This window comes from Flavobacterium sp. FG19, assembly GCF_057809475.1.
Genome location: NZ_JBMDKA010000003.1, coordinates 57,672 through 382,212, shown reverse-complemented (window position 1 = coordinate 382,212; position 324,541 = coordinate 57,672). Strand labels below are relative to the sequence as shown.

Genomic DNA, 324,541 nt, shown 5'->3' with positions numbered 1-324,541 from the left:
TAGAGCAGCTGATTTGTAATCAGCAGGTCGTGGGTTCGAGTCCCTCTATCGGCTCCAAAAACCATCACAATTTTGTGGTGGTTTTTTTTTGCCTAAAAAAAATAAAAAATTCCAAAAAAAATAAATTCCAAATTCCAAAATTTTTGAGTTTAGGATTCTTATTGATTTAATTTAGATATTTAGACAGAAACAAACACAAGACATTATCCTTTTGGCGAAAGGAGAAATCACACCAGAAATTCGACAACGATAGTTAAATATAGCCTGCGGTTTCAACCGCGGAAACAAAAATCCAATAATTAAAATTCCAAATTCCAAAATTGTTGAGTTTAGGATTCTTCTTGATTTAATTTAGATATTTAGACAGAAACAAACACAAGACATTATCTTTTTGGTGAAAGGAGAAATCACACCAGAAATTCGATAAAGATGATTAGATATAGCCTGCGGTTTCAACCGCGGAAACTTTGGCAAAATCCTGGGGTGATCTAAAATTGAAAAAAAAGAATTTCAGTTAAAGCTTTTGATTTTTTTGTCGGAAAAATTGTATTTTTGTCTGCATTGACGATACAATGAATAACAGAATTAAGCTGTCATAGTATCGTACATTTTAAATCTGTTTTTTACTGTTTAAAGGTATTCACTTAATTATTATCTTTGAATTATGAGCACACTAACAAAACCCAGCCATATCGGCCGAAAAATAAGCCGTATTCGTGAACTTCGTGACATGAAACAGGAAGCATTGGCGCAGGCCTTAGGTTTGAGTCAGCAAACCGTTTCAGCTATTGAAAACAGCGAAACCATCGATGAAGACAAACTCAAAGCCATTGCCGAAGTTTTGGGTGTATCTGTTGAAGGAATTAAAAATTTTTCCGAAGAAGCTGTTTTGAACATTATAGGGAATACCTTAAGTGAAGGCAGTTTTATTAATGGAAATGCATTTAACTGCAATTTCAATCCTCTTGATAAAGTCATTGAGCTTTATGAACGTTTGGTTCAGGCAGAAAAAGATAAAGTAGACTATCTGGAAAAATTATTGAACAAATAAAAACATAAAAAAACGCCCTGAAATTTTCAGGGCGTTTTTAATTTATTCTGCAGCTGCCGGAGCTTTTTGTTCTTCTTTTTTAATATCGGCTACGTATTTCGTCAGCTTTTTACCGTAAAGTGATTGTGCTACTTTTGGTGTCATCGATTTTTGAATCGTATCAAGGAATTTGATGTTGATGTCATAAATCTCTGCTAAAGCAATATAAGGTGCAATTTCGTGATCTTTATTGTTAATAGCGAAATTGGTTGCATATAAGTATTTTCTCTTCGTATTAGACTGCTGTTTAGCGTCGATACTGTCAATGGCTTTTTGGTCTTGTCTTTTTAAAGCTTTAAATCTTGCTTCCACCATGGTAAGGTTTTCGTCGATAAAACGGGAATTTACTTTTTTGTACTCTTCGTATAATTCCTGATTTTTAGATCCGGTAATTTTAGCACTTGCAATAAAACTGTCCAGATTGGTATCGATGTTGATATTTCCCGGTTCTGCAAAAAACAAAATATTATTATCCAGAGAGTTGGTTACACCACGATCCAGAAATAAGTAAAGCATTTCCGGAGATTCTAATTTAATGTCTCTTTCAAAAGAAGAGTTTCCGTCCATTTTGATACTGTCAATAGCCACAAGCGAGGTATCAACGATTCTTTGGATATATAATGTCCCGGTTTTTAGACCTTTGATGTTTCCTGTAATATGTAAGCTGTCTGCAGCTGATTCTTTTTTGCTGCAAGAGGCTAATACCGCAAGAGTAACAAAAGCAATAATTGATTTTTTCATTAGTTTATTAGATTTTGGTGCAAAATAAAGAAAATAGTTTGAATGTAAATAAGGCGCTGTTTAATTTTTCTGAAAATAAAAATCCCGGTTTATTTCTAAACCGGGATTGGTATATTTTTTTAAAAATGAATTGATTACATCACTAAAGTGTAAACAGCTCCATTTTCGTGAGTGTAGGTGTATTTGGTATCACAGTCGTTGTTTCCGTAATCTACCACGCCGTTTAAAAATCCGCCCTGAACTTTTAATTTTCCTTTAGAAATGTATTCGCAGGAATATTTTTTAATCAATGATTCCTGTACGGTAAGGGTCAGCGTTCCGCCTTTTTCAGATGTTACGGTATGGTTTCCTTCCGGCATTTCGTATACGTTATCTTCCAGTACATACGGAGTATCAACACCGGCTGTTTGTTTTACGGTAACAGTGCCTGAGTTGGTATAAACACGTCCAAGCAGGTCTGTCAGTTTTCCGTTGGTTACTGTTCTTGTCCATTGCGGAACAGAGGCAGTGATTGTGGTATTGGTATATTCGATTTTTCCTTCCAGTTTAAGTCCGTTTATAGAATAATCGATTCTTTCAACAGTCATTTTGCTTCCGGTTGTAATTATGGAGCCGCTGAGTGTAATTTTTAGTTTTCCTTTTCGGGTAATTTGATTTAGGGTACAGCCTGTTGTGCCGTAATCTACTGTGAAAATTTTTGGATATTCTGTTTCATTTGGAGTTTCAACCGTGATGTTGGCGCAATTGGCAGGTGCTGTTTCTGCAGGTTTAGAAGCAAGGCTGCCGCTGCTTACGGTTAATCCGGTTTTAACGTCCATTTCGTTAACCGCATCAATAACAATAGAGGTTCCCACTGTTGTAGTGTCTGCCACATCAACAACATCATCGCTCGAACAGGATACATAAATAAAGGCCGAAGCACAAATAGCCGAAAGTAAAATAAGAGTTTTTTTCATATTGGTTTTTTGTTTATAGTTAGAATTAAAGGCAGTCAAATGTAATGAAAAAAAGAATTCATAAATAAAATCCTGAAAATTCTGTTTTCAGGATTTTTAAATTAACTATTTAGTAATCAGGTTTTAAAGTTGGTTGTTTTGTAGTGTTTTTAGGTTTTTTTACAGGCTGATCAGGTTGTTTTTTAATAAGACGGGCAGAATTACTTTCATGCAGCTTTGGCCTATGGTAGAAGTATCCCAGTAACATTTGTGCATCTTGATACTGTTTAGTAAAAAGAAAGAAATCAGACCGGATCTGTCCGAAGTAATTTCATAATTAATATTTTCGGGCAGAAGTGTAATGTCGTTTATGCCAAATTCAGCTTCTCCACGATTGTTGTCTCTTCTGTAGTTGGTCGAAAACACATCGGAAAGGGAATAAATATTAAGCCATTTTAAGCTGTCTTTCATTACATCTGATCTGTTATTGTAATAGTACGGATAATAGGCATTAATAAATTCAAACGGATTTCCGGTTGTGATAAGGAGTTTGGTTAATTTCTGGATGTTGTCAGACGGCGGGATTTTTGCGATAGGGAAAAGCGCATCTATAGCCAGAATACTTCCAAAACTGTAAGTGTGAAAATGTATTTCGGGATTGGGCTCGTTTTCGGCAATGTGTTCTACCAGTTGATCCAGGTTACCTAATAAAATCTGGCTTTGTTCGCCAACAGTAATATAATTGTCGACACATGAAAATTCTGTCGCCAAAGAGGTGAGAATGGTTTTTGATCTTGGGGCAAAAAGAAGTACTAAAGTGGTTACAGAAAGTATTTTTTTAGAGTAGCTGGCTATACTTTTTGCTGTTTCTGAGGTGATTCTGTAATCAGTAATATCAAGTGAGCAAAGAACCTCATTGATGTTGTCTTTTAAGCTGGGGCCTTTGCCGGTACTATTGAGTATTAATTCAATACAGCCGGGAATTAAAAAGAGAATACATAAGGAAATGGTAAATAATATCAGGAAAGCGTAAAGAGTCTGCAGGGGTCTGCTGAAACCATTTCCGTTAAAAAGCCTTACTATAATCTGCGGAAATTTTTTTATAATTAAGACAAACAGCAGCAGGTTTTTAACGATAATATTATGGCGTTCAAACTTATCGGTCAGGATTTTGTGATACTGAAAATCGTATAATTTGTAAATAAGTTCGCCAATAATATCAGGGTTGTCTTTGTCTTTTCGGTCCTTTTTGTAAATGTTTACGAGGGTGCAGTCCTTGTCTATAGGGTAAATTTTCTTTTCTATTTTAAGATGATAAAATGTACCGGTTGTTTTGAAACTTAATTCATTTTTGAGTCTTTCGGCATATTTTTCAACGCTTTCGTTGTCTATAGACTGCCCGAGGCCTGTAATGTAAATTCCTATTTTGTTTGACATTGGATTTTAAATTAAGGTTATAAAAATTCCAAGTTTGAAAAGTTAAATAGAAAGTGCCAGTTCGTTTTTCGGCAGTTGAACTTGTATCAGAAGTACTTAAAAAGACAAATTAAAATATATGGTTTATAAAATATTCTGATTTTAAAGGAAGGTAATGGGGAAAGGCTGGCTCTTTTAGCAATGTTTTTGGATCTTCTTAAAAGAATACCTAAAGTTAGATAGTTTTTAAAGAAAATAAATGAGTATAATTACCTGATTTTCAAATTGCTTTTGAGGTATAAAAGAAAACCCTGCAAATTGTATTTGCAGGGTTTTCAGGAGATTATTTTTAATTATAATCTTATTATTTAATCATTTCAAAACTTCTTTTTACAAAAGCCGTTAAAGCTTCTCCTTTTAAAAGGTTTTGAGACAGTTTGGCTAAATCCAGAGCCTGTTTTACTAAATGTTCCTGATGTGCTTTGTCTTCTGTATTCAAAATGCTTGACGCTAAATCAGAGTTAGTGTTTACAACCAGATTGTACATTTCCGGCATATTGCCCATTCCAAACATTCCGCCTCCGCCGGTCTGGCTCATTTCTTTCATTCTTCGCATAAATTCAGGCTGCGTAATGATAAACGGAGCTGCCTGACTGTCCATTGCTTCCAGTTGTACGCTGTAAGCTTTTGGAATGTAAGCTTCTAATGAAGTTTTTAAAGCGGCTTTTTCGTCATCAGATAATTTTGAAATCGTGTTTTCGTCTTTTTTAATTAAATTATCAATATGGTCAGAATCAACACGTACAAAAGTTAATCCGCCGTTGTCATTTTCAATTTTCTGGATTAAATGCGAAATAATCGGAGAATCTAAAAGCAGTACTTCGTAACCTTTGTCTTTGGCAGCTTCGATGTAAGAGTGCTGTGCTTCTTTGTTTCCGGCATAAAGAACCACTAATTTACCATCCTTATCTGTTTGGTTTTCTTTTAGTTTTTCTTTTAACTCTTCTAACGTAAAGTAAGTGTCATCTACCGTTGGGTACAATACAAAGGCACCGGCTTTTTCGTAGAATTTTTCTTCAGAAAGCATTCCGTACTCTAAAACAATTTTAATGTCGTTCCATTTTGCTTCAAAGTCAGCACGGTTTTCGTTGAACAATGCTTTTAGTTTATCAGCAACTTTACGGGTAATATAGTTTGAGATTTTCTTAACCGCTCCGTCAGCCTGTAATCCTGAACGGGAAACGTTTAACGGAATGTCCGGTGAATCGATAACCCCTTTAAGCATTGTCAGGAATTCAGGTACAATTCCTTCTACATTATCGGTAACGTAAACCTGATTTTGGTACAGCTGAATTTTGTCTTTCTGGATCTGCATGTCGTTTCCTAATTTAGGGAAATACAAAATACCAGTTAAGTTAAACGGATAATCTACATTTAGGTGAATGTGGAATAACGGCTCTTCAAACTGCATTGGGTACAATTCTCTGTAGAAGTTTTTGTAATCTTCATCAGATAATTCAGAAGGCTGTTTTGTCCATGCCGGATTTGGGTTATTGATAATGTTGTCTGTTTCAACAGTTTCGTTGATGTAATCTTCGGGAGCATCTTCCGGTTTAGGAAGTGTTTCTGTTCTGGTTCCGAATTTAATTGGAATAGGCATAAACTTGTTATACTTATTCAACAGTCCGCTGATTTTAGAATCTTCTAAAAATTCAAGAGAATCTTCGGCAATATGCAGGATGATCTCTGTACCACGTGAAGTTTTGTCAGCAGGCTCTAAAGTAAATTCAGGGCTTCCGTCGCAGGTCCAGTGTGCAGCAGGTTCGTCTTTGTATGATTTTGTGATGATTTCTACTTTTTCAGCCACCATAAAAGCAGAGTAAAACCCAAGGCCAAAATGTCCGATAATTCCGGAATCCTTAGCAGAGTCTTTGTATTTGTCAAGAAACTCTTCGGCTCCTGAAAAAGCTACCTGGTTGATGTATTTTTCAACTTCGTCAGCTGTCATACCCAGACCCTGGTCGATAATGTGGATTTTTTTGCCTTCTTTGTCTACTTTAACCTCGATAATTGGGTTTCCGTATTCAGTTTTGGCCTCACCAATGCTGATAAGGTGTTTTAGTTTTAAAGTAGCATCGGTTCCGTTTGAAACCAGCTCACGAAGGAAGATTTCGTGATCGCTGTATAAGAATTTTTTAATTAAGGGAAAGATGTTTTCTACCGAAACATTAATTTTACCTGTTGCCATATTTTTTTATTTTTTATTTTTTGAATTTAACTAGATGATTTTCATTCTTTCAAATAAAATACCAATTGTTTCTAGAGTGACAAAATGTCGGAAATGTTAATTTTGAAAGAAAATAAATTGATTGTAAAACGAAAATTATCTCAACGAGTCGTATATTTGTGGTACAATAATTGTTAAAAAGGCAAGTATTAATCTAATAAAAATTGTACAAAATGAAGAAGAGTATTTTCATATGCATGATTGCCGCTATGTTTTTTGCGTGTAAATCAGCTTCGTCCACAGCTTCAACAGACACAACGCTTTCAACAAAGCTTGACCGGCCAACTCAGGTAGCTCTTAAAGGAAACTGGGTGCTTACCAATGTATCTTATCCGGGATCTGATTATATCAAAGTAAATTCATTTGATCTTGCTGATTCAAAATGTTTCATTGGCAGCAACTGGAGCTTTATTTCAAACAATAATAAAGGAACGATGGCTTTAACGTCGCCAAGCTGTACTTCATTTTCGTCGCCAATTGTGTGGAGTATCAACAATCAGGGAATGTTTATTCTTAAAATTCTTGATGCAGGTGAAAAGGCAAAGAAAGTAAGAGACGGTTATCTGCTTAAAGTTGCCGGTGTAACTGAAAGTTCATTCCAGTTAATTGACAATATCAACGTTGGCGGACAGGTAAAAGATGTGGTATACCAATTTCAAAGAGCTAATTAATATTTAAAAAAGAAAGAAAATGAAAAAGATAACTGTTTTAAGTTTAAGTGTTTTATTTGTATTCACTGGTTTTTTTACAAGCTGTGATTCAGTAAAAAATGCAAATAATACACAAAAAGGAGCTGGAATTGGTGCTGTTGCCGGTGGTGTAATTGGTGCAGTTTTGGGAAATAATTTAGGTAAAGGAGGAAATGCTGCATTAGGTGCTGCCATTGGTGCTGCCGTAGGTGGAGGAACCGGAGCTTTGATTGGGAACAAAATGGACAAACAGGCCCGTGAAATCGATCAGGCTTTACCAGGTGCTTCTGTAGAAAGAGTAGGAGAAGGAATTCACCTGACTTTAAATGAAAATGCCGTTCGTTTTGATACTAATAAATCAACACTTACTCCTCAGGCAAAAGCAAACTTAGACAAATTAGTACCTGTATTTAATGATTACGGAGATACTGATATTCAGATTTTTGGATATACTGATAATACGGGTAAACCAGAGTACAACCTGACACTTTCAGGACAAAGAGCGGCTTCGGTACAGGCTTATTTAGTTTCAAAAGGATTAAAATCAAGCCGTTTCAAAACTTCCGGTTTAGGTATTGTGGATCCAATTGCAACCAATGATACTCCTGAAGGAAGAGCGCAAAACCGTCGTGTAGAATTTTCTATTACAGCAAATGACAAAATGGTTAATGATGCTAAAGCAGAAGCCGGAAAATAATTTCGGATAAAATAAAATATAAAAAAAGCTGTTTCATAATTGAAGCAGCTTTTTTTTGACTTTAGAAATTAAACATCGTAAATTTGACCTTTCTAATTACAACACATGCTTGATATTCAAAATATATCTTTTTCGTATACTGATAAACCAGTTATCAATAATGTTTCTTTTACAATCAATAAAGGCGAGAATATTGCCATTATTGGAGAGAGCGGCTGCGGGAAAAGTACCCTCCTGAAGCTGATATATGGTTTGTTCGATTTAGATGAAGGCAAAATTTTTTATAACGAAAAACCTGTTCACGGACCTAAATACAATTTGATCCCCGGAATGCCGTATATGAAATATCTGGCGCAGGATTTTGATTTGTCTCCTTATGAAACCGTGGCCGAAAATGTAGGAAAGTTTCTTTCGAATGGTTTTGCCAACATGAAAAAACTTCGTGTTCAGGAACTGCTGGAAATGGTAGAGATGGAACAGTTTTCTAATGTAAAAACCAAATTTTTGAGCGGGGGACAGCAACAGAGGGTTGCCTTAGTTCGTGTACTGGCTCTGGAACCGGAGGTGATTTTATTAGACGAACCTTTCAGTCAGATTGATGCTTTTCGTAAAAATGCTTTACGCCGAAATTTGTTCAAATACTTAAAACAAAAAGGAATCACCTGTATCATTGCGACACATGACAGTACAGATGCCTTGTCGTTTGCGGATGAGGCTATCGTAATGCGTCATGGCGAAATTGTTGTAAAAGATAATCCGTCCAAAATTTACGAAGATCCTAAGGTTAAATATGTGGCTTCTTTATTTGGAGAGGTAAACGAGGTACCTACGCATTTACTGCTTCCTTATGAAGATGAAACGCATAAAACACTAGTATATCCGCACCAGTTTAAAATGGTTGCTGAATCTAATCTTCAGGTGAAAATCAGAAGGACTTATTTTAGAGGAAGTCATTATTTAGTGGAAACTGTTTATAAAAGACAGTTGATATTTTTTGAAAGCGAAATTGATTTGCCGCTGGAACAGGAAATATTTCTGGGACTCAGTTACCTTTAAAAACCGGTTTATTCTTTAAAAACTAAACCCGACAGATTTAAAACCTGTCGGGTTTAGTTTTAAAAGTGAGTCTGTAAAATTTAATTTTTTAAGTACTTTTCTAAAAACTGGTCCTGTTCCCATAAAAGATGAAGTATGTTTTCTTTTGCGGCATAACCATGGGATTCTTTAGGCAGGATTACCATTCTTGCCGGAGCGCCCAAACCTTTTAAAGCCTGAAAATAACGTTCTGTCTGCAGTGTAAACGTACCCGGATTATTATCGGCTTCGCCATGAACCAGTAATAGAGGTGTTTTCATTTTGTCAGCATTCATAAAAGGTGACATTGTATTGTAAACTTCCGGAGCTTCCCAGTAATTGCGCTGTTCCGACTGAAAACCAAAAGGAGTCAGGGTCCTGTTATAAGCACCGCTTCTGGCAATTCCGCACGCAAAAAGGTCAGAATGTGTCAATAAATTGGCTGTCATAAAAGCGCCGTAAGAATGCCCGCCTACCGCTACTTTTTTGCGGTTAATATAACCTAAGGCATCAACGGCATCGATGGCGGCAGCGGCATTGTCGACTAATTGTGAGATAAAATTATCATTAGGTTCGGTGGTACCTTCGCCAATAATCGGGAAAGCGGCATCGTCTAAAACCACATATCCTTTGGTTACCCAGTATACAAACGATCCGTAATACGGAAATGTAAATTCATTAGAGTTTTGAGTGGACTGCGAAGCACTGTTTCGGTCTTTGTACTCTGCCGGGTAAGCCCAGATTAATAGAGGAAGTTTTTCTTTTTTGTTCTTGTCATATCCTGCAGGAAGGTATAAAGTCCCTGAAAGTTCCAGTCCGTCTTTACGTTTGTATTTGATTACTTCTTTGCTCACGTTTTTAATACTTTCAAACGGATTTTTAAAAGCAGTAACAGGGGTCAGGCTGTTGGGTTTTTTAATATTTCTGAAATAGTAATTTGGATATTCTGTTTTTGACTGAATCTGAACCAGGACTTTACCTGATCTAAAATCTTCAATTTCTAAAATTTCTTCTTTTTTATCTTTAAATGGAGAAGTATAAAGGCGTTTTGATTTTAAGGTATTTGTGTTAAATTCATCTATAAAAGGAAATTGTCCGTTTTTTGTATAACCGTCCCCAATTCTGTAAAGGTTGTCTTTTTCAATTGCTAAAACATATTTGTTGTACTCGTTTTTTCTGGTTTCAAAAACGCCGGGATCAGAGTAAACATCCTGTGAATTGCGATCCGTAATTAGTTTTGGCTGCTGACCGGGATTTGAAGGGTTTATTAAATAAGTCCTGCTGTTTCGGGTATCGTACCATTCATCAGAAACAACAGCAAGATTATCATTGCCCCAAAGAATGTCATTAAAACGCTGCGGTGTTTTTACTAGCGAAGAGGCTTCTTTATCAAAAGGAGCATCCCAAAGGAAAACTTCATCCCTGAAATCCGTTTTATTGGCAGGATCACCTTCGTCTAAAGCGGTTACATATACTAAAGTGGCTGGTTTATCATTTCTCCAGGTCATTTCTCTTTTCCCTTTTCGGACAGCCATAAAACCTTTTGGCATAATTTCGTTTAACGGCACTTCGTTTACCGTTTTAATCTCTTTTCCTCTAATATCATAAACCACGGTTTTGAATGGAAAACGGTTTAAAGGTACAACATACGAAAACGGTTTGTGAATGGTGGTCAGCATAATATAATTACCATCCGGCGAAATTCTTTCTCCCGCAAACATAGCTGCATCTTTAAATAAAACAGCGTCCCCGTTTAATTTTACTTTGTATAATTCAGAAGTAATACAGTTTTCAAAATTAGCTTCGTCATTTTTGTTTTTCAGCATATCCGGATAAGTTCTGTTTTGAGATTTTTCTCCGGAAGTATTAGAAACAATTGGTCCCGCTGGTAGGTCTTTTTTAGAATCTAAAAGCGGCTGTCTGTTTTTAGGGAGCATTTTTACTAAAACGGTCTCGTTATCCAGCCAGATAAAAGGAGTTCCCAGGTTAGCATTTACATTGGCTTCTGTAAGTTTTGCGGCTCTTGTCGTCTCTATATCTATTACCCAGAGTTCTACACCGGAACCGGCAGTATGTGAAAAGAGGATCTTTTTATCGTCTGGTGACCAAAGAATATTGCTGATTTTTGGATTTTCGGGTTGACCATTTACCTGAACTTCTTCTTTACCGTTTATTTTTCTAAGCTTAAGATTGTTGATGTAAGTTACAGTACTTGATATATTAGTAACCGGATTGATTCTTAATCCGGCTAAGCGAATTTCTTCCTGATTTAAATCATCAAGAGTTTTGTACGTGTTACGATACAGGAAAAGCATGTTTTCCTTTTTGGTATCCATAGATACCGTTGGTGCCCTTTGATAATCGGCTAAATCAAGAATAGATTTGGAAGGTTTTTGATAGCTTAGATTTTCCTGGGCAAATGAGGTCAAACAAACATTTAGGAATAAAAACAGCGTTACCTTTAGTTTCATAAGTTGAATTTTATGGGTTTGAAAAAATGGTATTCAAAATGTTTGTCTAAGATACTTTTGTCTTGTTACATTTTAGATCATATTTTTCATTTTTTTCAGGGATTTAAAGAAAATGTTGTTTTTTCAGAAAGTAAATGTTTTTAAACAGTCTGATAATTAAAGTATATTAAATTGCTAATTACGAAAAAAAGAGTAATTTGTACTCTAATGTTTTAAAGTATACTTAAATTTGCATTCTAAATTTTTAACAAATAACAATACAATATGTATCATTCAAAAATAGCAGGCTTAGGATATTATGTTCCTTCAAATGTTGTGACAAACGATGATTTGTCTAAGATTATGGATACCAATGATGAATGGATTCAGGAGCGAACCGGGATTCAGGAAAGAAGACATATCATTCGAGGAGAAGATACAACAACCTCGATGGGAGTAAAAGCAGCTAAAATTGCGATAGAACGTTCTGGTATAGCCAAAGAAGATATTGACTTTGTCGTTTTTGCTACTTTAAGTCCGGATTATTACTTTCCGGGACCAGGTGTTTTAGTACAGCGTGATTTGGGATTAAAAACAGTTGGAGCACTTGATGTTAGAAATCAATGTTCAGGATTTGTTTATGCCATATCTGTTGCCGATCAATATATTAAAACCGGAATGTATAAAAATATTCTGGTAATTGGTTCTGAGGTGCATTCAACCGGACTGGACATGACAACCCGCGGACGAGGAGTTTCGGTGATTTTTGGAGATGGAGCAGGAGCCGCCGTTTTAAGCCGTGAAGAAGACCTCACTAAAGGAATTTTGTCTACACATTTGCATTCTGAGGGACTGCATGCCGAAGAACTGGCTTTACAGGCACCGGGAATGGGAGCACGCTGGGTGACCGATATTATTGCAGACAACGATCCCAACGACGAAAGTTATTACCCGTATATGAACGGACAATTTGTATTTAAAAATGCAGTAGTTCGTTTTGCAGAGGTAATCAATGAAGGTCTGGAAGCTAACGGACTTCAGGTTTCTGATATTGACATGCTGATTCCGCATCAGGCTAACCTTAGAATTTCACAGTTCATTCAGAATAAATTTAAGCTGACGGATGATCAGGTTCATAATAATATCCAGAAATACGGAAATACAACAGCAGCTTCTATTCCGATTGCATTGACCGAAGCGTGGGAACAAGGAAAAATTAAATCAGGGGATACTGTTGTTCTGGCTGCCTTTGGAAGTGGTTTTACCTGGGCTAGCGCAATTATTAAATGGTAAATTAATTCATCTTGCATTATATTTAAACCTGCCTCATTTTGGAGCAGGTTTTTTTATACTTTAGTATCACTTTTACGGCATAATTTTGGCTGTAAAAGCAGGAACCGAAACAATTTTACGGCTAATAATCCGCTTACCGGATATAACCGTCCGGCAGTTTGTTTTGTACAATTACCAATGACACTATTTTAAAATTATAATGAAAAAAAATCAACTTGAAATCGCCTGCTTTAATTATGAATCAGCTGTAATTGCCCAGGAAAACGGGGCTGATCGTATAGAACTCTGTGAAAATATGAAGCTGGGCGGCACCACACCTAATTCTATTTTGGTGGTAAAAGTCCGCGAAAGCATAAAAATCAAAATGCATGTTATCATAAGACCCCGTGGAGGAGATTTTGTTTATAATGACGAAGAGCTTACAGAAATGAAACAGGATATTAAGCAGTATAAAAAACTGGGAGTTGACGGTTTTGTTTTTGGCGTTTTAAAAGGAAACGGAAAAGTAAATAAAAAGCTTAATAAAGAACTGGTGCATCTGGCACATCCGCTTTCCTGCACTTTTCATCGTGCTTTTGATGTTGTAAAAGATGCAGAGAAATCCCTTGAAGATGTAATTGAATGCGGTTTTAAAACCATACTGACTTCCGGGCAGTGTGTCAATGTGGAAGAAGGGATTCTGGCACTGGAAAGAATTCAGGAACTGGCAGCAGGCCGAATTGAAATTATGCCCGGTGGCGGTTTAAGATCGTCTAATATTAAATTGCTGCAGGAACATCTGGATTTAACTTTTTATCATTCATCGGCCATAACAAACGATTCGGAAATTGCAAATCCGGAAGAAATAAAAGAACTGCGAAATTTTTTATAACATTTGCAATACATAAAAAAGCCTGAAGCTGGCAAACTTCAGGCTTTTTTCTACAAGAAAATTATTTAAATAGATTCTAATAAAAGTGACGATTAGAACATTCCGCCGCCGCCTTGATTAGTATTGTCTTCCCTTTGTTTACGCTCTAATTTTTTGATTTTAGCCCCGCCAAAATTGTAAGTTAAACCTAAGTAAACGGTTTGGCTTTCCCAGGTAAACTGCCCGCTCTGCGGATAAGGATTTAAACTGTCAAAAGCATATTTCATAGTATTAAACACGTCGTTGAAACGTACGCTGATGTTCATTTTGTTGTCTAACAAAGTGTATCGGGATCCAATATCCATTTTGTACATTTCGTGACTGTTGTTTTGAAGTCCGTCAACAGCGCCCCTGTAAAATCCAAATGCTAAAAAGCTTAAGCGTTTGTTTACTTTAAAATTAGAATTCATACGGCCATTGAAGGCTGCAACAGTAACCTTTTTATTCTCCGGATTGCTTTCATTGTTTTTTGGATCAAAAACAAAGATAATACCTTCCTGGTTGATGCTCGAAAAATCAATTGACGGCTGGATATCCCACCACTTTGTAATTTTGTAATTAAGCGAAACCTCAAATCCGTAAGAAGTATTATGATCAAAGTTTGTAAAAGACATAATTTGTTTTTCACCGCTGGCATCAGCATCGTCCGGATATAAAATTCGGCTGATCTGGTCATTAATGCTTCTCACGAAAACACCCGCCGTAAAACTTCCTTTTTCTAATGTTTTAGTATAATTCACTTCTACAGAATTGGTAAACTGTGGTCTCAAATCCGGATTCCCTAAAGAGGTAACCAATGGAGTAGAAAATTCACGAATAGGTTTGGTCTGTTCTAAACTAGGACGGTCAACACGACGGCTGTAACTAAACTGCAAAGTGTTTTTGTCATTTAAGTTATAGGTTAAATAAGCAGAAGGATACAAAGTAAGATAATCGTCATCATACATAGTTGCACCATGATTTAAGTTCGCCTGCATTTTGTAACTTTCAAAACGGGCTCCTAACTGATAACTGAATTTTTTGTATTTCTGTCCAAATGTTACATAAGCCGAGTAAATATCAGTATCGTAGGTGTAGTTAGAAATCTGGCTCACAGGAGCAACTAAAGGATTTCCTGTTATATAATCGTTTCCGGTTCTTGTTATACGGGCTTCTGCACCGGCTTCAAGCGTTGTTTTTTCGTTTAACGGATTCACATAATCTATGTTTGCAGTACTTAATTTACGGGTACCTTTTAAATAGTCTTCATATAAAACACTTCCTGAAGTATTGTCCAGTTTTGTTGTTTTAGTATCAAAAGAAGCATTTTGCGTTTCTTTATTGTCGCTGTAATTAGCTTCAAAATCTAAAGTGTGGCCTTCTTTTTTAAAGAGATGTTTATAAGCCAGATTATAAGTTCCTACCTGATCCGGTCCCCAATATTTTGATTTTTGAAAAATGTTCGAAATATCAGAATTGGTTACGTTGTTGTAATCGATATCAGTATCTACAAAACCTTTCCCGGTATTTTTATTTTGATTGGTATAGATTGATATGGTGTTATGATCATCAATAAAATAGTCCATACCAATTTTATACAGGTAAGAATCGTTGTCATTCATAACATCAATATTCTGAATAATATCCTGGTCATATCTTTTGATAAAACCGTCATTAAAATAGGTTCCGAAGTTCTGACCCGCATTACCAAAGAAATTCACTTTTCCGGTTTTATAGTTCAGATCTAAAGACTGATTGTATTTGGCTGTTTGTCCAAAAGTAATACCTCCGCTGTAACTTCCGTTAAAACCGGTATTAGTGTTTTTGTGTAAAATGATATTGATAATCCCCGACATTCCCTCCGGGTTGTATTTGGCACTTGGATTCGTAATCAGCTCAATTTTTTTAATCGAAGTTGAGGGAATCTGTTTTAATAATTGTGCCGGATCGATATTCGACGGGCGTCCGTCAATTAATACACGTACATTGTCATTTCCGCGAAGCGAAAGTTTTCCATCCTGATCAACGTTTACCGAAGGAATATTGTTCATTATGTCAGATGCAGAAGCTCCGGCTGTTGTTAAATCTTTTCCAACATTCACTACTTTTCGGTCAATTTTTTGTTCGATTGTAGAACGTTCAGCGACAATATTTACCCCTTGTAACTGCGTCGCTTCTTCTTCAAGTGAAACATTAACCACAGCGGTTTTTTTGTTTTCGCTTAAAAGTGCAGATCCGATATATTTTCGAAACCCGATGTATTGAATTTCGATAGTATAACTTTTTAAAGCCAGATTTTTAAAAGCAAAGTCTCCGTTGTCATCTGTATTAATACCAGCCACTATTTTTCCGTTTTCTTTAAGAGAAACGGTAGCATAAGAAATAGGGGCATTGTTGGATTTTTCAATAATTTTTCCAGAAACCGTTCCCGAATTCTGGGCTTGCGCTGTTGCAATTATCCCAAATATTGCGAACAGAAAGAGTTTTAATTTCATAAACTTGTTTTTTTGATTATTTTGATTGATTGATTGATGGTGATTGTTTTTTTACTTTTTTGTTTTTTGTTCCTTCGACTAAATCAAAGTCCCTATTAAGACTCTTTTGCTGCAGATATGTTACATAAAAAACTCAAAAACTTTTTTATTTTTTTCAGAGGTTCTGTTTTAAAGCAGATTAGCGTTTTGTTTTTTTGATAATTTTAACAATCAGAATAAAATGTTTTTTAAGAGATTAGAAGTAAAATATATGATTTTATATGTTTTTCATTTTCTGTAATTGATGAATAAGCAGTATCTTTGCTCACTTTAAAATAAGTTTTACATGTCATTATCACAAATTCTTACACCTTCTATACAAAAAGCAATACAGGCCTTATTTGATGTTTCTGTTGATAAAATCGAATTTCAGACTACCAGAAAGGAGTTTGAAGGCGATATTACAATGGTAATTTTCCCTTTATTGAAAGTGATTAAAAGTAATCCTGCCGAATTGGGAAATAAAATTGGAAACTATCTCGTAGAAAATGTTTCTGAAGTAGCCCGTTTTAATGTGGTTTCAGGTTTTTTGAATATTGTAATTTCAGACAGTTATTATCTGGATTTCTTTAATGATATAAAAGACAATGCTAAGTTTGGCTATGTTGTACCCAATCCTGCAGACAAAGCGGTTATGGTAGAATATTCTTCGCCAAATACTAATAAACCGCTGCATTTAGGACACGTTCGTAATAACCTTTTGGGGTATTCTGTAGCCGAGATTTTAAAAGCTTCCGGTAAAAAAGTATATAAAACTCAAATTATAAACGACCGAGGAATCCATATTTGTAAATCGATGCTGGCCTGGGAGAAGTTTGGAAACGGTGAAACTCCTGAAACTTCCGGTCTGAAAGGAGATAAGCTGGTAGGGAAATATTATGTGGAGTTTGATAAAGCCTATAAAAACGAAATTAACCAGTTAACTGAAGCAGGTAAAACCGAAGAAGAAGCTAAAAAACAAGCGCCAATTATTATTGAAGCGCAGGATATGCTGAAAAAATGGGAAGCCGGCGACGAAAAAGTGATTGCACTCTGGAAAAAAATGAACCAGTGGGTTTATGATGGTTTTGCCGTAACGTACACCAATCTGGGAGTTGATTTTGATAAATATTACTACGAAAGCAATACGTATTTATTAGGTAAAGATGTGGTTCAGGTAGGACTGGATAAAGGTGTTTTTGAAAAAGACCCGGACGGTTCTGTCTGGATTGATTTGACGAACGAAGGTTTAGACCGTAAAATTGTTTTACGTTCCGATGGAACTGCTGTTTATATGACACAGGATATCGGAACTGCCATTCAGCGTGTAAAAGATATGCCGGATGTTGGAGTTATGGTGTACACTGTAGGAAACGAACAGGATTTTCACTTTAAAGTATTATTCTTGATTTTACAGAAATTAGGTTTCGACTGGGCTTCAAGTTTGTATCATTTATCATACGGAATGGTAGATTTACCTTCCGGGAAAATGAAAAGCCGTGAAGGAACTGTGGTAGATGCTGATGATCTGATGCAGGACATGACCGATACGGCTAAACAAATCTCAGAGGATTTAGGAAAACTGGACAGCTATTCTGACAGTGAAAAAGCGAAATTATACCAAACGATAGGACTAGGAGCTTTAAAATATTACATTTTAAAAGTAGATCCAAAAAAACGTATTTTGTTTAACCCTGAGGAATCAGTTGATTTTGCAGGAAATACAGGACCGTTTATTCAGTATACTTATGCGAGAATCCAGTCTATTATCCGTAAAGCCGATTTTGATTTTTCGGCTAAAACCAGTATTCCGGAATTACATGAAAAAGAAAAAGAACTGGTGAAACAAATCGAGCTTTTCCCGGAAGTAATTCAAAATGCGGCACAAAATCACAGCCCGGCTTTAATAGCCAATTATACCTATGATCTGGTAAAAGAATATAACTCTTTCTATCAGTCAGTGCATATTTTAGGTGAAACCGACTTAACGAAAAAAATATTCAGAGTGCAATTATCTCAAAAAGTAGCAGAGGTTATTAAATCAGCATTTGCTTTATTAGGAATTGAAGTACCGGAGAGAATGTAATCATAAAGAGCGTTAAACGCTATAAAGCCTGACAGTTGTAAAATTGTCAGGCTTTTTTGTTGTTTTCCTTGACAGCCACTAAAAGAATATTAAGTATTAGAATAGGACATATTTTAGGGTAACAGTGTTTTTTTTGTAGGAAACTACATTTGGTTTTTTTATGTTTGTCTAAGAATTCCAAAAGCAATATACCACTCCTAAAATATTGCAAAGTTTATTTCTTCTAAAATAGAAGTTTTTGTGCTTCAGGCAAAAAACGTCCTTCTTCCTTCATTAGAAATTACTTTAAATCACGACAGTACAATCTGAAGATATCTTCCTTATATTCATTTTTAACTATTTTGAATTAGTACCCCTTTTAGTCTGAAATGGTAAGGATCAAAAAGCCGTCTAAAATTGTTTAGACGGTTTTTTTCATGTTTAAAGTACTGCTTTTTAGATTCTCTAAGCAGCTCTTTTAAAATTAATGCTGCTTTTAGTTTAGCTGTTATTTTTCTTCTTTCCTCTTCTTATTTTTTTTATAAGTTTTTTACTACTTATTAATCATGTAGTTATGGTTATTGTAGTATAATTATTACACTTTAAAGTGTTAAATAATTAAAAAATCTTGTTAAAATTGTTTTAATTTTCTAAGTTCGACCACTAATAATTCAAAACAAAAAATAATGAAACAAAAATTAAAAGGATTAACGGTGCTTTTTTTTGTGTTTGCATTGCAAGTTGGTTTTGCGCAGCAGAAAAAAATTACAGGAACAGTCTCAGACAATGCAGGAATGCCTTTACCAGGTGTTAGTGTCTTGGTCAAGGGAACAAAATCGGGGGCTCAAACTGATTTTGATGGAAAGTATACTATTAGTGCTGCCTCCAATCAGATTCTGATATTCAGTTATATTGGAATGAAAACTCAGGAAATGGTGGCGAATTCTTCAGTTATTAATGTTAAAATGGCTGATGCTGCACAAGAGCTTGAAAATGTAGTGGTGACAACCGCAATGGGAATTAAGAGGGACAAAAAATCGCTAGGTTACTCTTCTCAAAAACTGGACGAGAAGACTGTAAATTCTTCACCAACAAATAATTTTTTAAATAATTTATCAGGAAAGGTATCTGGTTTGGAAGTAAGGACCAATTCAAATTTTGGAGGATCTACCAATATTGTACTTCGCGGAACAAAAAGTTTGACTGGAAATAACCAGGCGCTTGTGGTAATTGATGGTGTTGCTATTTCTAACGCTAATTTGAATGATAGTTATTCTAAAAATGGAAGAAGAGGTTTTGATTTTGGGAATTCGGCTTCTGATATTGATCCTAATAATATTGAATCAGTTACAGTACTAAAAGGCGCAGCTGCAACAGCGCTATATGGTAGCCAGGCGTCCAATGGAGCCATAATGATAACTACTAAAAAGGGACAGAAAAATAGTGGACTGGGAATTACTTTTAGTTCTACAACTTCAATGGGACAGTTTGATAAGAGTACTTTCACCAGATATCAGAAATCTTATGGGGCAAATGGTTATTCAGAAGCAAATGATAGTTTCTATGAAGACGATGTGAATGGGGATGGAATTCCAGATAAAATAGTAGACATGACTGCCGACTCATCATTTGGAAATGCTTTTGATCCTTCTTTAAAAGTATATCAGTGGAATGCTTTTGCGCAAGGAAATCCTAATTATGGAAAAGCTACTCCATGGGTGGCAGGAGCTAATGATCCAAGAAGCTTTTTTCAAAGATCATTTAGTACCGTTAATAATATTGGATTAAGCGGTGGAGATGAAAAAGGATCTTATAATTTTAGTTATACCAACAATAATGAAACTGGTATTCTGCCAAACAGCAGACTTAACAGAAATATTATAAATGGAAATTTCACAAGAAATTTAAGTGACAAAATTAAAACCAACGCATTTTTTACATTTTCAGATCAATCAACAGTTGGAAGAAACAGTACAGGATATAATGATAATATACTAACAGGTTTTAGACAATGGTGGCAGACCAATGTGGATGTAAAAGAATTAAAACAAGAATATTTCCGAAATAGAGAAAATGTTACGTGGAATATGAATAATCCGCTAGAAGGAGATTTCAGACCAGCTTATTGGAATAATCCCTATTTTGATCGTTATGAAAATTATTCGTCAGACGGAAGAACAAGAATTCTGGCAGGTGGAAGTATTGCTGTTGATGTTACTAAAAATTTAAATGTTTTAGGACGTGTTACTGTAGACGGATCTAACGATAAACAAGAAGTAAGAAAAGCCCAGGGAAGTCATGCGGAGGAATTTGGAATACTGGATTTGGATGAAACTTCAGGGTACAATTTATATACCAGAAATTTTTTGCAGACTACATATGATTTCATTGCAACATACGATTTAAAATTATCAGAAAAAATCTCTGGTAAAGTTTTGGCAGGTTCGACTTTTATAAAGTCCAGAACAGATTCTTTTAATCAGTCAACAATAGGAGGTATTGTGGCACCAGGCCTTTTTACACTGGCTAATTCAATGTCATTTGTAGCGCCTTTAGAATCTGAAATTGATTACAGTAAATTGGGACTATATACACAAGCTTCCATTGATTATAATCGAACTGTTTTTCTTGAGGGATCATACAGACGTGACCAGTCAAGTGCATTGCCTATAAATAATAATAAATACGATTATTATTCTATTGGCACAAGTTTTATTCTTTCAGAATTGCTTAAAAAAGATTGGCTGAACAATTTAAAACTTAGAGCAAACTATGCCGTTGTAGGGAACGATCCTGTTGCAGGGTTATTAGGAGCAAAAATTAACAATGGACTGATTAACGGTAATCTAATGTTCACTAATAGTGGGACATATGTTGATTTTCCCTCTTTAAGATCTGAAAAGCTAAAAAGCTGGGAGTTTGGAATAGAATCTTCAATGTTTAAAAACAGATTAAGTTTTGACGTTTCCGTATATCAGTCAAATGCGGTTGATCAAATTTATAATGTTCCTCAATCTACCTCGACAGGTTTTTCAAATTCGCAGATTAATGCCGGAGAAATGCAGAACAATGGAGTTGAAGTTTCATTGTCAGGAACTCCTGTAAAGACTCAGGATTTTCAATGGGATGTTACGGTTAACTGGTCTAAAAATAAGAATAAAGTACTTTCTCTTAATCAGGGAAGAGAGAATCTTCAGTTAGCAACCTGGCAAAATGGTGTGAGCTTAAATGCTACTGTAGGTAAGCCTTATGGAACTATGAGAGGTACTGATTATGTTTATACTAACGGTAAAAAAACGGTTGATGAAGATGGTAATTATTTAACGGTTGAAGATCAGGTTATCGGAAATATTCAGGCTGACTGGATTGGTGGTATCTCGAATAGACTGAGTTACAAAGATGTCTCTTTGAGCTTTTTAATTGATGTGAAAAAAGGAGGAAGTGTATATTCTTTAGATCAGGCTTATGGGCAGTATACCGGTCTTTATCCTGAAACAGCCGGACTTAATGATTTAGGTAATCCGGTTCGAAACTTTATTGATGACGGAGGCGGGATTATTCTGGATGGTGTCTATGAAGACGGAACCCCAAATAAATCCAGAATAGAGGCCAATTATGTTGGTTCTGGTTTTGGAACAGATGTTGAACCAATGAAAAAGTTTATATATGATGCATCTTATGTAAAGCTTAGAGAAGTAGGTTTGACTTATAACCTGCCAAGGAAATTTATTGAAAGTACTTTCGCAAAATCGCTTTCATTCAGCCTGCTTGGAAATAATCTTTGGATTATACACAAAAATGTTCCGTATGCTGATCCTGAAGCCGGTACTTCGGCAGGAAATGTACAAGGGTTTCAGTCGGGTGTAATGCCTACGATTAAAGTATACTCGTTTAATATTAAAGCAACTTTTTAAAATGAAAAAATATATAGTAATAACCATCGTTTTGTCATTTTTAATGGCAGGCTGTGTAAGTGATGATCCCACAGCAAATGAGGACAAGGACAAATCTTATGGTGTACCTGCAGAAACTTTATTTACAAATGCAGAAAAAGAATTGATGGATCAATTGGCTACTCCAAGTGTAAATTTAAATGTAATTCGATATTTTACACAATATTGGGCTGCAACCCAGTATAATACAGAAGCCAGATTTAATATTACAACGAGAAACATTGGGAATTTTCATTGGAATGCTTTGTATAGATCGGTTTTAGGGAATTTAGAAACAGCCAGAGAGGTAATAGCAACAGAGGTTAAACCGGAACTGATGAGTGTAGAGGACTGGACAAAACAACAGAGAAACAAGGAAGCTTTGATTGAGATTTTACAAGTATATGCTTTTCAGGTCCTGGTCGATAGTTTTGGAGACGTGCCCTATACTGATGCGCTAAGAGTGAAAGAAGTTGTTTTACCAAAATATGACGATGATGCAGTCATTTACCCTAAATTAATTACAAGATTAGATGCTGCAATCGCCAGCTTAAATGTAAGTGGTAATTCTTTTGGAAAAGCAGATTTTATTTATGGAGGAGATGTATCAAAGTGGAAAATCTTTGCTAATACTTTAAAGTTGAAAATAGGTCTCAATTTAGTCGATGCTGATGCAGCGCTTTCAAAAGCGACTGTAGAAAGTGCTTACAAAGCGGGTGTAATCCTCGATAATACTCAAAATGCTGTGTTTGCTTATCCGGGTTCATCTCCTATGTACAATCCTATTTATGCAAACTTGGTCGCAAGTAACCGTGATGATTTTGTAGCTTCTGTTACTATAATTAATGATATGAATACTTTGGAAGATCCCAGAAGAGCGGTTTATTTCACTACAATTGAAGGGATATACAAAGGAGGTCTAAACGGACCAACTAATTTGTATAAAAATTTTTCACACATAAGTGATAAAATAAAAGCAGCTAATTTCCCTGGCATTTTGGCAGAGGCGACTGAAAGTAATTTTTACTTAGCGGAAGCTGCGGCAAGAGGTTATAATGTGGGTAATAGTGCTGAATTTTATTACAATAAAGCGATTAAAGCTTCATTTGAATATTGGGGAATCGACTCTCAGGCTGATGCTTATTTGGCAACCCCGGATGTTAATTATCTTACAGCACCCGGTCTGACTTTTAAGGAAAAAATAGGAAGACAGGCCTGGATTGCATTTTTTAACAGGCCTATGGAATCCTGGAATTCTTACAGAAGGCTTGATTTTCCAGTTTTAACAGCGCCTGCGAATGCTGTTGCTGCGGCTGAAGGCCAAATTCCAAAACGGTATACCTATCCTATAAATGAGCAAACAGTAAATAATACCAATTGGGCGGCAGCATCTGCAGCTATTGGAGGAAATAGATTAAAAACGCACGTTTTCTGGGATAAATATTAGACGAAAATTAGCAAAAATAATTGATCTTTTTTGATCACTTCTTCATAAAATAAATTAAAAACAGCCATCTGATACATTTTAGATGGCTGTTACTAAGACTAAAAAACGACTATGCTTTTAGATCTTTTTACTGCCCTCACAGAAATAGTTTAACTCTAGCTATTGTGTCGTTTTTTCTAATTTCTTCTATCATTTTATACTTTAAAATAGCTTTTTTACTACATATTAACTATTTGTCTGTTTTAAATGTAGTAAAAATAATATATTTAACTTTGTTAAAGTAATTAAAAATCTTGTTAAAACTATTTTAATTATTTAAGTTCGACGCCAATAATTCAAAACCAAAAAAATAATGAAACAAAAAATTAAAAAGTTAATCGTGCTTTTTTTTGTTCTTGCAATGCAATTTACTTTTGCACAACAAAAAAAAATTACCGGAACGGTCTTAGACAATGCAGGAATGCCTCTACCGGGTGTTAGTGTTTTGGTCAAGGGAACAAAATCAGGAACTCAAACTGATTTTGATGGAAAGTATACTATTAGTGCTGCCTCCAATCAGACTTTGGTGTTTAGTTATCTTGGAATGCAAACTCAGGAAGTATCAGCAAGCTCTTCTGTTATTAATGTGAAAATGTTGGATGCCGGGGCACAGGAACTGGACAGTGTCGTAGTTGTTGGATATGGTGTACAGAAGAAAAAAGAAGTTACGGGTTCAATTTCTAAAATTTCTGGGCAAGACATCTCCAATTTGATAACTCCTTCTGTCGAGGGTGTTTTGGCTGGTAGAGCTACGGGGGTTCAGGTTGTTACTAATACAGGACTTCTTGGAGCAGCTCCAAAAGTTAGAGTTAGAGGGGTGGCTTCTATATCTGGTGTTACTGATCCATTGATTGTTGTTGATGGTATTCCAATTTATTCTGGTGATATTGGAGGAGTGTCAGCTACAAATGGTTTGGCTGATATTAATCCAGAAGATATTGAATCATTTGATATCCTGAAAGATGGAGCTGCAACTGCAATTTACGGCTCAAGAGCAGCTAATGGAGTTATCCTGATCACCACCAAAAGTGGTAAAAAAGGTGCTTTGAAAGTAAATTACTCAAGTGTTTTTGGTGTAGCCAGTGCCGCTAAAAAATATGATGTGTTAGGTACACCTGATTTCCTGATGATTTCTAATGAAAAAAGAACAAATGCCGGACTAACTCCATGGGCAGCAGGAGATACATATAATACAGACTGGCAATCTGCGGTTTTACGAAATGCTTCTCAAATGACACATAATCTTAACTTTAGTGGAGGTTCTGAGAAAACTAAATATTACTTATCATTAGGAGTTAGCGATCTGGATGGAATAAATCTATCAAACAGCATGAAAAAATATTCAGTTCGCGCTAATATTGATCAGGATATAAATAAATGGTTAAGCATTGGTACGAATTTGAATGTAAACAGAACGGAGTATAATGGAGTGAATAGCAGTACTGCTGGCCTTTCAGGTAATTTCTTTAATACACTCAGACAGCTGCCTAATACACCAATTTATGACGTCGATAATCCGACAGGCTATAATATTTCACCAAATGGGGCAGCTGTTGGGCAGTGGGACAATTTAGCTCCAGTAGGAGACAACATTACGAATATTATGTATGTACTTGATCATAATAAATATAAATCAACAACAAGCAGAATTATTGCCAGTGCATTTGCAAATGCAAAAATTACTTCTGATTTGAGTTATAAATTACAAGTAAGTGGAGATAATGCTTTAACAGATGGTTTTCAATACTGGAATCCAGTTCATGGAGATGGACGTGGATATAATGGTTATGCTTATCAGGACAATACAAACCTGTTAAGATGGAACTGGCAGAATATTTTGAACTACAGGCATACTTTTGCAGAAGATCATAATATTGGTATTACTGGTGTAACAGAATATCAAAAATCCAGAACTAAGATATTATGGGGTTCAGGACAAGATCTTTTGAGTGACTTCTTTGATGAAAATTTAGTGTCAAATACTTTTAATACTAAAGATACTGGAGGTGGTATTACTGAAAAAGGAATCATGTCATATCTGGGACGTTTTACATACAATTATAAAGAGAAATATTTTGTTCAGGGATCTCTTAGACGTGACGGAATTTCACAGTTTGGAAAAGATGTAAGATATCATAATTTTCCCGGAGTTTCGGCCGGATGGACCGTTTCTAAAGAAAACTTCATGAAAGGAATTAATAAAGTAGTGTCTGATTTGAAACTAAGAGGTTCTTATTCTGAAGTGGGTAACGTTGAGATTTTAGGAGGAGTATCTTACCCTTCAAAAGGACTTACAATTGGGTCTCCTTATGCAGGTTCAACAGGTATTGGTTATTATCAATTTGGTAACGATTTGCTGCAATGGGAAACTAGTGATAAAATCGACTTTGGTGTTGACTTTGGTTTCTTAAATAACCGTTTGACACTGGCATTTGATTATTACAAAAATAATATTGATGGAATCGTTTTGGCAGCTCCAGTTGCTCCGTCTTTAGGGATTCCTAATAATACAATCAACCAGAATGTTGGAAAAATGTACAACGAAGGATATGAATTTGCAGTTAATTTTAAGGCGGTTAGCAATACAAACTTTAAATGGGATGTTTCTTCTAACTTGACGCTTACAAAAAACGTAGTTACAGCTTTGTATAATGGACAGGAAATCATAGGAGGTTCTTCTGGAGATGCAAATATTACTATAAGAGAAGGTCAATCAATAAACTCTTTGTATGGTTTTAAATACTGGGGTGTTAACAAGGCTAATGGTAACCCGGTTTACTATAAAGCAGATGGGAGCTTAGTTCAGGGCAACATTAGTAATAATCCGGGATATTATGAGTTTGATCCTGCTAATCCAGGAGCGGCAATGATTAAAGAATCTTCTTTAGGTAGTGCAGATAAAACAATTTTAGGGAATACTCTGCCAACATATTTTGGATCAATTTCTTCTAATATGAGATATAAAAATGTTGATTTAGGTTTCATGTTCAGATTTAGCGGAGGTAATAAAATTTTTAATTCTACAAGAAGAGAATTAATGAACCAAAATTTAAATAACAATACAACAGAGATTTTAGGAAGATGGCAAAGTGTTGATAATCCAGGAGATGGATGGACACCTAGATTATGGGCAAGTTCAAACACATTTACTAATCTATCGGGAAGTGCCAGTACACGTTTTGTTGAAAACGGTGATTTTGTATCACTTGATAATATCACTTTAGGCTATACACTGCCTAAAATGTTAATGGATAAAATAGGAGTAGACAACTTTAGATTTTTTGTTCAGGGACAAAACATCTGGTTGATCTCTAAGTATAAAGGTCTAAATCCTGAAATGGAAACAAACGGAGTGGATCTTAACGGTACTCCACGTTCCAAAGTGATATCAGTTGGATTAAATGTAAGTTTATAATAAAGACATATGAAAAATACAGTAAAAATAATTCTGCTTTTTGTAGGTGTACTAGTGATGAACTCATGTACAGAAGAAAAAATATTGGATTTAGAACCAATAAATAGTATTTCAGAAAAAGATGCTTTTTCAAGTCCTTCCTTAATAGCCTCATATATGAATGGTGTCTACAATGCTGCAGCTATTGGTACATATAATTCAGGAACTCCAAATGGAGGTAGAGGTTATGTCTGGGGAGCTGCGTTTGTAGAACAAGGAGAAGCAAGGGGGGAAGATGTTGTAAATATGGCAACCTTTTATGAATTGACCTATAAGGCAACCTATGATCCAACAACACCCAATAACGTTTACTATTGGGTAGATGGTTACAGATTAATTAACAGATGTAATTTAATGATTGAAGGAGTTACGGATGCAGTTGCTAAAGGAACTATTACAAGAGATGTTGGAGATGATTATATTGGACAAGCTAAATTTTTAAGAGCAATTACGCATTTGGAGCTGCTTACTTATTTTGCAAGACCATATAATTTCGTTGCTGGTGGTGCTCATCCAGGAATTCCTTACAGAGAGGTTGGTATTAATACCGCAAGTGAAATTACTTCAGAAGTTGCAAAACCGAGAAATACGGTTGCAGAATGTTATACTAAAATTATAGCGGACTTAAATGATGCTGAAAATTTAATTACTACTGGTGCTTCTACAAGAAGTTTAGGTAAAGCTTCTAAATGGGCTGCAATTGCATTCAAGACAAGGCTTTATCTCCAGAAGAGAGACTGGGCGAATGTAATTACTGAGGGAGCTAAGTTAAATGGAGTGTTTTCTTTGACTGCGGATCCTTATGGTCCTTTTGGTGCTACTGCTTCCAATAACACAGAGTCTATTTTTTCTATTATGCATTCCGCTACAGCGAATCCGGGTGTAAATGCTTCATTGGCAAGTATGTTAAAAAACAGAGCTTTGGTTTGTATTAGTCCAATTCTTTGGAGAGACCCACAATGGCTTGCAGATGATAAAAGAAGAGAAGACGGCAGATTTATCTACACTGCTTCTGGTATTAAATATACAAATAAGTATATAGATGTTACTAGTCAGTCAGATCCAGCCCCAGTTATTAGATATGCTGAAGTAGTATTGAATATGGCAGAAGCCCAGGCTCGTTTATCAAATTTGCCAGCTGCATTAACTTTGTTGAATTCAGTAAGAAACAGATCTTTGGCAGTTCCTGCTACTCAGGCTTATACCGCTTCTTCTTTTACTACAAATGCTGCCATGGTGGCAGCAATTTTAAAAGAAAGAAGGATTGAGTTTTTACAGGAAGGACGCAGATGGACAGATATTCACAGATTACAAGGCGACCCAATTACTTCTGTGGCTACAGATGGTATTCCTGCAAAATATGCGAGTGGCGCTCCACCATCAAGGGACGCATTTGTGCTGGGAAATGATTTTATTGTTACTACTGCTGTGGGGGCAATTCCTGGTTCTGATTATAGATTCTTGTGGCCTATACCACAGATTGAGTTAAATACTAATCCAGGCATAGGTCCAAACGCGGGCTGGACAAATTAATAGTTTTGGATCACTAAATTATATAAAACCGTCTCAATAATGTTTGAGACGGTTTTTTTAGTGATGAATAATTTAAATAGTTTCAGGCAGAGAAAAGAATGTCTGTTACACTACCTTTTTTAAATCATTAAATTAAATATTGTTTCCCATTTTAGAATCTTTTTGACGAAGATTTTAAGACTGTTTTTATGCTTGAGTTTAGCGAATACATTCCCTACCATTTTAGGACGATGACCCAGATTGCTTTTTTTGTTTTAGGATTTTAAAAAACCAGCTGGATTATTAATTAGCTTAGCAGCTTATTAGACTATTCAAACAGAATGTTTCTTTGTAATTAAGTTATCAAACGAATGTGATAAAGTGCTAACTGATTTTGATTATAGTACTTGATTGTTCTGTGTAAGTGTGCTAAAATCAATAGGTAATAAATATAAAAAAGAAGCGCCTTTTAGTATAGAACCTCTTCTATTAATGTTAATTTTAAACTTCAAACAAAAAGCCGGTAATTCCAAAAATTACCGGCTTTTTTACAACTAACACAAACATTTTTTATTTTACAAATTTGTCGATGATTTTGTCTGTTTCTGCTTTTGCAGTATCTGGTTTTAAATCAAACAAAAGAGAATAAAGTGCTTTTCTGTCCACTTTGGCTTCTAAGTTTAGGTCTTTGTGTCTGTCAAAAAGAGTCTGCCATTTGTCGCGAACATTTTTCCAAAGCGCATTGTTTTCCTTCCACCATTTTTGTCCGGCAATACATTTGCTGTCTTCTACTTTAGTGTAAACATCAAATCCTTTTTCCTGAGCTAATAAAACATCTTTACCGCTGTCGTCTCTTACCAGTTTGTCATTGTCCTGCTCGTGGTTCCATCCTGTAGCAGTGATTTCATGGATGTTTCTTCTTTTTAAAACATTGTAATCGTTACGTTTAGTCTGCTCTCTTCTTGGAAGTGGTGCATCAGCCACGTTAGCCCAGTAATCCTGCCCGTCAACATGTACCCAGGTTGATGATCCTTCGTATCTCGGGCTGTCGTCTACCTGATACACTTTTTGAGTCCACTGTCCTTTAACGGCTTTTTTATCTAATTTTTTATATTTCCAGGAATTTCCTTTGTCGAAAGCATATAAGTCTGTGTTTTCATACAGCCAGTCTTGTCTCCAGTGTTTGATGATCATATCAGGACTTACAATTAATAAGTGCTGCATTACGATTTTGTTTGGAGTATCTTCTACTAATTCGACCCATTCTAAAGCCGATTCGTGTTTCGTTTCAGATGGTTTGTAAGTAAGAGAGTCTTTAGGATATGAGAATGTTTCTGTAAAGTTAAACTTCACTTCATAGCAGCCGCACATAGATTTGATCGATTTTATGTCCTGCTGCTTTTTGTCCTGACCAAAACCAAGACTGCAAGTTAAAGCCATAATGGCTGAAAAATAAAGGCTTTTTGTAATCATAACTTATTGATTTGTTTTAATTTTTGGCAAATATATAAATTTAATTTAGAACAATTAAAAATAGTTATATATTTGCAGTGATTATTAAGATTGAATAAAAATAATGAAAATAAAATTAACCCTTTTTGCTGTAATCCTTTTATTTCAAATTTCTTATGCGCAGCAAAAAGATAGTATTGCGTCTCAGGAAAAACTTTCTGAAGTAGTGGTTACAGGACAGTTTGAACCGCAGTCAATAAAGAAATCTGTTTATGACGTTACAGTAATTTCCAGAAAAACGATTGAACAGCAAGCCGCTAATAATTTGGCAGATTTGTTAAATCAATATTTAAATATAACAATAACACCAAGTTCAGGTACTGGCAGGTCTACCGTTTCTATGTTTGGTTTAAATGGGGAGTATTTTAAGATTCTCATTGACAATATTCCTGTGGTGAGTGATATTAGTTTGGGAAATAATGTCGATCTGACACAAATTAATCTTGACGATATCGAGCAAATTGAGATTATAGAAGGCTCAATGGGGGTTACAAATGGTGCAAATGCAGTAACAGGTATTCTTAATATCATTACAAAAAAATCGTCACGCTATAAATGGGAGATAGGGGCAACAGTTCAGGAAGAAACAGTTGGGGAGGAATATTCTCCTTTTAACCAGGGACGACATATACAATCTTTAAAAGTTGCACATAGTATTAATAACAACTGGTTTGTATCCGCAGGACTTGACAGAAATGATTTTGACGGCTATCTGGATGGTAAAAAAGGTAAAGAGTATAACGAAACTGACCTGCAGAGAGGGTACACATGGCTGCCGAAACTTCAGTATGTAGGTAATGGTATGATCAGTTATAAAAGAGATGATTTTAGAGCTTTTTATAAATTTGATTATTTAAATGAAAATATTGATTATTATGATCCAACTGTTATAGTGGTAACAAACCCTCCTTTTGGCGATATCCGTTATTCTGAAGACAAACGATATTTGACAGAGCGTATAATTAATCACTTAAATTTTTACGGAAAGTTAGTTTCTCAATATAATTATAATGTTTCATTTTCTCATCAGAAGCAAACCCGCTCAACAGATTCATTTAATTATGATTTGAGTTTACATCAGGAATCTGAGAATAAAAAAGAAAGAAATCAATCTACAGAATTACTTTATTCAACAGGTACATTGGGTAATTTTTTTCCAGGCAAAGCTATTGATTTTCAACTTGGTTATGAATATGTAAGTAATTTAGGTTTTTCGATCGTTAATGGAGAAAATCAATCATTTGTTCCGGTTGAAAAAAGATTTGAGAACTATGATATTTTTCTATCATCAGAAATTAAAGCAACGAAAAAATTTTCTATCAGACCTGGTGCAAGAATTTCATTTCAAAACCAGTTTGATAATCAATATGCTGCTTCTGTAGGACTTTATTACTTATTTGATAAAGGTATCGAAGTTCGTTCGTCTGTTGGGAGAGGATTTCGAACGCCTAACTTTGAAGAGTTATACTCTAAAATTAAATTTTCTGGACATCAGTTTTATGGCAATGACGCTTTAATTCCTGAGACGAGTATGTCTTATGATTTTAGTGTTAAAAAAACAACCACTTTTAAATCCGGAATGTTGCTTTCTACAAATCTTTCTGCTTCTTATCTAAATGTAAAAGATAAGATTGATATGGCTTATGTAGGTAATGAACCAGATACTACAGATCCGATTTATCAATACATAAATATCAGCGGATATAGAATGTGGAATGCGGCGATAACAAATCAGATGAATTTCAAAGATTTGTCTTTTAATTTAGGAGCTTCTTTGGTTGGAATTTCGCAGGAAATTGATAATGGTGAAGTAGTTTCAGATAATAAATTTTTATACGCTCTTCAGCTCAATAGCAGTGTAACATACAACTTATCAAAATATAATACCCTGTTTGCTGTGAATTATAAATTTAATGGAGAACAACAGCAATTCAGACAGGTTACAGAGAATGGAGAAAATGTATATAAATTATCATCAATTGATCCTTATAGTTTTTTGGATGCGTCTGTAAAGAGGTCTTTCTGTAAAAAAGCATTTGATGTAACCCTTGGTGCCAGAAATATTTTAGATGTAACAAATATTCAGCAGAGTATTGCATCCGGAGGTGCTCATACAGCTTCGAATAATATTCTTTTAGGATATGGAAGGTCGTATTTCTTAAAACTAACCTATAATCTTAATTTTTAATCTAAATAATAATGACAATGAAAAAAAGCGTTCTTTTATTAATTTCATTTATTATGATCGGTATTACAGCTTGTAATAGTGATGATAATGATGTAGACAACTCTAATGCGGCTGCATTTGTAAATACAGCTTCTAATGTTTTAGAAGCCGAAACAGAGGTAAAAGTTGTGTTTTCTAAACCTACAACGTCAGCTGGTACAGTAACGTTAAATGTTACTCCTACTGCATTGACTTATGGTACTGATTTTACAACAACACCGGCTGTAGAGAATTCAAAAATAGTATTATCATATGCTGCAAATGTTAGTTCAGTATCTTTTACATTTAAAAAGATTGTTGATGCAATAGAAGGAGAAGTTAAAAATGTAAAATTTACTATTGCTTCTGTTTCAGATGCTAATGTGACTGTAGCAGCGGCAACAAATTATACACAACTTAATTTTAATGAGACAGCAGTTGTAAGCAAATCTTTGGCACCTGAAAATGGAGGAAATACAGTTCCAAACCAGGTATTTATTGATTTAAGTTCAGGGGCGATGACAAAAGTTCTAAGAACTAGCTGGGATTTAGGTTTTTATGGAGGATCAGAGTTTCGTGTGATTTCAAATGGAGCGATTAATAAATTCGCAGTAAAACAACTTAATACTACTAATATAGATGAGGTACAAGTTGAAGATCCAAGTGTAACAACTGGTAACTATGAAGCGATTACAACAAGCTATATAGATGATCCATACGGAAATTTAGCTCCAATTTCAGGAGTTGAAGGAAGTAAAGGAACAGCAATTGCAGAAGTTTCTGCTAACGATGCCGACAATAAAGTTTATCTGGTAAACATGGGGCAGGATATTTCTACGGTTCCTGGAGTTGGAACTGGAGTTGCTCTTACAGGAGCTTCCAGAGGATGGAAAAAAATTAGAATTTTAAGAGATGGTACTAATTATAAATTACAGTATGCAGATTTGAATGCTACAACTCATAGCGAAGTTACCATTACTAAAGATGCTGCTTATAATTTTACATTCTTTAGCTTTAATACTAAATCAGTAGTTAAAGTTGAGCCATTAAAAGATAAATGGGATCTAAACATTACTACTTTCACGGGAGAAACATTTTATACTGATGGCGCATCGGCAGGAGCATATTATTTCCCTGATTATGCCATTACTAATACTAAAGTTGGGACAAAAGCATTTCAAGTGTTAACATCAGATGTGACATATGAAAATTATACTTTAGCTAACGTAGTTGAGTCTAATTTTAATACTGATTTGGCAAAAGATCAAAGGGTAATTGGTGGAAATTGGAGAGCAACTTATCCATTGTCATTTAAGACCGATCGTTTTTATGTAATAAAAGATGTTGCCGGAAACGTTTATAAATTAAAATTTACAGCAATGCTTAGTGCTGCAGGAGAAAGAGGTAATGTGTCCTTTGAGTATGCACTTTTAAAATAATTCATTAATGAAAAAATCTAAAGAGCATAACGATTGTTTCATTTCGCTATATGGTATTTTATGCCAAAAAAATAGTTAATCATTAGCTTTGTTTTTTTTATTTTTTTTTGATTTAAGAGGCTGGATTTTTCCAGCCTCTTTTTTTATTTTCTTTATTGTTAAAATGAATTAAAAATGAATGATTTAATTCTATCTTTGCCCAGCAATTTTTTAAAACGGAATTAACAGGAATATTGATGATCAGTTTCCGGAATTCCATCCCTCAATATTATAATTAATAAGTGAACACAAAACCATATTTCTTTCAGTCTTTTGCCATTGTAGCATTAGCCGTTATTGCTTTCGCGGGATTTAAACAGGTTCTGCCGGATAAAATTTTTTCGGATGCGAAATTAGATTCCAAAAATGTGCTTATCGACAGCCTGCTGCTGGAATCGGTGGCAAAAGATTCTTTGTCTCTTGACGGGGATAGTATTGACGATACATCTGGTCAGGAAAAAATTGTTTACGATGCTTCGGAAGGAATTGAATTTCCATCTGAAACATTCGATAACTACAAAGGATATCAGTATCTGATTTCGTTTTATGAAAAACTATACCAGCTGGAACAAAATCCAAATGGGCATGTCAGAATTGCCTATTACGGAGATTCGATGACCGATGGCGATTTGATTGTTCAGGATGTACGTATGAATTATCAGGAGCATTTTGGAGGAAATGGTGTTGGATTTGTTTCTATCATTTCAGAATCATCTGCTTCCAGAGGTTCTGTAAAAACACTGTTTTCTAAAAACTGGAAAACACAATCCTATCTGAATGTAAAAAGACCAGCAAGTCCGTTTGGAGTAAATGGTCACGTGTTTTTTGCTAATGATAAAAATAATACTACTTGGGTGCAGTACGAAGCCGGGCTCAATAAATATTCAACTTCTTTAGATAATCCAACTTTGTTTTACGGAAGATCTTCTAAAAAAGGAAATGTGAACTTTATTATCGGGAAAGACACTTTAAAGAAAAACCTTTCTCCAAACAATTTGGTAAACAGCCTAAAAGTAACTTCCGGAAGTATAAAAGCGTTCAGGGCTAATTTTATCCATGCCGATTCCATCCCTATTTACGGATTTAATTTTGATAACGGAAGCGGGGTTCACGTGGATAACTTCTCACAGAGAGGAAATTCCGGGCTGCCAATTTCTATGTTTGATGCCGGGGTGATGCAGGCTTTTAACAATAGTCTCAAATACGATTTGGTGATTCTGCATTACGGAACTAACGTACTGAATTACGGAACCAAAAACTATTCATGGTATCAGAAAGGAATGACCAAAACCGTAAATAAAATAAAAGAATCGTTTCCGGGTGTTTCTATTTTAATTGTATCAACAGCCGATAAATCGACTAAATATGATTTGGAAATGAAAACCGATTCAGCTGTTGTACCTTTAATGAATGCACAGAAACGTTATGCCCTGGATACCGAATCAGGATTTGTTAACCTTTATACCCTTATGGGCGGCGACGGATCGATGGTAAAATGGGTAGACGAATCTCCGGCAAAAGCCAATAAAGATTATACACACTTTAACCAGAGAGGAGCCAAAGCCATTGGGAATTTATTATACAGCCAGCTAAATAAAGGTTACGAAGAATATAAACTTTTACGTCAGAAACGTGAAACAGGCGTAAGGCCCAGAGCAGTCAGAAAACCCAAGGCAGATTCCGTTTCTGTCGAAACAGATAGTGTAAATGAATAAACTACTTATGTTCTTTTGCTGTCTTTTTATCTCAGCAAATGATAAACCGCAAAATTCCGTCTCACCTCCAATAACTACTAAAGCTATGGTTACTAAAATCGATTCAACATCGGTTGAAACTTATATAGGAAATCACATTTACAATGCCAAAGCATTAGAAAATGTTTTTAAGAAACTGGCAGAGAATGAGAACAGCGGAAATCAGAAAATAAATATTGTACATATTGGCGATTCGCACATTCAGGGCGATTTAATGACCAATAAGATAAGAAAGATTCTGCAGCAGAAATTTGGTAATGCCGGAAGAGGTTTAGTTTTTCCGTATCAGCTGGCCAAAACCAACGGATCTTATAACGAACGTTTCCGCTGTAACCGAATCTGGGAAAGTTACCGGAATATTTATCCTGTTCGAAATTATCCCGTTGGGTTAAGCGGTATCGGACTTTGGAGGGATACCGGAGGTTTTGTAATGGAAATGAGCATTAAAGATCCGGCTTATAAGTTTAATACCATTCAGATTATAACGCCCAAAAATGAAAATATGTTTGATTTGTCAACGGCATCTCAGGCTAAATTTGTCGAAACGACTGAGCGAAAAATAATCACGCATAAAATCAAAAAAGGAGAAGCGATCTCTGTGATTGCAGACAAGTACAATGTTTCAATTGCCGAAATAAAAAGAGCCAATCAGTTAAAATCAAATAATATTCGTGCCGGCAGGATTTTAAAAATTCCAACTAATCAGATGCAGTCCCGAAATATTAAAACCTCTGAGTTTGTACCTGTAAATCTTGAATCGGATGCTTTCTGCCACTATTACAAATCGGAAAAAGCGCTGGACCGTATTTTTCTGATTCCGAATAAAGAAGCCAAAGATTTTGAACTTAACGGACTGGTTTTAGAGAAAAATGCTCCCGGAATAACGTACAGCGGAATTGGAGTAAACGGAGCTAAATTTTCAGATTACAACAAATATCCTTTGTTTTTTGAACAGTTAAAAGCCTTACATCCCGATCTGTTAATTTTCTCATTAGGAACCAATGAAAGTTTTGATAAACTCGAAGCGTCAGAATATATAAGAAGACTCCGTGATTTTATTAAGAATATAAAAGAACAGAATATCAACGTTCCTATAATTGTAATGACACCACCGCCTTCTTTATTTAGAGGAAGAAAACCCAATCATTTTGTTGGAGAATATGCACAGCGAATTAATGATATTGCCGAAAAAGATGGTTTTGCCGTTTGGGATTTATATGATGAACTGGGCGGTTTAAACGGAATAGGACAATTAAAAGCTCAGGGACTGATAGGGAAAGACTGGGTGCATTATTCTAAAAAAGGGTACGAAAAACAAGGAAGTTTATTTACCGAGGCATTTTTAAAAGCATACGATAATTTTAAATTAAAAAAGTAAGTTGACAACAATAGACAGCATTAATAATTGGTTCATTCAAAATTTTGGTGCAATTACAACAGAACAGGTTAAAAACTGGTTTATTTATAATCCGGACGAAAAACTATTATTCAATACGGGTTTGTTCCTGGGATTATTCCTTGTTTTTTATTTTGTATATGGCTTTTTATACAAAACATTTTATCTGAGATTAACGTATGTTATACTCTTTTCGCTTTTCTTTTATTATAAGTCAAGCGGAATTTACTTTTTATTGTTACTGCTTTCTTCTGTTGTAGATTACGGTTTAAGCCAGATTATTTACAAAGAAAAAAAAGACAGTGTTAAAAAGATATATCTGGTAATCAGTGTCATTCTGAATTTAGGACTGCTTGGTTATTTCAAGTATATGAATTTCATGATTGGGACTTACAATGATATGTTTAATGGAAATCTGAAATTTCATGACATCTTTCTTCCGGTTGGGATTTCGTTCTATACCTTCCAGTCCATGAGTTATATCATTGAGATTTACCGTGAAGAAATTAAACCGACAAAAAACTATATCGAATATCTATTTTTCGTTTCGTTTTTCCCGCAGTTAGTAGCCGGGCCAATTGTACGTGCGAAAGATTTTCTGCCTCAGATTTATCAGAAATTAAACCTGACCAGACAGGATGTAAATAATGCTTTGTTTTTAATCATAGGAGGCTTGATTAAGAAAACGGTCATTTCAAACTACATTTCAGTAAACTTTGTGGATCGTGTTTTTGATACGCCTTTGAGTTATACGTCTTTTGAAAATTTAATGGCTTCTTACGGATATGCAATTCAGATTTACTGCGATTTCTCAGGATACTCCGATATGGCAATTGGTATCGCATTATTATTAGGTTTTAAATTACCGGCCAACTTCAGAACGCCTTATAAATCTAATTCGATTACTGATTTCTGGAGAAGATGGCATATCTCGCTTTCTACCTGGTTAAAAGATTTCTTGTATATCTCTATGGGAGGAAACCGTGAAGGTTCTTTTGCCGGATTTTTATTCCCTAGTTTATTTTTCTTCGGATTGCTGCTGTGGGGGATCACAAGTTATACTACCAGTATAATTCCGTTAATAATTGCTTTTAGTTCAATTGCACTTTTTTGTTTGTCATTTATTCTTTCCAATAAAAGAAAACAAACTTTATTTACAAACCTGAATCTGTTTACCACTATGTTACTGGGCGGATTATGGCATGGAGCTGGAGCGCAGTTTATTGTTTGGGGTGCTTTACACGGATTGGCTTTGGCAGTTCATAAAATCTTTATGGAGTTATTTCCATCCAAAAAAGAAGGTTCAAATTTCTTATGGAGATTTTTCTCTATCCTGATTACATTCCATTTTGTAGTTTTCTGCTGGATCTTTTTCCGTGCCAGAGATTTCGAAACAGCATTGCAGGTAATTAATACTATTGGGCAATTATCATTCGAACCGGAACTTTGGAAAACCATTATTTTGGGATACAAAAATGTGTTCGGATTAATGTTATTCGGTTATGTCTGGCATTTCTTACCGGAAACATTTACAAACGGAATGAAATCTGTTTTTGATAAAACACCAATTTTAGTGAAAGCGATAATCTTAGGATTCGTTTACTGGATTGTTTATGCAACAGCAGTGGCAGGTTCGCAGCCTTTCATATACTTCCAATTTTAAAGATTCATAGCCGCAAAGGCACAAAGGCGCAAAGGTTTTTATTCTTTGCGCTTTTTTTATTTGTCACAAAGACGCAAAGTTGCGAAGTTTTTTTCTCCCGCAGATTACGCAGATTTGGCAGATATTTTATTGATGAGAATAAAAATCCCTTAAATCTGCGTAATCTGCGGGAGAGAAAAATTATTAGTTTAAGAATTGAGAAATTCGTGCAATTCGTGGCTAAAAAAACTTTGTGTCTTCGTGCCTTAGTGGCAAAAAGAATAGCAGTTAGGAAGCTCAGGAAATTAGTATAACTCGTAGCAAAAAAACTTAGCGTCTTAGAGCCTTCGTGGTAAAAAAATGCGTATAAATAAAAATTGCCTGAAATGTCTAATTAGATTATCTTTGCACTTCAAATAAACAAAAAGATATGTTTGATAATTTAAGTGATAAGTTAGATAAAGCGTTCCATATATTAAAAGGACACGGTAAAATTACTGAAGTAAACGTAGCCGATACCTTAAAAGAAGTTCGTCGTGCGTTACTTGATGCCGACGTTAATTTTAAAATTGCTAAAGATTTTACCGCCAGAGTAAAAGATAAAGCAATTGGACAGGACGTATTGACAACTTTACAGCCAGGACAATTATTAGTAAAACTGGTAAAAGATGAGTTGACAGAATTAATGGGAGGAGATGTTGCCGGTGTTAACTTGTCAGGAAATCCAACTGTTATTTTGATGTCGGGACTTCAGGGGTCTGGTAAAACTACTTTCTCAGGAAAATTAGCAAACTTCTTAAAAACTAAGAAAAACAAGAAACCACTTCTTGTAGCGTGTGATATCTACCGTCCGGCGGCGATTAATCAGTTACATGTTGTGGGAGACCAAATAGGTGTTGAAGTATATTCAGAACCAGAAAATAAAAATCCTGTAGAGATTGCTCAAAACGCAATCAAACACGCTAAAGCAAACGGACTTAATGTTGTGATCGTCGATACAGCAGGACGTTTAGCCGTTGATCAGGAAATGATGGACGAAATTGCACGTGTACACAAAGCAATTCAGCCTCAGGAAACATTGTTCGTTGTAGACTCTATGACAGGACAGGATGCTGTGAATACAGCAAAAGCTTTTAACGATATTCTGAACTTTGATGGAGTTATCTTAACGAAATTAGATGGTGATACTCGTGGTGGAGCAGCGCTTTCAATCAAATCGATTGTAAACAAACCAATCAAATTTGTTGGTACTGGAGAGAAAATGGAAGCAATTGATGTTTTCTATCCAGAACGTATGGCAGAGCGTATCTTAGGAATGGGAGACGTTGTGTCTCTTGTTGAAAGAGCTCAGGAGCAATTTGATGAAGAAGAAGCCAGAAAACTTCAAAAGAAAATCGCTAAAAACGAATTCGGTTTTGACGATTTCTTGACACAGATTCAGCAGGTAAAGAAAATGGGTAATATGAAAGACCTGGTTGGAATGATACCGGGAGCTTCAAAAGCCATGAAAGATGTAGAAATTGAAGATGACGCCTTCAAACATATCGAAGCCATCATTTATTCAATGACACCCGCAGAAAGAAGCAAACCAGCCATTATCGACGTAAAAAGAAAAGCCAGAATCGCAAAAGGTTCGGGAACAAAAGTCGAGCAGGTAAATCAGCTCATGAAGCAGTTTGACCAAATGAGCAAGATGATGAAGATGATGCAAGGCCCAGGCGGAAAAAACCTGATGAAAATGATGGGAGGTATGAAAGGAATGCCAGGAGGAATGCCGAGATAAAATAAGAAAAAGTTTCAAGTTTAAGGTTTCAAGTTATGAGACTAAAATTTGAAACTTTTTTAATTACATAAAAATTTAAGTTTCATTTTCAACTTGAAACGTAAAACAAATTAAACCTGAAACAAAACAACAAAATGCAGCTACTAGACGGTAAAAAAACATCTAACGACATTAAAAACGAAATTGCAGCCGAAGTTCAATCTATAAAAGCAGCGGGAGGAAAAGTGCCTCATTTAGCAGCGGTATTGGTCGGGAATAATGGAGCAAGTTTAACTTACGTAGGAAGTAAAGTAAAATCTTGTCAGGAAATCGGATTTGATTCTACTTTGGTTTCTTTACCGGAAACGATTACCGAAGATGAATTATTGGCTAAAATTAAAGAATTGAACGAAGATGATAACCTGGACGGATATATCGTTCAGTTGCCATTGCCAAAACATATCGACGAGCAGAAAATTTTATTAGCAATCGATCCAGACAAAGATGTTGATGGATTCCATCCAACTAACTTTGGTAGAATGGCACTTGAAATGGAAAGTTTTATTCCGGCAACTCCCTTTGGAATTATGGAATTGTTAGAGCGTTATAAAGTAGAAACTTCAGGGAAACATACGGTTGTAATTGGAAGAAGTCATATCGTGGGACGCCCGATGAGTATCTTGATGAGCCGTAAAGGAAATCCTGGTGACTCAACAGTTACTTTGACTCACAGCCGTACTAAAGATTTAGCAGAATTTACTAAAAATGCAGACATTATCATCACTGCTTTAGGAGTTCCGGAATTTTTAAAAGCCGATATGGTAAAAGAAGGCGTAACCGTTATCGACGTTGGAATTACTCGTGTTGATGATGCTTCAAATGCAAAAGGATATGTTATCAAAGGTGATGTTGATTTTGACGGCGTAAGTAAAAAAGCGGCATTCATTACGCCAGTTCCGGGTGGAGTAGGACCAATGACCATTGCGATGTTGCTTAAAAACACACTTTTGGCAAGAAAAATGAGAAGCGCAAGAAATAAATAATTTCTTTTTCAAAATAGTAGGAAAGCCTGTTCAGTTGAACAGGCTTTTTTATTGCAGTAATTTTTTTTAAATACATAGAAACATAAGATTTAATTTCTATGAAAAGAATACGAAAGAGAAACAAATTTCTATAACATAGTTAAAGCTTGGCTATGTTTATTTAGAAAAAGTGAACGTCTTTTTGCGGTAATAATATCTGTGTTTCTATGTGTTTAAAACCTGCGCAAAGATTCATTTTAATATATAATTAATAGTTTAAAGTTTTGGTTCTTAAAAATAAAGGATACTTTTGCAGCACTTTAAAAAATAACACTTCTCCAAATGGACGATTATTATTATTCGTTAGTATTAAATTAAGCAGCTTTTGAAATTTCAAAATGCTGCGTTAAAACCCTGTATTTTGAAATGAAAGCCTTTTACACCAACAACAACGGATTAGTAGAAATTCAAAAATGGACTTCAAATTGCTGGATTCACATCGAATCTCCAACAGAATCAGATAAAAATTACCTGCTGGAAGAACTTCAGGTTCCTGAAGCCTTTTACAATGATATCGAGGATATCGACGAAAGACCTCGTATCGAAATCGAAGACGGTTGGACACTTATCATCATGCGAATTCCCATTAAAAGCGGCGATGTTAAAATTCCTTTTCATACCGTACCACTCGGAATCATTTTTAAAGACGATATCTGCGTTACCATCAGTTTTTATAAAACAGAAATAATCAAAGATTTTGTCGCTTATTCACAGCGCAAAAACATCGAAATAGAAGACAATTTCAATCTGGTTTTACGATTGCTTTTGTCATCAAGTGTTTGGTATTTGAAATACCTGAAGCAAATCAATCAAAAAATAAAACTGGCGGAAGATAATTTAGAGAAATCCATCAAAAACGAAGAATTACAGGCCTTGCTTCAAATCGAAAAATGCTTTGTATTCTTTATCACTTCTTTAAAAGCGAATGATGTTTTGTTCCAAAGAATCAAAAACCTGAAAGCTCATAAAGCCAGTTACGATCCGGAATTACTAGAAGATGTCGAAATCGAGTTAAATCAGGCGCAGGATACAGCCAATATTTATAACAACATCTTAACGGGAATGATGGACGCTTATGCTTCTGTAATCTCCAATAATATGAACAATATTATGAAACAGATGACTTCCATTTCAATTATTTTAATGATTCCAACCCTAATCGCCAGTTTGTACGGAATGAACGTACCAAACGGTCTGGAAGAAAGCCGGTACGGAATCTGGATTCTGCTTCTGGTTTCAATAATCTTATCCACCTTTGGAGTCTTTTTATTCAAAAGAAGAAGATGGTTTTAAATCTCACATTATAAAATTTAAAAAAGCCTGTTCACTATGAACGGGCTTTTTTGGTTTTGTGTTCCGGCAATGAGTTGTTTACGGTTGTTTTAATCATTTGTTTTTTACTAAACTTTTAAAATTCTTAGATGTTTTTAAATCATAAAAATGATCTTTCTAATTAATGAAAACCAACTTTTTGTTTGATTTTAATTTTAATTTCTAATTTTTAACAATTAGTTATTATTTGTTTTGATTTATAATGTAAGTTTGTCCCTAATAAAAACAAACAATTTAAGCCTTTACAAGTATATCCGCTCCCATGATTAAAATCCTGCAGATCATTACATTCTTTTCTCATAATGTAGTTCTTTTAAATAACCTTTTCTCAATACAAAACAAGATAAAAACGATGGTTTTCTTTCTGTTTCTCTTGTATGGTCTTTCTTCCGCAGCTCAAAAAAATGCGGTAATCAGCGGTAAGATTGTTACTGAAAAAGATTCGCCTATAGAAGCCGCAACAATTTATTTGATGCATTCTAAAGATTCCTCGGTAGAAGCCTATACGATTTCGGATAAAGATGGTCTCTTTAAATTAGAAACCAAATCAGGATTTCAAAACAACATTTTAAAAATTTCGGCAGAAGGTTATCTGGAATTTTCAGATACCATAGAAAAACTCACTCACAATATAGATTTAGGAGTTGTCAGACTTATAAAATATGATGTTGAATTGGATGAAGTTATTATAAAAAACGAAGCTCCTATCCGAATAAAAAAAGATACTATAGAATTTAATGCTTCTTCATTTAAATTACGTCCAGATGCCAATGTAGAAGCTTTATTAAAAGAATTACCGGGAGTGAGTATTGATGCAGACAAAAAAATAACAGTCAATGGAAAAAAGGTAAGCCAGATATTAGTTAACGGAAAACCCTTTTTTGATGCAGATGGAAAAATAGCAATTCAAAACCTTCCGGCTGAGCTAATAAAAAAAGTACAGGTTTCAGATACTAAAACAAAAGAACAGGAATTTACTAAACAAGCTTCGACATCAGAAAATGTTTCAATCAATTTAACCATCGATAAAGAAAAAAATAAAGGCTTTTTTGGCAAACTTTTAGGAGGTTACGGGAGCTCAGAAAGATATGAAAGCAGTGCTTTCCTGAGTTATTTTAAAGATAAAAAGCGTATCAGTTTTCTGGCTTCTTCTAATAATATTAATGCATCTGGTTTTTCTATGAACGAGGTTTTTGATACTATGGGAGGCGGAAGAAACGATGGTTTTGGGGCTGCTTCCGGAGGCAGAGGCGGAATAACAAAATCGAATTTAATTGGGTTAAGTTATTCTGATGAATGGTTTAAAGGAGAAAGCACAGATTTGAATTATAATTTTAATAATTCTAATACAGACAACATAAATAGAACGTCAGAACTTACTTTGTTACCAACGGGTTCTTTGTTGTCAAAATCGACTTCAAAAAGCGATCAGGATTCTAATAGACATAATGTAAATTTAAATTTTGAGTATAAAATTTCCCCTTCGATAAAAGTTTTTTTTGCACCTGCCATTGAAACAGGAAAAGCTGTATCAGCAAATACTTCCGATAGAAAAACCTGGGATGAGAATAACCAGTTAATCAACTCCAGTAATTCTTTTAATATAAGTGAAAATAGTAGTACGAATTTCAGAAATAATCTTCGATTTTTTTTAAATGCTAAGAAAGAAGGTCGATACTTTACCGCTTCTTTTGAAAACGAGAATTCGCGAAACGATTTAGACACAAGGGTAAATTCATCGACGGTTTTTACAGAGGGAACAAGCCCTGACGATTTGCGTAATCAAAATGTTACTCAAAAAAATAACAGAGATAAGTATACAGGAACTCTTCAGTATTTTGAGCCGCTAACTAATTTGTCAAGACTGAATTTTTCGGTAATCACAAATTATGAAAAAACCAGCGATGATAAAAAGACATTCGACCGTAATGGTCAGGATATGGATTACGATGTTTTTAATGAATCACTAAGTAATTATAATTCTTTTAATAGTTTTGGAGTGAATCCTAAAATAGGTTTTAGTACAAGTATAAAGAAACTTGATTTATCGGCATCTACAGGAACTTCTGTTATCAGGAATGAAAATCATGCATTTTATTTAAAGGAAACAACAGATCTGAATAAAAACTATTTTATTCCAAACGGAACAATTAGTGCAAATTACAGCATTTCACAATCTCAGAATCTATTAATGATGTACGAGCGTAAATTTACAATTCCAAGAGGTAATCAGGTTTTGGCAGTTGCTAATTTGGATAATCCTTTAGCTGTTGTAACGGGAAATCCGAATTTAAAACCTTCTACTTTTCATTTTTTGCAGACAGGTTTTTCAAGTTATGATTTTCAATCGGATTCGAGTTATTTCATTCATTTTAGTACTACATATTTTGATAGTCAGATTGTGGGAGTCTCAGCCTATAACAGTTCTGGAAAACAGATCTCAACCTTTGATAATGTAGAAGGCACCTACGATATGTTAGTAGCAGGAGAATGGAACAAAAAAATAAAGAAAGAGGTAAATACTTTTGCGCTGCGGTTTTCTATGTATACCAATTATAATTTGAATAAAGGTTTTACAAATAATCAGTTGTATGAGGCAAAAGCATTCAGGCTGAATCCCGGTTTTGGATTTACGTATGAATATGGTGAATTATTAAGCATCCAGCCGTATTATAATTTTACATACAATGACATTCGATATAATAATACTTCTTTAAGTTCAACTTCAAATACAACTCATAATTTTAATATCCAAATGACAAGCTTCTGGCCTAAGAACTGGGTTTTTGGCAACGATTTTGGTTACAACTACAATTCGAATATTTCGGGACCATATAAAAAAGATTTTTATTTGTGGAACACTAGTTTATCTTACCAATTTGCGAAACAATTTACATTTAAAGTAAAAGTTTATGATTTGCTGAATCAAAATCAGAGCGCTTCCAGAATGATTACTTCAACAGCTGTTATTGATTCAGAAACCAATGTTTTAAAGCGTTATGTAATGTTCACTTTATTGTATAAATTTAAAAATTTTGAAACCAACAAAGAATAGTTTTTAATTCTAAGGCTGCTTTTTTGAAAAAAATGTTCTTTTTTAATTGTCGTTTCAAAATAAATAATAACTTTGTAACGCAAAGTACTTTAATTATGAATCAAAAGCACCAAGAAGATTTAGCGCATATTCGTTCCATGATGGAACGTTCTTCCAGATTTATATCATTAAGCGGGCTTTCAGGAGTTTTCGCAGGTCTTTCGGCTTTAATTGGCGGAATCTATGTGTACCAGCTTTTTAAAGCCAATGGAATGGATTATCTAAGTGACGAACATAGATTATATTCAGCTGATTTAGTGTCAGAACTTTTCTGGATCGGAATCATAATTATGGTGTTTGCACTTACTTTCGGGATCTTTTTTACTATTAGAAAAAGCCGAAAATACAATTTACCTATCTGGACTTCAGCAACCAAAAATATGCTGTTTAATCTGGCAGTTCCGCTTCTGGCGGGAGGTATATTTTGTCTCGCTTTACTATATCATGGATATTTTGGTTTAGTGGCACCTTCAACTTTAATATTCTACGGACTTGCTGTTATCAATGCTGAAAAATATACTTTTTCGGATGTAAAATATTTGGGCTTTTCTGAATTGATTTTAGGACTTATTGCGCTGTTCTATATCGGATATGGTTTAATTTTCTGGATTTTGGGATTTGGAATTTTACATATTTTGTATGGTTTAGTGATGTTCAAAAAATACAAATAATTGAATGGGAATTATTGACAAACTAAATAAAGATTTCGAAAGCCGTGTCAGACTGGGCATTATGTCCGTTCTGATGGTTAATGACTGGGTAGATTTTACCGAGATGAAAACCCTTTTGAATATTACCGACGGGAATTTGGCGAGTCATTCTTCCGCTCTGGAAAAATCTGAATACATTGAGATTAAAAAGGAATTTGTGGGCAAAAAGCCTAAAACATCTTATCAGGTAACACCGCTTGGCCGCGCGGCGTTTAAAGAACACCTTTCTTACCTCGAAAAATTAATGAAATCTTAGAAACTAAAATTTTTTACCCAAAAACTTTGAATTACAAAGTACTTTTAAAAATTAAAATTATGAAAAAACATCAAATTATTTTAGCCTGTACAGCAGTTTTTGCACTGCTTTTTTACAATCAGGGACCTGGAATCAATATCTCTATTTTTGGAGTGGTGCTGACGTTGTTAGTTAGTTATTTCTTTCAGGAAAAACTAGTTGACAGATCACATTTGGTCTTGGTTATGACTTCTATTCTGTCTTGTTTTGCCTTTGCGTGGTATGGAGATGCCGCATCGTTTTTCGCTTTGGCATTATCAATTTTGTTTTTACAGTTTAAAACACAGGATGGAGAACTCAAAATCATACAAATTTTTCCCTTGATATTCTTAAACGGAATAACAACTTTGGGACGCGTTTTTATTTTTAACCAGTGGCTTCCCGAACGAAAAATTCACAATGATTTTGCCAGGAAACTGGTCGCATTTGTGGTGATTCCGTTTGTATTTTTAGGCTTGTTCTTTGTTGTATACTCTTTCGGGAGCGATCATTTTTCGGCATTGTTTACGGATTATACTTTAGATATTGATCTTTTCCAGCTGATCCTCATCAGTATTCTTGGATTTTATATTTCTTTCAGTTTCTGGAATTACTGGGTTCCGGATGCCTGTTATGAATTTAATCCCAGACTGAATAATGAATTCAATACCGTCTCAGAAGTGAAAAATCAGAGCACATTTTCATTTCTTGACCTGGACTTTGAGAGAAAAAGCGGTGAAATTACCTTGTTTTTGTTAAACATTATGCTTTTGGTATTTATTGGAACTTACAACTATGAGCAGTTTTTTGAGGCTGTCGATAAAACAAATTTAAGTGTTGATATACACGAAAGGGTAAATGCGGTAATTTTTTCCATTTTAATGGCAGTCGGAGTAATACTGTTTTATTTTAAAGGCGGATTTAACTTTGATGAAAAAGCAAAAACTTTAAAAAATCTGGCTAAAATCTGGCTTGCGTTAAATGTTGTTTTAATTGTAAGTGCCCTGATTAAGAATACAGAATATGTTTCTTTTTACGGCCTGACCTATAAACGATTAGGTGTATATGCTTTTTTAGTGCTGGCTGTTATCGGACTGTTGTATTCTTTCTTGAAAATTGTAAAGCAAAAAACAAATGCTTACCTGATAAATCAGATGGTTTGGTATTTTTATGGCACCCTCATTTTATGCAGTTTTGTGAATTGGGGAAATCTCATTACAACCTATAATATTTCAGTAAACAAAGGCGTGGAACCCGTTTTTTTGAGCGGACTTAACTTTAATGATGATGCCCGTCGGGACTATTTTCTGAAAAACAACTTAAACGGTAAAAAGGCTGAAATAATAAGAGAGGAATTGATTTTAAACTACCAAAATGCGGGATTTCTGTCTAAAGCCTTGTATTATGATTTTCTGGAAACTAAAAATTAACATATAATTACAGTTTTCCTGCCTATAGCTTAATATATTTGCAGGGTAAATAGTACAAATGGTAATCATGCGCTGTTTTTGGATAATCTTATTTTTTTTGAACTGGACATTATCTCAGTCACAAAATACAGGGAATAGTCAATTTGAGAAGGACCTGCTTTTGTATCTGCCTTTAAATGGAAATATACAGGACCAAAGCCCTTTAAAGAATACTTCTTTTTCGGCTGGTATTAAGCCGGAGAAGGACAAGAACGAAAATCTTAACGGAGCATTTTCGTTTGGAAGTCACGGTTATATTGGTATAGAAAATGTTTCAAATTTCAACGGCTTACCTTCTTTCAGTATTACAAGCTGGATCTATTTAGAGAAATATACCGAACATAATACGATCATATCGAAAGTAAATCCCGGAAGAGATTTTAATCTGCAGGTTCAGGAGGACGGGACGCTTAATTTTCATACCTATAAAAATGGCTATCTCCACTTTAATTCCCAGAATAAAATTCCGCTGCAGGAATGGGTATTTGTTGCTTTTGTATATACCGGGAAGTCATTTGTAATGTACATAAACAGTGAACCTGAAAAATTTTCAATCCGTTTTGAAGGAACACTTATTCCTATGGAACAGCTTAAATTTAATTTTTCATGGACAGGTAACAAGTTGACAATTGGTAATTTGGATGCTTATGCTGCCGAAAATTTTAATGGAAAACTCGATGATGTCAGAGTCTATAAAAGAATGCTGTCTTTTAGCGAAATCAAAAGGATGTATGTTGCAAAAAACAGTGAACAGGGTGTCGTTTATCCTTTAGAAATTGTTAATGATATACCACAATATAAACAGGTTATTGAGGATCATAATGATAATAATACTAAAATTGGAGTTCCTATAAATGAGGATTCTAAAACTAAAGTTCCTTTGTTGGGGCCGCCACAAGTTGACCCTCCTTTGCAAGAAAAAAAAACAGACTAAAAAAGAGGAGGACTATTGTCCTCCTCTTTTTTTAAATCTTGGATCATTTTTAGAGATATAAGCAGTCCTTCTTTTATTTGAGTTTCCATTTGGATTCCTGTCAGGAGTCTCAGTTTTTGGAAGACTGGCTTCTTCTGTTTTACTGGAAGGCTCAATCAGTTTATTTAGTTCTTTTATTTCAGTATCAGTCAGATCGCGGTAACGCCCCACCGGAACATCCAGGGAAATATTAATAATCCGGATACGTTTAAGTGCAGTTACTTCATAACCCAGATATTCAGACATTCTTCGAATCTGACGGTTTAATCCCTGAGTCAGGATAATCTTAAAAGTATATTTGCTGATTTGTTCTACTTTACATTTTTTGGTAACAGTATCCAGAATAGGAACACCATTTCCCATACGCTGAATAAAACGTTCTGTTATAGGCTTATTGACCGTAACCGTATATTCTTTTTCGTGATTGTTTCGGGCACGCAGAATCTTATTTACAATATCGCCATCGTTAGTCATAAAAATTAAACCTTCACTAGCTTTGTCAAGCCTTCCGATAGGAAAAATCCTTTTAGGATAATTGATATAATCTACGATATTGTTTTTTACGTCAAGATTAGTAGTACATTCAATTCCAACAGGTTTGTTGAAAGCCAGATAAATCATTTTTTCGTGTTTTTCCACGATTAATTTTCCGTCAACACGTACTTCATCATCTGGCGAAACTTTAGTTCCCATTTCCGGTACAATGCCATTTATTGTAACACGGCCTTCTTCAATTAACTTATCAGCTTCACGGCGGGAACAAAAGCCCGTTTCACTAATAAATTTATTAAGACGTTTAAGATTTTCTTCCATACTGCAAAAGTAGGCAAAAAAATGATTTTACTTTCGATAGCTGTCAGGATAGATTTTATATTTTATATTTTGAAGACAACTTAGAATCTCAGCAGCTTAGGGTTTCAGTATCTTTTTATGATTCATGAAAAACGGAACTGTCTTCAGGGGTTTCCTTTCGGTCAAACATACCATAGTCACGAACAACGGCGGCGATTCTTAAATGATAATCTTTGAAAATTTCATTTCTTCCTTTTGCCTGTGCAAGGCGATGCATTTCAAGATTTCTCCATTGCCGGATGCTTTCTTCATCTTTCCAGAACGATAAAGACAAAATTTTTCCAGGATCGGCTAAACTCTGAAATCGCTCTATAGAAATGAAACCTTCAATATGGCTCAATTCGGATTTTAAATCCGACGCAATATTCAGATATTCCTCTTTTTTTCCTTCGTTCGGAATTACTTCAAAAATTACAGCTGTCATAATTATTTTTTTTAGTATAATGAAATCCAGATGTTTTTAGGCAGTCTGGCGTTAATTACAGGTTCGTACTCAATGTTGTTTTCTAAAAGTTTTATGCTTTTATATTGATTAAATAAAAACCATAAAGCTTCTGTCGCTAAATGAATCGAAAAATGTTTGGCAGGGCACATATGACCGCCGGTTCCAAAAGTCAGATTTTCATCAGTATTGATTCTGTTGATGTCAAAACCGGATTCATTTTCGAATTTTTCAGGATCACGGTTTGCAGCTGCAAGTATAACCAATATCGAATCATTTTTTTTAATAAGGCTTTCGCCGATAAGAATATCTTCTGCAGCAATTCGCCTTGTGTTATGAATTGGAGGATCAAATCGTAAAGTTTCTGCGACTGATTTTTGGATTTCTGTTTTGGCTGAAAAAGTTTGATGATTCAGAATCTGCAATAAGGAATTACTTAATATTCCTCTTCCCGCATCAAAACTCTGAATAAACAATCCTATTAAATTGCTGACATAGATGGTTTTTATTTCCTCTGAAGTAAGTGTTTTTAATTCAGATGTTTTCTCAAAAAGCGCCGGAAAGAAGTGTAAAGATAAAAGCTGTTTTTCTGTGAGGGCAAATATTTCTTCTGCAAATTGATTTATGAAACGGGTTTGTTCCGCTGTTTTCTTCGGAAGCATTATTTTGACAAAAGGTTCTATTTTTTCTAAAATGAAATCACAGTCAGTTTCTGTAAAACCAAAACTCTGCAGTACAATTAATACAGGAAGTTTTTTGCAAACGGTGTTTACCCAGTCGATTTTATTTTCAGCTGCAGTATCTTTTATCAAATGGTAAACCACCTGGTCAATTTGAACTGATTTCATATTGGAGAATAACAGCATTGCGATTTCTTTCGAAATTTCATGCTGAAGCCCATTCGATAACCGGGTTAAACTGGTTAGGATATTCAGAGCGTGTTTGTTGAGTTTTTGTTCGTTATCCGGGTTTATTTCCGGAATCTCAGCTTTGGGATTTTTTAGAATTGAAACACAGTCTTTGTAAGAATAGATTGCCCATATTCTATTGTTTTCATCCCAAAAGACGGAATTGTTTTGTAACATGTTTTTGTAGATCAGATAAGGATCGCTGACATCAGATTGAAGGAATAAAGTCGGGGTCATATAAATGTTTTTAGCAAAGTTGTTTAACTTTACAGAGCAATACTTCAGTCTGCACTTAACTATGAATTTTGAAATGGAAGATCAATTTATAAAAACAGCATCTTTAATTGGCGACCCAACCCGCGCCTCAATTTTATGGACTTTGCTTGACGGAAGAGCTTTTACAGCTACAGAATTGGCTGTTTCTGCCAATACTTCAGCGCAAAATATAAGTATGCATTTGGGAAAACTACTGGATGCCGATTTGCTTTGTGTAGAAAAACAAGGGCGTCATAAATATTATAGATTTTCAAATAAAGAAGTCGCTTATGCACTTGAGGCAATGGCAAACTTGGTTCCGAACCCGGAAGCTGCTGTAAAAAATAAAACAGATCATTATTCTCCAATAAAATTCTGTAGAACCTGTTATGATCATTTAGCCGGAAAAATTGGTGTTGCCTTAACAGATAGTTTGCTGGAACAAAAAATAATTGTTCAAAAAAGTAATGTTTTTGAAATTTCCAAAGAAGGAGAGAAATGGTTTTCTGGTTTTGGAATTGATCTGACAGAAGCTCAGAAACAAAAAAGAATATTTTTAAAACCCTGTCTGGACTGGAGTGAACGAAGAAACCATATTGCCGGTTCGATAGGTGCATTATTATTAAATAAAATGATAACCGAAGACTGGCTCAGAAGAAATAAAGACTCACGGGCCATAACCATTACAGGAAAAGGAGAAAAGGAGTTGTTTAAGTATTTTAAAATTGTAGTTTAGATAAATTAGAACTTTAGATCTGGAGCTGTTATCTCAAAGATTGTCATTCCCGGGAAAAAAGAATGACAATAGCAGGATTATTTATTTAAAAATCGGGGGAAAATTCATGGGTTCAAAACCTCAGAACTTCCGGAAAAAAGGAACTCAATTACTTTGTCATACAATTCATCATCGTGCATGCCGTGACCTAATCCGGTAGTCTCAATAAACTGACTGTTTTTCCACTTGCTGGCAATTTTTTTTCCTTCGGCAAAAGCTACAATTTTATCCGAAGTATCATGGGCTATAAATCCCGGAATAGCAAAATCAGCTGCAAATTTTTGTCCTGAAAAATCTTCTAATTTGAAATTGAAACGATTTATAAATTTATTTTCCAAAAGAGACAGCATTCTGCTGTTTAGGCTCAACATGGAGATATAATTGTCAATAAGAGTTTTCAGATCGGAAGGAGCACCAAGAATTACCATTTTTGCAATACTGGTATTTGGAAATAAATACTGATGATAAACGCAGGCAGCACCGCCAATAGAATGTCCGATAATAATTTCAGGCTGATATTTTTCGACCGCTTTATTAATAAATTCAGCATAAAGCGGCACATTAAATTCTTTTCCGCTGCTTTGTCCGTGAGCAGGTGCATCAAGGGCGATTATCGTACTTCCTGATTTTTGCAGATGCGGGAGGTTTTTTTTCCATCGTGAGGAGTTGCTTTCCCAGCCATGAACCAAAAGGATTTTAGTCTCGTTTCCTTTCCAGATGTAGGTTTGAAAATGATGTTCGTTATGGTGAAACGTTTCTGTTTCTGTGTTTCTTAGGGTTTTTGGGAGTTTTTCTTTTTTTAACCGACCCACTCTTGGCTGGCTAAAAAGTGCATAAGAAAGTTCCATAGCTTTTTGAGGACGAACATAACTTAGAAAGTTAATATAAGAGCCAACTGATTTCAGTGTGATAAAACGAATTCCTTTTTTAATTCCCAAAACAAATAGTTTAATGATAACAATAATATTCGAAAGCCAATTTTAAAAAGATTTGCCACGAATTACACAAATTTAGCACGAATTTTTATTTCATTTAAAAACAAACTAAAAATTAGCGAAAATTAGTGTAATTCGCGGCAGAAAATATTTTGGCAAAAAAAAAGTCCCGATTGAATCGGGACTAGTATTTAGAATTTTGAGAACAATTGTTCCATTTTTTCTTTTTCTTCTTCTGCTAATGCAGTATCAACTAAAATTCTTCCAGAGTGCTCATCAGTGATGATTTTCTTTCTTGAAGCGATTTCTACCTGTGTCTGAGGCGGAATCGTGAAGAAAGATCCGGCAGAAGCTCCTCTTTCGATAGAAACTACCGCTAATCCGTTACGAACACTGCTTCTGATTCTGTTGTAAGCAGCCAGTAAACGGTCTTCGATTTGAGCAGAAAATTCAGCAGATTTCTCAGATAAGAAGATTTCTTCCTTTTGAGTTTCGGCCATAATTGCATCCAGTTCAGACTTTTTATGTTTTAAGTGAGAACTTTTGGCATCTAGTTTTTCTTTTAGGTTAGAAATAACTTCTTTTTTGTGCTCAATAGAAGCTTTCATTTCTTTGATCTGCTTCTCTGCCAGTTGGATTTCTAATTCCTGAAACTCAACTTCTTTGGTTAAAGAGTTAAATTCTCTGTTATTACGAACTGATTCTTGTTGTTTAGTGTATTTTTTGATCACCTCCTTGTGCTCCTCAATAGCAATTTTCTTTGCTTTGATTTGCTCCTCAATCACCTCAAGTTCACCTTTCAGTTTTTCTGAACGAGTGCTTAAACCTGCAACTTCATCTTCTAAATCTTCCACTTCTAAAGGAAGTTCTCCTCTAACGTTTCTGATTTCGTCAATTCTGGAGTCAATAAGCTGTAAATCGTATATTGCTCTTAACTTGTCCTCAACACTTAATTCTTTCGTATTCGTCATATTCTATAAGTACTTAACTGGATTTGTATTTTCTTCCGATAAAATGATCGCAAAATTAAGAATTTTTTTTCGAAGATAATCAACAATATAGTTTTTTGTATAGCGTTCGCTTTCAAAATGACCAATATCGGCCAAAAGCAGCTTGTTTTCGGCTTCATAGAACTGATGGTACTTTAAATCAGCGGTTAAAAAAGCATCGGCTCCTGCCTGAATAGCATTCTTAATAGCGAAACTTCCGGAACCTCCCAAAACAGCAACTTTTTTTACTTTATTTCCGGTAAAGGCCGAGTGACGGATACCTCTTGCAATCATATGGTCCTGCACATACAGAAGAAATTCTTTCTCTTCCATTTCTTTTTCGAGTTCCCCAATCATTCCCAGGCCAATATTCTGAGGTGTATTTTGTAAATCATAGATTTCATAAGCCACTTCTTCGTATATGTGATGGGTTAAGAGCGCTTTTAGGATTCGGGACTGCAAATGCTTTTCAAAAATAACCTCAATTTTTATTTCGGTTCCGGTATGCAGTTTTCCTTTTTCGCCAATAACCGGATTGCTTTTTTCATTTCCTTTAAAGGTGAAAAAGCCTTCAGAATTGAAACTGCAGTTGTCATAATTTCCAATAGTTCCGGCTCCGGCTTCAAACATGGCATTTCGTACTTTTTCTGCATTATCGGGAACGGTGTAAGTAATTAATTTTTGAAGATACTGTTGTTTCGGGATTAGAATTCGGGTATTTATTAAACCTAATGCATTACTGAAAATTTTATTTACCCCCTGCGAATGATTGTCTAAAGCAGTGTGAACAGCATAGATCGCAATGTCATTTTTAATCGCTTTTAAAATAGCACGTTCCACATAATTTTTACCCGTAATTTTCTTGATGCCTGAAAATAATATCGGGTGGAAACAGACTACCAGATTGCATTTTTTAGATTTTGCTTCCTCTATTACATTCTCCAGAGCATCATGACAAACTAAAACTCCGGAACATTTTGTTTCCGGATTCCCTACTAAAAGGCCAACATTGTCAAAATCTTCTGCATAGGCCGGCGGGGCCATTTCTTCCAGTACGGTGATGATGTCTTTGATTTTCATTTTTTTTGAATTTTGTTTCAGGTTTTTTTGTTTCAGGTTTTTAACATACTGTGAAATTGGAAACCTGAAAAACAAATTAACGAAAAAAATTATACTTTCGTAAAGTGAAGCTGCTTTGAAAATAAATCTTCATTTTATGATTTAGCTTAAAATCAAAAATATTTTATTTTTTTTTCTTACATTTTAATACGGTTAAGGACTTGATTGAAATGAGAGAGGAGCGGGCTGAAATTTAATAGTATGGCAAAGAACAGGAAGATAAATGTTCAGGGAATAGATGTTGTTGTTTTTGAAGATAATAAAGAAGACTTTATGTCACTTACTGATATTGCCAGACATCGTGATAAGGAACGTAGTGATTATATCTTACAAAACTGGATGAGAAATCGCAGTACAATTGAATTTATTGGTTTGTGGGAAAAATTCAATAATCCGGATTTTAATTCCATCGAATTCGATGGAATTAAAAATATGGCTGGTTCCAATAGTTTTTCTTTGACTCCCAAAAGATGGATTGAAAGTACAAATGCTGTTGGGATTGTTTCAAAAACCGGACGGTATGGAGGAACCTTTGCTCATAAAGATATTGCTTTTGAGTTTGCAGCCTGGTTAAGTGCCGAGTTTAAATTTTATTTGATAAAAGAATTTCAAAGATTAAAGGAAGAGAAAGCAGCAGTAAAAAATTGGAATGGAACCTGCAGCGAACGATCTCAAAAATTAATTATTCGATACATACGGATGCTATCAAAGAAAAATTAATTCCTGTAAGCATTAATGTAAAACAGAAAAACTTTATTTATGCAGATGAGGCTGATTTATTGAATGTAGCTTTATTTGGTAAAACAGCAAAAGAGTGGCGGGATGAAAATCCGGAAGAGAAAGGAAATATCAGAGATATGGCCTCAATTGAACAATTGGTGGTATTGTCTAATCTTGAAAGCATAAATGCTATGTTAATACAACAGGGAATAATACAGAACAAAAGATTGTTAAAACTGAACGAAATTGCTATCAGCCAAATGAAATCATTAATTAAGTTAAATGTTCTGAATAAAATAAAATAATGAATCTACTTCGAAAACTACTTTTTCCTTTTGCTATTTTATACGGAATTGTGACCAGTATCCGTAATTTTCTTTTTGATAAAGGAATTTTAAAATCAGCCTCTTTTGCTGTTCCGGTTATTGCGGTTGGAAATTTAAGTGTGGGCGGAACCGGAAAAACACCTCAGATTGAATATTTAATCCGTTTATTATCTGGTAAATATAAGGTGGCTGCCCTGAGCCGCGGTTATAAGAGAAAATCAGAAGGTTTTGTTTTGGCCGATGAGAATTCTAATGCTGAGATTCTGGGAGATGAACCTTTTCAGTTTTATCAAAAGTTTCCAGATGTTCAGGTGGCTGTTGATGCTGATCGTACCAATGGAATCACACAATTGCTCTCACAGCCCGAAAAACCTCAGGTCATTTTATTGGATGATGCGTTTCAGCACCGAAAAGTAAAAGCAGGGTTTTACATTCTGCTTACAGCATTTGGCGATTTGTATGCGGATGATTTTATGCTGCCAGCAGGTAATTTAAGAGAAAGCAGAAGCGGTGCAAAACGGGCTAATATAGTAGTGGTTACCAAATGTCCTAAAAATCTTTCCGAGACGGAACAGGCAGAAATTCGTCTGAAATTGAAATTAAACTGTTTCCAGCAGCTCTTTTTTTCTTTTATCGATTACGATACTACAGTATATGCCAAAGAGGAAAAAATAGCAGTTGGGGAACTGAAGTCAGAATCAAAAGTGCTTTTGGCCGGAATCGCGAAACCCAAACCTTTTTTTGATCATTTAAAAAGTGAAAACGACGAATGCCTGACCTTTCCGGACCATCATCATTTCTCGGATGCGGATTTAGAATCTGTTCAGAATACAGCCAAAGAAAGAAAAATAATTACAACCGAAAAGGATTATGTTCGTTTAAAAGATTCTAAACTGGTCTCTCAGTTGTATTACCTGCCTATAAAAAGCACTTTTATAAACCACAGGCAGAATTTTGACACCTCTGTCTTAGAGTATGTTAAGATGCATACAGGAACTTAAACAGAGAGGTTAACCAAAGAATTTTGCAATTGTGCTGTAAAATTCATCGGGAACAAAAGGTTTTGTGATTACATCATTCATTCCAAAGGCTAAAAGCATGTCTCTGTTTTCGTCAAGAGAAATGGCAGTCAGTGCAATAATCGGGGTTGTTTTGTCAAACTCCCTGATCTGCTGTGTAGCAGTGGTTCCGTTTATTCCCGGTAAATGAACATCCATTAAAACCAGATCAAAGTGTTTTACTTTTAAAAGTTCAACGGCATCTTCACCATTATCGACAATTTCGCAGGAAATAGCTTTGTTTTCAAGCATTTTGCGTGTAATCATCTGGTTGATTTTGTTGTCCTCAATAAGTAAAATAGATTTGTTTTCTAATTGTTTATCGTTATACGCTTTTTCTCCTGTAACTGCTTCCAACGGTTCGGTATTAATTTTAAAATTTAATTTGAAAGTAAAAGTTGATCCTTTGCCTACTTCACTTTTTAGTTTGATTTCGCTTCCCAGTAGTTCAATTAATTTTTTAACAATGGTAAGTCCTAATCCGGTTCCTCCGTATTTTCGGTTTACTTCTATGGAACCCTGTGAGAAACTTTCGAAAACGGTCTGCAGCTTGTCCTCAGGAATACCAATTCCGGTATCTACAATTTCAAAATAAACAGTTACGGTTTCATCTTCTTGCTCAAGCAGTTTTGCAATTACATTTACATGTCCGTTTTGTGTAAATTTTAAAGCGTTGTTGATCAGGTTTAATATGATCTGGGATAATTTTGTAGGGTCGCCAATTAAATGGTCAGGTATAGTTTTGTCTATCTCAAGATTAAAATAATTTTTGTTGGCTGCAGCCAGCTCTTTTAGGGAGCTTTGAATATTAATAAGCAGTTCTTTCAGGTTAAAACTAATGTTTTCAACTTCAACTTTTGTAGAATCAATTTTATTAATTTCAAGGATTTCGTTGATAAAAGTGGTCAGGTAATTGCCTGAGAATTTTAAGGACTCAAGGTACTTTAGCTGTGCTTTTTTGGGGCTGTCTTCCAGTAGTAAATGAGTAATTCCGTTAATGGCGTTTAAGGGTGTCCTGAGCTCATGACTTACGGTTGATAAAAATTCGGACCTTGCTTTTGAGGCTTTCTCCGCTTTGTTTTTAGCCTGCATTAATTCTCTGTTTTTCTCTCTTAAAAGCAAATTATTCTGATTTCGGATAATATTGTTTTTATATAAAGCAAGACTTAGAAGAGATAAAATAGAAATAAGGGCAATGGCCAGAATGCTTACCAGTTTAGAATAGCGGTAAGTTTTGAGCTGTATTTTTTCTTCACTTTCCCGTTTAAGAGTATTGTTTAGTTCCTGATTTTTTTTGAATTTTTGAAACTCGTTAAAATCAATTTTGGTGTTTTTCAGCTTTAAAATATAATTCTCTAACTGATAATGTTCGTCTAAATAAGAATAGGCGAGATCAAAATTTCGGTTTTGTTTGTAATACTGGCTTATAGCGAAGGTTATTCTTGATTTTTGAGGCAGGTCGCTCGTCTTGTCATTATATTCTAAAGCTTTGTCGAAATAAAATACAGCCGAATCATTTCGTTTAAGCCGGGACTCAATAAGTCCCAGTTGGTAATACGCGTCGCTTTTGGTTTTGTAAATCTTTTGAATGTCCGGTTTTCTAGTTATATTTTGAAGAATCAGGGCAGCTGAAAGCAGATTTTTACTGGCCTTAAATGCCATTGCTTTTTGGTATTCTAAAATTTCAGAACTGTCTGTAATATGAAGTTGTTTTAAAAGTTTTTGTGCTTTGGCATAATAAAGGTCAGCTGTTTTATAATTTCCTTTAGCAGTATTGGCGGCGCCGGTATAATGCAGAGCCAGAACTTTGGTGCAGGTGGGTTTAGTATCGTCAAATGAAGCGGCACTTTTGTAAAAGTCCTCCAGAGCTTCATCGTATCTGCCCAGGCCGTAGTGAATTTTGCCAAGTTTAAAAATCTGATTGGCTAAATCTTCGGAGCGGTTATTGTTATGGCAGAAATCAATTGACTTTTTAGTGTAAAAGATCGCTTTATTATATTCTTTACTGCTTAATTTTTTATTGGACAGTTTATTGTAATAGGAAACACTATCTGTATTCTGTTTGGTTTGAGAATACAAAAATGGATTAAAAAAACAAACAACAATTATTAGACAGTACTTCATGTATGGCAGTGCTTTTACAATGAATCTTATGTTTTTCTTATCAGTAAGATCAAATCGATTAAGCGTGACGAATAGCCAATTTCATTATCGTACCAGCCTACTACTTTTACCATTTTGTCAATAACAGAGGTAAGCTGTGCATCAAATAAACACGAATGGGTATTGCCAATTATGTCAACAGAAACGATTGGGTCTTCTGTGTAATCTAATATTCCTTTTAAATTTGTTTTGGAGGCTTTTTGAAATGCAATGTTGATTTCTTCAATTGTAACAGCACGTTTAACATTGAATGTAATATCTGTCAACGAACCATCGGGAACCGGAACACGAATGCCGCAGCCTCCGATTTTTTGATGCAATTTAGGGAAAATCTTTGTTAATGCCTTAGCTGCACCCGTTGTGGTAGGAACAATCGACTGACTCGCACCTCTTGCTCTGCGCAGGTCTTTGTGCGGCTGATCGTGAAGGCTTTGGTCGGTTGTGAATGAATGTATTGTGGTGATGTAAGCCTGCTCAATTCCGCATAGTTCATCAATGATTTTGATCATTGGTGCGGCATTGTTTGTCGTACAGCTCGCATTAGAGACAATAACTTCCGTTCCGTCCAGTATATTTTCGTTTACACCAAGAACAACCGTTTTAATAGTATCTACCTCCGATGGGGCAGAAAGAATTACCTTTTTTGCTCCGGCTTCAATATGCCTGTTTAATTCTTCATGTGTTTTATATTTACCGGTAGACTCGATTACAAAGTCAATCGAATGACTTTTCCAGTCTAAATCTGAAATGCTTTTTTCATGAAAAAATATAAAATGTTTTCCGTCCACAATAATTCCCTTTTCATCATAACTTACGGAAAAAGGCAGAACTCCGTGAATACTGTCGTATTTTATTAAATGCGACATAGTGGTATTATCTGCAATATCATTAATTGCAACAACTTCAATTTCAGGATGGTTAAGAAGAAGACGGAATAAATTTCGGCCAATTCTCCCAAAACCATTAATGGCAATTCTTGTTTTCAATTTTTGTTTATTCGTTTAACCGTTTAAATCGTTTAATCGGTTGGGCAATTAAACGATAAACTTTTTATAAAATATGCTTTTGTGCTTTATAAGACGAACGAACCAGCGGACCGCTTTCGACATGACGAAACCCAAGTTCAATTCCGTATTTCTCATATTTAGCAAATAATTCCGGGGTTATAAATTCTTTTACCGGCAGGTGTTTTTTGGTAGGCTGCAGGTATTGGCCAATAGTTACAACATCGACATTTGCATCACGTAAATCTCTCATGGTCTGGAACACTTCTTCTTCAGTTTCTCCAAGTCCCAGCATAATTCCGGATTTGGTTCTGTTGATTCCTTTTTCTTTTAAATAACGTAATACTTCTAAACTGCGGTCATATTTTGCCTGGATACGTACTTCGCGGGTTAAGCGGCGAACAGTTTCCATGTTGTGCGAAACCACTTCGGGATTTGCTTCTACAATTCGGTCAATGTTTCTTTCGATTCCCTGAAAATCGGGAATTAAAGTTTCCAGAGTAGTATTAGGGTTCATTCTGCGGATTGCCTTTACGGTTTCCATCCAGATAATCGAACCGCCGTCTTTTAAATCATCACGGTCTACACTGGTAATTACCGCATGTTTGATATTCATGATTTTTATAGAACGGGCAACTTTTTCAGGTTCATCCCAGTCTACGGTCTCCGGTCTCCCGGTTTTAACACCGCAGAAACCGCAGGAGCGGGTGCAGACATTTCCTAAAATCATAAAAGTAGCTGTTCCTTCTCCCCAGCATTCTCCCATATTTGGGCAGCTTCCGGAAGTGCAGATTGTATTTAAGCTGTATTTGTCAACCAAACCGCGCAGTTCAGTATATTTTTGTCCGATGGGAAGTTTTACCTTTAACCATTTAGGTTTTGCAGGTGGTATATTTTCAATGACTGTTTCCATATATCATAAATCAGAATACAAAGATACAGAATGTAGTTTATTTTGAGGCCTAAATTTGCTTTTCGTTCACTTTTCATATTTCTACCCTAATCTATTACAAATTTGACTTTCAGCGATAACTGAAAATTCGTTCAAAATTAACTTTGCTGTGAATTTAATAGTTTTAAGAATATGAAAAGAAAATTTATTGCCTTAGGAATTTTATTTATGACTTTTAGTTTTGTTGATGTAAATGCACAAAAACTTTCAGATAAAGCTATGGGGGCTTTAGGTAAAGGAATTTCTGGTTTTACATTCAGTGATGCCGATGCGGCCGCTTTGGCAAAACAAGCAATTGACGAAATGGATGCCAATAATCCTGTTGCGGTTCCTGCAGATGGTTATTCGATTCGCTTAAACCGTTTATTTGCAAAGCACGCTTCTACTGATGGAGTTACGTTAAATTATAAGGTTTATTTAGTAAAGGATATTAACGCATTTGCCTGTGCAGACGGAAGTGTTCGTGTATTTGCCGGTTTAATGGATATCATGGATGATAATGAGTTGTTAGCGGTTATAGGCCATGAAATTGGGCACGTGGTAAATCACGATACCAGAGATGCCATAAAAGCGGCTTATAAAAAAGAAGCCCTGCTGGATGCCGCTTCATCACAATCAGGAAAAATAGAGACTATTACAAAATCTCAGCTCGGAGTTTTAGGAAGTGCCATGATCGACAGCAAGCACAGCAGAAAGCAGGAGTCCCAGGCAGACTCATTCTCTTATGATTTCATGAAAAAGAATGGATATGATGTAAATGCAGTAGAATCGGCTTTTAGAATTTTACAAAATTTAAGTCAGGGAGCAGATTCTTCTTTTATTACTAAGATGATGAGTTCACATCCGGACTCTGGAAAAAGAGCAGATGATGCTAAAAAAAGAGCCGTAAAAGAAGGTGCATATAAAGAATATGTACAGCAGAAAATTGTAAATACTGCTCCTGTTGTTAAAGCAGCGACAAAAACTACAAAAACTACAACTAAAAAAACAACGACAAAAAAGAAGTAATTTAAAACCATTTGAAAAACGACAGATCAAAAGAATCTGTCGTTTTTTTTGATTCTTATACGATTCTGATCGGCTAAAATTTATATCTTTAATTGTTGAAAAAACATACTTTTTGAGAAATGAAATAGCATTTTTGTTATTTACATTTGTTGTTAAATTGTAATTGAAAAAAACATGAAAAAGAAGTTTATAGTAGCAGGATTCTTGTTTGCAGTATTTGGTATAACTAAAATGACTGCGCAGATTAATTTCGGAGATAAAGCAATTGGTGCTGTTCAAAAAGGAGTAACTGCTTTTACTTTAACAAACGCCGATGCAGCGACGCTTTCTAAAGAAGCCGTAACAAAGTTAGATTCAGAAAATGAAGTGGCCGGACCAAATGACGGGTACGCACTGCGATTAAACAGAGTATTTGGCAAGCATACTGCGGGTGACGGATTTACTTTAAATTATAAAGTTTATAAATTGAAAGAAGTAAATGCTTTTGCCACAGCCGACGGAAGTGTACGTGTGTATTCCGGACTTATGGATATTATGGATGATAACGAATTACTGGCTGTAATTGGTCATGAAATTGGACACGTTGCCAACAATGATTCCAGAGATGCCATGCGTGCCGCTTATCAAAAAGAAGCTTTGATTGACGGAGTATCTTCGCAGTCGGCTAAAATTTCGGCAGTGACAGACAGCCAGCTTGGGAAAATAGGAAGCGCTTTAATTGACAGTAAACACAGCCGTAAGCAGGAAACAGAGGCAGATTTGTATTCGTATAATTTTTTGAAGAAAAATGGATACGATGTTAATGCAGAAGAATCTGCTTTCAGGATTCTGGCTAAAATGAGTGAAGGTGCTGAGGCTTCTTTTCTGGACAGAATGATGAGTTCGCATCCTGACTCTAAAAAAAGAGCTGATGATGCAAAAGCAAGAGCTGAAAAAGACGGTGTTTATAAAGCGTATGTACAGCAAAAAATAGACAATACCGTTCCGGTAGTGAAAAAGACAACTACAACGAAAAAAACGACGACAAAGAAAACTACAAAAAAGAAATAGTTTTGATTATCATAAAAGGGCAGATTTCGATCTGCCCTTTTTTATTTCGTTTATTATCCCAAAACATGATGTGCCAAAACCTTTTGTACATCGTAAACGTTTACAGATTTGTTAAACTGTTTTACAATACTTGGAGTTAATTCGCTTGAAACCCAGATCTTCAATTCGGCATCAAGGTCAAAAGTACCTGCGGTTTCTACACTAAAGCGTGTGATGCTTTTATAAGCAATAGATTTGTATTCGGTTTTGCTTCCGGTTAATCCCTGTACGTCAACTAAAATCAGTCTTTTGTTAGTGAAAATAAAAGTATCACGGATTAATTTAAAACCCATTTCAATTTGTTCGCTGTCTGTTAAAAGCGGACCGTATTTTTTTAATAAATCTTCCTGACTTACCGTTCCGGCATTGCCCATCAGGGCAGAAAATATTCCCATTTTTGTATCGTTTTAATTTTTTTACGGATGTTTTTTACGTGCTGTAAATGTAATTGATTTTCTTACTTCTTTCGGATTTTGTTAAAATTTAATAAGAAGGGAGCCAGCAGTAAGGCGATTAAAAAAGATGAGATGGCAGAAACGATAAGATGACCGTACTGACTGAATTTTAATCCGGAGAGGAACCGGATACAAAGGATCAAAGATGAAATTACAATTATATAAAGCCAATAGTATCTGTTTACAAGGAATGAATTAGCAGCTTTTTGAGGAAGCTTAAAAAAAACATAAATTATAATTACGACTCCTGTTAAAGTGCTGGCATGCTGCGCTATTTTTAAGACAGGAATTTTATAGTCCATAAAGAAAATGGTTTCCTGTAATAGTGAAATTCTACTGACGAAATAGCCATGATCATGAGTAAAACTATCCCATAAAAGATGTGCAGCAGTTCCGGTTAAAATTGAAGATAAAACGATAATTGGTTTTTTTGCAAAGAAAAGATTCCAGTTAAACTGCGTAAAAACCAGAATTCGGGATTGGAAAATTTCAGGAAGATTTTGAACTAATGGATCTCTGACTATATTGTGAAAAGCGAAACATAGTAATAAAGCCAGAGGTAAATCAAACCAAAAAATACCATACCATGTATGGCTGTAAGTACTTTCTACTCTCATTCTGATAAAATATTCAAAGTCCGGTACCATACTTCCGATAATGAGCCCGGTTAATGAAAACCATTTGTTTGAGATATATTTTAGAGGCAGTATTATGGCAGGATGAGCAAAGGTAAATGGCATTTATTTTAATTTAAAGATCAATTCTTTCGTAAAGATATCTTTAAACCTAACATAAAAAAAAACAGAACCGAAGTTCTGTTTTTCTATTTTTATTCTGCTTGTGTCTGTATCGTTATGGGAAGGTTGTAGGCAGTTCTTACCGGTTTTCCGTTTAATACTCCCGGAGCCCATTTTGTTTTTAATGATTTTAAAACTCTTACTGCTTCTTTTCCTAATCCGTAACCCGGATCATTTTTAACCATAATATCGGTCATTGATCCGTCTTTTTCAATAACGAATGAAACATATACGCGCAATACTCTGTCTTCGTCTAATTCCGGTCTGGTGAAATTTCTACCCACATAAGTATAGAAATTTTTTATTCCGCCCGGAAACTCCGGCATTTTGTCCAGCGCAGTTGGAGGAAGAGGATCACTTATCGTTGGAGTAATGTTTGTTACAGGATCTTCTCCGTCTCCGCCGCCTCCATTTCCCGGAATTGCGTTAAGTACATTTCCTGTTCCTGTATTTGCATTATCAATAGCAGGTGTGTTGTTGGCATTTGTTGCAATTTCAGGTGTTGCCTCAGTTGTTGGAACAATAACCGGATTTGTTAATTGACTTGAAGTAACAGGTGGTTTCGCAGCTGCAGCCTGTTTTGGTGCAGGAGGTGCGATAAGATCTTCTATTTTAGGTCTTACAAGATCCGGGTTAATTGGCGTAATAGGACACGAAATTACACTTCCTTCATCTTCTACCGGTGGTCTTAATTTACTAATCAGCATCGATACACTTCCTACGGCTGTGATTAACAACAATGCTGAAAATAATGCAGTAACTGTTGTTTTAGAATTTTCCTGGCGTAACTGGTAGGCGCCATACTCTTTGTTTTTGTTTTCGAAAACAAGATCGATCCACTTGTTTTCATAGATGCTTGATTTAGACATGATTTTTGGATTTTAAGGTTAAGTAACTTTAAATCATACGCGAATAGGGTTTGGGTTTGTAGCAAACAACGTAGAAGTTGTTGTTTTAGTATGTGAATAAATGATTTTTTTAAGAAAAAATATGATTATATTTTGTTCTTTTTCTAAAGATAATAAATTATCTTTTACGTTCGATAATCTCGGCCAGTAATTTTTTTGCCCGTAGTAATTTTACTTTAACATTGCTTAATGGCTCGCCAATTTTGTCGGCAATTTCCTGATAAGACAACTCCTGAAAGTAACGAAGCTGGATGACTTCCTGATAATGGGGTTTTAATTCTTTAATGCATAAAAGCAGACGCGAGAGATTCTGCTCTTTAATTAAGGCATCTTCTGCAGAAGGAGTAGTGTCGGCAATATTATAAGCCTGCTGGTCTTCTGTGTCGGTAATTTCTATAAAAAGACTGGTTTTCTTTTTGCGCAGCAGGTCAATATGAACATTTTTTGCAATAGCAATCAGCCAGGTATTGAATTGAAATTCCGGATTGTAAGAAGCAATTTTGTCAAATGCTTTTGAGAAGGTTTCTATAGTGATGTCTTCTGCGGTAGTTTCATTTTCGGTGCGTTTCAGCATGAAGCTGTATACTTCATTCCAGAAATAATCTAATAAAAAAGTAAAGGCGATCTGATCGCCTTTTTTTGCTTTTTCTATTTTAGAATTTATTTCCAATATACAGGTTTTGAAAAAAGATTGGTTATAAAGATATTAATTTGAGTTAATATAAGGGCAATCTCTACAACAGGAAACCAGATTTTGATATCATTTTCTTTTAATTTTCCGGCAGAAAAACCAATTACCGTCCAGACCACCGTATAACGTGTCGCTAAAATAGCTGTCACTGCGATCCACTGAAACTGAAAAGCCAGTAAAATAATAACTGATAAAAAGAAAAATAATTGTGAACAGAAGAAAAGTCCTAATTGGAATTTATCAAAAAACTTGTAATATCCGGCTGTCGAAATATGTCTTCTTTTTTGTGTAAACCAGTCACCAAAAGATTCTTTCGGTTTGGAATAGGTAAAACTTTCGGGTGTATAAGAAATGGTAGTATTTGATTTATGGGCTGCCTGATTGATGAATAAATCATCATCACCGGAACGCACCTGAATATGATCAATAAAACCGTTTACATTAAAAAACTCTTCTTTTTTATAGGCAAGGTTTCGTCCGACACCCATATACGGGAGTCCTGCTTTGGCCCATGAAAAATACTGAACTGCCGTTAAAACAGTTTCGAAACGGATGATTTTGTTTAAAAATGATCGTTCTATTTTTTCGTAACCTCCGTAACCTAATACAATAGTTTTATCAGCAGAGAACTGCGAAGTCATGGCTGTAATCCAGTCTTTGGACACCGGATAACAGTCAGCATCGGTAAAAAGCAGATATTCTTTTCTTGCTGCTTTTATTCCTAAAGTCAAAGCATATTTTTTATTTCCCCAGAAAGCTTCGTTATTCTCTACTTTAACCAGACGGATATTAGAATATTTTTGCTCAAATTCTTCAAAAACTTCAAGGGTTTCGTCGCTGGAAGCATCATCGATTAATACTACTTCAAAATCAGGATAATTTTGTTCAGCCAATAACGGGATAAATTTCTTTACATTTTCTTCTTCGTTTTTTGCACATACAATGACAGAAACCGGAATATTTTTAGGTACGATTTCCTGTGGTTTGGCAAAAGCAAATTTTCCAAAAATACCCAAATAGTAGCATAATTGGATAAAAACAACAGCAATAAAAAAGTAAAATAAAGTTATAAGCATATGGTTTTAATGTCTGTTAATACTTGAATTTTTGCGAGAACAAATGTAGGTATGAATTCCTAATTTCCAATGTTTAAAAACAATTTACTTTCGGCATTTTGACATTTCTTCCGCAACAGCAATAGACTGAGGGTTTTCGGTTTTTTTTAATTCCGAGATTATGTTTTTATAATTGTGGTCATCACGGTTCTGGGATAGCTTTTTTACAGCCTGAATTTCATCGATTTCAATTTCCAGCCCCCATATTCCTCTGGCTTCACGCATGGTTTTGGCAGATAAATTTTCAACTCTGACCGGATTTTCAGAATGGGCTTCGTATTTATCCACAAGCTTTTTAAGCTGATCTACCGTAGCGTCGTAATCCATAACTTTGATGCGTCCGTAAACATGTACGGCAGAATAGTTCCAGGTAGGCACGTTTTCATGATCGTACCAGGAGGAAGAAATATAACTATGCGGACCGGAAAAAACGGCCAGAACCTGATCATTTTCTTTAAAACCTTCTGCCTGAGGATTGAGTTTTGAAATGTGAGACTGCAATATCTCTTTTCCATCGGCATTTACATCCAGTTCCATTGGGATATGTGTGGCACATAATTTTCCGTGGGTCTGATTGATCAGGATTCCAAAACTGTTTTCATGAAGAAAAGCTCTTATTGATTCGGGATCTTCGTTTTTATATAGTTCAGGTATGTACATTTTTTTCAGATTTAGATCAGATTTTTTCCAAGACACACCGCTTCTGGTCTGTCAATATATTTTCCGTAATTGGGAATGACTTTGTATCCTTGTTTTTGATAGAATTGTATGGCTTCCTGATTTTTGAGACGTGTTTCGAGAACTAATTTTTTAAAACCAATTGCAACTGCCTGTTCTTCCAGAAAAGCCAGAATCGTTTGTCCGATTTTTTTACCGGGAAATTTAGAATACATTCTTTTTACTTCTCCGGTCTTATCTGCAATAGGTCTTACTGCACCACAGCCTACAATTTCATTATTTAGTTTTGCGACTGCAAACACAAATTCAGGATGGTTATTCTGCCAGTCTGTAAAAGAGTTTTTTCCATCGCTTCCAAAACGAAGATAAAGATTAGCGGATAATTCTTCGAGTACCAAAGCAGCTTTTTCATCGTCCGGATCTGTAATTTGTATGGAAAGCGGTTCTTTCATTGAGGTAATTTCAATTGATTTTTTTTGAGTTAAAATAAATCTGAATAATGCTCATATATAAAATAGCCACACCTATAAATGTAAAAAGAATTCCTTCAATCAGGCATTGTGTGCCAAAATCATCCGAAAGTGCTGCTCTTACAGGACGAAAAAACTGAGACAGAACTTCTTTTCTGAAAAACTTTACTCTCAAAAGAATGTAAACAACTATGGCGACAATGATAGTGTTTAACGACGAAAGTTTACTTTTCCAGTTTACAAAAGCCAGTATAACGATTCCTGTTAAAGCTCCCAGAAATATCCATACGTAGACATTAGGCCAGAAATTAAAAATACCGTCTTTAGTGGGCAGCAGATTGTTCCAGTATTTTGAATTATGGTATTGAAAGTGCTTTTCTGCCCAGATGATCTTTCCGGATACAGTATAAAGCCTAAGCTGCAGAATGCCGTTAACCAGGAAAATCATTCCCAATATCTGGAGTAAAACAACTTTGATGTTTAATTCTTTCATTAAAATGGCAGGGTTAGTTGGTTAGGTTAGTAAAGAAAGCTTTTAAATTACATTTACTTCGGCTTCAATCCGGATGCCAAAAGTTTCCAAAACGGTTTTTTGAACTTCTTTCGACAGGGCTAAAATTTCCTGCCCGCTTGCATTTCCGTAATTTACTAAAACCAGAGCCTGATTTTTGTGAACTCCGGCATCGCCAAAACGTTTCCCTTTAAAACCGGCTTGTTCAATAAGCCACCCTGCAGGAACTTTTACTTCTGTTTCCGAAACTTCATAAAATTTCATCTCAGGGAACTTTTTATGAATTTTTTCAAAATCAGATTTCAATACAATAGGATTTTTAAAAAAACTGCCGCTGTTGCCTAATTCTTTCGGATCAGGAAGTTTACTTTGTCTGATGGTAATAACCGCATTGCTGACCTCTTTTAAGGTGGGATCAGTAATATTGTTTTTGGCTAGTTCTGCCAGAATATCCCCATATGAAGTATTGATTTTATGATTGCGTTTGGTCAGTTTATAAATAACCGAGGTGATAATAAACTGGTCTTTGATCTCATTTTTAAAGATGCTTTCACGGTATCCAAAATTACATTCGGCATTAGTAAAGGTTTTTATTTCCTGAGTTTCGATATTCATGGCATCACAGGAAACAAAAGTGTCTTTAATTTCCGTTCCGTAGGCGCCAATATTTTGTACAGGCGTTGTGCCTACATTTCCGGGAATTAAGGACATATTTTCTAATCCGCCATAATTGTTGTCGATGGTCCAGAGAACAAAATCATGCCATACTTCACCGGCCTGGCTTTCTATCCAGACAAAATCATCGTCTTCTTTAATTATGGATTTGCCTTTTAAATCAATATGAATCACCAATGCGTCGATATCTTTGGTTAAAAGCATATTGCTCCCGCCGCCCAGAATGAATTTTTTTTCGTTTTTGTTTTCTTTTAAAATGGTTTTTAATTCAGCAATAGAATGTACTGCGGCAAATTTTTCGGCATAAGCCTGTATGCCAAAAGTATTGTAGTTTTTTAAAGAAAAATGGGATTGGATTTCCATATGTAAAAAAGCGTTTTAATCTGAGGTCAAAAATAAGGATTATAATTTTTGGTTTAACCGTAAAGGCACAAAGTTTGCCTAAAGTTCATAAAGTTTGGTGTTCCTTATATAACCGGCTGATAATTTTGAGGTTAATAACAGTCTTCTCTAAAAATAAAACCGTTGTAGTTTACTATGCCTTCTTTTAGATCTTCTATTCTGAATAAAAGAGATGCTGCATTTTGTCTGTAATACTGAATTGAATCGCTGTATAGTATAGAGGAATCATCCTTTTGTTCTTGTAAAGTGCCAAAAAATGAGAATGCTGCTTCTTTTAAGGCAGTTTTTGAGGTTATATTCTCTAGTTTGTTAAGTAATTCAGGCAGTTCTTCCGGATTAGTTTCGGTGTCGGAAATTATAAATTTAATCAGTAAAACAGCTAAAAAGTCTACTACTAGATTCATTTCTTCTGCATTTGAAGGAATAGATAATTCTTTCCAAAAAGAGTCTTTTTCGATTGTAGTATAATAGTGTTTATTTATACCGTCAACACCTAAATACAATATCTGCATTTCAAATTTAGCGTTGAGGAATCCAAATTCTTCTAAACCTAAATCACAGAAAAAATCATCAATATTTTCTGTTTCATTATAGTATCTGTGTAACCAGTTTAATATGGTTCCAAACTCATCATGATTAATTTGGTCGAAATCTGTTTTTACTTTAAAAATTACTTGTTCAAATGAAATTTTTGTAAAAACTGAATTTTGGTTTGTTTCATCTATATAATCTTTAAAATGGCTGATTCGTTGGTCTTCAAAATGAAATAATTGTTTCGGCTGTAATGTGGTATCATTTAGTTTTGATAATAAGGCGGCCGATGTTTTGTTCTTGTCGATTTTATAATAATTGCAATATCCTCCCATCTGATCTTGTTTATTTAAACAGAAATGCAATTTCGTTCGTTCAGTAAATCATGGTAACGATCTGAAATAATCTTCATATTACTATTATAATTTGCATTTTTCTCGACAAATTCTCTGTTTTGGATTATCGCCTGATCTCGATATTCTGCATTTTCAAAAGCCCAGTTAAGTTCTTCAGCCAGCATTTCGATATTATCAGTTTCAATTAACTGTCCGTTTTGTCGGTGTGTGATCCAGCTTTGGTTTCCGGGAATATCAGAAACAACAGGATAGCAATTGCAGGCCATAGCTTCAAATAAGGAGGCCGAAACGCCTTCGGTAATAGGCATGCTGATATAAATGTTGGATTGCTGTAATAATTGAGGAAGCGCTGTGTTTGGGATTCTGCCCGTAAAAATAACTTTGTTTTCGATTTGAAGTGCTGCTGCTAAATTCTTTAAGAACTGAAGTCTTGTTCCGTCACCCACAATGGTAAGCGAAAAATCAATTCCTTTCTGATGTAAAATTCCAAATGCTTTCAGGATAGAATCATGACGGTATTCCGGTTGTAAGGAACGGGTAACGATAGCTTCGATTTTACCGGAATGGTTGGTTAATGGTGTGAAAAGAGATAAGTCAATTCCTTTTGGAAGAACTAAAACTTTTTTCATGTCAACGCCAACGGCTTTCATCGAAATGGTCATTACAGGACCCCAGGCATGGATTAAATGCGCTTTTTTAAAGGCATATTTCTGAATGAATTTTTTAAACGGATATAAAAGAGAACCTTCGGGCCACAAATCTGTTCGTCCCTGCTGGGCAACAGCAATGGCTTTAGAACCGGATAAAGCAGCCAGAAAACCGTAACTGGTGGTTCTTTCCGCAATGACCATATCCGGTTTTTCTTTCCGGATGATTTTTCGAATGGAAACCGGAGATAAGAAATATTCTAAAATACGTTTAAAGCGGTTCAGTTTTGAATTGTTGGGGGTTTGGAGCTCCCAGGTAATCACTTCAAAATCGCCAAATTCTTTCAGCCCTTTCATCCAGGTTATCGCATCGGCGCGATAAGATTCTCCAAGAAAAAGTATTTTTCTTTTCATTTAATAAATGAGTTTTTGCCGCCGCGAATTTCACTAATTTCCACTAATTAATCCGTGCTGATTTGTGAAATTCGCGGCGATTTATCTTTTTCTAAAATTCTTCAGTATCTAAAGCACGATTGATAAATTCGTTTAAAGGTTTCAGTGCAATCAGTTTTTTGCTCATTTTAGAAACAAAATCTTTCTGAGTCACTTCTGAAATATCATATTTTTGAGTTGCAGTGAAACTCTTCAATTTTAAAAATTCGGCTGCAGGATGGTCTTTTTCGTAACCGCGGGGCATGCTTTTCAGTGAATTGTTTTCGTTGAAATCCAGGCTTTCAAACTCTTTTTTAAAATCTTTGTTATTTAGAATTTCTTCTAAATCTTCGTAGAAAAAAGCAATTTCTTTACGGACTTTCTTTAAATCTTCTGCTTCGGGCGAGTAAAAACCGCCGGCAATAAAACTGGCTCCTTTTTCTATATGAACATAATAACCTGCACGGTTTAAGCCTTTGGTTCCTCCGGACATCCAGATTCCTAGATGTGCTTTATAGGGTGATTTGTCTTTAGAGAAGCGAATGTCACGATTAATCCGGAAAGTACAATTTTTAACTTCCAGTAAATCAAGTGACGGATCAAGAGGTTTCATCTTCTCCAGAAAGCTGTTTACTAATTGATGGTAATCTTTTTTGAAAACTTCATACCGTTTTTTGTTGTCCTGAAACCACTCTCTGTTATTGTTCTTCTTTAAATCGTCTAAAAATTGCAATGATTCTTTCGTTAGCATATTCAGTATTTTTATTGCAGTTGTTTATTAAGTTCTTTTTCCGGCTAATGTAATGATTTCCTGACTGAGATCGGGGGTAAAGACTGATACAATTTGTATCAATTTTAGAATGATAAAGTGCTATAAGTTAAAAATCTTGTAGCTCTGATGTGTAGATTTTATAATAGCTTCTGTACGTTCCGGATGCGTGTCGGAAATAAAAAGCTGGCCAAAAGTTTCGCTGTTCACCATTTCTACAATTTTAGCTACACGGGTTTCGTCCAGTTTATCAAAAATATCATCAAACAACAAAATAGGGGTTACGCCGCTTTGTTTCTTTAAAAATTCAAATTGTGCCAGTTTTAAAGCTATCAGGAAAGATTTCTGTTGTCCCTGCGATCCGAATTTTTTAATCGGATGAGAATCAATTTCAAAAGACAAATCGTCTTTGTGAATCCCGGAACCTGTATACTGCAGGGCGCGGTCCTTATTAATGTTTTCCTGTAATAAGGTCAAAAGGTCTTTTTCGAATAAATGACTTTCATAAACAAGCTGTACCGATTCCTCTGATCCGGTTATGGCCTGATGGTGGGTATTAAATATAGGTATAAACTGCTCAAGGAAATCTTTTCTTTTTTCAAAAATAGATTTCCCGTATTCGTTCAGCTGTTCGTTATATATAGATAAGGTAACATTATCGAAAGTATGGTTAAGGGCGAAATATTTTAAAAGGGCGTTTCGCTGTACTATCACTTTTTGATACTGAATAAGCTGGTGCAGATAAGAAGAATCCAGCTGAGAAATTACACTGTCCATAAATTTACGGCGTGTTTCGCTTCCTTCTACAATTAAGTCGCGATCGGCAGGAGAAATAATTACGAGCGGAATAAATCCTATATGATCAGAGAATTTATCGTAGGCTTTTCCGTTTCTCTTTAAAACCTTTTTCTGCCCTTTTTTTAAGCTGCAGACAATTTGTTCTGTCCTTTCGTTTTTCTCCAGTTCGGCATCAATTACAAAAAACTCTTCACCATGTTTAATATTCTGAAGGGCAAGCGGGTTAAAATAACTTTTTCCGTAAGCCAGATGGTAAATAGCATCCAGTACATTGGTTTTTCCGATTCCATTTTTGCCAACAAAACAATTGATTTTGACATCGAAATCAAAACTGGCCTCGGAGAAATTTTTATAATTGAATAAAGAAATTTTGTTTAAATGCATTTTTAAGCAGCTCTAAAGAGAAATTACCATTTTGGATCCGGTAAATTAAGGATGCAAAATTATCTAATTTTATCGATATAAAGGGCTTTTGAGGTATTTCAAGTTGATTTATTTTGAGGCTGATGCGAAAGTACTCAGGCTTCCTGGAAATATTTTTTTTAAAATAGTGATAATTTTGATTTTTTTTGCCTCAGTTTCAAGAAAAATTTTATTTTTGCCGTTCACTAAATTAATTTTAAATGGCTACTTACAATAAAAGAGGATATAAAGCACCGAAAGAGAAGGAAGTTAAAGAAGTAACTGAAGAACAACAGGTAGTAATTGATGAGAAAGACAGCACAACAGCTGGTGTTTTTTCTAAATTAGATGAAACTGCTTCAAGAACTGAGGATTGGGTTGCTAAAAATCAAAAAATCATTATTGGTTTAGTTGCTGGTATTGCAGTTGCTACTATTGGTTATTTGGCTTACCAAAAATTTATTGAGGCTCCTAAACAAGACGAAGCAGCAAACGAAATGTTTGTGGCTCAGCAGAACTTTCAAAAGGCTGTTGACGGTGTAGCGAGCGATTCTTTATATAAATTAGCATTAAACGGTTCTGAAGGTAAATTCGGATTTGTAAAAATTGCTGATGAGTATTCTGGAACCGATGCCGGAAATTTAGCAAATTACTACGCTGGTATGGCGTATCTGAATACAGGTAAATTTGATGAGGCCATTAAATATTTAGGCGAATTCAAGTCAGAAGATCTGATCTTAAGCGCTTTGGCAAAAGGAGCTATCGGAGATGCTTATTCACAAAAAAACAATCAGAAAGAAGCTTTATCATACTATGTAAAAGCAGCTGAATCTAATAAAAACGATTTTACTACACCTCGTTTCTTATTAAAAGCCGCTAAAACAGCAATTGCTTTAGGTCAGAAAGAAGAGGCGCTGAAATATTTAAACGATATTAAAGATAACTTTGATGCCGCTCCGGAAGCAGCTTCAGTTGATGCTTTAATTGGATTAGCACAATAATTATACTTTTTGAGTTGAGATTTTAGATTTTAGATTGTAGATTTGTATTTAAGAATCTTCCCGACAGTTCGGGACTAAAATTAAAAATCTAATATAGTACAGATGGCTACCGAAAATAAAAATTTATCAGAATACGATAAAACCACAATCCCAAATGCGAAAGACTTTCGATTTGGGATTGTTGTTTCTGAGTGGAACGATGTTATAACTGAAGGACTTTATAATGGCGCTTTTGAAGCTTTAATTGACTGCGAAGTACCGGCACAGCAAATTATCCGCTGGAATGTTCCGGGAAGTTTCGAGCTTATTTACGGCGCAAAAAAAATGCTGCAGACTCAAAATGTCGATGCCGTAATTGTAATTGGCTGTGTAATTCAGGGCGAAACCAAACATTTTGATTTTGTTTGTGAAGGAGTGACCCAGGGAATTAAAGACCTGAATGTTCAGACTGATATTCCGGTTATCTTTTGTGTTTTAACAGACAATAACATGCAGCAGTCTCTTGACCGAAGCGGCGGTGCTCACGGAAACAAAGGAACCGAAGCAGCAATTGCAGCTATAAAAATGGCTTATATTCGCCAGCAGGCTTCTATTTCACATCCGTTCAGCCAGCCATTATTGTCTTCTGGTGCACTTCAAATCGAGGATAAACCACGAGAAATAGAGAACGAATAAAACACATTTGTTTTAAAGATATTAAAACCTGTACTGTGTAAGAATAGTATAGGTTTTTTTGTTTTTTTTATGATTACAGATATTTAAAAAGCCAATCAAAATTCACTAAATTTGTGCTTCTTGGTTTTTACTTTAAACCCTAAACCTTAAAACTATTTTTGCTTAATGTCGAGTATTATTCAATTACTTCCTGATCACGTTGCTAACCAAATTGCTGCCGGAGAGGTGGTGCAGAGACCCGCTTCAGTTGTAAAAGAATTGCTGGAGAATGCGGTTGATGCTAAAGCGACGGATATTAAATTGATTATAAAAGACGCCGGAAAGTCGCTGGTTCAGGTTATTGATAACGGGGTGGGAATGACGGTGACAGATGCGCGTTTGTGTTTTGCACGTCATGCTACCTCAAAAATCCGCCTGGCCGAAGATTTGTTTTCACTGGGGACCAAAGGTTTTCGCGGAGAAGCTTTGGCTTCTATTGCGGCGATTGCCCATATGGAATTAAAAACCAAACAGGAACAGGATGAACTTGGGACTCATATTGTTATTGAGGGCAGTAAATTTGTTTCGCAGGAAGTAGCAGTTCTGCCTAAAGGAACGTCATTTGCGGTTAAAAACTTATTCTTTAATATTCCAGCCCGTCGTAATTTCTTAAAGTCAGATACGGTCGAATTTCGTCATGTCATGGATGAATTTCAGCGTGTGGCACTGGCGCATCCTAATATACATTTTAGTTTTTATCATAACGGAAGCGAACTGTATAATCTGCCGGCTGCCGGTTATCGTCAGCGAATCGTGGGGATTATGTCAGGTAAAACCAATGAGAAACTGGTTCCGGTTAGTGAAGATACTGATATTATCTCTATTCAGGGGTTTGTCTGTAAACCTGAATTTGCCAAGAAAAACAGGGGAGAACAGTTCTTTTTTGTAAACGATCGTTTTATTAAAAGCGGTTATCTGCACCATGCTGTTATGGCGGCTTATGACGGACTTTTAAAAGATGGTACGCAGCCGAGTTATTTTCTCTATCTGCAGGTGCCGCCCAATACCATCGATATTAATATTCATCCAACAAAAACAGAAATTAAGTTTGATGATGAACAGGCTTTGTATGCTATTTTAAGAGCTTCAATAAAACACAGTTTAGGGCAGTTTAATGTGGCTCCGGTTTTAGATTTTGACCGTGATGCTAATTTAGATACACCTTATCATTATAAAGATGTAGAAGCGGAGATTCCAACCATTCAGGTCGACGGAACATTTAATCCGTTTACTGATGATAAAACCAATCAGCATTATGCCAAAGCAGGATCAGGATCAGGTTCCGGAAGTTACAGTTCGGGAGCGTCTTCTTCGTCTTCATCTTCTTCGTCTTCATCTTCTTCGTTTTCAGGTTCTTCTTATTCCGGTTATTCGAAAAGAATAGAGCCCACAGCAAGCTGGGAAAGTCTATATGTTGGTCTTGATACGGAGAATACCGAGAGTATAGAAAGTTCTCCTTTTACTTTTGAAAATGAAGAAGTGACCTCTTCTTTGTTTAATGACGATGAGGTGGAACAGGCAAGTCAGAAAACCTATCAGATTCATAAAAAATATATCGTTTCGCCTATTAAATCCGGAATGATCATTGTTGATCAGCAGCGGGCACATCAGCGTATATTGTACGAACAGTTTTTACTGAATATGACGGTTAATCAGGCATCCAGCCAGCAGCTGCTGTTTCCTCTGGATTTATTTTATTCGGCTTCAGAAATGAAACTGATAGAAGAATTAAAACCTTCTTTAGAAACTACCGGATTTGTATTTGATGATTCTAAAACAGATCATGTGGTGATTTCAGGGATTCCGGTTAATATTACCGAAAGTGAAGTTTCTATTGTAATTGAGCAATTGTTAAGTGACCTGCAGGATGGAATTCCGGCGAGCAGTTACAGTCAGAACGATACTATTGCCAAATCGATGGCTAAAAGTTTAGCGGTTAAAACGGGGGCGTATTTAACCGAAAAAGAACAGGATAATCTGGTAAACGGTTTGTTTGCCTGTAAAGATCCTAATATTTCACCTTTTCAAAAACCTACTTTCATCACCATGCGGGTGGAAGATATAGATAAAAAGTTTGCCTTATGATGAATATGACTCCGGTTGTAAAACAACTGCTTATAATTAATATTATTTTCTTTATTGGTGCTCAGTTAGTGCCTGTTTCGTATAATTATTTATCATTGTTTTATCTGGAGAGTGATAATTTCAGAAGCTGGCAGATTGTGACGCATATGTTTATGCATGCGCCATGGCCTAATTTTGCACATATTTTATTTAATATGTTTGCCTTGTACAGCTTCGGGTCTGCACTGGAACATTTTTGGGGCGGGAGAAAATTCCTTTTCTTTTATATTTCCTGTGGTCTAGGTGCTGCCTTACTGCATACAGGAGTGAATTATGTTCAGCTGCATTCTCTTTTAGAATCGGTATCTAACCTGAATTTATCAAAGGCTGAACTGCATTTGATTTTAAATGCCGATTATCCTTCATTATTTGATGCCAATGGTAAAATGCTGCCGGGACAAATTTCAACTATTCTCAATAAAGCCCATTGCACACAGGAACAGTTTAATGCGCTGGCACAGGCCGGAGCCATTACACAGTCTTCTGTTATTGGAGCATCGGGAGCTATTTATGGACTGCTTACGGCTTTTGCTTTTATGTTTCCAAATGCTCAGTTGGCTTTGATTTTTATTCCGGTTCCTATTAAAGCGAAATATTTTGTTCCGGGAATTCTGGCTATTGACTTGTTTTTAGGATTTAAAGGAAGTTCTTTGTTTGGAAGCGGAGGAACGGGAATTGCTCATTTTGCTCATGTAGGCGGAGCGATAGCGGGCTTTTTAATGATGCTGTACTGGAAAAAAAATCAGTTTAATAACAACCGATGGAATTAATTTTTAACTTTAATAATTAATTCTAAAAAAAAATAAAAAAGACTATATGAATATTCTTGACGATTTAAAACTTCAGTATAAATTGGGCGGTATTGCCATGAAGGTTATTTATTGGAATATCGGCTGTTTTATTATTTCATTGGTTTTTTTCTATCAGTTTTCAACAGGAGTATTTGTTTATCCTGACTGGCTAGCACTTTCTTCAGATCCGCAGGTTTTTATGTTTAAGCCCTGGACTTTTTTGACGTATGCGTTTTTTCATTTCGGATTTATGCATTTGTTATTTAATATGCTGGTTTTAAATTTTGCGAGTAATTTATTCCTTACCTTTTTTACTCAGAAACAATATTTGGGATTGTATATTTTAGGGGCTGTTTTTGCCGGAATTGTCTTTGCGCTTAGTTTTTATGTTTTAGGAACTTCTGCCTCAATGGTCGGTGCATCGGCAGCTATTATGGCTCTTCTGGTGGCCGCGACTACTTATCAGCCTTTAATGAATGTGAGGCTGTTCTTGTTTGGTAATGTAAAACTCTGGCATATTACAGGGGTTATTTTAATACTGGATTTAATGCAGTTTCGCCTTGATAATATGGGCGGGCATATTTCGCATCTTGCTGGAGCCTTTTTTGGATTTCTTTACATTAAACTGCTTCAAAACGGAACAGACTTAAGTGTAATCATCAGCCGGATAATTGACTTTTTTGCCAATCTTTTCAGAAAATCCCCAACCACCCCATTTAAAACCGTTCATAAGAATTACAAAAAACCTGCAGAAAAAACAACGTCAAAAATTGTTACAAAAGACAAAACACAGCAGCAGATTGATGAGATTTTAGATAAGATCAGCCAGTCAGGATATGACTGCCTGACCAAAGAAGAAAAAGATTTTTTGTTTAAAGCCGGAAAATAATCCTTAGCCGAATACTATGAAAAACCTTTCGTGGTTTAATAAGATAATGTTCTTTTTGAATATAGTGCTGACTGTGCTTACATTCAGTGTTTATATTCTGCCCTTTCTGGCACCTAAGAGTTTTCCCCTTTTATCGGTACTTACGCTCTTTATGCCGGCTTTTTTTGTGGCTAACGGGCTCTTCTTTATTTATTGGGGAATTCAGTTTAAAAAACGCCTTATTTTGTCCGGGCTGGTGCTGCTTACAGGAATTACGTTTATCAGTAAGTTTTATAAATTTTCGGCCAAAGAATATGTAAAGGATGAAAAGGATTTCTCGGTTATGAGTTACAATGTTCGTCTTTTTAATGTTTTTAAATGGCTTGATCGTGATGATATTCCTGAAAATATAAAAGCTTTTATTGATGAGAAGGATCCGGATATTTTGTGTATTCAGGAATATTCAAATTCTGCTCATCTGGATTTAAAAGTGTATCCCCACCGTTATATTTTTATAGACGGTAAAAAGATCAAGACGGGGCAGGCTGTTTTTTCAAAATTTCCTATCATAAACGAAGGAAGTATTGTTTTTCCAAAATCTGACAATAATGTGGTGTATGCAGATATTAAGCGTGGTAAGGATGTTATTCGTGTATACAATATGCATTTGCAGTCTATTAAAATATCTCCTGATGTAAGTGAAATTTCAGATGATATAGATAAGGTCAACCAGAAGAAATCACAGCGTATTTATGCCAGAATCAGTAAAGGATTCACGCAGCAGCAGGAACAGGCGGAAATTTTTAAAGAACACATCAAAAAGTGTAAATATCCTATTATTATCTGCGGGGATATGAATAACAGTCCGTTCTCTTACGTGTATCGAAGTATAAAGGGAAAACTGAAAGATGCTTTTGAAGAAGCAGGAGAAGGCTTTGGGGCCACTTATAAGTTTAAATATTATCCAGCCCGAATTGATTATATTTTTACCGATACTAAAATGAAAGTAAAAGAGTTTGAAAGTTTTCCTGACTTCGAAAATTCAGATCATTATCCAATAATGACGAGGCTGTCAATTGATCAGTTTTAGCAGTTAAAAGTCAGAAGGTTAAAGCTGAAAGTCACAACGCATAAAACGTATAACTCCTAAGGTAGGAATTTATATTATTTTCTGAGTCTTTAAATAATCCATTGCAAATTTCCCTTCATTAAAAAGCAGGTCCAAAACACTTAAATTGTTGATAAAACCATGTTTGTCATCAAACACCTGAGTGTATTTTTCGAATGAATTCTGGTCTTTTTTTCCATTAGCCAAATGTCTGAAATCACTAAAATCCGGTGTTTCATGAAAGTACTCCGTTGTTTTGCCAAATTCAAATTTCATACGAAGACATTTGGTAACGATATCTAAAACTTCGAAATTGAGGTCCATTAAATAATGGTGTTTTTTTTCGAAAACGGGTACAATGTCATCTTCGAAGTATTCGAAGAAAGGAGAGCTTCTATAGGCAGCTTCTAAGGATTTAAAATGCTGTTTCTGCCAGTCAAATTCATTCTCAATCAGAATATCTTTTGTTTTCTGATGTGCTGTTTTAGAATGCTTAACAGGGATATTTAATAACTGAATTCCGTTTGGACTATAGATGTAAGTTCTGTTTCTGTTTGTCTGTTTCTGGAAATTATCTTCCATTTCAAAAGTAATATTTTCAGATTGGGCCATAACTGCAAAATGGCTGATAGACGGAAAATAAGTAGGAAGTAATAAGGAATTCATGATTTTTTTTGTTTAATCGGTAAATCGTTTAATTGTTCTTTTCCAGAAACAATTAAACGATTTACCAGTTTAACGAATAAACGTTTTAAGCTTTATTTTGTTTTCTTTTTCTCCAAAAGAATTCGCCAACAAAGTAAAGAGCCAGTATAATTAGGAAATATTTAAAATACGAATGCGGTTGTCCTTCTCCGTCTACCGTTGTAAATACTCTGCTCCAGCGGATTTTGTTGATTCCTTTTCCGTTGGTGTCCCAGCTCATCCAGATGAATACCGGTTTCCCTACGATATGATTTTCCGGTACATACCCCCAATAACGGCTGTCTTCAGAGTTATGTCGGTTGTCTCCCATCATCCAGTAATAATTCTGTTTAAAAGTATAACTGTTGGTTTCTTTGCCGTTTATTAAAAATTTTGAACCTTTTAATGTTAGCGTATTTCCTTCGTAATTTGTGATGATTTCTTTGTAGAAAGGAATCGATACATTGGTTAATTGAACTGTTTTTCCTGCTTCAGGAATGTAAATAGGACCAAAATTGTCCTGATTCCATTTATTGATGTGAGGGAAAATAGCATTGTCGTTTCCTCTGTCGATTTCTCTTTTAACGGCAGTTATACCTGGTGTGTTTTTTAGTCTTTCGGCGCTGGCTTCTGTTAAGGCTCTGAAATATAAAGTATCTCTTTTTTCAGTTCTGAAACCTGCAGGATCAGTAATGTCCAGTTCTTTAAATAAACTTTCAAAATCAATAGGGGTTTTTCCGTCTAAGGCTACCGAATAAGAATACTGAGGTTTAGCTCTTTCCGGTAAGATTAATTTTTGCCCATTGATGAATACAAAACCATCTACGATAGACAGACTGTCTCCCGGAATACCCACGCATCTTTTTACGTAGTTTGATTTTTTGTCAATTGGTTTGATAACCCCGGGTCTTCCTTTTGGCTCATAAAAATAATGTACCGTGTCGACCGGCCAGTTAAAAACAACAATATCGTTTCTTTTTATTTTTTCAAAAGCCGGAAGCCTGAAGTAAGGCAGCTGCGGCCAGCTTAAGTATGATTTCCTTTTGGTTAAAGGGATAGAATCGTGTACCATTGGCAGTGCAACGGTCGTCATTGGGACTCTCGGTCCGTAGTTTACTTTACTTACAAATAAAAAATCTCCAATTAGTAAAGATTTTTCTAAGGAAGAAGTTGGAATTGTATAAGGCTGAATAACATAAGTATGTACCAGAGTAGCGACAATAATAGCAAAAAGCAATGAGCTTACAGTATCGGCCGTTTTGTTTTCTGGGGTTAATTTTCGGTTGGCATTATACTCTAATTTCTGTGTATAGTTGACGTAATAGATGTAAAAGCCAAGGGTAAAAATTCCTAAAATAGTATCTAAAGTTGATTTTTTACCAAAGGTTCTTAGTGTTTCTACCCATACTACCGGAAACATGATCAGGTTGATAATCGGGATGAAAAGTAACAAAGTCCACCAGGTCGGGCGGCTGATAATTTTCATTAAAATAATTGAATTGTATACAGGAATTGCAGCTTCCCAGCTTTTTCTTCCGGCTGCCTGATACAATTTCCAGGTGCCCAAAAAATGAATAATCTGGACAGCTAAGAAAAATACGAACCAAGAGTAAAGTGTCATAATATTGTATTTTAAGTTTCAAATACGGGATTTAATAATCCGGAATTGTATTCTGTTTATTGTAAATTTAATACATCTTTCATTGTGAAAATGCCTTGTTTTCCGGCAAGCCATTCTGCTGCAATAACGGCGCCAAGTGCAAAACCTTCCCTGTTATGGGCAGTATGTTTTATTTCTATACTGTCTATAGCAGAATCGTAGTTTACCGTATGTGTACCCGGAACCTCTCCAATTCGTTTTGCTTCAATATGAATTTGATTGCTTTTGGCTTCTTCCAGCGTCCATTCAGCGTAGTTGCTGTTCTGGATAACACCTTGTGCCAGCGAAATGGCCGTGCCGCTTGGGGCATCCAGTTTATGAATATGATGGATTTCTTCCATAGAAACTTTATAGGCGTCAAACTGCTTCATGATTTTAGCCAGATATTCATTTAATCCAAAGAATATATTGACACCCAGACTAAAGTTGGAGCTGGAGATAAATCCTCCTTTTTTCTCATGGCAGAGTGCGATCATTTCATCATAATGCTCCAGCCATCCCGTTGTTCCGGAAACGACAGGCACACTGGCATTAAAAGAGGCGGAAATATTGCTTACCGCTGCAGAAGGAACACTGAAATCAATGGCAACATCGGCTGTTGAAAGTCCGTCGTAAGTATTAAATTCGTCTTTTCTTAAAACAATTTCATGACCTCTTTCTAAAGCAATTCGTTCAATTACTTTACCCATTTTTCCGTACCCTAAAAGTGCAATTTTCATTTTATATGTATTTGTGAATTTTAAATAGAAATTAAAATACTATTTAAAACTATAATTAAAAGTTAATCCAACATTTGGTTTAAATGTTACGTCAGCCGGATAGATTTCCGGGCGCAGTGATAGTCTTTCGTTTACGTTAAACTGAAGCAGGGCTGCATCAACATTGGCATCAATGATATTCAAAACGTAAAAACCAACAACAAATAAAGCAGATAAATCTCTGTTTCTCTGGTAAAATTTCTGTCCGGCAATAAGTCGGCTTTCGTCCAGATACTGGTATTTGTCATCATTATAACCTTCAAGTCTTCTTTTGTAGGCATCACGATAATCATGGTATTTTTTGCTGTTGTCTATATAAAAGTACAAACTCGTTCCGATAGCACCGTAAACGAGCGGAATTTTCCAGTATCTCTTGTTGTATGCCTGGCCTAATCCGGGTAAGATAGCCGAATAAAAGGCTGCTTTTGCTGGTTTAAGCGGGTCTATTTCCTGTAATGCAGTAGTGTCTTTTACGACCAAAACCGTGTCTTTTTTTACCTGGGCAAAAAGAGAAACGGTTCCTGTGAGAAAGAACAATATGCTTATGGGGACAATTTTATTCACTATCCGTTTATTAATTTTATTATTCGGTTAAAGTCGGCCTCAGAATTGAAAGGAATAGTGATTTTTCCTTTTCCACTGCCGGCGACTTTAATATCAACTTTCGCACCAAAATAATCGTTGAAAGTATTTTTTTGAGTTTCTCTGACCATAAATGAAGAATCAGCTTTAGGTTTTCCTTCCGCTTTTGGCTGCTGGCCTTCGTGGTAGTTTTTAACCAGTGCTTCGGTTTCACGAACTGATAAATTCTGGCTTACAATTTTTTGGTAAATATCAGTCTGAACATCTAAGTCTTCAATATTGATTATGGCACGACCGTGTCCCATACTGATAAAACCATCGCGAATACCGGTCTGGATAATCGGGTCCAGTTTTAAAAGACGCAGGTAATTAGAAATAGTAGAACGTTTTTTTCCAACACGCTCACTCATCTGTTCTTGTGTTAACTGAATTTCATCAATTAAACGCTGATAAGAAAGGGCAATCTCAATTGGGTCTAAATCATGACGCTGAATGTTTTCAACTAAGGCCATAACCAGTGACTCATTGTCATTGGCAATACGAATATAAGCCGGAACATGAGTAAGTCCAACTAAAGTAGAAGCACGTAAACGACGTTCTCCTGAAATTAACTGGTATTTATTGAAATCTAATTTTCGAACAGTAATAGGTTGAATTACACCAAGTTCTTTGATAGAAGTGGCTAATTCACGTAATGATTCTTCGTTAAAATTGCTTCTTGGCTGAAACGGATTTATTTCGATAGCACTTATTTCAAGCTCAATAATATTTCCAACAACCTTATCAGCATTTTTATCCTCTACTGATGTAATGTCATTTTCGGGATCTTTTAATAAGGCTGATAATCCTCTTCCTAAGGCTTGTTTTTTAATTGCTTTTGTCATAAAAACTATTTGCTGTTTTTCTTTATAATCTCCTGTGCTAAATGAATGTAATTAACGGCACCTTTGCTTGTAGCATCATAATTAATGATACTTTCGCCAAAACTCGGTGCTTCACTTAATTTTACATTTCGCTGAATAACCGTATCAAAAACCATATCGTTAAAGTGTTTCTGCACCTCTTCAACTACCTGGTTTGATAGACGTAATCTTGAATCGTACATGGTTAATAATAAACCTTCGATGTCAAGATCGGGGTTGTGTATTTTTTGAATACTCTTAATCGTGTTCAGTAATTTTCCTAATCCTTCAAGTGCAAAATATTCACACTGAATAGGGATAACTACTGAATCTGAAGCGGTTAAGGCGTTCAGGGTTAACAAACCAAGAGATGGCGCACAGTCAATAATGATAAAGTCATATTCCTGTTTTGCTTCTTCCAATGCTTTTTTAAGCATGTACTCACGGTTTTCTTTGTCAACCAATTCAATTTCGATCGCAACAAGGTCAATGTGAGCCGGAATCACATCTACGTTTGGTGCTGTACATTTTAAAATGGCTTCTTTTGGTGTTACAGTGTGTTCAAGAATTTGATAAGTCCCGGTTTCAACCGTTTCCACGTCAATTCCAAGGCCAGATGTAGCATTGGCCTGAGGATCAGCATCAATTAATAATACTTTTTTTTCTAAAACACCTAATGCGGCTGCAAGATTTACTGATGTAGTAGTCTTTCCAACGCCTCCTTTTTGATTAGCAATAGCAATGATTTTGCCCATTTATTTTCTGAATTTTGAACCGTAAAAATACAATTATTTATGGTTTTTGAAAATCTATTTTGTTAACATTTATGAAACTTTGCTCAATCGTGGTTTCATAGGTGCTGGACAGATTTTAATTTTTCTTTTACAGATAATTATTAACGAAAATTCTTTCGCTTTGTTTTCGTTTTTCCGTCAGCTTTGATAAAATTGAAAACCAGAGCGGTCTTTTTTATTCCTTATTTAGTTTTTAAATCCCGAACCAGACTTATGGTAAAATAAACAATTGTTAATCCGCCCAGAACAATACAGAGCCATAAAAACCAGGACTGCTGCCAGAAAGATTTTGCCGCTGCCGGATTTTGGACAACAGCTTTGTGCGTAATACCGGAAATAACACTTTGAGGCAGGATTTTTGGAAGGTCGGCCCGAAAATCTGAAAGGTCATAATCCGGACTGTTCAGGTTTTTGTTTCCTGTTTTCAGGGTGTAATTTTCATCAGCATTTAAATCAGCGATAATAGAAGTTACTTTCTGTTTGTATTGTATTTTTTGAATAACCAGAGGCTGATTGTCGTGATTTTCAATTTTTATATAAAAGTCTTTTTCAAATAAGCCTGGAACGCTGAAAGTGTTTGTAGTACCTGCCTTAAGTTCAAAAGAGACGAGTTCTTCGTCGTAGATTATTGTTTTGCGTTTTGTAATTCTTTTGGTCTTTTTATACAGCACGGCCCTGCGGTTGTAATAAGCCGGTTTCGAAATTTCGAAAACAATCTGATCGATTGCCTGGGGCTTTGCAAGCTGAACATGAATCTCCGTTTCTTTTTTAGAAGGAATTTGGGTTACAGTATTTTTTTGAACGTTTACCTCAAGAAAGGGGTCTGATGTTTTGCTGGTGGTGAAACGACCCGCTTTCAGGATGTTAAGAGGAAGCGTTTTTTGATCGTCAAAATCAATTTTTAAAAATTTATATGTACTTAAAGGGTAGGAAATGGTCTTCGTTACAGTCGATTCTGAATCGCTGTTTAGGTCGGTTAAGATTTGAGTGTCTGAGACTCCAAACCACTCTTTTTGATCATTGCTTCCGGAAATGGTGTATTTTTTAGAAGAATTTGAATTAGCGATAATTAGTGAAATTTGATTATTTCCGGCAGCAGATGGAATTTCAACGATTAGTGAAGTGCTTTTTTTGGGATTTGCTGTTTTTGAAATAATAGGATATTCCTCAAAAGAATCCGAAGAAACAGGTTTGCTGTCCCGAAAAAAATAGGGTACTTCATTACCCTTTGAATCGAAAATCCGGATGTCGGTCAGTTCTTTTTCTGAATACGACCGGATTTCAGGAGTCAGGATAATTTCGTATAAGCCATTATGCAAAACTTTACTGAGTTTGGCAGTGGTTTGAAACTGCCCGAAAGAAAGCTGTACAGCAAAGAGAAGAAAGAAGAATTTATTTAGTTTCATTGTTGTTGTTTGGTTTGTTTTCGTCAATAACTAAAACTTTGATTTTTTGATATACAAAAGAGATAATCAGCACCAGGATTCCTAAAAGGATAAAGGAGATGATTTTTCCGGTTTCGGAAATATTGCTGATGTCATAAAGAAATAATTTTAAAATCGTGAGGCCAAGTAAAGACAGCGCAATAATTCGAAGTGATTTAAATTGTTTTTTTATTCCGGTAATTAAAAATATAAAAGCCAGAATTCCCCACAAAACAGGGAATCCGGTCTTAATTATTTTAAGCCGGGCCAGATCGATAAAATCCTGAGCGACGTAATAGCGGAGTGCTGAAAGGTCTGATTTGTAATACTGATATTTCTCGCTGATTTGTATATCATGATCTGACACAGGAGAATTCATAAATACCAAGCCGTGCAGCATTACTTCGGAACTGGCGATATAAATAATGAAAAATGCTGCCATCCACATAAAATATGGTTTTTGAAAAAAGGAATAAGCCGTTTTTTTGCTGATTTGAAACAGCTGATATCCAAAACAAATAATAATAGCCAGTGAAACATAATGCAGGTAGAAAGAAATGGGCTGCCCCTTTCCAGTACTGATAATATCGGTATGTTCGTAAAAAGCGTAATTGGAAAACCAAAAAGCAAACAAGACAATGTTTACAATGGTTATTAAAATAGCTGACTGGCGGGCTGTTTCTGTTTCCTTTTTCATCAAAACAAAAGATAGTACCGCGAAAAAGAGCAGGTGATATACTATAGGAAGTGAAACTGCACTATAGAAGTTCTCAATACGATGGCTCGACTGGTATATAATTTCAAGTAATCCGGTCATGTAAGAAAGCACCAAAGCCAGCTGAATGACATAGGATTTGTATTTTTCGGGATTAAAAGTAAGGCCCAGGAGAGCTGAATTTTCAGTTTCATTCTTTAGCAAATAATGCACGGCTGCCAGTGAAAACACTGAAAATACTCCGGTAATGAAAACCGGGTTTAACAGGAGGTTTAGTATTTCGACGCCGGTATAATATTTTTTCCAGTCCATTATAAGACTGATTATCATTAAAGTGTGCACAATAACAGAACCAAATCGATAGCTTGCAATTTTTGATTTTTGGGAAAGCCATAATAACAAAACAGCTTCTGCAGCCCAAAACAGAGTAATATAGTTTCCTTCAAACTGAATAGGAACGGCTAATGTTATAAAAGTCAGTGTAAGTCCTATAAGCAGATAAGCTGCTTTTTGATCGAGGTTGAATTTTTTATACAATATCCAGGCATAGATTAAATTCAGTAAGGCCAGGGCAGCAGTAAACAAACCTTGTAATTCAGGATGATAAAGGGATAAAATGGCCATTCCTGCACCATAAAATAAAAAAGTATTACTGGCTAAAATCGATAACTGTGCCTTAGAGAACTCTCCTTTCGATTTGATATTGTTGATGATATTCATTAAAATAAAAAGGAAGTAAAATATAAAACCAAAGACTAAAGCTCCCAGGTAATGTGGTTTTTCGGTAGTAAGTTCCTGAGTTAACCATCCGCCAAATAATAAAACCGTAAATACATAGGAGAGGATATTAACCAGGTTCCATTTTTTATAATAAGCAATTGCCAGAATACCGACATTCAGGATGATGATGTAAGTAAACAGAACGACATAATTTCCTTGTCCGGTACTGACCATGAACGGAACGGCAAAACCGCCTATTAACGAGAGTACGGCCAGTTCGATACGGTTATAAGATAAAGAGATCAGGGCACTGAAAGCGGTAATCACTACCATGATGCTAAAGGCAGCCGTCTGGTTGAATAAATGATAATCATGAAAAGCAATTCCAATCGTAAAATAAAAAATGGCAATCGCACCGGCTACAATAACAGAGCTGAAAGCGGCATAGTTTTTTCGCAGTTTGTGTGCAATTCCCATTACAAGAGCACCCGACAAAATACCAATTCCAACACGGGCCGGTTCGTTAATCCAATCTTTATCGATAGCATATTTCACAAAGTAGCTGATACCCAGTACCAGAATTAAAACCCCGATTTTGTTAATCAGGTTTTCACCAATGAATTTTTCTAAATCCGGATTCTGCTCCTTAAAGTTTTCCCAGAATGTTTTTTCAGGTTCTACAGGAACAACTGGTTTGACAATGGTTTCCTGACGTGCTGCGGCCGGTTTGGCTTCCATCGCAAAAACGGGCTTCTCTGCTTTTATTTCCGGTGTTTCTTCTTTTGCCGGTATAACAGGAACAGGTTTTTCGGCTATTGGGGTTTCCAATTTGATTTCCTCTTTCGGAATTACAACAGGAGCCGGTTCCCTTTTTTCGACAGGCTGCTCAATTGTTTTTAAAGAATCGATCTTTTTGTTAAGTCTGTTAACGGTATCTTCGAGATCGTTAAAACGTCCTTTGATTGTATTAAGGATGTAAATTAGGAAACAAAATAATCCAACTAAAAGAAAACTTTCCATGCAGAAATAAATATAATGTTACTAATCTGTAAATATAATAACATTTTGATACCGTAAGTTTTTTTTGCTTAAAATAAATAAGGAGTTGTAAAGGTCTGTTAAGAAAGATTGGGCATGCTGAAGAGGACTTATTTAGGAGTTAGAGTGCAAAACAGGGACTTTGTATAGTTTTTGATAAGAAATTCGAATTCAAAAATGGACCTGCAGGTTAAAGATTATTGCTATTTTGGGCTTCTTTAGAATTACTATTATTACAAACTATCAAACCACAAAAATGAACATTTTTATTAGAAAAAAAGCGATTCCAGTATGTACGGCATTGGTGTTTATGCTGACTTTATGCAGTTTTGTTTCGCCTTATTTGCTGCATGAAAAAGAACAGGAGAAAAAAACAGAATACCAAATTGTTTACGATCAGAAGAAAAAGACTATTACATTGTCATGGTCTTCTTTTGGCTCTTCGGGTAATTACATTGTAACAAGAGGAGGAAGCCGTCTCGCAGCAGACTTTGTACAGGTTGGTTCTACTTCTAAACTGACCTTTACAGACAATAAACCGAACAAAAATAAATACGAGAACTACTATAAAATTACCCGTGGTTCTGCAGTTATCATCATTTCACTGGAAAATCAGATTTTTGGCGACCATGTGTATTTCTATGACAGAAAATATGAAAAGGCAGAAACGGCACGAAACGATATTAATTCACAATTTGGAGCTATTGGTCTGAGTGGTGCAAATGGCGAATGGACTACCAAACGCCAGACGTATTATTTTAAACCCAATGTTAAAGGGCAGACTTACGATGCGGGCGGGTCGGGTTCTGCATCGGCTCCGGAGGCCAATTCCATAGAACTGGGATTTTATTCTCATATTGGAGGTTTAGGAAGAGTGCCGTCTGATGTAAAATTGGGTTCGGTGTTTACAAGACCTCATCTTTCGGGCGGTGCCAATGCAACCTGTACTTTTTGGCGTTCTATGGAAAATGTAACCGTAATGCGTGATTTTGCCTGGACGGTTTCTCAGTCCACCAGTGCCCGAAGAATGCTGATTGAAAGTACTTCAAAATACATTTCAGATATTGGAGATACTAATTTTTGGGGAAGCGGCGGATTTATTGCCGATACTCATTATACCACATCAAGACCTAACTGGGGAGGGCAGCAGCAATGGTATACCCGTAATACAATTTTTCCTTCGGGCTCCGGAACTATGGGAGGCTCTTATAATATGGTATGGCAGGGTTGTGTTAATCCGCCACAGGCAGATGAATCCAATTCACCCGTTGCGACTACACCTGTTATCAGGGAAAAACCTTTTCTTTTTATTGATAATGACGGTGAATACAAAGTGTTTGTTCCGGAGTGGCAGAAAGACAGGGTAGGTGTCTCCTGGTCGTCAGCCGATATGGGGAAAGGAAAAATTCAGGATTTGCTTACGGATTGGTATGTTGCCAAAGAAGGTGATACTGATGTAGAAATTAACGCAGCGCTGAAAGCTGGTAAAAATATATTTTTTACCCCGGGACATTATGCCTTAAATGCCCCAATTCAGGTAAACAGAAAAGATGCAATACTTTTGGGAGCTGGTATAGCTTCAGTAACGCTGGAGCCAACGGACAAAAATATCTGGGGTTGTATTTATGCTGATGATAAGGACGGAATTATTATTGCCGGACTTCTTATGGATTCTTTTAATAGTACCACTTATCAGGTGAGAATCGGCAATGAAGGTGCTGACAGCGATCATTCGGCAGATCCGATCCTGCTTTCAGATATTACGTGCAGGGTAGGCGGGGTTCAGTCAAAAAATATTCAGATACAAGTGTCTATGCAGATAAACAGTAATAATGTCGTAGGGGATCATTTCTGGTTGTGGCGTGCCGATCATGGTTCGCAGAAAGGAGGCGCTTTGAGATGGACGAGGGACAGATGTAAAAACGGACTTATCGTTACTGGTGATGATGTGACACTTTATGGGTTGTTTACAGAACATTATCAGGAATATGAAGTCTTATGGCTTGGTGAACGCGGAAGAACATATTTTTTTCAGAACGAACCTCCTTATGATGCACCTGATCAGGCCAGCTGGAGCAGTCAGGGCGGAAGAGTTAGTGGTTATGCTGCTTTTAAAGTTGCCAATACAGTTAAAGAACATCATAGTATCGGATTAGGATCGTATGCTGTGTTTACAGGAACGGATGGTAATGTAAACAAGAAAAATGGTTTTGAAGTGCCAAACAGTCCAAATGTGAAACTTGAAAAAATGTGCATTACCCGTTTTGCAGGTCCGGGGAATATTCAAAATGTTATAAATTCTACAGGAGGAAGCACAGCAACAGGTGTAAAACGTGTGGCATTATATAATAATGGAGAAGGAACACAGCCTTTTGATGAAGAATTTTCTTTGCCTAATAAGGAATCTTATCCTGCTCATATAAGTATGGAAAAATAATAAGAACGATTTTTTCGCCACGAATTCACGAATTGTTTTTTCAAATCTTCACGATTATTTATTCGAATTAATTCGAATAATATTTAGTAAAGTATTTAAAAAGAAAATTCGTGAATTCGTGGCGAATACTATTTATTTCGTTTCTAGTATGTTTAAGAAACAGCTAACAAAGGCGTAAAGCTTTTTATTTGAGTTTAAAGCAAAAAAAAGTCTTTTCAAAATTGAAAAGACTTTTGTCGGGGTGGCAGGACGACCTGCCTATTCCTTAAATCGTTGATTTTACTGGTGTTTCCAAGCACTCCTCAAAAAGGGGTAGCCGAATAGGTCTCATAGATATTTAGGCGCTTTTTAGCCCTTTGTACTCCATCAATTTTATCTCAGTCAGTCAATGTACATTAATATATGTAAATGTATTAAAAAGTTTTCAGAAAATCACTTAAATATCTATAGGATTATCCGCCTGAAAAATTTTCTTCTTATGGTTTAATCCCCAATCTTTCATAGCATAAATAATTGGTGTCAAGGTATCTGCGTAGGGTTCTAGGCAATACGATATTTTGACCGGATAATCGTTCGTTATAATCCGTTTGATCAGCTGGTGCTGTTCTAGTTCCTTAAGTTCTTTAGAAAGAACTTTTGGAGTTAATCCCGGAATGCTTTCTTGAATTTCAGTAAATCGGCTGTTTCCTACACCTACAGAGATAATGATGGATAATTTCCATTTTCCATTAATTACTTCAAGTGTGTCCCGTACAGGCTTAACGGTATTTAGGCACTCACAATAAGGCTTCTTTTTCGACATGATAAATTATTTATTTCGCTTTCCTTTGGGAAAGAGATATACAAAGGAAAGTAATTTTGGTTAATTTTGCAATATTATCAATCAAAATATTCAATTTATGAATGCTGTGGGAAAAATGCTTATTGGACTTCATCTTGGAAATGGATACGGATCTCAATCGGGGGCGTGGCGTATGCCGGGAGTTGACCCAGAAAGCTATACGAGTTTTGATATCCGTGTAAAGCAGGCTCAGGTTGCAGAGCGTGGAAAATTTCAATTTATATTTTTGCCGGACGGTCCCGGTGCAGTTATGACAGATATAGAAACAGAATCCCCCGTTTTCAATCTTGATGTGATGATGACCCTCGCCGCAGTTGCCAGAGAAACTCAATATATTGGATTGGTCGCTACCGGATCAACCACTTTTAATGAACCCTTTAATCTAGCCAGACAATTTAAGGCTTTGGACATTATGAGCCATGGCAGGGCCGGATGGAATGCAATTACATCAAGCGGTGAAGATGTTGCGGCTAATTACGGAAAAAGAATTCCGTCGAGCCAAGATCGTTATGGACGTGCTCATGAGTCGGTCCAACTCATTCAATCACTTTGGGGGAGCTGGGGCAAAGATGCCTGGATACACGACCAAAAGAGTGGTCAGTTTGCAAAGAAAGATCAGATTCTTCCAATCAACTTACAGGGTAAATATGTCGGTTCAAGAGGACCTTTATACATTCCGCCGTCAGAGCAGGGACAGCCAATCATCTTTCACGCAGGCGGCAGCCCCAATGCACATCAATTGGCAGGACGTTTTGCAAGCGTTGTAATAGGTGCAGCATTTACAATTGAAGATGCAAGAGCGCAGCGCAATGCATTTAGAGCGGCGGCAAAAAGTTACGGTCGTGATCCGGATGAAATCAAATACATTGCCGGACTGATGACCACCATTGCCAAGGACAGACGCACGGCGCTCGATCGCCGAATACAGTTAGGAGGCAGTTCGCTTATACAAAAAATTGACTACCTGCAAAAAATGCTGGGTATTTCAATAGACCCTTCCTTAATAAATGAACCGCTTTCGGAAGCGCAGCTGGAAACTGCACGTCCATCTCGTTATGATCCACGTTCTTCCAATGCATTGAAAATTGCTAGGCAAGGCTGGTCCGTTCTTGATATTCTTGCCCACGGCGTAATAGATTATCATCCTGTAATTGCAGGGCCTGGCGTAGAAGCGGCAGATCATATGCAGGCTTGGTATGAAGCAGGTGCTGCAGATGGGTTTTGGATTTCACCTGATGTTAATTCGGATGGAATTGATGCCTTTGTGGATCAGGTTGTTCCGCTGCTGCAGGAGCGCGGGCTTTTCCACAGAGAGTATGAAAGTAAAACTTTACGCGGACACCTCGGAGTTCCGGATCAGTATGGAATTGATCACCGTGTTGTTTGATAGAAATTACAGCTCTATTAAGGATATGTCTTAAATGACCATTTAAACCTTCCATATTGAAATGGAATGGATGATTAAAATTTAAATTAAGTAAAAAGATAAAATAAAAGAAAATGAAAAGATTAGAAGGCAAAGTTGCGATCATTACAGGTGGCGCAAGAGGAATGGGCGAGGCTCATGCAAGATTATTTGTTGAGCACGGAGCAAAAGTTGTAATCACAGATGTGCTTGAAAAAGAGGGTGCTGATTTGGCTGACTCGCTAGGTGATGATGCCATATTTATAAAGCATGATGTAACAAGTGAAGAGCAATGGATCAGTGTTTTGGAAAGTGCTGAAAAGTATTTTGGACACGTAACTATTTTGGTTAACAATGCTGGTATTGCCGGTGCATTTGCAAACGCTGCCGATCTGGAATATAATGATTTTAAGAAAGTAATGGCTATTAATGTGGATGGTACTTTCTTGGGAATGAAAACTGTAATACCCTCAATGCTCAAAGCTGGAATTGGATCTATTGTTAATATTTCCTCTGTTTCCGGCCTGCAGGTTGCACCCGGTTCGCCAAATGCAGCCTACGTTGGAAGCAAATTCGCAGTTACGGGGCTGACAAAAATGGCGGCTCTAGAGTATGCTACCAGAGGAATCAGAGTTAATTCAGTTCATCCTGGAGGTGTTATAACAGGCATTGCGCCAGCTGCTGCGTTTGATAATCCAAAAGCATTAGAACCTATTCCGATGATGCGTTTTGCAGAACCTAAGGAAGTTTCCAATCTGGTGCTTTTTTTAGCTTCCGATGAGGCTTCATACATTACAGCATCAGAATATAAAGTAGATGGAGGTATGACAGCCAAGTAAAATCTTTAATGTTAGAAAATGAAAATAGGAATAATAGGTGCCGGTCTGATCGGCAGAATACTTGCAAGAAAATTCACTGAATCAATGCATACAGTATTTTTAGCTGATGCAAAAGGGATATCAGAAATACAGGAGACAGCAGACGATCTTGGTGCGAAAGCAGTTGATTTGGATGAGGTTGTAATAGGTATTGATGTTTTGATTTTATCAATTCCACTACTGAGAATTCCAGAATTAGCAAAAAGCTTGAAAGGTAAGCTTGAAGAACGTGTTGTCGTTGTAGAAACAACAAATTATTGGCCGCATCGAGATGGTCTGATAGAAGAAATTGAAAATGGAATGGTTAACAGTGTTTGGGTACAGAAGCAGTTAGGCAGAACAGTGGTGAAAGCTTTCAGCAATATTGGAGCTTACAGCCTTTTAGCTGAAGGAAAACCAAAAAACAGTGATGGTCGAATTGCCGTAGCAGTTTCGGGAGATATCCAAAAAGAGATAGATGTAGTTATGGGCTTGGTTGAGGATGCAGGATTTGATCCCCTGGATGCTGGCCCATTAGAGGAGTCCTGGAGACAGCAGGCCTGCGGTCCGGCATATTGTACCGACCTGCAATTTGGCGACCTAAAGAAAGCAAGAGAGTCGGCAGTGAGGGAAACCTTAACAGAAAAGCAGAAACTGTCATTTAGCAAGATGAAAAATTTGGGACAGGAATTTTTTGACATCTTGGTTTCCGGAAACTATCCGGATGACTTTGTTGATCATGCAGTAGATATAAACCGTTCAATAAACGGCTTACCGTCAAGAAATAGTAAACAATAATAATTTTAATAAAATAAAAAAAATATGAAAATAGGAATAATTGGTACCGGTGCTATAGGCGGTACGATCGCAAAAAAGATGGCAGAAGCCGGTCATGAAGTGATGGTGAATAATTCAGATCAGGCTGACAAATTACAGACCCGTGCTGAGGAGTTGGGTGTTAAAGCTGCAACACTAAAGAATGTTGTAAAAGATGTAGATGTCATTATTTTATCATTGCCTACCATAGCAATACCAACTTTGCCTAAAGATTTGCTGGCAGGTGTTCCGGAAAATGTAATTGTGGTAGACACATCAAATTATTATCCATTCCGTGATGCCGATATTGAAGAGATCAAAAACGGAAAAGTAGAAAGTGTCTGGGTGTCCGAACAATTAGGAAGGCCTGTTGTAAAAGCTTTCAATAATTTGCTGGCAGAAACACTGGCAAACGGCGGAAAAAACAGCGGTGCTGAAGACAGAATAGCAATGGCTGTAGCTGGTGATGATCCGCAGGCTAAAAAAGTAATTGCCTCATTAGTTAATGATGCCGGTTACGATGCTGTTGACTCGGGCAGACTTTCTGAATCTTGGAGACATCAGCCTGGAACTCCTGCTTACTGTACGGAACTTAATGAAGAAGAATTAAAACAGGCACTCTCTGATGGTGTAAAAGAAGCAGCACCGTTATTAAGAGATAAGGCCATAGCTGATCTTTCTGCCCTTCCTTCCTATCCAACACATCCAGAGGTAGTAGAATACAATAGAGGATTGTTTCAAAAAAATCCTAAGTCAAAATAATTTATAGTGACTGCACTGCAAAATCCCTCTCAACAAATGTGATGGGATTTTGTGTTTTTATATACTCTCTTTGAAACAGTAAGCCAGAGCTGCAGCAATTTCGTTAAAATGTTTCATTATTGCCTACTTTTGTATCATAACCGTCTGTACTGTCTGTGCGAACTTTGTCCATATCAAAATATTAAAAATTAATATCATGGCAAAAACAATTTTTATAACAGGTGCATCGCGTGGATTCGGAAGAATTTGGGCAGAGGCATTTTTAAAACGCGGCGATAATGTAGTTGCGGCTGTTCGCAATCCTGAAACACTCACCAAGCTTAACAAAGAATTTTCATCATCGCTTTTGGTGCTAAAACTTGATGTTACTGATCGAAACGAAAGTTTTGAAGCGATTGAAAGTGCACAAAAGCACTTTGGCACCATCGACGTGTTAATAAACAATGCCGGTTTTGGACACATAGGAGCAGTAGAGGAATTAAAAGAGCAGGACGTAAGAGCTCAGTTTGAAACCAACGTACTGGGATCATTATGGAATATTCAGGCAGTTCTGCCTATCATGCGCCAGCAAAAATCAGGACATATCATTCAGCTTTCAAGTGCTCTGGGTTTGAATACCGTATCATTAATGGGTCTGTATAGTGCAACTAAATTTGCTGTTGAAGGCCTTACTGAAACACTCGCGGGTGAAGTAAGCCAATTTGGCATTAAAGTTACCATTGTAGAACCAGGTGGTTTTTCTACAGATTTCTTCGGGACCACTTCCCTTGCACTCAGCGAATCAATACCGGCTTACGACGGTGTACGAAAAGAATTTTATCAACATGCCGGCGAGCAGGATTCAGGTAACCCTGCATCCACTGCCAAAGCTCTTGTTAAGCTCGTTTATTCTGAAAATCCCCCACTCAGATTACTGCTGGGCAAAACTGCTTTTCCCTGGGTGCAGCACACTTACTCAGAAAGACTGAAGACATGGGAATCATGGCAGGATGTGTCGGTGGCGGCACATGGTTAATGAAAGTTTAAATTAACAGAATCCAAATTTACCGGATCTGTTTTTACAATTAAGAACAATGATACATTTCAAAAAAATCAGCGATCTGCATGAAGCGCTCGATATCAAACCTCCCCAGCACCCGCTCTTTAGTGCCGCATATGGTGAACGGGACACCTGCAGCGGTAATAATATTCTGGAATTTTCATCTGAATTTTATATTATAGGATTTAAAAAATTGAAATCTGGAAGCATGCAGTATGGCAAAACAAAATATGATCATGACCGCGGTTCCATGTCCTTTACAAAGCCCCAGCAGAAAGTAGTTTTTAAAAATGTGGAATTAGAGGAAAAGGGATTTCTAATTATGATTCATGAAGACTTTTTACCGGGAACAGTCCTTTATAACGAAATCAGGAAATATAGTTATTTTGATTACGAGGTTAATGAGGCTTTACATCTTTCACCTGCAGAGGAGGATATCATTTGGAATCTGTATTTCAATATTGAAAAAGAATACAACAATAATACTGACGAACTCAGCAAAGCCATTATTGTAAGCCATCTGGATTCCATGCTTAAATACTCACAGCGCTTTTATAAAAGGCAGTTTATAAACCGTACAGAGCTCACCGGTTCTACAGCCACAAAGTTTAACGCTTTGCTTGCTGCTAATTTTGAAGAAAGAAAAACACAAAATATTGGATTGCCAACTGTATCTCTCATGGCAGAAAAGCTGAATATATCTTCCCGTTATTTAACTGATTTGCTCAAACAGGAAACAGGAAAGACTGCTCTGGAGCTCATTCATCTTTTTTTGATCGGCGAGGCAAAAAATTTACTGACCGAAGGCGAACTGAATATAACTGAAATTTCTCATCTGCTTGGTTTCGAAAACACGACTTATTTTTCACGCCTTTTTAAAAAAGAAGTAGGGAGCACGCCAAATGAATTCAGGGCAAACATCTTAAATTAGGAATTGTAAACATCATAAAAAAGTAAGAGATAGACTGAACAAAGAATTAAGTAAAAATACATAAAGTTAAAAACAATAAAAATGTCAAACAATCAAAATAAAATAGCATTGGTTACAGGCGCAAGCCGCGGACTTGGAAAAGATTCGGCTTTACAGCTGGCGAAAAAAGGATTTGATATCATCCTTACCTATCAGACCAAAAAAGAATTTGCGGACCAGGTGGTAAAAGAAATTGAAACTATTGGGCAAAAAGCGTTTTCATTGCCTTTGGACATTTCTTCAACTGCCGGTTTTGACCAATTTGTAACTGAAGTAAAAGATGTTTTAGATGCTCAATTTTCTTCTGCTAAATTAGATGCGCTGGTAAACAATGCAGGTATCGGAATTAACCAAAGTTTTGAAACAACAACAGAAGAAATTTTGGATACTATGACAAATATTCATTTCAAAGGCCCATATTTCTTAACTCAAAAACTATTACCATTACTGAATGACGGCAGCAGCATTGTAAACACCTCTTCTGGTTTGGCAAGATTCTCTTTTGCTGGATATTCTGTTTATGGTGCCATGAAAGCGGCAGTCGATTCATTATCAAGATACCAGGCTTTGGAATTGGGTAGCAGAAAAATTAGAGTCAATTCCGTTGCTCCAGGGGCCATTGAAACTGATTTTGGAGGCGGTGTGGTACGTGATATTTCAGATTTGAATAAGCATCTGGCTTCTGAAACTGCTTTAGCAAGGGTCGGTTTGCCCGATGATATTGGAAGTGTCGTAGCCTTTCTTTGTTCTGATGATTCCAAATGGATTAATGCGCAGCGAATTGAGGTTTCTGGCGGATATAGAATCTAATATGCCTTCAAATAGAGAAATTATTCGGCTAGTTTAGAATAGATTTCTTAAAAAACTGACACAATTAAAAAGGATTAAATCTTCTAAAAAAATACCTTTTCTAGAAAAAAAGTATATTAAAAAATGGTGCCACTTGTCTTTAAGTGGCACTTTTTGGCCGTGACTATTCCTTAATGAGTTGATTTTAATGGTGTTTTCAAGCACTCCTCCAGAATGGGGAGCCCAATAGGTCTCATATATATTAAGAGCTCTTTTACCTCTTATTAAATTTGATATTAAAATACAGCAGAATTTCAAATAAACTTTATTTGATTCTGCTTCAAAATTTAATTTTTTTTCTGTCTGCGATAATTTTTCCAACAAACATGAGAAAAATTTTAAAACACTAAAAAACAGGTATTTATACTTATTCTGATTTGTTTTTTTATGCTACTTTTATAAAGTAATTCTTAATAACGTATCATGAAAAAAATTACTCTATTTACAATCTTTATTCTACTGTCAATCATTTGCCAGGCGCAGGAAAAACCTGTCGACACTGAGTTTTACAAAGGTCTGTTAGATCGGGAATTCACTAAAATCCTGACCGGCCAGAATACCAACTTTGGAACCTACGCAACATTCAGTACCAAGGATGAAATTGCGAGTCTGGCTGGAAACATTAAGATCAAGGATGAGTCCAGCTTAAATATTAATTTAAAAGGAGGCGTGACCGAGGGGCTTGTGCCGCTAGTCAATGGCGAGGATGTAAATTCAAATATCACCCTGAATCTTCAATTTAACCTCGGATTGTATAAAAATCTTCAAAATGAAATTCAAAGTGATGCAACAAAAAGAATAAACTATGAGTATTCTATAGACAGCCTTAAAATTGTGATTAAAAAAGCAAAGGACGAGTTAGAATTCGCTAAGCAAAAAACTGAGTTGGAAATTAAGAAGAAACAAGAATTGCTCACTAAGCTTGCAAAAATAGACTTAAAGCTGATTGAAGATCCCCTGCGCAAGGATATTAAAAAGGACAGTATCGAGATACAGACCAAACAATTGAATATTGATATTGACATTTTAAAAAATAAAGCAAAGGGAATTGATAAAAATGAAATCGCCAGACAGAGCAAAAATCTGGATGACCAGCTTGTAAAATTTAATAAGGCAAGGCTCGAAAAATTAGGCCTGCTGTCGTATAACATTAACTGGCTCTCTTTTTACGGCAGGCTGAATAACAAAGCATTCAATTCTTTTAATGAGACCGCTGCCTATGAAAATCAAATCACCAAAATTAATTTCAATCAGCTGGAATTCGGCCTTTCCTATAATATATACAATCTAAAAGATAACTCGCGCAGCACCTATTATTTCGCAGTGGGAGCTTCTTATCTTCTCAACGATAATTTTGATGACCTGACAAAGAAAACATTGAACGATAAGCAGGATATTGCTGCACCGCCAAACTCCCGAAACCTGACCGAGACAAAAACGGTCTATCTTGGAGAATACAAAAGAAACATTTCCCAGCTGAAGGCAAATGCCAATCTTTACTGGTTTCCAACTCTTAACCAGGCCTTTGCATTCCATATTGAGCCCAGCGTTAAAACCAACTTCGAAGAAAAGATAAAATTTGATAACATTGTGGGTTTTCTTTTAGGGTTTAAGAATAGTGAGAAAGACCAGAATGTAATCAACATCGAATTATATTACAATATGAAAGATATTTTCAAAAAATCCGAAGATGAAGATGATCAGTTCAGTGACAGATCTTCTATAGGTTTAAAATTAAATTTCCCAATAACATTTAAAACTTTATAATCATGAAATTTGAAGAATTTAAAGAAAAGGCCGCTGAATTAAAAAGAGAGTACAGAGCTGTATGCTACTCAAAAAATTCACATTGGAAAGGAACATGGAAACAGACCTACTCAGAAGCTTACGATGATGTGCAGAAACATATGAGTTCGTCACCTGGCAATGATCTCCATAATATTAAAATTGTGGAACGTGTTTACTCTGAGACTGCAATGGTGTAAAGTATAGAATTTAACAAAAGGCAGGCGATATGAAGGAAACTTAAATCCGCCCAACCACCTTTCTCCATTGATTAAAATCTTTGTCAGAAGGGTGTAAATCATTGTCACTGCCTATTGATTTAATTTCAACTATATAATATCGATCCTGCTTACTCAGCTGATGTTCCATCATTACTTCTTTATCTTCCGCAGGAACTGTTCAGCGTGTGCTTTGAACAATTGGAACAGCATATAATACATTAAAACTCTTTTTGTACTTCAGCCAAAAAAGGCTGTCTGGCAAAGACAACCTTTAATGACTAATAAAATAAAAAAAAATGTTATCTAAAGTTCTTATTTACCTGTTTGCTCATCAGGGCTCATAAGTACTTCGACAGTTGTAGAACTATCCAAAACTGCTGAATAGTTTTCTTAAGATCACTTACGAATTAACTAAGAAAAACGTTACTTGTACAATAGCAACTAACCTTCAAGTAACGAGTTAGATATTATGGCTAAATATAATTTAGTTTTGTTGCATTACTTTCAGTAATGAGTATTGCGAGTCCAGTAATTCAAATAATTGCGGGTCCACAACATCACCTGTATATATTCACAAATAGTAGATTGATCTAAACTTAAGTTTAAAAACGCGCCTGCTATTGGCGAGTACAGCTATTAGCGAAGGCAAATGTGTGATAGCGATTATTTCCTCTTGCAATATTATCAGGATGCGGAAAGCTATATTAAGTCAAATCCCGGAATACGTTCCTGCCTTTATTATTTATCAAAAATATGATTATCGAAAAAATACAAGCCAAAATTATGGAGCTTTCTTCTTCTGCTGGAAGTATGCCTTATGTACTGAAGCCTTTCAATATTACTTCAGATATTCGGGAAAGTATGCGGCAGCAGAATATAGAAGCATTCACCGAAGGCATTGCATTTTTAATTTGGGAAGACTATGAGCTTGATGATTATCGGGATTACCTGATAAACAGCAGGGAATATTTTGACAGGGATGAAAACGATCGCGAGAAATTTATAAGTTATCAGCTGTCCAAGCAGAATAATGCTGCTAATTTTGCCAAGTGGAAGCTGGGCCAGCTTTATACCGCTCTAGGCTTTGCTCTGTTTGAGTTTAGAGCTGCTTCAAGGAATTACAAGGAAGTGGAGCATGCCAGCATAGAATTTTTTAAACCTCTGATCCGTGTCAATAATGCAGTTTTGATTGAAATTATACTGTTTTAATTCAGGACGCTGCAGCAGTAAAGGCCCGATTAATAATACATTCTTAATTTGATAATCAGAAAGTATAATTTTTGCATCTTTACAATTAACTGCATACTAGTAACTGCGCTGTCTGCATATTTTGGTCGTTCTGGCTGTGCAGCCCGGCAGAATCTTTCAACAGAAAAATAACAATTATTATTGATGATCTCCCGACATAGAATAAAATACCATCTAACTGAAATCCTTTACGTGATTGTCATCTGGATCATGGCCTCCCTGCTGATATCCTATACCAAGGTAAACGATATGTCATCTGAATCAATTGTCAGTGTTTACAAGCTGCAGCCCGATATGACAAAAGGAAAGCTTTACGGCTTTGTTGTTCTTATAGCCATAGGCGCAGGATTGGTTATGGGAATACTTCACAGCTTTCTCTACCCTAGAATGATACGAACAAAAAGTTTCCTGTTAAACTCATCTTTTAGGATTATGGTATTTGCAGGACTGATCACCCTGATTTTGCTGGGGGTTGCATTCATATACAGCCACCCTGACCAAAGCAGTACCGACCCATTGACAAAACTGCCGCAAAATGCCATTGAGCAGGTATTCGTTTTTCCTATTCTTATTGAAATTGCAGCCGGAACCATCCTGACTTTACGGCGTAATCTTGGAACAAACTATTTTTCGAATTTTATCCGCAATGCCTATTTCAACCCCAAAGATGAGCAGCGTGTATTCCTCTTTATAGATCTCAAGGACTCAACACCCATGGTCGAAAGATTAGGTAATGTGTCTTTCAGCAACCTTTTACAAGACTGTTTTCGTGAACTGGCAAAAATTACACTTGATAAAGGAGGTGAACTTTACCAATATGTCGGAGATGAAGCTGTGATTTCTTGGGAGATAGGCCAAAATTTTGATTACCTGAGCTGCGTTTCAGTACATTTTGCACTCAGGGATATCTTACTGCATAAAAAGAATGAACTGTTAAAGAAGTATGGCGAAGTTCCCCAGTTTAGAACTTCCATGCATTGCGGGGTTGTCTCTACGGCACTGGTAGGGGAATACAAAACAGAGATAGCTTATCACGGCGGGGTGCTCAACCTTACATCCAGACTTCAGGCAGTATGCCGAAGTCATGAATCGGATATGGTAATCTCAGAGGCTTTCTATAAAGCGTCAAAGACACAGTTGAGCCGCTTCAAAATTAAGTTAATTGAAAATATTGATCTAAAGGGAATTTCCGGACTCCAGAACGCTTACGCTGTAATTCGCATAAAAGAGTAGTGACAAGTCTTGGTCTTCTGACTCTCAAAGACACTTTTTGCAGTCTGGTGCATTCATTACAGCTTCTGGCTGCATAAAAAAAGCTGGCCGCGAGGCCAGCTTTTAACTTAAATCTTTATACTAGATTTTGCTATTCTTTATTTTAAAGATTTAGTAAAGAATGCTTCAATCTTATCGAAAGGTATTTTATCAACCCTGTCATACAAATCCACATGGCCTGCATCCGGAACAACCAATAATTCCTTTGGTTCAGCAGCACGTGCGTAAGCATCCTCACTAAACTCCCTTGAATGTGAATGGTCACCGGTAATAATTAGCAGTGGTCTAGGTGATATTGTCTCAATATCATTAAATGGATAGAAATTCATAAACTTCACCTCAGTGCTGATCTGTCTGTTCTGTGTTAATTCCAATGTACGGTCTGCTGGTATATGGATACCACGAGGGGTGCGGTAAAAGTCGTAGAATTCCGTTCTGATAGGATCGGCATCCGCAGGCAGCTTAACAGGAAGGTAATTGACCCATTTGGAATCACCACCCTCAAAGTCAGTGTAGCGTTCGTTGGCTGTAGAAGCGATAAAATCTTTGCGCTGCTCCAGTGTCTGGCCTTTTTTAATGCCATTACGTGTTACAGAACCCATATCATACATACTTACAGTTGCGATTGCTTTAATCCTGGTGTCTATTTTGGCTGCACTGATAACAAAGCTTCCGCTTCCGCAAATTCCCAAGGCCCCTATATTATTTCTGTCCACAAATGGACGGGTTCCCAGGAAATCGACCGCTGCCATAAAATCTTCCTCGTACATTGCAGGTGCAACAGCATTGCGCGGCTGTCCTTCACTCTGACCCCAATAAGACAAGTCTATTGCAAGGGTCACAAAGTTGCTTTCTGCAAGTTTTGCTGCATAAACATCAGCTCCCTGTTCCTTAACAGCTCCCATAGGTGCTCCAAAGATTATGGCTCTGTGCTGTTTGCTCTGGTCCAGATTTTTTGGCATAAACAAATGGCCAACTACTTCCAGTTTGTACTGGTTTTTAAATGCTACTTCGTACATCGCGACATTGTCGCTTACCTTAAATGTGGTAAAGTCTTTCGGATTAATCTGTTTCATTTCGATTTTAGTTTTAGAATCTGACTTTTTCTTTTTTGTCTGCGCTGCCATTTGTCCGCACAGCAATACTATAGCAGCTGCTAATAATGTTAACTTTTTCATTTTTTTCATTTAAAATTAATTTCAGGCCATTTGAACAAAGGAGATCTTGATGGTACCCTTTCGGAAATTTTGCAATCAAGATCTACTTCATCTGAAATGGTTTAGCAAAATTATGGCTATATGAAATAACTGCTGTTTCTTAGAGGCTCAACTTACGTTGCTGTAAGGCTCATATGAAAATGCTCATCCAGCGCACCGAGAAGATGTTAAACTTAACATCCTGCTTTTCCCGCATTTTGCTTCAATTCTTTGAATTTGAGGTACTTTTAAATCTATCTAGTTAGCTGCTAACCTTTAGGTAATCAGATCTGTTAAATTACTTTATAAGTACTAATTTTGAATATACCCAGGAGAATCACTCTCCGTCTGAGATAACCATCAGAAGCTATTTAGCGATGGACTTAATAGCAGCTTTGAGGTGATGTTTTTCCTCAGTATTGCAGCTCTGACACTCCCATCAGTTATCATTTAGTGAGCCTTACAGTAATGTTTTATGAGCTTCTGGGCAAGATATAGTTATAGAAAAATGGTATTTTTGTTATTATAATATTTGCGCACATTATGGATAAAGCGGCTGGCCTTCAAATAGTAGATTATTCCGGGATTTTTCTATCCTGCTTCTCAGAGAATGATACAAAAGACATTGAATCAATACCTGTACATTATTTAAATTATGTAGTTTCAGGTGAACAGATTATTGAGGATGGTGCCAATACTATAGTTACCAATGCCGGAGAAGCAGTTTTCGTTAGGCGCAGCCACCGTACCAAAATTCTTAAGAAAAGTAAAGACGGCCAGCCCTATAAAGGCATATCCTTGGTATTCGAGAGAAACGTACTGCGTGACTTCTACCAAAAAATGGACAGAAACAACTTTCCCCAGGATACGGAAATGCCAGATGAGAATGTTTTCAAAATCGGGCAGCGTCCTGAAATAATGAGCTTATTTGAATCCCTCACACCTTATTTTAACTCAAATATTAAACCCACAGAAGCTGTTGTAAACTTAAAACTTCTGGAAGGAATTTATGGACTGCTGGGTTTATCTGATATCTATTACCGCATTCTTTTTGATTTTGCTGATCCATGGAAAGTGGATATACTTGAATTCTTGAATGATAATTATATGGATGAGCTCACAATGGAGCAGATAGCCGTTTATACCGGACGCAGCCTGGCTACATTTAAAAGGGATTTTAAAAAAATCAGCAGTCTCAGCCCGCAGAAGTGGCTGATCAAAAGAAGACTTGAAGCGGCCTATTTACTTTTGAAGGAAGGAAAAAGAAAAGTACAGGATGTGTATGCTGAAGTTGGATTTAAGAATCCCTCGCACTTTTCCACTGTATTTAAGAAACAATACGGCATTCCTCCGACAGAAATTTAAAGATATAATTTTATTGATTGCGCACAGCCTGATGGGATTCCCATCAGGCTGTGTGCATTCCAGATGTTCCTCTTTCAGATTTACGAGCCTGGTGGCAAAGGAATTTGAGCTTCTAAGAAAGATGAGTTTTGAGGGCTCTTTGTAACTTGCTTTAGGAACTTGCTTTTGCAAGTGCTGTGTTAACTTTTTTACCCACAGTCAATTACTATTTTGTATAATTTAAAACAACTATATTTATGAACACACAGACAGTAAAAGCATTTGGTACTCAGGCACCAGATGCAATATTAGAGCATATGGGAATCGGACGCCGTGAGGTTATGCCCCATGATGTAGAGATTGCAATCCAATATTGCGGGGTCTGCCATTCGGACCTGCACATGGCAAAAAATGAGTGGAATTTTACCACATACCCGTGCGTACCTGGACATGAGATTGTTGGGAAAGTAATCAGTGTCGGAAACCATGTAAGCAAATTTAAAGTTGGCGATCTGGTCGGAGTAGGATGTATGGTAGACTCTTGCCGCGAATGTGAGTATTGTAAGGATGACCTTGAGCAATTCTGTGAAAAAGGGAATATCCAGACCTATAACTCACCGGACAAATTTTTAGGAACACCAACTTATGGAGGGTATTCAGAGAAAGTAGTGGTCGATGAGAATTATGTGCTCCGCATACCAGATAATCTTGATGCAGCTTCTGCTGCACCGCTGCTTTGCGCGGGTATTACAACCTATTCGCCGCTTAAGCACTGGAACGTAGGTCCGGGCAAAAAAGTTGGTATTGTGGGTATCGGAGGACTGGGACATGTAGCTATAAAAATTGCCAAGGCTATGGGCGCAGAGGTGATAGCTTTCACAACATCGGAAACCAAATTTGAAGAAGCATTAAGATTAGGAGCAGACAAAGTAGTCTTGTCCAAGGATGAAGCACAGATGGAAGCATACAGGGGCAGACTGCACTTTATACTGGATGCGGTATCTGCTCAGCATGATATCAACGCCTACCTGAGCCTGCTTAGGATAGACGGATCCCTTGCATTAGTGGGTGCCCCTGAACATCCGCTGCCTGTTGCCGCATTCAGCCTAATCATGGGAAGAAGAAGTTTCGCAGGATCAATGATCGGCGGTATAGCCGAGACACAGGAAATGCTTGATTTCTGCGGTGAACATAATATTACCGCGGACATTGAAATGATCGACATACAAGAGATAAACGAAGCATATGAACGCCTGCTGAAAGGCGATGTTAAGTACCGCTTTGTCATAGATATGGCTTCAATTAAACAATAATTTAAAACTCTGAGCATGGCAAGAATTTTTATCACAGGATCATCTGACGGACTCGGGCTGCTTACTGCCAAAGCGCTCCTTAACAAAGGGCACGAGGTGGTTCTTCACGCGCGAAATGAAGACAGGAAAAGAGAAACCCAAAACAAGGTCGACGGTGCCCTGGTCCTTACCGCAGACCTTGGTGATATTGATCAAACCATACGTCTTGCAGCAGAGGTCAACACTTTAGGCCGTTTTGACGCTGTTATCCATAATGCGGGTGTATACACTGCACCGGAGCACCAGATCCTTAATGTGAATGTGCTCGCGCCTTATATACTTACCAGCCTAATAAGCAAGCCTCGTCGACTGGTTTACCTCAGCTCGGGCATGCACATGCAAGGACATCCTGACATTACTGTATCGGGTCAAAGCGGTAAGGCCATCAGTTATTCCGATTCGAAGCTGCACGTGCTTACACTGAGCATGGCCGCAGCAAGGCAGTGGCCGGACCTATATTCTAATGCTGTTGACCCGGGCTGGGTGCCTACTAAAATGGGCGGCTCCGGAGCACCGGACAGTCTTTTACAAGGCTGGCAGACCCAATTTTGGCTGGTGGATGGAGAGGACCGAAATGCAGATGTTACAGGGCAGTATTTTTTTCATCAAAAACAGCAAGGTTTCAGGCCCGAAGCAAAAGAGAACAGTTATCAGGAGAAGTTATTAGGCCATTGCCATAAGCTCACTGGTGTACCCTTTCCGGATTATATAACTAAATGATGCAGGTGCAGGGTCATTCGCCCTCCGCCCGCCTGCAATAAAAAAGAAAAACTATGGAATACGTAAAATTTGGAAATACAGGAATGACGGTTTCGCCCTTATGCCTTGGGACAATGAGCTACGGAGGCCCGACGCCTCAATTCCCCTGGGCGCTGAGCGATGCTGAAAGCCGCCCCTTCATTAAAAAAGCCTTGGAACTGGGGATCAACTTTTTTGATACCGCCAATGTGTATAACGAGGGCGGCAGCGAAATAACGATAGGAAAGGCACTCAAGGACTTTGCCAGCCGCGAAGATTATGTGCTGGCCACTAAGGTTTTTAATCCTGTGCATCCCGGCGATGGACCAAATAGGAAAGGCCTGTCACGCAAACATATCATGAATGCCATTGACGAGAGCCTGAGAAGGCTCGGCACAGATTATGTAGATTTGTATCAGATTCACAGGTGGGACGAAAGTACGCCTATTGAAGAAACAATGGAAGCCCTTCACGATATTGTAAAGCAGGGTAAGGCACGCTACATCGGGGCTTCTTCCATGTACAGCTGGCAATTCGCCAAAGCGCAGTATACCGCGCAGCTAAACGGGTGGACACGTTTTGTATCCATGCAGCCGCACTATAACCTTTTATACCGCGAGGAAGAGCGAGAAATGATACCCTTGTGTATCGACCAGAAAGTTGCTATTATTCCCTGGTCGCCGCTGGCAGCAGGGCTTTTGGCGCGAAAAGATGCAAAAGACCCCAATGAGACCAAACGTGCCAAAACCGATAACTACAGCGGGGACTATTACAATGACCCTTCCGATTTTGAAGTTATAAAGCGCGTCCAGCAAGTCGCGGGCGATAAAGGCGTTTCAGCAGCGCAGCTTTCACTGGCATGGATGATGAACAAGTCTGAAATTACGGCGCCAATAGTTGGTGCAACCAAGCTGCATCACCTTGAAGACGCTGTAAATGCACTGTCGCTGAAATTATCTGAGCAGGAGATCAAAAGCATTGAGGAGCTTTATCAGTACCATAGAATTGTTGGTTTTGACGAGTAGATTTTATCGACTATCATGATGTGTATCTGGAAATCTTTCAGTTAGTGCAGCGCACACATTATAAATTACAGATAAAAGAACCGCATACAGCGGTTCTTTTTTTTTATCAGAAATTCTTGAAATAAGTTTCATCAGGCTGACCCATATATGCTTTAATTTATAAAATGGGATGATATCAATATTCAGCCTGATCACAAAAAAGCCCCGCAGCAAAATTGCCCGGGGCTTTCCATAAAAGTAAAGTAAATAGTAAACAAAGAAGATTTGCTGCACAGAGCTAATCTTTTAATTTACAAACGCAGTATTGTAATCCGCTGCCCTTTAAACCTGTCCCATTCCTCCGTCAGCAAACAGCTCGCTGCCGTTTAGCGCACGGCTGTCATCCGATGCAAGGAATAATGCAGCACCCGCAACTTCCTCAGGATTAGCCATGCGTCCCAGAGGGCTTTGCTGCGCGATACTTGCATTAAGGCCGTCAATCATGCCAATATCAGTAAGTCTCTGTACGACATTAGCCGTTGAGGTTGCTCCTGGAGAAAGCACATTGACACGGATGCCTGTACCTTTTAAATCAAGAGCCCACGATCTTGCCAGATTACGGACAGCGGCTTTTGTAGCACTGTAAAGGCTCATTGCAGGGGTGCCTTTGGAACCGTTGATAGAACCTGCCAATATAATCGAACCCCCTTTTGACATCAAGGGCAGTGATTTCTGTACAAGAAATACCGTACCTTTAACGTTGGTGCCGAACAGCTCGTCAAAGGAGCTCTCTGTTATATGTCCAAGCGGCTCGAAATGGGCGGTGCCCACATTTGAGAATAAAATATCAATCTTTCCATGATGCTCCTTTACTTCTGCAATCAGGCGGTCAAGGTCTGCCATATTGGAAACATCACCCTGTACTGCTGTTACATTGGACCCGATCTCGTCAGCAGCTGCCTGAAGTACAGCCTGCTTTCGTCCGGTAATGTATACATGTGCACCATGTTCTGCAAACAATTTTGCCGCAGCAAAGCCGATGCCGCCATTGCCTCCGGTGATAACCGCAACTTTATTTTCTAATCTTTTCATTATTTTTTTATCTAATTTTTTTAAAATACCCATTCCCCCAGACAGTCATACTTTTTATGACTGGCTCTAATTCCCTTCCATTCGATGTAAGCTCATAATCGACGCTTGTGAGCTTAGGATCCTTTACCTTCCGCAAAACAAGCTGCGACTGTTCCAGTTCCTGCAGGTCCTTGGACAGGACGCGGGCCGAAATTCCCTCAACTCCGCGCTGCAGGTCCATGAACCGTGTTGTACCGTTATGTAGAAGAAAGAGCACAATCTGCATCTTCCAGCGTCCGCAGAGCAATTGCATTATGTCCCTGACCAGCAGCATTTGACGCAGGCCTGTTTCATGCTCGGTCATATTATTATCTGAATCTTCCATCATGGCTTATAGTAATATATAGTGTCGTGGCAGAGAACTTCTGCTGCTCGGGGACAATTTTTCCAAGGCTGTATTACACAGTTAAAAGTTTTATTTTGTAAGGGGTCTGGATTCCACCAGGACAAAGTATGCCGTACGTTCTTTGATCAGCCATCTGCCGGTCTTTCGGATGTAGACATCAGCGTATCGTACGCTGTAGTCAGAAAGAACATCTTTTCCATCGGCTTCCCTGACCATTTTAATCTGACTAAAGGACAAACCTGTCGCATGATCGCCTTGAAAGTCGACAGTATGCTGGCCGTTGAGGGTAAAATAAGTTTTTACCTGCGCGGCGTGGCCTGTGAATTCACGTTCCAATTTATCAGTTCCGGTAATATTAACAACAAGGCTGCCGTTCATATACACTTTATATACCGCATCTGGAGTAAGCAGACCCATCTGTTCTGAAATTTTCTTCTCATCTCCCAAATACGCGTACCCATCAATCAGCTTCCTGATTTCTTCTTTGTCACTGCTGTTTTGAGCAGAAGTGCCTGATGTGCCGGCTTTTCCCTGAGCATTAGCAGGGACTGCCACTGCAAAAAAAAGTACAGCTGCCAGCACTGCTGCATATATGTTGCCTTTCATTTGTATCATCTTAATTGATTGGTCGTGCTTCAATAATGATGAAATGCCCAACGCGGTCTTTGATCAGCCATTTGCCGTTCTGGCGTATAAAGGTATCGTCGTATCTAACGCTGTAATCCGTCAGCACGTTCTTTCCTTCAGCCTCCCTGATCATCTTGATCTGCGAAAAAGAAACACCGCTTGCAGCATCACCATCAATTGTCACACTGAACTGCCCATTTAGGGTAAAGTAGGTCTTTACCTGGCCCATGTGTTCTGCAAAATCTTTTTCAAGCTGCTCCCTGCCGTTGGTAGCGACAACCTGCTGACCGTTCATAAACACATTATATGTAGTATCCGGGGTAAAAAGTGCCATCTGCTCCGCAAGCTTTTTCTCATCCCCTAAAGTTGCATAAGCATCTATTACAGCTCTTAATTCTTCCTTGTCTTTTAAAATTTCCAGTGTCATCATTATTATTTATTAGTATTAAAATTCAGTTTTTATATATCGCAGCTGCGAATTGCCGTGCGGTTATCACACAGTCTTTTTTTTATTTGCTGATTGCAGGCGCCTTATACAGATAGTCATTGGTGTCAAGCTGTGCCAGCAGGAAATTTGCCAGATCAGCACGGCTGAGTTCAAAGAAGCTGAACTTGCCGTCGCCTGCGTATCCTATATGGATATTGCCCTGCGCAGGCTTGGTTTTTAGAACAGGCACACGAGCCATAGTCCACTCCAGACCGCTGTTGCGGATCAGGTCACCAAAGGTTACGATATCTTTCAGGATACCGGGGGCCAGAATTTTCAAGACGACCACTCCGAATGAAACCATAAACTGGAACGTATCATTGGGATCGCTGTAACTTGATGACACCGCAGTAATCAGACGCTTGGTGCCGGTCTTTTTCATGGCGTCGATAATAATCCTGTAACCGTTTGAAATATCCAGCTCTTTTGATTTTTTCTTAGGCCCCAGAAGGCTGATCACCGCGTCGGATCCAATAACCGCCTGGTGTATTGCAGTGGCGTCGGTCAGTTCGCCCCGAATTATCGTAAGATTGCTGTTTTCAATTGCGATGCTTGTGGATGGCCTTACGTAAGCCACAACCCTGTGGCCGTCCTGTAGTGCTTTTTCCACCACCAGTAGCCCCGCCGGGCCTGTGCCTCCAAAAATAGTTAGGTTCATATTTCTTAATTTAATCAGTTATTTATATGCTGCCCGGAGGCATAGTTATTCTTTACAATATCAAAAATGCAGTAGGATTTCAGGCAGATATCGGCCAGACCCAGGCGCTCATCGAGCCGTTTGGGATCCACAGCAATGAGGCTGAGCCTCAAACCGCTCCGCAGAGCAAGCTTCTGCAGTTTTAGTACGGCATCATCTAGGGCGTTCTCGGACCACCGGTCAAGTTCATCTCTGCTCATCAGCATGTGCCGGTATGCGGTAACGTACGCCAGCTGAAGTTCGGAAGGGACATTTTCAAAATCTTCAGATGAGGTAACGTAGTTCAGGGAGTCAAAGTTTTCGTAGTCGGTTCGCTGGACTACAACGAGCTGCATGTAAGAGCAGGTCTGCGGATAAACCATGCCTTGAAGCTCCGACCGCAATACCGGAATAATAGAGTACGGCCTCCAGCCGCGGCAGATGATAAGGGCATAACAGTAATACAGGAAGCGGTCGATTTCCGCCCTCGCTGCCCCGCAGCCTGTCGAATATGAGCCTGATAATTTATGTACTTGCATAACTGTAATTTCATTAGCTGTTATCTAAAATTCCCGCGGAGAATGCGTCGTTGCTTCAGTTCCTTTCTCCACTTTAAACCTGAGCATCGCGAAAATTATGCGCTGAATTAAACTTGAAAAAAAAAGCTTTTGGTTTATACAAATTTACCGTATATTTGCTTACATAATATTAGTAGTTACCAAAAGGTTAGCGACTAACTAAATAGTGAAACAATGGAAGATTTAAATGACGGCAAGCCCGTAAGCAAAGAATTTACCGATGAATGTACCGTGGTGCTCAATGCTGTAAGCGATGCGCTTTACGCTATCGGCGGCAAATGGAAACTCATGATTATCATTGCAATGGCCAGGGGCAATAACAGGTTTTCCGAACTGCAGAAACAAGTCAAAGGTATTTCAGCACGCGTTTTATCCAGCGAATTGAAAGAACTTGAACTCAATGGCTTTATAATAAAGAAGGTGGCCGTAGGCTATCCCGTTACCATTGAATATGAACTTCTGCCTTACAGCCACACCCTTGAAGAACTTGTGGGGGCAATGACCCGATGGGGCATCCAGCACAGGGAAAAGATAAAAAGCGAGAGGTAGGCTTTTCATGCAAAGCCGGTCGCTGCTCAGGATTCCCAGTGCATATGGAAGCCTGATCAATTTAGATTAACGGACAACTGTGTTTGGCTTTACAATCTGATCCATTCTGCCGCCGGTCAAAACCGTCCTATGCTCAGGGGCATTGTTGAAGTCGTAGGGATATCCCATAGGAACACTGCTTGCCTTGTCCAGCGCGCTGACCTGCGCATGGGTAAGCTGAATTTCGGCAGCTTTCAGGTTTTTCTGGATCTGCTCGAAGGTTCGTGCTCCAAGTATCGGGATAACTCCCTTTGCCTTCAGCCATGCAAGGGCTATTAGTTCAGGCTCGCTTTCTATAACCGCCGCAATGCTGAAAAGTTCATCCAGGACCGCTTCGGCAATTGGATTTCCCTGGTAGGGAATGCTGCCCTCAAAAGCTGTAGCCCTGCCGGTTTCTCCCTTGCGGTATTTACCGGTCAAAAGACCGCCTGCAAGCGGCGACCACGCCATTACGCCAAGACCGAATGCCTCAGCCATTGGAAGCAGCTCCCTTTCAGTCTCACGCTGCAGAAGGCTGTATTCAACCTCTATTGCACTTACCGCAGACCAGCCTCTAAGGTCAGCCAGTGTCGCAGCGTTGGCAACACGCCATGCCGGGAAATTAGAGATTCCCCCGTAAACAATCTTGCCCGCACGAACCAGGTCATCCAGGCCGCGCACAATTTCCTCGATCGGGGTAAAAAAGTCATCCTGATGCACGAAGTAAAGATCGATCCTGTCAGTCTTCAGCCTCCTAAGACTTTCCTCTACCGACTGCACCATATTTTTACGGTGATTGCCCAGCGTTCCCAGACTTTGTCCCGGAAAAAGCCCTCTTGTATATTTTGTACTTATAACTATATCATTTCTCTTGGATGCTAACACGCGTCCCAATATCTCTTCAGATTCGCCGCACTGGTAGTTGTCTGCGGTATCGATGAGGTTGCCCCCTGATTCTGTGTAAAGCGATACAATACGATCCACTTCCTTCTCTTCGGCGCCATAGCCCCATGCTGTCCCGAAACTTCCCGCTCCCAGTGCAAATTCGCTTACCGGCAGTCCTGTTCTCTTTCCTAATAGCTTGTAATTCATCTCTCTGATATTAACATTGATAAGGCAAAGGTATTTGATAAATTGTTACATTTTATTACTAGTAATCAAAAGGTTAGCGGATACGTTTCGGTTATCAATTTAGTGCCGGCGACCGATATGCTGATTGAAAACAAATGGCTAATTTTGTATTCTTATCTTAAAAATGCCATGGAAAAAATTGCTGTTATCGGAGGTTTGGGTACGCTCTCCGGAGGGGACTTGTTTTTTAAGCTCCTCAAAAATCAGCGCGTCTTAAAAAACCAGCTGGAATACCACCTCATATTTGAACAGCAGCCATACAGCCAGATAAATCTTCCCCTGTATCATGAGCAGGACATCAAGTCAAGGAAGTTTTATACCTACGCAGTCTGTAAAAATTTTGAAGAGAAAGGCGTGACAAAAGTGCTTTTGCCATGTTTTGCCAGCCACTCGTTCCTGGAAGAACTCCAAAAGGAAATTACTGTGCCCATCGTAAATATTTTTGATGCGCTGACCCGGCACCTTGAGGCCACGATTCAAAAAGGTTCAAGAATAGGGATACTGGCCTCTGATTACGTAAAGCGCAGTCCGCTTCTCTCAAGTAATTTTAGCGGCTATGAGATAGTATTTCCCACAAGGCAGGATCACCTCATGGAAGCAATTTATGGAGACAGCGGTATCAAGAATGGTAATTTTGAAGGACTGCCGCTGGAATATGCGGTTCAGGCCTGTAATGAACTAATGGATATGGGCTGCAGTGTTGTAGTGCCCTGCATCACCGAAATATCGCTGATCGCAGACCAGCTGCGCCAAAGGGGTATTTCCCTGGTGGACGTAAATCAGGTATATGCCGACTACGCCGTTGAAAACGGGATCGGCTCGCCCGAGAAAAAGTTCAAGCTTGGTATCCTTGGCGGCGTTGGCCCATCAGCAACAGTAGATTTTATGAACAAGGTCATACAGAACACTCCTGCATCTAAAGACCAGGACCACATCAAAATGGTCGTTGAGCAAAACCCGCAGATACCCGACAGGACAGCCAATCTTATCCGGCAGGAAACTGACCCCACTGTGGCAATGTTCTCGACATGCAGACGCCTTGAAGCAGAGGGAGCCCATGCAATCGCTATCCCCTGCAATACTGCCCACGCTTTTGTGAAAAGCATTCAGGAGCATCTCAGTATTCCCATTATTAATATGCTGGAAACTACGGCACTGCATATTGCCTCGAAATTTGGCGCTGGGACAAGGGTTGGATTACTGGCTACCAGCGGTACCATAGAAAGTAAAGTATATCACGAGGTATTGACAGCATCCCGTCTGGCAGTACTCACTCCCGACAGGGAACATCAGGATCTGGTTATGGAAAGTATCTACGGAGAACAGGGCATCAAAGCTGGTTTCAAAGACGGCCTGTGTAAAGAGTATATCTTAAAAGCTGTAAAATATCTAATGGACAGCGGAGCGCAGGTTATTGTGCTGGGATGTACAGAACTGCCGCTGCTTTTTCCGGATGAAAATGAAATTATTGTACATGATTATAGAGTCCCATTAGCAGATCCAACAGTCATACTGGCAAGGAAAGTAGTTGCATTGGCACAGGAATTTACTCAGCATACAGGTAATTAAAACTGAAACAGTAATCCGCTGGGAGATTTCAAAGGCAGATCAATATCATGGAAGAAGTAATTTTATCAAGGGCGGTACTATGCCCCGTCCATAAATGAGGTAAGTGCCGGCTGTCAGGAGAGCCGCTCTCATGCAGACCCTCCATAAACAGACAGGCATACTACAAAACGTAGGCGGTTTTCAAAAACTCACGTACGCTCTGCGGCTCGCTGCCCAAAATATCTTTTAGATCAGAAGATGGAAAATCAAATTCACCCTGTGCAATGGCCGCGCAAAATGTAACTATACCCTCTATGTCCTGGGCAGACACTCCAAAATTCTGGAGCTGGATAACAAAGTCCTTTTCAGATGGCGATACGTACTGTATTTCTTTTGAAGACAGCTCACTCAGTATCGCAGCAATCTCTGGAAACGAGACCGACTCTGTTCCGCCGAATTCATAAATTTTTCCCTCATGGCCTGCGCTCGTAAGTACGATAGCCGCCGCCTTTGCCAAATCCGAACGGCTTGCAAAAGATGTTTTTCCGCTGCCGGCAGGAAGGAATATCATACCGGTATTAATTACATCGGGACCCATGAACATCGGCAGTATATCACTATAAAGACCATGCTTCAATAGCGTAAAGGGCAGACCTGAATCTTTAATCATGTCGTCTGTCTTCCAGTGTGCATCCGCCACGTAGGCTATGGCTGATGTACCGTCTTCAAATTTTCGCTGGGCGCTGGTATAAATAATATGTTTCACACCTGCTTCCATTGCAGCATTGACAACATTCTGGTGCTGAGGCAGGCGGCTGGCAATGTCGCTCGACGAAACAAAATAAAGCTTTTCGATGCCCCTGAAAGCGGACACCAGAGAATCATAGTCATTATAATCCCCCTGTCTGACAGTAACGCCTTTAGATTTGTGCGTTTTCGCTTTTTCAGGATCGCGGGCAAGGGCAACAATATCTTCCGCCGGAATTCTATCCAGCAGTTCATTGACAACTGATGCCCCCAGGTGCCCCGTGGCTCCGGTTACAAGAATTTTTCCCATAATTTTTATTTAATTTCAGTATTATTTCCCGGCAGGAAGATAGAAGCGTCGCGCACTGCAGCGGTGATCCAAAGCAGTACTAAAGGTACCAGCGAATTCAGCGCCAGGCCGTAAGATACTTCGACAGCCAGAGCGCCTGCAAAATACGATGCTACTAGTAAAAAACCAATTTTAAGCGTTTTGGGGAACGCAAAAAGGGCAGCAAAAACGATTTCCGCCAGCCCGAGCATAGTCGCATACTGCGCGACGCCGACTGCCTCTAAACCCTTGACAGATTCCGGATTTCCCATTAATTTCATAACGCCGCTCAGCGCTACCATTCCGACCGCAAGTACAGTAAGTACAATACCTGTAATTTTCTTTATTTTCATGTTTGTAATTGTTTAAAAATCAAAAATAATCTAATTTTACTATCGAATTTTTACCTCTAACCTAAAGGTTAGTAACTTATTGATCCATGGAAATAATAGAAAACGAAGGCCGTCCCAAAATTACAACTGAGGCAGCAGGCCACTGTAAGGCGAGCATTAAAGATGTCAGCGATGCTTTGTACGTAATAGGTGGAAAATGGAAGCTGAGCATAATTGTTGCCCTTGCCGATGGTGACAAACGCTTCACCGAACTGCAGCGCCAGATAGAAGGCATCTCTGCCCGTGTCCTTTCAAACGAGCTCAAGGATATGGAGCTTACCGGATTTATATATAAAAAGGTTACAGTGGATCCTATGCTTATAGAATACGGACTTGCACCGTACAGTAGAAGCCTTGAGCAGGTAGTCAGGGCGCTGGGTGAATGGGGAAGCCAGCACCGCGCGAAATTAAAATCCGATAGCCGCCAGTAAAAAGCGGAAATAAATTACTGCAGCATCTTATCTATCCACATTGGTACCAGCTCTCTGCGTTCCTGCAGGAGCTTATCGTAATCTCCCTCTCCAATTCCCCGGCTTCCGCCAAATAACGGTTCTGCAATAAAAGGAAATACGACCAGTCCCACTATGTTCAATACATAATGAATAGGGTTGGTACCGCCGGACTCCCTCATGCTGGCTGCCTGCTCAAGCTGGTGCCAGAATACTGAATTCTTTACCATATCGTACATTGGCTGCCTTGCAATAAGTTCAGAAGCACTGCTTCTCATTTCCGTAAGGATAAAAATTGGAAGTTCAGGATCTTCTGCCATCATGTCCAGATAATGCAGGACCAGCTGCTCGACCTTAAAGGCAAATCCGGTGCTCTCATCATTCAGTATGTCTTCCAGGCCCTTCATAAGAACTGAGAGAGATTCGAGTATAACAACTTCAAAAAGCAGTGCCTTACTCCTAAAGTAATAATGGAGCATCGCCGGACTTACATCTGCTTCCCTTGCAACTTCAACAGTTCGTGCGGCGGCGTAGCCTTTCCTGTAAAAAATGGTGCGGGCCGCCGCTTTAATCCTGCCTTCCGCCGTGTGGTCTGTATCCCGGATTTTTTTCATTTTTTTCAATTCTCTTCCTTATTTTTTTCAGCACCGCCAGATAATGGATCAGGGCGTGCATTCACTTTATAGCCCGCAGCCTGCGTGCAAGATGCAGTAAACGTTTTCAAAATTAAATTAATAATGCCTGCAGATAATGGCGCCTTACCTAAAGGTTAGCAGCTATTTGGAATAGCGGCGGCACAGACTGCCAGCCATACAGTGCCTTTTCCAATAACATCCGCCTATTGCTTCCCTGTCTTTTCTGTATCAAAAAACCAGTATGCTTTTGTCTCATTTCACAAGCAAAGGTAACTCCGTGTTCTTAACGCACCAGCAAGGCCCAGCCTTACAGGTTTGCTAAAAAATCTCCACCCATGCGGGTCGTATTTTTTAGCAAAGCCTTGCTGCTACTAAACACTAACCTTTTTATGCTTATGAAACGAAACATAGCATACTCCGGCTCTTTAGACGAATAAAAAAAAATGTCAGCAATGAGAAATAAAATATTGAAAACGGCAGAGATGAAACAAAACAGCGCCTCCTCTCATTGCCGAATAAATTTTTTAAAAATAAAAAGAAAGTAATCATTTAAAAACCACGAATCATGAACATTACAGGAAGAGTGACAAAAGATGCGGAGGTACGCACTTTGTCAGACAACAGACAGGTAGTAAACTTTTCAGTAGCCATCAACGACAGCTACAGAAACAAGGCAGGTCAACGCATAGAACAGACCACCTATTTTGAGTGCGCCTACTGGCTCAGCGCCAAGGTAGCAAAGATACTCACAAAGGGTACGGTCGTAGAACTGACAGGCAGGGCAAGCGCAAGGGCGTGGAAAGGCTCAGACGGGGAAGCCCACGCAGGGCTGAACTTCAACACCTCGCAGATCAAACTGCACGGGGGCGGTAAAAAAGCCGAAGCGGTAAAGGTTCCTGCAGGAAACAATACTGACGATACAAAGGACGACCTCCCATTTTAGAAACGGAAAGCTCAATAAATTAAACAATTTAAAATTTTAAATCATGGCACATAATATCAGCTTCAACAGTGAAACAGGACGTTATTCATTCTTTAGCGTAAAGGAAAAAGCGTGGCACGGACTAGGGCAGGTTGTAACGGAGTACCCGACAAGCGAGCAGGCTATCAAATTTGCAGGCTTAGACTACCAAGTGGTTAAAAGTCCGCTGTTTACCAAAGGTTCGGGTATTGTTCAAACGGCAGACAGTATCGAGATAGGCAGTAACGAATTGGAAGTCCCTAACTATTTTGCCAACATACGCACCGATAACAATGCAGTACTCGGCGTGGTAGGGAAAGACTATCATATCGTGCAGAACCGTGAAGCCTTCAGTTTCTTTGATGCCATCGTAGGCGGTGGCGATGGAATACTCTATGAAACCGCAGGGGCGCTGGGCAACGGGGAACGCATATTTATTACAGCCAAACTGCCCGATTATATCCGAGTTGGAAATGGCGATGATGTAACCGAAAAATACATTTTCCTTACCACTTCGCATGACGGTAGCGGAAGCATCACAGCCGCTTTTACCCCTATCCGTATCGTATGCCAAAACACTCTTAACGCCTCCCTGCGAAATATGACAAACGTAGTGCGCATCAAACACACATCGGGAGCAAAACAGCGTATTGAGAACGCCCACAAGATTATGGGCTTGGCAAGCACCCTGAGCAGTCAGTTGGAAGGGATATTCAATGAGTGGGCAAAAGTAAAGGTAACGGACAAAGAGGTAAGAAAGCTTATCCAATTGGCACTCTGCCCCAACAAGGAAACGTATGACCTGCTTAAAAAAGGTGCGGAAGATGAAATCTCGACCGTGTTCAAAAATACCGTTGAGGATGCCTTCGCATACGCTATGGCTAGTGACACACAGCAGATGGACACCACAAAAGGCACATTGTTCGGAGCGTATAACGCTGTCACAGGCTACTATCAGAATGTACGCAGTTACAAAGATGGGCAGGCCAAGTTGCAGAGCATCGTTTTGGGCGGTACTGCACAGCTCAAATCACAGAAAGCATTTGAGTTGTGTACAGGCTTCGCCTTAGATGGTGCAGAAATCCTAAACCTTAACTAGATAACCAAAGGCTGCCGCCCTAATCGGTGGTAGCCTGTTATAAACAACCGTTATGGAAGCCAAATCAATAGACCAAGCTGAAAGTATGGCTCAATTGCAGAGCCTTGAAACGAAATACAAAGACCAGGCTGTCTATATCATTTACTGCAATAGAATCGAATGTTTCTATATAGATACCAACAGCCTTTTAAGGAATTGGGAACAGCTTATAGGATGGTATGACAATGGAATTTATACCCCTAAAAACTGAAGTGCTAAAGCAATGAAGATAACAGATTTGAACGGCTGTCCCATTGAGGTGACAAACCTGAAAGAAGCCATCAGGATGGCAGGACAGTACAAGGAATACCGCCACGAGGATAAGAGTTTCTCCGAGTTCGATAAAAGGCAGAAAGCCTATTGGACAGATATGTACGGGAAACTCAGAGCCATAAAAAACAATCAGACGACAATCAAAATTTTAGAATTATGAATGCAAATTTTTTCCATCAGATAGCGCAGTTGCAGATTACAGGCGACTTGCAGATTACCATAGCAAAAGGAGCAGAAAACAGCCTAGTCGTATCGGTTATGCTCCAAAACGAACAGTGCGGGGACAACGCAAAGAACATCATACCGCCACTTAATCTCAGGGGAACAGCCGAGGAACTCGACAACGGTTTTTTCGAGAAGATAACCACACCCATGCAGACCGCTTCAGGCTTGATGGTCGACATGGAAAGCTTTATGAAGCAGTTGGAAGAAACCAAAAAGCACTCGGCAATGGAGAAAGAGAAAGCCGACAGGCAGAAGAAAGAACAGGAAGCCAAAGACAAGAAGTATAAAGAAGCAATGGCAAAGGCGGATGAACTTGATAAAGAAGGAAAGCATCGTGAAGCATGGGTAAAAGTACCCGAAATAACAGAGTTCCCTGAAAAGGCTGACGAGATACGCAGACGCAGAAGAGAACTTTCCGACAAGTTTTCTGCGCCAAGCCTTTTTGGAGCTGTCGAGGAAGAAAAACCCGAAACCGAAGAAGCAGAACAGGCAACTGCCGATTACCCGACAGAAAATGCACAGGAAAACCAAATGTAATAACCTAAAATCCATCATCATGTTATTAGCAACTCAATTGGAAAGAGTGTTCCTGCTCAAAGACAAAGGACACGATATTATATTGACCGATCCCGAACCACGTTGGAGCGTGGAAGCAGTACTAAATTTTTATGCCAGCACGTATCCCATTTTGACAACCGCTAAAATATCCGCACCCGTCATTAAGGATGATGCAGTAGAATACCGATTTGAGAGCGTAATGGGAACTAAAGGTTAAACCAAATTTTAAAGCAATGGACTATGCACAAACATATCATATCGGGGACAATCACACCACCCGAACAAAAAAGACAAAGGCAGTTGCACAAACAGCTCGGCGAGTTCGCCCATTGGATGCAGAAACCCAAAGATGCGGGCGAGGTTCAAAAGGACAGGCGCAGGTCAGTACCTGTGGAAATGTTGCCAATGGTTTTCTAAAAACTTCGTTCCTGCCAAGACTGAAAGCAACAAAAACGGTACAGGCTTGTACAGAAACGGTAAAAACAGAAAGTGATTTTTATCAGTCCCTTTCCAAACTAGCCGAGCATTATAAGATAGAACCAATGCAGACCAGTCAGTTTCAGTACCCATACAATCTGGCGTTGGCGATATGGGATATGGAAGAAAAGTTAAAGCAGGGTGTTCCGAATTGGCAGGAATTACGTTTGGTGCAGGACAGCAGGAAAACCTACTTCATCAGTGAGGAAAAATACAGCACAGGCACAACCCTGTATTATATACCCATCGAACCGCTGTATCAGATGCTCCACGACCCCAAGCGCAAAAGAAACGCCCAACTGCTCGTTTCGGTCTGCTCGTACCTGTACCACATAGCAGACATTCCTTATTTCAGGCAGGAAAACAGTTACCTGTATTGGATGTATGAAATGCACAAGGAATGGGCGGAGCAGGACGATGAAACGGACGACAGCCAAGCATATAAGCTTGAGTTTGAAAAAGCGGAATTCATTGGAGACTGCATCGGGCAGAAGATTTTTAACCCAATGAGTTTACAGCTGTTTCAAAAGCGTTTAGACATTTTTAAAAAAAGTGATGCATTCGACCACGAGTGCTGGCTGACAGCTTACAATGCCTTTGCGCTCTATGCGCAATATCCCAATGCAGGTATTTTTCGAAATGCTCCGATGCCCGAAGAAGACCCCGACAATGATGACTGCGGTAATGAAACCATTGGTATGGAGAAGTACATTTCCTTTATATCGCACACAAAAGGAGGACTGTACGAGAACCTTGCCGAGAGCATCAACAGCGAATTCAACGAGTACGCAGAAATGCAGGAACCGACCATCAGCAGACGTTTTGACAAAAAAGAGCAGACAGAAAACAGTCTTGATTTTGAGAACAGGCTGTTTGCCCTTTTGGACGATATATGCAGTCTGCTTTATAACTATAAAACCACAAGAAAATGAAAAATACAACCGACATCACAGAAAGCTTCCCTGCGCTGTACCATCCTAAATCCGCACTCGTTTTCTATGAAACCAAAGGAATGGACGGCGATGTTTATGTGGAGCATTTAGATATGGACAAGAACGGCACTCCTGTCAATGCCCACCCGCTCACAGAACGTGAAGCAAAAGTATTGGCAAAGGCGTTGGTAATAGAAAAAGATAAGGATAAAGCCTTTTTAAAATCCAGCGGGATACTGCCGACAAACATACTGCATATCAATCCGAGCAGAGAAAAGGGTGTGGTACTATGGTACACCAAAACACAGCAGAGGCAGATGTATTTTGTGGACAGTCTGGGCATAAAGAGCGGAAAGGCGCAGGTGCCTGCAATGCTTTGGATGGCGGGCAGAAGCAGTCTTACCGTTTTTGCTTTAACTGCTGACAGAAGACCGACAGAAAAAACACCCCTGTATTACGCTCCTTTTTTCAATATCTACGAAAAGGGCAATGTCTGCATGGGAACTGTCAATATTGAGATAAAAAATTCGGCTTCGGTGGAGGAATTTACCCGAGCGTGGGAAGACTACTTTTTTAATTCCTATTTCAGCCACTCCTTATGCGAAAACCTGACAGGGAAAAACATTGTAAGCCTATGGAAAGAACTTGTACAGACAGGAAACCCCTTTCCAAAAGAAGCATTGAAAAAGAACAACAAAACCCTTAAAAATCTATTGTGATGAATACCGAGAAAATAAAAATGCATTTTACCGACAACAGCCTCATAAATCCGACCAACCCCATTGCGGTAAACCTGATCGGTGCAGGGGGAACAGGCTCAAAAGTATTGACCGCCCTGATGGAAATCAGCCACAGCCTGATTGAACTTGGGCACGCAGGGCTGTCTGTCCGCCTTTGGGATGATGATGTTATCACGACTGCCAATCTGGGCAGACAGCGTTTTGCCGAGTCCGAGGTTGGATTATATAAATCTGTAGCCCTGATAAACCGAGCCAATCGTTTTATGGGAACTTATTGGAAGGCGGAAACGGTGAAATTTGAGAAAGATACTTTGGGCAGACTGCCCCAAAATGCACAGGCGGCTATCTATATTTCCTGCGTGGACAGTGTACAGGCTAGGTTTGGCGTTGCTGAAATACTTAAAGAACTATGCGCCCACAGAAATCATAGAGATGCACCTAAATATTGGCTGGACTTTGGCAACAGCCAGCATACAGGACAGGTAATATTAGCGACTGTCGGACAGGTTAAACAGCCTGACTCAGAAAAATATGAAACGGTGGCAGACCTGCCGTTTGTAACCGAAGAATTTGGGGAATTATTAAAACAGTCCGAGCAGATGGACGATACGCCGAGCTGTTCCTTATCCGAGGCTTTGGAAAAACAGGAACTGTTTATCAATTCAGCACTGGCACAGATGGGATGTTCGCTGTTGTGGAGCTTGTTCCGCTATGGGATGACCGAGTACAGGGGATTTTTCCTTAATCTGGGAAACTTCCAGTCACAGCCCCTAAAAGTCGGCTGACCCGAAAATCGGGCGGCAAAAAGACACCCCCTCCCCAAGGTCGGGGCAGTCTTTTTGCGGTAAAGCGGTGCAGCCACTTTGATAAAAATGCACCATGCGCCATTTTATCAAACAGGATGCGAAAATTTTGTAAGGGATAGGCAGTATCCCTTTTGTTACTTTAGCGGGCTTCTTTTCTTTCCCTGGACGCGGCCAAAGAAAAGATTCTGTGTTATAAACCAAATATATTTAGAAAAAAAATAGAAAATTATTACCGTCTCTTTTGTAATTCTCCATTTATATTATTTAAAAAATAACAGTAGATGTTCTAATTGTTTATTACTATGATAAATTGAGCATAAATTTATACATTTGCCAAATGAAATATTTATCATTCATATTGGCTTTTATGGTGTTGATTCTATCAACAGCACCATTGTGCTTAAGGGAAGATAGATGTATTAAACCTCGACAACAAACAACTCAAAACCACCAACAAGGAAAAGATGGTTGTGCGAAATGTTGTTCGCCTTTTATGAATTGTAATACCTGTATGGGGTTTGTAATGACCTTTTTTCATTTTTCAATTATACATCCTGTCGTACAAACTGAAAAAAAAATAGCAATAACTTTCATAAAACCTATTTCAGATTTCCCATATTCTGTTTGGCATCCCCCACAACTTACTTAATTTGTAGCTCTTACAGCATATAATTAGTAACGATACTTCGGTATTGTTATCTTTATTTATTCAAATTAAGTATCATCTATACAATGAAAAAAATACTCATTGTGTCATTTTTTATGGCACTAAACCTTTGTGCATATGCACAAAATACCTTAAATGTTGTTGTCAAAAGCATTGAAACAAATGAACCCTTAAATGGTGTAACAGCATCTATAAAGGGAACGTCGCTTGTTGCGACGTCTGACGAAAATGGACAAATTACATTAGCAAATATTCCTGACGGATTACAGGAAATAATTTTTAGTTATATAGGCTTCAATGAACATATTGACACCTTAAAATTTCCATTAAAGGACACAAATGTTATTGAAATTTTACTACAAGAAAGTTCAGAAGAATTGGATCAAGTAATAATATCGTCTACAAGAAGTACCAGGAGCATACAAAATATTCCTACCCGGATTGAATTTATAGGTAGTGAAGAATTGGCAGAAAAGGGTAATATGAAACCAGGAGATATTCGCATGCTTTTAGCAGAAAGCACAGGTATTCACGTCCAGACCACATCGCCAACAAGCGCCAACGCAAGTATCCGTATTCAGGGACTTGACGGTAGGTATACGCAAATCCTAAAAGACGGTTTTCCCATTTATTCTGGCGCATCAAGCGGATTGGGTCTTTTACAGATACCGCCACTTGATCTCAAACAAGTTGAGGTCATCAAAGGTTCGGCGTCCACTCTATATGGTGGCGGAGCGATCGCTGGATTGGTAAACCTGATCTCTAAAACACCTACTGAAGAAAGGGATTTACGTTTTCAAATCAACGGAACATCAGGCAGAGGCTTGGATATTAACGGTTTTTATGGGCAACGGTTCAATAAAATAGGAACTACCATATTCGCTTCGCACAATCGCAACGGAGCTTACGACCCTGCTAATATTGGCTTTTCTGCCATTCCAAAATTTGAACGCTACGTACTGAACCCTAAATTATTTGTTTATTTCAATGATAAAACAAAGATGAATTTTGGAATCAATACAACCATTGAAAACCGTTTGGGAGGCGATATGCTTTACATTAAAGGTAAGGGAGATAATATCCATCAATATTTTGAGAAAAACAAAACACAACGTTATTCCACACAATTTGTTTTAGACCATTTAATTAATGAAAACAGTTCTTATCAAATTAAAAACAGCGTAAGCTATTTCAATAGGAATATAACGATTCCTAACTATGAATTTGAAGGAACACAAACAGCCACTTTTACCGAAGCCAATTATACCAGTAGTACAGAAAAATCGGAATGGGTTGCAGGAATTAATATATGGACAGATAATTTTAAAGAAAAGCAGTTCACAGCTTTTCCGTTAAGAGATTACAACCAAAGGACATTTGGAGCTTTTATCCAAAATTCATGGAAAGCTGCAGATTATCTGAATTTAGAAGCAGGTTTCCGTACGGACTACGTTGTGGATTATGGTGCAGTGTTCTTACCGAGAGTTTCAGCTCTTTTCCAAATTGCCGAGGGTCTGACATCAAGGATTGGAGGCGGATTTGGCTACAAAACACCTACTATATTTACGGAAGATAGCGAAAGAATACAATATCAAAACGTATTGCCTATCGACGATAAAACCAATAAATTGGAAAAAAGCTATGGTGCAAATGCAGATATTAATTATCGTTTTCGTATCGGAGAGGAATGGTCATTCAGCATAAACCAATTGTTCTTTTATACATACTTAGATAATCCATTATTGCTTGAAAATCAATCTGTAAATCTGTATCAGTTCGTAAATTCACCGGGCTACATTCATACCAAAGGAACAGAAACCAATATTAAAATCGGTTATGATGACCTGAAATTATTTTTAGGTTACACTTATACAGATGCCCGACTAAACCAGAACGGAACAAATACTGAAAGTCCACTGACACCTAAACACCGCATTAATTCTGTGCTGATGTATGAGATAGAAGATAAGTGGAAAGTCGGGCTGGAAGCATACTATTTCAGTCCTCAAAAAATGAACAACGGAACAACTGGAAAAGATTATTGGACTTGTGGATTTATGGCTGAAAAGATCTGGGAGCGATTTTCTCTATATGCCAATTTTGAAAACTTCCTTGATACCCGACAAACTCGCTTTGATAGTATTTATACTGGGACAATAAGCAATCCCGTTTTTAAAGATATCTATGCACCATTGGACGGGTTTGTAGTTAACTTAGGGATAAAATTAAAACTCTAAGCGGATGAATAAAACCATATTCAATATAACTAAAATGGATTGCCCGAGTGAGGAGCAATTGATTCGTATGAAACTGCAAAATTTTGATACGGTACAATCATTGGAATTTGATATTCCTAATAGAAAACTGGACGTTTACCACAATGAAAACCCAGCGCCAATTTTATCTGCTTTGGAATCACTTAACCTGAATACAACATTGATTTCTACTGAAGAAAGCCAAGCTGTCTTTGGAGCAGATACAAGCAATAACCAACGGAAACTACTTTGGAAAGTACTGATTATAAACTTCCTCTTTTTCGGATTGGAAATGTTGTTTGGTGTTCTTTCTAATTCAATGGGATTGGTAGCGGATAGTCTGGATATGCTTGCCGATAGCATTGTGTATGCATTGGCATTATTTGCCGTTGGCGGCACGATAGCGAGAAAAACTAAAATCGCCAAATTTGCGGGTTATTTTCAAATTCTATTGGCCGTTATAGGGTTAATTGAAGTTATCAGACGTTTTACAGGAATGGAAAAAATGCCGGACTTTAAAACAATGATTATAGTTTCTATTTTGGCATTGATAGCAAATATACTGTGTCTTTACTTATTGCAAAAGAACAAAAGCACGGAAGCGCACATGCAAGCCTCTATGATTTTCACATCGAACGATATAATTATTAACTCAGGTGTTATCATTGCAGGTCTTTTAGTCAATTTGGTACACTCAAGTTATCCTGATCTTATTATTGGAGCGATTGTATTCCTTATTGTAGCAAAAGGGGCATATCGCATTCTAAAATTGGAAAAATAGCACTGAAGGTTACGAGAATTGTTATTGAAAAAGCATAATACTGCTGACGAATTTACTAATGTGAATTCATCTTGTTTGCATAGCTATTTTGGGGTAGCTAGATAGAATAGCTACCCTATTTTTTTTATTAAATGGTTATTGTTTCTAAAAGAATACTTTGATTGTGATAATTTGGGCTATAAGTCGTATTCGATTTCCATAGGATATACGTTAACTCCAGAAGCTTTCTTTGAATGGCGACAATTGCTTTCATTTTAATACCATGCCTTGAAACTAATCTTAAAAAAATATATCTGAAGCTCTCATCGGTTCTAATTGCTGCCAGTGCAGGGAAATGCATTACTTTCCTAAGATTACGATTACCCCGCTTAGATATTCGGGGTTTGGATTTCACAGAAGTTCCCGATGTTTTTTCTCTTACATCCAATCCGGCATAACTGACCAGTTGCCTTTTATTCTTTATTAATTCGAACCCGTTAGTTTCAGCGATGATAGTTACAGCAGTCAGAGTTCCTATCCCTGGTATAGAAGATATTATTTTCATCTTTTCTGCTAAAGATTCATTTCCTTTGATATGCGTAGCAATTTCCTCCCTTATTTCCTTTTCCTGTGTATCAATGAGGGCAGTTCTTTTCTTGGTTCGTTTTATTGATTTTTCGCTCGATATTGCAGAAGTATGTTCAGCGTGCAATTGATTTTTTAACATTGTACGCTCCTGTACTAGCTGCTCACGTTCCCGACAAAGCTGTCTTAAATCATTAAATATTTTTAAGGGAGGTTGCCATACTTCTAATTTCCTTTCCAATCCAAATCTTGCAATGGCTTGTGAAGCACTTTTGTCAGTAATTGTTTTTATGTCTAGTGTTCTTGCATAATTACTGATCTTGTTTGGTAAAACGATACTGACTTGTTTTTGATTACTACAAAGATAATAAGCTAAAGATTCGTGATAAACTCCGGTAGCTTCCATTACGTACCGTACCTCTGTACTGGTTAATGTTTGCTTATTTACCCATGATACAAGACTTGAAAATCCTTTCCTTGTATTAGGAAATACTTTATAGGCATAAACTTCTATGCTGATCTGTTCATCCATTCGACCAAGCGATACAACCAATTCATTTTGTGCGACATCAATTCCTACTGTCTGCTTTAATAATACCTTCATCTTATATGGTTTAGGTAAGTGATGACCTTTCTTCATCTTTTCTCCTGACTGGATATACTGGCTATTCGACCCATATTTATAGTGTAGGTGAATTCCTTACATTCTGTTCAGATTCTAAAAGGTAAAAGAAGAGGAGGCAGTCTCTTTTCTTGAATATACTATTAAGCTATTTAAAGCAAAATCTGCTCTCACTCTTCCTCACTTATATTATAATATACAAACATAGGAGGTAAAAGAAGAAGAGGAAGTTTCTTTGCTTGAATATACTATTAAGCTGTTTAAAGCAAAATCTGCTCTCACTTTTCCTCACTTAGATTATATTATACAAACATAGGAGAAGCAAAAGAACGCCGCAATTTCGGACAGCTTTTTATAATTGCCACCACTATTTAAGCGGGACTGTTTTCCAGGCACCAAAGCCCTTAAAAAGATGTTCGATGTGCTCAAACTCAATAAAAGCGATCAGCTCATCTTTGCACTTTCCTTTAAATCCCCTGAAACGCTGAAAATCATTCAGCGGGATTGCTGCAAGTTCGCCTATGGTAGTGATGCCCAAATATTCGATTATGGTAAACATTCTTCTGCTGAAAGGGAAATGGGTATCATACAGCAGTTTATTCAGGTCAGTTTCAGCTTTTGTCCTTCTTTTTTTAATCCGTCCTGTTTCGTATTCGAAATCCTCTTTCAACTGCCCTAATTTCTGTTTATAGGAGTCTATATCGGCAAGCATCCCGGTAACACACTTCACTTTTTCAAATGTCCTCTCGTATAATCTGCGGACACTCTCGCCGGTTACCCCGTAATTGTCGCCGACTTCCTTAAGTGTCATTTTTTCTATCAGCAGTTTCTGGAGTATGTCATATTCCTTTTCCGAAAGTACCTTTCTGGACATCTCGATATAAAATCTATTGGTGCGGTCAATCAGTTTATTAGCTGCCATCATTCGTAAGATTGGAGTTTAGTGCCGTCACGCTATACAGTGCCGCACAAATGTATTTGTAAAGAATGCTCCTGGATTAGGGAAGATTGCGGTTTTCTGCTCAATAAGCTTAAAGTGGTTTTGCTTATCGTCCCGCCTGCTGAAGCAGCAATAAACGCCGTTTTGTAAAAAAAAATATGGCGCAGACCACTGCACTTATCGGAACTGAGGCACTGGTATACCCGACCACGAATAAGCGAGCGCCCACGCCAATGGCATGAGCGTTCTTACTTATTTGTCTCGCGGTCGTTAAAAATTACCAGTTTTCAGTTACCGAGCCCTAAGCAAAAACACTATAATGAGTTTTTTATATTTTGTCCAAAGATAGCAACGTTTATCAAGTTATCAAATGTTTCTCTAACGGAATCCTTTAACGAATGCCAATAAAACAGCCCGAAGATGTTCTCCGGGCTGTGCTTATAACCAGAAAGGCTGCTGATTTTACTAATGGGATGCGGTCCTGCTAATCGCTGCTGTTAAATTCAAAACTCAGCTGTTTTTCATTTCCAAAATTATCCGAAATCCATACTTCAAAAGACTGGGAAACCGCAGAACCTGAAGTGTAATAGAGCCTGAACTGCTCTGCTGGGATCGGATACAGATCATTTGGCTGGTAGGGCGGTTCGCTGTAATAACGCAGTGCGCCCTGCCCCTCAAATTGAAAGTAGCGGATGAAATAGTGCGTGCCTGTATAATGACCTGACGGCTGTATTGTAAACCTTATCTCAACGGTATCCCCATTGGCAATGGCTGCAGGTACAGGCATCACCTTTACCTCAAATGGAAAATCATCCTGTATTTCCAGTTCTCCCTTATCGCACCCTGCCAGTGTAACGGCGATTGTGAGCAATACCGGCAGTAATCCCCTGCTGAACTTGTTAAAAAATGCTGTCATACTTTTTCGTTTTAAAAATTAAACCTTAAACCCAAACCTGCCGATGGGCGGAACTCTTTCAGGTCGGTACCCCACAAGACTTTTGCACGTCCCTGAAGCACTAATACAAGATGATCGGACAGGTAGGTTTCAAACGACAGCCGTCCGCCTGCGCCGTAAACGAAATTGTCCTCACTTGTTATTTCCGCCCCGTCAGATAAAAGCTCTTCGCCCCGGTTGATGCTCTCATAGCCGGCTGCAGCTGTCAGGGCTGCATTAAGGGTCATGTTCTTACGGGCATCGCCCAGCAGGAAGAAACTATAGCCGCCTTCTGCGGTAAAGGTCTCGTGCGGAATGCGGAGGTTTTTGTACTGGAAGTATTGGTGTGAATACTCCAGCGCCCAAAGCTGGTAATTCCCGTTTTTGCCATTGACGGTCATAGCCGCATTGATGTAATAGTCACTGCCGATTTTATCATCGGATAGTACCCCTGCGTTTATTTCAAATCCTTTTTGTTTAGGCAGCATTCGCTGTGCCTGTGCCATTGTGATGCTCATCAGAATGAGCGTTACTGTATAGATATGCTTTTTCATTTTCTATTGCTTAATGGATTACTAAAACTTCAGGTGCATCTCGCTGATCAATCGGGCTTTTGCCAGATCCGAATTTTCCACATGAAGCGTCTGATGCCTGCCGCCGTTTTTCTCGAATATCTCAATGAGCAGCACTTTATCATCTGCAATGGTAAACTGGTCCAAAAGGAATACATTCTGTCCGGTTTCTTTAGCGCCGATAACACCAAGGGGCTTGTAACTTCGCAGCGGTATCATAGGTCTTTCCTGTATCACGGTGCGTCTGGCTATTTTCTTATCGGCTGCCTTGAAATTTATAAAATCAATCTGGAAAGGGACATTGGTGCGGTTTTCCAGTTCGGTATGGAAATAGTATTTGCCGTTATGGATGTAAATTCCCTTGAGGATGAACTGGACACCGAAGCTTTTTGCCCCAATATGTCTGACAAATCGTTTGTCCTTTTTATAGATTGTTTCCAGTATCAAACCTGCCAGGGACGGCGGGTTGTTCCCAAGCTCTTCAAACAGCACGCCCCCTGAAGCGGAGCTGTCCGCTGCCTTTTGCATTTCCAGAATATTGTAACTCAATGCAGATGGGCAGGCACTGTAGTAGGCGTTGAAGCTGTAAAAACGGCCGTCATCGGTAATTACCGAAAAATTAGTTTCAGGCCCAAAGTCCTTTACCGATGCTTTTACGCGAAGCACATTTTCTGCGTCTTCTGCTTTTCCTGCAATTAGGTACTCACTTCCCAGATCCACGTAACGTATTGCGCTGGGGAAAATCAGATGGGAAGTCTTATCGTAGGTAACCTGCATTTCGTACGATTCAATCCTGCCCGGTGCAAGCGATATTTTTTCAGTTTCCTGCGCAAGAGAGGCGTCGGCAGAGCCGATCATAAGGGCAGCTGCCCAAAATGTTTTTAAATAATTTTTCATTGTTGATTTATTTAGTTAACTATTATTTTTTAGAGACCAGAAAGAGCTGATAGCCGGCTTTCAGTGTAACTTTTGGTGCTTTTACTTTTTTGGAGAAATAGCCTGAAATGCCCTGCACAACGCCTCGGCTCAAATCTGCCGCAACCTGCTGTCCTGCCGATCGGGTCAGCATTAGGCTCGTCCCTGAAGTCTGGCTCATATTGCCGGCCATCTCCGTAAGGGCATTCATTTCTGCAGAATACGGGACGTTGAGTCCCTGCTGCCCGTCAAGGTCATAAATGGTTATGTCTACCGGTATAATATTGCCATCGATTTCTATGGAAGTAACTTTCATCTGCAGGCGGCCGCCCTGGAATTTGGCGATTGCCGTTAAGAGCGTTGCCTGCGGGATGGTGCGGCTGGGGGTTTGGGCAGGTTCCAATAAGCGCAGGCGCACCCCGCTTTCACCAATAATGGTCTGTGTTTCCTGTATGCAGGCTTTCACGCTGTTTCTGGGCTGTGCAGTCTGCTGTACAGATCCCGGAGTATAAAAAGTCCTATTTTTCTCTGCGCTCCAATCCGCAGAAAAAGCACTGTCTGAAGGTTCCCTGTACAAAGCAGAAACGGCACTTTTTCGCGCAGGTGAGAATGCCGCAAAATATTCTTTCTGCGTGCCGGCGGAAGCTGTACTGCCTTTGCCGGGTGACGCCTCACCTGTATTAGTGCCTGCCGGAAGATATTTGGCCGCCATCTGATAGGACTTTTCCATGAGTGCCAGCTGGTCATCTACTGTGACGCTTTTGGGTACATCTTTATCAGCCAGCTTTTCTTTCAGATCATCAAGCTGTCTGCGGAGCTCGCGGGTTTCATTACTGTCATCCTTATAAAAGGATCCAAGCGCACTTTGGGAATTGCGGTAACTGTTTAAGGCGGGATTTGCCGGCCTTCCCGGATTGCGGCCATACGCCGTGCTTTGATCTTGCTGGTCGGTGATTGTATCCTTGTTGTCCCCAGGCGAACTGTCCTCATTCCAGTAGTTGGAGAGCGTGGTCAGGGCATTTCGCTTTTCCTGGTCTTTCTGTTCCAGCATTTCCTGCTCATATGCCTTCTGTTTGTCTGCCTGCATTCCGGCTTCGCTGGCCTGAGGGACGTCATCGTTCAGTCCTGTGTTTTCGATTGCCTCCTTATCTGAAGACGGTTTGAATATCAGGTACATGCAACCTAGAAAAACGATTCCCATAAGGATGAAGATTGCGGGTTTTTTAAGCCTTTCGCTGCCGCTCTTTTTATCATCAGGCAGGCTGGATGTCCTTTCTTGGCCAGCTTCCTCCACCAGAACGCTGACCCTTTTTTCATTTTCTTTCATAAATATTTTCTTTTGCTATTGTTGATAATGTGTCCAATGGGATGGCAGGACTTGCTTTTTTTCTGGCAGGGCTGTCAATATGATCGATCACCATGCTGTTATCAGATTGCGCCGTGTCGTAACACACTTTTAAAATAACCGTTGCAGTAAGCAGCAGATATGCTGAAAAAAGGTATAGCGTATATCTTCGCTGTTTGTCCAGGGACAACGCCCGCCAGCTTTTATCCTGCTTGTCAAACCACTTGTCAATGTTGATTCTTATTGTTTTCATGCTTTAAAGATTATGGGTTATCACATTCTGAACCCCCTTTTTCGGGGAGCAGCCTCTTCTTTAGGTTTTTCTGATACCAGGGCAATGGCCTCCCTTACTGCCGGAATCGAATTTGCCGTAAGGTTTGTAAGTTTGGATTCCTTCAACAGCTGCCCGTAGCGGTCTATTCTTCTTATATACATTTCCGACTGCCCTAAATCGAATTTCCCGTTCTCGTACCTTGCCCACATATTGCACTCAACCTTGGGTTTGTCTTCGCCGTTCCATTCCAGATAGGTGGATAAATGCAGATAATCTGCTAATAATGGAGCATCAGTGCCATTCTGCCAAACCTGTAAAAATGCACCAATGCTGTCCTTTAGTTTTCCTGCACAACAGCTCTCTGTGTGGAAATAACCGTCATATCCCTTATCTGTCAGGGCTTCTGCAAATGCATCCAAATCAAGTAAAAGTTCCATATCACTAAATTTTTCAGCGTTCGATGACCTCTAAGTCCTGATTCTCTACCACGGAGAACTTTTCGATATTGAAACCCTGCGGGTTGTTGTCCGAACGGACTGAATTCACCAGGAAACAGGAGGTAAGAAGGCTGCGCTTGGTCACATTGCTTGAACGGATGATAAACTGTCTGGCATAGGTGCGTACGGCATACGGATAATGCTCAAAATTGCAGGCCACACTGTCTATTTCCAGCCGCTGCTGCACATTGCCGCTGATGATGCGGTTGTAATAGCCCTTCTCTGCCAGGTCTTTGTAATAATCAAAGGCACTTTTATCGGCAAGATTGAACGCGCGTTTCATATTGCTTTCGATGGCATCCTTATCTGGAGCAAGGGTGAAAAACAGTTCATGGAATCGTCTTACGTGTTCCCTCGCTTCCACAGGACGGTTGATGGACGCGTCCTGCGCGAGTGCCAGCATGAGCGACTTGCCATTGTCCAGCACATATATTTTCTGCCTCTGCTGCTCGGCAAAACTGTAGGACCGCCAGACGGCATATCCTGCAGTGCCTGCGCACAGCACGGCAAACACAATGGCATACAGGCGTATCTGCCTGAAACTGTTTTCGATATTTCTTAGCGTTTTGAATTCCATTTTCCTGAAGTATTAGTCGTTTTGTTTATGCATCAGCCTGCCGCCGATATTTCCTGCTGCCGAGCCGGCTCCGGCTCCGGTTAGATTTCCTGCTTTCATTGCCGTCTGGTTTACATTGCGGGTAAAGTTCCCGGCCCCGCCGGCCTGAATAATCCATCCTGTTACCGTGGGAATAGTGAAGTAGCCCACGATGCCTATAATCATGAAGATGATGTACACGGTATTTGAAGTGTCGGGAATGAATGTCGGGTCAGACAGCATTTCGATGTCACGCTCCAGTATCAGCGACTGTATCCTGGCCAGCATGGAGCTGAAGAGGTCTGCCACCGGAAGCCAGAGGTAGACGCTTATGTATCTTGTAAACCACTGGGTAAGCGTTGACTGAAAGCCGTCCCACACGGATATAGCAAAGGCAATGGGCCCGAGTATGGATAGGACGATAAGAAAAAATGTCCTGATGGTATCGATTACCAGTGCCGCCGCCTGAAACAGTACTTCCAAAAGATTGCGGAACCATTCCTTCATGGCCTTCTCAATCTTATATTCCTGACGGTCCATGTACATTCCTGCCATTGTCCCGATGTCCGAGGGCGACCAGCCGAGTTCATCGAGCTTCTTGTCGAACTCCTCGTCAGATACCATATAGGCGGTTTCCGGATTTCGCACCATTGCTTCGTATTCGAGCTGGTCTTTCTGCTGCTGCAGTTTGTTGAGGTCCAAAACCTGGCCTTCGAGTATGGCATGCGTCCCTGTGACTACCGGGCTCAGTACCGCATTTACGGTTCCAAGCACGATCGTGGGAAAAAACATGATGCACAATCCCAGGGCAAAAGGACGCAGCAGCGGAAACATATCGATAGGTTCAGCGCGGCTTAAAGCCTGCCAGACCTTCAATGCCACATAAAAGAGTGCGCCCAGTCCGGCCAGTCCTTTAGCTACCGCAGCCATATCACCGGCAAGCGGCATCATGTCGTCGTAGAGCGAACGCAGGACTTCGTGAAGATTATTCCATTCCATCGCTTACCAGTATTTTTGGTTGGAAGTACCATAGAGTTCAAGAACACGCTTGGCATCATTTTTCTTTTTTGCCCTGAGATAGCTTACTGAAATATTCTTGCTGGTATAGTAGCGTACAAGACTGTGAAACTCCTTGACTTCTTTATAAACCCTGTCGATAACGTCCATTCGCTCTTTGTCATTAAGGGAGAGGTTTGTTGCAGTTACGATCTGCTTGAGTTCCTTCAGAAGTTCGGTACTCTCGTTGAGCAGGGCAGAATACCCGTTGCCGATAGCAGAGAGTTCCTGCGGCGAGAAATTGGGATCGTTCACCATCTTGCCGAAATTGGTAACATACATTTCAGATACATCACCGACAAGAAGCACGGTCTGCTGCACTTTGCGGGCATCTTTTACAAGGTTGCTTACGGCTTTGAGCTTGTCGTAATACTCTTTTCCTTGATTATACACCTTTTCCACCTCTTTGAAGTTTTTGACAACATTGGACACTGTAGATGAAGTCTGCACAATTTCATTGGCACTGTTGAGGATGCCTGAAGCCAGGTTCGTAGGGTCTGTAACCACCCATTGGGCTTTCACCGATGGTGCCGCGGCAAACATAAATGCCGCATACACCCAGAACATTAGTTTTTTCATTTTTTCTTTAATTTAAATTGTTTATTATCTATTAATGATTTGATCACCGCGCCTCTGCATGGCAATACGCTTGATAGCGAGTTCCACATTGCCTCCCAGTTCTGATGCGAGCTGCATCACTTCCATTTTTTCTGTTTCTTCCGTTGTGTAGGCCAGATACTCCTCAAGGCTCACTTCTGTAGCATATACTGCGGAATCCGTGCCGCCCAGGCCGATCCATACTTCCTTGTAAAGGCGCGAAGCATCATTATTCATATTGATGGAAAGCACCTGTGCCTTCTCCTTGTCAGTCAGTCCCAGCATCGCCTGGATATCATCGAACTTGTTCATGTATTTGCGCTGGTCCAGCAGGATCTTACAGTCGGAGTTGTTGATGATGCTTTCCTTCACAATCGGCGACTGGATAATGTCGTCCACTTCCTGGGTAACGACTATGGCCTCACCAAAAAACTTTCTGACGGTCTTAAATAAATACTTGATGTATTCTGCCATCCCTTCCTTGGCAATGGCTTTCCATGCCTCCTCTATGAGGATGAGCTTGCGGATACCTTTGAGTCTTCTCATCTTGTTGATAAAGACTTCCATGATGATGATGGTCACAATTGGAAAGAGGATTTTATGATCCTTAATGGCATCAATCTCAAAAACAATGAACCGCTTGGAAAGCAGGTCCAGCTGCTTGTCGGAATTGAGAAGGTAATCGTACTCACCGCCTTTGTAGTAAGGCTCCAATACATTTAGGAAATTGGCAATATCAAAGTCTTTCTCCCTTACCTGTTTTTGCTGAAGGACCTCGCGGTAATCGCCCTGCACATATTCATAAAAGCCATTGAATGAAGGATATAGATCATCGTGCCTGATCTGTTCTATGTAGCCGCTTACCGCGTTGGACAATGCTACTTCTTCAGAACGGGTCGGCGGCTCGTCATCGCGTTTCCAAAGGGTGAGGATGAGGGTTTTGACGCTTTCCCTTTTTTCAATGTCGAATACACCATCGTCGGTATAGAAAGGATTAAAAGCAATAGGATTATCTTCGGTGTAAGTGAAGTAAACACCGTCTTCACCTTTGGTTTTGTCTTTAATAAGTTCACACAATCCCTGATAGGAATTACCGGTATCGACCAGAAGTACATGTGCCCCCTGCTCATAATACTGCCTTACCATATGGTTAGTGAAAAAAGACTTGCCGCTTCCGGACGGACCCAGAATAAATTTGTTGCGGTTCGTGATAATCCCGCGTTTCATCGGCAGATCAGAAATATCCAGATGGATGGGTCTGCCTGTGAGCCTGTCTGCCATCTTGATACCGAACGGCGACGGCGAGTTGTGGTAGTTTGTTTCTTCCGTGAAGAAGCACAAGGCCGGCTCAATGAACGTGTAAAAACTTTCCTCGCTTGGAAAGTCCCCTGCATTGCCCGGCATTCCCGCCCAGTAAAGCGTAGCTGCATCGGTGGTATTGTGCCGCGGCTTGCATTCCATTAACGCCAGTGCACTCCCGCTGTCGTTTTTCAGCTGTTTGAGTTCTCCCGGATCATCTGACCAGGCCATAATGCTGAAATGTGCCCTGATGGAATGCAGCCCGAAAGAATGTGCTTCGTTCAGGTATTTTTCAATCCACTCTTTGTTGATCTGGTTGGCACGGCTGTAACGGGCCAGCGAGTGCATATTTCTCGCGGATTTTTCAAACTTCTGAAGGCTCTCGTCGCTGTTGTCCAAAAACAGGTACTGGTTGTAAATATGGTTGCAGCCCAGCAGGAGCCCGACAGGAGCAGCAAATGAAAGCCTGCAGTCGCTCCGGTCTGTAGAAAGTTTTTCATAACGGGTATCTGCCGAAACTGTGCCGGGCAGATCGTCCGTATCGGACAAGGTATGAAGGCACAGCCTTTTGTTCCCGATACGGACCTCTTCAGCGCCCAGTACGATATCCTGCATCGGTGTTCCGGCTTCCCTTGAAAGCGTCAGGTACTGCTCCAGTAATCCCTGTTTTTCATCTGTACCAACAATTTCTTCCTCGCTCAGGCGGTTCAGCTTGATAAAGCCGCTGTCGTTAATGATACGCTCAAACTGTGCGACTGCTTCCATAAAACGATGGATCGCCTCCTTGTCCCTTATTTCCTTTGGTATCAGCGAACCTTTGCACAGCGAAGAGAAGTTGCTCTGCATCCGCATCCTTTCCTTGCTGGTCTTGGTCAGGAACAGATAGCAGTAATGGTTCAGGAACGGTCGCTCATTAAAGTGGCGCTGGTAGGATTTCGAGAGAAAACTCTGGTTGTCCTCTGCCAGATCAGGGGCGTAGTTTTCCTTGATGTACCAATCCTGCTTGTGGACTACCGTAAAATCCGGAAGGGTCTTCACAGCCTTGTGCCATGCGGAATGAATGGCTTCATATTCCGCAGATGCAACTGTAAAGAGTTCCGGCAGGCGCACTTCAAAGCAGGCCGTAATATCCGCATCTTTTGACAGTATGCAGTTGTTCTCTACTGCCAGCAGTGGAAATTTACTTTCCAGCGTTGCTGTCTTTGCTGTGTTTCTCATATGGCCTGACGTTTTGCAGTGATTCTTAGGCAGCGATGCACAGCCTTGCGGCAGATGATATAGCGGGGATGTCTTTTCTTTGCACCTGCTTTCATGAGTCCGTGCTCACCGTACTTTTTATTCAGGTAGAAAGTCTGCCATACGATAAGAGACGAACCGCCGGCTCCAAGAAACAGGCAGATGAAAGAATTGACCCCTGCCATGTATAATATCATGACGAGGATAAGGATAGCGAGCAGTCCGCCGGCAAAAATGAAGAGGTACTGCGCTTTCAGCCCCTTGAACTCCACGGTCGTCCCAATGCCCTTATTGATGTTATAAGTACTCATAAGACTTTGGGATTAAAGGAAGAAGGAACGAAGGATGGTAGCGGCAACAATTAGGAAGATACAAGCGCCGAACCAGCTTGCTGCCGTCTTTGACGTATCGGGATCCCCGCTGCTGAATTTGTTGTAAACCTTTACGCCCCCTATCAGACCCACGACCGCACCGATGGCGTAAATCAGCTGGGTTGCAGGGTCAAAATAAGATGTTACCATCTGGGTAGCCTCATTGATACCTGCGGTACCATTTCCCTGTGCGAATGCACCTGTTGCTGACAGCATTGCCACTGCTGCCAGCAAAACTTTTTTTCTTTGTTTTTCCATGATTGAAACACATTATTTGTTACTGTTTTTCCCGCGCCTTGCGGGCTTTCCGGGACAAAGGTGTTTCAGAAATGAAGGCGTTGAAGCAAAGTGGCGCTCAGAGGAATTGTTTAGCTTTGAGTGGCTGTATCGTTAAGTTGTAAGCATAAATAAAAACGCCAAACATTTTGCTGTTTGGCGTTTTTACTTTTAAGGATTGTACGAGAAAGTTTAATACAAATTCCCCAATATCACAATCACCTAAATCACTTTTCTGCAATGTGGAAAAACCGGCTTCTGTTTCTGTAAAAAGGCTCCTGAGCAGCAAGCCTGGTCATTCCTTAATATATTTGGATTTACATTTTTCGACCTTTTCTTTTATTTACTGCGCTTTCTTCTGATTTTAAGTCAATAGACTGTATTTGCTCCTTTTTAATTCCTTGGTCATTGTTGCGCTTTATAGTTTCCGCAAAACGTGTCTGATGCCATGGTATCACTTTGGCTTCAAATTGGAGGTGGACTCCTTGTTTTTTTAGATAGTCTGAATAATTTAAGTTGCCAGCCTTGTTCTGACCAATCGGGTCAAGGATACGCTTACCTGGAATTTGTACAACAATGAGGTCTGTGGGAATCTCCTTGACATTGAGGCTTACTTCCTGAAAGGTATGTGTCTTTTGGTTGTAGGGAATGGTGTAGGTGTTGTCTTTGTGCGAATAATAATGTTTGAGTTCGGAAAAGATAATGCCCCGTGACCAAATATCATCTTTAGGATGCAATTTGTCATTAAACAAATCGATATAGAAGGTGTGTCCTGCGATGTCTATAGTTGGTATAATTCCTTGATAGGCTAGTTTATCAAACGCATCTTGGTTAACCATTAGCTGGAAGTCATCCATTCCCTTAATCTTATCTTCTATGATATTATGTTTCTTTGACATGCCTATTGGGTCGAGTTTTACAAAGTCAGGGATCTCTGCCAATTTTGATCCTGGTTCGGAATATGTCGTCAAGCCCTTAGTGCTCGGGCTGTACCAAAATCGGTAACCTTGTACTGCTTTTTCTTCCATATCCGATATAGAAATTACATTTTTCGGATTCGCTTTTTCACGGAGTTCCAGCTGATTGACATCGACGATAAATTCTGTTCCGAATACTTTATATGTTGGAAGCACCCTTTGCGCATCGGTGGCTGTCTTGTATAAATTGTCCTTTGGTTTGTTGACAATATATTCTGCTTTCGGCTGCAGCTGTTCCGCAACATTACGTTTTATATGTTCTATCAAATTGGTATCTACCCAAGGCAGGGTACGCGCTTCAAAGTGCATCTGCTTCACATCCTGACCAGTAATACTATTGCCATACTTTCTATTCCATCCCACTATATCTAATTCATACTGACTTGGAAACTGTATTATGATAATATCTGCAGGCAGTTCGGTCATTTTAAAAACATCGTCCTGTTGAAATTCGCGTTTGGTGGGATTATAGGGAATGACATATGCCCGTCTTTCACGATCATAATAGTCTTTTATTTCAGTAAAGTTTATGCCATTAGATATAAAATCGTCCTTTGGTCGCAGTTTGTCCATTCGCAAATCCACGTAGAATGTATGACCTGCGATATCCAGAGTTGGCAGCATGCCTTTATTCAAACGCAGGTCAAGCAGACTGCCCGGTTCTATATTGATATTCGGTGATCCATTTTCCATATTTTCTTAATTTAAAAGACAAAGGGAAGCCTATACAAACTTCCCAATGTCAAAATCACTCAAATCATTTTTCCGCAAAGTGGAAGAACCGGCTATCGTTTCAGGTGAGAGTTTGCTATCCAAAAGTTCAGCTATCTTTCGGGAAGCACCCTCAATGGAATTTTCCAGCAGGCTGAATAATTCAGTCCCCTGTAATCGTTGAACTATTGCCACCGCTGTTTCCTTTTGGGATTGTTCCAAATTCTCTCTTTGGAGCAATGCCCCTACGGAGCTTAGTTCGTCATAGGTAACCCCTTGGGCAAAACCGTTATCGCCACCGGATATTCCATGCCTCTTCCATTCTTCTTCCTCTTCTTCGAAATCAGGCATATTGCTGGATACTTCGTCTAGTTCTTCCTGCGGAACCTGAATACCTAAGTTTTCGTTCCCGTCGTATTCGATGTCTAAATTATCAGGATTAATTTCGTTTTCCGTAATTAGGCTTCCATTAGCATTGTTTGGCAGTGGAAGGCTTCTTGCTGGCTTGGGCTGTCCCATAATATCGGGCAGGTTCGGGTTAATCTTTTGCTCTGCGGGCTTTTGTCCCGGCCTTTTATGAATGACAATCTTATCCTGCAAAAGCAGGACAATGACTATCAGAAGGCATATCACAATTACTATTTCCATAATCAGATGCTTTAAAAAATGGGTTTGAACTTTTCGTTGAAATCTTCGGTAATTGCTTTTTCAAATAGCTCAAAATGATGATGTAGTATGTTATCGAGATAAGCATACAAGGGTATGGCATCATTACCGATTACCTGGACAATACGGGATAGCCGTTCGTGGTATTCCTGCCGGATATAAATGCTTTTATCACCCCGCTTTGTCATCGAGTGGTTTTTCAAAAAGTGTTCGCCGTAGCTTCCCTCAAGGTTTTTTTTGTTGCGGTTCCTTTCCCGTTGTGCGGGTTTATTTTGCGACAGCTCTTCCTGCTGCACCTCGTCTTTTACCGCTTCTTTCAACTGATGTTCGGCAGGTAGAGGCGGCAGATGCAAGCCATCCTTTTTAACACCGTCCACCATTAGGTTCATCATCATTTCTTCATTAATATCCGGCGTGACTTTTCTTTTATTGTCTTTTTCCATAGCACTACAATTCAATGATGTTTAAAAATTCCCTTATGAACAGGTCTAACTGGCAGGCTTTCATCAAACGCTCATCAGGAGGCATTACGGTAGAACGAAAAACCGTTTTACTTTCCGCTTCACTTTCCTTACGAAAACGGGTGCTGTTCTTTATTTGGCTCTGCATAAGACTTAACCCCAGTTGCCCGATAAGTTGATTGTACACGGAATATAAGGGTGTGCTTTCCCTGCCGTCAACCTGGTTCCAAAAGAGGTTGATGGTCTTTATGGAGGTGGTGCCTTTTTTCATAATTACATCCTGCAGGAGCTGTGTAAAGATGAGCGTACTTTCCATCACCACACGGTCTGCCATTATGGGCGTGAAAACGTGGTGCATTCCCGCTAATGCTTTCAGGATGCCGGGCGTATTCACGGTCCCTGGCAGGTCGAAGAACAGTACATCAAGCGGAACGGAAGAAGTGTTTACAAATTCATGAGCTGCATCGAGCACGCTGTCCGCCTTGTGCTGCATAATGGGATAGGCTTTTTTGTTAATGCTGGTAAACTGCTTGTAGGCCAGTTTTTTCAAAGCCTCATTTTCCATCACCATTGCCAGATCACGGGTTTTCATTTTCATCAAACTGTGCTGCGGAAAATCTGCATCAAATACCGCTACGTTGTAGCCCAATCGATAGTGCATCGTACTGGCGACAAGCGTAGTAAATGTGCTTTTGCCGACACCGCCTTTTTGAGAAGAAAAGGCGACAAACAGAGGTTTCTTTTTTGCGTCCATATTTTTAAAATTTAAAGTTTACATTTTCCTGTTTTCAGTCTTGCTGGCTTTCAGCCATGCAGTCCTGATTTCCTTATGTCTTTCTTGCAGGATAGCCGTCAGCCCTGCCTGCGGGAATTGCTGATTCCCTGCCTCCGTGCCGCATGGCAGCCCTGCATTCATTCCGGTTATCAGGCGGGATTGATTTCTTGCACTCACTGTGTCCTTCATTCGTGCGCTCTTGGTTTCTAGCATTCCTGCAATCTTGCAGGCAGGATAATCTGCTGTCTTGAATGTATGCCGTCTGCTTGTCCTGAAGTCGGGGCCGTAGGCCTGCCTGCCAACCTTCAGGGGCAAAGAACTTATCTAATTTATTTGGTTGTATAGCGATGGCAGTGTTTGGCGTTCACAGGCGGTATTGGGCACTGTAGCACAGTGCAACGCTGTCGTAAACAGGGCTTTACTTTGTATTGTAATTTTTATTAACGGAGTTATGCAAAAGACTTTTGACAAATGGATATTAAGGGGAACGGCCTTGAGCCGTTTTTCCCCACTATATTTAATCCGCCTGGCAGGGCGGATTTTGTGTTCAACAGAACACGGCAAGTTGTGTTTTGAGGCACTCGAAACCGAGTTAGTGCCTCAAAACAACTTGCCCTGCTGGGAGCTGGAAAACCTCTCCGAAGTCGAGATTTTGTGTAAGCTAAAAATGGATTAATTATGAATGAGAACAATAACAAAAGACAAAATAAAGGAGGACGCAGAAAAAAGACTGATCCGAGCATCCACCGCCATGTTTTCCGTCTTACAGATGGAGAAAATGCCAAACTTACATCGCTTTTTGATGCATCTGGAATGTCCAATAAAGCAAAGTTTATCATCTCATTGTTGTTCAGTAAGGAGATGAAATCGATTAAAATTGACAAGGGAACAGTTGATTTTTATATGCGATTGACTTCGTTTCACAGTCAGTTCCGATCCATAGGCGTGAATTATAATCAGATAGTAAAGCTGCTGTACCGTCATTTTTCCGAGAAAAAAGCAGCCGCTTTTCTCTATAAGTTGGAAAAACAGACCGCTGAAATGGCGGCCTTATGCCAGAAAATCATTCACATAACCGACGAATTTGAAGCAAAGCACATGAAAAAACAGCCTTAGAAATGATAGCAAAAATCGGAAGAAGTAGAAATTTATACGGGGCATTGGCCTATAACCAGCTTAAAGTAAAGCATGAAAACGGACAGATTCTGTTTACCAATAAGATAATTGAAACAGCGAGCGGTCAATATTCGGTGCCACAATTAGCCCAATCTTTTGCGCCTTACCTGATAGCCAACCGCAATACTGAGAAACATACGCTGCATATTTCTCTTAATCCTGATCCGAAAGATACAGTAAGTGATGACAGGTACAGGGAAATGGCAGAAGCATATATGGAGGAAATGGGTTATGGCCAGCAGCCTTTTGTGGTATTCAAACATACCGATATTGAACGGAGCCATATCCATATTGTATCGGTTTGCGTGGATGAAGAGGGCAAAAAGATTTCGGACAAGTTCGAGAAAATGCGGTCTATGAATGTGTGCCGTGAGTTGGAAAGAAAACACGGATCGATACCCGCAACCGATAAGGAGCATCGGCAGAACGACAAGGTTTTCCTTCCGGTAAATTATAAAGCTGGAGATGTAAAAAGTCAAATCGCTTCGGTCGTCCGCCACCTGCCGAACTATTATCAATACCAAACTTTGGGAGAATACAATGCCCTGCTTTCCCTGTTCAATGTTGCCACCGAAAAAGTGGAGGGCGAATTGCAGGGAAAGATGCAACAGGGTTTACTGTATATTCCGTTAAATGAACAAGGAGAAAGAGCCGGACATCCGTTCAAGGCTTCCTTATTTGGTAAAAACGCAGGGCTTCCGGCTTTGGAATTACATTTTGCGAAAAGCAAAGAGGCTTTAAAAAAACACCCGACAAAACCAACCCTAAAAGCTGCTGTTACCATTGCCCTGCAATCAACAAGTAATGAACAGGCTTTTAAAAAACAGCTAGGCGAACAAGGGATTAACGTAGTAGTGCGTAGAAATGATGCAGGTCGTATTTACGGAATGACGTTTATTGACCACAATTCCAAAACGGTTTGGAATGGTTCAAATTTAAGCAAAGAGCTTTCCGCCAATACCTTTAATGATTATTGGAACAATAATATTAAACCGGAGATTAAAGAGCCAGTTGAATTACAACCGAAAATATCCACATCAAATGATGCGGATATTCCTGCGGAAGAACCACATCATTTGTTCGACTTCCTGAATACGGAAAAACACGAAGACGGTTTAATTGAAGCATTTGGCGGTTTGCTTCCCGAAGCAAAGGGAGAAGATTACGAGGAACAGGACTTTGCTAACAAGATGAAGAATAAAAGGAAACGCCAAAGAGGTCAAAAATGATACTTACTTTTACTAAGACGGAATAACAACCGATGTATAAAGACTACAAACTTTCCACCCTAACGATTGATAAAGTAATTTGCCTTGCTCTGTTGCTACCAAGAAATTTTTACAAACGTTTTTTGATATTGCAATTTGTTCAAGCTCTGCAATCAAATAAGTTGCCAGACCTTTTCGCTTATGATTTTCTTCCGTTAAAATTCTATCATAAACGGCGACATCATCTACAATAATGATACGACCAGTTGAAAGCAAGTTCCCGGTCTTTAGTCATAATTTTAATTAGTGTTGTTGAATTATATTTTTCATACTCTACTATGTAGTCATCAGGCAGGCTGATTTTTGGAATATTCATTGGGGAAGCGCAAGACATCAAGTAGCCTTGTGGTTGAATTACCCATTTACCAGAAATTTTACTTATAACAGCTTCAGGAGAAGCGCAGACTTTCAGGTATACCCAAGTTTCGTTAATAGTTTTTGTAAGTTGAATAAAATCGTCATTTAGCTCTGCAAATACATAACGAGCCATTTGTTTCTCATAACCAACATCAACTTTGTAACCTGATTTAAACTTTATTGGTAATGGGAGTTCTCTTGATAATGACCAAGCACTAAGCCACTTTTCTATAACATCCGAAGAAACTCTATTTCCCATTAGCTGAACATTTATTAACAATGTATAAAGATAGAAATTTGTGTTAACGCTACCTATTATTGAAAGCCAAACACTGCCACACAAAGCCATAGACTGCCACATTCTTATAACCATTCCATAGAGCCTTTAAATTCACGCCCGAACATTAAAACTAAAAAATAATGCAGGGTGAAGACGATTTAAGAGGTCTAGCCAAGATTATGGCATTTATGCGGGCAGTAAGTATCCTTTTGGTACTGATGCACCTTTATTGGTTTTGTTATGGTTTCTTTATGGAACGTGGCTGGACGTTAGAACTCATCAACAAAATATTGGGCAATTTTCAGCGAACGGCAGGGCTGTTTTCGCATACCCTATATACCAAGCTGTTTGCTTTGGTATTGCTGGCATTAAGCTGTTTGGGTTCTAAGGGAGTTAAAAATGAAAAGATAACCTGGTCTAAAATCTATGTGGCTTTAGCGATTGGCGTTATCCTGTTTTTTCTGAATTTCCCTTTGCTAAAGCTACCATTATTAACCGCTACAATCCTTTATATCCTTACCACAGGTTTAGGCTATATCGCTTTAATGATGGCCGGAGTTTGGATGGGCCGCCTGCTCCGCAACAATCTGATGGACGATGTTTTTAATAACGAGAACGAAAGTTTTATGCAGGAGACTAAATTGATGGAAAACGAATATTCTGTCAATCTTCCTACGAAGTTTTATTACAAAGGAAAATGGAATGATGGCTGGATTAATATAGTAAATCCTTTTCGGGCAACGATCGTATTAGGTACTCCAGGTTCAGGCAAATCCTATGCAATCGTAAACAATTACATCAAACAGCAGATTGAGAAAGGTTTTAGTATGTATATCTACGATTTCAAATTTGATGACCTTTCTACCATTGCCTACAATCATTTATTGAAGCATCGGGATAAGTACAAAAAACAGCCTAAGTTTTACGTTATCAACTTTGACGACCCACGCAAGAGCCATCGTTGCAATCCCCTTAATCCCGATTTCATGACAGATATCTCGGATGCTTACGAAGCAGCATATACGATAATGTTGAACCTCAACAGGTCGTGGATACAGAAGCAGGGCGATTTCTTTGTCGAAAGCCCGATCATACTTTTAGCAGCCATCATATGGTACCTGAAGATCTATGACGATGGCAGGTATTGTACTTTTCCGCACGCTATTGAACTCCTAAATAAAAAATATTCAGACGTATTTACCATTTTAACCTCATATCCAGATTTGGAAAACTACCTGTCGCCTTTTATGGATGCATGGCAGGGAGGCGCACAGGATCAACTGCAGGGGCAGATTGCATCTGCAAAAATTCCTCTGTCTAGAATGATTTCGCCACAGCTCTATTGGGTGATGACGGGAGATGATTTTTCATTGGATATTAACAATCCTAAAGAGCCTAAGATATTATGCGTGGGCAACAATCCCGACCGACAAAACATATATTCCGCAGCATTGGGATTGTACAATTCACGTATTGTAAAACTCATCAACAAGAAGGGGCAATTGAAGAGTTCGGTTATAATAGACGAGCTGCCCACCATCTACTTTCGTGGGCTGGATAACCTAATTGCAACTGCCAGAAGCAATAAAGTTGCAGTATGTCTTGGATTTCAGGATTATTCACAACTCACAAGGGATTATGGAGACAAGGAAAGCAAGGTAATCCAGAACACAGTAGGTAATATTTTTAGCGGCCAGGTTGTTGGCGAAACTGCAAAAAGCCTTTCGGAACGATTTGGGAAAGTATTGCAGAAAAGGCAGAGTATGAGCATCAACCGCAACGATACATCAACTTCAATATCTACCCAATTGGACAGCCTTATACCTGCTTCTAAAATATCCACCCTGACGCAGGGTTTTTTTGTTGGAGCTGTATCGGACAATTTTGATGAACGCATCGAACAGAAAATCTTTCATGCTGAAATTGTAGTGGATAATGAAATGGTTGCTTCCGAAACTAAAGCGTATCAAAAAATACCGGAAATCTTATCTTTTACTGACGAAAACGGAAAAGACAATATGAAACAGGAGATAGAGGGAAATTACCGGCAGATAAAGAAAGATATTTTACTGGTTATCGAAACCGAATTGGAACGTATCAAGAATAATCCCGACTTACAGCATTTAGTGCCAAAGGATAGTCGTAAGACGGATAAATAAAGCAATTAATCCCACAGTTTATAAACTGGCTAACCGATTATCTTATAATAATGTTTTTTTAAGTATTTATAAAAAAGGTATATTTAGCAGCAAAATAAACAGATAAACTTAATGAGCAATTCCAAAATGAATTAGTAATTACATTTTGTAAATATTCTTTGGTGTTAGGCAGCATGGAATCCAACTGCGCAGCTAGTTGGACATTAAGTTTACCTGAAAAATAATATTCTATGGATATAGTAAACTTGTTAAATCAAGTCACAGTTATAAACAAAAAAAATACAGAAATTTTAGACGCAACTGGCGGTCGATTTAATATGTTTCAGATATGCGGGGTAAATCATTATGAAAACACTCATTCTGCAATTATTTCTGAGTTTTTAAACCCTGTCGGAACACATGGTCTCAAATCGAATTTATTAAAATGTTTTATTGAATCACTCGGCGATTTCTTTGCGGTCAAAAGTTTTAATATAGAAAGCGCAAGAATTCGGACGGAACATTCAACACGTCATGGACGTATCGACATACTGATCGAGGATAATCAGCATAATGCTATAATAATAGAAAATAAAATTTATGCAAAGGATCAGCCTGAACAATTAAAAAGATATGACAAGTATGCACAGATATATAGAAATGGCTACCAAATACTCTATCTCACACTATTTGGAGATCAAGCATCTTTGCAAAGTGGCGAAGGAATATCTTATTTACCAATTTCGTATAAGGATCATATAATTAAATGGCTTGAAGAATGTGTAGCAATTTCGTCACGCTATCCTATTGTAAGAGAAACAATAATTCAATATATCAATCATTTAAAGCAGTTAACACACCAGGATATGAGCATAAAAAACCAAACTGAAATCACCGAAGTTCTATCTAAAATAGAAAATTTACGTGCTGCTAAAGTAATTTCGGAAAACTACACTGCCACATATGATTACCTTTCTAAAAAGCACTTTAATCCTAAAATGGAAGAATTTGCATTGCAAGAAGGATTGGAATATTATTTTGAATACAGCGGGGAATCATTTATAAAATTTTACCTGACAAAGTCGAGTTGGCAAGGACAATACTGGATAGGATTTACTTTTGAATCTAATAGGTGCTTCTACGGTCTTTGTAATAATCCTAACGTTTATAGGGTACCCGATGAGACTAGAAAGAAAATTCACGAAGAGTTGGAAATCTTAAATGTTGGTTCTTATAAGGAAAGCAATTGGTGGCCCTTTTATTCTTACTTTACAAATTTAACTCTCGACGTTTGGGAAAACGACATTATTAAGGATGACTATTTTTTCGAGGATTGTAAAGAAAAAATCAATCAGTTACTTATAGTTATGGAAAAAATAGGAATGTAACTGCAAACGGCATCGGTTTTTATTATTATTTTTACCACACTAGGTAAGTTAACTATTTAAAAAAACTCTTTTTTAACAGTGGCTAGCTTTATATATTTTACTTGGTCGCTAATTGTCAGTTATCAAATCTTTAAGCGTGCAGAAGATCGTTGCTCCACCTCAATACCATCGGTTTCAATTGTTTCTATTTGCTCCTTATTTTCGGGAACTATAGATAGTTGTATTTTTCTGTCGACAGCAGCAAGTTCCGTTTTAAGTTCACTCAATCGTCCTTCCTTGGACCACATGCCGTTTATCACTTCCTGAAGAACAGGCAGGTCTTTTTGTATTTCATTGATCTTCTTTTTTTCCTGCTCTATATAGCCTGGTAATTTCTCCAGTGCGCTAAGGAAGTTCATAACAGCGAGCTTTTCGTCTTTAGCGATTAAGCCGTTGTTGTAGGTATATTTAATATTGCCCTCACCTTGTATCAAAAATCGGTTTACTCGAATATCCACACCCTCTTTTTCGGACATTTCGGTTTTGACCAAAAGTGTAAAACCGTACAAGGTACCGATTTCTTCATACTGACCTCCAGTACGGGCTTTTTCTGCAAGATCCTTGAGCTTTTCACCGATTTGTTTGATATCAGCATTGGACGGTAAACCGGATAATCTCACCGGATTTTCGATAGTACCATCCGAACATTTTTTTATGCGTTGCTGTAAATTTCCCCAATCAAGGGTCATCCGGTTAAAACGGGATCGGGCACTTTCAAGTATTTCCGTAAAATCCTGCAGCTTGTATTTGGCACTGAACTTAGATCGGTTAAATGCCTGTTTTTCACTCTCCAAGCCGGCAATCTGTTTTTCCAGTTTGGCTTTATCCAAAAGGTCGGTATTTCCCGAAAGGATAGCCACATATTCTGAAAAATTCATTCCCGATTTTTCGTCCATACTGCCTTCGTCAATCGTTCTCTTCCCTAAATTGTTGTTTTTTAACTGGTCAATAAATAGCTGTTTATTGTACAGCAGGTTAAACTTATAGCTGTCCAATGATTTCTCTACTGCATAGATAATGACATCTACTTTATTATCTGCAAAGAACTTAGCAATCTCATTGCCTTTTCGGACTGCACGGCCGTCCCTTTGGGCAAGGTCACTTGGTCGCCATGGCGTATCCAGATGATGAACGGCAACAGCTCTTTTCTGCGCGTTGACACCCGTACCCAGCATACTTGTAGAACCGAACAGCACCCGGATCTTCCCCTCGTTCATTCCCTTGATAAGTTCCTTGCGCTGCTTGTCAGTCTTGGCTTCCTGTATAAACCTGACTTCGTTTGCCGGTATATTGTGGTCTTCCACGAGCTTGCGCTTTATTTCGGAATATACATTCCATTCGCCCGGTTTGTAGGTTCCCAGATCGGAGAAAACAAACTGCGTTCCTTTCTGGGCATTGTATAGATTATAATACTTGGCAATGCCAGCCGCACAATGCGAAGCCTTGTTATCAGGGTGGTCTTGGTACCTGCCGCTTACCATGCGCATATCGAGCGACATCTTTCGGGCATAGTCCGTAGCGATAAGCATCTTAGCTTTTTCTTCGCTTTGCGACAACGGCGGTCTTCCAAGCAGTTCGCCATTTCCTGTTTTTGCAAAATCCATCAATTTTTCAATAAATGCTGACTGGTCCGGAGTTGGAGGTATGTTATATAAAACCTCCTTCTTATTAGGTCGGTCAATGCCGATATCCTTAGCCGTACGGTAATCCGTGATTTCTGAGTAAAACTGTGCCAGCTCCGGCACTTTGATAAAGTATCGGAAACGTTCCTTGGCTACTATATTGTTAGCCACAGAAAATTCATAATCGGTCGTTTTCCTTGCATAGATAGCCGCCCAGGAATCAAAAGAGTGAATGCCTTGTTTTTCCATTGCTCGAGGCCGCAGGTATTTGAACAGAAGGTAGAGCTCAGTTAATGAATTGCTGATTGTTGTACCTGAAAGAAAGGTTGCTCCCATATCAGCATTGATGCGTTCCTGTATAGTACGGATAGCAAACAAAAGGTTCATTGCCTTTTGGCTTCCGTCCACGTTGCCCAATCCTGCAACCCGTGTATGTCGTGTATTAAACATCAGGTTTTTATATTGATGGCTCTCGTCCACAAATAAATGATCAATTCCCATCATTTTAAAATCAACCACATCATCTTTACGATTTTCAATATCGTGCTGCAGCGTTTTGAGCTTGACCTCAAGATTCTCTTTCCGCTTGATTACTCCGGCAAGCATTCCTCTGGTAACTTCTTTACCTTGGGATTGCAGCGCGTCGAGGTTTCGCTCTACACTGTCCAATTCGATTTGAAGAATTTCCTTTTGTATTTCAGGCGACTGCGGTATCATACCGAATTGGTCGTGTGTGAGTATTACGCAATCCCAGTCATTGTTTTTAATATCACCGAAAATCCTCAGGCGTTTTTGAGGCGTAAAATCTTCTTTGCCCGGAAACAGGATTTTAGCGTGAGGATAAGCCGTCCTGTAAGCTTCGGCAATTTCGTGAACATTGCTTTTCAGCCCGATAATCATCGGTTTATGGGCCAATCCCAGTCGCTTCATTTCATGTGCTGCTGTACACATTACCAGAGTTTTTCCTGCACCAACTTCGTGGTCGCAGATAGCACCGTTGTTCAGCTTTATCATCCAAACGGTGTCTTTCTGGCTCGTATACAGGTCTTCGATGCCTAATGCTTTTCGGTCCAGCCCTGGAAAATCCTGATGGCTTCCGTCATAGTTTGGTCGGACGAAACAGTTAAAAGTATTGTTGTATTGGTTGGTCAGCCTGTTTTTGAAGTCGTCGTTTTGGGCGTGCAGCCAATCGGTAAAGGAGGTACGGATCTCATCAATCTTGGTGTTGGCCATTTGGATGGCTTCCATATCCCTTACCTTGATCTCCTGATCGCCAACCATTACTTTTTTGGTAATGTCGGGCGTTGTATTGACAAGGGCGTGTTTGAGCAGGGCAATCCCGTCAAAGGTCCGGCTTTCAGCTTTGACAGCATATTTCTCCCATATATGCAAATTCTTTTGGTCGCATTTTACCGAAAAATCATCTGAGCTTTCAGAGTAATGGATCGTTACATCGGTATCAAAAAGGTACGAAGCAAAGCGGGCATAAATGTCTGTGGGTATCCAGCGTTCACCCAAATTAAAATCAAGCTCTTCAAATTCGATACGTATTGGCCGTGCTTTTTCCAAAACAGCAAGGCTGGCTTTGGCTTCCACATCATCTGGATTGCTTTCGAGATAGGTTCTGACTTCCTCGGTCTTTTCCACTACGTTGCCCGAGATCCAGCGTTCGCTTATTTCGTATTCTTTTTGCAGTGGATTGTAGTAAATACGACCGTGCAAAGCTTCTTTTAAAACGTTGTCGGAGATACCGCTAACCTCCGACATATAGTCCAAATCCACTCTGCCGTACTTGTTCAGAGAAGCCGCGAGTGCTTCTTCAGGATTATCTGCTGCTCTGTTTATAGTTGAAAAACTTACAGGTTGCCTGAATATATCGGCTTTATGTACAATGCCGCCAACAACTCGCTCTAAGTATGGGATTTCCTTACCAGAACTATCTGTTTTAATGAGTTTGATATTATCGGCACTATTCAGATTGCCATATCTTTTGACAAAGGTTTCGTATAAGCGGTTGAGTGTTTCCCGTTCTTCCTTGTATTCAATCTGAAACTTTGCTTCATTGTCGTAAAGCTCCTGATAAATATCACGCACAGCAATATATGCTTCTGCTCTCGATTTTTGCAAAGGAGGTAATTGCAAAGCATTGAAAACAGCTTTACCATCTGATTGGTCTACATCTTGCAAATAACCTACCCAGCCGTTATCAACCACAAGGCAATCCTCGCGGTGAAAGAATTGCAGTTTGCCGCTAAACGGCATTGGTTCTGGAATAATATCAGCAGCAACTGGCTTGCCAGTGTAGACATTCTCATCGAAACTCGAAAACAGATCGCCAGTAACTTCCTTTTTTTTGCTATCATTTGATGCGTTTGCACCAGCAACAGGAGTTAAAGAAGATTGCGGCATCAAACTATTGAGCAGGCTGGTTTGATGCCCGTTTGCAATACTGCTTTTTTTAATATTATGCCTTTTTGCCCGTACAGTTGTTTTAGGCGTTACAATGACCGTTGGAGTATCGTCCGCATTTTCGAATAAGTCGAAAATACTCAGTTGCTTTGATTCCTGTTGGCGTTCTTGATGGATTTTCGGAACAGGTAAAGATTGTATTTCTGGTGGTATAGTTGCAGGTTCTATTAACGGCGTGGTTGTCGGAATTAGCAAAAGCTTATCGTCCTGTTCGCTTTTGTACAGACCTAAATTCAAATGATTCCTAAGATCTTCTGAAAGCATTTCTTTGAGATCGTTTGCGATTCCTGCAATGCCGCCCCTGTGTGTATAAATCAAGGCAGGTTGCCCGTAAGGGTCAGTATCTAATTTCTGATCGGTATGCACGATCCTTGTGCTGTCTTGAAAAAGAGCATTTCCAGGCGTTTTGAATTCCGTTCCCCTGCTTTGGCAAAACAGTTCTTCTACTTCGGTCAGACTTTGCTTTAGCGTATTTTTTTGCAGGATGATCAGGTCGCTTCCAACTTCTGTACCTGCATATTCGGTAAAAAGATTGTTGGGCAGTCGTATTGCGGAAACCAAATGATTATCCTGCATCAGTGCCCTGCGTATAAGTTCGTTTTTCGGGCTGTTCAGAATACCTTGTGAAGTAATGTAGGCCAGCAAACCGCCATCACGCAGCATTTCAGCACCTTTCAGAAAGAAGTAATTGTGTATGCTTCGCGCTGCCTGCACTTTAGCTGTGTCTTTGCCTCTGGAATAGGAAAGGTCAAATACGGAAGTATCGCCAAAAGGAATATTGCTGGCAACTACATCATAGCTGTTTTGTTCCTTTTCGGGGATTTCTTCAAAACCATTTATTCGGATGTTACTTTCCGGATAAAGCTGTTTTAAAATTTTGCCCGTCAGCAGATCCTTTTCATAAGCAGTGAAACTGGCTTTTTGATTTTCTCGAAAGGAATGTATGAATGAACCAATTCCTGCTGATGGTTCAAGGAATTTATCAATGTGCAGACCGCTTTCATGCAAGGCGGATGAAATAGCATCAATGACCTGTGGCGGTGTATAAAAAGCCGTCAGTACAGAGCTTTTCATACTATCCACATACCTGCGGTATTGTTTGTCGTCTTCTGAATTTTCTTTGAGAAGCTGGTGAAGTTCCTGCGTAATCGGGAAAAGGTCATGCTCTGTCTTCTTCCAATTATTAACGTCTGTTTCAGTTGAAACGGGATTCAGCACGAATTTAAGACCGCCAAATCCGCTGTATTGCATCATTAGCAGTCTTTCTCCGACGGTGGCCACTCGTTTCTCTTTTTCAAGTTTGAAGGCAATACGGAGGGCGTCAATGTTCTGCTGGAGATGTTGCTTTTTACTGAAGCCCATTTTTTTCAATCCATATTGCGATGGTCCCGGTCAGTTCAGTATAGAGGAGGTCAAATTCTGTGCTGTAAGCGAAGTCATCTGTTATTTCGTAACCTTCAAAAACCGGTAAGCAAATCATGAACATTCTAAGGGCGAACGGTCGCAGTTCTTCATCTGCCATTAAGGTATCAAACTCATTGCATACCACCTGAAAGACGGTATCGAATTTGGAAAAATACAATCCTTCAAAAAGTATGTAATTGGCTATTTCATTGCATTTTTCAATTGGATTGCCCGATTGGAAAGCACCTTCGTAAGCATTGGCAGCCCAAGAAGATCGCTGCTCAATAAATTTTTGGTTGTTTGCTTTTTCGGGGAAACTGGTATTTAATAATTCTTGCAGTCGTAATCTGAAATACGATAGTTCTTTTTGCTGTGTATCCATACTATAATTTTGTTTAGAATTGGCATGAAACCTAAAATTATAGCAGTATTCATTAACCTGTACGCAGGTTGAATTCTTTGGCTTTGTGTGGCGGGAATTGGCGTACTTTTTAGTAAAATTTCAATTTTAAAATCAATGTTCAATCAATAAAGTGCTGTTAGATTATAATTAGTATTTTTGGTTAATCAAACCAGAAAGGATGGAAAGTAATTTTCAAATTATTGAAAAGAATATGGACGAAGAAAAAATAAAATTATACCAAATTGATAACGAGAAAGAAGTAAGACTGTGGGAAACAGCTGTATTTGTATTTGATTCATCTTCATTGCTGGATTTCTATTACCTGCCTACAAAGACCAGAGAAAATATTTACTCTCAAACTTTTACGCATCTTGAAAACAGGCTTTGGATACCCGCTCATGTTGAATACGAGTTTTTAAAGAACAGGGAGAAAATAATACCTAAACTTTCTGACAGTTATAATGTCCTAAAAGATGAGATATGCAAGGTTAAACCCTCGTTTATAAAAGAAATACAAAAGCGTGTAGATGATATTTCCCGACAGACCATAAAGGATGATAAACATCCCCATATTGAGCAGACACATATTGTAGAAATAAAGACCCAAATTGAATCTTTTGAGAAAGAACTTAAAAAATTTGAAGACAATATTCTGCTTCAAATTAAAGATGCCGAGCAAGAGATATTGAATGTGAGACTGGATGATGATGTATTGAAAGCCATCAAGTTACATTTTTCTGTTGGAAAAGAATTCTCATACGAAAAAATTATGGAAATTTCCGTAGAGGGGAAACACCGCTACGAGTTCAAAATACCTCCTGGTTATGGAGATCATTTTAAAAGAGAAAAAAAAGGAACGCAGATTTTTGGCGATCTGATCATCTGGAAACAGATTCTTGAGTATTCTAAGGAAAATGGTGCTCCTATTATCTTTATCACTAACGATATAAAAAAGGATGAGGACTGGTGCTATCTTGATAAAAAAAATGGTGAAGATAGAATATTAGCCCCGAGGGAAGAATTGATCAAAGAAATTTATGACTTTTCCAAAACTGAGTTCTGGATGTATAACCTGCCGCAGTTCCTGTTTCACGCCAAGGAATATCTGAAATCAGATATTCCGGAACAGACTATACAAAACATTTCCCAATATGTAAACACAAAAAACGTAAAGGGCAATTATCTAAAGTTTAAGTGCAACAATTGCGGGAATATCCATAGCTATCATAAATCTGAATTTGATCTGGATTTCGATTGCATTGAAACTACCAAAAGGAGTTTGGGAGATGAAAACCATTATCAGGCTTTAGAGTCTTTCGAATGTGAATGCGGAAATGAAATCAGTGCATCGTTTGAACTTTGGGAATATCCAAAAGGTTCCCATAATAACGACTCAGTTGAAATAGAAGGCGGAGAGTTAATTGAAACCTTTTATTTTACTATTGATTTTTTTGAAGATGACTATCATGAAGACTTTGTAACGTGTGAGGAATGTGACGGCAATAGCGAGGGTGTGGGAAACTATGTGCACAACTGGGGAAAACATGAAATAGAGAATGAATTCCCGCATAATCATGTTAACGGAAAATATTCTACGGTAATCTCCGGAAGCTGTGACTGGTGTAGCACCCTGCACATCCGCTGTCCCAAGTGCTATTCGGTGAATAGTTTCCCAGAATTCGGCTCGGATGAAAAGAAAGAATGTGAAGGCGGCTGCGGATTGTTTTTCAAACGCGAGGCTGAATTTTCTTCTGATGGGTTTTCAGAGTACACATTAAAACTGATAGATAACAGGCTGGTCGCCTGCGGATCTTGTGGCAACGAGTTTGTAGATTTGGAAGGAAATTCAATATGCGAAAAATGTGAAGAGGAATATAACGATAAATGATCCCCTTATAATGAATAGGGTCTTATCACCTAGTTATAGGTTGAGGTTTTGCAGCATCCTGCCCACTTCGATGTCCATTCTGGAAAACGCAAACCATTTTTTTCCCAGATCTTTCAGAGACGCCCCGATATGATAAAGTTCTGTTCTGTCAATTATCAGAAATCGATCGTGAGCATCGGGGAAAATCTCGATTTCAATGTTAGGATACTGAGCGTTGTATCTTTGCGAGTCCAGACGCAGCTGACTGCTGATGTTTTTGGTATAGATAACTGCAGTTACGTTGTCCCTGCGTTTTCCCAGTAAGGTCAGCACCGTATCGTCTGCATAATTATCCATAAGGATAATGGAGTTTGCTGCACTTCGAATAATATCGGAAACAAAGGAATAGGCATCAAACACCTGCCCGTTATAGAAAATTCCTTTTTCGCTATGGAGCTTATCGCTTTCCAAAGCCTTAAAAATATCTTCGATTTTTTGGTCGGCTTCTAGTTGTTTCAGTTCAATCTTATCCAAACGATGAAAAAGAGCTGCATTGCTGATAAGCATCCTGCGCATTTCTACAAATGCTTCCATAATTTCAACACTGATTTTAACGGCAATTTCGGAACGCAATACTGCAGAAACCATTGCAACCCCTTGTTCAGTAAAAACATAAGGGAGATATCTTCTTCCGCCGTAACCCGAACCTGAGGTTCCAGATTGGAACCTCAGGTTTTCAAGTTCCTCTTCGGTCAGTTGAAAGCAAAAAGAGACAGGAAATCTTTCAATATTTCTTTTAACGGCTTTATTAAGGTTTTTTGTTTCTACCTGATATAGAGAAGCGAGGTCGCTGTCCATCATCACTTGCTTTCCTCTTAGGGAATAAATCAGATTTCTAATTTCACTGGTGCTGATTATAGGCTTGTTTTCCATTACTTTTTGTAGCTTTTGTTGTTTTCAAATTCAAAAGAAGTTTTATAATCTCCATTCAAAACGATATAAGCATCGAATTTTTTTCCAGATTTGCTTTTCATTGCTTTAATAAGGGAGGTTTTTCCTTTATTAACAAGGTCTTGAATATCCGCCAAGCTGATTTGTACGCTACAAACATTGCGGAATTGTACCCAGTTGCAAGATTCGTCAGGACATTTCACAATTTTATCACGTAGAAGCAAATTTTGGACTTTACATTTAGGACAGACCAGCTTTGGAAGATCGTGGGCGGGAACTGAAGTTTGCAACAATTCATTGGTAATAGATGAAGCGTAGTTTTCCATTTCCTTTTGAAATGCTACTGCATCCCGTTCATTATTTTCGATTTTTTGCAAAGCCAATTCCCATTCGGCAGTCATTACCACATCTGCAATTCTCCTGTGTTTAACTAAATCATAAACCTGTAATCCCTTTTCGGTTGGGATTAAAGATTTCTTTTCCCGCTGGACATAATTTCGGGTAAAAAGCGTTTCGATTATGGCAGCCCTTGTAGCAGGTGTGCCAAGACCAATATTTAGCAATGCCTTACGTTCATCTTCATTTTTGATTTCTTTTCCTGCACTTTCCATAACCGATAAAAGCCCCGCTTCGGTATAAAGTACAGGTGGTTTGGTTTTCTTTTCGAGGACGAAAGCTTCTTTTATTTTTAGCTCATCATTCTTATTCAGTTCGGGTAGATCCTGTAAAACTTCAGTCTCATCATCAGAGAAATTACCTTTAACGGAACGCCATCCAGCTTCTAAAATCTTACAGCCTTTTGCTGTAAAATCGTAATGAGATGCTTGTAGATCAGCATCAGTAATCTCTTTAATGCAGGGTTGGGAAAGTGCTTCGAGCAGGCGAAAGGCAATCATATCATAAACAGCACTTTCTTTGGCAGGTAGTGAAGATGGGATTTTCTCTGTAATCAATAAGCCGTGATGGTCGGTAACACGCAAATCATTCACAATTCGTTTATTGAAAAGTCCCCATTTCATCTTTGAAACAGCCGGCTTGCAGTTGTCTTTGTCTTGCAAAGCTCTCACAAGATTAGGTATTTCAATCCACACATCTTCTGGAATATATTTGCTTCCAGTTCGTGGATAGGTAATAAATTTCTTTTCATAAAGGCTTTGGGCAATGTTCAGGGTTTCTTCGGCAGACAGGTTCAGTTTTTTATTTGCCTCTTTTTGCAATCCTGTAAGGTCAAACAATAAAGGCGGTTGTTCGCTGACGTTTTTTGTGTTGAGAGATATAATTGTGGCAGTATTACCATTTCTTTCGATCGCTTTTAAAACTTCTTCTGCAACCTTGTTATCTTCCCATTTGCTTTTAGAAAGGCTTTTAAAGACTGTGTAATTTTTTGTAGTAGACAGCTCTATCTGATAATATTTCTGAACTGAGAATTCTTTGTTTTCAAGATATCGCCTGCATATAAGAGCAAGTGTAGGTGTTTGTACTCTTCCCAGCGAATAAATGCTGTCGCCTGCGGCTATGGACATTGCCTGTGAAGCATTAATGCCAACAAGCCAGTCAGCACGGCTCCTGGCTTGTGCAGCTTGAAACAATCCGTCGAATGATGCTCCATCCTTGAGATTATCAAAACCCTGTTTGATGGCTTTTTCAGTAAGGGAGCTTATCCAAAGCCGTTCAAAGGGTTTGTTGCAGTTCAGATATTCGTAGATATAGCGAAATATCAATTCGCCTTCTCGACCTGCATCGGTAGCTGCGACAATACTATTACAGCTGTTAAAAAGCTGTTCGATAACTTTCAGTTGCTTTAATGCACCCGTATCGGTATTATAGCCTTTGTTCGTCTTTACTTTTCTAACAGTCAATAAAAATGGATTAGGCAATATCGGCAAAGATGTTCTTTCAAACCCTGAAATACCGTAGTCCTCAGGCATACCCAATGATACTAGATGGCCCAATGCCCAAGTAACGAAATATCCATTCCCCTTTAAGTACCCATCATGCTTTTCCGTGACCCCTAAAAGGGAGGCTATTTCCCTTGCTACGCTTGGCTTTTCTGCAATTATTGTTTTCATACATCTTACATTTTACGTCCTTTCGATTTGGCAGGTGCGTCGGGAGCTTCCTCTTGTTCCTGTTGTTTTCTGTTGTTGGGATTTGTTTGGCCAGATTCCAAACGCTCTTTGACATTCCTGGTTGCCTCGTTGGTTTTGCCTTGTGAATTGACTGCCGTCTGAGTCTTGTGGGATTCAGCAGGGATTGCCTGTTCTTTAATCTTATCCGGATTTTGGAAAGAGAAATCCGTTTTACCACTTTGTGCATTAAAGGTTATGTAGCCGTTGTATTCTTTGCCTTTCTTATCTACCAATCCACTTACATAAACGGTCTGTCCGTCTTTGAACTTTTGATGCTGTTCGTTGTCCAGTTCTTTACCTCTGAATGTTTTCGGGGCTTCCTGCGACTGTCCTTGGGGAATCACCTCTTGTTTGTTAGACGCGGTCCTGTCAAACAAAAACTCTGTAAAGCGCTTATCAGCATTGTATTGTACCGTCGCATCGAATGCAGTTCCCTTCGCGGATATCATTCCCTCTAAATGAAGGGGCCTGCCTTCCAGCAAGGTTTGCTTTTGTTCTTCATTAAGTTTTACCCCTTTGATCTCATCGGGAATTTTCATAAAATCAGTACGAAGTGCCACCAGCTCATTGGTCAGCCTGTCCACGCTCACGATAGAGGGAAGGGTTTCCCCGGTTTTGGTATTGGTCAAATCTACCACGCGCCCCATATTTCCTGTTTTAAGCAGGTTCTCTTTATCTTCTTTGCTGAACTCATGTCCGAAAAAAGGATAGTTCAGGTTAGGCTCTTTTCGGATACCATGAATGGCTACCACAACCTGCCCGCTATCATTTTGCTGCAGTGATAAGCGCGCATCCATACGAGTGACAGCAGTCCCTAGGTTAAGGCTCACAGGGACAAGCTCATTGGTCTTGTAGCCTTTTAAAAGCGGATCCAGAAGATTCAGTTTTTCAAGTTTCTCTTTGCCGAGTCCCAGGTTATTCATGGTTTCCCAATCGATCTGTTCTGCTTTGTAACGATACCCATTAACATCCGGTGTTGTTTGTGTTGTTTCCATATTATTTTTATTTTCCTGTTTATTATTTTCTTGTAATTCGTTCTTTACCTCATGCTGTTTCATTAATCGCTCGCCTTCAGGCGTCGGATTATCAACCTGCTTCTGAATTTGCTTGGCCATATTTACAGCCAAATGTTCTGGAACCTTGAAAAGTGAGAATCTGGTAGGGTTCTTAAGCTGGCTGAAAAAATTGGAGAAAAAGTTTGATAAGAAATCACCCTGCTTGTCCACCCGCATAAACTGATTTTGATTTTTCTTGGTTGGAGCAATGGTTTCCAGCCTGCCATTTTCATCAATGCCCTTGACAGCCTGAATTTTCTTTTTCTCTTTATCGAGCACCAATAGGATCTCCGATAATTGCTCTGGGGATTTGGGCTTATCTAAAGTTTGTTCGCTCATAGTCTGAAATTTTTAAGTTAGTACCAAAAGTAGAAACGGCCTGCTGCGTGTTGTCCTATCTGGCATCAGCTGGCACTATTTTTCACCTGTTGGCTTTTTTTATGGGTATACGGGTTTTAAAACTATCCCTGACGAACTGGTTAACGTCTGAAAGTTTGTAATAAATCTTGCCACTAATAGTATAGTAGGGAAGCTTGCTGGATGAGCGGTAGCGTTGCAGGGATCGAGGACTTATCTTCAGCATCTGCAAGATATCCTGATTATCCAGCAGTTCTTCCCCGTCGACAATAGTATGCTGGTTGTTTTTGCTTGTTAATTCCATTAGGATGTCGAAGCGCTCCATGATGCGTTCCATCCATGCCATAAATTCCAGTCTATCTATATTCATAATCAATTCTTTTTGCGTTCGGCACCACAAAATTGATAGTAGAAAAAAAAATATTCTGCCAAGCCTTGCCCATTGGCAAGTGGTTTATATTATAGAGAAATGGACTAAAACCATAAAGAAATATCAGTTTTAAACAATTTTGAGATAAGGATTTGATGAATTTTCAGATTTGCCAATTGGCATTTATGGGTACAAAAAAGCAGTGCTGCCTGCACTGCTTCAAATCGCAAGGTTACTAAACTTATAACCCTTTATCCATATACTGTTCCAAAGACAATTTCAGATGGTCAAGGAAAGAGGTCCTTGTGCCTGCCCTGTCCTTCATCCGGTGGAAAGAATGATGTATATCGCCCAGGGGCATGCGAAAAAGTATTTGGAAGACCAACGTTATTTTCCGAATCCCTATCTTGCCATGTGATATTACCCCAGAAGCATACAGGGCATAAATAAGTTCGATGAGTGCATTTTTTGAATCTGTCCAAAAAATGTCTTTTGTTGACTCAGAATTATGCATAAAAGAGCCGGAAGTTTCTTCCGGATTTATCTTTGTCACCAGATAATTGTAAATAAGTTCATTTGCTAAAATCCGCGCCAGTTTAGAATCATAGTAGGTAGAAAACCGTTGGTCCAGTTCAAAGACATAGCTGTTGAGCCCATCCCTGTAATTGATGTTTCCACGAAGGAAGTATTCGGCATCGCGATCGTTTCTTCCCGACCTGTAATAGCGATAAAAATGAGAACCGCAAATATGTTTTTCAAAATCGGTCTTGAGCTCCTGTAGCTGCCTCATAAAAAATTTTTGATACATCTTGCCATCTTTCACAGGGCATAATGTTTCGATTCTAAATACCTTGTTGTAGTAAATCAGCTGACCTAAGATCTGTGGTTTTATATCACGGAAGAACTCAATTTCCTCTTCTGCGTCTTTAAAACCTTCTTTTAAAATGTGGGCCTGTGTAGCCTGCAGGAGATCTTCTAAGTAGAGCGTCATTTGGTAAGCCTCATCAATTAAATGTGAAGTTTGCTGTGAAACCTGATCTTCCTTGGTACGGATTTGCGCAATGATTGTATTGAGTGATTGCATAGCACTTGGATTTAAATGCAAGATCTTTTACAAAAACTTCCGGCTGTTAAAGTATGCTTCCTAAAGACGAGTATGTGCTTTAGATTTTTGTTGGGGATATTGGACAAACAAAACCATCTTGTAAAAGATATTACGGATTAAAATTTACAATTATTGTAAACGTATTATTTAAAGTGTAAGGTTAAGCGATATCGGGTGGGAGATAGTGTGGTGTGCCTTTTAAAAAAGCTGCTGAATGACTGCGAATTGCTAAAGTGCAGATGCTCAGCTACCTCGTATATGGAAAGATTGCTGTCTGTAAGTAATATATATGCTTCTGAAATGATAGCCTTCTCTATAAAATGTTTTGCCGATTTTCCTATGACTATACGAACGACCTTGCGAAGGTGTCCCTCAGTGACAAATAAATGATCTGCATAGAACTTTACATCATGATGTTCTCTACAATGCTTTTCCACAAGTGTAATAAAACCAATGACTATTTTTTCGCTTCGCCCATAAACCCCTGGCTTATTCTCTCTGTACTTCTGGCATAAGTCGCAATATTCATATAGTATCAGGTTAAAGCAGAGCGCAACTATTTCTGTCTGAAAAATAGTAGGCTGCATGGAAGCCTTTTTGTTAAGCATTCCAAACAGCCTTATTATATCTTTTAATTCAGATGTCGTAAGTGTAATTACATAAGGCAACCTGTTGGTCAATGTCTTGATGTAGGCATTTCCAAATCTTGTCGCTCCATTGGCAGCAGCAAAATCAATAGTAAAGGTGACCAGGCAGATTTGTAACGGTGCGTCAATGGCACAGAGTTTAGCTCTGACAGGGATAGCATACAAAGCACCTGCCGGGATATGGGTAGTTGATAAACCATCTTTAAAGGTCATGGTGCCGGACAAGATGACAATCAAAGAAAACCACTCCCGATTTATATATACCTTGAATGCCTTGATCGATTTAAACTCTGCAAGGTATAAAACTTTTAAATCCTTTTGCCACGGTTTATGTATGTGATTCTCCAAATTAATCAATGTTTGAGTTGACGTAAATTGCTGCCAAAACCGACTTGTTTTTTACTATTTCATCAGTTTTTCTTATGGAACCATGCACATAGCACAGTAAAGACGTATAATATGTTTAAAAGAGTAATGATCAGAAAAGGATACATAAAATTCCGTGAATCGGAGTACTTTGTGGTTCCATCTGAACGATAGCCCACTAGTTCATCGTAGCTCATTAATTCATAAATGAAATAGAGGCCACCTAAATTTACCACCAGAAGTACAATTCCAAGTGTAATTGCGATCTGCCGCTCGTAGCGAATCAGCCTGTTATCTATGCATCTCATTGCGAAATATTATCATTTTGACACAAGCCAACCGTTACACCCATCTTAAGTCCAAGTGCAGAACATTCTTCTGCTCCTAAAACAGTCGCAGCAATACTGGTGACGGAGGTCTCCCAATCTTTATCTTTTCTTTTTTTTCTGCTAGCGGAATGTCTGATAACCGATGTTGTGGTAAGAATGATACGCTTGTCCTCAATAGTAAATCCTGTATTGTCAAGAACTTCAGCTTCATAAGACACAATCGTTGGATGTATGTCATCATAGGGAAATTCCGCAGATGAGAGCAAAGAACTAACAAATTCTGTCAGGCTGTTCCTTGCACTAATTCCTAAACTTGATCCATCGAAGACCTGTCCGAGAGGATCATTATTACTGGTAATCGAGTTAATTTCCACAAGCCTCGCAGCTAATGAGGAGTTCCCACCTAGCAGTGTTAGCTCCGGATAGTTTGCCGAAATTGAATCAACTGTATGTGCAACATCAGCAATGGATTGTGGATTAAAATCTATTTCATCAAGAGTCTGCAGAATTTCATTGTGAATGCTCCCAGCCAGATCGTATGGATTTGCGGGATTCTGAGGTTCTATTGTTGTTTTTTTTGCAACTGTTGTTAATTGCTCGGTAGTTGTTTCACCTGCAAATTCTTCTGTACAGGCACTAGTGAGCATTGGCAGGACTGCCAGCAAAACTTTTAAATTTTTCATGTTCGTGTTGTGTTAAATGTGACTGATTACTTTATTTCGTCAGTTCATTTTTCACCCGGGGAAAGCTGAACGATTTCCGGATATTATCCAGATTCTATGCTTTGAATTCGGAAGTAAAACTATTGGTAATTAATATTTGATGCAAATGGTATTCTGCACATTTTCAGATTATTTACTAGCATTTTTCAGAAAATCGACACAGGTTTTTTTGCAGAGGATTTGTAGGTTTTCTCTGTTTTTACATTATCTTTGATCTATTCAGAACCATTGCAGCGACCCTAAAATCTAGTTATAATACTTTAGTATTAAATAGGTTTCCTGTCAATGGAAAAAGCATATACCCAGCCTATGATCTTGAGATATTTACTTCTTATATCTCTATGCTTTATTCCGTGTAGTAAAGCACAAGAGCATGTCCAGCAATTACCTGATTCTTTGAAAGACAGGGATTTCGACTATCTTTTCGATTGTATCGAAAATGAAAGTGTAAGTAGCGAGAAAAGGGCGGTATATCTGCGTTCATTTTTGATTAAGGCCAGAGCGGAGAAAAACTGGGAAGAATTGTCAAATGCCTACAAGAACTATGTTCATTATGCACCGATTAGTCAGAAGTTTGTATATGCTGACAGCATGGTTGCAGCAGCCAAGAGATCTGGCAGTAATGAAATTATCGGTTCAGCCTATCTTTCTAAGGGAATTGCGTACTATGGACAAAAGCGCCTTGCAGAGGCTATGGATATTTATCTTATTGCCGACAAGTACATTGAAAAAACAGATGATCAATATCTCATCTACAAGACAAAATACCATATCGGTCAGATAAAACTTTATCTGGGTTACTATGATGAGGCTGTAGCTATCTTTCAGGAGTGCATCAACTATTTTGAAAAAACTGATATCCGGGCATACTTAAACTCTCTTCATTCACTAGCAGTTTGCTATAAGATGGTTGGAAATCATGGTCTCTGTACATCGGTTACACAGAAAGGAATAAAGGAAGGGGGCAGAACCGGAAATACTGCAATGGAGCCCTACTTCATATTCACAGAAGGAGTAAATCAAAGTATGATTCACAACTATGCAAATAGTATAGAAAAATTGGAGTCTTCACTGCCTGGTATCCGCTCAAATAAAGATTTCTCTAATGAGATGGTCGGCTATTTTTATATTGGCAAAAGTTACTGGGGGCTTAATGACAAGGAAAAAGCACTTATATACTTTAAAAAAGTTGACGACATATATGGAAATCGCGATTATATGCGTCCTGACCTTCGAGAAGCGTATGAATTTATGATCACTTACTACAAGGATAAAAAAATGCTGATAAAGCAGCTGTACTATGTAGAAAAGTTGTTGGAGGTAGATAAGAAATTACACCGTACTTATGCTTATCTTCAGGGTAAGGTACGCAAGGAATACGACACTAAACAGCTCATTGCAGAGCAGCACAGGCTTAAAGGCTCCCTGAATCTGCGTCAATATAATGATCGGATTTTTATAACTATCATTATAGTGATGTTCCTGCTCATGGTCAAATGGATATTATGCTATTTTAAGAGACGTAATGATTCCAGAAATAAATATGAAGAACTCCTTGCAAAACTTGAAGCCATGCATAAAGTTAAGGCTCCTTCAGGGGACGAAACAGATTTTCAGATTAGCAAAGATGCCGAAACAACACTACTGATTAGTTTGCAGAAATTTGAAAATGGGCGAAAATTTCTGGAACATGATATCAGCCTGACAAAGCTCGCAGTTTACCTCAATACAAACACAAGGTATTTGTCTAAAATTATTTTTCGTCACAGAAACAAGAAGTTTCCAGATTACATCAATGATCTTAAAGTGGAATACATTGCTGAGAGAATCAGAAATGAGAAATATCTACAAAACTATACGCATGATGCTCTAGCAGAGGAGGCTGGGTTTAGTACCACCAGAAGATTTGTTAAAGCCTTTGTGGGCTCTACGGGTATAACACCCAAGTATTTCATTGAGGAACTAAAGAAGGAAGATAATCAAAGTGACTTATCATAATTTAAGTTATGATAAGTTCTCTAAGATTATGGAAGCTATTTCCTTTTGTAACGTACCGGTATATACCCGTAAGAAAATGCCAGATATGGTGGTTTCGTTACTTGTGTAAGCTCATTTTCTACCTTTAAACCGCGACGGTATTTCACGCTTTGTTTTTCCTTACCTTCTTCGTCAATTTCGGTTTCTATGACTCCTGAAATCTTGAAATCTTTATTATAAAAAGCTCCAAATTGAAGTGGACCGCCTACCTTAACGTCCCTCTCCGATAGTACTACCTTTTTTAGAACCTGTAATGGTTCCAATGTTTTGTCATTGTTCCATATTTCTTCGGCAATAAACCTCCCCGAACCAAAGAACATCATGCCCTGACTTTTTAATATCTCTTCAACGTGATATTCTGTCGAATCTGCTTCGATAGTAAAGTAGAATCGAAGAACTCTTATTTGTCTCTGATGAAGACAATATCCTCCAAATATAATTTCGCAAAGCCCGCCTGAACCCATTACTTTGGTAATTTCTTGTGACACTTCCTTATAGATTTTGAAAATAATAGATCCTAATGAGGGTATTGACACGTCAGACATGTTAGTTAAGTAAGTTGTATTAGGCAATAGCTCAGCGATTGAATCTTTTACCGTATTTGCATTGGTTGAACTTCCAACTATTGCCATTCCGTAGTCATGCTCAAATTCGTACCGATTAAAGTCTTCTCTAGTTTTTGCAGGCCCTTTTAATTTAAAAGGTACACTAAATATTTTTATACCTTTATCGAAATAACCGTGTGACCCAAAGGAAATTCTGGAGTCTGATGAAAACGAGAGATGTTTCTCATTCCTGTTTGCTATAATTAATGTCATGACCAATTGTTGTTAAGCAATTTTTTTATTTTTATTCTGTTTTTTGTACAAAATTGCAGCGACTCAATACTTAGCGAATTCTTCGTTAAGAATATCGGTTAAATTTTGATCGGGGTAATATCTAATTTCGCCAAGCTCCTTAAAATGTTCAAGTTCACAACCTAAAAGTATATAGTCTTCAATAATATTATATCCACTACATTCATCAAGGACTTCCTGCTTAAAGTAATCGACGGTAAGATTGTCTAACCATTTATTTTTTGTTTTAAATGTTATAGGAACCTTCGTGCTAGCTTCATTTAGATAAGCTTTCAACGAATATTGTTCAACATCATAAAGATATTGAGCGTCAATTAAAAAATCTACCACTAGTTTAATTAATTCAGTCTGTTGTTTTTTATTCATCAATTGTAAACATAGTTATTTGTAATAGCTGTCATTCATTTCAGGATCTGACTTTAGGTCGTTGTAAACAATCCGCAAAGCTGACAGATCATTTGTAAAAAACTTTTCTTCAATTTGTTTGCGAGTATCGTTTATTTCATCGCATTCAGACTGGCTTAAATAGAAGTTGATATTCTGGAAATCTCTCATTCCATAATTAAAAGATTTATGATTCAAGGTACTGCCAGACAGTATATTTTTAAATTTTGCTATTGCGTTGCTAACATCTCTTTTTTCTATTTGAGGTTTTAAATCAGGTATAAGATTTATCATGCCGTCTTCCGATATGATTACTAATGCTAATCCACCTCCTTTGCCGAACTGCTCATAGTACCGAAGTGCTGAATTATATCGCGCTCCACGCGAAGAATCTCCCTTGTCAGTTGCAAGTCCGTCCAGAATAACGCCAATTGCATAACAAACAGAATTCCTATCTAGTAGCACGGCTCCGTCTATAGAAGTAATCTGCTGAACCAGACTATCATTTAGTTTTAGGGGTTTTAAAGAGAAACATTGATTCCCTAATCGTTCCGATTCCGCATTTGCATTATCTGAAATTACAAGCATTGTCCCATGTTTCTGCTTGGTTGCCTCCAATGCTATATCCCATAAGTCGTCTATATTATCTTTATTAATTGAATCGAAAAGACGAGGAAGATCAGAATAGAATTTTTCCCGGTTAATTTTTTCTTTTGGTAAACGCGGTTCTCTATATTCAACTTCCATTAGGATATTATTGTCATGAGAAAGCTCCCACTGGAAATGGCTAGTGAAATTGACTACGAATATTGACTCTTCTTTTGGATTATATTTCCCTTTTAATTCTCCAAGCCCATAAATGACTGCGGAATCCGAAATTAGTGCAGATCTATCATCAGAAATTTCCAGAAACTTTCTAACTTTTCTGTAATCGCTCATACTGATCGGAGTTTTGAGCTGGAGTGTGAATTTAAGATTTTTATGATCCTTGGGCGCTAGTATCAGTTTCCCTAATCCGATAGCACCTTCATATTTCATTGAAGCTATTTCATTGCATGCATCATATAGACCATGTAATCCCATAATGTTGCCACCCGCGGCTGCGGCAGTGTACATAAACTGGCGTCCAGCTTCTCTCAGCAGCTCTTCAGCCCTACGATCAATTGCACCTCCAGACGTATGAGGATCCTTCAATGCGATTGAACACTCTCCTAAGAAAATATTAATTGCGCTCTTTATCAGAGAGCGGAATATCGTGTATCTGTCGTTAAAAAAATCTTTGGTTAGCTCATAATAACCATCAAGCACTCTTTTATTTAACGATAAAACGGTAAAGACATGGTAGCCTTCAACATATGTTGGTGTAGCGACAAAATACTCTTTTTCTCCAAAAACACTTTCCCGCTTTAGAATTTTGCTTACGGCCTCCTTGTAAGATCTGGTAGTAATCCGTCTGTTGTGGTTTTCCTGAGCAATTTCATGAGAATGAAAAATCCTATTCTCTTCATCGACCTTTTCCAGCTCTTTTGCCAGTGAATGCACATCGGAAAAACTTTCCGGCAAAAAACCGATGTCTTCAGGTTCAAGGCAAATCGGATGCCTTTCCGGTTTTTCTTCGACAAGAACTCCAACAAAAAAAACTTCCGGATCAAGTCTAGCGTCTATTTTTTTAAATAAACTTTCAGCATTCACTTTAAATGATACCTGTACGTGTAGTTGATATCCCCACATAAAATAATTGATTAGATGTCCCTTCATGCTTATTATTGGATAGTTATAAATTGGTGCTATTGTGAGTGAGATAATGTGAACGTTTTACTTGCACATCCGGTAAGTCTAAAGATACAAATTTAATAAAATCTTGATTTCATTGACTTTACTTATAGCAGTCTAAAGCAAAATGATTTTTTGAGTTAGTATGGTGAATGTAAGTTCTCAAATAGCTAAGGTTGGCAGTGTTATTTTATTAACCTTTCCTCTCAATAGCAAGAGGTTTTTTTTTGAAATATTAGTACCTAAATAATTGTTTTTCCCATCATATAGATCACCATTACTTAAATCTAGTTTTTGTCCAGTTTCTTCATTATGTGCATGTGGATTTGATGGAAGTGGATCTTTATCATATTTGTGGATAACCCAAATTTCACCCTTGCTTTTGATTTTTTGTTCGTCAAGTCTTTTTAATGCTCCATCTGGAAGAATAGATTCACTGAGTTCGATGATTTCTGATTCATCAGGAAATTTAAAATCATAATCTTTGAGCATCTCAAATATTTGGTCAGCAGTGAGATTGTGTGATGAGGTGCGAGTGCTCTCTTCCTGCGAATAACCATAATGTTCTGCCAAAGCCAGCTGGATGTCTAGGAACTTCAAATCATGATCCAGTTCGTTGATAAGTAATGTTTTAGCTTTTTCTACTTCTTCAATAAATTTGTTTAATTGTAAACTCATAGTTTTGATGTTAAATGTGGTTGACTATTTAGTAGTTAATTGATTAGTGAATAGCTATCTTTTTGACTAGCTATAAGTGCAAGACTCGACTTTTATAATTGTCAAATAACTAAAGGTTATTGTCATTGATTACAGGAAAAACCGTTTTAAGGTCATCAAAGATCTCTCTAGGTTCTGAAGATGCTGCCACTATATCGCGTGATTTTATTAAATGTGCTATTGCCTTAGGGTTAATCTTTTTCTTAGTTGCTGTTGCTATAAGTTGATTATAAGCCGCATCTAAATATGCTTTGACCTCTCCAAACTTATTCTCAAATTCTTTTTTTGTAATTTGAAAATTCCCTACGGTGGCGTTTTCCAAATTATAGTGTTTTATCACTAAATCTTCCCAAGTATCGGTATCGGCGCCGTGTTTGAACCGATCGCAGTCCCAGCATCTGCGAATAAAAAATTCATATGTTATATTGTCCATTCTATGTTCTGCTGTAGTCTTTATAGTCAATTGTGAAAAAATAAACCCGCAAATTAATAGAAAGTAATTGATTTTTAAGTGGCGTTTGGCAGAATTTATTCTTGCAGATCCTTCATCAAGAAATAATCTTTTCGTGTTTTCAAGTCTTCGAATAATTCGGTAAGCTTATGGTCTACATACTTGTTTGTATAATCATCAGAGAAATATTTCAGATCTGGATAGTTCTTCAGCAATGAACTTTTGTAAGTGGCTTTAAGTCTGTTTTTATCTGCTGTCAGTCTTTCAATATCAGCAATTGCATCAAAACAGTACTCTGCCGTTACGTGAATCAATTTATCTTTAGGATCACTTATAACTGAATTATATTTTTCGAGTGATTCGACAGCATCTAACTCAAAGAAAAAATGTTTGTAAAACTCCTCGAACCCAGGAATTAAATCTTGGACGAATATGTCTTTTTCACTTGATATTAATGCCCGAAACGGAGCCCTATCCATTGGATTAATATATTTTAGAATACCTGCACCTCGGCAGATTCCGAGAAGTATGAAAAGATAGTTATGAAAACGTATATTGATTTCCTGAAAGTATGGAATCATTTCTCCCCAAGTGACTTCCTCGCCGTTCTTTAGTTCAATTCCGTCATCGAAGCCGTGGGCTTCGATGTGTAAAATGAAAAAGTGATTCTCGTCAACTGCCTTGCGTACCAACTCCTTTAAAAGCCAGAATAAATTTTTTCGATCACTGACATCATAAAATTCGGAACTTAGGTCAGGAAATTCAAATGTCTTATATTTTATTATCGTTGAATGTAAGTCGAAGCCAGTCTTCTTTTCATCATCCGGCAAAGATTCAATGATTACTAACCCAAACTGTTTGATTTCTTCACTTTTCATAATTGAACTTTAGTGGCACTTGCCAAAATTTCATAACTAAAATATTATTTTTAAATTACTTCTTTGATGAGCCTGATGATTTTGAAGATCCTGATGATTTTGAAGAACCATTCGATTGAGAAGAGCTAGTTGAATTACTTCTGCTTCCACCAGATTTATTTCCTGTAGTTGAGGGCCATCCACCCGCATTGCCTTGTCCTGATTGTCCTGTTTTATTTCCCATAGTATTTAGTTTAATTTTTTTTCACAGTTTTCAATTGTTGATTATCGAATAATTACAAAATTGGCGTAATAGTCGGAATTAATTCTTCAAGAAATTTATGTTCCATATACGCATGAAAATATTTATTTATACCAGTGTATTTGAACCCTTTAAAGATTTGAACTTTAAAATCTCTGGGATAGTAATATACATCTTGAACCTGTGCTAATCTGTATAATTCTTCGTTAACTTTTGGATTTATTTGTATTGTAATAATTTCAGAAAGTTCACTTTCATATTTTTCAAGTCTTATTTCCGCTTGGTTTTCTAATATAATTTCTTCATTCAAAAAAAACTCAGATTCTATGCTAAAAGATTTTAAACTTTCTAAAATTGCGTGATCTAATTGGTCAAATTCCGGAAATGTATGTTCTCTGTAGTAGGACAGAAAACCCGTAAAGGGATTCCATTCTTTTCCAGACAGTTGAATTATGCGAAGGTATTTCCAGTCTTGTACTGGTAAAGGTTGAATTATTTTTCTCATCATTGCTTATTGTAATTATAGTTCAAGTTTTATATCCTTAAAAGTAGTTTCTATATGCGTAATTATCGTTCAGCCCCGATCTGCGGAAGAATTAATTTGTATGCTTTCGCGCCAAACCTACAAAACCATTTTTTAATTATTTTATGGTTTTCCGTAATCTATTATTAAAGTTGCAAAATACTTTATTTCGCGATGAAAATATATGCGTATAAATACCTGTTTTGATTTCGGAAGGTCGTGAAAAAAGATGCTTTTGTATCTTACTTTTTGTAACTTATTGAATTAGATTTAAGTGATTTATAACAACCACCTTATCATAGCCCTCTTTTTTAAGAATTGAAAAATTAAAGTTGTAGTGATAACGTTGAATAATTTTTTTTATCTTTGTGTCAGGTGTTTTTGGTATGCCTGCTCGTTCGTGCAAAGATTTTATCAACCAATAACTAGATAATATAACCTTCAGAGCTTATTATCCGACTACAGTATACGAACGCAAAACCTCAGGATAATAATCTTTGTAATACAGGACTATATTATGGACACTATTGATTATTTCAAACTTCAAGCAAAAAATCTACACAAAGATTTTAAAACAAAAACTCCCGTTTTAGACAAAACGGCAACTTCTTTTTTATTCGAATACACGCCCAGGTATTTTGACGTAGAAATGATTATTTCGGACTTTGATATCGACGAAGAAAATTTCAGCCTCATGAATGCCCAGCATGTGATTGCAAAAATTGCAAATTTTGATAAATGGACATCACTATTGAAGGCATCGCCTGCGGAATTGGAACTTGCACAATTATTGTACGATCATCAAAATAAAATTGACCTCACTGGATGGCAGTTTTACATTGCCGAAGCGCAGTCCATGAATGAAGAGGAACTCGATGCAGAAATTCAAGTGGGAATATTTAAGCAGATGGTTATCGAAGAGGACATTTTTGATTACATGGAAATAGATAGCTATCTATTGAAGCACCGCATTTGAGTATTGTATCAGATTGGCTACTGGTGACGGCTTTTTAGCCGGCGTTTTATTATTACTACCCCAAAAGTTTCAAAACTTTTGGGGTAGTTTATTTTTTAATCATATACGCTTTTCAGTGTAAATATTTTCTATGGTCGCTTCATTCAAAAAAGGTGCGAAATTATTTATCCAGGTATAAGCTTCAATTACAATAGTAAAACTTAAAAACTACTTTAAATATCCATCATTAATACAGCTTATTACTTACAAATGCGTAACTTTGAAAGTACTATACTTTTAAAAATGCAAATATGATTACTGATAAACTACAATCTCGCCTTCACATTCTAATGGCGGATGACGATGACGATGATCGTGGTCTTTTTGCTGAAGTTCTTTCTGAACTTGACAATACGGTATCACTAACTCAGGTTGAAAATGGCAAGGAAGTTATTGATACAGTTTCAACTTATAAAAAGATTCCTGATATTATTTTCTTAGATTTAAACATGCCTGTCTGTGACGGATTTGAGTGCCTCAATAAAATAAGGGAATCCGACTGGAGTTTAAAAGATGCGAACGTGGTTATACTTACTACTTCAAATCACAATGAAACAATTGATAAAGCTTTCAAATTAGGGGCTACATTCTTCGCCGTGAAGCCAAGTTCATATTCAGAACTAAAAAGTTTAATGATGGATGTTCTGAAAATAAACTGGTCTTGTCCAAAATCATATTACAACGCAAAATCGCAAACTTTAATTGCGCCACTAGTTTAACTTACCCTAGAGTTTGTTGATTGTACCGCTTTAGAAGAATCGCTTGCTGTATTGCCATTTCAAATCACGAAGTTGCACAAATTTTTACACTACTATTTTTTCAATTTTTTAATAACTTTTATCATACCTTCAATTGACGTCTATGAACACTTTATGACAGTTTGTATATATTGAGATTATTGTCATTTGGTAAAATTAACCTCTACATTGTCTAATGTATCTCTTGTAATGATACAGTTTACAAATCCTAATTTTCGACACCATTTTCCAGTTGGTGTATTTTTAGCAGCATCTGTATCACTCATAACTTTTTTATGATTTAAATATTCTAAAAGATTGGTAGACATTCCATTTTCAAAATCTTTAAATTCTCCATCTTTATTCCAACTTGCTTTAATAATGTCAATTGGAAAATCAGAATCAATTAATTCAAAAGCTTTTTGGAAAGCTGCAAAACCTATCCCATATTTATAGTGTGCAGGATCATAAATCTTCACAACACTAATAAATTCACCATATTTACTACCTGCTCCTTCCGCAGAGCCAATTTCATTCCCGAACTCATCTAAAATCTGGAATGATAGGTAATCTTTTGTTATGTATTGAGGTTTACTAAAAGTGTATTTCATCTTATTTTCTATATTGTAATCAGTCACTATCCTATTTTATCATCAAACCTACTAAACCATTTTCTCATTACTTTATGGTTTTCCTTAACTGATAAATAAAAGTTGCAAAATACTTTATTTCGCGATGAAAATATATGCGTATAAATACTTGTTTTGATTTCGGGAGGCATAAAAAAAAGATGCAATCGCATCTAAAATATTTTATACTTAATGAAACAGATTTACATAGTTTATAATAACCATTTTGCCATAGCAAGGGCGATTATTCCTAGAATAACAAGAATAGTACCTGCAAGCGTTAATAGATTCTCCCAAAACGGAGTTATTAACGAACTCCTATAATTTTTAAAGCCTTCGGCACCTGCAGAATTTCTACGGTAGAATTTCCTTCTGCCAATAAAAAGCTTAAGGGCAATTCCTATGATAAGTGCTAAAACACCAAAAATAATTAATACAGCATTATCTCTATTCATAGCGTTTAGCTTTAATAAATTAAACTATATAGAATTTTCTTTGAATAAAAACTAAATTATAATAGTACTGGAAAGATATAAAAAAAACTTACAATGCTTAATGCTAATGTTTTAAGTTCGGTGAAAGTTGCTATTTTTTTGTATTTCTAGGTTGTTCAGCTAAAAATGTTTTAAATAATTCAATGTCAGAAGGTACAATTGAATCATAAACTTTTGAAAAATCTACTAAGGAAAAGCCCATTGCTTCAATGATTAAAAACAATGTTAAGGAATTTGGAACTGACTTTGCATTAAACGTATTAGAGACCGTAGCTTTTCTGATATTTGCAGTCGTAGCAATTTTATCATAACTCTGCTTTATCGGCAAGTTACCATTGATTTCAAGTAGCTTCCGTAAGCTAATTGAAATCTTGAATATAGTATTGTCGTCTGTCTCTTTTTTCACAACTGCAATTAACATTAACTAAAATAATTTATCGGTACGTTTTGGCGTACCGAAATTTTTTAATATATTTGGCTCAGTACTAGTTAATCAGTACGTGTTTTATTAAATTTGCGATTCTTCAATAGAAAAACATTTGAAGCATTCGCTTGGAGTCTCGTTTCCGAAAACTGGTAATTTTTAAATGCGCGAGATGATAAGTGTGAATGCTCACGCCTATAAAAGGGCGTGGGCTCACTTATTCGCGCATAAGGGTATACCAGTACCTCGGAAGCGGATATGTTGAGTTCCGCGCCTCTTTTTTTTGGCAACATCCTCAACTTCTCAAAGCAACTTCACTATTTAAGGTTCGCTGCATTTTTGTTTAACCTGTAATTGGTTTGCTTATGGTGTAGTCTTTACTTTTTTATAATGCCTGGCTCGTACTGGTATTCCGTTGAATTAGTCGAGGGAAGGGCCAGGTCATTATGCTATCAGCTTCGCTATATAAATTACCTGTAAGCGCAGGTCTAAAATCCATACAACAGCTATTAATTTATTAAATAACCCAAAAACCGAATTATGCCTATGGCGAATTAATTAACAGGAAAAGCCTTCTATGTATCGTGGTCGAATACTAACATAGAAGGCTAGAGAAAATCAAACTTTCGTTCAATTTTAATCCTTTCTAAATTTATGAAAAATCTTTCATTTAACAAAGGCAGGCCTTTCTGTCTTTGTGTTTTTATTTTTATTATACTGTTATCCAGTCAACTGTACGCCGCCAAAACAACGTTTGGAGGCTATAAGGGGCAGATACAGCAACAAATTACCGGCACTGTTTCCGATACATCGGGGCCACTTCCGGGCGTAACGATCATTGTAAAAGGAACCGCAACCTCAGCCGTAACAGATGAAAAAGGTAATTTTTCGATTACGGCTAATTCTACTGATGTTCTTGTGTTTTCATTTATAGGTTATTCCACAAAGGAAATCATTGTTGGGAATCAGACTTCATTGATGGTAACATTGTCAGAAGACAGTACACAGCTCAAGGAGGTAACTATAAATGCAGGTTATTATAAAGTAAAAGACAAAGAACGCACAGGCAGTATTGCGCGGATCACTTCTAAGGATATTGAAACGCAGCCTGTAACAAATGTACTGTCAGCTATGCAGGGGCGTATGGCTGGTGTTGATATTGTGCAGGACAGCGGAAGTCCAGGTGGTGCTTTTTCTATCAGAATTAGAGGTACAAATAGTTTACGTGCCGATGGTAACCAGCCACTTTATATTATTGATGGTGTTCCCTATTCGTCAGAAACGATTGGTTCAATTGCTACTTCAGGAACGGCGCCGAGTTTGACCAGCCCGTTGAATTCTATAAACCCTTCGGATATTGAAAGTATTGAAGTCCTGAAAGATGCCGATGCTACGGCAATATATGGCTCACGTGGTGCAAATGGCGTGGTATTGATTACCACCAAAAAAGGAAAGGAAGGAAAAACCACTTTTACAATAAACAGTTCTACTAGTGTTGGAAGCGTTACCCGAAATCCGAAACTGATGAATACCCAGCAGTATTTAGCGATGCGCCAGCAGGCTTACGCTAATGATGGAATAAGTGTTTATCCCGATTTCGCCTATGATGTGAACGGTACATGGGATGCAAGCCGATATACTGACTGGCAGGAAGAGTTTATCGGTGGAACTGCAGAGATTAATACGCTGCAGGCTTCGGTTTCTGGTGGAAATGCCAGGACACAGTATTTATTAAGTGGAAATTACAGAACGGAAACAACAGTTTTTCCTGGTGATTTTAAGTACAATAAAGGTTCCGCACATTTTAATATGAACCATACTTCCGATGATGATAAATTTAAGCTGGTGTTTTCTGCCAATTATACTACTCAAAAAAACAATCAGCCGGCTACGGATCTGACTGCGGTTTCAAGAACACTGGCACCCAATGCACCCAAGATATATAGTGCTGATGGAAATTTGAATTGGGAGAATAGTACTTGGGATAATCCGTTGGCCACCATACTATCGGAGTTTAATTCAAAGATTAAAGATTTGACTGCGAACACTGTAATGTCTTATCAGATTTTAAAAAATTTACAAGTGAAATCGAGTTTTGGTTATTCGGATTTAAAGAATATGGAAAGTAGAACCCAACCGCACACGATGTACAATCCTGCTTATGGATTGGGAAGTGAGTTTTCGGGACTGAGTGTTAGCCAAACTGATAGAAGCACTTGGATAGTTGAGCCACAACTGAATTGGAATGCCGCACTTGGCAAAGGGCAGCTAGAAGCCTTGGTAGGAAGCACGTTTCAGCAGCAGAAAACCAATCGATTGTTCATGAATGGCTTTGGTTTTTCAAGCAACAATCTGATACACGATTTGGCTTCGGCATCAATCAAAACTATCGATCTGAGTGACGAAACTGTGTATAAGTATCAAGCCTTTTTTGCTCGAATCAACTATAATTGGAATGAACGTTATATCATTAACATTACTGGTCGCCGTGATGGTTCAAGCCGATTTGGACCAGGCAAACAGTTTGCAACTTTTGGCGCTGTTGGTGCAGCTTGGATTTTTTCAAATGAGAATTTTTTGAAAGATAACTCAGTATTGAGTTTTGGGAAATTGCGCACGAGTTATGGAACCACTGGTAATGATCAGATCGGCGATTATCAGTTCCTTGATGCTTATGCTGCATCGGGTAATACCTATCAAGGATTGATTGGGTTGCAACCTATACGGTTGTTTAATCCAGAGTTTGGATGGGAGACGAACAGGAAATTTGAAGTGGCGTTGGAAACAGGATTTTTGAAAGACCGAATATTTTTAACGACTGCGTATTACTTTAATCGTTCTTCTAATCAGTTGGTTGGTATTCCTTTGCCCGGAACTACTGGATTTGGTTCGTTAAATGCTAATCTTGATGCCACGGTTGAGAATAGCGGACTGGAGTTTACATTAAGAACTGTAAATTTCCAAAACAAGGACTTTGAATGGAACACTAATTTTAATATTTCCGTTAGTAGAAATAAATTGATTTCTTATCCCGGTCTGGAAAGTTCTTCAAATGCAAACCGCTATGTAGTTGGTCAGCCCATAAACATCATTAAAATTTATAATTATATCGGTACGAATCCAACAACTGGGGTGTATGAGTTTGAAGATGTAAATGGTGACGGCGTGATCACTTCGCTAAACGACAGAACCCATATTCTTGATTTGAGTCCGGATTTTTTTGGCGGTTTGCAAAATCAGTTCAAGTATAAAAATTTGCAATTGGATTTTCTGTTTCAGTTTGTAAAGCAAGAAGCGTTTGGACCAACACCCGGTGTTCCTGGAACTGCAGTTAATCAATTGGCAAGTGTGAATAACTTAGATGGGCAACAGCCATTTACGAGTGGGTCCAATGGTGACATTATCAATGCCTATTACCGCTATGCCCTTAGTACAGGCAATATAGAAGATGCTTCATATGTACGTTTGAAAAACGTATCATTAACTTATGATCTTCCTTTAAAATCAACTAATGGAATTCGCTGTCAATTGTATCTGCAAGGTCAGAACCTGTTGACTTTTACCAATTATTCTAACGGAGATCCCGAGTTTAAATATAGTAATTTTTTGCCGCCATTGAAAGTATATTCGGCAGGTGTTAAACTCACTTTATAACCTTGATATTATAATTATGAAAAATTTTAAAATAACATTTTTGAGTTTAATTCTACTACTTAATTTAGCAAGCTGTGATAGTTTTGTGGATGTTGAAAAACCTAACTCACAGCTGACTGGCAATACCATTTTTGAAGACAAGACGACAGCCAATGCAGCGATTATTGATATTTACTCAAAACTCAGAGATACAGGATTGTTGACAGGTTCTACCACTGGCTCAGGAGTGTGCCTTGGACTTTATGCAGATGAACTTATTTATTACGGAACAAGTGACGACAATGTTTCATTAATATTTAATAATACTTTGCTTTCAACGACTTCAATTGCGTCGCAATTGTGGAATGAAAGTTACCATCAGGTTTATTGCGCTAATGCTGTAATTTATGGTTGTGAGAATTCAACATTACTCTCCACGGCTGATAAAAATCTGTTTATTGGCGAGGCCACTTTTATTAGGGCTCTTGTACATTTTTATTTATTGAATCTGTATGGTGATGTGCCGTATATAACTTCGACTGATTATGAGGTAAACCGCTTGGTTACAAGAATGTCTGCAACTGAAGTATACAATAATATCATCTCCGATTTGCAACAGGCAACTTCTTTATTGCCTGAAGCTTATACCACTCCCGATCGCGTTCGGCCTAACCGTTCGACTGCGTTGGCTTTGTTGGCACGTGTATATTTGTATAATGGCAATTGGACAGAAGCTTCAAACACAGCTTCTGCTGTCTTAAATAATGCGGAGTATGTTTGGGAGACGGATATTGATAAGGTATTCTTGAAAGATTGTACGGCTACTATTTGGCAGTTTTCTCCAAAGTTGAGTGGTAATAACGCTGATGAAGGTTCTGTCTTTGTATTTCAGACAGGACCGCCGCCTTTTGTTGGTCTTAGTGCTGACTTGTATAATTCTTTTGCCAGTAATGACTTAAGAAAAAGTCATTGGATTTCAAGTGTAACGGATGGTTCTAATACTTGGTATCATGCTAATAAATACAAACAAAACAATAATACTGGGACTTCTGTGGAGTATTCGATTGTGTTTAGACTGGCTGAGCAATATCTTATTCGAGCTGAAGCAAGAGCAAGACAAGGAGAATTGAGTAATGCCAAACAAGATTTGGATATGGTTAGAAATTTAGCCGGATTATCAAATACAACAGCATCAACCCAAGCTGAAATTATAGACGCAGTTCAAAAAGAAAGGCGACATGAATTATTTACAGAATATGGGCATCGCTTTTTTGATTTGAAACGAGATGGATTGCTGAATTCTGTCTTACCAATTGTAAAATTGGGTTGGAACAGTACCGATGTTGATTGGCCAATACCAGAGAAGGAACTATTGGCTAATCCGAACCTTACCCCAAATCCCGGTTATTAATGAGAGTCTCTTTATTGCCGACTCTTTATGGTGTGATCGTCATAATTTTAATTGGGTTAGTACCCTGCCCTGTAATAGGACAGGTGCTAACTAAAAAGCATGTGACGGAAGCCGATTATGGTTTATGGCATAGAATGGCAGAAGAGCAATTGTCTGAAAAAGGCAATTGGATCAGTTATCGCTTTTTGTACCAGAATTCTATTGATACGACCTTTGTCTTGAATACCGGGACTATGCAAAAGTTCGTTTTCCCAAATGTACTCTCTGGACAATTTGATGGAGAAAGGAGTTTCGCATTTATCAAAAAAGAAGGATTAGTAATCTTTGATTTGAAAATTGGTAGGGAAAAGTTATACCAAAATGTAAGTCGGTATGAATTTACGGCTGATGGGCAGTATTTGGTTACATTAGAAAATGAAACTACACTTGCTGTTAGAAAGAAGGGACTATTATTTGAGCGTATTGTAAATGTAACTTCATATGTATGGAATAGCAATAAAACAAAGTTGGTTTATTCGACTGCGGAAAATGGAAAAGGTTCTGTAGGTTGTTTAGATTTTAAAAACACTCTAAGCAATCAACAAATTATGAAACCAACAGCACAAGCTTTTGAAGTTTTTAAGTGGCAAAATAATGGAAATTCTATTGCTTTTTATGGCGTTGATAAAGGCAATGAGGCGGTATGTTATTATGATTTTGAAACAAGTCAATTATTTACTTTGAAATCTTCGGATGTTATTTTTCCGTCGCAAATGAAAATTGCTCCCGACCAAAATATTGAGTTGAAAGTTTCTCGTGATGGTAAGAAAGTATTCTTTGGTGTTTCCTCAATTGTTGAAAAAGACACTACCAAATATTCTAGCGGTCTGGAAGTTTGGCATACAAAAGACAAGGTGCTTTATCGTGAGCGAGCGCTGCGAGCAAGTTTGGCTTATCCGCAATTTTTAGCTGTTTGGTTGCCTAGAGAAGGAATAGTTAAACAGCTTAATTCGGAGCAACAAAAATGGGTTGTTTTGAACGGTAGTCAAGATTATGCTCTTGTGGCTGCTATTGACCAATATGAACCTCAATATAAAATGTTTGCAAATATGGATTATTACTTGATGGATGTAAGAACAGGCATAAAAGAATTGGTGCTTAAAGAACAGACTGGTTATGACAGTCAGCTTGATTTTTCTCCTGATGGCAAATATATTACATATTACAAAAATAGTAATTGGTGGATTTACAACATTGTGAAAAAATCACATACCAATCTTACCAAAGATTTAAACGCTAGTTGGGATAATCGAATCAATGATCCTGGTCAGGAGTTGCGCTTGTGGGGTCAGACGGATTGGACGAAAGATGGAAAATTTATCTTGTGTTGTGATTATCATGATATCTGGGCGATTTCTCTTGATGGCAAACAACGTAAAAGACTTACTAATGGAAAAGAAAAAAACTTGAGGTTCAGATTTGATACTTCTTCAATTTCTAATGCAGAAGAGTTTAATTACTCGAATACGGGAACTTTTATCTATGATTTGTCAAAAGAACTTATTCTGACTGCGTTTGATTTGTATAGTGGTGCAAGCGGTTATTATCAATTGCAACCTACTAAAAAACCACAAGCTCTAATAGTTGACGATGGGATGGTTACCAAATATAAAAAATCAAAAAAAAGTAGTGCTTTTGTATATGTGATACAACGTTTCGATTTTGCACCAACATTAATGTTTAAGAATAATGGTTTGAAAAAGATAATTGTTCAGAGTAATTCGCATCAAAAGAAGTATTATTGGGGTAAATCGGAAATGATACACTATAGCGATAGTAGAGGAAAACCATTGAATGGTGCACTGTTTTATCCTGCTAACTATGATGCAACTAAAAAAGTTCCTTTGGTTGTTTATATTTATGAGATCGTTTCTAATGATTTGCACAAATATGTAAATCCGAGCTTTGATAATATCATAGGTTTCAATATCTCTAACTTGACGACCAATGGCTATGCCGTTTTATTGGCTGATATTGCCTATGAAAAGGGAAATACAGGCTTTTCGGCAGCTGATTGTGTAACTGCTGGTGCCACAAAAGTGGTACAAATGGGAGTAGCAGATGTAAAAAAGATTGGATTATTTGGACATTCGTTTGGTGGATATGAAACTAATTTTATACTTACTCAAACGGATTTATTCGCTACTGCAATAAGTGGCAATAGTGTTTCGGATATTATAACACATTATTTTAATTATAATAATGATTGGGGCTCAATTGACAGCTGGCGCTATGAGAATCAACAATTGCGGATGGGTTTTCCGTTTTTTGATAATAAAGACGCTTATTACGCCAATTCACCTTTACAAAACGCTGATAAAATTACTGCTCCTTTACTGACGTGGACCGGAAAGTTGGATGAAAATATTAGACCAGAACAGTTAGAAATCTTTTACGCCGCATTCAGACGATTAAAAAAAGAAAACGTTATGTTAGTCTATTCTAGTGATGGGCATGTTCTATTTAATCCAAAAAATCAGGAAGATTTGACGTTGAAAGTGAAGGATTGGTTTGGTCATTATTTGAAAGATGAACCTAAGAAAGAATGGATGAAAGCGGATTTTGAAACCAATTAAAACAATATGCAGTTTTCTCTTGAAAACTGCATATTTCTTTTTTTACCTAGTGTGTAACTCTGTAAAGGTTCACACTACATGCATTTGCCGAATTTTTCAGCCACACTTGTCTAGGAGTGGTTTCATTAGACATACATGCCTGACTGCCTGCTGTAGCACAATCTACAGTAATCGGAAGACAGTTTGCCGGCGATGGATTTTGGATAAATCCGGAAATCAGTACAGTTTTTTTTGCTTCTTCTATTTTAGCATTGTTTGTACTAACAGCTCCGGCACTTGCCAATGTGAATGCCAATACTGGCAAGATCACTTTTAAGATGTTTTTCATGGTAATCGAATTTTAATTATTTTTTTGACTTACTCTTTTTTACAGGTTTTCAGTCTCGTTCCTGCCACTGATCAGAATAGATTTTAATATTATTTATTGGTATCGAAATATTTCTTACTCAACTCGTATTTGTGTAATTGATGTCCGATTATTGCATATAGATTGGTCCCAATTACAAACATTTCTTTCAACTTGGTTTCGTCTATATCATAAATGTAGATACTTGAGAGATAGGTGTCCCTTTCAATGTTGTATACATCTACAATCGAAGCTTGTTTCCACATTTCTTTGGGCTCGAATCGTCCAATTATCTTGGAATTTACAAATAGCAAATTGTTAGAAACTGTCGTCAATTGATTTACTGTTGCCGGAAGTGATGCTATTTTTCGTTGTCCTGTTTCTTTTATGTGTGCTACTTTTAGTTTGGCTTTCGTCGTGGTGTCGATGGTATTTCCACGATGGATTAGGTCGAGGTTGGTATCGGCAATGATGAATTGGTTTCGGTAGTAATAGGTATAGATTAATTTTTGAGATTGTCTGTCAAACTGCATTATTCCGTCAGTATCGAAAAAGCCATCTATTTGTTTTTGTAACAGCTGAGGTGCATAGTTTACTTGTAAACTGTCTTTGAAAGTAAACGTTCCTAAAATGTTATAAAGCGTTTTGAGTTGTTGTGCCCGAAAGGCTATTTTATCTGGAGCAATGATTTCTGCTTTTGAGAAATAGTAGTTGTTGTCGTACATTACAAGTTTTGCTTTCCAATCGGATAAATTGCCTTTGTAGATAACTGGTACCGTACCATCCATCAGATAGAAATAAGGCGGTGCAATTCTGACCTGTACTGAAGCGAAAGGAAAGTCTTCTCGTTCCAACTGTATTTTATAATGGCGTTTTGTTTTTAAAATAGTATCGTATGCAATTATATGTAATGGTGCCTCGCTATCTCCGAAATAAATGTTGCTACCATCAGTTCCCGCAAAGTATTTGGAATTGTTAGTTAGTTCTGCTTCGGCTGTTTTAGATGCTGCACCTTGGATAAATCGTCTTATGAATGGATTTTCAAGATGCATAGTGCGTTCGGAATAAAGATATAAAGTAACAATCGCACTCGAGCCCATTATTGCTATAATCGCCAGCTTTAAAATTGTTTTGAATTTATTTTTTGAAATTAATAATGACGCTATTGCTGCCAGAATTGTAAAAGCAATATTAAAAATTAGATGTTCTTTCCACCCCAGTTTCTCTAATATGCCACCACACGAACACGGAACAAATGAGGAATAGTTCAGAATGACGACTATATATGCCGTGAACATTATCATTAATACAAAGGAGGATAAAAGCCCAACAAATCTTGTCGTTGGTATGGAAAGAAAAAGAGCGATTACGATCTCTACAATTATAACCAAATAAGAAACAATTCCTGTATATGCGCTTAATAATGGAGATTGACCGAGCTGTGCCTGGAAATTTTGAAATTCGAGTAACTTGCTAAGTGATGCATAAACAAACAGTGCAATGTAAAGCAAGCAAATTATTTCAACTATCGTATTTTTAAAAGATGCTGATATTTTCATGTTCTCCCTTTTGCCCCAACAGTAATCTAGAATTGACAATGACTTTCATGTATACTCTATCAGTGTAACAAATGAGGTGTCGTTGCTATCTAATTATATATTAGTGTTTTATAAAGCTAAATTATTTCAAATAAGTTATAGAGTTGTTATTAAAACCGATCCAAAATGTATAAAAACCGATCCATTTTCATTCAATTAGATGAGGCATAAAAAAAGGCTGACAAATGCCAGCCCCAACAATAAATTATCCTTGCTTACCTTTTTAGTTCCAGCCTTCGGATGTCTTTTTTCAATTCTATAAACATTTCTTCGATACTGCCTGGAATAATACTGACCCTTTTTTTGTCATTTTTACCAAGATTACATTTGTACTCCCATATCTGGTCAATTTCAGATGCTTTGACTTCATAAGGCGCATAAAAAGATTCGTCTGATTCGACCACGAGCAAGTTCTTTTTGTTTTTATTCAAACGCTTGTAGACGATTCCATCATTTTTAGTCATGATGATGTAGGTTTTGCCATCTACAACTTCCCCAAGTTTTTCTACATATTTGCCTACTATCACATCGCCATCTTCATGAGGAGGCATTGAATCCCCATCTACGGTAAATCCCCTATGCAGGCCTGGACCTAAAAAGGGTAATGAAATTCGGGGAAGGCTTTCAATATATTCCGGATCGGAATATCCATTCATGTAGCCCGCTTTGGCTTTTTGTGTGACAATTTCTATAAAATTGTCTCCATCGTTATTTACAATAACCGGCAGCAGCACCCGATTATTTTCAAGCTTAACCAACTCGTCAATCTTAACTTTCCTTACATCAACACACAGCAGGATGTCAATGCTGATCTGATAATATTTTGATATTCTTTTCAATATCTCATATGGAGCTTCAGAGGTCCCGTCTTCGTATTTGGCATACCTTCCACGCGTTATTAGAAGGCTTACAGCGACTTTTTCCTGCGAAATTTTCTTTTTCAGCCTTAGGGATCTAATGTTGTCGGAAAATAAAGACATGTTGTTTTTGTTACGATTTGTATCAACAAATATAATTTATTTGTTACAATCTGTACTAATTTTGTCTGGTACAAAAATGAAAATTATGGGAAGGGCAATTGTACATATGGATCTGGACACTTTTTTCGTGTCCTGCGAGAGGCTGACCGATTCAAGATTGAATGGTATCCCTCTCATTATTGGCGGAGGTGAAAGAGGTGTTGTAGCGTCCTGTTCTTATGAAGCGCGAACTTTCGGAGTGCGCTCTGCAATGCCTATTAAAATGGCTCTGAGACTATGTCCGCAGGCAAAAGTGATGAAGGGTGATATGGAGCTATATTCCAGATTATCCCATACCGTAACTGAAGTGATTGAGGAAAAAGCTCCTGTCATGGAAAAGGCCAGCATCGATGAATTCTATCTTGATATCACTGGTATGGATAAATTCTACGGTTCCTATACTTGGACCAATGAACTGGCACAATCCGTTACAAAGGAAACGGGTCTGCCTATCAGTTTTGCTTTGTCTGTCAACAAAACGGTTTCCAAAATTGCAACTGGTGAGGGAAAACCCAAAGGCAATCTGGAGATCCCGGAAGATATGGTAAAACCTTTTCTAAATCCCCTTTCCATTAGAAAGATACCAATGGTTGGCGATGCCACTTTCCAGCTGCTATCTCGTATTGGCGTTAGAAATATCCAGACACTTTCAGAAATGCCAGCCGAAGTATTGCAGCAGATGATTGGCAAAAATGGAATTGAGTTGTGGAAAAAAGCAAACGGAATAGACAATAATCCCGTTGAACCTTACACGGAACGTAAGTCAATTTCTACCGAGCATACCTTTATGCAAGATACTATTGACATTAATATGCTTAAAAATATACTTCAAGGCATGGTAGAAAAACTATCCTTTCAGCTTCGTTCGGAAGAATGGCTTACTTCAACCGTTGTAATAAAGATACGTTATGCAAATTTTGATACCGAGACCAAGCAGTGCAAGGTTCAATACACTTCTGCAGATCATATCCTGATTAAGAGTGTTACGAATCTCTTTGATAAATTATACCAGAGAAGAATGAGTCTTCGCCTGATCGGAATCCGTTTCAGTGGTTTGGTGCGTGGCACTTATCAAATTAACATGTTTGATGACACAGAAGAAATGCTTTCGCTCTACCAGGCTATGGACAGGATGAAGACCCGATATGGCTTTGATGCTGTTATGCGTGGAGGTGGTGCTATCTTTAAGCCTAATAATAAGGCTGAAATATTAAAAAGAAAAAAGTAAGCCATGTACCTCAACTGTCATTCTTTCCACAGCCTTCGCTATGGTACCATCCCTGTTGAGGACCTGGTACAGCAGGCCGCGCATTACGATGTAAAGGCAATGGCGCTGACAGATATAAATACGGTCACGGGAATTTATGATTTTATCCGATTATGCCAGGCCGCAGAAATAAAGCCTTTGGTTGGAATTGAGTTCCGCTATGAGCATACATTACGGTATATCGGTCTAGCAGTAAACCGTGAGGGACTTGGGGAGATGAATCGGTTTTTAACGCAGCACAATTTTGATAATTTGCCACTGCCGGCACAAGCTCCCGCATTTGAAAATGTTATAATTATATATCCTTTTGAAAATGCACCTCTAACCTTGAAAGAACATGAGTACATTGGAATAAAGCCTGATGAGATTCTATTGTTATTTCACGAGAAATGGAAAAGCAGGCTTGAGAAAATGGTACTGTTACACCCGGTCACTTTCAGGAATAAGAAAGAGTATAACCTTCATAAGATATTGCGGGCCATCGACCTCAATATTTTGGGTTCTAAATTATCACCGAAGGATTACTGCAGCAACTTAGAGACAATGCTGCCGGTTTCACAACTACTGGAAAAGTATGCACAATATCCTGCTATCATTCAAAATACTCAAAGTATAATTGATCGATGCAATTTTGAATATGAATTCGGAGTACCGCGCAATAAGAAATATTATACAAAGAGTCGTAATGAGGATATGGATCTGTTGCGGCAAATTGCCATGCAGGGCATGCTCAAAAAGTATGGGGCAGATAATGCAATTGCTGCCGAACGCGTAAACAAAGAGCTAAAAGTTATCGAAGAACTTGAGTTCAGCGGTTACTTTCTTATTACCTGGGATATTATTCGCTATAGCAACAGCATGGGCTTTTTACACATAGGACGCGGCAGTGGTGCTAACAGCATCATCGCATACTGTCTCGGAATTACCGATATCTGCCCTATTGAACTGGATTTGTATTTTGAACGCTTCTTAAATGTAAACCGTAAAAGTCCGCCGGATTTTGATATCGACTGGTCATGGAAAGAACGCGATATAATACTCGAATATATTTTCAAACGCTATGGCGCGGAGTATGTCGCTTTTTGCGGCACAAACGTTGAATTTAAATACAGGTCTATATTCCGGGAGGTCGGCAAAGTTTTCGGCCTGCCGAAAGAAGAACTTGATGTCTTGGCTAAGAACCCGATGGAGCTTCATGATAGCAATAAAGTAGTTAGGATGGTTCAGGACTATGGAATGATGCTTGAGAAATATCCCAACCAAAGGAGCATGCACTCGTGCGGTATATTGATATCTGAAGAGCCTCTTACTAATTTTACAGTTCTGGAAATGCCTCCAAAAGGATTTCCGATCGTTTTATTCGATATGCATACAGCCGAAGATATCGGTTTTGAAAAGTTTGATATATTGAGCCAGCGTGGAATCGGCCACATTGATGATAGTGTCAAGCTGATACGCAAGAACCGGGGTATTAATGTTGATATCCGGGATACTTCCATTTCCAAGAATGAGACTTTATCAAATGAATTTTTAGGTAAAGGAAAAACTATTGGATGCTTTTATATTGAAAGCCCGGCGATGCGCGGTCTTCTCAGAAGGCTAAAATGTGATAATTATAAAACGCTGGTAGCGGCATCATCGATTATTCGTCCTGGTGTTGCCCAAAGTGGTATGATGAAGGAATATATTTTCCGACATAATAATCCTAATCAATTTGAATATTTTCATGAAGTATTTGAACAGCAGCTTGGTGAGACCTATGGCATAATGGTATATCAGGAAGATGTAATAAAAATTGCGTTGCACTATGGCGGGCTTCCCGCAGCAGACGGCGATATATTACGTAGGGCCATGAGTGGTAAAGGGAGATCAAAAGCTGCCCTTCAGAAAGTAAAGGATAATTTCTTTGCCTGCTGTAAGCAAAAGGGACATCCTTTAGAACTTAGCCAGGAAATTTATCGCCAGATAGAATCCTTTGCCGGATATTCTTTTTGCAAAGCTCACTCGGCATCTTATGCGGTGGAGAGTTATCAGAGTCTGTATCTTAAGGTTCATTATCCGGTTGAATTTATGGTTGCGGTAATCAATAACCAGGGAGGTTTTTACAGGACTGAAGTGTATGTACATGAAGCAAGGATGTCTGGCGCCGTCATCCACAATCCTTGCGTAAATAAAAGTGAATATGAGACCACTTTATATGGTGTTGAAATTTATCTCGGGCTGATGCATCTTGAAGGACTTGAAACTAAAATTGCTCAGAAAATTGTTTCGGAACGAGAGCTAAATGGAGAGTACCGCTCATTGGAAGATTTTATTAATAGGATACAGATCGGGATTGAAAGTATCCAGATACTGATATTTATTGGAGCATTTCGATTCACTGGAAAAACCAAAAATCAATTGCTGGTAATTGCTCGTTTAATATTAGTCAATTTTAAACCGGAGAACAGAAACCTTATGTTGCTTCAGGAACCGGTTAAAGAATATAGTCTCCCTAAACTCGAACGTTCAGAATTTGAAGATGCCTTTGACGAAATTGAATTGTTAAGTTTTCCCGTTTCATGTTCACCATTTGACTTGCTTCAAACAAAATTCAGAGGGGATGTACTGGCTAAGGATTTATTACAGCACCATAAGAAGCAGGTTCGTATGTTAGCCTACCTGATTTCCCGCAAGCATGTCCCAACAAAAATGGGAGCCATGTATTTTGGGACGTGGATAGATGCGGAAGGGGAATTGTTCGACACTGCGCACTTTACGGGAAGCTTAAAAGTTTATCCTTTTCAAGGTGGTGGATGTTATTTGCTTTTGGGAACAGTTGAGGTTGACTATCATTTTCCTACTATAACTATTTCCAAAATGGCAAAAATGCCTTTTATATCCGATCCCCGCTATTCCAACGCAGATGAGAGGCAATTTAAAGTACATGAGCAGATTAAGGAAGATGTTAGTATGACTCATAGACAGCCGTATCCACAGGAGCATGAAATAGGTTTGCCTCGTCATAAAATGGTCAAACATGGCTAAATTCCCAGAGAATTATATCAGCACGGAGGCTTTTATTGTATTACGATAATTAGCGGTAGTTTAAGCGTGTTGGTAAATGATTTATAGTTGCTGCAACACTAAAAAGGCTGTTAAAAATAAGTCTTAATCCTGACCAATCATGTTCCGGCTGGAGAGAACCTTCATTTATAGTAGTTTGTACCTTTTTTGTAAAGTTTTTTTGCAGTTCTCCTTTTCGGGAAATTTCGCCTTGATATGTATTAATTTGCTGTTCAATACTTTTCCATTCTACAGTTGCTAACTGATTATCCGCACCGGTCAAGACATCAATACCTAAGTACATTTCAATGCTGCAGGCGCGTCCATTGACGTTTTGATTCGTTTTTCCCTGTGCTCCAACAGTTGGATAATTTTCAGCAATATCAATTGAAGGAAGTGTCATTATTCTAAAATTAGCAGGTAATTTTCTTTTCTTTAGCCTCTCAATAGCAGCGACACCTGCCGCGTCATAATCAAAAATTGCTATAATCTTGTTGGTTATCCCGGCTGCTGCAAAAGACTTTACTGTTTTTTCAAGCATTGCTGATCCCCCTTCGGCTTTATAAGTGTCGAAATCCAAAAATGAGAAGTAGCTTTCTACTTTTGGATAAAGTAGTTTCAGCGATGTGCTTAATATATTACTGTCTGTAGTACCTTCAGTAAGAATGATAATTTTTTGAAATTGCAATGTTGAATCAATATGGGCCTGTGCAGTGCCTGCACAAACAGGTTCATTCTCTGTATAATATCCAGAACTTACGAGTGAAGTAATGTCTAAAATTAATTCTGAACAAGATTCCACTGCTTCCAGTGCGCCTCTTAAGAAATATCCCATCCCAATATTAGGGTAGCCTAAATACAGATCTTCATCTATATCATTATATTCAAGAATAAATCGATAGATATCATCTATCTGTGCAAAATCTTCGTTATAAATATTAATGTTATTATCGAAAATATATCTAATCAAGGTTAACCAATAATTGAACCCGCCATTTTTTAAACTTAGCAGATGCATTTCATCATTATTTGTAAATTCAGCGGATACTTCTGAATTGTATTCCTGTTTGAGTCGTAAAGCATTATCCAGGCCAGCTGTATACTCATTTTTAACCTTTTCAAGAGTATAACCCATAATTTCAAGACGTAGCTTTAATGTCTCAGCATTAACAGCATATTCATAGTTTGGTACTTCGTCATTATCTGTAATTGGTTCTGTATAGTACAAATTGTATGGGACTGAACGGCTACGTTTGTCATCCTCATTAAAAAGGCATGACCAGAATGTATCAATGTAGCTTTTAGATTGATCAATTTCATAACCTCCTAAGGTTAATGATGAGTAACTTCCCATAGGCTTTTGTTTTTTACGTTATTTAAATCATTACGCCATTATATGAAAACAACGCTGTTAATTAAGTATTATTAGTTACAAATGTACTATATAAATGCTCCATTCTTTTCCAAATAAATGCTTGTAATTGGTGTCAAATAATCATACCAAATTAATATGACTTGTAGGAATTTGTTACAAGACAATTTAATTGTACTTTTAAATTTAAAAAACGAATAAGATTGAATACTCAGACTAAATATATGATTGATTTCTTTAATGATAACTATGTACCATTAACAGTTTATCATTTGAATCAAGAAGATAAAATTACATTAGGCAGTGCAACAGAGAAGGTATGTCGATTTTGCAATAAGGATGAAAGCCAGACAACTTTTAACACTATTGCTCATGCCATTCCTGAATTTATTGGAAATAAAAAACTCATTGCGAATTATGAGTGTGATACTTGCAACCAAAAGTTCTCCCGTTTGCTTGAAAGCCACATGGGTAATTATATGAATCTTTGGCATACGATGACACAAGTGAAGGGAAAAAGAAGCGTTCCATCATTTAAAACAATCAATGATAAATCTAGAATTGATATAGGGCCTGAAAATGTGAATATTGCCGAATATACCGATGATAATATTCTTAGCGTTGATGCAGGAAAGAAAACAATAATAATTACTGCTAAAAAAAGATCATATGTTCCTATTGCTGTTTATAAGACACTTACAAAAATGGCACTTACAATTATGCCTGAGAGTGAACTAAAAGATCATAAAACAACGATGGCTTGGATTAATGAAGAAGACCATCAGGAAAGTCCGCAAGATTTGAAAAATCTTATTGTACTAATGTCTATTGCTGGGGGTGTAAGACCAATACCGTTTGTTAGCTGTATGCTTTTCAAAAGAAAAGAAAATCATAAAGATTCTGTTCCTAATATGCTTTTTCTAGTCGCGTACAGTAATTTTATTTTTCAAATCTATTTACCCATGAGTGAAGCCGATTTAAAGCTCCAAGGAGGCACAATGGATTTGACATATTGTCCAACCTTTTTAGATTTGGAAGGTGTCCACCTTACTCGAAAAAAATTAGACATGAGCAGCAAAATTAAAGTTGTAGAGGAAGAAGAAAAAATTGAAATGCAATTTGAAGATATGAAGGAACTTCCTGTTCCACCAGTAACGGATGACGAAAATGAAGATTGATTATTTAAATTATAGTATATGACCCCGGAGGAAAAGGCAAATTATATTGATTTATTTTTAAGAGGGCTTGCTGAGTCCTCTTTTGCTAGTTCGTTGGCAAATGTTCTTGAATTGAGCCAACTGCCAAGTGAACAGAATAGACTCAAGTTTAAGGCATTGGAATATGAATTAGAAAAATTAAATTTAGTGGAACTTATTAGAGGACGAGATAATTCAACGCTGAATGGTCAATGTGAATATTTTATTAGTGACATTGGGATGGATTACGTTATAAACAACAAATCGACAATAGATTTATTTAAAATAGCAAAAAGTACTAAAATGGAAAAAATAAATTGGGTAAGAGCCTACAATAGATTATTTAAAATTATAAATGGACCAGCTTATATGACAGGTTCCGCATTTTTAGACATTGCTCGTGAAGTTGACGACTCAATTCCAAGTTATAAAGTTTATATTGAAGCAAGGAAATCTTCTGATAAAAGTCAAAGCAGAAAAGATTTCTTTTTTGATGTGATTGATCAAATGCCAGAGGATTTGAAAGTAGAGTTTTTTGAGTCAATGATTAAAGACTTGGAAAAAAAAGTACCAGACGAATTAGAGGATTTAAAAAGTTTGTTTGGCACGACGGAAACTGTTATTAAAAAACGTGAAATTCCAAATAAGAATCTTCCTGTTGAATTTTATAATGATGTACTTGATACTATTTATAAATCTTATCGTGGTGCAGAACAAAAGACCTCAATATATAGAGGAAAGGGTGAAGAAGATTTAAGAGACTACGGGTTGGCATTTCTTGAATCTAGATATGTAGGTGCAGTAGCAGCCGGTGAAGCTTTTAACAAGGAAGGTAAAACAGATATTATTCTAAAAGGTGACGATGGAAGTAATCTGTTTGTAGCCGAGTGCAAAGTATGGCATGGCGCTGGGCAGTTTCATCAAGCGATTGACCAATTATTCGGTTACTTAACATGGAGAGATACAAAATCTACCCTAATATTTTTTGTTCCGAATGCAGATTTTAGCAGTATTTTGGTAAAGATCAAAGATGAAGCGAGCAAAAGTCCATATTTTATAAAGCATGTAAGAGATAGAGAGGAAACAAGCTTTTCTTATATTTTTAAACATAAAGACCATCCGGACAGAGAAGTTCAAATAGAAATAATGGCATTTTCATTTCCCACTAATTAAGGATATAATTATGATATCGGAAGATTTAATTTGGTACGCAGCGTATGGTTCAAACCTCTCAGAGGAAAGATTTTTATATTATATAAATGGCGGCGCACCAGTCGGAACAACACGGAACTATACGCCTTGCGCAGATTTAACGCCACCTCGAGAAACTCGTCCGTACGAGATTAATTTTGAACTGTTTTTTGCCCGTCATGCAGATTCGTGGAACGGAGGAATAGCATTTATTGGAAATGTACAAGATAATGAAATTATTACTTTGGCTAAATTGTATTTGATATCTAAAACGCAATTTAATCACTTAGCAAAACAAGAAACACAAACTGCTGGAGTTGTAAATATTGATTTTGAACAGGCTGAAAATGAAGGCAGAACAGTATTTAAAAAACCTTCTTGGTATGGGCTTGTTATGTTTTTAGGACACGTAGAAAATATACCTGTTTTTACGTTAACGGAAGAGAGGAAAATTGAAAGTTTCACAAAGCCTAGCGAAAAGTATTTAATGACGATTGCATCGGGACTTAGACAGACACATAACTTATCGAATGATAAGATTTTTCATTATTTTTCAAATAAAAAAGGTGTCGGTGAGTATTATAAATTCTTTGAATTGTACGATGTAATAAATGAACGAATTGATCAGGCAAAGGAGTATATGCGTATAATGCTCGATGACTATGCAAAAGAATTTAGCAGTATGCCTGAAGGTGAATTAAAAAGCCAAAAGAAAATCGAAATGGAAAACCTTATGAGGCAATATTATGGTGAGATTCGCATAGATTATCTTGGAGAATCTTTCAACTAATTCTTTTAAATTAAGCAAAATTATAGCAATACCAAAGAAATAATTTAGCTATTTCTTTGGTATTGCCTCTATAAAAGTTATGATTAAATCTTTAAAATAAGTTACATTTGTTTTGCATTCCTGTATAGCAAACAACATGAGCACTAATAATTCTAATACAATCTTTACAAAACTTAATTTAAAGGAATATGAGCGTAACTTATATGCTGTTGACACACCATATAGTGACAATCAGTTAGAATATTACAGGATTCAAGCTAGTGTTGTTGGTGCTGATTTTTTTTACTGTTTTAATAGTTTAGTTGACAACCATCCCATACCCTTTATCTACATTTATGATGAGAGAAAAGATATTCAACTTAGAAATCTTGACCTTGTAGATATAAATAGACAGTTATGGACATTGGGTGAGATTGCTTTAGCTGTTATTGTTTACGACGATGGTTTTAAAATAATCGATACAAGAAATCCTATAAAGAGCGATTCAGAACCAGCCTACTTGGATGGGTTATCTTCTACAATTAAAGAAATTGATTCAGCACTTAAACATCGCATTTTCGAAGGGTTGATTCTTGAGGAATCTCCAGCTGATTACGTAAGTGTTTCTCCTTATCAGAAATTACTAAACCATATAGAAAATGAAATTCTAAAAAAGAGCAAAACGATTGGTTGCGAGCCAAATTTGTTGAAAAAATTACTGGTAAAATTTATATTAATAAAATATCTTGAAGAGCAAATTGATAATTCAGGAAATAGCGTTTTCGAGAGGGACTTCTTCAGTAGATTTATCAATGATGGTGTTAATAATACACTTTTTCAAGAAAGACCAACTTTCTGCGACGTTCTTCGGGGTAATAAGATCAGTGACCTACTAAATTTTCTTAATGATAAGTTTAATGGTGGGATTTTTAATATTTCTGAAAAAGAAGAAATAGAACTGAAAAGTGCTAATCTTAATATTATTGCCGACGCCCTTGATGGAAGCATAGATCTTCACGGCCAGATGTCAATTTGGAAGTATTACGATTTTAACTTACTGCCGATTGAATTCATCAGTCGTTTATACGAGAGATTTGTGACGTCGGTGGATGGAAAGCAAAAGAGTACAGGTGCTTATTACACACCCCCTCACTTGGCACGCTTATTAGTTGATGAACTACTGCCTTTCGACAAGGAAATCGATTTTACGAATTTCAAAATTTTAGATCCCTCATGCGGATCTGGAATTTTTCTGGTCTTAGCTTACAAAAGGTTGATTACACTTTGGATGTTGAGAAATAATAAGCAGGCCATTGAAGGAGAGGAAGATATAAAAGAAATAAAAACAATTCTCTCAAATTGCATATTTGGAGTAGATATAAATGAAGATGCCTTATCGATTACAGCCACTTCATTACAAATAGAATTATCCAGTCATATAAGGCCTAAAGAAATTTGGGAGAGTCTAACGTTTGACAATCTTGAAGTAAAAGGTAATTTAGCTAATCTTGGTTTTTTTAAATGGTATAAAGAGACCAAATTAAAATTCGATATTATAGCTGGAAATCCCCCGTTTAATATATCTCCTAGCGAAGCAAAGGAAAATTTAGAATCAGGTAAAGACCAGGACTTTTCTCAAGAAAAGTATCTAGACTACAACCAAAAGATTCAAGCATTTCCTGATAATAATCCTGCGCTAATTTTCCTTCACCGATGTTTGGATACTTTATTAAAAGAAGACACTGGATTACTTTTTATGGTAATGCCAGCGTCAAGATTTCTTTATACTTCAAAATCATTTGAATACAAGAAAACCATCGTCTCAAAATGGAATTTAGAGAGAATATACGATTTTACTCCCTTGAGAGAGCATTTATGGGGTAAAACTAAAATTGCAACAATTGCTGTAAAAATCAACAATAGTCAAATTGTAAATTCAGCGATTCAACATATCATAGTTCGTAACTCATCAGCTAATGAAAGAGGTTCAATTCGTTTCCAGATTGATAAGTATGATAAATTTCAAGTTCCTGTCAGTTTTATATTTTCCAAAAAGTCAATTTGGAAAGTCAATTTACTTGGTGGCGGGAGGCTTGGTTTTTTCATAGAACAGTTTAATCACTATGCAACAATTAAAGATTATTTTCATGAGAATGATTTTAGTGCAAATATTGGCTACACACGTGACAAATATGTTATAAATAATCAAAAGCAAAGAGACGATGGTCAAGTAATTAATCTTAAAGGACATAGTATTTTAAATTCTGAACTTTTTTGCTCCGATACTTTAACAAATGAAGCTGTGACAGTTGGTCTAACTGACGATTGGGTACGTGTACCAAAGAATGGTTTTAGGCCTCCGAATATTTTGATGAGATTAAATATAAACGTAAATCTTCCTATTGTTTATAATAAAGAGGTATTGATGATTCCTAATGGAGTTGTTACTATTCAAGCACAGGATATAAGTAGAATGCAAGATTTTGTTACATCCTTTAAAAAAAACAGAAATCTTTATGTTTTTTTAATTAAGGCATTATCTCCCAAGGCATATATTCAACAAGGTGGCGGGTACAGCATAAACCTGCAGGATATAACCAAGCTTCCTATAAATTTAGATGAAAACGGATCTATTATACCTTTTCGTTCTTTTGATTCACAGGAAAAAATACTAATGGAAGAAACTGAATTGATTGCAAGTAGCTTAAATAAGTCAAATGCCGATATATTTAAAGTTATTGACAGTTCTGTCTTGGAAAAATATGCTCAAACCTTTTGTGAAATTTTAAATCTTACCTACGAAAAACAAGACTATAAATTTCGCCCGATTAGACAGTTATTAGCTGATGAGTATGTTTGGGTAACATTTGAACATACTAATAAGGATAATCCAATAGAACAGCGTTTTACCGATAATAGCAAACGGGAATTTGAGAAGATTCTCTTGGATGATAATACAAGTAATTCTTTAATTATAAATAGGATTGTTGTTTACTATGGCAATAATAATCAGATCAGTTTTATAAAACCTAATAAATTAAAGTATTGGATGCGCAATATTGCATACCGTGACGTCGAAAATGTTAAAAGTGAAATGTTTATTAACGGATATTAAATTATGCACTTCGATAACATAGAAACCAACCATAAATATCTAGAGGACATATTGTTTATTATCCGAGAAGGAATTAAACAAAAAAAAGGAAAATTAGATAGAAATAAACGTGAAGGTCTAAACACGCAATTGCTAGTAGAAGCTTTCAATATTATTGGAACTACAAATTCGCAAATAAAAACATGGATTGGAGTTCAAAAAGAGCATGAGCGTATTAATGGGATGGGTAGAGAAGATATTTACTTTCATTTAAATGATGACAATCACACCCGTATATTCTATATGGAAGCTAAAAGACTTCCAAAATATAAAACAAAAACTGAGGAGGAATATGTTTTTGGAGATGAAGCAGAGGGCAAGAAATCAGGTGGAATTCAGCGATATAAAATTCTAGTCCATGGGAATCTTAGCTCAAATTATAATGGAATGGTCGCATACGTAGAAACCCAAACTATCGACCATTGGCTTCTTTTAGTAAATAGTAAATTAAGGGATAAGTATCCTAATGATACGCTATTGACCCCCATCAATTATGAAAATGAATATACTTCAATTCATAAATTTGAAAATTCGGAGGATAAGACTTTTACGATGCACCACTTTTGGATAAATTTACAAAATGAGTAACAAACCATTATAATTTCAATTGATGATCTTATCACTATGATCATAGGGAACTTTTATAAGGATTCGAACCCTTACAATTCTTTGTGTTTTAATTGTTTAATATTGTTTACACCATCTATCAACTTTTGAATGTCTTCATAGCGGTAGTAAACCCATTCTACTAAACCATTACATCTTTGCTGAATTGAGCTATTGAATAATTAAGTTCGTATTCGATATTTTTAGACAGTTAAATCTGAATGTACCAAGAAAAAAATGTAGACAAGAAAGATCTATCAAGCTAGTACTAATATGATTAAGTCTAAAAAAAAAATGGTAAATTTAAAATTTGTAGATACATAAAAAAGGCTGAAGTGCAAACCTAAGCCTTTTTAGTAAATTCCATCGAACTCTTAAAATCTAAAAATATTAGATTAAATTTTTCTTGAAGAACGCTTCCAATTTATCGAATGGAATAACATCAACTTTATCATACAGGTCAACGTGAACAGCATCTGGGATAATCATCAGTTCTTTTGGCTCTGCAGCCAGTTTGTAAGTATCTTCACTAAAGTATCTTGAGTGTGCATTTTCGCCAGCTTTTTTTACCCGCTTTTACTTCTTAATATTGGTCATAGAACACTAAACTTGCTTTGGCAAGCGTATTTTTAAAGAGGTTAAATCCAACACCTGGCGGAAGTGTATTTTCATTTAAGCCCAATTGATCTGTATTCAATGCATATACAGTTATTGTATACTTATGGATTCCTGTATTTGGAGGAGGACAAGGACCTCCATATCCCGAAACACCAAAGTCTGTTAGAGATTGTATTGCGCCTTTTGGTGTAAGTTTGGCAGAAATATTTCCCGCACCTGCGACCAATTCGTTCACATTGGCAGGGATATCAAAAACTATCCAATGCCACCATCCACTTCCAGTAGGTGCATCTGAGTCGAACATCGTAATAGCAAAGCTCTTAGTACCCTCTGGAGCATTTTGCCAGGTTAGTTGCGGTGATTGATTTTCGCCATTGCATCCACTGCTGTTTAATCTCTCTTTTGAGGTTGCCTGTCCTTGAAGATTTTTACTGGTAAGTGTAAATGTTTTTTGGGCAAAAGCAGTACCTCCCATAATAAGGCAGATTATTAATATATTAATTCTTTCTATTCTTAAATTTTTCATCTTATTTCCTTTTAATTATAAAGTAAAATTATAGAAAGACGACAATAACGACATTTTTAAGAGGCTCAACTTTGTTTATTGTAAGGCTCAAATTCAGGATCACCATCAGATCGATAAAACACATTCTCTTGGGATTTTTTGGCGATTTTGTATCAAGTAGTTACTTAATATTGCTTACACCGTCCATTAATTTTTGAATATCCTCATAACGATAATACATAAGCCCTCCAATTTTATTATATGGCAGAGTGCCATTAACTCGTAGGTTTTGCAGAGTGCCGGCTGAAATGCTTAATAGTTTACGGACCTCATAACTTTTGAGCCATACGCGCGTTTCCTCGCCTTTTTTGCGCGGATACTGTTGATAGCTCCTTATTTCTTCCAGCAGTTCTTTTTTAAATTTTTCCAGGTCATCCCTTGTAATAAGATCTACATTCATAACACACACTTTTACTTTAATACTATCATCCCCGCCACATCAAGCGTCTGATCTTCAAAGATTAGTACAAAATAAATGTATTGTGATATCAATAAAGTGGATTTGCGTAGGTTTGGCAGACAATGGCTTTTTTTTGCTGATGAAGGGACATAAATTATAAGAGATGCTGTTGTGTTTTTGCAGAGCAGCTGATTTTTACTTTACAGCTTTTGGTGTAAAAGAGGTATTTATCAGAGAGCAGCTAGCTGGCTGCAAATGTAAAAAGCGACTAATAGACCAATATGGGAGATAAGCAGACCTATTAAATGGGAGTTGAGCGACATACTTTTGTTGGAAAAATGTATCATGAAATTTGGCTTCCTAATTTTATTGCTGTCTGTGGTTTTTCCCTGCTATGCTCAATTTCCTGTAGATAAAGAGTCTGTCGATCAGATTATTACCAGGCATCCTGCCTTTTCAATATTTAAAGATAATTATTTTGTTACCGGAGTCAATCTTGGTGAGGAGCCTACAAGAAATTCAATGGATGCAAAATTTCAGATCAGTTTTAAACAGCGTTTAAGCAATAAAGCTTCAATATTAGGTGCTTATCCGTACTTAACCTACACACAAAAATCATTCTGGAAGATTTATAAAGCATCAAGTCCGTTTGAAGAAAGCAATTATAATCCAGGACTTATGCTGCTTAAGCCCATATACAGGGAAAAGAAATTTATAGGTGCTTTGAACTTGGGGATTGAACATGAATCTAATGGCCGGGACAGTATTTATTCACGAAGTTTTAATGCCGTTTCGGTCGGTTTTATTAGAGCTTTTTCTCCCAAACTTGCGGTTGGGGTAAAGCTTTGGCTTCCATTTCTTATAGACAATAATCCTTCACTTCCAAAATATATTGGTTATGGCGAAGGACAGCTGCAATGGGTAATACATGAGGACAGATTGTTTTTTGATCTCACGGTCAGAAAAGGAGCTGACTGGGATTTTAAAGGAAGTATTAATGGTGCAATAAGTTACCGTCTTACAAAAAATGCTAATCAGCTTATTACTCTGCAATACTGGCAGGGATACAGTGAAAGTCTGATAGATTTTAAGAAAGAGCGTGGAATGCTCCGCGTTGGCTTTGTGCTGAAACCGACTTTCTATCGCTTTTATTGATTTTGGATCACCTGGTCCAATTGAGAAATATTAGCAAAGCGACAATTAGACTATTCTTTTCTATTTCAATCTTTGTGACTGCTGGTTTAAAATGTCTTGTAAGAATTAAAAATTAGATCGTTCCAGCCTATTACATATTGTATTCAGCTTATTAACATTTGTCATTTATAACAGCAAAATTGAAAGAGGAAATATAAGTTAAAAGGCTTAAATCCATGAATAAAAAACAAGAAATTATTGAAACTGCTTCCTTGCTTTTTTCTAAAGAAGGAATTAAGAAAACCTCTATAGATCTTATCAGCAGGAAGTGTGGTATTTCTAAAAAGACCTTCTATATTTATTTTACAGATAAGGAAACTATTATTACTGATATCGTAACGAATGCATTAAGAAGGACTGAAGAATATATGCAGACTCTTTCGGTCATTTCTTTAGATGCAGTTTCTGAACTTAGTAGTTTTTTTGAATTTATTCAGAATGATAATTTTGAATTTACACCAATTTTTCTGAGTGATCTTTTAAAATTTTATCCTGATATAAGTGATCTGATTACAGTATCCAGAAAAACAAAGTTTTTACCTTTTTTTATCCATAACCTTGAAAAAGGTGTATGTGAAGGCTGTTATCGAAAAGCTATTAACGGAAAGCTCACAGCAGAAATGTATTTCAGGCAGGTAGACTTTATACTTGAAGATGGAACTCTTAGTGATTCTGAGAAAATCAGTGTTTTAACGTACATCAACAACTTCTTCCTTTATGGAATTAGAAATTCAATGGATTGATACTGTTGTAAGAGGTGTTTTCTAATACTGTTTTGAAATACATTTACGGGTTTATAAAGATTTTGCCTTACAGTCAATTTGATTTGATCTGAAAATTGCAAAAAGATTGGAATTAAGGGATTACTTTTTGATTTAACAGCATTTAAAAAGTAACTCTATTGTCTCTTTTAAAAGTTGATGATTTTAAATTAGTTAAAAAAAAATGGAACAATTAAATTAATATTCGACATTTGTATAAAGGATAGCTGATTTGATTGCTTAGGAATTTCAAGATTTTTTTCAGCAGGATAGCTTTAGCAATGGAAAAAAATAAAAATATAAATAATCATTTTAAATTCAACGAACTCCATGCTTTGGAGAAGATACATCACAGTGGGCTATTTGTAGAGTGCAATATAGTAATGCCTGAGCTCGAGCATCTCACAAGACATTTTAGAAGTGATTTTTTTCAAATTATGCTCGTGAACAGCGGCAGCGGAGAAGTGAATATTAACCTGCGGGATTACAAGGTAAAATACCGGGATTTTTTAACCACCGGCCCTTACGATATTAAAAAGGTTAATAATACAGATAACTGCCGGCATTCTTTAGTTTTATTTACTGGCGATTTTATAAGGGATTCAGGTATTAATAAACATGCAAACGAACTGCTTCATACATTTACTTCAGGAATGTCGCCTAAAAACAGTCTTAAATACGAAGATTATAAGACCCTAAATAATAAAATCGCTGAAGTTCACAATCTTTATGTCAATCAGTCAAATCATATTTATGGCAAAGAACTTCTTTACCTGTCTTTTACCTCCCTGCTTTTTGAAGTCGCAGCGATAAGCCAGAAATATTCTGAAACTGTAAATACACCAATCACAAGAAAAGAACATATAGTAATTACGTTTGTTAATCTGGTCAAAGATAATTTTAGGGAACATAGAAATTTATCGTTCTATGCTTCACGGTTGAACATTACACCTAAATATCTTACTCAAACTACTAAAGCAATTTCTGGAAAATCTGCAGCTTTGATTATAGAGGGCATTGTAAATGAAGAAGCAAGGATGCTTCTTGATAATCCGTCTCTAAGCATAGGAGAGATATCCCACATGCTTAACTTTACTGACCAGTCCTTTTTTGGCAAATTTTTCAAGCGGGGTGTTGGTGTCAGCCCCAAAAATTACAGAAGTACCCGTAGATAAAGTAATATCCGCCTTATCATTTTTATATCAGTAGAATAGCAAATGCTGATGTAGCACCTGTATTTTATCTCATTTTTATTGCAATAGACCGTAATAGCAATTATCTCGAGTTGTATGGTTTTTGGACTTAGCACTAAATAGGATTGCAGTTTTGGCGCTTTAGTTTAAATATCTGCTTACTTTTTTGTTATCTGTACTCTTATGAATTCTTTATTCAAGTAACTTTTTTATCCATCCTCTAAGTTTTTATACTTCTAAGTTGTTGTTTTTTAATATTTTGAGTATTTGTTTTTATTTTTTTTATAATCAAAAACTCATGAAGAACAAAAACGACAATTAGACCAATATTACAGAAGATTGTCTCTTTTGACAGGGGGTGCTGGTTTCTACTTTTGCCTGCATACAGTTCAAATTTACAAACCTATAGTTATTTTTATGAAATCGTTTAATTTATTTTTAGCAGCGCTTGCACTTGCGTTCTCTACTCAGAGCTGTAAGAAAGCTGAAACACAACAGAAGCAGAAGCCTGTAAAAGTGTCTTATGTGGAAATCTCCGAAGTGGAGAGAGAACAGGAACTTCACTATTCAGCAACAATTGAAGCTGATAATACTGCACAAATTGGTTTTGCAGTTTCCGGGATTGTAAACACCGTATTAGTCGAAGAAGGACAGTATGTAAAACAGGGACAGCTTCTCGCTTCACTGGATGCCACTACTTTTTCTAATTCGTACAAAATTGCCAACTCAAGCTATGCACAGACTCTTGATTTATACGAGAGACAAAATCAGCTGTATAAAAAAGGAAGTCTGCCGGTAAGTGAATACATCAGTATTAAAGCCAAGCTTGAGCAGTCAGAGGCAAATAAAAAAATCAGCGCTAAAAACCTTGCAGACTGCAGGCTAACTTCTCCTATGTCGGGTATCATAACTATAAAAAGTATTGAGAGAGGAAGTACAGCAGGCCCTGGCGTTGCTGCCTTTACAATTATTAAAACTGACCAGGTTTATGCAGTGATATCCGTGCCGGAAGTTGAAGTAGGAACACTCCGTCCAGGCATGGACGTTTCTATTTACGTTCCAACATTAGATGAGAACTTAAAAGGCAGGATTAACATTATAAACCCTCAGGCCGACCAAACATCTAAGACCTATATGGTTAAGGCCAAAATTAACAACACTAATCAAAAGCTGCTTCCGGGGATGCTAGCGGAAGTTGCAGTTTATCCGAAAAAAAATAAAAAAGTAATTGTGATTCCTGCTTCTTCTGTTGCCAGAGATGCAGATAACTTTACCTATGTCTATGTTATAAACAACCAGAACAAAGCTGTCCGAAAGCGAATTACTGTGGGTAAAATTACGGGAAGGCAGGATTTGATTGTTGAGCAGGGAGTAAATGCTGGTGATAAGGTTGTAGTCTCAGGAGTAACCAGACTTAAAGATGGTGCAGAGGTAACATTTTAATTGAGAAGTAACAAGATAACAGATGAAAACTAAAAAAATAAATTTCATAGAGTGGGCAATGAAACATAAAGAGATTACAATTGTGGTCACTTTTATGTTTGTAGCCTTTGGAATATACTCTTTGCTTACCATGCCCAGGGCTGAGGACCCCAAAATTGATATGCCCGTGGCGATGGTCTATGCTTTTTATCCGGGAGCGGATGAATTGCAGACTGAAAAACAAGTTACTGATAAATTAGAACAATACCTTTTCTCCTTTGAAGAAGTAGATAAGAGAAAAACCAGGTCTCAGACTAAAGATGGATCGGTGTTCGTCACTGTTGAACTCTATGCTAAAGTTAAAGACCGAAAAAAATTCTGGGCTACTCTGCAGCATGGTTTAAATACAATCTTAAAACAGGAACTGCCATCAGGTGTGCAGGGACCCGTAGTAAATAGTAATTTTAGTGATGTGTCGGCGGAAATCATATCAATTTCCTCTTCAACGCGCAATTATAGGGAGCTGGAAAGCTACCTTGACAAGGTTGAGGATAATTTGAAGACTATACCAGAGGTATCCAAAATTAATCGCTCAGGCGAGCAGAAAGAGCAGATATACGTTACGATTGATGACCGCAAAATGCAGCAGTACGGTTTTGATGTATCTACTATCACCAATGTGCTTCAAAAGCATAATGTTACTGGATATTCAGGTGAAGTGACAATTAATAAAAACACTATCCCGATCTTCACTGACAGCCAGTATAATTCAGAAAAAGAGATTGCGGATCAGATTATTTATACAACAGCTGAAGGAATTGTAGTTAAGCTTAGCGACGTAGCAAAAGTTGAACGCCGTTATGAAGAAGAGACTTCTTATATCAGACTTGGTAAAGAAAGAGCTGTGCTTTTGTCTATCGCAATGCAGTCCGGAAATAATATTGTGACATTCGGTGAGAGAATTGAAGAGAGGCTTAAAGAAATTCAGAAGGATTTTCCAGATGATGTTAAAATACAAACTGTATTTTCTCAGCCTAAGGTAGTTGAGCATAGTGTGAGCCATTTTATGCTGGAATTTGGCCTGGCGATAATATCTGTGGTAGTGGTGGTAATGCTGCTGCTGCCTTTTAGAATGGCAGCCGTTTCTTCACTTGCCGCTCCAATTGCTGTAATGGTCACCTTTGGGGTAATGAATATGATAGGCATAGAATTGCATCAGGTTTCTCTCGCTGGTTTAATCATTGTTTTAGGAATGCTTGTCGACGACGCTGTTGTGGTTGTTGATAATTATATAGACAAGCTGGATGAAGGAATTACGCCCTGGGAAGCTGCTTACAAAGCGGCAAAGCAGCTGGCTCTTTCCATATTCACTGCAACATTAGCAATTATTTTTGCTTTCCTTCCTCTTGTAATCTTTATGGAAGGTATTGCTAAAGATTTCATGGAATCACTGCCAGTGGTTATTGCTGTAGCATTAACAGCATCACTTCTGATTGCTTTGTTTCTTACCCCTTATATGTGTTTTGTATTTATTAAAAAGGGTCTTCATCATCAGAAAGATGAAAATAAAGAAAGTAAGAAATCCCTGCTTGACCGTATGCAGGATTTATTTGACCGTGCAGTAGCATATTGTTTTGCGAGACCTAAAGCAACTCTTTCTGCAGGCGTACTTGCTGTAGTTCTGGCTTTTGTAATTGCAGCCAATGTGCAGCAGGAATTTTTTCCCGTAAGTGAGAGGGATCAGTTTAGTGTTGAATTCTGGCTGCCAAGCGGTACGTCCCTGCCAGAGACTGAAAGAGCTGTTGTAAAGGTCGAAGAAATATTAAAGAAAGATCCGAGGATTAAAAGTGTTGCAAGTTTCCTGGGAACAAGTGCTCCGCGTTTTCAGACCTCTTACTCTCCGGAGAATCCCAGAAGGAATTTCGCACAGCTTTTAATTACAACTGAAAGTGATAAAGCAACTGATGATATGGTGAAAGAATATCGACCAAAATTTGAAGGGTTTTTAAAAGACGGTTATATAAGATTTAAACAATTGAGCCTTCAGGAAGGAGCTCCCATTGCTATTCGTGTGATCGGAAACGATATGAAAGATCAAAAAATGGTAGGAGAAAAGATAGCAGCCATACTTGAAAAAGCAGAAGGGACTAACTGGGTGCGTAGTGACTATGAAGATGATTATCTGGGAGTAAGCTTGAAAATAAAAGAAAGAGCCGCATCACGCCTTGGGGTTTCAAATGAAGCCATAACACAGACTCTTGGTGCTGGATTAAAAGGGTATTCCGTTTCTAAGGTCTGGGAAGGAGATAATCCGATAGATATATTTATCAGGCTCGATGCTGATAATAGAAATGATTTAAGCAACATTGAAAATCTTCACGTTACCAGTTCATATGGCAAGTCGGTTTCATTAAAAGAAGTAGCGGAAGTTACTCCTACATGGCATACCGGAGTTATTGCCCGTCGAAATGGTTTGAGAACGCTGTCTGTTCTTGCAGAAGCTCAATCAGGAATTAAAGCAGCAACCATCCTTCAGAATATTCAGCCTGAGATTGATGCCCTTGAGCTTCCTTCAGGAATTACAATAAAATATGGAGGGGATGCCGAATCAAGTGCTGATAACATGCCGGGAATGCTTACAGCTCTCTCTGTAAGTATACTTTTAATTTTTCTGACTCTGCTGTTTCAATTTAAAACACTTGCGAAAGCGCTGATAGTACTCTCAACATTCCTTCTAAGTCTTCTAGGAGCTTTCACCGGTCTGTTTGTAACAGGAAATCCAATGGGGATGACTGCATTTATGGGTATTATAGCTTTAATAGGTATTGTTGTCCGTAATGGTATCATACTGGTGGATTACACAGATGAACTAATCAAGGATCATGGTTACAGTATAAGAGATGCTGCACTAACAGCTGCTAAGAGAAGAATGAGACCTATCTTTCTTACATCGGCGGCAGGCGCAGTCGGTCTTGTTCCTATGATTGTCAGTAAGTCTCCATTGTGGGCACCTCTAGGAAGTGTGCTTGCTTTTGGCTTACTTGTATCTATGGTTCTTACTTTATTTGTTATCCCTGTTATGTATTACAAGTTCATTAAACCGGAGATTCTTGAATCGGGAGAACAGGATGACGAGCTTAATAAAAGCGAATCCAGCATCCATTAATCAATAAAAGAGGAATATTATGAAAAGTATATACAGTATAAGCATTATAACCTTGCTTTCGCTGACATTTTGCTGCGGTGTAAGAGCGCAGGGAAAACAATTTAGTTTGGAAGAATGTCGAACTATGGCTTTAGCCGATAATAAAAAAATAAAAAAAGCTGCTCACAATATCGATGCCGCCAAAGCAGGACTTGCCTCCACAAAAGCTTCCGCATTACCTTCATTGGAGGGGTCGGTAAAGGGAATTCACGTAGGAGATCCATTGAGTTCGCTTTTGCCTTCAGAAATGCTTAACGGAGGTCTTGATATCAAACAGAATATTTACAGTGGCGGAAAGCTTAATTATGGAAAAAAAACGGCATCTAAATCAGTAGAACTTTATGAGAAGCAGAAAGAGATGACGGAAGCCGAAGTATTACTTGCAGTTGAAACCAGTTATTGGCAGCTTGTTCAGGCTACTGAAAATATAGCTGTAACCAATAAATACAGAGATATGCTTAAGGACCTGCGCCAGGTATTCCAAAACTCAGTAGATGCGGGTCTGACTTATAAGAATGATCTTCTTCGTGCAGAGGTAAATCTTAATAATGCAGAATTATCAATCCTTCAGGCTAATGATGCCCTTATACTCTGCAGGCTTAATCTCGCCCAGCTTATCGGGCAGCCTGGCGACGTAAACTTTACTATTGAGGAAGCTCTGGAGTATAATTATCAAGAAGTCAATGGTCAGGAATCTGTAGAAGACCGCCCTGAAATACAGATCATGAAGAAAAGTTTAGAGATTGAGGAGCTTCAGACTAAAATTCTAAAAGCTGACCAGCTTCCACAGGTTGGCCTTTCAGCAAGTGGTCTGGCAGTATACGGAAATGGCGTAAATCCGTCAAACCAAAATAATCAAATGTATACGTATTACGGTATGCTGAGTGTTTCCATACCAATATTCAACTGGGGTAAAAACCAGAACACTGTAAAAGAACAGAAATTTAAAGTTGAAGCTGCTAAAGAAGAATTGGAAGATAGCAAAGAGCTGTATAATATCGAAATGACAAATGCACAAATGCAGCTAAACCAGTCATTTAAAAAAATTGCACTTTCAAATGCTTCACTGAGACAGTCAGAAGAAAACTTGAGACTTGCTAATGATCGTTTTAGTGTTGGAACAATAACCGGAAATGATGTTCTGGAGGCTCAGGTAATTTGGGAACAGGCAGTACTTGCTCTTGTTCGGGCAAAGGCAGAATATATGATCAATCTTGCCACGTATAAGAAAACTATAGGTAAGTTGTAAGAGAAAAAATTGTAATTATTCATTGCGCCGGTCTTCATCCAATCCGGATGCAGACCGGTTCTTTTTTAATATGGTTACGGAAGATTTTTTGAACTATCAGAAAACGTTTAATGAATGACAATAGCAAGACATTTTCTATATATAGTATACTAGCGGCCTGCTTAATACAACAGTACAGATTCATCTCTTTCAACCCAAAAGTGTAAAACATAAAAAGTAAATGATGAAATTCAAAGCAGAACAAATAGCAGGTTTACTTGACGGAGAAATCGAAGGAAATCCTAAGGTTGAAGTTTTTAAACTGGCCAAGATAGAAGAGGCAGCAGAAGGGTCGCTGACATTTCTCTCAAATCCTAGATACCTGAAATTTTTGCATTCAACAAAAGCGTCAATTATTATTATGGATTCAAATTTTATTCCTGAACAGCCCCTGTCTGCAACAATTATCAAAGTTGCTGATCCCTATAAATCCTTTACTAGATTGTTAGAATATTACAACGAAGTAAAAATGATGAAATCAGGAATTGAGCAGCCATCTGTGATTTCTGAAGGTGTTCAATATGGAGAAAATCTTTACTTGGGAAGTTTCTGTTATATTGGCTGCAACGTTAAAATTGGACACAATGTAAAGATCTACCCCAACAGTTTTTTGGGAGATAATGTATATATTGGAGACAATAGTGTAGTATATGCCGGAGTACGGATTTATTCTGAAACACAAATAGGAAGAAACTGCATAATACACTCAGGTTCAGTTATCGGATCTGATGGTTTTGGATTTACCGCAGAACAGGATGGAACGTATAAAAAAGTACCCCAGATAGGAAATGTTGTAATTGAAGATAATGTCGAAATAGGCGCGAATACGACCATAGACAGGGCAACTCTAGGTTCTACCGTAATTAGAAATGGAGTAAAGCTTGACAATCAGGTCCATGTAGCCCACAATGTTGAGGTAGGCTCTAATACCATAATAGCGGGACAGACAGGAATTGCCGGTTCGACAAAAATCGGAACAAATTGTATAATCGGCGGACAGGCGGGAATTATTGGTCATTTAAATATAGGTAACAATGTACAGATTCAGGCTCAGTCCGGAGTGACCAAAAGTATAAAAGATAATACTGCAGTTCAGGGAACTCCAAGTATAAATCATAGCGATTTTCACAGATCATACGTTCATTTTAAAAATCTTCCAAAGATTGTAGATGATATTTCTGCTTTAAAAAGACAGCATGAGGCGGAAAGTATTTAGAAGACGTACTTTTGAAGAATTGAAACAGTGGATAAAAAATTTTTACGTGTATTAAGTTGTATTGCTTTTAATGGAATAAAATGACAAATTTTATATTTCAATGAGCATAACTGTGATTACCTATTCGATTATTTAAATTTTAAAAGGCAGTCTAATAATAGACTGCCTTTTATATTAAGACTAATACCTGAGATCTATAGATTTTTGTGTGCTATTCAGTGCTAAATTAACAAGTATATGAAACGATAGCCCGCATCAAAATATCTTTTTGGCCGGCTGATGCTCTTTTTTAAGTTAAGAATCTAAAAATAATTAAGTTGTCAATGGTCTCGTAATTAAAAGACTACATATAAAACTTACAAATAACTTGTTTTTTTAACAAAAATCTTTCCACCCATTTCCTACATTTTTCACTCCTACTTTAAATTACATGGTGTAATTAGTAAATATAAACCTTTTAACTTTTAAAAAATTATGAAGAAAATTATTTTTGTTTTCGCTTTGGGAATGCTCTTTTCATGTGGAGATGATTCTGAAAACCCTCAGCCTTCGGCTGAAGCAGAAGCTATTACTCTTATGAAAGTGCAGGACAAAAGCACTTTAAGTTCTGCACAGATAAAAAAAATCGTGAAGCATCTCGATGAGAAGCCTGAGGATTCCAGATATCTTGCAGTGGGGAATGCTTCAAAGGAAAGGCAGATCCACAGTGAAACTTCTAAAAATACGGCAAAAACAGCCGAATATACAATGGATCAGTATTGGCAGTTGATTCCAATGCAGACAACCAGCCCTGACTATTACGCTAGTTTACAGTTAACAGACTGGCAATCTGGTCCAACAAGGGCGGTGTATGAGTGGACCATGCTTTACAATGCTTTAGGTCTCTTTGATCTGGCTTCAGTGGAAAATTTTGAATTGTGGAATAATGGTACCGGCAGCCAGTATCTTTATCTGTATACCATAAAAAGTGCGGCCCATAGGTCTAGCTATATCAGAGGTTATAGTAATGGAATTGCATGGAATGAAACGAACAACACTGTGTTTCCAGGTACTTCTGGAGCCTATTTCTTTGTGAGCGGTAACTTTAGCGGTGGTGGCCGTTCATTTGGATACGGGTCAAATAAATATATAAATGTAAGTATGATGGTTCAAACCAATGGTGTTTATACAGGTAATTTTTAAACTATGAAATTATTTTCCATCGCTCTTTTTTTTACTGTTTTGCTGGGATATTCTTTTTTTAAGGAAAACAGCGAGGATGGTCCAAAAGGGGTTTATGTCATTTCAGTTACAAGCCCTGGCAAGAAGCCTTTTAGATTTCCTGACGACAGCCTATTTATTTACAAAGGGGCAGCAGTTGAACAGATACTCAGGGTAGATCAAACTTTTTTGGATAATAATAAATCGGTGATAAAGGAATCTTTAGACACATATTATTTTATTGATTTCAAAAAAGGACTGTTCAGAGACATGGGTAAAAATCTGAATAGAAAAGATGCAAAGGCTCAATGGCTGCCGATGAAAGACAAAAAATCTGGATTTGATTTCACCATTCCATGGTATGCAGATGAGAAGTATAAAATCAAGGATACAATTTACAATGGAAAAAAAATAAAAAAAATCCAGTATCAGAATGTAAAAGGGATGCGTTATACAGTACTAATGCGGATGAATTCTTCGAAAGAGCAATTCCCGGTTATTTTTCCAGGCATTGAGGATAGGTTTAAGGCAGATGTAATTAAAATGTTCGTCACCTATCCCGGCCAGCAGGGATCTTGGGTCTATACAAAGAAATTTATTCCACTTAAAAACCATGAAGTCTTTAAGGCTCTGGATAGTAAAAAATCATTCTAAAATCACTTCCAAAAACTCTTTCCCAAATATTGGGCAGTGGCTTAATTTTTATGAAAAGGTGAACTACTTTGTTCACCTTTTTTTGTGGATATTTATGCAGTAATAGGCCTGCCACCAGATCTTGCTTATTGTGTTAAAAGGCATCAGTTTATAGGCAGTCAGACAGGTTAAGCGAACCAGTCTTCTAATAATTATAAAATTAAATCAAGTGGTATGGTTTGTTTCTGCGGTTTACATAGCAGTACATTTCCTCTTTTTTGAGTTCGGGAAAGAATCTTACAGCATCTTCGATTGCATAATTGGGAAGAAAATAGATTTCATTTCGAAGAGCCTTAATTACTTTTTCACGTCCCCTTTTATATTAAGATTTCTTGGCTTTCAATTAGACAGCACATCCTCAGCCATCCTCAGCTCAAGATTGCGCATATCCTCGCTGAGTTTATGTTCAACAACCTTAGCATAGATTTGAGTGGTACGAATACTTGTGTGTCCGAGCATTTTGGACACGCTTTCAATAGGCACACCGTTGCTAAGGGTTACGGTAGTAGCAAAAGTATGCCGTGCAATATGAAAGGTGAGCGTTTTTGTTATTCCGCAGAGGTCAGCAATCTCTTTAAGATAGCCATTCATCCGCTGGTTTGAAATAACAGGAAATACAGTGCCGTTATTCAGAGCCCTTGGATCATCACGGTATTTTTCCATTAGCGCTCTTGCCTTAGGTAATAAGGGTACACGAACACCTATATCCGTTTTGGCCCTGCTCGTTGATATCCATAGGCCTTCGTCAATACCGGTAATGATCTTATTTGGTGTAAGTTCGGCAAGTTCAATATATGAGAGCCCCGTGTAGCAGCTAAATAGGAACATATCCCGCACGCACCTCAGACGTTCTATAGTAAATTCTTTGTTAGCCATCGCAGTAAGTTCCTTAATGTTCAGGGACTCCCGTTCAACTTTGTCAAAATGCTTCTTAAAGCTGGCGAAGGGATCTTTGGCCAGCCAGTCTAATTTGACAGCCATATTTATCATTTTGCGCAGCCTTTCAATATGCTTCATTATGCCATTGTTGTTAAGCGGTTTTTGGTGGTCTGTAGGGACATAATTAAAAAGGAAGCGCTCAAAGTCCAAAATAAACTTGTACTTAAGCTGTGAAAGGAAAATATCATTCCTATAGAGTTTCTCCAAAAGGAATTTTTTCACATACCGCTGTGTGGTATGGTAATTCTTCATGGTTCCCGGAGCAAGTTTATGCATCTGCTGTTCATTATGATATTCCATCAGTGCCATTAAGGTTGGAGTTGTGTTGTCCGTACCTAATACCCGGTCGCGTATCGCAGGACCGTCTATGGCAGCATCATTTAACAGCATCTGCTGATAGGTATTTATGATTTTTGCCTTGAACTGGTTAAGAAACAGGTTGAGTTCAACAATTTCTTTGCGGTTTCCCTTTGCCATACCTTTTCTTTCATCCCATTCGGCAGGTTTAACCGAACGCTTAACTGAAATCTCGGTGCGTTTTCCGTTTACCGTTACTCGGGCACAGATAGGAGCCGAACCTTGAATCGTGATTTTTTGAGTCTTTAGGTAAAAAAGGACTCCGAATGTAATTCCTGCTGTTTTCATATCTCAAAATTTTAATGTTTCAGATCATTTGCACATCAAATGGGTCCCAATAATGCTGAATTTTCTTTTGAGAACTGGCATAATTTGAGAAGCATCAAATGTTAAAATTTGAGTACAACTGACTGATTTGTAAAACATTAAATTGATTTCTGGGACCTAAAGATAAAAAAAGAAAAGGGGTAGCCGAATAGGTCCCATTTTCTTTGATATAACTTGAATATTTTGGAGTTGAATAAAAAGAAAAACCCCTTAAATCATTGGATTTAAGGGGTTTTGACTGCCTTTGAAAGGCTCTTTAGTCGGGGTGGCAGGATTCGAACCTGCGGCCTTCCCGATCTCAATCGGGACTCGATAACCGTTCGATTGTATAGGTTTGAGTTTGTTGCAAAAAAAAAGTCTTTCCAAATAAATGAAAAGACTTTTGTCGGGGAGACAGGATTTGAACCTACGGCCTTCCCGATCTGAATCGGGACTCGATAACCGTTCGCTTGTATAAGTTTGAGTTTGTTGCAAAAAAAAAAGTCTTTTCAAAATTGAAAAGACTTTTGTCGGGGTGGCAGGATTCGAACCTGCGGCCTCCTGCTCCCAAAGCAGGCGCGATAACCGGGCTACGCTACACCCCGAAGATGTATTTGTAATACTGCCCGAAAGCGGATGCAAATATAGTAATAAATTTTATTTACAAAAGGAAAAATCGAAAATAAATAAAACTTATTTGCAGATAGCTATTTCAGATTTATTTTAGACGTTATTTTTTATAATAAAGTTTACATTTGCATCACAAAAAAACTATTCATATTATGTCAGATACAATTGAAAAAATTAAATGCCTTATTATAGGTTCCGGTCCTGCAGGATATACTGCAGCTATTTATGCAGCCAGAGCAAACATGAATCCGGTTTTATATCAGGGAATGCAGCCGGGAGGTCAGTTAACGACCACTAATGAAGTAGAAAATTTTCCAGGTTATGTTGATGGTGTTACGGGACCGGAAATGATGATTCAGTTACAGGAACAGGCCAAACGTTTTGGTGCTGATATCCGTGACGGCTGGGCTACAAAAGTTGATTTTTCAGGAGACATTCATAAAGTATGGATTAATGACGCAATCGAATTACACTGTGAAACGGTTATTATTTCAACAGGTGCTTCGGCTAAATATTTAGGATTACCGTCAGAACAGCATTATTTAAATATGGGAGGAGGCGTTTCTGCCTGTGCTGTGTGCGACGGTTTCTTCTACAAAAATCAGGACGTTGTGATTGTCGGAGCAGGAGATTCAGCTTGTGAAGAAGCACATTACTTATCTAAACTTTGTAAAAAAGTGACCATGTTAGTTAGAAGTGAAAAATTCAGAGCTTCTAAAATTATGGAAGAACGTGTTCGTAAAACAGAAAACATCGAAATTTTAATGAATCACGATACAGTTGAAGTTTTAGGAGATAATAATGTTGTTCACGCTATTAAAGCCTTAAACAAAACAACTGGAGAAACAATTGAAATTCCGGCAACAGGGTTCTTCGTAGCGATTGGACACAAACCTAATACAGATATTTTTAAAGATTACATTACTCTTGATGAAACAGGGTACATCGTAAATACTCCAGGGACATCTAAAACCAATGTTGAGGGTGTTTTTGTAGCCGGTGATGCCGCAGACCATGTTTACCGTCAGGCTATTACTGCTGCCGGAACAGGATGTATGGCTGCATTGGATGCTGAAAGATATTTAGCTTCAAAAGAGTAAATTAGCAGCAGTGTTCAATAACAGTTTTCAGTTTTTTACTGGAATTTAATTGGAAATACAACTATAAACAAAAAGCCCCGATCTTAAATGATTGGGGCTTTTTGCTTTTATAAGTTTCAGACTGAACACTGTCACTCTGAATACCGTGACTGAACACCGCGGCTTTACTTAATCTTCTTAATCAGTTTAGCTTCTTCAGAAAAACGGGTCAATTCGATTTTTGGATTTCCAAACAAAGATAATTCTGCTTTGTCACTAACAGCTATTGAAACGGTAGTTTCTGCAAAAATAGTGGCTACAGCATTGTTTTCAACCGTTACGCTGGCATCCTTTAAAGTAAATTTTGTTCCGGTGAAAACCGAATTGTTATCTAACCGGATAGTCGCTTTTTCGGCTATACCCTCAATTGCAGCTGTTGCTTTTTGGTATAAATCACATTTGAATTTTATAGCCGATACTAAAGTTTTTACAGAAGAATTTTTACTTAGCTGTAAATTTCCGTCGTCTGCTTTCAGGTTTAATTCTGTTTTTGATTTGTCATCGGCAATCAGGCTGAATTTTTTAGAGTTTACGTTCAGGTACAGTTTTGAATAATCAAAACTATTAAAAGTGATATCGTCTAACTGAATTTCCTGGATGGCGTATACTTTGGAATCGTTTTTAGTGATTACTTTATTCAGGGAACCCGTATACGTAACTTTTACAGAAAGTTTTTTAAAAATGGTGCTTTCTTTTGAAGTATACAAACGAAGTGTTTTATCTCTTAAATCCATTCCGATAATTTCATGCAGGTTATCATCTGCTTCAATTTTGATTTCGTTTTTCTCTCCTTTTTCGAGATATACTTCTAAATTATCATCGACTTCAAGAGCATCAAAACTTTCTGTTTCTTTAACAGATGTGGTTACCGCTTTAGATCCTTTTATTTTTTCTCTTTTTTGTGCAAACGTTACTGTGGTCACCAAAAGTAACAGTAATAGCGCTGTATTTTTTTTCATTAATTTCAGATTTGATTTTAGCAAATATAAAAAAATCATCCACTTTTGATGAATGATTTCTTTTATATTTAACAGTTAGGGAATATTAGCTTTGACTTACACTTCCTCCTGAACTTGTTGTTTTATCCAGTTTTTTAGGAACATTACTGTAATTAACATTACCACCACTGCTGGCCTGTGCTTTAAGGCTTAAAATAGGGTGAACTTTTACAACCGACCCGCTGCTGGCATCAGCATCAACATCATTGGCCTTTAAATCTCCGGCTTCGATAGAGGCTCCGCTTGATGCTGAAGCCTGTGCTTTTAGAGCTTTTCCTTTTACGTCAATGGAGCTTCCGCTGCTGGATTGACAGGAAACATTATCGGCTTCCACATTTACGTTTATTGATGCGGCACTTGAAGTTTCCAGTTCCAGGTTTTCTCCCAAAAGAATACTTTTACCGGAAACAGTAGAAGCACTCGAAGCTTCAATTTTGCTTATATGAGGCATTTTTACCGTTACCTTTTTCATGCTGATGTTACGAAATGAGTTGAATTTACATTTAACAACAAGGGTCCCGTTTTCAACTCTGGTAATGATTTCTTTCTGGAGGTTATCATCAGCTTCGACAACAATGCCAACTGAATCAGATTGTTCGATCACCAAATCGATGGCATTGCTTACAGAGATATTTTTGAAATCGCCCTGTACGGTTCTTTTTTCAGTTGTTACGTTACCGCTTCCTTCAATGGCATTCATGTTAAAATTACATGAGGCAAACAATAATGCGGTAATGGTCGCAATAATGAATTTAGTAATGTGAATGATTATTTTTATCATGGCTTTAATTGTTAGTTAATTTTTATAATAACGCCTTCTTTATCGGTTGTTAATCTGCCTTTGGTTCTTTTACCGTTTAGCACTTCTTTTCCGTTGATTTTAACGGATACTTCTTTTATAGTGTCAGTGTCGGTATCGTTTTCATTCTCGTAATCATTTTCATAGTCATTATCATTCTCGTAATCACTGTGATTATTATTGCTTTCCGGACAGTTCAGGCATTCTGCTTTTGAACCGATAACTTTATAATTGTAATTCCCTTCAGAATTCAGGTTTAAAAAACCATCGTCGTAACTAAAGTAATCGTTCACCGAGGTGTCTGGTTTAAGTAGTTGGCTTTCCGGTAAGTACAGGTAGATGTCAACTTGCTGACCTCTTAGTTTATTCTTAACACCTGTCAGAAAATAATTATCCAAAATTAAATGATTTCCGTCAATCTGAAACTTGTAATCAATTTTTTCTGCTCTTTTTTTAGCATTGGTAAAAGAATTTCCTCTTGCGCTTTTTTCAATCTGAATAAATGGTACCGCATGATCTGTATGTAAAACATGCAGGTGGACATCGTTAGAGTAAATCAGTTCATTGTTGACTGAATCCTGTACAAAATCAAAATTCTTTCTATGATTCAGACTTTTTGTGTAATAGTCATTGTATCTGAATTTTACAAATAAAGTATCCGTTGGTTGTATGCTTAAAACTTTTTTCTCAATTATTTTATTGTTGTGCGAAACTTCAGTAGCCTGTTTAAGAATGATGCTTACTAAAATGGCAATCGCAATAATCCAGACAGCCAGTAAGGTGTATTTGGTAATAGTACCAATTGATTTCAGGTTGGGAGATAACAGTTTGAAACCTAAAAGTGTCAGGAAGAAAAACGGAATTCCAACCACAAAAAACATTAGCAGACCAAAGGACCAGATAGGATATTCGGTAAAGTTTCCGGCCTGAATAAAGTTCTGCCACGGAAATTCAACAAAAAGGTTAGTTCCCAGGGTAAAAACCCCAATCAAAAGCATAATCAGAGTAGAGATTCCGGCTATGATTAAAACCACTCCTAAAAATTTGGCGAAGATTTTAAAAACCGTCATTATAAAGTCTCCAAAGGAACTGCTGATTCTTTCAGCCCCTGATTTTACCTGGTTTCCCATTTTGTCGTAATCAGCATTTTTGATTTTTTCAGACAGAGAGTCTATTTCTTCACGGACTTTTTTTTCGATGTTCGAAATGGTAACCGGTTCTCCTGTCATCTCTAATTTTTCAGAAGTGGTAACGGCTTCAGGTGTTACAATCCAAAGCACGAAGTAAACCAGTATACCGGTTCCGAAACCAGCAAAAACAAAGATTAAGAATGCGATTTTAACCCATACGGCATCAATTCCGAAATAGTGGCCCAAACCTGTAGCGACTCCTCCCATCATACCATTTTCTTTATCCCGGTATAATTTTTTGTGGCTTCTTTTGCTGTAATTATTGTAAGACTGGTTTGGTGTTTCCTCGTCTTCGATTCGGTAATCTTCCGGCTGTCCCATAACAGCAATCACTTCATCAACGTCTTTCAGTCCTACAACATGTTTCTCGCTTTTTTGTTTTTCTGTTAGTAATTCAGAAACACGCAGTTCGATATCTTTAATGATTTCATCTTGTCCGGATGAGTTGTTCAGTGATCGTTTTATAGCGTCAAAATAGCGTGATAATTTTAAATATGCATCTTCATCGATGTGAAAAAACATACCGCCTAAGTTAATATTTACTGTTTTGTTCATGACTTATTGATTTTGATTGGTGATTAGATTTACGGCATCAGACAATTCTGTCCAGGTACCGCTGAGTTCTTTTAAAAATGTTTGTCCTATTTCGGTTAATCCATAATATTTTCGCGGCGGCCCCGAGGTCGATTCTTCCCAGCGATAATTAAGTAAACCGTCATTTTTTAATCTGGTTAACAACGGATAAACAGTTCCTTCTACAACTAGTAATTTTGCGTTTTTTAAAGTGTCTAATATTTCAGATGTATATGCGTCTTTTTCTTTTAAGACTGATAAGATGCAAAATTCAAGAACACCTTTGCGCATCTGTGCTTTTGTGTTTTCAATGTTCATAATTTCATTTTGTTTTTTTTTGATTGAACAATTCGTTTTTTGATTGATGGTGATTGCTTCGTCAATTTGGGCAAAGCTCTCGGGTGATTGATTGATGATTGATTGCGAATGTATTCTGTCTGAATTCGTTCGTATAACTTTTAACCTTTTAGAAGATTACTTTATAAAAGGAATCGTAATTGGATATTTGTACAATTCTCCGTTTGAAGCTTTTATAGAAGCGTAGATTACTAAAAAGAATTCAACAAATTTTAATAATCCGAAAAGTATAACAGCTGTTATGCCTATACTTAAAATTCCAATGTTTCCTTCGAAGTTGAAATTTCTAATCACAAGATTCTCGTTGTACATGAATGCTTCGATTGGAATGTTTTGTAAAACTACAGTTATAAAAATTGGAACTGCAATTAAAGCTAAAACCAAAGTATAAAGCAATAAACTCAATTGAAAGTTCAGTGCCTGTTTGCCATGATGGTTTACAAATTCTGATTTGTCTTTGTAACTTGACCAGATAATAATTGGGAAAATGTAATTTCCAAACGGAATAATGTATTGAGTTAATGTACTTAAATGTGTGAATGCCGAAGTATTCTTTTCTGATGATTTTTCCATGATGAGTGGTATTGATGATTGAATGATTAAAAGCATATAGTAATTTCTTATGCAAATATATGTCTAAAAGACAGTATCTTGTTTTGCATAGTACTAATTATTAACAAAAATTTAACAATTTAAAAAGTAAGAATATGGATTTAAATTGTTGAAAATCATTCGGAAGTATTGAATTTACTGAGGTCTTTCTGATAATTGAATAATTTATTGTGCATGCATAGTTTTTTTGTATTTTTACATAAAAAAATAAATCACATGGCACTTTCTGTATCAAAACTTAATAAGTTCGTTCTGTTTAAACTTCCTTCTGCCTACTTCTGCGGCGTACGTGTTAAGGATATAAACGATTCCAGTTGTACCGTAACAGTCAAACACAGATGGATTAACCAAAATCCATTTAACTCGATGTATTTTGCGGTTCAGGCTATGGCGGCAGAATTGACGACTGGGGCTTTGGTTATTTCTCAAATTCAGCAGAGCGGAAAGAAAATATCCATGTTAGTAGCCAATAACAAAGGAAACTTCACTAAAAAAGCAACGGGAAAAATTACTTTTGTGTGTAACGACGGGTATTTAATTGCCGATGCTATCAAAAAAACAATCGAAACCGGAGAAGGACAGACGTTCTGGATGAAATCTATCGGAACTAACGAGGAAGGAGTTCAGGTTTCGGAAATGGATTTTGAATGGAGTATTAGAGTGAAATAGGATTTTGTCTGCCACGAATTACACGAATTTACACGAATTATTTTTATTTAAAATTTGTGCTAATTCGTGTAATTCGTGGCGAAAAAACATAAAAAAAGGCTTCGAATTGTTCGAAGCCTTTTACTTTATAATTTACTGTTACTTTTTAGTACAGCAAGATTTTTTATCTTTTTTGTCGGCTGTCTTTTTACAACAAGATTCTTTTTTAGCTTTATCTTTTGATGCCGGTTTTGTGTCCTGAGCACTTACGCTAATTGTAAATAAAGCAACGGTAACGATTGTAATTACTTTTGTCATTTTGTTTTAATTGTTTTTTGTTAGAAGAATTATAATTGAGTGAATCAAATATAGATTGATTTATTGTTTGTAAGAATATATTTATTGTTAATGTTTTTGTAAAAGTGACTTTTAGTTATTTTGGAAAAAATCATCATCAATTTTAATGTTTAACGATTTCATGACTATGCCATTATAATTTTCTTTAAGTAAATTACTTATTGCGTTTTGTGATTTATAGACAATTTTATAATTATCATTTTCAATTTCAATGCTTTTGATAGATTTGCTGATTTCGCTAATATTTTCATCGTTCCATCTTCCTCTTCCAAAATAAATGTGACCTTCTTTTTCTTCCGGATTATGCGGAATTAATTTAAAAACAATTGAATCTCCTTTTTTCATCTCATCTAATTGATTGTTTTTAATTGCCGAATTGATAGTCAGTTTTACTTTTACGTTGCTTTCACCTTTATTAGTAAAAAGAATACCTTGTGAAGGATCACAACTTGTTAAAAGAAAAGTTGAAAAGGACAATAATAAGAAATTTACTTTTTTCATTTTTACTTATTTCGAAGATTATACGATCTCTTTATTAAATATTGAACAAGTATAGTTATTAGTAAAACAGAGAGAATAAGTAATTCTGTAAAAACTAATCCAACAAAAGGCATTCCACATCTGATTCGTCCATTTGATTCTTGATTAAGTTTATGCTCAAGGAATGCATAGGCCCAATAAGAAAAAGCAATTTGCAAAAGAAAATTAATTATGCTGATTTTAGCAAAATTTAATTTTATCCTTCTCGCATAGTCTTTAATTCCAAAAATAAGCTGTAAGATCAAAGGTAGAAAAAGCAGTAAAAAAGGATTGAAGTCAAACATAAGGTTAATTTTAGATTGGTTTTTAGCTGTTTCTTCTCAACCAAAATTAATGCCAATTCAAATTTCTAAACCATATAAGTTATATAAGTAAATTATTTTTATTAAATGAATCTAAATCACTTAATATGGTTCAAAAACAAATCAATAATTCAAATTAACCCCAAAACCAATTCCCATATCGCTGTCATAATGAGTTGTAATTCCAAAGTTTCGGGCAACGATGTATTTTAGTCCTGCCATATATTCTTTATCCGTATTCCACATTAAATTCATTCGAAGTCGTTGTGAAAGCGGAATATCTTTTCGTTCAAATTGCACTCTTACATTTCCATCGGTATAAACCTCAACTTGTGCCTTTATGAGCATTGGCAACGTATATTCGGCACCTAAACTGAAAACGGAACGATTGTCTTTAGTGTTTTTCTGTCCGAAGAGATTTTGTTCCTGTTCGTCCATTCCCATTTTTCGGTAGCGCCAGTCAAAACCGATGAAAGGCATCAACCATTGATTTTTTCCAATATAACGTCCAATATGCGTTTCAGTTTCATAACCGTGTTTGTCATTGTAACCCAATCTCCATTCTGTACCGATGCTCCATCTTGTGTTGCTGAACATCGCTTCACCATCATTTCCATTCGTAGCAAAATCATTTTCTCCCATAAAATGAAACATACGATCATCCATTTTCAACATTTTGAAAGCCATTTCAGGATGATGAATTAACGGATTTGGTGTTGAATTTTCATAACTAAAAATTCTTCCCATTCCAGCCATCATGTGGTATAAAATATGACAGTGAAAAAACCAATCACCATCTGCATTTGCCTGAAACTCGATCGTATCGGTTTCCATTGGCATAATATCAATTACGTTTTTCAAAGGAGAATAATCCCCATGTTCATTGATAATTCTAAAATCATGTCCGTGTAAATGCATTGGGTGGCGCATCATGGAACCATTGTATAAAACAATACGAACGTTTTCTCCTTTTTTGATTAAGATTTTATCGGTTTCAGAAACTACTTTATTATCCAAACTCCAAACGTAACGATTCATATTTCCAGAAAGCGTAAAACGTAATTCTTTTACAGGAGCGTCTTTTGGAAGATTGGTTTTAAAAGGAGATTTCAGCATTTCGTAATTCAAAGTCACGATTTCAGAAGTTTCAATGCTGTCACTTTCCATCTTCATATCATCCATATTATGATTCGAATGATCCATTGCAGGTTTTGCATTTTCATCTTCGCCCGAAATTTCTGGATACATTACGGCATTCATGTCCATTTTGTTCAGAGACATATTCATGCCCATATCGTTCATTTCGCCGTTCATTTTCATCATGTCGTTCATCATTTTCATGCCTTCAAAATATTTTAATTTCGAAAGATGATGAACAGGCTGTTTGTCTCCATTTCCTAAAAACAAAGAAGCAGATCCCGTTCTGTCTTCGGCTGTAGCCAAAAAAGCAAAAGATTTATTGTCTTCAGGAATTGTAACGACAACATCATAAGTTTCAGAAACCGCAATAATCAAACGATCGAATTCTACAGGTTCTACATCATTTCCATCACTGGCCACAACGGTAATTTTTCCTCCTCCGTAGGTTAGCCAGAAATAACTGGAAGCACCGCCATTGGCAATTCGCAATCGAACTTTTGAGCCTGGTTTCAGATCTGAAAACTGCTGTTCGTTTTTCCCGTTGATTAGAAACTTTTCGTAATAAACATCACTGACATCCATGGCATTCATTCGTTTCCATTCGTTGGTCACTTTGGTCGAAAAATGTCCTTGTTTTAAAGCTTCAAAATAACTTTGAGTGGTTCCTTTTTTTATAGCAAACCAATCATTGGCATTGTGAAGCATTCGCTGAATATTCTCAGGTTTTAAATCAGACCATTCGCTTAAAATAACCGGAATCGTTGGCAAATCATCAATTCCTTTTCTGATAGTGGAATCGTCTTTTTTCTTATTGATGATAAAAAGTCCGTACAAACCAATTTGTTCCTGAAGTCCAGAATGACTGTGATACCAATAGGTTCCGTTTTGAATAATTGGAAAAGTGTATTTATGCGTTGTTCCGGGTTCAATTGGCATTTGAGTTAAATAGGGAACTCCGTCTTCTTTATTGGGTAGAAATAATCCATGCCAATGCATCGAAGTGGTTTCCTTTTTTAATTCGTTGTGGACATAAATTTCTGCGATATCCCCTTCGGTAAAAGTCAGAGTCGGCATCGGAATTTGTCCGTTTACTGCAATTGCACGTTTTTCTTTACCCGAAAAGTTGACAACCGTATCGCGAACATGCAAATCGTAACGCACGACTTCCTGCGCCTTTAGCTGAAAAGCGATTAAGAAAAGTATAAACAGATATTTGGTTTTCATGATAAATTATAATTTTAAAATAGTTGAGTCAAATTGAACACAATTATTTTAAACACATAGAGACATAGATTTTTTTGTCTAAAAAAAGAGAATAAAAGAAACTAGTTTCCACACATAGCTATGTGTATTGATGCAAGTGAAACGCCTTTACACACAATGCAAAACTATGTTTCTATGTGTTTAAAAATAATTACTCTCCAACTTACAATTTTAAATTTCTCAATCGTAAAGCATTCACGATTACTGAAACTGAACTTAAACTCATTGCAACGGCAGCCAACATTGGCGAAAGCAAGATTCCTAAAAACGGATATAAAATTCCAGCCGCAATTGGTACGCCCAATGTATTATAAATAAATGCAAAGAATAAATTCTGTTTGATATTGGACATTACAGCATGGCTGAGGTTTTTAGCTTTTACAATTCCGTTTAAATCGCCTTTAACCAAAGTAATTTTAGCACTTTCGATGGCAACATCAGTTCCGGTTCCCATTGCAATTCCTATATTAGATTGGGCCAAAGCAGGTGCATCATTGATTCCGTCGCCCGCCATAGCAACGATTTTTCCCTGAGATTGCAGGCGTTCAATTTCTTTCAATTTATCTTCCGGAAGGCAATCGGCTTTAAAAGAACTCAACTGTAAATGATTGGCAACCGCTTTTGCAGTGTTATGATTATCTCCAGTCATCATGATCACCTCAACGCCCTGAGCAATTAATTCTTTAATTGCTTTTGCGCTGTTTTCTTTGATGGCATCGGTAATGGCAACATAACCTAAAACTTCTTTTTCAATAGATATATATGAAATGGTTTTTCCTAAATTTTGTTCAGCAGTAACTTTTTGTTCTAAGTCAGAAGAAATAGCGGCGCCAATTTCATCCATTAATTTTTTGTTTCCTAAAGCAACTTTTTTGTTTTCGATAGTTCCCAAAACACCTTTTCCGGCAATCGTTTCAAAACCCTGAACTTCTTTGAATGCACTATCTTTTGCTTTCGCGAAATTGACTACGGCCTGCGCCAAAGGATGCTCGCTATGCTGATTCAACGAAGCAATATTTTCGAGTAGAAAATCTTCGTTATTATTGATGGCAACTATTTTTTCAACCGATGGTTTTCCTTCCGTAATTGTTCCAGTTTTATCCGTTATTAAAACATCAATTTTATTCATGTTTTCTAGCGCTTCGGCATTTTTAATCAGGATTCCGTTTTGAGCACCTTTCCCAACTCCAACCATAACAGACATTGGAGTTGCTAATCCAAGTGCACAAGGACAAGCTATAATTAAAACCGCAATAGCATTAATTAATCCGTAAACATAGGCAGGTTCTGGACCAAATTTTGCCCAGACAAAAAAGGTTACAATCGAAATGATAACTACTGTTGGTACAAAATATTTAGAAACCTTATCCGCTAATTTCTGAATGGGAGCACGAGATCGGCTGGCATCATTTACCATTTGGATAATCTGCGAGAGCATGGTTTCAGAACCTACTTTTTCAGCAATCATGACAAATGATTTGGTACCGTTTATAGTTCCCGAAATAACAGTATCTCCCACTTTTTTATCAACTGGAATTGGTTCTCCCGTAATCATAGATTCATCGATACTGCTTTCGCCAAAAAAGATTTTTCCATCAACAGGAATTTTCTCTCCCGGTTTTACGCGTAATAAATCGTCTTTTTTGATGTTGTGAATGGAGATTACTTTGTCAATCCCTTTTTCGACTAAAGTCGCTTCAGTTGGGGCTAATTTTAATAATTCTTTGATTGCGCTATTCGTTTGTCCATGCGCTTTGGCTTCCAGTAATTGTCCTAATAAAACTAAAGTGATAATTACCGTTGCAGCTTCAAAATACAAATGAATCGTTCCGTGATGCGATTTGAATTCATCTGGGAAAATATCAGGAAAAAACATTCCGACAATACTAAACAGGAAAGCCACACTTGTCCCGATTCCGATTAGTGTAAACATATTTAGATTCCATGTTACAATGGATTTGTAAGCACGAACGAAAAACATCCAACCCGCATAAAACAAAACAGGAATCGAGAATAAAAGCTGTACCCAATTCCATTTTTCAATTGACATGATATTGTAAAGCGGATTATTCGGAATCATTTCTGACATTGAGATAATGAAAATAGGAAGCGTAAACAGAATCGCAATTTTCATTTTTTTCAGTAAATCAGTATAGGTTTTGTTTTCTTCACTTTCTGAAGCCTGCATCGGAACTAAATCCATTCCGCAAATAGGACAGTCGCCCGGTTCGTTTGAAACAATTTCAGGATGCATTGGGCAAGTAAATTGTGTTGCTGTGATGACAACTTGTGGTACTAAATCCATTCCACAAACCGGACAGTCTCCGGGTTTGTTATACGTTTTGTCGCCTTCGCAATGCATTGGACAATAATAAACGCCATTTGCACTGTGCTGATGTACTTTTTTAGTTGCTGTTTTATGATGATCGTGGTTCTCTTTTTTATGAGCCGAACAGCAAGATTTAACCGCTGTTTCAGAATGGTTCTTAGGAGAATCCATTTCAATGGTATAATTTCCTGCCGCAGACAAAACTTCTTGAAATTTTTCTGTCGGAACATGCTTGTCCATTGTGATGGTAGCCGTTGGCGGATTTAATGTTACTTCTGCCTGAACGCCTTCGACTTCATTTAAAGTTTTCTCGACTTTGGTTCGGCATCCATTGCAGGACATTCCTGAAATTATATATTGATGAGTCATTGTATTGGTTTTTAAGTATTACAATGCAAATTTCTGAACTATTGGCGAGTTCGGTTTGTATAATTTTGAGAATGATTTGTAAGATTTACTAAATGTTGTTTTTTAACCGCAAAGAGCGCAAGGGTTTTTTGATATGCTGGGTTTTTATAAAAAACGCAAAGTTCGCAAAGCTTTGTCTTAAAATGATTTTGGAAACCATGAAAAAAAGTTAGCCACAGATTAAAAAGATTAGCACAGATTTTTTAAATCCTTTTAATCCTTATAATCTGTGGCTAAATAAAAAAAGCTTAGCTCCCGATAGCTATCGGGAGCTAAGCTTTGTCTATATAACTTTGCGAACTGAATCTAAACATAACCCAAGGTTTCAACCTTGGGAAACGTATTGTGATGAATTTGTTCCGAGATAATTATTTAGAGACGAAGGATTGCGTTCCAATGGTTGAAACCATTGGCTATGTTTACAATCTTTGCAATAAAGTTTTCACGCAGATTTTCCAGATAGAGCAGATTTAATTTGCAAATAAATATCTGCAGAATCTGCTTAAATCTTTTAAAATCTGCGTGAAATAAAACTTAGCGCCTCTGTGCCTTTGCGAGAGATTAACTTTTACAAATTCTCGATTTGAATCCGTTTATTATCTTTTAATTGTTTGAATGAAGTAGGAGTGTAGCCCGTAATTTTCTTGAATTGATTGCTTAAATGTGCTACGTTGCTGTAGTTTAGAATATCGGCAATTTCGCTTAATGAAAGCTCATTATAAATCAATAATTCCTTTACTTTCTCGATTTTCTGACTGATGAAATACTTTTCGATAGTTGTGTTTTCAATTTCCGAAAATAAGTTGCTCAACGAATTATAATCCTGATTTAGATTTTCTGCAAGATATTCTGACAAGTTGATTTTGAGATCGTTGTTTTTATGATGAACTAAATCGACAATCAGGTTTTTTATTTTCTCGACGGTTTTTGTTTTTTTATCATCGATTAAATCAAAACCTAAACCTTGAAGATTTTTAAGTAAAACCTCTTTTTGCGAATCATTGATTTCGTCTTGTAACTCAACTTCTCCCAATTCAACAGCAATAGTTTGAAGTCCGAGTTTTTCGAACTCAGTCTTCACAACCATTTTGCATCGGCCGCACACCATGTTTTTGATGTAAAGCTTCATATTTATTTAATCGTTTCTACGACATTTCCGCAAGTCAGCATCGAAGAACCGTAATATGGGTTCTTAACCGCTTTTTCTTTGCTTAACCAATCAGCATCTGCCATTGGGCAATATTGTTTGTAGATTGGTTCCGTTGGACTTGAAACTTTTATCAAATCGTAAGTGCTTTTAGATAAAGACTTGAAAGTCTCACGTTGTTTTTTAAGATCTGTTGCAGTTGAAATACTTTTAGCATCAGCAGTTAATTTTTTGACTACTTTCATCCAAACCGTATGTTCGTTGCTTTTTAATTTATCCATTTTTACAGCTGTGATTGCAGTTAATAAACTTGCGGCTTTCGCTGAAGTCAATTTGCTGTCACTTTTAATAAGTGCATCTTTTACTGAAAAATAAGCATCGTAAACCGATTGTAATTGAGAGTCTGCAGTTTCGATTGCTGTCAATTCAGAATTATTCGTTTTTGCCTGAATAGTATTAGCGCTAAAAAATACTGTAAATGCTGTTGCTAAAGCTATGATTGATTTTTTCATTGTATATAATATTTGGTAAAGGAATTTATTTCCTTTAAAATTAATTAAAAAAGTTGATTTCAAAAAGACCCAATATGGGCTGTCATAAATGCAATAATTATATTTTCGGCTTCAGCCAAATAGAAGTAAATCCAGAAGAAATAGCTGAATTACTATAAGATGAAATTCTGTTTTTTAGAGAAAAATTGAAAACATCGTTTTGTAAATCAAAATCATTTGAAGTCAAAATAACAAATTGCAATGCAGAAGTTGTACAGCCCGAATGACGGCACTTTCCATCGCAATTGTGTTTTTCTTGTTTTGAAGTTTTCTTTTCACAGCATTTTTTAGAACAGCTGTTTTCTTCTTTAGAAGTAATTTCTTTGTGATGCATTGTATTGCATGCATAGTTATAACCTGGATTCAAAAGAAAAACCAGAGTTGAGAAAAGCATCAATATGTGAATCTTTTTGGACAAAGAAATTGTTTTTAGAAGTACAAATTTAGTTAAAAAACTTCGAGCAAATCATTATTTAAGATTTCGATAACTAGAGTTTTTTGAAATCGGTTGGGTTCATGTTTTTACGCTTTTTGAAATAATTGGTCAAATGACTTTCATCTGTAAAACCAAATTCATACGCAATTTGTTTAATCGGCAATTGATTGTTATGAAATCTTTTCTCTATTAAAGTTGTTCTTAAATTATGAATGTATTCTCGGTAACTAACATCAAAAGTCCTTTTGAAATAAGCACTAAAATAGGTATGAGCGATATTAAAATGTTCTGCAATTACTTTAACCTGAACCAATTTTGGCTGATAAATATTCTGATGAATGTAATTGGCAATTTGTTCGTTATCTAAATGTGTCGATTGCATCTGGAGATTCATACAGCGAATGGTCTCTTTGATCAAACCAAAAATCGAAAGAATCTGATAAAAAACAATGGGAGAGGTGGTAACATCAATATAACGATCGTAGGTAACAATATTTTCGACAGTGTTTTTTAAAATCGTTTTACAAGGTTCGTCAAATTTTAAAACGGTTTCTTTTAATATTTTATCCCTCATAAAACTTTCGGGAGTATTGACCAGAAATTCATCGCAGGTAAGATTCTGCTTAGAGTTGAAATAATTATCGGTGAATTTGATAAAAATGAACCCTGTACTTTTCTTTATATCAAAATAATGTTCATCATCTGGCGAAATCACAAATAAATCTCCCGCTTTATAAGGCAGAAGGTTGTTATTCAAATGATGGATACCGCTTCCTTTCTTGATATAGATGATTTCGTAATAGGTATGCGTATGCGGAGGAAGGTGAAATTTTTCTTCTTCAAATTCATCCAGTACTAGTGTTTTAAACTGATTTAATTTAGGCATAACTCAAATTTACAATTTTATATCACAAATATACAATTTCTGATTAAGCTAACAGTGTTAAATTTGCAACGTAGAAATCTATTCCTTTCTACATTAAATCAAAATGAAAAAAAGTCTTATTGCACTCTCTTTAGGAGGGTTAACTATTGGAATTACAGAATTTGTAATGATGGGATTGCTCCCGGATATTGCTTCAGATATGAAAGTTTCAATTCCTGTTGCAGGATATTTAATATCATCTTATGCGCTGGGAGTTGTTATTGGAGCACCTTTATTAGTAATCGCAGGAAGAAATTATGCACCAAAAAAAATGCTTTTAATTTTAGCATTAATGCTGGCTGTTTTTAATGCACTGTCAATTATTGCTCCAGATTATAATGTTTTATTTGCTTCTCGTTTTCTTTCTGGTCTGCCTCACGGAGCATTCTTTGGAGTGGGAGCGGTAGTCGCAAGCCGTTTGGCGGATAAAGGAAAAGAAGCACAGGCAATCTCAATTATGTTTGCCGGTTTGACTATTGCAAACTTAATTGGCGTGCCTATTGGAACTTATATAGGACACCACTTTATCTGGCGTTATACTTTTGTCTTAATTGCATTTGTGGGATTATTGACATTCTTGGCTATCTATTTTTGGATGCCGAATCTGGAAAAAGGAGAAAGCGTGAATATGAAAACACAGCTTCAGTTTTTTAAAAGAACAGAAGCATGGCTGATTATAGGAATAACGGCAATTGGTTTTGGAGGTTTGTTTGCCTGGATCAGTTATATAGCGCCATTATTAATTAATGTTTCTAAGTTTTCACCGGAAGATGTTTCGTATATCTTGGTTTTGGCAGGATTAGGAATGGTTGTTGGAAACTTTGCAGGAGGAAAACTGGCAGACCGATTTTCACCGGCACCTACAACATTAGCTTTGCTATTAGTAATGTCAACAGATTTGGTTTTGGTTTATTTCTTCTCTTTTAATCAATATGTGTCTTTATTTCTGACATTCTTAACCGGTGCGATTTCTTTCTCTGTTATAGCACCAATCCAGATGCTTATGATTCGTACAGCAAAAGGAGCAGAGATGATTGCTTCAGCTTCTCTTCAGGGAAGTTTTAATATCGGAAATGCATTAGGTGCCTTTTTGGGAGGACTGCCTCTGGTGGCAGGATACAGTTATGCCTCACCTAATTTAATAGGAGTAGGGATGTCGGTTATAGGAATGCTGATTACTTTAACTTTAATTAAAATTCATAATAATCGTAATGTAAAGGTTCAGAACGCTTAAGTTATTTACTAAAAAGAGTGCAAACCCTTAGATTAAATTCTAAGGGTTTTTTTGTGCCCATTTTTAATTTTTAGGGTTGTTTAAGGTTTGTGATAGATGAAATGAGAAGAATCTAATGGTCAAAGTGACAGTTAGAAAAATGTTTTTAAAAGAAAAACTTGTTAAAAATATAATCGACAGCAGGAAAAGGAGATTTTTTCGAGCTTAATAAATGTTAAAATAACACTTAAAAATATTTTAAATTGTAAGTATGTAATCGATTGTTTTTTTAGAGAAAATCGTAACAAACAGAGTAATTTTGATAATATATTTAATATTTATATAGCAATAAAATTACATATGTCGTATAAAAAAGTGTTTTAAATTCTGATATATAATTTTATTTAGGAAATTTTTGTGAATTATAATTTTTTTTCTAAAAAAAATATCTATGTTTGTGTAATCGATTACAACTTTTTTTAAATGTTAAATCAAAGCTGGACTTCTTACAAAAAAATAATACAAATCAGGTATTCATTATTAAAGTAGGGAGATACTTTTTGAGGTATAAAGAAAGAGGGGTAACGAAGAAAAAACTAAACCACAAAAACCACTTTAAACAATTAATAACTTAAACAATCAACCAATGAATTTTAAAGATTTACTAAACAAAGGAGCTAACAGCTGCTTCGCAGTTGTTTTCTTATTCTGCCTGCTGATGGTTAATCGGGTACATGCTCAGTCCGTGACACTCGAAGGAACTGTAAAAGATCCTGCAGGGCTTACTTTACCGGGGGTTAACGTTCTGGAAAAAGGTACGAAGAATGGGACTTCTACTGATTTTGACGGACGCTACAAGATTAAGCTCACTAATCCGAAAGCGGTTCTGACTTTTTCTTTTATAGGATTTAAGACTAAAGAAGTTGCAGCGGAAGGAAAAACCAAAGCAGATGTTATTCTGACAGAAGATGCCAATAACTTAAATGAAGTTGTTGTAATTGGTTATGGTACAGCAAAAAAAGGTGATTTGACAGGAGCTGTTTCCACCATTTCAGGAACCGATTTGAAAAAAGTTCCGGTAGCCAATGTTGCTGAGGCTTTAACTGGCCGAATTGCGGGGGTTCAGGTAACTTCATCGGAAGGTTCTCCGGATGCGGACATTAAAATTAGAGTTCGCGGCGGCGGTTCTCTTACTCAGGATGCGTCACCTTTAATTATTGTAGATGGATTTCCAATCAATAATATGAATGATATTTCATCCTCTGATATCGAAACAATGACTGTTTTAAAAGATGCAGCTTCGACGGCAATATATGGATCACGAGGTGCAAACGGGGTTATTCTGATTACAACAAAAAGTGGTAAAGACGGTAAAATAGCAGTCAATTTCAATATGTTCTACGGTATGAAAACAGTGGCTAACGAAATTGATGTTTTGTCGCCTGAAGATTATATTAAATGGCAGTATGAATACGCACTTCTTTCCCAATCAGGAACAAAAGTAGCTTCTAATCCAACTTCCTATACTCAATATTTTGGAAACTGGCAGGATCATGATATGTATAATGGTTTAAAAGGTAATGACTGGCAAAAACAGATTTTTGGCCGCAGAGGAGAGGTACAGAGCCGTGATTTAGGAATTAGAGGAGGAACTGATAAGCTTAATTATAACTTTAATTATGCTCATTACGATGAAAAGGCTGTTATGATAGGTTCAAATTATAAAAGAAACAACTTTGCTCTGGCTTTAAAAAGTAAAATAAGCAATAAAGTTGATGTTGGTTTTACAGTACGTTATTCTGATACGGAGATCGACGGAGGAGGTGTTAATGAACAAAATGAAAAGTCTTCTGCAGATTCACGTATGCGTACTATTGTGGGTTATGCCCCAATTGCGGTGCCAGGTTTGACTTCTGAAGATGTATCTGGAGACGGCTCAGATGTATTAGTAAATCCTTTACGATCTGTTTATGATAATGACCGTCAGCAATTCCGTAAGAACTTTAATATGTTAGGAAGTTTTGGATGGGAGATTGTCGATAATTTAAAATTGAAAGTAGATTTAGGTCTGGATAATTTTAACAATTTAGATTATCGTTTTTATGGACGCAGTACTTATTATGTAGCTAATACTCCTGCCAGTACCTTACAAGGCAAGCCTGCAATGATTATGGCAGATGGTAAAGAGAAACGTTTTAGAAATGCGAATACCTTAAATTACGATTTCAAAAAAATAATGGGTGAAGATCATCATTTGACAGCCTTGATTGGACAAGAAAGTATAAATTATACTTCAAATACAGTAACTTCTACTATTCATGGATATCCTTCTTTTTTTGATTTTAATCAGGCAAAAACGCTAACATCACAAGGAACACCGCAGGCGGTCGATAATTATTACAGCCCGGATGACAGGTTATTGTCATTTTTCGGACGTGCCAATTATGACTATAAAAACCGTTATATCTTATCAGCAACATTTCGTGCAGATGGTTCTAGTAAATTCTCAGAAGATAATCGTTGGGGATATTTCCCGGCTTTTGCTGCAGGATGGAAAATTTCAGAAGAGAGCTTCCTAAAGGATAAAACATGGATAGATCTTTTAAAATTAAGAGCTAGTTATGGTGAAGCAGGAAATAATAATATACCAGTTGGACAGCAGATTCAAATTTTTCAATCTACGCCAACAACCTGGATTAATGGTGTAACCAGTGTGTGGGCACCTTCTAAAACAATGCCTAATCCTGATTTGAAATGGGAAACAACAGTGACTCAGAATATTGGTTTGGATTTTGGGTTTTTTAAAAATCGTTTAAGTGGTAACTTCGATGTTTATAAAAACATCACCAGTGATTTATTAATTAACTTTCCTGTGGCCGGATCCGGATATGATTATCAATACCGCAATATGGGGGAAACACAAAATACAGGTTTCGAAGCCACTTTAAATGTTGTAGCCATTGAAAGAGCTAAATATGGTTTGAGTTTTTCATTTAATATGGGGATAAACGAAAATCGTATTAATTCTCTCGGAGTCATGAATAATTTTGGACAGGCTACGGGCTGGGCCTCTTCTCAGATCGGGGATGATTATCTGATAGCAGTTGGGTCATCATTGGGTACTATGTACGGTTATAAAAATGATGGACGATATGAAGTTTCTGATTTTGATTATATAGGAGGAAAATATGTTCTGAAAAGCGGGGTAACTCCCACCGCGACAACTCTTGTAGGAGACGGAAGCAGTCTTAAACCGGGAGATATGAAATTGAAAGATGTTAATGGAGATGGTAAAGTAGATTTAAACGATAAAACCGTTATAGGGAATGTTAATCCTAAAAGTTATGGCGGTTTTGTGATCAACGGTAATGCTTATGGATTTGATTTAATGGCCGCTTTTAACTGGAGCATTGGTAATGAGGTTTATAATGCTGATAAAATTGAATTTTCTACGGCTACGGCTTCCGGACAGTATAAAAATTTAAATTCTACTATGGCTGATGGAAAAAGATGGACCAATTTAGATCCGGTTTCAGGTCAGTTAGTAACAGACCCTGAGGCATTAGCAGCTCTAAATGCTAATACAACTATGTGGTCTCCTTATATGAGATCAGCTATATTTACAGATTGGGCAGTTGAAGACGCATCGTTTTTAAGATTGAATACTTTAACATTAGGGTATACAGCCCCTGAGATGTTTACCTCTAAACTTGGAGTTTCTAAATTGAGATTCTACTTAACAGCAAGCAATGTTTTTGTTTGGACTAACTATTCGGGTTCAGATCCGGAAGTTTCAACAAGAAGAAAGAACCCGCTGACACCAGGGGTTGATTCAAGTCCTTATCCAAGAAGCAGACAAATGGTTTTTGGGATGAATCTTAATTTCTAATTTTAAATTATCACAAAATGAAACATAAAATAATAATAGCAGGATTGATAATTTCGGGTTTATTTAGTTCCTGTCAGCAATTTGAAGATGACTATTTAGATACACCTGCACCATCTACATTACAACCGTCTTTGATTTTTTCTAATGCTGAACTTGCAAAAGGAGCTGTTGACGGGATAAAAGTACCCTTTGCCGAGACCAACTCTTACAGAGGGAGATTTTTACCATATTATGGTTTAAATACAGATACAGAGTGGTATAATACTTCGCAGACAGCAGGAGATAAAGCCGATTTGTGCGTTTATGATGCGAAACCGGGCAATACAGAAATGAATACTACCAATAATGCTTATTCAATGATGTTTTCAGGTATTGAACGTGCCAATGTTTGTATCTCAGGGATGCGTCAATACGGAAATCCCCTGCCAGGAACAGATATGGGACAGTTGTTAGGAGAAGCTTTAACATTGAGAGCAATTTATTATGCAGATTTACTTAAAGCGTGGGGAGATGTCCCGGCTCGTTTTGAACCTATTACTACCGAAACTTTATATTTACCTAAATCAAGCAGGGATGTTATTTACAAACAATTAATTGCAGATTTGGGAGAGGCATCTACATTGGTGGCCTGGCCTAATGAAACTACTTACACTAATACTGTAGAACATGTGAATAAGGCTTTTGTGAAAGCGTTCAGAGCACGTCTGGCTTTGGCAGCCAGCGGTTATCAGCAATATCCTGACGGGGTTAGAAGAAGTTCTGATCCGGAACTTTCAGTAGCTAAAATGTATGCATTGGCATTAAAAGAATCCCGTGAAGTGATCGAAAGCGGTTCTGCTCATTTAGAAACTACTTTTGAGGGGTTGTGGAGAAAATACAATGAAGAAGTTACTGCTGCAGGTGGAGAATCTCTTTGGGAACTTCCTTTCGCAGATGGACGCGGTAGAATGTTATTTACATTTGCAGTAAGACACACAGCTGCTATTGATCAATTTCAAGCTAATGGGGCTAACCGTGGAGGTGTAGCAGGACCATTACCATTTGTTTTCTACGACTATGATCAAACTGACACACGTAGAGATGTTACTTGTGTACCTTATAAATATGGTGCAGCAGGAGCTAATAATATAGCAAAACAAGAGTTGGGTACTTTAGATACATGGTATTTTGGAAAATATCGTTACGAATGGATGAAACGTTATGTAACTTCTACTAATGACGATGGTGTTAATAAAATGTATATGCGTTATGCAGAAGTTCTTTTGATTGCTGCTGAAACAGCTAACGAATTAGAAGGCCCTGGTGCCGCTTCGATTTACCTGAAAGAACTTCGCAGAAGAGCATTTCCAGCAGATGCACAGGCTGTAAAAGTGGATGCTTATGTAAACGCTTTAAGCAGCAAAACGGCCATGTTTAATGCTATTGTTGAAGAAAATAAATTTGAGTTCACCGGAGAAATGGAACGCAAACAAGCTCTGATCCGCTGGAATCTGCTCAAAACAAAACTGGATCAGGCCAAACAAAAAATGGTTAATTTATCAGCCCGAACAGGCGAATATGCTGATGTACCAACAGCTTTGTATTATAAATACCAGGCAGATAATGTAAGTTTAGATATTTATGGTTTGAACAGAGGGGAAACAGCGAATCCGGGAACAGCATATACATCTGCAGTCTGGACATGGACAGGTACAACTGCAGATGCTAAGATTAATTCCTTGTACAAAGAAGGGGTTAATCCTGATGAAAGACAATTCTGGCCGATATGGCAGGTCTTTATTGATGGGAGTAATGGTCTGCTAAAAAACGATTACGGTTATTAAAATCTTTAAAAGAATTAATAATTAATGATAAATTATTATGATGAAAACAAAATATATATGCAAAGGATTAATAGCCGTATTGTTCCTTACAATTGCAATTTCAAGCTGTGAAAGTTATAACGAAGAATTATTAGACGGCATTGGTAATACAAGAGAATTTTCTCCTATAGGTCTTACTGCAAGAGTTAGAAATCAAACTACAGTTGAGTTAAACTGGACCGTAAGAGAAGTAGACAATGCTGACCATTATATAGTAGAATTTAGTGCTGATGATCCTGATTTTAAAACCATTTTTAAAACAATCAATGTTACAGCGGCTGAGCTGCCGATTCAGGTGCCTCTGGAAGGAGAAACCGTTTATTCTATCAGAGTAAAGGCAGTAAGTTCGGCCAAGTTAGATGATTCAAAGTGGTCGGTTATTACCGCAACAACTTTGTCTGAACAAATATTATTTCCAATAGTCGAAGATGAGATTGAAGCAAAATCTGTTATTTTGAGATGGACACCTAATAGTAATGTAACACAAATTTTGGTTATGCCAGGTAATATAGCACATACAATTACAACAGCAGAAAAGGCAGCAGGAGTTGCTGAGGTTACAGACCTGACTGGAGAGGTGGCTTATACCGCTACATTATTAAACGGAACCAAAACCAGAGGAATTCGAACCTTTACATCGGGAGTTGATGTAACGATTGGTACACTGGTTAATCCGGGAGACGATCTGCTGACTAAAATTGCAGCTACTCCTGCAGGTTCAAGAGTACTGCTTAATCCTGGAACGTACACCACTACAAGCGAAATTGTTTTAAACAAATCAATAACGATCAGAGGAGTAAGAACGGCTAATAAACCAAAACTGAATGTTAAATTTACAGTTAATCCGGGACTGGTTAACCTTACGCTTATGGATTTAGATCTGAACGGATCTGGACTCGACAATGCTGCTGTGATAACTATTTCGGGTGCAGCTTCAAATTACGGAGATATTTTAATTAGTAAAAGCAATGTTCATGGTTATACACGTGCTTTGATTTCTGCAAACGTAACGTCTGCAAAAGTTACTTCGTTTAAAGTAGATAATAGTATTGTTAAAAGTGTAAATACAAACGGCGGCGCTGATTTTATAGATTTCAGAAATACTCATATCGCATCTATAGCTCTTACAAACAGCACATTTGACAGTTGTTCAACAGGACGTGATTTTGTTAGGGTAGATGCCGCTGCGAATTTATCAGATACTGGTTTAACAACTAACACTCTAATTGATCATTGTACCTTGTATAACGTATCAAATACCGCAGCGCCAAAAAGAATTTTATATGTTAGGTTTTTAAATAATGTATCTACCGTTACCAATACTTTAATTGCTGGAACCACTGCTATTTATACCAATCAGGCAAATACTAGTGATCCTGGATTTGGTCAAAATTATTATTTTGAAGCGTCAAGTTTTATGGATGCAACTATTGTTTCAAATAAAATCGATGCATCAGGAGTTACTGCAAATCCACAGTTTGTTAATGCTGCGGAAGGCAACTTTACCATTCAAAATCCGACTTTAATTGATAATGAAATCGGAGACCCTCGATGGATCAAATAAAAATCATGGTTAGTTAATAAAAGAAAAGCGGAATACAGAGTTTTGTATTCCGCTTTTTTAGTATTCAGTCTCAGTATTCAGTCTCAGTATTCAGTCTCAGTTGAACTGTAAACTGCGACTGCGACTGTAAACTAACCCCTATTCAATATCAAGATCAAATTTCTGAAGCAGGCCGGAAAGGGCAGTATGTGACACCTTTGTTCCTTTAATTTTATTTTCGGAAGGATCGAAAGCATAATTTCGGGAAGATCTGAAATCGGTTTTTTCAAGAATACATTCCGCAAAAGTGGCATTCGATAAATCGCAATTTTTAAAAATAGATAAAGACAAATCAGTATTAGAAAAATCAACCTCTTTTAAAGAACAGTCATTAAAACTGGTTTTCTTTAGTTTTTTATAAATAAAAGTAGAATAGTCTAAAAGACAATCCTGAAAACTCATAGAGAATAAAAAACTATTACAGGCACTAAAGTCCAGTCCCATAAGTTTACAACCAATGAATTTGATGTTTTTTAATCCTGTATTTTTCAGGACCGCCAGCGAAAGATTACAGTTTTTAAAAGTACAGTCTAAAAAATCATTGTGACTTAAATCGCTTTTTGAGAAATTACAATTACTGAATTCACAGTTCACAAATTCAGTATTGAATAAGCTCTGATCAGCATAATCTACAGTATCAAACGTTCGGTTTTGATATAATTTGGATTCCATAGTATTGTATGAGGGTGTTGAAATGTTTTAGGATTTATTCTAATTCAATGAAGTCAAAAACACCATTGTTGAGAATTAACTTTGGAATATCGAGTTCACTGTCGACCCTTAAAATATTGTCGCAGTCTTCAAGGTCAAAATTCCACAAAGTATCAGGCAGTAATTGATAAAGCAGGGCAGAAGCCGACTCAAATTTAGAGGGGCTGTCAACAGAAGTTTTAAATACATAAATCATAATTTGCATTTTTGAGAGGCAAATTTCTGAAAAAAGTAAAGCTGTTTGCTAGGATGCAATAATCAATAATTAGGATTTATCAATCATTTTTCGGTACTGAATAGGTGTGATTCCTTCATGTTTCTTAAAAAAACGACTAAAGTACGATTGATCCTCATGCCCTACCTGAATAGCGATTTCACTTACAGAAAGCGAGGTTTGAAACAATAAATATTTGGCTTCAAGCAATATGGTCTCATCAATCCATTTGGCTGCAGATTTACCTGTTACAGTTCTTACCGATTTATTAAGATGATTGGGCGTGACGTTTAGCAGTGAGGCATAATAATGTACCAAATGATGGGTTTTGATATTCTGATGAATTAGCTCTTTGAACTTATTCGTAATGACTTCCGCTGCCGAAATATTCTTCGCACTCTTAATGGAGTTTTTGTTCATTTCATAAAACAAAGCGATGAGGTACGATTGTACAATATTCAGGTTGGCTGTTGGTGTTTCAGAATATTCTTTTTGCAAACGGTCTAAAACAGCAGTAATTGACTTGATATCTTCTGGTTCCACTTTAATTTTCGGACTGCCGGATATGTTCAAAAAGTCAAATTCATTCAGCATTTCCCGACTGCCGTATTTCCCAATTAATATATCCGGATGAAACTGGCAGATATAACCCGTATGGGCATTATTGATATTTTTGATTGAAAAAACCTGATCGGCCGGAACTACTATAATTTCATTCGAAACCGTGAGGTATTCTTCATAACCCACCTTCATCTGATGCGTGCCCGAAGTAACAAAAATTAAAGTATGGCAGCTATGCTTGCAAGGCGGCACAGGATATTGCAAACGCATCATTTCTTCCATTTTCAAACAAAAAAAATGATCCGAATTGGACTTAAAAAGCATATGCATCGGATTGTCTTCGCCCAGAAATTTCTCCCGAAATCCCTTTGCTTCGTAGGTTTTTACCTTTTCTGCTGTCTTTGTTTTCATACCTAATAATACAATCTAAAATCAAGTAATTTACAAAGGGCATAATGCTTTTGGTACAAATCTTCAACCACTTCAGTAAGATCATCATTTTCCTGATACAAACTAAAAAAAGCTTTATCGATCGTACTGCAGCTGGCAATTTTATTGTAGGTAGATCCGTAACCCGAAATTGCTCGTGCACCGGTAATATCCAGAAAGTACTGTGCTTCTTCTTCGTTGAGGTCTAACCTTTTTTTATTGGCAAAATGAATAATTTTTCCTTTCATTTTCCCTTCAAAAAGTTCCGCTATTTCTTCAATGCTGTAGTAATAATCGTGAAGACAGATGTTGTTTTCCTGTCCCGGCATCACCAGATAAATGATTTCATAATCTTTAAAGTTATGATCATCATAAAGCAGCGTATTTAAACTTTCTTCTAAACCTTCAATAGTATCGCAGGTTTTATATATGCTGGCAATTCCCTGATTAAAAGCAATTTCTTCCAGATTTTTAACCACATCAGTAGTGGTAACAGTATCTACATCCTGAACACCTTCGAGGCAGAAAATAAACTTTTCATTATCCATACTATTTATTGTCTTTTAGGTTATGTGGTAAAACCGGGCTAAGACAAATATATTTTTTTATATGGAAAAAGCCTTGTTAGATCGGGATTTTAACGTGTTTTTTAGACCAATGACATGATAACACCCTTAAAAATGCAGATTGGTCGACTGCTTTATATAACTCATTACAAAGGAACTCTGTACTTTACTGATGTTGGGAATAGTAGAAAGTTTCTGGATAAAACCGTTAAAAGCTTCAGGATCTTTTACCACTACTTTTAAAACATAATCAAAGATTCCTCCGGTAACATAACCTTCGACTACTTCGTCCAGCGCGGCAACCTGTCTTGAAAATTCCTCCACAAATTCCAGCCGCTGGCTGATTAAGGATACATTGATAATCACCGTAAAATTGAGTCCGACTTTTTTAGGGTCAATAATGGCAACATAGTCTTTAATATACCCCTCGTTTTCCAGTTTTTTAATCCGGTCGTAAACGGAGGTTCTGGACATATTTAGTTTTTCCGTCAGATCGGTAATATCGAATCGCGCATTTTTTTGAAGGATTCGAAGCAGCTCTATCTCTTGTTTGCTTAATTCCTGCATTGGATTTTTTCCTGTTTAGTTATAAAAATAAATCTAATTTAGGATAAAAATCTTTAAAATAAATTCAATTCAGGAATAAATACATATTTTAATCCTGTATGATTTCTTTTGTTCTGTAATTGATACTTTTGTCTGGATAAAACCAAAAAAAGACAAAGGATAATGAACAAATATATAATTATAACAGCATTGGGGGCATTAAGTTTTGGAATGCTTTCTTCGTTTGCTAAAATAGCTTACGGACAAGGATATACACCAGCAGAAATTACTTTAGCGCAGGCCTTTTTCGGAACCTTGATTTTGTGGCTGGTCGTATTTTTCAGAAGAATAAAAAACGGACAAAAACCTCAGCTGAACTGGAAATTACTTTTAGCCGGAACTACCATGGGATCCTCGGCTTATACTTATTATCTTTCAGTGGCTTATATTCCGGCTTCACTGGCTATTGTTTTACTGATGCAGATTACCTGGCTGAGTATTTTAGTAGAATGGATTGCTTATAAAAGGAAACCCAATACGGTTGAGGTGACATCGGCGGTTTGTATTATTTTCGGAACAGTACTGGCCGGAAACCTTACAGATTTGGGACATTTTAATATTTCAGTCACCGGGATTTTGCTAAGTCTGCTATCAGCTCTGCTGTATACTTTTTATATTGTTTTTACCAGTAAGATTGGGAAAGAGACTCCTATGTTTGAGAAAAGTGCTTTAATGACCAGTGGTTCGGCGATGATTATTTTTTTAATCAATTTCGAAGCCATTGCCACAAGTACCCATTTGGATTTTGGACTGGTGCAGTGGGGGACCTTTTTAGCGGTTTTTGGAACTGTGATTCCGCCAATCTGTTTTACGGTTGGAATGCCAAAAATTGGAGCAGGTTTAAGTTCAGTACTCCTGACTTTAGAATTACCGGCGGCGGTATTTTGCGCCCATATTATTCTGGGAGAAAAGGTTACTCTTATGCAAATTACGGGAATTGCGATTATGCTGGCAGCCATTGTCTATCTTAATATTTCGAAAGCCCGAAAAGATAAATTAGTTCAAAAACAAACTGCTGTATGCTGATTGAAGTAAACGGAAACCGACTTTACACGGAATATTACCATGGGTTTGAAAACCGCCCGGTACTTGTTTTTCTGCATGATTCGCTGGGCTGTACAGAACTCTGGCGTGATTTTCCGAAGAAGCTGGCAGAGGCAGCAGGATGTAATGTTTTACTCTATGATCGTCTGGGATATGGAAAATCGGATGTTATGCCTACTTATGTGAGGGATGTGCAGTATTTAGAGACAGAAGCGGTTGTTTTAAACGATCTGCTTGAAAAACTGGAAATAGAAAATGCTCTTTTATTCGGACACAGCGATGGTGGTTCTATTGCCTTAATTGCAGCTGCCCGGTATCCAAACCGGATTAAAATGGTAATCTGCGAAGCGGCGCATATTTTTGTTGAAGAAATTACGCTTGCCGGAATTCGTGAAGCTGTTCAGGTTTATGAAACTACAAATCTGCCGCAAAGACTCCAAAAATATCATGGGAGTAAAGCCGAAACCCTATTTAAAGCCTGGACCCAAACCTGGCTGAGCGCTGACTTTAGAAACTGGAACATCGAAAATGTGCTTCCGGAAATCAGAACGCCCCTTTTGTTTATTCAGGGAGAAAAGGATGAATACGGTACTTTAGAGCAGGTTTACAGGACTGCGGCCCTGATAAATGGAAAATCAGAAACCGTTATTATTCCCAATGCGGGACATACGCCTCATAAAGAAGTCCCGGAACTGGTTTTAAACACAACAGCCGTTTTTATACAAAACAGTTATTAAGCCGCTTTTTGAGCATGTTGTTTTTTTTCCGAAATTTTAAGCTGATTTTCTGTACATAGAATTTTTTCAGTAAGACCATTTCTCTGTACTTCGATCAAATAATGATAGGTCATTTCTTTGACAGCTGATTTTTTGATAAGCCCTTTTTTGAAATCTATTTTTCTTTCTACCACGGTTGCCTTGTAAGATCTCCCACTTATTGTAATATAGGATACCTCTTGTCCTTTTACAAATTTCATCATTTTTAGCTGTTTGTTTTTATAATGTTCGCTAATTAGTAAACTCCATCTTTATGACGGTTTAAAATATTTATAAGGGGGCTAAATATTTTTCATAAACTGGATGTGCAAGTTATAAAGATTCAGAAAAAAGGCACCCCGTATTTTTACCTGTTTTTGCGGTATAACTATTTTATTTAGAGGGAACTAATTTATTAAGAAAAATTTTGTTATTGCTGAATTACCTAAAAAATGATACAATTTAGAACAGTATAATTCAGCTCTTTCTGGGACTGAATTTTTAGTTTTGAAACGATGAATTTTCATTCCAAAATCAAATAAAAAAGTCAAAAATGGTACAGGAAAGGGTAATGGAGAAACTGGCAATTTTAGCCGATGCCGCAAAATATGATGTGTCGTGTTCCTCCAGTAACAGCAGCCGTAAAAATAAAGATAAAGGTTTAGGTGATGCTGCAGGAAACGGAATCTGTCATGCTTATACCGAAGACGGACGCTGTGTTTCCCTGCTTAAAATTTTACTGACAAATCATTGCATTTTTGACTGTGCTTATTGTGTGAGCCGAAAGAGCAACGATATTAAAAGGGCCGCTTTTACAGTACAGGAAGTCGTAGATCTTACCATTGGCTTTTACCGCAGAAATTATATCGAAGGTTTGTTTTTAAGTTCGGGTATTTTTGATAATCCGGATTATACGATGGAACGTCTGGTTCGGATTGTAAAGAAACTGCGTTTGGAAGAAAATTTCAATGGCTATATCCATCTGAAGGCCATTCCGGGAGCGAGCGATGAATTGCTGCGGGAAGCCGGACTGTACGCTGACCGTTTAAGCGTTAATGTTGAAATGCCTACAGAACAAAGTCTTAAACTGCTGGCTCCCGACAAAAATCATGTGGATGTTATTAAACCAATGGAATATCTCAAAAATGAAATCATCGGATATAAAGAAGAAAAGAAACAAAACTACAAAGCTCCTCTTTTTGCTCCGGCAGGACAAAGTACCCAAATGGTGATTGGGGCAACCAGAGAAAATGACATGGAAATTCTGGGAATGGCCAACTACTTTTACGAACAGATGAATATGAAACGTGTTTATTATTCGGGTTATGTTCCTATAAGTTATGATAACCGGCTTCCGGCAATTGGAACCCCGGTTCCCATGATTCGGGAAAACCGATTGTATCAGGCCGACTGGTTAATCCGGTTTTACGGATTCAATGTTAATGAAATTGTAGGTCTCGACCAGCCGAATCTGGACCTGGATATTGATCCTAAACTGGGTTGGGCACTTCGTAATCTGGACCAATTTCCGGTTGACCTTAACACAGCCGACCTGGAACTGATTCAGCGCATTCCGGGAATTGGGATTGTAAGTGCCCAAAAAATCATATCGGCCCGAAAATTTAAAAAACTGCAGGCTGATGATTTGCCTAAACTGGGGATTTCATACAGCAGATCAAAATATTTTCTGGCTTTTGCCACACCCTTTCAGCTGCAGAAAGATTTCACTTCTGCTCAGATTAAAGATTATATAGTGAAGGCACAAAAAAGTAAATACACGTCTAATTTTTCCAATCAGCTTACTTTATTTTAAACGAAATGATACAGTTAATTTACGACGGGACCTTTGAAGGCTGGCTTACTGCAGTATTTGAAATTTATGAGTTTAAACTGAACGATGTTGTATTTGCCAAAGAAGAAGCTTTAGGAACCTTGCTTTTTTCAGAACTGCATCCGGTAAAAAACGATACCATAAAAGCAGACCGGGTTTTAAAGGGATTAAGGGAACGTTTGTCACCGGAAGGATTTTCTAATATCTACAAAGCCTTTTTATCTGAAACAGACAAGATAGACGAAACTCTTTTTCGCTTTGTTCAATATGTATTTTCCAGTTCTGTAAATATCGAAGGCGACTGGAACCGTTTTGAAGTTATGGAGACCAGAAAGGCTGCGCAGTTAACCGGAAAAGAAAGTCACCGGATGAAAGCTTTTGTACGCTTTAAACTGGCGAAGGATAATTTATATTATGCCATTGTAGAACCGGACTGCGATGTACTGCCTTTAATAGAAAATCATTTTAAAAATCGTTATGCCGATCAGCGCTGGCTGATTTATGATGCCAAACGTAAATATGGGATATATTATGATCTAGAAAATACAGCTACAGTCGAACTTCAGTTAGAGACTCCTACGGTTTCTTCCCGGTTTCTGGCTGAAATAGATGACGACGACGAAGAGTTTTTCCAGAATTTATGGAGACGTTATTTTAAAAGCGTGAACATTGAATCCCGAAAAAACACCAAACTTCATGTACAGCATATGCCCAAACGTTACTGGAAGAACCTGACGGAGAAAATTCCGGATCTGAAAAAGTAGGCTTTGGGGGTATTTCACAAAGATACACTAAGTTTTTTCGCAAAGATTCGCAAAGAAATCAACATACATTTGTTGTTTATAGGAATTACTATAAAAAAACTTTGCGAATCTCTGCGGCTTCTCTGTGTATCTTTGTGAAATAACCTTTTTAAATTCCCAAACGGAAATCTTTTACGCTTTTCTGCTCTAAACTAAGAGCTTCAAAATAGCTGGTAGTTCCTTTTTCAACCGGACATTGCGCACTGATTCCGCCCCAGAGTTCTGCAGGATAATTGTTTTTATACAAACGGACCATCTGCCAGGTTTTGTTGTCAAGAGAGTAGTAGCTGGCAACGGTCTGTGTATCCGAAGAAATTTTCATATAAACTGTTTTTCCTTTTACAATATCGTGGTTGTTGTCGTCAGAAGTTCCTATTGTACGAACTGTTACGATTCGGTGATTGCCTCTTTCGTCCTGTTCAAAGCAGAATTTCTGATAAAAATTATCATGAACATACAAATATAAAACGCCTGCATTGTATAAACCGGTTTCAGTAAATTCCGGACTTACTTTTGCGGTAAGGGTAAACGGTTTGGTATTGTCAATTTTAGACAGCAGAATAGGGGCTGAAGTATTGGAAAGTTTATTATTTGGGTCAGAAAAATAATCTTTTTTCTCCCCTACATGAAACAGGATATTCTTTTTCTCATCTACTTTGGCAAGAGTATCGGCTCCGTTTATTGATTTGGTAAAATGAATCTGATCGAGTTTTATATCACAAGCTGTTCCTTTAACAACAGCGGAATCTTTTGTTTTTTCGGGAGCGGCAGCGGTTTGGTTTTCCTTAGGAGTATTGTTGCAGCCTGTTGATAATATTAGTCCTAAGACTGCGCAGCAGTAGATAAATTTAGTTTTCATAAAATGTTTTGTTAGAAATATAAAAATGATAATTTAGGTTTCTCAAATGTAGTCCTGCGTACCGGAAGCGGCAATACGTAAAATTAACCAATTTATAAATCCACAATGTCCCAAGCCTCTATCGAAAATCAGTTAACCTCTGCCTTATTACAGCAGACCTTTCTCGACAGTGAAATTTTAAATATAGTAGAATATAAAAAATCAGTAGTGTCGTATGTAGAGATTGAGCAGTGTGTAGCAGTACTTTCGGATTTTCAGGCGGACTGTAGTTATATTTACGCCGGGAATTTCGGGAAGCTTTTCGGACTTCCGTCAGAAGATATCACAATTGATTCGGCTTTTGAAGACTGTATCTTCAATAAAATTAATGCCGATGATGTTACGGAGCGCCATGCGCTGGAACTTCAGTATTTACAATACCTTAAAAATCTGCCCGGGGAAGAATATCGAAAATACAGTACGTTCAGCCGTTTACGAATTTCAGGTTCAGAGACTCCCCTTTATATCAATCACCGCACCATGTACCTTAAAAAAGCAGCCAATGGCAGTATCTGGCTGGCGTTGTGTTTGTATTCTCCTTCAACTGATCTGCAGGCCCGTAAAGGAATCGACGGCAGAATTGTAAATATGCAGACAGGCGAAACCATTGCTTCTGAACAATACAAACCTTTTGGAGAAACATTACTGTCTAAAAGGGAACTGGAAATCCTAAAACTTACCGCCAAAGGAAACAACAGCGACCAGATTGCGGCAGTATTACATATTTCAGTTTATACGGTCCGCCGCCACAGACAGAATATCATTCAGAAAATGCAGGTTTCCAATACAGCAGAAGCCTTACGAACGGCTTTTGTAATGGGGCTGATTACGGGGTGAAAATTAAAACAGCAGTTTATCTTTATTTATTTTTTTTAAACATTCCAGTTTAATAACCGGACCTACTTGTTAAACTTTAGGTCTTTCATGTATTATGAAGGAGCATTGTTTTATTTTTCAAACGGTTCTGTCTATAAAAATTGATTATTTAATCAGTAATACAGGGAAAGAAAAAGAATAAGTCAAAGTACAATCCTTTTTATAAAAGATCCATTTAAATCATAAACGACAATTTCAAGGCTATTGTTTTCTTCCAGTAAAAGAGCTGCTTTCTCTTCTGCTTGTTCCAGTGTATTTAAAAATAATGAGGGAAGATCTGAATCATCACTTGAAAACCTGGTTTTTCCGTCTAGTTCCAATACAATACCCGTTGCTTTTTCGCATAGAATCATTTTATACATTTTTTATTAAATTTATTTACTCCTCTTCAAAGTATCCAGCAGTTCCGCCAGATCTACAACTCCGTAAGTAGAACAGTAATCGGATACGGCATAAGGAAGGATCAGGCTGTTATTATGAATAATGGCACCGCAGGAATAGACTACGTTAGGAACATAGCCTTCTCTTTCGTCTTCAAGCGGGGAGAGTAAAGGTTCTTTAAGTCTTCCGATTTCTTTGGAAGGATCATCAAGATCAAATAAGGAAGCGCCAATACAGTAGCGTCGCATAGTTCCAACGCCGTGGGTGATTACGAGCCAGCCGTCTTCGGTCCAGAGTGGTGATCCGCAGTTTCCTATCTGGGTAAATTCCCAGGTGTAACGGGGTTCCTGCAGCAGGACAGGCGTATTCCACTGGGTTACGCGGTCGGAGTACATAATGTAATTGTTGACTCCGTCTATCCGGGCCAGCATGGCATATTTGCCTTTTATTTTTCTGGGAAACAAAGCCAGGTTTTTATTCTGTGCCCCGTCGCCGTGTAAAGGCATAACTCTGAAAGAATAAAAGTCTTCAGTAGAAATTAATTTTGGCAGAATAGCATGACCATTATAAGCGGTATAGGTAGCCATAACACGAACCGACTCGTCATCGTCGACAAAACGAACAAAACGGGCATCTTCGATACCACGGCTTTCCGAATCGGAGATCGGGAATATTACCCGTTCTGTAATATCAGAATCGTGTTTGAACTGCAGATCGTAAAAGGAGTTGGCAAGCCATAATATTTCTTCCAGAGCCGTTCTGCGTTCCTGGCGGATAGAAGGATCGCTTAAGGCTGTATTGAGCATGTTTTTGAGGATTGCAAATTCAAATTCATCCGGCAGGTCCTGCATGATTTGAGCAATGTATTTATCCTGTGTATGCATCTCGATGAGCTTGGTTAAAAAACGCTCTTTGTTAAACAGGGTTTTGTGTTCGATTTCGGCCTTATCAATATGATGGCCTATTTTCATGATATGCAGATTATTGTCCCGGTCAAGGATTCCTCTTCTGAAAACAATAGAAGAAATATGGCCTTCGCCGGTGGCACGAAATGAAATAATCACTCTTTTTTCTCCGGCTTCAAGTCCCGACTGGTCAAAATCTTCTACAATCGACGGATTAAAAATAGCGGCCGATTCGATAGCATATTCCATGGTACAATAAGAACCAATAAGCATTTTACGGTTAAGCGATATGGCTTCGTAATCGATCTGCATGGCTTCGATGATAGGTCTTATTTTTTCGCAGTGTCTGAAAAAAATAGCTGAAATATTGCGGTGCCGCCTTGCAAATTCACGCAGGGTTTGTTCTAAAGTTTCTGATACCTGTTTCTCATCCAGCATCATGATACGAATAACCATCTGCTGGGTTCGTTCGTCGCCGTTCATAAAATATCGGGCGACAACTCTTCTGGAATCCGGGGTAAATTTGATGTTTTTTCGTGTAACAGATACTCGCATAGTTTTTTGGTTTTGAATACAGAAAAACAGGCGGCATTGTACGTGATACTAAAATGAACTAAAGTATAGTTCGTCCTGAAGAAGAAAACACATACTTGTCCGGCCTTTTTTTGCTGTAATTACTTTTAATTCTATAACAAGTTACTAAATTTTGTAAACGGAAAAAAACTTTGGGTCCATTAAATTCTCTGTCGGAATCAGATATTTTAAGACCCGGAACCAAATACAATTGCAGAAAAAGATTCTTTATAATTTAGATATACCGTAGTTTTTCTTCTTCAATATCCAGATAATGCATCTGTCTGCGGATAATAGATTCGTCTAAAGTCTGGTCTTCTTTGTTTTTATTGATTAGCCATATTCGCTGCTGGTTCAGCAGATCCAGATAAATATGTTTATGTTCCTGCCCAATAGAGTCGTTATCGATTCCTTTTATGTGCTGCTCCCATTTTTGAATAAGATGCTGTAACGCACCGTTTTCTTCTGCACGGTTTTCATAATTAGTTTTCAGGTAGTCTAAAGCAAATTCAGCCAATTCCTGTTTTAAATGAGAAGAAGCTTCATGGCGGGGAACCGGATCGTAAATATCCGTAAGTTTGATTTTTTTGATGAAATAAGGAAGGGTTAATCCCTGAATTAGTAAGGTCAGCAGTATCACAATAAAAGTGATGAATAAAATCAGGTTACGCTGTGGAAATGCAATACCATTATCCAGATAAACAGGAATAGACAGGGCGGCAGCCAGTGAAACCACACCACGCATTCCGGTCCAGCCTAATATAAAAGGGATTTTGTAGCCGGGATTTCTTTTATCGGCCACCGTAATAAAATTTCGGGCAATCAGGGTTACAATTACAGCACCGTAAGCCGATAAGATCCGGCTGACTATTAATACAAACGTAATCAGCAAGCCATACCCAATTGCTGTTGTAAGGCTCGTGCCTTCGAGTCCGCTGGTGATCTGCGGTAAGTCTAATCCAATCAGCATAAAAACTAATCCGTTTAATATAAAACACAAACTTTCCCAGACATTCATACTCTGTAAACGCGATTTACTGCTGAGAAAACGATGTCTGTTATTGGATAAAAGCAGTCCGCAGCTTACGACAGCCAAAACTCCGGAACTATGCACTTCCTCTGCCGCCAGATAAATGATATAAGGCGTTAATAAGGAAAGAAAGATATCCAGATTGGCATCGGTTGGTAAATATTTGTGGGCTTTCATAAACAGCCATCCTATTACTAAACCAATGGCAGGACCGGCCAGCACCATCCAGCTGAAACTTAAGGCGGCTTCGGAAAAAATAAACTGCTCGGTTGCTACGGCAATCATAGCAAACCTGAAAATGATTAAAGAAGAAGCGTCATTGAGTAAGCTTTCGCCTTCTAAAATAGAAGAAAGCGTTTTAGGAACTTTAACAAATTTTAAAATAGCTCCGGCACTTACGGCATCAGGAGGAGATACAATACCGCCCAGAACAAAACCCAGTGCCAGTGAAAATCCCGGTATAAAATAATTAGCGGCTAAGGCAACAGAAAGTGCCGAAACAAAAACAACTACAAAAGCGAAGCTGGTAATAATCCTGCGCCAGCGCCACATTTGTTTCCAGGAAACGGCCCATGAAGCTTCATAGAGCAAAGGAGGCAGAAAAATAAAAAATATAAGACCGGGATCAATGTCTATAGTGGGAACACCCGGGATAAAACTTATTAATAATCCTGCCAGGACTAAAAGTACAGGATAGGCTACTTTTATTTTATTGGCCAGCATAATCAGCAATAAAATAGCAAGCAGGAGACCAAGGTAAAAAGGTAAATTACTGAGCATTTTTTTAGTTTAGGTTTCTATATTCGACTGGGGTATAACCTGTATTCTTTTTAAACATCCGGTTAAAATGCTGCGGGTATTTAAAACCCAGTTCCAAAGCGATCTGACTAATCGATTTTTCGGTATCGAAAATTCGTTCTTTTGCCAGATTAATGAGTTTTAACTGAATATGTTCCTGCGCTGATTTTCCGGTTTCTTTTTTGACTAAATCCCCAAAATAATTCGGGGAAAGATGCAGAAGCTCTGCAAAATAACCAACAGACGGCAGTCCTGAGTTTTGTGCATTTTCTGACTGAAAATAGTGATTTAGCTGGTTTTCAAATTTTGATAAAATATCAGTATTAAGGTTTTCACGGCTGATAAACTGTCTGTCATAAAAACGAACACAGTAACTCAACAGCAGTTCAATGGTACTGCAGATGATACTTTTACTGTGTTTATCGACAGGAAGGTTTACTTCATATTGTAATTTTTCAAATAAATCTTTTATGATCTGCTGTTCTTTAAGCGATAAATGCAGGGCTTCATGAAAATCATAAGAAAAAAAGGAATACTGGCTTATATTTTTAGATAGGGAAGATCCTTTTATAAAATCAGGATGAAACAAAAGTGTTAATCCGGTCGATTTATAATCGTCGGTGTTATTCACTTCGAGCACCTGACCGGGGGCAACAAAAACCATAGTGCCATCTTCATAATCATAATTATTACGGCCGTATTTTAAGGCACCGCAATTTCCGGCTTTTAAAAATACAGCATAAAAACCAAAGTGTAAACGGGTGTGATTGGGTAAAGGACTGCTTTTAGAATTATCAAAAACACTTAATAAAGGCTGCTGTGTTTCAATTCCTTTTAACTGATTGTACTGAGAGGTTTTTTCAAGTTTGATGAAGCGTTCCATAATTCTTAAATTACAATTATTTACACAAATATAGTATTCAGATTCTTAATAACTTAGTGTGATTATTCAAATCAGTAAAAATGGTAATAACAGCAGTAATAGGTATTATATCCAAACCAGATTATTGACGGAAATTTGTATCGTTAAAAGACAGCTGTACTTTCTCAATAGTAAAATAAATAAAATTATGGAAAAAAGAATATTAGGAACACAGGGATTAGAGGTTTCTGCATTAGGACTGGGCTGTATGGGATTAAGTTTTGCTTATGGTACCGCAATGGACAAACAGGAGGGTATCAGACTAATCAGAGAAGCTTATGAACAGGGAATTACGTTTTTTGATACGGCCGAGGCGTATGGTATTGCGAATGAAGAGCTGGTAGGGGAGGCTTTGAAACCGTTTAGAAAAGAAGTGGTTATTGCGACTAAATTTGGTTTTAAAGGCGGGAGTGCCCACGATGGAATGGACAGCCGTCCGGAACGTATCAGGGCGGTTGCCGAAGAATCTCTGCGACGTTTAAAAACAGATGTTATTGATTTATTATATCAGCACAGGGTAGATCCCAATGTGCCTATGGAAGAGGTTGCCGGAACGGTTAAAGATCTGATACAGGAAGGAAAAGTAAAATACTTCGGACTTTCGGAAGCCGGGGTCAACTCGATCAGAAAAGCACATGCGGTTCAGCCGGTATCGGCTTTACAAAGTGAATATTCGATCTGGTGGCGCGAACCGGAACAGGAAATTTTGCCGGCACTGGAGGAACTGGGAATTGGCTTTGTTCCGTTTAGTCCGTTAGGAAGAGGATTTTTAACGGGTGCTATTACAGAAAACACCAGTTTTGAAGCCACTGATTTTAGAAATAACCTGCCGCGTTTTACGAAAGAGAATTTAAAAGCAAACCAGAAATTGGTTGCTTTACTGGCAGCCATTGCTTCTCAAAAACAGGCATCTCCGGCGCAGATTGCATTAGGATGGTTATTGGCGCAAAAACCTTGGATTGCCCCTATTCCGGGTACCACAAAATTACACCGCTTAACAGAAAATATTGGAGCGGCTTTAATTCATTTATCACCCGAGGATATTAAAAAAATTGATGAGGCTTTTGCCCAGACCACTATACAGGGAGAACGTTATCCGGTACACCTGCAGCAGGCAGCCGGAAAATAAGGGTTCTGTAAAAAATAAAAGTGCTGAATTGAAAGATTCAGCACTTTTACATAACTAACCATAAAACATCATTCTATTACATTTTTACAAGTGGCAGACTAAAATTTACTTTTATTTTTTCAGCTACTTTTTTACTCACCAGTTTTGGGATTTCAATAGCGAAATCACTGGCCAGTACTTCAAAATTTCCGGTTACCGTGATTTTATCATCGGATTTTGAAATTTTGGCATTGGCGGTTATCTTTTTTGTTTTTCCGTGCAGGGTCAGATCTCCGGAAATCTTAACGGCTTTTGCAGCACCGGAAAGTTTGGAGATGTCAAACTCTTCGATTTTTCCCTTAAAAGAGGCTTTGGGAAATTTGTCCGATTCGACATAGTTTTCATTAAAGTGTTCTTCCATTAAAGCTACTTTAAAACGGAATCCTTTCATGAGTGTCAAAACAGCGATTTCCCCGCTCGCTGATTCTAAAATAGCAGAGGTATTTTTATTTTCGGCCGCTACTTCTTCAAGAGCGTCCAAAGTAGCTTCAAACTTTAAGTTTCCTGTTTTAGTGGCGTATTTCTGGGCAGAAACCTGAAAGATTCCGGCCAGCAGAAATAACAGTACAATTTGCTTTTTCATTTTTCTGTTGCTTTATTTTTCTAATAATCCGTCAGTATTCCACTGCAGGATCGTATTGATTTTGTCCTGTGCCATTCTTCCGGCTCTCGGCATCTGTCCCGGAGTTCCGTTCTGGCGCTGAATCCGGTCCAGTAAATCCGTGTTTTGTACAGCATTTTTTACTTCGGCATAAGTCTCCAGCGGCAGTAATGTTCCTCCGGAAGCATGACAGGCGATACAGTTGGCATCGATAATCGCTTTAGCATTGGCGCTGTAGGTAACCGGTCCGGTGATCACTTCTTTTTCTTCGAGACTCTCGTAAGTATTCGATTCGCAGCTGTATAAGAATAATACAATGCCGGATAGATATAGGTACTTTTTCATAATTGTATGCTTTTAAAAAACTCTGTATAAATTAAACCCGAAGAAAAAATCGCCTTTGCCCCAGTCACCCGCCGCGTTGGTCAGATAACCGCTCTCTGTCATAGACTGGGAGTTGGTAAAGATTAACTGAAAAATATGGCCTCCGGTTTCGATGTCAAGTCCAACAGATAAAGGATTTTTATAAAAATCAGGTTTATTGAAGTTTTCACCATATTCGAGGTTCAGGGAAAGCCTTTTGGTTAGTTTTAACCTTCCTCCGGCGCTTAAAGTAAACTGATTGTCGTTTTCAAGATCCGGATTGTACAGGTTTTTATGAATAAACGAAGGAGCCAGTTGCAGGGACAATTTCTCGGAAAACTTTCTGGAAATTAAAAGCTGATTGATATAGGTTAAACGATCCGAAAATTCAATTTTAGGATAATCGTCTTTTTTTAGTCCGCTGTTAATATCAATGGTATTGTAACCTACAATTTCAAAAGGAAAGGTATCATTTTGTCTTGCCAGTCTGTATTTTACCGAGGTTTCATAAATTTTGAGCAGTGTATGGCGTGAAGCGCTTACCGAAAGCCAGTCTGTTACACCATAAATTCCGCCTAGTTTGGTAGTAGCATCGTCAAAACCAAAAAACTCGGAGATTCCGCCTTTTACAGAACCAAAACGGTGTGATATTACAATATACAGTTCTTTTTTGGCAGGCAGCTTGGTAGACTGCAGGGTAATAATCTGCAGACCTTTAAAAGCGGCTGTGGCATTTTTATCGACTACTTGTGTGGAGTCCAGACTCGATAATAAATCATCCTGTGCATTGGCGCAGAAACAGATTAAAAAGCTGGCCAGTAAAAATATTTTTCTCATATTTAGTGTTGTTGTATACTGCATTGATCCAATTTTACGATTTCGAATAAATCATCAAACCCAATACATCTTCCTTTTATCCTGATTTGTTTGTTTGCTGAATGGTATTTTCCTTTTTCATTCATTTTACAAAACACCTTTCCATCAATTACTAAAGTAGAATCTGTGGCTTCAGAAACAGCGCCTTCAATTTCAATGGTTTTGTTTAAATAACTGGAGTCTGCCTTTGACGGATTTTGGGCGTATTGATTTTCTAAATTTTCAGCAGAAATAGTAAGCAGTGATTTTTCATTAGTGATATCTCTGGCATCTTTGTATAAAACATACTGGTAGATATAATAAGGGCCAAAACTGATCACTAATAAAAAGATCAAAACCTTGATTTTTGTTTTACTCATGAGAATTTCAGGTTTAAATTCTGGAATTGTTTTCGGGGATTTTTCTCTTAGGAATTTCAAATCAGCCCGACAGCTGCCGGACTGATCTGAAATAGTTATTTTGCTTTTTTAGATAGCAAGCGGAATGTTCTGTACAGGTACCGGCCAGACACCAGGAGCAGGAAAACTGATTCCTTTGTTGGCACCTCTTACATTAGCATCCTGTCCAAAATAATATAGAGGCCAGCCATTGTAAACCAGCTGCGATTTACCAAATACGGTAATAACAGCGAATTTCGATTTGTCCAGAACAGAAGGCACTACAATTTTGTCTGTTTCGTATATTGGCCAGACCGCATTGTTAGAGAAATCGGAATTTGTAAAATTGTTTTTCTTGAAATTGTCGTTTTTAAAAGTGTAAAGCGTCACCCCTTTAGCGTCTGTAAAGTAAGTTGTTGCTCCGTCTCCCTCTGTGTAGTCTGACTTGTAGTTTTTACCGTCATGCCCCACAAGCTGGCTTCTTACAATCATGATCGAATAATCCGGTTTTGCTACAAACCAGACACCGCCAACACCTTCTCCGGTAGTTTTACCAGGAGCTTCAGGTGTATTGGCTGTATGCCCATATCCGTCATCGGTTCCGGGAGCATAATAATACAAAGGCCATCCTTTATAAGTGAGCTGTTTTTTAGAAGAAGGAGTGGTTATCGTTCCAAAATCAGAGAAAGTAAGTCCCGTGCCTAATTTAGCAGCGGTTAAATTATCTACATAAAAAGGAGGCCAGACAGCTTCACATCCTCCTGTACAGGTAGATTGCATTTTTGAATCGGTTGAAAAGAAATATAAAGCTCTTCCGTCTTTATCAGTAAGATAAGAACCTAATGTAGTACTGGAAGCCAGGGTTACTTCTTTTTTAACTTCTGGAGTCGGATCTGGGGTATTGTTTTCCGGACTGTCACTATTGTCACTGCTGCAGCTTACAAAAAACAGGGCTGCTGAAAAAGCAGTTAAAGCGAATTTAAATGGGTTTAATTTCATTGTTGTTTTGATTTATGTTATATTGAATTTAAAGGGAGCTTTACCGGAATAGTAAAGCGTTTTGCTGTGGTTATGGTATATCATTACGATATGCTTTTTTCTTTTGAGCATTTCGTTTCATAAATAGGTTATGCTACGAGCTGTCATAGGAATAGAAGCCTTCCTGATGGTATACGATTCCGTTTTTAAAGGCGGTCATTGTTTTTCTTTTGATATGGTTCAATAGTAAAACAGCCTTGGTGCAGATTACCCTACCAAAGAATTGTGTTTTTTTGAAAAAAAATAAAAAAGAAGGAAGTACCGGTTTTGTTTAAACGGTGTAACCGGTTTAAAATGAAACTCTAAAGCTCATGTTAGGCGTTCTTTCGAGTGAGAAAGTTTCTACTTCTTCGATCGAATTGGTAATGGAACTGATACGGTAATATTCGCTGATTTCGTTTTTCCTGTTCAGGATGTTTAAAATAGAAATTCCTAATTTGTACTGAATTCCGTTATCCGTCTCCCATTTGTAAGTCGAAGAAAGGTTAACCTGCGAAAAAATATGAAGGTTGGTATTGTTTGGTCTGTGATAGATCAATACAGGATTAACAGGGTCGATCTGAGAATTATCAGTTGAGGTTTTAGGTCTGCCTGAAGTCCATTTGGTGCCTAAGGCAATTTTGAAATTGTTTTTCTCGTAAATCCCTGCCCAGGATACGGTATGCATCAACTCAAAATTATTAGGGAAAACCGGGAATTCGTAGCGCGGAAAATGGTAATTGTTGTGGTTGTAGGTGTAACTTAACCACGTCAGGAAATGATCCATTTTTTTCTGAACCAGAATTTCAGTTCCCCAGACTTCGTAATCGCCCGTGGTTTTCACAAACTCCAGCTGATTTTGAAATCCCTGGCTGGAAGTGGTAATGCCGGTTACCTTTTTATAAAAGTTTTCGATGTCAAAAAGCCAGTCGTTTTGGGTATAGGACAAGTTTAAAGACAGCTGCCGGCTTCTCTGAATAGGAATAGTGCTGTTGTTGGAAATAATCCAGCGTCTTTTTTCAATTCCGAAATAGTCTTTTTGCAGATCAATAATCTGCTGCGAGTTCTGACTTTTTAATTCGCCCAGTAATTCTAAATTGAGATTTTTACTAAAACCGTAATTAAACTGCAGACGGGGTTCGACTATGAATTTTTTAAAATTTTCAATATAGTTAATACGGGTTCCGGTTTTAAAGTATATTCGGGACAGGGTGTCATTATATTTTCCTTCGAGAATAAAAGCATGCGTTCGCAGTACCTCTTTTACCTTACGAAAGAATCCCGGATTGGTTACCTGCTCCAGATTGGTAATCCCGGTTTCGTTGTACTGGTAACCGTCGTTAAGAGTGAATTTAGGACTTATCGTATGGTTATTTTCTAAATTGATTCCGTTATTGTTGACTGTATTTTCCTGAATAACAAGCTGTCCTTCACTGGTACTCTGATCGGCCAAAAGTTCGTAAGCGGAGTTGTACACATTGATTTTAGTAGTATTAAAAGGGTTCCAGTTTCTTTTCCAGGACAGGTTTCCACCGTAGTTCTGCTGGCTTAAAATGTTGTTTTCAGAACGGTGTACACTATTAGCAACTGCGCTTTGAAAAACTTCTAAGTTGTCTTTTATGGTTATTAAATCCAGAATAAACTGGTCTTTAGTTCCTATTTTCTGAACATATTTAAAAGTAGCATCATAAAAATCAAACTTTTTGTCGCTTTGATAATCAACATTCTGGTTTTGTAAAAAATCAGTAATGGTCGTGTTTTGAAATACTTTGTTGAAATATTCTTTGTAAGTAGGTGTTTCAACAAAATCAGTAATAGATTTACGTGCCGAAATTTCGATATAACTTTTTTTCGAAAGATTGTATTTACCATAAATATCGGCATTGATCATGTTGATTCCTGCGCTGAAAGAGTTTTTTTCTGCTGTTTCGGGAGTAGAGGAAATAGCGGCGACACTCGAAACACTTTCACCGTAAAAGGCAGAACTTCCGTTTTTATAAATAGAAATAGTATGCGCCAGATTGGGGTTAAAAACAGAGATTAGTCCAAAAAAATGTCCGGTTTGATACATTCGGATACCATTCCATAAAAATAAATTCTGATCGTGGGTACCGCCGCGTACATTAATGCTGGATACACTTTCGTCGAGACTGTTTACACCCGGCAGCTGCTGCATGGTCTGCAGCGCATCCGGTTCGATAAGTCCGGGAAGGATACCAAATTTTTTGGGTTTGATTTCAAACGAACCGTCGGCACTTTTTGAAATTCCCGAAGCCAGTATCGCATTGGTCTTAATTTCTTTGAGTTCTGTGACTTCCGGTTCTAATACGATCTGCAGGCAGTTTTTAGAGATCGGGCTGTTAATGGTTACTTTTTGGGCAACAAATCCAATGTGGCTTATCAGGAATGAAGCCGTGTGAGATTCTTTAATTTCAAAATAACCGCTGGCACTGGTAGTGTACTGTGTTTTGTCCGGCAGGCTGATGTTGGCATTTTCAACAGGCTTTTTATCAGCACCCGAAAAAACATAACCGCAGATTAACAGTGCCTGAATGTCTTTTTTATAAATGTTGATGAACTGGTTGCCAAGGTTTTCAAAGGACAAATTGGTGTTCCGGGTCAGATATTCCAGTTTTTGTTCCAGTGAAAGCGATTTTTTGGGCGGATTCAGTTTCAGTCCTGCAATATTGTCTTCGGTATAATTAAAGCTTACATTGTGCTGACGCTCCATATCCATTATGATTTTTTTAAAAGGCATGACCTTTCCTCTGCCCTGAGAAAAGAGGTTCAGGACAAGGAAGAATAAAAAAAACAAAAAATGAAATTGTCTGGGGCGCAGCATTTATTTTTCGTCAAAAATTATTTTGTTATCAGAAACTTTTTCAGCTTCTAAATGATACGTTGTACTAATAATCTGCAAAGCCACAGTAAGGTCTTTGGCAGGTAATTTCCCTGTAAACAGTGAACGGGTATCTTTTGCTTTTAATTCAATAGAAATATTGTATTGTCTTTCGACTTCGTCTAAAAGGCTTCGGATATTTTCTTTATAAAAACTTAACTGATTGTCCATCCATTCCGGTTTCAGTGAATTGGTATTCATTTTAATTTGTTTTCCGTTTTCAAAACTCACGCTTTGTCCGTGTGTCAGTACAAGCTGAGCATCTGCATAATTTACTTTTACACGTCCTTCGTAACATACTACATCGAATCTGTTTTTTCTTGCTTTTACATTAAACTGGGTTCCTAATACGGTTACTTTTCCTAAATTCGTCTGCACTTCAAAACGTCTGCCTTTGGCTACTCTGAAATAAGCCTCTCCCTGCAGTTCCAGATGACGGTTCTTATTCCAGTTCCATTTTTTATAGTTGATTTCAGAACCTGAATTTAAAACCACTTCGGAATGATCCGGCAGTGAAAATGCTGTTCTTTCCCCAAAAAGAGCTGTTTCAGTATTCGAAATAAAAAATTGCATTGCAAAGGTAACCCCAAGTGCCAGTACAAATATCGCAGCTGCTCTGAAGGCCCATTTTTTATAAAGCGGAACCACTTTAGGGGCTGCTTTTTTCTGACTTAGAATGTTCGACAGCATTGTGTTTTCATCCAGCTCTCCAACCTCCAGATGAGCGGTATACTCTTTGATCTTCTGGTATTTCTCAAAATCGGGACTGGCCTCAAATGCAGCTAATTCGTCCGGAGACAAATCGTCGTTGAGCCATTTTGCTAATAAGCGATTTTTTTTCATTTGATCGTATTATTTAATTAAAACAATTAGGATTGGATTTACCCTACTTTTATAAATCAATTTCTTTACGTAAACTTAACAAGGCTAAGTGAATGCGTTTTTCTACGGCTTTTACGCTGATATTTAATTCCTGTGCAATTTCACTGTATTTTTTTCCGTCAATACGGTGCATCAAAAAAGCGGTGCGCTGTTTTTCGTTTAAATTTTCAATGGCTTTCAGGAGCCTGGTCCGGAATTGTGTTTCTTCCAGCAGGTATTCCGGGCTTTCATTGGTTTTGTCAGGGCCGGAAAAGTTTTTTTCGTATCTGAGTACCACTTTCTGATGCGCGACCTGATTCAGACTGCTGTTATTGGCAATAGTGTAGATATAGGATTTCGCTTTTTCCAGCGGTACCGAAGCACAGTTCTGCCAGAGTTTTACAAAAGCTTCCTGGGCCGCATCTTCTGCCTGTTCGGCATTGCCAAATTTGTAGAAAAGAAAATTCCGAAGTGCTTTTATCTGACTTTTGAAAAAAGACGAAAAGACGATTTCGTCGCAAGTATTTGATTGATTCGTATCTGGCATTTATATTTTCAATTGGTACGATGCAAAAGTATTTGTTTTTGGTTTAAGTAGGGTAAAAGCAAAGCTGATTGTTTTATAACAGCAGTTACCCGTAATTTGATGTTCTGATTTGAGATGAAAAGAAATGAAATGAAATGAAACAGAATTACTTAATGCCCGGTTTATTAAAAAGCAGTTTCTTAAAATTTATTACATTTGTAAAAATATAGACATGTTTCCCTTAAAAAAATATTTACCATTAGCAGCTCTCTTAGTGTTGTTTTCCTGTCAGAATGATATAGAGGAACAGGACAATAACGTACAGGAAACCATTACGAGTGTTTCTCCGCTTACTTCTTATCTGCAAAGGGTGGCCATGGTTCAGACCGTGCAGGATAATATGATCGATAAGTCCAGTTATTGTACAATAAAATTCCCGTATACCGTTACCGTAAACAATACCAGTATTGCCATTAACAGTGCTGCCGATTACCAAAAAGTAACCGACAATATAAATGCTGACCCGTATGATGACGATATTGTAAAAATAGATTTTCCGGTAACGATGGTCTATTACAATTACATTGAAAAGTTTCTGCCGCAGGAATCTGATTTTAATGATCTGATCGATTACTGGAATCTTTATCCGGATCTTTTATCAAAAATTAATGGACTCAGTATTCATTATCCCATTACGATTAATATCTATAACAGTGCGAATCAGGCCGGGAGTTCACAGTCGATTATAAGCGATGAAGCATTTTTTAATTTTATAAAGAACCTCAGCAGCAGTCAGTATATCTCTTTAAAATACCCTATTTCGATAGATGATTATCATGGTCAGACCAAATCGGTTAATAGTAATCTGGATTTCGAAAATGCGATTCAATACGCGATTGACTATTGTCCGGAAAATAATCTGGTAACGCTTGATCTGGCAGAGGTAATTACAAAAGGTTCCTGGAAAATTCCTTATTTTTTTGATACAGCTGATAAAACTTCTGCTTACAGCGGATATTCTTTTGTTTTTAAAAGCGATAAAACAGTGGTGGGTTCAAAAGGAGCGGCTTCTGAAACGGGACAATGGGACAGCGTGCTGCTAAATGGTGCCAGAGTACTTAAAGTCAATTTTAGTTCAGCACAGTTTAGCCCTCTTACTAAGGACTGGAAATTGTTTGAGTTTAATAATTCTCAGATCAGACTTCGTGATGTAACGAATAGTACACATTATCTTTATTTTGAGAAAAATTAGATCCAGCTAAAAATCTTATGCTTTTATTGTTTAACAGCTTCGTAAGCAATCCTTGCGATATTAGGATGTTTTGAAGAATAGGTAACCATAACCGGCATTCCTTCTGAATAAGAATCATATTCTCTTTCGGTGAGTATAATAGTGGCAACAGCCTCCTGTCCGTCATTGGTAGTAAACTGAACATCCATATTTTGTACCGTTCTTCTTTTACCATAGTATTGGGTTTTGTCTATAATGACCGCTTCGGTTGTTATACCATGCTGTGATAATTCATCAGAACTGAAATCGGTTGTTTTTACAAGAAATAAGTAACCAAAGATAAATACCGAACTAATCCCCGACAATCCCATAAATATTGGGATCTGATCAAAAAGTCTTGGTACAACGGCAAAGAAAATCCAAAAGGATAATATCAGGGAAATGATACCGCCTGTTATAGCTAATGAAATCGAGTATTCTTCTGCGATATGCTCCGGGATAACAAAGAAGAAAAAGTAGATATTTAATATCATTAACAGTATTGGTAAAATTTTACCCATGAGCATTTTCCCTTTGGTTGTGTTCTCTGAACTCATTATATTTTTGTTTTTTCTTAGTGGTTAATTGGTAAGCTGTTTTTTAATTTTCGGCTGTTCCTTTTCGTGCTCTTTTTAAATCAGGGGGCAGGTTATCCCGGACAATTTTTAAGGCAGTCAGTGCATTTCCTTCGCCCAGATATTCTCCATTACTGGCAGCAACGACAAATTGTTTTTCATTTACAGCGGGAATCTCTTTTTTAGCCTGATCTGATTTGCGAACCTGAAAGGAAAAAACTTCAAATTCTTTAGCCGTTACATAAGGAAGTCCGGAACGATCATAAGGATACCCCGTACATTTGCTAAAGCATAAAGTATAGAGACTGATAAAAGGGAATAAATTACCAATAACCGGATCTTTAACAGCTAAGACAAAAAACTCTTTAAGGCTCCAAAGATCTTCCCGTAATAAACAATTCCACTGAAATTCAATTTCTCTGCCTTCGTCAAAAGCTGCGGCTCTTTCATCTGTCTTTATAAAATTAAATTTTTCACAAAGTAAACGGGCAGTTATATCCTGACAGAACCATAGATCTAGGGCTTTTGCAATTTCTGAGACAGCTTCAGTACCTCCACTGGCTAAACAAACACCATTTCTCCAAAAGTCAATTGTATAACGGCCTGTTTCTCCAACAGTAATTTGGGACAATTTGTTTTCATTTTCGATCAGTATTTGCCTGCCATGATTTTGTCCTTCCAGTTTTAGGTTTGAATTGATCCTGAGTAATTCGGCCGCTAAGGTTTTTGAAATTTCAGGAGTTTGCCCTGATTTCAAAAATGTTGTTTTCCGAAGAAGTTTTTTTAGTTTTCGTAACAGTCTGTTCATGAATTTTTCTTTCCGTAAAAGATAGTATCTGCACTTTCAATAAAAACATCAAAAATCATATGACCAGTCATTGGGCAGCACTCTGCTTTTTTGTTGAACTTTCACTAAACCTGTTTGAGGTAATGCAAAGGTTTACAATTGCTTTTTTTTTACAGCCTCTGTTTTTGAACCTGCAAATTAGGTTTTCCTGACGGATTTCAAAATATCTGAAGACGAAATTCTGAGTTTCTTTTTAAAATGGCAGATTATTAAAAACAGAAACCCCTTAAATGAATGCATTTAAGGGGTTTAATATTCTCTGTAATGGGGTTTTATTTTACGACATAATTGACCTCATCTGCTTCACACAGCCTGAAATAACCAAATGCAAAATTAGAAGCATCGGTACTGTTAACAATGTTTCCTCGGATATTTCCGGGAGGAACAGAAAAAGGATTAGAATTAGAAGCTTCCAGAATTAATTTCCAGTAATTAAAAAAGTTTTTAGAAACCCCTCTGTGTGTAATTTTTACAGTGTTTCCAGCTTTCATGTCTTCATGCGAATAACGGGTGCTTATTTCGTTTCCGTTATAAAATTCATCATCTGTGATTTCATATTCGGGATAAATCAAAAATTCACTTTGATAATCGGTTATATAAAAATTGTGCTGATCTGCCGGATCGTTATAATAGAAAGTCAGTTCGATCACATCTTCTCCGCCAAAATCAGGCACAATGTTCTGCTCAATTTTGTTGATTGGATTTGCAGAAGTCAATTTTTCCGAAGCCGTGTAACTTTGTCCTTCAGCCGTAACGAATAGTTGGTATTCCATGTCAATAACCGGAACAAAATCGGTGCATTTATAAACTCCCGCTTCTGTTTCAGTAAAAGTAAAAATGTCACCATCACTGTTTTCAACCCGTACCTGTGCCCCGGAAACTTTTGGTGTTGAACCGCTGTAATAGGCCGCTGTTTTACTGATTTTGATGGTTTGCTCGTTTCCGCTGGTTCCTTTTTTCCAAATGATTTCAGCATCTACCACCAGTTTGGTTTCGCCTGTTTCCAGATCAAGATTGACCACATCTTCACAGGAAACCAAAGAGAAAACGAAAAGAAAACTTAGTAATGCCAGAGCTTTGTTTAGTATAGTATGTTTTTTCAGTTTATTCATAGCATTAAAATTTAAAGTTATAAGAAACCCCCGGAACAATTCCAAAAATAGAAAGTCTTCGGGTTTCATTTGCCCCTGTATCTTCATTGGTTGTAAAACTCATAGAAGCGGCATTTTTTCGGTTGTAAACATTGTAAAGACTAAATACCCAATAGCTTTGCCATCCTTTTTTCTTATCTGGTTTTGGAGTATAAGTTGCCGCAAGGTCTAAGTGGTGGAAAAGCGGTAAACGATTTCCATTTCGTAAAGAATAATTAGGAACATGAATGCCGCCCATTTCGTAATAACTATTGGCATACGTAACCGGCTGACCCGACTGCAGGGTGAAATTACCATTAAAAGACCATTTTGGACTGAACTCATAATTCCCCACTATACTCAGATTGTGCATTTTATCGTAACCGGATAAATACCAGTCACCATTTGCAACTCCCGGTTCATCAGGGGTTCTTCCCGGTGTTTTCTGTTCGGCACGGGATAAAGTATACGAAACCCATCCTGTCAAAATACCGGTGTTTTTTCTAAATAATACTTCCATACCGTAAGATCGGGCTTTTCCATTCAGGATTACCTGTTCTACATTATTGTTAGCCAAAACATCAGCCCCGTCAATATAATCAATGCGGTTTTGAACATTTTTATAAAATAATTCGGTTTCTAAAGAGTAATCCCCATCTCTGAAATTTCTGAAATATCCCAGTGCATACTGGTCCAGAAGCTGAGGTTTGGTAAACGGGCCGCTTGGTGTCCAGATACTCATAGGCAGCGGAGATTGTGTATTGGACAGGATATGAATATACTGTGCCATTCGGTTATAACTCGCTTTTACAGAAGTTTCGTCGTTAAATGAATACGACAGTGCGGCTCTTGGTTCAAAATTGTTAAATGTACTGATAGCCTGCCCTTTTTTATAATTGATGGTTCCGTTCGGAGTTCCTTCTTCATAAATTTTATATAAGGAATTATATACAACAGGCTGACCGTTCTCGTAAGTACTGATGGCTTCCGGACCTAAACGATAAAATGAACTGTAACGAAGTCCGTATCGGAAATTCAGTTTTTCTGTAATCTGATTTTCAAAATCGATAAAAGCAGAAGCTTCTAAGGCATATTTTTTATCCAGCTGTTTGTAGTTAAACTGAGAGTCGGAAGAGGTAGGCTGAACCACTCCGGGATTAAAGTTGTAGTATAAACCATCAATACCGTAATTGATTTTAAATTTATCAGACTGCTGGTAATTCCAGTTGTATTTCAATCCGTAACTCTGAATGCTGCTGTCCCATTTAAAGCTTTCAATCGGAATTTCAAGATTAAACCTGTAATCGCTGTAAAAAGCGGATAAATTACTGTTTAAACGATCAGAAAATTTATGTTTCCAGCTTAAAATCCCCATGGTGCTTCCGTAAGTACTGGCAAAACGATCGTTGATGTCGAATAGATCGTTTCCAAAGTACCCTGAGAATGACAAAGTATTGTTGGCATCAAAACGGTAGTTTAATTTTGCATTCAGATCATAAAACATGGCAGAGTTTTTATTGTCAGCCAGTTTCATAAACAAATGCGCATACGAAGTACGTCCAGAAAGAATAAAAGAACTCTTGTCTTTTTGCAGAGGTCCCTGTACCAAAAGACGGCTTGAAATAATTCCGATTCCTCCATTAACTTTAAACTCTTCAAAGTCTCCAGTCTGTTGTGTAACATCCAGAACAGACGAAACACGGCCTCCAAACTTAGACGGAATTCCGCCTTTGTACAAATCTAAACCATTAACAATATCGGCATTAAAAATAGAGAAGAATCCAAACATATGCGAATCGGCATAAACCGGAGCGCCATCCAGAAGAATCAGATTCTGGTCGGCTGCACCACCCCGGACGTTAAATCCCGAAGACGCTTCTCCGGCATTAGTAACTCCCGGCAGTGTCAGGATTGATTTTAAAGGATCCGGTTCGCCCATGGCCACCGGAATCCTTTTGATTTCCTGCATCGTAAGTCTGTTTACACTCATTTGCGGCGTTTTGATGTCAACCGCTTTATTGTTCATGATGATTACCTGTTCTAATTCCTGACTATCAGAATCCAGATTAAAATTGATTCGGGTGTCATCAGAAACGGTCATGCGTTTTTCTTCATTTTTAAATCCCACATAGCTGACAGATACGGTATAACTTCCATTTGGAATTTCAATACTGTATTTTCCGTTTAAATCGGTTATCGAGCTTACTTCGAGTTCTTTAACATACACATTAGCACCAATAACAGGCTGTTTGGTATCATCCAGAATCTGACCGGTTAATTTACTTTTTTTTTTGGAAGTTTTAACGGTCTGTGATTTTGGCTTCACAAAAATATTGTTCCCTGTAACCGAAAATTGTACAGCGGCAGTTTTGTTAAGTTCCGTGATGAGTTTCCCGATTTCGATCTGCTTAAAGCTGCTTTTTTGGGTAAAATACTTTTTATTGGTATCTACCTGATCTGTAAAGGCAAATTTAAAATCGGTCTGATTCTCGATTTGTTTAAAGAATTCTTTTAAGGTCACATTCTGATCTACTGTTACGGTAACGTTCTGGGCAGACATACCTAAACTAAGTAAAAAAAAGCATGCCGAAATTATATGCTTCATGAAATTTTGTATTTTTGAATATTATTAAATGGAATAACTTCGTGTTATCCTGAATATGAGGGGGATGTGGAGTTTCGCGGCTTACATCCTTTTTCTTTTCCTACCGGAAAGCAATCTGTTTTAAATCGTCATTTATTTCAAAATTTAGGTTATACATTTCTGAGATTAATTGTACAATTGTTTTTAAATCTTCTTTTTTGTTTATTCGAATGGTAATTTTCTGGTTGTGATACTCCTCAGGAAGCACTACTTTATAACCATAATTGTTTTGGATATAAGCAGTAACCGCGGTTAGTTTCTCGTTGTCAAAATCAATAAATCGGCTGAATTCGGTTACTGAAACAGTCTGATTACCGTAAATGAATTTATCTCCCGGTTTTAAGATCCATTTCTGATCCCGGCCTTTTACATTCATCTGCACGCTTCCTTCAAAAAGTTCAACGGTTACTTCTTCTTTTTTGGATTCTTTTACAATAAAAGAGGTTCCTAAAACGGTAGTAGTAGTTTCGTTACAGTATACCTGAAACGGGTGTTGTTTGTCCTTTTTTACCTTAAAATAAGCTTCTCCGTCGATATGAATTTTTCGGTTTAAAGCAAAATTCTGACCGTAAGAAATTTTAGAATCCGGACTTAATTCTACTTTTGAATGGTCAGGCAATTCTACATATTTAATTTTCGAAGTGGTATTTTCGATTATATTCTCTGACAGTATACCATTTGGGGTCTGAGTGTCATTGTTAAAGTAAATTCCGGTTCCGATAAGGACAAAAAGCAGAACAGCCGCTGCGGAATAATAACGCCAGGGTCTGAAGGTTCGTTTTTTGGGAGCAAAAGCTTTTGAACGGAATTGTTCCCAGGAAGCTTCTTTTGTGCTTTCTGAGTGCGAAGCCGGGATTTCGTCCCATAGTTTCTTTAATTCTTCTTCTAATTTATCTTTATCCATGACCACCGGGTGCTAAAGTTTTTTGCAATAAAATCCCTGTTTGGTAACTACACCATAAACCATTTCCTTGATCTCTCTGTTAGTTTCTATTCTGAGGATCCTTTCGCGTTTAGTGAAATCAAAATTGATGATACAATCGGAAATAACGAACTGTAAAAGGGCTACAAGCAGACTTGCATCTTTTTTAGTTCTGACATTGGTTTTGTACGCTTCGATATGCATTTTTTGTTCTTGTTTTTAAGTATAACAAACGAGAACAAAAAAGTTCCTAATGGTTTTCGATTTTTTTTCGAATAAATTTACTGGCAAGATAAATATGATTGGCAATGGTCTTTTCAGAAAGATCCGTCATTTCGGCAATCTCCTTATAGCTAAGGTTTTCCAGTTTGTGTAAAGTGAATATTTTTTGCTGCTGCTCCGGAAGTTCGTTTAAAAAAGTATAGAGTTTTTCTTTTCTTTCTTCAAAAATTCCGGAATCGGTTTCTTCCTGTTCTATTTCGACCGGAAAAGAATCCAGCTGAATTATCTTATTTTCGCGGTTAACATGGTTAATGATGATGTTTTTGCAAATGGTAAATAACTGTTTGTCCAATAAAACCTCCTCATTTAGTAATTCCCTTTTATTATAGAGTCTTAAAATACTTTCCTGTACAAAATCATCAGGAGTGAGAACCGTAAGATTAAATCGTCTGGCAATATTGATGAGTTTATCGTAGTACCTGAAATAGACTTCTTTGAAGGCTGCTTCATTACCTTTTTTTAAACTTACTATAAACTTTTTATTGTCCATAACGAAAATATCGCTGCCAGTTTTTACCTAGTCTAAACTCAGGTAGTTCAATATTATTGTATTTAGAAATGGTGTAGTGCTGAATCACGGAGTAAATCGCAGTGCAAAGAACCGTAATTTAATTGTATCGTTTGACGTTTTAATTCAAAAATGTTACAAAAGGAGAGGTGCTTATTTTGTTTAAAAATAAAAAAAGCGCCGTAAAGGCGCTTTTGAGGTTGTTTTTTATCTGAAAAATTACTGAAGATCAAATCGGTCCAGGTTCATGACTTTGGTCCAGGCTGCAGCAAAATCATTCAGGAATTTTTCCTGCGCATCACTGCTGGCATATACTTCGGCAATAGCTCTTAATTCTGAATTGGATCCAAAAACAAGATCGGCACGGGTTCCAATCCATTTTAGCTGGCCGCTGGAACGGTCACTTCCGGAATATAGTTCTTTATCCTCAGATAGTGCTTTCCACTGGGTATTCATGTCAAGCAAGTTAACAAAGAAGTCATTGGTAAGCTGTCCCGGACGATTGGTAAATATACCATTCTTCGAACCATCGGTATTAATTTCCAAACCTCTTAAACCACCCAGCAGTACAGTTAATTCTGGTGCGGTAAGAGTTAGTAAATGGGCTTTGTCTATTAAAAGTTCTTCGGTAAAAACCGGATATTTTGTTTTACGGTAATTACGGAAACCATCGGCTTTAGGTTCAAGATATCCTGCAGACTCTATATCGGTTTGTTCCTGTGTGGCATCCATACGTCCCGGAGAGAAAGGAATGCTGACAGTACTTCCGGCTTTTTCGGCTGCTATTTCGATACCGGTTGAACCGGCCAGTACAATTAAATCAGCCAGTGAAATTTTCTTTCCGCTATTGTTAAATTCGGTCTGAATTTGTTCCAGTTTTTCTAATACTGCTTTAAGCTGTGCCGGATTGTTTACTTCCCAGTCTTTTTGAGGAGCCAGTCGGATACGGGAGCCGTTGGCACCACCTCGTTTGTCAGATCCTCTAAAAGTAGAAGCGGAAGCCCAGGCAGTCGAAACTAATTGGGATACACTTAATCCGGAAGTTTTTATTCTGGTTTTTAAAACGGCAATATCCTCTGCATTTACTAAAACATGATCTACTTCTGGTATAGGATCCTGCCATAATAGCTCTTCCTGTGGTACATCTGGTCCCAGATAACGCGCACGAGGTCCCATGTCACGGTGCGTCAGTTTAAACCAGGCGCGGGCAAAGGCATCGGCAAAAGCATCAGGGTTTTCAAGAAAACGACGTGATATTTTTTCATAAACAGGATCAAATCGTAATGATAAGTCTGTTGTAAGCATGGTTGGAAGGTGTTTTTTGGAGGCATCATAAGCATCCGGAATGATTGCTTCTGCATTTTTGGCTACCCATTGATGCGCACCTGCCGGACTTTTTGAAAGTTCCCATTCGTATTCAAAAAGATTTTCAAAGAAATTATTGCTCCATTGTGTAGGCGTTTTGGTCCAGGTAACTTCGAGTCCGCTGGTAATGGTGTCGGCTCCTTTACCGGAACGGTATTGATTGTCCCAGCCAAAGCCCTGCATTTCCAGTCCGGCAGCTTCCGGTTCTTTCCCTACATTATCAGAAGGGGCAGCTCCGTGGGTTTTTCCAAAAGTATGTCCTCCGGCAATTAAAGCCACTGTTTCTTCATCATCCATGGCCATACGTCCAAAAGTATCACGAATATCTTTGGCAGCGGCAATAGGATCAGGATTACCGTCCGGGCCTTCAGGGTTTACGTAAATAAGCCCCATTTGTACAGCCGCTAAAGGTTTCTCCAGATTTCTGGAATGAATATCTCCATTGGCATCATCGTCTGAAGATACTACACCATGATCTTTAGGAACACCAGCAGAACCTTTTCCGTAACGGTCATCGCCTCCTAACCATACTTTTTCAGATCCCCAGTAAACCGCTTCGTCCGGTTCCCAAACGTCCTGACGTCCTCCGGCAAAACCAAAAGTTTTAAAGCCCATAGATTCAAGGGCTACATTTCCGGTCAGGATCATCAAATCGGCCCAGGAGATTTTTTTACCGTATTTTTGTTTGATTGGCCAAAGCAGTCTGCGGGCTTTATCAAGGCTTACGTTATCCGGCCAGCTGTTCAGCGGGGCAAAACGCTGTTGTCCGGCACCTGCACCTCCACGTCCATCTTCAACACGATAAGTTCCTGCACTGTGCCATGCCATACGAATAAACAATCCGCCGTAGTGACCAAAGTCGGCAGGCCACCAGTCCTGCGAATCTGTCATAAGAGCATGAAGGTCTTTTTTTACGGCTTCAAGATCCAGACTGTTAAAAGCTTCGGCATAATTAAAATCTTTATCCATTGGGTCAGACAAAGGAGAATGCTGTCTCAGGATATTTACTTTTAACTGGTTTGGCCACCAATCACGATTTTTTGTTCCCTCTCCCGGTGTATTGTTCATCTGGCCGTTATGAAAGGGACATTTACTGATGTCATCATTTGTGTTACCCATAATTAAGTGGTTTTAAGTTACTGATTTTTTGTTTTCTTTTCTTTCAAAATTACGGATTAACCCCAAAGATGTTAACTCTATAAGATATTAAATGTATCTTGTGGTATAGATAAAAACTATTGAATCAGAAAAAAGGATTGGTAAATATTTGAAGGCTTTTGGGTTGTAACAAGCGGAACTTATGTTTATAAACAATCAAGACACCATTTTAAATGGTGTCTTGATTGTTGTTTTTGCCGGGAATAATAAATACTGCGGTAGTTTTGTTTCGTAGAAACTATGTTTGTTGTTAATCATTTTTATGTCTGGTATTGTACTCGTCAGCAATGTCAGTCCAGTCATCTTTCCAGGTATTGTAGAAGTAAATTTCTGCGTTCTCCCAGTCTTCTTCATCCCATTCGTCTCTTTCGTCTGTTAATTCTAATCTGCCGGAATCAACTGCATCAATTAAAAAAAGAAGAAAATCATCAAAATGATCTGCTATAACCGAAACAGGCTCGGGATCTCCTCCGGGCAAATAGATAATCTGACCTGTTTTTCCCTCTGGAGCCGGATCATAATCGATGCATAAAAAATTTCCGGAACCATCATGTGCAAAAGGAATCCTTTTTCCGGAATACATGATGTTCTTAATTTTATCTTTTTGATAAATGGAATCGGGTTCTGCCAGGCCTTCTGATTCTTTAAAAAAGTTCCATTGTATTTTTATTTCTTCAGTTCCCAGAAAACCAAAGCCAGCCATACAGCAAAGAATCTCCTTTTCTCCATCATACTTCTTTAATAAAGTAGTATAAGAGTCCGGCAGAACCAGGCCGATTGTGTTTTCTAATTGTAGTATATCTTCTTCATTTGCTCCATCATTCATGAATGTTGCAAAAATGTCGAGCTTTGATATAAAAGTCTCCTTTAGCTGGTCGATTAAATTGTTTTTCATCTTAGAGTGACTGTTTGTGTTTTGATTATGGATAGTGCAATAAACAAAAAAAAACACCACTTAAAAAGTGATGTTTGGATTTATAATGAAAAACAGGAGTACACCTGTAGAATAATAAGTTTATTGATTCTGCTCCAGTTTATCAATATCAGAAATCTGATCCAGTATATTGGTCTGATTAGGTGAAATGTAATTTTTTACTTCGGGAGCGAGTTCTTTTTTAAAAAGAAGGTCCAGGGCATTGTACAGTTTTAATAAAACATCTTTGTCCTCTTTTTTAATATCTAATGCGGAATTAAAATTGAAAACATAATTATTCGAATTACGTACTTCTACTTTTATCGTTTTGGATGTGATTTTAAACTTTACTATATCCATTGTTTACAAAATACTTAGTTTGCAAAAGACCATTTAAGGGCTTTCAGTTAAATACTGACTGAAAAATCTGCCCTGAAATTACAAAAAGTGCCATAAATAAAAAAACATCACTTATGTTAAGTGATGTTTTTACCTGGTAGCGAGGACGGGAGTTGAACCCGTGACCTCAGGGTTATGAATCCTGCGCTCTAACCAACTGAGCTACCTCGCCTGGACTGCTATCATGAATTCCTGATTGCGGGTGCAAAGATAGAAATAATATTAAAGCATACAAGTATAAAATGAAGAAAAAAAAATATTTTTAAAAATGTATTGTTTTTGGACATATATTCTTATATTTCCAAAAAAATTAAAAGTAGCACATGGATTCAAAAATACGTTACGAAATCGAGTTTCCGATCAATTCTTCGCCGCAATTATTGTATCAATATATATCAACGCCGTCAGGTTTATCAGAATGGTTTGCTGACAATGTTAATTCAAGAGGAGAGTTTTTTACATTTATCTGGAATGATTCACAGGAAAAAGCACGTCTGGCTTCTAAGAAATCCGGAGAAAAAGTAAAGTTTAAATGGGTTGATGAAAGCAGTAAGGATACTGAATACTTTTTTGAACTGCATATTTTAGTTGATGAATTAACTAAAGATGTCTCTCTGATGGTAGTAGATTTTGCTGATAAAGAAGAAATAGGAGAGGCTAAACAGTTGTGGGAGAACCAGATCTCAGATCTGAAACATCTTATAGGATCTGTTTAGTAAAAGTCTATTTTATGCCTTATATTTGCCCTGAACAAAATTCAGGGTTTTTTTATGATTAATTTTAATGGGAACATTACGCCAGAAGATAATTTATTAACTCAAAATCGTGCTTTTTTATATGGAGACGGTGTTTTTGAAACAGTAAAAATAATCAACAATAAAATCTTGTTTCTTGAAGATCATTATTTTAGACTGATGGCTTCTATGCGTGTGGTAAGAATGGAAATTCCAATGAATTTTACCATGGAATATTTCGAAGAACAGATTTTAAATCTTGTTAGCCGAAAAGGAATGGCGGCATCTGCCAGAGCCAGGATTACTATTTTTAGAAATGACGGGGGGCTGTATCTGCCTAAAACCAGAGAAGTTTCGTTTTTAATTAATGTTTCTTCACTGGAGAATACTTTGTATGCTTTGAATACAGCCGAATATGAGGTTGATTTGTATAAAGATTTTTATGTAACCAAACATTTATTGTCGTCTATTAAAACGACAAATAAAATGATACATGTTACCGGAAGCATTTTTGCAGATGAAAACGGACTGGCAAATTGTTTGTTAGTAAACGATGCCAAGAATGTAGTTGAAGCCCTTCAGGGGAATCTGTTTATGCTTACGGGTAAAAAGTTAATTACGCCGCCTGTTTCAGAAGGCTGTTTAAACGGAATTATGCGCAAGCAGATTCTAACACTGGCTAAAAAAATAGAGGGTATAGAGGTTGTCGAAGAAATAATTTCGCCATTTGATCTTCAAAAAGCAGACGAATTATTTCTGACCAATGTAATCATGGGAATACAGCCGATAACCAAATATCGAAAAAAAGAGTTTGTGAGTAATCTGGCTCATTTATTAGTTCAAAAACTAAATGAAACCCTGTCTGAAAATTAATTCAGATAGGGATTTTCAGGTGCGTTTGACCAAATAACATAATCTCCGCCCAGTTCTATAATTTGTTCTTTCCAGAAATGAGTGGTAGATTTTCCGATAATTTTGTTTTTATAACTATTATCGGCGATGATCCAGGAATTGCCCTGCATTTCATTCTCAAGCTGATTCTCGTCCCAGCCGGTATACCCTAAGAAAAAACGAATGTTGTTCTTACTGATCGATCCGTCGTTGATAAGGTCTTTGGTTGATTCGAAATCTCCGCCCCAGTAAATTCCGTTCGAAATTTCAACACTGTTTGGGATTAAATCCGGAATGTTGTGAATAAAATACAGGTTGTCTTGTTCGACAGGACCTCCGTTGTATATTTTAAAGTTGGCATCAATCTCAGGTATCAGATCATTAATAGTATATTTTAAAGGTTTATTAATGATGAAACCTATCGAACCTTCCTTGTTATGGTCTGCTAATAAAATTACCGATCTGTTAAAAGATAAATCCCCAATTATAGAAGGCTCGGCAATAAGCAGGTGTCCTTTTTTTAATTTTTCTGAAATCATACGGCTACAATTTTTATTAAATTTAATCATAAAATTTTTAAAATCACAAAAAAAATCGTTAAACCGCATAAAAAAACCCTCCATAAGAAGGGTTTTAATTATATTATTTTAGTTTAGAGAACTTTAATAATTAGTTCACTGCACTTTCTAATTCAGCTCCAGCTTTGAATTTTACTACATTTTTTGCAGCAATTTTGATAGTTTTTCCTGTTTGAGGATTTCTACCGTCTCTAGCAGCTCTCGCAGATACTGACCAAGATCCGAAACCTACTAATGAAATTCTTCCGCCTTTTTTCAAAGTAGTTCCTACGTTCCCTAAAAATGACTCTAAAGCTAATTTTGCCGCAGCTTTTGTAATTCCTGCATCAGCAGCGATAGCATCGATTAATTCTGATTTGTTCATAATAATTAGTTATTAATTGTTGGTTAAAAAAAATTGTTAATACACAAATTTAGTAGGAAATCCGTTGCGTGCAAGTGTTTTCTTTAATTTTAGCAATAATTGTTAATAACTTGCTTTTTTTGTTCATAAAGCAGGTTGTTTGTCGATCAAAAATAAGTACAAACCCCTGTTTTACTGAGCTTAATAGACCTTTGCGTCATCAGAAAAAGTAATGCCGTTTAATAATTCCGACACCTGCATTCTCTTCTTTCCTGGTAATTGTAAACTTAATAACTGAATGAAACCATTTTTTATTGCAATTTTGATTTCTTTTTTACTGCTTATCAAACTGCCGTTTTCGTAAGGATGATTTTCTAAAACCAGTCTTGCTTCATAAACTTTAATAGTAAGTTCTTCATTTTTGTCTTTCAAAAAACACCAGGCAGCTGGATAAGGGCTGAGACCCCGAATTAGGTTGTTGATTTCTTCGCCTGGTTTAGACCAGTCGATTTTGCAGTTTTCTTTGTTTAGTTTATAAGCAGTTTTGATATCGTGATGGTCTTCCTGGATAGTGGTAATAACATCTCCGGCTTCAATGACTTTTAAAGTGTCAATAACGGCAGCACTTCCCAAGTGCATTAAGCGGTCATGCAGTTCTCCGGCTGTTTCCTCCGGTTCAATGGCAATTTCTGAATTTAGGATCATCGCTCCCGTATCGATTTTATCATCTATAAAGAAAGTCGTAACGCCGGTTTTGGTTTCGCCATTGATAACAGCCCAGTTGATAGGAGCAGCTCCGCGATAATCTGGCAGTAAAGAAGCATGTAAGTTAAAAGTGCCCAGAGCAGGCATTTCCCAAACCACTTTAGGAAGCATTCTAAAAGCTACTACTACCTGCAAATTGGCATTTAAGGCCTTTAATTCGGCAAGAAAGTTCTCGTCTTTTAAATTAACAGGCTGCAGCAGGGTAAGGTTATTGGCCAGTGCATATTCTTTAACAGCCGAATATTTTATTTTTTGTCCGCGGCCGGCAGGCTTGTCTGCTGCCGTGATAACGCCCGCAACTTCGTAGTTGTTTTTGATAATGGTATCCAGAATGCCAACAGCAAATTCCGGAGTTCCCATAAATATAATTCGTAATTTTTCCATCAGGTTTTTAAAGTGTATTTATTATTGGCTAAGATGATAATATGGTTGTTTTCTAATAATTCCTGAAGAACTGAAAGAACATCTTTAGCATCCAGCTTTATCTGGTTCTGTATTTCGCGCGAAGTTAAGGCAGTTGCTTTTAATAAATGAAGGATTTTGTCAGCAATTGAATCGGCTTCGGTGATTTTTCCTTTTTGGGTAATACAATACGAACAAACCCCGCAGTTAGAATCGGCTTTTTCTCCAAAATAATCCAAAACCAGTCGGTTTTTGCAGGTTTTGTCTTCTTTTATATAATAGAGTACAGATGAAAGCTGATCATGTTTTAGTTTGTTTTGTTTCTCCAGGTATTTTGAAATCCGGTTTATAGTTAAATCGTCTTCACGGACTTCATTAAATAAGATAGTAGCATCATTGTTTTTGGATTTATATTCAATAATATCTTTCTCTTTTAATTTTTCTAAAAGTGCCGTGACCTGCTCTTCTTTGTGATTGGATTTTTTAGCAATTAACGGCAGGTTAACTGGTGTTTTTATTTCATGAATTCCCGGATAAGTTCGTAAAATTGCCAGCATGATTTCTTCATCGTTGGGATTAAGACTCATATACCGAATCACTTCTTTGGATTCGATAAGGAACTGTATCGTTACTTTTTCTGAAAACTCCTGAGACATCGTAATAATCCCCTGCTGGTTTAAAAACTGCAGCGCATTATAGGTTTTTAAAGTCGGAAAATCATATTTATTACAGAAATGATTCATTTTAAAAGAATATGACTCGTCTATTCCTTCTCCATAAGCAATCTGAAAATAATTGCAGAGTTTGATATACATGGTTTTTAAAAACTTCTTGTCCGGAAGTATGCTTAAAAACTGCTGTTCTGTTTGATTGGCGTCTGAATTGTTGAACAATAAGACGGAAAAGGATTTGTCGCCGTTTCGTCCGGCTCTTCCTGATTCCTGATAATAGTTTTCGAGATTTTCAGGAAGCTGGGTATGGATGACAGTTTTGACATTGTCTTTGTCAATTCCCATTCCAAAAGCATTTGTAGCAACAATAACCTGCGCCTGTTCTGACATCCACAACTGCATGTTTTTGTCTTTTTCCTGAGATGAAAGTCCACCATGATAATAGGTAGCCCTGAATCCGAGAGATTGTAATTGTGTAGAAATATTCAGGCATGATTTTCGGTTGCGAACATATATAATACAGGGCTGCGGGTTTTTCTTTAAAATCTGTTCAACACGATATAGTTTGTCTTCGACTTCAAAAACCATATAGGCAATATTCTTTCTTTCAAAAGACTGCTGAAAAAGTTTAGTGTTTTTTAATCCTAATTCAGTTTTAATGTCTTCCACAACTCTTGGTGTTGCAGTTGCGGTTAAAGCCAGAAAAGGGACTTTGGGAAAGAATTTTTTTAATTCGGAAATTTTTAAATACGCAGGTCTGAAATCATGTCCCCATTGCGAAACACAATGCGCCTCGTCTATGGCAATTAAATTGATGGGAAGGTTTTTGATGCGTTCCAAAATCCAGTCTGACTGTAGACGTTCCGGAGAAAGGTAAAGAAATTTATAGTTTCCGAACTGGCAGTTGTCGAGAAGATCAATAATGTCTTCAGTATGGATACCTCCGGTCAGAGCAATAGCTTTGATGTCTCTTTTTTGAAGATTGGCAACCTGATCTTTCATCAGGGCAATTAAAGGCGAAATTACAAGACAAATTCCTTCCTGCATCATAGTCGGAACCTGAAAGCAAACAGATTTTCCTCCTCCGGTGGGCAGCAGTGCAAAAGTGTCCCGGCCTTCTAAAACGGAATCGATAATTTCTTTTTGAAGCGGTCTGAAACCGGAGTGTTTCCAGTATTTAAAAAGGATTTCCTGTGCTTCCTGCATGGCCTTTGTTTTAAAGTTAAAAATTTAGAAATCGGGTTCTTGCTTGTAACTTTAAAACCGGCTGCTAAATTTTGTCTAAGATATAAAGAATTCTGTTTTCAACTGTATCTTTCGGAACCTCAATTAATTCGTAACCGTACTTTTGATACGTTTCAATTAAGTGCTTCTGAATCGTTAACGCCTGTTCGAAATTTTCATACCGTTCAGTGTCACTTTCATAAATTTCTTCCCAGGGTGGTAAAATAAAAGTTTTAGAATATTTGTAATCCTCGCAGGCTTTTATGAAATGATGTGGATATTCATCGCCTATATAATCCATATAAGCCACTACATCAGGAATACCACGATCAATAAAAACGACATTATGAGGCTCTTTTTCTGCATTTTCAAACTGTTGTATACGTCCTTCCAAAAGCATTTCGCTAAACAATAAAGGCTGTTCCAAAAACAATTGTTCGATACCCCTTTTCTGGGCTTCGAGCGTAACTTCTCTTGAAATTTCAGGGTAACAGCAGTAGTCCCGAGCTACTAATTCGTTTATAAGTGTAGATTTCCCCGTACCCGGGCCGCCTATGAGAACTATGATTTGTTTTTGCACTATTCTAAAAATAAAGCGCAAATTTACCTAAACTTATTCATAATTAAAAAGAATATTTATTAAGAGCGGATAATTTAGCATTTTTAGTGAAAATTGATTCCTGTTTTCGGTTTTATCTTTTATGGCAGACCCTGTTCTAAAAGGAGAATTTTACCCAGGAAAATTAAAGCTCAGCCAAATGCTGAATAGTAAAAGGGCGATTAATGATGTAATTGAGCCATAAAAAATACCAAACCCCGAATTTTTCATGATTTTATTATTCTCTGAAATTTTTCTAATTACAAGTCCAATTAGTACAGAAGCAATGACAGTTAAAATTATTATTAAAAAATTGTCAAGCAGTTTAAGTGCATAAATAATAAGGAAGTGAAGCAATAAGGTTGTTACAAAAGCAATATGTCTCATTTTTATTTAAAATTATTCACAAAACAAATACTTCCCAGGGCCTTTTCCTTTTTTAGAAGGCTCAATTAAATGCGATTCAAATTTCTTCCCTTTCAAAACATCATTTACAAAATCTAAAACATATTGTTGTCCTTCATGAAAAAGATAACCTGAAAATTCATGTCCGCCGCCGCAAAAAGTAATCAGTTCGATATCTTTATGCAGATCTCTCATTTGATTATAAACGGCATACGAGCCAAAAAGAATCAGCCAGCCCGAAGCATTTGTCGGGCAGGAGCGATGTGAACCTGCAGCATACGGAACAGTATCATCATTACTTCCATGCGCCAATAACATCGGAATTGCTTTTTCTTTTGTAATCAGATTAATATCCTGAATAGCTCCTGAACCTCCGATAAAACCTTTGTATTTAAAGTTTTCCGGTAAATTGCTTTTGTATAAATTCATTAGTTTATAATCCCAAAACGAAGCATGCAAACCAATTTCGGCACCCGCACTAATTCCGGAAATAAAGATTTTTGAAGTATCTAAATTGTATTGGTCTGCATTTTCAATTAAAAAAGCAGTTGCCTGCCACATGTCGCTTACACCAATTCGGATTGCTTTTATTTTTTCGGTCAAAGTTCCTTTGCAACCAAAATCTTTTCCTTTCATGTACAAGCTGTACGAAATACTCGCGACAGCATATCCGTTTTGTGCCATGAATTTTCCAAAATCTTTCTCACTTGTACGTTCTCCGCCAGAAAATCCACCGCCGAAAGCAAACATAATTAAAGGGATTTTTTCGTTAGCTTTTTTCTTTGGCAGGTATAAATCTAAATCCAGTTTTAAAGTGTCGTTTTGGAAGTAAGTTAAGGTTTTGACTTCTTGTGCCTGGATATTGTTGGATAAAACGACGATAAAAAGTAAAAGGAATTTTTTCATTGTAATATGTTTTAATCTCGCAAAGTCGCAAAGTTTTTCTGGCACGACTCGAACGATAGTGAACAGGCGAAGCAATTTCACGAATTTTCGCTAATTTTTATTTTTTGATTTGCCAAGTTAATTAAAATTGGTGAAATTGAATTTTAGGATTGAATAATTTGCGCTAATAAGTGTAATTCGTGGCAAAAAAACACCTTTATTTTTAGAGTCAAAAAATCTAAAATCTAAAATCATAAATCTGAAATCAAAACCGTATATTTGCGTTTATTTTTAATTACGAATGGAGAACGATAACGAAAAAAATACAGCCGAATTTTACGAAAGATTAAAATTAGAGCTTGATAACGCAAACACCTGGCCTGCAGAATATTTATACAAATTTATAGTGCCTTCTGTAGCCGATAATGTAGAGCGTGTTGAAAAAGCTTTTGATCGAATGGGAGCGGTTATTAAAACAACAAAATCTAAAACAGGTAAATTTACCAGCGTTTCTGTAGATGTTACTATGAACAGTTCAGATGATGTGATTAGTAAATACAAAGAAGTTTCTACAATTGAAGGTATAGTTTCATTATAAACTTATGATCGAAAAATATAAAAGAGAAGCCGCAAGCGACGTTGTCTATAATTTAGAATATAATTCTGAAAGACAGCGCTTAATTATTCCGGAGTATGGTCGTCATTTACAAAAACTGATTGATCAGGCTACAGCAATAGAAGATGATGAAACGCGCAATAAAGCGGCCAAATATATCATTCAGGTTATGGGAAGTCTAAACCCGCATTTGCGTGATGTGCCGGATTTTCAGCATAAACTTTGGGATCAGCTTTTTATCATGTCTGATTTTAAACTGAATGTTGAATCGCCATACCCAATTCCGTCTAGAGATGTTTTGCAGTTAAAACCGGAGGTTTTACAGTATCCGCAGAACTTTCCTAAATACCGGTTTTATGGAAATAACATCAAATACATGATTGATGTTGCCAATAAATGGGAAGAAGGCGAGATGAAAAACGCATTGGTAATGGTAATTGCCAACCATATGAAAAAATCTTTCCTGAGCTGGAACAAAGACACTGTAAAAGATGATGTGATTTTTGAGCATTTGTATGAATTGTCAGGAGGAAAAATAAACTTACTGCACAGTACAGAAGAGCTGTTAAACACAACTGATCTAATGCGCACTAACAAACGCATGTCTAATAAAACAGCGTCAGGTGTACAGCCAAAAGCTCAAAACAACAAGAATAACAACAAAGGCGGACAAAAAAAGAATTTTCAAAAAAACAATAATCAAAAATAAAGTGGCTAAGATGCTAAGTTTCTAAGATGCTAAGATTTTAGCTCAGAACCTTAGAATCTCAGAACCTCAGAACCTTAAAAACAATCTATGGGAATTTTTAAAATCGAAGGAGGAACTCCTTTAAAAGGAGAAATCACTCCGCAGGGAGCAAAAAATGAGGCATTACAAATTTTATGTGCCGTGCTGCTGACAGGAGAGAAAGTAAAAATTAATAACATTCCTGATATTATAGACATCAATAAATTAATCACTTTGCTGGGGAATTTAGGGGTGAAAATTCAACGTAACGAGCCGGGATCAATTACTTTTCAGGCTGATGAGGTAAACGTTGGATATTTAGAAACAGAAGCTTTCAAAAAAGAAGGCGGAGCGCTTCGTGGTTCTATTATGATTGTTGGGCCGCTTTTGGCTCGTTTCGGAAAAGGATATATTCCAAAACCGGGTGGAGATAAAATTGGACGCCGCAGATTAGATACGCACTTTGAAGGTTTTATTAACCTTGGAGCAAAATTCAGATACAACAGAGAAGATCACTTTTACGGAGTAGAATCTCCAAAAGAAGGACTGCAGGGAACCGACATGCTTCTTGACGAAGCTTCTGTAACCGGAACTGCGAATATTGTAATGGCAGCTGTTTTAGCAAAAGGGACAACTACCGTTTACAATGCTGCCTGTGAACCTTACTTACAGCAGTTATGTAAAATGCTGAACTCTATGGGAGCTAAAATCACCGGAGTTGGTTCCAATTTATTGACTATCGAAGGTGTTGAAAGTCTGGGTGGCTGCGAGCATACTATTTTACCGGATATGATCGAAATTGGTTCCTGGATTGGTCTGGCAGCTATGACAAAAAGCGAAATCACAATCAAAAATGTAAGCTGGGAAAATTTAGGTTTGATTCCGAATACTTTTAGAAAATTAGGAATTACAATCGAAAAACGTAATGACGATATTTACATTCCGGCTCACAAAGACGGATACGAAGTAAAAACAGACATCGACGGTTCTATTTTAACTATTGCCGATGCGCCTTGGCCAGGATTTACACCTGACTTACTAAGTATCGTTTTGGTTGTGGCAACACAGGCAAAAGGAGATGTGTTAATTCACCAGAAAATGTTCGAAAGCCGTTTGTTTTTCGTGGATAAACTAATCGATATGGGAGCCAAAATCATGTTATGTGACCCACACAGAGCGGTGGTTATGGGACATAATTTCGAATCTCAATTAAAAGCAACAACCATGTCGTCTCCTGATATTCGTGCAGGGATCTCATTATTGATTGCGGCGCTTTCTGCAAAAGGAACAAGTACAATCCAGAATATCGAGCAAATCGATCGTGGATATGAGCGTATTGATGAGCGTTTAAGAGCGATCGGTGCAAAAATCGTAAGAGCTTAAAAGTTTATAGCCACGAATTCACGAATTCAAATCGTCAAAGATTATAAAAAAAAATAATTCGTGAATTCGTGGCGAAAAAAAAATAGTCTATAATGACAAACGAACAAAAAGCTATAAAAGCTACTATTTTTAGTATAATAGGAAACACCTGCCTGGCCTTGATAAAAGGATTGGCAGGTTTTTTTGGCAATTCTTATGCCTTGATTGCAGATGCAATCGAATCGACAACGGATATATTTGCATCTTTTTTGGTACTGTTTGGAATCAAATATTCGAATAAGCCAGCTGATGAAAATCATCCTTACGGTCATGGTCGCGCAGAACCTTTAATTACATTTTTGGTTGTTGGGTTTTTAATTACATCTGCAACAATTATCGGGTACGAAAGTATTGCCAATATCGGGACTTCTCATGAATTGCCTAAATCTTGGACATTGTATGTTTTGGGAGCTATTATAATATGGAAAGAATATTCTTTTCGTTTGGTAATGAAACGAAGTAAACAAACCAATAGTTCTTCTTTGGCCGCAGACGCATGGCATCATAGAAGCGACGCGATAACTTCTGTAGCGGCTTTTATCGGAATTTCGATAGCTCTGATAATGGGAAAAGGCTACGAATCGGCAGATGATTGGGCTGCTCTTTTTGCTGCATTTTTTATTTTATATAATAGTTATAAAATTTTCAGACCCGCACTTGGCGAAATTATGGATGAAAATTTAAATGAGGATTTGGTAGAAGAGATTCGTGTTGTAGCTCTTACTGTTCCTGGGATTTTGGGAACTGAAAAATGTTTTATCCGCAAAGCTGGAATGAAGTATCATGTCGATCTCCATGCTATTGTTTCGGCAAAGATATCTGTTAAAGAAGGACATGATTTGGCACATAAACTGAAAGATACATTGAGGGAAAATAATCCTGAATTAGGACATGTATTAATTCATGTTGAACCAGATGATTATAATTGTTAAAGTTGCTGAGGTTTTGATATTCTAAGTTCTATGATAATATTAATTTTTGTCAGGCTGAAGTCGAAGCCCGCACAAAGATTTTCAAAATTCAAAAAGAAAACTGTTTAAATTACACTCTGTTCAAGTAGATTGCAATTTAAGCGGTTTTTTGAATTTGATATAAAAGTTCTATAATATAAAAGGAAGAAAATTTAGAATCTCAGAACCTTAGCATCTTAGTCTAACGCATTCAAAATCTTCAATCCAAACACAACACCATTTTGCTGAACTCCTCCTTGATAGGAATGCACATAATCTACGCGGAATAATTTGAATTTACCAAAACCTAAATTGTCTAAACCAATTGTATATTCGGTATAAGGTCTTCGGTCTGGAATGGCCAGCGAATGAAACCCGATATTCATTGTTGATTTTAAAAGATTCAATAACGGAATTTTATTCATAATATAGCCGTTATCGTTGTGCTCCAAATGCATTTCCAAATAACTGTCGTTTGTGCTGTTGGCATAATAAGGCATTAAATTGAAAACATTTAAGTAACGACCCGTCGTTCCAATGTGAGTTTGATTTCCATTGAAATGTCTGTAATCTATAAAAGAAATATTCTCAGCATTAAAGAATTTTCCAGCTCTGAAATTCATGCCTAAAGTACCTTTGTTGTTTAAGTTTAAATCATATTGTACTGCAGCGCCGATTCTCTCAAATTCATATTTTTTTTCGCTTGCTGCAAAAGCTTTTTCGAAACCTAAAGTTACAGTTGGATATCGATCATCTTTAAAATTATATCTTCCATCAGGTCTTGAGATGTATTTGTTTCCGAAATTAATTCGCGCATTTATACCAGTTTTAAATAAGTGATGTTGCTCAAATGGTGCTGAAGTAAAATCATTTGGATCAAGCGGATTATTTGAAGTATACAAGTCATCTCTTTTAAAGAAAGAATAATCAGTAGTATTAAAAAGAGGTTTTCTTTGTTCATAAGCCACTTTTGCAAAGAGATTCACTCCGTTTAAAACATCTTGAGAATAATTAACCTGAGCATATTCCAAGTTGTACAATTTCATATAGTTATCTTTAAAAAATAAAGAACTTATAGAATTGACCAATTTTGTAATGGGTTCAGCACTATTAAATTGAGCGACTTTTGTTCCGCCCGAAGCTCCAATTGTAGCATAATTGATGTTATTGAATTTATGCGAAAAATATCCAGTCACCCTAAAACGTTCGTCTGAAAAACCATAATTAAAAGTAGTTCCTATAGAAGTTGATTTTCCTTTTTCCTCATTTTCTTTCCTGAATGAAAAACCAGAGTCGAAATTAAAACCTTGTACGGTATTGAAACTTAAAGATGAAATATTCAATAAACCCTGGTAGTTAAGAGAATATTTTCTGAAAGTGTTTTTATAATCATACCCCATCAGGATATCCCAGACTTTGAATTTGTTATTTTTGGAGTCAACAGAGTCTGTGTATTTTTTTGATGTTCTAATGGTGAGAAGACTGTCTTTTTTGGTGTAATCGTTGCTTTCTTCCAGAGTTAACGGAATTGGTCGTATTTCATTCCAAAAGGCATTGTCTTTTTTGTTGGCGTTGGTTTCAAAAGAAACAATTTCATTTCCAAAAGTTTTCTTTTCAAAAGAAGACGGAAACTCATAATTAGAATACACATAATTAAAGCTTCCGGAGAATTTTATTCCAAAAAGACCCGCCGTAAAAGAAAGGGTCTGTGCATTTTTAGACCAGATTTTATTCTTTACATTATAACTGAAACTTTGTGTTAAAGACATCGTTTCGGTAAATTCATTTTTCATTCTGTAGCCTTTAATATCTAAATCAATGGCATAAATCGCAAAGCTGTCATCAACAATATAGATATAGCCTTCAAAAACAGGCTCTTTGTCTCGTTTTGGAATAATTTTTATTTTATAGATCTGGTTTTTATTGTCATCGTAAAAACTTCCCTCCAATTTGTATTTGTAATAGTTGAAAGCATTATCGGCAATAGGGGAAATCATTTTTACGTCGAAATCTAAGGTATTATCATAAAAATCATAAGTAGATAACGCAGCTGTATTATAGCTGTAGCCCCGGTTGTTTCCGGAAATTTTAGAAGCTATGATTCGCTCTTTTAATTTGAATGGTTTTTCGAAAGTAATTTTGGAAACGGTTTCCGATAAATACAAAATTCCGGTTCCGGTCGAATCCAGATTGGAAGCCATATCAGTGCCAAGATCTACTTTCTGTCCCAGGATTTTTTTTGGGAGATCTTTGACTTTAAACATTCCTTTCGAATAAAAATCGGCTGTAAATCTTCCTGTTTTGTCTGAGTTTTCCTTTTTGTTTGTAATGGCACTTTTGATTATGGCATTGGCAGGATTGTTTTTAGGATCGATAACAACTTCATTTAAGGCAAAACTTTCTTCTGACAGTTTTACGTCCAAAGTAATCGTTTTAGAATCTGGAGAAACGGTAAGCTTTTGGGTTTTAAAACCTAAATACTGAAAAACAATTCGGTTTTTGCCCATTTCATTGACCTGCAATTGGTATTCTCCCTGTTCGTTTGAAGTGGTTCCTCTATAAGTTCCTTCTTCAAAAACAGAAACAAACGGCAGCGGATTTCCCTTTTCATCGGTAACCGTCCCTTTGATTTGAGCGAAATTAGAAAATGAAAAAATTAAAAAGGCAAGTAGTATAAAGTTTCTCATGTAAGTAGTTTCTCTTACAAAAATAAAATAACTTAAAAACGAGCCTATTAATAATTTGTTAAATAACAGCTTATAAAAAAGACTGTATGGCCAGTTCGTAGCTTTTTAATCCGAAACCTAAAATAACACCTTTTGCATTTCCGGATAAATAAGACTGATGTCTGAAACTTTCACGGGCATATGTATTAGAAATATGAACTTCGATTACCGGAGTTGTAACCGCTTTCATAGCGTCGCCTAAGCCAATAGAAGTATGAGTATAAGCACCGGCATTCAGAATAATTCCGTCATAGGTAAAACCGCATTCCTGAATTTTACCAATCAATTCACCTTCAATATTACTTTGGTAATACGAAAGCTCAATGTTTGGGAACTTTTGTTTCAACGTTTCAAAATAATCTTCAAAAGTCTGGCTTCCATAGACTTCAGGTTCACGTTTTCCTAAAAGATTCAGGTTAGGTCCGTTGATAATGCAGATTTTCATATTTAATTATTTATGTTGAAGTATTTATTGTATTTGTAAATGATATTTATTCTTGCCATTGCCATTGAAATTGCCATTGATTTTTGCCATTGAAATTGACTCTTGACACTGCCATTGAATCTGGTAAAAATAAAAAAACCGTTCCAATTAACAGAACGGTTTTTGGGAAAGTATGTGATATTTTTTAGAACAGGAATCCGGCAGATATTTGTACAGTTGAGTTTTTAACATCAGCATTTTTTGAAGCTTCTGTTAATCCTAAACCATAACGTCCCTGAAGGAAAATGTTTTTCGTTAATTTAACTCCTAATCCGGCATTAAGTCCAAATTCAAAAGTTTCAGCATCTTTAACGTCAAAGTCATTTTTTTCACTTAATAGGAAGGAAGCCTGCGGACCAACTTCTAAACTAAAAGTATTGTTTAAATAAAATTTAGCCATTACCGGAATCGATAAATAACCAAGTTCATTTTTAAACTCGTCCACCGCATTTTTATAGCTGGCCCCCTGGGTAGAGTATAAAAGCTCTGGTTGAATAGAAAACTTCTCCAGTAATTTAAGTTCTGCTACAAGACCCGCATGATAGCTGGTAATTCCGTCTTTATCAAATCCTACTCCGTTTAGGCTCGCATCTCCCGTTTGACTTGCAAAGTTAACCCCTGCTTTAACCCCTATTTGTAATAATTGTGCCTGGGTTGTAGCTGTTGCTGCTATGAACAATACAGCTGCTAAAAGTATTTTCTTCATAAAAAATGTTTTTAAATTTTGGTATTTAAACGTTATTCTAAGGTCAAAACTACATTATTTTCATTTTATTGTTTTACATCTGCCTTTATATAATTATTAAAATTTGCACTTTTTTCGAAAATTAAGAGCAGATTTTAAGCTGTTTTTGCCTAAATATTTGAAAACCAGCATTCTGTTTGTAATCTAATTCTGGCTTATTTTAATACTTTTTTTGCTTCTTGTGGACATCAGTTCGTAAGCATAATCTTAGTTTTGGATCAGTAATTAAAAATAAAATCATGAAAAAAATTTTTTTAGCTGCTATTGCAGTATTAGGTTTTGCATTTGCAAATGCACAGACAGGAGGATTTGCTAAAGGAGATGCGTTTATTTCGGGAGCATTAAATGCAGGTTCAACAAAAACGGGAGATGCAAAAACTAGTGGTTTCACAGTAGAACCAAAATTAGGTTATTTTGTATCTGACAACATTGCTGTTGGAGCTAAATTAGGTTTTGGTTCAACTAAAATTGGTGATAATAAAACGAATGATTTTACTGCCGGAGCATTTGGTAGATATTATTTTACACCTGCATCTCAATTTTCTGTGTATGGTGAGGCTGCTCTTGATTTTACTAATTCAAAAACTAAACCTGGTGATTACAAAGAAAATGAAATTGGTGCTAATGTAGGATTAGGTTTGAGTTATTTCTTGTCTAAACATTTCGCAATCGAAGCTACTTGGTTTGGTTTAGGGTACAGTGTAAATAACAATGGTGGACACGGTGCTGAAAAAACTAATTCCTTTGGATTTGGTACGGACTTAAGAGATGTAAGTTTTGGAGTTGTTTACAAATTCTAAGTAAATTTAGTTAGTTAATTCAAAAAGGCCTTCCTTATTTTAAGGAGGGCTTTTTTATGGGTTATGGTCAATTAATACTAAATTAACTATTTAGTTTCTTATTACTACTTTTTTTGTTAAATTCCAAATCGTTATTTATGAAGAATATTTTTATATTTGATCATTAAAAATTTAACCAAAACAAATTTACGATGAGAAAAGTTATTTTATCAGCAATTGCTGTTCTGGCATTTGGTTTTGCAAATGCGCAGCAAACAAGATTTGGAGTAAAGGGAGGTTTGACCCTTACAAATTTTTCTGGAGATGTAGACACTAATACAAAAGTTGGTTTTGTTGTTGGTGGTTTCGCAGAAATTAAAGTTATTGATAGACTATCTATTCAGCCGGAGCTTTTATTCTCTGCGCAGGGAGCAAAGTTTGATTATATAGGGAGCAATGATGCAGATCTTAATTTAAACTATATCAATATTCCTGTTTTAGCAAAATTCTACATTACTAAGCAATTTAGTGTTGAAGCTGGTCCTCAAATTGGCTTCTTAGTTTCTGCAAAAGATGATGGTGAGGATGTTAAGAATTATTACAAATCAGCAGATTTTGGGTTCAATTTTGGAGGTGGTTATAACATCACAGATAATTTCTATGTAGGTTTACGCTACACTGTTGGTCTGTCCGGAGTTGTTGACAGAGGGGACTATGATGATTTTGATGATTATTATGATAGTGCTAAAAATAGTGTGTTAGCTTTTAATGCGGCCTATAGATTTTAAGTTAAAATTTATTTTACGATATTCAAAAACCTTCCTTGTTCAGGAAGGTTTTTTTGTTGCTATTCGATGGATATTTTTTAATTGTGCTTTTTGTGTCTTATTCTGTTATTAAATTAATTTTAGTTGGAAACCGTTACCCTTTTTTTGGTATTTATTTGCACTTCATTAAAACTAAAATCAGAATGAAAAAAGTTATTTTATCTGCAGTTGCAGTTATGTTGTTTACTTTTGTAAATGCCCAGGAAATAAAGTATGGCATAAAAGGAGGTGTTAATTTTTCAAATTGGACAGGAGATACTGAAGGAGTCGATTTAAAGGTAAAAACTGGATTTAATGCAGGAGGTTTTGTCGAAATTAAATTTTCTGAAAAATTTTCCCTCCAGCCTGAAATTTTATACTCGGATCAGGGAGTAAAAATTAAGGGATTAGAAGGAGGGTTTTATGATGATTTTAACAGGGCAGATGTTAGTTTTAATTTGAAGTATATCAATGTACCTGTGATGTTTAAGTATTATGTAATAGAAAAATTCTTCATGGGAGCAGGGCCGCAAATAGGTTTTTTAACTGCTGCGAAAATTAAAACAAAACTTGAAGGTTTTAACCAAACGCTAGAGCAGGATGCTAAAAACATGTTTAAATCAATTGATTTTGGATTAAACATAGGTGCGGGATATGATTTTACAAAAAACTTTTCTCTTGGTGCCAGATATAATCTGGGGTTATCTAATATTGCCAAAACGGAAGAGGGAGAAAATACCAAACTGCATAATAGTGTTTTTGCGATAGGGGCAGCTTATAAATTCTAAGGTAATATGATAGTTTTTTTACGAGATGTATTTTTTTAAAGTTTTAATAAATACTATTTTATTTGTTAAAAACAAATTGACATTCTGATAAGAATATTTTTATATTTGGGTAAATTAATTTAAACCAAAACAAAAAAAATGAAAAAAATCATCTTATCTATTATTGCAGTTATGGCATTTGGTTTCGCAAATGCACAGGATGGGCATTTTAAAGTGGGCGCCCACACAGGTATTGTACTTGGCGATTTAAAAGATTCTTTTTCTGTTAATTTAGGAATTGATGCGGCTTATCTTTGGAATGTTGCCGATAGATTCAGTGTTGGTGCGACAACTGGTTACACTACCTATATTGCTAAAACCTACACTTTTTATGACGGATTCAATTCGGTTGACATTAAAGGGGATAATGCAGGTTTTATTCCGGTTGCAGGAACGGCACAATATTCAGTTACTGATAATTTATTTGTTGGTGCTGATCTTGGATATGCTATTTATGCAGGCAGCGGAAGCGGTGACGGAGGTGTTCTGTATCAACCAAAATTTGGTTACCAAAACGATAAAATAGAGGTATTCGCTTCTTATAAAGCAATATCTGATGATGCTACACTTTCTTCTTTAAACATAGGATTTAATTATAAATTCTAAATTATAGTTTAAAATATATTCAAAAACCTTCCTCATTCAGGAAGGTTTTTTTATGCTTAAAAATGTTTTACTTTGTAACTATGAAATGGAATACTTATATCAAAGACTATCAGTCCTATCTGCGTATAGAAAGAGGATTGTCTAAAAACACGATCGAAAATTACAGCTTTGACATCGAGCGGTTATGCCTGTTTTTAGAAACAAACCAGATTGATGTTTCGCCTGTAAAAATTACCGATGAAACCGTGCAGCAGTTTATACATACCGTTTCTAAAGAGGTGAATCCCCGTTCGCAGGCCCGGATTATTTCCGGACTAAAAAGCTTTTTTAATTACCTGATTTTTGAAGATTACAGAAACGACAGTCCGCTGGAATTAATCGAAAGCCCTAAAACAGGCCGTAAATTACCCGATACTTTATCAGTTAAAGAAATTGATGCTTTAATTGATGCCATTGATTTAAGCAGTAATGAAGGCGAACGAAACCGGGCAATGCTCGAAACTTTATACGGCTGCGGTCTTCGGGTTTCCGAATTGGTATCGCTTAAAATATCGGATATGTTTTTTGATGAAGGATTTATGAAAATTACCGGAAAAGGAAATAAAGAACGTTTTGTTCCGATAGGGAAACTGACTCAGAAATACATCAAAATTTATCAGGATGAAGTTCGTGTTCATCTTACAATCAAAAAAGGCTGTGAAGATACTTTGTTCTTAAACCGCAGAGGGAACCAGCTTACAAGAGCTATGGTTTTTACCATTATAAAAGATCTGGCGGTAAAAACTGGTCTTCATAAAAATATAAGTCCGCATACCCTGAGACATTCTTTTGCGACTCATTTATTAGAAAATGGTGCCGATTTAAGGTCCATACAGCTGATGCTCGGACATGAATCGATTACTACAACTGAAATTTATGTGCATCTGGACCGAAGTTTTTTAAAAGAAGTCATGCATTCGTATCATCCGCGAAGGTAATTTTTTGGTTCAGCCCTTATTTTTCAGGGAAAAAATTAATAACTTGGTACTACATTTGTATTCATTGGGAGTAAATTAAAAGGAAGAAGAGCGGTTTTTTGCCCGTTTCCGAAAAAATAGTATTTACTTAAAAAGTGGTATATGGTTTTTGATTTGTACAGTAATGAGGAATGTCTGGAGGTAAATAATTTTTATAAAAAACTGTTTGCCGAAATGCCGGATTTACTTTTCCAGTTTGTTATCGATGCCGATAATCATTATACTTTTCCTTTAGTCAGCAAATCTGCGGATGATATTTTTGAGCTTTCGGAAAACGAATTCACTGACGATATTAAATTTATTATTTACGACCGGATTTTCGAACAGGACAGGGATCTTTTTTTTCAGTCGATAGTAAAAGCACGCAGGGAAATTCTTCCGTGGAATATTGAGTTCAGGGCCGTTCTTCCTAAAAAAGGGCTGCGCTGGTTTAAAGTTTCGGCCAAAACGGAATCGTCACCAGACGGCAGGGTAAGTTTTTTTGGTCATGTTTCGGATATCACAGAACTAAAAGATAAAGAAGAAAAACTTCGTATATCCGAAGAACGTTTTCAGTTTGCGCTGGATGCGTCAACGGTTGGAATTTGGGATTGGGATATGGTGACGAACAGGGTTTTTTATTCGTCACTTTCATTAAAGATACTGGAACTGGAATCAGCTGATATTTTTGATGATCCCGAACGCTGGGATAAAATTGTGCATCCGGATGATCTGCCTAAATATTATTCGGATATCAGAGAGCATTTTGAAAATAAGATTCCGTATTATGAAAATTACCATAGGGTAATGACTTCCAGCGGAAATTATAAATGGATTCTTGACCGCGGAAAAGTTATCAAAAGAGATGAAAATGGGAAACCGCTTCGGGTTATTGGTACCCATACTGATGTTTCGCTGCAAAAAGAAAAAGAGCTTGAACTCTTAAAAACGATGAAGCTGTACAGCGACCAGAACAGCCGTTTATTGAATTTTTCGCATATAGTGTCTCATAATCTGAATACGCAGGCAGGCAACATCAAATCGATTCTGGACTTTATTGATGCCGATGGCGATAAAGAAACGGTAACCGAAATGCTGGAACATCTTCGAACAGTTTCAAATGATTTAAATGAGACGATTTCGAACTTAACACAGATTGTAAAAACACAAAGCAATATTAATATTGCGGTGATGCCGTTAAAACTTCGTGAGTATATCGAAAAAACAATTTCGGCCATAAAAGGCTTTCATAAACAAAAGAAATCTGTAGTGGTCAATAATGTTCCGGAATATGTAACAATTAATTTTAATCCGGCTTATCTGGAAAGTGTTTTGTTAAACTTTACCACTAATGCCATTAAGTATGCGCATCCCGACCGTGATCCGATCATTGTTTTTGATTTTGGAATTGAACCGGAAGGGTATAAGTCTCTTAAAATTACCGATAATGGTTTGGGAATTGATCTGAAGGTGTATGGTGATCTGTTGTTTGGAATGTATAAAACTTTTCATAAACATGAAGAGGCCAGAGGGATTGGTCTGTATATTACCAAAAACCAAATAGAGGCAATGAAAGGAAGTGTTTTGGTAGAAAGTAAAGTAGGAGAGGGAACAAGCTTTAAAATTGTTTTTAACGATCTTTAAAATATATGAACCGCAATAAAAAAGGCTGTCAGTGATGACAGCCTTTTTTATGTTTTATAAAAGGGAGCAATTACTTTGCGATATTAACTGCTCTGGTTTCACGGATTACCGTAACTTTTACCTGACCCGGATAGGTCATCTCGGTCTGGATTTTTTGTGAAATTTCAAATGATAAATTAGCTGCATTGTCATCAGAAACTTTTTCGCTTTCTACAATTACACGAAGTTCTCTACCGGCCTGAATCGCGTAAGCATTTTTAACTCCGCTGAATCCGTATGCTACATCTTCAAGGTCTTTTAAACGCTGAATATAGGAATCCAGAACCTGACGTCTTGCGCCTGGTCGTGCTCCTGAAATAGCATCACAAACCTGAACTATTGGAGATAATAATGATTTCATTTCAATCTCATCGTGGTGCGCTCCAATTGCGTTGCATACTTCATCTTTCTCGCCATATTTTTCAGCCCACTGCATACCTAATAACGCGTGTGGTAAATCGCTCTCTGTATCCGGCACTTTTCCAATATCATGCAATAAACCGGCTCTTTTAGCTAATTTTACATTCAGTCCTAATTCAGCGGCCATGATTCCGCAAAGTTTGGATACTTCTCTGGAGTGTTGTAATAAGTTCTGTCCGTAAGAAGAACGGTATTTCATTCTGCCGACTACTTTGATTAACTCAGGGTGTAATCCGTGGATTCCTAAATCAATTACCGTACGTTTTCCTACCTCAATGATTTCGTCGTCAATTTGTTTGGCGGTTTTGGCTACTACTTCTTCAATTCGGGCCGGGTGGATACGTCCGTCTGTTACCAGTTTGTGTAAAGACAAACGGGCAATTTCCCTGCGGACAGGATCAAAGCAGGATAAGATAATCGCTTCCGGTGTATCATCAACAATGATTTCTACTCCTGTAGCTGATTCTAAAGCTCTGATGTTACGTCCTTCACGGCCAATAATACGTCCTTTTACGTCATCAGATTCAATGTTAAAAACAGAAACGCAGTTTTCAACCGCTTCTTCAGTTCCAACTCTCTGAATTGTATTGATGATGATTTTTTTAGCTTCCTGCTGAGCGGTAAGTTTTGCCTCTTCAATAGTTTCCTGAATATGAGACATGGCTTTGGTTTTCGCTTCTGCTTTTAAACCTTCAACCAATTGTTCTTTAGCTTCTTCTGCAGAAAGACCTGAAATTACTTCAAGCTGCTGCAATTGACTTTTGTGTAATTTGTCAACTTCAGCCTGTTTTTTGTCCAGAACCTCAATTTTATTGTTGTATTCAGCAGTTTTAGCTTCAAAATCCTCATTGACTTTTTTCGCTTTAGAAAGTTCATTTGAAACCTGTGATTCTTTATCACGTACTCTTTTTTCTACTTCAGCTACTTTTTTATCACGTGCTAAAATAACTTGTTCGTGTTCTGATTTTAATTCGATAAAACGCTCTTTTGCCTGAAGGATTTTATCTTTTTTTATGTTTTCAGCCTCTAAATTAGCGTCTTTTAAAATAGATGCAGCTTCTTTTTTAGCGTTTTTGATTAGGTTAGAAATATTACTTTTCTCGATAATTTTAGCTATCGCAAAACCTGCTGCGATACCTACAATACCAATAATGATCGTTATGATGTCCATGTTTGTTAGGGTTTATATATAAAAAAAGCCTACATTAATTGCTTGAATAAACTCGTAAAGACAAGTTTTGAGCTAACTCACTGTTCAAGTTTCCCAGCCAGAGGAGGGCATACTATAGTAGCGACGATTTGCTCATTCTAAATTGTTAGTGTTGAGTTTACCAATTGTGAACTAATGTAGGCAGTATCTTAGTTTCTGTAAAGAACGTTTTTTAGTTTTCGAGATATTGATCTAAAAGCGCATTTAATCTTTTAATTCTTTCAATAGTTTCTTCGCCATCGATTGCGTTGTCAATTTGTTTTTGTTCTACCTGTGAAGCAAACTGCAGGGCACACATGGCCAGTACATCCTGTTTATCACGAACGGCATAACTTTCTTCGAACTGCTTGATCATAGCATCAATTTTTTTAGAGGCGCTTCTTAAGCCCTCTTCCTGAGCAGGTTCAACCGTTAACGGGTAAACACGGTCAGCAATTGATATTTTAATTCTAAGCTTTCCGTCCATATTTCTAATCTGATAGTTGTGCTATGCAGTAATCGATTTCGCGAATTAATGAATTTATTTTAAGCTTTGTCTCTCTCTTGTTATTGTCGCTGCCAAGCAACGAATTGGCTATTTTAAGTGTTTCATATTGCTTTTTCAAAGCTTCCATTTCTTCAGATTGTTTCTGGATAATTTGCACGGCTCTGGCTAATTCTAATCGTAATTCCTGATTGTTTTTCTCCAGCCCTTTTGATTTCTCAAAAAGCTTTTCGACTTTATATTCAAGAGTATCAATTATTTCGGCAATTACACTCATTATAAATCCTATTCATTACTTAATCATACAAAGTTAGTATTCCTTTTTATTAATGCAATTTTTTCTCGATTTTTTTGCGTTAAAAATAAACAAGTCGATGAATTTCAGTGAATTGTCTTTTTGTGGGTTTACTCTCGGTTTTTCCCTGTTAATTTTTTATCTTAGCAAAAATGTTATTTATGAAATTTTCTGTACTTGCCCTTTTTGTTTGTCATTTTGTATTCGCCCAGACACAATATCCCAAAGATTATTTTCGTCCGCCATTAGATATTCCCATGCAGCTTTCGGGGAATTTCGGGGAGTTAAGGCCGAATCATTTTCATGCCGGGTTTGACTTAAAAACCAATCAGCGTGAGGGATTAAATGTGTATGCGGTGGCTGATGGTTATGTGTCAAGGATTAAAATTTCGACTTTTGGAAACGGGAAATGTATTTACATTACGCATCCCAACGGGTATACTTCGGTATACGGACACCTGCAGACTACAATTGGACCTATCCAGGAATATGTAATGAAAACACATTACAAAGAGAAAGCCTATGAAATTGAAATGTTTCCCAAACCGGACGAACTTCCGGTTACTAAAGGACAATTGATCGCGCTTTCCGGAAATACGGGTTCTTCAGAAGGACCGCATCTGCATTTTGAATTTCGTGATACCAAAACAGAATTTGTAATCAACCCAATGTTTTTTGGTTTTGACCAGAATATTAAAGATACCAAAAAGCCAACCCTGACCAGTCTGCTGGTATATCCTCAGGACAATGCAACGGTTAATTTGTCTAAACAGCCCCTGCTTTTAAATCTGGCACTTCAGAAAGACGGAACGTATCTGGCGTCCAAAGTGAAAACCAACGGAAAAATTGGTTTTGGTATCAACGCCACCGATACGGATGATGTTTCGTATAATAAAAACGGGGTTTTTAATGTTTCAGCCTTTTTAAACGGAAATCAAAATTACAATTATCAGTTCAATACCTATTCGTTTGATGAAATGCGTTATATCAATGCTTTTATTGATTATCCAAGATACAAAAGGACAGGCCAGCGGGTTCAGAAACTTTTTATGAAAACGCCATTTGCATTAAGTATCATCAAAACGGATTCGCTTAGGGGAATCATTTCGGCTGAACCGAATCTCACCTCTGCTTACAGAATAGAGGTGTCTGATTATTTTGGAAACCTGAACTCGATAACCGTTCCAATAGAATACGATACAGCAACGCCGCTGGTGCCGTCAGTACCGGTTACTTCTCCTTATTTTGTGCGTTACAACAAAGATTCTAATTTTGAAAAGGACAATATGTCTGTTTTCTTTCCGGCCGGAACTTTTTACGAAGATTTTAATTTGAATTTTGATGTAAAAAACAATAAAATTTACATTCATGATGATACGGTGCCTGTACATTCTAATTTTACTATTACGATAAAAGATGAAACGTATCCCGAAGCTTTGTGGGATAAACTTTATATTGGCCGGGGAACCAGTCATAACGGAACTATAAGAAAAGGAAATGTATTTACTGCCAAAGCAAAAGTGCTGGGTACTTATGGTTTAATTCTGGATACAATACCTCCCGTAATTAAAATAGCAAAGCCGGTTGAAGGAAAATGGATCAGTGATCAGAAAAAAATTGAATTTACAATTGGAGATTCCTTATCAGGAATCAAATCCTACAATGGATATTTAAACGGCAGCTGGGTTTTATTTGAATACGAAAACAAAAACAGAAAAATTACACATACTTTCGATGATCAGTATCTGACAGAAGGTGAAAACTTCTTAAAAATGGAAGTAGTTGATAATGTAGGAAATTCTACTATCTTTGAAACTCATTTTTTTAGAAGTCAACAAAAATAAAACCCAGATCTTTGAATAAAAACAGGTTAATATTCGCTTTACTTTTTTTATGCTTTACCTATGTTTCATTGGCTCAAAGTGCCCATGTTAAAGGTATTATTATAGATAGTGATCATCGTCCGGTGTCCGGTGTTAATATTTCATCAGCCAAAAACAATACCCAGTCTGATGCAAATGGTTATTTTGAAATTGAGATCGTTTCCAATAAAAAAACTTCGATTATTTTTACCCATGTTTCTTTAAAGATGATCAGTCTGACGGTACATTTAAAGCCGGATGAAATATTTGTTTTTAATCCGGTGATGAATAATTCACAGGAGCAGATGGGAGAGGTTTTTGTTTCCTCCCGAAACCGAAAAAGAGTACAGGGAATTACAAATGTTGATGCTGCCACGATCAAAAAGATTCCTGGTGCGAATGCAGGAATAGAAAATATTCTAAAAACCCTGCCGGGGGTTAATTCCAATAATGAGCTGAGTACACAGTATGCGGTCCGCGGCGGAAATTACGATGAAAATTTAGTGTATGTAAACGAAGTCGAAGTATACCGTCCTTTTCTGATACGCTCCGGCCAGCAGGAAGGGTTGAGTTTTACGAATACGGATCTGGTTCAGAACGTAGATTTTTCTGCCGGGGGATTTCAGGCCAGGTTTGGCGATAAATTATCTTCTGTTTTAGATATTACCTACCGAAAACCAACCCAGTTTGGAGCTTCTCTCGAAGCCAGTTTTTTAGGTGGAAGCGCTTCTTTTGATCTGGTTTCAAAAAATAAAAAATGGACAGCCGTTACAGGAGTCCGTTATCGAAACAATAGTTTGTTAGTAAACAGTCAGGATACGCAGACGAACTATAAGCCGACTTTTGCCGATGTTCAGACCAATATCAATTATGATATTTCTGAAAAGTGGCAGATGAGTTTTTTAGGGAATATTTCGCAGAATAAATATTTGTACCAGCCTTTAACCCGTGAAACTAAATTCGGAACAATAGATCAGCCCATGGCACTGGCAGTTTATTATGAGGGACAGGAAAAAGACCAGTACGATACGTATTTCGGGGCTTTAAAGACCACTTATAAAGCTTCTCCTTCATTAACGCTTAAATTGATTGGTTCTTTGTTTCATACTACCGAAAAAGAACATTTCGATATTTTGGCACAGTACCGTTTGGGAAATGTAAATACAGAAGACCCAACAGACGCTTCGGCAGTTGATTTTACCCGGGGCATTGGTTCGCAGCTGAGCCACGCCCGAAATGATCTGGATGCTTTAATTGCTAATATCGAATTAAAAGGAACAAAAGACTGGAAAGAAAGCCAGCTGGAATTTGGTTTAAAATATACCAGAGAATCTATCCGTGACAGGGTAGTAGAATGGGAGGTAATCGATTCTGCTGGATTTTCGGTTAATCCGCCCTTAATAATACTGCCGGAAAACAACCAGCCGTATGCACCTTATACGGGACCTCTTTTGCCTTATCAGGATATTCGTGCTGTCAATTTTAATACCATAAACCGACTGGCGGGTTATGCACAATGGAACAAACAGTCTGTTTTGGGATCAAGTCAGATTTGGTATCATATTGGTGCCCGTTTTCAGAGCTGGAAGGTTTCGGGGGCTGCGGAAGAAGGAAAAAACCAGGCCGTGATAAGTCCGCGTGCACAATTTGCTATAAAACCGGACTGGGATATGGATATGGTTTTCAGGATTTCTGGAGGATTGTACCATCAGCCGCCGTTTTACAGGGAACTTCGTGATCTGGACGGAGTCGTGAATCCAAATGTAAAAGCGCAGGAAGCAGTTCATGTTGTTTTGGGGAACGATTACAATTTTAAAATGTGGAACCGCCCTTTTAAATGGGTAACTGAAGTGTATTATAAATCACTGTCAGATGTAAATGTATATTCCATAGATAATGTCCGTATTCGATATGCTGCCAATAACAATGCGAAAGCTTATGCACAGGGACTGGATTTCAGACTGAATGGGGAATTTGTTCCGGGAACAGAATCCTGGGTAAGTTTTGGTTATTTAAAAACAGAAGAAAATTACGAAAATAAAGGATATATCGCCCGTCCAACAGATCAGCGTTTAAAGTTTGCGATGCTGTTTCAGGATTATATGCCTAATATTCCAAGTGTAAAAGTATACCTGAATTTAGTTTATAATACAGGTCTTCCGGGAGGTTCACCAGCTTATTCGGATCCGTATTTATATCAAAACCGATTGAACGATTACAGAAGGGCTGATATTGGTTTTGCCAAAGTTTTTGTCGACAGCAGTACGCAGAGTTCTAAAACCAGCTGGCTGAAAAATTTTAAGGAACTGTCTCTTGGTCTGGAAATTTTCAATCTTTTCAATAATCAAAATGCCATTACCAATACATGGGTTCGTGATGTGTATTCTAAAAATCAGTACGCGATTCCAAATTACATGACTTCAAGGGTTTTTAATATAAAGCTAAATGCGAGGTTATGACAGAAAAACGTAAAAAGAGAAAAAAACTTTTTTACGTTCCGGGAATGATTTCCCTGGTTTTGATTCCACTTGTCTGTATCGTTTATTTTTGTAAAACAAATGCTTTTAAAGTATATGGAGCAATAGATTTGTCATTGCCCAATAAAGGAGATTTTGAGAAGTATCAGGTCGAATCCCTCAGAAAATATAAAGTATATGCACTGAACGGGAATGAATCCGATGATCAGAAGAAACTTACTGAAATGAGATTTCATCTCAGAAATCTGATAGATAAAAAAGACACGATCAACGGAATCAAACTACAATATAATGCCAATACATCCTATGGTATTTTTATCAGAACTATAGATATTGTGACGTTAGAGGATGCTCCGGCCTGGGGAATTTTTGATAATGATATTTATATAATTCCTGTTGGTAATTCGCCTAAAAAAGTAAAAAACATCGAAAAAACCTACTATATGAACTGCGGAACCATGGAAGTGATGAGGCAGCAGGCGTACTGGGAAGCAAAAAACAAAAAAGAAGAAGAAGAACGTGTTTTTCAGAATACTTTTTTTAAAGAAAAATGGGTGCTGGTTTCTTTAGGTTATTTGGGTATTATTCTTTTAAATATTTTTACATTGGTACAGCTTAACAGAAACAGGTATGGCTGAGATACATGTAAAAAGAAAGAAGATTTTTTACGTTCCTGGAATGATTTCTCTGGTTCTGCTTCCCTTGTTTTGTTTTTACCATTTTTATAAAGTGGATGCTTTTAAGGTTTATGCCTGTATTGATTTTTCATTTCCTGATGAAAAATCAATTACAAAAGAGGAACTGAAGCACTTGAGAAAATATAAAGAGTTTCGTTTTAATAGTGAAAAATCTCAGGAGCTCGATCAATTAAATGAACTGCGTTTTTTTGTACGGGGATTAATAAAAGAATATGACACCATTAATGGGGCTAAAGTTTATTTTGGTTCAAAAATGGATTATGATACTTATATTGCTGTTATTAATGTAGTAATAGAAGAAGGTGTAGAAACTTATATTCCTTATGATGACGATATGTATATTCTGGGTAAAAAAAAGCCCCGGAAAAAATCTAATAACACAATGCCTGTATGGACATGCGGTTATGAAGATCCTAATGAAGAATATTTTCTGAATGAAGAACGAAAAGCATTATTACGACACCATATTGCTTTGTATAAAAAGAACTGGATACTGCTTTTAGCCTATTTAGGTATAGCGCTTTTGAATCTCTTCGTTTTAGTAAAATTCAATAAAAACCAAAATTACAATCAAAAATAGTATATTTGATAATTGAATATAATTTGTCGATGAAAAAGTACACTGTCTATATAGCCTTAACCGTTATCGGAACCTTAATAAGCTGCCGAGAGGAAGTTCAGAAACCAAAAGTAAGCTACGATGTTTCAAATAAAGTAAGCATCGCGAAAACGGATACTACTCAAATTGAAATCGCCGATCTGCCAATTCAGATGGAAGGAACCGATTATCTGATTCATCCCGTAGGAGATTTAAGGGTTTTTGAGAGAGGTTCAAAAGCACGTTACGGATCTTCAAGTGTAAACGATGTTAGTTTTACGATTTCTAATTTAGGAGAGTATGAAATCACAGGTTATCTGCAGAATTTGAAATTTCAAAAAACCGATTCTGATTCTATTCGTCCTTTGTCTGATAAACCTATTTTAATTTTAACAGCTACGTATTTAAAGACCGTGGCTGATAAAACCCATAATAATGTTATGGTGTATACCCTGACCGATTCCGATACAAATAAAGACGGGAAAATTGATACCAGCGATATTAAAACATTGTACTTAAGTGATATCAGCGGAGAAAATTTCACAAAAGTTTCGGCTGATCTGGAAGAGTTGGTTGACTGGAATTTAATTGAATCTAAAAATCGTTTGTATTTCAGAACAATTGAAGATACCAACCAAAACGGACAGTTTGATAAAAACGATGTCCTGCATTATAACTATATAGATTTAGCTTCGAAAAAGTGGGAAGTGAAAAGCTATAAGCCGATCTAAGGTACTAAGGTGCTGAGAAGCTAAGGTTCTAAGGTTTTCCAATCTTTGGCATAAAAAAGCCTGTTGAAAATATAATTTTTCAACAGGCTTTTTTCTATTCTCGAATTAAAAAAAAACTTTTAATCTTTGTAATCTGTGGCAAAAAAAACTTAGAACCTTAGCTTCTCAGAACCTCAGGACCTTTATATTAATATATCACTTTCTAAATCTGATTTTTCGATCTCGAAACCAAAATCAAGACGTTCGACCAGTTCAATCACCAGTTTTTTGTACCAGTTTTCCGATTTGGGGTGAATGTATATTTTTTCAATCAGCTGATTAATATCCACATTGATTTTTATACCGTCATTTAACTTGATGTCACTTTTAGAAGTGTCAGTCAGAATGCGGACTTCACGTTCGTACTGAAAGCTTTTTCTTTTAAATAAAAAGGGAAAGAACAAATCGTCGAACGGAATGTATTCTTTTTTATAATCGATATAGTTGACTTCACCTATATACTGGTCAAAATTATTTTCGGGTTTTACGGCTTTCTGCAGTCTGCCAATAGTAGACTGAATGGCTAATCCTTCGTGGTTTTTGGTAAAAATCTGCCACATGGCAAAAGATTCATATTCATTAATATGCCAGCTGCTGATCGCTACTTTTTCACGCTGTATTTTATAGTAATTTAAAAATTCAGGATTGCCTTCTGCGAGTTTTTTAATTTCCTCATAAGTAGGTTCACTGAAGGTGCCTTCATACTGGTCTTCAAACTTGTCAGACCTGGACATGAATAATTTTTTTGAAAGCAGTAAATCCAGAAATTTAGATAAGTCAAGGTATTTCCAGACTACGGTATCAGGATTGTCCGGCAGTTTAATGTTAGGATTGTTAAGATACATTCTGAGGAATAATTAATTAACTAACCTAAAGTTATAAAAATAAACACAGATTAAAGAAATTAAACTGAGTTTTAATATTTCCTTAATCTGTGCTTTTATTTGATTATGAAGAAGTCTCTTTACGATTCAAAAGACTGCATGGTAACTAGTCTGTTGTAAGTACCGTTATGGGCAATTAATTCGTCGTGAGTACCCTGTTCTACGATTTTTCCTTTCTGCATCACCACAATCACATCTGCTTTTTGGATAGTAGAAAGACGGTGGGCAATTACAATTGAAGTCCTGTTCTGCATCATGTTTTCAAGCGCTACCTGAACAAATTTTTCGCTTTCGGTATCCAGTGCCGATGTGGCTTCGTCCAGAATCATAATTGGAGGGTTTTTCAGTACAGCTCTGGCAATTGATAAACGTTGTTTCTGTCCGCCTGATAATTTATTTCCGCTGTCACCAATGTTGGTGTAAATTCCTAAAGGAAGATCTTTTACAAACTCATAGGCATTGGCTATTTTTAACGCTTCAATAATCTCGTCGTCAGTGGCGTCCAGTTTTCCTAAAGCAATATTGGCTTTAATCGTATCATTAAACAAAATACTGTCTTGCGTTACCAGTCCCATTAAACCGCGAAGTGAATGCAGGTTCATATCTTTTATATCGATTCCGTCTATTAAAATAGATCCCTCGTTTACATCATAAAAACGGGTAAGTAAATTGGCAATGGTACTTTTTCCACTTCCGGACTGTCCTACAAGAGCTACGGTTTGTCCTTTTTTAATATTCAGAGAGAAATCTTTTAATACATTTTCCTCTTCATATTTAAAGTTGATATGCTGAACGCTTATATTGTTATCAAAAGTTGATTTTTCAATTGCGTTGGGTTTGGAAGTTATAGTGTTTTCCTGGTCTAATACTTCTAAAACACGTTCTGCTGCCGCGTTTCCTCTTTTTACACCGTAAGAAGCTTTGGAAATGGCTTTTGCAGGAGTCAGAATATTATACGCTAGTCCCATATAGGCTATAAAGGCAGCACCATCTAAAGTTTTATCAATTAAAACCATTTGTCCTCCGTACCAAAGTAATACAGCAATTACAGTAATTCCCATAAATTCACTGGCCGGGGAAGCTAAATTCTGTCGGTTACCAATTGTATTTGACAAGTTAAAAAATCGTTCGGTTGAATTTTTAAAAACACCGTTAAAGTAGTTTTCAGCATTATAACCTTTTACGACTTTCAATCCGCCAATGGTTTCTTCAATAGTAGATAAAAAAGTTCCCTGCTCTTCCTGTGCTTTGCTGGATTGTTTTTTCAGCTGTTTCCCAATTAAAGAAATAATGTAGCCTGAAACCGGAATGAAGATAAATACAAACAACGTTAGTTTTGCGCTGATAACCAGCATGGCAATAATGGTAAAAACAATGGTTAGAGGCTCTTTTACGATAAGTTCTAAAATAGCCAGAAATGAAGTCTGAACCTCATTTACGTCAGCAGAAATTCTGGAAATCACATCTCCTTTTCTTTTTTCAGAATAAAAAGCCAAAGGCAGTTCCAGAGTCTTTTTGTACATCGCATTTCTCATATCCCTTAAGACACCATTTCGCAAAAAGGTAATAAAAAACATGGCAAGATAATCGACAAGGTTTTTTAATAAAAAGATTGAGATGATTATGGCAACCATTACAGAAAGTACATAACCGGGACTATGTGCGTCTGTATTAGTGGTAATATAATAACTTAAATAATCTTCGGCATATTGTTTTATGTGAGTAATGCCTTCATAGACCGGTGCTACGGTATTTTTCTTGGTTTTATCAAATAAAACCTGAATCATAGGGATTAACGCCATGAAAGAAAGAGTGCTGAAAAGAGCATACAAAATATTAAAGAAGATATTTAAGAATGCGTATTTTTTATATGGGTATATAAAAGGAACTATTTTTTTAAAATTACTCATTTTTAAAGATATTGTTTTTTTTGCTTTGGTGGCGGAAAGCGTTTTTAGGACCTTCCTGTTTTTGGTTAATGGTTAAATATACTCCGGGAATGTTTGATTTATTATTATCCTGTAGTCAGTAATAAAACTATTCTGGTGATTTTTTACTGCACAAAATTAATCCAATTGGTTTGTTTTCAATTTCTTTTTGGTTTTTTTTATAAAAAAAACTCCAATTTACATGATATTGAATGTAAATCAGAGTCTTAAAGTTTGAGTTTGATCAACTGTTCATGCAGTTAAAAGAAGCATGTAAAGCGTTGATTACCCATTTTTTGCTATTTCAGCTGCATATCTGCAATGATATTTTGTATTTTTTCGTCCAGGAATCTTTCTGCGGCATCAAAATCCTGAACAGATTCTAATTCGGCATTTACGCTGATGTAGAATTTGATTTTTGGTTCTGTTCCACTTGGTCTTGCACAAATTTTAGAGCCGTCTTCTGTGTAATAAATCAATACGTTTGATTTAGGAATATCCATCGAAGATTCTTCATTGGTCAATAAATTCAATGCAGTCGATGATTGGTAATCTTCAACCATAATCACACGCTGACCGTTGATTTCTTTTAATGGATTCTGACGTAAATTAATCATCATCTGATTAATTTCTTCTAAACCTTCCATTCCTTTTTTAGTTAAAGAAACCAGATATTCTTTGTAGAAACCATTTTCAACATAAAGCTGTAAAAGTTCTTTATAGACAGAGCTTCTGGCGGCTTTTGCCTGAGCCGCAACTTCACAGATTAATAAAGTAGCCGCAACGGCATCTTTATCTCTAACGGCATCGCCAACCATGAAACCAAAACTTTCCTCACCGCCGCCAATAAACTGAAGTTCCGGGAAGTCTTTGATCATTTTAGCGATCCATTTAAACCCGGTCAAACCTACTTTGCATTCTACACCATAACTTGTTGCCAGTTCCATCATCATTGGAGTTGAAACAATAGTAGAACCCACAAACTGTTTACCGTTAATTTTGCCTGCTTTTTTCCACTGTTTTAAAAGGAAAGAAGTCATTAAAACCATGGTTTGGTTTCCGTTAAGCAAAATCATTTTACCTTCGTTGTTTCTAACAGCAACTCCTAAACGGTCACAATCAGGGTCTGTACCTACTACAATGTCTGAATTGGTTTTGTCTGCCAGGGCAAGTGCCATTGTTAAAGCTTCCGGCTCTTCAGGATTTGGAGATTTAACGGTAGGGAAGTTTCCGTCCGGAACAGCCTGTTCCGGAACAATGTGTACATTTTTATAACCTGCCTGCGATAATACGTCAGGAATTGATTTTATAGAAGTTCCGTGCAGTGACGTGAAGACAATATGCAGGTTGTCTTTGGCTTCAGCCGGAGTGTTAAAGCTGGCGTTTTCAATAGACGATTTTACAAATTCTTTGTCAATCTCAGTATCAATATACTGAATCAGGTTTTCGTTAGCATTAAATTTAATTTTATCGTAGTCCAAACTCTCGATAACTTCGATAATTTCGCCATCCTGAGGAGGTACAATCTGACCTCCGTCCTGCCAGTATACTTTGTAGCCGTTGTATTCCGGCGGGTTGTGGGAAGCAGTAAGTACGATTCCGCACTGACATCCTAAATATTTAAGCGCAAAAGAAAGTTCCGGAGTTGGTCTTAAATCCGAGAACAAATATACCTGGATCCCGTTTGCCGAGAAAACATCGGCTACCACTTTTGCCAGTGTATTGCTGTTATGACGACAGTCATAAGCGATAACCACTTTTAAAGGCTGATTAGGAAAAACTTTGTGCAGGTAATCAGATAGTCCCTGGGTGTTTTTTCCAAGTGTGTATTTATTGATTCGGTTGTTTCCAACGCCCATTACACCGCGCATTCCGCCTGTTCCAAATTCAAGGTTTTTGTAAAAACTCTCTTCCAGTTCTTTTGGCGAAGTGGTCATTAAGTCTTTAACGGCTTCTTGTGTTTCTTTATCAAATGTTGGTGTTAACCATTCGTTTACAGCATTTAAAATAGTAGGTGCTATATTCATCATTCGTATGTTTTTTATTTGTGATAATACTTTTTTCAGGAGCTTATTCCTGCTGTCCACTTTATCTTTTCCCTGCTAAAGAAGCAGGAAAAAGGATGCCGCTCCCATCAGGGCTGAGGCTTATGTTAAAAATTAACTTCCCGGGCTACTTTATACCTGGCTTCGTTGCTTTTGGTTCTCAGGATAATTTCGCCCAGAAATCCTGCCAGAAACAACTGAGTTCCCAAAATCATAGTAGTCAAGGCAATATAAAACCAAGGGTTATTAGTTACCAGATTGTACTTCATTCCGGTATACATATGGTATAATTTAGAAATGCCAATATATCCCGCAGCCAGAAATCCTATTATAAACATTAAAGAACCCATGGCACCAAATAAGTGCATTGGTCTCTTTCCAAATCTTGATAAAAACCAAATGGTAATTAAATCCAGGAATCCGTTTATAAAACGTTCCATTCCAAATTTGGTTTCACCATATTTACGGGCCTGATGAATGACCACTTTTTCACCAATTTTACCAAAACCGGCATTTTTAGCCAAAACCGGAATATAACGGTGCATTTCGCCCGAAACTTCAACGTTTTTAACGACAACGTTTTTATAGGCTTTTAAGCCGCAGTTGAAATCGTTTAACTGAACGCCGGAAGTTTTTCTGGCAGCCCAGTTGAATAGTTTTGAAGGAAGGTTTTTAGCTACGACAGAATCGTAACGCTTTTTCTTCCAGCCCGAAACTAAATCAAAATGCTGTCTGGTGATCATGTCATACAATTCCGGAATCTCATCAGGACTGTCCTGAAGATCGGCATCCATGGTAATGATAACGTCACCTTCTGCTTTGGCAAAACCGGCATGTAAAGCCTGCGACTTGCCAAAATTTTTCATAAAACGTATCCCTTTTACATTTGGGTTTTCGTTAGAAAAACGTTCTATAATGTTCCAGGAATCATCTGTACTTCCATCATCCACAAAAATGATTTCATAAGAGTAATTGTTGGACTGCATCACTTTAATAATCCAGGTATAGAGCTCCTGAAGTGATTCCTCCTCATTCAGGAGTGGTATAAGTATAGACAGATTCATTTATAAATTTATTCTTGTATGGTTTTGCTTTTGAAAAATGCAGCGAAAATTAATCCGAAAATGGAGCTTATTACAATGGCAAAGGCAGATCCTTTTAATAATTCAATTGTAGAGTAAGGATTGCTTTCTTTCATTTTGGCAATAGCTTCATTAATGGACGAAGCAGGCGCTCCAAATTTCTGCATCATACCCACCGTATATTTGATCATTATTTCACTCAAAGTATCTTTTGCAGCCGGGTCGATAACATTAAATAATAAAATATTAAAAGAAGTAGAAATTAGGATTCCGATAACAGCAGCTATAAAATAAGTGGTAAATGCCTCTTTGAAAGGAAAAACGCCATTTAACTCTTTCTTCGTTTTAGAAAGTAAAATAATACTGATCGTAATACTGATCGCTATACCTATCAGACCCATCCACCAGGCAGTAAACAAGTTTAAATCAACGGCATATATTGTTGCAGTAACCAGTGCTGATGCAATTCCAATCATTACACCATACGTAACCCCATTCTTTTTTATAACTTCATTAATCATATTTTCTATATGTTTTAAAATTAATCCACAAATATAGCAATTCCGACTATAATCGAGGAGAAAAAAAGCTTTTTGAATTTATCTAAAAAAAAGTAGGCTAACTATTTGTTTATTAAAAAAGAATTGTAAATTTGCACACTCAAAATTAATTAAAATTTTAAACAAAAAAGAGCAGGTTTCATTTACACCTTTTTCAATTCTGAAGAAGCTTCAAAATAAAAATGCTCCAAACAATAAATAAAGATAAAGATGAAAAAAGGAATTCACCCAGAAAATTACAGATTAGTTGCATTTAAAGACATGTCAAATGACGACGTTTTTATCACTAAATCTACAGCAGATACAAAAGAAACAATTGAAGTTGACGGAGTTGAGTATCCAGTTGTAAAAATGGAGATTTCCAGAACATCTCACCCTTTTTATACTGGTAAATCTAAACTTATTGATACTGCAGGACGTATTGATAAATTCAAAACTAAATATGCAAAACACGTTAAAAAATAATAACGTTGTACATTCATATAAAAGCCTTCCGCATCCGGAAGGCTTTTTTTATGGCCTCATTTTTACCAGATGTTCCCAATTACCTGCCGGGAACGACTGTTGGTTAAAAACATATTTTTAATGAAAAGCATAAATATTTGTAACTTTGGTTCCGGTAACCAAACAAATTTTAACACATTAAATTAATCTTATGAACTACATTCTTTTCGACGGTCCCGTCCGGAATGCTTTACTACCTTTTACTTTTACAAGACCTGTTGCTGATATTTTAGTCGGAATTATGACTATTCGTCAAAAGTGGGAAGCCCGCTTAGGTTCTACTATAACTACTATTACTGAAGACTATCTTTCTGCTAAATTCCCAATGGTAGAAATGGAAGAAAATGTAATGATAAACGCAGCGTATCTGCCAAATGATGCGCTTGTGGATCTGATTTCAGACCTGAAAGAGAATCAGGCTGTTTTTAATGGAGATGATGTAATAGCTTTTTTTACAACAGAAAATCAGGAAGAAGTAGATTTTGATTCTTATGAAATTATTCAATATACCGGCGACTGTCTGACTATAGAGCATACCTGGGATATTTTTTCAAAAAATGACGCTGCCATTCGTGCCGACTTTGCTTTTTTAACTGAGGACAGAAAATCACAGCCAATTCCTAAAAGTGTGAATGTTATTGCGCCTGAAAACATCTTTATTGAAGAAGGGGCAAAATTAGAGTTTGCGACTTTAAATGCTTCAACCGGACCAATATATATAGGTAAAAATGCCGAAATTATGGAAGGGACGGTAATTCGCGGACCTTTTGCTTTGTGTGAAAGTGCGATGGTAAAAATGTCAGCCAAAGTGTACGGTGCCACCACAGTTGGTCCTGGATCGAGAATTGGGGGCGAGGTTAAAAACTCAGTTCTTTTTGCGAATTCGAATAAAGGTCATGAAGGGTTTTTAGGGGATTCTGTTCTGGGGGAATGGTGCAACATTGGAGCAGATTCTAATAATTCGAACCTGAAAAATAATTATGAAGAGGTAAAACTGTGGAGTTACGAAACAGAAGGTTTTGCAAAAACAGGACTTCAGTTTTGCGGTTTAATGATGGGAGACCACAGTAAATGTGGAATTAATACCATGTTTAATACCGGAACTGTTGTTGGGGTAAGTGCTAATATTTTTGGAAGCGGGTTTCCAAGAAATTTTGTTCCGAGTTTTTCCTGGGGAGGTGCCGCAGGCTTTACAACATATGTAACCAAAAAAGCTTTTGAAACGGCAAGATTAGTAATGAGCCGAAGAAATATAGATTTCGACGAAACAGAAGCTGCAATCTTAGAACACATTTTTGAAGAAACTAAAAAATGGAGGAAAGATTAATTGGATAATTAAGCAATTTGAAAATTAAATAATTATTTGCAACCCGACAGGTTTTTAAAACCTGTCGGGTTTGTTTTTTTTGCCACAGATTAAAGGATTAAAAAGATTTTAGATAAAGAATCTGTGAAAATAATCTGTGAAATTCCTTTAATCTGTGGCTAAAATTATTTGTCAATTTTAATAAAATCCTCTTTGAGATTAAATTTCAATTCTAAACCATTACTCAGTTTTGTTTCATAACCAGAAGTTCCAATTTCTATTTTGGTTACTTTTTCTTTTGGAAAATTTGTTTTGATGTAGGAAGCAATTTTTTTCGGAATAATAGATTTTGGAATTTTATCATTTTTACCATCCACTTCTTTCCAGTTTCCTTTTTTGTCAAATTCAATTTCAAGCTGTTTGTCATATTGAACTTTGTATTCTGTAGAAAAGATTTCTTTTTCTTCTAAAATATAACTCGGTTTTTTTGAGCCAAAATGAGTTTTTAAGAAAGCTTGTGCGTTTGCCGGTAAAGCTTCTTTTTTAATTATCGTTTTTTGCGCATTTGCAGAAAGTCCAAATAGTAATCCTGCAATTACGTAAACAGTCATTTTTAATTTCGTTTTCATATTTTGCTGATTTATAAATTCTTACACAAGATAAGCTTAATATTTAGAATATAATCAAATCGGACTTGTCTAATTGACACATTTTCAAAATTATCTAATCATCAAATTGGCACATTATCTAATTAAATCTATCTTTGCAGCACGAAAAAAAAGGCAGTCGGATAAACGATTAACCAATTAAATAAAATTCACAAAAACAAATGATTACAGTTAACGATATTTCGGTTCAGTTTGGCGGGACTACACTTTTTAGCGATGTTTCTTTTGCTATTAATGAAAATGATAAAATTGCCCTTATGGGTAAAAATGGTGCAGGAAAATCTACACTTTTGAAAATAATTGCAGGAGTAAACAAGCCTTCTACCGGAAGTATCTCTGCTCCAAAAGAAGCTGTAGTGGCATACCTGCCTCAGCATTTGCTTACCGAAGACGGTGCAACGGTTATGGAAGAAGCATCAAAAGCTTTTAGTGAGATTTTTAAAATGAAAGCTGAAATAGATGAAATCAATGAGCAGTTAACGGTTCGTACCGATTATGAAAGTGATGAATACATGAAACTGATCGAAAGAGTTTCGGACTTAAGCGAGAAGTTTTATGCTATTGAAGAAGTGAATTATGAAGCTGAGGTTGAAAAGATTTTAGTTGGTTTAGGTTTTGAACGCGAAGATTTTACACGTCAGACTTCTGAGTTTTCAGGAGGATGGAGAATGCGAATCGAGCTTGCTAAAATTTTATTGAGAAAGCCAGATTTGATTCTGCTGGATGAGCCAACCAACCACATGGATATCGAAAGTATTCAATGGTTAGAAGATTTCTTATTGAATCAGGCAAAAGCAGTTGTGGTAATTTCTCACGACAGAGCCTTTGTAGATAATATTACAAACCGTACGATTGAGGTTACCATGGGAAGAATCTACGATTATAAAGCAAAATATACCCATTATTTAGAGTTAAGAAAAGATCGTCGTATTCACCAGCAGAAAGCGTATGATGAGCAGCAAAAAATGATCGCTGAAAATCGTGCTTTTATTGAGCGTTTCAAAGGAACATTCTCAAAAACAGATGCTGTTCAGTCTCGTGTAAAAATGTTGGAAAAACTGGAAATCGTTCAGGTAGATGAAGTAGATACTTCTGCATTACGTTTAAAATTCCCGCCGGCAGCGCGTTCTGGACAATATCCGGTTATTGTAAAAGAAATGTCTAAATCATACGGTGATCATGTGGTTTTTAAAGATGCCAATATCGTAATCGAACGCGGACAAAAAGTGGCATTTGTTGGAAAAAATGGGGAAGGAAAATCGACGATGATTAAGGCGATTATGAAAGAAATAGGGGTAGATTCCGGAAGTGTTGAAATTGGTCATAATGCACAAATTGGATATTTTGCCCAAAACCAGGCGGCTTTGTTAGATGAAAATGCTACTATTTTTGAAACTATCGACAGTATTGCCGTTGGAGATATCCGAACTCAGATTAAAAATATTCTGGGCGCTTTCATGTTTCAGGGAGATGATATTACCAAAAAAGTAAAAGTGCTTTCGGGAGGAGAAAAAACCCGTTTGGCCATGATTAAATTATTGCTGGAGCCTGTGAATTTATTGATTCTGGATGAGCCTTCGAACCACCTGGATATGAAAACCAAAGATATTATCAAAGATGCTTTACGTGATTTTGATGGTACTTTGATCTTAGTTTCTCACGATCGTGATTTCCTTGATGGACTGGCGACTAAAGTTTTTGAATTCGGAAACAAACGGGTAAAAGAACATTTCGAAGATGTTGCAGGTTTCCTTGCGCATAAGAAAATGGATTCTATGAGAGAGATAGAAAAGTAATTTTTTCGGCCTAAATAGTTGAAAAGGCGCAAGTTAATTCTTGCGCCTTTTTTTGTTTAGATTTTTTGATAACAGAATTTTAGTGCAATTTTTTTTACAGATCACACATTTTTTTATTATTTTAGTAATCTCATTTTGTGTTGACGGTAGGTAATTAGCTTTTAAGAATAAAAAGCAGAATACTGATTTTGAATTCATTATATAAAAATAACATTTTATCTATTTGAAGTCTATGAGTAAAATTCTACTAATTCCGATTGTTTTTTTCTTTTTCCTTTCTCCGGTTTTTTTACAGGCTCAGGTTGATGTAAACGATGGAGAAAAAAAGGAAGAAGAGATAAAATATCCGCAATACCAGCTAAAAGGACTTTTGCAGGCCAGGTATCTGGAAAGTTTTGGCGATAATGTCGATGTGCTTGGAGTTCACCATTCTACTGGTGATGTGACACAAAGTTCATTTGATATTAAAAGAATGCGTGTGGGGCTTAATACCAAGTTAAGTGAAGCTACAGAAGTAGTAATACTGGTAAATCTTGCCGATTTTAAATCAGATACCAAAGGGAAGGTTCTGGAAAATGCTTACGGAAAATATACCTTTAATAAATATATCGCCCTGACCGGAGGGCAGTTCCGTCCCGCTTTTGGTATTGAAGAGCTTGTTCCGGTCGATATCATTAAATCTTTTGATTTTTCTAATCAGTATTATGAATTTGGAAAAAACGGCTGGACCAGTTTTCAGATCGGAGCATCGGCGACCGGGGAGTTTAATCTGGGTAAAATTCCGGTAAACTATGCTTTTTCTGTTTTAAACGGGAACGGGAAAAATCAGGAAAAAGATAAAGACAATGGAAAACAGTATTCTTCAAGAGTGGTTTTGGGATTGTCTAAAGTGCATAAAATTAATCTGGGTTTAAACGGCGGTTACGGAAGGGTTTCGAAGGAAAAAGTTTTTGCCGTTGGGGCTGATATTACCAGCGATTTTAAGCTTACAGACCGTTTTACTTTTGATCTTCAGATAGAATACAAGCAGGGAACCAATCATAATTTGTATTATTCGCTTCCGGTTGAAAGCAGAACGCCCAATGTAGCCGATTACCAAATGCGGGGTATTTATTTTCTGCCAAATTTGAGGTATATGGTGAATTATAAAAAATTAACTTCTCTTGAATTATCCTGCCGCTACGAAACTTTTGATCCAAGTTATAAAGTTGATTCAAATGTCAGACAAACCTATACGCCAATGATTAGTCTTGAATTTGGAAAAAATTATACAGGAAGAATTGAGATGGGATTTGAAATTGACCGTTTTGATAAAAGTATTCCTGATAGTTCTGCGTATAATGATGAATTATTCCTGATACAATTACAGCTCCGGCTTTAATCTAAAATTTTATTTTTATGAAAGAAGTGCAAATTCCCCAAACCCTGATTACACTTGCTGTCGGGATTGCTATTTGGCTTATTCCGGCACCTAACGGTGTTGTTGTTGAAGCCTGGCATTTATTTGCCATTTTTGTGGCTGCCATTTTAGGAATTATTCTAAAAGCGGCCCCAATGGGTACTATGTGTATGATTGCGATTGCTTTGACCGCATTTACACAGGTTCTCGCTCCGGGCGATCCCGGAAAATCAATTACACTGGCCTTAAAAGGTTTTGGTGATAAAGTAATCTGGCTTATCGGAATTTCTTTTTTTATAGCAAGAGGTTTTATAAAAACAGGACTGGGAAACAGGATTGCTTTTTTGTTTATTCGGGTATTTGGTAAAAGTTCGCTGGGACTGGCATACGGTCTGGGTTTGGCCGATTTGGTTCTGGCGCCGGCGGTACCCAGTAATACGGCAAGGGGAGGAGGGATTATTTATCCCATTATGAAATCTATGTCGATGAGTTTTGGTTCTGTTCCTGATCAGCCTGAAACACATCGAAAGTTAGGATCTTATCTAACGCTGAATTGTTATAATATGAACCTGATTGCCTCTTCTATGTTTCTTACCGGAACAGCAAGTAATCCAATGTGTCAGAAGTTTGCACTTAATTTAGGGATTAAAATAACCTGGATGTCGTGGGCGGCAGCGGCCATTGTGCCGGGATTGTGTGCTTTTTTTGTCATTCCGTTTGTATTATATAAAATCTATCCGCCAGAATTAAAAAAGACCGGAGACGCTCCGCAGATTGCGAGAGAAAAACTAAAAGAAATGGGGGCCATAACCAGAAACGAATGGATGATGCTTTTAACGTTTTTTATCCTTTTGTTTCTCTGGATGACAGGGGATTTGTTTTCTATCGATGCGACTACGACAGCTTTTATTGGTCTGGTGATTCTGCTTTTAACCTCTGTTCTGACCTGGGATGATGTCAAAGCCGAAAAAGGGGCCTGGGATACTATTGTGTGGTTCTCTGTTTTGGTGATGATGGCGAGTTCGCTTAACGAATTAGGTTTTATTGCATGGTTTAGTGATTTAGTAAAAGCGCAGATAGGCGGGTTAAGCTGGCAGATGGCTTTTCCGATCATTATTTTGGTATACTTTTTTAGTCATTATCTTTTTGCCAGTGCAACGGCTCATGTAGCAGCAATGTACGCAGCGCTGCTGGGAGTAGGAGTTTCGCTGGGAATTCCGGGATTATTGCTGGCTTTTATGCTCGGATTTATAGGATCGCTGTACGGGACATTAACGCACTACGGACATGGTCCGGCTCCCGTTTTCTTCGGGAGCGGATATGTGGATCTAAAAAGCTGGTGGGTTAAAGGTTTAATAACCGGACTTGTAATGCTTTTTATTTATATGGTAATAGGCGGATTATGGCTGTGGGTGATCGGAGATTTTTAAATCCTGATTCCCGGAGGCAATAATTCTTTGTACTTTGGATTTTTCTTGAAAAAAGTGGCGATTTTGGGATGAATCGGCACAACCCTGAATTTTTTCTCCGTGCTTAATTCCATAATGTTTTTGAGCAGAGTGTCAATTACAGGCTGGTTTTCAAAGTTTTCCGGTGTGTTGATTTTGGTTAAAAAGATTTTCTTTTCCTGAAAAGAATACTCAACACTTAAAAGCCCTTCTGGGACTACGGTTTCAAATTGTCTTGCAAAAGTATTGTCTTTGATTTCCATAGTTTCGGTAGGTTCCATATTTGTCATGTTTTTGGGGTGGATAAAAAATAGTAGAAAAAAGAACGATAAAATATAATCAAATAAATCTTTTAAAAAGATATTTAACTGCGGATGATTGGAACTGCAAAGTTAATCATTTGATTTTCAATATAAAATTATTTTATAAAGATATCTATTGATTTTAAAATTGATATTTTTTAATGCCTAAATCGTTTTATTGTATAATTATGGTGCAGGATTTGCTGGATGTATTGCTAAAAAAAGTAAATTTAACTGAAATTAAAAATCCATAATTATCAGACAAATGAGTAGAATTCCTGTGTATTTTATGCCTGGTCTGGCTGCGAGTCCGGCTATATTTGAAAGAATCAAACTGGACGAAGCTGTTTTTGAAACCTGTCTGCTGGAATGGGAAATTCCGCATCCTAAAGAAGCATTATCAGATTATGCTCTTCGCATTTCTAAGAAAATCACCCACGACAATCCTGTTTTAGTTGGTGTTTCGTTTGGAGGAATTCTGGTTCAGGAAATCGCAAAACATATCAAAACCCGAAAAGTTATTATTATTTCCAGTGTCAGGAGCAATGTTGAGTTCCCAAGAAGAATGAAAATCGGAAAAACAACCAAAGCGTATAAACTCATTCCGATGAAGCTGATTTTGAATATTGAAAGTCTGGCTAAATATTCTTTTGGAGATAAAGTTAATAAACGAATTAAACTGTATGAGAAGTTTTTGGCTGTTCGTGATCTGAACTATTTACAATGGGCCGTAGAATCGGTTATTTTGTGGGAACGAAATACAGTTGATCAGAATGTGATTCATATTCATGGCGATAAAGATGAAGTTTTTCCTATAAAGTATATCAACAGCTGTATCGTGGTAAAAGGAGGTACGCATATTATGATTCTCAATAAGTACAAATGGCTTAATGAAAACCTGCCTTCTATTATACTTGAAGATTAAAAGAGCAATAAAAAATCTAATAGTAAAAAATCCAAATTCCATCCCGAAGCGTCGGGAGAGTTTGGTACTTTGTAAAAAAAAAATAAGTCTTTTAAAAAGATTTGCTGAGAAGATAAAGTAGTTCTAATTGATTGAATGTCTTTTGAGGTAAAGTAAATCTAAAATAAAAAATCCCAGACTCCTTTTGGAATTTGGGATTTTAAATATTGGATTTACAGAATTTAGATTTTCTTCATTTGTTCTTTCATCATGGTAATCTGTTCTTTCAGCATTCCCTGCTTGTCCAGTTTTTTAACTTCTGCCAGTAAGTTGGTAGCTTCCAGTTTTCTTCTGCGTGACATGGCTACTCCGGCAAGGTTTAATTTTGCTACGGCTAAATCCATATCCATAGACAATCCCAGTTCGATTGCTTTTTTGAAATGTTTTTCAGCCTGGATTAAATTGGTTTGCGAAAGCATAATTCCGTGAAGGTAGTTAAAATACCCTTGTTGTTTTCTCACTAAGGCAGTTTCAGGATTTTTGATATAAGCCAGCCATTTTTTAGCACCGTCGAAGTCTTGTTTTCTTAATTTAAGGAAGGCTAATAAGATAAATTCGTTTTTGAAATAAAGAAAAATTGGAATAGCAGATAATAATATAAGGAAGATTCCATTTCCAACATAGTCATCGACAATCTGCCAAACGCCCGCAACTACTAGGAGTCCGGCTAGAATAAGTTTGATAATTTTGTTAAACATAATAGATGTATATTTGTGATTGCAAATATAGTAAAAGGAATTAAAAATATTTTTATAAAACTGCTTGCCAGAAAAAAAAGTCTTTGTATATTTGCACTCGGTTTTTGAATAACGATATCAAAAACAAATAAATAAGTTAATAGATACCATTTTTAAAGATACAAAGCAATGAGCAAAAGAACATTTCAACCATCGAAAAGAAAAAGAAGAAATAAGCACGGATTTATGGACAGAATGGCTTCTGCGAATGGAAGAAAAGTTCTAGCGCGTAGAAGAGCAAAAGGAAGACATAAATTAACTGTTTCTAGCGAACCTAGACACAAAAAATAATGTTTTTATAAACATACATAAGGCGATTACTTTTTTAGTATCGCCTTTTTTTATACCTTGTCGGTAAAAAACGCTGCAACATTCTAGTTTTTAGTACACTACGAATGTTTTTTTTAAAGTACTTACATAATAACTACACAATACATAAAAAATGCCTAAAGACACATCAATTAAATCCGTTTTAATAATAGGTTCGGGACCTATTGTTATTGGTCAAGCTTGCGAATTCGATTATGCAGGATCTCAGTCTGCACGCTCGATTCGTGAAGAAGGAATTGAGGTTATTCTGATAAACTCAAATCCGGCAACGATTATGACCGACCCATCCATGGCCGATCATATTTATCTGAAACCTTTAACTACAAAATCGATTATTGAAATTCTTAAGGAACATCCGCAAATTGATGCTGTTTTACCAACAATGGGAGGGCAGACAGCTTTGAACTTGTGTTTGGAAGCTGAGGAAAAAGGAATCTGGCAGGATTTCGGAGTAAAATTAATCGGTGTTGATGTTAATGCCATTAATATTACCGAAGACAGAGAACAGTTTAAACAGCTTTTAGAAAGAATTAATGTACCAACTGCACCTGCAAAAACGGCTACTTCTTATTTAGAAGGTAAAGAAATTGCTCAGGAGTTTGGTTTTCCGCTTGTAATTCGTCCATCGTTTACACTTGGTGGAACCGGAGCTGCTGTGGTTTACAAAAAAGAAGATTTTGATGAGCTTTTAACCCGCGGACTTGAAGCTTCTCCAATTCACGAAGTTTTAATTGATAAAGCTTTAATGGGATGGAAAGAGTACGAGTTAGAGCTTTTAAGAGATAAAAATGACAACGTTGTAATTATCTGTTCTATCGAAAACATGGATCCAATGGGAATCCATACAGGAGATTCGATTACAGTGGCGCCAGCGATGACATTATCGGATACCACTTTCCAAAAATTACGTGACTACGCAATTTTGATGATGAGAAGTATCGGAAATTTTGCTGGAGGATGTAACGTACAATTTGCAGTTTCTCCAGACGAAAAAGAAGATATCGTAGCAATCGAGATTAATCCGCGTGTATCCCGTTCTTCTGCTTTAGCATCAAAAGCAACTGGATATCCAATTGCTAAAATTGCTTCAAAATTAGCTTTAGGATACAACTTAGATGAGTTACAAAACCAAATTACAAAATCTACTTCGGCTCTTTTCGAACCAACTTTAGATTATGTAATCGTAAAAATACCACGTTGGAACTTCGATAAATTTGAAGGATCTGACAGAACTTTAGGTCTTCAGATGAAATCTGTAGGTGAGGTTATGGGAATCGGACGTTCTTTTCAGGAAGCGCTTCATAAAGCCACTCAATCTTTAGAGATTAAGAGAAACGGTTTAGGTGCAGATGGTAAAGGATATAAAAATTACGAACAAATTATCGAGAAACTGACTTATGCAAGCTGGGATCGTGTATTCGTAATTTACGATGCAATCGCAATGGGAATTCCGTTGAGCACTATTCACGAAATTACAAGAATCGATATGTGGTTCTTGAAACAATATGAAGAGCTTTATACTTTAGAAAAAGAAATTTCAAACTACAAAGTTTCAAATCTTCCTAAAGAATTATTGCTTGAAGCAAAACAAAAAGGTTTTGCAGACAGACAAATCGCTCA

Annotated in this window: 290 protein-coding genes, 2 tRNA genes and 2 pseudogenes (1 of these 294 running past the window's edge); 131 read left to right on the top strand and 163 right to left on the bottom strand. The window is 37.2% G+C overall.

Going from position 1 to position 324,541, the window contains the following annotated elements; translation table 11 throughout:
* Nucleotides 1-664: 664 nt before the first annotated feature.
* On the top strand, nucleotides 665-1,051 hold the full coding sequence (locus ACODST_RS05355; RefSeq protein WP_488931080.1) for a helix-turn-helix domain-containing protein: 387 nt from the start codon (nucleotides 665-667) through the stop codon (nucleotides 1,049-1,051).
* Nucleotides 1,052-1,093: 42 nt separating this feature from the next.
* Here the strand turns inward: ACODST_RS05355 and ACODST_RS05350 are convergent, their stop codons facing one another.
* The 4 genes from ACODST_RS05350 to htpG all read right to left on the bottom strand — a co-directional run bounded on the left by ACODST_RS05350 (nucleotide 1,094) and on the right by htpG (nucleotide 6,430).
* On the bottom strand, nucleotides 1,094-1,831 hold the full coding sequence (locus tag ACODST_RS05350) for a DUF4369 domain-containing protein (RefSeq protein WP_488931079.1): 738 nt from the start codon (nucleotides 1,829-1,831) through the stop codon (nucleotides 1,094-1,096).
* Nucleotides 1,832-1,965: 134 nt separating this feature from the next.
* Nucleotides 1,966-2,787 carry a hypothetical protein gene (locus ACODST_RS05345; RefSeq protein ID WP_488931078.1) on the bottom strand — a complete coding sequence of 274 codons (822 nt, stop codon included), beginning with the start codon at nucleotides 2,785-2,787 and terminating at the stop codon, nucleotides 1,966-1,968.
* A gap of 159 nt (nucleotides 2,788-2,946) precedes the next feature.
* The gene (locus ACODST_RS05340; RefSeq protein ID WP_488931077.1) at nucleotides 2,947-4,203 is read right to left on the bottom strand and encodes a hypothetical protein; all 1,257 of its coding nucleotides are present in this window, start codon (nucleotides 4,201-4,203) and stop codon (nucleotides 2,947-2,949) included.
* 343 nt (nucleotides 4,204-4,546) lie between these two features.
* Nucleotides 4,547-6,430, bottom strand: a complete 1,884-nt coding sequence (gene htpG / locus ACODST_RS05335) for a molecular chaperone HtpG (protein WP_488931076.1) — start codon at nucleotides 6,428-6,430, stop codon at nucleotides 4,547-4,549.
* Nucleotides 6,431-6,642: 212 nt separating this feature from the next.
* Between htpG and ACODST_RS05330 the strand changes: the two genes are divergently transcribed.
* The 3 genes from ACODST_RS05330 to ACODST_RS05320 all read left to right on the top strand — a co-directional run bounded on the left by ACODST_RS05330 (nucleotide 6,643) and on the right by ACODST_RS05320 (nucleotide 8,911).
* The gene (locus tag ACODST_RS05330) at nucleotides 6,643-7,140 is read left to right on the top strand and encodes a lipocalin family protein (protein WP_488931075.1); all 498 of its coding nucleotides are present in this window, start codon (nucleotides 6,643-6,645) and stop codon (nucleotides 7,138-7,140) included.
* A 19-nt stretch (nucleotides 7,141-7,159) separates the two neighbouring features.
* Nucleotides 7,160-7,855, top strand: coding sequence for a YiaD family glycine zipper/OmpA-like lipoprotein (locus tag ACODST_RS05325; protein WP_488931074.1), 696 nt, complete (start codon nucleotides 7,160-7,162; stop codon nucleotides 7,853-7,855).
* Between the two features lie 105 nt (nucleotides 7,856-7,960).
* Complete coding sequence (locus tag ACODST_RS05320; protein ID WP_488931073.1) at nucleotides 7,961-8,911, top strand: ABC transporter ATP-binding protein; 951 nt, start codon at nucleotides 7,961-7,963, stop codon at nucleotides 8,909-8,911.
* A gap of 80 nt (nucleotides 8,912-8,991) precedes the next feature.
* Here the strand turns inward: ACODST_RS05320 and ACODST_RS05315 are convergent, their stop codons facing one another.
* Nucleotides 8,992-11,400: an alpha/beta hydrolase family protein gene (locus ACODST_RS05315; RefSeq protein ID WP_488931072.1), complete on the bottom strand. Its 2,409-nt coding sequence runs from the start codon at nucleotides 11,398-11,400 to the stop codon at nucleotides 8,992-8,994.
* 264 nt (nucleotides 11,401-11,664) lie between these two features.
* Here ACODST_RS05315 and ACODST_RS05310 point away from each other — a divergent pair, with 264 nt between their 5' ends.
* Nucleotides 11,665-12,672: a 3-oxoacyl-ACP synthase III family protein gene (locus ACODST_RS05310; protein ID WP_488931071.1), complete on the top strand. Its 1,008-nt coding sequence runs from the start codon at nucleotides 11,665-11,667 to the stop codon at nucleotides 12,670-12,672.
* A gap of 199 nt (nucleotides 12,673-12,871) precedes the next feature.
* Entirely contained in the window at nucleotides 12,872-13,543 is a 672-nt protein-coding gene (locus tag ACODST_RS05305) for a copper homeostasis protein CutC (protein WP_488931070.1), read from the top strand.
* 92 nt (nucleotides 13,544-13,635) lie between these two features.
* Here ACODST_RS05305 and ACODST_RS05300 read toward each other — a convergent pair whose 3' ends face one another.
* Nucleotides 13,636-16,056 carry a TonB-dependent receptor gene (locus tag ACODST_RS05300; protein ID WP_488931069.1) on the bottom strand — a complete coding sequence of 807 codons (2,421 nt, stop codon included), beginning with the start codon at nucleotides 16,054-16,056 and terminating at the stop codon, nucleotides 13,636-13,638.
* Nucleotides 16,057-16,381: 325 nt separating this feature from the next.
* On the opposite strand from ACODST_RS05300, the gene argS reads away from it, so the two are divergent.
* From argS to ACODST_RS05275, 5 genes are all read left to right on the top strand, one after another.
* The gene (gene argS, locus ACODST_RS05295; protein WP_488931068.1) at nucleotides 16,382-18,160 is read left to right on the top strand and encodes an arginine--tRNA ligase; all 1,779 of its coding nucleotides are present in this window, start codon (nucleotides 16,382-16,384) and stop codon (nucleotides 18,158-18,160) included.
* Between the two features lie 665 nt (nucleotides 18,161-18,825).
* The gene (locus ACODST_RS05290; RefSeq protein ID WP_488931067.1) at nucleotides 18,826-22,053 is read left to right on the top strand and encodes a SusC/RagA family TonB-linked outer membrane protein; all 3,228 of its coding nucleotides are present in this window, start codon (nucleotides 18,826-18,828) and stop codon (nucleotides 22,051-22,053) included.
* 1 nt (nucleotide 22,054) lies between these two features.
* Nucleotides 22,055-23,518: a SusD/RagB family nutrient-binding outer membrane lipoprotein gene (locus tag ACODST_RS05285; RefSeq protein WP_488931066.1), complete on the top strand. Its 1,464-nt coding sequence runs from the start codon at nucleotides 22,055-22,057 to the stop codon at nucleotides 23,516-23,518.
* Nucleotides 23,519-23,870: 352 nt separating this feature from the next.
* Nucleotides 23,871-26,972: a SusC/RagA family TonB-linked outer membrane protein gene (locus ACODST_RS05280; protein WP_488931065.1), complete on the top strand. Its 3,102-nt coding sequence runs from the start codon at nucleotides 23,871-23,873 to the stop codon at nucleotides 26,970-26,972.
* Between the two features lie 57 nt (nucleotides 26,973-27,029).
* Nucleotides 27,030-28,544 carry a RagB/SusD family nutrient uptake outer membrane protein gene (locus tag ACODST_RS05275; RefSeq protein WP_488931064.1) on the top strand — a complete coding sequence of 505 codons (1,515 nt, stop codon included), beginning with the start codon at nucleotides 27,030-27,032 and terminating at the stop codon, nucleotides 28,542-28,544.
* A gap of 549 nt (nucleotides 28,545-29,093) precedes the next feature.
* On the opposite strand, the gene ACODST_RS05270 is transcribed toward ACODST_RS05275, so the two are convergent.
* The gene (locus tag ACODST_RS05270) at nucleotides 29,094-29,996 is read right to left on the bottom strand and encodes a DUF6607 family protein (protein ID WP_488931063.1); all 903 of its coding nucleotides are present in this window, start codon (nucleotides 29,994-29,996) and stop codon (nucleotides 29,094-29,096) included.
* Between the two features lie 103 nt (nucleotides 29,997-30,099).
* On the opposite strand from ACODST_RS05270, the gene ACODST_RS05265 reads away from it, so the two are divergent.
* The 13 genes from ACODST_RS05265 to ACODST_RS05205 all read left to right on the top strand — a co-directional run bounded on the left by ACODST_RS05265 (nucleotide 30,100) and on the right by ACODST_RS05205 (nucleotide 49,168).
* The gene (locus tag ACODST_RS05265) at nucleotides 30,100-32,223 is read left to right on the top strand and encodes a TonB-dependent receptor plug domain-containing protein (RefSeq protein WP_488931062.1); all 2,124 of its coding nucleotides are present in this window, start codon (nucleotides 30,100-30,102) and stop codon (nucleotides 32,221-32,223) included.
* 17 nt (nucleotides 32,224-32,240) lie between these two features.
* On the top strand, nucleotides 32,241-33,680 hold the full coding sequence (locus tag ACODST_RS05260; RefSeq protein WP_488931061.1) for an HmuY family protein: 1,440 nt from the start codon (nucleotides 32,241-32,243) through the stop codon (nucleotides 33,678-33,680).
* A gap of 281 nt (nucleotides 33,681-33,961) precedes the next feature.
* The gene (locus tag ACODST_RS05255; RefSeq protein WP_488931060.1) at nucleotides 33,962-35,434 is read left to right on the top strand and encodes an SGNH/GDSL hydrolase family protein; all 1,473 of its coding nucleotides are present in this window, start codon (nucleotides 33,962-33,964) and stop codon (nucleotides 35,432-35,434) included.
* On the top strand, nucleotides 35,427-36,851 hold the full coding sequence (locus tag ACODST_RS05250; protein WP_488931059.1) for an SGNH/GDSL hydrolase family protein: 1,425 nt from the start codon (nucleotides 35,427-35,429) through the stop codon (nucleotides 36,849-36,851). The genes ACODST_RS05255 and ACODST_RS05250 overlap by 8 nt, the downstream gene beginning before the upstream one ends.
* A gap of 1 nt (nucleotide 36,852) precedes the next feature.
* Complete coding sequence (locus ACODST_RS05245) at nucleotides 36,853-38,532, top strand: MBOAT family O-acyltransferase (protein WP_488931058.1); 1,680 nt, start codon at nucleotides 36,853-36,855, stop codon at nucleotides 38,530-38,532.
* Between the two features lie 409 nt (nucleotides 38,533-38,941).
* Nucleotides 38,942-40,294: a signal recognition particle protein gene (gene ffh, locus ACODST_RS05240; protein ID WP_488931057.1), complete on the top strand. Its 1,353-nt coding sequence runs from the start codon at nucleotides 38,942-38,944 to the stop codon at nucleotides 40,292-40,294.
* Between the two features lie 134 nt (nucleotides 40,295-40,428).
* Complete coding sequence (locus ACODST_RS05235) at nucleotides 40,429-41,316, top strand: bifunctional 5,10-methylenetetrahydrofolate dehydrogenase/5,10-methenyltetrahydrofolate cyclohydrolase (protein ID WP_488931056.1); 888 nt, start codon at nucleotides 40,429-40,431, stop codon at nucleotides 41,314-41,316.
* A gap of 405 nt (nucleotides 41,317-41,721) precedes the next feature.
* Nucleotides 41,722-42,648: a magnesium transporter CorA family protein gene (locus ACODST_RS05230; protein WP_488931055.1), complete on the top strand. Its 927-nt coding sequence runs from the start codon at nucleotides 41,722-41,724 to the stop codon at nucleotides 42,646-42,648.
* Nucleotides 42,649-43,039: 391 nt separating this feature from the next.
* Complete coding sequence (locus ACODST_RS05225; protein ID WP_488931054.1) at nucleotides 43,040-45,742, top strand: outer membrane beta-barrel protein; 2,703 nt, start codon at nucleotides 43,040-43,042, stop codon at nucleotides 45,740-45,742.
* A 95-nt stretch (nucleotides 45,743-45,837) separates the two neighbouring features.
* Nucleotides 45,838-46,452, top strand: a complete 615-nt coding sequence (locus ACODST_RS05220; protein WP_488931053.1) for a hypothetical protein — start codon at nucleotides 45,838-45,840, stop codon at nucleotides 46,450-46,452.
* 4 nt (nucleotides 46,453-46,456) lie between these two features.
* Nucleotides 46,457-46,747, top strand: a complete 291-nt coding sequence (locus ACODST_RS05215; protein WP_008464519.1) for a winged helix-turn-helix domain-containing protein — start codon at nucleotides 46,457-46,459, stop codon at nucleotides 46,745-46,747.
* A 59-nt stretch (nucleotides 46,748-46,806) separates the two neighbouring features.
* Entirely contained in the window at nucleotides 46,807-48,195 is a 1,389-nt protein-coding gene (locus ACODST_RS05210) for a DUF4153 domain-containing protein (RefSeq protein WP_488931052.1), read from the top strand.
* Nucleotides 48,196-48,292: 97 nt separating this feature from the next.
* Nucleotides 48,293-49,168 carry a LamG domain-containing protein gene (locus tag ACODST_RS05205; RefSeq protein WP_488931051.1) on the top strand — a complete coding sequence of 292 codons (876 nt, stop codon included), beginning with the start codon at nucleotides 48,293-48,295 and terminating at the stop codon, nucleotides 49,166-49,168.
* A 12-nt stretch (nucleotides 49,169-49,180) separates the two neighbouring features.
* On the opposite strand, the gene rluF is transcribed toward ACODST_RS05205, so the two are convergent.
* The 3 genes from rluF to ACODST_RS05190 form a co-directional block, all read right to left on the bottom strand.
* Complete coding sequence (rluF, locus tag ACODST_RS05200; RefSeq protein WP_488931050.1) at nucleotides 49,181-50,020, bottom strand: 23S rRNA pseudouridine(2604) synthase RluF; 840 nt, start codon at nucleotides 50,018-50,020, stop codon at nucleotides 49,181-49,183.
* Between the two features lie 115 nt (nucleotides 50,021-50,135).
* Complete coding sequence (locus ACODST_RS05195) at nucleotides 50,136-50,483, bottom strand: antibiotic biosynthesis monooxygenase family protein (protein WP_488931049.1); 348 nt, start codon at nucleotides 50,481-50,483, stop codon at nucleotides 50,136-50,138.
* 11 nt (nucleotides 50,484-50,494) lie between these two features.
* Complete coding sequence (locus ACODST_RS05190) at nucleotides 50,495-51,646, bottom strand: cytochrome P450 (RefSeq protein WP_488931048.1); 1,152 nt, start codon at nucleotides 51,644-51,646, stop codon at nucleotides 50,495-50,497.
* A gap of 73 nt (nucleotides 51,647-51,719) precedes the next feature.
* Between ACODST_RS05190 and ACODST_RS05185 the strand changes: the two genes are divergently transcribed.
* On the top strand, nucleotides 51,720-52,400 hold the full coding sequence (locus tag ACODST_RS05185; RefSeq protein ID WP_488931047.1) for an ArsR/SmtB family transcription factor: 681 nt from the start codon (nucleotides 51,720-51,722) through the stop codon (nucleotides 52,398-52,400).
* Nucleotides 52,401-52,504: 104 nt separating this feature from the next.
* Here the strand turns inward: ACODST_RS05185 and ACODST_RS05180 are convergent, their stop codons facing one another.
* The 3 genes from ACODST_RS05180 to ACODST_RS05170 all read right to left on the bottom strand — a co-directional run bounded on the left by ACODST_RS05180 (nucleotide 52,505) and on the right by ACODST_RS05170 (nucleotide 55,443).
* Nucleotides 52,505-53,377, bottom strand: coding sequence for an alpha/beta fold hydrolase (locus ACODST_RS05180; protein ID WP_488931046.1), 873 nt, complete (start codon nucleotides 53,375-53,377; stop codon nucleotides 52,505-52,507).
* 188 nt (nucleotides 53,378-53,565) lie between these two features.
* Nucleotides 53,566-54,345 (bottom strand): zinc ribbon domain-containing protein, encoded by a 780-nt coding sequence (locus tag ACODST_RS05175; RefSeq protein ID WP_488931045.1) that lies wholly within the window; start codon nucleotides 54,343-54,345, stop codon nucleotides 53,566-53,568.
* A gap of 3 nt (nucleotides 54,346-54,348) precedes the next feature.
* On the bottom strand, nucleotides 54,349-55,443 hold the full coding sequence (locus ACODST_RS05170) for a Nif3-like dinuclear metal center hexameric protein (RefSeq protein WP_488931044.1): 1,095 nt from the start codon (nucleotides 55,441-55,443) through the stop codon (nucleotides 54,349-54,351).
* A 240-nt stretch (nucleotides 55,444-55,683) separates the two neighbouring features.
* Here ACODST_RS05170 and ACODST_RS05165 point away from each other — a divergent pair, with 240 nt between their 5' ends.
* The 3 genes from ACODST_RS05165 to lpxK are packed head-to-tail and all read left to right on the top strand — an operon-like array spanning nucleotide 55,684 to nucleotide 57,529.
* Nucleotides 55,684-56,202, top strand: coding sequence for a KilA-N domain-containing protein (locus ACODST_RS05165; protein ID WP_488931043.1), 519 nt, complete (start codon nucleotides 55,684-55,686; stop codon nucleotides 56,200-56,202).
* Nucleotides 56,127-56,507, top strand: a complete 381-nt coding sequence (locus ACODST_RS05160; RefSeq protein WP_488931042.1) for a hypothetical protein — start codon at nucleotides 56,127-56,129, stop codon at nucleotides 56,505-56,507. The genes ACODST_RS05165 and ACODST_RS05160 overlap by 76 nt, the downstream gene beginning before the upstream one ends.
* Complete coding sequence (gene lpxK / locus ACODST_RS05155) at nucleotides 56,507-57,529, top strand: tetraacyldisaccharide 4'-kinase (RefSeq protein ID WP_488931041.1); 1,023 nt, start codon at nucleotides 56,507-56,509, stop codon at nucleotides 57,527-57,529. Before ACODST_RS05160 ends, lpxK begins: the two co-directional genes overlap by 1 nt.
* Nucleotides 57,530-57,538: 9 nt before the next feature.
* Here lpxK and ACODST_RS05150 read toward each other — a convergent pair whose 3' ends face one another.
* The 3 genes from ACODST_RS05150 to lipA all read right to left on the bottom strand — a co-directional run bounded on the left by ACODST_RS05150 (nucleotide 57,539) and on the right by lipA (nucleotide 61,666).
* Nucleotides 57,539-59,710, bottom strand: a complete 2,172-nt coding sequence (locus ACODST_RS05150) for a tetratricopeptide repeat-containing hybrid sensor histidine kinase/response regulator (RefSeq protein ID WP_488931040.1) — start codon at nucleotides 59,708-59,710, stop codon at nucleotides 57,539-57,541.
* Nucleotides 59,711-59,736: 26 nt separating this feature from the next.
* Nucleotides 59,737-60,735 carry a type I glyceraldehyde-3-phosphate dehydrogenase gene (gene gap, locus ACODST_RS05145; protein ID WP_488931039.1) on the bottom strand — a complete coding sequence of 333 codons (999 nt, stop codon included), beginning with the start codon at nucleotides 60,733-60,735 and terminating at the stop codon, nucleotides 59,737-59,739.
* A 64-nt stretch (nucleotides 60,736-60,799) separates the two neighbouring features.
* A complete protein-coding gene (lipA, locus tag ACODST_RS05140) occupies nucleotides 60,800-61,666 on the bottom strand; it encodes a lipoyl synthase (RefSeq protein WP_488931038.1) in 867 nt (288 codons plus the stop codon).
* A 171-nt stretch (nucleotides 61,667-61,837) separates the two neighbouring features.
* Between lipA and ACODST_RS05135 the strand changes: the two genes are divergently transcribed.
* Nucleotides 61,838-62,713: a M48 family metalloprotease gene (locus tag ACODST_RS05135; RefSeq protein WP_488931037.1), complete on the top strand. Its 876-nt coding sequence runs from the start codon at nucleotides 61,838-61,840 to the stop codon at nucleotides 62,711-62,713.
* A 174-nt stretch (nucleotides 62,714-62,887) separates the two neighbouring features.
* Nucleotides 62,888-63,763 carry a M48 family metalloprotease gene (locus ACODST_RS05130; RefSeq protein ID WP_488931036.1) on the top strand — a complete coding sequence of 292 codons (876 nt, stop codon included), beginning with the start codon at nucleotides 62,888-62,890 and terminating at the stop codon, nucleotides 63,761-63,763.
* Nucleotides 63,764-63,816: 53 nt separating this feature from the next.
* On the opposite strand, the gene ACODST_RS05125 is transcribed toward ACODST_RS05130, so the two are convergent.
* From ACODST_RS05125 to recF, 13 genes are all read right to left on the bottom strand, one after another.
* On the bottom strand, nucleotides 63,817-64,197 hold the full coding sequence (locus ACODST_RS05125; RefSeq protein WP_488931035.1) for a PH domain-containing protein: 381 nt from the start codon (nucleotides 64,195-64,197) through the stop codon (nucleotides 63,817-63,819).
* Between the two features lie 62 nt (nucleotides 64,198-64,259).
* The gene (locus tag ACODST_RS05120; RefSeq protein WP_488931034.1) at nucleotides 64,260-64,997 is read right to left on the bottom strand and encodes a DUF4184 family protein; all 738 of its coding nucleotides are present in this window, start codon (nucleotides 64,995-64,997) and stop codon (nucleotides 64,260-64,262) included.
* A gap of 89 nt (nucleotides 64,998-65,086) precedes the next feature.
* Complete coding sequence (locus ACODST_RS05115; RefSeq protein WP_488931033.1) at nucleotides 65,087-65,923, bottom strand: energy transducer TonB; 837 nt, start codon at nucleotides 65,921-65,923, stop codon at nucleotides 65,087-65,089.
* A 157-nt stretch (nucleotides 65,924-66,080) separates the two neighbouring features.
* On the bottom strand, nucleotides 66,081-66,632 hold the full coding sequence (locus ACODST_RS05110; RefSeq protein WP_488931032.1) for an RNA polymerase sigma factor: 552 nt from the start codon (nucleotides 66,630-66,632) through the stop codon (nucleotides 66,081-66,083).
* Complete coding sequence (locus ACODST_RS05105) at nucleotides 66,623-67,729, bottom strand: glycosyltransferase (RefSeq protein ID WP_488931031.1); 1,107 nt, start codon at nucleotides 67,727-67,729, stop codon at nucleotides 66,623-66,625. The genes ACODST_RS05110 and ACODST_RS05105 overlap by 10 nt, the downstream gene beginning before the upstream one ends.
* An 84-nt stretch (nucleotides 67,730-67,813) precedes the next feature.
* A complete protein-coding gene (locus ACODST_RS05100) occupies nucleotides 67,814-68,428 on the bottom strand; it encodes an FMN-binding negative transcriptional regulator (RefSeq protein WP_488931030.1) in 615 nt (204 codons plus the stop codon).
* 11 nt (nucleotides 68,429-68,439) lie between these two features.
* A complete protein-coding gene (locus ACODST_RS05095) occupies nucleotides 68,440-68,898 on the bottom strand; it encodes a GNAT family N-acetyltransferase (protein WP_488931029.1) in 459 nt (152 codons plus the stop codon).
* Between the two features lie 10 nt (nucleotides 68,899-68,908).
* Nucleotides 68,909-69,409: a hypothetical protein gene (locus tag ACODST_RS05090; RefSeq protein WP_488931028.1), complete on the bottom strand. Its 501-nt coding sequence runs from the start codon at nucleotides 69,407-69,409 to the stop codon at nucleotides 68,909-68,911.
* A 42-nt stretch (nucleotides 69,410-69,451) separates the two neighbouring features.
* A complete protein-coding gene (gene murB / locus ACODST_RS05085; protein WP_488931027.1) occupies nucleotides 69,452-70,465 on the bottom strand; it encodes a UDP-N-acetylmuramate dehydrogenase in 1,014 nt (337 codons plus the stop codon).
* Between the two features lie 131 nt (nucleotides 70,466-70,596).
* Entirely contained in the window at nucleotides 70,597-71,370 is a 774-nt protein-coding gene (locus ACODST_RS05080; protein ID WP_488931026.1) for a hypothetical protein, read from the bottom strand.
* A gap of 14 nt (nucleotides 71,371-71,384) precedes the next feature.
* Nucleotides 71,385-72,452, bottom strand: a complete 1,068-nt coding sequence (locus tag ACODST_RS05075) for a glycosyltransferase (RefSeq protein ID WP_488931025.1) — start codon at nucleotides 72,450-72,452, stop codon at nucleotides 71,385-71,387.
* Between the two features lie 91 nt (nucleotides 72,453-72,543).
* The gene (locus ACODST_RS05070; RefSeq protein ID WP_488931024.1) at nucleotides 72,544-73,221 is read right to left on the bottom strand and encodes a DUF2461 domain-containing protein; all 678 of its coding nucleotides are present in this window, start codon (nucleotides 73,219-73,221) and stop codon (nucleotides 72,544-72,546) included.
* A gap of 120 nt (nucleotides 73,222-73,341) precedes the next feature.
* Complete coding sequence (gene recF, locus ACODST_RS05065) at nucleotides 73,342-74,421, bottom strand: DNA replication/repair protein RecF (RefSeq protein WP_488931023.1); 1,080 nt, start codon at nucleotides 74,419-74,421, stop codon at nucleotides 73,342-73,344.
* A 239-nt stretch (nucleotides 74,422-74,660) separates the two neighbouring features.
* Between recF and ACODST_RS05060 the strand changes: the two genes are divergently transcribed.
* From ACODST_RS05060 to ACODST_RS05035, 6 genes are all read left to right on the top strand, one after another.
* The gene (locus ACODST_RS05060) at nucleotides 74,661-75,440 is read left to right on the top strand and encodes a tetratricopeptide repeat protein (RefSeq protein ID WP_488931022.1); all 780 of its coding nucleotides are present in this window, start codon (nucleotides 74,661-74,663) and stop codon (nucleotides 75,438-75,440) included.
* Between the two features lie 102 nt (nucleotides 75,441-75,542).
* Nucleotides 75,543-76,115: a 6,7-dimethyl-8-ribityllumazine synthase gene (gene ribH / locus ACODST_RS05055; RefSeq protein ID WP_488931021.1), complete on the top strand. Its 573-nt coding sequence runs from the start codon at nucleotides 75,543-75,545 to the stop codon at nucleotides 76,113-76,115.
* Nucleotides 76,116-76,280: 165 nt separating this feature from the next.
* Nucleotides 76,281-78,239 carry a DNA mismatch repair endonuclease MutL gene (gene mutL, locus ACODST_RS05050; RefSeq protein WP_488931020.1) on the top strand — a complete coding sequence of 653 codons (1,959 nt, stop codon included), beginning with the start codon at nucleotides 76,281-76,283 and terminating at the stop codon, nucleotides 78,237-78,239.
* Nucleotides 78,236-79,048, top strand: coding sequence for a rhomboid family intramembrane serine protease (locus ACODST_RS05045; protein ID WP_488931019.1), 813 nt, complete (start codon nucleotides 78,236-78,238; stop codon nucleotides 79,046-79,048). Before mutL ends, ACODST_RS05045 begins: the two co-directional genes overlap by 4 nt.
* Before the next feature lie 46 nt (nucleotides 79,049-79,094).
* Nucleotides 79,095-79,958 (top strand): rhomboid family intramembrane serine protease, encoded by an 864-nt coding sequence (locus ACODST_RS05040; RefSeq protein ID WP_488931018.1) that lies wholly within the window; start codon nucleotides 79,095-79,097, stop codon nucleotides 79,956-79,958.
* A 16-nt stretch (nucleotides 79,959-79,974) separates the two neighbouring features.
* A complete protein-coding gene (locus ACODST_RS05035) occupies nucleotides 79,975-81,027 on the top strand; it encodes an endonuclease/exonuclease/phosphatase family protein (RefSeq protein WP_488931017.1) in 1,053 nt (350 codons plus the stop codon).
* 69 nt (nucleotides 81,028-81,096) lie between these two features.
* Here the strand turns inward: ACODST_RS05035 and ACODST_RS05030 are convergent, their stop codons facing one another.
* The 8 genes from ACODST_RS05030 to ACODST_RS04995 form a co-directional block, all read right to left on the bottom strand.
* Nucleotides 81,097-81,711 (bottom strand): WbqC family protein, encoded by a 615-nt coding sequence (locus ACODST_RS05030; protein ID WP_488931016.1) that lies wholly within the window; start codon nucleotides 81,709-81,711, stop codon nucleotides 81,097-81,099.
* Nucleotides 81,712-81,796: 85 nt separating this feature from the next.
* A complete protein-coding gene (gene lepB / locus ACODST_RS05025; RefSeq protein WP_488931015.1) occupies nucleotides 81,797-83,350 on the bottom strand; it encodes a signal peptidase I in 1,554 nt (517 codons plus the stop codon).
* A 56-nt stretch (nucleotides 83,351-83,406) separates the two neighbouring features.
* Nucleotides 83,407-84,108 (bottom strand): 4-hydroxy-tetrahydrodipicolinate reductase, encoded by a 702-nt coding sequence (gene dapB, locus ACODST_RS05020; RefSeq protein WP_488931014.1) that lies wholly within the window; start codon nucleotides 84,106-84,108, stop codon nucleotides 83,407-83,409.
* Nucleotides 84,109-84,147: 39 nt separating this feature from the next.
* Complete coding sequence (locus ACODST_RS05015) at nucleotides 84,148-84,711, bottom strand: DUF5683 domain-containing protein (RefSeq protein ID WP_488931013.1); 564 nt, start codon at nucleotides 84,709-84,711, stop codon at nucleotides 84,148-84,150.
* Entirely contained in the window at nucleotides 84,711-85,613 is a 903-nt protein-coding gene (locus ACODST_RS05010; protein WP_488931012.1) for a ParB/RepB/Spo0J family partition protein, read from the bottom strand. The genes ACODST_RS05015 and ACODST_RS05010 overlap by 1 nt, the downstream gene beginning before the upstream one ends.
* Nucleotides 85,614-85,618: 5 nt before the next feature.
* Nucleotides 85,619-86,386 (bottom strand): ParA family protein, encoded by a 768-nt coding sequence (locus tag ACODST_RS05005; protein WP_379824623.1) that lies wholly within the window; start codon nucleotides 86,384-86,386, stop codon nucleotides 85,619-85,621.
* A gap of 221 nt (nucleotides 86,387-86,607) precedes the next feature.
* Nucleotides 86,608-87,831, bottom strand: coding sequence for a DUF3999 family protein (locus ACODST_RS05000; protein WP_488931011.1), 1,224 nt, complete (start codon nucleotides 87,829-87,831; stop codon nucleotides 86,608-86,610).
* The gene (locus ACODST_RS04995) at nucleotides 87,818-90,304 is read right to left on the bottom strand and encodes a DUF2339 domain-containing protein (protein ID WP_488931010.1); all 2,487 of its coding nucleotides are present in this window, start codon (nucleotides 90,302-90,304) and stop codon (nucleotides 87,818-87,820) included. The genes ACODST_RS05000 and ACODST_RS04995 overlap by 14 nt, the downstream gene beginning before the upstream one ends.
* A gap of 274 nt (nucleotides 90,305-90,578) precedes the next feature.
* Here ACODST_RS04995 and ACODST_RS04990 point away from each other — a divergent pair, with 274 nt between their 5' ends.
* On the top strand, nucleotides 90,579-92,759 hold the full coding sequence (locus tag ACODST_RS04990; protein ID WP_488931009.1) for a hypothetical protein: 2,181 nt from the start codon (nucleotides 90,579-90,581) through the stop codon (nucleotides 92,757-92,759).
* Between the two features lie 436 nt (nucleotides 92,760-93,195).
* Here ACODST_RS04990 and ACODST_RS04985 read toward each other — a convergent pair whose 3' ends face one another.
* Nucleotides 93,196-93,561 carry a winged helix-turn-helix transcriptional regulator gene (locus ACODST_RS04985; protein ID WP_488931008.1) on the bottom strand — a complete coding sequence of 122 codons (366 nt, stop codon included), beginning with the start codon at nucleotides 93,559-93,561 and terminating at the stop codon, nucleotides 93,196-93,198.
* 97 nt (nucleotides 93,562-93,658) lie between these two features.
* On the opposite strand from ACODST_RS04985, the gene ACODST_RS04980 reads away from it, so the two are divergent.
* The 11 genes from ACODST_RS04980 (at nucleotide 93,659) to ACODST_RS04930 (ending at nucleotide 104,785) form a co-directional block, all read left to right on the top strand.
* A complete protein-coding gene (locus tag ACODST_RS04980) occupies nucleotides 93,659-94,987 on the top strand; it encodes an NtaA/DmoA family FMN-dependent monooxygenase (RefSeq protein ID WP_488931007.1) in 1,329 nt (442 codons plus the stop codon).
* 113 nt (nucleotides 94,988-95,100) lie between these two features.
* Nucleotides 95,101-95,844: a glucose 1-dehydrogenase gene (locus ACODST_RS04975; RefSeq protein WP_488931006.1), complete on the top strand. Its 744-nt coding sequence runs from the start codon at nucleotides 95,101-95,103 to the stop codon at nucleotides 95,842-95,844.
* Between the two features lie 18 nt (nucleotides 95,845-95,862).
* Nucleotides 95,863-96,660: an NADPH-dependent F420 reductase gene (locus ACODST_RS04970; RefSeq protein WP_488931005.1), complete on the top strand. Its 798-nt coding sequence runs from the start codon at nucleotides 95,863-95,865 to the stop codon at nucleotides 96,658-96,660.
* Nucleotides 96,661-96,684: 24 nt separating this feature from the next.
* Nucleotides 96,685-97,440: an NADPH-dependent F420 reductase gene (locus ACODST_RS04965; protein ID WP_488931004.1), complete on the top strand. Its 756-nt coding sequence runs from the start codon at nucleotides 96,685-96,687 to the stop codon at nucleotides 97,438-97,440.
* A 196-nt stretch (nucleotides 97,441-97,636) separates the two neighbouring features.
* The gene (locus tag ACODST_RS04960; protein WP_488931003.1) at nucleotides 97,637-98,455 is read left to right on the top strand and encodes an SDR family NAD(P)-dependent oxidoreductase; all 819 of its coding nucleotides are present in this window, start codon (nucleotides 97,637-97,639) and stop codon (nucleotides 98,453-98,455) included.
* A gap of 58 nt (nucleotides 98,456-98,513) precedes the next feature.
* Entirely contained in the window at nucleotides 98,514-99,410 is an 897-nt protein-coding gene (locus ACODST_RS04955; protein ID WP_488931002.1) for a helix-turn-helix domain-containing protein, read from the top strand.
* A gap of 81 nt (nucleotides 99,411-99,491) precedes the next feature.
* Nucleotides 99,492-100,259 carry an SDR family NAD(P)-dependent oxidoreductase gene (locus ACODST_RS04950; RefSeq protein ID WP_488931001.1) on the top strand — a complete coding sequence of 256 codons (768 nt, stop codon included), beginning with the start codon at nucleotides 99,492-99,494 and terminating at the stop codon, nucleotides 100,257-100,259.
* Nucleotides 100,260-100,721: 462 nt separating this feature from the next.
* Nucleotides 100,722-102,065 carry a hypothetical protein gene (locus ACODST_RS04945; RefSeq protein ID WP_488931000.1) on the top strand — a complete coding sequence of 448 codons (1,344 nt, stop codon included), beginning with the start codon at nucleotides 100,722-100,724 and terminating at the stop codon, nucleotides 102,063-102,065.
* A gap of 2 nt (nucleotides 102,066-102,067) precedes the next feature.
* Complete coding sequence (locus tag ACODST_RS04940; protein WP_488930999.1) at nucleotides 102,068-102,283, top strand: hypothetical protein; 216 nt, start codon at nucleotides 102,068-102,070, stop codon at nucleotides 102,281-102,283.
* Between the two features lie 774 nt (nucleotides 102,284-103,057).
* Nucleotides 103,058-103,513, top strand: a complete 456-nt coding sequence (locus ACODST_RS04935; protein WP_488930998.1) for a hypothetical protein — start codon at nucleotides 103,058-103,060, stop codon at nucleotides 103,511-103,513.
* Nucleotides 103,514-103,744: 231 nt separating this feature from the next.
* Entirely contained in the window at nucleotides 103,745-104,785 is a 1,041-nt protein-coding gene (locus ACODST_RS04930; protein WP_488930997.1) for an adenylate/guanylate cyclase domain-containing protein, read from the top strand.
* Nucleotides 104,786-104,922: 137 nt separating this feature from the next.
* Here ACODST_RS04930 and ACODST_RS04925 read toward each other — a convergent pair whose 3' ends face one another.
* Nucleotides 104,923-106,002: an alpha/beta hydrolase gene (locus ACODST_RS04925; protein WP_488930996.1), complete on the bottom strand. Its 1,080-nt coding sequence runs from the start codon at nucleotides 106,000-106,002 to the stop codon at nucleotides 104,923-104,925.
* Nucleotides 106,003-106,563: 561 nt separating this feature from the next.
* Between ACODST_RS04925 and ACODST_RS04920 the strand changes: the two genes are divergently transcribed.
* The 4 genes from ACODST_RS04920 (at nucleotide 106,564) to ACODST_RS04905 (ending at nucleotide 110,479) form a co-directional block, all read left to right on the top strand.
* Entirely contained in the window at nucleotides 106,564-107,385 is an 822-nt protein-coding gene (locus tag ACODST_RS04920; protein WP_488930995.1) for a helix-turn-helix domain-containing protein, read from the top strand.
* Nucleotides 107,386-107,621: 236 nt separating this feature from the next.
* A complete protein-coding gene (locus ACODST_RS04915; RefSeq protein ID WP_488930994.1) occupies nucleotides 107,622-108,677 on the top strand; it encodes an NAD(P)-dependent alcohol dehydrogenase in 1,056 nt (351 codons plus the stop codon).
* A 15-nt stretch (nucleotides 108,678-108,692) separates the two neighbouring features.
* Nucleotides 108,693-109,436, top strand: coding sequence for an SDR family NAD(P)-dependent oxidoreductase (locus ACODST_RS04910; protein ID WP_488930993.1), 744 nt, complete (start codon nucleotides 108,693-108,695; stop codon nucleotides 109,434-109,436).
* 53 nt (nucleotides 109,437-109,489) lie between these two features.
* Nucleotides 109,490-110,479, top strand: coding sequence for an aldo/keto reductase (locus tag ACODST_RS04905; protein ID WP_488930992.1), 990 nt, complete (start codon nucleotides 109,490-109,492; stop codon nucleotides 110,477-110,479).
* Between the two features lie 321 nt (nucleotides 110,480-110,800).
* On the opposite strand, the gene ACODST_RS04900 is transcribed toward ACODST_RS04905, so the two are convergent.
* The 6 genes from ACODST_RS04900 to ACODST_RS04875 form a co-directional block, all read right to left on the bottom strand.
* A complete protein-coding gene (locus ACODST_RS04900) occupies nucleotides 110,801-111,583 on the bottom strand; it encodes an SDR family NAD(P)-dependent oxidoreductase (RefSeq protein WP_488930991.1) in 783 nt (260 codons plus the stop codon).
* Nucleotides 111,558-111,917: a winged helix-turn-helix transcriptional regulator gene (locus ACODST_RS04895; protein WP_488930990.1), complete on the bottom strand. Its 360-nt coding sequence runs from the start codon at nucleotides 111,915-111,917 to the stop codon at nucleotides 111,558-111,560. The genes ACODST_RS04900 and ACODST_RS04895 overlap by 26 nt, the downstream gene beginning before the upstream one ends.
* 87 nt (nucleotides 111,918-112,004) lie before the next feature.
* Complete coding sequence (locus ACODST_RS04890) at nucleotides 112,005-112,541, bottom strand: nuclear transport factor 2 family protein (protein WP_488930989.1); 537 nt, start codon at nucleotides 112,539-112,541, stop codon at nucleotides 112,005-112,007.
* A 10-nt stretch (nucleotides 112,542-112,551) separates the two neighbouring features.
* Entirely contained in the window at nucleotides 112,552-112,992 is a 441-nt protein-coding gene (locus tag ACODST_RS04885; RefSeq protein WP_488930988.1) for a nuclear transport factor 2 family protein, read from the bottom strand.
* A 79-nt stretch (nucleotides 112,993-113,071) separates the two neighbouring features.
* On the bottom strand, nucleotides 113,072-113,707 hold the full coding sequence (locus ACODST_RS04880) for an NAD(P)-dependent oxidoreductase (RefSeq protein ID WP_488930987.1): 636 nt from the start codon (nucleotides 113,705-113,707) through the stop codon (nucleotides 113,072-113,074).
* Between the two features lie 14 nt (nucleotides 113,708-113,721).
* Nucleotides 113,722-114,264: a hypothetical protein gene (locus tag ACODST_RS04875; protein WP_488930986.1), complete on the bottom strand. Its 543-nt coding sequence runs from the start codon at nucleotides 114,262-114,264 to the stop codon at nucleotides 113,722-113,724.
* Nucleotides 114,265-114,477: 213 nt separating this feature from the next.
* Here ACODST_RS04875 and ACODST_RS04870 point away from each other — a divergent pair, with 213 nt between their 5' ends.
* Complete coding sequence (locus ACODST_RS04870) at nucleotides 114,478-114,852, top strand: winged helix-turn-helix transcriptional regulator (RefSeq protein WP_488930985.1); 375 nt, start codon at nucleotides 114,478-114,480, stop codon at nucleotides 114,850-114,852.
* A gap of 66 nt (nucleotides 114,853-114,918) precedes the next feature.
* On the opposite strand, the gene ACODST_RS04865 is transcribed toward ACODST_RS04870, so the two are convergent.
* Nucleotides 114,919-115,962 (bottom strand): aldo/keto reductase, encoded by a 1,044-nt coding sequence (locus tag ACODST_RS04865; protein ID WP_488930984.1) that lies wholly within the window; start codon nucleotides 115,960-115,962, stop codon nucleotides 114,919-114,921.
* 168 nt (nucleotides 115,963-116,130) lie between these two features.
* Here ACODST_RS04865 and cuyB point away from each other — a divergent pair, with 168 nt between their 5' ends.
* Complete coding sequence (gene cuyB, locus ACODST_RS04860; RefSeq protein ID WP_488930983.1) at nucleotides 116,131-117,570, top strand: cysteate racemase; 1,440 nt, start codon at nucleotides 116,131-116,133, stop codon at nucleotides 117,568-117,570.
* Nucleotides 117,571-117,730: 160 nt separating this feature from the next.
* Here the strand turns inward: cuyB and ACODST_RS04855 are convergent, their stop codons facing one another.
* Entirely contained in the window at nucleotides 117,731-118,606 is an 876-nt protein-coding gene (locus ACODST_RS04855; protein ID WP_488930982.1) for an SDR family oxidoreductase, read from the bottom strand.
* A 5-nt stretch (nucleotides 118,607-118,611) separates the two neighbouring features.
* Nucleotides 118,612-118,977 (bottom strand): DoxX family protein, encoded by a 366-nt coding sequence (locus ACODST_RS04850; protein WP_488930981.1) that lies wholly within the window; start codon nucleotides 118,975-118,977, stop codon nucleotides 118,612-118,614.
* 86 nt (nucleotides 118,978-119,063) lie between these two features.
* On the opposite strand from ACODST_RS04850, the gene ACODST_RS04845 reads away from it, so the two are divergent.
* Nucleotides 119,064-119,447, top strand: coding sequence for a winged helix-turn-helix transcriptional regulator (locus ACODST_RS04845; RefSeq protein ID WP_488930980.1), 384 nt, complete (start codon nucleotides 119,064-119,066; stop codon nucleotides 119,445-119,447).
* A 14-nt stretch (nucleotides 119,448-119,461) separates the two neighbouring features.
* Here ACODST_RS04845 and ACODST_RS04840 read toward each other — a convergent pair whose 3' ends face one another.
* On the bottom strand, nucleotides 119,462-119,872 hold the full coding sequence (locus ACODST_RS04840; protein ID WP_488931086.1) for a hypothetical protein: 411 nt from the start codon (nucleotides 119,870-119,872) through the stop codon (nucleotides 119,462-119,464).
* Between the two features lie 42 nt (nucleotides 119,873-119,914).
* Nucleotides 119,915-120,079: pseudogene (locus ACODST_RS04835) on the bottom strand (helix-turn-helix domain-containing protein); the annotation flags it as partial.
* A 586-nt stretch (nucleotides 120,080-120,665) separates the two neighbouring features.
* On the opposite strand from ACODST_RS04835, the gene ACODST_RS04830 reads away from it, so the two are divergent.
* The 11 genes from ACODST_RS04830 to ACODST_RS04780 all read left to right on the top strand — a co-directional run bounded on the left by ACODST_RS04830 (nucleotide 120,666) and on the right by ACODST_RS04780 (nucleotide 129,913).
* Nucleotides 120,666-121,043, top strand: coding sequence for a single-stranded DNA-binding protein (locus ACODST_RS04830; protein ID WP_488930979.1), 378 nt, complete (start codon nucleotides 120,666-120,668; stop codon nucleotides 121,041-121,043).
* Between the two features lie 43 nt (nucleotides 121,044-121,086).
* Nucleotides 121,087-122,160 carry a DUF932 domain-containing protein gene (locus ACODST_RS04825; protein ID WP_488930978.1) on the top strand — a complete coding sequence of 358 codons (1,074 nt, stop codon included), beginning with the start codon at nucleotides 121,087-121,089 and terminating at the stop codon, nucleotides 122,158-122,160.
* Nucleotides 122,161-122,212: 52 nt separating this feature from the next.
* Nucleotides 122,213-122,410 carry a DNA-binding protein gene (locus ACODST_RS04820; RefSeq protein ID WP_488930977.1) on the top strand — a complete coding sequence of 66 codons (198 nt, stop codon included), beginning with the start codon at nucleotides 122,213-122,215 and terminating at the stop codon, nucleotides 122,408-122,410.
* 12 nt (nucleotides 122,411-122,422) lie between these two features.
* The gene (locus tag ACODST_RS04815) at nucleotides 122,423-122,632 is read left to right on the top strand and encodes a hypothetical protein (RefSeq protein WP_488930976.1); all 210 of its coding nucleotides are present in this window, start codon (nucleotides 122,423-122,425) and stop codon (nucleotides 122,630-122,632) included.
* The gene (locus tag ACODST_RS04810; protein ID WP_488930975.1) at nucleotides 122,560-123,234 is read left to right on the top strand and encodes a PRTRC system protein E; all 675 of its coding nucleotides are present in this window, start codon (nucleotides 122,560-122,562) and stop codon (nucleotides 123,232-123,234) included. Before ACODST_RS04815 ends, ACODST_RS04810 begins: the two co-directional genes overlap by 73 nt.
* 19 nt (nucleotides 123,235-123,253) lie before the next feature.
* Nucleotides 123,254-123,472, top strand: a complete 219-nt coding sequence (locus ACODST_RS04805; protein ID WP_488930974.1) for a PRTRC system protein C — start codon at nucleotides 123,254-123,256, stop codon at nucleotides 123,470-123,472.
* A 112-nt stretch (nucleotides 123,473-123,584) separates the two neighbouring features.
* A complete protein-coding gene (locus tag ACODST_RS04800) occupies nucleotides 123,585-124,664 on the top strand; it encodes a hypothetical protein (protein WP_488930973.1) in 1,080 nt (359 codons plus the stop codon).
* Complete coding sequence (locus ACODST_RS04795) at nucleotides 124,661-125,383, top strand: PRTRC system protein B (RefSeq protein WP_488930972.1); 723 nt, start codon at nucleotides 124,661-124,663, stop codon at nucleotides 125,381-125,383. The genes ACODST_RS04800 and ACODST_RS04795 overlap by 4 nt, the downstream gene beginning before the upstream one ends.
* Nucleotides 125,383-126,189 carry a PRTRC system ThiF family protein gene (locus ACODST_RS04790; RefSeq protein WP_488930971.1) on the top strand — a complete coding sequence of 269 codons (807 nt, stop codon included), beginning with the start codon at nucleotides 125,383-125,385 and terminating at the stop codon, nucleotides 126,187-126,189. The genes ACODST_RS04795 and ACODST_RS04790 overlap by 1 nt, the downstream gene beginning before the upstream one ends.
* Before the next feature lie 753 nt (nucleotides 126,190-126,942).
* Complete coding sequence (locus tag ACODST_RS04785; RefSeq protein ID WP_488930970.1) at nucleotides 126,943-129,114, top strand: TonB-dependent receptor; 2,172 nt, start codon at nucleotides 126,943-126,945, stop codon at nucleotides 129,112-129,114.
* A gap of 4 nt (nucleotides 129,115-129,118) precedes the next feature.
* Entirely contained in the window at nucleotides 129,119-129,913 is a 795-nt protein-coding gene (locus tag ACODST_RS04780; RefSeq protein WP_488930969.1) for a cation efflux transmembrane domain-containing protein, read from the top strand.
* A 127-nt stretch (nucleotides 129,914-130,040) separates the two neighbouring features.
* Here ACODST_RS04780 and ACODST_RS04775 read toward each other — a convergent pair whose 3' ends face one another.
* The 19 genes from ACODST_RS04775 to ACODST_RS04685 form a co-directional block, all read right to left on the bottom strand.
* Nucleotides 130,041-131,081, bottom strand: a complete 1,041-nt coding sequence (locus tag ACODST_RS04775) for an IS110 family RNA-guided transposase (protein ID WP_488930968.1) — start codon at nucleotides 131,079-131,081, stop codon at nucleotides 130,041-130,043.
* A gap of 385 nt (nucleotides 131,082-131,466) precedes the next feature.
* Nucleotides 131,467-132,024: a sigma factor-like helix-turn-helix DNA-binding protein gene (locus ACODST_RS04770; protein ID WP_488930967.1), complete on the bottom strand. Its 558-nt coding sequence runs from the start codon at nucleotides 132,022-132,024 to the stop codon at nucleotides 131,467-131,469.
* A gap of 499 nt (nucleotides 132,025-132,523) precedes the next feature.
* A complete protein-coding gene (locus ACODST_RS04765; protein WP_488930966.1) occupies nucleotides 132,524-132,955 on the bottom strand; it encodes a DUF3872 domain-containing protein in 432 nt (143 codons plus the stop codon).
* Between the two features lie 11 nt (nucleotides 132,956-132,966).
* Nucleotides 132,967-133,527 (bottom strand): conjugal transfer protein TraO, encoded by a 561-nt coding sequence (locus ACODST_RS04760; protein ID WP_488930965.1) that lies wholly within the window; start codon nucleotides 133,525-133,527, stop codon nucleotides 132,967-132,969.
* 21 nt (nucleotides 133,528-133,548) lie between these two features.
* Entirely contained in the window at nucleotides 133,549-134,442 is an 894-nt protein-coding gene (gene traN / locus ACODST_RS04755) for a conjugative transposon protein TraN (RefSeq protein ID WP_488930964.1), read from the bottom strand.
* 22 nt (nucleotides 134,443-134,464) lie between these two features.
* Entirely contained in the window at nucleotides 134,465-135,787 is a 1,323-nt protein-coding gene (gene traM, locus ACODST_RS04750) for a conjugative transposon protein TraM (RefSeq protein WP_488930963.1), read from the bottom strand.
* Entirely contained in the window at nucleotides 135,774-136,058 is a 285-nt protein-coding gene (locus ACODST_RS04745; RefSeq protein WP_488930962.1) for a nitrogen regulatory IIA protein, read from the bottom strand. The genes traM and ACODST_RS04745 overlap by 14 nt, the downstream gene beginning before the upstream one ends.
* Nucleotides 136,059-136,078: 20 nt before the next feature.
* Nucleotides 136,079-136,516, bottom strand: coding sequence for a hypothetical protein (locus tag ACODST_RS04740; protein ID WP_488930961.1), 438 nt, complete (start codon nucleotides 136,514-136,516; stop codon nucleotides 136,079-136,081).
* A gap of 13 nt (nucleotides 136,517-136,529) precedes the next feature.
* Nucleotides 136,530-137,153: a conjugative transposon protein TraK gene (gene traK / locus ACODST_RS04735; protein WP_488930960.1), complete on the bottom strand. Its 624-nt coding sequence runs from the start codon at nucleotides 137,151-137,153 to the stop codon at nucleotides 136,530-136,532.
* Between the two features lie 12 nt (nucleotides 137,154-137,165).
* A complete protein-coding gene (gene traJ, locus ACODST_RS04730) occupies nucleotides 137,166-138,170 on the bottom strand; it encodes a conjugative transposon protein TraJ (RefSeq protein ID WP_488930959.1) in 1,005 nt (334 codons plus the stop codon).
* 3 nt (nucleotides 138,171-138,173) lie between these two features.
* A complete protein-coding gene (locus tag ACODST_RS04725; RefSeq protein ID WP_488930958.1) occupies nucleotides 138,174-138,806 on the bottom strand; it encodes a DUF4141 domain-containing protein in 633 nt (210 codons plus the stop codon).
* A gap of 24 nt (nucleotides 138,807-138,830) precedes the next feature.
* A complete protein-coding gene (locus ACODST_RS04720) occupies nucleotides 138,831-141,341 on the bottom strand; it encodes a TraG family conjugative transposon ATPase (RefSeq protein WP_488930957.1) in 2,511 nt (836 codons plus the stop codon).
* Nucleotides 141,338-141,670 carry a DUF4133 domain-containing protein gene (locus ACODST_RS04715; protein ID WP_488930956.1) on the bottom strand — a complete coding sequence of 111 codons (333 nt, stop codon included), beginning with the start codon at nucleotides 141,668-141,670 and terminating at the stop codon, nucleotides 141,338-141,340. The genes ACODST_RS04720 and ACODST_RS04715 overlap by 4 nt, the downstream gene beginning before the upstream one ends.
* A gap of 12 nt (nucleotides 141,671-141,682) precedes the next feature.
* Nucleotides 141,683-141,988, bottom strand: a complete 306-nt coding sequence (locus tag ACODST_RS04710; RefSeq protein WP_488930955.1) for a DUF4134 domain-containing protein — start codon at nucleotides 141,986-141,988, stop codon at nucleotides 141,683-141,685.
* Between the two features lie 335 nt (nucleotides 141,989-142,323).
* Entirely contained in the window at nucleotides 142,324-143,676 is a 1,353-nt protein-coding gene (locus ACODST_RS04705; RefSeq protein WP_488930954.1) for a hypothetical protein, read from the bottom strand.
* Between the two features lie 30 nt (nucleotides 143,677-143,706).
* Nucleotides 143,707-144,342, bottom strand: coding sequence for a conjugal transfer protein TraD (locus ACODST_RS04700; RefSeq protein WP_488930953.1), 636 nt, complete (start codon nucleotides 144,340-144,342; stop codon nucleotides 143,707-143,709).
* An 11-nt stretch (nucleotides 144,343-144,353) separates the two neighbouring features.
* The gene (locus tag ACODST_RS04695; RefSeq protein ID WP_488930952.1) at nucleotides 144,354-144,803 is read right to left on the bottom strand and encodes a DUF3408 domain-containing protein; all 450 of its coding nucleotides are present in this window, start codon (nucleotides 144,801-144,803) and stop codon (nucleotides 144,354-144,356) included.
* Between the two features lie 4 nt (nucleotides 144,804-144,807).
* Entirely contained in the window at nucleotides 144,808-145,575 is a 768-nt protein-coding gene (locus ACODST_RS04690; RefSeq protein ID WP_488930951.1) for a ParA family protein, read from the bottom strand.
* Nucleotides 145,576-145,593: 18 nt separating this feature from the next.
* Nucleotides 145,594-145,785 (bottom strand): hypothetical protein, encoded by a 192-nt coding sequence (locus tag ACODST_RS04685; RefSeq protein WP_488930950.1) that lies wholly within the window; start codon nucleotides 145,783-145,785, stop codon nucleotides 145,594-145,596.
* A 489-nt stretch (nucleotides 145,786-146,274) separates the two neighbouring features.
* Here ACODST_RS04685 and mobA point away from each other — a divergent pair, with 489 nt between their 5' ends.
* Complete coding sequence (mobA, locus tag ACODST_RS04680; RefSeq protein ID WP_488930949.1) at nucleotides 146,275-146,712, top strand: conjugal transfer protein MobA; 438 nt, start codon at nucleotides 146,275-146,277, stop codon at nucleotides 146,710-146,712.
* Between the two features lie 2 nt (nucleotides 146,713-146,714).
* Nucleotides 146,715-148,001, top strand: coding sequence for a conjugal transfer protein MobB (gene mobB / locus ACODST_RS04675; RefSeq protein ID WP_488930948.1), 1,287 nt, complete (start codon nucleotides 146,715-146,717; stop codon nucleotides 147,999-148,001).
* Nucleotides 148,002-148,013: 12 nt separating this feature from the next.
* Here mobB and ACODST_RS04670 read toward each other — a convergent pair whose 3' ends face one another.
* Nucleotides 148,014-148,256, bottom strand: coding sequence for a GNAT family N-acetyltransferase (locus ACODST_RS04670; protein WP_488930947.1), 243 nt, complete (start codon nucleotides 148,254-148,256; stop codon nucleotides 148,014-148,016).
* Nucleotides 148,222-148,656, bottom strand: coding sequence for a hypothetical protein (locus ACODST_RS04665; protein WP_488930946.1), 435 nt, complete (start codon nucleotides 148,654-148,656; stop codon nucleotides 148,222-148,224). Before ACODST_RS04665 ends, ACODST_RS04670 begins: the two co-directional genes overlap by 35 nt.
* A 161-nt stretch (nucleotides 148,657-148,817) precedes the next feature.
* Between ACODST_RS04665 and mobC the strand changes: the two genes are divergently transcribed.
* Entirely contained in the window at nucleotides 148,818-150,836 is a 2,019-nt protein-coding gene (mobC, locus tag ACODST_RS04660; RefSeq protein WP_488930945.1) for a conjugal transfer protein MobC, read from the top strand.
* A gap of 230 nt (nucleotides 150,837-151,066) precedes the next feature.
* Nucleotides 151,067-152,203: a PDDEXK-like family protein gene (locus tag ACODST_RS04655; protein ID WP_488930944.1), complete on the top strand. Its 1,137-nt coding sequence runs from the start codon at nucleotides 151,067-151,069 to the stop codon at nucleotides 152,201-152,203.
* A gap of 122 nt (nucleotides 152,204-152,325) precedes the next feature.
* On the opposite strand, the gene ACODST_RS04650 is transcribed toward ACODST_RS04655, so the two are convergent.
* Complete coding sequence (locus tag ACODST_RS04650) at nucleotides 152,326-157,695, bottom strand: N-6 DNA methylase (protein WP_488930943.1); 5,370 nt, start codon at nucleotides 157,693-157,695, stop codon at nucleotides 152,326-152,328.
* Nucleotides 157,682-158,119 carry a DUF1896 domain-containing protein gene (locus ACODST_RS04645; RefSeq protein ID WP_488930942.1) on the bottom strand — a complete coding sequence of 146 codons (438 nt, stop codon included), beginning with the start codon at nucleotides 158,117-158,119 and terminating at the stop codon, nucleotides 157,682-157,684. The genes ACODST_RS04650 and ACODST_RS04645 overlap by 14 nt, the downstream gene beginning before the upstream one ends.
* Nucleotides 158,120-158,318: 199 nt before the next feature.
* Between ACODST_RS04645 and ACODST_RS04640 the strand changes: the two genes are divergently transcribed.
* Nucleotides 158,319-160,028: a PIN-like domain-containing protein gene (locus tag ACODST_RS04640; protein WP_488930941.1), complete on the top strand. Its 1,710-nt coding sequence runs from the start codon at nucleotides 158,319-158,321 to the stop codon at nucleotides 160,026-160,028.
* Nucleotides 160,029-160,061: 33 nt separating this feature from the next.
* Here the strand turns inward: ACODST_RS04640 and ACODST_RS04635 are convergent, their stop codons facing one another.
* The 7 genes from ACODST_RS04635 to ACODST_RS04605 form a co-directional block, all read right to left on the bottom strand.
* Nucleotides 160,062-160,940 carry an ORF6N domain-containing protein gene (locus tag ACODST_RS04635; RefSeq protein WP_488930940.1) on the bottom strand — a complete coding sequence of 293 codons (879 nt, stop codon included), beginning with the start codon at nucleotides 160,938-160,940 and terminating at the stop codon, nucleotides 160,062-160,064.
* The gene (locus tag ACODST_RS04630; protein WP_488930939.1) at nucleotides 160,940-163,027 is read right to left on the bottom strand and encodes a type IA DNA topoisomerase; all 2,088 of its coding nucleotides are present in this window, start codon (nucleotides 163,025-163,027) and stop codon (nucleotides 160,940-160,942) included. Before ACODST_RS04630 ends, ACODST_RS04635 begins: the two co-directional genes overlap by 1 nt.
* Nucleotides 163,028-163,032: 5 nt before the next feature.
* A complete protein-coding gene (locus ACODST_RS04625) occupies nucleotides 163,033-164,481 on the bottom strand; it encodes a DUF3945 domain-containing protein (protein WP_488930938.1) in 1,449 nt (482 codons plus the stop codon).
* 82 nt (nucleotides 164,482-164,563) lie between these two features.
* Nucleotides 164,564-164,869: a helix-turn-helix domain-containing protein gene (locus tag ACODST_RS04620; RefSeq protein ID WP_488930937.1), complete on the bottom strand. Its 306-nt coding sequence runs from the start codon at nucleotides 164,867-164,869 to the stop codon at nucleotides 164,564-164,566.
* 241 nt (nucleotides 164,870-165,110) lie between these two features.
* A complete protein-coding gene (locus ACODST_RS04615) occupies nucleotides 165,111-165,953 on the bottom strand; it encodes an RteC domain-containing protein (RefSeq protein ID WP_488930936.1) in 843 nt (280 codons plus the stop codon).
* Between the two features lie 164 nt (nucleotides 165,954-166,117).
* Nucleotides 166,118-166,969 (bottom strand): helix-turn-helix domain-containing protein, encoded by an 852-nt coding sequence (locus ACODST_RS04610; RefSeq protein WP_488930935.1) that lies wholly within the window; start codon nucleotides 166,967-166,969, stop codon nucleotides 166,118-166,120.
* A gap of 322 nt (nucleotides 166,970-167,291) precedes the next feature.
* The gene (locus ACODST_RS04605; protein WP_488930934.1) at nucleotides 167,292-167,999 is read right to left on the bottom strand and encodes a hypothetical protein; all 708 of its coding nucleotides are present in this window, start codon (nucleotides 167,997-167,999) and stop codon (nucleotides 167,292-167,294) included.
* A 324-nt stretch (nucleotides 168,000-168,323) separates the two neighbouring features.
* Here ACODST_RS04605 and ACODST_RS04600 point away from each other — a divergent pair, with 324 nt between their 5' ends.
* Nucleotides 168,324-170,036 (top strand): helix-turn-helix domain-containing protein, encoded by a 1,713-nt coding sequence (locus ACODST_RS04600; RefSeq protein ID WP_488930933.1) that lies wholly within the window; start codon nucleotides 168,324-168,326, stop codon nucleotides 170,034-170,036.
* Nucleotides 170,037-170,071: 35 nt separating this feature from the next.
* On the opposite strand, the gene ACODST_RS04595 is transcribed toward ACODST_RS04600, so the two are convergent.
* From ACODST_RS04595 to ACODST_RS04560, 8 genes are all read right to left on the bottom strand, one after another.
* Nucleotides 170,072-170,893 carry a hypothetical protein gene (locus ACODST_RS04595; RefSeq protein ID WP_488930932.1) on the bottom strand — a complete coding sequence of 274 codons (822 nt, stop codon included), beginning with the start codon at nucleotides 170,891-170,893 and terminating at the stop codon, nucleotides 170,072-170,074.
* A 63-nt stretch (nucleotides 170,894-170,956) separates the two neighbouring features.
* Nucleotides 170,957-171,298, bottom strand: a complete 342-nt coding sequence (locus ACODST_RS04590) for a hypothetical protein (RefSeq protein WP_488930931.1) — start codon at nucleotides 171,296-171,298, stop codon at nucleotides 170,957-170,959.
* A 15-nt stretch (nucleotides 171,299-171,313) separates the two neighbouring features.
* Nucleotides 171,314-173,074 carry an anti-phage protein gene (locus tag ACODST_RS04585; RefSeq protein ID WP_488930930.1) on the bottom strand — a complete coding sequence of 587 codons (1,761 nt, stop codon included), beginning with the start codon at nucleotides 173,072-173,074 and terminating at the stop codon, nucleotides 171,314-171,316.
* Between the two features lie 177 nt (nucleotides 173,075-173,251).
* Entirely contained in the window at nucleotides 173,252-173,767 is a 516-nt protein-coding gene (locus ACODST_RS04580; RefSeq protein ID WP_488930929.1) for a hypothetical protein, read from the bottom strand.
* Nucleotides 173,768-173,876: 109 nt separating this feature from the next.
* Nucleotides 173,877-174,128, bottom strand: coding sequence for a hypothetical protein (locus tag ACODST_RS04575; protein WP_488930928.1), 252 nt, complete (start codon nucleotides 174,126-174,128; stop codon nucleotides 173,877-173,879).
* Nucleotides 174,129-174,334: 206 nt separating this feature from the next.
* Nucleotides 174,335-175,135, bottom strand: a complete 801-nt coding sequence (locus ACODST_RS04570; RefSeq protein WP_488930927.1) for a hypothetical protein — start codon at nucleotides 175,133-175,135, stop codon at nucleotides 174,335-174,337.
* Between the two features lie 55 nt (nucleotides 175,136-175,190).
* Entirely contained in the window at nucleotides 175,191-175,358 is a 168-nt protein-coding gene (locus ACODST_RS04565) for a hypothetical protein (protein ID WP_488930926.1), read from the bottom strand.
* A gap of 52 nt (nucleotides 175,359-175,410) precedes the next feature.
* Entirely contained in the window at nucleotides 175,411-175,884 is a 474-nt protein-coding gene (locus tag ACODST_RS04560; protein ID WP_488930925.1) for a hypothetical protein, read from the bottom strand.
* Between the two features lie 532 nt (nucleotides 175,885-176,416).
* Here ACODST_RS04560 and ACODST_RS04555 point away from each other — a divergent pair.
* Nucleotides 176,417-176,875, top strand: a complete 459-nt coding sequence (locus ACODST_RS04555; RefSeq protein WP_488930924.1) for a hypothetical protein — start codon at nucleotides 176,417-176,419, stop codon at nucleotides 176,873-176,875.
* Nucleotides 176,876-177,165: 290 nt separating this feature from the next.
* A complete protein-coding gene (locus ACODST_RS04550; RefSeq protein WP_488930923.1) occupies nucleotides 177,166-177,633 on the top strand; it encodes a response regulator in 468 nt (155 codons plus the stop codon).
* A 182-nt stretch (nucleotides 177,634-177,815) separates the two neighbouring features.
* Here ACODST_RS04550 and ACODST_RS04545 read toward each other — a convergent pair whose 3' ends face one another.
* The 3 genes from ACODST_RS04545 to ACODST_RS04535 all read right to left on the bottom strand — a co-directional run bounded on the left by ACODST_RS04545 (nucleotide 177,816) and on the right by ACODST_RS04535 (nucleotide 179,195).
* The gene (locus ACODST_RS04545; RefSeq protein ID WP_488930922.1) at nucleotides 177,816-178,262 is read right to left on the bottom strand and encodes a hypothetical protein; all 447 of its coding nucleotides are present in this window, start codon (nucleotides 178,260-178,262) and stop codon (nucleotides 177,816-177,818) included.
* A 230-nt stretch (nucleotides 178,263-178,492) separates the two neighbouring features.
* The gene (locus tag ACODST_RS04540; RefSeq protein ID WP_488930921.1) at nucleotides 178,493-178,735 is read right to left on the bottom strand and encodes a molybdenum ABC transporter permease; all 243 of its coding nucleotides are present in this window, start codon (nucleotides 178,733-178,735) and stop codon (nucleotides 178,493-178,495) included.
* A 130-nt stretch (nucleotides 178,736-178,865) separates the two neighbouring features.
* Complete coding sequence (locus ACODST_RS04535) at nucleotides 178,866-179,195, bottom strand: hypothetical protein (RefSeq protein WP_488930920.1); 330 nt, start codon at nucleotides 179,193-179,195, stop codon at nucleotides 178,866-178,868.
* A 657-nt stretch (nucleotides 179,196-179,852) separates the two neighbouring features.
* On the opposite strand from ACODST_RS04535, the gene ACODST_RS04530 reads away from it, so the two are divergent.
* From ACODST_RS04530 to ACODST_RS04520, 3 genes are read left to right on the top strand one after another with little or no spacing between them, the layout of a single operon-like run.
* A complete protein-coding gene (locus ACODST_RS04530; protein ID WP_488930919.1) occupies nucleotides 179,853-182,852 on the top strand; it encodes a SusC/RagA family TonB-linked outer membrane protein in 3,000 nt (999 codons plus the stop codon).
* A gap of 16 nt (nucleotides 182,853-182,868) precedes the next feature.
* Nucleotides 182,869-184,242, top strand: coding sequence for a RagB/SusD family nutrient uptake outer membrane protein (locus ACODST_RS04525; RefSeq protein ID WP_488930918.1), 1,374 nt, complete (start codon nucleotides 182,869-182,871; stop codon nucleotides 184,240-184,242).
* Nucleotides 184,242-186,857 (top strand): S9 family peptidase, encoded by a 2,616-nt coding sequence (locus ACODST_RS04520; protein ID WP_488930917.1) that lies wholly within the window; start codon nucleotides 184,242-184,244, stop codon nucleotides 186,855-186,857. Before ACODST_RS04525 ends, ACODST_RS04520 begins: the two co-directional genes overlap by 1 nt.
* Before the next feature lie 46 nt (nucleotides 186,858-186,903).
* Here ACODST_RS04520 and ACODST_RS04515 read toward each other — a convergent pair whose 3' ends face one another.
* The 3 genes from ACODST_RS04515 to ACODST_RS04505 form a co-directional block, all read right to left on the bottom strand.
* Nucleotides 186,904-187,185 carry a DUF6520 family protein gene (locus ACODST_RS04515; protein WP_488930916.1) on the bottom strand — a complete coding sequence of 94 codons (282 nt, stop codon included), beginning with the start codon at nucleotides 187,183-187,185 and terminating at the stop codon, nucleotides 186,904-186,906.
* A gap of 89 nt (nucleotides 187,186-187,274) precedes the next feature.
* Nucleotides 187,275-188,762 carry a MauE/DoxX family redox-associated membrane protein gene (locus ACODST_RS04510; RefSeq protein WP_488930915.1) on the bottom strand — a complete coding sequence of 496 codons (1,488 nt, stop codon included), beginning with the start codon at nucleotides 188,760-188,762 and terminating at the stop codon, nucleotides 187,275-187,277.
* 254 nt (nucleotides 188,763-189,016) lie between these two features.
* On the bottom strand, nucleotides 189,017-189,781 hold the full coding sequence (locus ACODST_RS04505; RefSeq protein ID WP_488930914.1) for an XRE family transcriptional regulator: 765 nt from the start codon (nucleotides 189,779-189,781) through the stop codon (nucleotides 189,017-189,019).
* A gap of 85 nt (nucleotides 189,782-189,866) precedes the next feature.
* Here ACODST_RS04505 and dinB point away from each other — a divergent pair, with 85 nt between their 5' ends.
* A complete protein-coding gene (dinB, locus tag ACODST_RS04500) occupies nucleotides 189,867-191,048 on the top strand; it encodes a DNA polymerase IV (protein WP_488930913.1) in 1,182 nt (393 codons plus the stop codon).
* A gap of 3 nt (nucleotides 191,049-191,051) precedes the next feature.
* Nucleotides 191,052-194,114 (top strand): DNA polymerase III subunit alpha, encoded by a 3,063-nt coding sequence (locus ACODST_RS04495; protein ID WP_488930912.1) that lies wholly within the window; start codon nucleotides 191,052-191,054, stop codon nucleotides 194,112-194,114.
* Nucleotides 194,115-194,163: 49 nt separating this feature from the next.
* Here ACODST_RS04495 and ACODST_RS04490 read toward each other — a convergent pair whose 3' ends face one another.
* Complete coding sequence (locus ACODST_RS04490) at nucleotides 194,164-195,486, bottom strand: HEPN/Toprim-associated domain-containing protein (protein WP_488930911.1); 1,323 nt, start codon at nucleotides 195,484-195,486, stop codon at nucleotides 194,164-194,166.
* Between the two features lie 221 nt (nucleotides 195,487-195,707).
* Between ACODST_RS04490 and ACODST_RS04485 the strand changes: the two genes are divergently transcribed.
* The 5 genes from ACODST_RS04485 to ACODST_RS04465 all read left to right on the top strand — a co-directional run bounded on the left by ACODST_RS04485 (nucleotide 195,708) and on the right by ACODST_RS04465 (nucleotide 202,402).
* Complete coding sequence (locus ACODST_RS04485; protein ID WP_488930910.1) at nucleotides 195,708-196,682, top strand: HNH endonuclease; 975 nt, start codon at nucleotides 195,708-195,710, stop codon at nucleotides 196,680-196,682.
* Nucleotides 196,683-196,700: 18 nt separating this feature from the next.
* Nucleotides 196,701-197,873, top strand: coding sequence for a hypothetical protein (locus tag ACODST_RS04480; protein WP_488930909.1), 1,173 nt, complete (start codon nucleotides 196,701-196,703; stop codon nucleotides 197,871-197,873).
* Nucleotides 197,874-197,883: 10 nt separating this feature from the next.
* The gene (locus ACODST_RS04475; RefSeq protein WP_488930908.1) at nucleotides 197,884-198,681 is read left to right on the top strand and encodes a hypothetical protein; all 798 of its coding nucleotides are present in this window, start codon (nucleotides 197,884-197,886) and stop codon (nucleotides 198,679-198,681) included.
* Nucleotides 198,682-198,817: 136 nt separating this feature from the next.
* Entirely contained in the window at nucleotides 198,818-201,775 is a 2,958-nt protein-coding gene (locus ACODST_RS04470; protein WP_488930907.1) for an HsdM family class I SAM-dependent methyltransferase, read from the top strand.
* 3 nt (nucleotides 201,776-201,778) lie between these two features.
* Nucleotides 201,779-202,402 (top strand): hypothetical protein, encoded by a 624-nt coding sequence (locus ACODST_RS04465; RefSeq protein ID WP_488930906.1) that lies wholly within the window; start codon nucleotides 201,779-201,781, stop codon nucleotides 202,400-202,402.
* Nucleotides 202,403-202,810: 408 nt separating this feature from the next.
* Here the strand turns inward: ACODST_RS04465 and ACODST_RS04460 are convergent.
* The 3 genes and pseudogenes from ACODST_RS04460 to ACODST_RS04450 form a co-directional block, all read right to left on the bottom strand.
* Nucleotides 202,811-202,981, bottom strand: a pseudogene (locus ACODST_RS04460) (alpha/beta hydrolase); the annotation flags it as partial.
* A gap of 22 nt (nucleotides 202,982-203,003) precedes the next feature.
* Nucleotides 203,004-203,564, bottom strand: a complete 561-nt coding sequence (locus ACODST_RS04455; protein WP_488930905.1) for a YbhB/YbcL family Raf kinase inhibitor-like protein — start codon at nucleotides 203,562-203,564, stop codon at nucleotides 203,004-203,006.
* A 160-nt stretch (nucleotides 203,565-203,724) separates the two neighbouring features.
* Nucleotides 203,725-204,003, bottom strand: a complete 279-nt coding sequence (locus ACODST_RS04450) for a helix-turn-helix domain-containing protein (RefSeq protein ID WP_488930904.1) — start codon at nucleotides 204,001-204,003, stop codon at nucleotides 203,725-203,727.
* Between the two features lie 345 nt (nucleotides 204,004-204,348).
* Between ACODST_RS04450 and ACODST_RS04445 the strand changes: the two genes are divergently transcribed.
* From ACODST_RS04445 to ACODST_RS04405, 9 genes are all read left to right on the top strand, one after another.
* On the top strand, nucleotides 204,349-205,158 hold the full coding sequence (locus tag ACODST_RS04445) for a phospholipase A (RefSeq protein WP_488930903.1): 810 nt from the start codon (nucleotides 204,349-204,351) through the stop codon (nucleotides 205,156-205,158).
* A gap of 215 nt (nucleotides 205,159-205,373) precedes the next feature.
* Entirely contained in the window at nucleotides 205,374-205,940 is a 567-nt protein-coding gene (locus tag ACODST_RS04440; protein ID WP_488930902.1) for a TetR/AcrR family transcriptional regulator, read from the top strand.
* Between the two features lie 299 nt (nucleotides 205,941-206,239).
* Nucleotides 206,240-207,133: a helix-turn-helix domain-containing protein gene (locus ACODST_RS04435; RefSeq protein ID WP_488930901.1), complete on the top strand. Its 894-nt coding sequence runs from the start codon at nucleotides 206,240-206,242 to the stop codon at nucleotides 207,131-207,133.
* 435 nt (nucleotides 207,134-207,568) lie between these two features.
* Nucleotides 207,569-208,594: an efflux RND transporter periplasmic adaptor subunit gene (locus tag ACODST_RS04430; protein WP_488930900.1), complete on the top strand. Its 1,026-nt coding sequence runs from the start codon at nucleotides 207,569-207,571 to the stop codon at nucleotides 208,592-208,594.
* A gap of 22 nt (nucleotides 208,595-208,616) precedes the next feature.
* Nucleotides 208,617-211,739: an efflux RND transporter permease subunit gene (locus ACODST_RS04425; RefSeq protein WP_488930899.1), complete on the top strand. Its 3,123-nt coding sequence runs from the start codon at nucleotides 208,617-208,619 to the stop codon at nucleotides 211,737-211,739.
* Between the two features lie 19 nt (nucleotides 211,740-211,758).
* Nucleotides 211,759-213,027 (top strand): TolC family protein, encoded by a 1,269-nt coding sequence (locus ACODST_RS04420; RefSeq protein ID WP_488930898.1) that lies wholly within the window; start codon nucleotides 211,759-211,761, stop codon nucleotides 213,025-213,027.
* A gap of 223 nt (nucleotides 213,028-213,250) precedes the next feature.
* On the top strand, nucleotides 213,251-214,282 hold the full coding sequence (lpxD, locus tag ACODST_RS04415) for a UDP-3-O-(3-hydroxymyristoyl)glucosamine N-acyltransferase (RefSeq protein ID WP_488931085.1): 1,032 nt from the start codon (nucleotides 213,251-213,253) through the stop codon (nucleotides 214,280-214,282).
* A gap of 507 nt (nucleotides 214,283-214,789) precedes the next feature.
* Entirely contained in the window at nucleotides 214,790-215,464 is a 675-nt protein-coding gene (locus tag ACODST_RS04410; RefSeq protein WP_488930897.1) for a hypothetical protein, read from the top strand.
* Nucleotides 215,465-215,467: 3 nt separating this feature from the next.
* Nucleotides 215,468-216,136 carry a hypothetical protein gene (locus ACODST_RS04405; RefSeq protein WP_488930896.1) on the top strand — a complete coding sequence of 223 codons (669 nt, stop codon included), beginning with the start codon at nucleotides 215,468-215,470 and terminating at the stop codon, nucleotides 216,134-216,136.
* 378 nt (nucleotides 216,137-216,514) lie between these two features.
* Here the strand turns inward: ACODST_RS04405 and ACODST_RS04400 are convergent, their stop codons facing one another.
* Both ACODST_RS04400 and ACODST_RS04395 read right to left on the bottom strand, forming a co-directional pair.
* Nucleotides 216,515-217,759: a site-specific integrase gene (locus ACODST_RS04400; RefSeq protein ID WP_488930895.1), complete on the bottom strand. Its 1,245-nt coding sequence runs from the start codon at nucleotides 217,757-217,759 to the stop codon at nucleotides 216,515-216,517.
* A 548-nt stretch (nucleotides 217,760-218,307) separates the two neighbouring features.
* A tRNA-Pro gene (locus ACODST_RS04395) sits at nucleotides 218,308-218,382 on the bottom strand.
* A 177-nt stretch (nucleotides 218,383-218,559) separates the two neighbouring features.
* Here ACODST_RS04395 and trxB point away from each other — a divergent pair.
* Complete coding sequence (gene trxB / locus ACODST_RS04390) at nucleotides 218,560-219,507, top strand: thioredoxin-disulfide reductase (RefSeq protein WP_488930894.1); 948 nt, start codon at nucleotides 218,560-218,562, stop codon at nucleotides 219,505-219,507.
* A gap of 164 nt (nucleotides 219,508-219,671) precedes the next feature.
* Here trxB and ACODST_RS04385 read toward each other — a convergent pair whose 3' ends face one another.
* The 5 genes from ACODST_RS04385 to ACODST_RS04365 form a co-directional block, all read right to left on the bottom strand.
* Nucleotides 219,672-220,505, bottom strand: coding sequence for a GIN domain-containing protein (locus ACODST_RS04385; protein WP_488930893.1), 834 nt, complete (start codon nucleotides 220,503-220,505; stop codon nucleotides 219,672-219,674).
* Nucleotides 220,506-220,590: 85 nt separating this feature from the next.
* Nucleotides 220,591-221,325, bottom strand: coding sequence for a head GIN domain-containing protein (locus ACODST_RS04380; RefSeq protein ID WP_488930892.1), 735 nt, complete (start codon nucleotides 221,323-221,325; stop codon nucleotides 220,591-220,593).
* Nucleotides 221,326-221,336: 11 nt separating this feature from the next.
* Nucleotides 221,337-223,088: a PspC domain-containing protein gene (locus ACODST_RS04375; protein ID WP_488930891.1), complete on the bottom strand. Its 1,752-nt coding sequence runs from the start codon at nucleotides 223,086-223,088 to the stop codon at nucleotides 221,337-221,339.
* A 3-nt stretch (nucleotides 223,089-223,091) separates the two neighbouring features.
* A complete protein-coding gene (locus ACODST_RS04370) occupies nucleotides 223,092-223,424 on the bottom strand; it encodes a PadR family transcriptional regulator (RefSeq protein ID WP_121328994.1) in 333 nt (110 codons plus the stop codon).
* Between the two features lie 156 nt (nucleotides 223,425-223,580).
* A complete protein-coding gene (locus ACODST_RS04365) occupies nucleotides 223,581-224,036 on the bottom strand; it encodes a DUF4870 domain-containing protein (RefSeq protein WP_488930890.1) in 456 nt (151 codons plus the stop codon).
* 255 nt (nucleotides 224,037-224,291) lie between these two features.
* Between ACODST_RS04365 and ACODST_RS04360 the strand changes: the two genes are divergently transcribed.
* Nucleotides 224,292-224,744: a DUF4442 domain-containing protein gene (locus ACODST_RS04360; protein WP_488930889.1), complete on the top strand. Its 453-nt coding sequence runs from the start codon at nucleotides 224,292-224,294 to the stop codon at nucleotides 224,742-224,744.
* A gap of 138 nt (nucleotides 224,745-224,882) precedes the next feature.
* On the opposite strand, the gene ACODST_RS04355 is transcribed toward ACODST_RS04360, so the two are convergent.
* From ACODST_RS04355 to ACODST_RS04320, 8 genes are all read right to left on the bottom strand, one after another.
* Entirely contained in the window at nucleotides 224,883-225,041 is a 159-nt protein-coding gene (locus tag ACODST_RS04355) for a hypothetical protein (protein ID WP_167398259.1), read from the bottom strand.
* Nucleotides 225,042-225,152: 111 nt separating this feature from the next.
* Nucleotides 225,153-225,581: a hypothetical protein gene (locus ACODST_RS04350; RefSeq protein ID WP_488930888.1), complete on the bottom strand. Its 429-nt coding sequence runs from the start codon at nucleotides 225,579-225,581 to the stop codon at nucleotides 225,153-225,155.
* A gap of 464 nt (nucleotides 225,582-226,045) precedes the next feature.
* Complete coding sequence (locus ACODST_RS04345) at nucleotides 226,046-228,286, bottom strand: multicopper oxidase family protein (RefSeq protein ID WP_488930887.1); 2,241 nt, start codon at nucleotides 228,284-228,286, stop codon at nucleotides 226,046-226,048.
* A gap of 202 nt (nucleotides 228,287-228,488) precedes the next feature.
* Nucleotides 228,489-231,023, bottom strand: a complete 2,535-nt coding sequence (locus tag ACODST_RS04340) for a heavy metal translocating P-type ATPase (protein ID WP_488930886.1) — start codon at nucleotides 231,021-231,023, stop codon at nucleotides 228,489-228,491.
* Nucleotides 231,024-231,630: 607 nt separating this feature from the next.
* Nucleotides 231,631-232,191 carry a helix-turn-helix domain-containing protein gene (locus ACODST_RS04335; RefSeq protein WP_488930885.1) on the bottom strand — a complete coding sequence of 187 codons (561 nt, stop codon included), beginning with the start codon at nucleotides 232,189-232,191 and terminating at the stop codon, nucleotides 231,631-231,633.
* A 2-nt stretch (nucleotides 232,192-232,193) separates the two neighbouring features.
* A complete protein-coding gene (locus tag ACODST_RS04330) occupies nucleotides 232,194-232,721 on the bottom strand; it encodes a DUF3347 domain-containing protein (protein WP_488930884.1) in 528 nt (175 codons plus the stop codon).
* 97 nt (nucleotides 232,722-232,818) lie between these two features.
* On the bottom strand, nucleotides 232,819-233,154 hold the full coding sequence (locus ACODST_RS04325; protein WP_488930883.1) for a hypothetical protein: 336 nt from the start codon (nucleotides 233,152-233,154) through the stop codon (nucleotides 232,819-232,821).
* Nucleotides 233,155-233,248: 94 nt separating this feature from the next.
* A complete protein-coding gene (locus tag ACODST_RS04320) occupies nucleotides 233,249-234,082 on the bottom strand; it encodes an AraC family transcriptional regulator (protein WP_488930882.1) in 834 nt (277 codons plus the stop codon).
* 103 nt (nucleotides 234,083-234,185) lie between these two features.
* Here ACODST_RS04320 and ACODST_RS04315 point away from each other — a divergent pair, with 103 nt between their 5' ends.
* The 4 genes from ACODST_RS04315 (at nucleotide 234,186) to ACODST_RS04300 (ending at nucleotide 242,649) form a co-directional block, all read left to right on the top strand.
* Nucleotides 234,186-235,355 carry an MFS transporter gene (locus ACODST_RS04315; RefSeq protein WP_488930881.1) on the top strand — a complete coding sequence of 390 codons (1,170 nt, stop codon included), beginning with the start codon at nucleotides 234,186-234,188 and terminating at the stop codon, nucleotides 235,353-235,355.
* 625 nt (nucleotides 235,356-235,980) lie between these two features.
* A complete protein-coding gene (locus ACODST_RS04310; RefSeq protein ID WP_488930880.1) occupies nucleotides 235,981-239,223 on the top strand; it encodes a SusC/RagA family TonB-linked outer membrane protein in 3,243 nt (1,080 codons plus the stop codon).
* A 17-nt stretch (nucleotides 239,224-239,240) separates the two neighbouring features.
* Nucleotides 239,241-241,046, top strand: coding sequence for a RagB/SusD family nutrient uptake outer membrane protein (locus ACODST_RS04305; protein ID WP_488930879.1), 1,806 nt, complete (start codon nucleotides 239,241-239,243; stop codon nucleotides 241,044-241,046).
* 37 nt (nucleotides 241,047-241,083) lie between these two features.
* Nucleotides 241,084-242,649, top strand: a complete 1,566-nt coding sequence (locus ACODST_RS04300; protein ID WP_488930878.1) for a DUF5123 domain-containing protein — start codon at nucleotides 241,084-241,086, stop codon at nucleotides 242,647-242,649.
* Between the two features lie 138 nt (nucleotides 242,650-242,787).
* Here the strand turns inward: ACODST_RS04300 and ACODST_RS04295 are convergent, their stop codons facing one another.
* The 5 genes from ACODST_RS04295 to ACODST_RS04275 all read right to left on the bottom strand — a co-directional run bounded on the left by ACODST_RS04295 (nucleotide 242,788) and on the right by ACODST_RS04275 (nucleotide 245,736).
* Nucleotides 242,788-243,360, bottom strand: a complete 573-nt coding sequence (locus tag ACODST_RS04295) for a pentapeptide repeat-containing protein (protein WP_488930877.1) — start codon at nucleotides 243,358-243,360, stop codon at nucleotides 242,788-242,790.
* A gap of 34 nt (nucleotides 243,361-243,394) precedes the next feature.
* The gene (locus ACODST_RS04290) at nucleotides 243,395-243,595 is read right to left on the bottom strand and encodes a hypothetical protein (protein WP_488930876.1); all 201 of its coding nucleotides are present in this window, start codon (nucleotides 243,593-243,595) and stop codon (nucleotides 243,395-243,397) included.
* 69 nt (nucleotides 243,596-243,664) lie between these two features.
* Nucleotides 243,665-244,585, bottom strand: a complete 921-nt coding sequence (locus tag ACODST_RS04285; RefSeq protein WP_488930875.1) for an AraC family transcriptional regulator — start codon at nucleotides 244,583-244,585, stop codon at nucleotides 243,665-243,667.
* A 2-nt stretch (nucleotides 244,586-244,587) separates the two neighbouring features.
* Nucleotides 244,588-245,151: a DUF6642 family protein gene (locus tag ACODST_RS04280; protein WP_488930874.1), complete on the bottom strand. Its 564-nt coding sequence runs from the start codon at nucleotides 245,149-245,151 to the stop codon at nucleotides 244,588-244,590.
* Nucleotides 245,152-245,277: 126 nt separating this feature from the next.
* Nucleotides 245,278-245,736: an Lrp/AsnC family transcriptional regulator gene (locus ACODST_RS04275; RefSeq protein ID WP_488930873.1), complete on the bottom strand. Its 459-nt coding sequence runs from the start codon at nucleotides 245,734-245,736 to the stop codon at nucleotides 245,278-245,280.
* Nucleotides 245,737-245,898: 162 nt separating this feature from the next.
* Between ACODST_RS04275 and ACODST_RS04270 the strand changes: the two genes are divergently transcribed.
* Nucleotides 245,899-246,801: an EamA family transporter gene (locus ACODST_RS04270; protein WP_488930872.1), complete on the top strand. Its 903-nt coding sequence runs from the start codon at nucleotides 245,899-245,901 to the stop codon at nucleotides 246,799-246,801.
* Entirely contained in the window at nucleotides 246,795-247,556 is a 762-nt protein-coding gene (locus tag ACODST_RS04265; RefSeq protein ID WP_488930871.1) for an alpha/beta fold hydrolase, read from the top strand. The genes ACODST_RS04270 and ACODST_RS04265 overlap by 7 nt, the downstream gene beginning before the upstream one ends.
* Here the strand turns inward: ACODST_RS04265 and ACODST_RS04260 are convergent.
* The gene (locus ACODST_RS04260; RefSeq protein ID WP_488930870.1) at nucleotides 247,553-247,798 is read right to left on the bottom strand and encodes a hypothetical protein; all 246 of its coding nucleotides are present in this window, start codon (nucleotides 247,796-247,798) and stop codon (nucleotides 247,553-247,555) included. The two genes, ACODST_RS04265 and ACODST_RS04260, sit on opposite strands and share 4 nt — an antisense overlap.
* Before the next feature lie 329 nt (nucleotides 247,799-248,127).
* Between ACODST_RS04260 and ACODST_RS04255 the strand changes: the two genes are divergently transcribed.
* Nucleotides 248,128-249,387, top strand: coding sequence for a putative DNA modification/repair radical SAM protein (locus ACODST_RS04255; protein ID WP_488930869.1), 1,260 nt, complete (start codon nucleotides 248,128-248,130; stop codon nucleotides 249,385-249,387).
* A gap of 5 nt (nucleotides 249,388-249,392) precedes the next feature.
* Nucleotides 249,393-250,169, top strand: coding sequence for a TIGR03915 family putative DNA repair protein (locus ACODST_RS04250; protein ID WP_488930868.1), 777 nt, complete (start codon nucleotides 249,393-249,395; stop codon nucleotides 250,167-250,169).
* A gap of 148 nt (nucleotides 250,170-250,317) precedes the next feature.
* Here the strand turns inward: ACODST_RS04250 and ACODST_RS04245 are convergent, their stop codons facing one another.
* Nucleotides 250,318-251,067 carry a DUF1349 domain-containing protein gene (locus tag ACODST_RS04245; RefSeq protein WP_488930867.1) on the bottom strand — a complete coding sequence of 250 codons (750 nt, stop codon included), beginning with the start codon at nucleotides 251,065-251,067 and terminating at the stop codon, nucleotides 250,318-250,320.
* A gap of 105 nt (nucleotides 251,068-251,172) precedes the next feature.
* Here ACODST_RS04245 and ACODST_RS04240 point away from each other — a divergent pair, with 105 nt between their 5' ends.
* The gene (locus ACODST_RS04240; protein WP_488930866.1) at nucleotides 251,173-251,943 is read left to right on the top strand and encodes a response regulator transcription factor; all 771 of its coding nucleotides are present in this window, start codon (nucleotides 251,173-251,175) and stop codon (nucleotides 251,941-251,943) included.
* 182 nt (nucleotides 251,944-252,125) lie between these two features.
* Here ACODST_RS04240 and ACODST_RS04235 read toward each other — a convergent pair whose 3' ends face one another.
* From ACODST_RS04235 to ACODST_RS04220, 4 genes are all read right to left on the bottom strand, one after another.
* Nucleotides 252,126-252,335 carry a hypothetical protein gene (locus ACODST_RS04235; RefSeq protein WP_488930865.1) on the bottom strand — a complete coding sequence of 70 codons (210 nt, stop codon included), beginning with the start codon at nucleotides 252,333-252,335 and terminating at the stop codon, nucleotides 252,126-252,128.
* A 21-nt stretch (nucleotides 252,336-252,356) separates the two neighbouring features.
* A complete protein-coding gene (locus ACODST_RS04230) occupies nucleotides 252,357-253,823 on the bottom strand; it encodes a glycoside hydrolase family 130 protein (RefSeq protein ID WP_488930864.1) in 1,467 nt (488 codons plus the stop codon).
* Nucleotides 253,824-254,076: 253 nt separating this feature from the next.
* Nucleotides 254,077-255,651 (bottom strand): Na+/H+ antiporter, encoded by a 1,575-nt coding sequence (locus tag ACODST_RS04225; RefSeq protein ID WP_488930863.1) that lies wholly within the window; start codon nucleotides 255,649-255,651, stop codon nucleotides 254,077-254,079.
* 4 nt (nucleotides 255,652-255,655) lie between these two features.
* Nucleotides 255,656-256,552, bottom strand: a complete 897-nt coding sequence (locus ACODST_RS04220) for a helix-turn-helix domain-containing protein (RefSeq protein ID WP_488930862.1) — start codon at nucleotides 256,550-256,552, stop codon at nucleotides 255,656-255,658.
* Between the two features lie 187 nt (nucleotides 256,553-256,739).
* Between ACODST_RS04220 and ACODST_RS04215 the strand changes: the two genes are divergently transcribed.
* Nucleotides 256,740-257,720, top strand: coding sequence for an aldo/keto reductase (locus tag ACODST_RS04215; protein WP_488930861.1), 981 nt, complete (start codon nucleotides 256,740-256,742; stop codon nucleotides 257,718-257,720).
* A gap of 76 nt (nucleotides 257,721-257,796) precedes the next feature.
* Here the strand turns inward: ACODST_RS04215 and ACODST_RS04210 are convergent, their stop codons facing one another.
* The 8 genes from ACODST_RS04210 to ACODST_RS04175 all read right to left on the bottom strand — a co-directional run bounded on the left by ACODST_RS04210 (nucleotide 257,797) and on the right by ACODST_RS04175 (nucleotide 265,300).
* A complete protein-coding gene (locus ACODST_RS04210) occupies nucleotides 257,797-258,342 on the bottom strand; it encodes a YceI family protein (protein WP_488930860.1) in 546 nt (181 codons plus the stop codon).
* Nucleotides 258,343-258,354: 12 nt separating this feature from the next.
* Entirely contained in the window at nucleotides 258,355-258,705 is a 351-nt protein-coding gene (locus ACODST_RS04205; RefSeq protein WP_488930859.1) for a cytochrome c, read from the bottom strand.
* 12 nt (nucleotides 258,706-258,717) lie between these two features.
* Nucleotides 258,718-259,560, bottom strand: a complete 843-nt coding sequence (locus tag ACODST_RS04200) for a DUF5777 family beta-barrel protein (RefSeq protein ID WP_488930858.1) — start codon at nucleotides 259,558-259,560, stop codon at nucleotides 258,718-258,720.
* A gap of 2 nt (nucleotides 259,561-259,562) precedes the next feature.
* Nucleotides 259,563-259,958 (bottom strand): OB-fold protein, encoded by a 396-nt coding sequence (locus ACODST_RS04195; protein WP_488930857.1) that lies wholly within the window; start codon nucleotides 259,956-259,958, stop codon nucleotides 259,563-259,565.
* A 108-nt stretch (nucleotides 259,959-260,066) separates the two neighbouring features.
* Complete coding sequence (locus ACODST_RS04190; RefSeq protein ID WP_488930856.1) at nucleotides 260,067-260,975, bottom strand: COG4315 family predicted lipoprotein; 909 nt, start codon at nucleotides 260,973-260,975, stop codon at nucleotides 260,067-260,069.
* Between the two features lie 328 nt (nucleotides 260,976-261,303).
* Nucleotides 261,304-263,730 carry a carboxypeptidase-like regulatory domain-containing protein gene (locus ACODST_RS04185; protein WP_488930855.1) on the bottom strand — a complete coding sequence of 809 codons (2,427 nt, stop codon included), beginning with the start codon at nucleotides 263,728-263,730 and terminating at the stop codon, nucleotides 261,304-261,306.
* 105 nt (nucleotides 263,731-263,835) lie between these two features.
* Nucleotides 263,836-264,735, bottom strand: coding sequence for a FecR family protein (locus tag ACODST_RS04180; RefSeq protein WP_488930854.1), 900 nt, complete (start codon nucleotides 264,733-264,735; stop codon nucleotides 263,836-263,838).
* A gap of 49 nt (nucleotides 264,736-264,784) precedes the next feature.
* Nucleotides 264,785-265,300, bottom strand: coding sequence for an RNA polymerase sigma factor (locus tag ACODST_RS04175; RefSeq protein ID WP_488930853.1), 516 nt, complete (start codon nucleotides 265,298-265,300; stop codon nucleotides 264,785-264,787).
* 211 nt (nucleotides 265,301-265,511) lie between these two features.
* On the opposite strand from ACODST_RS04175, the gene ACODST_RS04170 reads away from it, so the two are divergent.
* Nucleotides 265,512-266,531: a hypothetical protein gene (locus tag ACODST_RS04170; protein ID WP_488930852.1), complete on the top strand. Its 1,020-nt coding sequence runs from the start codon at nucleotides 265,512-265,514 to the stop codon at nucleotides 266,529-266,531.
* A gap of 23 nt (nucleotides 266,532-266,554) precedes the next feature.
* Here the strand turns inward: ACODST_RS04170 and ACODST_RS04165 are convergent, their stop codons facing one another.
* From ACODST_RS04165 to ACODST_RS04115, 11 genes are all read right to left on the bottom strand, one after another.
* Nucleotides 266,555-267,106: a DUF3592 domain-containing protein gene (locus ACODST_RS04165; protein WP_488930851.1), complete on the bottom strand. Its 552-nt coding sequence runs from the start codon at nucleotides 267,104-267,106 to the stop codon at nucleotides 266,555-266,557.
* Nucleotides 267,107-267,149: 43 nt separating this feature from the next.
* The gene (locus ACODST_RS04160) at nucleotides 267,150-267,881 is read right to left on the bottom strand and encodes a DUF6193 family natural product biosynthesis protein (protein ID WP_488930850.1); all 732 of its coding nucleotides are present in this window, start codon (nucleotides 267,879-267,881) and stop codon (nucleotides 267,150-267,152) included.
* Nucleotides 267,882-268,243: 362 nt separating this feature from the next.
* Nucleotides 268,244-269,083 carry a DUF4249 domain-containing protein gene (locus tag ACODST_RS04155; protein WP_488930849.1) on the bottom strand — a complete coding sequence of 280 codons (840 nt, stop codon included), beginning with the start codon at nucleotides 269,081-269,083 and terminating at the stop codon, nucleotides 268,244-268,246.
* Between the two features lie 4 nt (nucleotides 269,084-269,087).
* Nucleotides 269,088-271,706: a TonB-dependent receptor gene (locus ACODST_RS04150; protein WP_488930848.1), complete on the bottom strand. Its 2,619-nt coding sequence runs from the start codon at nucleotides 271,704-271,706 to the stop codon at nucleotides 269,088-269,090.
* Between the two features lie 100 nt (nucleotides 271,707-271,806).
* Nucleotides 271,807-272,649, bottom strand: a complete 843-nt coding sequence (locus tag ACODST_RS04145; RefSeq protein ID WP_488930847.1) for a FecR family protein — start codon at nucleotides 272,647-272,649, stop codon at nucleotides 271,807-271,809.
* 12 nt (nucleotides 272,650-272,661) lie between these two features.
* Nucleotides 272,662-272,871: a hypothetical protein gene (locus ACODST_RS04140; RefSeq protein ID WP_488930846.1), complete on the bottom strand. Its 210-nt coding sequence runs from the start codon at nucleotides 272,869-272,871 to the stop codon at nucleotides 272,662-272,664.
* 46 nt (nucleotides 272,872-272,917) lie between these two features.
* A complete protein-coding gene (locus tag ACODST_RS04135; protein ID WP_488930845.1) occupies nucleotides 272,918-273,439 on the bottom strand; it encodes an RNA polymerase sigma factor in 522 nt (173 codons plus the stop codon).
* 237 nt (nucleotides 273,440-273,676) lie between these two features.
* Nucleotides 273,677-275,941 carry a catalase/peroxidase HPI gene (gene katG / locus ACODST_RS04130; protein ID WP_488930844.1) on the bottom strand — a complete coding sequence of 755 codons (2,265 nt, stop codon included), beginning with the start codon at nucleotides 275,939-275,941 and terminating at the stop codon, nucleotides 273,677-273,679.
* 289 nt (nucleotides 275,942-276,230) lie between these two features.
* Entirely contained in the window at nucleotides 276,231-276,875 is a 645-nt protein-coding gene (locus ACODST_RS04125) for an SMI1/KNR4 family protein (protein WP_488930843.1), read from the bottom strand.
* A gap of 120 nt (nucleotides 276,876-276,995) precedes the next feature.
* A complete protein-coding gene (locus ACODST_RS04120) occupies nucleotides 276,996-277,253 on the bottom strand; it encodes a hypothetical protein (protein WP_488930842.1) in 258 nt (85 codons plus the stop codon).
* A 134-nt stretch (nucleotides 277,254-277,387) separates the two neighbouring features.
* Nucleotides 277,388-277,464 (bottom strand) — tRNA-Met (locus tag ACODST_RS04115).
* 151 nt (nucleotides 277,465-277,615) lie between these two features.
* Between ACODST_RS04115 and ACODST_RS04110 the strand changes: the two genes are divergently transcribed.
* Nucleotides 277,616-278,008: an START-like domain-containing protein gene (locus ACODST_RS04110; RefSeq protein ID WP_281232054.1), complete on the top strand. Its 393-nt coding sequence runs from the start codon at nucleotides 277,616-277,618 to the stop codon at nucleotides 278,006-278,008.
* A 54-nt stretch (nucleotides 278,009-278,062) separates the two neighbouring features.
* Nucleotides 278,063-278,899 (top strand): aminotransferase class IV, encoded by an 837-nt coding sequence (locus ACODST_RS04105; protein WP_488930841.1) that lies wholly within the window; start codon nucleotides 278,063-278,065, stop codon nucleotides 278,897-278,899.
* Here the strand turns inward: ACODST_RS04105 and ACODST_RS04100 are convergent.
* The 6 genes from ACODST_RS04100 to ACODST_RS04075 all read right to left on the bottom strand — a co-directional run bounded on the left by ACODST_RS04100 (nucleotide 278,896) and on the right by ACODST_RS04075 (nucleotide 284,809).
* Entirely contained in the window at nucleotides 278,896-279,456 is a 561-nt protein-coding gene (locus tag ACODST_RS04100) for a YqgE/AlgH family protein (RefSeq protein ID WP_488930840.1), read from the bottom strand. The genes ACODST_RS04105 and ACODST_RS04100 overlap by 4 nt on opposite strands.
* A 130-nt stretch (nucleotides 279,457-279,586) precedes the next feature.
* Entirely contained in the window at nucleotides 279,587-279,859 is a 273-nt protein-coding gene (locus tag ACODST_RS04095) for an HU family DNA-binding protein (protein WP_071635005.1), read from the bottom strand.
* A 180-nt stretch (nucleotides 279,860-280,039) separates the two neighbouring features.
* A complete protein-coding gene (gene fmt, locus ACODST_RS04090) occupies nucleotides 280,040-280,987 on the bottom strand; it encodes a methionyl-tRNA formyltransferase (RefSeq protein WP_488930839.1) in 948 nt (315 codons plus the stop codon).
* Nucleotides 280,987-282,882 (bottom strand): RecQ family ATP-dependent DNA helicase, encoded by a 1,896-nt coding sequence (locus ACODST_RS04085; RefSeq protein ID WP_488930838.1) that lies wholly within the window; start codon nucleotides 282,880-282,882, stop codon nucleotides 280,987-280,989. Before ACODST_RS04085 ends, fmt begins: the two co-directional genes overlap by 1 nt.
* Nucleotides 282,883-282,946: 64 nt before the next feature.
* The gene (locus tag ACODST_RS04080) at nucleotides 282,947-283,480 is read right to left on the bottom strand and encodes an AAA family ATPase (protein ID WP_488930837.1); all 534 of its coding nucleotides are present in this window, start codon (nucleotides 283,478-283,480) and stop codon (nucleotides 282,947-282,949) included.
* Nucleotides 283,481-283,897: 417 nt separating this feature from the next.
* Complete coding sequence (locus ACODST_RS04075; RefSeq protein ID WP_488930836.1) at nucleotides 283,898-284,809, bottom strand: alpha/beta hydrolase family protein; 912 nt, start codon at nucleotides 284,807-284,809, stop codon at nucleotides 283,898-283,900.
* Between the two features lie 280 nt (nucleotides 284,810-285,089).
* On the opposite strand from ACODST_RS04075, the gene ACODST_RS04070 reads away from it, so the two are divergent.
* The 4 genes from ACODST_RS04070 to ACODST_RS04055 all read left to right on the top strand — a co-directional run bounded on the left by ACODST_RS04070 (nucleotide 285,090) and on the right by ACODST_RS04055 (nucleotide 288,485).
* Entirely contained in the window at nucleotides 285,090-285,386 is a 297-nt protein-coding gene (locus tag ACODST_RS04070) for a DUF493 family protein (RefSeq protein WP_488930835.1), read from the top strand.
* A gap of 4 nt (nucleotides 285,387-285,390) precedes the next feature.
* On the top strand, nucleotides 285,391-286,113 hold the full coding sequence (locus ACODST_RS04065) for a DUF4290 domain-containing protein (RefSeq protein ID WP_488930834.1): 723 nt from the start codon (nucleotides 285,391-285,393) through the stop codon (nucleotides 286,111-286,113).
* Between the two features lie 87 nt (nucleotides 286,114-286,200).
* The gene (gene murA, locus ACODST_RS04060; RefSeq protein WP_488930833.1) at nucleotides 286,201-287,514 is read left to right on the top strand and encodes a UDP-N-acetylglucosamine 1-carboxyvinyltransferase; all 1,314 of its coding nucleotides are present in this window, start codon (nucleotides 286,201-286,203) and stop codon (nucleotides 287,512-287,514) included.
* 92 nt (nucleotides 287,515-287,606) lie between these two features.
* Nucleotides 287,607-288,485: a cation diffusion facilitator family transporter gene (locus ACODST_RS04055; RefSeq protein WP_091497289.1), complete on the top strand. Its 879-nt coding sequence runs from the start codon at nucleotides 287,607-287,609 to the stop codon at nucleotides 288,483-288,485.
* 215 nt (nucleotides 288,486-288,700) lie between these two features.
* Here the strand turns inward: ACODST_RS04055 and ACODST_RS04050 are convergent, their stop codons facing one another.
* From ACODST_RS04050 to ACODST_RS04040, 3 genes are all read right to left on the bottom strand, one after another.
* Nucleotides 288,701-291,190, bottom strand: a complete 2,490-nt coding sequence (locus ACODST_RS04050) for a DUF5686 and carboxypeptidase regulatory-like domain-containing protein (protein ID WP_488930832.1) — start codon at nucleotides 291,188-291,190, stop codon at nucleotides 288,701-288,703.
* Between the two features lie 70 nt (nucleotides 291,191-291,260).
* A complete protein-coding gene (gene aroQ / locus ACODST_RS04045) occupies nucleotides 291,261-291,674 on the bottom strand; it encodes a type II 3-dehydroquinate dehydratase (protein ID WP_456897178.1) in 414 nt (137 codons plus the stop codon).
* Between the two features lie 184 nt (nucleotides 291,675-291,858).
* Nucleotides 291,859-292,419 (bottom strand): porin family protein, encoded by a 561-nt coding sequence (locus ACODST_RS04040; protein ID WP_488930831.1) that lies wholly within the window; start codon nucleotides 292,417-292,419, stop codon nucleotides 291,859-291,861.
* Nucleotides 292,420-292,697: 278 nt separating this feature from the next.
* Here ACODST_RS04040 and ACODST_RS04035 point away from each other — a divergent pair, with 278 nt between their 5' ends.
* From ACODST_RS04035 to ACODST_RS04010, 6 genes are all read left to right on the top strand, one after another.
* The gene (locus tag ACODST_RS04035; RefSeq protein ID WP_488930830.1) at nucleotides 292,698-293,258 is read left to right on the top strand and encodes an outer membrane beta-barrel protein; all 561 of its coding nucleotides are present in this window, start codon (nucleotides 292,698-292,700) and stop codon (nucleotides 293,256-293,258) included.
* A gap of 191 nt (nucleotides 293,259-293,449) precedes the next feature.
* Nucleotides 293,450-294,025 (top strand): porin family protein, encoded by a 576-nt coding sequence (locus tag ACODST_RS04030; protein ID WP_488930829.1) that lies wholly within the window; start codon nucleotides 293,450-293,452, stop codon nucleotides 294,023-294,025.
* Nucleotides 294,026-294,207: 182 nt separating this feature from the next.
* Nucleotides 294,208-294,831: a porin family protein gene (locus tag ACODST_RS04025; protein ID WP_488930828.1), complete on the top strand. Its 624-nt coding sequence runs from the start codon at nucleotides 294,208-294,210 to the stop codon at nucleotides 294,829-294,831.
* 138 nt (nucleotides 294,832-294,969) lie between these two features.
* Nucleotides 294,970-295,476 carry an outer membrane protein gene (locus ACODST_RS04020; RefSeq protein WP_488930827.1) on the top strand — a complete coding sequence of 169 codons (507 nt, stop codon included), beginning with the start codon at nucleotides 294,970-294,972 and terminating at the stop codon, nucleotides 295,474-295,476.
* An 80-nt stretch (nucleotides 295,477-295,556) separates the two neighbouring features.
* On the top strand, nucleotides 295,557-296,453 hold the full coding sequence (gene xerD, locus ACODST_RS04015; protein WP_488931084.1) for a site-specific tyrosine recombinase XerD: 897 nt from the start codon (nucleotides 295,557-295,559) through the stop codon (nucleotides 296,451-296,453).
* A 141-nt stretch (nucleotides 296,454-296,594) separates the two neighbouring features.
* The gene (locus tag ACODST_RS04010; RefSeq protein ID WP_488930826.1) at nucleotides 296,595-298,115 is read left to right on the top strand and encodes a sensor histidine kinase; all 1,521 of its coding nucleotides are present in this window, start codon (nucleotides 296,595-296,597) and stop codon (nucleotides 298,113-298,115) included.
* A gap of 70 nt (nucleotides 298,116-298,185) precedes the next feature.
* Here the strand turns inward: ACODST_RS04010 and rny are convergent, their stop codons facing one another.
* The 3 genes from rny to ACODST_RS03995 form a co-directional block, all read right to left on the bottom strand.
* Entirely contained in the window at nucleotides 298,186-299,745 is a 1,560-nt protein-coding gene (gene rny, locus ACODST_RS04005; protein ID WP_488930825.1) for a ribonuclease Y, read from the bottom strand.
* Nucleotides 299,746-299,956: 211 nt separating this feature from the next.
* Nucleotides 299,957-300,250: a cell division protein ZapA gene (locus ACODST_RS04000; RefSeq protein ID WP_488930824.1), complete on the bottom strand. Its 294-nt coding sequence runs from the start codon at nucleotides 300,248-300,250 to the stop codon at nucleotides 299,957-299,959.
* 4 nt (nucleotides 300,251-300,254) lie between these two features.
* Nucleotides 300,255-300,545, bottom strand: a complete 291-nt coding sequence (locus tag ACODST_RS03995) for a hypothetical protein (protein WP_488930823.1) — start codon at nucleotides 300,543-300,545, stop codon at nucleotides 300,255-300,257.
* A gap of 179 nt (nucleotides 300,546-300,724) precedes the next feature.
* Here ACODST_RS03995 and ACODST_RS03990 point away from each other — a divergent pair, with 179 nt between their 5' ends.
* The 5 genes from ACODST_RS03990 to ACODST_RS03970 are packed head-to-tail and all read left to right on the top strand — an operon-like array spanning nucleotide 300,725 to nucleotide 306,929.
* A complete protein-coding gene (locus tag ACODST_RS03990; RefSeq protein WP_488930822.1) occupies nucleotides 300,725-302,407 on the top strand; it encodes a M23 family metallopeptidase in 1,683 nt (560 codons plus the stop codon).
* 11 nt (nucleotides 302,408-302,418) lie between these two features.
* On the top strand, nucleotides 302,419-304,884 hold the full coding sequence (locus ACODST_RS03985) for a TonB-dependent receptor (protein WP_488930821.1): 2,466 nt from the start codon (nucleotides 302,419-302,421) through the stop codon (nucleotides 304,882-304,884).
* Nucleotides 304,881-305,540 (top strand): hypothetical protein, encoded by a 660-nt coding sequence (locus ACODST_RS03980; RefSeq protein WP_488930820.1) that lies wholly within the window; start codon nucleotides 304,881-304,883, stop codon nucleotides 305,538-305,540. Before ACODST_RS03985 ends, ACODST_RS03980 begins: the two co-directional genes overlap by 4 nt.
* The gene (locus ACODST_RS03975) at nucleotides 305,533-306,180 is read left to right on the top strand and encodes a hypothetical protein (protein ID WP_488930819.1); all 648 of its coding nucleotides are present in this window, start codon (nucleotides 305,533-305,535) and stop codon (nucleotides 306,178-306,180) included. Before ACODST_RS03980 ends, ACODST_RS03975 begins: the two co-directional genes overlap by 8 nt.
* A gap of 29 nt (nucleotides 306,181-306,209) precedes the next feature.
* Nucleotides 306,210-306,929 carry a hypothetical protein gene (locus ACODST_RS03970; RefSeq protein WP_488930818.1) on the top strand — a complete coding sequence of 240 codons (720 nt, stop codon included), beginning with the start codon at nucleotides 306,210-306,212 and terminating at the stop codon, nucleotides 306,927-306,929.
* A 182-nt stretch (nucleotides 306,930-307,111) separates the two neighbouring features.
* On the opposite strand, the gene ACODST_RS03965 is transcribed toward ACODST_RS03970, so the two are convergent.
* The 5 genes from ACODST_RS03965 to ACODST_RS03945 form a co-directional block, all read right to left on the bottom strand.
* Complete coding sequence (locus ACODST_RS03965; RefSeq protein WP_488930817.1) at nucleotides 307,112-307,813, bottom strand: DUF2971 domain-containing protein; 702 nt, start codon at nucleotides 307,811-307,813, stop codon at nucleotides 307,112-307,114.
* Nucleotides 307,814-307,932: 119 nt separating this feature from the next.
* Nucleotides 307,933-309,762: an ABC transporter ATP-binding protein gene (locus tag ACODST_RS03960; protein ID WP_488930816.1), complete on the bottom strand. Its 1,830-nt coding sequence runs from the start codon at nucleotides 309,760-309,762 to the stop codon at nucleotides 307,933-307,935.
* A gap of 317 nt (nucleotides 309,763-310,079) precedes the next feature.
* Nucleotides 310,080-311,807 carry a phospho-sugar mutase gene (locus tag ACODST_RS03955; protein WP_488931083.1) on the bottom strand — a complete coding sequence of 576 codons (1,728 nt, stop codon included), beginning with the start codon at nucleotides 311,805-311,807 and terminating at the stop codon, nucleotides 310,080-310,082.
* Between the two features lie 125 nt (nucleotides 311,808-311,932).
* Nucleotides 311,933-312,889: a glycosyltransferase family 2 protein gene (locus ACODST_RS03950; RefSeq protein WP_488930815.1), complete on the bottom strand. Its 957-nt coding sequence runs from the start codon at nucleotides 312,887-312,889 to the stop codon at nucleotides 311,933-311,935.
* 8 nt (nucleotides 312,890-312,897) lie between these two features.
* Nucleotides 312,898-313,428, bottom strand: a complete 531-nt coding sequence (locus ACODST_RS03945; protein WP_488930814.1) for a DUF4199 domain-containing protein — start codon at nucleotides 313,426-313,428, stop codon at nucleotides 312,898-312,900.
* A gap of 249 nt (nucleotides 313,429-313,677) precedes the next feature.
* Here ACODST_RS03945 and ACODST_RS03940 point away from each other — a divergent pair, with 249 nt between their 5' ends.
* The gene (locus tag ACODST_RS03940; protein ID WP_144338833.1) at nucleotides 313,678-313,932 is read left to right on the top strand and encodes a type B 50S ribosomal protein L31; all 255 of its coding nucleotides are present in this window, start codon (nucleotides 313,678-313,680) and stop codon (nucleotides 313,930-313,932) included.
* Between the two features lie 190 nt (nucleotides 313,933-314,122).
* A complete protein-coding gene (locus ACODST_RS03935) occupies nucleotides 314,123-315,298 on the top strand; it encodes a GlmU family protein (RefSeq protein WP_488930813.1) in 1,176 nt (391 codons plus the stop codon).
* A 164-nt stretch (nucleotides 315,299-315,462) separates the two neighbouring features.
* On the opposite strand, the gene ACODST_RS03930 is transcribed toward ACODST_RS03935, so the two are convergent.
* Nucleotides 315,463-315,906: a PepSY-like domain-containing protein gene (locus tag ACODST_RS03930; protein ID WP_488930812.1), complete on the bottom strand. Its 444-nt coding sequence runs from the start codon at nucleotides 315,904-315,906 to the stop codon at nucleotides 315,463-315,465.
* A 200-nt stretch (nucleotides 315,907-316,106) separates the two neighbouring features.
* Between ACODST_RS03930 and ACODST_RS03925 the strand changes: the two genes are divergently transcribed.
* The 3 genes from ACODST_RS03925 (at nucleotide 316,107) to ACODST_RS03915 (ending at nucleotide 320,570) form a co-directional block, all read left to right on the top strand.
* Nucleotides 316,107-317,741 (top strand): ABC-F family ATP-binding cassette domain-containing protein, encoded by a 1,635-nt coding sequence (locus ACODST_RS03925; protein WP_091497340.1) that lies wholly within the window; start codon nucleotides 316,107-316,109, stop codon nucleotides 317,739-317,741.
* Nucleotides 317,742-317,973: 232 nt separating this feature from the next.
* A complete protein-coding gene (locus ACODST_RS03920; protein WP_488930811.1) occupies nucleotides 317,974-319,122 on the top strand; it encodes a porin in 1,149 nt (382 codons plus the stop codon).
* A 17-nt stretch (nucleotides 319,123-319,139) separates the two neighbouring features.
* Nucleotides 319,140-320,570: an anion permease gene (locus tag ACODST_RS03915; RefSeq protein ID WP_488930810.1), complete on the top strand. Its 1,431-nt coding sequence runs from the start codon at nucleotides 319,140-319,142 to the stop codon at nucleotides 320,568-320,570.
* Here the strand turns inward: ACODST_RS03915 and ACODST_RS03910 are convergent.
* Nucleotides 320,567-320,878, bottom strand: a complete 312-nt coding sequence (locus tag ACODST_RS03910) for a GNAT family N-acetyltransferase (protein ID WP_488930809.1) — start codon at nucleotides 320,876-320,878, stop codon at nucleotides 320,567-320,569. The two genes, ACODST_RS03915 and ACODST_RS03910, sit on opposite strands and share 4 nt — an antisense overlap.
* A gap of 277 nt (nucleotides 320,879-321,155) precedes the next feature.
* Between ACODST_RS03910 and ACODST_RS03905 the strand changes: the two genes are divergently transcribed.
* Complete coding sequence (locus tag ACODST_RS03905) at nucleotides 321,156-321,815, top strand: alpha/beta hydrolase (protein WP_488930808.1); 660 nt, start codon at nucleotides 321,156-321,158, stop codon at nucleotides 321,813-321,815.
* Between the two features lie 221 nt (nucleotides 321,816-322,036).
* Here ACODST_RS03905 and ACODST_RS03900 read toward each other — a convergent pair whose 3' ends face one another.
* Nucleotides 322,037-322,552: a DUF2892 domain-containing protein gene (locus ACODST_RS03900; RefSeq protein ID WP_488930807.1), complete on the bottom strand. Its 516-nt coding sequence runs from the start codon at nucleotides 322,550-322,552 to the stop codon at nucleotides 322,037-322,039.
* 168 nt (nucleotides 322,553-322,720) lie between these two features.
* Between ACODST_RS03900 and rpmH the strand changes: the two genes are divergently transcribed.
* Together rpmH and carB are read left to right on the top strand one after the other, a co-directional pair.
* Complete coding sequence (gene rpmH / locus ACODST_RS03895) at nucleotides 322,721-322,882, top strand: 50S ribosomal protein L34 (RefSeq protein ID WP_008464848.1); 162 nt, start codon at nucleotides 322,721-322,723, stop codon at nucleotides 322,880-322,882.
* A gap of 151 nt (nucleotides 322,883-323,033) precedes the next feature.
* On the top strand, nucleotides 323,034-324,541 hold the 5' portion of the coding sequence (gene carB / locus ACODST_RS03890) for a carbamoyl-phosphate synthase large subunit (protein ID WP_488930806.1). Its footprint extends 1,348 nt past the window's final position; 1,508 of the gene's 2,856 nt are visible here — the first part of the coding sequence; its start codon is at nucleotides 323,034-323,036; its stop codon lies off the right edge, out of view.

What these genes read in the sequence shown, in the direction of transcription:
- ACODST_RS05355 (WP_488931080.1), top strand. Translation starts at nt 665, where the DNA reads ATGAGCACACTAACAAAACCCAGCCATATCGGCCGAAAAATAAGCCGT.
- ACODST_RS05350 (WP_488931079.1), bottom strand. Translation starts at nt 1,831, where the DNA reads ATGAAAAAATCAATTATTGCTTTTGTTACTCTTGCGGTATTAGCCTCT.
- ACODST_RS05345 (WP_488931078.1), bottom strand. Translation starts at nt 2,787, where the DNA reads ATGAAAAAAACTCTTATTTTACTTTCGGCTATTTGTGCTTCGGCCTTT.
- ACODST_RS05340 (WP_488931077.1), bottom strand. Translation starts at nt 4,203, where the DNA reads ATGTCAAACAAAATAGGAATTTACATTACAGGCCTCGGGCAGTCTATA.
- htpG (WP_488931076.1), bottom strand. Translation starts at nt 6,430, where the DNA reads ATGGCAACAGGTAAAATTAATGTTTCGGTAGAAAACATCTTTCCCTTA.
- ACODST_RS05330 (WP_488931075.1), top strand. Translation starts at nt 6,643, where the DNA reads ATGAAGAAGAGTATTTTCATATGCATGATTGCCGCTATGTTTTTTGCG.
- ACODST_RS05325 (WP_488931074.1), top strand. Translation starts at nt 7,160, where the DNA reads ATGAAAAAGATAACTGTTTTAAGTTTAAGTGTTTTATTTGTATTCACT.
- ACODST_RS05320 (WP_488931073.1), top strand. Translation starts at nt 7,961, where the DNA reads ATGCTTGATATTCAAAATATATCTTTTTCGTATACTGATAAACCAGTT.
- ACODST_RS05315 (WP_488931072.1), bottom strand. Translation starts at nt 11,400, where the DNA reads ATGAAACTAAAGGTAACGCTGTTTTTATTCCTAAATGTTTGTTTGACC.
- ACODST_RS05310 (WP_488931071.1), top strand. Translation starts at nt 11,665, where the DNA reads ATGTATCATTCAAAAATAGCAGGCTTAGGATATTATGTTCCTTCAAAT.
- ACODST_RS05305 (WP_488931070.1), top strand. Translation starts at nt 12,872, where the DNA reads ATGAAAAAAAATCAACTTGAAATCGCCTGCTTTAATTATGAATCAGCT.
- ACODST_RS05300 (WP_488931069.1), bottom strand. Translation starts at nt 16,056, where the DNA reads ATGAAATTAAAACTCTTTCTGTTCGCAATATTTGGGATAATTGCAACA.
- argS (WP_488931068.1), top strand. Translation starts at nt 16,382, where the DNA reads ATGTCATTATCACAAATTCTTACACCTTCTATACAAAAAGCAATACAG.
- ACODST_RS05290 (WP_488931067.1), top strand. Translation starts at nt 18,826, where the DNA reads ATGAAACAAAAATTAAAAGGATTAACGGTGCTTTTTTTTGTGTTTGCA.
- ACODST_RS05285 (WP_488931066.1), top strand. Translation starts at nt 22,055, where the DNA reads ATGAAAAAATATATAGTAATAACCATCGTTTTGTCATTTTTAATGGCA.
- ACODST_RS05280 (WP_488931065.1), top strand. Translation starts at nt 23,871, where the DNA reads ATGAAACAAAAAATTAAAAAGTTAATCGTGCTTTTTTTTGTTCTTGCA.
- ACODST_RS05275 (WP_488931064.1), top strand. Translation starts at nt 27,030, where the DNA reads ATGAACTCATGTACAGAAGAAAAAATATTGGATTTAGAACCAATAAAT.
- ACODST_RS05270 (WP_488931063.1), bottom strand. Translation starts at nt 29,996, where the DNA reads ATGATTACAAAAAGCCTTTATTTTTCAGCCATTATGGCTTTAACTTGC.
- ACODST_RS05265 (WP_488931062.1), top strand. Translation starts at nt 30,100, where the DNA reads ATGAAAATAAAATTAACCCTTTTTGCTGTAATCCTTTTATTTCAAATT.
- ACODST_RS05260 (WP_488931061.1), top strand. Translation starts at nt 32,241, where the DNA reads ATGAAAAAAAGCGTTCTTTTATTAATTTCATTTATTATGATCGGTATT.
- ACODST_RS05250 (WP_488931059.1), top strand. Translation starts at nt 35,427, where the DNA reads ATGAATAAACTACTTATGTTCTTTTGCTGTCTTTTTATCTCAGCAAAT.
- ffh (WP_488931057.1), top strand. Translation starts at nt 38,942, where the DNA reads ATGTTTGATAATTTAAGTGATAAGTTAGATAAAGCGTTCCATATATTA.
- ACODST_RS05235 (WP_488931056.1), top strand. Translation starts at nt 40,429, where the DNA reads ATGCAGCTACTAGACGGTAAAAAAACATCTAACGACATTAAAAACGAA.
- ACODST_RS05230 (WP_488931055.1), top strand. Translation starts at nt 41,722, where the DNA reads ATGAAAGCCTTTTACACCAACAACAACGGATTAGTAGAAATTCAAAAA.
- ACODST_RS05225 (WP_488931054.1), top strand. Translation starts at nt 43,040, where the DNA reads ATGGTTTTCTTTCTGTTTCTCTTGTATGGTCTTTCTTCCGCAGCTCAA.
- ACODST_RS05220 (WP_488931053.1), top strand. Translation starts at nt 45,838, where the DNA reads ATGAATCAAAAGCACCAAGAAGATTTAGCGCATATTCGTTCCATGATG.
- ACODST_RS05215 (WP_008464519.1), top strand. Translation starts at nt 46,457, where the DNA reads ATGGGAATTATTGACAAACTAAATAAAGATTTCGAAAGCCGTGTCAGA.
- ACODST_RS05210 (WP_488931052.1), top strand. Translation starts at nt 46,807, where the DNA reads ATGAAAAAACATCAAATTATTTTAGCCTGTACAGCAGTTTTTGCACTG.
- rluF (WP_488931050.1), bottom strand. Translation starts at nt 50,020, where the DNA reads ATGGAAGAAAATCTTAAACGTCTTAATAAATTTATTAGTGAAACGGGC.
- ACODST_RS05195 (WP_488931049.1), bottom strand. Translation starts at nt 50,483, where the DNA reads ATGACAGCTGTAATTTTTGAAGTAATTCCGAACGAAGGAAAAAAAGAG.
- ACODST_RS05190 (WP_488931048.1), bottom strand. Translation starts at nt 51,646, where the DNA reads ATGACCCCGACTTTATTCCTTCAATCTGATGTCAGCGATCCTTATCTG.
- ACODST_RS05185 (WP_488931047.1), top strand. Translation starts at nt 51,720, where the DNA reads ATGGAAGATCAATTTATAAAAACAGCATCTTTAATTGGCGACCCAACC.
- ACODST_RS05175 (WP_488931045.1), bottom strand. Translation starts at nt 54,345, where the DNA reads ATGACGAATACGAAAGAATTAAGTGTTGAGGACAAGTTAAGAGCAATA.
- ACODST_RS05170 (WP_488931044.1), bottom strand. Translation starts at nt 55,443, where the DNA reads ATGAAAATCAAAGACATCATCACCGTACTGGAAGAAATGGCCCCGCCG.
- ACODST_RS05165 (WP_488931043.1), top strand. Translation starts at nt 55,684, where the DNA reads ATGGCAAAGAACAGGAAGATAAATGTTCAGGGAATAGATGTTGTTGTT.
- lpxK (WP_488931041.1), top strand. Translation starts at nt 56,507, where the DNA reads ATGAATCTACTTCGAAAACTACTTTTTCCTTTTGCTATTTTATACGGA.
- ACODST_RS05150 (WP_488931040.1), bottom strand. Translation starts at nt 59,710, where the DNA reads ATGAAGTACTGTCTAATAATTGTTGTTTGTTTTTTTAATCCATTTTTG.
- lipA (WP_488931038.1), bottom strand. Translation starts at nt 61,666, where the DNA reads ATGGAAACAGTCATTGAAAATATACCACCTGCAAAACCTAAATGGTTA.
- ACODST_RS05135 (WP_488931037.1), top strand. Translation starts at nt 61,838, where the DNA reads ATGAAAAGAAAATTTATTGCCTTAGGAATTTTATTTATGACTTTTAGT.
- ACODST_RS05130 (WP_488931036.1), top strand. Translation starts at nt 62,888, where the DNA reads ATGAAAAAGAAGTTTATAGTAGCAGGATTCTTGTTTGCAGTATTTGGT.
- ACODST_RS05125 (WP_488931035.1), bottom strand. Translation starts at nt 64,197, where the DNA reads ATGGGAATATTTTCTGCCCTGATGGGCAATGCCGGAACGGTAAGTCAG.
- ACODST_RS05120 (WP_488931034.1), bottom strand. Translation starts at nt 64,997, where the DNA reads ATGCCATTTACCTTTGCTCATCCTGCCATAATACTGCCTCTAAAATAT.
- ACODST_RS05115 (WP_488931033.1), bottom strand. Translation starts at nt 65,923, where the DNA reads ATGTCTAAATCAAGCATCTATGAAAACAAGTGGATCGATCTTGTTTTC.
- ACODST_RS05105 (WP_488931031.1), bottom strand. Translation starts at nt 67,729, where the DNA reads ATGCTTATAACTTTATTTTACTTTTTTATTGCTGTTGTTTTTATCCAA.
- ACODST_RS05100 (WP_488931030.1), bottom strand. Translation starts at nt 68,428, where the DNA reads ATGTACATACCTGAACTATATAAAAACGAAGATCCCGAATCAATAAGA.
- ACODST_RS05095 (WP_488931029.1), bottom strand. Translation starts at nt 68,898, where the DNA reads ATGAAAGAACCGCTTTCCATACAAATTACAGATCCGGACGATGAAAAA.
- ACODST_RS05090 (WP_488931028.1), bottom strand. Translation starts at nt 69,409, where the DNA reads ATGAAAGAATTAAACATCAAAGTTGTTTTACTCCAGATATTGGGAATG.
- murB (WP_488931027.1), bottom strand. Translation starts at nt 70,465, where the DNA reads ATGGAAATCCAATCCCATTTTTCTTTAAAAAACTACAATACTTTTGGC.
- ACODST_RS05080 (WP_488931026.1), bottom strand. Translation starts at nt 71,370, where the DNA reads ATGGGAGGATATTGCAATTATTATAAAATCGACAAGAACAAAACATCG.
- ACODST_RS05075 (WP_488931025.1), bottom strand. Translation starts at nt 72,452, where the DNA reads ATGAAAAGAAAAATACTTTTTCTTGGAGAATCTTATCGCGCCGATGCG.
- ACODST_RS05070 (WP_488931024.1), bottom strand. Translation starts at nt 73,221, where the DNA reads ATGCTAACGAAAGAATCATTGCAATTTTTAGACGATTTAAAGAAGAAC.
- recF (WP_488931023.1), bottom strand. Translation starts at nt 74,421, where the DNA reads ATGCATTTAAACAAAATTTCTTTATTCAATTATAAAAATTTCTCCGAG.
- ACODST_RS05060 (WP_488931022.1), top strand. Translation starts at nt 74,661, where the DNA reads ATGGCTACTTACAATAAAAGAGGATATAAAGCACCGAAAGAGAAGGAA.
- ribH (WP_488931021.1), top strand. Translation starts at nt 75,543, where the DNA reads ATGGCTACCGAAAATAAAAATTTATCAGAATACGATAAAACCACAATC.
- mutL (WP_488931020.1), top strand. Translation starts at nt 76,281, where the DNA reads ATGTCGAGTATTATTCAATTACTTCCTGATCACGTTGCTAACCAAATT.
- ACODST_RS05045 (WP_488931019.1), top strand. Translation starts at nt 78,236, where the DNA reads ATGATGAATATGACTCCGGTTGTAAAACAACTGCTTATAATTAATATT.
- ACODST_RS05040 (WP_488931018.1), top strand. Translation starts at nt 79,095, where the DNA reads ATGAATATTCTTGACGATTTAAAACTTCAGTATAAATTGGGCGGTATT.
- ACODST_RS05035 (WP_488931017.1), top strand. Translation starts at nt 79,975, where the DNA reads ATGAAAAACCTTTCGTGGTTTAATAAGATAATGTTCTTTTTGAATATA.
- ACODST_RS05030 (WP_488931016.1), bottom strand. Translation starts at nt 81,711, where the DNA reads ATGAATTCCTTATTACTTCCTACTTATTTTCCGTCTATCAGCCATTTT.
- lepB (WP_488931015.1), bottom strand. Translation starts at nt 83,350, where the DNA reads ATGACACTTTACTCTTGGTTCGTATTTTTCTTAGCTGTCCAGATTATT.
- dapB (WP_488931014.1), bottom strand. Translation starts at nt 84,108, where the DNA reads ATGAAAATTGCACTTTTAGGGTACGGAAAAATGGGTAAAGTAATTGAA.
- ACODST_RS05010 (WP_488931012.1), bottom strand. Translation starts at nt 85,613, where the DNA reads ATGACAAAAGCAATTAAAAAACAAGCCTTAGGAAGAGGATTATCAGCC.
- ACODST_RS05005 (WP_379824623.1), bottom strand. Translation starts at nt 86,386, where the DNA reads ATGGGCAAAATCATTGCTATTGCTAATCAAAAAGGAGGCGTTGGAAAG.
- ACODST_RS05000 (WP_488931011.1), bottom strand. Translation starts at nt 87,831, where the DNA reads ATGAAACTAAATAAATTCTTCTTTCTTCTCTTTGCTGTACAGCTTTCT.
- ACODST_RS04995 (WP_488931010.1), bottom strand. Translation starts at nt 90,304, where the DNA reads ATGGAAAGTTTTCTTTTAGTTGGATTATTTTGTTTCCTAATTTACATC.
- ACODST_RS04990 (WP_488931009.1), top strand. Translation starts at nt 90,579, where the DNA reads ATGAACATTTTTATTAGAAAAAAAGCGATTCCAGTATGTACGGCATTG.
- ACODST_RS04985 (WP_488931008.1), bottom strand. Translation starts at nt 93,561, where the DNA reads ATGTCGAAAAAGAAGCCTTATTGTGAGTGCCTAAATACCGTTAAGCCT.
- ACODST_RS04980 (WP_488931007.1), top strand. Translation starts at nt 93,659, where the DNA reads ATGAATGCTGTGGGAAAAATGCTTATTGGACTTCATCTTGGAAATGGA.
- ACODST_RS04975 (WP_488931006.1), top strand. Translation starts at nt 95,101, where the DNA reads ATGAAAAGATTAGAAGGCAAAGTTGCGATCATTACAGGTGGCGCAAGA.
- ACODST_RS04970 (WP_488931005.1), top strand. Translation starts at nt 95,863, where the DNA reads ATGAAAATAGGAATAATAGGTGCCGGTCTGATCGGCAGAATACTTGCA.
- ACODST_RS04965 (WP_488931004.1), top strand. Translation starts at nt 96,685, where the DNA reads ATGAAAATAGGAATAATTGGTACCGGTGCTATAGGCGGTACGATCGCA.
- ACODST_RS04960 (WP_488931003.1), top strand. Translation starts at nt 97,637, where the DNA reads ATGGCAAAAACAATTTTTATAACAGGTGCATCGCGTGGATTCGGAAGA.
- ACODST_RS04955 (WP_488931002.1), top strand. Translation starts at nt 98,514, where the DNA reads ATGATACATTTCAAAAAAATCAGCGATCTGCATGAAGCGCTCGATATC.
- ACODST_RS04950 (WP_488931001.1), top strand. Translation starts at nt 99,492, where the DNA reads ATGTCAAACAATCAAAATAAAATAGCATTGGTTACAGGCGCAAGCCGC.
- ACODST_RS04945 (WP_488931000.1), top strand. Translation starts at nt 100,722, where the DNA reads ATGAAAAAAATTACTCTATTTACAATCTTTATTCTACTGTCAATCATT.
- ACODST_RS04940 (WP_488930999.1), top strand. Translation starts at nt 102,068, where the DNA reads ATGAAATTTGAAGAATTTAAAGAAAAGGCCGCTGAATTAAAAAGAGAG.
- ACODST_RS04935 (WP_488930998.1), top strand. Translation starts at nt 103,058, where the DNA reads ATGATTATCGAAAAAATACAAGCCAAAATTATGGAGCTTTCTTCTTCT.
- ACODST_RS04925 (WP_488930996.1), bottom strand. Translation starts at nt 106,002, where the DNA reads ATGAAAAAGTTAACATTATTAGCAGCTGCTATAGTATTGCTGTGCGGA.
- ACODST_RS04920 (WP_488930995.1), top strand. Translation starts at nt 106,564, where the DNA reads ATGGATAAAGCGGCTGGCCTTCAAATAGTAGATTATTCCGGGATTTTT.
- ACODST_RS04915 (WP_488930994.1), top strand. Translation starts at nt 107,622, where the DNA reads ATGAACACACAGACAGTAAAAGCATTTGGTACTCAGGCACCAGATGCA.
- ACODST_RS04910 (WP_488930993.1), top strand. Translation starts at nt 108,693, where the DNA reads ATGGCAAGAATTTTTATCACAGGATCATCTGACGGACTCGGGCTGCTT.
- ACODST_RS04905 (WP_488930992.1), top strand. Translation starts at nt 109,490, where the DNA reads ATGGAATACGTAAAATTTGGAAATACAGGAATGACGGTTTCGCCCTTA.
- ACODST_RS04900 (WP_488930991.1), bottom strand. Translation starts at nt 111,583, where the DNA reads ATGGGTATTTTAAAAAAATTAGATAAAAAAATAATGAAAAGATTAGAA.
- ACODST_RS04895 (WP_488930990.1), bottom strand. Translation starts at nt 111,917, where the DNA reads ATGATGGAAGATTCAGATAATAATATGACCGAGCATGAAACAGGCCTG.
- ACODST_RS04890 (WP_488930989.1), bottom strand. Translation starts at nt 112,541, where the DNA reads ATGAAAGGCAACATATATGCAGCAGTGCTGGCAGCTGTACTTTTTTTT.
- ACODST_RS04885 (WP_488930988.1), bottom strand. Translation starts at nt 112,992, where the DNA reads ATGATGACACTGGAAATTTTAAAAGACAAGGAAGAATTAAGAGCTGTA.
- ACODST_RS04880 (WP_488930987.1), bottom strand. Translation starts at nt 113,707, where the DNA reads ATGAACCTAACTATTTTTGGAGGCACAGGCCCGGCGGGGCTACTGGTG.
- ACODST_RS04875 (WP_488930986.1), bottom strand. Translation starts at nt 114,264, where the DNA reads ATGCAAGTACATAAATTATCAGGCTCATATTCGACAGGCTGCGGGGCA.
- ACODST_RS04870 (WP_488930985.1), top strand. Translation starts at nt 114,478, where the DNA reads ATGGAAGATTTAAATGACGGCAAGCCCGTAAGCAAAGAATTTACCGAT.
- ACODST_RS04865 (WP_488930984.1), bottom strand. Translation starts at nt 115,962, where the DNA reads ATGAATTACAAGCTATTAGGAAAGAGAACAGGACTGCCGGTAAGCGAA.
- cuyB (WP_488930983.1), top strand. Translation starts at nt 116,131, where the DNA reads ATGGAAAAAATTGCTGTTATCGGAGGTTTGGGTACGCTCTCCGGAGGG.
- ACODST_RS04855 (WP_488930982.1), bottom strand. Translation starts at nt 118,606, where the DNA reads ATGGGAAAAATTCTTGTAACCGGAGCCACGGGGCACCTGGGGGCATCA.
- ACODST_RS04850 (WP_488930981.1), bottom strand. Translation starts at nt 118,977, where the DNA reads ATGAAAATAAAGAAAATTACAGGTATTGTACTTACTGTACTTGCGGTC.
- ACODST_RS04845 (WP_488930980.1), top strand. Translation starts at nt 119,064, where the DNA reads ATGGAAATAATAGAAAACGAAGGCCGTCCCAAAATTACAACTGAGGCA.
- ACODST_RS04840 (WP_488931086.1), bottom strand. Translation starts at nt 119,872, where the DNA reads ATGAAGGGCCTGGAAGACATACTGAATGATGAGAGCACCGGATTTGCC.
- ACODST_RS04830 (WP_488930979.1), top strand. Translation starts at nt 120,666, where the DNA reads ATGAACATTACAGGAAGAGTGACAAAAGATGCGGAGGTACGCACTTTG.
- ACODST_RS04825 (WP_488930978.1), top strand. Translation starts at nt 121,087, where the DNA reads ATGGCACATAATATCAGCTTCAACAGTGAAACAGGACGTTATTCATTC.
- ACODST_RS04820 (WP_488930977.1), top strand. Translation starts at nt 122,213, where the DNA reads ATGGAAGCCAAATCAATAGACCAAGCTGAAAGTATGGCTCAATTGCAG.
- ACODST_RS04815 (WP_488930976.1), top strand. Translation starts at nt 122,423, where the DNA reads ATGAAGATAACAGATTTGAACGGCTGTCCCATTGAGGTGACAAACCTG.
- ACODST_RS04805 (WP_488930974.1), top strand. Translation starts at nt 123,254, where the DNA reads ATGTTATTAGCAACTCAATTGGAAAGAGTGTTCCTGCTCAAAGACAAA.
- ACODST_RS04795 (WP_488930972.1), top strand. Translation starts at nt 124,661, where the DNA reads ATGAAAAATACAACCGACATCACAGAAAGCTTCCCTGCGCTGTACCAT.
- ACODST_RS04790 (WP_488930971.1), top strand. Translation starts at nt 125,383, where the DNA reads ATGAATACCGAGAAAATAAAAATGCATTTTACCGACAACAGCCTCATA.
- ACODST_RS04785 (WP_488930970.1), top strand. Translation starts at nt 126,943, where the DNA reads ATGAAAAAAATACTCATTGTGTCATTTTTTATGGCACTAAACCTTTGT.
- ACODST_RS04780 (WP_488930969.1), top strand. Translation starts at nt 129,119, where the DNA reads ATGAATAAAACCATATTCAATATAACTAAAATGGATTGCCCGAGTGAG.
- ACODST_RS04775 (WP_488930968.1), bottom strand. Translation starts at nt 131,081, where the DNA reads ATGAAGGTATTATTAAAGCAGACAGTAGGAATTGATGTCGCACAAAAT.
- ACODST_RS04770 (WP_488930967.1), bottom strand. Translation starts at nt 132,024, where the DNA reads ATGATGGCAGCTAATAAACTGATTGACCGCACCAATAGATTTTATATC.
- ACODST_RS04765 (WP_488930966.1), bottom strand. Translation starts at nt 132,955, where the DNA reads ATGACAGCATTTTTTAACAAGTTCAGCAGGGGATTACTGCCGGTATTG.
- ACODST_RS04760 (WP_488930965.1), bottom strand. Translation starts at nt 133,527, where the DNA reads ATGAAAAAGCATATCTATACAGTAACGCTCATTCTGATGAGCATCACA.
- traN (WP_488930964.1), bottom strand. Translation starts at nt 134,442, where the DNA reads ATGAAAAATTATTTAAAAACATTTTGGGCAGCTGCCCTTATGATCGGC.
- traM (WP_488930963.1), bottom strand. Translation starts at nt 135,787, where the DNA reads ATGAAAGAAAATGAAAAAAGGGTCAGCGTTCTGGTGGAGGAAGCTGGC.
- ACODST_RS04745 (WP_488930962.1), bottom strand. Translation starts at nt 136,058, where the DNA reads ATGAAAACAATAAGAATCAACATTGACAAGTGGTTTGACAAGCAGGAT.
- ACODST_RS04740 (WP_488930961.1), bottom strand. Translation starts at nt 136,516, where the DNA reads ATGGAACTTTTACTTGATTTGGATGCATTTGCAGAAGCCCTGACAGAT.
- traK (WP_488930960.1), bottom strand. Translation starts at nt 137,153, where the DNA reads ATGGAATTCAAAACGCTAAGAAATATCGAAAACAGTTTCAGGCAGATA.
- traJ (WP_488930959.1), bottom strand. Translation starts at nt 138,170, where the DNA reads ATGGAATGGAATAATCTTCACGAAGTCCTGCGTTCGCTCTACGACGAC.
- ACODST_RS04725 (WP_488930958.1), bottom strand. Translation starts at nt 138,806, where the DNA reads ATGAAAAAACTAATGTTCTGGGTGTATGCGGCATTTATGTTTGCCGCG.
- ACODST_RS04720 (WP_488930957.1), bottom strand. Translation starts at nt 141,341, where the DNA reads ATGAGAAACACAGCAAAGACAGCAACGCTGGAAAGTAAATTTCCACTG.
- ACODST_RS04715 (WP_488930956.1), bottom strand. Translation starts at nt 141,670, where the DNA reads ATGAGTACTTATAACATCAATAAGGGCATTGGGACGACCGTGGAGTTC.
- ACODST_RS04710 (WP_488930955.1), bottom strand. Translation starts at nt 141,988, where the DNA reads ATGGAAAAACAAAGAAAAAAAGTTTTGCTGGCAGCAGTGGCAATGCTG.
- ACODST_RS04705 (WP_488930954.1), bottom strand. Translation starts at nt 143,676, where the DNA reads ATGGAAAATGGATCACCGAATATCAATATAGAACCGGGCAGTCTGCTT.
- ACODST_RS04700 (WP_488930953.1), bottom strand. Translation starts at nt 144,342, where the DNA reads ATGGAAATAGTAATTGTGATATGCCTTCTGATAGTCATTGTCCTGCTT.
- ACODST_RS04695 (WP_488930952.1), bottom strand. Translation starts at nt 144,803, where the DNA reads ATGGAAAAAGACAATAAAAGAAAAGTCACGCCGGATATTAATGAAGAA.
- ACODST_RS04690 (WP_488930951.1), bottom strand. Translation starts at nt 145,575, where the DNA reads ATGGACGCAAAAAAGAAACCTCTGTTTGTCGCCTTTTCTTCTCAAAAA.
- ACODST_RS04685 (WP_488930950.1), bottom strand. Translation starts at nt 145,785, where the DNA reads ATGAAGGACACAGTGAGTGCAAGAAATCAATCCCGCCTGATAACCGGA.
- mobA (WP_488930949.1), top strand. Translation starts at nt 146,275, where the DNA reads ATGAATGAGAACAATAACAAAAGACAAAATAAAGGAGGACGCAGAAAA.
- mobB (WP_488930948.1), top strand. Translation starts at nt 146,715, where the DNA reads ATGATAGCAAAAATCGGAAGAAGTAGAAATTTATACGGGGCATTGGCC.
- ACODST_RS04665 (WP_488930946.1), bottom strand. Translation starts at nt 148,656, where the DNA reads ATGGGAAATAGAGTTTCTTCGGATGTTATAGAAAAGTGGCTTAGTGCT.
- mobC (WP_488930945.1), top strand. Translation starts at nt 148,818, where the DNA reads ATGCAGGGTGAAGACGATTTAAGAGGTCTAGCCAAGATTATGGCATTT.
- ACODST_RS04655 (WP_488930944.1), top strand. Translation starts at nt 151,067, where the DNA reads ATGGATATAGTAAACTTGTTAAATCAAGTCACAGTTATAAACAAAAAA.
- ACODST_RS04650 (WP_488930943.1), bottom strand. Translation starts at nt 157,695, where the DNA reads ATGGGCTTCAGTAAAAAGCAACATCTCCAGCAGAACATTGACGCCCTC.
- ACODST_RS04645 (WP_488930942.1), bottom strand. Translation starts at nt 158,119, where the DNA reads ATGGATACACAGCAAAAAGAACTATCGTATTTCAGATTACGACTGCAA.
- ACODST_RS04640 (WP_488930941.1), top strand. Translation starts at nt 158,319, where the DNA reads ATGGAAAGTAATTTTCAAATTATTGAAAAGAATATGGACGAAGAAAAA.
- ACODST_RS04635 (WP_488930940.1), bottom strand. Translation starts at nt 160,940, where the DNA reads ATGGAAAACAAGCCTATAATCAGCACCAGTGAAATTAGAAATCTGATT.
- ACODST_RS04630 (WP_488930939.1), bottom strand. Translation starts at nt 163,027, where the DNA reads ATGAAAACAATAATTGCAGAAAAGCCAAGCGTAGCAAGGGAAATAGCC.
- ACODST_RS04625 (WP_488930938.1), bottom strand. Translation starts at nt 164,481, where the DNA reads ATGAGCGAACAAACTTTAGATAAGCCCAAATCCCCAGAGCAATTATCG.
- ACODST_RS04620 (WP_488930937.1), bottom strand. Translation starts at nt 164,869, where the DNA reads ATGAATATAGATAGACTGGAATTTATGGCATGGATGGAACGCATCATG.
- ACODST_RS04615 (WP_488930936.1), bottom strand. Translation starts at nt 165,953, where the DNA reads ATGCAATCACTCAATACAATCATTGCGCAAATCCGTACCAAGGAAGAT.
- ACODST_RS04605 (WP_488930934.1), bottom strand. Translation starts at nt 167,999, where the DNA reads ATGAAAAATTTAAAAGTTTTGCTGGCAGTCCTGCCAATGCTCACTAGT.
- ACODST_RS04600 (WP_488930933.1), top strand. Translation starts at nt 168,324, where the DNA reads ATGGAAAAAGCATATACCCAGCCTATGATCTTGAGATATTTACTTCTT.
- ACODST_RS04595 (WP_488930932.1), bottom strand. Translation starts at nt 170,893, where the DNA reads ATGACATTAATTATAGCAAACAGGAATGAGAAACATCTCTCGTTTTCA.
- ACODST_RS04590 (WP_488930931.1), bottom strand. Translation starts at nt 171,298, where the DNA reads ATGAATAAAAAACAACAGACTGAATTAATTAAACTAGTGGTAGATTTT.
- ACODST_RS04585 (WP_488930930.1), bottom strand. Translation starts at nt 173,074, where the DNA reads ATGAAGGGACATCTAATCAATTATTTTATGTGGGGATATCAACTACAC.
- ACODST_RS04580 (WP_488930929.1), bottom strand. Translation starts at nt 173,767, where the DNA reads ATGAGTTTACAATTAAACAAATTTATTGAAGAAGTAGAAAAAGCTAAA.
- ACODST_RS04570 (WP_488930927.1), bottom strand. Translation starts at nt 175,135, where the DNA reads ATGAAAAGTGAAGAAATCAAACAGTTTGGGTTAGTAATCATTGAATCT.
- ACODST_RS04565 (WP_488930926.1), bottom strand. Translation starts at nt 175,358, where the DNA reads ATGGGAAATAAAACAGGACAATCAGGACAAGGCAATGCGGGTGGATGG.
- ACODST_RS04560 (WP_488930925.1), bottom strand. Translation starts at nt 175,884, where the DNA reads ATGATGAGAAAAATAATTCAACCTTTACCAGTACAAGACTGGAAATAC.
- ACODST_RS04555 (WP_488930924.1), top strand. Translation starts at nt 176,417, where the DNA reads ATGGACACTATTGATTATTTCAAACTTCAAGCAAAAAATCTACACAAA.
- ACODST_RS04550 (WP_488930923.1), top strand. Translation starts at nt 177,166, where the DNA reads ATGATTACTGATAAACTACAATCTCGCCTTCACATTCTAATGGCGGAT.
- ACODST_RS04545 (WP_488930922.1), bottom strand. Translation starts at nt 178,262, where the DNA reads ATGAAATACACTTTTAGTAAACCTCAATACATAACAAAAGATTACCTA.
- ACODST_RS04540 (WP_488930921.1), bottom strand. Translation starts at nt 178,735, where the DNA reads ATGAATAGAGATAATGCTGTATTAATTATTTTTGGTGTTTTAGCACTT.
- ACODST_RS04535 (WP_488930920.1), bottom strand. Translation starts at nt 179,195, where the DNA reads ATGTTAATTGCAGTTGTGAAAAAAGAGACAGACGACAATACTATATTC.
- ACODST_RS04530 (WP_488930919.1), top strand. Translation starts at nt 179,853, where the DNA reads ATGAAAAATCTTTCATTTAACAAAGGCAGGCCTTTCTGTCTTTGTGTT.
- ACODST_RS04525 (WP_488930918.1), top strand. Translation starts at nt 182,869, where the DNA reads ATGAAAAATTTTAAAATAACATTTTTGAGTTTAATTCTACTACTTAAT.
- ACODST_RS04520 (WP_488930917.1), top strand. Translation starts at nt 184,242, where the DNA reads ATGAGAGTCTCTTTATTGCCGACTCTTTATGGTGTGATCGTCATAATT.
- ACODST_RS04515 (WP_488930916.1), bottom strand. Translation starts at nt 187,185, where the DNA reads ATGAAAAACATCTTAAAAGTGATCTTGCCAGTATTGGCATTCACATTG.
- ACODST_RS04510 (WP_488930915.1), bottom strand. Translation starts at nt 188,762, where the DNA reads ATGAAAATATCAGCATCTTTTAAAAATACGATAGTTGAAATAATTTGC.
- ACODST_RS04505 (WP_488930914.1), bottom strand. Translation starts at nt 189,781, where the DNA reads ATGTCTTTATTTTCCGACAACATTAGATCCCTAAGGCTGAAAAAGAAA.
- dinB (WP_488930913.1), top strand. Translation starts at nt 189,867, where the DNA reads ATGGGAAGGGCAATTGTACATATGGATCTGGACACTTTTTTCGTGTCC.
- ACODST_RS04495 (WP_488930912.1), top strand. Translation starts at nt 191,052, where the DNA reads ATGTACCTCAACTGTCATTCTTTCCACAGCCTTCGCTATGGTACCATC.
- ACODST_RS04490 (WP_488930911.1), bottom strand. Translation starts at nt 195,486, where the DNA reads ATGGGAAGTTACTCATCATTAACCTTAGGAGGTTATGAAATTGATCAA.
- ACODST_RS04480 (WP_488930909.1), top strand. Translation starts at nt 196,701, where the DNA reads ATGACCCCGGAGGAAAAGGCAAATTATATTGATTTATTTTTAAGAGGG.
- ACODST_RS04475 (WP_488930908.1), top strand. Translation starts at nt 197,884, where the DNA reads ATGATATCGGAAGATTTAATTTGGTACGCAGCGTATGGTTCAAACCTC.
- ACODST_RS04470 (WP_488930907.1), top strand. Translation starts at nt 198,818, where the DNA reads ATGAGCACTAATAATTCTAATACAATCTTTACAAAACTTAATTTAAAG.
- ACODST_RS04465 (WP_488930906.1), top strand. Translation starts at nt 201,779, where the DNA reads ATGCACTTCGATAACATAGAAACCAACCATAAATATCTAGAGGACATA.
- ACODST_RS04455 (WP_488930905.1), bottom strand. Translation starts at nt 203,564, where the DNA reads ATGAAAAATTTAAGAATAGAAAGAATTAATATATTAATAATCTGCCTT.
- ACODST_RS04450 (WP_488930904.1), bottom strand. Translation starts at nt 204,003, where the DNA reads ATGAATGTAGATCTTATTACAAGGGATGACCTGGAAAAATTTAAAAAA.
- ACODST_RS04445 (WP_488930903.1), top strand. Translation starts at nt 204,349, where the DNA reads ATGAAATTTGGCTTCCTAATTTTATTGCTGTCTGTGGTTTTTCCCTGC.
- ACODST_RS04440 (WP_488930902.1), top strand. Translation starts at nt 205,374, where the DNA reads ATGAATAAAAAACAAGAAATTATTGAAACTGCTTCCTTGCTTTTTTCT.
- ACODST_RS04435 (WP_488930901.1), top strand. Translation starts at nt 206,240, where the DNA reads ATGGAAAAAAATAAAAATATAAATAATCATTTTAAATTCAACGAACTC.
- ACODST_RS04430 (WP_488930900.1), top strand. Translation starts at nt 207,569, where the DNA reads ATGAAATCGTTTAATTTATTTTTAGCAGCGCTTGCACTTGCGTTCTCT.
- ACODST_RS04425 (WP_488930899.1), top strand. Translation starts at nt 208,617, where the DNA reads ATGAAAACTAAAAAAATAAATTTCATAGAGTGGGCAATGAAACATAAA.
- ACODST_RS04420 (WP_488930898.1), top strand. Translation starts at nt 211,759, where the DNA reads ATGAAAAGTATATACAGTATAAGCATTATAACCTTGCTTTCGCTGACA.
- lpxD (WP_488931085.1), top strand. Translation starts at nt 213,251, where the DNA reads ATGAAATTCAAAGCAGAACAAATAGCAGGTTTACTTGACGGAGAAATC.
- ACODST_RS04410 (WP_488930897.1), top strand. Translation starts at nt 214,790, where the DNA reads ATGCTCTTTTCATGTGGAGATGATTCTGAAAACCCTCAGCCTTCGGCT.
- ACODST_RS04405 (WP_488930896.1), top strand. Translation starts at nt 215,468, where the DNA reads ATGAAATTATTTTCCATCGCTCTTTTTTTTACTGTTTTGCTGGGATAT.
- ACODST_RS04400 (WP_488930895.1), bottom strand. Translation starts at nt 217,759, where the DNA reads ATGAAAACAGCAGGAATTACATTCGGAGTCCTTTTTTACCTAAAGACT.
- trxB (WP_488930894.1), top strand. Translation starts at nt 218,560, where the DNA reads ATGTCAGATACAATTGAAAAAATTAAATGCCTTATTATAGGTTCCGGT.
- ACODST_RS04385 (WP_488930893.1), bottom strand. Translation starts at nt 220,505, where the DNA reads ATGAAAAAAAATACAGCGCTATTACTGTTACTTTTGGTGACCACAGTA.
- ACODST_RS04380 (WP_488930892.1), bottom strand. Translation starts at nt 221,325, where the DNA reads ATGATAAAAATAATCATTCACATTACTAAATTCATTATTGCGACCATT.
- ACODST_RS04375 (WP_488930891.1), bottom strand. Translation starts at nt 223,088, where the DNA reads ATGAACAAAACAGTAAATATTAACTTAGGCGGTATGTTTTTTCACATC.
- ACODST_RS04370 (WP_121328994.1), bottom strand. Translation starts at nt 223,424, where the DNA reads ATGAACATTGAAAACACAAAAGCACAGATGCGCAAAGGTGTTCTTGAA.
- ACODST_RS04365 (WP_488930890.1), bottom strand. Translation starts at nt 224,036, where the DNA reads ATGGAAAAATCATCAGAAAAGAATACTTCGGCATTCACACATTTAAGT.
- ACODST_RS04360 (WP_488930889.1), top strand. Translation starts at nt 224,292, where the DNA reads ATGGCACTTTCTGTATCAAAACTTAATAAGTTCGTTCTGTTTAAACTT.
- ACODST_RS04355 (WP_167398259.1), bottom strand. Translation starts at nt 225,041, where the DNA reads ATGACAAAAGTAATTACAATCGTTACCGTTGCTTTATTTACAATTAGC.
- ACODST_RS04350 (WP_488930888.1), bottom strand. Translation starts at nt 225,581, where the DNA reads ATGAAAAAAGTAAATTTCTTATTATTGTCCTTTTCAACTTTTCTTTTA.
- ACODST_RS04345 (WP_488930887.1), bottom strand. Translation starts at nt 228,286, where the DNA reads ATGAAAACCAAATATCTGTTTATACTTTTCTTAATCGCTTTTCAGCTA.
- ACODST_RS04340 (WP_488930886.1), bottom strand. Translation starts at nt 231,023, where the DNA reads ATGACTCATCAATATATAATTTCAGGAATGTCCTGCAATGGATGCCGA.
- ACODST_RS04335 (WP_488930885.1), bottom strand. Translation starts at nt 232,191, where the DNA reads ATGAAGCTTTACATCAAAAACATGGTGTGCGGCCGATGCAAAATGGTT.
- ACODST_RS04330 (WP_488930884.1), bottom strand. Translation starts at nt 232,721, where the DNA reads ATGAAAAAATCAATCATAGCTTTAGCAACAGCATTTACAGTATTTTTT.
- ACODST_RS04325 (WP_488930883.1), bottom strand. Translation starts at nt 233,154, where the DNA reads ATGCTTTTCTCAACTCTGGTTTTTCTTTTGAATCCAGGTTATAACTAT.
- ACODST_RS04320 (WP_488930882.1), bottom strand. Translation starts at nt 234,082, where the DNA reads ATGCCTAAATTAAATCAGTTTAAAACACTAGTACTGGATGAATTTGAA.
- ACODST_RS04315 (WP_488930881.1), top strand. Translation starts at nt 234,186, where the DNA reads ATGAAAAAAAGTCTTATTGCACTCTCTTTAGGAGGGTTAACTATTGGA.
- ACODST_RS04310 (WP_488930880.1), top strand. Translation starts at nt 235,981, where the DNA reads ATGAATTTTAAAGATTTACTAAACAAAGGAGCTAACAGCTGCTTCGCA.
- ACODST_RS04305 (WP_488930879.1), top strand. Translation starts at nt 239,241, where the DNA reads ATGAAACATAAAATAATAATAGCAGGATTGATAATTTCGGGTTTATTT.
- ACODST_RS04300 (WP_488930878.1), top strand. Translation starts at nt 241,084, where the DNA reads ATGATGAAAACAAAATATATATGCAAAGGATTAATAGCCGTATTGTTC.
- ACODST_RS04295 (WP_488930877.1), bottom strand. Translation starts at nt 243,360, where the DNA reads ATGGAATCCAAATTATATCAAAACCGAACGTTTGATACTGTAGATTAT.
- ACODST_RS04290 (WP_488930876.1), bottom strand. Translation starts at nt 243,595, where the DNA reads ATGATTTATGTATTTAAAACTTCTGTTGACAGCCCCTCTAAATTTGAG.
- ACODST_RS04285 (WP_488930875.1), bottom strand. Translation starts at nt 244,585, where the DNA reads ATGAAAACAAAGACAGCAGAAAAGGTAAAAACCTACGAAGCAAAGGGA.
- ACODST_RS04280 (WP_488930874.1), bottom strand. Translation starts at nt 245,151, where the DNA reads ATGGATAATGAAAAGTTTATTTTCTGCCTCGAAGGTGTTCAGGATGTA.
- ACODST_RS04275 (WP_488930873.1), bottom strand. Translation starts at nt 245,736, where the DNA reads ATGCAGGAATTAAGCAAACAAGAGATAGAGCTGCTTCGAATCCTTCAA.
- ACODST_RS04270 (WP_488930872.1), top strand. Translation starts at nt 245,899, where the DNA reads ATGAACAAATATATAATTATAACAGCATTGGGGGCATTAAGTTTTGGA.
- ACODST_RS04265 (WP_488930871.1), top strand. Translation starts at nt 246,795, where the DNA reads ATGCTGATTGAAGTAAACGGAAACCGACTTTACACGGAATATTACCAT.
- ACODST_RS04260 (WP_488930870.1), bottom strand. Translation starts at nt 247,798, where the DNA reads ATGATGAAATTTGTAAAAGGACAAGAGGTATCCTATATTACAATAAGT.
- ACODST_RS04255 (WP_488930869.1), top strand. Translation starts at nt 248,128, where the DNA reads ATGGTACAGGAAAGGGTAATGGAGAAACTGGCAATTTTAGCCGATGCC.
- ACODST_RS04250 (WP_488930868.1), top strand. Translation starts at nt 249,393, where the DNA reads ATGATACAGTTAATTTACGACGGGACCTTTGAAGGCTGGCTTACTGCA.
- ACODST_RS04245 (WP_488930867.1), bottom strand. Translation starts at nt 251,067, where the DNA reads ATGAAAACTAAATTTATCTACTGCTGCGCAGTCTTAGGACTAATATTA.
- ACODST_RS04240 (WP_488930866.1), top strand. Translation starts at nt 251,173, where the DNA reads ATGTCCCAAGCCTCTATCGAAAATCAGTTAACCTCTGCCTTATTACAG.
- ACODST_RS04235 (WP_488930865.1), bottom strand. Translation starts at nt 252,335, where the DNA reads ATGATTCTATGCGAAAAAGCAACGGGTATTGTATTGGAACTAGACGGA.
- ACODST_RS04230 (WP_488930864.1), bottom strand. Translation starts at nt 253,823, where the DNA reads ATGCGAGTATCTGTTACACGAAAAAACATCAAATTTACCCCGGATTCC.
- ACODST_RS04225 (WP_488930863.1), bottom strand. Translation starts at nt 255,651, where the DNA reads ATGCTCAGTAATTTACCTTTTTACCTTGGTCTCCTGCTTGCTATTTTA.
- ACODST_RS04220 (WP_488930862.1), bottom strand. Translation starts at nt 256,552, where the DNA reads ATGGAACGCTTCATCAAACTTGAAAAAACCTCTCAGTACAATCAGTTA.
- ACODST_RS04215 (WP_488930861.1), top strand. Translation starts at nt 256,740, where the DNA reads ATGGAAAAAAGAATATTAGGAACACAGGGATTAGAGGTTTCTGCATTA.
- ACODST_RS04210 (WP_488930860.1), bottom strand. Translation starts at nt 258,342, where the DNA reads ATGAAAAAGCAAATTGTACTGTTATTTCTGCTGGCCGGAATCTTTCAG.
- ACODST_RS04205 (WP_488930859.1), bottom strand. Translation starts at nt 258,705, where the DNA reads ATGAAAAAGTACCTATATCTATCCGGCATTGTATTATTCTTATACAGC.
- ACODST_RS04200 (WP_488930858.1), bottom strand. Translation starts at nt 259,560, where the DNA reads ATGAGAAAAATATTTTTACTGGCCAGCTTTTTAATCTGTTTCTGCGCC.
- ACODST_RS04195 (WP_488930857.1), bottom strand. Translation starts at nt 259,958, where the DNA reads ATGAGTAAAACAAAAATCAAGGTTTTGATCTTTTTATTAGTGATCAGT.
- ACODST_RS04190 (WP_488930856.1), bottom strand. Translation starts at nt 260,975, where the DNA reads ATGAAATTAAACCCATTTAAATTCGCTTTAACTGCTTTTTCAGCAGCC.
- ACODST_RS04185 (WP_488930855.1), bottom strand. Translation starts at nt 263,730, where the DNA reads ATGGATATGGAGCGTCAGCACAATGTAAGCTTTAATTATACCGAAGAC.
- ACODST_RS04180 (WP_488930854.1), bottom strand. Translation starts at nt 264,735, where the DNA reads ATGAAAAAAAATCGCTTATTAGCAAAATGGCTCAACGACGATTTGTCT.
- ACODST_RS04175 (WP_488930853.1), bottom strand. Translation starts at nt 265,300, where the DNA reads ATGCCAGATACGAATCAATCAAATACTTGCGACGAAATCGTCTTTTCG.
- ACODST_RS04170 (WP_488930852.1), top strand. Translation starts at nt 265,512, where the DNA reads ATGTTTCCCTTAAAAAAATATTTACCATTAGCAGCTCTCTTAGTGTTG.
- ACODST_RS04165 (WP_488930851.1), bottom strand. Translation starts at nt 267,106, where the DNA reads ATGAGTTCAGAGAACACAACCAAAGGGAAAATGCTCATGGGTAAAATT.
- ACODST_RS04155 (WP_488930849.1), bottom strand. Translation starts at nt 269,083, where the DNA reads ATGAATAAACTGAAAAAACATACTATACTAAACAAAGCTCTGGCATTA.
- ACODST_RS04150 (WP_488930848.1), bottom strand. Translation starts at nt 271,706, where the DNA reads ATGAAGCATATAATTTCGGCATGCTTTTTTTTACTTAGTTTAGGTATG.
- ACODST_RS04145 (WP_488930847.1), bottom strand. Translation starts at nt 272,649, where the DNA reads ATGGATAAAGATAAATTAGAAGAAGAATTAAAGAAACTATGGGACGAA.
- ACODST_RS04140 (WP_488930846.1), bottom strand. Translation starts at nt 272,871, where the DNA reads ATGCATATCGAAGCGTACAAAACCAATGTCAGAACTAAAAAAGATGCA.
- ACODST_RS04135 (WP_488930845.1), bottom strand. Translation starts at nt 273,439, where the DNA reads ATGGACAATAAAAAGTTTATAGTAAGTTTAAAAAAAGGTAATGAAGCA.
- katG (WP_488930844.1), bottom strand. Translation starts at nt 275,941, where the DNA reads ATGGGTAACACAAATGATGACATCAGTAAATGTCCCTTTCATAACGGC.
- ACODST_RS04125 (WP_488930843.1), bottom strand. Translation starts at nt 276,875, where the DNA reads ATGAAAAACAATTTAATCGACCAGCTAAAGGAGACTTTTATATCAAAG.
- ACODST_RS04120 (WP_488930842.1), bottom strand. Translation starts at nt 277,253, where the DNA reads ATGGATATAGTAAAGTTTAAAATCACATCCAAAACGATAAAAGTAGAA.
- ACODST_RS04110 (WP_281232054.1), top strand. Translation starts at nt 277,616, where the DNA reads ATGGATTCAAAAATACGTTACGAAATCGAGTTTCCGATCAATTCTTCG.
- ACODST_RS04105 (WP_488930841.1), top strand. Translation starts at nt 278,063, where the DNA reads ATGATTAATTTTAATGGGAACATTACGCCAGAAGATAATTTATTAACT.
- ACODST_RS04100 (WP_488930840.1), bottom strand. Translation starts at nt 279,456, where the DNA reads ATGATTTCAGAAAAATTAAAAAAAGGACACCTGCTTATTGCCGAGCCT.
- ACODST_RS04095 (WP_071635005.1), bottom strand. Translation starts at nt 279,859, where the DNA reads ATGAACAAATCAGAATTAATCGATGCTATCGCTGCTGATGCAGGAATT.
- fmt (WP_488930839.1), bottom strand. Translation starts at nt 280,987, where the DNA reads ATGGAAAAATTACGAATTATATTTATGGGAACTCCGGAATTTGCTGTT.
- ACODST_RS04085 (WP_488930838.1), bottom strand. Translation starts at nt 282,882, where the DNA reads ATGCAGGAAGCACAGGAAATCCTTTTTAAATACTGGAAACACTCCGGT.
- ACODST_RS04075 (WP_488930836.1), bottom strand. Translation starts at nt 284,809, where the DNA reads ATGAAAAAATTCCTTTTACTTTTTATCGTCGTTTTATCCAACAATATC.
- ACODST_RS04070 (WP_488930835.1), top strand. Translation starts at nt 285,090, where the DNA reads ATGGAGAACGATAACGAAAAAAATACAGCCGAATTTTACGAAAGATTA.
- ACODST_RS04065 (WP_488930834.1), top strand. Translation starts at nt 285,391, where the DNA reads ATGATCGAAAAATATAAAAGAGAAGCCGCAAGCGACGTTGTCTATAAT.
- murA (WP_488930833.1), top strand. Translation starts at nt 286,201, where the DNA reads ATGGGAATTTTTAAAATCGAAGGAGGAACTCCTTTAAAAGGAGAAATC.
- ACODST_RS04055 (WP_091497289.1), top strand. Translation starts at nt 287,607, where the DNA reads ATGACAAACGAACAAAAAGCTATAAAAGCTACTATTTTTAGTATAATA.
- ACODST_RS04050 (WP_488930832.1), bottom strand. Translation starts at nt 291,190, where the DNA reads ATGAGAAACTTTATACTACTTGCCTTTTTAATTTTTTCATTTTCTAAT.
- aroQ (WP_456897178.1), bottom strand. Translation starts at nt 291,674, where the DNA reads ATGAAAATCTGCATTATCAACGGACCTAACCTGAATCTTTTAGGAAAA.
- ACODST_RS04040 (WP_488930831.1), bottom strand. Translation starts at nt 292,419, where the DNA reads ATGAAGAAAATACTTTTAGCAGCTGTATTGTTCATAGCAGCAACAGCT.
- ACODST_RS04035 (WP_488930830.1), top strand. Translation starts at nt 292,698, where the DNA reads ATGAAAAAAATTTTTTTAGCTGCTATTGCAGTATTAGGTTTTGCATTT.
- ACODST_RS04030 (WP_488930829.1), top strand. Translation starts at nt 293,450, where the DNA reads ATGAGAAAAGTTATTTTATCAGCAATTGCTGTTCTGGCATTTGGTTTT.
- ACODST_RS04025 (WP_488930828.1), top strand. Translation starts at nt 294,208, where the DNA reads ATGAAAAAAGTTATTTTATCTGCAGTTGCAGTTATGTTGTTTACTTTT.
- ACODST_RS04020 (WP_488930827.1), top strand. Translation starts at nt 294,970, where the DNA reads ATGAAAAAAATCATCTTATCTATTATTGCAGTTATGGCATTTGGTTTC.
- xerD (WP_488931084.1), top strand. Translation starts at nt 295,557, where the DNA reads ATGAAATGGAATACTTATATCAAAGACTATCAGTCCTATCTGCGTATA.
- ACODST_RS04010 (WP_488930826.1), top strand. Translation starts at nt 296,595, where the DNA reads ATGGTTTTTGATTTGTACAGTAATGAGGAATGTCTGGAGGTAAATAAT.
- rny (WP_488930825.1), bottom strand. Translation starts at nt 299,745, where the DNA reads ATGGACATCATAACGATCATTATTGGTATTGTAGGTATCGCAGCAGGT.
- ACODST_RS04000 (WP_488930824.1), bottom strand. Translation starts at nt 300,250, where the DNA reads ATGGACGGAAAGCTTAGAATTAAAATATCAATTGCTGACCGTGTTTAC.
- ACODST_RS03995 (WP_488930823.1), bottom strand. Translation starts at nt 300,545, where the DNA reads ATGAGTGTAATTGCCGAAATAATTGATACTCTTGAATATAAAGTCGAA.
- ACODST_RS03990 (WP_488930822.1), top strand. Translation starts at nt 300,725, where the DNA reads ATGAAATTTTCTGTACTTGCCCTTTTTGTTTGTCATTTTGTATTCGCC.
- ACODST_RS03980 (WP_488930820.1), top strand. Translation starts at nt 304,881, where the DNA reads ATGACAGAAAAACGTAAAAAGAGAAAAAAACTTTTTTACGTTCCGGGA.
- ACODST_RS03975 (WP_488930819.1), top strand. Translation starts at nt 305,533, where the DNA reads ATGGCTGAGATACATGTAAAAAGAAAGAAGATTTTTTACGTTCCTGGA.
- ACODST_RS03970 (WP_488930818.1), top strand. Translation starts at nt 306,210, where the DNA reads ATGAAAAAGTACACTGTCTATATAGCCTTAACCGTTATCGGAACCTTA.
- ACODST_RS03965 (WP_488930817.1), bottom strand. Translation starts at nt 307,813, where the DNA reads ATGTATCTTAACAATCCTAACATTAAACTGCCGGACAATCCTGATACC.
- ACODST_RS03960 (WP_488930816.1), bottom strand. Translation starts at nt 309,762, where the DNA reads ATGAGTAATTTTAAAAAAATAGTTCCTTTTATATACCCATATAAAAAA.
- ACODST_RS03955 (WP_488931083.1), bottom strand. Translation starts at nt 311,807, where the DNA reads ATGAATATAGCACCTACTATTTTAAATGCTGTAAACGAATGGTTAACA.
- ACODST_RS03950 (WP_488930815.1), bottom strand. Translation starts at nt 312,889, where the DNA reads ATGAATCTGTCTATACTTATACCACTCCTGAATGAGGAGGAATCACTT.
- ACODST_RS03945 (WP_488930814.1), bottom strand. Translation starts at nt 313,428, where the DNA reads ATGATTAATGAAGTTATAAAAAAGAATGGGGTTACGTATGGTGTAATG.
- ACODST_RS03940 (WP_144338833.1), top strand. Translation starts at nt 313,678, where the DNA reads ATGAAAAAAGGAATTCACCCAGAAAATTACAGATTAGTTGCATTTAAA.
- ACODST_RS03935 (WP_488930813.1), top strand. Translation starts at nt 314,123, where the DNA reads ATGAACTACATTCTTTTCGACGGTCCCGTCCGGAATGCTTTACTACCT.
- ACODST_RS03930 (WP_488930812.1), bottom strand. Translation starts at nt 315,906, where the DNA reads ATGAAAACGAAATTAAAAATGACTGTTTACGTAATTGCAGGATTACTA.
- ACODST_RS03925 (WP_091497340.1), top strand. Translation starts at nt 316,107, where the DNA reads ATGATTACAGTTAACGATATTTCGGTTCAGTTTGGCGGGACTACACTT.
- ACODST_RS03920 (WP_488930811.1), top strand. Translation starts at nt 317,974, where the DNA reads ATGAGTAAAATTCTACTAATTCCGATTGTTTTTTTCTTTTTCCTTTCT.
- ACODST_RS03915 (WP_488930810.1), top strand. Translation starts at nt 319,140, where the DNA reads ATGAAAGAAGTGCAAATTCCCCAAACCCTGATTACACTTGCTGTCGGG.
- ACODST_RS03910 (WP_488930809.1), bottom strand. Translation starts at nt 320,878, where the DNA reads ATGACAAATATGGAACCTACCGAAACTATGGAAATCAAAGACAATACT.
- ACODST_RS03905 (WP_488930808.1), top strand. Translation starts at nt 321,156, where the DNA reads ATGAGTAGAATTCCTGTGTATTTTATGCCTGGTCTGGCTGCGAGTCCG.
- ACODST_RS03900 (WP_488930807.1), bottom strand. Translation starts at nt 322,552, where the DNA reads ATGTTTAACAAAATTATCAAACTTATTCTAGCCGGACTCCTAGTAGTT.
- rpmH (WP_008464848.1), top strand. Translation starts at nt 322,721, where the DNA reads ATGAGCAAAAGAACATTTCAACCATCGAAAAGAAAAAGAAGAAATAAG.